The organism is Streptomyces sp. NPDC050806 (assembly GCF_055586425.1).
This window is the reverse complement of record NZ_JBVJIF010000007.1, coordinates 225,558-587,234: the sequence shown is the minus strand read 5'-3', so window position 1 is coordinate 587,234 and position 361,677 is coordinate 225,558. Positions and strand designations below refer to the sequence as shown.

Genomic DNA, 361,677 nt, shown 5'->3' with positions numbered 1-361,677 from the left:
ACCGCGATGAAGGAGACCGGCAAGGCCCTGGTGGCCTGGGACGAGTGGGGCAAGAATCCCGGCCGGGCCGCCGGCGCGGTCACCTTCAACGTGGTCACCACCGTCTTCACCGGCGGTGCGGGCGGCGCGGCGGCCGGCGCGGGCAAGGCCGGCGCGGTGGCCAAGGCCCTGTCGGTGGCGGGCAAGGCGGGCAAGGTCATCGACCCGATGACCTATGTCGCCAAGGGCGCGGGCGCGGGCCTGTCCAAGATCGGCGACATCGCCAAGAGCATCAAGGGCAACGGCAAGGTGGACCTGCCGACCATGCCCGACGGCTCACTGCACCTGCCCGACGGACAGCTCCCCCAGACCGCCGGCCACCTGCCCGGCGCGAACGGCATCCCCACGTCACCCTCGGTCCCGCACCAGACGGTCCCCGGCACCGGCCTGCCCCAGTCCTGGACGATCGACCAGCCTGCGGCAGCGGCCGCGCACACGGGGAACGGCTTCCCCGGCGTCACGCACGCCAACGACACGGTCCCGATGGGCGGCCACAACAACACCCCGGTCAACGCGGCCGGCCACACGCCTGCAGGCTCGTACGGCCCGCCGCCCAGCGGTTCCTACGGCCCCCCGTCCGGCGGGGACTTCGGCCCGCACGGCGGCTCGTACGGACCTCCGCACGCCGGAGACTTCGGCCCGCACGACGGTTCCTACGGGCCTCCTTCCGGTGCCGACTTCGGTCCGCACGGCGGCGGGTACAGCCCGCACGGCGGTTCCTTCGGCCCCACGGGCGGCTCGTTCGACCAGGTCCCGGGCAACCCGGGCAACCACGTACCGACCGGTCACGTCGACCCGACCGGCCACGTGCCGGCCGGCGGCGCCCCGAACCACGTGCCCACGGGCGGCCAGCACTTCCCGGGCACGGGCGGCCAGCACGTCCCCGGCGCTGCCGGGCACCCCGGCAACCCCAACGCCTGGTACCACCAGACCCCGACGAACTCCGTCACGCACGACGTCCCGGCCACCCCGCACCCGGGCGGTCACGACGTGCCCGGCTCCGGCGGCCACGGCACCCCGGACGCCCCGCACCACGGCCCGGGCCACGACGGTCCCGGCGCGCACGGTCACGACGGCCCGCACGGTGGCGGCCACGCCGACGACGCGGCCCACACGGGCGACGACGCCGCGCACGCCGGCGACCACCCGGACTTCGGCGACGGCGGCGCGCACCACGGCACCGACACCCCGACCGCCCCGGGCCACGGCGGCACGGACGCACCGGGCAGCGGCACCGCCGAGCCGTTCGAGTACAAGCCGCACATGTCGCGGACAGAGTTCGAACGTCTCAGCGACGCCGACAAGCACTCGGTGGCCATGGCCGAACTGGCGCGCGGCACGAACCCCGCGCCCAGCGTCGACAACGCCGCGGGGCTGAAGTACGGCAACGCGTACTGGAACGATTTCCTGGACGGCCTGTCCCCCGAATCGCGGCAGGCGCTGAAGACCTACAGCGGCAACGAGTACACCCTGATCAACAACCACCTGCGCTTCGGCAACGACCTGGACGCCCCGCTCAAGCACACCATTGAGGAGATGGACAAGGTCATGGGCGCCCGCCCCGTGCCCGAGGACGTCATGATCGTGCGCGGCACCGGAGTCGACCACATCAAGATCGACGGCCGTCCGTTGAAGTCACCGCTGGACATGGAGGGCGGTGTGTTCGACGACAAGGCGTTCACCTCGACGGCGCTCGGCAAGACGCCGCCGCCCCCGTTCGACCTGAAGCCCGTCCACATGCACCTGCGAGTGCCGAAGGACACCCCCGCCCTGTGGATCGACCACCTCTCCAGCTTCCCCGGAGAACGTGAGCTGCTCCTCGCCAAGGGGTCCGAGTACAAGGTGACACGCGTCTTCATGGACGAGACGGACGGCAAGTGGCACGTGTACGGGGAGGTTCTGCCGAGGCCGCACCCGTAGCCTTCGTCGCAGAACAGCCCGATCCAGAGGAATGTGGACGTCATGAGCAGTGAACGACCGATCAACCCGCGCTTCGACGAGGACGTGCACTTCAACCTCGTGTCGCCGGGGCCGCCGCGCTACCGGAACCACACCGACAAGTCGGTCCGCTACTTCACGGTGGTCGACAAGCAGGGCGGCGCGGTCCTCGGTTACGTGTGGGCCAACGACGAGGACGACGCCGCCGCGTGGGAGCCGCGCCAGGCAGCCGGGCCCAGGGCGTTCTCCGAGGGCGGCATCTGGCACGCCAGGCTGGAGGACGCCAAGGGACGGGGCATCCTGCCCTCTCAGGCCATCGAAGAGCTGCTCGCAAGCCCGGAAGGCAACAAGGGCCGGGCCGTGCCGGAATCCCTGACCGACGCCCCGAATGCCGCCGCGGTCGAGGCACTCGCCACGGCGGAGTGACGAGGCACCTTGAGCAACATGTCCGGTCCGGTGCAGTACGTCAGCGTCGCCGCCCCCGACGGGCAGGTGATGGGGTATGTCTGGTTCGGCTCCGACGGTGTCGGCTGGGCGGACCGTAAGGCGAGCAGTGCCGACGCCTACAAGGCAGGGCTGGAGTGGTACGGCACCCACGTGCGTGAGGCGCGGGAACGCGGCCTCGCTCCCGTGGACATCCTCGGCCGCCTCGGTCGCGAGCCCGGCGTCGGCCCCGTCACCGCGGCCCCCGATGTGGCCGCGGTGGAGGAGCTCGCCGGCACCGTCACCCCGGCCGACGACCAGCGCCTGATCGCCGCGCTCCACAGGGTCGACGCGGCGGCCTGGCGTGCGCTCGCCGACGCCTTCGACGCGCTGACGGACGAGGACCGGAAGGTCGAGTGGGGTGGCGGGCAGAAGAACGCCAGAGGCGCCATCCAGATCCCGTATCCCCTTTACGGCGAAGCACTGCTGCACGCTGTCAGCGCGCTGCGGGGCGTTGTCGTCACGGCCGAGTACCGGTGGTCGGCCAACCCGCTGCCCCGGTTGTCGTCGGACGGCCGGCTGTCACCGGCCGATGCCGTCCGCGCGGCCATGGCGCTGGTGCTCGGGGAGCGGATCAGCGAGGGAATGATCGACAGGGCGCTGCAGAGCGGCCTGCTGGACGCCGCCGTCGCGTCGCTCCGTACCTGGTACGAGGCGGAAGGCGCAGGCACCGGACACGCGGCAGTCGCGCACGAGGCCGCCGCGCCCGAGACCTCAGCAACAGCCGGCAGGACACCGCAGTACGCCACCCATCCACTTCCGCACGACACGGGGAACACCATCACCGCGCCACCACCGCCCCAGCCCACACCCCCGTCGGCCAACCCCTACGCCCAGCAGCCCGTCCCGCCCCAGCCGGGGCAGCCGCTGTACGGATATCCGCAGCAGGGTCAGCCGCAGTACGGGATGCCGCCCGCGCCTCAAGGGATGGCGCCGCAGCCGTACGGGTATCCGCAGCAGGCCCCCCACGGCGGACAGCTCGGGCATGAGCCGTGCAGGTTCTGTGGAGGAATGCCGACGGCGCGGGTCACGTTCCGGGCGCATCAGGGGTTTCTCATTCTGATGCGATTCCTCAAGTACGACGGTCCGATGTGCGGCACCTGCGGCATGGCCGTCTATCGCACGATGCTGACGGCCACCCTGTGGCAGGGCTGGTGGAGCCCGTTCTCGCTGTTCATTTTCACGCCGTTCACGGTGATCTGGAATCTCGTCGCACGCGGCAAGGTGAGCAAGCTGCAGCGGCCGGCGCCGGGGCAGCACGGTCAGCAGAAGGATCCGGGCAAGCCGGTGTATCAGCGGCCGCTCGCGTACGTCGGGCTGATTCCCGTGCTGTGGATCTGTTTTCTGATCTTCCAGGGGATCGGCGGGTCCTGACCCTGGGCTGTACTGCTTCCTCACGCATGCCATATGTTCCAGGGACCACGACCCACGCAACGGACGACTGAGGCAACGGACGACAAGACGGATGGCACGGGATTACGACAGCCAGCTTCTGGAGTCGGTGGCGGTACGCCGGCGCAGGATGCGGGACGCGCTGCTGTTCGGCGCCCAGCGGGCCCGGCGGACGGCGGACGAGCGGCTGGGCAAGGTGTTCGCCGGGATCGCCATCGCCGCCGTGCTGTGCGCGGGCTGCGTCGGCTGGTCCTTCCTCCAGCACACGCTGGCGAAGCAGAAGGCCGAGCAGGAGAAGCAGCAGCGTCAGGAACAGCAGTACCAGCAGCCGGCCCCGACGGCGAAACCGGAGGATTCCGGGAAGAACGCGAAGAATTCTCCGGATTCGTAGGCTTACCCGGATTCGCAGTCTTACGCGGGCCCGTGGGCATATGGGTTCGCAGCATTCACCGGATCTTCGACGGTCGGCAACTCGCTCGCACAAAGCGGGAATCCGGCGCTCGGATCAGTAATTCCACGCAAATGAGGAAAGGGCCCGGCACTAGTAACATGAGTACGCCGCACAGGCCCGCCTCCTCAACGCCGCGACGATAGGTTCCCGTAAGTGGTGAGCACAGCAACGACATCCCGGGCGCAACTCAGCCGGGTGACTCTGGTCGGCGAGCGACGCCGGGCCGACATCGTCCTGCCCTCCGACACCCCGATCGGACAGCTGCTGCCGGACATCCTGCAGCTGCTCGACGACCGGGCGGCGTCGCGGCCGATGACCCGGCAGCTGATCACGTCGGACGGGTCCGCGCTGCCGCACGACAGCACGCTGTCGTCGGCGGAGGTCGCGGACGGCGCCGTGCTCCGGCTCGTCCGGGCGCACTCCGCGCCCCCGGCCCCCGTCGTGCACGACGTCACCGACCTGGTCGCCGACGACCTGGACCTCCAGTCCTGGCGCTGGCGGCCCGCCACCCGCCGGATCAGCGCGGGCGTGGCGACCGTCGCCTTCGCCCTCACCGCCGCGGTGCTGGCCCGCCAGGAGTTCGCGCTCGGCTCGCTCGTGGGCGTACTCGTCGCGGTCACGCTCCTGCTGCTCGCGGCCGGCGCCGTGGTCTCCAGGATCGGGCAGGGCAACCGCGGGCTCGCCACGGCGCTGCTGCTCGCCTCCGGCGGCCTGGGCGTCCTCACCGCGTGGACGGCGGCCGACGCGTACGACTGGTCGGGGACCACCCGGCTCGCGGCCGTCGCGGGCGCGCTCGTCGTGATGCTGCTCCTGCTCGGGTACTTCTCGCCGCTCGGCCGCGGCGGGCTCATCGGCGCGGCGGCCACCGCCGGGATCGGTGTGGTGTGGGAGGCCGTCGCCGCGATTCAGGACGATCCGGCCCGGCTCGGTGCCGTGATGGCCGTCTTCTCCGTGATCCTCCTCGGGCTGCTGCCGCGCCTCGCGCTGATGGCGTCCGGGCTCACCGCGCTCGACGACCGCCGCTCCGGCGGCACCTCCGTCAGCCGCCACCAGGTGGCCAACGCGCTCGCGGCCACCCACCGCGGCCTCGCCCTCGCGACGATCGTCACGGCGGCGTCCGCCGCGGCCGGCAGCTGGCTGCTCACCCGTGCGGAGACGCCGAGTGTGTGGACCGTGGCGCTGCCCGCGCTGGTGGCCCTGGTGCTGCTCTCCAGGGCGCGCGCCTTCCCGCTGGTGGCCGAGGTCGTGGCGCTGTTCGCCGCGGCGGCGGTCCTCGTCGTACGGCTGGTGATGGTGTGGATGGACCACGCCGGGGGCGCCGGTCCGCTCGTCGTGCTGTGCGCGGCCGCTGTGCTGCCGCTGCTCGTGCTGGCGGTACGGCCCCCCGAGCACGTGCAGGTCCGGCTGCGCCGGGTGGCCGACCTGGTCGAGTCGATCGGTGTGGTGGGGCTCTTCCCGCTGGCCGTCGGCGCGTTCGGCGTGTACGGACAGCTGCTCGACAAGTTCTGACGCTCAACAGACGCTCAACAGGTTCTGAGAACGACGCGCAGGCGCTCCGGGCGGGGCAGCAGGGCGGAAAAGAAGGGCTGACATGCCGAACGGAGACAACTGGCAGGGCGATGTGCTGCGTGACCTGCGGGGCGGTGCCACGCCGCAGGGCGGGCCGCAGCAGGGTGCCCAGGGCGCCCAGGGGCCTGCCGGACAGCAGCAGGGCGGGCAGGGGCGCGAAGCCGCGCCCCAGGCCACCCCCGGACACCCCGCGCCCTCGCAACAGGCACAGCCACAACCGCAGCCGCAGCCGCAGCCGCAGCCGCAGCAGGCCGGCTACCCGAGCGCGCAAAACCCACCGCACCAGCAGCACGAGCAGTACGCGCAGCAGTACCAGCAGCAGCCGCAGTACCAGCAGGGCGCGGGGCAGTACCCCCAGAACGCTCAGTACCAGGACGCCCAGTACCAGCAGGCTCAGTACCCGCAGGAAGCGCAGTACCCGCAGCAGGTGCCGGCCCAGGCCGGATACGCGCAGGCCCGCCCGCGCCGCACCCCCGATTCGCGGCCCGTGGTCGACAAGAGCCTGGCCGTCACCGGGCGCAAGCCGCGGCACGGCGAGTCGTTCGCCGCCCGCGCCACCCGCAACCTGCGCCGTACCGTCTCCTCCTCGGCCGCGCGCGAGGTGGCCGATACCACCGCCACCGCCGAGGTGCTCCAGCAGCCGGTGACCACCGGCCGGCAGATCGCCGTCACCTCCATCCGGGGCGGTTCCGGCAAGTCGACCGTCGCCGCGCTGCTCGGTACCGCGTACGCGCACTACCGCCAGGACCCCGTCCTGATGGTCGAGGCGGACCCCTCGCTCGGCTCGCTGCCGCTGCGGCTCGGCGCGGAGACCCTGCGCTGGACCACCGGCGACCTGGCGGGCATCGTCGAGCCGCAGATGTCGCTGCTGGACGTGACCGGTTACCTCGTCCAGCTGCCCAACAACGCCTGGCTGCTGCCCGGCAGCCAGGGCCAGATCGGCGCGATGCTGGAGACCAGGGCGTACGAGCGGGTCATGGTCTCGCTGCGCCGGTACTTCGGCGTGACCGTCGTGGACTGCGAGACGCTGCCCGCCGAGGTCGCCCGCGTCGCGCTCTCCGCCGCCCAGGCCCGGGTGCTCACCGCGCCCGCCACCCTGGAGGGCATCACCAGCACGTACTCGATCCTCCAGTGGATGCAGGGGCTGCCCCCGCACGTGATCGCCGGCACGGTCGTGGTGCTCAGCGAGCTCGTGCCGCACTCCGGGCTCGACCTCGACGAGGCCGTCGAGAAGCTGAAGTCCACCGGAGCGAGCGTCCAGATCATGCCGTACGACCGCCACCTCGCGGCCGGCGGCGCGATCCGCACCGAACTCCTCGCGCACGCGACCAGGGAAGCCGCCACCCGCCTCGCGGCGGACGCGTTCCGGCTCTCCCAGCAGCGCCACTGATCCCCATGCCGAGCCCGACCGTGAGTGACGGACGCCGATGAGTACCCGACTGATCCACCGCCCGGCCCGTACCGCGCGGCCCCAGGCCGCGGCCGAGGCGCGCACCATCGAGGCCCCGCCCAACCTCCCCGAGGGGAAGTCGGGCAACATCGCGATGTCGCTGCTGCCCGTCGCCGGTGTGCTGTCGTCCGTGATCATGATGACGGTCGTCCGCAACAGCCAGTTCGCCGGGCTCGGCGCGATCATCGTCGTCGTCACCCTCATCGGCACGCTCGGCCTCGCCTTCTCGCAGCGCGGCAAGGCCCAGCGCACCCGCCGCACCCAGCGCGAGGCGTACCTCTCCTACCTGGAGGACCTGCGCGAGGAGCTGTCCGGCGAGGAGCGCGAGCGGCGCGAGCAGGCCGACGTGCTGAACCCCCCGCCGGACGCGCTGTACGACATAGTCCGCGACCCGGCCCGGCTGTGGGAGCGCCGCCGGATGGACGGGGACTTCCTGCGGGTGCGCGTCGGCACCGGCGAGATGCCGGTCCGCGATCTGCAGGTGGCCCAGCAGGGCTCCTCGGTCCTCACCCCGCCCGACCAGTTCATGCTCAACGAGGCGTCGGCGCTGATGGACCGCTTCCGCACCGGTACCGAACTCCCGCTCACCGTCCCGCTCGACCGGGTCGGCAACATCAGCGTCGTCGGCCCGCGCGAGGACTGCCTGCGCGTCGCCCGCGCCCTGCTCGTGCAGACCGCCGCCACCCACGCGCCCGACGACGTGGCGATGGCGCTGGCCGTACCGGGCGCCCGGCTCCCCGACTGGGAGTGGGCCAAGTGGATGCCGCACCTGCTCGACACCGAGCAGTTCGACGGCCCGGTGGCGGCCCGCCGGATCGCCCCCTCAGCGCCCCAGCTCGCCCGCCAGATCGGCGCCGAGCTGCGCCGCCGCGCCTCGTACGCGGCCGAGGTGCGCCGCGGCCTGTCCAACCGGGACGCGCTGGCCATGAACTCCCGCCTGCTCGTCGTCACCGACGGGCACGGCGAGGACGCCGTGGACCTGCCGCGCCCGGACGACGCGGTGGGCCTGCGCGACATGGGCATCACCGTCCTGCACCTCCTGGAGCAGCGCATCCAGGAGCCGGGACAGATCAGCGTACGGATCACCGTCGACGGCGACGAGGTCTTCATCGAGGACCTGCGCGAGCAGGAGCCGATCAGCGCGCACGGCACGGTGGACGAGGTCAGCGTCCCGTTCGCCGAGGGCCTGGCCCGGATGCTGGCACCGATGCGGCTGTCCGCCGAATCGCTCGTCGACGCCCCGCTGTCCGGGCCCGTCGACTTCGCCGAGCTGCTCGGCATCGACGACGTGGCGCAGCTGGACCTGTCGCGGCTGTGGGCGCCGCGCGGCGAACGCGCCTTCCTCCGCGTACCGATCGGCATCAGCGACTCCCGCGAGCCGGTGCTGCTGGACCTCAAGGAGTCCTCCGAGCTGGGCATGGGCCCGCACGGCCTGTGCGTCGGCGCGACCGGTTCCGGCAAGTCGGAGCTGCTGCGCACCCTCGTACTGGCGCTGGTCGCCACCCACCCGCCCGAGGATCTGGCGCTGGTCCTGGTCGACTACAAGGGTGGTGCGACCTTCGCGCCGTTCGCCGACCTGCCGCACGTCGCCGGCGTCATCACCAACCTGGAGAACCAGGCCGGTCTGGTGGAGCGCGTGCACGCCTCGCTGGCCGGAGAGGTCAAGCGCCGCCAGCAGGTCCTGAAGGACGCGGGCAACGTCGCCGACATCGGCCACTACGCCCAGCTGCGGGCCGAGAAGCGGCCCGACCTGGAGCCGCTGCCGCACCTCTTCGTCGTCATCGACGAGTTCGGCGAACTGCTCACCGCCAAGCCGGACTTCATCGACCTGTTCCTGTCCATCGGCCGGATCGGCCGGTCCATCGGCGTGCACCTGCTGCTCTCCAGCCAGCGCATCGAGGGCGGCAAGCTCAAGGGCCTGGACACCTACCTCTCGTACCGGCTCGGCCTGCGCACCTTCTCCGCCGACGAATCCCGTACGGTCCTGGACACCACGGACGCCTTCCACCTGCCGCCGCTGCCCGGCTTCGGCTACCTCAAGGTCGACACCACGCACTACGAACGCTTCAAGGCGAGCTATGTGTCCGGTGGCTACCGCGGGCCCGTGCAGCGCCACGAGGAGGAGGACACCGGGCCGCTGGCCCTGGAGTACGAGGCGTTCAACACCCTCGCCGAGCCGGAGAACACCGGCGAGCAGGAGCCGACGGTACGGCGCCGGGAGACCGGCCCGACCGAGATGGGCGTGATGGTCGGCCAGCTGGAGGGCGCCGCCGCGCAGGTGCGCCGCATCTGGCTGCCGCCGCTGCCCGCCGCGATGCCCCTGGACAAGGCCGCGGGCCCGGTCGAGGTCGGCGCGCGCGGCATGCAACTGGCGGCGCGCCGCGGGCCGCTGCAGATCCCGCTCGGCCTGCTGGACGACCCGACCAAGCAGTGGCAGGGCCAGTACGTCCTGGACCTCACCGTCGCGGGCGGCCACGCCGCGATCATCGGCGGCCCGGCCTCCGGCAAGACCACGCTGCTGCGCACCCTGGCCCTCTCCACCGCGCTGACCCACACGCCCCAGGAAGTCGGCATCTACGGCCTGGACCTGGTGGGCGGCGGCCTCCAGGCGCTGTCGGAGCTGCCGCACGTGGGCGGCGTCGCGGGCCGCGCCGACCGCGAGCGCGCGGGGCGCACCGTCGAAGAGGTGCGCAACATGCTCGGGCTGCGCGAGGAGCTCTTCCGCGAGCACGGCATCGACTCCGTCGAGCAGCTCCGCATGCTGCACGCCGCCGGCCGGCTGCCGCAGCTCGCGTCCGCCGAGATCGTGCTGGTCATCGACGGCTTCGGCGCGCTGCGCGACGACTTCGAGGAGCTGGACGAGGCGGTCGCCGACATCCTCAAGCGGGGCAGCGGTTACGGCATCCACGTCGTCGCGGGCATGCTCCGCTGGAACGACGTACGGATCGCCACCCAGTCGTACTTCGGCACCCGCGTCGAGCTGCGGCTGAACGACCCCAGCGAGTCCAGCATCGACCGCAAGCTCGCCCAGACCCTCTCGCCCGACGAGCCCGGCCGCGTCCTGACCGACGGCAAGCTCTTCGCGCAGATCGCCCTCCCCCGTACGGACGGCCTCTCCGACACCTCGGAGCTGGGCGCGGTCCTGGAGCGTACGGCCCGTACCGTGCGCGCCACCTGGAGCGGCGAAGTGGCCCAGCCCGTACGGGTCCTGCCGCGCGTCCTGGAGCCGCACCTGCTGCCCGGCCCGGCCGCCGAGCCGCAGCGGGTCCCGATCGGCCTGGACCAGACGGCGCTGGCGCCCGTCATGGTCGACCTCTTCCAGCACGACCAGCACCTGCTGATCCTCGGCGACAGCGAGTGCGGCAAGACCAACCTCCTCAAGACCGTCGCCAACGGCCTCATCGAGCGGTACGGCGAGGACGACCTGGTCTTCGCCGTCATGGACCCGCGGCGCGGGCTGCGCGGCGCGATCCCCGAGGAGTTCCGCGGCGGCTACGCGTACAACCCCAAGATGTGCGCGGGCCTCGCCCACGGCGTCGCCGGACAGCTGGAGAAGCGGCTGCCGGGCGACGGCACGGACGTGGAGGACCTGGAGCCGGGCAGCTGGGGCGGCGGCCCGCGGATCGTCGTCCTCGTCGACGACTACGACGTCCTGACGACCGCCGGCCAGGCCCCCCTCGAACCCTTCCTCCCCTACATCCCCTCAGCGGCCGACATCGGGCTCCACTTCGTCCTCACCCGCCGCGTCGCGGGCTCCTCCCGCGGCATGTACGAGCCGCTGATGCTGAGCCTGCGCGAGTCGGGCGCCTCGGCGCTCCTGATGTCGGGCGACCGCAGCGAGGGCCAGCTGTTCCCCGGCACGTACGCCTCCCTCCAGCCACCGGGCCGCGGCATCTTCATGCAGCGGGGCCGCCCGAACCGGCTGATCCAGACGGTGTGTACGGAGGGGTGAGGAGGCGGCCATGGAGCGGCATTGCCGTACGGGGCGGCCTCCGACCGGCGCAGCCTTCCGACCACGACCATTGACCAGGACCAGGAACCGGACGCACACATGACCAAGGACGTCATCACCCTCACCCCGAAGATGCCCGACCCGGTGACCGTGCTCGCGGGCCTGCTCTCCGGCGGTCCCGACAAGCTCGTCGGGACGACGGGTGAGGACGCGGTCGTGCAGCTCTGCGACCCGGAGGGCCGCCCGCTGATGTCGGTCGAGGCGCCCCTGCTCGTACAGGTCGCGGGCGAGGCCGAGCGGCTGCTCGGGGCCACGCCGCCGCCCCTCCCCTTCTGGTGGACGGAGGCCCGCGCCACGACCGGCGTCGGAGAGGCCGAGCGGCTCGCGGGCACCTTCTCCGCGCGGCTCGCCTCCCTGGCCGGCGGCTCCGCCTGGCCTCCGGAGGCCGCGCGTTCGCTCGCCGTGGTGGAGACCGACGGGGTGAGCGTCGCGCCCACGCCCGCGGCCGCGCAGCCCGCCGTCGACGTGCTCACCGACAAGGTCGCCGTCGTCATCCAGGACCGCCCGGTGGTCGCCATGACGGCCTGGCTCTCGGACGCGTTCCGCGCCGTCGCCAACGCCGAACTGGGCCTCCAGATCGTCACGCCCGCCGGCACCACCCTCTCCCCCGCCGTACGCAACAGCCTGCCCGGCTGGCCGTCGCGCTGGGTCGTGCAGGACGAGCGGGACGGCTACTACGACGGCCTGTCCGGTGCCGTACTCCGCTTCCAGAACGGCCTGTTCGCTCCCGTCGAGGGGCCGGGCGCCACACCCGCTGACGCCCGTACCCCCCTCGCCGTCTCCTTCCAGGAAGTCACCGACACCGGCGAACGCCAGCTGGCCGTCTCCTTCCGTACGGTCCACCCCGCCGACGACCGCCTGGTGCTCGGCGGCGCGCTGGAGTCGGTCTGGCGCGAGCTGACCGGCGATCCCCCGGCCGGCTGGGGCACCGCCGAACCCGCCAACCTGCCCTGGTCCCTGCGCCAGATCACGGACCTCGCCCACGACCGCTCCCCGGAGCCCACCTGGCTCGTGGTCGTCGGCTCCCCGGACCGTCCCGGCCTCGCGACGGTCCGCATCACCCGCACCAAGGGCGGCGTCGAGGAGGACGTCACCCTCGCGTTCGGCTACGGCCCCGGCGAGGAGCCCCCGGCGGACGCCCTCCCCCGCGCCGCCGAGGCACTGGCCACCCGCCACCACCTCCAGTCGATGCTGGTCCAGCTCCGCAAGGCCCGCCGCGACCTGGCCGTCCCGCCGCGCTTCGAAGGCCCCGGCGTCCCCCTGGCCTTCGTCCTCGGCGCCGAAGAGGTCCGTGAAATGCCGGCGGACCGCACCCGCAACACCCCCCTCGCAGAGCCCCCACGCCCCCTGGGCCCCAAGTCCCGCCCGGCGATGTACTACCCCCTCCCCGGCGACCCCTCCGACCTCTCGGGCTGGCAGGACTTCGAACGGCTGATGCGGCATCTGAAGGGTGCGTGAACCCGGCGCCTTGAGGGAGCCGAGGGAACCGACGGGGCGGACGCGACTGTCAGTACCTCGTGATACAAAAAGTCATGTCCGTAACGCGGGGTGACTGCCGCGCCGGGGCGGCCGGTGGGGGCCGGTTCCGGGGGCGGACAGCGAGGCGAAACGTATCGGCATAACGGTATGCCGCAGTCGGGGGGCGGTAGCGATGAAGATCGAACTCAAGCCGGACCAGATTCCGCTGTACACCGGCGATCTGCCGCAGCTGGAGAAGGACCACGCCGCCCTCAAGAAGGACGCCGGCCACATCCGCAAGACCGGCTCCGACGTCCACTCCCACTTCCAGGGCCTCTCCGCGTTCTACAAGGCGCCGGAGGCGGAGCAGCTCTTCGCCACCACCAAACCGGTCCAGACCCGCGCCGACGAATTCGCCGACGACCTGGAAACGGTCTCCTCCGCCCTCTCCTCCTACGCCGACGAAATCCGCCCCCTCGTCCCGAAACTGGAGTCGCTGCAGCGGAAGGCCAGGGCCTTCATCCGCGACCACAAGGACGACGAGGACGGCGACTACGACGAGGACCTGATCGCCGAGCACAACCAGATCCGCGACGACATCACCGCCACCGTCGCCGCGTTCTGGGCAGCCGAACGCACCTGCTACAACAAGATCGTCGCCCTCTGGAACGGCCCCAAAATGGTGGCCGGCGACGGCTCCAAGAAAGACCACCAGTACGGCTTCAACGCCGAGGACATGAAGAACGCCAAACTCCCCTGGGGCGACCCGGTGGAGGAGAAGCACCACTGGTACGAGGTCGGCCACTGGGTCAAGTCCTTCGTCTGGGACGGCCTGATCGTCGACGGCATCTGGGGCACCATCAAGGGCCTCGGCACCCTGGTGGGCTTCGGCGGCTGGGACGCCATGGGCCAGGCCTGGAAGGGCCTCGCCCAGCTCGCCACCGGCCTGGCCATCGTGACCATCGGCGGCCCCGCGGCAGCCGCGTTCCTGACCCTCCCCGACGACAAACTCCCCTCCTGGCTGCGCGACTCCCGCACCGCCATGAAGGAAACCGGCAAGGCCCTGGTCGCCTGGGACGAATGGGGCAAGAACCCCGGCCGCGCCGCCGGCGCGGTCACCTTCAACGTCGTCACCACCGTCCTCACCGGCGGCGCCGGCGGCGCGGCAGCCGGCGCGGGCAAGGCCGGCGCCGTCGCCAAGGCCCTGTCGGTGGCGGGCAAGGCCGGCAAGCTCATCGACCCGATGACCTACGTGGGAAAGGCCGCGGGCGCGGGCCTCTCCAAGATCGGCGACATCGCCAAGAGCATCAAGGGCATCGGCAAGATCGATGTACCGGCCCTCCCCGCGGACGCCATCAAGCTGCCCGAGGGCTCGCTCAAGCTCCCCGACGGCACCGTGCGCCTCCCCGAGGGCGCGGCCGTACCGGAAGGCGCGACCAGGCTGCCCGACGGCAACGTCAAACTGCCCGACGACGTCCCCGCGCTCCCCGAGAACGCCACCAAACTGCCCACCAACCCGGGCGAACCGGCCCAATACTTCGACAACCAGGGCAACTACCTGGACCAACACGGCAACACCCTTCACCAGGCCGCCGATGTCCCCAGAGAAGTGGGCCACCCAGACCTCAAGTCAGTCGATGGAAGTCACGTCGGCCACGGCATCAAGGAACCCGAGCTGGTGGGGGCAGGTAACCGCGCCGTCGACACCGTGCGACATGCTGGTGACAGAGTCGGCTTCGAGCGCACCGGCGACAGTGCCTTCGATGGCGGTACACACGGCGCCGACAGCCCGGCCCACGTCGGGAGCCCGAGTAGTGGGGCAGCCCACCATGGCGAAGGAGGGCTCAACGCTCCCGACTCACCCCACTCGACGGATCCTGCGTCTGGCGAACCGCACGCACACGGCACAGACAGTGACCAGGCCGCTTCTGAGGAAGTTTCCGGGAAGGGGCACGAGTCTGATGGCAGCGGGGAGCACAGCCACCATGGACAGGACGACATGTCCATCACTTCGGATGATGCCCCCGGCGACGGCACATCCGACATGGGAACCCGGCGTGATTACGAAGCCCGGTCTGCTCCTGAATCCACAATTCCGGCACCCCCCAAGGAGCCAGGCGACGTAATACTGGACACAGGTGACCCGGCCTACTTCAAGGACGGCCGTACAGCCATCGGTTACGACCGTGCCACTCACACGAATTTCGATCTCGTGCAACCACTCGACCGACACCATGACGTAGTTGTTCACGGCAATAACCAGGGATTCTTCGTCCCCGGTCGCGTCAACGAGTCCGGGGTTGGGTTCTCGGCCGGCAACACCCATCCCACACACATTGCCGAGGCGATTCGCGCCAACCCGAGCTACAAGGGCGGACCCGTCCGGCTGGTGTCGTGCCACACCGGAACGGTCGCAGAAGGCGCGCTGGACGTGCCGGCAGCCCAGTCCATCGCTAACGAACTGGGTGTTCCAGTGAAGGCGCCCACCAATAAGGTCGGAGTCATGCGTGAGCTCGGCCCCGGCCAGACGCCGGTCATCTTCGGTGGGGGATACTGGCGAACCTTCCTGCCCATGCTGCACTGACGGAGGACAAGAATCATGAAGATCGCGGGCTTCTACCAGGAGCTGTGGCCCTCGTCCTACGGGGTTCCCGCGGGCAGCGTGCGTGATCACCTCGCACCGCTCCCCTACGAGGACGCCGCACGCATCACAGAATACCTGGCGCAGGGTTACGAGATCCTCAGCGTCATGGGATCCTCCGAAGATGTGCTTGGCTCCGGAAAATCCGTACTGAGCGGCGACTCCCTCTTCACCGACGGAGAGTGGCTCTGGCGCGGGGACCTCTCGTTCTACATCCGGACGCATCACCTGGAGCTCCCATACGGGTTTATCGAGCACATCAGAAGCAATGACTACCAGGTTCCCGAACAGAACAAGGCCCGACTCCTAGAGGTCACGAAATACGTCCAGGTTCGCCTGTAAAAAACAGGTCACGCCCCGTCATTCCCAGCCGGTGACACCTCCCATTGGGCGGTAGATATCCAGAAGCACATTCTCCCGACTTTCTTCGAAATCGAATCCGCCGACGCCAGCCGATTCGAACAGGTATCGATACGGGAGAGGGTCGACCTCCGGGTCCACTCGCTTCGTAAGCCATTGGCATGCCACCTGGACGAATTCTCCTAGCTGATGCCCGCGGGAAACGTCGCAGACCGTCTGGATACAGCAAAGGCGTTGTCCGCCCCATTCGGATTCTCCGCCGACGGGAGGTGGACATGGCCAACGTACTGGGAAATTTAGCCCGGGAGTACGGCGTGTCCGTTCCTGACGGGTTCCTTGAGCATGTCCGGTCCCTGAACTTCTCACCGAAGACGCTCGGGAATGACGAGGCTCACTGGGCAGCCGATGCGATCCAAGCAGCGCTCTAATTCGTGACGCCCTGCGCGGTCATAGTAATGGGGCGGCACACAAAGCTTGAGAAGGGCACGCTTAGGAGGTTTCGCCATTGCGCATCGTTCCTCGGCATTGTGCCGCAGGTCCCAATACCGCGCGCTGGGCTGACGCTCTCGGGCAGAGCTAGGGCAAGTCCATTGCCCGGCTCGAGACGTCGCCGACCATGATCGAATCGACGTTTCGCACCGCCCTCCTGCATGTGGACGCACGGTGCACGCTTGACCCCCAGGCAGCGGCGCTGGAGACGTGGGAAGCCGTGGTCACCGCATGCAACTGGGGTCGGCGCTGTTCGACGTGACGGGCACCGCCGAGGGCACGGTGGAGTGCCGCATCGACCGCGAGGTACGGACTCTGCCCGCCATCGGCCCGCGCGCGTACGCCGACGCCGGCAACTGGCTCACGGCCTTCTGGCTGACGATTGTCTGCCGCGACCAGCAGCGGATGACGCGGCTCTGCGAGATTCCTCTGGACCGCCTGCGGGCCCCCGAGGGCGAGTACGACGAGTACGTCTACCACTGGGTCGACACCCTGCAGACCTACTGGCTGCGGCGTCCGGGGTTGGTGGAGAAGCTGGTCGCCGCGATCGAGAATTCGTACCCCGAAGCGGTCTCGGTCGCCCCCCGCGACCTGCTGCAGGGCGTGTTGTACCCACCCATCGACCTGTTCCACCGCTTCGTCCGCAAGGACGAGGCCGGCTTCAGCCCCGCCCTGGTGGAGGCGCTGGAGCTGCACAAGGCCTACTGGACGGCCGACGAGGACCGGGCCAAGGATCCCGACGGCCGTATTGCCCTGGGGCCCCTTGCGATCGCGCTGCTTCGCGTACGACGGAGGCATCCCCATCGAGGTCGAGTCCGAGTACCTGCCCAAGCATCTGGTGCAGCGTTCCTGGCTCGGGGAGTTTCCGACCTGAGGGCGTTGCGTTCAGCGAAGAGCCCCGGCTGCTGGGAGCGGCCGGGGCTTTCTGCTGCGTAGTGAACCAGGCAGTGGATCAGACGTTGAAGCGGAACGTCGGGCGGGCGATTTCGACCTGCGGCGGGACTTCTCCTAGGGAGCTGACCTGGGAATTCGCCGATTGGTTGCGTTGGTCGCCGGCAGGCGCTTACGGGAGTCCTGCGGACTGTCTGCGGACTGGGCGAGGCACCCGTCCGCGGGCATCCAGGGCGCGCTGACTGCCTCTGGGGCGTACTGGCGTGCGGCGTCGAATGCCCTGCGGTAGCAGGCGCGCTCTGCGTCACTCGGATCCGGAATCCGGAGGAATCGATCTGCCTTCTGTACGTCCGCGACCAAGGCGGCACCGGCTTCAGTCAGTGACTGCCTCGGCGGCCTCACAACACGCGCCGATGCCGGCTTCCTCTCCTGTAGGGGCGCCCGCTGACGAGGAGGACGGGAAACCTCGGCTTGGGCCCGGGCGCCCCGCCGTCCGCTGCATTCGCGGAGCCCGCTGGAGGGCGGCCCTGGTGGTGGCCATGCTTCAGCAGGAGCGGCCGTCCTCAGTGATCTCCGCCTGCCGCCTCTCACCGTGCCTCGGCATGCCGAGGCACGGCTCCTAAGAGCCCGAGCGGCGCCCACCGTTACATGACGGCCGTCGTGCCGGCCCCGCCAAGTGCCCACAAGCAGAATGGCGACTTTTCCACCCTGCCTGCCCGAGCGTATCCATGACATGGGCGGGTAGATCCCTGTGGCTGGCGGTGGGCGGCTTCGTCTACTGCCATTAACAGCGTTGTTCATGATTCTGGACAGCAAACGCGATCACTGGGCCGCTGAACGTTCACAAGTTTTGACCGTGGAGGGTGTCCCACCACGTGGCGGAAGAGTCCTCTCGTGTTTCCGTCGTGTGCACCCCCGGAGGCGCGCTCACCCTCCCATCAGACTGCTGTCGACACATACGCTGCAAACATGGATCATCCCGTGCTCACCGCCCGCGCACTGGTGCGGGATCGGTTCCCCGCCGCTCAAGCGGCCTTCCTTGCCGGCAGCGTGCTGACCGACCGCCGGACGCCCACGTCGGATCTCGATATCGTGGTCCTATTGGACGGGCCACCCGCGCCCTACCGTGAGAACTTGCTGTACCACGGCTGGCCAGTGGAGTTGTTCGTGCAAACCGAGGCTGTCTGGCACAGCTTCGCCGATCAGGAGACCGCGAAGCGGAGTTCGCCGTTGCTCGCCATGTGCTCCGAGGGCATGCTCCTGGTGGACACGGACGGGCTGGGTGCTTCGCTCCAGGCTGAGGCGCGACAGCGTTGGGCTGCGGGCCCGCCGCCGCTCTCTGACCGTGAGCGGGACGAGCATCGGTACGCCCTGACCGACCTGCTCGACGACCTACGTGGCTGCGCGGACCCCGCCGAGCGGGTGTACTTGGTCTCGCACATGCTGCAGCGGGCTTCGCACCTGGCCCTGCTGGCCAGCGGACAGTGGCTCGGCGGTGGCAAGTGGTTGTCGCGGCGGCTGGCGGCGGCCGATCCCAGGCTGCACAGCGCATTGACTGAGGCCGCAGAGCAAGCGATCGCCGGGCACATGAGCGTCTTCGCCGCGGTCGTGGCAGAGGTGCTGGATCAGGCCGGCGGCCCACTGTGGGACGGGTATGCGCTCCGATGAAACGGTGGGGCGGCAACTAGCGAGTAGAACGGTCACACTACGGGACACCGCAGGTCAGGACTCTTCCTGTTTCAACCTCACGCCGACCGAACTGCTCACTGCTGAGCGCGGTGCTGGAACGGTGTGGCGATCTCCATCCAGGTGCCCCGGGCGGCCCCGGGAGACATACCGTGACCTCGTCCCGTACCTCGATGGAGCCGTAACCCTCCTCCAGCGGCTCGTTGAACTGATCACGACCAGGCTGACATGGGCGCCGTAGGCATTCTTGACCAGATCGGTAGCGCAATCGCTCGCTGCCGATCAGCCCCTCGCCAAGTGCGCTCATCAGCGCGCATGGGGACGTAGAAACGCCTGTGTGTTTTCGGAGTCCACGCTCGCCCTTCTGGCCGCTTCGCAACCCCGCCCCTCCACCCATGGAGCACCAACTGCGACCTTAGCGGCGAAGAGGGCGTTGAAGACGGTGCTCAGAACATTTCGACCAGTGCGTGCGATGCCCATGAAGGAGGCGCAGCCCTGTGGTTGAACGTCTCTTCTGGCTCGAGGGTTCGCGGTGCTCGTGGATGTGTCGCCTCGGAACGGAGCGGTCGCGAGGGGTGCCTCAAGGGATGTCCTTTAACATGGGGTGTCTCTAGAGGAGGGCACTGCTGCGAGTCATCACCCGGACACGGTGAGTGAAAGGCAGTGTTCGCCAGGCAGGTCACCCGCGTGACAGTCGAGGCTCCATGGCGGCGCGGACCGCCGGAAACCTTGCCTCTCCAGCATCGGGCGTGATCTCCTGGAGCTCGTTCGGGTCGGCAGGTACGGAGGAGTGGGTCGTGGCGAAGGAGAAGGGGGAGAAAAACACGTATGGCGTGCCCCTGGAGCGGAGCGACTGCCTCAAGCTGGACAAGCACAGGCACCACTGTGAGCCGGATGATTTCAAGAAATGGGTCCAATCCGGATACGGAAAAGGTAAACGCCTGGCTGTTGACCTCTTCTCGGGCGCCGGCGGGCTGAGTCTGGGCCTTCAGCGGGCTGGATGGACAACCGCTGCGGCCGTGGACTTCGACGAGCGAGCTCGCGAGACACATGCAGCGAACTTCCCGGGAATGAGCCTTTGTGTCGACCTCGGGGACGACTGCCAGCGAGGCGAGTTCATCCAGCGAATCCTTGACTCCGGCGCCGAGATCGACATCGTGGCGGGAGGTCCCCCCTGCCAGCCGTTCAGTCGTGCCGGACGCAGCAAGATCCGGCACTTGGTCGAGTACCACAACCGTGACCCGCACGATCTCCGTAAGGAACTCTGGCGCGCCTACGTCGATGCGGTGGAGCGGCTCCTTCCACGCGCCGTCCTCATGGAGAACGTCCCTGACATGGGGCTCGGCGATGATTTCAGCGTGATCCGCATCATCGAGGCAAAGCTGGAGAGTCTTGGGTACGTGACCGAGGTGCGTCTCGTCGATGCGTGGAACTATCGCGTGCCGCAGCACAGGAAGCGTCTGATCCTGCTCGCGCGGAGAGACGGTGGCGGTTTCGCATGGGGTAAGCCGAAGAAACAGACCACCCTTTGGGATGCCATCGGCGACCTTCCTGCGCTCAATCCGGAGGCTTTGGAACCGGTAGGTTCCCGAGTTCGCGACTACGACGAGCAGCAGGAGCCGAAGCCCTCTTCCTTCGCCAAGGAGATGCGCAAAAGGGCAGATAAGGGTGTAATTCACGACCACATGACGCGACGGGTTCGTGAAGACGACTTCAGGATCTTTACGGTCATGGATTCCAAAACCCTCTACTCCGAGCTTGAGGAGAAGCTGGAAGACAACGAGAAGGAATTCCAGCGATACGACGCGGAGCAGTTCACCGACAAGTACAAGAAGCTCGACTGGAACGAGTTGAGCCGCACTATCACTGCGCACATCGCCAAGGACGGCTACTGGTACATCCATCCCGAAGAGCCACGAACCCTGACCGTGCGTGAAGCCGCGAGGATCCAGACCTTCCCGGACCACTTTCGGTTCGCAGGTACGCGGAGCGATGCCTTCCGGCAGATCGGCAACGCGGTGCCCCCGCTACTGGGCGAAGCCGCAGCCCGGGTTCTCCTGCCGCAGGATGTTCCCGCCGGGGACGAGGCCGCAGACAAGTGGCCGAAGGTACGTGCGGAGCTGACCCGCTGGGCTAAGGAGCAGCGCGCGGGTAAGCAGTGGTATCAGTTCCCCAGGGGGCGGAAGATGAAGCCGCTCGGAGCTCTCGTCATGGCGGTGCTCTCGGGAAGCAAGCTGCACCCGAAGCTGCTCTCTAACGTGATGGACGATGTCGCTGGACACAAGGAACTGACACAGGACGTCTACCTCGCCCTCGTCAAGGCGGCGCCGACAGCAGCAGTCCGCAAGCGTCTGGAAGACCGACTTGGTCCGGTCGTCGGCAGGCCCGAGGTCTGGGTGGACGCGGATTCGGTTCTTGAGCACAGCGAGGTGATGGGGCTGAAGCCGGCTGAGCTCGCGTTGTTCAGACTATTGGCCGGCGGCGACATAATGCTGGTCAGCCAGAGCGCGTTGCGGGTTGCTGCGAGGGTGCAGCAGAACGAATCGCACCTGACCAACCGACTGACCGAGGGGCGGCTCAACCTCATCAAGCTTCTCGGCGCTGGCCGAGATGCACCGGTGCGCATGGCCGCCATCAGGTTCATCGGCGAGAACCTGTGCCGGGACAAGCAGCCAGTTTGTGGAAGCTGCCCGCTGAGCGACTACTGTCCCACCCGTCCGCAGGAGGACGAGGGAGCCGGAATCACCTTTGATGCTGCGCTGACGGCAGGCTGACAGAGTGCGCCCGGGGGAACAGGGACGCTGTGGCGTGCAGCGTCGGTGACGCGCTGGGCGGCCCGCCCGGCGTCAGCCCTGACCTCACACTCCCAGATGCGCACCACGGTCCATCCGGCGTCCCTCGCCGCTTCGGAGTTCCTGGCGTCCCTCTCCATATTGGGCGTGATCTTGAGCTCCCAGCGCGAGGCGTTCGGTCCCCCGGAAGCGCCGAGTGCCATGAGACGGGCAGCCGTGCCAGAAGCAGCCGTCGACGAAGACCGTGGCGGAGTACCGGGGCAGTACGAAGCCCGCCGTACAGCGAGGAGCGACCTTACGGTGCAGCCGAAAACAGAGCCCGACGCTCGACGTCGACGAGGCAGGCCATGTGGAACTGCCGCTCGGGATCTTCACCGAAGCAGGCAACAGCCCGGGCACCAAGCTGCTCGTGTTCAGCGACCGGGACAGGCACATCGCGCTGAGGCGTCAGAAGACGCGAACGACCTGTTGGGCGAGGGAACCCTCTAGCAGCAGGCCCGGCTGTCCGGACCTGCCGCTCTCACGCGGTCTCGTGATCGAGGCCGACGGGCCCGGGGTGGAATCCTTGCCGCAGGGCCTCTTCGTAGATCTCCATCGCCTGTCTGGCTTGGGCCCCGGTGACTCGTCGCCCCTGGGACAGACGCTGCGCGACACGGTCGGCGAGCTGCCTGTCCACGGAGCGCAGGATCCGGCCTTCGCGGGCCCAGTCCGCGAGAGCCTGCCACTCCTCGCTGGGGACGTCCTCGACGGCGGCTTCGGCCTCGTCGGACTCGGTGCTTTCGGGAGAGGCTATCTCGAAGGGCTCGGCCGTGAGCTCAGTGGCTAGCGCGTCAGGGAGCATCCACGGGATGCGCGCCACCTCGTCCCAGCAGTCGGGCTTCTTCGCCCACTCCGACACGTGCCGGTCGCCGGAGATCACTGTCTCCATAATCAGAGGACAGAGTTCGTCGAGGGCGTCCCTCAGGGCATCTGTGATGTCCTGCTCGTTCCAGATCCTGTCGAGGTCGATCCGCTTCTCGGCGGCGAGCGAGAGCCGGGCGACCGTGTAGGTCGTGATAAGCCGTTTGTGGCTGCCGGCAGAGTGCGTACGGGCGATCCGGTCGGCAGCCTGGAACAGGAGAGCGGTGGCGATGGCACGCTTGCAGTACTGCGCGTCCACGACGGGGTCGGACTTCTCGATCCGATCCATGAAGTGGACAAAGTTCTTCTGGGCACCGCGGCTCACCCAGTACGGGAGCTGTTCCCAGGAGTGCACGAAGGTGGCCAGGTCGGACTTGCTGAATCTCTGCCGCGTCGGCGTGATCAACTTGAATTTACGCTGGGCCGAGCGGCCCTCGTATTCGGCGGCCTTGTCCGTGTACTGGCCTCGTGCCCGCTCGTAGAACCATCGTGTCTCCTGGCCGCTGCCGTCGGCAGCAGGAGCCCACAGACTGCGGGAGACACGCTCAAAGGCGACGTGGAACTCGTGGTTCGAATCGAAGTCGACCATCGTCACCTTGTTCTGGGTGTTGGAGTACCGGGAGATCTCCGGGACGATCTCGGACAGGTACGCGGGATCGACGATCGTGAGCTTCATCTGCACGTGGACCCCGTCCAGGTCCCGCTTGTCACGGGTCAGGACGTGGTGCAGCGAGGCGGTGGTCTGGCCGCCGTTGACGATCTGGAGACCGGTCATGCCCCTGATGGCGACAGGGTTGCCGGCCTCGTCGGTCTCGAAGTCCACGTCCGAGGCTGTTGCGGTCACACCGTTGTTATAGGCGAGGAATTTGCCCGGGGCGTTCAGCAGGGTGTCGCGGATGCCTTTGTTAACGCCACCGCGGATCTGCAGGAAGGACCGAACGTTGAGTTCGAGCAGCCGGGTCCGGTGCTCCTTGTACAGCTCGGCCAGCCGCCGACCGGGAATCACGGCCAGGACGACCGAGTAGTTCGGCTCGTCGCTGTGAGCCGCCAGGCAGGGAAGGGGACGTTCGAAGGTCACCTTGATGGGCTCGCCGATACTCCCGGAGGTCTCGTGCCTGTGGAGCCGCGCGAGGTCCCAGAGCTCGTAGGTGACTGGGATCCCCTCGAACTCGCTGGGCTCCGGGGCGTTCGTCGTGCTGACCCGGTTGCTGAGTAGGAAGAGACGGATCTTCGGAACGCTCGACAGCGCCTTCTCCACGCCGACGCACATGTCGTGCAGGTCGGTGTTGTCCACCTGGTTGGGGCGAATGGCACGGTGCTTGCCCAGGAACGCGAACAACCTGCGGAAGAACCTGTCAGAATCGGCCTTGGTCAGCTTGCTGCTCCACGGTGTCAGGTTGAAGTCCGTGGTGTAGAGGTCGAGGCTGGACCCGTCCTCGGGCAAGCCGTAGCCGTAGATCTCCACTCCCCGAGAGAAGTGGTAGGCGAGTGCCGCGTCGGTGACGACACCGGCTTCCTCGAGGATCTCGAGTACGTGCCGGGTGAAGGTGTTCGGGTTCGAACCGCCGTCGGCGTCCGTCAGCGCCTGGATGTCGGCGACCAGCGCGCGGGAGTACTCGTGGAGGTCGTGCTCAGCCATGGGTTCCTCGGATCAGGTCGACCAATGTCTCGGCGGTAACGCTGTGGGGGGCCAGAGCCGACACATCAATGGTGTAGGTGCAGTTGCCGACCCCGGGCGGCAGCGCGGCCTCGACGATCCGGGGGAAACCCTCCCCGACCGTCCAGAAGTCACTGCTGCGAAGGGTATAGCGATCGTGGTCGTAGAGGTCCCGTTGGTTCGACAGGTAGCCGGCTTGGACCAGCAGCCCCTCGAAGCGCTGGGAGGCGGACGGTGAGGTCAGTCGGGCTCGTATCTCGTCCACCAGGGCGTTCAAACTCATGCCGAACCCCCGCTGCCGGTCGTCGAGGACGACATGGGCCAGTACGAGAGGCGTCGAGTCGGCCGTGTCCAGCTGCCGCTCGCTCGCAATCTGGACCGTCCGGGGAGAGCGGGCCGTGGTCGCCTTCACCTCGACCGCGACGCCGGGCAGCTGGAAGTCCTGGTTGGTCTGCCGTGGTCCGGTCCACGAGCTGACAGCTGTGTGCTGGCCGACAGTCGTCAGCACGTGCTCAAGGAGGAAGTGGAGCTCGCCGAAGAGGCCGCACCGGGCCTGTCGGGACAGTCCGTCGCGCGACACGGAGCGCAGCAGCTGCTGCCACCGGACGTAGCGGCGAACCGCGGCCTCCGCCGCCGTCTCGCTGGTCGGTGCATCCTGTACCACCTCTGCGATGTCGCAGACGAGCGGGGTGAACACCTCCGCGAGTTCGTCGTCGGTGAGCATCACCTGGAGCTCGTAGTGGTTGCCGGACACCGACGACAGGCCCAGCTGCAGACCACGGGTGGCCGGCAGCTCGTGGATCTCTCGGCGCACAATGTCGGCGGTCCTGGCATCGGTGCCGAGCAACAGCATCCGTCGGAGGGTGGGGTGCGTCACCGACACGTGGATGTCGTGCGGTGAGTCGGGGTGGAGCCTCCGGGTTGACCTACCCGGGGCCTGCTGGTGGGCCTCCAGCTCCTGCCACACGCTCTCGTCGATCACTCTTCGTCCTCGAAGTCGTCGAACTCCATGTCCTGCTTGAACCAGATGTCGTTCACCACGTACTCGGTCTTCAACTGGTGACGGGAGAACGGGAAGCTGATGGCGAACCCGACCAGGGGAGCGACCGGCTCAGGGTTTCCGGACGACTTGGCCACCTCGGCAGGGCTGAGGGGGTAAAGCAGAAGCAACGGCTGGTCAGAGCGGCGTTGGTGGCGCAGAGGCCGGCCACGGGGGGAGTCGGGATCGAGCGGTTCACCCTTCCGGTTGAGCTTCCCCTTCGCGGCCTCCTTCGTGGCCCTCAGCGCACGGCGCTTCTGTTCGTCGGTAAGGCCGCAGAGTTCGTCGGCGGGGCTGAGAACACGCTTGATCGTGTAGCGGCCGGGAACGACCTCCGAAGACTTGGAGTGCCTGCGCGTGATGAGACCGACGGAATGGCCTGCGATCTCGACTTCCTTTGCCTCGGGCAGCCGGCTGGCGAGGCGGATCGTCCAGTTACCCAGCTCACCGTGCCTGGCGCACTGGCGTACGTACTCCGCGATGAAGGCCGGCCGCACCCGCTGGGCCTGCCTGTCGGTGAGGTAGTAGTCGAGGAAGCCCTCGGTGACGTCCGAGGCTGCTACGCCACTCCAGGTGATGCTCCCGCTCCGCTCATCCACTTCTCCGGCGGAGAGCGCGTCGAGACGCGCGACGAACGACTCGAGGAGCTCGTGGTTGTTACGCACCGCCTTCTCGGCTAGGTCGAAGACGGTCGTCTCGGGGAGCTCACCGGAGTAGCTGAGGCGGACACGTGTCCCCTGCCTCATCTTGTTTGAGGCCGTGATGCCGAGGCCGAGCGACGAGGTCCTGACCTTGAGACCGTACTCGCGGGGGGTAAGTCCCACCGCGGACATCTCCTCGACGTCACGCCTGAGTTCGTCGGTGGCCGCGGTGATCTCCGCGTACTGGCGCTGCAGCGTACGTGTCGTGTACAGCCGGCACAGGTCCTCGTAGCGAGGGCGGTAGCCGAACCAGCGGCCCATCTGCAGCAGGGTGTCGTACGTCTTGGAGGCCCGCAGGTAGTAGCTGACCGACAGCCCTTCGAGGGTCAGACCGCGGGAGAGCTTCTCACCGCCGACGGCGATGACCGACAGGCCGGTTTCCCGGCGCTCGTAGTACTGAAGGGCGTCCTTCGCCGCACCGTTGACGGCCATTACAGTGATCTTCGCGAGGGCGGCGTGAAGATGCGGTTCGACGTCCTCCCAGTCGAGCCTGTCCCCAGCCATGTCCTCTGTGCAGGGGACGAAGTCCTCCTCCCAGAGCTGCCGCAGCTCTTCCTCGAGCTCTTCGCGGGCACTGCTGAACCGGTCTTGGAGGACGTCGAAGAGCAGACGCACGTGGGCGTCGACCTGGTCGCGGACCTGCTGCTGCACGGCGGTGAAGCGGGTCACGTGCACCAACATGGAGTTGTGCACTGCGATCTGCCCGCGCGCTCGGCGCGCCGCACAGGTCAGGACGAAGGACCGAACGGCGCGCTGCAGCGACGCCGGCAGGAAGTCCGGAACCCGGAGGTGTGACTTGTGCTTGTCCGGTACCCAGAGGTCCGTGTCCTTGATGTGCCTTATGAGCGGCAGTGGATCGATGTCTTCCTCGTCGCCGTCGGTCTGCAGACCGAAGAGACGCTCGGGACCGAGGTAGTTGGACGGTGCCCGCAGAGTGCGGATGAAACTCTCCGGAAAGAGGTCTGGGCCGAGCTCGTCGTGGTCCGTGTCGGGGTTGATGTAGATGTTCGCGAAGGGGGTCGCGGTGTAGCCGACGTAGGACGCCTTCGTGAAGCTGTTGACCAACTGTCTGATGGCCTTGTTGATCGCCGACGGCTTGGTGTCGGGGTCCTTGGAAGTGTTCACCCCGGCGTTGTCGGCCTCGTCGTCGATCACGAACAGGGGCAGGTCGGGAACGACCATCCGGCCGGTCTCCGGGTCCTCCACGCCGTGGTTGTCGATCACCCAGTCGCGAAGGTTGTCGATGATCCGACGGTTCTTCTTGACCACGAGGACCACCGGGACGCTGCCCACCGGCACGTTGGCGGAGACCGCCGTCTTCCGGGCGAAGTCCCCCTTCTCGTGACTGGTGGTGAGTGACGCCGCCTTAAGCCGCTTTCCGTGCGACATCGCGCCGACACCGATATGACGATGCGCGTCGTCGTCCGAGCGGAACTGGTACTGGGTGTCGAACCCGAGAAGCCCTTCGTCGATACGGAGCTGGGTCTGACTGCGCAAGTCGTTGTGGATCCCAGCGAACACCACGATGAGCCGGTAGCCGGCGTCGGCTGCCTTGGCGGCGAGCCCGATGAACTGCCCCGTCTTGCCGGACTGGACCTGCCCGATCACAAGCCCGGTCCGGCGCCAAGTACCCTCCCTCTGGGGGTCCTCCAGTTCACCGAGAACGTCGTCGGTGCTCTGGTCGAGTCGGCGCACGACCTGAGTCGGGAGCTTGGACACGCTTAGGAGGTAGCGCCGGTAACGATCCCAGAAGTCCCACTTCCGGTCGGCCTTCGCGTCGGCGAGCCAGGGCACGTGCCCCTCGTCGTTTGTCATCGCGGAGGAATCAGCCTGGAACACTGAGGCTCGGGCCTCGAGCACCTTCCGCACCTGGTCCCGCTCCACGGTGATCCCCTGGGCGGCGAGGATGCTGACCGCGGTGTTCACGGCGAAGTCGACCTCGGCCGGCGTTGCGTGCCGGTCGCCAGGCAAGAGCAGCACCGCGGTCTGCTCGGCTTTCTCGAGACTGTCTTCGTGGGCGGTGCTCACAGCGACCTCCAACGGCCGGGTCGGTTCGGAGTAGGGACTACCGGGTGGGTCAGGAGTTCCAGAAACCCTGTTGCTCGTCGAAGGGGGACATGGAGCTGAGTACTCTCCGAGCTTCTTCGGGGGTCCGGCCCTGCCCCAGGAGTGCTTCGTACACCTGACGGGCGACGGCGACGGTCTCCGGAGCTGCCGGCCCCGGACCGCCGAAGGGTTCGGGGTCGTCGACTGTGTCGGTCTCGTGGAGCATGCGGAGCGCCGTGACCGGGACCGTCTCCTCAAGAAGGCGGATCATCGAGCGGACGACCTCCGGGTTACCGCCGTGGTCATCTACCGCCGCCTTCACCAAGGGGTGTTTCCTGTTGATACGCAGGACGATCCGGCCGTCCTGACGTTTCACGTTCCAGGCGAACTTCAGGGGATCACCGTGCGCACGCGACACCACCTGACCACGCTGTCGTGCGGAACGGGAGGCCGCCTCACGGGTGTACCTGGCGATCCTCTCCAGGTGTCGACGTAAGGAGACGGGAGGGACCACGCTCGCCTTGCGCACGTCCACGCCCCAGTCGACGTCGGCCTCCGCAGGAATGTCCACGGCGATCCGCGCGAGGTTGTACTTCTCCTCACGTCGAAGACCGCGGATCCCCAGCCAGTCGCCAGCCAGGATCAGGCGGTCACGGCGGTACACGTAGAAGCCCTGCTGCCCCAGCCATCCCCTCTGGCCGGCGGCCGACTCGTACTCAACCTCCGAGAGGCGCTGCGCCGTCGGAAGCACAAAGGGCTCCACACGCACCGACTGCGACCCCAACGGCAGAGACTCCCGGGGGATCCGTTGTACCGACGGATGTGTGGACAGGAAGGGGTCCCACGGGGGGAGGTCGGATCCGCGCACCCGGATCCGGCATCGGGCCGGACGCTGCAGGAAACGGGCGAAGACCATCGAGAGGTGGGCTTCGGTACGCTCCGCCTCCGCGTAAAACTGGGCTTGCGTCTTCTCGTCGTCACTGGTCACGGCGGTGTTGTGATAACCGGAGAGCTGCTCCCACAGGACGACCGTCCCGTGCTGCATACTTCCCGCGACCCGACACAGGAGGGCTGTGGTCGTGTCGCCGGGGTCGCGGAGGAGCCGCCACTCCTTGTAGTGCTCCACGACACCGAGGTCCCATGTTCGGACGTGCCAGGCTCCGTCTCTGACCGTGGCGACGGTGAGCTTGCGGCACTGCGAGAAGGAAGCGGACTTCAGTCCCACACCGAAACGGCCGAGGTCCGTGGCACTCCGCTCGGCCGACGGTCCGCGGGCCGCCACCGTCATGGCGGTCACCAGCTCAGGCTCCGTCATCCCCCTGCCGTCGTCCGTCACAGCGATCCAGGAGCTCTGTCCGTCCCATGTGAAGTCGACGTCGATGTTCTTTGCCTCTGACGAGACGCTGTTGTCCACGAGGTCTGCGACGGCGGCGGGAAGCGAGTAGCCGAGCGAACTGAGCGAAGCCACCATGCCGGCAGGGTCGGGAGCGGCGACATCGAAGTCCATCTTCACGCTCCGTACCCGGTGTGCCCGATCAATCCTGTGCGGCCGATTCGTCTGTGCGCTCCATGGAGCGACACGTGGCGGAACTTCTCAAGCTTCGTGCGGTGAGCGGGCTACTACTCATCCACGCCAGCCGAAATCCCCCGTTCGGGGCATGGTACCGAACGGCGCTTGTCGGACGTAAGTGATCTCTGTGACAGGCTGACCGCCAGCCTTGCAATGTGCTGCCCACCCTCGCCGCAGGCCATTTCAGACGGCTCCCCCAGGCAGCCCGCTGTCAGGACGCCAACGACCCCGAGCACGCTGCGGGCTGTGCGCGCTGGCTGCAACAGCCCGCGCAACGAGGGGAATTGCTCCGCCCTTCGTAGCTGGGTGCACTCAGATGCCATCCAATCGGCCTGCGTCCGACACTAGTTGCCTGACGGCTCATCGACCTCAGCGCGTGCATCCACTGGCATCGGACGCCTCCACTTCACCAACCGGCACAGCATCCTCGGGCACTGCGGGGCCGACCCATCAGTCGTGAAGAAGTGAGGGACGGACCGCCAGACTGCTTACTCGATCGGCCCGGTGGGGGCCCTACCACTGCCAACTCCGTTGGGGTTGCGGGTATCTGCGTCCCTCCACTGAGGTCCAGTACGACGCACGGAGACCAGGTAATGATGAGGGGAAAACGTCACATGCCCGTCAACGGCAGCTGTCATGATGGCCAACACGACCGCCAAAAGATGTGACCGCTGTGATCTGTTCATCGAGGAGGGGTGTAGCTGCCCAACAGACGGCTCGACTCCGCGTGACAACATCACAGCTGCGTCCGTGTGGGCCGGGCGACAGCCCGTCGTTCCTCCTGACAGAATTCTGATCTCTCCGCATGGGGCGGCTCACCTCCCGGATGCCTGCAATCACCATCCCGAGCAGAGCCACCGCGCCGCAGGGTGGGGTTGGATCCCACGACCGGCGAAGGGCCTGTGGGAGAACATTGGCCCAGCACACCCTGTGCAGGCCACGGAGGGGAAAACCGAGCTCGTCGCCTATCGCAGATGCGGCAGTTGCCTGTCATAGTCGGAGACGAGCCGTAATCCCTCTTCGGGTGCTCGTCCGAACACCGCGTCTGCTGCCTGCTCGGGAGGCGGACGGGACCTTCTATGCCGCCGTCGGCACACATGCCGAGCTGCGAGGGCCCGACCTCAGGCGGATCTCATTACCTCAGATGCACGTTGAGCTGTTGGAGGCGTTGCCATGCACTGGGGTCGCTGCCGTTACCGAAAGAGTAGTGAAGTGCGGGGCGCGCTGTGGGGCCGAGCGGCACTGGTCGCAGGGCTGGGGCGGACTCGACCACGGCGCGCCCGATGCGGCGTACCGCGTCAGGGCCGAGAGTGAAAGAAAGCGGGGTCGGGGGCGCTTCTCGGTGGGGCGGGGTGGTCAGGTCGGCGCGGGCGGGGCGCAGGTGGGTGAGCATTGAGGTCAGGTGGTGCTGGGTGGCGAGGGTCGCGGCCAACTCGGGCAGGGTCTCCAGCGGCGGCGTTTGGTCCGCCGTGTAGCCGACGGCGAGGGTGATGTGTTCCTCGACGCCCGCGGGGGTGTGTGCGATGCGGGTGGTGGCGATGGCTGGGCGGTCGGGGGCGCCGACGGCGACCAGCCAGGTGGCGGCGGACTTCTGGGCGCGGGTGCGGGCCAGCTCGGTTAGCTGGCGGCGGGACCAAGGCAGGCTGACGGGTTCGGCGGTGGCCCAGCCGGCGGGCGGGGTGCCGGTGAGGGCTTGCCAGGCAGCCTCCAAGGCACCGCCGAGGAGAAGATGCTCATCGGCGGGGTGAGTGGTGCGCATGGAGAACAGCAGCTGTCGGCCGTCCTCCCCCTCATCCGATGTCGGCTGAGTAGTAAATTCTTCAGCCAACTGGGGTGAGGAGTGCCCGGTCTCCGCGGGGGCAAAGCGTCCTTCTCGCCAATGCAGTACGACGCCGGAAAGCCCGTCGTAGTAGCCGCCGGCGGGGGCGCGCACGACCCAGCGGGCGGGGAGACCGTCCAGAAGCGTCCGGGTGGGCAGAGTCAGTCGGACGCCGGGCGGGGTAATGAGCTGGAGTTCGCGTCCGGAGGCGGTAGCGGTTCGCAGAGCGTCAGTGAGCCAGCTGGTAGCGGCAACGACGGGGCGGTCTTGGAGCACTACGGCGGACTGGTCAGTGAGGACATCGATGGAGAGTGGATCGCCCACCTCCGTAGGAAGCGGGCCGCCGTAGCCTCCACCGCCCTCGGGCGAGACGGCCACGACGTCGGTGTGTGCGGCATCGGGTGGCCAAGCGATGCCACCCAAGGCGGCGGTCAGGCGCCCGCCGATGGACCCGGCCAGTCGCCCGGCCTCCTCGGCTGCCGTTGTTGCCCGTGCCTCTGTCCACCACACCGGGGCATCCACGCCTACGTGTGCTCCCAGCAGCCGAGCGGCCTCACCGGGGACTTGCACGAGAACGGGGGCTTCGACGGTCACGAGGGGGCGGCCGTCGCTTGAGTGCAGTTGGACGCCGGCGCCCTCTGCAGTGCTGTTCAGGCGCGAGTCGGGTCCGCCCGCGTACAACCCGGCAAGAAGGGTATGGACGTCGGGCATGTTCGGCGTGAGCGAGATGACGTCCTGCGGCACGAAGCTCCTAGGTCAGTGAGGTGGGAGCCGACCGGGTTCAATCAGCATCCAGCGCATCGAGTGAAGCGGGGCCCAAGGACGTCAATGGGGCAGCCGCCAGATGCTCCTGCCACGTTGCCAGGCGTACCCGATAGGCCACAAAGTCAACGAATCCGTTCTCGACCCAGAACCCGCCACCTCGCTCGAATAGTGCGACAAGGGGCTCGAACGGGTCAGGGAGTTCGGCCAGCTTTCCCAGCGACTCTCGGGAAAGCGACGCCCAGTTCAATGCAGCTCGACATAGTCTGGCGGCCAGGGCGCCGGGTACATGCTCGTCGATGAAATCATCCAGGCGCTGACTGGCACCCTCTTCCGCACGCACCGAAGGATCGACTCGCTTGGCAAGGTCAAAGAAAGGCCAGCGGTCCGACTGAGAAACGTCGAAGAACGGCCTGTCATCGTCTTTTTGCAGCTCCTGTACCCAGAGTGCAGTTCTGCGAAGATATTCGCGCAGCAGGCGTGCCCGTGACGCGGAGTGCTCGAACCCGGCTTCCTCATCCCGCCAATCGATAGCCAGCAGACGATCCACCATCGCTGTCGCACGTTCTTGATTCATGAAAGCCCCAGTCCCTTCTTCGCCGCATCGACTACTACGTCCAGGTTGGACAGATCGTCCGCGATAGCGACTTCTGGCGGCGTCAGACCCATCTTGGGCCATAGCGCCAGCGTGCCCTTCGCGGTGAGCGGTGCACCTCGGAAGGATATCGGTGCCACGTCGTGCGCCCCAACGTGCCCGTTACCCCAGTCACGGACCTCCGCCCATGCCGACGGGTGGCCCGAGGTAAACGGCATGCCGGCTTCCAGCAGTCGAGCCTCGACATATTCGTGAATGATCATCCCGCGGAAGGAGCCCTCGTCTCCCTTTAGCGTCCCCTTCTCGGCCTTGGTCCACAGGTCCGCGATCTCGTCGTAAGCAGCGAAATATACGCCCTTCTTGAAGTTCTCGGGTCCCGGACCATTATAAACATCGTGCTTGTCGAGGAAAAGGTTCTGCTTAGCTCTCTCGACTATTGCAGGGTCGATTCCGTAGTTTTCCGAAATCTTCGGAACGTCATCCGCTGTGGCGCGAATACGGGCGTATACCTTAGCGGCCTTTTCATCCGGCGGGAGCGAGTAGTTGACCGGCTCACCGTTGTGCGTACCCCAGTTCTCACTGCCGTCCGCCCCATGAGGAGCGGCCGGATCTGGAGGAGTTTCCGGGTGCGGGTGATCAGCCGCACCGTCGCCCCCATTCTCGGCTGAACTCGGTGTGTCATCACCCGAATCACCATGATGGGAGTCGTGAGCACCTTCGCCGGTATGGCCATGGCCGTCCTGGTGAGGGATGTCGTGGTTACTACCCGATGAAGGATGGTCCGCCCCAGAGCCAGAACCGCCAGGTTCGTGCGTATGTACAGCACTGGTTCCGCCCGGTGTTTCCCCTTGGGGAGGCCCAGCATTGCTGTGACCGCCTGAGTTGGGCGCATCATGGCTCGCCTGCGGCGGCAGGCTCTCGCCCGCGTGAGCAGTGCCTTCGTGGGCGCGAGCACCGGCGCCGACCAGCTCGTGACGGGACGGCATCTCCGCCGGGCGCGGTGCATCGACCGAGGGGATGCGCTGGCCGGCAGGCGTCTCGTGCGGGGCGGGGGTGGTGTCGGGTTGGCCGTCCTTGCTGGGGAAGAACTGGCCGTCTTCGATGCGGACCTTTGCGCCGTTGCCCAGATCGATGACGCTGTGTGGGGTGTCCGCGGCGACGGCCGCGTCGGTGGCGGCCCTTAGGCCGGCGGTCACCTCCGAAAGCTTGGGCAGAGCACGGGCCGCGACGCCGACCGTCTTGCCCGCCGCGCCGATCGGGTCCATGACCTCGCCAGCCTTGGCCAGTGTGCCCGCCACCCGGGCGGCCGCCCCGGCTTTGCCGGCCGCCGCACCTGCCTTGGAGACCGCACCCAGCGGGCCTGAGGCCAGGGTCAGACCGTTGTAGACAATGGTCCCAACCGCTTTGCCGGGATTGGTGGCCCAGTCGTCCCAAGCCACCAAGGACTTGGCGAACTCCTTGGCGTCCTTCCGGTAGGGGGCCGCGAGCCGATACTCCGGCTGGAGATCCTTCCGGTTCCCGTCCGGGTCCATCAGGTAGGACTCCATGCCCAGCGCGATCTTGCCCAGGCCCTCGCGCGCTGCGTCGCCCTCCTCTCCGGAGCTGAAAAGATTAACCAAGCCCTCTACCGAGCCGGCGACGTTGTCCCACAGGCTGATCCCGAATTCCTGCAAGTGGTAGTCGATGCCGAACGGCGTGCCCCAATAGTGCTCGGGGCTGCCCCACGGCAGCTTCGGCGCCTCGGCCAGCTGCTCAGCGCTGAAGCCGTAGGCGTTCTTTTGCTTGGGACTGCCGTCGTTGATGTGCCATTGGGTGCCGTGCACCAGAGCAGTGATCTTGTCGGCGGCCGTGACCTCTGCCTGCTGGAAGGCGGCGACGGCCGCGGTCACTCCGTCCAGCAGCGCTTGATGCTCATCAACCTTGTCCTGGTCGTGCCGCCATCCGCCGGACATCGGGTTCTGGTCGTCCTTGACCGAGGCCACGAACGCCGACGCTTTCTGCCGCAACGACTCCAGCCGCTGCACGATGACGGCCACCTCGTCGGCGTAGCCGGCCAGCGCGTCGGCCACCGACTCCAGCTTGTCCGCGACGTCACCCGAGGTGTCGTTGACCGCCTGCGTGGTAGCGAACAGTTGCTCCGCCTCAGGTGCCTTGTAGGAGGAGTCCAGGTGCTGGAAGCGGGCGTGTACCGAACGCCCGTGCCCGCGGATCTCGCGCGCGGCCTGCCGCAGACGGGTTACCTCGTGCTGCAGCTCGGCCAAGTCCCCCGTATAGCTCGGGATCTTTTCCGGGCTGATCACTTTCCACCGCCCGCGTTATGCCCCTTCTTGTGGGCGGCCTCAAGCACCGCGCTCACATCCGGCGCCTGCAAGGCTGAATGCTGTGCATTCCACGCCTGCTCCAAGCTCCCGGTGACGTAGGCGTTCGTCGCCTTGACCGCACCGTTGGCCGAGTCACTGGCCCGCAGCGGCAGGAACGCCACATCTCGCTCGATCCCCTTGGCGAACTCGCCCAGGGCCACCGCCACCAACCCGGTGGCCCGGCCCTCCCCGCCACCAGCGCTGTCGTCCCCGAAAGACAGCGTGCCCGCCGCGGCCATCGCCGCCTGCACGCTCTTTCCGTACAGGGCGATGCCGTCATGCATCCCGTCGGCAGATTCCCGCACCTTGGCGATCACTGACCGCACCCCGGCAGGCGCGATGTCCCACCCCGTCATCCCCAGCCCCCGAAACCATCCAGCGAAGCGTTCCCCCGAACGGCAACTATCTTCACACAGCCCACTGACAGCCCAAGGGAGACTTGGGTACCAACGTCTCTGCCGCAGCGGTAAGACGGTTGCCGCGCCGAACCTCTACGCCTGTCCAGCGGCACGCGTGCGATCTCAGTGGGGTGCATGCGCCGCATGGGCTGGAGGGACGCGAAACGAGACGGCTCGTGGAGTCGGAGCAACAGGTCGTCGCCGCGACAAGCCTGACCCAGTTATGCCAGCGACCTGCGCACTGCGTCGACCAGCGATGCCGCGCGCGCATCGTCGGAGCCGCTGATGATGTGGTTCATCACGTATCCGAAGGCGATGCCGTGTTCGGGGTCGGCGAAGGCGAGGGAGCCGCCTCGGCCGGTGTGGCCGAAGGCGTTCGGGCCGGTCATGGGGGTGGTCTCGGTAGGGAGCATGTAGCCGGAACTGAACCGGCTCGGCATCACCATGACTTGGTCCCTGCCACTGGCCTGTTCCTTGGTCGCCGAGGCGAGGGTTTCCGGGGAGAGCAGGCGCACGCCGTCCACCTCGCCGATCAGCGCAGCGTACATGCGGGCCAGGCTGCGCGCGGTGCCGATGCCGTTGGAAGACGGGATTTCGGCGGCCTGCACTTCGGGGGAGTTGAAGTCCATCTCGGGTGGGTCGGTGACCGCGAATGCCCTGTTGCTGAGGGAGTTCGGATCGCGCCAGGCGGCGACCATTTCGCGGAGTTCTTCGGGGACGGACTCCGGGGGCGCGGTGGTGAAGTCGGTCTCTGGCTGCCGGTACGCCATGCGGCTGGCCCGGTCGCGTTCATTCGCCGGTAGCCCGATGAAGAAGTCCAGTCCCAGCGGGGCGGCGATTTCGTCGGCGAAGAAGCGGCCGGGTGTCCGCCCCGACACTCGGCGGATCACCTCGCCGACCAGCCAGCCGAAGGTCCGCCCGTGGTACCCGTGCGCGGTTCCTGGGGCCCACAGGGGGCGCTGAGCGGACAGTGCGTCCGCCATCGGCTGCCAGGCCAGCGCATCGGCCAGCGGCACCGGCTGGTCCAATGCGACCAGGCCGGCCTGGTGGGAGAGGAGCCAGCGCACCGGGATATCCGCCTTGCCGTTCGCCGCGAACTCCGGCCAGTACTCGGCCACCGGAGCATCCAAGTCCAGCTCGCCGCGCTGAGCCAGCAGGTGCGCCGCGGCTGCCGTGGCCCCCTTCGTGGCGGAGTAGACCAGTTGCAGCGTGTCCCGTTCCCATGGACGACCGCTGTTAGGGTCGGCGACCCCGCCCCACAGATCAACGACCGGCCGGCCATCCCGGTACACGCACACCGCTGCGCCGATGTCCCCGTGCTGGGCAAAGTTCGCGGCGAACGCCTCGCGTACTGGTTCGAAACCGGCTGCGACCTCACCATGGATCGTCGTCATGTCGCTCATCCTGGCACTTTGGCTGTCTGCTCCGAGGAGCGGGCTGGCACACCATGCATGAGACGGTGCCGATCAGGCGGCGTCGGGTAGCGCCTGAAGGCGGTCTCTGAACTCGCGGACTTCTGGGACGGTCTTGTGCGGTTCCAGACGGGCAGAGAACTCCTTCAAACGGCCGAAGGCACGTACGGAGCTGACCTTCTCTTCGAGGAGTTCTGCGCCGTGGTTCGCGGCGTCGAGCGCTCCGTCCAGGTCACCGCCGGCAAGTCGGGCCTCGGCCAGGCGGCTGGACCGTACGGCCTTGTCCCGGGGTGCGGCCTGCTTGACCGAAGCCTCCAGGGAGCTCGTCGCGCGCTCCACTTGTCCGGAGCGCAACAAGATCTTGCCTTCGGTGGATCGCAGCTGTGCCTCGCCGAACCAGTCGAGCCAGTCGGGGTTGTCCTCCGCCGTGTGGCGTTCCCATAGAGAAGCAGCGCGGTTCAGTGCTGTACCGGCCCTGTGGTGGTCGCCGTCGCGGGACATTGCTTCGGCCTTGTGCAGGTAGAGGAAGGACTGGGTGTAGGGCGACAGTGTTCGAGGAGCGTTGTCGATGGCGGTCGAGATGAGGGCGACCCGATCGGTGGGCCGCCCGGCCTCGGAGACGTGAACGCCCATCTCGGCAAGGATGAAGGCACCGAAGGCGTCGTCTCCAGCGGTACGTGCGCTGCGCAGGGCCCCGACGTAGTAGCGCTGTCCTGCGGACCGCAGTCCGGCGTCGTAGGCCATCCAGCCGGTCAGATGGGACACCCGCGCCGCCAGCGCATAGAGGCGAACGTGTATGTCGTCCGTGTACCGGCCGGTGCTCAGGAGCCCTGTGATCAGAGCGAGGTCGCCGCGTGCCTGCTCCAGCAGTCGGGCGCCTCCGAGGTGGTCATCGAGGGTGCGGAGTGTGCTGATGCGCTGCTCGATCGTCGAGAGCATCGTGTCCGTGACGCGGTCTCCGCCGAGCGCGGAGGCGAAGGCCGAGGGCGCTTCGGCCCAGCTCGCTGCCAGTCCCGTCAGCGCGGCGCCTGTGATGGTGAGAAACCCTCGACGGTCCACGCGGCCACTCCCCACCAGATCGGCCAATGCCTCATGGGTACCGGCCTGGGTCCAGGGTGCGGTGAGCCCGGTGACTTCCCATACGGGCAGCCAGCGTGGCCATCCCTCGGCCTGGACGCGTTCGTGTGGGACACGCAGCAGGTCAGCGAGCACACGCTGAGCATCCGCATCCGGTTCTTGTCCCTGCTCCCACTTCCATACGGTCGTCCGGTTGGTCGCCAGCGGGATTCCGAGCGACGTTCCGTGCGCCTGCATGAGCCGGGCGAATTCGGCCTTACCCCATCCACGTGCCTGGCGGACGAAGGTGAACGGGTGGACTGCTAAGGGCTCACCAGGCATGTGATCACTCCCGTCATCTCCACACGAACGTCGTGCGGAAGCTACTTCCCGTGCCGTACCCATGCCCATGCCTGAGTGTGCAAGGGCGTCCTCGAGAGAAACCCCCTGGAAACGTTCCGGACCTGTATGCCACGGCCGTTGACTGGACATCAGCCGTCCGAGAGCCGCGCAGAAGACGTCCACCGGATGGTTCCCAGATCGGCGGCTCCACCCCTGCGTCCCCCTGTCGGGAGTGGAGCCGCTCTCCAGCTCTTCGGAGGCGTCCGCCATGTTCACGCTCGTCACTCGTTTCGTCCTCGCGGGTAAGGAAGAGGAGGTTTCCTCCGCCCGACGTCTGATCATCGACAAGGCGCGTTCGTGGGGCGTCCCGCTGGATGACGAGACGGCTGACGCGGTCCGCCTGGTCGCCTCTGAGCTCATCACCAACGCCGTCGTCCACGGGGAAGGGCCCATCACAGTCGCGCTCTACGACCGGCCGGGCAGCCTGGTAATCGACGTTCTCGACAGCGATCCCGTGGCTGCTGTGAAGGCAAACGGCACCGAAGCCGACGGCGAGAGTGGTCGCGGCCTCGCGCTGGTCGGCTTTCTGGCGGTGCGGTCGGGCTGGAATCCCACCGACCGAGGAAAGCGGGTATGGGCGGAGATTGCGCTGCCCAGGCCGGCGCCAGCCGCCTGGGCCAGCATTCTGCGCCGGTTATTCGCCGACAGGCCGGGGCCTGAGATCCGAGGCGCGCCGGCTTCGCTCCCCTGGGCGGTCGCGTGATGGGACGGCACACCCTGCGCGTGACCCGGCTTCCAGAGCCCGATGTGGTTTTCCGGCCCACCCGCCGCGACATCGACCCGGTCACCGGAGAGCCGATCGCGGACACCCTGTGGGACCGCCATGAGTGGCAGCCGCAGGGAATGTGCTGGCTGTGGTGCGGGCGTGACGACGTCGAGGTCACGTGGATCGGGCCCGTCCGCTCCAGCGGCATGCATGCGTCCCTCTACGCCTGCCGTGCGTGCCTGTACCAACTGGACCAGCGCGTTCTGGAAGCCAACATGCGCGAAGACGCAGGCGTCCTGCCCGCGCATCGCACGCCGGCACCTCCCGACAGGGACCGCCACCGCAGGGCTGCGGCCCATCGTGCCGCCCACTGAAAGCCGCCCCCACGTCATCCCACATCTCCCACGGCCGTGGGGGCGGCCCTGCTTCCCGCCGGAACCCCGGCGGGGGAACCGAAGAGGAAGGAGCACGAGGTGGCAGAGCCCATCACACCGCCTCCGGCCCAAAGTGGCCTCCTGGTGGCGGTGGAAGAGCTGACCGCCGTCCACGACCGGTACGACAGCCTCCGGTCCGACAACGCCGGCAGTTCCGGCGACGCCCCGTGGCCGGGCGGTGACGGCAACCTGCACGACAGCGAGTAGTCCCAGGCGGGGGGCCTGCACGGACCGCCGTGCAGGCCCCCCGCCTGTCAGCAACAAGCGGTCAACCCATTGAGGATTGAGGAGGCAGCGATGGAACACCGGTTGATCAGCGCCATCGAGACAGCGCTCGGCTGGAGCGGAGCGGAGGAGCTGGGCAAGGGCTTCGTACGAGGAAGCGTGGAGGACCCCGCCCTCGTCTCCCGCATCCTGACCCCGAACCGCCTGCTGGACATCGCGATGCGCAGGAGCCTGAGCCGCCCGCAGTTCCGGTGCTTCCAGAAGGGCGAGGAAGTCCACCCGGCCGTCTACTACACCGACACCGTCAGCCCTCGGGGCCAGAGCATTCCCATGGCAAACATGCGCAGCCTTGGTCGGCTCCTTGAGCAAGGTGCCACGCTCATCCTCGACCAGCTCAATGTCTTCGACCCCACGATGGAAGTCGCATGCCGGGCCCTGCAGTGGTGGTCCCACGAGCGCGTGCAGGTCAACGCGTACCTGACGACCAACGATGCCGCCGGCTTCCCTCTGCACTGGGACGATCACGATGTCGTGATCGTCCAGCTTGCGGGCGAGAAGGAGTGGGAGGTGCGCGCGCCCTCCCGCGAGGTCCCCATGTACCGGGACGCCGACCCCAACAACACCCCGAGCGACGAGATCATCTGGTCCGGCATGATGAGGGCCGGTGACGTCATGCACATCCCCCGCGGCCACTGGCACCAGGCGACCCGGACCGGCAGCGGCTCAGGGAAGAGCCTTCACGTCACGTTCGGCATCACCAAGCGAACCGGAGCGAGTTGGCTTGCGTGGCTGGCCGACTGGTGCCGTGAGCGCGAGATCTTCCGTCACGACCTGGACCGCTGGCACGGAACCGGTGGCGAAGCCCTGACTGCGGCCGCCGCTGAGCTGATCGGCGAACGCTCCCCGGCCGACTTCCTGGCCGCCCACGAGAAGGCGACGACGCTGCCTCGGCATGTGCCGTTCCTCGACGTCCTCGGGCCGCTCGACGCCGTGGCGTGCACGACCCACTTCCCTCCCCAGATCCAAGAGCACGGCGAGACCGTCGACATCGTGGCCTCGGGGAAGAAGCTCACCCTCACAGCCAAGACCCTGCCCGCGCTGCGTCTGCTGTTGAGCGGCAGTCCCGTCCCGTTGGCCCAGGCCGCAGCCGTCGTCGGGGCCGAAGCTGCGGAGGTTGCCGAGATCTTGGTGAAGGAGGAGATATGCGCGCCGCTGACCCTCGAATTGTCCTCGGGCTACACCGGTCTCGTCACGAACGCCGTCTGCTGACCGGCGCGCTGGACCTTGGCGTCACCGCGCTCGACACCAGCACCAACTACTTCGGTTTCCGCTCACATCAGGTCTTGGCGCAGACCGCCGGCGACCTGCTGCCAAAGTTCGAGATCTCCACGAAGGTCGGCTACTTCCCGGGGCCGGGCGGGGCGGAGCACTCCCTGAATCCGGCACGGCTACACGCGGCAGCGGAACAGGCGGCTCGGGACCTCGGGCGGGAGCCAGACCTGGTGTTCCTGCACAATCCGGAACACTCACTCCATCATGCCGCCCCGGACAACCGGGACGTGCTGGCCCAGGCATGCGCTGCCCTCGACGAGGCCACGGCGAAGGGGCTGTGCGGCGCCTGGGGCGTCGCGTCCTGGGCCCCGTCTCCGCTGTTGGGCCTGATCGATGCGACCGCACCGAGGCCGTCCGTCCTGATGATCCGCGCCGGCCTGCTGGTCGGGATCAGAACGCTCGATGCCGCGGATGCCCTCACGGCGGCGTGGGGTCTGGACGACGGCAGGGTGTGGGGCATGAGCCCCTTCGGGGGCGGCATGGACGCCCCGGTGTGGGAGAGGATCGATCCCCGCGTCTTCCTTCGGCGCGGTAGCAGGCTCTCCCGCGTACAGACGGCCTTCCGGGTTGCGTACCACCTCCCGCAGGTCGGCACCATCGCCGTGGGTACGGACGAGCCCGCCCATCTGGGCGAGCTGATCGGCGCCCTGAACGGCGAGGTCGACGAGCAGGCGATCCACCAGTACCGGAGCCTCCTCCGACACCGGTTCGGGAGTCAGCCAGCCTGAAGCTCCGCGACAATTTGCTGCGCCATGCGGCGTGCGGGCTCTAGCCGCGGATCCTCGGGGTGCGCATACGGCCCCAGAATCTTCGAGCACACGAACAGCGTCATCAGCTTGCCGTCCCGGCTTTCGAAGTCACGGCGGCGCTCTCGCCGTACGCGATCGGCCAGAGCCGGGACGGCAAGGGAGCTTGCCCACAGGGAGGCAGAGTCCAGCCCCAGTGGCGCGTTCCCCCAGTCCTCCCAGTCGAAGAGGCAGAACGTCGGCGCGGTCATGTTCGCCCAGTTCAGGTCCGCATGGGCTGGCACCCATCGCTCAATCGTCGTGTCGAAGTCGTCGGAGAACACGCCGCGGATGGACTCGGTGACGAGCGCTTGCGTGATGGTGTCGGTGTCCGGCGTGGCGACGCGCCTCGTGTCCTGGGCCGCGAGCGCGTCCAGGGAGGAGTTGAATGTCTTCCACCACTCATCCGGCAACTCTGGATCGTCGCTCAGCACGGCGGTTCCGATGGGCTTTCCGGGCAAGAGCTCGGTCTCATCGGCCCGCCACATGACAGGCTCGTCCGCGTCCCGCCACACCACGCACCCCTGCCATGCAGGCTGAGCGATGCCTTCCAGTCGCGCCGCGGACTCGGTGCCGTTCCACCCCTGGACGCCGATCTTGTCCAGCCCTCGCCTCTCGATCCGTACCCACGTATCACGGTCCGTCCGCGCCCCGACCGATCGGCGTTTGCGTACGACGGTGTCCCGGGCCAGGTGTGCCTGAAGAACCCGCTCTACGTGGTCCAGAACCTCATCAACGGATTCAACCCGCAAGTCAGCGTTACGAGTTGTCGATGCCGAGAGCGCCATACGGGCGACCGTAGCACTGGGACAACCTGCCCCACGCCCATCTCAGCAGCTACGGCGTGGGGGCGGTGGCTGGCTCGCAACCCGCCCCCACGCCGTCTGGCGACCGAGGCGCCTGTCGGGCGTGTGTTTAGCGGCGCGGAGCACGAGATCGGGGAGTGGCCTCGTTGGCCGCGGGGCGCGCTTGCGAGGGCAGCGGGGTGGGGCGCACCTGTGTCGCATAGCTACTGCGGGCCCGGGCGGCGAGGCCCCTGGCACTGGGTGCGGGACGGTTGCCGAGCCGCTGGATGCGCCAGGTCAGTGTCCTTGCAGGTGAGCGGGCATCGTCAAGTGAGCGTTGGCGGGCAGCCTGCTCGATGAGCATGCCTGGCCGGTGGCCGGCGGTATCGCCGTCGGTGAGCACGGCGGCGAGGGCCGGCCAGGCGGGATCTTCGAGGATTTCCTCCGCGTACTGAGGCAGAACCGCGCGGATCTGCTGGGCGTGGCGTTCGCCGGTGCGAGCGGGTGGCGTGCGCTGGGCGAGGGCGGCCAGGGGTGCGGCTGCGGCCTGGTCGTAGGCAGCCTGGACGTGCAGCAGGCTCTCGCGAGCGGCCATGACCTGCTGGTCGTGGCGGCGAGCCTGGTGCCAGCGGGCGGCGGCGATGGTGACGAGAACGGCCGCGTCGAGGAACATTGCGAGGGCGGCCCCGTCCTTGGGCGCGGGTGCTCGGAGCATGGACCGGACGGCGCCGCGCAGGGCCCGGGCGTGGTGGTGTTCGGCGCGGATGCGGGAGCGGGTGGCGCGTTCGAAGGCTTGGGCGGCCTGGCTGAGCCGGGGCCGGGTCTCCTTGGGCGCGAGTAGGGGGAGGGCGTCGAGGGCTTCGCCGAAGGCGGCGAGGTGGGCCTGCGCGGCCGCATCGTCTCCCTGGTCGAGGACGGTCGGGATGCGTTCGACTGCGGCGGCGGCCTGGTGCCAGGCATTGGGCTGACGGCGGCTGCCCGGCTGCTGGCTGGTGGGGTCTGCGTCGGTGGCGGTCAGGCGTTCGCGGATCTTGGGGAAGGACAGGTCGGGGGCGAGTTTGGAGCCGGAGAACCAGATGGGCTGGGCTGCGGCGTTGGTGTCGCCGTCGAGGGCGACCTTGTAGCCACGAATGTCACCGGAAGGGAAGCGCTGTACGTCGACGAGGACACCGGTACCGGCGAGCACGGTGAGGAACTCCTCGGGATCGGTGGCCACCGCGACAGCGGTACGGACGGTGGTGCGCAGGCGCTCGCGGGCGGTGGCCTGGCGGCCGGCGCGGTGGGCCTTCTCCTGCTCGGCACGGGTGGGGCGCTGAGCCGCGGTGCGGTCACCGCGGACGACACGGTGGAGGCCGTATTCCTTCTCTATGGCGGCGAGCTCTCGGTCTGCGGTCAGGTAGTCGTTCCAGTGGCGGGCAGGGCGCAGGTCTGCTCGGACCTTAGTGGCGACGATGTGGATGTGGTCGGGGGCGTGCCGTACGGCGACCCACCGGCAGCCGTCGGGGTCACAGGCGGGGGCGATGCCGGTGGCCGCGACGACGCGGCGGGCGATCTGGTCCCAGTCTTCGTCGCTGAGGATGCGGTCCTCGGGTGCGGCCCGCAGCGAGCAGTGCCACACATGCTGCTTGGAAGCCTGGCCGAGCCGCCCGGCCTGCTTGACGTGCAGGTCGAGGTCTTGCACGAGGAGCTTCTTCGTGGCGTCGAAGTCGGCGGCGCGGCCAGGGTCGGGAGCGAAGCCGTCCCAGGAGGCGACCAGGTGCGGGTCCGTGTGGTCCTTGGCCTTCTTGGTGTCGAACAGGTACCGGATCAGGCCGGCGGTGCTCTTGCCACTGCTGATTTTCGCGATCACGTGGCCGCCTTCGCAGAGGCGGCTCGGTTTGCGGCCGCCGCGATGTCGCCGATGGTGGCCCGGACGGTGTTCAGGGTGCGCTCGGCCTGGGCCAGTGTGGCGGCATCCCCAGCGTGTGGATTACCGCCGGAGTTGAGCACGCGAGCGATCTGGTTGACGTTGTTGCCGATCCTCGCGACCTGGGCACGGAGGGCGTTGAGTTCGTCGATGTAGTCGTCGACGGAGGTGCGCTGGCCGGGCACGGCGAGGTCGCCGTCGACGTAGGCCATGACGGCGGCACCTACGAGGTAGGCGCCGGTGATGTTTAGCGAATAGGCCTTGGCGCGGATCTTGGTCTTCTCCTCGACGCTGTACCGGGCGTCCACCCGCTCCTTGCGCTGCCCCTTGCCGTAGGGGCGGCGGCGGGCGACGCGATGCAGGGCTGCTACGTCGGCGGCGCGCGGCAGCGACGGAGTGGTCGCATCGACGGGCTTGTCCTCCTCGGGCACCCCCTGGTGCCCGAGTGCCTGCGCCACCCCTGGGGCGCAGGCTTCCCCGTTGGCGCCGTCCTTGGACGGTCCAACGCCATACCTTGCTGCCGCGTGGAGGGCGTGCTTGGTCAGTCGGTTGCCGCGATGGGCTTGGGGCGTGTCGAAGTTGTCCGGGGCCAGGCCAGTGTCCTGAGGCTTGGGGAGGCCGGTGTGGCGGGGCATGGAACGCTCCTGAGAGAGGGCGGGAAATTCGGCAGAAGGAAGGCGTGCACGGAGGAGCGTTCACGCGTGCCCCCCTTTAAGAGGGGGCACGCGCGTGAACGGTCCGGGGCGTGAACGCCGTGTGTAGTGGCGTGATCGCCTGACCTGCGGTTTCTTGCTATTCGTGAACGCCGTGATCGGTCCGTGCAGGGGTCACGCGCACGATGGGCGTGAACGGGTCCGTGAACGCTTTTCGCGGTCCGGCGGGCCGTTGCGGGACCGCCTCAGCGGGCGGTCAGTGCGGTGTCCAGCCGGCCACCGGAGGACGGTCAGGCCCGGTCAGACCACCGGAACTGACCGGGACTTTGACCGGGACTGACCGCGGGCGGAAGAGAGCTGACCGCAGGTGCGCCGGGTACACGCCTGCGGCTTGGCGTGCGGTCGGTCAGGTCAGGAGACGGCGACCAGGCGGCGGGCCCGGTAAGTGGCCTGCTGACCGCCGCTCGCTCCGCCGGCGGTGCCCTGGGACTTCTCTGCGTGGCCGGCCTGGGCGAGCTGGTCGAGCTTGCGGCGGGCCTTCTCCACGTCCGCGCGGCTGGGCTTTGCCTCCTCGGTCAGGTGGGCGGCCAGGTCTCGCGGGGTTAGCCCCTCGGGACTGGCCTGGAGCAGGGCAAGCGGGTCGAGGGTCTGCTCGACGTAGGAGGTGCCGCGCTGGTGGTTGTGGATGACCGGCAGGGGGCCGATCTCACCGGTCACCATCTTGAGGTGGTGGACCTTGACCGCCGGATCACCGGACTCCCCGGCGATGAACAGCACGCTGCCCGCGCCGGAGGTGAACCAGGTCGACCCGTAGACCCGGTCCAGGACAGGGCGCTGGTCACGGGGTGCGTCGCCGGTCCACTTGCGCTGGTGGTGCAGTTCCAGGAGCTGGGCGCCTTCGCGCAGGGCGTGCTGGCGGGCGTTGTTGTAGGCAATGGCGGCCTCGTCCTCGGTCAGGCGGCTGACCGCGTCCTTCAGGCTGTCGATCACGACCGTGTCGGCCTGGTGGGCGGCGGCCAGTTCGGCGAGGAGGTGGGGGTCCTTGTCGAGAGTGGTGGGCAGCGGGCCGGACCACACCCGCAGCCGGTCGCGCAGCGTCGGCTCGTCCTTGGGGCCCAGATGGCGTGCCAGGGCCTTGGCAATCTGCGGCGGGCGGTCCATGGCTAGGTAGAGGACGCGCCGGCTCGCGGCGACAGGGAGGTCGAGTACGTCGGTGTATACGCCGAGCCGGGCCAGGATGACCTGGTGGGCGAGGGTGGTCTTGCCGACGCCCGGCGGTCCCACGATCATCAGGCTCTCGCCTGCCGCCCAAGCGGTCTGCTCCGGAGTGCCCCACAGCGGCTCGGTCTCCGCCCCGGTGTCGGTGACGAATGCCCATCCGTCCGAGACGTACCGGTCCAGACGCGAGGTACCGGCGTTCCGGGCGCGCTCACGCTCGGTGCGAAGCGTGTCCTCCAAGGCGGTGTGGAGCTCTTCCGGATCACTGCCCGGATCGCTCGCGAGCTGGGCAGCTTGCAGACCGGCGCTCTGTACGCGGCGAAGCCGTGCCGTGCGCGCCACGATGTCGGCGTAGTAGCCGGCGCTGCCGGACGCCACGCTTGCGTGCGCCAGACCGTGGACGGCGCTCGCGCCCCCGACCCGAGCGAGGTCGCCCTGGCGCTGGAGCAGGTCGGACACGGCAATGGGGTCGGACGGATTTCCCTGCTGATGGAGCTGGAGCAGAGCGCACCAGATCGTCTCGTGGGCAGGGCGATAGAAGTCCGTGCCGTCGAGCAGCTCGCGCACTTCGGCGATGCTCTCGGCGTGGTGCATGCAGGTTCCGAGCACGACCCGTTCGGCATCGGCATCGTGCGGGGGTGCCTGCCCTCCGGCGTCCGCGGGCTCGGGTGACGGACCCGGGAGCGGGGCCGTAGGGTGGGGCACAACAGGTCCTCACCGGTGGCGCGAGGCGGGCAAGGCCCCGCACCACCTCAGGTTCGTTCAGCAGTGGGCGATCTCGTGGGACTTCGGACGGCCTTCGGTGTTGACGCACCGGGGGCCGTTGCCGTGTCCGGGGCCGGGGCTTCTCATGCGGCCCATCCCCACTGCCGCGGGCCCTGCTCCAGCAGCTGCCGGTCGAAGCGGGCCAGCTCGGTCTCGCTGTAGAGCACGCGGCGGCCCACCTTCACGCCACGCGGTCCGTACCCCTGGTGTCGCCAGTACCGCACGGTGCTGGCTGCGGTGCGGTAGCGCTCGGCGACCTCGGCGGTGGTCAGGTAGCGATCCATCTTTCCCTTTCGAGTTGCGATCAAGTCGATATGCATAGGTGTACCTGACGGGCGGCGATTAGGCAAACGGGAGAGGCTTTGGTTCAATCGGGATAACGATGGCGAGAGACGGAAGAGAGGGAGGTCGGCATGACCACACCGCCCATCGGCGAAGGGGTACCGCTGCTCTACAGCGAGGGGAACGCGGCCGAGCGAGTTGCGCTGGAGCGCGAGGTCAGAGGGTGGAGCACGACCGAGCTCGCCGCCCGGATGACCGAGGCCGGCGTCCCCATGAACCAGACCGCGGTCTGGCGCATCGAGAACGGCACACCGCGACGGAAGATCACCCTCGACGAGGCCCTCGGCTTCGCCCGCGTCTTCGAGCTGCCCCTGGAAGAGCTGATGTCCCCGCCCCAGGAGGGGCTCGACATCGAAGGAAGGCAGCGCGTTCAAGACGCCGTGGATGCGTTCTACAAGGCTCGCGACGCGCAGGACCACCTGCACCAAGCGGTCGTCCTGGCCGCCGAATACATCCAGGCGCACCCAGACAGCTCGGGTGCCTTCCACAAGCAGTGTCTCCGCCTCGCGGGCGAGGAACGCGACGCTCGCGCTCTCACCCAGTACATCGAGGACGGTGGCTGCTACCACCACAACTGACCCACCCCAAAGGAGAACCCACTTGGCGAACATCCAGAAGCGCCCTAACGGCAAATGGCGCGCCCGCTACCGCGACCTCGACGGGCAGGAGCACGCCCGCCACTTTGATCGCAAGGTCGACGCTCAGCGGTGGCTCGATGAGGTCACGGCCAGCGTGATCACGGGTCAGTACGTCGATCCGCGGTCGGCCAAGACGCCGTTCAAGGAGTACGCGGAGAAGTGGCGGGCCAGTCAGCCGCACCGGCCATCGACGGCCAAGGCCGTGGCCCAGCATCTGCGTTGCTACGTCTACCCGGTCTGGGAGAAGCGAGCGCTCGGCGCCATCAAGCCCGGTGACATACAGACGTGGGTCACCAGCCTGACGACCACTCACAAGCTCGCGGCGAGCACCTCACGGACCGTCTTCAACACGGTCAACGCGGTCTTTCGCGCGGCGGTTCGCGACCGCATGATCCCCCACAACCCGTGTGCGGAGGCGAAGCTGCCCGCCGTGCCCCGGAAGAAGGTGGTGCCCCTGGCGGTCGAGCAGGTACGGGCGCTGGCCGAGGCGGTGCCCGCCCGTTACAAGGGCCTCGTGCTGCTGGGCGCCGCCACCGGACTTCGGCCCGGCGAGCTCTTCGGCCTCCAGCTCCGGCACGTCGACCTGCTGCATGCGACCGTCTCGGTCGAGCAGCAGATCCAGCAGACGGCGAAGCACGGGGTGTACGTAGGGCCGCCGAAGACCGCGCGGTCGTATCGCACCGTCCCGCTGCCGAGGGTGGCAGTCGACGCCATGAATGCCCACCTGCGGGACTTCCCCGTCGACGGACCGGAGAGCTGGGTCTTCACGGCACCGCAGGGCGGGCCCGTGGTCTACACGCACTTCATGGACGGGGCATGGCGGCCCGCCTGTGCGAAGGCCGGCATACCGAAGGGCACCGGACCCCACGCCCTCCGGCATCACTACGCCAGTCTGCTGATCAAGCACGGTGAGTCGGTGAAGACCGTCTCCGAGCGACTCGGCCACACCAACGCGGCCATGACGCTGAACATCTACACCCATCTGTGGCCCGACTCCGAGGAGCGGACGCGGGCCGCCGTCGACAAGGCGTACGCGGACCGACCCGACAGGGGCAAACCCCAAACCGAAGCGGCGGCGTAACCACTCCCCCACGCGCTGACCTACGTCAGCACGCTGCGGACCGTATGCGGACCGCAAAGGCCGCCCAACCCACTCCCCCGCAGGTCAGACGGCCTTCCACAAGATCGATCAGACGTTGAAGCGGAACTCCACCACGTCGCCGTCCTGCATCACGTAGTCCTTGCCCTCCATGCGGGCCTTGCCTGCGGAGCGGGCCTCGGCTACTGAGCCGCATTCGACGAGGTCGTCGAAGGAGATGACCTCGGCCTTGATGAAGCCCTTTTGGAAGTCCGTGTGGATGACGCCGGCGGCCTCGGGGGCCGTGGCGTTCTTCTTGATGGTCCAGGCGCGGGATTCCTTGGGGCCGGCCGTGAGGTAGGTCTGCAGGCCGAGGGTGCGGAAGCCGACGTGGGCGAGGGTCGCGAGGCCGGGCTCCTCCTGGCCTACGGACTGGAGGAGCTCCAGGGCCTCCTCCTCGTCGAGCTCGGCGAGGTCGGCCTCCAGCTTGGCGTTCAGGAAGATCGCCTCGGCGGGGGCGACGAGCGCGCGCTGCTCGTTCTTGAAGTCCTCGTCGGTCAGCTCGTCCTCGTCGACGTTGAAGACGTAGAGGAAGGGCTTGGTGGTGAGGAGGTGGAGGTCGTGCAGGAGCTCCTCGTTGCCCGAGCCCTGGACGATGCCCGCGGAGAAGAGGGTGTCGCCCCGCTCCAGGATCTCCTTGGCCTCTTCGACGGCCTTGACCTTCGGGGCCACGTCCTTCTTGATGCGCGACTCCTTCTGGAGGCGCGGGAGGACCTTCTCGATGGTCTGGAGGTCGGCGAGGATCAGCTCGGTGTTGATCGTCTCGATGTCGTCCCGGGGCGAGACCTTGCCGTCGACGTGGACGACGTTCTCGTCCTTGAAGGCACGGATGACCTGGCAGATCGCGTCGGACTCGCGGATGTTCGCCAGGAACTTGTTGCCCAGGCCCTCGCCCTCGGAGGCGCCGCGCACGATGCCGGCGATGTCGACGAAGTCGACGGTGGCCGGGAGGACCTTCTGGGAGTCGAAGATCTCGGCCAGCTTGGTCAGGCGCGGGTCGGGGACGCCCACGACGCCGACGTTGGGCTCGATGGTGGCGAACGGGTAGTTGGCCGCCAGCACGTCGTTCTTGGTCAGGGCGTTGAACATGGTCGACTTGCCGACATTCGGCAGGCCGACGATTCCGATCGTGAGCGACACGTTGGCGACTCGACTTCCGACGGGAGGTGGGGTGGGCGGGCATCGGCCCGGGAGGCCGGCGCCCGGCTGCTGGGCAATGGCCCCGGTGGGGCACCGCCCCGGACGGGCAGGCAGTGCAGTGCCCGAGGGGGCCGATCCACCAGTCTACGGGGCGGGGCGGGTGGGCGGTGCGCTCCGGTCCGGAGGCCCGACAGCACGCCCGCACGTACGACGCGGACTGGGACCGGTCGCCCGCCCACACCCCCGTACCTACGACGCAGCCCCGGTCCTGCGGCCCGCCGGCACGCCCGCGAGTACGACTCGGACCGGGACCCGCCGCCCCGCGAACGTCGTACCGACACGCCCACACGTACGACGTTCGTACCGCTTCCGGATGGTGATCCGGCGGCATCGTCGCGGAAAGCGCGTGTCCTACGGGCTATTAATCCCACTTAGCGGCCTACCGTTGGCGAGTGGAGCAACACGAAGCGCGCGCACCTCAGCACACCCCGTCCCGGACCGGACGTCCGGCCGCGGCGCGTGCCGCCGGGAACCGTCCCGCCGCGGCGCCCTCCGTCGCCCGCGGCAGCCGCCCCCCGGCGAAGGCCGTGGAGGGCGCAAAGAGCGCGCAAGGCGCTCGGGCCGCCGCCCAGGGGGCGCGAAGCGCATCGGCCGGGGCGGACGGAGCGGACGGGGGCGACAGTGGGCCCGCTATCGCCGAGACCTCGACCGTTTACCGGGCGGGGGCCCGGCGCGTGCTGCCCGGGCCGCTCGCCGCGCTGGTCCGCAGGCTGCCCGCGGCCAAGCTGACCGGGCTGGGCTGTGCCCTGCTGACCACCCTCGCGCTGCTGGTCATGGCCTTCCTGGACCGGCTGCTGGCGGGCGGCTCGCCCACCGTGTACGGCGTCTGCTTCGTGCTGGCGGGGGCCGCGGGCGCGCTGTGGGTACGCCCGTACGACCTGGTCGTCGCGCCGGTCACGCTGCCGATCGCGTACGCCGTGGGCTGCCTCCCCATCGCCGGCGCCGGCGGCTCGGGCAGCCTGCTGATGGGCGTCTTCACCGTCCTCGCGGTGAACGCGGGCTGGCTCTACCTCGGTACGGCCCTCAGCGTGCTGCTCGTCGGCGTACGGAAGTGCCTGCTCATCCTCCGGCGGCGGGCGCAGCGTCCGGCCGTCCGGCAGGACCGGGATCGGCGGCCCCGAGACCGGCGTCCCGCCCCGGAGCGGGAGCGGCGGCAGCCGGGTCGCAAGCCCGCCGGGCGGCCATTGCGGCCCCAACGATCCCCGCGTTGTTCTGAAGCTGCGCAGGCACGATCTCAGCCTTGACGCCCTTGATCAGGGGCAGGAACTTGTGGGCCTTGCGGCTCACCCCGCCGCCGATCACGAAGAGCTGGGGCGTGAAGAGCATCTCGACGTGGCGGAGGTACTTCTGGAGCCGGTGCGCCCAGTCGTGCCAGCTCAGGTCCTCCTCGTCCTTGACCCGGGTCGAGGCGCGGGTCTCGGCGTCGTGGCCGTCCAGTTCGAGGTGGCCCAGCTCGGTGTTGGCGACCAGCTGCCCGTCGGTGAAGAGGGCGCTGCCGATGCCGGTGCCCAGGGTCAGCATGACGACCGTGCCCGTACGGCCGCGCGCGGCGCCGAAGTGCACCTCGGCGAGGCCGGCGGCGTCCGCGTCGTTCAGCACGGTGACCGGGCAGTTGCCGGCCTCGCCGCCGAGCCGGGAGGTCAGCAGCTTGGCGGCGTCGGTGCCGATCCAGGACTTGTCGACATTGGCGGCCGAGCGGGTCACCCCCTCGGTGACCACGCCGGGAAACGTCACCCCGACCGGCCCCGACCAGTCGAAATGCTCCACGACCTGCTGGACGCCGTCGGCGACGGCTTCCGGGGTGGCCGGGTGCGGGGTGAGCACCTTGAAGCGCTCCTCCGCCGGCTCGCCGCGTTCCAGGTCCACGGGCGCGCCCTTGATGCCCGACCCGCCGATGTCCACACCGAATACGTTCATGAGGAAAAGGCTAGGCGCGGAGAGGCCGGCTCACCCGTCAAAAGGCGAACCGGCCCGGCGATGACGAGGGACGACGAGGGATGACGACGGATGACGAGGGGGAAACCTCACGCCTCCGGCGCGGACCCGCCCTCGGGCTTCGTCTCCGTCGGCGACCCGCTTTCGGGCTTCGCCTCCGGCGCGGACTCGCCCTCCGGCTTCGCCTCCGTCGCCGACTCCGCCTCCGAGCGCAGGTCGCGGCGGAGCTCCTTGGGCAGCGAGAAGTGGATGGACTCGGTGGCGGAGGTGATGGTCTCCACGTCCTCGTACTCGCGCTGCGCCAGCCACTCCAGGACGCCCTCGACGAGGACCTCGGGGACCGAGGCGCCGGAGGTGACGCCGACGGTGCGCACGCCCTCCAGCCAGGCCTCGTCGATCTCCTCGGCGCCGTCGACCAGGTGCGCGTCCTTGGCGCCGGCGCCGAGCGCGACCTCGACGAGGCGGACGGAGTTGGAGGAGTTCTTGGAGCCGACGACGATGACGAGGTCGGACTCGGCGCCCATCTGCTTCACGGCCGTCTGGCGGTTCTGCGTGGCGTAGCAGATGTCGTCGCTGGGCGGGGAGAGGAGGTTGGGGTAGCGGCCCTTGATGGCGCCGACCGTCTCCATGGTCTCGTCGACCGAAAGGGTGGTCTGGGAGAGCCAGACGACCTTGTCCGGGTCGCGGACCTCGATGTTCTGCACGTCGTCGGGGCCGTCGACCAGGGTGATGTGCTCGGGGGCCTCGCCGCTGGTGCCGATGACCTCTTCGTGGCCCTCGTGACCGATCAGGAGGATGTCGTAGTCCTCCTTGGCGTACCGGACGGCTTCCTTGTGGACCTTGGTGACGAGCGGGCAGGTGGCGTCAATGGTGGCGAGCTGTCCGCGCTTGGCCTCGTCGTGGACGACCGGCGCGACACCGTGCGCGGAGAAGATCACGATGTTGCCCGGGGGCACCTCCGCCGTCTCTTCGACGAAGATCGCGCCCTTCTTCTCCAACGTCTTGACCACGTATTTGTTGTGGACGATCTCGTGGCGCACGTAGACGGGCGCGCCGTACTGCTCCAGGGCCTTCTCGACGGCGATGACGGCTCGGTCCACGCCGGCGCAGTATCCACGAGGGGCGGCGAGGAGGACGCGGCGGGAAGTCGGGGTGGTCATGGTTCCCATCGTACGGGTCGGGGTGGTGTCCCACGGAAGGCCTGGCCAGGGGTGGGGACGGTGCGTTACGGGCCGTTTGTCCGCACGGCAGGGCGGCTTGCCCGAAACGACGGGACGGCCGACGATCATGTGAGGCCGGCGAGCGCCGCCGGACCGTTCGTCACGCAGAGGTGTCCGTCATGCCCCCAACGGCCGAGCCGCAGCCCCCGCACGGCGGCGTTCCCGATCCCGCCGGCCCCGCCGGGGCCGCGGACCCCGCCGGGGCGACCGTGGCCGCCGGAGGCCGGCTGAGGCGGACCCTGTCCTTCCGGGACCTGATCGTCTACGGCCTGCTCTTCATCGCGCCGATGGCGCCGGTCGGCATCTTCGGCACGCTCCAGGCCAAGTCGCACGGCGCGATCACGCTCGTGTACGTCGTCGCGACGATCGCGATGGCGTTCACGGCGTACTCGTACGCGCAGATGGTGCGGGTCGCCCCGCAGGCCGGCTCGGTCTACACGTACGCCCGGGTGGGCCTGGGCGAGGGCGCGGGCTTCGTCGCGGGCTGGATGGCGATGCTCGACTACCTGCTGATCCCGGCGGTGGCCTACCTCTTCTCGGGGATCGCGCTGCACTCCCTGGTGCCGTCGGTGCACCAGTGGACCTGGACGGCGGTGGCGGTCGTCGTCACGACGCTGCTGAACCTGTGGGGCGTACGGACGGCGGCCGTGGTGGGCTTCCTGGTGCTGGCGATGGAGATCGTCGTGCTGGTGGTCTTCGTCGTGGCGGCCGTGTGGGTGCTGGCGGCGGACGGCGCGCAGCGCGGCTGGGCGGTGCCGCTGACGGGTGAGGGCGGCTTCTCGACGAGCGCGGTACTGGCTGCGGTGTCGGTGGCGGTGCTGTCGTACCTGGGGTTCGACGCCATCGCGGCGTTCGCCGAGGAGTCGGCCGGCGGGTCGAAGCGGGTGGCGCGGGCCGTGCTGACCTGCCTGGTGGTGGCCGGTGTGCTCTTCGCGGTGCAGACGTACCTCGCGGCGCTGCTCGCCCCGATGTCGGCGGCGGAGCTGGCGGCGAAGCCGGCCGAGCAGGGCGACGCCTTCTATACGACGGCGAACGCCGCGGCCGGCGAGTGGCTGCAGAAGCTGGTGGCGGCGAGCAAGGCGATCGGCGCGGCGTTCGCGGCGCTGGCCGGGCAGGCGGCGGCCGGGCGGCTGCTCTTCGCGATGGCGCGGGACCGGCGGCTGCCGGGGGCGATGTCGAAGGTGGACGCGGGGAGCGGGGTGCCGCGCCGGGCGATGCTGGGCGCGGCGGTGGTGACGCTGGTCGCGGCGGTGTGGGCGGCGCGCCGGGACGACGGCCTGGACCAGCTCTCCTCGATCGTGAACGTCGGGGCGCTGACCGCGTTCGGGCTGCTGCACGCGTCGGTGATCGGCTACTTCTGGCTGCGCAAGCGGGCCGCCGCGCCGAAGGTGCTGTCCCATGTGGTGATCCCGCTGCTGGGGCTCGCTGTGGTGGTCGCGGTGATCGTCGAGGCCTCCCCGACGGCCCAGGTGGTCGGCGGCGTGTGGCTGGTGATCGGGCTGGTGGTGCTGGCGGTGCAGTACGCGAGGGGACGGAAGGCCGACCTGCCGGGCGTGTGAGGGGGCGTGCAACCGGGCGTGTGAGGGGGCGGCGGCCGGTGCCTCCTCAGGGCACCCCGCTCGCCGCGCCCCGGCGCCTTGGGCGATACGGCGCCGGGACGCGGCGGGTGGGCAGCGGGTGGGCGGGACGCGGCGGGCGGGAAACCGCGGGCGGGAAACGGCGTCGCCGGACTGTCGCCGGACTGTCGGTGGCCGCCGATACGCTCGGTGCATGGCTCTACAGACGTCCGCAGAGACTCCCCTCCCGGTCGGTCAGGTGTCGCGGCTGATCGGCGGGTGGATCGACCGGCTCGGCGCGGTGTGGGTCGAGGGGCAGATCACCCAGCTGTCGCGGCGGCCCGGCGCGGGCGTCGTCTTCATGACGCTGCGCGACCCGTCGCACGACATCTCGGTGAGCGTGACGTGCTATCGCCAGGTCTTCGACAAGGTCGCCGACGTGATCAGCGAGGGCGCCCGGGTCGTGGTGCACGCCAAGCCGGAGTGGTACGCACCGCGCGGCCAGCTCTCGCTGCGGGCCGCCGAGATCAAGCCGGTCGGCGTCGGCGAGCTGCTGGCGCGGCTGGAGATGCTGAAGAAGGCGCTGGCCGCCGAGGGGCTGTTCGCGGCCGACCGAAAGCGCCCGCTGCCGTTCCTGCCGCAGCTGATCGGGCTGGTCTGCGGCCGGGCGAGCGCGGCGGAGCGGGACGTACTGGAGAACGCCCGGCACCGCTGGCCGGCCGTCCGCTTCGAGGTGCGCAATGTCGCGGTGCAGGGCATACACGCCGTGCCGCAGGTGATCGAGGCGGTGCGGGAGCTGGACGCCCGGCCGGACGTGGACGTGATCATCGTGGCGCGGGGCGGCGGCAGCGTGGAGGACCTGCTGCCGTTCTCCGACGAGCAGCTCGTACGGACCGTGGGCCAGGCCCGTACGCCCGTCGTTTCGGCGATCGGCCACGAGCCGGACAGCCCGCTGCTGGACCTGGTCGCGGACCTGCGCGCCTCGACGCCGACGGACGCGGCGAAGAAGGTCGTACCCGACGTGGGCGAGGAGCTGGCCCGCATCCAGCAGCTGCGCGAGCGCGCGCTGCGCTCGGTCACCGGCTTCCTGGACCGCGAGGAGCGCGGCCTCGCGGGCGCGCTGAACCGCCCCTGCATACGGGAGCCGCACCGCATGGTGGAGGCGCGCGAGGAGCAGGTCACCGCGGTGCTGGAGCGCGGCCGGCGCACGCTGGGGCATCTGCTGGACCGGGCCGACTCCGAGCTGACGCACACCCTCGCGCGGGTGGTGGCCCTCTCCCCCAAGGCCACGCTGCAGCGGGGGTACGCCGTGCTGCAGCGCGCCGACGGCCATGCGGTCCGCGCGCCCGAGGAGGTCGGCGAGGGCGAGGAGCTGCGGGCGCGGGTGGCCGAGGGTGACTTCACGGTCCGTCGGACGGACGGCTCTGTCACACCCCCCGCTTAGGCTGGGGCCCATGGCCAAGGCGAAGACGGACACGGGCATGGAGACGGACGGCGCGGCGGGTGCCGGGGCGGCGGGCGCGCCGGACGTGACGTCCACGCTCGGGTACGAGCAGGCGCGGGACGAGCTGATCGAGGTGGTCCGCAGCCTGGAGGCGGGCGGCACGACGCTGGAGGAGTCGCTCGCGCTGTGGGAGCGCGGCGAGGAGCTGGCGAAGGTGTGCCGACGCTGGCTGGACGGCGCCCGCGCCCGGCTGGACGCGGCCCTGGCGGAGGACGAGGGCGAGGACGAGGCCGGAGGGTCCGGGGAGGACTGAGGTCACCGGCCGGGCGCTGCGAGGAGACCGGTCGGACCGGTCAGCCCCTGGGCTCCGCCGGCGATGTCGGTCAGGCCGAGCAGGCCGAGCAGGCCGAGCACCCGGTCAGGCCGAGCACCCGGTCATGTGAAGCACCGGCCACACGAAACGCGGCCATGTGAAACCGCTCACAATCCCCTCGCTTTAGTTGAAACTTAATCTATCGCCGTTAGAGTGGAGGGTGTACAAACCGGACCGGCCCGGCCCGGAACCACCACGAATCACCGAGGTGCCCTTCATGACTCTCGCCCTTGACGCCGCCGCTGCTGACCTCCTCTTCCGTGAGGCCCAGACCGCCAACACGTTCACGGACGAGCCGGTCACCGACGAGCAGGTTCAGGCCGTCTACGACCTGGTGAAGTTCGCCCCGACCGCCTTCAACCAGTCGCCGCTGCGCCTGACGCTGGTCCGCTCCGAGGACGCCCGCAAGCGCCTCGTCGAGCACGCCATGGGCGCCAACGGCCCGAAGACGCTGGCGGCCCCGCTGACCGTCATACTCTCCGTGGACCTGGACTTCCACGAGAAGCTGCCGGAGCTGTTCCCGCACGCGCCGGGCATCAAGGACACCTTCTTCTCCGAGGCCGCGGTGCGTGAGGTCGCCGGCACCCAGAACGCCACCCTCCAGGCGGGCTACTTCATCCTCGGCATCCGCGCCGCCGGCCTGGCCGCCGGCCCGATGACCGGCTTCGACTTCACCGCCATCGACAAGGAGTTCTTCGGCGACGGCAAGCAGAAGTCCTTCATGGTCATCAACGTCGGCAAGCCGGGCGCCGACGCCTTCTTCCCGCGTTCGCCGCGTCTGTCCTTCGAGGACGCCGCCGCCACCGTCTGAGCCACGGCCGGCCGCCGTCCGGGCCGCCCCGCACAGCGAGAGGCCGCCGCACCCGCTCCGGGTGCGGCGGCCTCGTCGTGCGTACGGGGCGCCTCGTCGTGCGTACGGGGCCGAGGGCCCTGCCGCCACTTCTCGTTCTGGCCTGCCGCCACTTCTCGTTCTGGCCTGCGGCTACTTCTCGTTCTTGGCCTTCAGCGCGCCCGCCAGCTCCGCGAGGCCGTCGTAGGACGCGGTGCCGGTGACGACCGTGGTGTGGCCGGACTCCTTGCGGACGAGGGCCTTGTACGTGTCGCCCTTGTACCGGTCCCAGCGGGCGCCGTCGACCTCCTGGCCGCCGCCGGCCGGGGTGGCGTTCAGCGTGACCTTCTTGACGAACTCGCGGGCCGGGGCATCGCTCTGCTCCACCGAGGCGTACTGGTCCTTCGGGTCCAGGAAGCCCAGGTGCCAGGCGCCGCCCTTGCCGTCGCTGTCCGCCTTGTACGAGACGGAGGTGGCCCGCCAGCCCTCGGGCAGCCCCTCGGGCGCGGCGACCGGGTACGGGGCCGCGCGCCGGGCTGTCGCGAGTTCGACGCGGTAGCCGACGGTCTTCACCGCGGCCTTCTCCGCGTCCTTGCTGTCGTTGTGCGGGATGAACAGATAGATCGCCGCGACGACGATGCCGATCACGGCCATCGACAGGACCATGTCCCGCACCGTTTGCTTGCCTCGCATACCAGCCACGCCCCCTATCGTCCCCCATGCCGGGAACGCATCGGACAAGACCCCCACTCCGGCCACGCGCCGGGCGGCGCGCACGGCTCCCCGGGGCCGGTGAGCACTGCTCATACGTGGGGTGCCCTGCTCATAATCTCGACATAGCGATATGGTCAAGCGAACCCTCATCTAACCGGCCGTCGCCGTACAGAAAGGTGCGCTCCGATGACCGAGCATCATCTGCCGTCCCAGCTTGAGGTCAGCCCCGAAGCCCCCGACCGCAACCTCGCCCTGGAACTGGTCCGCGTCACCGAGGCGGGTGCGATGGCATCGGGCCGCTGGGTCGGCCGCGGTGACAAGAACGGCGCGGACGGCGCCGCGGTCAAGGCCATGCGGGCCCTGATCCACACCGTCTCGATGAACGGCGTCGTCGTCATCGGCGAAGGCGAGAAGGACCAGGCGCCGATGCTGTTCAACGGCGAGCGCGTGGGCGACGGGACCGGCCCGGAGTGCGACGTGGCCGTGGATCCCGTGGACGGCACGACGCTGACGGCCAAGGGCATGGCCAACGCCGTCTCCGTCATGGCCGTCGCCGACCGCGGCTCCATGTTCGACCCGTCCGCGGTCTTCTACATGGACAAGCTGGTCACCGGCCCCGAGGCCGCCGACTACGTCGACATCAACGCCCCGGTCGAGGCGAACATCCGCCGTATCGCCAAGGCGAAGAAGTCCAGCCCCGAGGACGTCACCGTCGTCGTCCTGGACCGCCCCCGCCACGAGGGCATCGTCAAGGAGATCCGCGAGGCCGGCGCCCGGATCAGGTTCATCGCCGACGGCGACGTGGCCGGCGCGATCATGGCAGTACGCGAAGGCACCGGCGTGGACCTGCTGCTGGGCATCGGCGGTACGCCCGAGGGCATCATCACGGCCTGCGCGATCAAGTGCCTGGGCGGCACCATCCAGGCCAAGCTGTGGCCCAAGGACGACGACGAGCGGCAGCGCGCGATCGACGCGGGCCACGACCTGGACCGCGTGCTGCACACCGACGACCTGGTCAGCGGCGAGAACGTGTTCTTCGTCGCCACCGGCATCACCGACGGCGAGCTGCTGCGCGGCGTGCGGTACCGCGCGGAGACCGCCACCACCCAGTCGCTGGTCATGCGCTCCAAGTCCGGCACGATCCGGCAGATCGATTCCGAGCACCGGCTCTCCAAGCTGCGCGCCTACAGCTCGGTCGACTTCGAGCGGCCCAGCTGAGACAGCGCTCCGTACGCCCGACGGCCCGGTGCCCCGCCGCAGTTGCGGTGGGGCACCGGGCCGTCGGGATCCGTACGGGGTTCAGCCCGCTGCGGGCATCCGCGCCGAACGCTGGAGCTCGGCGTCGCGGCGGCGGCGGCGGGCCAGGACGACCCGGCGTTCGGCGGCGGTCAGGCCGCCCCAGACGCCGTACGGCTCGGGCTGGAGCAGCGCGTGCTCCCGGCACTCGATCATCACGGGGCAGCGGGCACAGACCCGCTTCGCGGCTTCCTCCCTGGCCAGGCGGGCAGCCGTCGGCTCTTTTGACGGCGCGAAGAAGAGTCCGGCCTCGTCCCGTCGGCACACCGCCTCGGAGTGCCAGGGGCCGGCCTCGTCCCGAGCGGGCCCTCGCTGGGCGGGCACGACGGCGGCGTCCTGCAGGGGCTGATGCGGTAGCAGCACGGTCTACTCCTGACGACGGCTCGGCGATTTGATTCACCACTTGCCCGTCTCGCTGCGCACGACGTTTCGCACACCCCGCAGCCGTACGAGAGACGATGCACCAGCCCTACCCGCTGTACGCGGCTCTATGCACACCGTGGCGTACGGTTTGAAAGCAGCGTCGGATTGCGGCGCGCCTTACAGGCGGGTCCCACCTGCGTACCGGCAGCGCCTCAGTGCCCCAGGTGCCGACGGCGGCGCTCGCGCAGCATGCCGTGCAGGTCCCGCACCCACTTGCCGCGCTTTGGCTTCGCCTCGACGCTGCCGAGCACGGCGAAGCCACCCACGGTGATCACCGGGGCGGCCGGGTCCTCCGACTCGTCGGTCCGGATCTCGAAGGAGCCGAGCACGCCGGAGCCGCTGCCGCGCAGCGTCACGTTCTCCGGCACCCGGATGTCGACGCTGCCGAAGACCGCGGTGGCGTGGACGCGCACATGCTGCTGAGTGAAGATCGCCTCGGTCAGGTCGATCTCGACCGAGCCGAAGACCGACACCGCGGTCAGCCGCCCCGGCACCCGCCAGCGGCCCGCGCGGACCGCGGCGCCGAAGACCCCGACGAGACGGGCGTCCTCGGGGCCGGCGGCGGGCTCCGGGCCGTACGCCGCGCCGGCCGCCGGGCGGGTGCCCGCCGCGTCCCGCGCCGCCGGCAGATCGCTGATCAGCGGCTCCAGCTCACCCATGGTCTTGGCCCGGTAGACGCCGTCGATGCGCTCGGCGTGCTCCTCGGCGTCCAGCCGCCCCTCGGCCAGCGCCTCGCGCAGGATCCCGGCGATCCGGTCCCGGTCGGCGTCGGAGGCGCGGAGCCCGGCGTCGGCGGTCGGGGCCGGCGCGGGCTTGGAGAGTTCCACGGGTGCGGGGCGCTGTCCCCCGTTGTCTGATGCGTCCACCTCAACAGCGTAGCGAAACGCGATAGATCGCGACCAGGGGACAGCGCCGGTCTCAGCTCTCCGGGCAGAACCGCTGCGGAGCGGGGTGTCCCTTGCTCGTGGCCTGGACACAGCCGCCCGGCAGGCCGTGGTACGCCGTGCTGCCGAAGTTGGCGGTGATCTTCAGTCCGCCGTTGCCGCCGAAGGCGGTCCGCTGCACCTTGTGGTCGGCGGTGAGCGTGCGGAAGTCCGTCATCGCCTCCGTGCCCGCGGCCTTCTGGATGCCGGCGAAGAACCGCTGCATCGCCGCGATCTCCTTGCCGTGCGCGTCCAGCACCTTGCCGTCGAGCGCGAGGTTCACCGGGGTGTTGTGGAGCATGGCGAGCAGCGCGCGGTCCCGCTTCTGCTCGGGGAGCTTGTAGAGGGACAGCTCCCAGCGGTCGGTGCTGACCACCGAGTCGTGCAGCACCGTCTCGTACAGCGGCACCCGGTACGCGGGGTCGAACATCGCCTTGGCGACGGACGCGTCGAGCTTCGCCTCCTTGAAGAACATGCCCGGCCGCCCCTCGGGCCAGTAGCCGCCCCAGGTCTCCTTGTCCCGCTCGGCCTTCCACAGGCCGTCGTGGACCGGCGTGCTGGAGCCGTGGCTGAAGTCGAGCACCTGGTTCGCCCAGGAGCCGGCCGACTCGGAGCCGAGGACGAACGGGCGGCCGCCGGCGAGGGAGCCGTCGGACACCCCGCGCATCCGCTCCATGCGGTTCGCCCGGTCCCCGGCCTGTGTCATCGGGTGGCCGGGCGTGTGGTCGCGGAACAGCTCGCCGGTGGCGTCCACGTCCAGGAAGTAGCTGTGCACGCCGTTCGCCGACATGTCCCGCACCCGGTCGGCGAGGTAGTGGTGGCCCGGCTCGGCGTCGGCGAGCGCCTGGGAGCTGAGGTAGCAGCCGCGGCCGCCGAAGCCGCCCTCCGGCTTGCCGTCGGCATCGTGGACGCAGCCCTCGGGCCACAGCCGGTCCGGCCACTTCGCCACGCTGGTGTCGGCGCTCTCGGGGTCCTGGGCGTTGTCCCAGCTGTCGTACGGGCCGACGAGGTAGCCCGCCCGCTGCGCGGCGGCGACGGCCCCCTTCGTCATCGGCTCGCCGTCGGCGTCGTAGCCGAGCCACATCCGGGAGACGCCGAGCTTCTTGAGCCGCTCGACGGTCTCCTTGCTGCGGCCGTCACCCCATACGTAGGCGTGCGGGGCGCCGATCAACTCGGCGACCTCGGGGTTCTTGCGGATCTTCGCCTTCAGGCTGCCGAGCTGTCCCTTCGAGGCGAGGTACCGGCGGTAGTCCTTGGCCGCAGCGACCGGCGAGCCGTCGGTCAGGGAGAAGGCCACGGTGTAGTCGTCGGTGCCTTCAGCGCGGCGGAAGTCGTGGGAGGCGGCGGTGCGCAGCCGCCCGTCCTTGGAGACGAAGCGCAGGTTGGTGCCCAGGTCGGTGGGGACGAGGGTGCTCACTCCGTGGCCGCCCGCCGTGGTGCCCCAGAAGGGCATCGTCAGGTCCTTGAGGTCGATGCCGTCCGCACCGGTCAGCCCGGCCTTCCCGGAGTTCCAGAAGGCGTCGGCGGCGGGGATCCGCAGCCCCTCGCCGCGGGGCAGCTCGTAGGTCGCGCCCCGCGGCTGTGCGGCGCCTCCGGCGGGCCAGGCGATGCTGCCGTCCTTCTCGGCGTGCATACGGACGACCAGCCGCCCGTCGCGGGCCGCCACCGAGACGTCGAGGCCGCGGTCGGGATAGGACCAGCGCGCGCCGGCCCCGCTGCGGGTCACCGGGGAGACCGTGCCCAGCGGCTCCCCCGCCGCCGCGGAGAGCTCGGACTCGGCGCCGCTCGCCGTACGGGCGGTGATCCGCAGGGTGCGGGGGTCCACGCGCGCCTCGCCGCCCTTGATCCGCAGCGCGACCGTGCCGCCGCCGTCACCGGGCTCCGCGGGCCCGGCGTACGCCTGGAGGGCCGTGAACGTGCTCGCGGTCAGCGCGGTCCCGGCCAGCGCGGCGAGCGCGGCCCGCCGCTTCCGGGAGCCTGTCGCAGCTTTCAGGAAACGTGTCATGCGCGGCACTGTGCGCGGGGTTTCTAAGGGAGATCTAAGAAGCGCCCGGAGACGGCCGCGGCGCCGGGCCGGCGGCGGGTGAGCCTTACCTCACAGCGGCGACCGCCGTGAGGGGTTCTAAGGTGTTGAGGCTGCCGTTGATGACAGCGAAGTCACCGTCCAGTGAGGATTATCCGTAATGCCGGAATTCGCCTATACCGACCTCCTGCCCACGGGCGAGGACAAGACCGAGTACCGCCTCGTCACGTCGGAGGGTGTCAGCACCTTCGAGGCCGACGGTCGGACGTTCCTCAAGGTCGAGCCGGAGGCGCTGCGCAAGCTCGCCGCCGAGGCGATGCACGACATCGCGCACTACCTGCGCCCGGACCACCTCGCGCAGCTGCGGAAGATCCTGGACGACCCGGAGGCCTCGGCCAACGACCGCTTCGTCGCGCTGGACCTGCTGAAGAACGCGAACATCGCGGCGGCGGGCGTGCTCCCGATGTGCCAGGACACCGGCACCGCGATCGTCATGGGCAAGCGCGGCCAGAACGTGCTGACCCGGGGCGGCGACGAGGAGGCCCTCTCCCGCGGCATCTACGACGCGTACACCCAGCTGAACCTGCGGTACTCGCAGATGGCCCCGCTGACCATGTGGGACGAGAAGAACACCGGCTCGAACCTGCCGGCCCAGATCGAGCTGTACGCGAACGACGGTGACGCGTACAAGTTCCTGTTCATGGCCAAGGGCGGCGGCTCGGCCAACAAGTCCTTCCTCTTCCAGGAGACCAAGGCGGTCCTCAACGAGGCCTCCATGATGAAGTTCCTGGAGCAGAAGATCCGCTCGCTCGGTACGGCCGCCTGCCCGCCGTACCACCTCGCGATCGTGGTCGGCGGCACCTCCGCCGAGTACGCCATGAAGACCGCGAAGTACGCCTCCGCGCACTACCTCGACGAGCTGCCCGCCGAGGGCTCGCCGACCGGTCACGGCTTCCGCGACAAGGAGCTGGAGGACAAGGTCTTCGAGCTGACGCAGAAGATCGGGATCGGCGCGCAGTTCGGCGGCAAGTACTTCTGCCACGACGTGCGCGTGGTGCGTCTCCCCCGGCACGGCGCGTCCTGCCCGGTCGCCATCGCGGTGTCCTGCTCCGCCGACCGCCAGGCCGTCGCGAAGATCACCGCGGAGGGCGTCTTCCTGGAGCAGCTGGAGACCGACCCGGCGCGCTTCCTCCCGGAGACCACCGAGGAGCAGCTGACCGAGGGCGCGGGCCCCGACCTGGACGCGGTGAAGGTCGACCTGAACCGCCCGATGGACGACGTGCTCGCCGAGCTGACCAAGCACCCGGTCAAGACCCGGCTGTCGCTGACCGGCACGCTGGTCGTCGCGCGGGACATCGCGCACGCCAAGATCAAGGAGCGGCTGGACGCCGGCGAGGAGATGCCGGAGTACCTGAAGAACCACCCGGTGTACTACGCGGGCCCGGCCAAGACCCCCGAGGGCTACGCCTCCGGCTCCTTCGGCCCGACGACGGCCGGCCGCATGGACGCGTACGTCGAGCAGTTCCAGTCGGCCGGCGGCTCGAAGGTCATGCTGGCCAAGGGCAACCGCTCCAAGCAGGTCACCGACGCCTGCCACGCGCACGGCGGCTTCTACCTCGGCTCCATCGGCGGCCCGGCGGCCCGCCTCGCCCAGGACTGCATCAAGAAGGTCGAGGTCCTGGAGTACGAGGAGCTGGGCATGGAGGCGGTCTGGCGGATCGAGGTCGAGGACTTCCCGGCGTTCATCGTCGTGGACGACAAGGGCAACGACTTCTTCCAGGACCCGGCCCCGGCCCCGACCTTCACCAGCATTCCGGTCCGCGCCGGCAGCTGAGCCGCCCGCACACCTCTCGCACCGAGGGCCCGGCCGTACGACGGCCGGGCCCTCGGCCGTGTCGGCCGGGCCCGACGGGTCGAGCAGCGACGACCGCCGGGCGTTCCATGCGCCGACCACCGACATCCCCGTTCGGGTGACGTCCAGCCATATGACCTCCATGGGCATATGCCAAGGTGCTTGGCTTCGGGCATGGTCAATTCTCGACACGAGGCGCTCCACCGGGCGTATCAGGAGTTCCCGGAGCTGTTCACCCGGGCCTTCGATCTGCTGGAACTGCCCGACCCCGGGCCCGCCTCGGCAACTGTCCGCAATTGCGATGTCACGGACATCACGCCCCTCGAACGGCGCGTGGACACCCTGCTTGAACTGGAATGCGAGACCGGAGAGAACTTTCTGCTGATCGTCGAGTCCCAGTCACGCAAGGACCCGGAGAAGGCCCGGAGTTGGGCCTACTACCTCAGCGTCCTTGCCAACAGGCACAGGCGGCACCACCCGGTTCTGCTGGTCGTCTGCACCGACGCTAAGACGGCGAAATGGGCAGTGGGTCCCTTCCGCATCGGAATGCCGGGCAGACCCAATCTTCACGTCAGCCCCTTTGTCCTCTCGCCCGAGAACGTGCCCATGATCACGGACGTGGCGCGAGCGGCGGCGGACCTTCCCATGGCCGTGTACTCCGCGCTGACGCACAGTACCGGCCCGAGGATCGGTGAAATACTGGAGGCCCTCGCCGGCGCCATGAAGCAGGCCACGAACGACGACGCCCTCACTGTCTATGCCGACCTCATCACCAACGGCCTGAGCGGCACCCCCGCGGCCGAACTCTGGAGGGAACTCATGGGAACCCAGCTCTTCGATCTCCCGAACAGCCGGTCCTGGGTCGCGGAGGGATTCCGCGATCAGGGCCGCGAGGAAGGCCGTGCAGAAGGCCGACAGGAGGGGCAGCTGAAGGGGAAGGCCGAGGACCTTCTCCAAGTGCTCCACACTCGCGGGCTCGTGATCACCGCCGAGGAGCACGCACGCGTCACGGACTGTCGTGACCTGGAGCTCCTCAACCGCTGGTTCCTGCGGGCGATCACCGCCGCCGACGCCCAAGAGGTCTTCGCCGAGGAGCCGGGCGACGCGACGGACCAGGCGGAGGTGCGATGAGCGCGGACCCGAAGAGCGACGCCTCGGCCCTGTTCGCGCTGAGCCTTCTCCTCCGCGGCATCCCGGAGGAGACTCCGCTCGACGAGCGGAACCGCGACCTGCGCCGTCGGATCGAGCAGATGGTCGAGCTGCGAGGTGTGCCGCTGACCCCCGCGGAACGGCAGCGCGTCGCCGCGTGCGATGACCCCGACCTGCTGTACCGCTGGCTCGGCCGCGCCGCCTTCTGCGGCGGTCCCGCCGATGTCTTCCGCGACGACGACACGGACGTCGCCGGAGCGCCGGTGCCGGAATAGGGAAGATCCACGCGACGCTGATCGGCATGGAGGTGCACCCACGATGACCGACAGCACTGAGTACAGGACCGAGCACGACTCCATGGGCGAGGTAAGGGTCCCCGCCGACGCCAAGTGGCGGGCCCAGACCCAGCGGGCCGTGGAGAACTTTCCGATCTCCGGGCAGCGGCTGGAGCGGGCGCACATCGAGGCGCTGGCCCGGATCAAGGCCGCGGCGGCCAAGGTCAACGCCGAGCTGGGGGTGGTGGACGAGGATGTCGCGCGGGCGATCCAGGAGGCCGCGGGCGAGGTCGCCGACGGCCGCTGGGACGACCACTTCCCCGTCGACGTCTTCCAGACCGGCTCCGGCACGTCCTCCAACATGAACACCAACGAGGTGCTGGCCACCCTCGCGACCGAGCGGCTGGGCCGGGACGTGCACCCCAACGACCACGTCAACGCCAGCCAGTCCTCCAACGACGTCTTCCCCTCCTCGATCCACATCGCGGCCACCGCCGCGGTGACCGCCGACCTGATCCCCGCCCTGGACCACCTGACGGCCGCGCTGGAGCGCAAGGCCGAGGAGTTCAAGGAGGTCGTGAAGTCGGGGCGGACGCATCTGATGGACGCCACGCCCGTGACGCTGGGCCAGGAGTTCGGCGGGTACGCGGCGCAGGTCCGGTACGGCGTCGAGCGGCTGCGGGCTTCCCTCCCCCGGCTCGCCGAACTCCCGCTGGGCGGCACGGCGGTGGGTACCGGCATCAACACCCCGCCCGGCTTCGCCGCCGCGGTCATCGCGGAGGTGGCGCGGGCCACCGGCCTGCCGCTGACCGAGGCGCGCAACCACTTCGAGGCGCAGGGCGCGCGGGACGGCATCGTGGAGACCAGCGGCCAGCTGCGCACGATCGCGGTCGGGCTGACCAAGATTGCGAATGATCTGCGGTGGATGGCTTCCGGGCCGCGCACCGGTCTGGCGGAGATCGCGCTGCCGGACCTCCAGCCGGGTTCGTCGATCATGCCGGGGAAGGTCAATCCGGTCATTCCCGAGGCGGCGCTGATGGTGGCAGCCCAGGTGACGGGGAACGACGCGACGGTGGCCGCGGCGGGCGCCGCGGGCAACTTCGAGCTGAACGTCATGCTGCCGGTGATCGCCAAGAACGTCCTGGAGTCGGTGCGACTTCTGGCCAATGTCTCGCGGCTGCTGGCGGACCGTACGGTCGACGGCATCACCGCGAACGCCGAGCGGGCGCGGGAGTACGCCGAGTCCTCCCCTTCGGTCGTCACTCCGCTCAACAAGTACCTCGGCTACGAGGAAGCGGCGAAGGTGGCCAAGAAGTCACTGGCCGAGCGGAAGACCATCCGCGAGGTGGTGATCGAGTCCGGATACGTCGAACGCGGCACGCTGACCGAGGCCCAGCTGGACGAGGCCCTGGACGTGTTGCGCATGACGCATCCGTGACGGTCGCTGCGGCCCACGTCACGGCAGTGCGGCGGTTCCGCCCCTAAGATCTGCGCATGACAGCGGATACGGTGGAGACAAGGGACGGCCATACGTCCGGGACCGCGCGCTGGGCGCCCGGCGAGCACATCCTGTGGCGCTATCGCGGCAATGCCACCGACCGCTTCCACATCTGCCGTCCCGTCACCGTCGTCCAGGACACCGACGAGCTGCTCGCCGTGTGGCTGGCGCCGGGCACCGACTGCGTCAAGCCGGTGCTCGCGGACGGCACGCCGGTCCACCGCGAGCCGCTGGCCAGCCGGTACACCAAGCCGCGGCGCGTGGTGCGGGACCGCTGGTTCGGCACCGGGGTCCTGAAGCTGGCCCGGCCCGGCGATCCGTGGTCGGTGTGGCTCTTCTGGGAGCGCGGCTGGCTGTTCAAGAACTGGTACGTCAACTTGGAGGAGCCGCGCCGCCGCTGGGCCGGCGGCGTGGACTCCGAGGACCACTTCCTGGACATCGCGGTCTACCCGGACCGGCACTGGGAGTGGCGGGACGAGGACGAGTTCGCGCAGGCGCAGGCCGACGGGCTGATGCCGGCCGCGCAGGCCGAGGAGGTGCGGGTGGCGGCCCGCGCCGCGGTCGAGCGGATCGCCGCGTGGGGCGCACCGTTCGCGGACGGCTGGGAGCACTGGCGGCCGGACCCGCAGTGGGCCCTGCCGGCGCTGCCGGACGACTGGGCCCGGCTGTCCGACCACTCCCCCTCGTGAGCGACTCTTCGTGAGCGGCCCCTCGTCAAAAAGCGGCCGCTTGTGCGGAATCCGCACCCACGGGAGTGAAGCGGCGGGCCTCAAGGCTGACGGAACCGCCCGAATTGCAGGGACTTCGGGGAACATGCGTTCCCATTTGCGCCATGCTCAGGGGCGAGCCCCCTTGCTGCGCCCCACGGGTTCAAACGTAGGATCGTCCTCCGCAAGAGGCCGAGAAGGCACAGACGCAACTCCAGAACTGGAAACCGAACTTGACCGCGGTCGCAGGAGGGGCGGGGTCGTGAGCGACAGCTACGACGGGTACGAGGGCCTGAACCGGTTAGCACTGGACCGGGCCGGGCAGGCCGAGGCGTTCAACGCGATCGCCTCGTCCTACGACAGCGCGTTCCCCCACAAGGAGGGGCAGCGTGCCGCCGGTGCCTGGCTCGCCGCCGCGCTGCCGGACGGCGCCCGCGTGCTGGACGTCGGCTGCGGGACGGGCCTGCCCACCGCCCAGCAACTCTCCGGCGCCGGACACCACGTCGTCGGTGTCGATCTCTCCGCCACCATGATCGAAATGGCGCGGGAGAACGTTCCGGCCGCCGAGTTCCACCGCCTCGACCTCGCCGACCTGCGGGACGGCCGGCTCGGCGGTCCCGGCTCGTTCGACGGCATCGCCGCGTTCTTCTCCCTGCTGATGCTGCCGCGCGCGGAGATCCCGTACGCGCTGCGGATGCTGCACTCACTCCTGCGGCCGGAAGGGCTGCTCGCCCTGTCGATGGTCGAGTCCGACGTGGACGACTACCCGATTCCGTTCCTGGGCAACACGATCCGGGTATCGGGTTACCTGCGGGACGACTTGCGCCATGTCGTGCGCGACGCGGGTTTCGAAGTCACCGGGGAGGACTCGTATGCGTATGCCCCGGCCAGTACGGACGTGCCACCCGAGATCCAGCTCTTTCTGCACCTGCGACGCGCTTGAGACGCAGCGCGCCCGGCGCGCAGCCCCGGACGGATGGAATCCCACGCGTGACGGAGCACCCCACCTCCCACCCTTCGCGACCGGCACCCCTGCCGGCCGCGCCCCCGGCCATGGCGCCGCGGGGGCTGCCGGAGACGACGGCGCACGGCGCCGCAGATCCGCGCAACGCCCTGCAGCGGCCCGTCGGCCCCGCCCCTGCCGACCTGCCAGGACCCGGCCTGCCCAATTCCGTGGCGGGCGGACCGCCCGAGCGCACCGGCGGCTCCGGTGAAGTGCCCGCGCCCCCGGGGCGCAGCGGGAAGAAGCGCCGACGCCAGCGGGACCGGCGGACCGCGGACGCCGCGGACCACAACGCCGCGCAGGGCGCCGGCGGCCACACCCAGGCCGGCGGGCCGGGCGGCGAGCCCGTCGGCGACCCGGCCCGGGACCGCGGTGCCACGCACGGCGGGGCACGGTCCCGTGCCGAGGAGCCGGACAGCGGCTCCGGCGCGCACGAGAACGGCGGTCCGGGCGGCATCGGGCGGCCCCGGGACGGCGAAGGCCGGGCCCGGCAGCGGCCGCAGGACTCCGCGGTACCGCCCGCGGGGCCGCGGCGCGGCCGCACCCAGAACGGCGGCGGAACACGCCGGCAGGCCGAGGAGCCGGTGCGCCCGGAGGCGCCACCGGCCCGTTCGGCGCATCCGGCCGAGGGGGGTGAGCCGATGCCGGCACGGCAGCCCGGCGGGGACCGGCTGCGCTTCGTCGGCGCCGCCACCCGGCGGATCGCACGCGGTATCGACCTGGACGAGATCGTGCTCGGGCTGTGCCGGGCGACGGTCCCGACGTTCGCCGACGCGATCCTGGTGTATCTGCGCGACCCGCTGCCGGTGGGCGACGAGCGGCCGGCCGGCCCCGTCGTGCTGCGGCTGCGGCGCACCGACCGGATCCCCGAGGAGGCGGACACCAACGGCGGCCGGCTGCCCACCCTGCCCGCGCAGCCCGACCTGGGCCCGGCGATGGGCGGGACGGCGGCCGAGCTGGCGGAGGTACGCATCGGCGGGCCGCTGGCCGAGGTGCTGCGCGGGGTGCGCCCGCTCTTCGGGGAGGCGCAGGCCGCACAGGCGGCGCTGCCCGAACTGCTGGGCACCGGTACGCGGATGCCGCACGGGCAGCGCGTCATCCTGGCGCCGCTGCGCGGCCGCCGCCGGGTGATCGGCGCCGCGGTGTTCCTGCGCCGCCCGGACCGGCCCGCGTTCGAGCCGGACGACCTGCTGGTGGCGGCGCAGCTGGCCACCCACACGGCGCTCGGCGTGGACAAGGCGGTGCTGTACGGGCGTGAGGCGTACATCGCCGACGCGCTCCAGCGCACGATGCTGCCCGACTCCCTCCCGCAGCCCACCGGCGTCCGGCTCGCCAGCCGGTACCTCCCGGCCGCGGAGACCGCCCGGGTCGGCGGCGACTGGTACGACGCGATCCCGCTGCCGGGGTCCCGAGTGGCCCTGGTCGTCGGCGATGTGATGGGTCATTCGATGACCTCGGCCGCGATCATGGGGCAGCTTCGCACGACAGCGCAGACCCTGGCCGGGCTCGACCTGCCGCCGCAGGAGGTGCTGCACCACCTCGACGAGCAGGCCCAGCGGCTCGGCACGGACCGGATGGCGACCTGCCTGTACGCGGTCTACGACCCGGTCGCGCACCGGATCATCGTGGCCAACGCCGGGCATCCGCCGCCGGTCATGCTGCACCGCGGCGGCCGGGCGGAGGTGCTGCGCGTCCCGCCCGGCGCGCCCATCGGCGTCGGCGGCGTGGACTTCGAGGCCGTCGAGCTGGACGCGCCCGCCGGGGCGACCCTCGTCCTGTACACCGACGGCCTGGTGGAGTCCCGGATACGGGACGTCTGGACCGGCATAGAGCAGCTGCGCGAGCGGCTGACGGAGACGGCCCGGCTGACCGGCCCGAATCCGCCGCCGCTGGAGCCGCTCTGCGACGAGGTGCTGGACATGCTCGGCCCGGGCGACCGGGACGACGACATCGCGCTGCTCGCGGCCCGCTTCGACGGGATCGCGCCGAGCGACGTGGCGTACTGGTACCTCGACCCGAAGGCGCAGACCGCGGGGCAGGCGCGCCGGCTGGCCCGGCGGGCGCTGCAGCGCTGGGGGCTCGAAGAGCTCACGGATCAGGTGGAGTTGCTGGTCAGCGAGGTCGTGACGAATGCCGTGCGGTACGCGGAGCGGCCGATCACGCTGCGGCTGCTGCGGACCGACGTACTGCGCTGCGAGGTCGGCGACGACGTGCCGCAGCTGCCGCGGCTGCGGCAGGCCCGCCCGTCGGACGAGGGCGGCCGGGGCCTGTACCTCGTCAACCGGCTGGCCCGGCGCTGGGGCGCGACCCGGCTGAGCACCGGCAAGGTCGTGTGGTTCGAGATCTCGATGCCGCCCGTGGCACGGCGGCTGCCGGGCCGCGAGTAGCCACCCGCCCGGTCCCGCGTACGCGTGCGGCCCCCGTCCTCCGGAGAGGGCGGGGGCCGCACGGCGTGACCGGGTCAGCCGCCGAACATCGGGTGCCTGCCGTTGCCGTCGCCGTTGCCGTTGTCCTCGTCGTCCCCGCCGGGCAGCGGGAGGTCCTCGGACTCGCTCGGTGACGGGGAGGTGGAGGGCGAGGGGGACTCGCTGGTCTCCGACTCGCTCGGCGACGGGGAGGCCGAGGGCGAGGGGGACTCGGAGGTCTCCGACGGGGACGGCGACGGGGACTCGGACTCCTCGGTCTCGGTCGGCGTCGGGCTGGGCGGCGGGGCGACGCCCGCGCCCATGTCGGTGTCCAGGTCGAAGCGGGCCGTCAGATCGCCGCCCAGCGCGTTCTGGGTGTACGCCGCCCAGATCTCCGCGGGGTAGCCGCCGCCGTTGACGCGGCCGCCGCCGCCCGCGCCCTTGAGCGTGACCTGGGGGTGCGGCGCGTCCGCGTCCTCGCCGAAGAGGCCGACGGCGGTGACCAGCCGGGGCGTGTAGCCCACGAACCAGGCGGACTTGTTGTCGTCGGAGGTACCGGTCTTGCCGGCGATGTCGTAGTCGGTGTTGCGGACCGCGGTGCCGGTACCGTCCTGGACCACGCCGGTCAGTACGGAGGTCACGGTGTCCGCGGTCTGCCGGGTGAGCACCTGGCCGCCGACCGGGTCCGGCAGGTCGACCGGGTCCTCCTCGCCGCGCTGCGCGTGCGTCACCAGCTGCGGGGTGATCTTCTTGCCGTGGTTGTCCAGGGTGGCGTAGACGCCTGCCATCTGGAGCGGGCTGGCGCCCATCGAGCCGAGCGTCATGGCCGGGCGGGACGACATCTTCTCCGCGTCCATGCCGAGCTGCCCCGCGGTCTGCCGCACCTTCTCCAGTCCGACGTCCACGCCCATCTGCGCGAAGACGGAGTTCACGGAGTTGTTCATGGCCTTCTGGACGCTGATCGGGCCGTAGTCCTTCTCGTCCTCGTTGGGCGGCGCGAAGCCGATCGCGCTGCCCTTGACGGGGCGGCGGCTGGTGCCGTCGTAGACCGTGCTGGGGTTGATCGGCGTGCCGTCCTGGGTGGTGGAGTTCTTCTCCAGGGCGGTGGCGAGGATCAGCGGCTTGAAGGTGGAGGCGGGCTGGTAGTCGGCGCGGGTGGCGTTGTTGAGGTAGTGCTCCAGGTAGCCCTTGCCGCCGTACAGCGCCACGATGTGCCCGGTCCTGGGATCGACGGAGACCGCACCGGCCTGCGCGTCGGCGTCGACGTCACGGGCCTTCGGGTCGAGCTTGCTGGTCAGCTTCTCCTTGACGGCCGACTCCAGCGCGCTCTGGCGCTTCTTCTCGACGCCGAGGGTGACGGTCCAGCCGCCGGCCGCGAGGTCCTCCTCGGTGATGCCCTGCTTCTCCAGCTCCTGGTCGGCGAGCTTGACCAGGTAGCCCTTCTGCCCCTTCAGGCCCGAGCTGGGCTTGGGGTAGTCCGGCACCGGGAACGTCAGGCCCTGCCGCTTGCCGGCGTCCAGCCAGTGCATCTCGACCATGTTGTCGAGGGTGTAGTTCCAGCGCGCCTTGACCCGCTTCTTGCCGGCGTCGCTGGCCACCGCCCAGTCGTACTGGCTGGGCGCCTGGAGCAGGGAGGCCAGGTACGCGCCCTGGGCGACGGTCAGGTCGCGGGTGTGGACGCCGTAGTACGCCTGCGCCGCGGCCTCGATGCCGTACGCGCCGCGGCCGTAGTAACTGGTGTTGATGTAGCCGGCCAGGATCTCGTTCTTGCCGAGCTTCTGGTCGACCTTCAGGGAGATGACGATCTCCTTGAGCTTGCGGCTGACCGTCTGTTCCTGCGTCAGGTAGTAGTTCTTCACGAACTGCTGGGTGATGGTCGAGCCGCCCTGCTTGCCCCGGCCGCGCAGGGTGTTGAGGATGCCGCGCGTGGTGCCCTTCAGGTCGATGCCGGAGTCCTTGTAGAACGTCTTGTTCTCGGCGGCGACGAAGGTGTGCTGGACGCCCTTGGGGATGTCGCTGATCGGCACGCTCTCGCGGTTGAAGCCGGTGCGGGCCAGGACGGAGCCGTCGGCGTACTTGTAGACGTTGCTCTGCGCGGCGGCCTGGCCGTTGGCGGAGGCCGGTACGTCGATGAAGAGGTACAGGCCGACGAAGCCGACGACGCCCAGCAGGCAGACGGTGAAGAACGCCCCGAGCAACTTCTTGAAGGTGAAGAAGCGGCCGATGCCGCCACGTTTCTTCGCCTTCGCCCGGCGCCTGCCCCTCTTCTGCGCCCGTCTCGCCTCGGCTCGGCCCATCGCTTCCGTCACTCCAGTCGTTCCGCCCCCAATAACCCAGCCTCCGAAGCTAACCCCCCGGTGTCATCACATACTCATCGATCAAGCATTTTCCGGACGTGACAATGAGCACCCCATTCCTGTGCAACCGTTCGGCGCTTTCTTCGATCGCGTCCGCCCGCCGCTTGCGCTGCCGCCGCCCGAGGGCTTAAATAGCTATCACTTTGCTAGACCAGTGAAAGCACGCTGACGAGTACGCGCACGGAGTGCCGTACGGAACGGGGGACCTCATGTCCGACGCCACGCCCACACCGCCCGCCGCGGCCGATCCCGACACCCCGAAGCTGCCGGAGCCGCAGGTCAGGGAGGTCACCGCGCACAGCATTCCGGGCGGCCTCGGCCTGCTGCTGACCGTCGTCGGCGTCATCGGCGGCATCGCGCTGGCGATCCTCGGCGGCGGGTTCGCCTCGGGCGGCAACAAGGGGCTCGGCGTCACTTTGATCGTCGTCGGCATCCTGCTGCTGCTCGTCTCGCTCTTCTGCATGGGCGGCGTGAAGATGGTGGCGCCCGGCGAGGCGCGGGTCATCCAGCTCTTCGGGCGGTACGTCGGCACGATCCGCACCGACGGGCTGCGCTGGATCAACCCGCTGACCAGCGCCACCAAGATCTCCACCCGGGTCCGCAACCACGAGACCGCGGTCCTGAAGGTCAACGACGCGTACGGCAACCCCATCGAGCTGGCGTCGATCGTCGTCTGGAAGGTCGAGGACACCGCACAGGCGCTGTTCGAGGTCGACGACTTCCTGGAGTTCGTCGCCACCCAGACCGAGGCGGCCGTCCGGCACATCGCGATCGAGTACCCCTACGACGCGCACGACGAGGACGCGCTCTCGCTCCGCGGCAACGCCGAGGAGATCACCGAGAAGCTCGCCGCCGAGCTGACCGCGCGGGTCGAGGCGGCCGGCGTCCGGATCATCGAGGCGCGCTTCAGCCACCTCGCCTACGCCCCGGAGATCGCCTCGGCGATGCTCCAGCGGCAGCAGGCCGGCGCGGTCGTGGCGGCCCGCCAGCAGATCGTCGAGGGCGCGGTGGGCATGGTCGAGTCGGCGCTCGACCGGATCAACGAGCAGGGCATCGTCGAGCTGGACGAGGAGCGCAAGGCCGCCATGGTCTCGAACCTGATGGTGGTGCTCTGCGGAGACCGTGCCGCGCAGCCCGTCCTGAACACGGGCTCGCTGTACCAGTGAGTGAGGAGCCCGGGGCACCGGGGCGGCGGCCGCGGCAGCGCAAGCAGGTGCTGCTGCGGCTCGACCCGGCCGTCCACGACGCGCTGGCGCGGTGGGCCGGTGACGAGCTGCGCAGCGTCAACGCGCAGATCGAGTTCCTGCTGCGCGGCACGCTGGCGGACGCAGGCCGGCTGCCCAAGGACGCCGGGGCGATGCGGCGCCGGGGGCGGCCGCCGAAGAACCCGGAACCGGCGCCCGAGGAGACCGGCCCCGCGGACGGCCCGTCCGAGGAGACCGGACCCGCGGACGGCCCGTCCGAGGAGACCGGACCCGCGGACGGCTCGCCCGAGGAGTGACCCGAGCGCAACGGCCCCGAAGGCCCGAACGGCCTTCGGGGCTCACCTTCACCCGTCTATACACTCGCTGTATACACCTCGTGTAGTCTGCTCCGCATGCTCCTGGAACACCCCCACCCGCCCGCACGTCCGGAGGCCCGCGCATGACACCGGCCGGTTCCCTGCTCGCCGCCCGCGACCTGCGCAAGGCGTACGGGCGCACCCCCGCGCTGGACGGCGCGGACTTCTCGGTCCACCCCGGCGAGGTCGTCGCCGTCATGGGCCCGTCCGGCTCCGGCAAGTCCACGCTCCTGCACTGCCTCGCCGGCATCGTCCGCCCCGACTCCGGCACCGTCCACTACGACGGCCGCGAACTGACCTCCCTGCCGGACACGGAACGCAGCGCCCTGCGCCGCACCGACTTCGGCTTCGTCTTCCAGTTCGGCCAGCTCGTCCCCGAACTCACCTGCCTGGAAAACGTCGCCCTCCCCCTGCGCCTCAACGGCACCAAGCGAAAGGCCGCCGAGACCACCGCCCACGAATGGCTCACCCGCCTCGAAGTGGACGACCTCGCCCGCCACCGCCCCGGCGAGATCTCCGGCGGCCAGGGCCAGCGCGTGGCAGTCGCCCGCGCCCTCGCCGGCCGCCCCCGCGTCCTCTTCGCCGACGAACCCACCGGCGCACTCGACTCCCTCAACGGCGAACGCGTCATGACCCTCCTCACCGACGCCGCCCGCGACACCCACGCCGCCGTCGTCCTCGTCACCCACGAACCCCGCGTCGCCGCCTACTCCGACCGCGAAGTCGTCGTCCGTGACGGCACCGCGCGGGAACTGGCGGGCACCGCATGAGCGCCACCGACCAGCGGCCCCGCGGCAGCACCGCCCGGTCCGTACCGGCCCCGCGCGCCGGCGTGGGCGCGCGCCTGGCCGACCTGGCGATGGGTATGCGCTTCGCGGTCACCGGCGGCCGCGAGGGCTGGGCCCGTACGCTGCTGACCGCGCTCGGCGTCGGCCTCGGCGTCGCTCTGCTGCTCGCCGCCGCCTCCGTTCCGCACCTCCTCCAGTCCCGTGAGGCGCGCGACCAGGCGCGCCGGCCGGCCGGCGCGGAGCAGACGGTGCACCGCGCCGACGACACGCTCCTGGCGGCCACGGCCGACACCGTCTTCCGCGGCGACACGGTGCACGGCACGCTGCTGCGCCCCGACGGCTCCCGGCCGCCGGCCCCGCCCGGTGTGAGCGAAGTGCCGGGCCCCGGCGAGATGGTGGTCTCCCCCGCGCTGCGCGAACTCCTGGCCTCTCCCCGGGGCGAGCTGCTGCGCGACCGGCTCGACGACCGCATCACCGGCACGATCGGGGACGCCGGGCTGGTGGGCCCCGGCGAGCTGACCTACTACGCCGGCAGCGCCACCCTCACCCCGCACCACGCCCATCGCCTCGACTCCTACGGCGCCCCGTCCGAGGGCGAACCGCTGGACCCCGCCCTCTTCGTCCTGCTGGTCGTGGCGTGCGTGGTCCTGCTGATGCCGGTGGCCCTCTTCATCGGTACGGCGGTCCGCTTCGGCGGCGAGCGCCGCGACCGGCGGCTGGCCGCGCTCCGGCTGATCGGCGCGGACGCGCGGACGACACGGTGGATCGCCGCCGGTGAGGCGCTGTGCGGCACGGTCTGCGGACTGGTGGCGGGCGCCGGACTCTTCCTCGCGGGGCGGCAGTTCATCGGCTCGGTCACGGTGTGGGACGTCAACGCCTTCCCCGCCGACCTGACGCCGGTGCCCGCCCTCACCGCGCTGATCGTGGTGGCCGTACCGCTCGCCGCGGTGGCGGTGACGCTGGCCGCGCTCCGCGGGGTGACCATCGAACCCCTGGGGGTGGTACGGAACGCCAGACCCCGGCGGCGCCGACTGTGGTGGCGGCTGCCGCTGCCGCTCGCGGGCATCGCCCTTCTGCTGCTGGCCGGGCGGGTGGGCGCTGACCGGTCGCCGTGGCAGCCGTACGCCGTCTCCTGCGGCGCGGTACTGGTGCTGCTCGGCATCGCGCTGCTGCTGCCCTGGGCGGTCGAAGCGGCGGTGGCCCGCCTGCGGGGCGGCCCCGTGCCCTGGCAGCTGGCCACCCGCCGGCTGCAGTTGGCCGGCGGCGGCGCGGCCCGCGCGGTCAGCGGGATCACCGTCGCGGTGGCCGGCGCGATCGCACTGCAGATGCTGTTCGCCGCGATCCAGGGCGACTTCATGAAGGTCACCGGGCAGGACGGGCGCCGGGCCCAGCTGAACCTGTCGCTGCCGACCGCGGACGTCGGCACCACCCGCCAGATGATCGACGACTTCCGCAGGACCGAGGGCGTACGCCTGGTCATCGCGGGCATCGAGTCCGACGCCGCCCGGCCGGGACCGCGGCGCAAGGGCGAATCCTTCGTCCCGCGCACGCAGTTCACCGTCGGCGACTGCCCCTCGCTGCGCGAGATGGCACGCCTCGGTTCCTGCCGGGACGGCGATGTCTTCATCGTCCACGACAGCACCGGCATGGTGCCCGACGACTACATCGGCGAGACCGCGCGCCCCGGCAAGCAGGTGATCTTCAACCTGAACGCCACGACGGACAAGCCCGACGGCCCGCCCCGGCTGTGGACGGTCCCGAAGACCGCCCGCACGGTCGACTCCCGCAAGGACCCGGCGGGCGAGACGTCCTTCGGCATCTTCGCCACCCCGGCCGCCGTGGACACCGGACTGCTCGCGTCGCCCGTCGCCCGGGCCATGGTCAAGACCGACCCGCGGGTGCCGGACGCCGCCGAGTACGTCCGGAACACCGCGGCCCGCATCGATCCGCTGATCAGGGTCGAGACGGTGCAGAACCTCCAGCGGGACAAGAACTACACGAGCGTGCGCACCGGCCTGCTGATCGCCTCGGCCGCGACCATGGCGCTGATCGCCGCGAGCATGCTGGTCACGATGGTGGAGCAGCTGCGCGAGCGCCGCCGGCTGCTGTCGGTTCTGGTCGCCTTCGGCACCCGGCGGGCGACGCTCGCCTGGTCGGTGCTCTGGCAGACCGCGCTGCCGGTGGGCGTGGGCCTGGCACTGGCGGTGGCGGGCGGCAGCGGCCTGGGCGTCACCATGCTGCGGCTGGTCGGCAAGTCCGATCCGGACTGGTCGGTGCTCTGGCCACCGGTCGCCACCGGAGCCGGGCTGGTGCTGCTGGTCACCCTCGTCAGCCTGCCGCCGCTGTGGCGGATGATGCGGCCGGACGGGCTGCGTACGGAATGAGGCGGTGCGGGCGGGGCCGGGCGGCTCCGCCCGCTATGCACAGCACGTATACACGCAGCGCACACCACGACGTAGAGTGAGCCGCATGTCTATCGGTCATACCTTGCTGGGCCTTCTGGAGTCCGGACCCCGCCATGGCTACGACCTCAAGCGGGCCTTCGACGAGCACTTCGGCCAGGACCGCCCGCTGCACTACGGGCAGGTCTACTCGACCATGTCCCGGCTGCTGAAGAACGGCCTGGTGGAGGTGGACGGCGTCGAGGCCGGCGCCGGGCCCGAGCGCAAGCGGTACGCCATCACCGACGCGGGCGTGACCGACGTGGCCCAGTGGCTGCACCGCCCGGAGAAGCCCGAGCCGTACCTGCAGTCCACCCTCTACACCAAGGTGGTGCTCGCCCTGCTGACCGGCCGGGACGCCGCCGAACTGCTGGACACCCAGCGCACCGAGCATCTGCGGCTGATGCGCGGACTGACCGAGCGCAAGCGCAAGGGCGACCTCGCCGACCAGCTGATCTGCGACCACGCCCTCTTCCACCTCGAAGCCGACCTGCGCTGGCTGGAGCTGACCGCGGCCCGCCTCGACAAGCTGGCGCAGGCGGTACGGGGATGACACCGGAGGGCTCGGTCCTCTCCGGCGAAGGACTCCACAAGCACTACGGGCGCACCCCCGCGCTGGACGGCGCGGACTTCTCGGTCCACCCCGGCGAGGTCGTCGCCGTCATGGGCCCGTCCGGCTCCGGCAAGTCCACGCTCCTGCACTGCCTCGCCGGCATCGTCCGCCCCGACTCCGGCACCGTCCACTACGACGGCCGCGAACTGACCTCCCTGCCGGACACGGAACGCAGCGCCCTGCGCCGCACCGACTTCGGCTTCGTCTTCCAGTTCGGCCAGCTCGTCCCCGAACTCACCTGCCTGGAAAACGTCGCCCTCCCCCTGCGCCTCAACGGCACCAAGCGAAAGGCCGCCGAGACCACCGCCCACGAATGGCTCACCCGCCTCGAAGTGGACGACCTCGCCCGCCACCGCCCCGGCGAGATCTCCGGCGGCCAGGGCCAGCGCGTGGCAGTCGCCCGCGCCCTCGCCGGCCGCCCCCGCGTCCTCTTCGCCGACGAACCCACCGGCGCACTCGACTCCCTCAACGGCGAACGCGTCATGACCCTCCTCACCGACGCCGCCCGCGACACCCACGCCGCCGTCGTCCTCGTCACCCACGAACCCCGCGTCGCCGCCTACTCCGACCGCGAGATCACCGTCCGCGACGGCCGGGTCAAGGAATTCCTGGCGGGTCTGTGATGGCCCTGCTCGACACGCGGGGCACCGGCAGCCGTAGTGGCCGCGCGCCGCACCGCCCGTCCGGCGGGCCCGCCGCCTGGCTGCGCGACCTCGCCCTGGGCGCCCGGTTCGCGGTCACCGGCGGCCGCGAGGGCTGGTTCCGTACGGCGCTCAGCGCGGTCGGCGTGGGCATCGGCGTCGCGGTGCTGCTGCTCGCCGCGTCGGCCCCGACGCTGCTCAACGCCTGGCACGGGCGGGAGAAGGCCCGCGAGAACCTCGGCCAGCTGCACGAGCCGCGCGCCTCCGACCGCACCCTCCGCTACGCCCAGGCCGACACCTCCTTCCACGGCGACGCCGTACGCGGCCGCCTGGTCAGGCCCGACGGCGCCCACCCACCCGTACCGCCGGGCCTGCAACGACTCCCGGGACCCGGCGAGATGGTGGTCTCCCCCGCCCTGCGCGACCTGCTCGCGAAGCCCGGCAGCGGGCCGCTCCGCGACCGCCTGGACTACCGGGCCGTCGGCACCATCGGCGACGCCGGGCTGCTCGGCCCGCGGGAGCTGACGTTCGTCGCGGGGATGGACGACCGGTCGGCGGGCGAGTCGTACCGCATCAGCCGCTTCGGGAAGATCTTCGACCCGCAGCCGCCGAGCACCCGGCTCGTCCTGCTCATCGTCCTGGCGTGCGTGGTCCTGCTGATGCCGGTCATGGTCTTCGTCGGGACCGCCGTGCGCTTCGGCAGCGACCGGCGCGAGGCCCGGCTCGCCGCGCTCCGGCTGGTCGGCGCCGACATCCCCACCACCCGCCGGATCGCCGCGGGCGAGGCGGTGGTCGGCGCCGTGCTCGGCCTGGCCGTGGGGCTGCTGATCTTCCTCGCCGGGCGGCAGGCGGCCGGCGCCGTCACCCTGTGGGATGTCAATGTCTTCCCCTCCGACGTGGTGCCGGCCCCGGCCCTCGCGGCCCTGATCGCCGTGCTGGTGCCGGCGGTGGCCGTCGGCGTCACGCTGTTCGCGCAGCGCTCGGTGACCGCCGAGCCGCTGGGCGTGGTCCGCGACCGCCCGGTCCGGCGGCGCCGCATCGCCTGGCGCCTCGTCCTCCCCCTCACCGGCCTCGGTCTGCTGTCGTCGCTGATCTGGGCGCCGGACCCGGTCTGGTTCCGCGCCGTACGGCTGGGCGTCGGCTCGGCCCTGCTGCTCCTCGGCGTCACGACGCTGCTGCCCTGGCTGGTCGAGGCCGTGGTGGGGCGGCTGCACGGCGGGCCGGTGCCCTGGCAGCTGGCCGTGCGCCGGCTCCAGCTGTCCGGTGCCGCGGCCAACCGGGCCGTCGCCGGCATCACCGTCGCGGTGGCCGGCGCCATCGCCATCCACATGGTCTTCACCACCTTCCAGGCCGGCTTCGCGCACGCGTACGCGAAGACCGCGGCCCGCCAGGTGATCGAGCTGAGCGGCAGCGCCACCGACTGGCGGCAGACCGCGAAGGCGCTGGCCACGCTGCGCGACACACCGGGCGTGACCTGGGCACACGGCAGTGTCGACGCGCTGGTGGGGCGGCCCGGCGACCGCGGCACCCGGGGTGCCGACGGCTTCCTCAGCTCCGACAGCGCCTTCGTGACCGTCGCCGACTGCGCCGAACTGCGGCGCCGGGCCCCGGTCGGCAGCTGCCGGGACGGCGACGTCTTCGTGACGGAGCCGCGCGGCAGCCACGCCGACAGGCCCGGCTTCATCCGTCCCGGCGCCCGGCTGAACCTCAACCCGCCCGGCGGCTACACCGCGCCCGGCCCGCCGCGGCCGTGGACCGTCCCGGACTCGGCCCGCCGGGTGACGGCCGTCCAGCACCCCGGCGAGGACCCGCCCGGCGCCCTCCTCGCCACCCCCGGCGCCCTCTCCCCCGCCCTGCTCCAGGACCCCGAGATGAAGCTGCGCGTCGGGTACGACAAGGCCGGGGAGGCCGCCACGGTGGAGCGCATCCGCACGGCGGCGTTCCGCGCGAACCCGGGGATGCGGGAAATGTCCGCGATCGACAACCCGCACGACCGGCAGTACGCCGGGGTGCGCACCGCGGTGTACGTCGGTGCCGTGGTGGTCCTGCTGCTCATCGGCGCGGGACTGATCGTCTCCACGGTCGAGCAGCTGCGCGAGCGGCGACGGCTGCTGTCCGTGCTGAACGCGTACGGCACCCCCCGCTCGACGATGGGCTGGTCGGTCCTGTGGCAGACCGCGATCCCCGTGGTGCTGGGGCTGGGGCTGGCGGTCACCGCCGGCGTCGGCCTCGGCACGGTCCTGCTGACCACCAACAAGACCGGCGTACAGGTGGACTGGCCGGTGGTCGCCGGCCTCACGGGTATCGGCGCCGGGTTGATCCTGCTGGTCACCCTGCTGAGTCTGCCGCCGCTGTGGCGCATGATGCGCCCGGACGGACTGCGTACGGAGTGACGGAGCGGGCGGGGGCGGACGGCGGGCGCGTCCCCCGGGCGCCCGCCGTCAGGCCGCGATGCGTACCGGCAGCGGCCGCAGGGCCTCGCGCAGCGCCCCGGCGAACTCCTCGAACTCGCGCTGCCGCGCGGCACCCGACCGCATCGCCAGGGCGATCCGCCGGGAGGGCGCCGGATCGTCGAAGTATCCGGTGGTCAGCGCCTCGTTGCGGCCGGTCTCCACGCGCAGCGCGGTACGCGGCAGCAGCGTGACGCCCATGCCGCCGGCCACCAACTGTACGAGGGTGGAGAGTCCGGCCGCACTGGTCGTCACCGCGGCCCCCTCCTCCCGGCCCGCCTCCCGGCAGATGTCCAGCGCCTGGTCGCGGAGGCAGTGACCCTCGTCCAGGAGCAGCAGGTCCAGCTCGCGCAGCGCGTCGCGGGGTATGTCGCCCCGGCCGCCGAGCCAGTGGTCCTTGGGCGCGACCAGCACGAAGTCCTCGTCGAAGAGCGGTACTTCGGTGACGCCCGCGACGCCGAGGGGGACGGCGAGCAGCAGCAGGTCGAGCCGGCCGTGCGCGAGCCCGTCCAGCAGCGAGGCGGTCTGCTCCTCGTGCACCTGGAGGTCGAGGTCGGGATAGGTGCTGTGGACGAGGTTCAGCACGGCCGGGAGCAGGTACGGCGCACAGGTCGGAATGACGCCGAGGCGCAGGACGCCGGTGAAGGGCGCGCGGGCCGCCTCGGCCTCCTCCATCAGATCGCCGACCGCCTCCATCACTGTGCGTGCCCGGGCCGCGACCCGCTCCCCGGCGGGCGACAGCAGGACCTTGCGGGTCGTACGCTCCAGCAGCTGGACGCCGAGCGCGTCCTCCAGCGCCGAGACCGCACCGGAGAGCGCGGGCTGGCTCATGCCGATCTCGGCGGCCGCCTCCCGGAAATGCAGGTGCTCAGCGACCGCGGCGAAGGCGCGGAGCTGCGAGAGCGAGGGCTGCCGGGGACGTCCGGCAACCGGGGTAGTGGGTGAGGCCACTGATAACCACCTCCGATCAACACCCCCGAGTCTAGCTATTTCCCTGATCAATGCCCGCTGTGGCACTGTGGACAGCGTCCAACCCCCAGGAAAGCCCCAAAAGGGATTTCCGACCCTGCAAGGAGTGCGCGTGCTCACTGTCGGTGACAAGTTCCCCGAGTTCGACCTGACTGCCTGTGTCTCGCTGGAGAAGGGCCAGGAGTTCGAGCAGATCAACCACAAGACCTACGAGGGCAAGTGGAAGATCGTCTTCGCGTGGCCCAAGGACTTCACCTTCGTGTGCCCCACCGAGATCGCGGCCTTCGGCAAGCTGAACGAGGAGTTCGCCGACCGTGACGCCCAGGTCCTGGGCTTCTCCGGTGACTCCGAGTTCGTGCACCACGCCTGGCGCAAGGACCACCCGGACCTGACCGACCTGCCCTTCCCGATGCTCGCGGACTCCAAGCACGAGCTCATGCGTGACCTGGGCATCGAGGGCGAGGACGGCTTCGCGCAGCGCGCCGTGTTCATCGTGGACCAGAACAACGAGATCCAGTTCACCATGGTCACCGCCGGCTCCGTGGGCCGTAACCCCAAGGAGGTCCTGCGGGTCCTGGACGCCCTGCAGACCGACGAGCTGTGCCCCTGCAACTGGAGCAAGGGCGACGAGACCCTGGACCCGGTCGCGCTGCTCTCGGGCGAGTGAAAGGGAGACTGAACACACATGGCTCTCGATGACCTGAAGTCCGCCGTTCCGGACTACGCCAAGGACCTCAAGCTGAACCTCGGTTCGGTGATCGGCAACAGCGACCTGCCGCAGCAGCAGCTGTGGGGCACCGTGCTGGCCTGCGCCATCGCATCGCGCTCGCCGAAGGTGCTGCGCGAGCTGGAGCCGGAGGCCAAGGCCAACCTCTCCGCCGAGGCGTACACCGCCGCCAAGTCCGCCGCCGCCGTCATGGCGATGAACAACGTCTACTACCGGACCCGGCACCTGCTGTCGGACCCGGAGTACGGCAACCTGCGGGCCGGCCTGCGCATGAACGTCATCGGCAACCCCGGTGTCGACAAGGTCGACTTCGAGCTGTGGTCGCTGGCCGTCTCGGCCATCAACGGCTGCGGCATGTGCCTGGACTCGCACGAGCAGGTCCTGCGCAAGGCCGGTGTGGAGCGCGAGACGATCCAGGAGGCCTTCAAGATCGCGGCCGTCCTGCAGGCGGTCGGCGCCACGCTGGACGCCGAAGCGGCGCTGGCCGAGTAATACCGGTTGCTGCGGGCCGGCCGACCGGCACGCACAGCACAAGGCCCCCGCGGACATCGTGTCCGCGGGGGCCTTCGCGTGCGTACGGGCTCGGCGCCCGGCATCCCGCCGCAGGGGAACCGGCCGGTGGACCGGTGCCCCACCGTCGTGGCTAGTCGCGCAGTTCCCCGCGCCCCTCGGGCGCCGGCACCACGCTCGCGGTCGTCGAGTCGCGTGGGGGCGGGGCCGTGCGGAGGGCCTGTTCGTGGGCGTACGCCCGCAGGTATGTCGCCACCGTGTTGGTGACGGCCACCAGCGGCACCGCGACCACCGCACCGCCGATGCCCGCGACCAGGCCGCCCGCGGCGACCGAGAGGATCACCGCCAGCGGATGCACCCGCACCGCCCGGCCGAGAATGAAGGGCTGCAGGATGTGGCCCTCGATCTGCTGTACGGCGAGCACGACCACCAGCACCATCAGGGCGGTGAACACGCCCTGGGTCACCAGCGCGACCACGCACGCCAGCGCGCCCGAGACCACCGCGCCGACCAGCGGGATGAAGGCGAACAGGAAGATGAAGACCGCGAGTGGCACGGCCAGCGGCACGTTCAGGAAGTAGAGCCCGATGCCGATGAAGATCGCGTCGATCAGGGCCACGATCACCGTGCCGCGCACATAGGCGGTCAGCGTCCGCCAGGCCCGGGGCCCGGCGCCCGCCACGCCCCCGCGCGCCCCGCCGGGCACGAGCTTCAGCAGCCATTCCCAGATGCGCCGCCCGTCGTACAGCAGGAAGAGCGTGGTGAACATCGCGAGGAGGATGCCGGTGAGCATCTCGATGACGACCGTGACGCCCTCCAGGCCGGCGCTGGTGATCTCCTCGGTGTTCGAACCGATGGCGTCCTGGAGGTTCTTCGCGATGTCGTTGATCTGCCCCTCGGTCACATGGAACGGGCTCTTCAGCAGCCAGTCCTTCAGCTCGCTGATGCCGTCCTGCACGCGGCTGGAGACCGAGTCGATGTTGTCCATGACCTGCCAGACCACGAACCAGCCGACCAGGCCCATGATGACGAAGCCGGCGATGAACGTGATCGCCGTCGCCGGCCCCCTCGGCAGCCCCCGGTGCCGGAGCCAGGCCACCGTCGGCTGGAGCAGCGCGGTGATCAGCAGCGCCGCGACGAACGCCAGGACGACGAGCTGAATGCTGGTGATGGCACGCGCCAGTACGTACACGGCGAGGGCCAGTACCAGCAGCCGCCAGCCGGCCTCGGCGGCGACCCGTATCCCCCACGGGACCGCGTCCACCGGCTCGGGCCGGCGCTGAACGGCGGGCGCGTAGGCGGGCGGCGCGGGCACGGAAGCGGCGACCGGCCGGCCGTCGTCGGCCGTGCTGCCGTTCCCGGCGGCCTTGGCGGCGCCGTCAGCGGACGCCGTGGCGCCGGAAGTGGCGGCTGTGACTCCCGGGGCGGGGGAAGCGGCCGACGGCCCTTCCGCGGGCCCGGTGGCCGCCTCCACGGGCCCGGTGGCCGCTTCCGCGTGACCGTCGTCGCCCTTCGGCGCGGGCCGGCCGGGCACGACGGGCGGCTCCAGCGGCATGGGCGGCACCTCGTGACCGTTCCGCGCACTGTGCCCCAGCCGCTGATCACCATCGGCGGCCGCGGCTTCCGTGCGCCGACGCCGTTCTTCGAGGCGCTCGGCCAGCCGCGACAGGCCGGCACCCGCACCGCCGACCCACTGAGGCAGTCTGGACATGTCGCTTCCTCTTCCCCCCTCGTTACGCGTCACTGTCGGAACGACGTTACCCGTGCCCGACGCGCGAAACCCCCGACCCTTGTCCGGTCGGGGGTTTCGCGTCGCTGTGCTGCGAGCCGGTCTAGTACCAGCTGTTGGCCTGCCAGAACGACCAGGCGCCGCAGGGGCTGCCGTAGCGGTCGTTCATGTAGCCCAGGCCCCACTTGATCTGGGTCGCCGGGTTGGTCTGCCAGTCGGAGCCGGCCGAGGCCATCTTCGAGCCGGGCAGTGCCTGGACGAGGCCGTAGGCGCCGGACGAGGCGTTGGTGGCGCGGTAGTTCCAACCGGACTCGTGGTCCACGATGTTGCTGAAGCACTGGAACTGGTCCGACGGCATCATCTGCCGGGCCATGGCCTGCGTCTCGGCGACCGAGTACGAGGCCTTGACGGCGATGTCACCGAGAGAGCCGCGCTCGGCGGAGCGGCTGGCGGCCTGCTCCTTCGCCTCCGCGCGCTCCTTCGCCGCCTGCTTCTCGGCAGCGACCTGCTTCTCGGCCGCTTCCTTCTTGTCCTGTGCGCTCTTGGCGGCCGCCTTGCGGGCGTCCTCCTGCGCGGACTTCAGGGCGGCGGCATCCGCCTGGGTGGACTGGTCATCCGCCTGCTGCACGAGGGACGCCGTCTCCACCTGGGCCTGCTGGCCCGCGGGGATGTCGGCGATCGTCGCGTCGGCAGCGGCGGCCTCGGTGTTGGCGACCGAGCCCGGCTGGCTGCCGGACGCGACGCCGACAACGGCGCCGACTGTGGTGACCGCGGTGGCGGAGGCCACGGCGAATCCCCGGACCGAAATCCGGCTCACACGTTTTCCTTCCAGCGTCGACCGCGACGTGACCATCGCGGACGCAATCGTGCCCCTGGCGCTGGCCTCCGTATTGCTCCGTCCCCGAAGTGCTGGTGGGGTCGGCTGGTCACAGGAGGCGCGGGCCCGGTACGTCCCCCTCGGGGGTCCGCGTGGTGCTCGGGCGGCATACGGCGAACGCTTTTCAGTTCTGTGGTTCTACACCGCTGGGGGTGCTGATGTGCCGTATGCGGGGCCTGACAGGTCCCAGACTCTGCCCGAAGCGGACGCACGGAATCAATTCCGAGCCGGGTGTGAAAGCTCACACCTCGTTTACGCCACAGAGTTTCCGGATATCGCCGCGCGCGACAACGCCGCCCGGCTAGGCTCTCTGGCTTCGCCGGACGGCGCAGGTCACACAACGGGTCGGACCCCGCCGACCTCCTCATTCGGGGCGCGGCCCCTATACAGGATCAGATGCGGCCGTCCTCCAGCATTTCGGTCACCAGGGCGGCGATCGGCGAGCGCTCCGAGCGGTTGAGCGTGACGTGCGCGAAGAGCGGATGCCCCTTCAGCTTCTCCACGACGGCGACCACACCGTCGTACCGCCCGACCCTGAGGTTGTCGCGCTGCGCGACGTCATGGGTGAGCACCACTCGCGAATTCGCCCCGATTCGGGACAGAACGGTCAGCAAAACGTTCCGTTCCAGGGACTGCGCCTCGTCGACGATCACGAACGCGTCGTGCAGCGACCGGCCGCGGATGTGGGTGAGCGGCAGCACCTCCAGCATCCCGCGGCCCACCACCTCCTCGATGACGTCGGCGGAGGTCACGGACGTGAGGGTGTCGAAGACGGCCTGGGCCCACGGGCCCATCTTCTCCGCCTCCGTGCCCGGCAGGTATCCCAACTCCTGCCCGCCCACGGCGTACAGCGGCCGGAAGACCATCACCTTTCTGTGCTGCCGGCGCTCCAGCACGGCCTCCAGCCCCGCGCACAGCGCCAGCGCCGACTTGCCCGTACCGGCCCGGCCGCCCATCGAGACGATCCCGACCTCCTGGTCGAGCAGCAGGTCCAGCGCGATCCGCTGCTCGGCGCTGCGGCCGTGGATGCCGAACGCCTCCCGGTCGCCGCGCACCAGCCGCACCCGGCCGTCGGCGGTGACCCGGCCCAGCGCCTTGCCACGGTCCGACTGGAGCACCAGGCCGGTGTGGACGGGGAGCTCGGCGGCCTCCGGGACGTACGCGCTCTCCACGGAGAAGAGGTCGTCGACCTGGTCGGCGGTGATCGTCAGCTCCGCCATGCCCGTCCAGCCGGAGTCCGTGATCGCCAGTTCGGCGCGGTACTCCTCCGCCAGCAGGCCGACCGAGGACGCCTTGATGCGCAGCGGCAGGTCCTTGGAGACGACCGTGACGTCGTACCCCTCGGCCTGGAGGTTGCGGGCCACCGCGAGGATGCGCGAGTCGTTGTCACCGAGCTGGTAACCCGCGGGGAGCACCCCCGGGTCGGAGTGGTTCAGTTCGACCCTCAGTGTGCCGCCGACCTCCCCGATCGGGATGGGGGCGTCCAGGCGGCCGTACCGTACGCGGTAGTCGTCCAGCAGGCGGAGTGCCTGCCGGGCGAAGTAGCCGAGTTCGGGATGGTGCCGCTTGGCTTCCAGTTCCGTGACGACCACTACCGGGAGCACGACTTCGTGCTCCTCGAAGCGGGCCATGGCGCCTGGATCCGCCAGCAGGACGCTGGTGTCGAGGACGTAGGTGCGCCGGTCGGCCTCACGGCGCTGCTTGCTGTTCACCACGGGTGGACGAACCCCCTCGGATGAGGTCGGGGTGCGACGGCGTCGCGGGGGATGGGGCCGGGCTCGGGCCGCGAAGCGCGGGCCGGGCACCGGCCCTCCGCGTCGGACGTGCGGTCCGCACGATCGTCCGTGGTGCGCAACGGGCCTCCCGGGCGGACGGCCCCATGCCGTCCGCTGCGAACGGCACCCACTGGACCTGGCTTTTCGGGTGCCGTCCTGGAAGGGATATTCCCGGGAACACCTGCGGGCATGCCCCGGCACAGGTCGCACGGCCAGTGAATTCGTGGTTACGGATGAACCGCTGAGCCCATGTGACGCATCAGGCCCGCCCCCTGACAGGCCGTCGCCGCCCCCGAGAGGCCCGCCCCGACTGCTCCGAGAGGGTGGTGTCCTAGACGCCGTACCGCCGGTGCCGGTAGGCGTAGTCGCGCAGGGCGCGCAAGAAGTCCACCTTGCGGAAGGCGGGCCAGAAGACCTCGCAGAAGTAGTACTCCGAGTGGGCGCTCTGCCACAGCATGAAGCCGGACAGCCGCTGCTCGCCGCTCGTGCGGATCACCAGGTCCGGGTCGGGCTGGCCGCGGGTGTAGAGGTGCTCGGAGATCTTCTCGACGTCGACGCCGTCGGCGATCTCCTCGACGGAGGCGCCGCGTCCGGCCTCGTCCAGCAGCAGCGAACGGACCGCGTCCGCGATCTCCTGCCGGCCGCCGTAGCCGACCGCGACGTTGACGACGATGCCGCCGATGTCGCCGGTGGCCTCCTCGGCGTCCTTCAGCACCCGCTGGGTGCCGGCGGGGAGCAGGTCACGGTTGCCGACGTGGTGCACCCGCCAGCGGCCGTCGGCCGCCAGCCGCCGCACGGTGTTCTCGATGATGCCGAGGAGCGGCTTCAGCTCCTTCTCCGGCCGGTCGAGGTTGTCCGTGGAGAGCATCCACAGGGTGACGACCTGGACGCCGGTCTCCTCGCACCAGCCGAGCATCTCCTCGATCTTCGCCGCGCCCGCCTGGTGCCCCTGCTCGGTGGTCAGGCCGTCGGCGCGGGCCCAGCGGCGGTTGCCGTCCAGGATGACGCCGATGTGCTTGGGCACCTGGGAGTGGTCCAGCCGGCGCTCCACCCGGCGTTCGTACAGCTTGTACACGAACTCCCGCACAACAGGGGGATACGGGATACCCATCCCGGAAGATCGCAGCATGTGTGGTCCAGCCCCTCCGTGCCAATTGGCGGTCGCCCCCGTCGCCTCAAGGCCGCAACTTTACTTCTCAGGGGTGGCAATGACCCAATCAGGTGTGTCACAACTCCGTGATAAGGAGTGAAGCATGACTGGCACCTCCGGCTACCTGGCCGACGATTCCCGGTACGACTCCATGGAGTACCGCCGCACCGGCCGCAGCGGCCTGAAACTCCCCGCGATCTCTCTCGGGCTCTGGCACAACTTCGGCGACGACCGCACCCTGTCGTCGCAGCGCGCGATCCTGCGCCGCGCCTTCGACCTGGGCATCACCCACTTCGACCTGGCGAACAACTACGGGCCGCCGCCCGGCTCGGCCGAGCTGAACTTCGGGAAGATCTTCGCGCAGGACTTCCGGCGCTACCGGGACGAAATGATCCTTTCCACGAAGGCCGGATATCTGATGCACCCCGGTCCGTACGGAGAATGGGGATCCAGGAAATACCTGCTCTCGTCGCTGGATGCGTCGCTCGGCCGGATGGGCGTCGATTACGTCGACATCTTCTACTCGCACCGATTCGACCCGGACACTCCCCTTGAGGAGACGATGGGCGCGCTGGCTTCCGCGGTCCAGCAGGGCAAGGCCCTGTATGTGGGTGTTTCCTCCTACAACTCCGCGCAGACCCGTGAGGCGGCCCGCATTCTGCGGGAAATGGGCGTGCGCCCGCTGATCCACCAGCCCTCGTACAGCATGATCAACCGCTGGACCGAGGACGACGGGCTGCTGGACACCCTGGAGGCGGCCGGCATGGGCTGCATCTCCTTCGCGCCGCTGGCCCAGGGCATGCTCACCGACAAGTACCTGAACGGCATCCCCGAGGGCTCGCGCGCCTCCCAGGGCAAGTCGCTGGACCCGAAGCTGCTCTCCGAGGACGTCGTACGGCGGCTGCGGGGGCTGAACGACATCGCCGCGCGCCGCGGCCAGTCCCTCGCGCAGCTCGCGCTCCAGTGGGTGCTGCGGGACCCGCGGATGACCTCGGCGCTGATCGGCGCGAGCAGCGTGGCGCAGCTGGAGGCGAACGTCGCGGCGCTCGACGGGGCCGCGATCACCGACGCCGAGCTGGCCGAGATCGAAGAATTCGCGACCTCGACGGACGGCGTGAACATCTGGGCGCGGCGGTAACCGGCGGCGCTCCGGACCCCGGGAAGAAAAAAGCGGGCCGGTCCGTGGGGGGGATACGGACCGGCCCGAGGGGGGGGTCCCACCATAACCCCGCGCGGGGTGTGCTTCGCGCATCAGAGGCGGTCAGCCCGCGCGTCGCAAAGTTGATCAAGACGTGCGGCGGACGCGGCAACGGCCCGCGAATTCATTTAATGATCTTGAATTCACGCCGCTTCACCGGCTCCATGACGGGCCAGGCGGCTTCAACGATCTTGATCGGCGCGGCACCTCGCCCCGCGGCCCCCGCCGCCCCGCCCGCGTGACACACCTCTCGCCGGCCCGGTACGGATAGCCCGCAGGAGCGACAGCCCGGCGGTCGCGGACTTGACGGCCGGCCGGCGCCGCGCATCCTGCGGCGCAAAGGGAAGCGCTCCGGGCGCGGCGCGGCGCACCCGGAGCGCGAGGCATGACCGGGCTTCCCGGCCGGTCGCACCGGACCCCGGTCCTCGTAACGGACTCCCCCGGTCGTCATGCGGTCGTTCCGTCTCGGTCCTCCGCGACCCCCAATCGTCACGTCCTCACGTCCTGCCCTCCCGGGCAGCACCGCGTCGACGACCCGCACATCAGCTGGTGGCTCGTCACCACGGGCCCCGCGGCCCCCTTCGGGAGCGGCGGACAGCCCGGATGATGCGCTTCCAGCTGATCGCGTGCGAGCGGTGCGGAAACGACCATAGGGCACATACCCCCCGTATGTACTATCTTCCCGGCCAACTTCCCTTTTCACGCCGCGCAATTACCCCCGTTGCCACGGGACGGCCCATACGGCACACGGCTGTCCGGGAGCTTCAGGACACGCCGTACGCCCCCAGCAGCAGGCCGAGCAGCGCGCCCAGGGCCATGAAGGGGCCGAACGGCATCGCGGACTTCCGGCCCGCACGCCGCACGATCATCATTCCGATCCCGTAGACCGACCCCAGTACGAAACCGGCGAAGGCGCCGAGGAAGAGCACGCCCCAGCCGTACCAGCCGAGCGCGGTCCCCAGCGTCAGGGCCAGCTTCACGTCCCCGAAGCCCAGCCCGTCGGGCCGGATCAGGAAGAGCACGAAATACCCGCCGGCGAGCCCGAGCCCGCCCAGCAGCGCGCCGGTCCAGGTCCCGCCGTGGCCGGGCAGCAGCGCGGCGGCACCGAGGAGCGCGGCGGTGGCCCCGGCCGCCGGCAGGGTCAGCACGTCCGGCAGCCGGTGCACGGCCGCGTCGACCGTCCCCAGCAGCACCGTGACCGGCACGAGCAGCAGCCAGACGGCCAGCTCCGGGCGGGGCCCGGCGGCCGAGGCCAGCAGCGCGCAGGCCGCCGCGGTCACGAGGGGCGCGGCGGTACGGGCGGGTCCGTAGGCACGGCAGGCGGCGGGCGGGGGGCCGACGGGGGCAGGGACGGCGGGTACGAGCGCGGCGGGCGCCACGGCCGGACAGCGGGCGAGGCCCAGCCAGCCGCGCGCCACGCCGGTGATCAGGTGGCCGTCCGGGCACGTCGCACGCCGGTCCTCCTCGGGCTCGACGGCCAGCCGGTACGCGGCGCGCGGCACTAGCAGCCCGGCGGCGGCCCCGTACGCGGCGGCGAGGGCGATCAGGAGCGGATGCACCCCTCGAACGTACGGCCAGAAACCCTCCCGGTCATGGGCCCTGGGACCCAACCCTGGGCAACCATGGGCCGCACCGGCCGCACGCGGCGCGCCCCCGCGCACCGCGGCGGTGGCATCCCCGGCCGACCGGGCGGGGGCCGCGGCGTACGGGAGGGAACACGATGGGCGGATGGCACGACGGCCGGGGGCGGCTGTGGATCGCGGGCGGGAGCGGGGACGAGGCCGGGGGCGCGGCCGGGGGCGCGGACCGGCACGAGAACACGAGCGACCACGGAGGCACGGCGCACGATCACGGAGGCACGGCCCCGGGAGTGCCGCTGCCGCTGGAGGTCGCGGCGTCCTACCGTGCGCGCACGCGCGGCCTGCTGGGCCGGGACGGGATCGAGGGGGCCCTGCTGCTGACGCCCGCGAGCAGCGTGCACACCTTCCGCATGCGCTTCGCGATCGACGTCGCGTACCTGGACCGCCGGCTGACCGTCCTCGCCGTCCACACGATGCGGCCGAACCGGCTGGGCCGCCCCCGGCTGCGCTCCCGGCACGTCCTGGAGGCCGAGGCGGGCGCGATGGCCGCCTGGGGCCTGCGCCCCGGCACCCGCCTGACGGTCGAGACGTGACCGGTGGCGGGGCCTGCCGGCACCGGGGGCTACCGGTGCCGGGAGGTGAGCGGGTGACCCGCTCTCACCACTTGGCGCGGTCCATCGGGTACGGCAGCTCCTCCAGCGCGCCGGCCTTGCGGAGCAGGCCGTTGACCGCGAGCACGTGGTCGGCGTCGGGCGACGTACCGTCCGGCCGGCCGAGGTCGAGGACCAGGCCGCCGTGCTCGGTGACCGACCGGCGCCCCGGTACGTCCTCCGGGACCAGCGCGCTGCGCCCGCTGGAGAGGTAGACCGCCCGGCCGCAGCGCGGCGTGGAGTTGTCCAGCTCGTACTCCTTCTCCAGCACGCCGAGGAGGTCGTCGTCGGCGATGTCCCCCCAGTCCGCGTCCCAGGACTCCACGATCGCGGTGAGCACCTCGGGGAGCCGGGCGACCAGCGGGGCCGAATCGTTCAGGTCGGCGGAGCGCACGGTGATGACCGCGGTCTGCGGTGCGAACTGCGGTGTCCCGCCCGCGCCGACGCTGAGGGTGATGATGGGCCGGCCGGGGGCCGCCGCGACCAGGACGGCGGAGTACCCGATCGTGGTGGCGTCGTCCTGCGGGTTGACGCGCTCCAGGTACGAGGTGAACCAGGCCGCGTCGGCGTTCTCGGGCAGCTGCTCGGCCTGCCCGACCGCCTCGGCCCGCCAGCCGGCGAAGTCCTCCGGCGCGATCTTCGCCAGCCGCCTCAGGAGACGCAGCCAGCGCTCGGCGAGCTGGTCGGGGCTCTCCTGCCGCGGCCCCCAGACACCGCCGACCGTCAGATCCAGTGCCATGTGAGCTCCACTCCGGTGTTCCGTATGTTGCCGTTCGTTGCGTCCGGCACGTACGGCAGCCATCAGGCCGGCGCTCGCCCGGTCCGGATGCACGCTGTCATCCGCCCCCCGGCCGCGTCGAGTCCGTCCTGCTCCTTCTTCACCACCTTCAGGGGATATGTGGTGCGTCTTCACATCGAGGCGCCCGTCACGGACGCCCGTGCCGCGTGCCGTGGTGGGGGTCGTGATCAGTCGGCGCGCGGGAAGGAGACCTCCACGCGGCGGTTCTTCTTGCGCCCGTCCTCCGAGTCGTTGCTCGCGACGGGGGCGTCCTCGCCGTAGCCGCGTATCTCGAAGGTGATGGCGCTGCCGTCCAGGTCCTCGTTCAGCTGCTGCTGCACGGCGTCTGCGCGCTCCTTGGACAGCTTCAGCCCGTGCTCGGACGAGCCGAGGTCGTCGGTGTAGCCGGCCACGGTCACGTTGGTGGCCTGCTGCTTCTTGATCTCGTCGGCGATCTGCCGGATCCGGTCGTTCGCCACGTCCGACAGCTTCGCGCTGTCCTTCCCGAACAGCACCTCGGCCTGGAGCTGGAACTTCACATCGGAGTTGGAGTCCTCCCGCTGCTCCGTACCGCGCTCGTCCCCGACGACGGTCTTGATGTCCAGCACCTTGGGGGCTGCGAGCGACTTCCCTTCGGGGAGCTTGAGGTCGGGGTCGTTGACGTCGATGTCGCCCTGGAAGACGGAAGGCGCCGCCGGTACGTCCTCGTCGGCCACGGCGGCCGGCCCGCCGGCCAGGGTGAGGCCGGCCGCCAGCGCCGAGGACAGCAGCAGGACGGGCCCGCGCTTCCGGTGAAGGGTCCTCATCGTCACGCGTCCGCGAGCGCGAGGGAGGCCGACTGGAAGGTCGGGATCTGCAGGTCCACTTCGCTCGTGCCCTTCGGCGGGGCGGGGAACTGCATGAAGACCTTCTGGTCGGAGTTGGCCGCGACGATGCCGAGGCCGGTGGTGGCCAGCGGGCGGTTCTCCGTGTCGCGCAGGGTGTAGTAGCGCTTCTTCTCGGTCTTGTCCACGAGAGTGGCACCGCCGAGGGAGTCGCCGGCGGCGCGCTTCATGGCCAGCTCCGGTCCGGTCCACTGGGCGGTGTCGGTGAAGTCCTCGTCCGAGGAGTTCTTCAAGTTGGCGTTGACGGTGACGAATCCGCTGGAGTCACGAGTCGCCGACGTCACCTCCATGGTGATGCCCTGTGGCCCCTGCAGCGTGGCGATCACCTGGCTGTCGTCCGGCTGCTCCGGCTGTTCGGGTTGCCGTGCCCGGTCCTCACCGCCCTCGTCCGCGGTGTGACGGGTGGACGACGGGAGCCGGTTCTCCGTCCCGGCGCCGTCGTCACCGCACGCGGACAGCGTCAAGGCGAGTGCCGCCGTGAGGGAAGCGGCGGCCACCGTCCGTCGCGCCCGGGTGATCTGCCACATACTCATCAACTCGTCCTCTACTCGTCTTCGCGCCGTCAGCCGCGAGCGGGCTCAGTCGGCAAGCCTTACGGCGAACAGGTCCGCGGCGCGCGGGAAGTCAGGACGCGCGGGGTCCGGTTCGTCGGGATCGATGGACCACTCCTGGCCGTCACACATCAGGTTCAGGCGCTGGGGGTCGCGGTCCTTGTCCTTGTCCTTGTCGTCCGTGCCGGGTGCCGGGTCCGGGTCACCGGTGCCGTCCTCTTCCGGCACCGCGCACTTCGGCTCGATGACCGCGGTGGCCTTCGCCTCCGACTGCTCGTTCTCGGTGCCCGGGATGACCGAGGCGCCCATGCCGCCGGTGGTGCGCACCTGGACGGTGAAACCCTGTCGCTGGTCGCCGAGTTGCCGGCAGCCGCCGCCCGCCACCTGGGCATCGTTGTGCGCGGCGAAGCTGCCGGCCGCCACGCAGGCGCGGGCCGCGTCGTACGCCTCGCCGCGGAGGAACACGGCCCAGTCGGCCGGCTCGTGGAGGGAGGCGAGCAGACCGTCGCGCAGCTGCTCGCGGGCGTCCTGTGCGGCCCCGAGCGCCGCCGCGTCGGCCGCGGACTGGGCGCCGTTGCGGGAGGCGGCCGCCTGGCCGACGGCGAAGTAGGCGAAGGCAAGAAAAAGCAGGCCCGCCACCACCGTGATGTAGATGGGGAGGGCCTGCCCGGAATCGCGGAAAGTCCGCAGAGGCGCGCGGAACTTCCGCGACGCAGGCAGGGTCAGCCGGTCTTCACGCTGTTGATCGCTGCCTTGATCTTGTTCTTGATCGTGTCGCCGATGTCCGTGAACCCGGCGATCGCCGCCATGATCGCCACAACCACCACGATCATGCCGATGTACTCCACCGCGGTCTGCCCCTTCGAGCGTTCGCGGCCGTACATCCGCTCGATGCAGGCGTCCCGCCAGGACCCGATGCGCACCTGGGTGGCGGTCGTGGCCTTCAGCATCCGCTGGTTCATCGTGGTGTTCCCCTCCGGGTTCGGCCGGCCGGCAGCCGGCCCGCGCGCAAGCGTTCACGCCGGCCGTCGTGGCGGCCGCCGCGTCCGCGCGGCCGGTGCCGCCGGCGTCCAGGGAAACGTACGCCGGAACACCCCCGTCCGGCATGGGCCCCCGGGCCCAATCGCGGGCCCAAACCCCCTCCAGGGCCCAAATCGGGGCCCAAAACCGGGCCTGCCCCCGGTCCCGCGTCCCGGTGCGGGACACGCCGCGCACCCGGTGTGCCGGGCGGGCCCTCCCCCCTTCAGTCATGGCTCCGATTTCCCCCTCGGGCGGTGCCGAGCCAGACGGCGATGGCCTGGCTGCGGCTGGTGGCCGGCAGCTTGGTGAAGATCCGGTTGATGTGGTTCTTCACGGTCTTCTCGCTGATGAAGCACGTGGCGGCGATCTGCGCGTTGGTCATGCCTGCCGCGATCAGTTCCATCACCTCCGCCTCGCGATGGCTCAGCCCGAACCGGTCCGTACCGTTTCCCCGCCGTACCAGCGGGGCACGGTCCCCACCGTCCCGCTGTGCGGGGACCACAGGGGCCGCGCCGTGCGGCCCAGTCGCAGACTGTGCCATACCGGCTTGCGGTTGCGAAGTGGTTTGCGAGGGTCGCGATGAATTCGAGACCGAGTACGCCCCGCAATACTGCGGACTTGCTCCGCCCGCAGGGCCATTCTGACCGGAATTGCCATTTGCAGGAGCAGCGCGTTCTTCCGGTGTTGCCCGGCGTTGGCCGGAAGGTGAACCCCCGGCTCCTTGGCCGGTTCCGTACGCCGCGCGGCCCGGATCGTCCGTTCCGTACCGCGCCTCGCCCGGGCCGTCCGCTCCGTACGCCGACCCCAGGCCCTCCGGGAGGGGCCCGTACGAGGCGCCCGGCGCGGGCGGGGCCGCGCGGACGTGGGCCAGCAGGGCGTTGCAGGCCGTGGCGGTGAAGCGGGCGCGGCCCGCGGTGATGTCCCGTACGGCGGCGGCCAGTTCGTCGGCGGTGAACTCGCCGTGCACGAGGTAACCGCCCGCGCCGAGCCGCAGCGACTCCCGCACGAGCTCGCTCTCCCGGCTGTAGGTCAGCATCATCACGGGCGCCAGCCGGGCGAGGTGGGGCAGGGCCGAGATGCCGTCGACGCCGGGCATGCGGACGTCGAGCAGGATGACGTCGGGGCGGTGCAGCCGCGCCTCCTCGTACGCCTGCCGGCCGTCGGCGGCCTCCGCGACGACCTGGATGTCGGGGCGCCCGGAGAGCAGGACGGTGAGCCCGGCGCGTACGACGGGGTTGTCGTCCGCGACGACCACCCGCAGCGGCGGGCCCGGCTCGGGCGCGTGGCCGCCGGGGACGGCGGAGGGGTGGCCCGGCGGGGCGGTGAAGGGATCCGCCGGTAAGGAGGGGACGCCGCCCTCCGCGCCAAGGACTGAGCGGTCGTCGAAGGCTGAGGGGTCGTCGAAGGGCGAGGGGTCGTCGAAGACGAACGGGTCCTCGAAGACGAAGGGATCGCCGACGAGGGCGACGGGGTCGGTGGCGGGCGCTACGCGCGACGCACGGAATTCCGGCATGGCGCGGCCTCCTCTCACGGCCTGGCGGGGGGACGGGACGGTTGGTCGGGTGCCGGTGTGAACGGCGGTATGAGGGGCTTGGGCACCACCGCCGCCAGCGGCAGTTCCACCCGGACCTCGGTGCCCCGGGTGGCGCGGCCGCGGCCGATGCGGATGCGGGCGCCGATGCCGGCCGCCCGTTCCACCATGCCGACCAGGCCGAAGTGGCCGGCCCTGCGCAGGCCGTCCAGGGTCGTACCGGGCGGCAGGCCGCAGCCGTCGTCGTACACGCTGATGCGGAGGCTGCTCTCGACCACACCCGCCGCGACGTCCAGGCGGCTGGGGGCCGCGTGCCGACGGGCGTTGTCCATGGCCTCGGTGGCGATGGTGAGGAGCTGGCGGGCGATGGCGTGCGGGACCTGGGGAGCGGGGCCGTCGCCGAGCGGGCGGTAGCAGGCGGGGATGTCGGCGCGGCGGGCGAAGTCGGCGACCTTGGCGGAGAGTTCCCCCGCGACGTCGACGCCGCCGCACAGGCCGGTCTCGCGCCGCAGGTCGGAGAGGAGTTCGCGGGACTCGGCCGCGGCCCGGCGGGCGGCGCGGGAGACCAGTTCCGCCCGGCGCTTGACGGTCGTGGGGTCCGTACGGTCGGCGGAGCCGGCCAGGCCGTCGGCGGCCATCGCCAGGCCGTGCAGGGTCTTGGCGACCGAGTCGTGCATCTCACGGGCGAGCCGCGCCCGTTCGGACTCGACGGCCTCGTGGACGGCGAGCCGGGAGCGGGTCTCGGTGAGCGCCTGGCTCGCGGCGCCGAAGCGCAGCATCAGATTGCGGAGGGTGACGCCCGCGGCGCCTGCCACGACGCAGACGCCGGGCAGGAACGTCGAGCCGGCCAGCGTCACTTCGAGGTCGGCGTCGCCCACGTACGCCAGCAGGACGATGCAGACGGTCAGGGACGCGAAGACGCCCGCGCCGCGCCAGCCGTAGGCCAGGCCGGCCAGCAGCGGCGTGCACATCGTGACGTAGCTGAGCGGGCTGGCGGGCGAGGCCGTGAAGAGCAGCAGGGCGCCGAAGGCGGCGTCCACCGCGAGCAGGACGGGGTGGCGCAGCAGCAGCGGGCCGAACCGCTCCCAGTCGCGGAAGAGCAGGTACGAGGCCATGAAGGTGAACAGCACGGCGGAGCAGATCAGGACGGTGGGCCAGCCCCGCTTGGTGCCGAGGATCGCGAACGGCGCCGCGAGGGCGATCATCGCGAGCCGGAAGCCGAAGACCTGCCGGCACAGTGCCTGGAGGGCGCTCAGCTGGAGCCGGAGGGTGGGTTCCGCCGGCGGCGGTGCCGTGCCCTCCGGACCGTGCGGCGGCAGCGGACCGCCGGCGGTGATGGGCACGGCGGCCCCCCGCCGGAACATCACGCGCCGCCGGTCCCGCCGCACAGCCCCGCTCCTCACCCCAGGAGCCCCGATCCCAGGAACATGCCGGCGCCGATCAGCAGGATGGTGGCCGGGACCATGACCATGGTGATCGTGGTGGTGGCCTTCGGCACCGCCCTGGCCGCCTTGCGGCGGGCGTTCTGGGCGTCCGTGCGCCGCATGTCGTTGGCGATGGCGATGAGCGTGTCGACGATCGGGGCGCCCAGCTCCTCGCCCTGCTGGAGGGCGGTGACGAACATCGCGACCTGCTCGGAGTCGTTGCGCCTGCGCAGCTCCTCGAAGGCCTGGCGGCGGCTGACGCCCATGTCCATCTGGCGGAGCGTGATGCGGAGTTCGTCGGACCAGGGGCCCCGGTACTTCTCCGCGGTGCGGTCCAGGGCCTGGCGGAAGCCGAGCCCCGCGGAGACCACGACGGCGAGGACGTCGAGGAAGTCGGGGAGGGTGCGCTCGATGGACTCCTTGCGCTGCCGGATGGCGGCCCAGAGGGAGACCTCGACCCAGCAGGCGGCGAACCCGATCATGAGGAGCGCGAGGATCGCCTGGCCGTTGGCGGCCATGGCGAGGGCGCCGAGCGCGCCGGTGACGCCGTAGACGAAGCGGCGGGCGGCGTACCGGTCGACGGTGAGCCCGCCGGGGTTGCCCGCCATGTCGATGCGCTTGCGCAGCCGGTCGACGCGCTTGGGGCCCATCAGGCGCAGCACGGCCGGCGCGTACCGCATGCCGAGCCGGTCGATGGCCGAGCCCGCCGCGCTGGTGCGGGAGGAGCCGACCTCCAGGGCGACCACGAGGTCGCCGGGGAGCTTGGCCTCGGAGCGGTACAGCCGCCAGCCGTACACGGCGCCGAGGACGGACAGGCCGAGGAGGAGGGCGAAGAGGAGTCCCATGGTGCGGCCTCTCAGACGTCGATCTTGCCGAGCCGGCGGACGAGGAAGAAGCCCAGCGCGTACAGGGCGAGCGCGACGAGGATCGCGCCCTGGCCCAGGACGCTGCCGGTGATCTTGTCCAGCGCGCCGGGCCAGATGTTGTTCATGACCAGCAGCGCGCCCAGGCCCATCAGCGGCACGATGTAGCCGGTGGCGGTGACCTGCGACAGCTGGGTACGGACCTCGCGCCGGGTCTCCTTGCGCTCCTCCAGGGTCTCGGTGAGGTTGCGCAGTGAGCTGACGACCGTGCCGCCGGCCCGGTTGGAGAGCACCAGCGTGGTGACCAGGACGACCAGTTCGCGGGAGGGCAGCCGCTCGGCGAGCGCGCCGAGCGCGTCCTCCACGGAGTGGCCGATGGCGAGCTGGTCGGCGACCTTGCCCAGCTCCTCGCCGGCCGGGGCCTCCAGCTCCTCGGCGGCCATGGCCAGCGCCGTACGGAGCGCCAGCCCGGCCTGGGTGGCGTTGGCGAGGACGCGGGACAGCTCGGGGAGCTGGCTGATGAACCGCTCGGTGCGCTTCTGGCGCTGCCAGCCGAGGTAGGCGAAGGCCCCCCACAGCCCCGCGGCGCCGGCGATCGGCCCGAAGAACGGGGCGAGCAGCACACTCGCGAGGAGCCACAGGCCGAGGACCGCGGCGACCATGGCGACGAAGAACGCGCCGGGCGTGATGTCCAGCCCGGTGGCGGCGAGCCGGGTCTCCAGCCGCTTGCCGAACCGCGTCCGGCGCAGCCTGCGGTCCAGGCCGTGGAAGGCACGGCGGTGGCCCGGCGCGCGCGGCTGTCCCGACCGGTCGAGCCGGTCGACCAGCGCGGCGTGCTGCGCGCGGCCCGAGGCGACGGCGTGTACGCCGAGGACGGCGAACAGGCAGCACACCAGCGTGGCGCCGATCGTCAGGAGCGCGAGGTTGTCCATGGCGGCGGGGGATCCTCCGGGAAGGGGGCGGGGGGGCGGACGGAGGGTCAGGCGGGGTACTCGCCCTTGCGGACGACGAGCTGTCCGGCGTCGTCGGCGACGCCGAAGGCGGCGGGGAGCGGCTCGTTCTTCATGTAGAGGCGTTCGGCGACCCGGCGGGGCAGCGGGTAGTACTCGAAGGCGCCGTGCACCGTGCCGTCCGGGCCCATCGGCTGCGGTACGAATCTGGCGACGGAGACGATGCGGTAGTCCTCGCGGCCGCGGGAGTCCACGATCGCGATCTCGCTGATCTTCCGGGTGCCGTCGGCGTGCCGGGTGAGCTGGACGAGGACGTCCAGCGCGCTGTTGATCTGGTCCTTGATCGCCACGAACGGGATCTCGACCTCGGACATCGACGCCAGGGTCTGGAGCCGCATCAGCGCGTCCTCCGCGCTGTTGGCGTGCACGGTGGCCAGCGAGCCGTCGTGACCGGTGGACATCGCCTGGAGCATGTCCAGCGTCTCGCCGCCGCGCACCTCGCCGACGATGATCCGGTCGGGGCGCATCCGCAGAGAGTTGCGCACCAGGTCGCGGATGGTGATCCGGCCCTTGCCCTCGACGTTGGCCGGGCGGGCCTCCAGCGTGATGACGTGCGTCTGCTGGAGCTGGAGCTCTGCGGAGTCCTCGATGGTGATGATGCGCTCGCCCTCGGGGATCAGTCCGGAGAGCGCGTTGAGCAGCGTGGTCTTGCCGGAGCCGGTCGCGCCGGAGACGACGACGTTGAACTTCGCCCGCACCAGGCCCGAGAGCAGCATCAGCATGTGCGCGTCCAGCGAGCCGAGGCCGATCATCTCCTGGAGGGTGTAGGAGCGGGGGAAGCGGCGGATGGTGAGCGTGGCGCCGGACAGCGCGAGCGGCGGGATGACGACGTTGACCCGCTCGCCGGAGGGCAGCCGCGCGTCGACCATCGGATTGGTCTCGTCGACCCGGCGGTTGACGGTGGAGACGATGCGCTCGATGGTCTGCATCAGCTGCTCGTTGGAGGCGAACCGCAGCGGCAGCAGCTCGACCTTGCCGGCCCGCTCGACGAAGATCTGGTCGGGCCCGTTGACCATGATCTCGGTGACCGAGGCATCCTCCAGCAGCGGTTCGAGGATGCCCAGGCCCAGCGCCTCGTCGACGACGCGGCGGATGAGCATGGCCCGCTCGTGGGTGGAGAGGACCGGGCCCTCGCGGCTGATGATGTGGCCCAGTACGCGTTCCAGCCGGGCCCGCCGCTCGGCGGCGGCCAGCGAGGACATCTCCGCGAGGTCGATCTCCTCCAGCAGCTTGCCGCGGTAGACGGCGACGAGGTGGTTCTCCTCCTGCTGGCCGTTGGGGGCCTCGGGAGCGTTGATGCGCGCCCTCAGGCTCATGGTGCGGACTCCTTCGTACGCGGCATGGTCACGGTCTTCTCGGTGGCGAGGCCGTCGACGAACGGAATGACCGAGGGGATCGTCACCTTGGCGGTGACGGACACCCGGTCCGGCGCGGGGCGCTCGACGAAGTCGGCGCCGTCCGCGATCCAGGCGCTCATCGCGGCCTTCCCGGCCTGGACGTAACCGATCTCCGGCTCGTCCAGCCCCGCGGTCCGGGCCGCGGCCCGCGCCCCCGTACCGGCCTGCTGGATCGCGTACGCCGCGATGCCGAACTGGACCAGGGCCAGGCCCACCAGGATCAGGACCGGCAGCATGCCGAGGAACTCGACCACGGTCTGTCCGCGGTCGCCCCGCCTCTTCGCGCGCAGCACCATGGTTCAGTCCCCTTCCCGTACGGCGGCGGCCTCGCCGGTGACGTCGAACGGGAAGGCGACGGAGCCCGGGAAGAGGACCGGGACCCGCAGCGTGACCCGGGCCTTGACCAGGCCGGGCGCGTCGCTGCAGCGGACGGCGGCGGTGGCCCGCCAGCTCGCCCCCAGGTCCTGCGTCCCGCCGCGCTCGCACGCCCCGGGGCCGCCGGAGCCCGCCGCGCGCGCGGCCCCGTCGGCGGCGTTGCCGGCCAGCGTGTACGTGAAGCCGACCAGCGCGCACTGCCACAGCAGCACCAGGGTGATCACGATGAGCGGCAGCATGCCGAGGAACTCCACCGCGACCTGCCCCCGGTCCTCCCGCGCTCGCCGTACGCGCCGCGCGACCCGTACCCGCCAGGCCGTCATCCGTCAGCCCTCCCCTGCCGGTCTGCCGGCGGCGGGCGCGCCGCCCCGGCGCCGCCGGAGCCCGATCGAGCCGCGGTCGTTGCGGTAGCGGCCGCGCCTGTTCCGGCCGTGCCCCGGCGGCCCGTCCTCCGGGCCCCGGCCCAGGCCCAGTTCGCCGGCCAGCGCCCACATCGCCTGCTTGACCGTGCCGCGGTCGTCCAGGTCCTGCATCCGGCCCGAGTCGACCGCGGGCTGGAGCTCCTTGAAGCCCGCGGGCACCGCCGTACGGGCCACCCGGGTGCCGACGATCCGCTGGACCAGCGGCGGCTGGATCTCCGTACCGCGGTTGTGCCGGTTGACCACCGCGAGGGTGTCCTCGGCCTTGCGCACCTGGAGGCGGTCCCACATCCGTACGGTGCGCTTGGCGGCCCGTACGGTGACCACGTCCGGGGTGACGACCAGCACCGCGCCGTCGGCCATCTCGATGGCGGCGGCGTTCGCGCCGGTCAGCTGGGACCCGCAGTCGATGATCACCACGTGGTACCGGCTGCGCAGCGCGTTGACGATCTGCCGGGTGGTCCGCTCGTCCACCTCCTCGCCGCGCTCGCCCTCGCCCGGCGCGAGCAGCAGCCCCACGCCCGTCTCGTGGTGCATCACCACGTCCTGGAGGACCCGCGGCGAGATGTCCTTGATACCGGCCAGGTCGGCGATCGACCGGCGGAACTGCACGTCCAGATAGGAGCCGACGTCACCGCTCTGGAGGTCCATGTCGACCAGCGCCACGTGCGTGCCCACCGACCGGGCGGCCAGCGCCAGTTGCACGGCGAGCGTGGTGGTCCCGACGCCGCCCTTGGCGCCGCTGACCGTGATGACCGTGCCGCCGGCCCCGGCCGGCAGCGCGGGGTCGGCGGTGAGGTGGCGGCGCACGCCGGCGGCCCAGTTGGCGGCGGCCTGGAGCCGCGCCGACAGCTCGTCGTAGGAGAGGGGCAGCCCGACGACGCCGCGCGCGCCGGCGTCCATGGCGGCGGAGTACACCGAGGGCCCGGCGTCGGCGGTCATGAGGACCACGCCGACCGCGGGGAAGCGCAGGGCCACCTCGCGCACCAGCTCCAGCGCCGGCAGCGGGCCGACGCGCTCGTGCACGAGGACGACCTCCGGCAGGTCGGCGACCGACTCGTCGGCGAGCTGCCCGAGGGTGTCGAGCAGCAGCGTCGAGTCGGCGACGGGCCGGCCGGGGTCGGCGTCCGGCAGCTGGCTCAGCAGCGTCGTCACCGAGCGGGCCGCGTCGGCGTCCCCGACGACCGGGAGGATTCGTGTGACCATCCGTTACCTCACTTGTCCCCGGCCAGGGTGTAGTCCCGCTGATCGTCCGGGATGGTGGCGTCGCTGCCCGGCGCGACCAGCGCCAGACGTACGTGGGTGGCGAAGGACTCCGCGTACGCCACGCGCTGCGCGTCGAGGGTCTTGAGCGCGAAGGTGATCGGCACCGCCTCGCCGCCCCCGTTCGCCGCCTCGCCGGGCCGCGGCTTGAGCGCGGTGAGCCGGCCGACGTCGATGACCTTGGCGTTGCTGACGATGACCTTGGAGCTGTCGGCTTCGCCTTCCTTGCCCGCGAAGGTGGCGTAGATGTTGACCGTGGCACCGGGCGTGATCTTGCCGGCCACGCCGGTCGCGGCGTCGATCATGATCGCGATCTCCTGCTGGCCGGGCTGGAGGGCCGGCCGGTCGGCGACCATGTCGCTCTGCAGCAGCGACCCCTTGCGCAGCGGATTGACCGCGATCCGGCCCACCACCTCGTCGAGGTCCCGTACCGCGGTTCTGGGCAGCCAGCGCTCGGGCAGCCGGATCCTCCGGAACTGCCCCGCCTCCAGGGTCTTGTACGCGGCGACGTCGGTCCTCAGCTCGTAGGCGGAGACCTCGGGGCCCACCTTGGACTCCACGTCGCTGATCACCGACAGGACGCCGGCGAAGGCGCCGAATGCGCACAGGACCGACAGGAGCAGCAGGATGATGCCGCGGCGCTGGCGTGAGTTCATGGTTGCGGACTACCTCGTTCAGGGCGGTTACGGTGAGCGGGGCGGGGCATGACGCAGGGGAGGCGCGGGAGCGGTGGATCCGTGACCGGGTGGCGGAGTGCCGCCGTCGCCGAGTAATCCGTCCATGTGCCCACTGTGGCCGCCGCACCGGGTGGCCGCTACCGCGACCGGCCGGACGGTCCGGCTCCGCGCGCTGCGGCGGTGCCGGAGGGGCTGCGGTGTTCGGCGGGAAGCACGGGAGCGGCGCAGAACGCGCAGCGGTCACCGATGAGTTCCAGGCCGCACCAGGGGCAGGGGAAGCGCTGCACAGAAGCGACCAGCCGATCGAGTACGGCGGTGTCCGCGATGCCGGCCGCGAACTCGGTCAGCCTGCCGGTCCCCCACCAGCGTGCGGATTCCGCGGGCAGTTCGGCCTGGTGCACGGCCTGTACGGACCACTGGCCGGCCAGGGTGTGCAGCCACTCCGAGGTGAGCTGGCCCTCGGCGACCGTCATATGGGTGGCGAACTCCGGGCCCGGCAGCCGGGCGTCCTCGGCGCCGGGCATGACCAGCTGCGGGGTGGGGTGGGCCAGCACGGCGAACTGCGAGCCGGGCACCCAGGACCGGGCGTGCGCCTTGAGGCTGACGGGCACGGCGTCGAGCCGGGTCACGCTGTTCAGCAGCGCGCCCGCGTGGATGTAGTACGTGAGCAGCCGGGCCGCGGCGCCCAGGACGCCGGGGCCGACGTCGCAGACGGAGAGCTGGCGCAGCTGACGGACCAGCAGGCCGACGCCGAGCGGCGGTAAGTCGCTGCCGATCAGGGCGATCCGGTCGCTCTCCAGGACGGCGCGGACGGTGTGCAGCCGGCGGACGTGCTCCTCGGACACCGCGCGGGAGTGGACCACGAGGACGTGGCCGTGCTGCTCCAGGAGGAAGTGCATCTGGGACAGGGCGTCGTCCAGCGACTGGCGTTCCGGGGGGCCGAGCACATGCGCCGGAGGCGTGATCCGGTCGGGGGGCGCGAGCACCAGATCAGGACTGGTGACTGCTATCGCGGTCGGCATGTGTGTGTCCCCGTTTCACCACGTCACTCGCTCCACAACTTCCCTCGCTGCGGTGTCCTGTCTTCCGCAGACTTTAGCCGCGTCCCAGGCGTCAGAAAACACTTCGCCGGCTCCGGAGGCCGCCACAGCAGCGTTCTCACGGTAGCCATTCTGGAGATCATTTACCGATCAACCTCGATCTATCCATGGCCGTTCAAAAAGAACGCGCAACTGCACGTGCATCCGCAGATGCGTACCGTCTATTTCGCGACATTGCCGACAACCGGTGCTATACAGCGCTCAGTTGCGCTGTAGCGCCCTACAACACCCCGTCAGCACCCGGCCGTTCCGCACCGTTCACCACCATTACGCCCCTTTCGCGACGGCGCGGCAGCGCCGGAATTCCCCCCTTCTCACCGGAATGGACTACGGAACACATCGACTGCCTGGAATTCATCGGGCGGCCGCCTGAAACCTCCCCCGAAAGTGATCACGATCAATTCCCCATTCGAGTCTCGCTCTTGACAGAAGCATTGGTCTGGACCACGTTGTACGGCAGCACGCAGGGGCCCTGAGCGCGCACTCCGTAACACCCGACTTCCCCCCACGGAGGCTGTTGTGGTTCGCGCACGTCCAAGAATGTTCACGCTCACGAAGAGACTGCTCGGCTGTCTTGCCGCCGCCGCGCTGACGACCGCGGGACTGACCGCGGCGGGCGCCGTCGACGAGGCCCGGGCCGCCGCCCCACCTGCGCACGCGCTCACCGGTTACTGGCAGAACTTCGACAACGGCGCCACCGTCCAGAAGCTCAAGGACGTCCCCGACGCGTACGACATCATCGCCGTCGCGTTCGCGGATGCCACCGGTACGCCCGGCGAGGTCGGCTTCACGCTCGACCCGGCGCTCGGCTATGGCTCGGTGGACGACTTCAAGGCGGACATCAAGGCCAAGCAGGCGGCCGGCAAGTCCGTGATCATCTCGGTCGGCGGCGAGAAGGGCGCGGTCTCGGTCGCCGACGACGCCTCCGCGCAGAAGTTTGCGGATTCGGTCGGGAAGCTGATGTCGGAATACGGCTTCGACGGCGTCGACATCGACCTGGAGAACGGCCTCAATTCGACCTACATGACCAAGGCGCTGAAGTCGCTGCACGCCGCGCACGGCGACCTGGTGGTCACCATGGCGCCGCAGACCATCGACATGCAGTCGCCGCAGAACGAGTACTTCAAGACAGCGCTGGCCATCAAGGACTTCCTCACGGTCGTCAACATGCAGTACTACAACAGCGGCTCCATGAACGGCTGCGACGGCAAGGTCTACAGCCAGGGCTCGGTGGACTTCCTCACCTCGCTGGCCTGTATCCAACTGGAGAACGGCCTGGATCCGTCGCAGGTCGGCATCGGCGTTCCGGCGTCCCCGAAGGCGGCCGGCAGCGGATACGTCGAGCCGTCCGTGGTCAACGCGGCGCTGGACTGCCTCACCAAGGGCACCGGCTGCGGCGCGTTCAAGCCGTCCAAGACCTATCCCGGACTGCGGGGCGCCATGACCTGGTCGACCAACTGGGACGCGGCGAACGGCAACGCCTTCGCGAACGAGGTGGGCGGGCACGTGCACGGCCTCTGACGGCGGTCGACCGCGCTCCGTCTCCCCCGGACCACCCCCCACATCGCGGGTCTCCCCACCGCCCGCGAACGGGCCCGCCGCCGGCTCTCCCCGGCGGCGGGCCCTCTGCCGTCTCACGGCGGGGCGGTCACTCCCCGGCCGGCTTGGGCAGCGTGCACCCTTCCCGGTTCAGGTCGAGCTTGTTGCCCGTGCCGAAGCACTTCGGTATCCCGTACGTCTGCTGGGCGTAGCCGATGCCGGCGTGGACGGTCACGTTGCCGTCCGCGTCCACCTCGCACGGGTTGTTCAGCGTGCAGCGCGCCCCGTCCTCGTTGAGCGTGTTGTTGACCGCCGCGACCTTGCCGGTGGCGGTGTCGACCACCGGTGAGCCCGAGGTGCCGCCGATCGTCTTGCAGGCGGAGGTGTAGCGGACCGAGTCCTTCCAGGTCCACTCGCCCTCCTTCAGCGTCGGCGCGAAGCCGTCGATGCCGCAGGAGTAGATCTTCTTCCAGTAACCGGAGACGATCTTGATCGAGGCGCCCTGGGCCGGCCGCTCGGTGGCCAGCGCGAGCGCCTTGATGCCGTACTTCTGCTGGATGTCGGCGTAGGTGGAGGTCAGTTCGTACAGCGAGACGTCGGTGTCCGTCATCGTCGCGTACGCGACCTTGCTCGCCCGTACCGTGCCCTTGTTGGCGCCGGTCGAGCTGAGCAGGGTGAAGCTGCGGCTGGACGCCTTGTCGACGACGACCTCGCCGGCGCCCGGCATGCCGGACTCCAGGCAGTGGCCGTTGGACATGACCAGCGCCTTGTCGGTGTCCTGCGAGTCCGGCAGCCGCACCACCGAACCGGAACAATTGCTGAGCGCCACGGTGCCGGCGAAGTCGACGGCCCGCGGCGCCGCCTTGTGCTGCGTGAGCCGGACCTGAACCTCGGCCGTGGCCGGCCGGCCGTCGCCGCCGGGCAGATGCGCGTCGGCCACGGCGGGCCCGGCCCCGGCGCCGACGAGGGCGGCCGCACCCAGTACGGCGCCGGCGAGAGCGGTGCTGAGAGGTCTGTGCATGTGGGGTCCTCTCCGGTATGCGTACCGGAGGTTTCACCCCCCGGTGTTGTCATGCACATACTCCGGGCGCCGGGGGGTGAAGGCAATGGGGCGTCAGACGACCAGACTGACTGCCGCGGCCACCACGAAGCCCGCGACGGAGAGCACGGACTCCAGGACCGTCCAGGACTTCAGGGTGTCGCGCTCGGAGATCCCGAAGTACTTGGACACCATCCAGAAGCCGCCGTCGTTCACGTGCGACGCGAAGATCGAGCCCGCCGAGATGGCCATGATGACCAGGGCCAGGTGCGGCTGGGAGAGGTGCTGGGCCTCGACCAGCGGCAGGACGATGCCGGCGGTGGTGACGATGGCGACCGTGGCGGAGCCCTGGGCGACCCGGAGCACGACCGAGAGCAGCCAGGCCAGCACGATGACGGGCAGGCCCACGTCGTGGAAGGTGTCGGAGAGGGCGTCCGCGACACCGCTGCCCTTGAGGACGGCGCCGAAGATTCCGCCGGCGCCGACGACCAGCAGGATGTTGCCGACCGGCTTCAGGGACGCGGTGGAGACCGTCTCCAGGGACTTGCGGGACCAGCCGCGGCGGATGCCGAGCAGGTAGTACGCGAGGATCAGCGCGATGGTCAGGGCCACGAAGGGGTGGCCGAAGAACTCGATGACCGAGCGGCCGGAGGACGGCGCCAGCGCGATGGAGGAGAACGTCGCGAGCAGGATGAGGATCAGCGGCGTACCGATGATGGCGAGGACGGTGCCCAGCGGCACCGGCTTCTCGTGGGCGTCGACGCCCGCGGCGGCCTTCTCGGCCGCGACCGCCGCCTTGGCCTCCTCGGCGGCCTCGACCATGTCCTGCGGCACGGGCACGAAGACCCGCTTGCCGATCCACGCGGAGTACGCCCAGGCGGCCAGCACGGCGGGGATGCCGCAGACCAGGCCCATCAGGATGATCCAGCCGAGGTCGACCTTGAACAGACCGGCGGCGGCGACCGGACCCGGGTGCGGCGGCAGGAAGGCGTGCGTCATGGACAGGCCGGCCAGCAGCGGCATGGCGTAAAGGATGACCGACTTGCCGGAGCGCTTGGCGGCGGCGTAGACGATCGGCGCGAGCACGAAGATGCCCACGTCGAAGAAGACCGGGATGCCGAAGATGAGGCCGGTCAGGCCCATCGCGAGCGGGGCGCGCTTCTCGCCGAAGAGGCGCAGCAGCCGGGCGCTGAGCACCTCGGCGCCGCCGGAGACCTCAAGTATCGCGCCGAGCATCGTGCCGAGGCCGATGATGATCGCGACGTGTCCGAGGATGCCGCCCATGCCGCTCTCGATCATCGAGACGACGTCGGACTTCTGGACGGTGCCGAAGAGTTCGGTGACGGAGAGGCCGGCGGCCAGGCCGACCACGATGGAGACGGAGAGCAGCGCGACGAAGGGCTGCAGCCTGACCTTGATGATCAGGAAGAGGAGCAGGACGATGCCGAGCGCGGCGACGGTGAGCAGACCGGCCGTGCCCGGTATGAGGGCGAGCAGACCGCCGGTGTGCGGTGGTGGCGCTGGGGTGGGGGCCGCGGCGAGGAACATGGCAGGACTCCGTTGTCAGGCAGGGGGGTTTCCAGGCAGGGGGGACCGCGGCACGGCGCCCCGTCGGTACGGGACACCGCGCCGTGCGGCAGGTCGTGCAGGTGCGGTAGGTCTCGCGCTAACGGCAAGGGGACCGACGCCTCTTTCCGTGGGAAGCGAGGAGGGGTACGGGGCTCAGCTCAGGACGGCGAGCGCGTCGATCTCGATGAGCAGGCCCTTGGGCAGGCCGACGTACACCGTCGTACGCGCGGCCGGCGCCTCCTTCAGGCCCTGCTCCTCGAAGTAGGCGTTGTAGATCTCGTTCATCTCGGCGAAGTGGTCGACGTCCGTGAGGTAGACGCGCATCATCATGACGTCGTCCCAGGACGCGCCGCCCTCTTCCAGGATCGCCTTGACGTTGGCGAAGGTCTGGAGCGTCTGCTCGCGCAGGGTCGGGCCCGCGGGGGTGGGCGCCTTGCCCTCTTCCGCCGGGAGGAAGCCGACCTGGCCGGCGACCTGAAGGATGTTGCCCTTCTTGACGCCGTGCGAGAACTTGGCGGGCGGGGTGGTGTGGGTGGCCGGGGTGAGGGCGATCTTCTCGGTCATGGTGGTTCTCAGGCTTCCTTGTGGTCCTGCGGGGTTCTTACCGGGCCGTTGCCGGAGTACTCCCGGCTGATGGCGTCCGCGGTACGGCGTACCAGCGGGAGCAGTGTGAGGAGTTCCTCGGCGGAGACGACGACGTTCGGCGCGGAGACCGACATCGCCGCGACCAGCCGGCCGTCCGCACCGCGGATGGGTGCCCCGATGCAGTTGATGGACTCCTCGTGGCCACCGAGGTCGGTGGCCCAGCCCTGTTCGCGCACCTTGGCCAGCTCGGCCAGGAAGGCCGTGGCGTCGGGGGTCGAACGGGCTGTGTACTGGGGGTAGTCGAGCCGCTCGGCGACGGCGCGCCGCTCCGGCTCGGGGAGGTCGGCGAGCAGCAGCTTGGCGACCGCGGCGACGGTGATCGCGACGGGCTTGCCGATCCGCGAGTACATCCGTACCGGGTAGCGGCTCTCGACCTTGTCGATGTAGAGGACCTCGTTCTCCTCGTACACCGCGAGGTGGATGGTGTGGCCGACCTTCTCGTTGAGCGCGACGAGGTGGGGGTGGGCGATGTCGCGCACGTCGAGGTTCTCGACGGCCTCCTGGGCGAGGGCGAAGAGCCGGGCGCCCAGGCGGTACCGCTGGTCGGCCTGGCGGTAGACCATGCCGTGTTCGTGGAGGGTGCGCAGCAGCCGCAGCGCGGTGGACTTGTGCACGCCCAGCCGGTCGGCGACCTGCTCCAGGTTGGCCGGCCCCTGCGCGAGCAACGGCAGGATGCTCAAAGCGCGGTCGACAGTCTGACTCATGCTCGAACCTCGCTGCGCTCGGCCCGGCCTGAGTCGGGCACGCACCTTTCGATGATTCGTTCGCTTCGCTCGCTCATGAGGGGACCTCCACCCGTACTTCCGCGGCCCCGCTCTCCGTCCAGCCGGGGCCGAGTCGCAGTGTGCCCCACTCCTCCGGGGTGAGTGCGACGAGGTGGTCGGCGAGCTCCCGCGCGGGCGGGGTGGCCAGGTCGCCGGGGACGGTGAGGGAGGCGGCGGCGATGAGGTGGCCGTGCCGGATCCGGTCGAAGACGGGCAGGCCGCGCAGGGTCGCGGAGAGGAACCCGGCGGCGAAGGCGTCCCCGGCGCCGACCGGGGCCGCCACCTCGACGCTCAGCGCGGGCGCGAAGGTCACGGCGTCGGTGCCGTCGGGCTGCCGCTCGTACACCGTGGCGCCCTCGCCGCCCTGCTTGACGACGAGCACGCCGGGCTCGGGAAGGGCCTCGCGCACGGCGGCGGGGCCGTGCACGTCCCAGGCGGCCGCGGCCTCGTCCTCGCCGACGAAGACCAGGTCGCAGCCGCGGGCGAGGCCGAGGAGGATGCCGGGGGCCTGCTCGGCGCGGTCCTTCCACAGGCCGACGCGGTAGTTGAGGTCGAAGGAGACCAGCGGGCGGCCCGCGCGGCGCTCGGTGATCTTCTCCAGGAGGCCGAGGCAGGTGTCGGAGAGGGCCGCGGTGATGCCGGTGACGTGGACGACGCGGGCGTCCCACAGGGCCCGCTCGTCCGCGAGGTCCGGGCCGAGGGCCGAGGCGGCGGAGCCGGCGCGGTAGTAGACGACCTCGGCGAGCTGCTGCCCGTCCGGCTCCCCCTCCGCGCCGGTGGCCCGCTCGCCCGCCGTACGGAAGTAGATGCCGGTGGGGCGCCGCGGGTCGCGCCGGACGTGGCCGACGTCGACCCCGTGCGCGGCGACGGTCTCCAGGAGGTGGTCGCCGAAGCCGTCCGTGCCGACCCGGGAGATCCAGCGCGCGGGGTGCCCGATGGCGGCCAGCGCGCAGGCCACGTTGGACTCGGCGCCGCCGATGGCGCGGTCGAAGGAGGGCACGTCGGCGAGCCTGCCGGGGCGTGCGGGCAGGAAGGCGACCATGGACTCGCCCAGGCAGACGACGTCGGTGGTGACGTTCGGTGGCGTGGTCACTGTGGTCACGGTGTTTCCCTGCTCCTCGCGGTGTGTGCTGCGGGGTCCCGGTGGTGCGGAGCGCGTGTTCAGCTCCCTGTTTCCCACCATTGACCCGACGATGAATCGGATGCTAGACAGCATTCAGCGATATGCGCAATGGGCGTTGCAGATGTTGCAACAAGAAATTTGAGGAGAATCCCATGGCCGCCGATCCCCGGTCCGACAACGCAGTCGGACGGCTCGCCGACGAACGGGTGGACCACCGCTTCAAGGCCCTCCCCCCGGACGCGGAGGGACTCACGGTCGGCGACCTGGCGGCCCAGCGCCGCAACCTCTTCACCGGCGGCTTCACCACCCCGGTACTCGCCCTGTCCGCCGAGTCGGTCGAGCACAACCTCGCGCTCATGGAGACCTACTCCGCCCGGCACGGCCTGGCCTTCGCGCCGCACGGCAAGACCTCCATGTCCCCGCAGCTCTTCGTGCGCCAGCTGGCGCACGGCGCCTGGGGCATCACCGCGGCCGTGCCGCACCAGGCCCGGGTCTACCGCGCCTTCGGCATCCAGCGGATCTTCCTCGCCAACGAGCTGGTGGACGCCGCCGCGCTGCGCTGGCTGGCCGGCGAGCTGGACGCCGACCCCGACTTCCGCTTCATCTGCTACGTCGACTCGCTGCGCGGCGTCGAGCTGATGAACGCGGCGCTGGTCGAGGCCGGCGCCACCCGCCCGGTGGACGTCGTCATCGAGCTGGGCGCGGGCGATTCCGCCCGTACCGGCGTACGGGACGAGGCCACCTGCCTGGACCTGGCCAACGCCGTCGCCGCCGCTGACACCCTCCGCCTGGTCGGCATCGCGGGGTACGAGGGCGAGGTGCCGGACGCGGACTCCGAGCGGGTCGCGGCCTGGCTGCGCCGGCTCGTCGCCCTGCTCACCGACTTCGACAAGTCCGGCCGCTTCGCCGACCTGGACGAGATCGTGCTGAGCGCGGGCGGCAGCGCGTGGTTCGACACGGTCGCCGAGGTCTTCGCCGAGGTGCCCGAACTGTCCCGCCCGGTGCTCAAGCTGCTGCGCTCCGGTGCGTACGTCTCGCACGACGACGGCCACTACCGCCACCTCACCCCCTTCAACCGGCACCCCGACGAGGGCGCGCTCCAGCCCGCCTTCCGGCTCTGGGCGCAGGTCGTCTCGCGCCCCAACGGCGAGCAGGCGTTCGCCAACGCGGGCAAGCGGGACGCGGCGTACGACCTGGACCTCCCCGAGGCGCAGGTGGTGCGGTCCGGCCGGGACGGCTCGGTACGCCCCGCCGACGGCGTCGCCGTGACCGGCCTCTCCGACCAGCACGCCTGGGTACGCACCGAGCCCGGCGCCGAGCTGGAGGTCGGCGACTGGATCGGGATGGGTCTGTCCCACCCGTGCACGTCCTTCGACAAGTGGCAGCTCATCCCGCTGGTCGAGGCCGACGGCACGGTCTCGGACTTCGTCCGTACGTTCTTCTGAGAGGCCCGCCCACCATGGATCTCGTCTTTCGTGACGTCCGCGTCATCGACGGCACCGGCGGCCCCTCATACCGCGCCGACGTCGCACTCGACGGCGGCCGGATCGCCGCCGTCGTCCGGGAGGGCGCGGGCGACCGCCCGTCGGCCCGGCGCGTCGTGGACGCGCACGGTCTCGCCCTGTCCCCCGGCTTTATCGACATGCACGCCCACAGCGACCTCGCGCTCCTGCGTGACCCGTCGCACGAGGCGAAGGCCGCGCAGGGCGTCACGCTGGAGGTCATCGGCCAGGACGGCCTGTCGTACGCGCCCGTCGACGACCGCACCCTCGCCGAGGTCCGCGCCCAGATCGCGGGGTGGAACGGCGAGGGATCGGACATCGACTTCAGCTGGCGCTCGGTCGGCGAGTACCTGGACCGGCTGGACCACGGGTTCGACGGCCAGGGCATCGCGGTCAACGCGGCGTACCTGATCCCGCAGGGCACGGTGCGGATGCTGGCGCTGGGCTGGGACGACCGGCCCGCCACCGACGCCGAACTGGCCCGCATGCGGCGGCTGGTCGCCGAGGGCCTGGAGGAGGGCGCCGTCGGCCTCTCCTCCGGCCTCACCTACACCCCCGGCATGTACGCCTCGGACGCCGAGCTGACCGAGCTGTGCCGGGTGGTGGCGCGCTACGAGGGCTACTACTGCCCGCACCACCGCTCGTACGGCGCGGGCGCGCTCCAGGCGTACGAGGAGATGGTCGGCCTCACGCGCGAGGCGGGCTGCGCGCTGCACCTCGCGCACGCCACCATGAACTTCGGCGTGAACAAGGGCCGCGCCCCCGAGCTGCTGACGCTGCTGGACAAGGCGCTGGACTCCGGCGCCGACATCAGCCTCGACACCTACCCGTACACCCCCGGCTGCACGACGCTCGTCGCGATGCTGCCGAGCTGGGCGAGCGAGGGCGGGCCCGAGGGGATCCTGGCCCGGCTGCGGGACGACGCCGAGGCGGCCCGCATCCGGCAGGTGGTGGAGGTCGAGGGCGCGGACGGCTGTCACGGCGTCCCGATCGAGTGGGACGCGATCGAGATCTCCGGCGTCGCGCACCCCGAGCTCGGCGAGTACGTCGGGAAGACCGTCGCGCAGAGCGCCGCCGAGCGCGGCGAGGAGCCGTGGGTGACCGCCCGCCGGCTGCTCATCGAGGACCGTCTCGGCTCGACGATCCTCCAGCACGTCGGGCACGAGGAGAACGTCCGGCAGATCATGCGGCACCGCGTGCACACGGGCGGCAGCGACGGCATCCTGCAGGGCGCCAAGCCGCACCCGCGGGCGTACGGCACGTTCCCCCAGTACCTGGGCCGGTACGTCCGTGAGCTGGGCATCCTCTCGCTGGAGGAGTGCGTCGCGCACCTCACGGGGCGGGCCGCCGCCCGGCTGCGGCTGCCGGACCGCGGGCTGGTCCGCGAGGGGTACCGCGCGGACCTGGTGCTCTTCGACCCGGAGACGGTGGCGGCGGGCTCGACCTTCGAGGAGCCGCGCACCCTGCCGGTCGGCATCCCGCACGTGCTCATCGACGGCCGCTTCGTGATCGAAGACGGCAGGCGCACGGACGTCCTGGCGGGACGGTCGGTGCGGCGGACGCCCGCGACGCGCGACTGAGCCCCGTACCGGCGGACATGTCGAAGCTCACATTCCGTAGGCGGCCCGCCCCGCACCCGCTGCGGATTCCGTTGTGCGGCTTCGATGGCGAAGCACTCGATGGTGAGCACATGGGAAATATCGGTGCGCTGTCGCGCGCGGCTTGGAATGTGCAGCGAGGGGCAGTGGGCGCCACCCGGCGCCCGCTCCCCCGCCGCCCCCGGCGTGGCCCATAACACCAGGCGGGGCGCGTCGCACGCCCGTAAGGTGGCGGACATGCAGGTGATCCAGTCAACCAAGCTCGCCAACGTCTGCTACGAGATCCGTGGCCCGGTTCTTGAGGAGGCGATGCGGCTGGAGGCAGCAGGTCATCGCATCCTCAAGCTCAACACCGGCAACCCCGCCGCGTTCGGCTTCGACTGCCCGCCGGAGATCCTGGAGGACATCCTCCGCACGGTCGGCACGTCGCACGGCTACGGCGACGCCAAGGGCCTGCTCTCCGCGCGCCGCGCCGTGATGCAGCACTACCAGACCCGCGGCATCGACCTCTCGGTCGACGACATCTACCTCGGCAACGGCGTCTCCGAGCTGATCCAGATGTCGATGCAGGCACTGCTGGACGACGGCGACGAGGTACTGGTCCCGGCCCCCGACTACCCGCTGTGGACGGCGTCGGTGTCGCTGTCGGGCGGCACGGCCGTGCACTACCGCTGCGACGAGCAGGCGGACTGGATGCCGGACCTGGCCGACATCGAGCGGAAGGTCACCGACCGCACCAAGGCCATCGTCGTCATCAACCCGAACAACCCCACGGGCGCGGTCTACGACGACGAACTGCTGCGCGGCATCGCGGAGATCGCCCGCCGGCACAACCTGATCGTCTGCGCCGACGAGATCTACGACAAGATCCTCTACGACGGCGTCACGCACACCCCGTTCGCGGCCCTCGCGCCCGACCTGCTGACCCTGACGTTCAACGGCCTCTCCAAGGCCTACCGGGTGGCCGGCTACCGCAGCGGCTGGCTCGCGGTCTGCGGCCCCAAGGCGCACGCCACCTCGTACATCGAGGGGCTGACGATCCTGGCGAACATGCGGCTGTGCGCCAACATGCCGGCCCAGCACGCGGTGGCCACCGCCCTCGGCGGCCGGCAGTCGATCAACGACCTGGTGCTGCCGGGCGGCCGGCTGCTGGAGCAGCGGGACGCCGCGTTCGACCTGCTCTCGCAGATCCCGGGGGTGAGCTGCGTGAAGCCCCGGGGCGCGCTCTACGCCTTCCCGCGGCTGGACCCGAAGGTGTACAAGATCAAGGACGACCGGCAGATGGTGCTGGACCTGCTCCGCGCCGAGAAGATCATGATCGTGCACGGCACGGGCTTCAACTGGCCCGAGCCGGACCACTTCCGCCTGGTCACGCTGCCGAACAAGGACGATCTGACCGACGCGGTCACCCGCATCGGCACCTTCCTCGACGGCTACGGGCAGTACTGAGCACAGCCGTTTGCTGTACGCGGGACAACTTTAGACTCGGTCTAATGTAGGATGGTCTTCTGACGTTGCCAGGAGGCCATCCCATGTACGAGCCGATCCGCACCAAGTCGGTCCACTCCATGGCCGAGCAGGATTTCCCGCACCGCTCCCGCGCGGAGGAACTGGACATCCGGCTCGCCGGGCATCTGACCGCTCTGCTGACCACCCTCGACGAGCTGCGTGCGCTGACGCCGTCCGACGCGCTCGACGACACCGCCGACCGGCTCGCCGAGCAGGTCGCCCGGCTGCGCGGCGGCGACTTCCCGCTGCGCGCCCGGCCGTCCGGCGGCGACCGGGGCCGGCTGCCCTCGCTCCGCCGGCGCGCCCACACGCTCGCCGGGAACGCCCTGGTCGTGGCCAATTCCCGGTCCGACAAGGCGGCCGCCGCACTCGCCGCCGAAGTACTGCGGCTGCACGACGACGCGGGGAAGCTGGCCACCGCCTGACCCCCGCCCCGTACCTCCGGGGGCGGCCGTGGTGCTCATCCCGTCCGTCCCCGGAGTTCCACCCCATGGGCAGGGCCCCGTCACCGATCGGTGACGGGGCCCTGCCCATGAGCCGTTCTCGACGGCCGTTCCTGCCGGCCGTTCCGGCTGTCCGTTTCCGCTAGCCGAGACGCTGCACCAGCGCGCGGTACTCGTCCCACATCTCCTTCGGCGTGTGGTCACCGAAGGTGTTGAGGTGCTCGGGGACCAGCGAGGCCTCGTCGCGCCAGACGTCCTTGTCGACGCTGAGCAGGAAGTCGAGGTCCGCGTCCGGCAGGTCCAGCCCGTCGGTGTCCAGGGACTCCTTGGTCGGCAGGATGCCGATGGGGGTCTCGACGCCCTCGGCCTTGCCCTCCAGGCGCTCCACGATCCACTTCAGGACGCGGCCGTTCTCGCCGAAGCCGGGCCAGACGAACTTGCCCGCCTCGTTCTTGCGGAACCAGTTGACGTAGTAGATCTTGGGCAGCTTGGCCGCGTCGGCGTTCGCGCCGACCTTGACCCAGTGCCCCATGTAGTCGCCCATGTTGTAGCCGCAGAACGGCAGCATGGCGAAGGGGTCGCGGCGCAGCTCGCCGACCTTGCCCTCGGCCGCCGCGGTCTTCTCGGAGGCGACGTTGGCGCCGAGGAAGACGCCGTGCTGCCAGTCGAAGGACTCGGTGACCAGCGGGACGGCGCTGGCGCGGCGGCCGCCGAAGAGGATCGCCGAGATCGGCACGCCCTTGGGGTCCTCCCACTCGGGCGCGATGATCGGGCACTGGCCCGCCGGGGTGGTGAAGCGGGCGTTGGGGTGGGCCGCCGGGGCCCCGGACTCCGGGGTCCAGTCGTTGCCCTTCCAGTCGGTGAGGTGGGCGGGGGTCTCCTCCGTCATGCCCTCCCACCACACGTCGCCGTCGTCGGTGAGCGCGACATTGGTGAAGACGGAGTTGCCCCACAGGGTCTTCATGGCGTTGGCGTTGGTGTGCTCACCGGTGCCGGGCGCGACACCGAAGAAACCGGCCTCCGGGTTGATCGCGTACAGCCGGCCGTCCTCGCCGAAGCGCATCCACGCGATGTCGTCACCGATGGTCTCGACCGTCCAGCCGGAGATCGTGGGCTCCAGCATCGCGAGGTTGGTCTTGCCGCAGGCCGACGGGAAGGCGGCGGCGACGTACTTCGCCTCGCCCTGCGGCGGCGTGAGCTTGAGGATCAGCATGTGCTCCGCGAGCCAGCCCTCGTCGCGCGCCATGACGGAGGCGATGCGCAGCGCGTAGCACTTCTTGCCGAGCAGGGCGTTGCCGCCGTAGCCGGAGCCGAAGGACCAGATCTCGCGGTCCTCGGGGAAGTGCGAGATGTACTTGGTGGAGTTGCAGGGCCAGGGCACGTCCGCCTCGCCCTCGGCGAGCGGGGCGCCGAGGGTGTGCACGGCCTTGACGAAGAACCCGTCCGAGCCCAGCTCGTCCAGGACCGGCTGGCCCATCCGGGTCATGGTGCGCATCGACACGGCGACGTACGCCGAGTCGGTGATCTCCACGCCCAGCGCGGACAGCGGCGAGCCCAGCGGGCCCATGCAGAACGGGACGACGTACATCGTCCGGCCGCGCATGGCACCCCGGAAGATGCCCTCCTCACCGGCGAAGATCTCCCGCATCTCGGCGGGGGCTTTCCAGTGGTTCGTCGGGCCCGCGTCCTCCTCCTTCTCGGAGCAGATGAAGGTGCGGTCCTCGACGCGGGCGACGTCGCTCGGGTCGGACGCCGCGTAGTAGGAGTTGGGTCGCTTGATCGGGTCGAGCTTCTTGAACGTCCCCTTGGCGACCAGCTCTTCGCACAGGCGCTCGTACTCCGCCTCCGAGCCGTCGCACCAGACGATGCGGTCCGGCTGGGTGATCGACGCGATCTCATCGACCCAGGCGATGAGCTCCTGATGGGTGGTCGGGTGCTTGAGGGAGGGAGCCGCGTTGTCGCGCGCCACGATCGCTCCTAGATGAGGGGTTTATGCGAACATCAGCACAATGTCCGCTTTTGAAGATGTTGGCCCCTTGGGGGCTGCGACCCGGATGCTTCGTGACCGCTCATCCGGTGCCGACCGCACTCATTTGATCATCCGACGCCGACCGGATTCTGTCCAGAGGGCACCTTGGTGACCGTCACCACTCCCGGACTGATCCGTAACTTACGGTGGCGTAGATAGGCTGGCGCCCATGTCTTCCGCGCCCGAAGCCACCGCCGGCCACACGACCGAAAGCACCGCTACGGCTGTGACCTCAGCGGTCTCCGCGCTCACCGCCCCCCTCAAGCCGAAGCTGCGGGGCTGGCTGCACGCCGGGATGTTCCCCGCCGTGCTCATCTCGGGGGTCATGCTCACCGCGCTGGCCGACAGCACGCGTGGCCGCATCGCGTGCGGCGTCTACACGCTCTCCGCCTGTCTGCTCTTCGGCGTCAGTGCCATCTACCACCGCGGCAACTGGGGCCCGCGGGTCACCGGCATCCTGCGCCGGCTGGATCACGCCAATATCTTCCTGATCATCGCGGGGACCTACACCCCGCTGACCATCCTGCTGCTCCCCGACGGCCGCCGGGACCTGCTCCTGTGGGGCATCTGGGCGGCCGCCGCCCTCGGCATCGCCTTCCGTGTCTTCTGGGTCGGCGCACCCCGCTGGCTCTACACGCCGTGCTACATCGCGATGGGCTGGGCGGCGGTCTTCTTCCTCCCGGACTTCCTGCAGAAGGGCGGCATCGCCGTCCTCGTGCTCGTGATCGTCGGCGGGCTGCTCTACAGCGTGGGCGGCGTGATCTACGGGATCAAGCGGCCCAACCCGTCACCTCGGTGGTTCGGCTTCCATGAGGTCTTCCACTCCTTCACCCTCGCGGCGTTCGTCGTGCACTACGTCGGCATCTCGCTGGTGGCCTATTCGCACGCCTGACGCCGCCCCCGGAGCGGTCCGGGCTCTCCCGGCGCCTCCCGCGCCCCTGGCCCCCCGTGGCCGCGGCCTCGACGCCGCGGCCACTTGCCATGTCAGGGCCGCCACCCCGGCCAGCACCAGCGCGAGGACCACCGCGGTGCCGCCCAGAAGAAAGCCGCCCACACACACCCCGGCGGCCACGACGACCGCTCCGTGCAGGACCGTACGCATCCGCAACACCCCCTCCAGCTCTCACTGAATGTGACTGTGCGCACTGAGAGCGTTACACATCCCACTGACAACGGGGAGACCGCCTGGTCCCGGGGGAAGGGGGTCCGGTGCGCTACAGGTCCACCAGCACCGCGCCGAAGTGCCGGCCCTCGGTCAGCTCCCGCAGCGCGCGCGGAGCCTGCTCGATGCCGCTGAACCTCGCGTGCGGGAAGGTGAGCGTGCCGTCCCGCAGGCCCTGGCCGAACTCCCGGTTCCACTCCGGAACGAGGTCCAGGTGGTCATAGAGGGCCACCCCGCGCAGGGTGATGCCGCGCGACAGGAACGACAGCGTGTCGATCTCGGCCGTGACGGGCCCGGAGCCGGACATCTGAGCGGCCAGCGCGCCGACGATCGCGACCCTCGCCCCCCGGTTGGCGAGCGCCAGGGCGGCCTGGAGCTGCTCGCCGCCCACGTTGTCGAAGACCGCGTCGACGCCGTCCGGTGCCGCCTTGCGCAGCTGCTCCAGGACGGATCCCTCGCCCCGTATCACCACCGCGTCGTAGCCGAGGCCGGCCATGAGCTGCTCGGCCTTGGCCCGCGATCCGGTGCTGCCGATGACACGGGCCGCGCCGCGCTTCTTGGCCAGCTGCCCGGCCAGCGAGCCCACGCCGCCGGCAGCCCCGGTGATGAACACCGTGTCCCCGGGGCGTACGTCGGCGCCCCTCCCGATGCCCATCAGCGCGGTGGGCCCCTGGGAGAGGTACGCGGCGGGGTCGGGCAGCAGGTCCGGCTCCAGGCGTTGCGCCCGGGAGGCGTCGACGACGGCGAACTCGCGCCAGCCGAGCGGGTGTTCCACGAGGTCGCCGGGGCGGAGGTCGGTGCCGGGCGCGGCCACGACCTCGCCCACGGCGGCCCCGTGCAGCGGGGCGCCGATCTCGTAGTGCGGGATCGGCACGGCGCTCTGTTCGTCCATGAGGGTGCGCATCACGGCGGCGACGCCCATGGTGGTGGTGCGGACGAGGATCTGGCCGGACGCCGGTTCCGGTACCGGCACCTCGACGATCTCGAAGAGGTCGTCGGTGACCGCGTCCCGGGGACGGGCGGCCAGCCGTACTTCGCGGTGGGTGGTGGGGACTTCACTGCGCTGGGTCATGGCACCGACGCTAGTCCGTGCCCCCCACACGCGGTTGACGAACCGGTGCGATCGGGCTTTCCGCCCGATGGCCGCGAGGCCCGCCGCCGTACGGTCGTACGCGGCGGACCCGGCCACCAGGTCACCCGGCGCGCAGCCGCTCCGCCAGCTCGCCCGGGTCGGTCGTGGGCCGCTCGCAGGTGAAGTCGCGGCACACGTAGGCCGCGGGCCGGCCGCCGACCAGCGGCCGGTCCTTCAGGAGCGGCACCTCCGCGCTCCCGGGGTCGCCGACCGCGACCACGGCGCCGGGCGCCGTGCTCAGCAGCGCGGAACGGTGCAGCTCACGGGTGGCCTCGTCGTCGTACGAGCCGATCACCGCGACCTCGCGCGGGCCGTCGAGCAGCGCCTCGGCGACCGCGAGACCCCAGCCGATGAAGCGCGGAGCGCGCCCGCTCAGCGCCTTGACGATGCCGAGCGCGCGTTCGGCGGCCTCGCGGTGCGGTGAGCTGCCCGTGAGCGCCGCGTACGAGAGGAGGGCGCCGGCCGCCGCGGTCCAGCCCGAGGGCGTGGCGTTGTCGGTCGGGTCCTGCGGCCGGCGGATCAGCGCCTCGGCGTCGTCCGCGGTGTCGTACAGCGAGCCGTCGGGGCCCCGGAAGTGGATCAGCACGGTGTCCAGGAGGAGCCCGGCGAAGTCCGCCCACACGCCCTCGCCGGTCACCTGGGCCAGCGCGAGGAAGCCCTCGGAGACGTCCGCGTAGTCCTCCAGCACACCGGAGTTGGCGCCGGCGACGCCGTCACGGGAGGTGCGGTGCAGCCGCGCCTGGCCGTCCATGTGGACGCGGACGAGCAGGTCGGCGGCGTCGGTCGCGGCCTGCACGAGGTCCGGCCGCTCGAAGTACGCGCCGGTCTCCGCGAGCGCGGCGACGGCCAGGCCGTTCCAGGCGGCCACGACCTTGTCGTCCCGGCCTGGGCGGGGCCGCGTCTCCCGTGCGGCAAGCAGCCGCTCCTTGATGGAGGCGAGCCGGCCTGCCTCCTGCAGTCCCTCGGTGTCGGGCAGCTGGAGCACCGAGGCGCCCTCCTCGAAGGTGCCCTCCTCGGTGACTCCGAAGTGGTCGGCGGCGATCCGGGCGTCCGTCTCCCCCAGCACCTCGGTCAGCTGCGCGGGCGTCCACACGTAGTAGGCGCCCTCGACATGCCGTCCCGTGCCGTCGTCGCTGTCGGCGTCCAGCGCGGAGGCGAACCCCATCTGGTCGGTGCGGAGTTCGCCGACCATGAAGTCGGCGGTCTCCAGGGCGATGCGGCGGGCGAGCCCGGAGCCGGTGGCGCGCCAGAGGTGGGCGTAGAGGCGGCAGAGCAGCGCATTGTCGTAGAGCATCTTCTCGAAGTGCGGGACCACCCATTCCGCGTCCACGGAATAGCGCGCGAACCCGCCGCCGAGCTGATCGTAGATGCCGCCGCGCGCCATCGCCTCGCAGGTCGCGCGCACCATGTCGAGCGCGCCCTCGGACTCCGTCCTGGCGTGGTGCCGCAGCAGGAATTCCAGCACCATGGACGGCGGGAATTTCGGCGCGCCGCCGAATCCGCCGCGGGTCGCGTCGAATTCCCGGGTCAGCTGCATCAGTGCGGCCATCAGGTCCTCGCGCCCGGGCGGCTGCGCCCCGGCGACGGCCAGCGAGCGGTCGGCCAGATCGCGCACGATCTTCCCCGCGACCTCGCCGACCTCGTCCCTGCGGTCCGTCCAGGCCGCCCGCACGCCCTCCAGGACCTGGGAGAACGAGGGCATGCCGTGCCGCGGCTCGGGCGGGAAGTAGGTGCCGAAGTAGAACGGCTCGGCGTCCGGCGTGAGGAAGACCGTCATCGGCCAGCCGCCCTGGCCCGTGGCGGCCTGCACGGCTTCCATGTACACGGCGTCGACGTCCGGGCGCTCCTCCCGGTCGACCTTCACCGACACGAAGTGCTCGTTCAGCAGCCGCGCGGTGGCCTCGTCCTCGAACGATTCATGCGCCATGACGTGACACCAGTGGCAGCTGCTGTACCCGACGCTGAGCAGCACCGGTACGCCGCGCCGCCGCGCCTCCTCGAACGCCTCGTCGGACCACGGCCACCAATCGACCGGGTTGTCGGCGTGCTGGAGCAGATACGGGGAAGTCTCATGAGCCAGGCGGTTCGGCATGGGGCCATCCTCTCTCACGGGTGTGCCCGGAACATACGAAGCCGATCCGCCGGAGCCCGCATTGCCCGGCACGGCGGATCTGTCACTCCACCGTGTGGCACGTCCCGGCGGAGTTATCCACAGGGCTGCCGGATTCCGCGCCGGGGCGGAACACTGGGCGTACAAGGCGATCATCGCTGGAGGGGGACGGAATGACGGGGTCACCGGCTGTCCTGCGGGACGCTCACCGCGCTGACGCGGACGCGCTGTTGACGCGCGCGGTCGAGGAGGAGGTGCGCCGCTCGGGCGGGCGCGTCGACGGGAGCGCGCTGCTCGCCAGGGCGCGGGCCGCGCTGGACCGGCTGGCGGCCGGAGCGGCGGAGGAGTACGGCGCGTACACCGGAGCGCTGGACGAGGCGGACGCGGCGCGCCGGCCGCTGACGGAGCGGCTGACCCGCAGGGAGACGGGCACCCCCGCGGTGGCCACGCTGGTCGCCGCGGTCGCCGCCGTCGCCGCCGACCTGGCGTACGGCACGGGCCCCGGCCCGGCGCTCGGCACCGGGGCCGCGGTCGTCGTCGCGGGGGCCGCGGCCACGGTCCTGAAGCTCACCGCGGGACACTGGCCGGCCGCGCACCGCCAGGCGGGCATGCGCGGCCAGCCGGGCGGCCCCGAGCAGCTGCGGCTCCAGTGGCTGACGGCCCTGGAGGTGCGCGGCGTGCGGCCGTTCCTTGACCAGCAGCGGATGCTGACGGCGGCGAACCGGAGCGGTGCCGCCGGCGGCGGCCAGGGCGCGGGGACCACCGGGCGCGGCCCGCAGCTGCGCGGCGGGGACCGCAGCGCGGCGGCCCGCCGCAGGTCGGTGCTGGCCGACTCCTTCCAGCAACTCCCGGATTCGGACGGCCCGTTCGCCGGGCGGCGGGCCCAGCTGACGCAGATCACCCAGTGGGTGCACGCCGCCCGGGCCAGTACGGAGACCAGGCCCACGGTGGTCGTGGTGCACGGCGAGCCGGGGTCGGGGCGTACGGCGCTGGCGGTGCGGGCCGCCCGGCAGCTGCGCGACCAGTTCCGCGGCGCGTGCGTGGTGGACCTGCGCGGCGAGACGCCGGGCGAGACCCCGCTGCCCACCCGGGACGCGCTGCTGCATCTGCTGAACCGCCTCGGGGCGCCGCGCGAGCAGCTGCTGTTCCGCGAGCGGCCCTCACCGGAGCAGCACGTGCAGCGGCTGACGGAGCTGTACCAGCAGCATCTGACCAACCTCCCGGTCGTGGTCCTGCTGGACGACGCCACCGACCCGGACCAGGTGCGCACGCTGGTGCCGGACCGCTCGGAGTCCCTGGTGCTGGTCACGGCGCGGGAGCCGATGGAGCTGCCCGACGGCCTCTCGGCGTGGGTGCACCAGCTGCCGGTGGGCCCGCTGGACACCGCGGGCGTCGAGGAGCTGCTGCGCGCCGCGGGCGGTGCGGCGGAGGGCGCGGCCGGGCCGTACGCCCCGCAGGCCCTGGACCGGATCGGCGAGCTGTGCGCGGGGCTGCCGCTGCCGCTGCGGGTGGCGGGCTCCTCGCTGGGCCCGCGCGACCCGGCCGCACTGGCGACGGACCTGGCGGCCTACGGCCCGGTGACACCCGTGGAGCGGGCCCTGTGGCTGCGGTACACGGACCAGCCCGACGCCGAGCGGCGGCTGCTGCGCCGGCTGGCGCTGGTCGGACGGGCGAGCCTGGGCGCGGCAGCGGCGGCGGCGCTGCTGGGCGTGGAGGAGGAGGAAGCGCAGCAGCGGCTGGCCCGGCTGACCGGGGCGGGCCTCGTCGAGCACGTACGCGGCAGCCGGTACCGCCTCCACTCCCTGGTGCACCACTTCGCGCACGCGCGGCTGCTGGACGAGGAGGAGCCGGCGGAGCGGGCCGGCGCCCAGGAACGGCTGCTGCGCGGCTACGCCGAGCTGGCGGACTCCGTCATCCGCCTGGTGGACGGCAACACCTCCACGCGCGCCGACCGCTTCGGCCCGCACGGCTTCACCTCGCTCGACGCGGCGCTGCAATGGCTGGACGACGAGACCAGCTTCATCACGGCGGCGCTGCGCCACGCCGACCAGGACGTGGACCAGGCCACGCTCTCCCACCTCCTCGGGGCGCTCGCCGACTACTGCCTGCTCCGCGGCGACCTGTACCGCCTCGGCGAGCTGAACGAGCTGACCAAGGCCGCCGACAAGGGGCTGCTGGCCCGCTCGGTCCAGTGGCGCACCGGCGTCGCGGCCCGGCAGCTCGGCGAGCTGGACAAGGCCCGTACGACGCTGTCCTCGGTGGTCGACCTGTACTTCGAGGCGCAGCATCCGGCGGGCGCGGCGCGCGCCCTGCGCGACCTGGGCATCACCCTCCAGCAGCAGGGCAGTCTCACCGAGGCCGCGGCGAAGCTGCGGGAGGCCCTGGGGATGCAGAGCGGGGACGCCATGCGCGGCGACCGCGCGTGGACGCTGCACGCCCTGGCGGCGGTGGAGCGCGACCGCGCGCGGCTGGCCGAGGCGTTCGCGCTGCTCGACGAGGCGCTGGAGCTGCACCGCGAGAGCGAGAGCGTGCACGGCCAGGCATGGGCGCACTTCCAGCTCGGCCAGGCCTGTCTGCGCCACGGCGACGTACCGCGCGCCGAGCGAGAGCTCCAGGAGGCGCTGGAGCTGTACGGCCGCACGCAGGACGGGCGCGGCGAGGCGTGGGCGATGACGCAGCTGGCGCGTGCCCGGCTGGTGGACGGCGACCCGGCGTCCGCCGTGGACCAGCTGCGCCAGGCCCTCGCGCTGCACCGCCGGCACGAGGACGCCCGGGGCGAGGCCTGGACGCTGTACTACCTCGGCCAGGCGCTGGAGGAGAACGGCGACAAGGACGCGGGCGTGCGGCACCTGGACCGGGCGCGCACGATGTTCAGCCGGATGCACGACGCGTACGGCCTGGCGTGCGCCCGGCACCACTCCGGACGGATCACCCGTGACGTGCGGGCGGCGCAGACCGGCTCGCTGCTCAACAGCGGCTTCGCGCGCCAGCTGCTGCAGGACGCGCGCCGGGACTTCCAGCGGATCGGGGTGCCGCACAGCGAGGGCTGGTCCTGCCTGGAGCTGGTGGTCGTCGACGCGGGGAACGGCCGGACGGCGCAGGCCCTGGAGCTGGCCGGCGAGGCGGCGGAGATCTTCGCGGGGTACGGCGACCGGCGCGGCGAGGACTGGGCCCGCTTCCTGCGCTGCACGCTGCTGCCGCTGGCGTCGCCGGGCGGTTCCGAGGTCGGCACGGCCGTCGCCCAGGAGGAGCTGGCCGAGCTGCGCCGCTCCCCGCATCCGCTGCGCGACCCGAAGCTGGAGGACTGCGTCGAGGCGTACGCCGTGCTGCTGGACCGCGGCATCGAGCTGGAGGCCGGCTGGCAGGCGTGGCGCCTGGGCATGATCCCCACCCGTCACGCCCGCGAAATCATGGGCACGGCCCTGGAGCCGTCGGCGTAGCCCCGGGGGCTCCGGGCGGAGCGGGGCGGCGGGCCGAGCAGGGCTGCGCCCGCCCAGGAACGCCGCGTCACGGGGGAGTTGGGGTTCCGTCACGGCGCTGTGCCGGCGGCGAGCGACTCTCCTACCCGGAGGGCCGCACGATCGACCTGGTCGCCATGTTGCGCAAGGGCAGCGAGATCAAGGACGCGGGCTACGCCCAGGTGCGTTCCTGACCTGGCCGAGGGCGCCTTCCTGAGCTGACCGAGCAGGCAGGCCGATGCCGCCGCGGGCGTTCGCGCCCGCGGCGGTTCCGCGTTTCCGGCCCGGGATCTCCGGCCCCGGGACGGGGCCCGGGGGCCGGGTCAGGTCGTCTTCGGGGCGCCCTTGGCCGCGGCGCCCTCGGCCGGGCCGGCCGGGGCGCTCGCCTCCGACGGCGCCGCGCCGTCGCCCTTCGCGTTCTCGCCCGGCTTCTCCTCGAAGTCGACCTTGCGCATGTGCTTGTTCATCGATTTCATCAGCAGCCAAACGGCGCCGCCGATGACCGCGAAGACGATGAAGCCGAGGACTCCGGGGGTCACCTTGTTCTCGTCCAGGTCCTTCGCGAGGGGGACGAGATGAGTCATGGCGAGGGTGCTGGTCGCGCTCATCATGAGGTCAATTGTTGCGGATGCCCGCGAAGAGGTCGTCCTCGGGGAGGGAGGTGTCCACCAGAGACCTGGCGAGCTCGTACTCCTCGGTGGGCCAGACCTCCTTCTGGATCTCCATCGGGACGCGGAACCACCCGCCGTCGGGGTCGATCTGCGTGGCGTGCGCGATCAGCGCCTTGTCCCGGATCTCGAAGTAGTCCGCGCACGGAATGTACGTGGTCAGCGTGCGCTCGGCGCGCTCGAAGGACTTCCAGCGCTCCAGCCACTCGCCGTACGGCGACTCCATGCCGCGCTCCAGCAGCGCCTCGTGCAGCGCGACGGTGCGCGGGCGGTTGAAGCCCTGGTTGTAGTAGAGCTTCGACGGCTGGAAGGGCTCGCCGGCGTCCGGGTACTTCGAGGCGTCGCCCGCCGCCTCGAAGGCCACCATCGTGATCTTGTGAGTCATGATGTGGTCCGGGTGCGGGTAGCCGCCGTTCTCGTCGTAGGTGGTGATGACCTGCGGCTTGAACGAACGGATCAGCTTCACCAGCGGCTCGGCCGCCGCCTCCACGTCCTGGAGCGCGAAGCACCCGTCGGGCAGCGCGGGCAGCGGGTCGCCCTCGGGCAGCCCGGAGTCGACGAACCCCAGCCACTCCTGCTTCACGCCCAGGATCTCCCTGGCCTCGTCCATCTCCTTCTTGCGCACCTCGTGGATGTGCGCCTCGATGTACGGGTCACCCTGAAGCTTGGGATTGAGGATGTCGCCGCGCTCTCCCCCGGTGCAGGTGGCGACCAGCACGTCCACCCCCTCGGACACGTACTTGGCCATGGTGGCCGCGCCCTTGCTCGACTCATCGTCGGGGTGGGCGTGCACCGCCATCATTCGCAGCTGCTCAGTCAAGACTCGGTCCTCAGTCAAGGGTCATGGGACGCCGTTGAACGACGCCTTCTATAGTGACCGAAGCGAGGGGGCGAATATTTCCAGGTACCCCTTACCAGGAGGAAGATCATGGCCGCGGTGCGCGACGGACTGCCCGACGGACGGTACGGCCGTACCGCCGACGAGCGGGCCGACCGCAAGCTGAAGGTCATCGGTGCGGTGCTCGGCGCCGCGCTGATCGCCGTGGTCGCCTGGTTCGGCATCTCCTACATCACCGGGCAGGACCTCAGCGGCCGCCTGGTCACGTACAAGGTGGTCTCCGACACGAAGGTGCAGGCGCACCTGGAGGTCATGAAGGACCCCGGCGCCAAGGGCGTGTGCACGCTCCGCTCGCAGTCCGCCGACGGCGCCGAGGTCGGCCGCAAGGACGTCCGGGTCGAGCAGTCCGAGGAGCAGGTCGACACGGTGATCACGATCCGGACGACGGCCCGGGCGACCAACGCCGAACTGGTCGGATGTACGACCTCGGGCGCCCCGGGCCAGAACTGAACCGCCGGCAGCCGGCACGGCTCTGACCCCCGCGTGTCGGGCGCTCCCGCCCGAGCGGGGCTGACCAGCGGTGACGCGTTTTTTGCGGTTTACCGCTCCCCCTTTTGTGCCGGAATTGTTAGGCTCGTGGTTTCGCCCACCCGAGAAGGCGCCAGCCTTCCTGGTAGGGCGTTTGATTTATCCCCAGTACCGACGAGGAGCACCTGTGACCCAGACCAGCGACAACGTCACCTGGCTGACCCAGGAGGCGTACGACCAGCTCAAGGCCGAGCTGGAGTACCTGTCTGGTCCCGCACGCGTCGAGATCACCGAAAAGATCGCGGCGGCCCGCGAGGAAGGTGACCTGAAGGAGAACGCCGGGTACCACGCGGCCAAGGAAGAGCAGGGCAAGCAGGACCTTCGTATGCGCCAGCTCAAGCAGCTGCTGGAGACGGCGAAGGTCGGCGAGGCTCCCGCCGCCACTGGTGTCGTGGCCCCCGGCACGGTCGTCACCATCGCGTTCGACGGGGACCCGGACGACACGCTGACGTTCCTGCTCGCTTCGCGGGAGTACGCGAGCTCGGACATCGAGACCTACTCCCCGCAGTCGCCGCTGGGCACCGGTGTCAACGGCAAGAAGGTCGGCGAGACCGCGGAGTACGAGCTGCCCAACGGCAAGAAGGCGGCCGTGAAGATCCTGGAGGCCAAGCCCTACACGGGCTGAGCCCGCGGACCACGGCGGCGCCCGCGACACGCGGCGGCCGCACCGCAGCACCACCGAAGGGCCCGGGTCGGGAAGACCCGGGCCCTTCGAGGTGTCCGTACGCGGCAGGTGTCACGCCCCACGTCCGCACGCGGCACGCGCCGCCTGCGCTCAGGCCGTCGCCGACCGGTACTTCCGTACCGCCAGCGTGCGGAAGACCACGATGATCACGATTGACCAGAGCACCGAGGCCAGGACCGGGTGCTGCATGGGCCAGGCGTCCGGCACCGGGTAGCCGGGCGGCAGATTGCCGAAGAGGTCGCGCGCGGCCTGCACGGTGGCGCTGAAGGGGTTCCACTCGGCGATGTGCCGCAGGAACGCCGGCATCGAGTCCGACGGCACGAACGCATTCGAGATGAACGTCAGCGGGAAGAGCCAGATCAGGCCGCCGGAGGTCGCCGCCTCCGGGGTCCGCACGGACAGGCCGATCAGCGCGCCGATCCAGGAGAAGGCGTAGCCGAGCAGGAGCAGCAGGCCGAAGCCGGCCAGCACCTTGCCGAGGTTCTCGTGCGTGCGCCAGCCGATGATCAGCGCGACGGCCGCGAGCACGACGAGGGTGAGCGCCGTCTGCACGAGGTCGGCGAGCGTACGGCCGGTGAGGACCGCGCCGCGGGCCATCGGCAGCGACCGGAAGCGGTCGATGAGGCCCTTGTGCATGTCGTCCGCGATGCCCGCGCCGGCACCCGCCGTGGCGAAGGTGACGGTCTGCGCGAAGATGCCCGCCATCAGGAACTCGCGGTACTGCGCGGGGTCGATCGGCCCCTGTTGGCCCGGCAGCGCGATGGCGCCGCCGAAGACGTAGCTGAACAGCACCACGAACATGATCGGCTGCACCAGCCCGAAGATCACCATCTCGGGGATGCGCGCCATCCTGATCAGGTTGCGCTCGGCGACCACCAGCGAGTCCCGTACGGACCGGACGGTGCCGCCGCCCGGCCGCGGGGCGCGGGCCCGCCGTGCCGCTTCCGTCACCGTGGTCACTTCGCCGCCTCCCGTGCCGCCCGCCGGTCTCCGCCGCCGTCCGCCTTGTTCCCGCGCTTCCGCCGGCCTCTGCGGCCGGTGGGCCCGTCCGCGCCCGGGTCGCCGTCCGCCGTGCCGTCGCCGCTCTCCTCGCCCTCGGCGGGCGTCTCGGCGGCGTGGCCGGTCAGCGAGATGAAGACGTCGTCCAGGGTCGGGCGGCGCAGCCCGACGTCGTCGATCTCGACACCGCGGACGTCCAGCTCGCGGATGACCTCGGCGAGCAGCTTCGCGCCGCCGGTGACCGGCACGGTGATCTTGCGGGTGTGCGACTCAACCTTGGTCGCGCCCTTGCCGTAGCCGCGCAGCACCTCGTCGGCCGTGCCCAGCTGATCGGGCGTGTGCACGACCACCTCGACGCGTTCGCCGCCGGTCTGCGCCTTGAGCTGGTCGGACGTGCCGCGCGCGATGACCCGGCCGTGGTCGACGACGCAGATGTCGTGCGCGAGGTGGTCGGCCTCTTCGAGGTACTGGGTGGTGAGCAGCAGCGTCGTGCCGCCCGCCACCAGCTCCTGGATGACGTCCCAGAGCTGCTGGCGGTTGCGCGGGTCCAGGCCGGTGGTCGGCTCGTCCATGAACATCACGGGCGGGCTGACGACCAGCGCGGCGGCCAGGTCCAGGCGTCTGCGCATGCCGCCGGAGTAGGTCTTGGCGGGCCGGTCACCGGCGTCGGCGAGGTGGAACCGGTCGAGCAGCTCCCCGGCCCGGACCTTCGCCTCCTTCGCGCCCATCTGGTACAGCCGGCCGACCATGGTGAGGTTCTCCCGGCCGGTCAGGTACTCGTCGACGGCGGCGAACTGGCCGGACAGGCCGATCGCGCGCCGTACGTCGTCGGGGCGCTCCAGTACGTCGATCCCGGCCACTTCCGCCCGGCCGCTGTCGGGCCGCAGCAGGGTCGTCAGGACCCGGACCGTGGTGGTCTTGCCGGCACCGTTCGGACCGAGCAGACCGAGGACGGTCCCTTCCGGGACGTCGATGTCGACACCGTCCAGAGCCCTCACATCGCCGAAGGTCTTCACGAGCCCCTCGGCGTAAATAGCGCCTGGCATCCAGGCCCTCCCGGAGTTGGGGGTTTCGAGGAAAATCTTACGTTTGCCGGTTTTCACCCGCGCGACGGACGACCGGCGTGACGGGACGCCACGATTGCGCCACAGGAGTGACCCGCGCCGGGTGGTACTTACGGCGACCGTTCCACGGATGTTACGCCAAACGCGATACAACGCGATAGGGCTTGAGTGTGTGCAGGTGGACGCGCGGACGGCCGGTGCCCCCGTGAGGGCACCGGCCGTCGGTGTGCGCGCGGGGTCCGGGGCGCACGCCCGGACCCGTACGGCGGCTGGTCAGGCGATCACCGTGTAGCCCGCCTCCTGGAGGGCCGTCCCGACCTCCGTGCAGTGCTCCGGGCCCTGCGTCTCCAAGTGCAGTTCGACCTCGGCCTCCGTGAGACCGAGCCGCGGGTCGGTCCGTACGTGCTGGATGTCCAGCACGTTCGCGTCCCGCTCGGACAGCACGCCCAGCAGCGTCGCCAGCGCGCCCGGACGGTCCGTGAGGCGGAGCCGCAGCGAGAGGTAGCGGCCGCCGGCGGCCATGCCGTGGCGCAGGATGCGCTGCATGAGCAGCGGGTCGACGTTGCCGCCGGACAGCACCGCGACCACCGGGCCCTGGAAGGCCTCCGGCGTGGACAGCAGCGCCGCCACCGGGCTGGCCCCGGCGGGCTCGACGACCATCTTGGCGCGCTCCAGGCAGAGCAGCAGCGCGCTGGAGAGCGCGTCCTCGGAGACCGTACGGACCTCGTCGACCAGCTCGCCGATGATCCCGAACGGCACGTCGCCCGGCCGTCCGACCTTGATCCCGTCCGCCATCGTCGTCGGCGACTCGATCGCGACCGGGTGCCCTGCGGCCAGCGAGGGCGGGTACGCCGCCGCGCCGGCCGCCTGCACGCCGACGATCCGTACGTCGGGGCGGATCGCCTTCACGGCCACCGCGACGCCCGCGGCGAGCCCGCCGCCGCCGATGCCCACCACGATCGTGCGGACCTCGGGGCACTGCTCCAGGATCTCCAGGCCGACCGTGCCCTGACCGGCGATGATGTCGCGGTGGTCGAATGGGTGGATGAAGACCGCGCCCGTCTCGCGCGCGTACTCCTGCGCCGCGGCCAGCGTCTCGTCGACGACCTGGCCGTGCAGCCGCACCTCGGCGCCGTAGTCACGGGTGGCTGCGACCTTGGGCAGCGGCGCCCCTTCGGGCATGAAGACGGTCGAGCGGACGCCCAGCAGGGAGGCGGCCAGCGCCACGCCCTGGGCGTGGTTGCCGGCGCTCGCCGCGACCACCCCGGCGGAACGTTCCTCCGGCGTCAGTCCGGCGATCCTGACATACGCGCCACGGATCTTGAACGAGCCGGTGCGCTGGAGGTTCTCGCATTTGAAGTGGACCGGCGCGCCCACCAGGCCGGACAGGAAACGGCTGCCCTCCATCGCGGTGGACCGGCTCACCCCCGAGAGCAGCTTCTGCGCACCGTAGATGTCGTCAAGCGTGACGGCGGGAAGCACCCCTGTGGCTCCTGCGGCTCCCGTGACGGAAGCGGCCATCGCGGAACCGGCGGTACCGGGAGCGGCGGAAGCGGGTGTCTGCGGCGTGTGATCGGCCATGGCGCCAGTCTTACAGCTCACGGCGGGGCGGGCGTCCGCGGCCGGGGGGCGCGGCCCGCGGCCGTACATCTTTGGTCAGCGCCGGTACGGTCCTCGCGCGGGCCGCGTACTCTGTCCCCCAATCCGTACGCACCTCCATGAAGCGAGCATCCGGCCATGCCCACCTCTTCGGACATGACGACCCACATCGATCCCGCTCTTCTCGACGCGCTGCAACACCAAGTGGCCGTCTTCGCCCGCCGCGCAGAACAGAGCCGGCTCGGCGGTGTCGGGCAGGCGCGCAACTCCATGGACCGCGCCGCCTACCTGCTGCTCAACCGGCTCGACCAGGAGGGCGCGATGGGCGTCAAGGCCCTGGCCGCCGGCATGGGCATCGACTCCTCCACGGTCACCCGCCAGGTCGCGCCGCTGGTCGACGCGGGTCTGGTCACCCGCGCCTCGCACCCCGAGGACGGGCGCGCGGTCGTCCTCCAGCTCTCCGAGCGCGGCCGGGCCCGCCTGGAAGAGGTGCGCGCGTCGCGCCGTGAGCTGATGGCGCTGGTCACAGAGGAGTGGAGCGAGGAGGAGCGCAACGCCTTCACCACGCTCCTGACGCGCTTCAATGCCTCGCTCTCGACGGTGACCGCTTCACTGTCCCCGGGGACGCCGGCTTCCTGAGCCGGTCCCCGCGCGGCCCCGGAGCCGCGCCGCCTGCCGCACGGCTCTTGACCGCCGTGCCCGCGCTGCCGTGCCATGGAGCCATCGCCGGGCCGCCGGGCCCGCGAGGCCCCGGAGCCTGTCCCCGGTCCGGGCCCCCTAGGCAGGAGGCGCTGTGCGAGAGCGGCGGTCTGCTCGGGAGTGCCGTCGCGCCCGGGAGTTCGAGGCGTTCGTCGCGGGCGCGGCAGGCCGTCTGCTGCACACGGCCACGCTGCTGACCGGCGAACCGTCCGGCGGCCCGGCCCCGGCCGCAGAGGAGCTGCTGACCCTCGCGCTCTCCCGTACGTACGCGTCCTGGGACCGGCTGCGCGGCGAGGATCCTTATGACCGCACCCGCCAGGAGCTGGCCGGGCACTTCGCCCGCACGGCCCGGCGCCACCGGCGGCCGCGCGGCGGCCTCCTGGACCGGCTCCCGCCCCAGGAACGGCTGATTCTCGTCCTGCGGCTGTACGAGGGCGTGGCCGAGGAGCAGACCGCGGCCCTGCTGGGCCTGCCCGCCGAGCGGGTGCACGCGCTGTGCCTGCGGGCGGTCGCCGAGATGCGCAGCACCCGGCGCGGCACCGCGCCCCCCGCCGCTTCGCCGGGCGCCGGCGCGGTGCCGCCGTGAGCCCGCCCGACCGCAAGGAGGCCGAGGTGCGGCGGATGCTCGACGGGCCGCACCCCCTCGTCCCGCCCGACCTCGGGCTGCGGGCCTCCGTGCGCGGGCGCCGGCTGCTGCGGTGGCGCCGCCGGCTGGGCCTGGCCGGCTGGCTGCTGCTGTTCCTGGCGGCGGTGGCGTTCACCGTCTGGGCCGTCACCCAGCAGCCGTGGATGCCGCCGCCGACGCATACGACGCCGCCGCTGGAAGGGTGGTGAGGACCGCATCGGCACGGCCGGCCCCCGGGGCGGGCGGCCGGCCGTACCGGTGCGTCTCGTACGTCTAGCCCAGGGCCTGGGTCAGGTCCGCGAGCAGGTCGTCGACGGACTCGATGCCGACCGAGAGGCGGACCAGGTCGGCCGGTACCTCCAGCGCGGAGCCCGCCGCCGAGGCGTGCGTCATCCGGCCGGGGTGCTCGATCAGCGACTCCACGCCGCCCAGCGACTCGCCCAGGGTGAACAGCTGAGCGCGGTTGCAGACGTCGACCGCGGCCTGCTCACCGCCCGCGACCTGGAAGGACACCATGCCGCCGAAGGACCGCATCTGCTTCGCCGCGATCTCGTGCCCCGCGTGGTCGGGCAGGCCCGGGTAGAAGACCTTGGTCACCTTCGGGTGCGCGGTCAGCAGCTCCGCGACCCGCGCCGCGTTGGCGCTGTGCCGGTCCATCCGTACGGCGAGCGTCTTGATGCCGCGCATGACCAGCCAGGCGTCGAACGGCCCGGCGATGGCGCCCATGGCGTTCTGGTGGAAGGTCAGCTCCTCGCCGAGCGCGTCGTCGTTGACGACCAGCGCACCGCCGACCACGTCGGAGTGGCCGCCCATGTACTTGGTCGTGGAGTAGACGACCACGTCGGCGCCGAGCGCGAGCGGCTGCTGGAGGTAGGGGCTGGCGAAGGTGTTGTCGACCACGAGCTTGGCGCCCGCGGTGCGCGCCACGTCGGCGAGGGCCGCGATGTCGGTGATGCCGAGCAGCGGGTTGCTGGGCGTCTCGACCCAGATGGCCTTGGTACGCGGCCGGATCGCCTCCCGTACGGCCTGCGGGTCGGAGGAGGAGGCCACCGACCATTCCACGCCCCAGCGTTCGGCGACCTTGGCGAAGAGGCGGAACGTGCCGCCATAGGCGTCGTCCGGGATGACGACGTGGTCACCGGGGACGAGCAGGGTCCGCAGCAGGCAGTCCTCGGCCGCGAGCCCGGAGGCGAAGGCCAGGCCGCGGCGGCCGCCGTCCAGGGCCGCGAGGTTCTCCTCCAGGGCCGTACGCGTCGGGTTGGCGCTGCGGCTGTACTCGTAGCCGCCGCGCAGGCCGCCGACCCCGTCCTGCTTGTACGTCGAGACCTGGTAAATGGGCACCGATACCGCGCCCGTCGTCCGGTCCGCTTCCTGCCCCGCGTGGATGGCGAGGGTTTCGAAGTGCTGATGGCGCTGTCCGCGCTGATCACTCATGTCTGCCGAGGGTAGTCGCCCCCGGCCCGGCGCACGCCCAGGAACTTTCTGCTTCGCTGGAGAGTGGATACAAGTGGACACACCCACGAGCCACCGACCCGGCCACCGACGAGCCCCGCAAGCCCGACAGCCCGACAAGCCACCGCACCGCCCGCGCCGCCCGGCGCCGCGCGCCTGACGACCCGATCTTGGAAACGACTCCCCATGGACGTACTGCTCCTTCTCCTCGCCCTCCTCGCCTTCGCGGGGATCGTCGCCTATCCCCTGGCACGGCGGCGGCGCGCGCTGCAGCAGGCCGGCCGGGGCATGGCGGCGGCCGCCGACCCGATGGCGGACTACGGCTTCGTCCCCGCCGAGCAGCTGGACGCACGGCTGCCGGGGCCCGACCCGGAGCTGGCGGAGACGCTGGCCGAGATCGCGCGTACGCAGGACTGGCAGCCCGCGTCCCGGCTGCTGGCGGGCACCCCCGAGGGGGACGAGCGGCGGTGGCAGCGCGTACAGACGCTGGCGGGCGCCGCGGCCTTCGCGACGGCGCCCGGACAGGAGGGCGCGCCGGGTTCGCACGCCGACGCACCGGGCGGCTCCCGTGGCGGCATCTGGCTGCGCACCTGGCGCTCCGAGAAGCCCAAGGACTCCGGCGGCGCCCAGACGCACGCGCAGTTCCTCGTGGTCCAGGCGCTGCGCGACCCCGGCTCGCAGGACTTCCGCATGATCCTTGAGGAGGCCCGTACGGTCTGCCACGAGGCGCGGCTGCTGGCCCCCGGCAGCCCGGTCCCGTACATCATCGAGCTGGCCGTGGCCCGCGGGCTGGGCGAGCGCCGCCCCGACTACGAAGAGCTCTGGTCCAAGGTGGTCCAGCGCGCGCCGCACCACATGGGCGCGCACCTCGCCGCGCTGCCGTACTGGTCGGAGAAGTGGCACGGCTCCAAGGAGGACGCCGACGCGTTCACCGAGCGCGCGGCCTCGGGCGCCCCCGCGAAGTCGCTCCTCCCCGCCCTCCCCCTGTTCTCCGTCTTCGACCACCTCCCCGAGGCCAACATGGTCCGCAGCCTCTTCCAGAGCGCGGTGGTCGAGCGCGCCATCGAGGGCGCGCACTACGCGCTGCGCCAGGCCCCCGCCGACCATCCGGTGGCACCGCACGTACGCCACCTCCTGGTCTGGTTCCTCGTCCAGGCGGAGCGGTACGCCGAGGCCATGGAGCAGCTGCGCCACGTCGACGGCCACGTCGGCGCCGTGCCCTGGTCGTACGCCACGCAGCCGGCCGCCGCCTACGCCACCTACCGGGCCCTGGCCGTCGCCGGCTGGGAGTCCCAGGGCGGCACTCCGGCCGCCCTCCCGCCGTCCTGACGCCCGCCCCGGAATCCCCGCCCCGAATTCCCTCCTCGGAATTCCCACTCCACCCGGGACGTTCACGGAACGACGGCCCACCCCCGTCCCGCCCTCTCCCCCGGAGCCTGATCGCGATGCTGTTCTCCCGCTTCAAGAACCACCTCCCCTCCGCCGAGGAGGCGCTGAAGGGCCGCTCCGAGCCGGAGTTCACGGTCCCCGAGCGCCATACCGTCCTGGGCAACGCCCTGCTCGGGCCGTATCCGGAAGGGCTTGAGGTGGCCGACTTCGGCCTGGGCTGCTTCTGGGGCGCCGAGCGGAAGTTCTGGCAGACCGACGGCGTGTGGACCACCCTCGTCGGCTACCAGGGCGGCCACACCCCGAACCCCTCGTACGAAGAGGTCTGCAGCGGCCACACCGGCCACACCGAGGCGGTCCGCGTCGTCTTCGACCCGTCGAAGGTCTCCTACGCCACCCTCCTCAAGGTCTTCTGGGAGTCCCACGACCCGACCCAGGGCTTCCGCCAGGGCAACGACGTCGGCACCCAGTACCGCTCCGCGATCTACACCCACTCCCCCGCCCAGCAGCAGGCCGCCGAGACCTCCCGAGACGCCTACCAGAAGGTCCTCACCGGCTCCGGCTACGGCGACATCACCACCGAACTCCTCCCCGCGGGCCCCTTCTACCCCGCCGAGCCCTACCACCAGCAGTACCTCGACAAAAACCCCGCCGGCTACTGCGGCATCGGCGGCACGGGCGTCTCCTGCCCGGTGGGGGTGGCTCGGACGGAGGGCTGACGGACGGCGACCGCCGACGCCGGCGATCCCGCCTTATTACTCAATAGCGGGCACCGGATAGGCGATCCAACTCTGCACTGAACATGACGATAAAGGGCCCCATAAGGGGCCTCGATGTCAGCTGACAGCTCAGGACGCTCCATTGGTAGGGTCAGTGCCCGCCGTCCATGTCGGCTGCGGCTTCCATGCGGCGAGTTTGGCGAACCACGGGCCTTACCACCGAGGGAGAGCACCACTCCATGTCGGAACAAGCACATCAGGGCGCTTTTCGCGATCCGGATACCCTGCGAGCATGGCGCAGAGCAAGGCGCCAAGTCCTGTGGTCGTTGATCCTGCTGACCATCGCGACCTTTGTGCTCGTGGTTCTTGCCGTGGAGGTTGGCGGCGATGCGACCATGCTCATGTACCTGTACTGCCTTCTGGCCGCCCCGCCGGTGCTGTGGATTGCTGCGCTCTCGCGCCGTCAGGACCAACTGAAAGGCATGAAGCGGGTCCTGGAGACCTACCCCTGGCAAGACGTCACACCCACGCCCGTCCGCATGCCAAAAACGGGCGACTCGGGACACAGGGCCCAACACAAGCGCCTTCACGTCCCCAATCCCGACGAGCCGGGGAAGAACATTGCGGTGATTGCCCGGCGGTCCACACCGGGATTGAAATGGCGTCGCGTGCTGAACAAGGCGTCCGAGCATGGGTTTCAGTTCGCAGGCGACCCGCGATTCGGCGGCGTGGTCGCGCTGCGCGGGCGACCGGATTACTTGATCGCCGTGCTGCCGCGGCACGAATTCCTGAACGTTCAAGGCCGCCCGAAAGGCGTGAGCGAAGCCGCCTGGCATCGGGCCAGGTCTGCCTGGATCAGCGGTGAACCCATCACAGAGGAATTGGCCCGAGAATTCGATCGCAAAGGTGGCCGCAATGCCTGAGTTCCGCTTCACCGTGCACCCCGGCCAGGACGACATCACCGATGGCATGTTCATGGGCCACCTCGACGTGGTGGGCAGTTCGGGGCAGATTACGACACGGGAAAGCAAGTCTGCCGAGGGCGGCCCCGGCCTGCTCGTGTTCCAAGTACTGCTCGATCTGCTCGACGGGGTGGGGAAGATCATCGAGCGTGGGCGCGGAACGTATCGGCACAACTTCATGGTCACGGTGACGTTCAAGCTCAAGAGAGACGGGACCATGGTGATCAGCCGTTGGGGAAAAACGATCGACGAATCCCCATCGAAGGCAGTTGCACACGCACTACTGCTGGCAGGCCAAGAGGTGGCAAGGACTCACCTCCCGCGCATCAGTGGGCCGACCGATGTCGCGGAGGTCGCGGAGGACGGCAGTCTCGAGTACCGCGACTACCGTCCCCGCACCGAACAAGCATTGGCTCGATTCGAAGCCATTGCAGGGTGATTCAGCGGAGAGGCCTGGCCGCCAACAGGCCGGGACTGTAAGCCAACCCCTTGCCGCCGGCCCCGCTGGCCGTATCGGCGAGAAGGGTATTCGAATCGAAGGATTGCCCGAAGACCACCGAGTTGAACGTTGCCTTGCCGATACTGGTAGCCAGGCCTGCCGTGGTGCCGATCACGACCTGCGTCCCGAGACTGCCCTTGCCGGCGTAGTCCATGCTGATCCTGCCGTACTCGCTCTGGCTCCAATTGGTCAGCGGAGTCTTGTTGAGGAGGCCGGGCGCCTTCTCGAATCCCTTCTCGACCGCGGAGCCGGCTCCGACACCGATTGCGGAGCCGGCGAGGTTCATCTTCCAGTTCTTCTGGACTCGGTCCACTCCGCCGTTCATAAAGTCCGTGGCAGTGCTCTTGGCTTCTAGCTTGCCGAACGCAAAGGCGGCCTTCCTGGCACCCTTCAGTTCCGAGCCGGCACGCCAGACCTTCATCACGCCGGACATCTTCCGTTCGATCTTTGCCACCCGCACCGCCGTCTTCATGCCGCCCAGCAGCTTGCCCGCCTTGGCCACCATGGCGATCTTGCCCACTACCGGGATGCAGTCGAGCACGGCAAAGGCCAGGTCGCCCCAACCCGCCTTTCCCTGGGCGACCTTTTTGATGGTATCGGCCAAGACGATCAGTGCCGCGGCGAGGAAGATGGCCACCAGCCAGCCACCGCTGACGAAGAGGAGCACGAGTCCCACAATGGCCACAAAGATCTTGCAGGCGGTGACGATGGCGTCCCAGTGATCGGCGATGAAGTCGCCGACCTTTTCGTACCACTTCTTGTTCTGGATGCCGGCGTCCGACGCCGCCTCGACATCGCGCACGAAGTCGTCGGTGGCCTTGCTGTGATCCTTGCCCGCGTTCTCGGCTTTCGTCTTCAGCTCAGCGAGCTGCGTATGAAGGCTGTCCACCTGGCCTTGCGCAGCGTCCTTCTGTCCATTGGCGTACGAGGCGTCACGTGTCGCCTGCCGCACCTTCGCCGAGTCCGGTGGCGGCGGGTCTCCGGAGCCGGGCTTGTGCACGCGCTTCTTCGCTTCTGACGCCCGGTCGGCTGCCGAGGAAGCGTTGTGAAGGCGGTGTTCGGCCGACTTCAGTTCACCGCGAAGCGTGCGGGCCTTGGACAGCGCACTGTCCGCTTCCGACTGCGCCATATCCATTTTGTGCGCGTACGACAGCAAGGCTTCGGCCAGCTTGCTGTAACTCGCGTGAAGCTTGTCCAGCTGTCCCGGCAGTTTGTCGAGGTTTTCCTTGAAGGAGTCCATGGCCTTGCCGACCGCTTCGGCGAGGACGGAGTCCTTGGAGGCCGTCTTGAGCCCTCGACGCACCTCGTCGATGTCCTGGACGAACGTCTTGTACGTCCGACCCTGACTCTGCAGCTCGAGATGGTCTCCGGGGGTCGGGTCGCCTGGGAGGTCCAGGTTGTGCCAGTCCGTTGGGCGTGCCATGTCCGTCTCTCAGCTCGGCGTTTCGCGGTCGGGCTCCGCAAAGACGAAGCTGAATGTGTCGGTGATGGCGCCGAAGAGCTCCAACATCGGCTCCACCAGAGCGAGCTGCGGGGTACTCGCGCTGATCACGGCGACTTTGGGATTGTTCCCGGGATAAGGGACAAGGGTCTGCATCATCACCGCGCGGTAACTGCGGCTGTCGTTCGGCACCTCGATCTCCTCGATGCCCTCGCTGCGGGCGGCCGCACCGGCGTCCGGCAGCTCGACGAGGCTCACCCGGCGCCACACGTCGGTGGGCCGCGGGCCTGGGGGAATCGGGTTGAAGGTGGCGAGCAGGGTGTCCAAACGGGTCTTGGCCAGCGTTCCGGTCCGTTTGTCCTCGGCCTGCGAAACGCTCACCGTCAAGTTCGCCGTCATCGGCTCGCCGTCGATGATCTCCATCATGGAACCGGCGTAGACGACATTCGCGTCGCGCGCCTCCGCGGCCGCCCTGCGCAGCATCTTCTTCAGTGTCGAACGGTGTTCGGCGAGTTCCGGCCGTTCCTTGATCCGGGCCGCGACTGCCTCCCGGATGGACGTGTCGACCGTCGCCGGATGAATGTCGAACTCGTACCAGGAACTGGGGACGAGGATGTGCAGCCCGAGCACCTCGCGAGCCGCCGCGGCGGAAGTCCCAGTCGAGACCGTCGAATTACCTTCAAGAGGCTCACTCACTTGCGCCCCTTTTCGAGCTGATTCTTGAGGTCCAGGTCGAGCTTGGTGAATTTCTCCACGATTTCGCCGGCCTGCTTCGCCACGGCGTCCACGCCGTTGTCGATCTCCTTGCGGCCGTCCTTCCAGCCGTCCAGGAAGCCCTGCAGCGCGTCAAAGGCCCGACTTGCTCCGAGTTCGTCGTGACCCAGCTGGCGTTTGAAGTTGCCGGTGTCATCCATGCGCCGCTTGATCGAGCGCAGTTGACTCGCCAGATGCCCCAGCCCGGCGAGACTGATGGCGAGTTTCCCCTCTGACCCCATGTCTGGTTTTCCCCCAAAATCGCGATCTCGACCTATCTGTTACGCGAGAGATCGCGTGTGCCGCCAGAATCTTAAACAACCGTAAGACATGGAGCGATTGAAGTGTTGGGCGCCCGTGCAGCCGCTCCTGACAACCGATGCATCGGCGCACTCACGGTTTCGCGGCAGGCATGCTCACCCCAGCCGTCGTTGAGCCTCGAACTCGCCGGAAGCGGGCTGGGACGGGGCCATATGCGTGGGCTTCAACTGCCCGGCAACAGTGACTCAGGCAGAGGGGTGAGGGGTGGGGCTTCCCTCGGGGGTCAGGATTGCTTCGGGTGGGGTGTGGTGGTCGTGGAGGGCGTGGTAGCGGGCGCCGAGGGTGTCGGCGGCTTCTTGGGTTTTGGGCGGGGCCGTGAGGGTGATGGCGGCTACGTGGATGCCGTGCGGGGTGAGTTCGGCGTGGAGTGAGCGGGCGTAGTTGCGCAGGGCGGCCATGGCGAGGCCGGCGTTGGCCTCGGACGGTGCTGCGGTGGTCGCCGCGGGGCCCGTGGTCATCAGGAACGTGCCGGAACCGCGCGCGAGCATGTCCGGGAGCACCTGGCCCACGGCCGTGATCGCGCCCAGGACGTAGAGGTCGAACTGGGCGGCGGCCGCGGCGGCGGTGGTCTGGGCCGCGTGGGTGACCGGGCCGGACGGGCCCGGGCCGTAGTCCAGGACGTCGGGCGGGCCCAGTGTCTCGGTCGCCTGCGCGAGCGCCGCGGCGAGCGCGTCCCGGTCACGGATGTCGGCGGGGAACGCGGCCGCGGGAATATCCAGCCCGGCCAGCTCGGCGACCTGGGTGTCCAGCCGGTCCTTCGTACGGGCGATGAGGGCGACGCGAAAGCCCCTGCGTCCGAAGGCGCGGGCCACGCCCATGCCCCGCCCCGGTCCGGCACCGACCACCACGAGAGTCCTGGCCACCGCTGCTCCTCTCCGCGCCGGCGGGAGACCCGGAACTGCCACGGCCGCGCCGGCTGATCACTTGTCGAGTGCGCCTCTTTTGTGTGCCCACGCGCACGCCTCCGTACGCGTCCTCACGGGCGATAGGGCTCGGTGGCCGCCGCGGTGGGCGGAACGGTGGGGGAAGAGGTGGGCAGCGCGGTGGGCAGCTCCGGCGTACGCGGGGCGGGCGTGGGCCGGACGGAGGTCGGCGAGGCGGACGTGCGCCCGTGGGGCGTGGGCCCGTCGGACGTGGGCGAGGGCGAGGCGGAGCTCGATGGGGCCGAGGACTCCGGGATGGGGCGGACGCCCGTGCCGTCACCCCGGCAGGCCGTCAGGGACATCGCGGCCGCGGCGAGCACCGACGCCAGGACGGCGCGGCGGGCGCGTGCGCCCGCACGGGAGCGGCCGCGGGAGCCGGTGACAGGGGTGACGGTGATCGGCATGGCGGCAGGATGTCCGGGCGGCTTGGTGATCCACTAACGTCTCACTAACGCCCGGAGCGAGCAGGGCAGTTGGCCGGTACGAGCGGACGGGCGTACCGGCCGCGTGTCACGGCTTGCGGGCCACCAGGGCGTACTGGGCGACCTCCGGCGGTTCGGCGGGGGTGCCGTCGAGGGCCGGGTCCGGGCGCCAGCGGGTGCAGGAGACGAGGCCGGGCGGGAGAAGGTCCAGGCCGGCGGCGAAGCCGGCGATCTCCGCACCGGTGCGGGCCGTGATCGGCGGGGTGGCGTTCTCGTTCCAGAAGCGCATGGCCTCGGTGTTGCCCGCGCCGCCCAGTTCGAGGGTGGGGTGGGTGAGGACGAGGTGGCTGCCGGACGGCACGGCGGCGAGCAGCCGGTCCACGGTCCGCTGCGCCCGCTCGGTGTCCACGATGAAGTTGAGGATGCCGAGGAACATGATCGCGACGGGCCGGCCGAAGTCCAGGGTGCGGGCGGCCGCGTGCAGGATCGCGTCCGGGTCGTGCGCGTCGGCGTCGATGTAGTCGGTGACTCCGCCGGGCGCGCTGGTGAGCAGCGCGCGGGCGTGGGTGAGCACGATGGGGTCGTTGTCGACGTAGACCACGCGGGCGTCGGGCGCCACGCGCTGGGCGACCTCGTGGGTGTTGTCGGCGGTGGGCAGGCCGGTCCCGATGTCGAGGAACTGCCGGATGCCTTCCTCACCCGCGAGGTGGCGCACCGCGCGGCCGAGGAAGGCCCGGTCGGCGCGGGCCACGTCGCCGATGCTCGGGTACAGGCCGGTGACGTGGTCGCCGACCTGCCGGTCGACGGCGTAGTTGTCCTTGCCGCCGAGCCAGTGGTTCCAGACCCGTGCGTTGTGCGCGACCCCGGTGTTGATCCGGGACCCCGTCTCCGCGTGCCCGCCGTCCGTCATGTCCGTACCCCTCCCGGCCGGTACCGGTCCGCACCGGCCATCGGTAAGTGACGTTACCAGTGGGGAAGTTGGGGATGGAGGGGAAGTAGGGGCCAGTGGGTGCGATGGGAAGCCTGTGGCCAATGAGGTCGACGGCCACCAGGACTCCCGGGGCCAGGAGCCGCTACGACTCGTCAGGGTTCAGGCGGGCGCGGTCCGCCGCTGCGTAGCCCTGGTACAGGCCGTCCGCGTCGCGTACGCCGCGCATCCGTACGGCCGTGGTCTCGGGGAAGAGTGCGCCGGTGCGTTCCTGGACCGCGAGGTCCCGCGCGGCGAGCACCGGCAGCAGGTCGGGCGCCTCCTCTGCGGCCTCGGCGGTGACGTGTCCGGCCGCGTCGGTGAGCCGGTCACGGATGCGGGAGGCGTATCCGGCGAGGAAGGACTGGCGGAAGTCCTTGGTGCGGCGGGATCTGCCGCGGGTGTGCTGCGCGTCTGCGGCCCGGTGCATGGCCGTGGTGGCCTGCACGAGGAGCGAGGTGTAGAGCAGCTCGGCGGCGTCCAGGTCGGGCGTGAAGCCGACGAGGGTGGTGAAGGCGGCCTCCGGGGACCAGATGGCCTGGCAGCGGTTGGCGACGGCCACCGCGTCCAGCAGCAGCGCCTTGGTGCTCTCGTACGGGCCGTCGACACCGATACGGAGGGTGTCCGGGCCGTCGGCGGAGGCGGCGCCCGCGAGCAGCGCCTCGGAGACGCTGTGCCGGGCCATCAGCTCCTGGGCCTTGGCGGAGAGCGCCTCGGCCTCGTCGGGGAAGTCGGTGGACTCGGCCTTGGCGAGCAGGCCGCGGATGCGCCCGAGGACGCGGGGCTCGCCGGCGGCCGGGCCGGAGCCGGGAGCCGTGCCGGAGCCGGGAGCCGTGCCGGAGCCGGGAGCCGTGCGTGCCGCGGCCGGCCGGGCGCCCGGTTCGCCGGGCAGCGGGCCGGACGGCGTGATCCGGGGCAGCCGGCCGAGGACGCGCAGCGCCTCCAGGACGTCGCAGAGCGTCTCGAAGCGGGTGGCGCGGCGGCGCCGGGCCAGCGCGTCCAGGTAGCCGCCGTCGTCCGGCCACCAGGCCTCGGCGCCCGCCTCGCGCAGCTGGCCGGCCCAGCGGGGCGGCAGGCCGTCGGCGGGGTAGCGGCGGATCTCCGCGGCGACGAGGTCCGCGGCGAGGCCGGTGTCGGCGTCCGCGCGCCGTACGAGCCGTACCAGGTCGGCGGGGTGCCAGCCGCCCTCCCAGCAGCCGCGTACGACCGCCGCGGCGGCGGCCAGCAGCGCCCGGCTCACGACCTCGGGGCCCGCCGGGTCGGCGCTCAGCACCGAGGCACCGGTCTCGACGGCGTCCTCGGCGTCCCGGCCGTCGGCGGCGTACCGGACCGTGCCGAGCACGCGTGCCACGGCCTCCGCCGCCGCGTTCCCGGCCGTCTTCTCCCGGCGCCCGCCGCGCCCCGTGTCCTTGTCACCCACCGGGTCACTGTACGTACGCGTACGGTGCGGCGCGGACGGCGACGGGCGGCACCCGGACACCGGTCCGGAGTGCCGCCCGCGTACGGCCGGGGAAGCCGTCAGGTCTTCGGCCGCCGGGGCCCGTGCGGACACACGGCCCCCGGCGAGGTCCTCAGGTCGGCCGGGTCACTGGAGGGCACTGCCCGCCTTCCACTGCGACCAGTCCATGTTCCAGCCGTTCAGGCCGTTGTCGGGCTGGATGGTCTTGTCCGGGGAGTTCTTCATGACGACCACGTCACCGAGGAGGGAGTGGTCGTAGAACCAGGCGCCGTCGGTCTTGTCGTTCTTGGCGCCCTTGGCGTCCGCAAGGCCGATGCAGCCGTGGCTGGTGTTGGCCTTTCCGAAGATGCCCTTGCCCCAGTAGTTGCCGTGGATGAAGGTGCCGGAGTCCGACAGCCGCATGGCGTGCGGGACGTCGGGGATGTCGTACTCGCCCTTGCCGTCCTTCTTCTTGAAGCCGACCGTCGAGCCGTCCATGCGGGTCTGCTCGAACTTCTCGGAGACCACCAGCTGACCGTTGTAGGTCGGGTTCTCCTTGCCGCCGGCCGAGATCGGGATCTGCTTGACCGTCTTCCCGTCGCGCTGGACGGTCATCTGATGGGTCTTGGCGTCGACGGTGCTCACCTGGGAGCGGCCCACGTCGAAGCTGACGGTCTTGTCCTGGATGCCCTGCACGCCGGGCGACGCCTCGGCGCCGTCCAGGTCGAGGTCCATGCTGACCTTCGTACCGGCCTTCCAGTACTCCTCCGGGCGGAAGTCCAGACGGGTGTCGCTGAACCAGTGGCCGACGACCTTCTGGTTGCTGCTCGCCGCGACCTTGATCTTCGACTCGATGGCGGCCTTGTTCTTGACCGGCTTGTCGAACTTGAGGGAGACCGGCATGCCGACGCCGACGGTCGAGCCGTCCTCGGGCGTGAAGTTGGCGATGAAGCTGTTGGTGGGCGAGACGGTGGTGAAGGTGGAGTTCTCCACCGCCTTGCGGCCCTTGGAGTCCTCGGCATGCGCGGTGATCTTGTACTGCGTCGAGCGCTGCAGCGGGGACTGCGGCTTCCAGGACTTGCCGTCGGCCGCGAGGGTGCCGGCCACCTTCTCCTTGGTGGCGAGGGAGGTCATCGTCACGTCGGTCAGCTTGCCGTGGGCGACGGTGACCTTGGTGTCGCTGTTGATGCCCGCGTTGGCGGCGCCGCTCTTCGGAGCGATCTTGATCGTGGCGTCCGAGGCGTCCTTGGCCGCCGCGCGGTCGACCTGCTCCTGCTTCTCGTGCTTCTCGGGCGGCCCCGAGCCGCCGCTGTCGCCGCTCGCCTTGCCACCGCCGCCGCAGGCCGCGAGCGTCAGCGCACCGCCGAGCAGCGCAGCGGTGGCTATGAAGCCCTTGCGGCGCTTGCTGTCCGTCATCAGTTACTTCTCCATTGCTACGGAACCTGAGGTCCTCCCCGAGCAATCCGGGCACACTTGGTCCCGGTCGCTCCCATGATGAACGCCTGTTCCCTATTTGCCGTTCCATGCACGGGAAAGTGTGGGAAAGGACACCTCAGGTTCCGCATCCGTGGAGGCGGACGTCACACGTCTTCGTCGTCCCCTGTGTCGCCCAGTTCCCACTCCTCCGCGTCGGGGTCGTAGTCGGTCTCCTCGCTCGTCCACGACGCCTGGGCGAGCTCGACGCCGGGTACGTCGTTGACCAGGTCGAAGGGGTCGATGAGGTGCGCGACGGCCTCGGCCGGCTCGCCCTGCACCGCCTCCCGCGCGTAGCTGCGCTCCTGGTCGGTCATGTGTTCCTCGCCACTGATACCGTCGAGGGCCGCGCCGGTCAGCAGGTCGGGCTCCGTGATCTCCATGACCAGCTCGACGCGCAGGCGGACAAACCGTGATGTGTCACCGTTGCTCATGCCACGGAGCGTAAGCACGTCAGGGCCCTGGCTTCCCCGCGACCCGCGGCTGTTACTAACATCTGCGTAACGGCCAACGCGCCGAGCCGTGAAGGGGGATCGTTCCGTGACCGCACGCCGACCACTGGTGACTGCAGCTGCGGCGGGCTCGGTGCTGATCGCGCTGTGTTTCGTCCCGTCGGCCAACGCCTCGGTCGAGCAGCACACCGGCAGCCGGCAGGCCGCCGCCGTCCACGCGGTCGGCCAGGACGCGCCCGCCGGACCGGGCACGGCGGCCGGGAGCGGCACCGCCACCGGCGAGCGGGCGCGGGCCGTAACGGACACGCAGACCGTCGGCACGGACGGCGCGCAGGGCGCCGACGAGGTCCGGCTCGCCGACTCCGGCTCGATCGACACCACCCCGTACGCCGTCGGCGGCACGGCCTTCCTCGGCATCGGGGCCGCCCTGGTCACCCTCGCCGTGCGTCGGTCGCGGGGCGAGATGGCCTGAGGGGCCGGTAGGCGGCCCGAGGAGCCGGTAGACGGTCTGGGGAGTCAGCAGACCGCCTAAGGAGCCGGAGGACGGCTGAGCAGCCGGTAAGCGGCCTGAGGGGTCGGCGGGCAGCCTGAGGAGTCGGTAGGCGGCCCGAGGAGCCGGAAGACGGCTGAGGAGCCCGGCGGACAGTCCGAGCAACCGGCAGACCGCCTGCGGGGCGGAGGCCGCCGGGCGGGCGCGGCGACGCCGCAGCGCTTACGGGGCGATTCGAACGGTCACGTCCCCCCAGCAGGGGGTTACCCGAAAGGCGGCGGCGAAGAACCTCCGCCGCCGCCCCGGAGCGGCGTCCGCTCGCCTCAGGCCAGCTCCCCCGTGACCGGCTCCACTGCCGCGATCAGCTTGCCGCTTCGTACGAACTCGTACGCCGCCGCCAGGTCGGGTGCGAGGAAACGGTCCTCCCCCGGGCCCTGGACGCCTTCGGCCCGTGCCGCCGCCAGTACCGCACGGGTGGCCGGGGACGGCGTCAGCCCGTCCCGCATCTCCACCGCGCGGGCCGCTGCGTACAGCTCGACGGCGACGACCCGGGTCAGGTTGTCGACCGCGGTCCGCAGCTTGCGCGCCGCCGACCAGCCCATCGAGACGTGGTCCTCCTGCATGGCGGAGGACGGGATGGAGTCCACCGAGGCCGGGGCCGCGAGCCGCTTCATCTCGCTGACCAGCGCGGCCTGCGTGTACTGGGCGATCATCAGCCCGGAGTCCACGCCCGGGTCACCGGCGAGGAAGGCGGGCAGGCCGTGCGAGCGGTTCTTGTCCAGCAGCCGGTCCGTACGGCGCTCGGCGACCGAGCCGAGGTCGGCGGCGGCGATGGCGAGGAAGTCCAGCACGTAGGCGACCGGAGCGCCGTGGAAGTTGCCGTTGGACTCCACCCGGCCGTCCTCCAGGACGACGGGGTTGTCGACGGCGGCGGCCAGCTCGCGCTCGGCGACCAGCCGGGCGTGCGCCAGGGTGTCCCGGCCGGCGCCCGCGACCTGCGGGGCGCAGCGCACGGAGTACGCGTCCTGGACGCGCGGGGCATCGTCCTGGTGGTGACCGGTCAGCTCGGAGCCGGCCAGCACCTTCAGCATGTTGGCGGCCGAGGCGGCCTGGCCCGGGTGCGGGCGGATGGCGTGCAGCTCGGGCGCGAGGACCTTGTCCGTACCGAGCAGCGCCTCCAGGGAGAGGGCCGCGGTGATGTCGGCGGAGGTGAAGAGCCGGGCCAGGTCGGCGCAGGCCATCACGAGCATGCCGAGCATGCCGTCGGTGCCGTTCAGGAGGGCCAGGCCCTCCTTCTCGCGCAGCTCGACGGGCTCGATCCCGTGGGCGGCCAGCAGCTCGCCGGAGGGGCGTACGACGCCGTCCGGGCCCTCGGCCTCGCCCTCTCCCATCAGGGTCAGCGCGCAGTGCGAGAGCGGCGCGAGGTCGCCGGAGCAGCCGAGCGAGCCGTATTCGTGGACGACGGGGGTGATGCCCGCGTTCAGCAGCTTCGCCATCGCCGCCACGACCAGGGGACGGACGCCCGTACGGCCCGAGGCGAGGGTCTTCAGGCGCAGGAACATCAGCGCGCGGACCACCTCGCGCTCGACGCGCGGGCCCATGCCGGCCGCGTGCGAGCGGACGATGTTGCGCTGGAGCTGGGCACGCAGCTCGGGGCTGATGTGCCGCACGGCGAGCGCGCCGAAGCCGGTGGAGACGCCGTAGACCGGGTCCGGCTTGGCGGCGAGGTCGTCGATGAAGGCGCGGGAGGCGGCGACGGCGGCGAGCGCGTCGGCGGACACCTCGACGCGGGCGGCGCCGCGCGCCACGTCGATGACGTCCTGGGCGGTCGTGCCGGTCGGGTCCAGCACCACGGTGTGCATATCCATATTCAGGCACCCTAGAGAGTGAAAGCACGGATGTCATCAGCGGGGTACGGGAGCACCCCTTACCCCGCGGGACGCGTACGGCCCGGCCGGCGCCGCCGTACCCCGCTCAGCGGCGGAAACGCCGGCGCTCGCCACCCGCGGCCGTCGGGCCCTGCTCGGCAGCGTCGGCCATGCGGACGACCGGATCGTCCGCGCCACCGTTCCGGCCCGCCACCACCGGACCCGGCGAACGGGCGCCCTTGGCCCGGTACTGCGCGGCGTCCGCGAGCCGGAAGAGGCGGCGCGCCGACGGCACCGGGCCGATCGGATCGCCGGTCGAGGCGACGCCGACCGCCACCCCCTCGCCGAGGTCCAACGCGCCCGCACGGCGGCACAGTTCCGCCGCGACCCGCACCACGTCGTCGGCCGGCGGCCCGGCCGCCACCAGACAGAACTCGTCGCCGCCCAGCCGGGCCGCGAGGGCACCCGGCAGTATCGCGCCGCACAGCGACAGCACCGAGCCGAACCGCTCCAGCAGGCGGTCGCCCGCGGTGTGCCCCTGGGTGTCGTTCACCCGCTTCAGCCCGTTGAGGTCGCAGATCACCAGGCTGACGACCGTGCCGTCGGCGCGGTGCCGCTCCAGCGCCTCGTCCAGCCGCATGTCGACCGCGCGCCGGTTGGCCAGCCCGGTCAGCGCGTCGGTGAAAGCCAGCCGGCGGGCTTCGGCCAGCCGCTCGGTCTGGGCGATGCCGGCCGCCGCGACCGCGGCCAGCACGGTCGCGAAGGCCGCGTCGTCCCGGCCGAAGACCGGCGCCCCCCGCGGCCTGGCGACGTACAGCTCCCCCCACGCCCGGCCGTGCAGCACCAGGGGCGCCACCACGCAGCTGCCCCGGCCGCGGCGGCGCAGCGCGGCCACTCTCCCCCGGTCACTGCCCTGTCTGCCGTATCCGCCCGCCTCCTGGGGCCCGTCGGCGGTCTCCACCCACGCCTCGGGCTCGCCGCCGCCCGCCCACCGCTCGTGCAGGAAGCCGACGATCTCGGGGAACTCGTGCACCGGGTAGGACTCGTCGTCCGGGTACTCCTGCTCGCCGTCGGTCAGGTCACCGACGTTGACCAGCACCCGGAGCCGGCCGCGCTGGCGCTCCCACACGGAGACCGCGGCGAAGGAGCCGCCCAGCGCCCGGCACGCGCCGTACGCGGCGGCCCTGGCCGACTCCCTGGGCTGGTGCGCTGCGGCCATGGACTGGGCGAGCGCCACGACGGCCCGCAGCCGGGCGTCGCACCCGTACTCGCCACCGCCCACCGCTTCGCCCGTCACCGGCCCTCACACTCCGTCACCGTCGGCGCGCCCTGACCTTACAGAGTAGGAAGGTATGGCGGGTTTCGCCCTTTATAGGGTGACGGAGAGTGCGGCTCAGGCCGGTGGCCGCTCCCCGAGCCGCGGCGCGGGCCGGTGCGGGCCCGGCGTCACTCCCCCGGCCAGTCCGGGGTCCGCTTCTCGTTGAAGGCCGCCACACCCTCGGCCCGGTCGCCGGAGAAGGCGACGCTGCGCCAGGCACCGTCCTCCAGGTCCAGCCCGGTACGCAGGTCCAGGCCGTGCCCCAGCCGCATCGCGCGCTTGGCGGCGCGCAGCCCGACGGGCGAGTTGCGGGCGATCCGCGCGGCCAGCTCCAGCGCCTCCGTGCGGTCCTCGCCCGCGCCGGCCAGCTGGTCGACCAGGCCCAGCCCGGCGGCCTCGGCGGCCTCGACGCGGCGCGCGGTGAAGACCAGCTCGGCCGCGCGGGCCGCGCCCACCCGGCGCGGCAGCAGCTGCGTACCGCCACCGCCGGGGATCACGCCGACCGAGACCTCGGGCAGGCCCACCACGGCGGTGGGGTCGGCCACGATCAGGTCGCAGGAGAGCGCCAGCTCGAAGCCGCCGCCCAGCGCGAAGCCGTGCACCGCCGCGATGGTGGGCATCGGCAGCTCCAGCACACCGGTGTAGGCGGCGCGGGTGTACGGGCGCTGGCGCATCAGGTCGGCGTCGGTGAAGGAGTTGCGCTCCTTGAGGTCGGCGCCGACGCAGAAGGCCCGGTCGTGGGTGGAGGTGAGCACGACGGCGCGTACGGAGCGGTCGACGGCGAGCGCGTCGCAGGCGGCGGTGAGGGAGCGGGCCATGGCCGTCGAGACGGCGTTCATGGCCTTGGGGCGGTCCATGGCCAGTTCGGCGACGTGGTCGCCGTGGCGGATGACTGCCACGTGATCGCCGTAACGCTCTTCGTGCTGGTCGCCCATGGGGCCACACCCCTCCCGGTTAACGGTCGCTTACACGCGATCGTAACCGGGAGGGAAAGGTGCCCCGGTCCCGCCCCTTCCCGCTGCGACATCAGCGGCTCCGCCGCGGGCGGGGCTCCGCCCCGGGCCCCGGTCCTCAGACGTCGGACCGGCCTGATTTTCTCGGCTCACGCCTCGTCAGGAGCCAGGGCTCGACGACGCCCAGGCCACGGACCGGGCGCTGCCACATCGGCTGGAGGGCGAAGCGGTACGTGGGGACCGGCCCCTCGCCCTCCTTCTCCGCCGCTGCCGCCTCGGCCTCGGAGACCGGTGCGTCGCCGTTCCGGCTCAGCTCCTCGGCGAACGCCTCGTCGACCAGGACGGTGTCCTTGGGGGCTATGGAGGTGAGCCGGCTGGCCAGGTTCACGGTGTTGCCGAAGACGTCGCCCATGCGGGTCGTGACCGTGCCGAAGGCGATGCCGACCCGCAGTTCGGGCATGGTCTCGTCGTTGGCCATGGTCTCGATGAGGCGCAGCCCGATCTCGGCGGCGGTGCCCGCGTCGTCAGCGGAGTACAGCACCTCGTCGCCCAGGGTCTTGATGAGCCGGCCGCCGTGCGCGGCGACCAGGTCGGCGGCCGTGGTCTCGAAGGCCTCGACCAGCTCGCCCAGTTCCTCCTCCTCCAGGCGGCGGGTGAGGCGGGTGAAGCCGACCAGGTCGGCGAAGCCGACGGCGAGCCGCCGGTCGACCATCTCGGCGTCGTCCTGGGCCTGGACCACCCGGCCCGTCGAGGCGGCGAGCTGCCGGCGCCAGACGTAGACCAGGAACTCCTCCAGCTCGGGCAGGAGCAGCTCGACCAGCGGGTAGGTGATCTCCGTACGGGTCAGGCCGGAGTCCTGGGGTTCGGTGAGGCCCTCCAGGAAGGAGTCGATCTGCCAGTCGGCGAGCCGGGCGGTGGTCTGTCCGGTCGAGCGGGCCACCTGCACCGCCATCGCCTCGCTCAGCAGCCCGGCCTCCACCAGACCGGAGAGCCGGCGCAGCGCCAGGACGTCGGCCTCGGTGAGCGCCTTGACCTGGCCGATGTCCGCGAAGCCCATCGCCCGCCAGAAGCGGGAAGCCAGCTCCATGGAGACGCCGGCGCTGCGGGCCGCCTGGAACGGGGTGTAGCGCCGCTCGGAGCCGAGGATGAGCTGTTCCAGGCGGAGGGCGATGGTGTCGTCGCCGGACTCCCCGTCGGAGCCGTCGGCGGCTTCGGCGTCACGCGGTACCGCTTCCGCGTCGCGCGGCGATGCGCCCGAGTCGTCGAGGGTCACCGCGCCCTCCTCTTCCGATCCCTGCGCACTGCCCTTCCGATCACTGCTCGCCCGCGGCCCGCTGCCGGACCGATCGCGTCAACGATACGGCAGGTGTGCTCTGGCTCACTCTCACATTCCACACATAACGCACCATTCGCATGTGTGGAATGTCGTCAACAGCCACCCACCGCCTCCGGTGGCCCCGCTCGGGGCCCGGCCCCGCCCGGCAGGGCCTTCCGGTCCCGGCCGGCCCGCTCACCCCGCCGGCCGCAGATGGACGATGTCACCCGCCGAGACCGGCCGCTGCACCCCGTCCCCGGTGGCCAGCACCAGCCGTCCGTCGCCGTCCACGGCGACCGCCTCGCCGCGGATCTCCTGGTCGCCCGGGAGCAGCGCCCGGACGGTGCGGCCGAGCGTCGCGCAGCCCGCCGCGTACGCCTCCTGGAGCCCGGCGGCCGCCGGGTCGCCGCCGGCCGCCCGCCAGTCGCCGTACCACTGCTCCAGCGAACGCAGTACGGCCCGCAGCAGCGGATCGCGGTCGGTGCCCTGCGCCCCGGCCAGGGCGAGCGAGCCGGCCGTCGGCACCGGCAGCTCGTCGGCGCGCAGCGAAACGTTCAGGCCGATGCCGAGCACGACGCCGCCGCCGGCCGCCTCGGCGAGGATGCCGCCCGCCTTGCGCTCCTCGCCGTCCACAGTGATCAGGAGGTCGTTGGGCCACTTCAGCGCCGTGTCCACGCCGGCCGCGCGGGCGAGCGCGGTGGCGGTGGCCACCCCGGCCAGCAGCGGCAGCCAGCCCCAGCGCGCCGAGGGAACGTCGGGCTCCAGGTACACGGAGAAGAAGAGCCCGGAGCGCGGCGGCGCCGACCACGTGCGGTCCAGCCGGCCGCGGGCCGCCGACTGCTCCTCCGCGACGAGCACGCTGCCCGCCGCCGCCTCGCCCTTGGCCGCGCGGGCCGCCAGGTCGGTGTTGGTGGAGCCGGTGGCCTGGACCACGTCCAGGGCGGTCCACAGGGAGCCGGGGCGGACGAGCGCCTTGCGCAGCGCCGTCGCGTTCAGCGGAGGACGGTCGAGGTCGGTCCACCGGCCGCCACGGTCCTTGTCTGAGTTATCGGGGTTTACGGGCGGTTGAGGCGTCATGGTGCCCAGCCTAGGAGGCTTCGCGGCCCCGGAGTGTGGCCAACGACGCAGTGCCGCTGAGCAGCGCCGCGGATACGCTACGAATCGGTAGCCACACCCCTGAGCGTATCGCCACCCGTACGAGCACCAGTCCAGGACGAGCAGGAGCCGCATCCCGATGTCCGAGCCGGAAGCACACATCCAGACCACAGCGGGCAAGCTGGCGGATCTTCAGCGACGTATCGAAGAGGCCACGCACGCCGGTTCGGCGCGCGCCGTGGAAAAGCAGCACGCCAAGGGCAAGTTGACCGCCCGTGAGCGGATCGATCTGCTGCTGGACGAAGGGTCCTTCGTCGAGCTGGACGAGTTCGCGCGGCACCGTTCCACCGATTTCGGCATGGCCGAGAACCGTCCCTACGGCGACGGCGTGGTCACCGGCTACGGCACCGTCGACGGCCGCCCCGTCGCGGTGTTCAGCCAGGACTTCACCGTCTTCGGCGGGGCGCTGGGCGGCGTCTTCGGCGAGAAGATCGTCAAGGTGATGGACTTCGCGCTGAAGAACGGCTGCCCGGTCATCGGCATCAACGACTCCGGCGGCGCCCGCATCCAGGAAGGCGTCGTCTCCCTGGGCGCCTACGGCGAGATCTTCCGCCGCAACACCCACGCCTCCGGCGTCATCCCGCAGATCTCCCTGATCGTCGGCCCCTGCGCCGGCGGCGCGGTCTACTCCCCGGCCATCACCGACTTCACCGTGATGGTCGACCAGACCTCGCACATGTTCATCACCGGGCCCGACGTCATCAAGACCGTCACCGGCGAGGACGTGGGCTTCGAGGAGCTGGGCGGCGCCCGCACCCACAACGCCACCTCCGGCGTGGCCCACCACATGGCGGGCGACGAGAAGGACGCGGTGGAGTACATCAAGGCACTGCTGTCCTACCTGCCCTCCAACAACCTCTCCGAGCCGCCGTCCTTCCCCGAGGAGGCGGACCTGGAGACCTCCGACGCCGACCGCGAGCTGGACACGCTCATCCCGGACTCGGCCAACCAGCCCTACGACATGCTCTCCGTCATCGAGCACGTGCTGGACGACCAGGACTTCCTGGAGGTCCAGGCGCTGTACGCGCCGAACATGGTCACCGGCTACGGCCGGGTGGAGGGCCACTCGGTGGGCATCGTCGCCAACCAGCCCATGCAGTTCGCCGGCACCCTGGACATCAAGGCCTCCGAGAAGGCCGCGCGGTTCGTGCGCACCTGCGACGCCTACAACATCCCCGTGCTCACCTTCGTGGACGTGCCCGGCTTCCTGCCCGGCACCGACCAGGAGTGGGACGGCATCATCCGGCGCGGCGCCAAGCTGATCTACGCCTACGCCGAGGCCACCGTCCCGCTGATCACGGTCATCACCCGCAAGGCCTTCGGCGGCGCGTACGACGTCATGGGCTCCAAGCACCTGGGCGCCGACCTCAACCTCGCCTGGCCCACCGCCCAGATCGCGGTCATGGGCGCGCAGGGCGCGGTCAACATCCTGCACCGCCGCACCCTCGCCGCCATCGAGGACCCGGCCGCGCAGGAGGCCCGCCGCCAGGAGCTGATCGCCGAGTACGAGGACGCCCTGCTCAACCCCTACGCGGCGGCCGAGCGCGGCTACGTCGACGCGGTGATCATGCCGTCCGAGACCCGTCGGCACATCGTCCGCGGCCTGCGCACGCTGCGCAACAAGCGCGAGCAGCTGCCCCCGAAGAAGCACGGCAACATCCCGCTGTAGGACGCGCACGTCGACGGATCAGAGGAGGCTGACGGTGATCAAGGTCGTACGGGGCAACCCGACACCCGAGGAACTGGCCGCCGCGGTCGCGGTGGTGCAGGCCCGCGCGGCGGCCGCCGCTGCCGCCGAGCCCGGCGGCCCGGCACAGGGCGAGGAGTGGTCCGACCCGGCGTCCCTCGTACCGCGGCGGATTCCGCACCCGGGCCCGCGCGCCTGGCGGAGCAGCTTCTGGCCGCGCTAGGGAAACGGCCGGTACACCTCTTGTGGCCGCCGGGTGGACGCCCGGCGGCCAGGGTTCACCGTGGCGCCTGAGTACGCGTACTCAGGCGCCACGGCCGCTTCCGTCGCAGTCTGGGAAGCATGCTCTGGTCCGACCCGTCCGACGATCCCTCCGAGGAGCTGCGCAAAGCAGAAGCCATGCTCCGTCGGGCCGGCATCGTACTGGCGGTCGCCGCCGTCCTGTTACTGCTGCTGCTCGGTCTGTCCGGCTGAGCCCGCCGCCTCGCGCGCCGGCTCGACCGTGCCGCTGACCTCGCCGAACCCGATCCGGACCCCGTCCGGGCCGGGCGCTGTGGCGCGCAGCGTGACCGTGTCGCCGTCACTGAGGTAGGCGCGGGTGGAGCCGTCGGCGAGCTTGACCGGTTCGGTGCCGTTCCAGCCCAGCTCCAGGAACGACCCCCGCTCGTCAGCGGCCGGTCCCGAGACCGTGCCGGAGGCGTAGAAGTCGCCGGTACGCAGGCTCGCGCCGTTGACCGTCATATGGGCGAGCATCTGCGCCGCCGTCCAGTACATGGTGCGGAACGGCGGCCGGGAGAGCACCGTGCCGTTGCACTCCACCTCCATCGCCAGGTCCAGCCCCCACGGCTCGTCCTCGCGCAGGTACGGCAGCGGTTCGGGGTCCTGCGCCGGCGGCGCGACCCGCGCCTCCGCCAGCGCGTCCAGCGGCACCACCCACGGCGAGACCGAGGTGGCGAAGGACTTGCCGAGGAACGGGCCGAGCGGCACGTACTCCCACGCCTGGATGTCCCGCGCGCTCCAGTCGTTGACCAGCACCGCGCCGAAGACATGGTCGGCGAAGTCCGCCGTGGACACCGGGCGCCCCAGCTCCGACGGGCTCCCCACCACGAAGCCCACCTCGGCCTCGATGTCCAGCCGTACGGACGGGCCGAAGCCGGGCGCCTCGGCGTCCGGAGCCTTGCGCTGCCCGCACGGCCGCACGACCGGCGTGCCGGAGACCACGACGGTGCCGGCCCGCCCGTGGTAACCGACCGGCAGGTGCTTCCAGTTCGGCATCAGCGGCGGCTGGTTCGGGCGGAACACCCGGCCCAGGTTGGACGCGTGGTGCTCGGAGGCGTAGAAGTCGACGTAGTCGGCGACCTCGAACGGCAGGTGCAGGGTCACCGTGTCCCGCGGGGTCAGGTGCGGCTCGACGGCCGCGCGGTGCCCCTCGTCGGTCAGCAGCTCGGTCAGCCGCGCCCGCACCGCCCGCCACGCCTCCCGGCCGCGCGCCATGAACGGATTCAGCGTCGGCGCCGCGAAGTCCGCCGCGTACGGCAGCCCGGCGGCCTCGCCCAGCCGCGACAGGTCCAGGACGTACGCGCCGATCGCCACGCCCGCGCGCGGCGGCACACCGGGCTCGCCCGCGCGGGAGAAGATCCCGTACGGCAGGTTCTGCACGGGGAAGTCGGAGTGCTCCGGTACGGGCACCCAGGATCGGGTCGTCATACGTCCAGCTCCCTGTCGGTGGAGGGCTTCGCGGTCTGCGCAGTCGTCGCAGTCCTCGGATGCGGACGGGAGCCGGTCAGCCCCAGCGCCCGCAGGTCTGCCAGCGGCTCGCTGGTACTGCACGAGCCGTATCCGGTGAACACCGCGCGGGTGCGCGCGGCGAGCGCCGGGGTCACCGCGCGGGCCTCGGCGGCCAGCGCGACGGGATCGGTGGAGCGCAGTACCGCCTCGACGCCGTCGGCCGTCGCCCCGTCCGCCGCCCGGCACACCGCGAGCAGCAGGTTCAGGAACCCGTGGTGGGTGAAGCCGGTGGCCGCGTCGCGGTACCGCACGGCGTGGTGCAGCCCGGCGGTCGCCTTGAACGGCAGCCCGCGGCGCACGCACGCGCAGACGAACGCCGCCAGCCGCTCCACCGGTGGGAACAGCTCGGCGCTCACGCCGCCGCAGCGCACCTTCGCGGCGAGCCCGGCCGTCAGCAGCTCGTCCAGGACGGCCTCCCAGCCGTCGGTGAGCGCCACCTCGACGTGCTGCGGGAAGCCCGGCGGCGGGCCGTACGGCAGGTTCTTCAGCGCGTCGGCGGCCTGCCGGACGGCGGTCACCGGGTCGGGCCCCGCCGGCACCGTGCCCTCCAGGGCGACCAGCCGCAGCCGGCCGTCGGCGGTGATCCGGCGGTGCGCCTCGACCAGCGTGCCCCACTCCAGCGGGCTGATCAGCCCCAGCCGGAAGCGGTCCCCCTCGCCCAGCGCCGCCGACAGCTCCGGCAGCCGCCCGGCGGGGCAGAGGAAGCGGTGGCTGAGCACCGGATCGCCGGCCGCGGCGTCGGCCCGGTGCCGCGCGACGGCCGCATCCATCGCCAGCTGCTCGGGCGGGAAGAGCCCGGCATCGTCCACGAGCCGTCCGTACAACGCGGATGTGGTCATCGCTCACGCCTCCTGAGGTCCGTGGCCGCCTGCCCACGTCCAGGCATACCCGCACCCGCCGGTGCGCAGCGGGCCGGAGCCGTGCGGGGCGGCAACTCCTCGTCGTACAGGCCACCATGGGGGCGGCGGTGCCGGATGCGCGTCCGACTATCGGACAGAGATCGTTGATATGCGAACGCGCCACTGCACTGTGGCCGCAGGCCGAACGACTGTCAATAGCCCGCCCGCCTACCATGAGCCGCATGACCGAACAGCGCCGCCGCCTCGTGCTCGCCTCCCAGTCCCCCGCCCGCCTCGGCCTGCTGCGCCAGGCCGGCCTGGCCCCCGACGTCGTCGTCAGCGGCGTGGACGAGGACGCGATCACCGCCGACACCCCGGGCGAGCTGGCCCGCGTACTGGCCGAGGCCAAGGCCGACGCCGTGGCGCGGCGCACCGAGGCCGCCGGCGCGCTGGTCATCGGCTGCGACTCGGTACTGGACCTGGACGGGCGGGCGCTGGGCAAGCCGGCCGACGCGGAGGACGCCACCGCCCGCTGGAAGTCGATGCGCGGCCGGTCCGGCGTGCTGCGGACCGGGCACTGCGTCATCGACACCGGGAGCGGCCGCCGGGTCTCGGCCACCGCCTCCACCACCGTCCGCTTCGGCGAACCGTCGGACGCGGAGATCGCCGCCTACGTGGCGAGCGGCGAACCGCTGTCCGTGGCGGGCGCGTTCACCCTCGACGGCCGCTCGGCGCCCTTCATCGACGGCATCGACGGCGACCCGGGCAACGTCATCGGCCTGTCCCTGCCGCTCCTCCGCCGCCTTCTGGCCGACGTGGACGTGCGGATCACCGACCTCTGGGCGCGGTGACTCCGGGGCTACGCCGCCGGGGACGGCTCGGCGCCCGGCGTGCCCGGCTCGGCCGGCTCCGGGGCTTCCGCGGCCGGCGCGTATGCCAGCAGGGTGAAGATGAGCAGGCCGAGGACGACCATCGCGCCGACGAAGGCGGCCCAGCCGACCAGCCCGACGGTGAACGCGCCGACCACGCCGTGGATCACCGCGCAGCTGATGAGGACGGTGCGGGCGAAGCCACCGGGCGCGCGGTCCCGGACCGCGCAGCGCAGCGCGAAGAAGGCGCAGAGCAGCAGGTACAGGCCGATGACGATGCCGCCGATCCAGGCCCCGGCCGACATGGCATCGGCCTTCAGGCCCGCCAGCGACATCTGCTGCCGGTCGACGAAGACGCTGAGGATCCAGTTGAGCAGCGCGATCCCGGCCGCTTCGAGGACGAGGACCACGGCCGTCACCACCGCCACGGGTCTGCGTGCCGCCACCCTGCCCACCCACTTCCGCTGTGTCCGGCGCGTTCGCGTCCGCCCTGCCCGGCGCGTTCGCGCTCCTGTTACCGCGAGTACAGAAGACGGGTGCACGCTACTGCTGGGTAATAGCCAGGACAAGGGGCGTGCGACAGACGGCTTTCCCGTACGTCACACCCGACACCCACCCGGCAAAGTTTCGCTCCGCCATTAGTGGGATCCCAACAAAGAAACGGTGTCGATCGGGGATCGAGTGAGGCGAGACGTTGCCCACACCGATCCTCGATCGTGCGACCGAACTCCCGGGCATACCCTGGGAATGGAGGGGACTTCGGCGTGCGGCCGGCGTCGGAAGGTGACGCCTTGTGGGCAAGCTCACCCGCTGGGGCGACTCGGCACGTGGTGTCGTCAGTCCCTAAACTCAGCTTGTTTCGAGGAGGGAGCCATCGTGCGCAAGGTGCTCATCGCCAACCGTGGCGAAATCGCTGTCCGCGTTGCCCGTGCATGCCGGGACGCCGGGATCGGAAGCGTAGCGGTCTACGCCGAGCCGGACCGGGATGCCCTGCACGTCCGTGCGGCGGATGAGGCATACGCCCTGGGCGGTGACACTCCTGCCACCAGCTACCTGGACATCGCCAAGGTCCTGGCCGCCGCCGCCGATTCCGGCGCGGACGCCATCCACCCCGGCTACGGCTTCCTCTCCGAGAACGCCGAATTCGCCCAGGCCGTGCTGGACGCCGGACTGATCTGGATCGGCCCCCCGCCGCACGCCATCCGCGACCTGGGCGACAAGGTCGCCGCCCGCCACATCGCCCAGCGCGCCGGCGCCCCCCTGGTCGCCGGCACCAAGGACCCCGTCTCCGGCTCGGACGAGGTCGTCGCCTTCGCCGAGGAAAACGGCCTGCCCATCGCCATCAAGGCCGCCTTCGGCGGCGGCGGCCGCGGCCTGAAGGTCGCCCGCACCCTGGAAGAGGTCCCCGAGCTGTACGACTCCGCGGTGCGCGAGGCGGTCGCCGCCTTCGGCCGCGGCGAGTGCTTCGTCGAGCGCTACCTGGACCGCCCGCGGCACGTGGAGACCCAGTGCCTGGCCGACAAGCACGGCAACGTCGTCGTCGTCTCCACCCGCGACTGCTCCCTGCAACGCCGCCACCAAAAGCTGGTCGAAGAGGCCCCGGCGCCGTTCCTGACCGCCGAGCAGAACGCCGAGCTCTACCGCGCCTCCAAGGCCATCCTGAAGGAAGCCGGCTACGAGGGCGCCGGGACGTGCGAGTTCCTGGTCGGCCAGGACGGCACCATCTCCTTCCTGGAGGTCAACACCCGCCTGCAGGTCGAGCACCCGGTCACCGAGGAGGTCACCGGCCTGGACCTGGTCCGGGAGATGTTCCGCATCGCCGACGGCGAGGAGCTCGGCTACGACGACCCGCCGGTGCGCGGCCACTCCTTCGAGTTCCGCATCAACGGCGAGGACCCGGGCCGCAACTTCCTGCCAGCCCCCGGCACCGTCACGAAGTTCGAGGCCCCCGCCGGCCCGGGCGTGCGCCTGGACGCCGGCGTCGAGTCCGGCTCCGTCATCGGCCCGGCCTGGGACTCCCTGCTCGCCAAGCTCATCGTCACCGGCGCCACCCGCCGGCAGGCCCTGCAGCGCGCCGCCCGCGCCCTGGCGGAGTTCACCGTCGAGGGCATGGCCACCGCCATCCCCTTCCACCGCACCGTGGTCAAGGACCCGGCCTTCGCGCCGGAGCTGACCGGCTCCACCGACCCGTTCCAGGTCCACACCCGCTGGATCGAGACCGAGTTCGTCAACGACATCAAGCCCTTCGCCGCGCCGGGCGCGGACGAGGCCGAGGACGAGGCCGGCCGCGAGACCGTCGTCGTCGAGGTCGGCGGCAAGCGCCTGGAGGTCTCCCTGCCCTCCTCCCTCGGCATGTCGCTGGCCCGCACCGGCCTGGCCGCGGGCGCCAAGCCCAAGCGCAAGGCCGCCAAGAAGTCCGGCTCCGCCGCCTCCGGCGACAGCCTGGCCTCCCCCATGCAGGGCACCATCGTCAAGATCGCGGTGGAGGAGGGCCAGGAGGTCAAGGAAGGCGACCTCGTCGTCGTCCTGGAGGCCATGAAGATGGAACAGCCGCTGAACGCGCACCGCTCCGGCACCGTCAAGGGCCTGACCGCCGAGGTCGGCGCCTCCCTCACCGCCGGCGCCGTCATCTGCGAAATCAAGGACTGATCCGGAGGAGCGGGAGAGCGACCACGGCGTCGCCCGTACGCAGCTGACCGAGGGGCGCCCGGCCGACCGAGCCGGGCGCCCCTCGGTCGTACGGGCTTCGGCCGCGGACCGGGCCGGCCGTTCGGCCACCCGATACCGTTGAGGCGAGTCCTGCCTACGGAAGGGCAGGTACAGGAAGGACGGCGATGGCCACCGAGACGGCGCACAACGATTCCGCACGCCCCATGCGGGCCGACGCGCGCCGGAACTACGAGCGGCTGCTGGCGGAGGCCCGGACGGCCTTCACCGAGCGCGGCACGGACACCTCGCTGGAGGACATCGCGCGCCGCGCCGGTGTCGGCATCGGCACGCTCTACCGCCACTTCCCGGACCGGACCGCGCTGATGGGCGCCGTCTTCCAGTGCGAGGTGGAGGCCCTGCTGGCCCGCGCACGGGAGCTGGGCGACGCGCCGCAGCCCTGTGCCGCGCTGGTGGAGTGGCTGCGCGCGATCATCACGCACGCCAGCACCTACCGCGGGCTGTCGCGCGCGCTGATGGCGGCGCCGGCCGACGAGAGCTCCGGGCTGGCCAGATGCAGCCGGCCGATGCGCGAGGCGGGCGGCGTACTGCTCACCCGGGCCCAGCAGTCCGGTGCCGTACGTCCCGATGTGGACATCCGGGACCTGATGCAGCTGACCAACGGCATCGCGCTGGCCGCGGAGGAGTCGCCGGACGACCCGGAACTGGCCGACCGGCTGCTGACACTCACCCTGACCGGCCTGAAGGCCGGCCGGTGAGCGACATCGTCGTACGGAAGCACGTGCCGAGCGGCTGAGACCCCGCGGTTCTCAGCGCTCAGCGACGTCGTGGCGCCAGGTCGGCGACCCGGCCCGACTGCGGATCGGGGGCGAGCGCGGCCGAGCGCAGCTGCGGCCCGGCGCCGGTGGGGGAATGGCTGCGCCGTTGTCCCGGCAGTGGTACCTCCCTTCTCGGACCCCGGCGGTCCGCCGCCGGGGTACCTTCCGCACTCCCCTGGCCCTGGGCGGCCGCCGCCGCGGCCCCGCCGGCGACCGTGATCTGCACGCCCTGATCGGCCAGGGCCTGCAGTTCGGTCGCGGCACGGTCGTCGTGGCCGGGCGGTTCGTCCGTCACCAGGCGTGTGATGACGTCGGTCGGCACCGTCTGGAACATGGTGTCCGTACCGAGTTTGGTGTGGTCGGCGAGGACCACCACCTCCGCCGCCGCCTGCACCAGCGCCCGGTCGACGCTGGCGGAGAGCATGTTGGAGGTGGAGAGTCCGCGCTCGGCGGTCAGACCGCTGCCCGACAGGAAGGCACGGGACACCCGCAGCCCCTGGAGGGACTGCTCGGCACCGCTGCCGACCAGCGCGTAGTTGGAGCCCCGGAGCGTGCCGCCGGTCATGACGACCTCGACGCGGTTGGCGTGCGCCAGGGCCTGGGCGACCAACAGGGAGTTGGTCACGACGGTCAGACCCGGGACCCGGGCGAGCCGGCGGGCCAGCTCCTGTGTGGTCGTCCCCGCGCCGACGACGATGGCCTCGCCCTCTTCGACGAAGCTCGCGGCGAGATCGGCGATGGCCGTCTTCTCCGCGGTTGCTAGATGGGATTTCTGCGGGAAGCCGGATTCGCGGGTGAAGCCACCCGGCAGCACCGCACCGCCGTGCCGGCGGTCGAGCAGTCCTTCCGCCTCCAGTGCCCGCACGTCCCGCCGTACGGTCACTTCTGAGGTCTGGACGACACGGGCGAGCTCACGGAGCGAAACCGCTCCGTTCGCTCGCACCATTTCAAGGATCAATTGGCGACGTTCTGCAGCGAACACGAAACTGACAGTAACGCCAACGACCGTCTGTTTTCAGCAGGTTGCACCAATTATCGGAAGTTGTTCGTCTGCGACACCCGCGAGTGATATAGGGCGGTCGTTCGTGCGAACCCGCCCCCGGCGTGCCGCCGGGCTCACTCCCCGGCGGACTTGCGGGTGTGCAGCTGCCGCGCGACCTCGGCTATCGAGCCGGAGAGCGAGGGGTAGACGGTGAAGGCGCTGGCGATCTGCTCCACCGTCAGGTTGTTGTCCACCGCGATCGATATCGGATGAATGAGTTCGCTCGCGCGCGGTGATACGACCACACCGCCCACGACGATGCCTGTGCCGGGGCGGCAGAACAGCTTGACGAAGCCGTCGCGGATGCCCTGCATCTTCGCACGCGGGTTGCGCAGCAGGGGCAGTTTCACGACGCGGGCGTCAATCCTGCCGTTGTCGACGTCGGCCTGGCTGTAACCGACAGTGGCGATCTCCGGGTCGGTGAAGACGTTCGCGGAGACGGTCTTCAGGTTCAGCGGGGCCACCGCGTCGCCGAGGAAGTGGTACATCGCGATCCGGCCCTGCATGGCCGCGACCGAGGCGAGCGCGAAGACGCCGGTGCAGTCGCCGGCCGCGTACACGCCGGGGGCCGAGGTGCGGGAGACCTTGTCGGTCCAGATGTGGCCGGAGTCCTTGAGCTTCACGCCGGCCTCTTCCAGGCCGACGCCCTCGGTGTTCGGGATCGAGCCGACGGCCATCAGGCAGTGCGTGCCGGTGATCGTACGGCCGTCCGAGAGGGTCACCTCGACACGGTCGCCGACACGCTTGGCGGAGGCGGCGCGGGAGCGGGACATCACGTTCATGCCGCGGCGGCGGAAGACGTCCTCCAGGACGGCGGCGGCGTCCGGGTCCTCGCCCGGGAGCACGCGGTCACGGGAGGAGACGAGGGTGACGCGGGAGCCGAGGGCCTGGTAGGCGCCGGCGAACTCGGCGCCGGTGACGCCGGAGCCGACCACGATGAGCTCCTCGGGGAGCTCGTCCAGGTCGTAGACCTGCGTCCAGTTCAGGATGCGCTCGCCGTCGGGCTGCGCGTCGGGGATCTCGCGGGGGTGCGCGCCGGTGGCGACCAGTACGGCGTCGGCGGTCAGCGTCTCCTCGCTGCCGTCGGCGGCGGTGACGGTGACCTGGCGTGAGCCGTCCACGGCCTGGCCCGGCTCCAGCCGGCCGCGGCCGCGCATGACCCGGCCGCCGGCGCGGGTGACGGAGGCGGTGATGTCGTGCGACTGGGCGAGCGCGAGGCGCTTCACACGCCGGTTGACCTTGCCGAGGTCGACGCCGACGACGCGCGCGGGGCGGTCGATGTGCGGGGTGTCGTCCTCGACGATGATGCCCAGTTCTTCGTACGACGAGTCGAAGGTGGTCATCACCTCGGCCGTCGCGATGAGAGTCTTCGAGGGCACACAGTCGGTGAGCACCGATGCGCCGCCGAGGCCGTCGCAGTCGACGACGGTCACCTCCGCACCGAGCTGGGCGCCCACCAGCGCCGCCTCGTAGCCGCCAGGTCCGCCACCGATGATCACGATCCGGGTCAAGGGATTACGCCTCGCGCTCTCGTATTCCGGCCCAACCGGCGCGGTTCCGGCCGGGGGTCCGGGGGTCACCCCCCGGGAGATGCAGTACGTACTCATTGTCCCGCACGTGCCTCCCGCGTTCAGCGCGGGGGCCGCCGTACGGACCCGCCGTCCGCGGGAGCGCAGGCCGGGCGCGGTGGCCCCGGTGGATCCACGGGACCCGGCCCGCCCTCCCGTACCCTCTGATCCATGTCGCTCTACGCCGCCTACGCCGGCAACCTCGACGCGCGGCTGATGTCCCGCCGCGCCCCCCACTCACCGCTGCGCGGCACCGGCTGGCTGAACGGCTGGCGGCTCACGTTCGGCGGGGAGCAGATGGGCTGGGAGGGGGCGCTCGCCACGCTGGTGGAGGCACCGCGTTCCCAGGTCTTCGTCGCGCTGTACGACATCGCTCCGATGGACGAGGAGTCGATGGACCGCTGGGAGGGCGTCGGCATGGACATATACCGCCGGATGCGGGTCAGGGTGCACACGCTGGACGGCGACGAGGCGGCCTGGCTGTACGTCCTGAACGGCTACGAGGGCGGGCTGCCCTCCGCCCGGTACCTCGGTGAGATCGCGGACGCGGCCGAGTCGGCGGGCGCCCCGCACGACTATGTGATGGAGCTGCGGAAACGGCCCTGCTGAGGGCGCGCGGGGCCCGGCGGCGCGGGCTCGCCGCCGCCGGTTCGTAGGAAAGAACCAAACGCACCGCCGCACGTCCGTGATGAGACACATCTACGCGCGTAGGCGATTACCGGCTACCCTCGTCCGCGTGAACGCATCTGTTACCCCGGACCTGGCGAGCGACCCGCGTACCGCCGCCACCGACGCCGCCGACCGCCTGCGCGAGCTGACCGGCGCCGAGACCCACGACGTTGCCCTGGTCATGGGCTCCGGCTGGGCTCCGGCCGCCGAGGCGCTGGGCGAGCCCGAGCACGAATTCCTCGTCACCGAGCTGCCCGGCTTCCCGCCGCCGGCAGTGGAGGGGCACGGCGGCAAGGTCCGCTCGTACCTCATCGGCGACAAGCGCGCGCTGGTCTTCCTCGGCCGGACGCATTACTACGAGGGCCGCGGAGTGGCGGCCGTCGCCCACGGCGTCCGTACCGCCGTGGCCGCCGGCTGCAAGACGGTCGTGCTCACCAACGGGTGCGGCGGTCTGCGCGAGGGCATGCGTCCCGGCCAGCCGGTCCTCATCAGCGACCACCTGAACCTCACCGCCACCTCCCCCATCGTCGGCGCGAACTTCGTCGACCTGACCGACCTGTACTCGCCGCGGCTGCGCGCGCTGTGCAAGGAGGTCGACCCGACCCTGGAGGAGGGCGTCTACGCCCAGTTCCCCGGGCCGCACTACGAGACCCCCGCCGAGATCCGGATGATCCGTACGCTCGGCGCCGACCTGGTCGGCATGTCCACCGTCCTGGAGGCCATCGCCGCACGTGAGGCGGGTGCCGAGGTGCTGGGCCTGTCGCTGGTGACCAACCTCGCTGCGGGCATGACCGGCGAGCCGCTCAACCACGAAGAGGTGCTCCAGGCCGGCCGCGACTCCGCGACCCGCATGGGCAGCCTGCTCGGCCAGGTGCTCAGCAAGATCTGACGCGGCCCGGTACGGAACCGGCCGGTGGCCGGTTCCCGCCGTCCGGGCCGGACGCGGGGTAGGGGTCACGAGCCGGGGCGTACGCGGGAACCAGGGCGTACGCCGGTCCGTCCGTAGGGCACCGTGCGCGCGGCGCCACGTTCGCCGGACGCCGTGCGCGCCCGGCACGGACTCCCGTGCCCCGGCACCCGAGCCCGGTCCGTACCGCACGCGCACCGCACCCACAGGCACCCCTCACGCACCCCACAGGCAGGAGCATCACGTGGCAACCGTCCCCGCGGAGCTGACCGGCCGGGCGAAGGCCTGGCTGGCCGAGGACCCCGACCCCGAGACCCGCGAAGAGCTGGCGAAGCTCATCGAGACCGAGGACACCGACGAGCTGGCGGACCGGTTCGCCGGCACCCTCCAGTTCGGCACCGCTGGCCTCCGCGGCGAGCTGGGCGCGGGCCCGATGCGGATGAACCGCGCCGTCGTCATCCGGGCCGCCGCCGGTCTGGCCGCGTACCTCAAGGACCAGGGGCAGGGCGACGGCCTGGTCGTCATCGGCTACGACGCGCGCCACAAGAGCGCCGACTTCGCCCGGGACACCGCCGCCGTCATGACCGGCGCGGGCCTGAAGGCCGCGCTGCTGCCGCGTCCGCTGCCCACCCCCGTGCTCGCCTTCGCGATCCGGCACCTGGGCGCGGTGGCCGGCGTGGAGGTCACCGCCAGCCACAACCCGCCCCGCGACAACGGCTACAAGGTCTACCTCGGTGACGGCTCGCAGATCGTGCCGCCCGCCGACGGCGAGATCGCGTCCCGGATCGCCGCGGTCGGCGCGCTGGCCGGCGTGGCGCGCCCGGAGGGCGGCTGGGACGTGCTCGGCGAGGACGTCCTCGCGGCGTACCTGGACCGTACGCAGGCGGTGCTCACGGCCGGCTCGCCGCGGGACATCCGCGTCGTCTACACGCCGATGCACGGCGTCGGCCGCGAGGTGCTCGTCGGCGCGTTCGAGCGTGCCGGGTTCCCGGCGCCGGTGGTCGTGCCCGAGCAGGCCGAGCCGGACCCGGACTTCCCGACCGTCGCGTTCCCCAACCCCGAGGAGCCGGGCGCGATGGACCTGGCCTTCGCCGCGGCCCGTACGGCGGACCCCGACATCGTCATCGCCAACGACCCGGACGCGGACCGCTGCGCCGTGGCCGTACCGGACCCGGAGGCCGCCGCGGGCTGGCGGATGCTGCGCGGTGACGAGGTCGGCGCGCTGCTCGCCGCCCATGTGGTGGGCGCGGGCGCGCAGGGCACCGTCGCCACGACGATCGTCTCCTCCTCGCTGCTCTCCCGGATCGCGGCCGCCGCCGGCCTGCCGTACACCGAGACGCTGACCGGCTTCAAGTGGCTGGCCCGGGTGGACGGCCTGCGGTACGCCTACGAGGAGGCGCTGGGGTACGCGGTCGACCCGGCCGGGGTGCGGGACAAGGACGGCATCACCGCCGCGCTGCTGATCACCGAGCTGGCGGCCGTGCTCAAGCGGGACGGGCGCACGCTGACCGGCCTGCTGGACGACCTGGCGGTGGAGCACGGGCTGCACGCCACCGACCAGCTCTCCGTGCGGGTGGAGGACCTGTCGGTCATCTCCGACGCGATGCGCCGGCTGCGCGAGCAGCCGCCTGCCTCGCTCGGCGGGCTCGCGGTGACCTCGGCCGAGGACCTGTCCCGGGGCTCGGCGTCGCTGCCGCCGACGGACGGCCTGCGGTACACCCTGTCCGGGGCCGGCGAGGTCGCGGCGGGCCGGGTGGTCGTCCGGCCGAGCGGCACCGAGCCGAAGCTGAAGTGCTACCTGGAGGCCGTCGTGCCGGTCGCGTCCCGGGAGGCGCTCCCGGAGGCACGCCGTACGGCCGAAGCGGCGCTCGCCGCGGTGAAGTCCGACCTGTCGGCGGCGGCCGGGCTCTGACGCCCCCATGGGGCGGGCCCGGAGGCCCGCCCCTCAGGGTGCGGGGAACTGCGCGACCGGCCACGACGGCGCCGAGGTCGACCACTCCCCCGGGGCGCGGCCACTCGCGCTACAGCGCGAACAGCACGATCAGCGCCACCGCGCCCACCACGATCGGCACGATGATCTCGTACGCCCAGCGCACGGCAGGCGAACCGTCCGCGTCCTCGCGCCCCGCGTTGCGCTCCTGCAGCTCCCGCAGCTCGTCCAGCGACTGGTCGGCCGAGGCGCGCCGCACCTCCACCGGTTCGGCGCCGCGCGCGGCGGCCCCCGCGGCCTTCGCCGACATCCGGCTGGCGCGCTTGCGCTGGCGCAGCGAGACCGGGATCGACCACAGCTGGTACTTCTTGCCGGCCGCGAAGACCTCGCAGGAGAAGGACGCGCGCAGGTCCTCGACCGATGCCCAGGGCAGCGTGATGGTACGGAAGGGGTTCCGCACGGTCAGCCGCTCCGCGTTCGCGCGCACCACGGGCCGCAGGGTGTACGCGGTGATCAGTGGCACGCCGAGGAGCAGTCCGGACACCGCCAACAGGCGGGTGCGGGGGGTGCCGTTGACCAGCGCGTCGATGCCCAGCCAGGCGATGAGCGCGAGCAGCAGGACGCCGCCGACCAGGGCCGCGGGCGACCGGTAGGTGCGGTCCGCGTAGATCTGCGCGGGCCGGCTGGAGGAGTTGTCCGGGCTCGTCATACCGGCGATTGTGCCCGAGAGTCCGGCATCCGGACGTTGCGGTCCGGCATCGATGGCCGGCCGTCCGGTCCGGGGGCGCGGAATGCGCCCGGAATTCCCCGGTGCCACCTGGAGGGGTGACACACCGCTACGCGCGTAGATATGCTCCCCTCGTGACCATGCCCACCACTGTTCCCGCATACGGCAAGGAAGCCGCGGGCCGTCTGGCGTCGATGGCGGACGTGACCGCCGACGACCGGGCGCTGCGCCGTTTCCTGCACGGCCTCCCGGGCGTCGACGCCGTCGGGCTGCAAGCCCGCGCCGCCGCGCTCGGCACCCGCTCGATCAAGAACACGGCGAAGGCGTACGCCATCGACCTCGCCGTCTCGATGATCGACCTGACGACGCTCGAAGGAGCGGACACCCCGGGCAAGGTCCGGGCCCTGTGCGCCAAGGGCGTCAACCCCGACCCCACCGACCGCACCGTGCCGAAGGTCGCCGCGATCTGCGTCTACCCGGACATGGTGGCGACGGCCAAGGACGCGCTGGGCGCCTCCGGCGTCCATGTCGCCTCCGTGGCCACCGCTTTCCCCGCGGGCCGCGCCGCGCTGCCGGTGAAGCTCGCCGACACCCGGGACGCGGTCGCCGCCGGCGCCGACGAGATCGACATGGTGATCGACCGGGGCGCGTTCCTCTCCGGCCGGTACCTGGAGGTCTTCGAGGAGATCAAGGCCGTCAAGGAGGCCTGTGTCCGCGCGGACGGCAGCGCCGCGCACCTCAAGGTCATCTTCGAGACCGGCGAGCTGCAGACCTACGACAACGTGCGCCGGGTCTCCTGGCTCGCGATGCTCGCGGGCGCCGACTTCATCAAGACCTCCACCGGCAAGGTCGGCGTCAACGCCACTCCCCCGGTCACCCTGCTGATGCTGGAGGCCGTCCGCGACTTCCACGCACAGCTCGGGGTGCAGGTCGGCGTGAAGCCGGCCGGCGGCATCCGCACGACCAAGGACGCGATCAAGTACCTGGTCATGGTCAACGAGACCCTCGGCGAGCAGTGGCTGACCGCGGACTGGTTCCGGTTCGGCGCGTCCAGCCTCCTCAACGACCTGCTGATGCAGCGCCAGAAGCTCGGCAGCGGCCGGTACTCCGGCCCCGACTACGTGACGGTGGACTGAGACCCATGGCAGTGGAAAAGCAGGCTTTCGAGTACGCACCCGCGCCGGAGTCGCGCGCGGTCGTCGACATCGCGCCGAGTTACGGGCTGTTCATCGACGGCGAGTTCGCCGAGGCGGCCGACGGCAAGGTCTTCAAGACCGTCTCGCCCGCGAACGAGGAGGTCCTCTCCGAGGTCGCCCAGGCCGGCACCGCCGACGTCGAGCGCGCCGTGAAGGCCGCCCGCAAGGCGTTCGAGAAGTGGTCGGCGCTGCCCGGCGCCGAGCGCGCCAAGTACCTCTTCCGCATCGCGCGGCTGATCCAGGAGCGCTCGCGCGAGCTGGCGGTGCTGGAGTCGCTGGACAACGGCAAGCCGATCAAGGAGTCCCGCGACTCCGACCTGCCGCTGGTCGCCGCGCACTTCTTCTACTACGCGGGCTGGGCGGACAAGCTCGGCCACGCGGGTCTCGGGCCCGACCCGAAGCCGCTGGGCGTGGCGGGCCAGGTCATCCCCTGGAACTTCCCGCTGCTGATGCTGGCGTGGAAGATCGCCCCGGCGCTGGCCTGCGGCAACACCGTGGTCCTGAAGCCCGCCGAGACCACGCCGCTCTCCGCGCTGTTCTTCGCGGACGTCTGCCGCCAGGCGGGCCTCCCCAAGGGCGTCGTCAACATCCTGACCGGCGACGGCTCCACCGGCGCCGAGCTGGTCGCGCACCCGGATGTGAACAAGGTCGCCTTCACCGGCTCCACCGAGGTCGGCAAGGCCATCGCCCGTACGGTCGCGGGCACGGACAAGAAGCTCACCCTGGAGCTGGGCGGCAAGGCCGCGAACATCGTCTTCGACGACGCCCCGATCGACCAGGCCGTCGAGGGCATCGTCAACGGCATCTTCTTCAACCAGGGCCACGTCTGCTGCGCGGGCTCCCGGCTGCTGGTCCAGGAGTCGGTCCAGGACGAGGTGCTGGACGCGCTCAAGCGGCGGATGGCGACGCTCCGCGTCGGCGACCCGCTGGACAAGAACACCGACATCGGCGCGATCAACTCCGCCGAGCAGCTGGCCCGGATCAAGGCGCTCGCCGAGGCGGGCGAGGCCGAGGGCGCCGAGCGCTGGGCGCCGTCCTGCGAACTGCCCGGCGAGGGGTACTGGTTCGCGCCGACCCTGTTCACCGGCGTCACGCAGGCCCACCGCATCGCCCGCGAGGAGATCTTCGGCCCGGTGCTGTCCGTACTGACCTTCCGTACGCCGGAGGAGGCCGTGGCCAAGGCGAACAACACGCCGTACGGCCTGTCGGCGGGCATCTGGACCGAGAAGGGCTCCCGGAGCCTGTGGATGGCGGGCAAGCTGCGCGCGGGCGTCATCTGGTCCAACACGTTCAACAAGTTCGACCCGGCGTCGCCCTTCGGCGGCTACAAGGAGTCGGGCTTCGGCCGCGAGGGCGGCCGGCACGGTCTGGAGGCGTACCTCAATGTCTGATCGTCTGAGCGTGCTCAAGACCTACAAGCTGTACATCGGGGGCAAGTTCCCCCGGTCCGAGAGCGGGCGGGTGTACGAGGTGTCGGACTCAAAGGGCAAGTGGCTCGCCAACGCCCCGCTGTCCTCCCGCAAGGACGCCCGGGACGCGGTCGTCGCGGCCCGTAAGGCGTTCGGCGGCTGGTCGGGCGCGACCGCGTACAACCGCGGCCAGATCCTGTACCGGATCGCGGAGATGCTGGAGGGCCGCCGGGAGCAGTTCACCGCGGAGGTCGCCGACGCCGAGGGGCTGTCGAAGTCCAAGGCGGCGGCGCAGGTGGACGCGGCGATCGACCGGTGGGTCTGGTACGCGGGCTGGTCCGACAAGATCGCCCAGGTCGCGGGCGGCGCGAACCCGGTCGCGGGCCCGTACTTCAACCTCTCCACGCCCGAGCCGACCGGTGTGGTGGCCGTGCTGGCGCCGCAGGAGTCCTCGTTCCTGGGGCTGGTGTCGGTGATCGCGCCGGCGATCGTGACCGGTAACACCGTCGCGGTGGCCGCTTCGGAGAAGGCGCCGCTGCCGGCCCTGTCGCTGGCCGAGGTGCTGGCCACCTCCGACCTGCCGGGCGGTGTGGTGAACGTGCTGTCGGGCCGTACGGCGGAGATCGCCGGGCCGCTGGCCGCGCACCAGGACGTCAACGCGCTCGACCTCGCGGGCGTGGCGGGCGACGCGGAGGAGGCGGCAGCGCTGGAGACGGCGGCCGCCGACAACCTCAAGCGCGTACGCCGTCCACAGGCTGTGGACTGGGCCGCCGACCCCGGCACGGACCGCATGCTGGCCTTCCTGGAGACCAAGACGGTCTGGCACCCGATGGGCGTCTGATCCCGCCGCAGCACGCGCCACAGGGGCGCCCGCGAGCCGTACGGACGGCCGCGGGCGCCCCTGTCGTACGTCCGGGGGCCTACCCGGGCAGAGCCTGCGTCACCGCGCCCACGACGGGCAGCTGACCCAGCGCCGCGCCGCTGGACAGCGGCGCGGTCAGGCCCGCTGTGCTGATCGGCTTGAAGTCGGCGATCTGGGTGCCGACGGCGTTGTCCGTCGGGTCGCTGCCGGTGCCGGAGAGGGGGTTGAGGTGGAGGGTCTTCACCGTGCCGAGGCCACTACTGGTGGCCTGCTGGAGCGCGCCGACCGTGGCGCCGGTGGCCGCCCGGATGTCCTCCAGGCTCGCGGGATCCGACTTCCCGTCGGCGGCCGTGGCGGTCGACGCGCCGGTGGCCAGCGCGGCGCCCGCCATGGACACCGCGAGCCCGGCGCGCAGCAGCCCGCGCGCCGTACGGCTCTGCTGGGGAAGACGTGCGTGAGAGGCCATGAGCACCTGCCTGTGGAGTCCGTCGCGGCGGCACCGACCGCCGCACCGCCGCCGGTGAGCCGATTGTCTGTAATGGGTCGGATGCGCAGCGTAGTTGACTGATGTGTCCACATTCCACCTTGTACGGCTGGGGTAGCTCACACGGGCGAATGCGGGACAATGAGTGCCCGTGAGCTTTCTCCCCAGCGCGCCGCCCGCCCGCGTCATCCTGCTGACCGGCCCCTCCGGCTCCGGAAAGTCCTCCCTCGCCGCCCGCACCGGCCTGCCCGTGCTGCGCCTCGACGACTTCTACAAGGAGGTCACGGACGCCTCCCTGCCGCTGCTCCCGGACGGCGCCACCGACTGGGACTCGCCACTGTCCTGGGACGCGGCCACCGCGGTCACCGCGATCGAGGAGCTGTGCCGTACGGGCCGCACGGCCGTCCCCGTGTACGACCTCGCCGCGAGCGCCCGGACCGGCGAGGAGAAGCTGGAACTGGCGGGCGCGCCGCTGTTCATCGCCGAGGGCATCTTCGCCGCGGAGATCGTCGCGGCCTGCCGGACCGCGGGCGTGCTGGCCGACGCGCTGTGCCTGCGCGGCAGACCGGCCACGACCTTCCGGCGGCGGCTGCTGCGCGACCTGCGCGAGGGCCGCAAGCCCGCCGGGGTCCTGGTGCGCCGGGGACTGCGGCTGCTGCGCGCCGAGCGGACGGTGGTGGCCCGGCAGACCGCCCTGGGCGCGTACGCCTGCGTGAAGGCCGAGGCACTGGCCCGCATAGCGTCGGTGGGCGCCGACGCCTCCGACCCCGTACGGAGCTGACGCGGAAGCACGTTCGCCCGCGCCACGCACGAAGAAGCGGGAATCGGCAGACCCCCCGCCTGCCGGTTCCCGCTTCCTCTTCCCCGTTCCCCCTGCGTTTCCCCCGTGTCCCCCCCGTACCGCGGTCCCCCCGGACCGCTTCCCCCGTGGGTCCCCGCCCTCAGGCCACCAGCTCGCCGAAGGATTCCTCCTGGTCGCGGCCGAAGCTGAGGACGTCGTCCTCGCGCAGCCGCCGCAGCGAACGCCAGATGCTCGACTTCACCGTGCCGACGCTGATGTTCAGTATGTCGGCGATCTCCGGGTCCGTCCGGCCCTCGTAGTAGCGCAGGACGAGCATCGTGCGCTGCGTCTCGGGCAGCTTGACCAGCGCCTGCCACAGCACGGCACGCAGCTCGGTGCCGCGCATCGCGTCGTGGTCACCGGCCGTCTCCGGCAGTTCCTCGGTGGGGTACTCGTTCAGCTTCCGCCGACGCCAGGCACTGATGTGCAGGTTGGTCATCGTGCGGCGCAGGTACCCACCGACCGCCCCCTTGTCGCTGATCCGGTCCCACGCCCGGTAGGTCGAGAACAGTGCGCTCTGCAGCAGGTCCTCGGCCTCGTGGCGGTCGCCGGTCAGGTGGTAGGCGGTGGCGTACAGGGAGGCGCGGCGCTCCTGGACGTAGGCGGTGAACTCGGCTTCACTGTCCACCGCCGCCGGCGCGGCGCTCCGCTCCTCCGTGGCCTCCCCGTACGTGCGTCCCCCGTCGCTTCCCCCGTCCGCGGCCGGAGCCGCGGTCCCCACGACGGTGTCAACGGCCTCGACCGGCGTCGCGAAGAACGCGGCCTGACGCTGACGCCCGGTGCCGCGAGCGCACCCCCGCCCGCTCACGGCACCGGACTTCTCCCCGGCCCGCACGACATCGTGGAGACGCGTGATTACTGCGCTGTTGGCGGTGCTGTGCAGTGTGTTCATCTCGCGCCCCCCGTCGGTTGAGCCGGCTCGTTCATCTGCGGTTCCGGGCCGTTCTCACCCGGTGCCAGAAACTCTGCCGCGGCAGTTTCATCGCGTTGTCCGCCGACTGTCACAGCCCTGTCACAGGGGGCCGCGTGAGGTTCACAGCGCCTGCTCGCGGCGTACGCCGGGGCGGGTGGGGCGCGTGCGGAGAGGGTGGACGGCCGCCGCCGGTCGAAGTCCGGCCGCGCCATGCGCCAGAATGGCGCACGTGCCTTTCCTGTTGCTGATCGAGGACGACGACGCCATCCGCACGGCCCTCGAACTCTCGCTGTCCCGCCAGGGTCACCGTGTGGTGACCGCGGCGACGGGCGAGGACGGCCTGAAACTGCTGCGTGAGCAGCGCCCCGACCTGATCGTCCTGGACGTGATGCTGCCGGGGATCGACGGTTTCGAGGTGTGCCGGCGGATCCGCCGTACGGACCAACTGCCCATCATCCTGCTGACCGCGCGCAACGACGACATCGATGTGGTCGTCGGACTGGAGTCCGGTGCGGACGACTATGTCGTCAAGCCGGTGCAGGGGCGGGTGCTGGACGCCCGGATCCGGGCGGTCCTGCGGCGCGGCGAACGCGAGTCGAGCGACTCGGCGACGTTCGGCTCGCTGGTCATCGACCGTTCGGCGATGACCGTCACCAAGAACGGCGAGGACCTGCAACTCACACCGACCGAGCTGCGGTTGCTGCTGGAGCTGAGCCGCCGGCCCGGCCAGGCGCTGTCCAGACAGCAGCTGCTCCGCCTGGTGTGGGAGCACGACTACCTGGGTGACTCGCGCCTGGTGGACGCCTGTGTGCAGCGGCTGCGGGCCAAGGTGGAGGACGTGCCGTCCTCGCCGACGCTGATCCGCACGGTCCGCGGGGTCGGTTACCGGCTGGACACCCCGCAGTGAGCGAACCGGCCGCGGGCCGGCTGCGCGGCGTGGCGTCCGGCCTGCTGCGCTGGACCAGCCTGCGGCTCCGGCTGGTGGTGGTCTTCGCGCTGGTGGCGCTGACCGCGGCGGTCTCCGCCTCCGGGATCGCGTACTGGCTCAACCGCAACACCGTGCTGGACCGTACGCAGAACGCCGCGCTGAAGGACTTCCGTACCCAGCTGGCGGAGCGTACGCGGTCGCTGCCGCTCCACCCGGCCTGCGGGGAACTGCGGGACGCCGCGCGCCGGATGGCCGCCGGTCCGCAGAACTACGACGTGCTGCTGCTCGCCGAGGACGGCGCGGGCACGACCTGCACCGCCACCACCGACCGTGACCTGCTCAACCTGAAGACCGTGCCGAAGACGCTCCAGAAGGCCGTGGAGCAGCGGCGCCCCGTGGACGCGTCGAACCAGGCGCCGTACCACCTGTACTGGCAGCGGCAGGAGATCGAGGACAACCCGTACTTCGTGGCGGGCGCGCGGCTGAACGGCGGCGGCCCGACGGGGTACATGCTCAAGTCGCTGGCCACCGAGCGGCAGGACCTGAACTCGCTCGCCTGGTCGCTGGGCGTGGCCACGCTGCTGGCCCTGGTCGGCTCGGCGCTGCTGGCGCAGGCCGCGGCGACGACCGTGCTGCGCCCGGTGCAGCGGCTCGGCACCGCCGCGCGCGAGCTGGGCGAGGGCAAGCTGGACACCCGGCTGCGGGTGACCGGCACGGACGAGCTGGCCGATCTCTCCCGTACCTTCAACCGGACCGCCGAGCGGCTCCAGCAGCGGGTGGAGGAGCTGAGCACGCGGGAGGCGTCCTCGCGGCGGTTCGTCGCGGACATGTCGCACGAGCTGCGGACGCCGCTGACCGCGATCACGGCCGTGACGGAGGTCCTGGAGGACGAGGCCGACGCGCTGGACCCGATGATCGCGCCCGCGGTGCAGCTGGTGGTCAGCGAGACCCGGCGGCTGAACGACCTGGTGGAGAACCTGATGGAGGTCACCCGTTTTGACGCGGGGACGGCCCGGCTGGTCCTGGACGACGTGGACGTCGCGGACCAGGTGACCGCGTGCATCGACGCGCGCGCCTGGCTCGACGCGGTGGAGCTGGACGCCGAGCGCGGCATCATGGCGCGGCTCGACCCTCGCCGCCTCGACGTGATCCTGGCGAACCTCATCGGCAACGCGCTCAAGCACGGCGGCTCGCCGGTACGGGTCTCGGTCCGTACGGAATCCGGCGCGGACGGCGACCGGCTGCTCATCCGCGTACGGGACCACGGCCCCGGCATCCCCGAAGAAGTGCTGCCGCACGTCTTCGACCGCTTCTACAAGGCGAGCGCGTCCCGCCCCCGGTCCGAGGGCTCGGGCCTGGGCCTGTCCATCGCGATGGAGAACGCGCACATCCACGGCGGCGAGATCACGGCAGCCAATTCCCACGAGGGCGGCGCGGTCTTCACGCTGCGCCTCCCGAGGGACGCCTCACGGCTCACGGAGGGCGGCGACGACGGCCCCGACACGGAGAACGGCTCCGGCCCGGGGACGGCCACCGAGGCGCGGCAGCGGACCGGCGAGGGCGACGGCGACGGCCCGGCGGCGGAGGGCGAGCGATGAGGCGGGCCACGGGCCGGGCGGCCCGGCGGACCACCGCGGCGCTCGCCCTGCTCGCCGCCGTCGCGGGCTGCGGCATCCGCGGTACGTCGGTACCGGTCGACGCGGGCGGCGCGCCCTCACGGGTGAGCTGCAAGGCCCAGGACGCGGCCGGCGTGCCGGAGGTGCCGGTCGGGGTGCCGGTCAGGATCTACCTGGTGTGCAGCTCGGGGCTGGTGCCGGTGGAGCGGACCGTGTCGCTGCCCAAGGCCGGTACGGCCGAGGACCGGCCCCAGATGGCCCGTACGCTCCTGACCGAGCTGCGGCAGCAGCCGGCGCCCGGCGAGGCCCTGGCGGGCTTCGAGACGGCCGTGCCGGAGGACCTGACGGTGTCCGGGCCGCGGGACGGCGATCCCGAGGACGCGCTGCGGCTGAACACCCGCCCGGAGGACCTGCCGTCGTTCGCGCTCGCACAGCTGGTGTGCACGTACGGGACGCGGATGCCGGTGGACGGGAAGCGGGCCGCGGTGCTCGGCGGCCCGGACGACGCGGCGCCGCGCCACTACGACTGCTCCGACGCCGTCCTCCGCCATCCGGACACCGCCCGGAACGCCGCCTGGAGCAGCGAGCCGGCCGCGGACAAGGGCTGAGCCCCCGCCCGGCGCCCGCCGGACCGCTGTGACGGCCCGCACGGAACCGCCGCCGCCGGTCACGGCGTCTGGGCGGGTGTGCAGCATCATGGCCCCGGCACGACGGCCGGTTTCCGTATGCGCGCCGCGGGCTTCGTGCTTCTTCTGGCGCATCTGTCGGTCGTCTACTCGCTGACGCTGCGACCACGGGCGGTGCCCTGGGTGCCCGAGGCGAACCTCCGGCCGCTGGAGACGATCCGTACGGCGCTGGCGCTGGGCCCGTGGGAGGCCGCGCACCAGCTGGGCGGCGCGGTCCTCCTGATGGCGCCCCTGGGCGTACTGCTCCCGATGGCCGGCGGCCGGCTCACCGCCTCGGCGCTGGGCTCCTTCACCCGTACCGTCTTCACGGGCGCGATGATCGCCTTCGCCGTCGGGCTGCTCCAGAGCACGGTGCCGGGGCGGGTGCCGGACGTGGACGTGGTGCTGCTGAACACGCTCGGGGTCGCCCTGGCGCACCTGGTGGTCGTCCCTGTGGTCAGGGCCCGGCTACGCCGCCGGGATGACCCACGGCGGGGGCGGACCCCGACGATCGCCAGGGTCGGGATCGCTCGGCAGGCCGACGTACTGTCCGGCTCACGCACCTAGCGTGGAGGCATCGGGTCGCACCGGAAGCGGGCCCGGAGACCAACCGAGGAGTCGAGCCCCATGGCCGCCGCACTTGTCCGCCCCCGCAACAACAGGATGATCGCCGGAGTCTGCGCGGGTCTGGCCCGGCGCTTCGGCACGACACCGACGACGATGCGCGTGATTTTCGTGCTGTCGTGTCTGCTGCCCGGTCCCCAGTTCCTGGTCTACCTGGCCCTGTGGGTCTTTCTGCCGTCGGAGAAGAAGTACAGCGAGGCCTGGTGAGCCGCGCGCCGCGGCGGGCCGGCCGGGAGCACCGGCCGCCCGCCCGGCGCCCGCCGGCACGCAGCGCGCCCCGGTCCGTACGCATCCGTACGGACCGGGGCGCGGTGGTACGCGGTGTCTCAGCCGCCGAGCGGGAGGCCGCCACCCACGGCCTTGGTGACGCCGCCGGTCGGCAGGCCGCCGAGGAGGTTGCCCTTGGCGTTCGTCTGGCCGCCTTCGTCGGAGGCCGGCGCGGCCTTGCCGGTGACGCTCTGCAGCGCACCGCTGGCGGCACCGGTGACCGGCTCGGCCGCGGTGGCGGCGGAGGCAGTCCCGGCCGCGGTGGCGGCGATGGCGGCACCGAGGGCCGCGGCACCGATGATCTTGACGGTTCCCTGCTTCATCAACTTTTGTCCTCGTGACGGGGGTTTGTCGGCACCCGACGCTAAAGACATGATCGCCGGAGCCGCAAACATCCCACATGCCCGGTTCGCCGCCGTACGAGCCGCGTGGCGCCCTCCGCCCCAGCGCCTCACCGAGCGTCAGGATGCCCTGCTCACGCCGAGTCCGCGTGCCCCTTCGGGAAGAGCCATTCCGACTTCAGTTCGGCGTAACCGGGCTTGATCACGTCATTGATCATGGCCAGACGTTCATCAAAAGGAAGGAAGGCGCTCTTCATTCCATTGACGGTGAACCACTGCATGTCGTCGAACGTGTACCGGAACGTCTCCACCAAGTGCTCGAATTCGCGCGACATGCTCGTCCCGGACATCAGCCGGTTGTCGGTGTTCACGGTCAGCCGGAACTGCAGCCGGCGCAGCAGCCCGATCGGATGCTCGGCGTAGGAAGTGGCCGCGCCGGTCTGCAGGTTGGACGTCGGGCACATCTCCAGCGGGATGCGCTTGTCGCGTACGTACGACGCCAGCCGGCCCAGCTTCACCTCACCGTCGTCGACCTGGATGTCGTCGATGATCCGCACGCCGTGGCCGAGCCGGTCGGCGCCGCACCACTGGAGCGCCTGCCAGATGGACGGCAGCCCGAACGCCTCGCCCGCGTGGATGGTGAAGTGGTTGTTCTCGCGCTTGAGGTACTCGAACGCGTCCAGGTGGCGGGTGGGCGGGTAGCCCGCCTCGGCGCCCGCGATGTCGAAGCCGACCACGCCCAGGTCGCGGTAGCGGTTGGCCAGTTCGGCGATCTCCAGGGCGCGGGCCGCGTGCCGCATCGCGGTGAGCAGCGCGCCGACGCGGATGCGGTGGCCGTTGGCGCGCGCCCGCCGTTCGCCCTCCCGGAAGCCCTCGTTGACCGCCTCGACGACCTCTTCGAGGCTCAGCCCCTTCTCCAGGTGCTGTTCGGGGGCGTACCGGACCTCGGCGTAGACGACGCCGTCGGCGGCCAGGTCCTCGGCGCACTCCGCGGCCACCCTGGCCAGCGCGTCGCGGGTCTGCATGACGGCGCAGGTGTGCGCGAAGGTCTCCAGGTAGCGCTCCAGCGAACCGGAGTCGGCGGCCTCGCGGAACCAGATGCCGAGCTTTTCCGGGTCCGTCTCGGGAAGGCCGTCGTACCCGTTCTCGCGGGCGAGCTCGGCGATCGTGGCGGGGCGCAGACCGCCGTCGAGGTGATCGTGGAGGAGCACCTTCGGCGCGCGGCGGATCTGCTCTGCGGTCGGGAGGTTGGTGGTCTCGCTCGTCATTGCCGCACTGTAGCCCCTACGCGCGTAGAACGCACTAGAGATCCGGCCGCATCTCCCGCCCGTCCCGGCCGCCCCGTACGGACTTCCCCGGCACGCCCGTACGACTGCCCTACGGCCGCGGGCACCGCCGCCGGACCGCCGTCCAGCACCGATACGGAACAGTGACCCGTACACGGGGTGGGCCACCGACCCCCGTTCTGCCATCGTTCTGCCCATGGATGGCCGATCGGTGTCCGGGCGTACGGCCCGGCTGGGGAAACGACTGGGCTCGGGGACGGGTACGGGGACGGCGGACGGCGCGGTGAACGCGGTCGCCGTATTACTGCCCGAGGGCTGCGAGACGAGCACCGCGCGGATCTCGCCGGCGGCCGCGCTGGCGGCGCGCTCACTGGCGACGGCGCTGGCGCGGGCCGGCCGCGGACACGGGCTGACCACCCATGTCCTGCACTTCCGCTGCCGCGGCTGGAACGGCGAGGCGGCCCACCCGGCGGCGGACGCGGAGTGGGCGGTGACCGAGGTCGTCCGCCGGTACGGCGACGTACCGGTCTGCCTGATCGGTACGGGCACGGGCGCCCGGGCCGCGCTGCTCGCCGCCGGCCACCCGGCGGTCAACTCCGTCCTGGGCATCGCCCCCTGGCTCCCGGCCGCGGCGCCGGCCGACCCGGTGAAGCAACTGGTCGGCCGGCGCGTACTGCTGGTGCACGGCACCAACGACGCGCGTATCGACCCCGACCTCTCCTTCCGCTACGCCGAGCGCGCCAAGAAGATCAACCGCGACACCTGCCGCTTCGAGGTCCACTCCGACGGCCACGGACTGCACCAGCACCGCGCCGAACTCCGCTCCCTCACCACCGACTTCGTCCTCGGCTCCCTCTTCCACCGCGGCTACTCCCGCCCCGTCCAGGACGCCATGGCCGCACCCCCGCCACTGGGCCTGCGCATGCCTCTGGCGGCGGGCTTCGGGGCGACGCTGGGGAGATGAGGCGACCCGGGCCGCCGGGGTGAGCGGCTCGGGCCGAGGTCAGCAGCCGCTCGGGCCGGATTGTCAGTGGGTGCCGGTAGCTTCGGGAGCAGTGTGGCGGAGGTGGGGGAGGGGCCTCGGTCACCGGGCTTCCGGGGGACTTGGCCTTGCGGGGAGAGGGAGGGGCCCTGCCAGGAAACACGCGAGCCGTCCCCGCCACCCCGGCCCCGCCACCCCTACCACCCCACTCCCCGCCACCCCTCCCCCGCCCCTCAGTTCAGCAGCTGCCCCCGCCTGCTCAGGAGGAATTTCTTGAAGGCGGCCACGGGTGGGGTGTCCACGTGGCCGTCGAGCCAGGCGACGCCGATCTCGCGGACGGCGCGGGGCGCGGTGACGGTCAGTTCGACGACGCCGGGGCGCGGGACCGGCGGGGGCGGCAGCAGGGCGACGCCCAGGCCCGCCGCGACCAGGCCGCGCAGCGTCTCGGCCTCCTCACCCTCGAAGGCGACCTTCGGGGTGAAGCCGGCCTCGGCGCACAGGGCGTCGGTGATGCGGCGCAGTCCGAAGCCGGGTTCGAGGGTGACGAACAGCTCGTCGGCGGCCTCGGCGAGCCGGATGCGCTTGCGGACGGCGAGCGGGTGGTCGTCGGGCACGACCAGGCGGAGCTTCTGCTCGTCCAGGCGGCGGGCGACCAGTTCGGGCGCGTCCGGCACCGGGGAGGTCAGGCAGAGGTCCAGATCGCCGGCGCGCAGCCGGTCGAGCATGGCCTCGCCGTAGGTCTGCACGAGCTGGAAGCGGACCTTGGGGTGGTCGGCGCGGAAGGCGCGCAGCAGGCCCGGTACGGTCTCGGAGCCGAGGGTGTGCAGGAAGCCGAAGGCGACCTTCCCGGCGGCCGGGTCGGCGTCGGCGCGTACGGACTCGGCGGCGCGCTCGATGTCGCTCAGCGCGCGCTCCACGGAGGCGAGGAAGGCGCGGCCCGCGGGGCTGAGGGACAGCGTCCGGCCGTGCCGGGCGAAGAGCGCGACGCCCAGCTCCTCCTCCAGGCGGACGATCGCGCGGCTGAGCGTCGGCTGCGGCATGCCCAGCTCGTACGCGGCGCGGGTCACGTGCTCGTGCCGGGCCACCGCCTCGAACTGGGCGAGGCGAGGTGCCAGCACCGCCGCCCAGGACGAATCCGGGGTGTCTTTTCTGTTGCGAAGCTGCAACAGAGGACGCTGTGAGCTGTAGTCATGCGGCATGGAATCGATTATGGCGTTTCGATGCATTGGACGCATGAACTGCGGCGGTCGTACGTTCGGGTCATGCCCTCCGCTGATACCAGGGCGTCCGCCACCACCCGCGCGGACGCCTCTGCCCAGTCGTCCACCACCGTCGATTCCGCCACGGCCGCCGCCGACCCCGAGGCCGGCAAGCTGCGGCCCGGGGGCCCCGGCTACCGCCGGATGAGCTTCGCGCTCTTCGCGTCCGGCATCTCGACCTTCGCCCTCCTCTACTCCACGCAGGCGCTGCTGCCCGCCATCTCCGACGACCTCGGGGTGACGCCGGACCAGGCCAGCTGGACCGTGTCCGCGGCGACCTTCGGTCTGGCGCTCGCGGTGCTGCCGCTGAGTGCCTGTTCGGAGCGGTTCGGCCGCCGCACGATGATGACGGTGTCGCTGAGCGTCGCCGCCGTGGTGGCGATGCTGGTGCCGTTCGCGCCCTCCCTCGGCGTACTGATCGCCCTGCGCGCCGTCCAGGGCGTGGCGCTGGCCGGCGTGCCGGCCTCGGCGATGGCCTTCCTGGCCGAGGAGGTACGGGCCAAGGCGCTGGTCGCCGCGGTGGGGCTGTTCGTCGCGGGCAACAGCATCGGCGGCATGTCGGGCCGGATCGTGACCGGCTGGGTCGCCCAGGCCTGGGGCTGGCGTGCGGCGCTGGCCGCGGTCGGCGCGATGGCCGTGATCTGCGCGGTGGTCTTCCGGCTGATGGTGCCGAAGGCGCGGCACTTCGTCCCGAAGGCGGTCGGCCCCAAGGCGCTCGGCAGGACCATCCTGGGGCACCTCTCCGACCCGCTGCTCTGCCGCCTGTACGCCATCGGCGCGCTCTTCATGACGGTCTTCGGCGCGGTCTACACGGTGATCGGGTACCGCCTCGTCGGCGAGCCGTTCTCGCTGCCGCAGGGCATCGCGGGCTCGGTCTTCCTGGTCTACCTCGTCGGCACGGTCTCCTCGGCGGCGGCCGGGCGTCTGGTCGGCCGGACGGGTCGGCGCGGGGCGCTGTACCTGGCCGTCGGCACGACGGCGGCGGGCCTGCTGCTGTCGCTGGCGGACGTGCTGATCCTGGTGGTCCTCGGCCTGGTCCTGATCACCGCCGGCTTCTTCGCGGGCCACGCGGTGGCGTCCTCGGCGGTCAGCCGCACGGCCAAGACAGCCCGTGCGCAGGCGTCGGCGCTGTACCAGAGCGCGTACTACATCGGCTCCAGCGCGGGCGGTGCGCTCGGCGCGCTGGCCTTCCACGCCGGTGGCTGGGCGGCCACGGTCGCCCTCGGCCTGCTGGCGATGGTCGCGGCGGCGGCCGTCACCCTGTACGCCACGCGCAAGGCGGTCGCGGAACGCCGCGTCCTCCAGATGCAGAAGGCCGCGTAACGCGGCACCACAGCCCGAAGGGGCCGCCCCGCCACCTGTCCTGGCGGGACGGCCCCTTCGCCTTTGCGCAGCGTCAGTCGACCGGGAAGATTCCTGTGTCGAGGGTGACCTCGAACGGCGCCGGAAGCTCGACCTGATCACCGAACTTGCCGCTCCACAGGACGCGGTACACGTCGTCCGACGGCTCACCGTAGAGCGTGATCACCGGCCCTGCCGGGGCCCAGCGGTCGACGAGCAGGTACAGCGGAACACCGGCCCGGGCGTATCCCGCGGCCTTGGCGATCCGGTCGTTGCTCGCGTTCGACTGGGACGTGACCTCGACGATCAGCTTGGCGGAAGATGCCGGGACGTAGCGGTCGGGGCTTGCACCGAGGACATCGTCGTCGGGCACCACGGCGAGGTCGGGGATGTAGCACCCCCGGCGCATCGGAATTCCCGTCCCGAGAGTCTGGTAGACGCCCCAGTCTTCCGGAAGCACGGAGTACAGGCGGCGGTGGATTTTCTCGGCGATGAAGTTGTGGTTGCTGCCGGGCGGTGGCGACACGGTGACGATCCCCTCGATGATCTCCACCTTCCAGCCCTCGGGTACGTCCGCCTGCTCCCAGGCACGGACGAGGTCGTCCCACGTCGGGCCGTTGTCCGGCGTGTGGTCGACGGTGAGTGCGCTCATGGCGGTCTCCTCTATCGGTACGTCACCGATCCCAGCATGCCGAACAGGACCCGAACCGGTCCACCGATCTCGTTCGCCCATACGAGGCAACCGCAGGTCAGGCGGCACGTTTCTGCTTGGCCGACACTCACTTGCCCTTCTTCTTCAGGGCCTCGGGCCTGTGCACAGCGGAGCCGCCGGACTTCTCGCTGCGGACCTTGTACTGGAGGTCGTCCGGGGAGGCGTCGACCGTGCGGCCGGCTTCCTCGGTGCGGTGGGTGATCTTCTTCTCGACCTCGCCGACGGCCTCGCCGCCGTGCGACTTCCAGGTGACCTTGTCGCCCTTGCGGAGGCCGCCGGACTCGCTCTTCCTCTGGTTCTTTTTGGCCATGCGGCCAGGAGACCACCGGAGGGCGGGAAGCGCGCGGCGGGCGCACCCTCGTGGGGCACGCCCGCCTTTCCGCGGCGCGGGGAGCGTCAGGCGATGCGGTCCAGGACGATCGGGTCCGGGGTGAAGTCCGTGCCGGGCGGGGCGATCAGTACGCCGCCGTCGAGGGCCTCGATGGCGGCGGCGAACTTCTCCGGGGTGTCGGTGTGCAGGGTGAGCAGGGGCTCGCCGGCGCGCACCGCGTCGCCGGGCTTGGCGTGGAGTTCGACGCCGGCGCCGGCCTGTACCGGGTCCTCCTTGCGGGCGCGGCCTGCGCCGAGGCGCCAGGCGGCCAGGCCCACGGCGTAGGCGTCGAGGGTGGTGAGGACGCCGGAGGTGGCGGCGTTCACGACGTGCTGCTCGCGGGCGGCCGGGAGGGGCGCGTCGGGGTCGCCGCCCTGGGCCAGGATCATCCGGCGCCAGTGGTCCATCGCGGAGCCGTCGGCGAGCGCCTTGGCCGGGTCGGCGTCGGGGAGGCCGGCCGCGGTGAGCATCTCGCGGGCGAGCGCGAGGGTCAGTTCGACGACGTCGGCGGGGCCGCCGCCGGCCAGGACTTCGACGGACTCGCGTACCTCCAGGGCGTTGCCCGCGGTCAGGCCGAGGGGGGTGGCCATGTTGGTGAGGAGCGCGGAGGTGCGTACGCCGTGGTCGGTGCCGAGTCCGACCATGGTCGAGGCGAGTTCGCGGGCGTCGTCGAGGTTCTTCATGAAGGCGCCGGAGCCGACCTTGACGTCCAGGACCAGGGAGCCGGTGCCCTCGGCGATCTTCTTGGACATGATGGAGGAGGCGATCAGGGGGATCGCCTCGACGGTGCCCGTGACGTCGCGGAGCGCGTAGAGCTTCTTGTCGGCGGGGGCGAGCCCCGCACCCGCCGCGCAGATGACGGAGCCGACGTCGCCGAGGACGGCGAGCAGCTCGTCGTTGGTGAGGTCGGCGCGCCAGCCGGGGATGGCCTCCAGCTTGTCCAGGGTGCCGCCGGTGTGGCCGAGGCCGCGGCCGGAGAGCTGGGGTACGGCGGCGCCGCAGGCGGCGACGAGCGGGGCCAGCGGGAGGGTGATCTTGTCGCCGACGCCGCCTGTGGAGTGCTTGTCGGCGGTGGGGCGGGCGAGGGAGGAGAAGTCCATCCGCTCACCGCTGTTGATCATCGCGGCGGTCCAGCGGGCGATCTCCTTGCGGTTCATGCCGTTGAGGAGGATCGCCATGGCGAGGGACGACATCTGCTCGTGGGCGACCTCGCCGCGGGTGTACGCGTCGATGATCCAGTCGATCTGGTCGTCGGTCAGTTCGGCGCGGTCGCGCTTGGCGCGGATGACGGAGATGGCGTCCATCGAGCGTTCCTTTCCACGGGTGCTCCCCTATGTCTACACGCATAGAAAGGGTGCGGGGAACGGTTCAGCGGGTCAGGTGTTCCGGCCCGAACGCGTCCGGAAGGAGATCGTTCAACGGCCGGATCCCGGCCTCGGTGTCGACCAGCAGGTCCGGTCCCCCGTGCTCGAACAGCAGCTGGCGGCAGCGGCCGCAGGGGATCAGCACCTTGCCGTACCGGTCCACGCACGCGAACGCGGTGAGCCGGCCGCCGCCGGTCGCGAACAGCTCGGAGACCAGGCCGCATTCGGCGCACAGGCCGAGGCCGTACGAGGCGTTCTCGACGTTGCAGCCGGTGACGGTGCGGCCGTCGTCCACGAGGGCCGCCGCACCGACGGGGTAGCCGGAGTAGGGCGCGTAGGCCCGGGACATCGCGTCCCGGGCCCGCTCGCGCAGCTTCTCCCAGTCGGGAGCGTCGGTCACGTGTCCCGGCCCCCTCGGGTTTCACAGACCTCGTTCGTCACTTGCCCTGACCCCTTCGGTACGCCTTGCCGATGGCTTTCGGTGCCCGCAGTCGCTGGGCGGCCAGCGACAGGACCAGCAGCGTAGCGATGTACGGCGCCACGGAGACGATTTCCAGCGGGACCGTGTCGGTCGTGGCGTACCAGAGGGCGAGCAGGACGGCGACGACGATGCTGACGACGCCCTGGACGCGGTGGCCGCCGCGCAGCTTCCAGATCGCCAGGCCGACGAGCAGCACGGCGAGCAGGAGCAGCAGCGCGTGCACGGTGGTGCCGCCGCCGCGCAGCTGGAAGGCGTCCATGAAGCCGAAGAGGCCCGCGCCCATGGCGACGCCGCCGGGCCGCCAGTTGCCGAAGATCATGGTGGCGAGGCCGATGTAGCCGCGGCCGCCGGTCTGGCCGTCCTGGTAGATGTGCACGTAGATGGCGAGGAACGCGCCGCCAAGACCGGCCAGCGCGCCGGAGACCAGCACGGCCGCGTACTTGTACGTGTAGACGTTGACGCCCAGCGACTCGGCCGCGACCGGGCTCTCGCCGCAGGACCGCAGCCGCAGTCCGAAGGACGAGCGCCACAGGACGAAGAAGCTGGCGGCGAAGACGACCGCGGCGAGCACGGTGAGCCAGGAGACGTTGGTGACCAGCGAGCCGAGGATGCCGGCCAGGTCGGAGACGAGGAACCAGTGGTGCTTCTCGATGGAGAGCAGCCAGTCCGAGAGTCCGGGGACGGTGAAGGTCGGCATGTCGTCCATCGGCGGGGACTGCTTGTCGTTGCCGCCCGCCTGCGCCGCCGCGCTGCCCTCCGCGCCGAACCACAGCTTGGCCAGGAACTGGGTGAGGCCCAGCGCCATGATGTTGACGGCGACGCCGGAGATGATGTGGTCGACGCCGAAGGTGACGGTGGCGATCGCGTGGATCAGGCCGCCGAGCGCGCCGCCGATGACGCCGGCCAGCGCCGCCGCCCAGGGCCCGTACTCCCAGCCGACCCAGCCGGCCGAGAACGCGCCGAGCATCATCATGCCTTCGAGGCCGATGTTGATGACGCCGGAGCGCTCGGCCCACAGGCCGCCGAGGCCCGCGAGGCCGATCGGCACGGCGGCGTTGAGGGCCGCGGTGTACTGGCCGGAGCCGGTGAGGTCGGTGGCGCCGGTGACGACGCGGAGCAGGGAGAGCAGGACGAGGGCGCCCGCGAGGATCAGCAGGACCTTGGGGTAGGTCAGCTTCGAGCGGGCGGCGGCGAGCCGGCCGCCGTTGCCGCCGGGGTCCTTCGCGACCGGGGCCGTGAGGTTCTGGCTCACGCGGACACCTCCGCCTTGTCGGTCTTGCGGGCCTGCGCGGCGAGTTCCTCGCCGACCTTGCGCTGCTGGATCCGCAGGCCGTAGCGGCGTACGACCTCGTAGGCGATGACCACGCACAGGACGATGACGCCCTGCATCACGCCGACGATCTCCTGCTCGTAGTCCTCGAACTCCAGCTGGGTGCCGGTGCGTTCCAGGAAGCCCCACAGCAGCGCGCCGGCGGCCATGCCGAGGGGGTGGTTGCGGCCGAGCAGCGCGATGGCGATGCCGGTGAAGCCGATGCCGACGGGGAAGTCGGTGCCGTAGTTGTACGAGACGCCGAGCAGCGTCGGCATGCCGATCAGACCGGCCGCCGCGCCGGAGAGCAGCATGGACGTGACGACCATGCGCTTCACGCTGACGCCGCCGGCCTGCGCGGCGGACTCCGACTGCCCGACGGTCCGCAGGTCGAACCCGAAGCGGGTGCGGCCGAGGACGAACCAGTACGCGAGGCCGGCGACGGCCGCGACGACGAGGAAGCCGTCGAGCGGGTCGGGCTGGGTCGGGATGGTGAAGAAGTGGCTGGAGGCCGGCAGGTCCGGGGTGTGGAAGAGGTTGCCGTCCTTCACCGCGAGCCGGCCGTCCTGGAGGAAGTAGCCGATCACTGCGGCCGCGATGGAGTTCAGCATGATGGTCGTGATGACCTCGCTGACCCCGCGGGTGGTCTTCAGTACGCCCGCGATGCCCGCCCAGGCCGAGCCGACCAGCATCGCCACGATGATGATCAGCGGGATCTGGAGGAAGCCGGGGAGAGTGAGCGCGCCGCCGACGACCGCGGCGAAGAAGGCCGCGATGCGGTACTGGCCGTCCACACCGATGTTGAAGAGGTTCATCCGGAAGCCGATGGCCACGGCCAGCGCGGAGAGGTAGTACGGCACCGCCTTGTTGATGATCCAGACCTGGCTGTCGCTCTTGGAGCCGAAGTCCGCCATCACGGTGTAGGCGTGGAGCGGGTCCTTTCCGGTGGCCAGGATGATCACCGAGGTGATGAGCAGGGCCGCGACGATGGCGAGCGCCGGTGCGGCGATGCCCAGGGTGAGCTTCGTACGGTCGATCTTCTTCACTCCCGGTCGCCCCCTTCCGCGTCCTCGACGTGCTCCAGGTGGCCGCTGGCGGCGCCGGTCATGGCCGAGCCCAACTCCTCGGGGGTGACGGTGGCGGGGTCGGCGTCCGCGACCAGCCGGCCCCGGTACATCACCCGCAGGGTGTCGGACAGGCCGATCAGCTCGTCCAGGTCCGCGGAGATCAGCAGCACGGCCAGGCCCTCGCGCCGGGCCTCGCGGATCTGGTCCCAGATCTGCGCCTGTGCGCCGACGTCCACGCCGCGCGTGGGGTGCGCCGCGATCAGCAGCTTGGGGTGGTGGCTCATCTCGCGGCCGACGATCAGCTTCTGCTGGTTGCCGCCGGAGAGCGAGGCCGCGGTGACCTCGATGCCGGGGGTGCGCACGTCGTACTCGGTGACGATCCGCCCGGTGTCGGCGCGGGCCGCCTTGAGGTCCAGCAGCCGGCCCCTGGAGTTGGGCTTCTCGGTGACGTGGCCGAGGATGCGGTTCTCCCAGAGCGGGGCCTCCAGGAGCAGGCCGTGCCGGTGCCGGTCCTCGGGGACGTAGCCGATGCCGTCCTCGCGCCGCTTGCGGGTGGGCGCGTGGCTGATGTCCGCGCCGTCCAGCGTGATGGTGCCGCCGTCCGGGTCGCGCATGCCCATGATGGCCTCGACCAGCTCGGCCTGGCCGTTGCCCTCCACGCCGGCGACGCCCAGGACCTCGCCCTTGTGGATGGTGAAGCCGATGCCGTCCAGGACGGCGCGCACGACGCCGTCGGGGTCGGTGGCGCTCAGGTGCAGCCCGTCGACCGTCAGCATCGGGGTGTCGGTGACGGTGGACTCGCGGGTCTCCGGCGAGGGCAGTTCGCTGCCGACCATCAGCTCGGCGAGCTGCTTGGGGGTGGTGCCGGCCGGCACCACGGAGGCGACGGTCGTGCCGCGCCGGATGACGGTGATGTCGTCGGCGACGGAGAGGACCTCGCCCAGCTTGTGCGAGATGAAGATGACCGTCAGGCCCTCGGCCTTCAGTTCGCGCAGGTTGTCGAAGAGCGCGTCGACCTCCTGCGGGACCAGCACCGCCGTCGGCTCGTCGAGGATGAGCGTACGGGCGCCGCGGTAGAGGACCTTGAGGATCTCCACGCGCTGCCGGTCGGCGACGCCCAGGTCCTCGACCAGGACGTCGGGCCGTACGTTCAGGCCGTACCGGTCGGAGACCGCCAGGACGGCCGCGCGGGCCGCCGGGCCGATGCCGTGCAGCTTCTCGGCGCCCAGGACGATGTTCTCCAGGACGGTGAGGTTGTCGGCGAGCATGAAGTGCTGGTGCACCATGCCGATGCCGCGGGCGATGGCGTCGGCCGGGCTCGCGAAGGAGACCTGCTCGCCGTCGGTGGTGATGGTGCCCTCGTCCGGCTTCTGCATGCCGTAGAGGATCTTCATCAGGGTGGACTTGCCCGCACCGTTCTCGCCGACCAGGGCGTGCACGGTGCCGCGCCGGACGGTGATGTCGATGTCGTGGTTGGCGACGACGCCGGGGAACCGCTTGGTGATGCCGCGGAGTTCGACGGCGGGGGCCGCTGCGGGGGCCCGCTCCGCCGGAGGGCTGCTGGACGCTGTGATGGCGCACTCTCCTCGGAGAGAAGGAGCGGGGGCGGGGCGGCCGGGACGGCCCCGCCCCCGTACCGGGCTCGTGGAGCCCCTGGCTGGCTCTTACTTGGCGGGCGTCTCGGAGACCTTGACGTCTCCCTTGACGATCTTCTTCTCCGCCTCGTCGAGCTTGCCCTTGATGTCGTCGATGAAGCCGCCGGAGGTGGCCAGCTTGACGCCCTGCTGCTTGAGCGTGAGGTGGGCGGTGCCGGTCAGCGGCTTGCCGTCCTCGACGCTCTTGATCACGTCGTAGACCGCCACGTCGACGTTCTTCACCACGGAGGTGAGGATGTGGTCCTTGTACTTGGCCAGGCCCGGCTGCGCGTACTGGTCGGAGTCCACGCCGATGGCCCAGGCGCCCTTCGTGCCGGCGACCATCTCGATCGAACCGGCGCCGGACTGGCCCGCTGCGGTGTAGATGACGTCCTTGCCGTCGTCGAGCATGCCCTTGGCCTTGCCCTTGGCGGCGGCCGGGTCGTTGAAGCCCTTGTCGTCGTTGGCGTAGAGGTACTGCGCCGTGACCTTGACCTTGGGGTCGGTGTCCTTGACGCCCTGCTCGAAGCCGGCCTGGAACTTCTGGATCAGCGCGTTGTTCACGCCGCCGATGAAGCCGACCTTCTTGGTCTTGGTCTTCAGCGCCGCGGCCACGCCGGCGAGGTAGGAGCCCTCGTTCTCGGTGAAGTTGATGCCGTAGACGTTCTTGGCGGTGGACGGCGCGTCCACCACGGCGAAGGTGGTCTTCGGGAACTTCTTCGCGACCTTGTTGATGGAGTTGCCGTAGTTGAAGCCGACGCCGATGACGGGGTTGAAGCCGGCTTCGGCGAGGGAGGTCAGCCGCTGCTCGCGGTCGGCCTCGGTCTCGCCGTTCTTGGCGGTCATGAGCTTGGACTTCACGCCCAGCTCCTGCTCGGCCTTGTCGGTGCCGCGGGCCGCCGCCTCGTTGAACGAGTGGTCGTCCCGGCCGCCGACGTCGAACGCGAGGCCGACGCCCTTGTCCTTGCCGGCGGCCTCGGTGGAGGATTCGCCACAGGCGGTGAGCGAGAGAGCGAGAGCCGCGGAGGCTATGCCCGCGGCAGCGATCTTGGTTACCCGGCGCACGAGGGGTCCCCTTCGACTCGTAGCGCCTCCTACGGCGCTGATTCCGCCGCATCGTAACGCGCGTAGATGCCAGAGAAAGGGGTGTCTGGAAGCCGTTATCGGATCGTCGCGAAGCGGGTCCTACGGCTGGGTCTACAGCGCGTTACGGTCGAGCAACGCGGCGGCTGTGAACAGCTCCACGCCCACCCGGACCGCCTCCTCGTCGACGTCGAAGTCGCCCTGGTGCAGGTCGCGTCCGACCGGGTCGCCGACCGGCTTCACGCCCAGCCGGGCCATCGCGCCGGGCACCTTCTCCAGGTACCAGGAGAAGTCCTCGCCGCCGAGGGACTGCTCGGTGTCCTCGACCGAATCCGGGCCGCGCCGGGCCGCCATGGCGTTCTGCAGCAGCTGCGTGGTGAGCGGCTCGTTGACCACCGGCGGCACCCCGCGCACGTACGTGATCTGGGACTTGGCACGGTGCAGCGTGGCGACCTCGTCGATCGCGGAGTACACCAGGTCCGGGGCCTGCCGCCAGGCCTCCAGGTCCAGGCAGCGGACGGTGCCGGACAGCTCGGCGCGCTGCGGGATGACGTTGCACGCGTGGCCGGTCTCCAGGCGGCCCCAGGTCACGGCGAGGCCGGCCCGGGCGTCGACCCGGCGGGCGATCAGCGCGGGCACGTCGACCGCGACCCGGGCCGCGGCGGTGACCAGGTCGGTGGTCAGGTGCGGCCGCGCGGTGTGGCCGCCGGGGCCCTCCAGCGCGACCTCCAGCCGGTCGCAGGCGGAGGTGATCGGGCCGGTGCGCAGCCCGATCCGGCCCACGTCGACCTTGGGGTCGCAGTGCACGGCGAGGATGCGGCCGACGCCCTCCAGCACCCCGGAGTCGATGGCGTCGGTGGCGCCGCCGGGCAGCACCTCCTCGGCGGGCTGGAACAGCAGCCGCACCGGGCCGGGCAGCAGGCCGCGCGCCGCGAGGTCGGCGAGGACCAGCCCGGCTCCGAGCACGACGGTGGTGTGCACGTCGTGGCCGCAGGCGTGGGCGCGGTCGGGCACCGTCGAGCGGTAGTCGACGGTCTTGGTGTCCGGGATGGGCAGCGCGTCGATGTCGGCCCGCAGCGCGAGCATGGGGCGCCCGGCGTCCGGCGTCGTACCCGGTTCCCGGCCGATGTCGCAGATCAGGCCGGTACCGGTGTCCAGGACGCGGGGGGCCAGGCCGGCCTTCTCCAGTCGCGCCTTGAGCGCGGCGGTGGTGCGGAACTCCTGGTTTCCGAGCTCCGGGTGCATGTGCAAGTCCCGCCGGAAGGCGATGAGTTCGGCGCGCAACTCCTCGGTGAGCGCTCCGGGCAGGGTTCCCCGTGCGGGGCTGGCATCGGCTTCGGGTCCGCGGGACATCAGTTGGTTCACCCGCTGAAGGTTACGGTGCCGGGCGGGGCAACTGTCCGTCGATCAACAAAAGTTCAGCCCGTTAGGGGAAGACAATCTAGGCCGCCCGGCGCATGGACAGGTCATCAAGGGGGTATGACGTAGGGTTTCACGTACTGGCGAATCCCAAACCCCGATCTTGTGGACCGGCCCTGTGCACGCGCCCGTCAGCAGGACCCGGCGAAGGTGAGTCGCTGCACGTCACGGGCGGTTCCGGTGACGCCGGAGAGGAAACCCTGGGCGCGCGGCGAGGCCTTGGTGGTGAGCCAGGCGGGGTCCACGTCGCAGACCGCGACCTTGACCCCGGTGCCGACCAGCGCGAGCGGCAGGGTGTGCACCACGGTGGACGGGAAGCTGAGGATCATCCGTCCTATGGGCCCGCGCCGGGCGATCAGTTCGAGCGGCAGGTCGGGCCGGACGATCTCCAGTCCGGTGGCGGCCGCCAGCGCGTGCAGCTTCTCGGCGCTCTCCCTGCGGTGTGCGAAGTAGCGGGTGGCGCCGTGCGTACGGGCCAGTGCGCGGACGGCGGCGAGGTAGTGGTCCGGGTCGACGACGCCGGTCTCGACCAGGGAGGTGCCCACGATGTCGGTGCCGCGGGTGAGCCGGGGCGGGCCGAAGCGGGCCCGGGTCCAGGCGAACTCGTTGGCGGTGACGGTGACGCCCGGCGGGGGTTCGACGGGCATCGAGGAGAAGACGGCGACGGTACGGCGGTCGCTGTCGGGCACCGGCGTGAGCCGGCGGCGCGCCGCCGCGGAGAACGGCGCGAAGACCAGGTCGCGCGGGCTGCGGCCGCCGCCGCTGCGGTGCCAGCGCACCAGCTGCTCGCCCCGCGCGAGCTGGGAGATGAACTCCATGGTGGCGGTGCCGTCGTCGACGACGACCAGGTCCCGCGCCCGGGTGAGCGTCAGCAGCAGCTGGACGTAGCGCGAGAACGGGTCGCCGATGACGATGCGGCGGGCGCGGCGCAGCAGCGGGGTGAGGCCCCCGATGGTCCGCAGGGGGGCGGCCGCGCCGCCGCGCGCCTCCTCCCAGCGGACCGCGCACCCCTCGTCCCGCGCCAGCTCCGCCATCCGGCGCAGCTGGCCGCGGGTCATCGGGTCGTGCGGGGAGAGCACGACGACGGTGAGCTCGCCGGCCTGCGTCGCCTGGTGCAGGTACGCCCATTCCAGGACGTTGAGCAGCTGCACGGGGCTCTCGACGAAGGCGAGGGTGGCCCCGGTGGCGTCCGAGTGCTGCCGGGGCTCCCCCCTCCGCGTGCGGCGGGCGGCCCTGCGGGAGTCAGGGCCTTCCGCCGCCTCCTGGGCCGGGCCCCCACGCCCGGCCTCGGGGACAGGGCCCCGGGCCCCGTCTGCTGCGCTCACGGTGTCGTCGCGCTTTCTGCTCAGACCGAGACGGGCTCGCGGTCGGCGGCCTCGGCCTCGGCGACGACGCCCGCGACGCGGCGGAGCTTCTTCATCGGGCCGAGCTCGCTCTCGTACACCTTCTTGACGCCGTCACCGAGGGACTCCTCGATGGTGCGGATGTCGCGGACCAGCCGGGTCAGGCCCTGCGGCTCGACGGAGGCGGCCTGGTCCGAGCCCCACATGGCGCGGTCGAGGGTGATGTGGCGCTCGACGAAGGTGGCGCCGAGGGCGACGGCGGCGAGGGTGGTCTGCAGGCCGGTCTCGTGGCCGGAGTAGCCGATCGGGACGTTCGGGTACTCGTCCTGCAGGGTGTTGATCATCCGCAGGTTCAGCTCCTCGGCCTTGGCCGGGTAGGTGCTGGTGGCGTGGCAGAGCAGGATGTTGTCGCTGCCCAGGACCTCGACCGCGTGGCGGATCTGCTTCGGGGTGGACATGCCGGTGGAGAGGATGACCGTACGGCCGGTGGCGCGCATGGCCTTCAGCAGCTCGTCGTCGGTCAGCGAGGCGGAGGCGACCTTGTAGCAGGGCACGTCGAACTTCTCCAGGAAGGCGACGGACTCCACGTCCCACGGGGAGGCGAACCACTGGATGTTGCGCTTCTTGCAGTAGTCGTCGATGGCGCGGTAGCCGTCCTCGTCGAACTCCACGCGGTGGCGGTAGTCGATGTAGGTCATCCGGCCCCAGGGGGTGTCGCGCTCGATGTCCCACTGGTCGCGGGGGGTGCAGATCTCGGGGGTGCGCTTCTGGAACTTCACGGCGTCGCAGCCGGCGTCGGCGGCGGCGTCGATGAGCGCGAAGGCGTTCTCCAGGTCTCCGTTGTGGTTGATGCCGATCTCACCGGTGACGTAGACGGGGTGGCCAGGCCCTGCGATCCGGTTGCCGAGGGTGCGGAGGCGGTTGTTGCTGGTCATGAGGGAGAGTTCCTTCGTTGTCGGGTGTCTCTCGGAGAGACGGGGACGGTTGTTCCGGAGCGGGTCCGGCGGGTGTGTCCGGGTCGGTTCCGGGACGGGACGCCTCAGAGAGACGGGCCGAGGAGCCAGGAGGCGATCTCACGGATCGCCCCGCTGCCCCCGGGAGTCGAGGTGACGGCGCGGGCCGCGCCGCGTACGACGTCGTGGGCGCTCGCGACCGCCACGGGCCAGCCGACGAGGCCGAAGCACGGGAGGTCGTTGGCGTCGTTGCCGACGTAGAGCACGCGCTCGGGCGCGATGCCCTGGTCCTCGCACCACTGCTTGAGCGCGAGGTCCTTGCGGTCGATGCCGTGCAGGACCGGGATCTGGAGTTTCCGGGCCCGCGCGGCGACGACCGGGTTCTGTTCCGTGGACAGGATGAGCAGCTTCAGCTGCTCCGACTTGCGCAGGGCGCCGATGCCGAGGCCGTCGCCGCGGTGCACGGAGACGAATTCCCGTCCTTCGGAGTCGATCAGCACCCGGTCGTCGGTCTGGGTGCCGTCGAAGTCGAGTACGACCGCGTCCACGTCGTCCAGCGTGGGGAGGGCCCCGGGACGGGGGCTGTCCAGCAGCGGCGCGAGGGCGCGGGCGCGGGCCAGGTCGTGCGGGTCGTCGACCTCCAGCACGCGGGCCGGGTCGGTGCGCACCAGTTCGGTACGGCCGAAGAAGCGGTGGTTCGCGGTGCGGAAGCCGGCCGCGTCCATGGCGTACGCGGCGCCGGTCTCCAGGAGGTCCTGGGGGCGGTCCTGGCGGCGCGGCCGGAAGGACTTGTCGTGGTTGACGCCGTAGCCGCCCGCCTCGGTGCCGACCGTGGTCACGGTCGCCTCGCCGCCCTCGGCGGTGCGGGCGCCGGTGGTCCGGGCCGCGGCGTCCGCGTCGTCGGCCGCGTCGCGCCACACGAAGCCGTGGAAGGGGGCGACGGTCAGCGCGGAGTCGGCGCCCTGCTCGACGACGGCGGCGGCCACCCCGTCGATGTCCTCGCGGACGATGAAGGGGCTGGTGCACTGGACGAGGAGGACCGCGTCGACGGCGGTGCCGTGCTCGGTCTCGTACGCGTCCATGGCGTGCAGAACGGCGGCCTCGCTGGTGGCGGTGTCACCGGCGATGGCACCGGGGCGGCGGACGATCACCGCGCCCGCGCCGCCCGCGGCGGCGGCGATGGCGTCGTCGTCGGTGGAGACCACGACGTCGGTGATCAGGCGGGCCGCCAGGCACTCGCGCACCGCGCGGGCCACCAGCGGCACGCCGCCGACGGCGGCGAGGTTCTTGGCGGGGACGCCCTTGGATCCGCCTCTGGCGGGGATGACGGCGATGACGGTGGGCCGGTCGGTCGGCGGCATGTCGGGCTCCTTCCGGAGGCCGGTCGAGGGGAGGGTCACAGCTGCCCCCAGCGGCGGATGGCGGGGGCGACGCGCTGGACGCCGTGCCGGTAGGCGCCGCGGGCCGCCTCGCGGACGGTGTCGCGGGCCACGCGGCGCAGTCCGGTCGGCTCCGCCGCGCCGGGCTCGTAGCCGGGCAGCGGGTCGCCCTTGGGGTCCAGGCCGTGCCGGGCGAGGAGGCCGGGCAGATAGCCGGGGGCCGTGCGGGGGGTGTAGTACGGGGCGAGCGGCGGCAGCTCGGCGGCGTCGCACAGCTCGGTGACGCGGGCGCGGGCCGCGTCGAACGCCTTCTCGTACGCCCCTTCGGCGCACACGCCCTGCGCCGCGACCCACTCCGGGTCCGGCTCGGGCAGGTACCCGGCGTCCAGCTCGTCCCAGGAGGCCAGGCAGCCGGAGCCGAGGAAGTGGTGGTTGCCGAGCGCCTCGCGGATGCCGAGGTCGGTGAGAATCACCGTCGGGACGCCGCGGTGCAGGGACTCCAGCGCGGCGGTCGAGGAGACCGTGACCATCAGGTCGGTGCGGTCCAGGACCTCGCCCATGTTCCCGTAGACCAGGCGGCAGTTGGCGGGCAGTCCGCCGGGGACCTTCGCCGCGAGCTTCTGGTACGGCAGCTCCTCGATGTGCGTGGTGTGCTCGCCCGGCTTGCTGCGGAGCTTGATGAGCACCTCGCGGGCGGGGTGCCGGCGGGCGTGCTCCACGGCGCGGCGCAGCAGGTACGCGCGGTCGTTCCGGTTGTCCGGCACGGAGGGCTGGACCGCGAAGACCACGGTGCGCACCTCGTCCGTACGGTCGTGCGCGGCGCCCCCGAGGAAGGGCAGCGCGCACTCCACGACGCCGCGGTCGTCGGCGTTCACGCCCCGGTAGACCGCGCGGAAGCGGTCCGCGTCGTGCCGGGAGTTGGCGAGCACCACGTCGGCGCCGTGCCGCAGCAGCAGCCCGTCGGCGAGCTTTTCGTAGACCACGCCGACGTAGCCGGTGACGACGGCGGGGCGGCGGGCGCTGCCCTCCCAGGCGCGGGCCAGGCCGTGCAGCATCGCCTGCACCGCGCCGCCCACGCAGGACAGCAGCACCACGTCGTAGGCGGTACGGTCGATGGACCGCACGAAGTCGACCCCGCGGATCTCGCGCAGCGCGTCCGCCCGGGCCCCGACCTCGTCGAGCTGCCGGACGGTGGGCGTGGCACGGCCGCGGAGCAGGAAGCCGTCGAGCCGGCAGCCGGGCTGGAGGCGGTGCGCCGTGAGGGCGCCCCACTTCCACCGGGTGTCCGAGTCGGCGAGGACCGCGACCCGCGGCGTGGAAGGTGTACGTGATGGCACGTCGAAGACGCTAGGAAGGCATTTCGATTCGCGGGCCAACTGAGCCGCAACAAAGGGTTAACAGCACATCGACGAACGGCGAACCGGCAGGCCGGAAAGGGCGGTTAACCATTCCGCCATTCTTCGTTCACCCTGACGTACGCAAGCGGTAAAGACGAATGCCGGAGCCGCACCTAACGTCACGTGAGTGGTTAAGCTCTCCGTCATCGTGCCGTTCTACAACGTGCAGACATACGCGCCCGACACCCTGAGAAGTCTCGCGGCCAACGCGCGGGACGACTTCGAATTCCTCCTCGTCGACGACTGCTCGCGCGACGGGACGCCGCAGATTCTGGAGCGCGCCGAGCGTGAACTGCCGGGCGCCCGGCTGCTGCGGCACGAGCAGAACGGCGGCCTGGCCACCGCCCGGAATACCGGCCTGGACGCGGCCCGCGGCGAATACCTCGCCTTCCTGGACGGGGACGACTGGCTCGCCCCCGGCTACTACCAGGAGCTGCTCGGCGCGATCGAGGCGCTGGGCTGCGATTTCGTCCGCACCGACCACGTGCAGTGCACCGCGCGGGCACGCTCCGTGCACCGGGTGCCGCACGGCCGGCGCGACGTCGTCCTGGACCCGCGCGACCTGATCCTGCCCGCCGACCGCTCCACCTCGGTCGACTACGCGTTCGCCTGGGCCGGGATGTACCACCGGCGGCTGCTGGACGACGGCGTGCTGCATTTCCGGCACGGGCTGCGCACCGCTGAGGACCGCCCCTGGATCTGGCGGCTGCACCGCGAGGCGCAGTCGATGGCGGTGCTCGGGATGCTGGGCGTCTTCTACCGGCGCGGCGTGGCCTCGTCGCTGACCCAGATCGGCGACGTCCGCCAGCTGGACTTCATCCGGGCGTTCGACCAGGTCGTCGAGGAGACGGCGAAGGACCGGGACGCGGCGGTACTGCTGCCGAAGGCGGTCCGGACGTATTGCGCCATCATTTCCCACCACCTCGGTTCGATCGACCGTTTCGAACCGCAGGTGGCCCGTAAATTGCGTTCGATGAGTGCCGCGGCATTGAAGCGAATGCCGCAGGACGTATTGAAGGAAGCTCTGGATTCCATGGATGTACAGCGCGCTTCCCGGCTCCGTCGGCTGCGCCGCAAGCCGGTCCCGGTGGAGGTGGCCGCCTGATGTCCGCCGCCGGATTCTCCGCGCGGTCCGCCGGGCCGCGTACGCAGATCTTCTTCGCGTCCACCCTGTACGGCGCCGCCACCCTGGCCGCCGCCCTGGACGCCGACCGTTTTGAACCGGCCGGCCGCCGGATTCTGCTGGTCAGCAACAATGCCGCCATTCCCGAGACCACTCCGGCGCTGGACGCGATGCCGGGCTTCGAACGGCTGCGGGGGCGGTTCGACGAGGTGCGGTCCTGGAACGAGACGATCTCCCCGTTCCACCCCGGCGGCTGGGCCCCGCGCGCCGATGACGCGCCCCTGTGGGAGCGCCATCTGCGGCTGCTGTGGGAGCTGGGTGACGCGCCCGTCGAGCTGATCGTCGAGTCCATCCAGGTCAATCCGGCGCTCGCGCTCTGCCAGATCTTCCAGGGCGCGCCGGTCGAGGTCTACGCGGACGGCCTGATGAGCTACGGGCCGACCCGCTCCAAGCTCGACCCGCTGGTCGGCACCCGCATCCGGCGCCTGCTCCACCTGGACCTGGTGTCCGGTCTGAAGCCGCTGCTGCTCACCGAGTTCGGGGTGCCGGCCGAGACGGTGCCGACCGAGCCGTTCCTCGCGGTGCTGGCGGAGCTGGCCGAGGAGACGGAGCGGCGTACGGAGCCGGCGCCCGTACCGGACGGGGGCGGTGCCCTGCTGCTGGGCCAGTACCTCTCCGCGCTCTCCATCCTCACCGCCGAGGAAGAGGAGGAGCTGCACGTCGAGATGTTGCGCGGGGCCGTGGACCTGGGACACCGCCGGGTCGTCTTCAAGCCGCACCCGACCGCGCCCGCGCGCTGGTCCCGGGTGCTGGAGGAGGAGGCGGAGCGGCTCGGTGCCGAGCTGACCGTGGAGGACACGCCGCAGCTCGCCGAGGTGCTGTACCAGCGCATGAAGCCCGCGCTCGTCGTCGGCTGCTTCTCCACCGCGCTGCTGACGGCCACCGCGTTCTACGGCCTGCCCGTCGCCCGGATCGGCACCGACCTGCTGCTGGAGCGGCTGGCGCCGTACCAGAACAGCAACCGCGTCCCGGTCACCATCGTCGACGCGCTGCTGCCGCCGCTGACCGACGCGTCCGCGGTGGCCCGCTGGACGCCGCCCACCGAGGGCGAGGTGGCACGCGAACTGACCGGCCTGGTCAAGGCGGTCGGGTACGCGATGCAGCACCAGATCTACCCGGACCTGCGTCCGGCGGCCGAGCGCTACCTCGCCACCCGGCTGGACACCGGCACCTGGCGCTACTTCAAGCGCCGCCGCCTCACCGCCCTGGCGCTGCCCGGCGGGGTGCCGGTCCAGCTCGCGTTCATCCCGCGCAACGCCACCGTGCGGCGGGTCGCCCGGCGGGCCCGTTCGGTGCAGCGCCGGCTCAAGAAGCGGGCAGCGTTCGGATGACGACCGCACCGGCTCCCCCCACGCTCCCCGCCCACCGGCGGCCGGGAGCGCCCGTGCCCCTGCGCGCCGTCGGCCCCACCCGGCTGCGCGCCCTGGACGGACTGCGCCTGCTCGCCGCCCTGATGGTGGCCGCCTACCACTACGGCGGCCGGGACGGCGAGATCGGCGACGCCTGGGGCAGTTCGCCCGCCGCCCAGTTCCCGACCGCCTCGGGCTTCTTCGCGTACGGCTGCCTGGGCGTGCAGATCTTCTTCGTCATCAGTGGCTTCGTGATCTGCATGAGCGGCTGGGGGCGGCCGCTCCGCGCGTTCTTCGCGAGCCGCGTCTCCCGCCTCTTCCCGGCGTACTGGGCGGCGGTCATATTGGTGACCGCCGTCTTCGCCCTCCCCTGGGTGGCGTACGAGGCGGTCTCCCCCACCGACGCGCTGACCAACCTCACCATGCTGCAGATGCCGCTGGGCGTGGACCGGGTGCTCGGCGTGTGCTGGACGCTCTGGGCCGAGCTGCGCTTCTACGCGCTCTTCGCGCTCTGTGTGGTCCTGCCGGGCGCCACCCGCGGCCGGGTCGTGATGTTCTGCGCCGGCTGGACGCTGGCCTCCGTGGTCGCCGAGGCGGCGAACAACTCGTTCCTCGACATCGCGCTCATGCCCGAGTACGCGCCGTTCTTCATCGGCGGCATCGGCTTCTACCTGATCCACCGCTACGGCCCCCGCGACACCACCGGCTGGGCGATCGTGGCAGTCAGCTGGCTGCTCGGCCAGCACTACGCGGTCTCCCGGCTCTGGCACCCGGCGGACATGCCGGACGCGTTCTCCTACCGGCCCTCGCTCGGCATCATCGCCGTCGTCACCCTCGGCTACCTGCTGATCGCGGCCGTGGCGCTGGGCAAGCTGCGGTGGGCCAACTGGCGCTGGCTGACCGTCGCCGGCGCCCTGACCTACCCCTTCTACCTGATACACGAGCACCTGGGCTGGGTGGCCGTACAGCTTTTCCACCGCGGCCTCGGCCTCCCGGCGGCGGCCACCTTCCCGCTGGTCGTGGCGGTGATGCTCGCCCTGGCCTGGTGCCTGTACCGGTTCGTCGAACGCCCCCTCACCCCACGGCTGAAACGATCCCTCATGGGGTGAACCCCGGGGCGACCCCCGGGGCGCACCTCACGGGGCGCACCTCAGGAGGCGGCGGGCCGCGCCGTCGCCTCGATTCCCGCGACGACGATGCGCAGACCGGCCTCGAAGGCCCGGTCGAAGTCGCCGAAGAACTCCTGGCCCACGGCGGCCGCGAGCGGATACCGGTCTCCCAGCCGGCGCTCGCGGTCGCCGAGGTCGTATGCGGGGTCCCGGGACTCCGGGCCGCGCTCCTCCGGCGGGCCGGGCTCGGGGAAGACCGACTGCTCCTCGATGACCAGGCCGATCGTGAAGTTGTACGCGGCCCACCAGGCGTGCGCCGCCTCGCCGAGCGTGAAGCCGACGCCCGTCAGCGCCCGCAGCAGGGCGTCCATCGGCGCGGCGTAGCTGTCATCGGTCATCCGCGTGCCGGAGAAGACCTTGCCGCCGTCGCGGTAGTCCAGGAGGGTGCGGCGCAGCGTGCGGCAGCTCGTCCGCAGCATGTCCTGCCAGATCGCGTCCGGGCCGCCCGGCGGGGCACCGGCGAACTCCGCCGCCATCCGCCGGAACATCTCGGTGGCCATCTCGTCGAGCAGTTCCTGCTTGTTCTTGAAGTGCCAGTACAGGGCCGGGGCCTGGACGTTCAGCTCCTTGGCGATGCGGCGCAGGGTGAGCCCGTCCAGGCCCACCTCGTTCAGCAGCCGCAGGGCGGTGTCCACCACCTGTGTCCGGTCCAGTCGCGTTGCCATGTTGACAATTTAACACCGTTAAGCCCATGCTCGGCACCATGCCACTTAACAGCGTTAAGGACAGGGGTGCAGGCATGGACACGACCGTGGACGTACTGATCGCGGGAGCGGGCCCGACCGGCCTGGCCCTCGCCGTGGACCTCGCCCGGCGCGGCGTACGCGCGCTGGTCGTCGAGCGGCAGGACGCGCTCTCACCCGGCGCCCGCGGCACGGGGCTCCAGCCACGCACCCAGGAGGTCTACGACGACCTCGGCGTGCTGCCCGCCGTGCGCGCGGCGGGCGGCCCGTACCCGGACATGGCCGTCTGGCGGGACGGCCGCATCTCGGAGACGTTCGAGATGGTGGAGCGGGTGGAGCCGACGCCGCACACCCCGTACGCCAACGCGCTGATGGTCCCGCAGTGGCGCAACGCCGAGCTGCTCCTGCAGCGGCTGACGGAACTGGGCGGGAGCGTCCGGTTCCGCACCGGGCTGACGGCGTTCCGCCAGGACGCGGACGGCGTCACCGCCGAGCTGGCGGCCACCGCGGACGGCCCCGCGCACACCGTGCGCGCCCGGTACCTCGTCGGCGCCGACGGCGGCCGCAGCGCCGTCCGCCGGCAGCTGGGCACCCCGATGAGCGGCCCGGACCTGGAGCCGGGCGCCGTGCTCCTCGCGGATCTGCGCGTGGCCGGCCTGGACCGGGACCACTGGCACCTCTTCCCGCAGCCGGGCGGCGGCTTCGTCACGCTGCTGCCGCTCGCCGGGACGGACACCTTCCAGAGCATGACAGCGCTCTCCGCCGACACCCCGGACACCCGCCCCGAGGCCGTCCGCGCGACCCTCGCGGCCCACACCCACCTGGCCCCGGAGCAGATCCGCGAGGTGCTGTGGACCTCGGTCTTCCGGCCCCGCGCCGGCATGGCCGAACGGTTCCGCGACGGCCGGGTCCTCCTCGCCGGGGACGCCGCGCACGTCCACTCCCCCGCCGGCGGCCAGGGCCTGAACACCAGCGTCCAGGACGCCTACAACCTCGGCTGGAAGCTCGGCCAGGTGCTGCGGCACGGCGCGCCCGACGCGCTGCTGGACACGTACGAGAGCGAGCGGCTGCCGGTCGCCGCCGGGATCCTGGAGACCAGCACCCGGCTGCACCGCTCCCGCTCACTGCGGCGCGGCCGCGACCTGCACCAGCTCACGCTCGGCTACCGCGAGTCCCCGCTGACCGGCGAGCACCGCACCGGGCTCGCGCCGGACGCGCTGCGGGCCGGCGACCGCGCGCCCGACGCGCCCTGCACCACCCCCGACGGCACGCCGTTCCGCCTCTTCGACGCCTTCCGGGGCCCGCACTTCACCCTGCTCGCCCTCGACGGCGCCGAGCCGCCCCGGCCGGCCGCCGAGTGGGCCGCGCACGTCCGCACGTACCGGATCGGCGGCCCCACGCCCGATCTGCTCGACGCCTCGGGCCACGTCCGGCAGGCGTACGGCGACGGCGGCCTCTTCCTGGTCCGCCCGGACGGCTACGTGGCCGTGGCCGCCACCGAACCGGGCCCGGTCGCCGCGGCACTGACCCGGCACTTCCCGGCCGCCACCACCGCCCGGGCCGCCTGAGCACCGGCGGACGCGGCGGACGTGGCCGAGGTGTGGCTGCGGTCGTACGAGGCCGCGCTGCCCGGTGTCGTACGGGCGTGGTTCCGCACGGTGGCCGTACCGGAACGGGAGACCCGGGTCGCGGACGCCGGCGGCGAGATCGCCGGAATGATGGTGCTGCACGGCACGCGCGAGCTGGACCAGCTGCCCCGGAACGGCGCGGCCAGGGCCTCGGCGACCGCTTCGTCGCGCCGGCGAAGGAGCGCCGCCCCGGCGGGCCGGCGCTGTGGACCTTCCAGGTCAACCGGCCCGCGCAGCGGTTCTACCTGCGCCACGGCTTCCGCGAGCGGTTCCGCACCGACGGCCGGGACAACGAGGAGCGGGAGCCGGACGTGCGTTACGCGTGGCTGCCGGAGGGCCGATCCACCGGGTCCGGTGGGATGTCCTGTTCCGCCGTCACGTACGCCTCGGGCAGCAGCGCACCGACCGGCAGGGCCCGGACCGCCCCGCCCGGGCCGACCACGACGGTGAGGTCCGGGTAGTAGTCCAGCAGCACCTGGCGGCAGCGGCCGCAGGGCGGGACGACGCCGCGGCCCTCGTCGGCGACCGCCACGATCTGCCGCAGGTCGTACGCGCCCTGCGCGGCCGCTGCCCCCATGACGACCAGCTCGGCGCAGGGGCCGCCGGTGAAGTGGTAGACGTTCAGGCCGGTGACGATGCGGCCGTCGGCCGTCCTGGCGGCCGCCGCCACGGTGTGGTCGTCGCCCTGCGCGTACGCCGCGACGGCCTCCTCCGCTGCGCGCACCAGCGCGTGGTCGACCGGTACGCCGTCGTCGCTGCTCATGGGATCGCCTCTCGTACGGAGAACAGGAGGTCCGGAAGCCACGAAGGGCCGTACGGACGCTATCCGTCCGTACGGCCCTGCCGCGAAGAGATTTCCCCGTGCCGGGCTACAAGACCAGCGACAGCAGCAGCACGCAGATGATCGACACGACGGAGATGATCGTCTCCATCAGGGACCAGGTCTTGACCGTCTGCCCGACGTTCATGCCGAAGTACTCCTTCACCAGCCAGAATCCCGCGTCGTTGACGTGGCTGAAGAAGAGCGAGCCGGCGCCGACCGCGAGGACCATGAGCGCCGCGTGGGTGGTGCTCATGTCGGCGGCCAGCGGGGCGACGAGCCCGGCGGCGGAGACCGTGGCGACCGTCGCGGAGCCGGTGGCGAGGCGGATGGCGACCGCGATCAGCCAGCCGAGCAGCAGCGCGGGCAGGCCCCAGTCCTTGGACAGGTCCAGGATCATGTCACCGACGCCGACGTCGACCAGGGTCTGCTTGAAGCCGCCGCCCGCGCCGACGATCAGCAGGATGCCGGCGATCGGGGCGAGGGACTTCTCCACCGTCGTGGAGAGCCGCCCGGCGGTGAAGCCCGCGGCCCGGCCGAGGGTGAACATGCCGACCAGCACCGCGACCAGCAGCGCGATCATCGGGGAGCCGATCACGTCGAAGACGCGCTGCACGTGGTCCTCGGGGTCGTCGACGACGATGTCGACCAGGGCCTTGGCGAGCATCAGGACGACCGGCAGCAGCACGGTGGACAGCGTCGCGCCGAAGCTGGGGCGCTTCTCCAGGTCCTCGGAGGGACGCTGGGGGATCATCTTCTCCGGCGGGGCGATGTCCACCCAGCGGGCGGCGAAGCGGGAGAAGACCGGGCCCGCCAGGATCGCGGTCGGGATCGCGACGACCACGCCGAGGGCGAGGGTGACGCCGAGGTTGGCCTTGATCGCGTCGATGGCGACGAGCGGGCCGGGGTGCGGCGGGATCAGACCGTGCATGACGGAGAGGCCGGCCAGCGCCGGGATGCCGATCCGCATCAGGGAGAAGTTGCCGCGCTTGGCGACCAGCAGCACGACCGGGATCAGCAGCACGATGCCGACCTCGAAGAAGAGCGGCAGACCGACGATCGCGGCGATCAGGACCATCGCCCACGGCATCATGCGTCTGCTGGACTTGGCGAGGATCGTGTCGACGATCTGGTCGGCGCCGCCGGAGTCGGCGAGCAGCTTGCCGAGGATCGCGCCGAGCGCGATCAGCACGCCCACGCCGGCGACGGTGTCGCCCAGGCCGCTGGTGAAGCTGGTGATGGCCTTGTCCAGCGGCGCGCCCGCAACGGCGCCGAGCGCCAGCGAGCCGATGGTCAGGGCCAGGAAGGCGTGCAGCTTGAACCGGGTGATGAGCAGAACGATGACGGCGATGCCGACGAGTACGGAGATGCCCAGCTGAGCGTTGCCTGCCGAGGTGATCGGCTCGGCCGCGTCCGCTGCCATCATCTCGACGCTGAGATGGGTCACGGCGTGTCCTTCGGTAGGAGCCCGGTCTCGTGATCGGAGCTCGGGGGTACGGCTCGGTACCGGAGCCCCGGGGAAGGGCGCCGGTTCAGAGCTCGGGGGTGCGGCTCCTGATCAGAGCTCGGTGGCGGCCGGGGAGGTGCCCTCGTCGAGCTGCCGCAGCGCTGCGACGGCCCGCTCGGTGATCTCTTCCGGGGTGCCGGAGACGTCCACCGCCACACCGCGCTCGTCGTCGGCGAGCGGCTGCAGGGTGGCGAACTGGGAGTCCAGCAGCGCGGTGGGCATGAAGTGGCCCTTGCGCTCGGACATGCGGCCCTCGATCAGCTCGCGCGAGCCGGTGAGGTGCAGGAAGACGATGCCGGGCGCGGCGGCCCGGAGACGGTCGCGGTAGACCCGCTTGAGCGCGGAGCTGCTGACCACCCCGCCCTTGCCGGCCCGGTCGTGCGCCCAGGCGCCGATGGCGTCCAGCCACGGCTCACGGTCGGCGTCGTCGAGCGGGTACCCGGCGGACATCTTGGCGATGTTGGCCGGGGGATGAAAGTCGTCGCCCTCGGCGTACGGCACATCCAGCGCGTCGGCGACGAGCGGTCCGATCGTCGTCTTGCCGGTGCCGGCGACTCCCATCACGACGATGACATGGGGGGTGCTCATCGCGGTCTACCTCGCTCGCTCGTCCTCATTGACTTGGCGTGACGAACCACCTCGGTGGCTCGAATGCATCGCTCCACTGAAACCCATTAGGTACGACGTATTCAAGAGTCTGTGATGCAAACGTCATACTTAATCTTCCCGAGGCTCGGGAACGTAGGCTTATCGCATGGAAAACGCGGGGCAGGGACTGCATGCGAGGGTGCTGGAGTCCCTCGGGCCGGAGATCACAGCCGGCGAGCACCGGCCGGGTTCGGTCCTGCGCACCGACGAGCTGGCCCAGCGCTACGACGTCTCCCGCACGGTCATCCGGGAGGCGGTACGCGTCCTGGAGTCCATGCACCTGGTGGAATCCCGGCGCCGGGTGGGCGTGACCGTCCGCCCCACCGAGGAATGGAACGTCTATGACCCGCGGGTCATCCGCTGGCGGCTGGCCGGCGCCGACCGCGCCCGCCAGCTCCGCTCCCTCACCGTGCTGCGCTGCGCAGTCGAACCGGTCGCGGCGGGACTGGCGGCCCGGAACGCCACGCCCGAGCAGTGCGCGGCGCTCACCGAGCACGCGATGGGCATGGTGGCCACCTCACGCGGCCAGCAGCTGGAGGCGTACCTCGTCCACGACACCGACTTCCACAGGACGCTGCTGACGGCCTCGGGCAACGAGATGTTCGCCCGCCTGCACGAAGTGGTGGCGGCGATCCTGACCGGCCGCACCCACCACCACGTGATGTTCACCGACCCCGACCCGGCGGCGGTCACCCTGCACGTCCAGGTCGCCGAGGCGATCCGCACCGGCGACGCGGCCCGCGCCGAGGAGCTGACCCGCGAGATCACCGTCGGCGCGATGGCCGAACTGGACATCCTCGCCCCCTGACGGGCCAGGCACACGCGCCCTCAGAACAACGGCTGCTGCCCCGGAAACGGCGGCTCCTCCGGATCGAACAGCTTCTCCGCCGGCGCCATCATGGGCGCCATCCGCCGCGACCCCGGACACGAGATCAGCTCCAGCCCGGACCGCCGCCCAGGCGGATCATGCCGGGCAAACCGCCCCCCGACCACAGCAATGTCTCTGGTGCACACGGGACAGGTACGACGGGGTGACGACATGACACCAGTGTGACTCAGGGCGCGGACCACGGTCCGCGCCCCGCCCTCACCACCGGCCGTCTCCGGTCAGAACGCGTCCGTCGGGACGTACGCGCCCCAGACGTCTCGGAGGGTGTTGCAGACCTCGCCGACCGTTGCCCTGGCCTTCAGGGCCTGCTTCATGGGGTAGAGGACGTTGTCCGTGCCCTCGGCGGCCTTTTTCAGGTCGGCCAGGGCGGCGTCCACCGCGGCCCGGTCGCGCTCGGCGCGCAGCTTCTTCAGGCGTTCGGCCTGCTGGGCCTCGATGGCCGGGTCGACGCGGTGCGGCTCGTACAGCTCTTCCTCGTCGAGCTGGTAGCGGTTGACGCCGACGACGACGCGCTCGCCGGAGTCGGTCTCCTGGGCGATGCGGTACGCGCTGCGCTCGATCTCGTTCTTCTGGAAGCCGTTCTCGATGGCGGTGACGGCACCGCCCAGGTCCTCGACCCTGCCCATCAGTTCGACGGCGGCGGCCTCGACGTCGTCGGTCATCTTCTCGACGACGTAGGACCCGGCGAACGGGTCGACGGTGGCGGTGACATCGGTCTCGTATGCGAGGACCTGCTGGGTGCGCAGGGCGAGGCGGGCCGACTTGTCGGTGGGGAGGGCGATGGCCTCGTCGAAGGAGTTGGTGTGCAGCGACTGGGTGCCGCCGAGGACGGCGGCCAGGCCCTGGACGGCCACGCGTACGAGGTTGACCTCGGGCTGCTGGGCCGTCAGCTGCACGCCGGCGGTCTGCGTGTGGAAGCGCAGCATCAGCGACTTGGGGTTCTCGGCGCCGAACTCCTCCTTCATGACGCGGGCCCAGATGCGGCGGGCGGCACGGAACTTGGCCACCTCTTCGAGGATCGTCGTGCGGGAGACGAAGAAGAAGGAGAGCCGCGGGGCGAAGTCGTCGACGTCCATGCCGGCGGCGACGGCGGTGCGTACGTACTCGATGCCGTCCGCGAGGGTGAACGCGATCTCCTGCGCGGGGGAGGCGCCGGCCTCGGCCATGTGGTAGCCGGAGATCGAGATGGTGTTCCACTTCGGGATCTCGGCCTTGCAGTACTTGAAGATGTCGGCGATCAGGCGCAGCGACGGCTTGGGCGGAAAGATGTACGTGCCGCGGGCGATGTACTCCTTGAGCACGTCGTTCTGGATGGTGCCGGTGAGCTTGGCGGGGTCCACGCCCTGCTCCTCGCCGACCAGTTGGTACAGGAGCAGCAGCAGGGCGCCCGGCGCGTTGATGGTCATCGAGGTGGAGACCTTGTCCAGCGGGATGCCGTCGAACAGCACCCGCATGTCCTCGATGGAGTCGATCGCCACGCCGACCTTGCCGACCTCGCCGGAGGCGATCGGCGCGTCGGAGTCGTGGCCCATCTGGGTCGGCAGGTCGAAGGCGACCGAGAGGCCCATCGTGCCGTTCTCGATCAGCTGCTTGTAGCGCGCGTTGGACTCCTTGGCCGTACCGAAGCCGGCGTACTGGCGCATCGTCCACGGGCGTCCGGTGTACATCGTGGGGTACACGCCACGGGTGTAGGGGTACGCGCCGGGCTCGCCCAGCTTGTCCGCGGCGTCCCAGTCGCCGAGCGCGTCCGGCCCGTAGACGGGTTCGATGGGCAAACCGCTCTCGGTGTGCCGAGAACTGCCGGTCTCGCGCGCCATGGTGCCTGCCTCCCGCTGTGCTACTGCTCAGTAATGATGGGCGTTTGCGACGGACTGTAGCGGCGCCCGTGCGCCCCGTGGAGGGGCGCGGCCTGGGACCTTGCTCACAGCATGACCGCAGGTTCCGCGGGCCGCAGCGCCGGGAAGCATGAGGAGGGGCGGGTGAGACCACAGGGGTGGGACATGCATCGCAGCGAAGCGTTCCGCACGCTGACCGGCACGCTGGTGCTGGCCGCCGTCCTGACGTCGACGACGGGCTGCAAGGAGATGCGGATCCGGGTCGACGACGGCAAGGGCGCCGGGCGGACCGCCACGGCCCCGCCGACCGCACCGGCCGCGCCGCCCTCGTCCCGCGCGACGGACCCGACGCACGCCGCGCCGAAGCCGGTGCCGGCCCAGGGCGCCCGGAGCGAGCAGGTGCGCGAGCTGCAGGCGCGCCTGCGCCAGGTGCAGCACTTCGACCGGAATCCCACGGGGTACTACGGCCCGGTCACCGCCGCCGCGGTCTCGGACTTCCAGCGCGCGCAGGGCCTGCCGCGTACGGGCAGCGTGGACGCGGCGACACTGAGCGCCCTGCGGGCACGGACGCACGCGCCGACGCGGAGCGAGCTGTATCCGCCGACCGCCAAGCCGGCCGCGGCGCCCGACAAGCGCTGTCTGACGGGCCGCGTGATCTGCATAAGCAAGACGAGTGACACGCTGACATGGATGGTTGACGGCCGGGCCGTCTCGGCGATGGACGTGCGCTTCGGCTCGCAGTACGCGCCCACCCGCGAGGGCACCTTCGCCATCACCTTCAAGAGCCGCCACCACGTCTCGACGCTCTACGACACGCCGATGCCGTACGCGATGTTCTTCAGCGGCGGCCAGGCGATCCACTACTCCGCCGACTTCGCGGCCCGCGGCTACTCCGGCGCCTCACACGGCTGCGTCAACGTCCGCGACAAGAACAAGATCGCCACCCTGTTCCAGCAGGCACCCCCCGGCACAAAGGTAGTCATATACAAGTAACCACCCCAGCCCGCAAAAAACGGACCACACGCAACACCCCGCTCTTGACCGCAACCATCAATTGAGCAACCACAACGGCGAGCACAGGATCCGCGAGAGCGGCGCCGGCTTAGGCGCAAAAAAAGGGGCGCGAGCGGGGCCGGGGGAACGTGCCCCGCTCGCGCCGACGCGCGGTGCCGTAGGTACGGGGGGAACCCCGGCGCCCGCGCAGCCGATGACCAGTCGGCTTCAGTACGTACAGCGTCACGGGTTCAAAAAACGTCACACCCGATGGTCAGGAGGGGTGTCAGCCGGTCGGGGACGGGGTGGCGGAGGGAGTCCGCGTGGCGTCCGTGGACTCGGGCGACGGGGTCGCCGTGGTGGGGGCGGGGGTCGGTGAGACGCTCGGCGCGTAGCCTGGGTGGCTTTCGTCGTCGTCGCCCTGGCCGCCGCCCGACGCGCCGCCCCCGGAGCCGCTGCCGCCGTCGGAGCCGCCGTCGCCCGACGTGCCGTCACCGGAGGAACCGGTGCCGCCCGTGAGGCCGGAGGAGCCGCCTGTGGCGTCCCCCGAGCCGCCGACCCCGCCGGTCAGGCCGTTCTGCTGGAGGTACCGCCGACAGAAGGCGTGCAGCCGGTCGGCGCCGCCGGCCGCGCGCTCCAGGCGGCGTACCCGGTCCCGGTCGCCGGAGTCGACGCGGCCGGCTTCGTAGTCGCGGCAGAGGGCGAGTGCGGCCGCCCGCCGCTCGGCCCGGTCGCCGCCGTCCGCGTCCTTCCCGCCGGGGGTGAGGTCCGGTACGGGGAGGTCCACGGCTGCGTCGTCGCCGTCGCGGCCGAGTGTCGGCCGCCCGTCGGGGCGCTCGGGCGTGGTGGGGGTCGCGGGGTCCGCGGCGTCCGTGCCGGCGTCGGGTGCGCGCGTGCCTCCGTCCGAGGCATCGGGGGCGGGGGCCCGGCTCTCCAGCGGGCTGGGGGTGACGGCGGCCGAGACGCTGGGGGACGGGCCGGGTTCGCCGCCGCGGAAGGGGGTGGGGAGGACTCCGGTGCCGGTGGCCACGGCGACGCCACCGAGGGCGCAGCCGGCGAGGGCGACGGCGAGGCCGCGCCGGAAGGGGCGGCCGAGGCGGGTGCGTTCGGAGGTGCGGGGCGCGCCGCCGCCGGGCACGGACCGCACCACGGGTATCCCGTCCTCCGCGGCGCTCTCCGCCGCGCCGGCGGCCGTGGCCGTGTCGCGCGTAGACCTGCCTGCCGAAGCCTGCCGGAAAGCGGCGACGGCGGCCTCCTCGCCGGGGAGCGCGGTGTCGGGAGAAGGGGCGGCGGCCGTCCTGGCGGCCGCGTCGAGCAGGTCGTCGAGTTCTTCCGCGCCGCGGCCGCGTCCGGCATCGACCCGTTCGCCACGCAGCAAACGCTCCGCGGCGTCCTCGTCGAGCCAGTTGTACCGGTCGTCGGCCATCACATGTCCTTCTGCGTACGTGCGGCCGTTTCCGTCACACCAGGTACGCACGGTTCCGTTCCGCCGCTGCGGCGTGCACGGCCCTGGGGAGGCACCCCGCCCACAGGCCCGTCGGCCGGCTGCTCCCCTGCTACAGGACGGTCGGGAAGCCCTTCCGGTTGCTCCGGCGGAACGCCTCCTTCACCGGGCGCCGCGTCCTCCCCCCGCCCGGTGATCAGCTCCGCGAGCCGGCGCAGTCCGCGGTGGGCCGCGGTGCGCACGGCGCCCGGGCGCTTGCCGAGCACTCCGGCCGCGCTCTTGGCGTCGAGCCCGACGACCACCCGCAGCACGACCGCCTCGGCCTGGTCCTGGGGCAGCTGGGAGATCAGCCGGAACGCGCGGCCCGTGCCGAGCGACTCCAGGGCCTCGTCGACGGTGTCGGACGGGCCCGGCTTGTCGGTCAGTTCGCTCTCGTCGCCGCCGATGGCCGGGCGGCGGCCGCGCATGCGGATGTGGTCCAGGGCGCGGTTGCGGGCGATGCGGGCCGCCCAGCCGCGGAAGCGGTCGGCGTCGCCGCTGAACCGGACGAGGTCCCGGGTGATCTGCAGCCAGGCTTCGGAGGCGACATCCTCCGCGTCCGCTTCGCCCACCAGGGTCCGTACATATCCCAGAAGTCGCGGATGTACGGCCCGGTAGACGGTACGGAAGGCCGCCTCGTCGCCGTCCTGTGCCGCCTGTACGGCGACCGTCAACCGGCTGTCGTCCGGCTGAGTGTCGTCCCCTTGCACGGGTCCATCCTGTCGCACGCGGAGCATCCGCTGCCCGGTCGTTGCTGCCTACGTCTGCTGCCGTCATCCGGCTACCGCAGGTAAACGAACTGCTTATGGCGCCGACGGTATCCCGTGGTGCCACCTACGCCGAAGTAAGTACGTCCGGCCCGTCCGCCGGCCCCGGCGGGCCGCCGCATGACGCGTGACGAGCGCACCGACCGGCGCGGACCTGCACGTTACGGGCATCGGCCGCCCTGCGTCCAGAGTCATCAGGAAGCGGTCGTCCGTACGGCGTGTGACGCCACTGTGACGCTTTCGGCCCTGCCGACGCTGTAGAGGATGAGGGCCCGGTGCGGCCCTCCCATGAACGACGGCCGGGGCCTCTCCTGTGGGGGGTGGCGGCCCCGGCCGTCCCCTTCCCCTCACTTCTCCCGGGCTTCGCGCGCCTGCTGCGCCTTCTCCGGCCCGGCTTGGCGCTGCGGCTTCTCGTGCCGCCCCTCGTAGCGCTTCTCGTGTCGCTGCTCGTGGTGGCGCGTCGTACTGGCGTGACGCGCCCCGTCCCCGTGGTGCGGCTTCTTGTGGGGGCGCCCCTTGCCGTGGCCGTGGCGCCGCTCACCGTCGCGCTTCCTGTCTCCGTCGGGCTTGCTGCCCCCGTGACGCTTGCTGCCCCCGTCGCGCTTGTCGTCGGGACTCTTGCCGCCCTGCCGCTTGCCCTCGCTCTGCGTGCCGGGACGGTCCTTGCCGTTGCCGTGGCCCTTGCCCTGGTAGCCCTTGCTGCCGTGGCCCTTGCCCTGGTGGTGGCCCTTGCCGCCCTGGCCCTTCCCGTCGTGCTGCTTCGCCCTCGGCGGTTCCGGGGAGGTGTGCGGGGGCTTGATGAGGGGGGCCACGGGGTCCGTGGGCGAGGCGGGGCGGAGGGACGGGGGTGTCGCGCGGCCGGGCGCGGTGGGCGACGGGCGGGGCCGCTCCGGGGCGCTGCCGTGCAGGCCGCCCATCGACGCCACGGCGATGCCGCCCAGCGTCACCGAGGTCAGCAGCGCCCCGACAGCGGCGCGTACCGGCCATCCGACGCGCCGCGCCGCGCGCGGGCGCCCGTCGTCCCGCCGTCCGGCGCCCGCCGCGTCCTCCCGGGCGTCCCGGGCCGCGCGGAACGCGGCGACCGCCCGTCGTTCTCCTTCGGGGGTGACGGCGGAGCCGGCCCGCACCGCGGCGCCGAGCAGTTCGCCCAGCGCGGCGGGGCCGCCCCCGTCGTCGTCAGCGGGCGCCGCACCGGCACTCCTGGAACCGCCACCCATGCGTGGCCCCTCACCTTCTCCTCTTGTCCCTCGTTCCGCTTCGGTCTTCCCCGTTTCCCCGTTCGTCCAGCCGTGCCGCCAGCCGCCGCAGCCCCCGGTGGGCCGACGCCCGTACGGCCTCGGGCCGCTGCCCCAGGACGCGGGCGGCCGCCGGTCCGTCGAGGCCGACCACGACGCGCAGCAGCACCGCCTCGCCCTGGTCGCGCGGCAGCCCCGCGATCAGCTCCAGCGCCCGCCGGGCCGAGAGAGCCGCCGGCACTTCTTCGTACGTACCGAGCGGGCCTGCCGACTCGACCGGCTCCGGCCCGTCCGGCTCCGGCGCAGCGGCCCGCTGTCCCGCTTCCGGGCGGCGTGCCGCGGCCGACGCCCGGTGTCGGGCGATGGCCGTTGTCCAGCCGCGGAACCCCGCGCCGTCGCCGTGGAACCGGCCGAGGTCGCGGGCGATCTCCTGCCACGCCTCGGCCGCCACCGTCTCGGCCGCTTCGCCGACGAGTCCGCGCAGATGGCCGAGCAGCCCCGGCTGCACCAGGCGGTACACGACCGCGAAGGCGGCCTCGTCCCCCTGCTGAGCCCGGGCCACGGCCGCGCTCAGCTCCCCGTCGTGCGCCGACGCGCGACGGGGTTCCGCTCTTCGGCCCAACCGCTGTCCTCTTCATGCGTCCAGCTCCGGGACACCCGGCGTGGCGTGGCACGGATCAGGGCGTCCGCGCCCCCGATGTCATCAGCGTGAGAACGGACGGAAATGTCACAGTGTCGCGGACGCCGAGCCGTCGGCACCCCCGTGACCAGCACCGACGGGCATCCGGCCGCGGCCCGTGGCCGAACGGCATCCGGTCGCGGGCCCCGGACGGCGGGCTCCGGACGGCGAGCCCATGCGGCTCGGGCGGCAGGCTCGGGCGGCGGGCTCAGACGGCGCCGCGGGCCTGCCGCGAGACGACGGCGCGCACCACGCGGCGGCCCTCGGCGGAGAGCTCCACCGCCTGCCGCAGGCCCACGGGGCCGTGCGCCGAGAGGAGTTCCAGGATGGTCGTCTGCCGCCGGAGTTCGGCCTCGACCAGCGGCGTCATGCCGTCCGTGCGGCCCGCGCGGCGGTCCTCCAGGGTGTGCGTGACCGCGTCCGTGGCGCCGGGGTCGAGCAGGCTGTGGATACGGAGCGCCGCGAGGGAGCAGTCGTCGGCCCAGGCGCGCAGCGCGCCGTCGTCGGTGCGGTCGACCGGCGCGCCGTCGGCCATCCGGCGGGCCAGCGCGGCGGGGTCCTCGGCCCCCGGCGCGGCGTCGGCCGGTGCCTGCGGCAGCAGGGCCCGTACCGCGGTCAGCTGGGGGCCCCATGCCGTGCCGTCCGCCGTCAGGCTCGCCCACAGCGGGCGCAGCGCGTCGTCGTCGGCGCCGAGCAGCGGCAGACAGCGGTCCAGGCAGGCGAGACCGCTCGCCGCCAGCCCGCGCGCATCTGCACGCGCGACCAGTTCCACCAGGCTCATGACGTACGCCTTCCCCTTCGCAACCGGGCACTTCCTTGCTGCGCCGTACAGCGTGCCGGGGCGCAGGAACGTCACAGCGGACCGTGACATACCGGTGGAAAGGCGTACGTCCGGGCCGTTCAGCGGGCGGGCGCCACCGTCGCGGCCCGGGTCTTGAAGTCGGTCCAGGACAGCTGCGGCTTCCGCGGGTCCCAGACCTTCTGGGAGAGCGCGACGAGCGGCATCCGGATGCCGCGGGCGACCTGCTCGGTGGTCTGGGACTGCGGGATGTCTCCCCAGACGCCGAGGCGGGCGCCGGGGACCCGGTCGGGTCCGGCGAGCGAGGCGGCCACCGGGCTGCTGCCGCGCAGCACGGCCGGGGTCCACTCCTTGTAGATGCGCTCGCCGGTCGGGTAGGTGAAGTCGTTCGGCTGGCCGAGCACGTAGTAGAGGTACTCGTCGTTGAGGTTCACGACCGTGCGCCCGGCCTTCAGGAACGGGGCCGGCTGGTTGGCGCCGATCTCCTTGCCGGTCCAGTACGCGACCGTGCGGTCCTTGGCCGGGGTGACCACCTTGCTGTCGTGGAAGCCGTCGTTCCACGCTTCGACCTGCTGTACTCCCGCGTTGCGCAGGGTCTTCTCGCGGTCGTTGAGCCAGCCGGTCGTCAGGTCCTGGACGGTGGCCCTGGCGCCGTACTTCTTCGTGGCGGCGCGGGCGAGCTGCGGGTAGGTGGCGCCGGGGGACTTCACCGTCAGGGCGCGGTACTCGTCGCCGCCCAGGTGCCAGTGCGGTCCGGGCACGCCCTCCTCGGCGAACAGCTTCGCGTACTCCTTGAGCAGGTCGTCGACGATCTGCGCGGCCTTGGGCTGCGAGATGTCGATCGCGCCGCGCTGGGAGGTGCCGGCGGCGCTGCGCAGCTGGAGCGAGGGGTGCTTGTCGATCACCGCGCCGAGGTGGCCCGGGGAGTCGAGCTCGGGGATGACGGTGATGTGCAGTTCGCGGGCGAGCTTCACCAGGTGGCGGACCTCGGCCTTGGTGAGGTGGTCCTTCGAAACGATTTCCGGGTGGCTGGAGCTCTCGATGCGGAACGCCTGGTCGTCGGAGAAGTGCAGCTGGAGCTGGTTGAGCTTGAGGTCGGCCAGCTCCCGGATGCGCTTCTCCAGCCAGTCGGCCGTGTAGTGCTTGCGGGCGATGTCCATGAGCAGCCCGCGCTGGGCCCGGTCGGGGCGGTCCTCGATGGTGCCCTCGGGGACGCCGTTGGCCGCCCGTACGGACTGCACGACCGTGCGGGTGGCGTTGAAGACGCCGGTGTCGGTGGGCGCGGTCAGGGTGAGCCGGGTGTCGCGGGCGGTGATCGTGTAGGCCTCGTCGGCGGTGCTCGCGGGGGCCGCGTTGTTCGCCTTCGCGGCCTTGCCCTTGCCGGAGATCGCCAGCTCGATGTCGCCGGGGCGGGCGTCGTCCTGCCAGGACAGCTTCAGGCCGCCGAGGTCGGCGGCGAGCCGGCGGGCCTCGTCGGCGAGCGGGCTGTCCTGGCCCGCGGGGACGACGACGCGGGCGTTCTTCGATACCCGCCAGCCGTTCCCGTCGGCCGCCTTGAAGGAGCGGACGGCGGGGATCGTGCGCGGGGCTCCCTTGACCGCGGCCCAGCGGGGCGTGGGCGCGGCGGAGGACGCGGCGGACGTGGGGGACTTTGAATCCTGGCTTCCGCTGCCGCTGCCGCGCTCTCCGGAGTCGCCGGAGCAGCCGGTGATGGTCAGGGCCGAGGCGGCCAGTGCCACCCATGCCGTCAACTTCCTCATCTACGCAAACCTCCCTTTCCAGGGCGAAGTATGACCAGCTGGAGAAACGTCTCGTCCACTACGCGCGCGAAAGCTCTCTCATCCGGGTGAAATTCGCGCATCCGTCGGACAGAGTCCGACTCCCGTCGTTACGGTGACGATTCGCCCGCCCGTCACCCGACCTCCACCCCCAGAAGACGGCGCGAGCGCCGGCAGTCTCCCCGTCACCCGACCTCCACCCCCAGAAGACGGCGCGAGCGCCGGCAGTCCCCCTTTCCCCAGTGCCCTCGCCACCCTGACGGTGTGGCCGCCCTGGCCGGAGACGCGGACTGCGCACCCCACTCCAGGTCGCCCCCAGGTATCCCGAAATCCGAGGAGTTCACGCTGTCCGACGAGTTCCCCGCCCGGCCGACCACTCTGCCCACCGCCCGGCCCGGCATACCCTCGCAGACGTGCCGCCCGCGGCGGGTGGCACCGGACGGCGCGCCCGGACTCGACCGGCTGAATTCGGCCGCCGCTGGAGCCGCCGAGGCCGCACTGCTGGCCTGCTGCGGAAGCCGCCGCTGGGCCCGCCGGATCGCCGCGCACCGCCCGTATCCCGACCTGGAAGCGCTGCTGGCCGCCGCCGACGAGGCCAGTTACGACCTCAGCCCGGCCGACCTCGCCGAGGCGCTGGCCGAGGAGTCCGTGTCGCCGCAGCCGCTCGCGGGCGCCCGCGGCCGCGGGACCCTCGCGGCCCACACCGCGCTGCGCGCCGCCCACGCCGAGTACGAGCGCCGCTTCCGCCATGTCTTCGTGATCTGCCTGGACGGGCTGCGCGAGGACCGGCTGCTGGACCACGTACTGAGCGGCATCCGGGACCGGCTGGCGCACGAGCCGGACGAGGAGCGCGCCGTCGCCGCCGAGGAGCTGCGCCGGATCGCCCGCGGCCGCCTCGCCCAGCTTGTCACCCAAGGTCCCTGATAGCCCGTTTCCTCCCTGTCCGATAGTCCGTCCGTGCTTGTTTGATCACACCTGAGGACCCCGGCGGGAGGAACCGACAAGTCGTCGCTACGATGGCCAGGGCCGGTGGACCGTACCCGGCCGGGCCAGACCGACAGTGAAGCCGGCAGGCCCCAGTCCCCGCTCCCGGAGGGTTTTTCCGTGCCGGCTGGAACGCTGTATCGCGGCCGGGAAGGTATGTGGTCCTGGGTGGCTCATCGAGTCACCGGCGTCCTCATTTTCTTCTTCCTGTTCGTGCACGTGCTCGACACCGCTCTCGTTCGTGTCTCCCCTGAGGCCTACGACGACGTAGTCGCCACGTACAAGACGCCACTCGTCAACGTGATGGAGTACGGCCTGGTGGCCGCCATCCTCTTCCACGCGCTCAACGGCCTGCGCGTCGTGGCCGTGGACTTCTGGTCCAAGGGCACGAGGTACCAGAAGCAGCTGCTGTGGACCGTTGTCGGTGTCTGGCTTGTCCTGATGGCCGGCGCCTTCTACCCCGTGCTGCAGCACACCCTGCGCACGCTGTTCGGGAGCTGATGAAGCGCGATGTCCTCTGCTGAGACGACTCCTGTGAACGACTCCGTGTCCCTGTACGACGTGGACAACCCGGCTCCCGTCATCGAGCCGCCCCGCGCCCGTACGAAGAAGACCCCGCGGTCGACCCGGACCAACTTCGAGCTGTACGGCTGGCTGTTCATGCGGCTGTCCGGCATCGTGCTGGTCGTCCTGGTCCTCGGCCACCTGCTGGTCCAGCTGGTGCTGGACGGCGGCGTGAGCAAGATCGGCTTCGCCTTCGTGGCGGGCCGCTGGGCCTCGCCGTTCTGGCAGGCCTGGGACCTGATCATGCTGTGGCTCGCGATGCTGCACGGCGCGAACGGCCTGCGCACGGTCATCAACGACTACGCGCAGCGGGACAACACCCGCTTCTGGCTGAAGATGCTGCTGTACGCCGCCACGGTGTTCACCGTCCTTCTGGGCACGCTGGTGATCTTCACCTTCGACCCGAACATCCGCTAAAGCCGGGGCTGACTGGAACAATGAAGATCCACAAGTACGACACCGTCATCGTCGGCGCGGGTGGCGCCGGCATGCGCGCGGCCATCGAGTCGACGAAGCGCAGCCGCACCGCCGTCCTGACGAAGCTCTACCCCACTCGCTCCCACACCGGCGCGGCGCAGGGCGGCATGGCCGCCGCCCTGGCCAACGTCGAGGAGGACAACTGGGAGTGGCACACCTTCGACACGATCAAGGGTGGCGACTACCTGGTCGACCAGGACGCCGCCGAGATCCTCGCGAAGGAGGCCATCGACTCGGTCCTCGACCTGGAGAAGATGGGCCTGCCCTTCAACCGGACCCCGAACGGCACGATCGACCAGCGCCGCTTCGGCGGTCACTCCCGTAACCACGGTGAGGCCCCGGTCCGCCGGTCCTGCTACGCCTCGGACCGCACCGGTCACATGATCCTCCAGACGCTGTACCAGAACTGCGTCAAGGAGGGCGTGGAGTTCTTCAACGAGTTCTACGTGCTGGACCTGCTGCTCAACGACGTCGACGGGGTCAAGAAGTCCGCCGGTGTCGTCGCCTACGAGCTGGCGACCGGCGAGATCCACGTCTTCCAGGCGAAGTCGATCATCTTCGCGTCCGGCGGCACCGGCAAGTTCTTCAAGGTGACCTCCAACGCGCACACCCTGACCGGTGACGGCCAGGCCGCCGCCTGGCGCCGTGGGCTGCCGCTGGAGGACATGGAGTTCTTCCAGTTCCACCCGACCGGCATCTGGCGGATGGGCATCCTGCTGACGGAGGGCGCCCGTGGTGAGGGCGGCATCCTCCGCAACAAGGACGGCGAGCGCTTCATGGAGAAGTACGCGCCGGTCATGAAGGACCTCGCCTCGCGTGACGTCGTCTCGCGCTCCATCTACACGGAGATCCGCGAGGGCCGTGGCTGCGGTCCCGAGGGCGACCACGTCTACCTCGACCTCACCCACCTGCCGCCGGAGCAGCTGGACGCCAAGCTGCCCGACATCACCGAGTTCGCGCGGACCTACCTCGGCATCGAGCCCTACACGGACCCGATCCCGATCCAGCCGACCGCGCACTACGCCATGGGCGGCATCCCGACCAACGTCGAGGGCGAGGTGCTGGCCGACAACACCACCGTCGTCCCGGGCCTGTACGCCGCCGGCGAGGTCGCCTGTGTCTCCGTGCACGGCGCCAACCGCCTGGGCACGAACTCGCTGCTGGACATCAACGTGTTCGGCCGCCGCGCGGGCATCGCCGCCGCGGAGTACGCGCACAAGAGCGAGTTCGTCGAGCTGCCCGAGGACCCGGCCAAGCAGGTCCAGGACCAGGTCGAGCGGCTGCGCGACTCCAACGGCACGGAGAGCGTCACCAAGCTCCGTACCGAGCTTCAGGAGTGCATGGACGCCAACGTGATGGTGTTCCGCACCGAGCAGACGATCAAGACCGCGGTCGAGAAGATCGGCGAGCTGCGCGAGCGCTACCTGAACGTGTCCGTCCAGGACAAGGGCAAGCGCTTCAACACCGACCTGCTGGAGGCCATCGAGCTGGGCAACCTGCTCGACCTGGCCGAGGTCATGGCGGTCTCCGCACTGGCCCGCAAGGAGTCCCGCGGCGGTCACTACCGCGAGGACTTCCCGAACCGCGACGACGTCAACTTCATGCGGCACACCATGGCGTACCGCGAGGTCGGCGCTGACGGCAAGGAGTCGATCCGTCTCGACTACAAGCCGGTCGTCCAGACCCGCTACCAGCCGATGGAGCGTAAGTACTGATGAGCACCCCCACGCTTGACAAGCACTCGGCGGCGCTGGACGCGGCCGAGAGCACCGCTGCCCAGAAGATCACCGTGACCTTCCGGATCCGCCGGTTCAACCCGGAGGTCTCGGCGGACGCGGAGTGGCAGGACTTCCAGCTGGAGCTGGACCCCAAGGAGCGCGTGCTCGACGGTCTGCACAAGATCAAGTGGGAGCAGGACGGCACGCTGACCTTCCGCCGCTCCTGCGCGCACGGCATCTGCGGTTCCGACGCCATGCGGATCAACGGCAAGAACCGGCTCGCCTGCAAGACGCTGATCAAGGACATCAACCCTGAGAAGCCGATCACGGTCGAGGCCATCAAGGGCCTGACGGTCCTGAAGGACCTCGTCGTGGACATGGAGCCGTTCTTCCAGGCCTACCGCGACGTGATGCCCTTCCTGATCACGAAGGACACCAACGAGCCGACGCGCGAGCGTCTGCAGACCGCCGAGGACCGCGAGCGCTTCGACGACACCACCAAGTGCATCCTCTGCGCCGCGTGCACGTCCTCGTGCCCGGTGTTCTGGAACGACGGCCAGTACTTCGGCCCGGCGGCGATCGTCAACGCGCACCGCTTCATCTTCGACTCGCGTGACGAGGCGGGTGAGCAGCGCCTGGAGATCCTGAACGACAAGGACGGCGTCTGGCGCTGCCGTACCACCTTCAACTGCACCGACGCGTGCCCCCGTGGCATCGAGGTGACGAAGGCGATCCAGGAAGTGAAGCGCGCACTGATCACGCGACGGTTCTGAGAGCCTGATCCCGCCAAGGGCCCCCTGTCCGGATTTCGTTCCGGGCGGGGGCCCTTCGCGTAGGTACGGCGTTCGTCCCGGGGAATGCTCTCCCGTATGACGAACGACACCGCCCCCCTCTCCCCGCACCGGCCCCTGCCCCCGCTCTCCGCCACCGTCACCGGCTCCGGTCCCGGCATCGTGCTGGCCCACGGCGCCACCGGCAGCATCGACGACAACTTCGCCCGGCTCTTACCGGCGCTCGCCGACTCGGGCCACACCGTGGTCGCGCCCGACTACCCCGGCTCCGGCCGTACTCCGCGCGCCTCCGGTCCGCTCACCCTGGACGCCCTCACCGACGCGGTCGTGGACGGCGCGGTGGCGGCCGGCCTGGAGACCTTCACCCTCATCGGCTACTCGCTCGGCGCGGCGGTCGCCGTGCGCGCCGCGACGCGCTATCCGCAGCGGGTCAGCGGCCTCGTCCTCACCGCGGGACTCGCGGCGCCCGACCGCCGTACGGACCTCTGGCTGGCCCTGTGGCAGCGGCTGCTGGAGCAGGACGACTACACGGGGCTCGCGCTGGCCCGCACGCTCAGCGGCTGGGCCCCCGGCCACCTCGACGGGCTGCCGGCCGACGACGTCGAGACGCTGCTGGACCCCTGCCCCGAGCTGGTGCCGGCGGGCTCGGCCGACCAGGCGGCGCTGGTGCGGACCCTGGACACCCGCGCCGACCTGCCGCGGGTCTCGGCCCCCACGCTCGTCATCGCCACCCTCCACGACCAGCTGGTCGACCCGGCGCACTCCCGCTACCTCGCCGACCGCATCCCCGGCGCGCGGTACGCCGGGCTCGCCGCCGGCCATGTGCCGATGCACGAGTGCCCGGACAAGTGGGAGCGGCTGATCACCGACTTCCTCGCCGAGCACGGCCTCTGACGCCCTTTCCCCTCCCGCTCCTCCTCCCCCGCCCCGCTGAGGGGCGGGCCCCTCTCCCGCGCTTGAACATGTTCAAGAACAGGTCTACTGTCATGGCAACGGGGATTTGAACACGTTCAGAAAGGCCGTCCCATGGACCTCACCGTCGTCGCCTACGCGGTATACGCACTGGTCAGCATCGCCCTGACCGTCTGGGTCGCCCGCACCCTCAGCCGGAACGGCAGGGTGTTCCTGGCCGACGTCCTGCGGGGGAACGAGAAGCTCGCGGACGCCGTGAACCACCTGCTCGTCGTCGGCTTCTACCTGGTCAACCTGGGCTTCGTCGCCCTGTACCTGCGCGCCGCCGACGCCGTCTCCACCGCGCGCGGCCTGGTCGAGACCCTCTCGCTCAAGCTCGGCGTCGTCCTGCTCGTACTGGGCGTCCTGCACCTGGCCAACGTCTACGTCCTCAGCCGCATCCGGCGCCGCGGCGCCATGGAGCGCGAACAGCTGCCGCCGGTCGAGCCGCAGGGCTTCACCGCCCCGGCTCAGGCCTGACGCCATGGCCGCGCCGGCGGCACGGCCGCGGACCCCGCTCCGGTCCGTCACCGTGCTCTACGACCCGGACTGCCCGCTCTGCGCCTCCGTGCGGGACTGGCTGACCCGGCAGCGGCAGCTGGTCCCCCTCGTACCGGTCCCGGCCGGCTCGGACGCGGCGCGGCGCCGCTTCCCCGGGCTGGACCACGACGCCACCCTGCGCGACATCACCTGCGTCGGCGACGGGGGCCAGGTCTACCGGGGCGCCGCCGCCTGGATCGTCTGCCTCTGGGCGCTGGCCGCCCACCGCGCCACGGCCCACCGCCTCGCCACCCCGGCCGGCGCGCCGCTGGCCAGGGCGGCCGTGCTGGCGGCGGCCAAGTACCGCGCGGCGCACCACCCCACGGGTCCCGCACAGGAGCGGGCCGACGGCTGGACGTACGACCGGGCACGGGGCTGGTCGTACGTCCCGGTGCGACGGGCTGCCGGAGGCCGGGCGGCCCCCGGCTAAGGTCGGACCCTGTGAGCGACGAGACGACCGGGGCGCCCCGGCCCGCCAAGGGCGAGCAGACCCGCACCCGCATCCTCCAGGCCGCGATGAAGCTGTTCGAGGAGCGCGGGTACGACAAGACCACCATGCGGGCCATCGCCCAGGAGGCCGGGGTCTCGGTCGGCAACGCGTACTACTACTTCGCCTCCAAGGAACACCTGATCCAGGGGTTCTACGACCGGATCGCCGACGAGCACCGGACGGCCGCCGCCCGGGTGCTCGCCACGGAGACGGATCTGTCGGCCCGCATCCGCGGGCTGCTGCTCAGCTGGCTGGACGTCGCGGCCCCGTACCACCGGTTCGCCGCGCAGTTCTTCAAGAACGCCGCCGACCCCGACAGCCCGCTCAGCCCCTTCTCGGACGCCTCCGAAGGCCCCCGCGAGGCGGCCGTCGCCCTGCACCGGGAGGTGCTGGCCGGCGCGGACGTGAAGTCGGCGCCGGAGCTGGCCGATCAGCTCCCCCGGCTGCTCTGGCTCCAGCAGATGGGCCTGGTGCTGTTCTGGGTCCACGACCGCTCGCCGGACTGCGCCCGCAGCCGCGCCCTGGTCACCCGTACGGCCCCGCTCGTCGCCCGGCTGATCTCCGCCTCCCGCTTCCGCGTGCTGCGCCCGCTGGTCCGCGAGCTGACGGAGCTGCTGGACGACTTCCTGATGCCGGGTCAGCCGTCCACGGGCTCGCCGTCGGTGTCGGACAGTTCCTCGGCTCCCGGCCGGCCCCGGTCGGGGTAGCCGCCCGCGCCCCGGCGGGTCACCCGCAGCATCTCGTGCATGGCATCCGCCGTGCCGATGATGTCGTCGAACAGCGCGTGCATGGCGCTCCGGGTCTCCTCGAACCAGGCGTCGAATGCCTTGTTGTCGCTCTTCGGCAGCTCGTTGTCGCGCAGCTGCCGCCGCGCGACCTGGTCGATGATGATCGATTCGAGCCTGGCGCCACGGTAGCCCTGCAGCGCCGCACCGCCGCTCCACCGGCTCGTGCCGCAGGTGGCCAGCGCGGACATGACGGCGTTCGACAGCTCCGAGTAGTCGCGGGAGTTCTGGTCGCCGCCCGCGCCCTTCTCGGCGCCCTGCATCGCCGAGCGGTACCGGGCGTGGTCCCGCTTGCGCCCCGCCTCCTCCGCATGGGTCCTCAGGTGCTCCAGCCGCTCCTTCACCCCGCCCTGTCCCGCCGCGCGGCCCGCCTGTTCCTTGCTGAGGCTCTTGCTCTTCACCTGCTGGTTCAGCTGGCCGATGCGCTCGTCCCGCATGCCCTTCAGCGTCGTGTACGCCTTCATGGCCAGCGCGTCGAGGGCGTTGAAGACGTGCTCGCCCTGCTTCGAGGCGCCGGGGGCCTGCTTCGGGGCGCGCTGGACGTCGGGCGTAGCGCCCCGCGACTGCCGCACCATACGGGTCACGGCGGCGTTCCCGGCGGCCCGCTGGAGCGCGAGTACCGACGACGGTACGGCCGTGTCCCCGGCCCGGGCCGGGGACGCCTCGGGCCCGGCGGCGCGGAGCGGGACACTGCCTGCAGGCCGGGTGGTCGTGGCGTCGGTGGCCTTGCTGGTGTCGTCCCGTGCGTGCATGGGGTCCTCTATCGCGAGTGGGCAGATCCTCCCTGGATACGGGGCACGGCGCCGGACCGCCAGGGATGTCCGGGCAGACATCGGTGAACGATCGGCCGCCCGAAAAGCCACCCGGCGGAGGCCACGGCCCCGCCGGGGATCAGCCCTGGTCGCGGCTCTCGGTGACCTTCGCGAGAAACGCGTCGAGGTTGGCGGTCAGCCGGGCGACCTTCTCCTCGACGCTGAGCTGCTCCTCGTAGCGCGCGGCGAGGTCGGGCTTCTTCTTGCCGCGGAGGTAGAGCGGGCAGGCGAGGTCGGCGCAGACGTACGCGCCGACCGTGTTGCCCTGCCGCCCCCTGGCCCCGGCCCGGGGCGCGGCCAGCAGGCTCACCCCGGAACCGCCGTGCCCGGTCAGACAGAGCGAGCAGACCGTGGTCTTGGTGAACGTCCGGCGGATGTTCTGCGGCCGGCGCAGCGTCACGCCGAGCGGCCCGCCGTCCCGGGGCGCGACCAGGTAGGCCCGGTCGGGCGCCTGCGGATCACGCCATCCGAGGAAGTCCAGGTCCTCCCACGGCAGCCCGTCCAACCCCGCGGGTATGTTCAGCCGCTTCGCCTCCCCCTTCGAGCAGTTCACGAAAGAGGCGCGGATGTCGGATTCGGACAGTGGTTCCATAATTCCGGAAGCTAACAGCCGGGGTCTCAGGTCGTCGCCTGATTTTCGTGCGCCTCGCGGTGGTGATTGCGCAGCATGACCCGGGCGTCCGTCTCCCGGCTCCGGTCGTGTGCCACGCGAGCGGCCCGCTCCATCCGTTCCAGCAAGGCGCACTGCTCACAATCGGGCCGATACGGCGGAGCGGGCAGCGGAAGGGACGAGGGCGGCTGTACGGCCATCATGCGGAAGTACTCCTTCGAGGGGCGGGGCCAGGCTCTTGCCCACCAGCCTGACCCGGCGTCCCTACGCTCGGCAGCAGGTGACACGTGACAACGGGTCCGTCACCGAAGGGGGTCGGTCACATGCTGGGTGAGGGCATTCCGGAATCGCGCGCGGCGTACGGAACCGAGCTGCGGCAGCGCCGCGAGTCCGCCGGTCTGACGCAGGAATCGCTGAGCCAGCGCGCGATCATGTCCCGTACGCACATCGCCCACATCGAGGCGGGCCGACGCAAGCCGTCGCTGGAGGATGCGCGACGGCTGGACCAAGTCCTGGCGACGGGCGGGTTCTTCGAGCGGTTTCTGCCGACGCTGGACGACCGGACGCTGGCCAACTTCTTCTCCACGGCGGCCGAGCTGGAGAAGCGGGCTGCGATCATCCGCGAGTACTCGTCGACCCTGGTGCCGGGCCTGTTGCAGACCGCGGCGTACGCGCGAGCGGTACTCCGCTCCTACTTCCCGCCTCGGACCGACGAAGCCTGTGACAAGATCGTCGTCACACGACTGGGGCGGGCTCGTATGTTCAACGACCCCACGAGGCCGGTGATGTGGGATCTGCTCGACGAAGCGGTGTTGCGACGCCCTGTCGGCGGACCGGCCGTCATGGCCGAGCAGCTTCGCCACATTGCCGCCCTGGGTGAGAGCGAACGCATCCGGGTGCACATCCTCCCCTTCTCGATCGGGGTGCACCCGCTGATGGAGGGCTCGGCCATGCTCATGTCGTTCGACGACGCACCGCCCGTTGTGTACGCGGAGGGCCTCAAAACCGGGCACGTCATCGACGACTCGTCGACTGTCCGGCAGTGTCACGCCTACTACGAACTGGCCCTGAGCGACGCGCTCTCGCACTCGGACTCGCTCGCCATGCTCAGAGCCGTGGCAGAGGAGTACGGCTGTGTGGCGTAAGTCGAGCTACAGCGGCACCAGCGCTGGCAACTGCCTTGAAGCAGAAATCAATTGTGCGGGCCGCGTCCCCGTCCGCGACAGCAAGGACCCCCACGGCCCCGTGCTGATATTCGGGGACGCCGCCTGGGAGTCCTTCATACGCGGGCTGGTCACGCGTCCCGCGCGGCCAGCTGCACGACCGTGACATCGGGCGGGGCACCCACCCGGACCGGTGGGCCCCAGGCGCCCGCGCCTCGGGTGACGTAGAGCTGGGTGTCGCCGTAGCGGTCCAGGCCCGCGACGGTGGGGTTCGCGGCGGCGGCGATCAGGTTGCCGGGCCAGAGCTGGCCGCCGTGGGTGTGGCCGGAGAGCTGGAGGTCCACACCGTGCCGTACCGCCTCGTGGATCATCACCGGCTGGTGGGCCAGGAGGACCGAGGCGCGGGCCGGGTCGCGGTCGCCGAGGGCGCGGGCGTAGTCGGGGCCGTCGGCGTGGTTCTCGCCGGAGATGTCGTTGACGCCGGCGAGGTCGAAGCCGGGCAGCTCGACGCGGGCGTTGCGCAGCGGGTGGACGCCCAGTTCGCGTACGTGGTCCACCCACTCCTCCACGCCGGAGAAGTACTCGTGATTGCCCGTGACGAAGTACGCGCCGTGCCGCGCCGACAGTGTGCGCAGCGGCTCGGCGGCGGGGCCGAGGTCGGCGACGCTGCCATCGACCAGGTCGCCGACGATCGCGATCAGATCGGGGCCGGTGCGGTTGACCGCCTCGACGATCCGCTGGGTGTGGGCGCGGCCGAGGATCGGGCCGAGGTGGATGTCGCTGACGACGGCGATGCGGTAGCCGTGCGCGGCGCGCGGCAGCTTGGCGAGGGGGACGGTCACCCGCTTCACGCGGGGCCCGCTGAGCACGCTGTACGTGCCGTACCCGACGGTCGCGGCCGCTGCCGCCGTCGCGCCGACGGCCACCGAACGGGCGACGAAGAGGCGGCGGGAGGGGGCCGGGGGCGGGGAGCCCTCGGTTGCCGGTGTCGCCTCGGGGCCGGGAAGCGGCCCGCCGGCCGGGGATGTCTCCGCCACTGGCGCCTCGGCGCGCTCCACAGCGACCGCGTCACGTGCCGGTACCCGTAGCCACACCGCCCGTACGACCTCGCCGATAAGGAGCGCGAGGGTGAGGTAGAGGACGAGGGCGAGCCAGAGGTAGCCCGGCCAGGCGAAGAGCTGCTGGAGGGGGAACGGGGCGCCCGTGCGGGGCACGACGAACGCGCCGAGGATCAGCAGCGGCAGCACCACGGCGAGCACGGTGCCGGTCCGGCGCGCGCCGCTTCCGGGAGAGGTCGTGTCGCGGACGAGGCGGCGCCAGAGGTACCAGTGCACCCCGCCGATCAGCGCGAAGATCGCCGCGATGACCAGGACGAAGATCACGTAGCGGACTTCTCGTCCGCCGGGGCCGCGGTACCGCCCCGCAGGGCCCGTACGCCACGCAACCCGATCACGCCGATTGCCGTCCCCAAGAGAAAGGACGTCACGGCGAGCGCCAGATGCACCCAGAAGTAGGCAGTCGGGTCACCTGCGTCATCGAAGGCGAGACCACTTCCGTCCTTGACCAGATTCTTGACGAAAGTGATCCAGATGAACCAGCTCCACACCCCGAAGGCGAGCAGGAACCAGGAGACGGGGCGCGAGAGCTTCATGCCTTCCAGTATGAGCGGCGGGCCGGCGGCGCCGTCGGCAGGGGCCGTGTCTCACGGGGCGCCCGCTACCGGGACGGGCGCTGCGGGTACGTTCACCGACGTGCCGACGATTCCCCCCTCCCCCGCGCTGTCCCCGTCCCCCGCCGCCGCACCCGCCCGCGCCCGCCGCCGTACCGGCCGCAGGGCCGCGGCCGCCGCCCTGGTGTGCGCCGCGCCGCTGGCCCTGGCCGCGCCCGCGCACGCCGATGATCCGAAGCCTTCGAAGACACCGCAGCCGCCCGCCACGATGTCCGCGGTCGGCGGCGACCGGCTGGCCGAGTCCGGTACCCAGGTACAGCTGAAGGAGGGCGCCCCGAAGCTGCCGAAGGGGCTCTCCGCACGCTCGTGGATCGTCTCCGACCCGGAGTCCGGCGAGGTGCTCGCCGCGCACAACGCGCACTGGCGGCTGCCGCCCGCCTCCACGCTGAAGATGCTCTTCGCCGACACCCTGCTGCCGAAGTTCCCCAAGACCGAGAAGCACAAGGTCGAGCCCGAGGACCTGGCGGGCATGGGCGAGGGCAGCAGCCTGGTGGGCATAAAGGAGCACCAGACCTACACGGTCCACGACCTGTGGCTGGGCGTCTTCCTGCGGTCGGGCAACGACGCGGTGCACACCCTGGCCGCCATGAACCACGGCGTCCCGCAGACCGTCCGCGACATGCAGGCCCACGCCGACCAGCTGAACGCGCACGACACGCACGTCGTCACCCCGGACGGCTACGACGCGAAGGGGCAGGTCTCCAGCGCGTACGACCTGAGCCTGTTCGCCCGCTCCGGGCTGCAGAACGCCGACTTCCGGGAGTACTGCTCGACGGCGTTCGCGCAGTTCCCCGGCGAGGCGAAGAAGGGCAAGAAGCGCGAGACCTTCGGCATCCAGAACACCAACCGGCTGCTCACCGGCGTGTACGGCGGTAAGCCGTACGAGGGCATCGCGGGCGTGAAGAACGGCAACACCACCAACGCGGGCGCGACCTTCACCGGCGTCGCGCAGCGCGGCGACAAGGTCCTCCTCGTCACGGTCATGAACCCGGCGAAGGACGAGGCGAACGAGGTCTACAAGGAGACCGCTTCGCTGTTCGACTGGGGTTTCGCGGCGCGCGACAAGGTCGAGCCGGTGGGCCGGCTGGTCGGCCCGAAGAGCAAGGAGGGCGACGCCAGCAAGCACAGCGCCGCCAAGGGCCACGGCAAGCACTCCGCCGCGCACCTGGCCGCGACGGACGGCGCCGAGGGCCGGAACGGCGCGTGGACCGCGCTCGGCATCGCGGGCGGCGCGGTGGTGGTCCTGGGCGCCGTGGCCCTCGCGGTGCACCGCCGCTGGCCGCTCCCGGAGCTGGTGCGGCGCCGCGGCCGCTGAGGCGATGGCATTTCGCCTCTCCAGTGCAGGGGAAGACGGCTGCCCGAAGCGGGGAAATCTCTGATCAGAACGAGTGAACCGCTCGGGCGAAGGCGAGGACGACCCGCCCTCCGGGGCACATTCTGCATTGCGGAAATTCCCGGAGGGCGAGGTGATGGAGTTGGTTCCCGTGCTGCCGCCGAACATTACCGATGTGATGGACGAGCAGGCCAGGGCATGGTGCGACACGCCATGGAGGGCGGTGGAGGCCGGCCTGGGCGACGACGGCCGTTACCACGGGACGTACCACGTGGACATGGCCTCGGACGTCGGCGAACGCGCCCCCCATCGGCCACTGCTGCACGCCTCGCTCCTCGCCGAGCTGGTGAACTTTCATGCACTGCTGTCGATCACCTTTGTCTACGCCACCGGGCGGCACTCAGCTTTCGCGAAGCTGCCCAGGGTGGAGCCGGCAGAGTTTCGACGCCGTGCGCTGCTGACCGGTCTGCAGCTGTCGCTCAAGGAGCCGGTTTTTGAAAGCCGAATTCCCATTTCCTACACATTGGATGAGGCTTTCGACAAATGGGAACGGCATCGCATGATTTTCTTCAACGGATCCGCTGAAGCGGCCGGAGGTAAGCATGTCGCCAAAGTAGAAGGCTGCGTCAACTTCCGGGACCCGATCGACGCATGACCCACGGCAGCTCGGTCCCGCTTCAGGCGGCGTCCTCCACGGCGCCGCCCGCCGGCGGGGCGTCCGGCACCTCGACCGGCTCGTCGGCCGGCTCCTGGGTGGCCGTCCACGCCGCGCAGAAGACCAGCAGCTTCGCCGTGAAGTTGATCCACAGCAGCAGCGCGATCGGCGTACCGAACGCGCCGTACATGCTCTTCGCCGCGACGCCCTGCAGATAGCCGCTGAGCGCGTACTTCAGCACCTCGAAGCCGACCGCGCCGATCAGTGACGCCACGACCACCGCGCGTCGCGGCGGCTCAGCGCCGGGCAGCTGGGTCAGGACGTACGCCAGCAGCAGGAAGTCGGCGAGCACGGCGATCAGGAAGCCCGCCAGCTTCAGCAGGACGCTGCCCGCGCCGTCCTCGGGGATGCCGAGAGCCTGGGCGACCCGGCCCACCGCGGCCGAGGCGAACGCCGAGCAGGCCAGCGAGACCACCGCCACGCCGCCCAGGCCCAGCAGCAGGGCCCCGTCCCGGGCCTTCGCGACGAAGAAGTTCCCGTCCTCGTCGTCGGTCTCCCACACCGCCCGCAGGCAGTCCCGCAGCGACTGGACCCAGCCCACCCCCGTGAAGATCAGCGCGGCACCGGCGATCACTCCGACCGTGCCCGCGTTGTCCACCAGCGCCCCCACGTCCAGCTGCTCGGCGATGCCGGGGACCTGCTCGGTGAGCTGGTGCTGGAACTGGCTCAGCTGCGCGTCGGTGAGCGTCGCGGCGCCGACCGCCGCCGAGACCGTGAGCAGCGGGAAGAGCGCCACGAAGCTGGTGAACGTGATGGCGGCGGCCAGCCGGGTCCAGTGCACGCGGTCCATCCGCTGGTACGCCCGCCACAGGTGCGTACGCATCAGCCACACCACGGCCGGACCGATCAGCGGCAGCCTGGTCAACCACTCCATGAGCCGTGTGTACCCCCTCCGGCCGGCGTCCCGTCCGGCGGAACACTAACCTCCGGATGGCCGAACGACGCGCCGACGCGCGGGGGACACCGCAGGTGGAAGGGGCCCGCGGGGTGTACCGCGAAGGCCGGAAAAGGGCTAGTGGGAGGGGGCCGGCGGCCGGGAGAGGTCCACCTGCCGGGGCACGCCCGCCACCGGCGCGCCGAAGGGGTACTCCCGCTCCAGCCGCCAGACGCCGTCCGCGCCCTGCTGGTACAGCGCGAAGCCGCCGATCGTCCAGGCCGCCTCAAAGTCCGCCAGCTCCCGCTGCGCGCGGTCCATCGCCTCCTCGGAGATGCCGTGCGCGACGGTGACGTGCGGGTGGTACGGGAACTGCAGCTCACGGGCGCACGGCCCGGACGCGGCCCGGATGCGCTCCTGCAGCTCCGTGCAGCCCTCCTTGCCGTCGACGAGCCTGACGAAGACGACGGGCGAGAGCGGACGGAAGGTGTCCGTGCCCTTCAGCCGCAGCGTGAAGGGCCGGAAGTCCGCCGCGACCTCCGCGAGGTACTCCTCGACCCGCGGCAGGTCGGCGGGGTCGGCCTCGGTGGGCGGGAGGAGGGTGACATGCGTGGGGATGGCATGCGCGGCCGGGTCACCGAAGGCCGCGCGCTGCTCCTGGAGGAAGCGGCCGTACGGCTCCGGGACCGCGATCGAAACGCCGAGCGTTACGGTCCCCACTGCGTTCTCCTCCCTGAAAAGGATGGTTTCCCCGGTTGCCAGTGTGCCGGGTGCGCCGCCGTTCCGGCGAGCGTCGTCGGTCCCGCCCCGCCGGGACCTCCGGCCCCCTTGGCGGGGCCGGCGCCGTCCCGGCCGCACCGGTCAGTGCTTGGCGGGCAGGAAGCCGATCAGGTCGTACGTGGTGGCCAGCGTCTCGGCGGCCACCGCGCGCGCCTTCTCGGCACCCTTCGCCAGGATCGAGTCCAGCGTCTCGGGATCGTCGAGGTATTCCTTCGTACGGTCCCGGAACGGTGTGACGAAATCGACCATCACCTCGGCGAGGTCGGTCTTGAGTGCGCCGTACATCTTGCCCTCGTAGTCCTTCTCCAGCTGCGGGATGTCCGTGCCGGTGAGGGTGGAGAGGATGGACAGCAGGTTGCTGACGCCCGGCTTGGCCTCGCGGTCGAAGCGGATCACGGTGTCCGTGTCGGTCACCGCGCTCTTGATCTTCTTGGCCGTGACCTTGGGCTCGTCGAGCAGGTCGATGATGCCCTTCGGTGAGGAAGCCGACTTGCTCATCTTGATCGTCGGGTCCTGAAGATCCTGGATCTTCGCGGTCTCCTTGACGATGTACGGGTTCGGGATCGTGAACGTGTCACCGAAGCGCTGGTTGAAGCGGTCCGCGAGGTCACGGGTCAGCTCCAGGTGCTGGCGCTGGTCCTCGCCGACCGGGACCTGGTTGGCCTGGTACAGCAGGATGTCCGCGACCATCAGCACGGGGTACGTGAAAAGGCCGACCGTCGTCCGGTCCTGGCCCTGCTTCGCCGACTTGTCCTTGAACTGGGTCATGCGGGACGCCTCGCCGAAGCCGGTGAGGCAGTTCAGCACCCAGGCGAGCTGCGCGTGCTCGGGGACGTGGCTCTGGACGAAGAGGGTGCAGCGCTCGGGGTCCAGACCGGCCGCGAGCAGCTGGGCGACCGCGACGCGGGTGTTCGCGCGCAGCTCCTTCGGATCCTGCGGCACGGTGATCGCATGCAGGTCCACGACCATGTAGAACGCGTCGTGGGACTCCTGGAGGGCTACCCACTGGCGGACCGCGCCGAGGTAATTGCCGAGGTGGAAGGAGCCGGCGGTGGGCTGGATACCGGAAAGCACACGCGGACGATCGAGAGCCATGGCACACATTCTCTCAGGTCCCCGGGGCGGCCCGGCCGCCGGTGGGAATACCGCCGGGTACGGCCGGAACCGGGGCCCCGCCGCTCACTCCGGGCGAGCGCCGCGCGCGGCGGCAACGGCCGTGGCCGCCTCGGCGGCGAGCCGGACGGCGAGGGTACGGGCGAGGAGGACGACAGCGCCGGGCGCCACCGCGTCGGCCGCCGCCGCACGCATCCGCCCGGTGTAGCCGATGCAGTCCAGGACCAGCCACCGGGCACCGGCGGCGGCCAGCTCCCGGGCGGCCGCCGCCACGGCCTCGGGGGCGCCCGGCGCGTACGGGTCGGCGGCGGCCACCGAGACCGGGCCCGGCAGCAGCTCCGCCCAGCGGCGGCCCACGTCCTCCCGCTGGGCGGGCAGCGGGCAGACCACGCCGACCGCGGCACGGTCCGCCAGGGCCCGTACGCCCTGCTGCACCAGGGGCTCGGCGTGGAGCAGCGGCCCCGCACCGGGCACGGCCGGGAAACGGCCCGTGCACAGCAGCAGGGTGGCCTCGGCGCCGTCGCGCTCGCAGCGGGCCACGGCGTCCCGCATACGGGGCGCGAGGGCGTCGTGGCCGAGCACGACGGAGGAGCCGTCGCGCAGCCGGGAGACCAGGGGCGCCTCGCCCTCGACGGGAGCCAGCGCGGCACGGGTGCGCTGGCCCTCCGGGCCGTCGAAGCGGTCCTCGTCGAGCGCGCCGTGCTCGACGACGCCGAAGCCGGCGAGGAGCGGACGGGCATCGTCGGTCAGGTCGGTGCGGGGCGCCTGGCCGATGGTGACCAGGCCGAGCGTGGGGGGCCGGACGGGGCGCTGCGGGGATTGCTGCACGGGGGTCCTTTCGTGGCGGCGACCGGGCGGGTCCGGGGCCGCCGCCCGCTCGCCGGGCGGGGCTCAGAACGCCTTGTAGATCTGGCTCACGTCGTTGAGGGAGCTGCCCGCGACCAGACCGGCGCCGACCAGGGCGAGGTCGTTGTCGGCGGTCTCCCCGGCCGTGCCCGGGTCGGCGTTCTCCCGGGCCGCGCGCCGGCGGCGGTGGCGGACGTAGGCGAAGCGGGCGGCGAGCGCGAGCAGCACCAGCCAGCCGGCCTGCGGGGTGGCGACCAGCAGGCCGGTGGCCAGCAGGACGCCCATCTGGCGGGAGGAGCCGCCGAAGAACTGGATGAGCGCTCCGGGGATCGCCCACAGCGCCATCATCGTCAGCGCGTGCCCGTCGGTGAGGCCGGCCTTGATGGTGTCGACGTAGACCTGGGCGACCGGCGGGACCCGGCCGTCCGAGAAGAACGGCTTCCAGGCGACGGCCACCACCACGACGGCGACGGCGAAGCCGACGAGCTGCGCGAGGTACTGCTGCCGGCGCCCGGCCATCTCGTACGGGTGCCACGGCACGGCGCCCTTGCGCAGCAGCCAGCCGGCCTTGAAGTCGAAGCCGACGTCGGCGAAGGCGGGGCCGGTGGACGCGGCGTACCCGACGAGGAGGGCGAGGGGGACCATCGGGATGCCCACGACGAGCCCGACGATCAGGAAGATCAGCGTCACCGCGAAGGCGGGGAACCAGCCGGAGTGCATGGCGGCGAGGCCGACGATCAGCTGGTGGACGAGGGCGGCGAACCCGGCGAGCAGCACCCAGCCGACCAGCCCGGCGCCGGACATGTCGGCGCTCACGCCGCCGGCGAAGGCGATCAGGACCGCACCGGTCAGGAAGAGCACCAGGCCCTCCAGCAGGCCGCGGCGCAGCCGGGCGGCGCTGACCGTACGCAGCCCGGCGTCGAAGCGGTCGTCCTCGGTGGTGCCCTGCCGCGGGGTGCCGGATTCGTCCCCGGTGGCCTGCGGTCCCTTGCGGCCCTTGCGGTCGCGCATCATCAGGACCGCCTGGACCAGGGCCACCAGACCGGCGCCGATCATGACGCCGTGCGGCACGTGGTTCGCCGCGAGGTCGACGTGCAGGACGGTCGGCGCGTACTGGGCCACGAGCAGGCCGATGCCGAACATCAGCAGGGCCCAGATGTTGCCGAGGAACGCCACGCCCGCCGCGCTCATCGGCAGCTTGAAGAGGGAGCCGGCCAGGCCGACGACGGCGCTGAGGCCGAGCATCCCGGCCTTGCGGCCGCCCTCGTCACCGGCCTTGATCGTCTCGGCCGCCGCGATCCCCGCCGGCCAGGCCGCCGAGGCGGGCAGCAGGCGGGAGTCGAAGGCCCGGTAGAGCACCCAGCTGTCGACGGCGAGCCCGATGACGGCGCCGCCCAGCATCGGCCACACCAGGCCGGGCCGCCCCAGGAGGAACGGTACGGCGATGGGTGTGACCAGGGAGTTGGCGGCGGCGAAGGTGGAGCCGGAGATCGCGGACTGCACCAGGTTCTGGCGGTGCGGGTCGCGCATGCGGGACAGCGCGGCGAAGGAGATCCGGCCGATCAGCATGGCGATGAGGGCGCCGATGACCGAGGTGTTGGGCGCGATGCCGAGGGTGGTGATCAGCACGAGGCCGATGACCGAGCCGAGCACGGACAGCACGATCGTCACGACGAGCGTGACGGGCTCGAAGGCTCTGGGGTGCCGGCCGGGCGCGGCGGGCGCGGCCGGGGCGGGGGCCGGGGTGGGACGCATGGGGAGCTCCGGGGGCGGGACGGGTCAGTGGGCGGTCGGCTTCAGTCCTCCGCAGTCGCCTGCAGCTGCTTCATCGGGCCGTACAGCTCCACCAGCCGGGCGAACTCCTCGGCGTCGTGGAAGCGCAGCACGCCCCGGCCGAACTCCTTCGCCGTCTCCACGGCGAAGCGCGCGGCGGCGGCGATGTCGGTCTCGTGGCTGGCGCCCGTGGCGCAGCCGGCGACCGCCGGGCCGGTGGTGAGCGCGAGGCCGACCACGGGCGCGTCGGTGGCCACGCACGGCTGCATGATCGAGTTGATGTGGTGCACGCCGTTGCCGTACGGGGTGATGTCCTGCGTGGTGATCGGCAGGACGTGCGCGTCGGCGCCGGTGACCGTCTCCAGTACGCCGAGCAGGGTGTCGCTGACGCGCAGGATCCAGCCCTCCTTGACGGTCGGCGACAGGGCGAGGCCGCGGTGGTTGAGGAGGCGGTTGCCCTTGGTGGTGTCGATGGAGACGACCGCGTCCATCTCCGGGGAGATCTCGTTGCGGTTGCAGTCGAGGATCGAGACCGGCGAGTCCATGAAGGGCACCGGCTCGTGCGGGCGGGTGGGCGCGTCGGGGCACACGTGGGTGCTGAGGACGACGTCGCCCTCCAGGACGTCGCCGCGCCCGTACATGTCGAGCAGCTTGGCCGCGGCCGCGAGGGCCGAGACCGCGCCGTCCGCGTCGGAGACCAGGCCGGTGCGCTCCGGGCGGGCGCCGACGCCGCCCAGCCGGCCCAGGACGCCGAGGGTCGGCGCGCCGCCGCCGGCGGCCCTGCCGCGGCTGCCGGGGACGACGACCTTCACGAAGTCGGTGCCGCCCCGGTGGCCCTCGACGCGCGTGACGGTGATCTCCGGCTTCGGCCCGGCCGGCAGCGCGTCGCCGGTCTCGCCGGCGGCCGTCTCCAGGACGGAGCGCAGGTGGTCGGCGAGGAGGCGGCCGCTGGTGCGCGGCCGGTCGAGGAGGTCGAGGACTTCGAGGACGTGCTTGAGCACGGGGGCTCCTTGGGGCGCGTTGGTGCGAGGGAGTCGGACCGGGGCCCGACGTCCAGCAGCCTGCTCCCGTGTTTTCTTTTTCAGCAACCATTTCTCTATATGAGAGAAGGCGTCTCGCATACCGCCGTCGGGGTGCCTAGGATGCCGACGTGACCGCAGAACGCGCCCCCCTCCAGACCGTCGACCGCGCCCTCCAGGCCCTGCTCGCCTTCTCCCAGGACCGGGACGAGTGGGGCGTGACCGACCTGGCCGCCGAGTTCGGCTGGGACAAGTCCGTGGCGCAGCGGCTGCTCGCCTCGCTCACCCACCGCGGCTTCCTGGTCTCCGACGAGGTGACCCGCCGCTACCGCCTCGGCCCCGCCGTCTGGCACCTCTCCACCGCCTGGGAGCGGCACGGCGGCATGGCGGGGCTGGTCCGCCCTGCGCTGCGCGAGCTGGCGGCGGCCAGCGGGTTCACGGCGCTGTTCGCGGTGCCGGACGGCGCGCACCTCCGCTGCGTCGAGCCCGCTGAGGGCGCGTCCGGGCCGCTGCGCGCGTACCGGCTGTCGGACGAGCTGTACCCGGGGCACGCCGGGGCGACCTCCCGCGCGTACTTCGGCATGCTCTCCCCCGGCGCCCGCGCCACGCTGCTCTACGGGCGGCCCATGGCGCGTTTCAGCGACCGTACGGTGACCGATCCGGAGCGCCTCGAAGAGCTGATGTGCCGGGTGCCGGTGGACGGTTACGCGTACTCCGAGGGCGAGTACGACCCGGCCACGGCGGGGCTGGCGGTACCGGTGCTGGTCCGCTCGCACCCCGTCGGCTCCCTCACCCTCGTCGGCCCGCACGAACAGCTGAGCGGCCCGCGGGAGGAGCTGCTCCGCCCGCTGCGATCCGCCGCCACGGCGCTCGGCGAGCTGCTCTCCCCGCGCCGCCACGGCCGTCCCGGCCGCCCCACCGCCCCGAAGAAAGGCTGATCCCGATGAAGCTGCTCCTGCTGTCCAACTCCACGGCGCCCGGCCGGGAGTACCTCGTCCATGCCCGCGACGCCATCGCGGAGCATCTGCGCGGCGTCTCCGAACTGCTCTTCGTGCCGTACGCGCTGGCCGACCACGACGGCTACACGGCGAAGGTCGCCGCGTTCATGGAGACGCTCGGCATACGGGTGCGCGGCGTCCACACCGGTGATCCGCGGCAGTTGGTGGCGCGCGCCGAGGCGGTCTTCATCGGCGGCGGCAACAGCTTCCGGCTGCTGAAGTCGCTCCAGGAGCACGGGCTGCCGGCCGCGATCCGGGAGCGGGTGGCGGCGGGCGCCCCGTACATGGGTTCCAGCGCGGGCACCAACATGGCCTGCCCGACGCTGCGCACCACCAACGACATGCCCATCGTCCAGCCGGACGGCTTCGCGACGCTGGGGCTGCTGCCCTTCCAGATCAACCCGCACTACCTGGACGCCTCCCCGGACACCTCGCACATGGGCGAGACCCGCGAGGAGCGGCTGACGCAGTTCCTGGAGGAGAACGCCGTCCCCGTCCTCGGCATGCGCGAGGGCACCTGGCTGCGGCGCGACGGCGACCGGCTGGAGCTGGCCGGAGTGGCGGCCGGGGCGCGGCTGTTCACGCCCGGCGCCACGCCGTCCGAGCACGGCCCCGGCACCGACCTGAGCACACTGCTCACGGCCGACGCCCGGTTCGACGTACGCGGCGCCGGCTAGCGGAGCCCTGCGGCCGGGCGGGCGTCAGCGCCCGCCCGCGACCCGGAGGACCGTCCCGGTGGTGTACGAGGCGTCCGGCGAGAGCAGCCAGGCGATGGCGGCGGCGATCTCCTCGGGAGCGCCGGGGCGGCGCAGCGGGATGCCGGGCGCTGCCTGCGCGGCGCGGTCGGGGGCACCCATGGCGGCGTGCATGTCGGTGTCGGTGATGCCCGGCGCTACGGCGTTGACCCGGACGCCGTCCGGGCCCAGCTCCTTGGCGAGCCCGACGGTGAGCGCGTCGAGGGCCGCCTTGGAGGCGGCGTAGTGGACGTAGTCGCCGGGGCTGCCGAGGGTGGCGGCGGCCGAGGAGACGTTGACGATCGCCCCGGTCCGGCACGGGGCCATGACCTGCGCCGCGCGGCGGCAGCAGAGCAGGGCGCCGAGGACGTTGACGTCGAGGACGCGGCGCAGCACATCGGTGCCGGTGTCGGCGAGCCTGCCGAGCGGGCCGGACACGCCGGCGTTGTTGACCAGTCCGGTGACCGGGCCGAGCCGGTCGGCCGCCGTGTCGAACAGCCGCTCCACGTCGGCCTCTTCGGCGGTGTCGGCCCGTACGGTGACGCAGCGGGCCCCGGCGGCGCGTACCGTCTCGGCCGTGCGCTCGGCGGCCTCGGCGTCCCGTACGTAGGTCAGGGCGAGGTCGTGGCCGTCGGCGGCGAGCCGGCGGCAGGTGGCGGCGCCGATGCCGCGGCTGCCGCCGGTGACGAGGGTGACGGGGCGGGTGGCGGTCATGCGGCGGCTCCGGGCGGTGGTCGGTCGGGGGCGTGCGCGGTGCGGGCGGGCGGTCAGGGAGCCGGTGGCAGGGACCGCAGGAGCGCGTCCAGGGCGCCCGAGAAGGCGTGGTCCGGCGGGCGGCCGTAGCCGACGACCAGGGCGTCCGTGGGCGCGTCCGGGCCGGGCCGTCCGTCCGGGCCGGGCCGGTCGTCCGGGCGGGAACGGTCGTCCTGGCCGGTGGGCGGCAGGGCCGTGAAGGTCGCCAGGCCCTCCAGGGCGAGGCCGTTGCGGCGGGCGGCCCGCAGCGTGGCCGGTTCGGTGCCCGGGGGCAGGCGGAGGACCACGTGCAGTCCGGCGGCGAGGCCGGTGACCCGGACGTGCGGCGCATGGCCGGCGAGCGCGGCGGCGAGCTGGTCGCGGCGGCGCCGGTAGCGCAGCCGCATGGTGCGCACGTGCCGGTCGTAGGCGCCACTGGAGAGGAATTCCGCGAGGGTCAGCTGGTCCAGGGAGCCGGACTGCCACTCGCCGGTGCCCTTCAGGTCGAGCAGCGGCGCGACGAGCCGCTCGGGCAGCACGAGCCAGGAGAGCCGGAGGGCCGGGGCGAGGCTCTTGCTGGCGGTGCCCAGGTACACGACGTGGTCCGGGTCCAGGCTCTGGAGGGCGCCCACCTGCCGCCCGTCGTACCGGAATTCGCCGTCGTAGTCGTCCTCCAGGACCAGGCCGCCGGTCCGCCGCGCCCAGTCCACGGCGGCGGCGCGCCGGTCCGGGTGCAGCGGTACGCCGGTGGGGAACTGGTGCGCGGGGGTGAGCAGCGCGGCGCCGGGCCGGCCGGTGAGCGTGTCGGTGCGGGCGCCGTGCGCGTCCACCGGGAGCGGTACGGTCCGCAGCCCGGCGCGGTCCAGTACGTCGCGGTGGAAGGGCAGGCCGTAGGACTCCACCGCGGCTTCGCGGGACCCGGCCTGCCGCAGCAGCCGGGCGAGGAGGGAGAGGCCCTGCATGAATCCCGCGCAGAGGACGATGCGGTCGGGGTGGGCATGCACGCCGCGGGCGCGGGCGAGGTAGTCGGCGAGGACGGTCCGCAGTTCGGGCCGGCCGGCCGTGGTGCCGTACCCGAAGGCCTCGCTCGGCGCCGTGGTGAGCGCCTGCCGGGCGGCGGCGAGCCAGGCTGTGCGGGGGAAGGCGGAGACGTCGGGGGTGCCGGCGGTGAGGTCGTAGGCGGGCGGCGGGGGCACGACGGGCCGCTGCGGCCGGCTGCGGGCCGGCGCGGGGGCCGCCGGGGGCCGCGACACGCGCTCCGCCACTCGGGTGCCGGACCCCTGGCGTGCGGTGAGCCAGCCTTCGGCGACCAGTTCGGCGTAGGCCTCGGCGACGGTGTTGCGGGCCAGCCGCAGGTCGGCGGCGAGGGTGCGGGAGGACGGCAGGCGGGTGCCGGGCGCGAGCCGCCCGGTGCGTGCCGCGTCGCGCAGGGCGTGCACGAGGGCGGCACGTTTGCCCTGGGTACCGGGGAGATCCAGGTACAGATCGCGCCCGAAAGCGGCCCAGGAATCGGTCATGGAAATGGACCATACCGAGGGACCGGTCCGGACGTAGCGTCGGACTCATGACGACGAACACGACGACCGGCCAGGGCGCCGGCACGCACGGGCCCCGCCTGAACTGGTCGGAGCACGCCCCCGAGGTCTTCAAGGCCATGCTCCGCCTGGACACGGCGGCCAGGAAGGGCCTCGACCCCGCTCTGTGCGAGCTGGTCAAGATCCGGGCCTCGCAGCTCAACCAGTGCGCCTACTGCCTCGACATGCACATCACGGACGCCCGCAAGGCCGGCGAGACCGAGCAGCGGATCTACTTCCTCAGCGCCTGGGAGGAGGCCGCCGCCGCGTACACCGAGAAGGAGCAGGCGGCGCTCGCGCTCACGGAGGCCATCACGGTCCTGACCGACGGCTTTGTGCCGGACGCGGTGTACGCACGCGCCGCGGCGCACTTCGAGGACGCCGAGCTGGCCCAGCTCATCGCCATGATCACCACCATCAACGCCTGGAACCGCTTCGGCGTGACCTGCCGGCTGACGCCGGAGTCCCTGAAGTGACGGCGGCGCGGCTGCGCGCCCTGCACCACGGCCGGGCCCCCGGCGACCCGCTCGTGCTGCCCGGCCCCTGGGACGCCGCGAGCGCGCGGGTCTTCGCGGACGCCGGTTTCGAGGCGCTGGCCACGCCGAGCGCGGGGATCGGCGAGTCGCTGGGGTACGGGGACGGGCACACCCCGGCGGACGAGATGTTCGCGGCCGTCGCCCGGATCACCCGGGCGGTCGACGTGCCGGTCACCGCTGACGTGGAGGCGGGGTACGGGCTGCCCGCCAAGGAGCTGGTCGAGCGGCTGCTGGAAGCGGGGGCCGTGGGCTGCAACCTGGAGGACTCCGACGCGGCGACCGGCACCCTGCGGGACGCCGGGGAGCAGGCGGAGTGGCTCGCGGAGGTGCGGGAGGCCGCCGGCGACGCGCTGGTGATCAACGCCCGGATCGACACGTTCCTGCGCGGCGTGTCCGGGGCAGCGCCCGCCGTGGAGCGGGGGCTGCGGTACGTCGCGGCGGGCGCGGACTGCGTGTATCCGATCCTCGCGCCGCCGGAACTGCTGGCTGAGCTGGCCGCGGGCATCGGCGCCCCGGTCAACGCGGTGGTCGTGCCCGGCGGCCCTGCCCCGCGCGAGCTGGGCGCCGCGGGCGCGTCCCGTGTCACCTTCGGCGGCGGGCTCCAGCACGCGGCGACGGAGACGCTGCGCGGGGTGGCGGCGGCGCTGCGGGCGGGCTGAACGCACGCGGTGGCCGCTTCCGTACGGGTACGGAAGCGGCCACCGGACGTCCTACCGTCGCGCGCCCCGCGTCACTGCCCGGCGTACTTCTTGCTGATCGCGTCGAAGACGCCCTCGGCCTCAGGGCCGAGGTGCGGGCCGGCCAGCCAGGTGTGGTCCAGCGAGCCGATGGAGCTGTTGGAGACGAGGGAGAGTTCGCCGTTGCGGTCGGCGAGCCAGCCGCCGCCGGAGGTGCCGCCGGTCATGCTGCAGCCGATCCAGTGCATGGCCGGGGTGGACCGGGCCATCGTCAGCCGCACGGGCCGGTCGAGGCAGTTCATCATCTTCGCGCCGTCGTAGGGCGGGGCCTGCGGGTAGCCGATCGCCTTGACGCCGTCGAGGCCGCCGGTCACGCCGTTGCCCTGGGGCGCGTCGAACCAGACCGGGACGGAGGTGCCGACGGTCTCCTCCAGCGACTTGCCGCCGCCGTTCTCCGGCTTCACGTGCAGCACGGCGAAGTCGTAGGCGGACGCGGCGTTGCCGCTGTGGCCGCCGCCTTCGATCCACTGCGTGGAGGTCTGCGACCAGTCGGCCCACCAGGTGCCGTACGGGCTGACGTTCTGCTGCGAGGAGGCGGCGACCTGGTTGGCGGGCAGCCCGCTGTCGTTGTACGAGGGCACGAAGACGATGTTGCGCATCCAGCCGCCGCTGCTGCCGGAGTGCACGCAGTGGCCCGCGGTCCACACCAGGTTGGACTTGCCCGGGTTGGCGGGGTCGGAGACCACGGTGCCGGAGCAGACCATGGGACCGTCGGGGCTGTCGAAGAAGATCTTCCCGATGGGCGCCATGTGCTGGTGGTACGGGCGCTCGACCTGCTGGGCGGTCACGGGGCGCGGCTCGGGGTCGGTGGCGCCGCTGCCGCCGGAGCCGGTGCTCTGCGTGGTCACCACGGGGGCGTCCTCGGCCTTCGCCATCCGGGACGGCTTCCACAGGTCCTTGATGACGGGGTTGGCGAACTCGGACGCCTTCCGGGCCCAGGTCTCCTTGTCCCAGTTCTGCCAGCCGCCCTGCTCCCACTTCTTCAGCGAATCCAGGCTCTTGGGCAGGCCGTTGGGCAGCTTGGGCAGGCCGGACGAGCCGCCGGCCTCCGCAGCGCTGTCCTGGCCCGCGGCCTTGGTGTCCTCAGGCCCGCAGGCGGTGGCGGTGACGAGCAGTGCGGCGACCGCGACTGCGGCTGCTGCGGTACGGCGTATGGATGGCATGACCCTTACTCCCCGTTATGACCTACTGTGCGACTGGCAAATTGTCATGACCCCATTCAGGGCCCGCCCTACTATGCCGCCAAGTTGGGGTTGACGCGCGAGTAGGGGCTTGTGATGCACGTCTTACTGGAGACGGAACGGCTGCTTTTGCGCGCCTTTTCGGGGGCGGACCTGGACAATCTGCGTGAGCTGCACGCGGATCCCGAAGTCATGCGATTTCTGGACAGCGGACGGCCGGCGCCCGGACTTCTCGTCTCGCGGTACGCCGGCCCCGCGCAATTCGGATACTGGGCCGCCGAGGAACGGGAAACCGGCGGGTTTGTCGGCTGGTTCGAATTCCGGCCCGTACGCGAGGACCGCACGGACGAGGTCGAGCTGGGATACCGGCTCCGGCGCTCCGCCTGGGGAAGGGGCTACGCCACCGAGGGCTCCCGGGCGCTGCTCGACCGGGGCTTCACGGAGCTGGGCGTGGTCCGGGTGACGGCCACGACGATGGCCGTGAACACGGGATCGCGGCGGGTGCTGGAGAAGTGCGGCTTGCGGTACGTCCGCACCTGCCACGAGGAATGGCCGGACCCGCTGCCGGGCGCCGAACACGGTGACGTGGAATACGCGCTGACCGCCGCGGAACGGGCCCGGTCCGCATGACGACGGCCGGGCACCCCCGAGGAGTGCCCGGCCGTATCACCGCCGGTGTTTCAGCGGGTCACTTCTTCGGCAGCCACTTCTGCCATACGTCCGGGTTCTTCTTCACCCAGCTCGCGGCCGCGTCCTCCGGGGACATGTGCTTGGACGCGATGAGCTCCGAGACGTAATTCTGGTCGCCCACCGACCACTTGAAGTTCTTCAGGAACTTCGCCGCCGAACTGTTGCCCTTGACGAAGTCGGCGTTGAAGAACTTCTGCAGCGGAGTCGTCGGATAGGCACAGTCGATCGTCGTCGGATCCTTGGTGCCCTTGTCCGCGCAGTCCTTCGTGTACTTCGGGAGCTTGACCTCCTTCAGCGGCAGCTGGTTGAAGAGCCAGTGCGGCTCGTACCAGTACGTCAGGAAGGGCTTCTTCTCCTTGGCGAACTGCTGCATCTGCGTGATCTGGGCCGCCTCGGACCCGGCGAAGACGACCTCGAAGTCCAGGTCGAGATTCTTCACCAGGGCCTTGTCGTTGGTGACGTAGGACGGCGAACCGTCCATCAGCTGGCCCTTGTCACCGCTCTCGGCGGTCCTCAGCTGCTTGGCGTACTTGTTGAGGTTCTTCCAGTTCAGTACGTCCGGGTGCTTGTCCGCCCAGTACTTGGGGACCCACCAGCCGATGTGGCCGTCGACGCCGAGATCACCACCGCGGGTGATGGTCTTCTTCTCGTCGATGTACAGCTTCTCCTGGGTGGGGTGGCCCCAGTCCTCCATGATCGCGTCCACCCGGCCCTGGCTGAGCGCGTCCCAGGCCGGGGTCTCGTCCACCTGGACGGTGTCGACCCGGTAGCCCAGCTCGTGCTCCAGCAGGTACTTGGCGACCGCGACGTTGGACTGCGCGCCCACCCACGTCTGCGTGGAGAGGGTGACCGTCTTGGTCCCGGCAGCCGCCGCGAACGGCGACGTCTGCTTGGTCATGTCGGCCTTGCCGCAGCCGCTGAGGGCCAGCAGGACGACTCCGGTCAGCGCCGTCGCGCCGACGGCGGTGGTCCGCTTACGCGTGAGAGTCATGGCTCAGGCTCCCTTCCCCGCGCGGCGGTCCGTGGGCTGCGTGACCCGGTCCAGCATCAGGCCCAGGCAGACGATGGCGATACCGGCGATCATGCCGAGGCCCAGGTCACCGGTGGACAGGCCGGCGACGACGTCGTAGCCGAGCGCGCCACCGCCCACCAGGCCGCCGATGATGACGACGGCGAGGACCAGCACGACGCCCTGGTTGACGGCCAGCAGCAGCGCGGGCCGGGCCAGCGGCAGCTGCACCTGGCGCAGCTGCTGCCAGCGGGTGGCGCCGAGCGACTGCGCCGACTCCATGGCGGCCGGGCTGACCTGGCGCAGGCCCTGGGTGGTGATGCGGATGACGGCGGGCAGCGCGTAGACGACGGCCGCGGCGGCGGCCGGGGCGCGGCCCACGCCGAACAGCGCGACCACCGGGATCAGGTACACGAACTGCGGCATGGTCTGGCAGACGTCCAGCACCGGCCGGAGGATCTTCTCCATCCGGGCGCTGCCGGCCGCGAGCACGCCGACGCCGATGCCGACGACGAGGGTGACGACCAGCGCGGACAGCACCTGCGACAGGGTGTTCATGGACGGCACCCAGACGCCGAGCACGCCGATGACGGCGAGCGCGACGGTCGCGGTCAGCGCGGTGCGCCAGGTGCCGATCAGCCAGGCCAGCGCGGCGACGATCAGCAGCGCACCCCACCAGGGCAGTGCGGTCAGGCCGTCACGGAGCGGGTTGAGCACCCAGGAGGTGAAGCCCGCCGCCCAGTCGGCGGTGCCGCCGATGACGGGGATGCCGGAGTAGAGGTGGTCCACCATCCACTCCTTGAACTCGTTGACCGGCGGCGCGATGTCGGTGACCGCGGCGGACGGCCAGATCAGCGAGCCGGTGAGCCGGCCCACGACGGCCGCGAGCACGGTCACGACGGCGACGGCGGGCCAGACGAACCGGCCGCGCAGCCAGCCGGGCCCCGTGCCCTGCTCGGTGCCGAGCCGCTCGCCGGCCTTGGCGGTGGTGCGGTCCATGACGATGGCCAGCAGCACGATCGGGATGGAGGCGGCCAGCGCGGAGCCGACGTCCACGGAGGCCAGCGCCTGGTACACGCGGTCACCGAGACCGGCCGCGCCGATCATCGAGGCGATGACCACCATGGACAGCCCCATCATGATCGTCTGGTTGACGCCGAGCAGCAGTTCCTTGCGGGCCAGCGGCAGCCGGGCGGTCAGCAGCCGCTGCCGGCCGGTGGCACCGAGCGAGGACACGGCCTCCAGGACGCCGGCGTCGGCGCCGCGCAGGCCGAGCGCGGTGAGCCGGGCCATCGGCGGGGCCGCGTAGATCACGGTGGCGAGCAGCGCCGCGGGGACGCCCATGCCGAAGACCATGACGAACGGCAGCAGGTACGCGAAGGCCGGCAGCACCTGCATGGTGTCCAGGACCGGCCGCAGCACGCGGAACATCCGGTCCGAGAGGCCGCCGACCAGGCCGAGCACCGCGCCCACGACGACCGAGACGAGCACCGCCACGACCATCAGGGCGATGGTCTGCATGGTCGGCACCCACATCCCGAGCACGCCGCTGACCAGCAGCGACACCAGCGCGGTCGCGGCGATGCGCAGCCCGGCGACGCGCCAGGCGACGAGGGTGACCAGCGCGGTCACGCCGGTCCAGCCGAGCGCGAGGAGGCAGACGTAGACGGCGCGTACGGAGAGGACGATGCCGTTGGAGAGGTGGCCGAGGAAGTAGACGAAGAGCCAGTGCGAGTCGCGGTTGTCCACGATCCAGGTGCTGGCGTCGCCGAACGGACCGGAGAGGTCGACGGTCAGCGCGTGCGGCCACACGCCGCTCGCCCACTTGGCGTTGACGAGGGGCACGAGGACGGCCGCGGCGACGGCGAGCACGAGGAGCTTGCCGAGGGCGCCGTGGCGCAGCGAGGCGGTGAGGCGGGCAGCGCGCGGGGCGGCGCCGGCCGGTGCGGTGGTGGCGGGGCTGGTCGTGGCGGCACTCACACGCGCCCCCGCTTCGCGGTACCGGCCGGCACGTTCAGCGCGGCGGCGCGCTGCGCTTCGTGCCAGTACCGGCGGGCCGCGGCACGCAGCCCTCGCAGGGTCAGCGGCCGGGCGGCCGCGGGGCGGGCTCTGAGGTTCAGCGTCACGGGGACGGTACGGGGATGCATCAGACGGCCGCCTTCCCCTGGTCCGCCGCTTCCTCGTCCGCCGCGTCCTCGGCGGGGTCCGCCTCGTCGAGGCGGGCCACGACGTTGAGCAGGCACTCGTGGTCCACGACGCCCAGGCAGCGGCCGTCCTCGACGACGCGCGCCGCGCCGCCGGAGCGGACCACGGTCTCGATCGCGTCGGAGATCAGCGTGTCGGGGGCGAGCGTGGCGCCCTCCCCGGCCTCGGCGTCCTCGGCGGGCCGCATGGCGCGGCGTACGGTCAGGACCTGCTCGCGCGGCACGTCGCGGACGAAGTCCCGGACGTATGCGTCGGCCGGGGAGCCGACGATCTCCTCGGGGGTGCCGAGCTGGACGATCTTCCCGTCCCGCATCAGGGCGATGCGGTCGCCGAGCAGCAGGGCCTCGGCGAGGTCGTGGGTGATGAAGACCATCGTGCGGCCCTCGTCCTTGTGCAGGCGGATGACCTCTTCCTGCATGTCGCGCCGGATGAGCGGGTCCAGCGCGCTGAAGGGCTCGTCGAAGAGCAGGATCTCGGGGTCCACGGTGAGCGCGCGGGCCAGGCCGACGCGCTGCTGCTGGCCGCCGGAGAGCTGGCCGGGGCGGCGCTGCTCCAGTCCGCCGAGGCCGACCTTCTCGACCATCTCCATGGCCTTGGCGCGGCGTTCGGCCTTGCCGACGCCCTGGATCTCCAGCCCGTAGGCCACGTTGTCCAGCACCGAGCGGTGCGGCAGCAGGCCGAAGTGCTGGAAGACCATGGCGGCGCGGTGCCGGCGCAGCTCGCGCAGCGCGGACTTGTCCATGCCGCGCACGTCCTCGCCGTCCATCTCCAGGTCGCCGCTGGTCGGCTCGATGAGCCGGGTCAGGCAGCGGACGAGGGTGGACTTGCCGGAGCCCGAGAGCCCCATGACGACGAAGACCTCGCCCTTCTTCACGTCGAAGGAGACGTCTCGGACGGCGGCGGTGCAGCCGGTCCGCTCGCGCAGCTCCTGCGCGGAGAGGCCGGTGAGGTCGGCGTCCCCCGGCACCTTCTCGGCCTTGGGCCCGAAGACCTTCCACAGGTTGCGGACGGCGAAGACGGCGTCCTGCCCGGCCGCCGAACCCTCCGGCGCGGTGGGGGACTTGTCGTTGGCGGATGCGTCGATGACGGTACCGGCCATCACGCATCACCTCCCTGGGTCGGGGTCTCGGTGAGAATCTCGGCGCACTTCTCCCCCACCATCAGGACGCCGATCATCGGGTTCACGGCGGGCATCGTCGGGAAGACGGACGCGTCCGCGATACGGATACCGCTGAGCCCGCGAATCTTCAACTGCGGGTCGACAACGGCCAGTTCGTCGTCCAGGGCACCCATCTTGCAGGTGCCGGCGGGGTGGTAGACGGTGTGCGCGGCCTTGCGCACGAGCTCGCTGATCTCGGCGTCGTCGGTGACGTCGGGGCCGGGGAAGACCTCGCACTTGAGCCACTTGGCGAACGGCTCGGCCTGCGCGACCTTGCGCGCCAGCTTGATGCCGTCGACGAGGGTCTGCCCGTCGTAGTCGCCCTCGTCCTCGAAGTACTTGAAGTCCAGCGCGGGCTTGACCTCGGGGTCCGCGGAGGTGAGGTAAAGACGGCCGCGGGCCCGGGACTTGGGGATGTTCGGGGTCATCGACACACCGTGCGGGGGGCGTTCGTAACCCAGCCGCTCCGGGTTGTCGGTGAAGGGGATCTGGTAGAAGTGGAACATCAGGTCCGGGCCCTTGTGGTCCGGGTCCCGCTTCACGAAGAGGCCCGCGTCGGAGTCCATCGCGGAGTTGCCCGGGAGCGGTCCGTTGGTCTCCCAGACGATGACCGACTCGGGGTGGTCGATGAGGTTCTCGCCGACGCCCGGCAGGTCGACCACGCAGTCGATGCCCAGCGCCTCCAGGTCCTTCCTCGGACCGATGCCGGAGTGCATCAGCAGCCGCGGGGTGTCCACCGCACCGGCGCAGACCAGCACCTCGCGGCCGGCCTCCAGGTAGATCTCCTCGCCGTCCTTGGTACGGACGTGGACGCCCTTGGCGGTGGTGCCGTCCAGCTCCAGCTTGTGCGCCCAGGTCTCCAGCAGCAGCGTGAGGTTCGGGCGGTCGCCGGCCTCCATGTGCGGGTGCAGGTACGCGACGGAAGCGGAGGACCGCTTGTTGTTCTCCGGGTGGTACGACAGGTCGAAGAACCCGACGCCCTCCTCGAACGGCTGGTCGTTGAAGCCGACGACCTCGGGCACGCCCAGGGCGGTCTTGGTGGCCTCGATCCAGTCCGAGGCGATCTCGTTCTGGTCCTTCTTCGCCACCCGCACGATGTTGTTGCGCAGCTTGCCGAAGTACGGGTCCATCGCCTTGGCGTTCCAGCCCTCGGCGCCCGCCGCTTCCCACTCGTCCCAGTCGGACGGCAGCGGCTTGAAGGAGATCAGGGTGTTGTGCGACGAGCAGCCGCCGAGGACCTTGGCGCGGCTGTGCAGGATGTGCGAGTTGCCGCGCGGCTGCTCGGTGGTCGTGTACTCGTAGTCCAGGTCACCGCCGAGCAGGCCGAGCCACTTGCGCAGCGTCAGCACGTCCTCGCGGTCGATGTCGGACGGGCCGCCCTCGATGACGGCGACGGTGACGTCGGGGTCCTCGGTCAGGCGCGAGGCGATCACCGAGCCTGCGGTGCCGCCGCCGACGATCACGTAGTCCGCTGACATCTTCTTCGCTGCTGCGGGAGGCATGGGTAGCTCCTTGTGGTTTTTCAACGTGCGTGCGGTGGCGCAGTTCTTGAGAGCGGATGCGCTCGGCCGGTGGGCGGGAGCGCCCGGCGTGCGCGAGCGGTGGTCGCTCTGCGGGGCTGCGGTTCCGCTGGGCCGCGTCCTTGCGGCCGGGAAATTCAGGGGGCGGGCCGGGCCTGTCACCGGGTACGGGATACGGCCGGGCCCGCGCGGAGGGGCGGGCTGCGGGTGGCCGGGCGGGCCGCGACGGTGCTGCGGCCCACCCGGTCACCGCGGGCGGGTCAGCCCGCGAACCAGCGCACCGGCTCGGGGCGCAGGTTCTCGTAGATGTGCTTGCTCTCGCGGTACTCGTCCAGGCCGGCCGGACCCAGCTCGCGGCCGATGCCGGACTTGCCCATGCCGCCCCACTCCGCCTGCGGCAGGTAGGGGTGGTAGTCGTTGATCCAGACGGTGCCGTGGCGCAGCCGGGCCGCGACCCGGCGGGCGCGCGCGGTGTCACCGGACCACACCGCGCCGGCCAGGCCGTACTCGGTGTCGTTGGCGAGCGCGACGGCCTCGTCCTCGGTGGTGAAGGTCTCCACCGTCAGGATCGGCCCGAAGGTCTCCTCGCGGACCACCTTCATGTCGCGGTGGCACTGGTCCAGGATGGTCGGCTGGTAGAAGTAGCCGGCCTCGGGGCGGGCGTCGCTCGGCTTCGGGCGGGAGCCGCCGCAGCGCAGGCGGGCACCCTCCTTGAGCGCGGACTCGACGTACGCCTCGACCTTGTCCAGCTGCTGCTGGGAGACGAGGGGGCCGCACTCGACGCCCTCCTCGGTGCCCCGGCCGAGCTTGATCCGCTCGGCGCGGCGGGCCAGTTCGGCGACGAAGCGGTCCTTGACCGAGGCCTGGACGATCAGGCGGGCACCGGCGGAGCAGACCTGGCCGCTGTGGATGAACGCGGCGTTCAGGGCCTGGTCGACGGCGGTGTCGAACTCCTCGTCCGTGGAACAGGCGTCGGCGAAGACGACGTTGGGGTTCTTGCCGCCCAGCTCCAGCGCGATCTTCTTCGCGCCGGACACCGCGGCCGCGCCCGCCTTCGTGCCGCTGACCAGGCCACCGGTGAAGGAGAAGAGGTCCACGTCCGGGTGCTCGGCCAGCCGCTGGCCGACGGGCACGCCGGCGCCCGTGACGATGTTCGCGACACCGGTCGGCAGACCGGCCTCCACCAGCAGCTTCACCAGGTGCACGGTGGACATCGGCGTGACCTCGCTGGGCTTGATCACGAAGGTGTTGCCGGCCGCGATCGCCGGGGCGACCTTCCAGCTGGCCTGCAGCAGCGGGTAGTTCCAGGGGGTGATCATCGCGCAGACGCCGACCGGCTCGTACACGACGACGCTGTGCACGTCCTCGCTGCCCGCGTCGACGACCCGGCCGCCGCTCTCGTTCATCACGAGGTCGGCGAAGTACCGGAAGGCATTGGTCACGTCGTCGACGTCGACGCGGCCCTCCTCCAGCGTCTTGCCGGTGTCGCGGCTCTCGATGAGCGCGATCTCCTCGCGGTCCCGCTGCAGGAGGTCCGCGACCCGGCGCAGCAGCGCGGCCCGGTCGCTCGCCTGCGTACGGGGCCACTCGCCCTGTCCCCCGGCGAAGGCGCGCGACGCCGCGGCGACAGCCGCGTCCACGTCCTCGACGCCGCCCTCGGACACGGTGGCCAGCACCGTCGCGTCGGCGGGGTCGAGGACCTCCCGCGTGGCGTCGGATGCGGCGCCACGCCACATCCCGTCTACGTGAATGGTCTCGATTGCCGACACGTCCGCTCAGCCTTCCAATTCCACTTGCCGTTCTGTGCCTGCCGGTTCACACCAGCAGCAACATCGACCCCTCCCCTCTTATCCGGCGCTCATGCGCAAAACTTCACCAAAAGTGACCGGGGTCACCGCGACCGGACCGCAATGTGCGGTTTTGCCTTATTTACAAGCGGCCGCGATGCCCCTGGGTGATCAATAACCGGCGCTCGCTTTACCCGAGTGGCGACGATTTAAGCAGTTTGCGTGTACAGCGTCAGCGGCCGTGCCCGCCGGACGGCCCTGACGGCGGGCGGGGAATCCGCGGGCGCGCCGGCGCGGCCTGCGGACGGGCCGCCTGCTGCCCTGCCGCGGGCCCGGCCTGCGGCCCCTGCGAGGACCGGCTCCGCAGCTTGGCGGCCTGGGACACCGGGGACGCCGGCGCCTGCGTGGCACCGGCGCCGGCCGTGGCCTGCGCCTGCGCGGACTGCTCACGGTTCAGGTACGGCTTCGCCGCCACCTGCCACGGTGTGACGTGCGGGTCCACCTCCTTGCGGACCACCCGCTCCATGAGCGTGGCCATCTCCACCGGGCCGATCCCGCCGGGCACCGGCGTGAGGTGCTGCGGGATGTCGTACGCCTCGCGCCGTACGTCACCGCGCACGCCGCCGTCCGGCTGCGGCACGAAGCCGGAGTCGACCACCAGCCGGTGGTGGGGGCGCAGATGCTCGGGCCCGAGGATGCCCGGGTTGCCGGTGACCGAGACGACGATGTCGGCGTCCCGGACCCGGCGCAGATCGTCCCCCGCGTCCAGCTCGATGGGGCGGTGGCCGTTCTCCTTCAGCTGGGTGACCACGCCCTGGCCCACGAAGCCCTTGGCGCCCACGACCGCGATGGCCGGGTTGTCCTGCGCGAAGGGCTCCACCACCCGGCAGATGCCCTCCGCCGTGGCACAGGCCCGGTACGGGGAGCGGTCCTTCAGCAGCGCGTCGATGTCCTTCCGGGGGTCCATCCGCTGCACGAGCGGCATCAGATGGGCCGGCGGCGGGAACTGCACGATGATCGCGCGCGTGTCGGCGTCCCGGTTGCACCGCTCCAGGACGGCGGCGAACTGCGCACGGTCGGCGCCCGGCGGCAGCACGATGTGGTCCGCGCGGAACCCCAGATGCTCGAAGCTCTTCACCTTCTGCTCGGCGGAGACCCGGGACGCCTGAAGACGCGCCTGCCATTCCGGCGGATCTGTCGCGGCGGGCTCGAAGCGGATGATCGCCACCCGCTTGCCGGTGGGCTCAACGACGTCCTTGTAGTGCTGGTACAGGGCACGCGCCTGCCCCAGCACCTCCCTGCCGGATACGTGTTCGGTCATCGGCCGTCGTCAGCCCTGGTGACCCAGCGTCGTCAACACCTGTGCGACCGGCTGGAGGTGCCAGCCCTCCAGCAGCGTGGCCACCTCCTGTGCCGACAGGGGTTCGTCACCGCGCAGGTCGTCCCGGTGCCCACTGCCGGCATCGCCGGTGACGTCGATCCGGTGGAACGTCTCCGGACCGGTGGGGTCGTGGTACGAGAACGCACCGAAGTGCGCGATCCACACGACGCTCCCCAGCTCCTTCGTCAGCCGGCCCTGGAGCACGGGCACCACGGCGTCGGCCACGCTGCCGAAGTCGTCGGTGATGCCCCGGTCGTCGGGGTTGCTCGCCAGCTCGGACACGACGACGACGGTCCGCCGGGCCGCCGGGTCGTGCACCGCGCGGACCAGGGAGTGCGCGGCTCCGGCCCGGCGGTGCCGCCACTCGACGACGCCGGTGAAGCGGGGGGCGGGCGTGTGGTTCATGCGTTCTCCTGTCAGGTGCTTCAGCGGTTCTCAAGTCCTGTGACGAGCAGCCCCGCACCGTTGTTCCGGGTGACGAAGAGACCCGAGCCCTTCAGGACCCGGAGCGGCAGCTCGGTACCGATGGGCAGTGCCTTCACCGTTCCGTCGGCGGCCCGCACCTCGGCGACGGTGCCTTCCGTGTCGGCGAACGGCACGCTGGCGTAGGCGATGCCGTCGTCGCCGACCGCACTGATCAGCACGCCCTTGCGGCTCTCGTCGCCCGCGAGGCAGGTGCCCTTGCGGTCACGGGTGTCGAAGAGGACCGGCCCGTAGGCCACGTACCGGCCGCTGGGGGACGCCACGACCCTGGGCTCGTCCTCGGTGTCCAGCGCACTGACGTTGGTGGCGGCACACGCGGTGCTCGCCTGGATCCGGCCGTTCGCCGCATCGTGCACGGACCAGATCCGGTCGTCCTGCGTGTCCTCTCCCTCGGGTGACCATTCGGCGACGAGCCGGGTACCGGCCGTGCCGACGATGGCGCCGTTGCGGTCCCCGCTCTTGCGGAGGGGCCCCTTGGAGGCCCCGTCCGGGATCACGTCCTGGCTGCTCCAGTGCCCCGGCACCTCGAAGCCGCCGTCCATCTCACCGGCCGCGACCGGGCCGTCGGCCGTGATCGCCGCCACTCTGGCCGTGCACCCCTCGACCTCGCACTCGACACCCAGCTTGCTGCCGTCGCCGTAGCTCGTGACCTTGCCGGTCTCCATGTCCACCGAGGCGCCGAACGTCGAGTAGCCGTCCCAGGTGACGACGAGGCCCGCGCCGCCGTCCCGGACCTGAAGGTCGTCGGGATCGGCGTTGACGAGCGGGGTGCTGTCGTCCTCGTTCTTGAGGGGCACGGAGACACGGTGGGCCGGCGCGACGCTCTTGCCGGAGGCGTGAACGGGGAAGATCTGCAGCTCCACGACCTCCTTGCCGCTGTTCAGTTCGTCCCTGCCCCGGACTCCGTGGGCCCAAGCGACCACGTAATCGCGGCCCTCCTGGTGGACCGTCGTCACGCCGGGCAGCTCGGGCTCGTCGCTCTGGAACGAGCTTGCTTCGGTCACCTCCGACAGCGGAGTCGGCGGCGACCACGGCTTGCCCGTCCACTCGACCGTGCCCGTCGAGGCGTTCCTGACCTGGACGGCATAGCCGGTCTCGTCGATCACCGTCAGGTAGGCGACCCGGTCGGACTGTGCCGACGCGGCCACGGGCACGGTCTTCGCGCCCTCCGGAAGCCAGGTGAGCCGCTGCTGCCACCCCTCGCGGCTCTTGTAGCCGGAGGGCGCGGTGATCTCCGTGAGCGGTTCGGCCGTCGCGCCGCCGCTCTCCCGCTTCACTTCCTTCCCGGACCCCTTGGCCGGGGTGGAGCTCCCGCTGCCGCACCCGGCCAGGAACGCTCCGGCCAACACCACACTCAACAGCGCCTTTGCGCTACGCACGAACGTCCTCGCTTCGTTGGATGACTCGGTCAGCGGAATCGTGACGGGCCCGGTGGGCGCCGCCGGGAGTTACGGGCCACGACGGCCGGCGGGGTACGGGACGGCGGGTCCGGGCGGAGCCGGGGAGCTGGCCCGTCCGTCCGCTCCGCGCCCCGCTCCTCCTCATGGAGCAGCTGCGCGGCGACGGCGAGGGCTTCCTCCAGCGTGGCGAAGAGGGTTCTCGGCGGGGTGGACTCCCCGCTCGCCGAGGACCCCGCCGACACCCGCCACAGGCCGTACGCGTTCTCCACCACGACGGTGAGCCCGCCGTGCCGAAGTTCGATCACGACGCCGCCGGGTTCTTCCCGCACCTCGGCGGCGGCCCCGCCCACGATCCTGCGGACGGCCGCGGTCAGCCGGCTCAGCTCTGTCCGGCGCATCCGGCTCCCTCGCTCCCGTACCCGGTCACCCGTCGTACGCGTCGACCTCCGGTGCGGCCTTCGCGCGGTGCGCGCCGGCCTTGCAGCCCGCGAACGGGCCCGCCGGATCGCGCAGTTCGAGCATGGCCGGGCCGAGGTGGTCGCGGTGCCACACCGCGGGCCCGCTCGCCCCCGACGCCGGGTCGGTGAGCTCCTGCCACGCGAGCCACAGCGCGTGCAGCCGGGCCACCGCCTCCGCGTGCTCCCACCAGCGCGGGCACCACGGCGACTGGGAGCGGGCCTCGCGCCCGTAGACCGGTACGAGCAGGCCGTTGACCCACAGGGCGAGGCTCCGCAGCTCCTCGGCGTACTCGTCGCCCTCCAGGTAGAGGATGAAGGGCGGGGCCTGCGGCTCGGCGCCGCCCACCCCGCCGTCGAACGTCTGTGCCGTCACGGCTTCTCCATCACGATCTGCGCCGCACGCGCCGTCATCGCCTGCGACTCGGCTTGCGCGGCCGCCTGAATGCGCTCGGCGCCCGGCTCCTTGAACCACGGCCGCAGCCGGATCAGCGCCGGCCGGATACCGGTCGCCAGCAGCAGCGCGGTCCCCTTCGGCAGCGCACGGATCCGGTCGACCGGCATCACCCGCTCCTGCCGGTACGAGGTCGACCGGGTACGGCCGTCCTTGCTGCGGGAGATGCTCACCGTGCTCACATCGTGCTCGCCCACCAGCTTGGACACCTTCTCGACGAAGTCCGCGTCGTCGAGTCCCGCACCCAGCATCTTGATCGTCGCGGCGCTCCACAGGGCGTCCATGCCCGCGTCGCCCCACACCCGGCTCCCCTGCCGGTAACTCTGCAGCAGGGTCACGACGTTGATACCGCGGGAACCGAAGTGCGAGTAGAGGTCCGGCAGGTCGGAGATGCGGCAGACGTTGGCCGCCTCGTCGAGCACGGCGGTCATCGGCGGATCCAGCCGCCCGCCCTGCCGCTCCGCCGCGACGGCCCCCGCGCGCATCACCGAGTCCGCCAGCGCGGCGATGACGCCGGCGGCCGAACCGCCGCCGTCCTTGGAGAGCAGATACAGGGTGTCGCGGCTGAGCGCGTGCCGCTGGGGCGAGAACTGCGCGACCCTCGGGTCCGGGGTCACCCACGCCGAGATCCTGGGGTCGAGCAGACAGGAGACGCACTGCCGGGCCGTCTCGAAGATTCCGTCACGCGTCTCGACCGCGCCCTGGATGGTGCCCTGCAACTGCGCGGCGAGCGCCGGCATCTGCGCGTCGTTGAGCAGGTCGATCGGCGTACGGTCGGCCGGGTCGGCCAGCCAGCCCAGCAGCTCGGTCACCTGCCGCTGTCCGCGGTTCGCTGCGTGCAGCAGCGCGGTGAGGGTGTTCTGCGCCGCGGAGATCCAGAAGTCCTTCTTCGAGGCGTCGTCGTTGACCGCGCCCACGAAGTGCCCGGCCAGCCGCATGGCCCCTTCGATGGTGGACGCCTCCGCCAGCATGTCCCACCACATGGTGCGGGGCGTGTGGGCGATCCCCTGCGGGTCGAACGTCCAGACCGTGCCGACGCGCTCCCGCTCGGCCTTCGTGACCGTGTAGACGTCGGCCTTGTTGGAGGTCAGGATCACCGGGCCGCGGGCGCGCAGCGTACGGGGGACGGCGACCCCGGTCGACTTGCCGGACCGCGGCGCCATCAGGTGCAGCTCCACGTCCTCGTACGAGGACCGCAGCTCGGGGCCGTTCGGTTCGAGGTTGCCCAGCAGATTGCCGGTGTCATCGGGGTCCAGCCTGCCCGACTTCGGCAACGAGGGGCGCAGTGAACGGGACTTGGCCGCCGCCTCCTTGGGCAGCAGCACGGCCAGCTCGCGCTTCCCGGCCAGCCCCTTCGGCTTGGCCAGCCGCCGCCGGAACGCGGCGACCACCACCACGATCAGCACGATCGCGAGAACGAAGAGGACGACCATGCCCGCGACGACCGCGCCCACCGGGGCGTCCGGCCACAGTGCGGACGGGCCCTGCTGCACGAGGCCGGCCATGGACGCGAGGGAGAAGGGGGGCGGGTTCCAGCCCGCGCCCGACACGGCGGCGCCGAGCGTGCCGCCGAACCACGCGCCGAAGAAAGCAAGGAAACAGAAGGCGGCAACGGCGACGATCACCCACGGCAGCAGGTCGTCGGCTCCGGCGCCTCCCTTCCGTCCCCCCGTGTACGGCTTGCTCATCCCCGTGCCCCTATGTCTTCCACCGGATTTCCGGCCCCGACCCAGCGGGTGTTGGTGTTGTGGAGCTCGCGCTCGGTGTCGGTGATCGCCACCCGGATCGGAATGCCGGGGCGCCCGCCCACCTTGATCAGGAAGCGGCCACGGCCCGGCGGTTCCTCGTTGCCGCCGGTACCGGCCCAGCCGGGCGGCGAGGACCAGGACGACACCAGATCGATCTCGCGCTCCGACAGACCGACGATATTGCTGAGGTCCTGCATCTCCGCCTTGGGCAGCCCGGCGCAGACCACCATCCCGGCCCGCTCGACGAAGCCCCTGGCCTTGGCCCGGTCGGCCTCGCTGCCCAGCGCCTCCGCGTCCTTGAGCGTGTGCGTGATCTTCGCGTCGCCGAGGCCCAGCGAACGGTTGAGGCGGGTCAGCGCGTCGATCCGTTCCACGATGCCGGACGCCGCGCGGAGCGGCCGCCACAGCTCGTCGAGGACCGTGAAGAACCAGCGCCGCGGCGCCAGTCCGGCATCGGAGAGGGCGTGCGCGGCGGCGACCGTGCCGAGCCCGTCCGACCATGCCGCGAGCATCGCCGCGGCGGTCAGCTGGGTGTCGGCCTCACCGATGCGGGAGATGTCGATGCACACCGCCGGCGCGTTGGGGTTGATCCGGGTCGAGGTCTCGGAGGCGAAGGTGCTGCCCAGCGGACCGTCGAGGATGCCCAGCAACGAGCGGTGCAGCGGGTCGACGGCCTCCCGGTAGCGGGCCATGTCGCCGCGGTCGAGCGTGACGGCACGTACCCGGTCCGGCCCCTCGTCGAGCACCCGGAGCAGGTCGGGCAGGAGCGGCGCACGTCCCGTGGGCGTCCGTTCCCTGAGGTGGTGCAGGCAGGCGGAGACCACCGACATCTCGTGGTCGCCCATCGGCTGCCCGCGCACGATGGTGATCAGCGCGGCGACCATGTTGAGCACCCGGCCATGGGCCTCGGAGGTCAGGGCCCGCCCCGCCTCACCGCCCAGCCGTTCGGCCGCCTCGCCCATGGCACCGGGGTCGAGGACGTTGATGCCGCCGACGCCACGGCCGATGGAGATCACCTGGCCGCCCAGGGCCCGCACCGTGTCGGCGTAGTCCGGCTTGAGGTCGCCCAGCACCAGCGGGACGACGCCGGTCGCGGCCAGGCCGATGAGCATGCGGTTGACCAGCGTCGACTTCCCGAGGCCCGGCATGCCCAGCATGAAGAGGGACGGGTTGGAGATGTAACGGGCCCTGGTGAACCACGAGATGGGGTCGCCGCAGACGGTCGCACCGGTGTGCAGGTGCTGGCCGAGCGGCACGCCGGTCATGGGAGCGCCGGAGCCCGCAGCGAACGGCCACAGGCCGCAGGCCTGCACCGTGGTGGCGCGCCACATCGTCGGCGGGTCCATGTTCGCGACCTGCCCGCCGCCCGGCCCGTACCAGCCGCGGGACGGCGCCATCGGCGCACGCGGAGCGCGGGCCTGAGGCTTCTTCCTGCTCACAGCGCCTCCCGGATCTCGCGCGGGATGAGCGTGTGCTCCCACGGCAGGATCCCGACGGGCAGCGTGCAGGTGAACGCCGACGCCTGCATACGGTCCGCGGGCCGCATCAGCACGCGCGAGGACGCCTGGAGGTTCCGTACGGTCGTGGCCGCATCGGCGAGCTGCGACTCGTCGTCGACCGTCACCGTGAGCATGAGCGAGAACTCGACCAGACCGGCACCCGACGCCTCCTCGGCAGCCGTCTGCTCCGCGGCCCGCATCTCATTGGACGCACGCGCCTGGACCAGGCCACGCCCCGACGACGCGGTGAAGTGGGCGTTGCGCCGGTCCGCCTCGACGATCCGCGCCGAGGTGGCCGGGTCGATCGGGCGGTAGACCAGGCACACCCGCTTGCGCCGGGTCCCGGGCGCGGGCTCCAGCAGGCCCCGCAGGACGTTGGAGCGCACGGTCCCCCGCGGCGCCAGCGTGAGCAGCCAGCTGCGGGAGACTCCCGAGTCGTGGTGGTAGGAGGTGACCGACTCCACGGCCGAGGCCGGCCCGGCGTCCTCCCATTCGAGCCCGGTGGACTTGTTCTCGGCCCGTACGGAGAGGATGTCCGGCGCGATCGCCGGGTCGTACGCGACGCGCACGGTCTCCGCGATCTGCTCCGCCGAGAGCGGCCGCGCGGAGCCGCCGCCCGCGGCGACCAGACCGGACAGCAGCCCGGGCAGGCGGATCGCCAGGTCGGTGACGACGGTCTCGGGGTCACGGCGGGTGCCCACGGTCCCGTACGTCAGCGTGACGTAGGTGTGCATCTCCGAGGACGCGGACGGATACCGCTCCACGACCTCCTCCATCACCGCACGGGCCGCGGCCGGAGCGGTCGGCGAGAGCCTGGGCAGCACCTCGGCGGCCAGCCTGGTCCCGGTGTCGGGCGCCGTCTCCACCACCACGGACGCGCCCCGCAGACCCGGCTCGTGGGAGAGCCTGGCCAGCCAGTCGCCCCAGGAGGCCACCCAGATGTCGATCTGCTCGCCGTCGATCAGCGAGCCGCCGTCGGGCTCGCAGGCGAGCACGACCGTGTACAGATTGCGCCCGGGGTGATGCAGCACGCCGAACGGGCGGTCGTACGCGTCCCTCCCCTCCCGCATCTTCACCCGGGCCAGCAGCCCGGGAGGGGAGAAGCGCCCGCCCGGCCGCCGCGACAGCGGACCGGAGACGTAGATGTGTGAGCCTTTGGACTTCCTGCGCATCCAACCGATCCGAACTGCGAGCAGCTGATAGATGTTCCGTCCGTCCACGGTGCGGACGGCGACGGGCGCGACCACCAGGAACAGCGGTACGAGCACGGTGATCGCGGCCATGAGGGAGATCAGGGACGCCAGCAGGACGACCACCAGCCCGCCGAAGGTGGCGACCGTGCCGAGCAGGCCGAGCGGCCCGAGCCCCGGCCTTCTGGGGCGCCGCCAGTTCCCGTACGTGGGACGCGCGACTTCGGAGGCCATGCGATTCCTTTCAATGAGTCCCTGCGACGCCGGGGAGCACGGACGCGCTCCCCTGTCCCGGCCGCGGCCGACGGAACACCGTCAGCCGCGGCGGCCGGGCGCGGACCCGCGTCGTGGGCCCGCGTCGTGGCCGGCTATTCGTTGTGTCCCTTGTTGCCGTCGTTGTCACCGAGGGAGTTGACCACTTCACTGGCCGCCTGCACACCGGTCTGCACGGCAACCGCAGCCGCCTGCGCGGCTGTCGCGGCACCAGCCGTCGCCGCACCGCCCGCAGCGGATGCCGCGCCGCCCCCGGCAGCCCCCGCACCACCGCCGGCCGCACCGCCACCACCGGCGGACGCGCCCGCGCCACTGGAGGGCGATCCCTTGGGCGTGCTCGCGCCACCACCACCGCCGCCACCGCCGCCGGCTCCGGCACCGCCGCCACCACCGCCGCCGCCACCGCCACCACCACCGGCAATGCTGACGGCACCGGTGGCGATGTTGTTGGCGGCACCGATGGCCACGGAGCCACCGGAGGTGTCCCCGAGGGCCGCGGTCGCCGGGACGACGAGCTTGAGCAGGGCGGGGAGCGCGAAGATCCCGAGGATCAGCACACCCAGTCCGGCGATGATCTGATTCAGATCACTCGTGCCCTGGGTCATCGCCGCACCCGCGTAGAAGATGAGCGCCGCAGCGGGCTTGTACAGCAGCCACGCGGCCAGCCACCCGATGTGCTTCTTCCACCAGCCGCTCCCCCACCCCGTCATCGAGGCGGCGGCGGACAGCGGCAAGGTGCCCACCAGCATGACGAGCACGCCGATGCGCAGGTACATGAGGATGATCTGGACAGTGACCGCCAGCACGGCGAGCAGGCCGAGGATGATGACGAGTCCGGGGCTGGTCGCGGCCATCGGAACGAGCGCACCGACCAACTGCGCGCCGTTCTTGCCGATGTGGGCCTGGCCGTAGATGTATTCCGCGTACCGGTCCGAGGCGATCGTCAGCGATCGCATCGCGGTGACCGACACGGCGGCCACCAACACGACACGCCACATACCGTGGAAGGCCTGTTGCATCGACTGGCCTTTGCGGTCCAGCGCCATGCGGATCGCGGCGATGAGCAGGGAAGCGACGGCGACGTAGCCCACGAGCCAGTTGAGCTGGTCCTGGATCTTGCCGATCGGGTTTTCCCCGCTGTAGATGCCATCGGCGTCGACCTTCATCCACAGCCCGTTCAAGGCGTGCATGACCGAGTCGACGGCGCTGCCGATGGCCTCGGCGAAGGCCCTTACGGCACCGCCGAAGGCGGACTTGGCTACGGACTCGGCGCCGCCGGCGACCTTGTCGGCGCCCCAGCTGATGGCGTCCTTACCGCAGTTGACCGGGTGCTTGATGCAGTCCCCGAAGCCCATGTCACTTGCCCCACTTCACGAAACCCTCAGGACCCGAGGTCTGCGAGAAGCCGCTGTAGGGCGAGCCGTTCGGCTGCGCGTCGACCTTCCAGTCCCCGTCGAGCCACTTGAGGGAGACGGAGCTGGTGGCGTACTCCTCACCGATCTTGAGCAGGATCTGGACGGTGGCCTGCTCCTTGGAGTACGTCAGGACGGTGAACCCGTAGAAGTTGCCCCCGGATTCCTGCGTGCTGTTGCGAGGGTCGTCCTTCTCCTTGGCCCGTTCGCTGACCAGCTTGTCGCGCGCGTCACCGGGTACGAACTGCTTCTCCACCACGTCACGCCATCCGGGGTACGGCAGCTTGTCCGTAATGGCGTTCACCGCAAGGGCAGCACCCATGGGGCTGTGGGAGTAGCACGACCACACATTGCCGTCGAATTTCTTCGGGCCGTAGGTCTCCGACACCGGAACCGGAACGCTTCCGTAGCTCTTCCACAGCATGTCGGCCGGCGCCTTCTTCGGCTTTTCCTGGTCGCTGTCGTCCGTCTTGCAGCCGGCCGGCCGGTCGTCGGCATCGGCACCGTCGTCCTTGCCCGGCGTCGGGGCGGCGTGTGACGGCCGGTCGTCGCTCGGCGCCGGTTCCGACGAGCCCCCGCGCACCACGAGCGCTACTCCGGCAAGTACCACTACGGCCAGCAGGAACCCCGCCGAGATGATCCATCCCCGCTGCTGCCAGAACGGCTTTTCCCACTCGCCGCTGGCCCCGGAACGCTTACCCATGGACTGACTCCCTTTCGCTTCGTCAGAAGACGAAGTTGACCAGCGGACCGGCGGTGGCGACCAGGACACAGCCGCCCAGCACCATTCCGAGGCGTCCCATGTGCTCGGAGCCCTCGCCCCGGCGCATCGACATCGCCATCATGGCGCCGGTGATGAGCACGCCCGCGACACCCGCCGCGGTGCCCGCCCAGGCGACGATGCCGAGCACTGTGTCCACCTTCGAAGTGAGCTCCGCCGGAGCGTTGCTCTTCGGCTGCGGGACACCCCCGTCAGCGAGATACCGGTACGCGTCTGCCATCTTCACGGCTTTCTCCTTATTTCATTTTCGAGCTGCTCGCCACGATCCCTTCGGGCCGGCAGCGTGAAAGAACGGCTCCCCCGGGCGCGTTCGGATTCGATCAGCAATTGCGCACGCGCGCGGGAGAATTCAGTTTGCTAGAGGATGAAGTTCACGAGAGGCCCGGCGGTGGCCGCGATGATGCAGGCCCCGAGCACGGTGGCCATTTGGACGATGTGGTCCTGCCCCTCGCCCGAGCGCAGCGACAGCGCCATCTTCGCGCCGACGATCAGCAGCCCCATGACTCCGGCCGCGGTCGCCACCCAGGCGACAATGCCCATGACCGTATTGAGCTCACGTGTCACCTCCGCCGGAGGCCCCGCCAACAAGAATGTCGTCACCATTGCTCCACATCTACTGAACGGGGTGCCCTACGAGGCGTGCCAGAGCCAGGAGTTCACGCGGGAGCGAACCGTCGAGCTTCGCGCCGGTGCGCCAAGCCGCGATCCACGGCACCCGGTGAACGGCCACCGCAGATCCCAAGATCTTTATTCGCTGCTGGAGTTCGCGCGGCAGCCGCCCGGGAGCGTCCGCGACGAGCACGACCGCACCGATCTGGAGTCCCGCGGGCTGTTCACCGCGCCGGAACAGGTCCAGCGTCTGCGACACCCCGGTCAGCCCCGCCGCGTGTGTACGCGCGACGAGCAGGAGCGTGGCGGGCTCGCCTCGCGACGGGTCCGGCCAGCGCTGACCGACGTCCGCCCCGCCGAACAAGGTCGCCAACGTGCTGGCGCCGGCGCCTCCATGGACATTCACCCAGGAGAACTGCTGCGGCACAGGCGGCTGTTCGTACGCGGCCTGCCGCTCGGCCGACGAGGAGTCTCCCCCGCCGCCCACCGGCCCCCGAACCCAGATATCGGGCCCAAAGGGCACTTCTCCCACATTCCCCCGCACCGTTCTTCTCCCCCGTAAAACCAACTATTCCGACTCATTCGGGCGGCCGCGGTGCTGGTTGGCCGCCCAAGTCGGTGTTGTGCAACGGGATGACGTTGGTTCAGTCGATACCCGCGCGATGCATGATGCCAGCCGCGCTAAGGTGTGCGCTACCCAGGATCTGCAAGCACGGGGGGATGCATGTCACGGGGTGGAGGCGGGGTCGCGTGGGCGATCGGCGGTGCACTCGCGGTAGTTTTTGCACCTGTTGTCCTGTTCATGGGCATTGCAGGTGGCGACGGAGAGGAATCGGACCCACCGTCCGTCGGTAACGGTTCCCTCAACAGCAAGCAGGTACCGGAAAAGTACGTGGCCTGGGTTCTCAAATCGGGGTCGCAGTGCGCAGAGATCGGCCCGGCCGTGATCGCCGCGCAGATCGAGGCGGAATCGGGCTGGAACCCCAAGGCCGTATCGCCCGTGGGCGCCGAAGGCCTTTCGCAGTTCATGCCCGGCACCTGGAAGACCTGGGGCCGCGACGACGACAACAGCGGCACCATTTCCCCGTACGACGCGGGGGACGCCATCATGGCCCAGGGGCGTTACGACTGCGCGCTCGCGAAGCAGATCAAGCCGTACGCGAAAAGCGGGAATGTCCTGGATCTGGCACTCGCCGCCTATAACGCCGGCCCCGGCGCGGTCCAGAAATACGGCGGTATGCCGCCGTACGACGAGACGACGGCCTACGTCGCGCGCATCAAATCCTTGATCGCCAAATACGAGCAGGCCACGGGCGGGGGCGCCGAGGTGCCGGCCGGGCAGAAGATGGCGATGCCGGTACGCGGCAACCCGCCCGTCACCTCGCCCTACGGGATGCGCATGCACCCGACGCTGCACGTACGCAAGCTGCACACCGGCATCGACTTCGGGGCCCCGATGGGCACCCCGATGCGCGCCTCACTGAAGGGCAAGGTGACCTTCGCGGGCTGGTCGACGGGGTACGGCAACCGGGTAGTGATCTCGCACGGAACGATGGACGGCAAAAAGGTGTCGACCACCTACAACCACATGTCTGCCATCAACGTCCATGTCGGGCAGGAGGTCACCACCGGTCAGCAGGTGGGGGCGGTGGGTTCCACGGGCTTCTCCACAGGTGCACACTGCCACTTCGAGGTGCAGCTGAACGGCAACTACGTCGATCCGGCCCCGTGGCTGGGGATCAAGAAGTGACAGTGGGAAACGGGGGTTCGAGGTGAAGACCATGACGGCGGCCGTCGGCATGCGGCGAGCGGGCCTGGCCGCGGCCGTGGCCGTGAGCCTGACCGCGCTCGCGGGCTGTGGCCTTCCCGGGCTCGAACGCCCCGAGCAGAAGGTGAAGCCGACGGAGCCCTCGTTCGCCGAGAAGGCCCCGCTCCCTTCGGCGAAGCCGCTCGGACCCGACGCCAAGGTGCCCGAAGCGCCGAAGCCGGACCGCAGTGATGCCACCGCCGTGGCCGAGGCGTGGGCGCTCGTCGCGTACAGCTACGACACGAAGTACGACATGAGCCCGCACGACGCGATCCTGCGCGCCATCCCGTACCTGACCAGCAAGAAGGCCAAGGACGAGCGCAGCTACCACCCTGCGGCCGGCGCCGGCAACGACTGGAACACCTGGGCGAAGCACAAGGCGTGGACCAAGGTGAAGCTCCACCTGGAGGTGGACGGCGACGCCCCGGCCGACACGCCCACCAAGGCCCATCGGCAGATCTCGGTCGCCGGCACGGCCACCGGCCGCGACGGCTGGAAGGGCGTGGGCCCGCGAGTACAGGCCTTCGTCACGCTCGTCCGGGCCGACAAGAAGGCCGACTGGCAGGTCAGCCGAGTCGACGCGGTCCCGGCGGCAATCGTCCCCAGCGCGCCACCGTCCTCGGCCAAGCAGGGTTGATCACTTCACTGAGACGTTGGAGAGGGAAATGACGGCAGAGTACGAGTACTTCATCGAGACCGACGAAGACCCGCAGGTGCATCGCACCACCGAGGACCTGTGGCGGCGCCCTCTTGGTGGTGAGGAATGGGAGTACCTGTCGTTCTTCGACTGGGAGTGGCACCACGCCGGGCCGGGCCAGAAGGTGCAGAACGGGCCTGAACCGGCATCGCTGACGTCGGTCACGCCCGAGAGGGCGATGGAGTTGAAGGAGGACCGCGGACGGTGGTCCCTCTACTGGGCTGTCTACCGTGCTGAGCCCCGCCCGGACGAGCGCCCCGGGGGTGTCGTGCGCCGGAAGTACAGCCTGGAGACCGGACGGGACGAGGCGTTCGGCAGGGACAAGACCTGGGTCCCCACCAAGGCGATCTTCGACTTCCACAGCGCGTCGCCGCACGACCCGCCGCACCTGGTCCCGATCACCCCGGGTGAAGCAGAACGAATCATTCAGGAGACGCGCGGCGTGTCCGGGGCCACAGCACAGTGAGTGAAGAAATCGGCTGGCAGGGGCGGGCGGACAAAGGAGAAGCTCACCTCAGGCTGACCGCCGACGAAGACGCGCTGGTTCAGGCGGCATGGCGCCGTGCTGAGGCCGCACGGCCTGCCTTCGACACGATGATGCGTGAAATCCGGGAGCGCACCAACGGACAAGGCAGTCAGCTCCCCGGCGACAAGATCTCCGACGGAATTGTCGAGATCGACTACTCGCTGAAGACTCTCGAATCCCTGCGCGGGAAAGTCGCCCGCGAACTGTCGGACAACCCCACGGGACAAACGGCTGCCGAGATCCTCGCAGACATGAAGGATCTCAATCGGTACACGCTGCTTTTCGATTCGCAGTCGTACACCCAGGGAACGCAGGCGGCATTCCACGAGTTGAGAAGTCACGGGTTCGACGAGATCAAGGTCCAGAACACCTGGACCGACCCCGTCTACAAGGGCATCAACAGCGCCTGGGAACACCGCGAGTCCGGTCAGCGCATCGAACTGCAGCTCCATACCCCGGACAGCTTCGATGTGAAGATGGCCAACCACAAGCTCTTCGAGCTCGCCAGGTCGGGAGCGCTGATCGAAGAGTTCGGCAAGGACAACGCCGGGCCCTACATCGACGCGGCCAACCAGCTGATGAACGACCGGTACCAGACGTGCCGCGAGGTCAACGGCGAGAAAGCCCCGATCGTCGAGCCGGTCGGTCACGAGCAGTTGGCCAAGCCCTTCGCCCGCGCGGAACTGTTGGGCACCGCCCAGGAGCAGCACCTCGCCGCCGTGCGGGAACGCGCCGGCGAGCCCGCGCCGGCCGTGGCGCAGAACAAGTCCGTGCAACAGAACATGTCCGTCGCCCAACTCGCCGAACTGAAAGGGGGAGTGCAGGCCGCACAGGCCAAGTCGGCCACTGCCGCGCAGCAGTCGGGGCAGGCGGCCAATCCCGTTGCCGGTGTGGCGCGCAAGCGTTCTGCCCTTGGGAACGCGCAGAGCGCCGGGAACACCACGACGCAGGGGCCCGCCGCCCAGCAGAACGCCGCGCGTCCCCGGCAGTTGCCCCAGCAGAACAACAACGCCGGCCCGCGCCGGAATCACTGACGAAGCCGCTGCGCGTCCACGGCGAGACCCCGAGTGAGTGCGATATGCCTAGATTCCGCCGTACTGAGCGGAAACCGGCTGCTGAGCAAGGCCAGCAGCCGGCGCCGACTCCGTTCGACGTGCTGATCACCGAGAACGGTGACTGCACGGTCGGCGGAATGCCCGTGACCCCGTCCGGAGACGAGGCGCTGCACGACGCGGTGCTGAATTACCTCTACCGGTTGGCCATGGCCACCGGGCACCCCGTGCGTGCCTCGGTACACGACGCTCGCAGCGGCTTCCTCACCCCGATCGAGGTGCAGACGGACGGCTCCAGCCACTTCACCGGCGAGCCGGAGCAGGTGGCCCCGCCGGCGGCGGTACCGCCCCGGACCGCCGCGCCGTCCCCCGCGCCCGCGCCGCAGGTGCCCGAGCCGCAGGCGCGACCCCACCCGCAGCAGATCGATCAGCAGGGCGATCAGCGGAGCGCCCCCGCGGGGCCACCGGCACCGCAACAGGCACCGCACCACATAACCCAGCCGACCGCGCCCGCCGCGCACGTGGCTCCCCCCGCGCAGAGCGTTCCGGCCCAGCAACCGGTCCAGCAATCGGTCCAGCAGCCGGTCCAGCCGGCCCCCGCTCCGGGGAGTGCCGCGCCCGGCACCATTCCGCCGGCTCTCGCGGAGGCCGTCAGCCGGATCAATGACGCCGTCCGGCTGGGGCACCTGGAGTTCGCCGCGTCCACGGCCAACAGCGCGCTGAACTCCGCGGTGCAGGAGTTCGGCGTCGGCCACCCGTACGTGCTCCACCTTCAGGAGCTGTTCGCCCATATCGCGTACCTGGCCCACGACACCGTGAAGTCCATGGCCATCTACCTCGATGTCTTCGACTTCCGGTACCGGCAGCACGACCCCGCCGCCTACGACACGTTCATGCGTGCGGCCAAGGTGTGGTTCGCCATCAAGGAGCCGCAGCAGGCGATGCGCTACGGACAGCAGTTGGTCAACACGTGGGTCGAGCTCGCCCGGGCCGGCGGTCCGGCCGCGACGGACGGGGAGAAGATCGAAGCGGCCCAGAAGCGGCTCGCCCGGCTCACCCAGCGTTCCGACGCCCCGGGGCAGGCGCCGGCGTAGGCCACGGCCCGGCCCGGTACGGCCCCGCGGCGACGTGGCCGTACCGCTTTTCGTCCCCCGTCAACACCCGTCAACCCGTCACCGCTGCCGTGGAGGACATGCATGGATCCCAGGGTGCAAGGACCACAGCACGTGCGCGGACCTCAGCACGCGCAAGGACCACAGCACGGACACCGGTCCGACGACGATCAGGCGCTCCGGAGGCGTCTCGGCCGGGAGGAGCGCGACCGGGCCGAGCAGCCGGCTCAGAGGGAGCGGGAGCGGGCGGCGGCAGCGCGCGAGCGCTCCCCCCGCGCCAAGGTCGATCTCTACGTGAACGAGTATTCGGGGACGGTCACCTGGCGTACGCGTATGACGCCGGCCGAGAAGCGGTACCGGGCCGCCGAGCGGCCAGGGGCGTCGCGGCAGGTGTCGGCCGACGACCGGAAGCGTGCGCAGGCGGCGGCGCTGCGTTCTGTCGGGCTCGACCCGAAGCGCAGCAAGGGCACTGGCGCAGTGCCGATTCCCGCCCATCCCGGGACCGTGCTGGCCGCCGCTCACACCTCCGTGGCCGGGATGACGCCGGAGCAGCTGAACAGCCACGCGGCGCGGGTCAGCGCCCTGCGTTCGCGGCTCCAGGGCGACACCGCGCGTGCGGGCCGCATGCCGACGAGCAGCGCCGCCCGGCTGCGCTCCGGCCTCGACGCCGCGCGGGTGCACTCGCTGCGTGTGGAGGGTGCCTCGTCGGCGCGGGAGCTGGCGCAGCGGCACCAGCAGCCCCGGCACCCGCGGGCCGGTCAGCGGCAGAGCGGGCCCGCGGCTCCGCATCGCTGACGAACGCATCGGGCGCGGCGTACGGAAGAGCCCGTGCGGCTCACCCCAGCGGGGTGGGCCGCACGGGCTCCTGAAACCGTCGGATCAGATGAGGCCCAGGCCGCGGACCGCGTCGCGCTCCTCGGTCAGCTCCTTGACCGAGGCGTCGATGCGGGTGCGGGAGAACTCGTTGATGTCCAGGCCCTGGACGATCTCGTACTTGCCGTCCTTGGTGGTGACCGGGAAGGAGGAGATGATGCCCTCCGGCACGCCGTAGGAACCGTCCGACGGGATGCCCATCGAGGTCCAGTCGCCGGCGGCGGTGCCGTTCACCCAGGTGTGGACATGGTCGATGGCGGCGTTGGCGGCCGAGGCGGCCGAGGACGCGCCACGGGCCTCGATGATCGCCGCGCCGCGCTTGGCGACGGTCGGGATGAAGTCGTCGGCCAGCCACTTCTCGTCGTTGACGGCCTCGGCGGCGTTCTTGCCGGCCACCTCGGCGTGGAAGATGTCCGGGTACTGGGTGGCGGAGTGGTTGCCCCAGATCGTGAGCTTCTTGATCTCGGAGACCGGGACGCCGGTCTTCTTCGAGAGCTGCGAGAGCGCACGGTTGTGGTCCAGGCGGGTCATCGCGGTGAAGCGCTCGGCCGGTACGTCCGGCGCGGCGGCCTGGGCGATCAGCGCGTTGGTGTTGGCCGGGTTGCCGACGACCAGGACCTTGATGTCGTCCGCCGCGTGGTCGTTGATGGCCTTGCCCTGCGGCTTGAAGATGCCGCCGTTGGCCTCCAGGAGGTCGCCGCGCTCCATGCCCTTGGTGCGGGGGCGGGCGCCGACGAGGAGGGCGACGTTCGCGCCGGCGAAGGCGACGTTCGGGTCATCGGTGATCTCGATGCCCTGCAGCAGCGGGAAGGCACAGTCGTCGAGCTCCATCGCGGTGCCCTCGGCGGCCTTCAGGCCCTGCGGGATCTCCAGGAGCCGCAGCTTGACCGGCACGTCGGCGCCGAGCAGGTGACCGGAAGCGATGCGGAAGAGGAGTGCGTAGCCGATCTGGCCGGCGGCGCCGGTGACGGTGACATTGACGGGAGTGCGGGTCATGGCGATCTCCTGCGGCGAGTTTCTTCTGGGGGCAAGCCCCAGAGCCACCATGGTTGCGGTGGGCGGTGGGAGTTCCTGCCCATGTATACGGAGCCCCTCGACGCCTTGATGTATCTCGTCGATGTATCTCGGTATCAAGAGACCCGGGCGTCAGGCTATCGGACGGCGGAGCACCTCCGGTGACAGGCCGGTGTGTGACTCCTCACCGCCCGTCACCCCGCCGGTCGCCGGCCGCGCGTCCGAGAACGCCCGGCCGGTCCGCGGCAGGGGTGGGCGGCCGTTCGCGACAAGGAGGGGGAGCGCGAACGGCCGCCGGGTGGTGCCACGCCCGTGGGGGGCCGACCGGTCGTCTGCCCCGAATCGGCCGGGCCATGCCCCCCGTTCCGCGGTACGCCCGAATGGCCCAGCTCCGCGGGTCCGCGGCGGGTCCGCCACGCGCCGGTCAGGGCGTGCTGGACGGGGCCGCACCGCCATTCCGCGCGGCCTGCGGCTCGGTGCAGCTCTGGTAGCCCGCGCTGGTCGTACCGCATGCCCTGGCCTTCTCCGGCGGGCCGCTGACCCGCACCATCACGGTGTACGCCGAACCGTCCCGGCCCGCCGTCGCCTCCTCCGTACGCCCGTCGGAGGTGACCGTGGCCCGGTCCCCCTGCGCCGCGCCCGTCAGCCGGGCCCAGGCGGCGCCGCAGACCTTGCTGTAGCGGACCTCGATCAGCGCGCCGCCCATGACGCCGCGGGACGGCGTGGTGGCGTGGTCACCGCCGCAGCCCATCTCCTCGGGGTCCTTGCCCGCGCAGTCGTCGCCCGCGCACTTCACGCCGGCCGGCAGCCGCGGTTCCTGGGAGGCGGCGGGGGCGGGCGCGGGCTTCGCCTGCTGTCCGCCGCCCCCGCCGCCGAGCAGCAGTACCGCGGCGGCGATCAGCAGCAGCGCCCCGACGACGCCGGTCACGAACATCGTGATGCGACGGCGGCGTTCCGGGTCGTGCGCCGGGCCGAAGGGCGGCCGCGGGTCCGGCCCGTAGGGCGAGTCCGATCCGTGGGGCGAGGCCGGCCCGTAGGACGAGTCCGATCCGTAGGGCGAGTTCGGCCCGTACCGGGGCGGGGCGGGTGCGGGAGACGACGACGGGGTGGCGGAGGCGGGGCGGGCCCCCAGGGCCGCGTAACCAGCCGCTGCGGGGGCCGCGTGGGATTCCGCGGCCGAGTCGTCGGGAGAGCGCCGGTGCGGCACTCTGGTCGCGGCAGGGGCCTCGTACGGGGCGGCCGGCGCCTCGTAGGGGGCGACCGGTGCCTGGGAAGGGGCCGCGGGCGCCTCGGCGGGGGCCGCCGGGGTGGGAGCGGCGGACGGCGCAGTGGAGGCGGACGGCGCGGCGGCGGCATCGTCGGAGCCGCTCTTGGCGACCTCCCCGGGGCCGCTCTTGGCGGCGGACCGCTTGCCGGGTTTCTTCGCCGTCTCCGGGGCGGGGCCGAACTCCCCCAGTGCGGCGCGCGCCTCGGCGACCCGTATCGCTTCCATCGTGACGTCGTGGCGCATCTCCGCGCGGCTCCAGGCGCGTTCGGCCAGCTCCCACATCGTGGTGAGGTGGCCGGTGTGCGCGCCCGTGGCCTCGGCCAGCGCCATCACCGCGCGGCGCGGCGGGAGCAGCCGGCCGTTGAGGTACCGCTCCCAGGACGTCTTGCTGTAACCCGTACGGTCCGCGACGGCCGATATGCTCAGGCCGCTGCGCTCCACCAGCGTGCGTAACTGACCCGCGAACTCCCTCACCTGCGGATCGAGTTCGTCCGGTAGCGCCCTCCAGCGAGGCATTGCCTCCCCCTATCCCCCCGAACTGCTGCGGCTATCCGTTGGGATGCCACTCGTCAGGATGCCAGTTCCCGGCGAGGGAGCGCAGGAAAGCATTCACGGTTCGGACACGCGCCTGCGCGCGCCGCACACGTCCGGACGCTCCTGTTCCGGGCGCCCGGACGCCGTTCGGCGCACGGTGATCAGCGCACCGTGAAGTGCACGATGTCGTCGAGGAAGGGCAGCGAGAGCCAGGGCTTGGGCTGGATCATGAGCGCCAGCATCACGATCACGAAGCCGAGCCCGCCGTACGTCGCCATGTCCGTGAAGCGCGACCGTACGGCGAGCATGCCGACGGAGGGCAGGACGCGCCGCAGCACGGCACCGGCCAGCAGCGCCAGCCCGATCAGCAGGGTCCCCGCCCGGAAGGCGTCGAAGGCGATCACCAGCAGCCCCAGCGCGACCCCGCCGATCACCGTGAGCAGCGGCCACTGCCGGACCGGCGCGGGCGCGTCACCGGGCGCCGCGCGCCCGCCGCCCTGCGGGCGCGCCGTGTCCTTCGTGATCAGCGGAAAGCGCCGGGTGAGGCGCTGCGGCCTGGACACCCCGTCCGAGTGTGCTCCGGCGTTCATGCGCTCGCTGCCCCTTCTGTCGTCCGTACCTCGTCGGCCCCGCGGCTCAGGCGGCCGCGCGCTCGGCGGCCTCGACCACGTTGACCAGCAGCATGGCGCGGGTCATGGGGCCGACGCCACCGGGGTTGGGGGCGACAAAGCCGGCCACCTCGCGCACGCCCGGGTGCACATCCCCGACGATCTTGCCGTTCTCGTCCCGGCTGACGCCGACGTCCAGGACGGCCGCGCCCTCCTTGACGGACTCCGGCTTGATCAGGTGCGGCGAACCGGCCGCGGCCACGATGATGTCGGCTTCCTTGAGGTGCTTGGCCAGGTCCCGGGTGCCGGTGTGGCACTGGGTCACGGTGGCGTTCTCGGACTTGCGGGTGAGCAGCAGCGGCATCGAGCGGCCGATGGTCACGCCGCGGCCGACCACGACGACCTCGGCGCCCTTGATCTCGACGCCGTACTCGCGCAGCAGCCGCAGGATGCCGTTCGGGGTGCAGGGCAGCGGCGCCGCCTCGTTGAGCACCAGGCGGCCGAGGTTGGTGGGGTGCAGCCCGTCGGCGTCCTTGGCCGGATCGATCAGCTCCAGGACGCGGTTCTCGTTGATGCCCTTGGGCAGCGGCAGCTGGACGATGTAGCCGGTGCAGGCCGGGTCCTCGTTCAGCTCGCGGACGACCGCCTCGATCTCCTCCTGGGTCGCGGTGGCCGGCAGCTCACGCTGGATGGACGCGATGCCAATCTCGGCGCAGTCGCGGTGCTTGCCCGCGACGTACTTCTGGCTGCCGGGGTCCTCGCCGACCAGGACGGTACCCAGACCCGGCTGGACACCCTTCGCCTTCAGCGCCGCCACGCGGGCGGACAGGTCGGACTTGATCGCGGCGGCGGTGGCCTTGCCATCGAGAATCTGGGCGCTCATGACCCCCATCCTCCCGGATGACGGTGCCGGCGTACCAATCAGGGGCCGGTTCGAGGGTTGACGCGCGTAGAGCCGATGGGGTTGTCGCGAACGGACCACAGACCGGTCCGGTCTCGGTAACAGGAAGAGCACATATCGGGATCAGCCGACGACCAGTACCCCCCGTCGGCTGGACAAAGTCTTTATCCGGACTTCACGATGTTGCGACACGTACCGCGTTCGCAGGAGGGGCCGAATGCGACAGCGGTGCGTTCGGGGGAGAACACCAAGCACTCTTCACGGCTCACGCAGCAACGCGGCTGCGCGGGCGGTTCGGTGGCTTCCCGTCGTATTCGTCGGCCCGCCACAGTCCCCGCCCGAAGGAAGCCTTCCGTGAGTTACCCTCCGCCGCCCGCCGGCGACCCGAACAACCCCTACGGCCAGCAGCCTCCCCAGGGCCAGCCCGGCTACGGCTACCCCCAGCAGGCCCCCCAGGGCGTCCCGCCCCAGCAGGGCTACGGCTACCCGCAGCAGCAGCCCGGCGTGCCGCCGCAGCAGGGTTACGGCTACCCGCAGCAGCAGCCGCCGGCCGGCACCGTCCAGGCCAACAACGGCTACATCAACCTCGCCACCGGCCCCGTGCTGCTCGCCACGATGGGCCAGCGCTTCCTGGCCCGCCTGGTGGACGGCCTGATCGTCGGCGTGATCATGACGATCGCCATGGTCGCGGGCATGGGCAGCGTCGTCGGCATCGCCGGCAACGCCGCCGATGACTGCGGCAGCTACATGGACCCGGGCTACGACGCCTGCATGAACGAAGCGGCGGCGCAGGCCGGCAGCGGCATCGCCGTCATGTTCGGCATCCTGGGCATCTTCGCCCTCTTCATGCTGCTCTACGAGTGGCTGATGATCGGCATCAAGGGCGCCACCTTCGGCAAGATGGCGCTCGGCCTGCGGGTCGTCCGCGAGTCCACCGGCCAGGTGCCGGGCGTGGGCGCGGGCTTCATCCGCTACATCATCCCGATGGTCGGTGCCTTCCTCTGCTACATCGGTGCGGCGCTGGTCTACCTGTCGCCGTTCTTCGACGGCACCGGCAAGCTGCAGGGCTGGCACGACCGTGCCGCCGGCACCGTGGTGATCAAGAAGTAACCACCGGCCGTGCCGCCGCCGTCGCGGCGGCCGTCCACGCCGAAGGCCCCCGCTCGCGACTCGCGAGCGGGGGCCTTCGGCGTGTCCGTACCGGTGTCCGTATCAGTGGAAGAAGTGCCGCGTACCGGTGAAGTACATCGTCACGCCCGCCTTCTTGGCCGCCTCGACGACCTGCTCGTCGCGGACCGAACCGCCGGGCTGCGCGACGGCCTTGATGCCGGCCCCGGTCAGCACCTCAAGGCCGTCGGGGAAGGGGAAGAAGGCGTCGGAGGCGGCGAAGGAGCCGCGCGCCCGCTCCTCCCCCGCGCGCTCCACCGCGAGCTTCGCGGAGTCCACGCGGTTGACCTGGCCCATGCCCACGCCGACCGTCGCGCCGTCCTTGGCGAGCAGGATCGCGTTGGACTTCACCGCGCGCGAGGCACGCCAGGCGAACGCCAGCTCGGCCAGCTCCTCGGCGGACAGCGCCTCGCCGGTCGCCAGGGTCCAGTTGGCCGGGTCGTCGCCCTCGGCCTGGAGGACGTCCTTGACCTGGGCCAGGCCGCCGCCGTCGATCGGCTTGAACTCGGCCGGCGGCTGCGGGCCCTCGGGACAGCGCAGCACCCGGATGTTCTTCTTGCGGGACAGCACCTCGACCGCGCCGTCCTCGTAGTCCGGGGCCACGATGACCTCGGTGAAGATCTCCGCGACCTGCTCGGCCATGGCGACGGAGACCGGGCGGTTGACGGCGATGACGCCGCCGAACGCGGAGAGCGGGTCGCAGGCGTGCGCCTTGCGGTGCGCCTCGGCGACGTCGGCGCCGATCGCGATGCCGCAGGGGTTGGCGTGCTTGATGATCGCCACGCAGGGCTCGGAGTGGTCGTACGCGGCCCGGCGCGCGGCGTCGGTGTCCGTGTAGTTGTTGTACGACATCTCCTTGCCGTGCAGCTGCTCCGCCTCGGCCAGCCCGCCGCAGCCGCCCGTGTAGAGGGCGGCGGCCTGGTGCGGGTTCTCGCCGTAGCGCAGCACGTTCTTGCGCGCGTACGTGACGCCGAGGAAGCCGGGGAACTCGCCGCCGTCACCGGCGTAGTCGGCGGCGAACCAGGAGGCGACCGCCACGTCGTACTCGGCGGTGTGCCGGAACGCCTCGGCGGCCAGCCGCTTACGGGTGGCGAGGTCGAAGCCGCCCTCGGAGGCGGCGGTCAGCACGTCCTCGTAGCGGGCCGGGTTCACGACGACCGCCACCGAGGGGTGGTTCTTGGCGGCGGCGCGGACCATCGAGGGACCGCCGATGTCGATCTGCTCGACGCACTCGTCCGGGGTCGCGCCGGAGGCGACGGTCCCGGCGAACGGGTAGAGGTTCACGATCACCAGGTCGAACGGCTCGACGCCCAGGTCGGAGAGCTGCTTCTGGTGGTCCTCCAGGCGGAGGTCGGCGAGGATGCCGGCGTGCACCTTCGGGTGCAGCGTCTTCACGCGCCCGTCCAGGCACTCGGGGAAGCCGGTCAGCTCCTCGACCTTGGTGACGGGGACGCCGGCCCCGGCGATCTTCCCGGCGGTCGAACCGGTGGACACGAGCTGGACGCCCGCCGCGTGCAGCCCCTTCGCCAGCTCTTCCAGCCCGGTCTTGTCGTAGACGCTGACCAGCGCCCGGCGGATGGGCCGCTTGGTACCTTCGGCGGTCTCGGTCACGGGATAACTACCTTTCGTCCCTCAGTGCGGTAGCCGTTACGGGCCAGACGCCCCACGACATCGACGAGCAGCGAACGCTCGACTTCCTTGATCCGCTCGTGCAGCGCGGATTCGTCGTCCTCGTCCCGGACCTCGACCACACCCTGGGCGATGACCGGACCGGTGTCGACGCCGTCGTCGACGAAATGGACGGTGCAGCCGGTGACCTTCGCGCCGTACGCGAGCGCGTCGCGCACGCCGTGGGCACCGGGAAAGCTGGGCAGCAGGGCCGGGTGGGTGTTCACGGTCCGGCCGCCGAACCGGGCGAGGAACTCCTTGCCCAGGATCTTCATGAAGCCCGCCGAGACGACGAGGTCCGGCTCGTACGCGGCGGTCGCCTCGGCGAGCGCCAGGTCCCAGGCCGCGCGGTCGGCGTGGTCCTTGACCCGGCAGACGAAGACCGGCAGCCCGGCGCGCTTGGCGCGCTCCAGGCCGGCGATGCCGTCCCGGTCGGCGCCGACGGCGACAATCTCGGCTCCGTACGCCGCCGTGCCCTGCTCGGCGATGGCGTCCAGCAGCGCCTGGAGATTGGTGCCGGAACCGGACACCAGCGCGACGATCCGGGCCGGGCGGCCAGGACGGGCGGGCGCGGGGACGGTGAGTGGGGAGGAAGCCACGGCGGGTTCTTTCTCGGTCTCGCGTGCTTTGTGTGGTCGTACAAGGCCGTGGGTACCGGAAATCCGGGGAACCCTACGAAGGCGCCGACCGTCAGCAACGATACCGGCACACCGCGCGGCCCCCACGGGACGGGGGCGGACGCGGAAGGTAGCGTCGGGCGTGAGAGCGCATGTGATCTCTCGGCAGGTCCGGTGGATCACATGGGATTCGTGGTGACCCGCCGCCGGCCCGACGGCCCGGCGGACGGACGAGACAAGGGGAAGACGCACCTCAGATGACGGACCGACGCCGCCGGGCGGCCCTCCTTCTCCTCCCGATGCCCGCCACCGCACCGGGGGCGGTGCTGCTGCCGCGCGAGCACAGGCCGTCGTCCTCGTCGGAGGGGACACCGGGCACCCCGGACGCCGGATCCCCGGGCGCCGCGGAGGGACAGCAGGGCGCGGGCTCCGGCGGTACGGGCGGCAGCGGCGGCCCCGACGACCGGGAGGGCCGGGACCGCAAGGGCCGCGACCGTGAGGGCCGGGACCGCGGGGACCAGGACAATCCCTTCGCCGCGCCGCCCGCCGGGACGCCCGACCAGGAGTGGCGGCCCCGCCACACGCACTCCGGGCAGCACGGCGACGACTCCGCCGAGGGTTCCTCCGGCGAGCAGGGCTCCCGGCAGGGCTGGGGCAGCCAGTGGAGCAGCCGCCAGCCGGGGCGCCAGGGCGGCGGATTCGGCAGCCGGCCCGGGCGCGGCGGCCCGGAGGGGCCGGGCGGCACCGGCGGCCCCGGGCAGGGCGGGCTGCGCTGGGACCCGACGGACCCCGCCCAGCGGCGGGCGCGCTACGCACTGCTGTCGGGCATGTGGTCCTTCTTCTTCGCGCTCTTCAGCCTGCCGGAGATCGCCCTGCTGCTCGGCGCCCTGGCGCTGTACTGGGGCATCAGCTCGCTGCGCGCCAAGCCGCGCGCGGGCAAGCCGGGCGGCGGCCGGACGGGCGGGGCGAAGGCCACGGCCGCCGACTTCTCCGGCGGGGTGCCCGACGGCGCCCCGCACGGCACGGACACCACTCCGGCGGCGGGCCCGCCGCACGCGACCGCCGGGAACACCGCCACGCCCGCGACGTACGGCGGCGGCCGGCCGCAGACCACCGCGGCGCTGAGCGGGCTGGTCACGGCGTGCCTGGCGCTGGCCATCGTGGCCGCGAGCTTCACCCTCCAGCTCGTGTACAAGGACTACTTCACCTGCGTCAACGACGCCCTCACCCAGTCGGCGCGGCACTCCTGCGAGAAGCTGCTCCCCGAGCAGCTGCGGCCGATCCTGAGCGTCCAGGAGTAGCCGCTCCGCACGAGCTGGAGGGCCGGTCCGAAAGCTCGGATGCCTCCGGCGCCGGGTCGGCCGGCCCGCGCCGCCTCAGTCCATGCCCGGGCCGCCCACTCCGCCGGGCCACTCCGGCGCCGGGCCCGAGCCGGGTCGCGGCGCCTCGGTGGCGGGGCCGTCCGGGGTGGCACGGCCGTCCGGCCCCGCCGACGTCCCCGTGACCGGCGCGCCCAGCCCGCCCGAGACGCGGCGCAGTTCGGCCCAGCGGGTGCGGCGGGAGCCGGTCTCGTGCCAGGGGTGCGCGGCCGCCCCGGGCCCCGTGCCGGTACGCCGCCGGAGCCGTAGGCCCCGCAGCCGTACCTTCCGCTCCCGGCCGGCCCGCCCCGCCGGTGCGCCGCCCCGCCGGGACCCGCGTGCCGTGCCGGACCTGCGGGCCTTGCGCTCCGCGCGGGCCACGGCGCGTTCCTGGGCGGCGGCGCGGGACTCCGCCGCCGCCTTCTCCCGGCGCCGCGCGCGGGCCTCCCTGCGCTGCCCGCGCCCCGACCGGTACTCCCTGAACTGCGCCAGCGGCGACCGGCCGAGCCCGCGCCAGAGGTACCACTCGCGCAGCAGCAGCGCGCCCGGTACGGCGACAGCCGCTGTCCAGCCGGCCGCCGCCGTGCCCGTGAGCCACCAGCTCGGGCCGACGTGCCGGAGCGCGGCCGTGCCGAGCGCACCGCCCGCCACGCCCGACAGGACGGCGGCGCCCACCCCGCACCACAGGGCGGCCAGCGCGGCGACCGTCGCGGTGGCGCGGCGGTTCCAGCGCAGCAGCCGGGCCACCGCGGCGCGTGCCCGGCGCTGCCCGGCGGGTTCGTCCCCGCTGTGCCGCGCCGACTCCCGTACCCCGGCGACCGCGGCGCGCGCCGGCCGGGCCGCGTACCGGGCGGCGACCGCCCCCGCCACGACGGGCCCCGCCGCCACCGCCCAGGTCAGCGGCGACCCGGCGCCCTCCTGCGGCACCGCGCCCAGCAGCGGGAAGGGCGGCAGCCCCGCCGGGAGAGCCGTGGCGCCGAGCGGGCCCACGGCGCTGCCGCCGCCGAGCGTGAAGCCGGGACCCAGCGCGTACGCGGCGGCCCAGACGGCCGCGTTGGGCAGCAGCAGAAGGCAGACCAGCACGACCGTGCAACGCCCCGGCCAGTCCTGGGCGATCCGGAGGAGGCCGTGGCGTACGTCGCCCGCGTGCCACACCAGTCCGGCCAGGACGAGCAGCGCGCCCGTGGCGAGCAGTACCGCTCCGGCGGCGCACGCGGCCCGCAGCGCGGCGGCCCGCCGGGGCCGGGCGAGTGCCGCGCGCACGCCGGGCGGCAGCGCGGACCGGATCCGGCGGAGCCGGCCGGACGGCGGCAGCACCGTGTGGAGCCCGACCGTGCGCGCCGCCACCAGCGCGACCGTGCCCGCCGCGGTGAGCGGCACGAAGAACAGCGCGCTGAAGGGCTCGACGCGCAACGGTCCGGTCGCGGCGTAGGCCACGGTGACCGCGGCGACGAGCAGGTAGCCGCCGAGGAAGCGGCCGAGCACGGCGCCGGGAGCCGCCGCGCGGAGGGGCACCGCACGCGGGCCCGTGCCGCGCCCGGCCTGCCGGGGCACCGTCCCGTCGGCCGCGCCCGCGAGGGCGTGCTGCGCGCACCGGTAGAGCAGCCACACCGGCACGGCGACGAGAAGGAGCGGCGTCACGCCCACCGGTACGGCGACGGCGCCCGGTCCCGCGGTGCGTTCGAGGTTCGCGCCGTGTGCGAACAGCCAGAGGTCGGCGGCGACGTGCAGCGCGCCGGCGGGGCCGCCGGCCGGGGCCGGCGCGGCGATCCACAGGAGGAGGACGGAGACGGTGCAGACGCCGAGGCCCAGCCCGGCGGTGACCATTCCTACGAGGAAGGCGCCCACGGGGGTGGTGACGCGCGGCGCCGCGGCGCCGCCGGACGTGGCGGCCGTCGGGTCGCTGTCGGTCAGCTGGCTCACGCCGCCATGCTCCCAACTACACCCGTTTCCACCACGCAGCGGGCGAATGCCGGACGTGTCGCCCAATATACGTTTATGGGATTTACAACCCGTAAGGCGCAGGAGTCACGGAAGGTCAGAAAGAGCCGGCAGCCCCCGAAATCCAGGAAGGCGCCCCGGCCCCGGAAAGCCTCACGGACCAAGAGCGCCGGTCCGCCGCCGGAGAGCGCGCACGGCGACGCGCAGCCCGTTGCGCCGTCGCCGGTCGCGGCCTTCGACGCGCTGTACGACCGGCACGCGCCGACCCTCGCCCGCCAGGCCTTCCTCCTCACCGGCCGGACGCGGCTCTCGGGCGAGGCGGTCGAGCGCGCTTTCCAGCTGGCCTGGCAGCGCTGGCCGGAGGTGGCCAGGGACCTGGACCCGGCCGGGTGGGTGCGGGCCGCGACCCACGAGTACGCGCTCTCCCCCTGGCACCGGTTCCGCCCGAGCAGCTTCCGCTCCCCCGCGCGGGCGCTGGAGAGCGGGCGGCCCGATCCGCTGCTGACCGCCCTGCTGCGGCTGCCGGCGCCGTACCGCCGCGCCCTGCTGCTGCACGACGCGGTCGGCCTGGAGCTGCCCGAGACCGCGGCCGAGGTCGAGGCGAGCACGCCGGCGGCGGCCGGCCGGCTGACCCACGCCCGCGAGGAGCTCGCCGGGCGGCTGCCGGAGCTGGGCCTGGAGGGCGCGTCACCGGCCCGGCAGCGGGCGATCCTGTGCGAGCGGCTGGCCCGGCTGGCGGCGGCGCATCCGGTGCGGACGCCGGCGGCCCGTGCCGTACGGACGGGCGGCGAGCGCAGCACCCGGCGGATGACGCGGAGCGCGATCGGGCTGACCGGGCTGATCGTCGCCCTCACCGCCACCGCGCTGTGGACCGGGGGCGGCGAACGGTACGTCCCCCCGCCGGGGCCGCCCGGTGTTCCCGCGGCCGGCGACCCGCAGGCCGAGCACGACCCGCAGCAGCGCCCGTAGGCGGGGCGCGGCCGCAAACGACGCGGACCCGTACACCCCCCAAGGGAGTACGGGTCCGCGGAGAAAGCTACGCGCGCTTCACGTCAGGGACGCAGCGCCGCGCCGCGCCGGATTCAGCCGGCGAGCAGCTCGCGGGCGAGCTTGGCGGTCTCGGTCGGGGTCTTGCCGACCTTGACACCGGCGGCCTCCAGGGCCTCCTTCTTCGCCTGGGCGGTGCCGGAGGAGCCGGAGACGATGGCGCCGGCGTGGCCCATGGTCTTGCCCTCGGGCGCGGTGAAGCCCGCGACGTAGCCGACGACCGGCTTGGTGACGTTGGCCTTGATGAAGTCGGCCGCACGCTCCTCGGCGTCGCCGCCGATCTCACCGATCATGACGATCAGGTCGGTGTCGGGGTCCGCCTCGAACGCCTCCAGGGCGTCGATGTGGGTGGTGCCGATGACCGGGTCGCCACCGATGCCGACGGCCGAGGAGAAGCCGATGTCACGCAGCTCGTACATCATCTGGTACGTCAGCGTGCCGGACTTCGAGACCAGGCCGATGCGGCCCGGCTTCGTGATGTCGCCCGGGATGATGCCGGCGTTGGACTGACCGGGGGTGATCAGGCCGGGGCAGTTCGGGCCGATGATGCGGGTCTTGTTGCCCTTGGCCTTCGCGTACGCCCAGAAGGCGGCGGAGTCGTGCACCGCGATGCCCTCGGTGATCACGACGGCCAGCGGGATCTCGGCGTCGATGGCCTCGACCACGGCGGCCTTCGAGAAGGCCGGCGGCACGAAGAGGACGGACACGTTGGCGCCGGTCTTCTCCATGGCCTCGGCGACCGTGCCGAAGACGGGGATCTCGGTGCCGTCGATGTCGACGTTGGTGCCGGCCTTGCGCGGGTTCACACCGCCGACGATGTTGGTGCCGTCACCCAGCATGAGCTTGGTGTGCTTCATGCCCGTGGCACCGGTCATGCCCTGGACGATGACCTTGCTGTCCTTGTTGAGGAAGATAGCCATTGTTCTGGAGTCCCTCTTCCCTTACTTCGCAGCCGCGAGCTCGGCGGCCTTGTCGGCCGCGCCGTCCATGGTGTCCACGCGCTGCACGAGCGGGTGGTTCGCGTCCGACAGGATCTTGCGACCCAGCTCCGCGTTGTTGCCGTCCAGGCGGACGACCAGCGGCTTGTTGACGTCCTCGCCCTTGGACTTCAGGAGCTCCAGGGCCTGGACGATGCCGTTGGCGACCTCGTCGCAGGCGGTGATGCCGCCGAAGACGTTGACGAACACGGACTTGACGTCCGGGTCGCCGAGGATGATCTCCAGGCCGTTCGCCATGACCTCGGCGGAGGCGCCGCCACCGATGTCGAGGAAGTTGGCGGGCTTGACGTTGCCGTGGTTCTCACCGGCGTACGCGACGACGTCCAGGGTGCTCATGACGAGACCCGCGCCGTTGCCGATGATGCCGACCTCGCCGTCGAGCTTGACGTAGTTCAGCCCCTTGGCCTTGGCGGCAGCCTCGAGCGGGTTGGCTGCGTCCTTGTCCTCGAGGGCCTCGTGCTCCGGCTGGCGGAACTCGGCGTTGGCGTCCAGGGACACCTTGCCGTCGAGGGCGATGACGTCACCGGAGGCGACCTTGGCCAGCGGGTTGACCTCGACGAGGAGCGCGTCCTCGGCGACGAAGGTCTTCCACAGGGTGACCATGACGTCGGCGACCTGGTCGGCGACCTCGGCGGGGAACTTCGCCGCGGCGACGATCTCCTGGGCCTTCTCCTTGGTGACACCCTCGTTGGAGTCGACCGGGATCTTGGCGAGCTTCTCGGGGGTGGTCGCCGCGACCTCCTCGATGTCCATGCCGCCCGCGACGGAGGCCATGGCCAGGAAGGTGCGGTTGGTGCGGTCGAGGAGGTACGAGACGTAGTACTCCTCGGCGATCTCCGGAGCGGTCTCCGCGATCATCACCTTGTGGACCGTGTGGCCCTTGATGTCCATCCCGAGGATGTCCGTCGCGCGGGCGACGGCCTCGTCGGGGGTCGCGGCGAGCTTCACGCCGCCGGCCTTGCCGCGGCCGCCGACCTTCACCTGCGCCTTGACGACAGACTTGCCGCCCAGCCGCTCGGTCGCCTCGCGGGCCGCCTCAGGCGTGTCAATGACTTCACCGGCCAGCACCGGTACACCGTGCTTGGCGAAGAGGTCCCTCGCCTGGTACTCGAACAGGTCCACGCGCGTCCGTCCCTTTGCTTCTCAATTAGCCCACGAACGTGGTGATCGTGGATTCGTTGTCTGCGCGGGCGTGCCGCGAAGGCAGGGTGACAACGCAGTCACAGCAAGGGCGTACATCGTCAGCCGGTACGCGGCATGTCCGTCTCGCAGGTTATCCCCGTGGCGCACGCCCTTCTAAATCGCAGATCACACTGCGGCGGTGATTACTGTCACAGATCACGCGGACGGAGGCGCGCGTCACAGCCCCCGTCCGAGTGTGGCCGGATCTCGACGGTGCCTCGCACGGGGTCCTCACACGGAGTACACCCGTCCGCCGCGTGTCCTCCGCCGGACGCGCGCCGGGGCGTCCGGTTTGCGCCCGGGCGAGCGGCTCACGGTGGTACGGCCCGCACACCCGTCGCAGCCGCTCGCCCACCGCGTCGACACGACCCACACAACTCCTGCGCAAAAGCCGACCGGAAAGGATCCTTGACCCTCCAACTGTCAGCCCTGGAGACTGCGTTGAGCACTTACGCATCAGGAGTCACAGGTTTGCCGTTGCCCACGGCTGCCTGGTCCCGGCCGGCCGACCCCGGTGGGACAGACGGGGGAGAACTGATGAGTAGGCGTGGCCGCGTAGGGGCGCGGTGGCGTCGCTTGCCCGCCTCCTCCCCCTTCCGCCCTCTTGGTGCCCTCTTACTCGGTGCCTGACAGGGATTGGAGGGGGAATGCCGACAAACGCGACCTATCCCGGCGTCTACGTCGAAGAGCTTCCCAGCAGCGTCCGCAGCATCACCACCGTCACCACCTCGGTGACCGCCTTTGTGGGACACACTCGCCGGGGCCCGCTCAACCACCCGGTGCGCGTCACCAGCTTCGCCGACTTCGAGCGCCGCTTCGGCGGCCTGACCTCGAAGAGTCCGCTGAGCTACGCCGTGCACCAGTTCTTCGGCAACGGCGGCACCGTCGCGGTCATCGTCCGGACCGTGAAGGCCGGCACCGGCGAAGAGGCCTGCGTCACTCTGGAGTCCACCGAGGGCCACAGCGAGTGCCCGGTGCTGGAGGTGCACGCCAAGGAGCCCGGTATCTGGGGCGACGGCCTGCGCATCGCCGTCGACCACGACACGCCCGCCCGTCACCCGACCACCACCCCTGCACGAGGCGCTTCGCGCCACCCCTCTCATGGGGAGACGTTCAACCTCCAGGTCCTCGACGCCAAGGGCACCGCCCGCGAGTCCTACGGCAACCTGTCCATGGACCCCGAGAGCGGCCGGTACGCCGAGACCGTGATCAACGCGGGGTCGCAGCTGATCCGCGTCAAGGTCCTCGACGAGGGGCGCCCCGACCCCTCCGGCACGGTCTCGAAGCCGTTCGCCCACGAGCTGCCCGACCTGAACGTCGACCTCACCGTCAAGATCGGCGAGGTCGAGCGCGAGTTCACGCTCTACGACTCGGACCAGGACGGCGAGGCCCCCTGCACGGTCACGGAGCTCGCCCTCCTCCTGGAGCGCAAGCTGCGCGCGCTGCCCGACGCGCCGGGCAAGCACGCCTACGCCGGCGCGCAGGTCACCGCATTCGGCCGCCGCCTCCAGGTGGTCGCCGGGTCCGCCGACCCCGAGGACGTGGTGCGGTTCGTCGGTGAGTGCGCCAACGACCTGGGCCTGGAGGCCTCGGTCAACCCGCCGGTCTTCCCGCTCTCCGGCGGCGTCGACGGCGACGTGCCGGGTCCGCGCGACATCATCGGCAGCGAGGCCCGCAAGACCGGCCTGCAGGCGCTGCGCGACGTCGACGACGTGAACCTGCTCTCGCTGCCGGAGCTGTCCGGCTACGAGAACACCGAGGACATGGTCACCGTCCTCTCGGCCGCCGAGCGGCTCTGCCAGGAGCGGCGCATCTTCCACCTCGTCGACGCGCCCTCGACCTGGGTCTCCGTGGACTCCGCGCGGGCCGGCATCGGTGCCTTCGAGTCCGTCCGGGGCAACCACTCCGGGCTGTACTTCCCGCACCTCCAGCTCACCGACCCGCTCACCGGCCGGCTCCGCACCTTCCCGCCGTCCGGCGCCATCGCGGGTGTGATCGCCCGTACGGACAGCGAGCGCGGCGTGTGGAAGGCGCCGGCGGGCACCGAGGCGCGCCTCGCGGGCGTGCACTCCCTCTCGGTCAAGCTCACCGACCGGGAGAACGGCCTGCTGAACCCGCTGGGCATCAACTCCCTGCGGACCTTCCCCATGGTCGGCCCGGTGGTCTGGGGCGCGCGCACCCTCCAGGGCGCCGACGCGCTGGACAGCGAGTGGAAGTACGTACCGGTCCGCCGGCTCGCGCTGCACGTCGAGGAGTCCCTGCTGCGCGGCCTGCAGTGGGTGGTCTTCGAGCCCAACAACGAGCAGCTCTGGCAGCAGATCCGGCTCAACGCCTCGTCGTACCTGCACGGCCTGTTCCAGCAGGGCGCCTTCAAGGGCGGCACGCCGCGCGAGGCGTACTTCGTCAAGTGCGACAAGGACACCACGACCGCCGAGGACATCGACAACGGCATCGTCAACGTCGTCGTCGGCATCGCGCCGGTCAAGCCCGCGGAGTTCGTGATCGTCAAGATCCAGCAGATGGCCGGGCAGTTCGAGCTCTGACCATGAGGAAGCAAGGAACGAAGGAACCGAAGGAATCCGATGGCTGAGTTCACAATCAACGCCCATCGCTTCGACCCGTACAAGAACTTCAAGTTCCTGGTCCTGTGGGACGGTCGTACGGTCGCGGGCATCAGCAAGATCTCCCCGCTCAAGCGCACCACCGAGGTGGTCAAGCACCGCCACGGCGGCGACCCCAGCTCGCCGCGGAAGTCGCCGGGCCGCTCGGAGTTCGAGGGCATCACCCTGGAGCGCGGGGTGACCCACGACCCCGAGTTCGACCGCTGGGCCAACAAGGTCTGGCAGGTCGGCGCGGGCCTGGGCTCGGAGGTGTCGCTCGCGGACTTCCGCAAGGACATCGTCATCCAGGTCCTGAACGAGGCCGGCCAGGTCGCCGTCTCGCACAAGATCTACCGGGCCTGGCCGAGCGAGTACCAGGTGCTCGGCGAGATGGACGCCAACGCCAACGCGGTGGCGATCCAGAGCCTGAAGCTGGAGTGCGAGGGCTGGGAGCGGGACTACGAGGTCGAGGAGCCGCAGGAGCCCTCGTTCACGCACCCGGCCTGAGTCACCCCGTACGCGAGTTGGACGAGCACCACCGGACGAGGTGAGGAATGGCGGTCACCGGGCCCGCTGAGCTGCTGGCCACCTGGGAGGCCGGGCTGGCCCTCCAGGACGGCGGCCGAGCCCTGCTGCTGCACCGCGCCGCACGCCCCGAGGCCGGTACCGACGCACTGCTGTCGGTACCGGCGGGCGAGCGCGCGGCGGACCTCTTCGCCCTGCGCCGCGCGCTGTTCGGCGAGCGCATGCAGGTCAAGCTGGCATGCGCGGACCCGGAGTGCGGCGCGGCGATGGAGTTCGAGCTGGCCGCGGCCGAACTGGGCGCGGTCCGGCCGCGGCCGTCCGAGGACGGTCTGCGGGTCGACGAGGGCGGCTGGTCGGTGGTCTTCCGGCTGCCGGCCGTCGCCGACCTCACCGCCGTCTCGGGCGCCGCTGCGCACGACCCGGCGGAGGCCCGGCGGCTGCTGGGTGCCCGGTGTGCCGTATCGGCTCGCAGGGACGGACGTACGGCCGGCCCGGAGGAGCTGGAGCGGCTGCCGGAGGCGGTCCTGAAACGGTTCGCCGAGGCGGTCGAGGAGGCCGACCCCGGGGCCGAGGTGACGCTGAACATCGCCTGCCCGGAGTGCGGCACGACCACCCCGGCCGAGCTGGACATCGCCGCGTACCTGTGGACCGAACTGGACGCCTGGGCCCGCGACGTGCTCCTGGACGTCCATCTGCTCGCCTCCGCCTACGGCTGGAGCGAGCCCGAGATCCTGGCGCTCAGCCCGCTGCGGCGCCGCTACTACCTGGAGCTGTGCGCCGATGTCTGACGACTACTTGGGGCGGCTGGTCGCCCGGCACGCGCCGGCTCCGCGCGCGCTCCCGGGCGCGCCGGGCAGGAACACGGGCGCGCCGGACGCGAGCACGGGCACGACCGGCCGCGTGCGCCTGCAGCCGCGGCTCCCGGGCCCCTTTGAGCGCATCGAAGCGCTGGGGGGCGCGCCGGTCGAGCCGGAAGCCCCGGCAGCGCTGTACCCGCAGGCCCCGCTCGCCGCTCCCGCCGAGGGCGAACGGCTCCGCTTCGAGCGGGAGATCAGGACCACCGCACACGAGACGACGGTGCTGCGGCCGGAGGCGGCGCGCCCGGCCGCCCCGGAGCCGGCCTCGCCCGCCACCCCGCCCCCGGCCCCGCTGCTGCGGCCGGCCGTACGGGCGGAACCAGCGGCGCACCCCACCGCGCCCGAAGGACAGCGCACGAGCGGCCGGCGTACGGACGGCCGCGCGGCGGAGCCCGGTCCCGCGCGACCGGCAGCGCCCTCGCCCCTCTCGGGCCCGGACACCGCCCCGCGCGCGGTGACACCCGCGCTGCGCCCCCGTACGGAGGTGCCGGCGGCCCGGGACGCGGCGCGCGCGGCTGCTGCCGGCCGACGCGGCCAGCGGCCCGCCGAGCGCGTGGTGCACGTACAGATCGGCCGCCTGGAGGTCAGCGCGGCCGGCGCGGATCGGCCCGCGACCACGGGACGTCCGGGGCGCACCGACCGCCGGGGCCCGGCCCTGAGCCTCGCGGACTACCTGACGCGCGGGGAGAGGAACAGCTGACGGTGACCGTGATGACGACGAGGAGGCCGGGCCCGCCGGCCCCGGTATCTGGGGGACGCACTTCATGAGCAACGCACTCGCCATAGCGACGGTCACCCAGGCCCTTGCGCTGCTGATCGAGCACAACCTGCACCCCGAGATCGACATGGCCGTCTCGGTGGAGACCCGCAAGCCGCCGGCCGAGCCGGAGCTGGACCCGAAGATCACGGTCTTCCTCTACCAGGTCACGCACAACCCTTCGATGCGCAACAACGACCTGGTCACCCGGGCCGCCGACGGCACCCTGCTCAAGCGTCCCGCCGCGGCCCTGGACCTGCACTACCTGATCAGCGCGTACGGCGAGGAGAACGAACTGGTCGGCCAGCGGCTGATCGGCAGCGTCGTACGCACCCTGCACGAGATCCCGGTACTCCCCAAGGAACTGATCGCGGAGGCGGCCGAGCGCCCGTACCTGGGCGGCAGCGACCTGGCCGAGTCCCTCCAGCGGGTCCGCTTCACACCGACCCAGATGGACGTCGACGAGACCTCCAAGCTCTGGGGCATGCTCCACAACACCCCGTACTCGCTGTCCGTCGTCTACCAGGCATCGCTGGTCATCCTGGACGGCCACGAAAAGCCGGTACCGGCGAAGCCGGTGAAGAGGCCGGACGTACGGGTGCTCCCGTTCGGGGCACCCGGGGCGCCGGAGCGGCCTTCGGCCGATGTGCCGGAGCGGCCTTCGGCGGGGGCGGCGGAGCGGCCTTCGGCGGGAGTCGAGGGGGCCGAGGCCGCGCCCGCGGAGACGCGTAAGGGGGCCGACGAGACCGGTGAGCGGGCTGAGGAGGCGCGCAAGCGGACCGGTGCCAAGCCCACCACCGACGTCGCCGCGACCAGCAACGTCCGCTCCACGGTCGCCAAGGCCGCGTCCGGCGGCGGCGCTCGCACCGAAAAGAAGGCCGAGCCCAAGCCCCGTAACACAGGCGGCCGTTCGCGCACACGCAAGGCGGCGGGCGGCACGTCCGGTTCCGGCTCGGCGAGCCGCTCCAAGGACACCGGCCGTGCGGACGACACCGGTCGTACGGACGACACCGGCCGTGCCGACGACACCGGCCGTACGGAGAACACCGGTCGTACGGACGACGGCAAGGAGAGCTGAGGCGCGTGCGCGGAACGGGGGCGGGGACGGGACCGGGGGCGGAGAGGACCATGGGCAAGAGCAGCGAGCGACCGGGCACGACGGGCGGCGGCGCGGCGGACGGCATGGCGCTGGCCGCCGCCGTGCGCTCCGTACTCGCGCGCGTGGACGCCCATGCGGCGCGCGGCCGCGCTACGGGGGCGGGTACGAGTACCGGCGCGACCGCGGGTGCGGACACCGGCGATGGCCCCGCGGCCGACGACGGATCCGCGGCCGGCGTCCCCGGCACGACCTCCGCCACGACCACCCCCGGCACCGCGGTCGAGCCCGCGCCCGTCGCATCCGCCACACCCGCCGCCCCTACCGGGGCCTCCGTGGCCACCCTCGACGCCCTGACCACCTGCTTCGGCCTCAGCGCCTTCGAGCGCGAGATCATCCTGCTCGCGGCCGCGGCCGAGCTGGACCCGACCACGAACGCGCGCTGCGCCGCGGCCGCCGGCGACCCCACCCGCGCGTACCCGACGCTCTCCCTCGCCCTGGCCGCGCTCGCCGACCCGCACTGGAGCGCCCTCACGCCCGTCGCCCCGCTCCGCCGCTGGCGGCTGGTCGAGCTGGAGGACGAGACCCGGCTGACCACCACCCGGCTCCGCCTGGACGAGCGCATCCTGCACTTCCTGGTCGGTACGCCGTACCTGGACGCCCGCCTGCACGGCCTGCTCCGCCGCACCACGCCTCCAGCCGCCCTCCCACCCTCGTACGACGCGGCAGCCGACCGGGTAGCGGCGGGCTGGTCCGGCGCCGGACCCGACTCACCCCTCCGCGTCGAACTGGTCGGCGCCGACCTCCGCACCCGCGCCGACATCGCCGCCACCGCCGCCCGCCGCTCCGGCCTCGGCCTGTACTCCATGGCCGCCGACGACGTGCCCACCGACCCCGCCGAACGCGACCGCCTGGCCCGCCTCTGGCAGCGCGAGGCGATCCTCCTCCCCGCCGCCCTCCTGATCGAGGTCGGCGAACTGGACCGCGACCAGCACGCGGCAGCGGACGCCTTCATCGCGGGCGCCGCCGTCCCCCTCGTCGTATCGAGCCCCGATCCCCGCCGTACGGAGCAGCCCCGGGGCGAACGCGTCACCATCCCCAAACTCTCCGACGAGGAGCACCTCGCCCTCTGGACCGACGCCTTCGCCGAAGTCCCCGAGGTGACCGACACACATCTCCAGTCCCTCGTCGCGCAGTTCCAGCTGCCGCCCCACGTGGTCCGCTCGGCCGCCGCGTCCGTACGCCGCGACCTGCCGCACTCCGACACGCTCGACGCCACCGAACTGGCCTGGCAGGCCGGCCTCACCGAGGCCCGCATGGGCCTGGACGAGCTGGGTCGGCGAATAGAGCCGCGCGCCGGCTGGGACGACCTGGTCCTGGCCGACCGCCAGCTCCGCATCCTCCAGGAGATCGTCGCCCACGTACGTCAGCGCGGCACGGTCTACCAGGACTGGGGCTTCGCGAAATCCCTCCGCAGCGGCCTCGGCGTCACCGCGCTCTTCGCGGGCGGCTCCGGTACGGGCAAAACCCTCGCCGCCGAAGTAATGGCCAAGGAACTGGGCCTGGACCTCTTCATCATCGACCTGTCCCAGGTAGTCAGCAAATACATCGGCGAGACAGAGAAAAACCTCAGCCGAGTCTTCGACGCAGCGGAGCGAGGCGGCGCCCTCCTCCTCTTCGACGAGGCGGATGCGTTGTTCGGCAAACGCAGCGAGGTAAAGGACAGCCACGACCGCTACGCGAACCTGGAGGTCAGCTACCTCCTCATGCGCATGGAGGCGTACCGCGGCCTGGCCGTCCTCACCACCAACATGAAGAAGGCCCTCGACTCCGCCTTCATGCGCCGCATCCGCTTCGTCGTCGATTTCCCCTTCCCGGCGGAATCCGAACGCGCCGAAATCTGGCGCCGCGTACTCCCCTCCCAGGCCCCGACAAAGGGCATCGACCCGTCGCTGTTGGCGCAGTTGACCGTGGCGGGCGGCTCGATCCGCAACATCGCCCTTTCAGGAGCCTTCCTCGCCGCCGAAGAGGGCGACCGCCTCCAGATGCGCCACATGCTGGCCGCGGCCCGCACCGAATACCTGAAGCTGGAACGCTCCTTGACGCCGTCGGAGGTCCACGGATGGGTCTGAACGAGCACAGGACCGTACGCGGGCAAGCGGCCCCGACGGCCCCCGCCACCCCGTCTCCGGCCCCGGCCCCGGCTATGGAGGCGGCTCCCGCCCGCTCCTTCCGCATCGACATCGGCGAACTGGCCCTGACCGGCTTCGACGCCCGCATCGACCCCGACCGCGTCTCCGCGGCCTTCGAACGCGAACTGTCCCGCCTGGTACGGGACCGAGGCGTCCCCCTGGCCGCCGACGGCACCCCCGTACACCTCGACGCACTCGCGGGCCTGCCGCCCCTCCCCCGTACGACGTCCCCGGCGCGCCTGGGCGAAGCCCTCGCCCGCTCGGTCCACGCGGGCCTGACCGGCCGAGGGGAGGCCCGATGAGCAGCACGTCCCACTCCTCCTCCCAGGACAGCAGCCAGTCCGCCGCCGAGAAGCGCCGCAAGCGCCGCGAACGCAACGCCAAGTCCCGCACCCCGGAACCGAAGGACATCGTCAGCGGCGCCGGCCAGCCCCTGGACCTGAGCGTCCGCCGCGACCTCGAAGAACAGCTCGGCCACGACTTCAGCCAGGTCCGCCTCCACACCGACCGCGACTCGTCCCAACTCGCCGACATGATGGGCGCCGACGCCTTCGCGGTAGGCCAGGACATCTTCTTCCGCGAGGGCACCTACCGCCCCGGCACAGCCGACGGCCAACGCCTCCTGGCCCACGAGCTCCTCCACACCGTCCAGAACCCCCACGGCCTCGGCGCCCTCCGCGCCGGCCGCGACCTGGGGTCCGTGTCCCTCCCCCAGGAATCCATCGAGCGTGAGGCGGAGTCCGCGGCCCAGGAGTCGGTACTGGGAGCACTGCGCGAGTCCGTACGGGACGAGCAACCCGCCACCGAGATCGAAGAGGGCCAGGCGACGCCGGGGTGGCTCCGGTACGCGACGGTGGACGCGGACCGGATGCGGTTCGAGCAGATCGATCCGGCCACTCTCGTCGACCGCATGACGAACGGCATCGTCCGCTCACTGCGTGGAGACCCCGAGGACCTTTCGGGCCGGGTCCGTATGGAACTGGCGCGCATGGCGCCCGAGCTGCAGGAATCGGTGCTGGACCGGCTGGAGGTCCGGCTGCTCTCGCCCGAGTACGACCGGCTGCTCGACCTGACCGCACAGACCGAGGCCGTACCGCTCGGGCTGCAGCCGTTGAACGTGCCCGAGCCGATCCCTGACGCCATCGACCTCATCGAGGACGAGCGGCAGACGAAGGCCGCCCGTGACGAGGGCGAGAAGAAGCACGCGGAAGCGCGGGACGAAGACACCGAGGAAGAGAAGAAGGACGCCAGGGGCCGGGACGGCGAGCGCGAGAAGGAACAGACCCGCGCACAGCAGGACGCCTCGGCGGAGCAGAAGGAGGCCGGCGAGCGCAAGGCGCAGGAGGACGAGCGCGCCGAGGAACTCGCGGACTCGAAGAAGGAACAGCAGCAGGAAGAAGAGAAGCAGGGCGAGGAACGCGAGAAGGCCGAGGAGGCCGACGCGGAGAAGGCCCAGGAGGGCCAGGAGGACACCGAGCGCACCAAAGAGGAGCGCAAGGAACAGCGGGAGCGCGAGGAACAGGATCCGGAGCAGGCCAACCGGCCCGGAGCCGACAAGCGCAAGCGCAAGGACGACGAGAAGAAGCCTGCCGACGGCTCCAAGCAGGAAGAGCTCGAAAAGAAGAAGAAGGAGCAGCAGGGACCGGTCCGCCCGGAGAAGGCGGACGAACGCGCCGACCAGCGTGACAGCGCCCTGTCCGAACACGGGCTGCACGAGAAGGACGAGGACGAGGGCGAGCCTCGCGAGGAGGAACAGCCCATCGGGCTGGAGGCCGGTGCGGAGAAGGAGGTCGACGGCGGGCACGAGGACAAGCTCTCCGGCGGCGCGGGCAAGGGTGAGGCCGAGCTCAAGCCCGAGGACTTCCTGCCGGAATCGGATCCGGACCTGTCCTCCGTACCGACGGCCGACACGATGCAGCCGGGTGCCGCGCCTCCCTCCATGCCGTCGTTCCCCGCTCCCCCGCCCACCAAGGCCGAGAAGGTCCAGAAGGAGCGCGAGAACGAGGCCGACGAGGAGGAGGACGAGGACGCGCCGGAGGCCGAGACCAAGGCACCCGGCGAGGAGCGGGGCCCGGTCGAGGGTGAGGCACCGCAGCCCGAGCACGGTCCGGCGTCCGAGGCTCCCGATCGCAGCGAGAAGGACCTGCAGCCGGAGAAGCCGGTGGAGCAGGAGGTCGGCCCCGACCCGGAGGCCGAGGAGCAAAAGGATCCTGAGCAGGAGGCCGAGGAGAAGAAGGATCCCGAGCAGCAGCAGGAGCAGGACGAGGACGGGGCCAAGGCCGCCAAGCAGGAAGCGGCCGACAAGGACGCGGAACGGGACGGGGAGTCCGGCGACGGCGATGAGGCGCCGGACGCCAAGGAAGCCCAGGACGAACAGGAAGAGAAGAAGCAGCAGGACGCGTACGAGGAGAAGAAGGAAGCCAAGGGACAGCCGGAGGGCGCGGCGGCGGACAAGCCTGCCGGCGCTCCGGCTTCGGGTGCGGCCGGCCCCGGCCCCGGGCCGGCGGCCGCTTCCCTGGCACCGCCGGCGGGTGCCCATACGGAACGTACACAGGTCGAGGACCGGCATCCCTCCCCCGCTGCCCGACGGGGCGCGGAGCCGGTACGGGGTGAGAACGAGGCGCCTGCCCCGAAGAGCACCGTGCCGAAGGAGGCCGGTCCGGGCGCGGCACCCAGCGGTGCGGTCGGCGCGAACGAGCCGGCCGCTCAGCCGAAGGCCGCGGCCGGTCCGGGCGGGGCACCGTCCGTCGCGAAGGCCGCCGTCAGCCCGGTGGGCGAACAGACCGAGAACCCCGGAAAGATGGGCGCCCCGGCGCCCGAGGGTGCCAAGCCGCAGCCGGACGCGTCGCTGGAGAAGGACGGCGGTGGCTGTGCGCCGCCGGCTCCCGCGCCCGAGCAGGAGGAGAAGGGCGGCTCCTGTGGCGGCGGTGGAGGGGGCGAGAAGGGCGCCGAGGAGAAGAAGGAAGAGCCGCCGGACGTCTCGGGTCAGGACCCGAAGGCCGCACTCAGTACGGTCAGCAAGCTCTCCCCCGACCAGGCGCAGGCAGCCATGCCTGGCGTGGACTCCGCTGCCGACAAGAAGGTCAACCAGGAGCAGAAGCGCCTCCAGGCCAACCCGCCCAAGCGGGAGCGGCCTTCTGGAGCACCACAGACCCAGTCCTCGGCTCCCGAGGCGGAGGCGCCGGAGTCACCGGTCACCGGCAAGCTGGAGAAGGTCGGGCCGGAGGAACAGGGCGAGAAGCAGCGGGCCAAGGGCAGCGAGAAGGCGCAGGGCGCCAAGCCCACCGACAACGTCAAGCCGCCGTACGTCCCTCCGACGAAGGACGGCAAGCTGACGGCGGGGGACGCGAAGAGCGTCGAGGCCGCCGCGGACAAGGTGCCGACGACCGACCCCGAACTCCGTAACAAGACGGTCGGCCCTGCCCCGAAGATCAAGCTTGAGGGCGAGAGCGACCCGAAGCGTACGGACAAGCAGGCGGAGAAGCTCAAGGACAAGCAGGGAAAGATCCAGGACACCGGCCGGGCGGACGCGTCCAAGCCGATGGGCGAGGACAAGATCTTCCCGAACGCTCCCAAGGAGCAGCTGACCGGTAAGGCGTCCGGGCGCGCGGGGGGCGGCGGTGGCCGTCAGTCCGCCAGCGGTGCTGCGAAGTCGCACGTCGGTGTCGTCGCCAAGCAGGAGCGCGGCGGCGAGCTGAAGAGCGGGGCGGCCCAGTCGCAGACCGACATGGCCGCCAAGGAGAAGGAACACCAGCAGGGCGAACAGAAGTCGAAGCAGGAGAAGCAGCAGGAGATCGACAACGAGGTCGCGCGCAACGCCGAGCAGCAGACGGCGGAGCGCGGCCGGGCGGCCGAACAGGCCGGCAAGGAGCGCCAGAGCTGGCGTGACGAGCAGGACAAGAAGATCGAGAAGGCCGACAAGGACACGGAGAAGGAGCACAAGGACGGCAACAAGAAGATAACCAAGGAGCGGGACGACAAAGACAAGGAAGTCGACGACCGCAAGAACACCGACAACAAGGACATCGACAAGAAGGCTGACGAGGCCGAGAAGGACGCCGAAAAGAAGAAGGAAGAAAAGAAGGGCGAGTCCGACAGCCTCTTCGGCAAAATCCTCGATGCGGTAGGCGACTTCTTCAAGGGCCTGCTGGACGCCGTCACGGCGATCTTCGACGCGGCGCGCAACGCCATCAACAGCGTCATCGACAAGTTCAAGGAGTTCGCGAACAAGGCGATCGACGCCGTCCGCGACTTCGCCATCAAGGCCATCAACGTCCTGGCGGACGCCCTGATCGCCATCGGGGATGTCCTCCTGGCCGCGTTCCCCGAGCTTCGCGACAAGTTCCGCAAGGCCATCGAGGGCCTGCGCGATGCCGCGATCGACACGGTCAACAAGCTCGCCGACGGCCTGAAGAAAGCCGTCAACGCCCTCCTCGACGCCCTCGCCGCGGGCCTCAACGCGCTCCTCGACGTCCTGGAAGCGGGCATCAAGGCCGTCATCAAGGCCTACCAGGCCGTGATCACCGCCGTGATCAAGTTCGCCGAGGCCGCCATCGAAGCACTCGGCAAGTTCGCGGCCCTGGTCGCCGACATCGCCCCGGACCCGGGCGGCTGGCTGGCAAAGGCCGCCAGCGCCGCCAAGACCGGCATCCAGGAACACCTCTGGGGCGCGATCAAAACAGCGGTCAAGCAATGGTTCGACACCAAGGTCGAGGGAATCCTCGGCCTCGGCAAGGCGGTCATCAACGTCCTGGTCAAGGGCTGCATGTCCTTGAAGCAGATCGGCAAGATGGCCTGGGACGCGATCGTCGCCTCCCTCCCCATGATGATCGCGTCCCTGGTCATCGAGAAGGTCGTCTCGATGATCATCCCGGCCGCGGGCGCGATCCTCACGATCGTCCAAGGCCTGATGGCGGCCTGGGAGAGCATCAGCTCCATCCTCACGGCGTTCAGCAAGTTCTGGGCCTACCTCAAGGCGGTAAAGGCCGGCCCCGCAGCCTGTCTCTTCGCCGAAGCCGTAGCCGCCGGCGTCGTCGCCCTCCTCGACTTCATCACCAACTTCCTCCTCCAGCGCCTGGGCAGCGCCACCAAGGGCGTAGGCAAACGCCTCAAGGCCATGGCCCAAAAAATCACCGCCGGCCTCAAAAAAACCGGCAAGGGCGCCCGCAAGGCAGCCGGCAAGGCCGTAAACGCAGCCAAGGGCGCCGCCCGCAAGGCCGCCCAGGCCCTCCGCAAGCCCGCCCGCCCAGCCAAGCCCAAGGGCCCCCGAGTCCCCGGCCGCCCCGGCGCCTCGACGGACCGCACCCCAGGCGGCAGCACACCCAAGCACCAGCCCAAGACCCACCCCACGGGCCGCCCCACCAGCAAAACGCCCGACCCTGCGAAGAAGAAGCGGGACGACGAAGCAGACGCGAAGAAGACCCGGGACGAGGCGGCGTCACCCAACAAGCACCCGGACAGGGACGCCCCCGACAAGCCCAAGGAAAAGACCCCGGACGCCAAAGGCCCGAACAAGAAGCCGGACAAGCCGACCAAGAAGAAGGAGACCGAGGCCCCCAAGCGCACCAAGTCGCGCAAGCCCAAGTCTCCCCTGGGCCGGTCCCTCAAGAAGATCAAGGGCAAGGTCAAGTCCGCCCTCAAGAAAGTCCGCAACGCCGGCAAGGCACTGGGCAAGAAGCTCCGCAAGTCCAAGGTCGGCAAGGCACTGAAGAATACAGCGAAGAAGACTCGCGACTTCTTCAAGAAGAAGCGCAATCATCTGCGCGACAACAAGAAGCACAAACAGGACTACAAGAAGCAGCAGAAGAACGACAAAAAGAAAAAGGAGAACTCGAAGGAATCCAAGGAGGCCCGGCTCAAGAAGATTGTCGCTCGAGTCAAGCCTCGACTCCGCAATATGCTCGGTCGAGGGACCGCACGCCCGGCAATGCGCGTGGCTCTCGCTGCCATGCGGACGTGGTACCGACTTACCTCGCTCAACGCTGAGGGGGGTGATCGCTTTGGGATCGAGGCCGCACTCAACCCGAAGGAACAGGTACTCAAGGCGCTGGGCATCACCATCCCCCGACGCGAACTACTTGGATTCCTCCAAGCGTTGGCTACCAGGCTCGAAGCCGACCCGAATATGGTTGCCGCGAGCCAGAACGTCCAGCTATCGCCCAAACAGCCCGGTGTCGTGCCTCAGCACACCGTGAACGCCCCAACGGCACCGCCTGCCGTCTCCCGCATCACACGAAACGCCACCCCCCTGGGGCCACAGGAACAAGAAGTAATGAACGTGTTCGACGAAGGGCAGCAGACCGGAGCATCGACACCTGCTCCCCCAGCCGTCCGGCGCCAACAGACCGGCCCTAAAGCGGCCAACAAAATCGTCACAGGGGAAGGAATCGCGCGAGAGGAGCAGTCAGCCCACTCGTACAAGTCAGCCAACAAGAAGGACAAGGAGACCGGGGAGAAGCATAGAATTCTGGGAATCCCTGACGAGTACACAGCGCAAGGCGTTTGGCCTGAGGCCACGGAGTACCTCGATAACCACTTCCGTGCAAAGCCGCAATCCAGCAGTCTCGAGAGAGTGCAGCGCGTCAACCTGCTCAAGACAGCCTGGATTGTCGGTAACCAGGAAGTCGACCGTGATCCGATGGCGCTCGTCACGAATGCACTCGTCGTGCAGCGACTCAGGAGGGCCCAACAAAATGGCGCCTCACCAACCCGACTCACCAGGATGTTCCTAGAAATCCCAGCAGCGTTCAAGGGTTCCGAACGAGCTGGTGAGATCCTCAATGAGGACGTGGCGGGCACACGGTCGATCGATGGGGAGCGAGCAGCCATTCAGCAACGACTCGATGGCGAAAGCGAGGACGACGCCCGGCGCCGACGCAATAGGGAGCGAGCACCTCTCAACAATGCCAACAAACTGGCTAACCGGCATGTGCAATCGGTAGCTGCCTGGATGAGAGAATTCGGCATCGAAAAGAAAGTGGAAGCGTCACTCAATGCGGAGAACCTGGTGGGGACCGAAGAGCGTGAAAAAATGATCAAGGAACGAATATTCCACGAGATCGAGGACTCCGTACGAGAAATGTACGGCGCCTCCAAGCGCCGTTGACCCCAGCTAGACCAGGAGAAAACGCATGATCGATCCGAACTACCGGACGCACCGTTACGTTCTACATCCAGACACACACTGGAATAAAGTAGGCGATTTCGCTGCCACGCTCGGCTGGCCGCTGGCGCGCGAGATCACAAGAAATCAGGCAGAGGGAACTGACGGCCAGATGATCTGGCAGTCTCCATTTGGAGTTTCCTTGCATTACGTCGTCGATGCAACATCCGGAATCGGCTATATCACCCTGGCCGGACCGGATGAGGACACAGTGACGCCTTTCATGGCTCAGGCGCTCGAGACATTGACGCCATGGCGTTTGGAAGAACTCTTCCAATGCTTCGACAACGAGACCGACCCGATCGAACTCGGGAGGCTCACGCTGAGGATCGGGTTGGCCGCGCCGCCGAACTTGACCCGTGGCTGCCTGACCAGAATCCAAGGTTCACTCACGGACGAGGATCCGCGGATCCGTCTCGCAGCACTGTGGGCCGCCTCGTACACCGGCTACGAAGAGTTCGTCCCGGCGGTTCGCCAAGTTGCACAGGAAGACCCAGAGGCCTGGCTCCGTACACGCGCCGAGAGCGTCGTCGCCGCATTCGAAGAGGTAGGTGAAAATCGATGACCACCTACGCCGACATACCCAAGCCCATTCGTTCCGGCATAGTCATTGTCGACCCGGAGCGTGGCACCCCGCAGCGGATCATCGTGCTGCAGTTCAACCCCGACACGCTTGAGCGGTCAGTGGCGCCTCAAGCCGCCGGCGGGGAAGGCGGAGGGGGCGGCGGAGGAGATAGTGGCGGCGACCGCAACGAGGCTCTGCGGCTGAAGGGGCCGGCGCAGGAGTCGTGGAAGTTCACTGCGGAGATTGATGCCACGGATCAGCTGGATGTGGCCGCGCCCGATGGGATTCATCCTCAGCTTGCCGTGCTGGAGATGCTTGTGCAGCCGACTACCGCGCAGTTGCGGGCTGCCAGCAAGCTCAGCAAGAAGGGGACTATTGAGATCAGTCCTATTGAGATGCCACTCACGCTCTTCACTTGGGGGAGCAAGCGGGTCATGCCAGTTCGGCTCACCGAGCTGTCCGTGAATGAGTCGGCGTTCGATGTCAATCTCAACCCCATCAGGGCCTCGCTCTCTATCGGGATGAAGATACTCACGGTGAGTGATCTGCCGGCTGGGCATCGGGGGGCTGAGTTGTACCTCGCGCATCTTGCGCAGAAGGAGCAGTTGGCGCGGCGGGCTCGGGCCGGGAGTCTGGCTCAGCTCGGTCTTGGGGGAGGGATCTGAGCGTGATCGAGCCGTATGAGAGTGCGTTGGACGATGTGCCGGGGGCGCATCCGTACCCCAGGAGCAGTCGGTACCACGATGTGGAGATCGGGGTGCATCGCGCGCCCGACGGTACCGAAGTGAAGTACGCCAAGCGGAGGTTGTTGCCGCCGGTCGAGTACGACGTCGACGAGACCGTGCCCCATGTCGTCAGTGACGGCGAGCGGGCGGATCAGCTTGGGCAGCGGTATTTCGGTGATTCGGGGCAGTGGTGGCGGGTTGCTGATGCCAACCCCGTCATTGACCCGCGGGAGTTGACCGATGAGCCGGGCGAGACGATAGCCGTGCCGTTGCCCGGTGGGTTCCCCGGTGGCATGGGTGGGCCGGGGGTGCGGAATGGCTGATGACCTGCCCGTCGGGGGCGGTCCCGTACATGCGTCGCTGTACATGGGGCCGAAGTTGGCGCGGTTGGTGCCTCAGGAGGTGACCGAGGCGCTGTTGTCCGCGCAGATCACCAGTACGGCTGGTGAGAGGAGCGGGTTTCAGCTCGCCTTTGACCTCACCAAGAAGGGGGCGATTATTCAGCGGCTGCTTCCCGAGGGGTTCTTCGATCCCAAGACGCGGGTGATCCTGACCGTTGCGGTCAAGGGGACGCCTGTGGTGCTGCTGGATGGGCTCATCGTGCGGCAGGAGGTGGGGGCCAGTAATCAGCCGGGGCAGACGACTCTCACGGTCACCGGGGAGGATCTGACGCTGCTCATGGATCTGGAGGAGCGGACCGATCGGTATCCGAACCTCGCGCCCTCGCAGCGGGTTGAGCGGATTCTGGGGAAGTACGCGGATTACGGGATCGATGCTCGGATCATTCGGGAGCAGGTTCCGCAGCCCCCGAGGGAGCAGGCTCGTGTGGATTACCAGACGGGGACTGATCTGCAGTATGTGAATGACCTGGCGAGGGCTAATGGTTACACGTTCTATCTCGATCCCGGCCCCGTTCCCGGGCGGTCCACCGCCTTTTGGGGGCCCGAGCAGCGGCTTGGGCAGCGGCAGCATGCGCTGAACGTGAACATGGATGTGAACTCGACCGTTGATCAGCTCACCTTCGCCTATGACGGGACCGCGCGGGAGGAGCCGCAGGCTCGGGTGCAGGATCCGGTGACGCGGCAGGCTCCGCTTCTCGCACAGCCGGACATCAGTCCGCTCAGGCCACCGCTGGGCAAGCGGGCCTCGCCCGCGCTGAAGCGGAAGACGCTCACCGGTACCGCGAAGAAGGACGAGGCGCTGGCGAAGGCTGAGGCGTTGGGGCGGGCCGCTACCAGTGCCGATGCGATCAGTGGATCGGGGCAGTTGGACGTCAACCGGCATGGGTACGTGCTTCGGCCGCGCGAGTTGGTCGGGGTGCGGGGGGCCGGGGTGACGTACGACGGGGATTACTACGTGAAGAGCGTTACTCATAATCTCCGGCCCGGGTCCTTTCAGCAGAACTTCACCCTGTCGCGCGAGGGACTCATTGCGAGGAGCGACCGTGTTCGTCCGTAGCTCGATTCCGTAGTCCGATTCCGTAGTCCACCGCCCGTAACCGACCCGCACCACAGCCGCGCACCACACCACCAGGAGCAGCCCGCATGGCGCCAGCATCGAACAACCGATTCCTCGGCAAGTTCCGGGGACGGGTGGCGAGCAACAACGATCCGTTGCGGATGGGTCGGATCACGGCTCATGTGCCGGATGTACTCGGTGACGAGGCGTCTACGTGGGCCATGCCGTGCTTTCCGTTCACGGGGGCGCAGGCGGGGCAGTACGTGATGCCGAGCGTGGGAGCCGGCGTGTGGATCGAGTTCGAGCAGGGGGATCCGAGTTTCCCTGTGTGGACGGGGTGCTGGTACGGGTCCGAGGCCGAGATGCCGGTGGATGCGCAGGTCGGGGCGCGGGCCGGGGCCGAGCCTGTGGTCATCGAGACGCAGGGGCATCACAAGATCGTGCTGTCGGACGTGCCGGAGGAAGGGATTCTGCTCCAGGCGCCGACCGGTGCGTTCGTACGTATCAATGCGGCGGGGGTTCAGATCAACAACGGTGCGGGAGCGGTGGTTTCGCTGGTCGGGGATCAGGTCGACATCAACGAGGGCCGGCTGACCGTCCCCAAGAAGCGATGACCCACGAAGCGATGACCCAAGAAGCGATGACCGGAGTAGTCGTGGGCCGGAGAGGGACAGCGGGACGGGGGAACGAGAAGACGTGAGCGGGAATCTTGTGCACGGCGGGGCCGTGATCAGCTGCCCGCACGGCGGGCGGGCCGTGTCGACGGCCGCTGTCGGTACGGGCGTACGTATCGACGGCCTGCCCGCCGTCACCGCCGCCGGTCTCTTCACGGTCAGCGGCTGTCCGCACACCGTCGGCGGCCGGCCGCAGCCGTGTACCAGCGTGCGCTGGACCGCGGCGGCGCGCAGCGACGACGTGACGATCGACGGGGTGCCGGTACTGCTGGACACCTCGGCGGCGATGTGTTTCAGCGCCGGGCTGGTGCCGCAGGGCCCGCCGGTCGTGGCGCCCGTCCACCAGGGGGTGTCCAGCCGATGAGGGCTGCGAAGAAGGTAAGGACCGAGATCGCTTTTCCGTTCCGGGTGGACCGGCGGGGGCGGACGGCGCATGCGGACCGGGACGAGCATGTGCGGGATCTGATCGAGCAGTTGCTGTTCACGAGCCCGGGTGAGCGGGTCATGCGGCCGGACTTCGGGTGCGGGCTGCTGGACCTGGTGTTCACGCCGAACAGCCCGGAGTTGGCGTCGGCCGTCGAGCTGTCGGTGCAGGCGTCGTTGCAGCGGTGGCTGGGCGATCTGATCGACGTCGAGGCGCTGGACGTGGTGAGCGAGGAGAACGTCGTACGGGTCGAGTTGCGCTACGTGGTGCGCGCCACCGGCAACCGGCGCGATGAAGTGTTCGAGGGGCGGGGCGAGATATGAGTGACCAGCAGCTCATCGGCGGTGAGCTGGTGTGCCGTACCGACCGGCGGCGAGGCCGGATCAGGGCCGAGCGGCTGAACGGCATCGATGGAGTCGAGGTCGCCGATGACGGCGTGACGCTGACGGTCACGTTCCTCGGGAAGGCCCCGCGCGGGCTCGGCCCGGAGAACATCAGAATCGACGGCGGGCGGCGGATATCCGGCCTTGAGGCGCTGGAGGTGTCCGTCGAGCGGGAGGAGGATCCCGAGCTCGACGACCGGCTGCATGTGGTGCTGGACCGGACGGGAGACACCTCGCGGTACCGGTTGTCGATCGTCGATACCGATCCGTACGGGCGGCCGGGGACGGAGCCGTACGAGGGCTTCGATCAGCGGTACTTCGCGGCCGACTTCCGGTTCCGGACCGACTGCCCGAGCCCCTTCGACTGCGCCGACGAATCACCGGACACCTGCCCGGACACCTTCAGGCCCGCGCCCGTCATCGACTACACCGCGCGGGACTACGAGACGCTGCGGCAGCTGGTCCTGGACCGGCTGCGGCTGACCACGCCGGACTGGGTCGAGCGGAACCCCGCCGATCTGGGGATGACGCTGGTCGAGATGCTGGCGTACACGGCTGACCAGATCAGTTATCAGCAGGATGCCGTGGCGACGGAGGCGTACCTCGACACCGCGCGGCGGCGGGTGTCCGTACGCCGGCATGTGCGGCTGATCGACTATCCGATGCACGACGGGTGCAGCGCGCGGGCCTTTGTGTCCGTGGAGGTGGCCACCGACCTCGTGCTGCTGCCGGGGACGTTCCGGTTCGCGGCGGTGGACTTCCGTACGTACGGGCCGCGGGACCGGCCCGAGATCGGGACCGTCATCGACGACCGGGACCTGGCCGTGCTGGACGAGCGCGGGTCGGTGGAGGTCTTCGAGCCGGTCGGTGACGCGCCGCTGCGGCTGCGTCCGGAGCACAACGCCATCCGGCTGTGGGCCTGGGGCGATCAGGTCTGCGCGCTGCCGAGGGGCGCGACGTCGGCGACGCTGCGGGACGAGTGGGCGGATGAGGCATGCGAGAACCGCGCCCTGAAGGTCTCCCCCGGTGACCTTCTCCTCTTCGAGGAGGTGAAGGGCCCCCGTACGGGGACGCCCGGTGACCAGGACCCGAGTCATCGGCAGGCCGTACGGCTGACGTCGGTCACGCCGGCCGTCGACCGGCTCGACGGGCAGCCGGTGCTGGAGGTGACCTGGGCGCAGGAGGACGCGCTGACGTTCCCGCTGTGCCTGTCCACGCGGGGCGGGACGGAGTGCGCGCCGGTGGAGGACGTGAGCGTCGCGCGCGGCAACGTCACGCTCGTCGATCACGGGCGGTCGCTGGTCTTCGGGGAGTGTCCCGAAGGCGTGCCGGAGACGGTGACCGTGCCGCCCGTACCGGCCGTGACCGGCTCCTGCGAGCCGCCCGCCTTTGGGTGCGCGGATTACGGGGACGGCGGAAACGCCACGGCGAGCACGATCAACCACCTCCTCGACAAGACGAAGCACCACCGGGCGCTGACCGCCGACGACATCCGCGAGCTGTTCGAGGTCGTCGGAGAAGAGGCGACCGTACGGGCCGGGCTCGGGCTGGAGCTGGCCGGGCAGCGGCGCGAGAAGGTGGTGCCGGGCACGGTGTACGCGCAGGCCGAGGCGTTGCGCACGCTGCTGGCGCAGTCCGTGTACCCGGGCATCGGGGCGCGCTTCCGGCCGCTGCTGCACCGCTCCCCCATCGCCCAGACCGTGCCGTTCCCGCGGCCGGAGCTGGTGGCGGCCGGGCAGGCCGAGCGGCTCGCCGGGATCCGGGAGCGGGTACGGGCGCGGCTGGTGGAGCTGTGGCGCAGCGCGCGGGACCGGGACGGGCTGGCGGAGGCGGAGATCGCCGAGCTGACGGTCCTGTTCGGGCTGCACGTGCTGGAGCACCTGGAGCTGCACCGGCATCCCGTACGGGCGCTGCGGGAGTTGCTGCACCGCGGTGACCGGCTCCTCGCGCCCAAGCTGCAGCGCCTTGAGGTGCTGACCGCGCGGGCGCGGGCCGGCGCGGTGCTGGACGGCCGGATCGCCTGGGAGATCGCGCACAGCTGGGGCCCGGAGTACGCGGCCGGGCTGCACCCGGACGAGCCGGTGCTGCACGGCCCGGCGGCCGGGCTGCTGCCGGATGCCAGGGCCGCGCTGCCGGCCGTGCGGATCGAGGACGGCGAGCACACCTGGGAGCCGCGCCGGGACCTGCTGAACAGCGGGCCGCGCGACCGGCACTTCGTGGGCGAGCTGGAGGACGACGGGCGGATCGCGCTGCGCTTCGGGGACGGGCGGTACGGTGCCCGGCCGGAGCCCGGCAGCCGGCTCACGCTGCACTACCGGCTGGGCGGCGGAACGGCCGGCAATGTGGGCGCCGAGGCCATCAACCACCTGGTCTTGAGCCGCGATTCCGAGGATTCGGACGGCGGTGACCCGATGCCGGTGGCCGGGGTGCGCAATCCGCTGCCCGCCGTCGGGGGTGCCGAGCCGGAGCCGGTCGAGCAGGTGCGTCAGCTCGCGCCGCTGGACCTCAAGCGGACGCGCCGGCGGGCCGTCACCGCCGCCGACTACGCCGAGCTGGCGTCCGCGCTGCCGGGCGTGCAGCGTGCCGCGGCGGAGATCCGCTGGACGGGCAGCGTGCAGGAGGCGCACGTCGCCATCGACGCCGTGCGCAGCGGAGAGCCCGCGCCCGAGCTGCTGGACTCCGTCGCGTACGCGCTGGAGGGGTACCGGCGGATCGGCCACGACCTGGTCGTGGAGCCGGCCCGGACCGTGCCGCTGGACATCGAGGTCGAGGTCTGTGCGGCACCCGGTCACCAACACGGTCGGATTCTGGCGGAGTTGACGCGCGTGCTGGGCAGCCGGCGGCTCCCGGGCGGTCGGCTGGGCTTCTTCCACCCGGACGCGCTGACGTTCGGGGAGCCGGTGCGGCTGAGCCGCCTCACCGCGGTGGCCGCGGCGGTACCGGGCGTGGAGAGCGTACGGATCACCCGGCTGCAACGGCTCTTCGAACACGGATCCACCGACATCAGAGACAACAGAGCACTGGAGGACGGTGTGCTGCGGCTCGGCCCGCTGGAGATCGCCGTGTGCGACAACGACCCGGAACGGCCGGAGAACGGCCGGCTGGTCATCGAACTCGGAGAGCTCGGGGGTGCGCGATGAGCGCCACGTGCGGCTGCGGCTGCGGGGGCAGCGACGAGCGGCGTGCCCCGGACGCCCTCTACAACCCGCCGGCGCGTAACGCCCTGGACTACCGGGTGGGTACCTACGGCACGTTCCTCGCCGGGATGCTGGACCGGCTCGCCTCGCCCGCCTACCCGGCGCTGCGCGGCCTGACCGTCCGCACCCCGGACGACCCGGCGATCGGGCTGCTGGACGCCTGGGCGGTGCTCGGTGACGTACTGACCTTCCACAGCGAGCGGATCGCGGACGAGGGATACCTGCGGACCGCCAACGAGCACCGGTCGCTGGCGCTGCTCGGGCGGCTGGTCGGGCACCGGCCGCGGCCGGGCGTCGCGGCCGACACCCACCTCGCGTACACCCTGGACAAGGACCCGCGCGCCGAGGACGTGCCGGTCGTCGTCCCGCGCGGCGCGCGCAGCCACAGCGTGCCCGCGGCGACGGGCGAGGAGTCGCAGACCTTCGAGACGACCGAGGACCTCACCGCGCGGTACGCGTGGAACGAGCTGAAGGTCCGCAGGCGGCGGCCCGCGCTGCTGGTCGCCGACGACGTGAAGACTCGCTCCGAGCTGTACGTCTCGGGCACGGCCACCTCACTGCAGACCGGCGACCAGCTGCTGTTCGACTTCGGCGGCACGGAGCAGAAGCTGCTGCCGGTCGCCAAGGTGCGCATCGACCGCGCGGAGGACGTCACCGCGATCGGGCTCCAGCAGTCCGCGCCGCCCACGCTCAAGGAGCTGGTGGACGAGGCGAAGCAGTGGATCACCGAGCCGGAGGACGGCGGCGACCCGGACGACCCGGACGAGCCCGGTCCGCCCACCCCGGAGACGCCCAACCCGCGTCCGGTCAGCAAGCTGATCGAGACCTTCGACACCCAGGTGCTGGCGCCGCTGCGCAAGGATCTGGAGGGTGACGCGGCCAAGACTCCGGCCGCGTTCGCCGAGCGGCTGGCCGGACCGCACGAGCGGCTGGCCGAGGCGCAGGCGCTGGCCGCGCCGTACGAGGAGGTCGCGGCCTGGTTCGAGCAGTTGGAAGCGGTGCTCGCGGAACTCCGCGAACGGGCGGCCGACCTGGAGCCCGCGCGGACCGTGCCGCCGTCGGAGCCGCAGCCGAAGAAGGCCGGGGCCGCCCGGCGGTTCACGCCCACGGCCGCGCTGCGTGCCCTGAACGCCGTGCTGCCCGCCCTCCGGACGAGCGTGGTGCGGCCCCCCTCCAGCGCCCGGGTCGTCTCGCGCGACCCCGGACGGCTCTTCGCGCCCGGCTCGGACCTCACCGCGCGGTTGCTGTCCGCGCTGGACCCGCGGCTGTCCGACGGGATGTACACGGCGTGGCGGCAGGCCGCGCCCGCGACGCCCGCCGCGCTCCGCGCGCTGCTGGCGATGCGGGTGACGGCCGCGCCCTTCGGGGCGACCGCGCCGCTCAAGCCCGTGCAGGACGAGAAGGGCCGGGTGATCCGCACCGCGGACTGGCCGCTCACCGGCGGCGTGCTGACCAGCGTGCGGATCGTCTTCGACACGGCCGGCAAGGTGCCGGTGAAGGCGGAGTTCCAGCACGCCGAGACCGGCAACTCCGTGCAGTACTCGGAGAACCTGCCGTCGGAGAACTCCTTCGACCTGGGCCCCGGCCGGGTCCAGGTGTCCACCCGCACCGGGCAGGACCGCGACCTGAGCTGGCTGGGCCGCCGCCCGACCGAGTCCCAGGAGCCGGGGGTGACCATCCGGCTGCTGGCCGGGCTGCCCGAGCGCTCCCTGTTCGTGGCCCGGCCCGACGAGGACGGGAAGATCGAGGTCGCGGTCAACAACGGCGAGACCAAGACCTGGGACCTCGCTCCCGGCGACAAGCACCAGATCCGGCACGGCGAGTACGAGGTGACGGTGCGGCGCACGCCGGGCAGCGAGCCGCCCGCCGTGGAGATCGGCATCGCCACCGTCCCCGAGCCCGCCAACCGGTACGTCCTGCCGCTGGACTCCGTCCAGGACTCGATCACGGTCGGCAGCTGGGTGGCGATCCAGCGTCCCCGCAAGGGCGCCGAGGGCCCCGACGGCATCCCCGGCGACAAGAAGCTGGCGTTCGTCACCACCCGCGTGACGGCCGTGCGCACCGCCGCGTACACCGACTTCGGCATCACCGGGCGCGGTACGGAGCTGACGCTGGCCGACCCGTGGCTGGACGAGCACGACGTGCTGCTGTCGGCCATCCGGGACACCACCGTGCACGCGGGCGGTGAGCCGCTGCGAATGGCGGACGAGCCGCTGGGCGAGGACGTGCACGGCAACGAGCTGGAGCTGGCCGACCTGTACGACGGGCTGCGTCCCGGCCGGTACATCGTCGTCTCCGGCGAGCGGACCGACATCCCCGGCTCGGCCGGGGTGCGCGGCACGGAGCTGGCGGTGATCGCCGCGGTCGACCAGCGGCTCGACGAGGAGCTGCCCGGCGACCACGTGCACACCGTCCTCACGCTCACCGCCGACCTCGCCTACCGGTACCGCCGCGACACCGTCCGCATCCAGGGCAACGTCGTGCCGGCCACCCACGGCGAGAGCCGGGACGAGCCGCTGGGCAGCGGCGACGCGGAGAAGACCAACCAGACGTTCGCGCTCTGGCAGTCGCCGCTGACCTGGCTCCCCGACGGCAACCCCCTGGGCGCCACCCCGGAACTGGAGGTCCGGGTCGACGGGCTGCTCTGGCACCGGGTGGACAGCCTGGCCGGGCGCGGGCCGCGCGAGCGGGTGTACGTCCTGGGCTCGGCCGGGGACGGCCGGACGACGGTGACCTTCGGCGACGGGGTGCACGGCGCCCGGCTGCCCACCGGGCACGAGAACGTCCGGGCCCGCTACCGCTTCGGCACCGGGCGCGCCGCCAACGTCAAGGCCGACCGCATCACCCAGGCGATCACCCGGCCGCTGGGCGTCACCGGCGTCACCAACCCGCAGCCCGCCACCGGCGGCGCGGACGCCGACGGCCCCGGGCTCACCCGCCGCACGGTCCCGCTCGCGGTCTCCGCGCTGGACCGGCTGGTCTCGCTCGCCGACTACGAGGACTTCGCGCGCTCGCGGGCCGGCATCGGCCGGGCCGCGGCGGCCGAACTGTACGACGGGCGGCGGCAGGTGCTGCACCTGACGGTGGCCGGGGTGGACGACAACCCGGTCGCGGCCGACGCCGAGGTGCTGCAGGCGCTCCGGTCCTCGCTGGCCGAGTACGGGGACGCCGCGCTGCCGGTCCGGGTCGACGTGCGCGAACTGGTGCTGCTCCTGCTGGTCGCCAAGGTCAAGGTCGCGCCCGACCACTCGTGGGCCGCGGTCGAGCCGCGGGTACGCGCCGCGCTGCTGCGCAAGCTCGGCTACGAGGGACGCGAACTGGGGCAGCCGGCGCGGCTGTCGGAGGTGCTGGCCACCGCCCAGTCCGTGCCCGGCGTGGACTACGTGGACGTGGACGCCTTCACCGGCGTAGCGGCCTCCGCGACCCCCGCCGACCTGGCCGGTCTCGCCGACGAGCTGGCCGGGCCGCGTACGGCGGTCCCGGCCCGCGGCGCCACGTACGACGAGCGGACCTACCGGGTCACCGACGAGAAGGGCGAGTCGCTCAGCTCCGTCGCGGGCCGCAACGGCATCTCCCTCGCCGAACTGCTGCGCCTGAACCCGGACATCACCGATACCCGGCCGCTGGCCAAGGGCCGCTCGGTGTACGTCTTCCGCGGCATCCGGCCCGCTCAGCTCGCGCTGTTCTCGCCGCAGGTCGCCGACACCATGATTCTGACGGAGGTCAAGTGAGGTCCGCCGACACCCTGACAACGACGGGGGGCAAGTGATGTCCAGGGAGCCGGACGGGCTCGCGGAGCTGCTGCCCCAGTGGCACCGGCTGCGGGACGCGGAGAACGGCGAGCCGCTGCGCGCGCTGCTCGCCGTCATCGCCGAGCAGGTCGATCTCGTACGCGACGGGGTCGAGCAGCAGTACGACGACTGGTTCGTGGAGACGGCGGCGGAGTGGGTGCTGCCGTACCTGGGCGACCTGGTCGGCTACCAGCCGCTGCCCGGATACGAGCGGGTGCTGGCCACCGGCCTGAAGGACGGCGGGCTGCCGGACTCCTCGCGGCGGCGGCTGGCCGAGGCGCTGGCCCCGCGCCGCGACGTGGCGGCCACGGTCGCCAACCGCCGCCGCAAGGGCACCCTCGCGCTGCTGGAGGAGCTGTCCGCCGAGGTCGCGAACTGGCCCGCGCGGGCCGTGGAGTTCTCCCGGCTGGTCTCGCACGGCCAGCCGGTGAAGCTGTACGGCTCGGGCACCGCGGCCGTCAACGCACGGCGGGCCGCGCGCGGCCGGTCGGTGGAGGTACGGGACTCCTCGGCGCTGGACCTGGCGGGCGGCCCCTTCGGCGCCGTCGCGCGCTCGGCGGACGTCCGCCGGGCCGACTCGCGGCGCCGCCAGGGCGGCCTCTCCCCCGCCGGGGTGGGCCTGTACGTGTGGCGGCTGAAGCCCTACTCGGTGACGCGGGCGCCCGCGTACTGCATCGACCGGGCCCGCAACCTCTACACCTTCTCGATCCTCGGCAACGACACGCCGCTGGTCACCAAGCCCGAGCCGGAGCCGTCGGCGACCCATATCGCGACGATCGACAACGTCCCGGCGTACGTCCGGCGGCGGCAGCTGCACGACCGGCTCGCGGACTACTACGGGCCCGGCAAGTCCTTCACGATCTGGCGGGACGGGCAGCGCGAGCCGGTCGACCCGTCCGACATCGTCGTCGCCGACCTCAGCGACTGGCGCTACCGGCCCAAGCGCGGACAGGTCGCGGTCGACCCGGAGCTGGGCCGCATCGCCTTCGGCTCGCGCTCGGCGCCGCGCCAGGGCGTGTGGGTCACGTACCACTACGCCTTCGCGGACGACCTGGGCGGCGGCGAGTACCTGCGCGAGCGGGAGACGCCGGCGGGCGCGGCCGTGTACCGGGTCGGCCCCGGCCAGACGTACCAGCGGATCATGGACGCGTACGGGGACTGGCAGAACGACCGGCGGGCCGGACGCTGCGGCCCCGACGGCATCATCGAGATCACCCACAGCGGCGCCTACCAGGAACAGCTGGACTTCGACCTGGACCCGGGCGACCGCCTGGAGGTGCGCGCGGCCGAGGGCACCCGGCCGGTGATCAGACTGCTGGACTGGTACAGCAACCGGCCCGACGCACTGAACATCCGGGCGCGCGAGGAGGACTGCGAGCCGGGCGAGGAACGCGGCCCGGCACCGCGGGTCGTGCTCGACGGGCTGCTGGTCACCGGCCGCGGGATCAACGTCCAGGGCCCGGTCGGCGCGCTGGCGCTGCGGCACTGCACGCTCGTCCCCGGCTGGTCGCTGGAGCCGGAGTGCCACCCGCACTCCCCCGAGGAGCCCAGCCTCGTGCTGGACCGCACGACCGCGTGCGTGGAGATCGACCGGACGATCCTCGGCACCATCGAGGTCATCGGCGACGAGGTCTCCACCGACCCGCTGCCGATCCACATCCGGGACAGCATCCTGGACGCCACCGGGCACGACCGCGAGGCGCTCTCCGCGCCGGACTGCCGGCACGCGCACGCGGTCCTGCACGCGCACCGCACCACGGTGATCGGCGAGGTCCATGTGCACGCCGTGCAGCTCGCGGAGAACTCGCTCTTCACCGGGAAGCTGCACGTCGCCCGGCGGCAGCTCGGCTGCCTCCGGTACTCCTACGTACCGCCCGGCTCGCGCACCCCGCGCCGCTACCGCTGCCTGCCGGACCTGGTCGGCGCCGAACAGGCCGGTGCCGTACGGCCGGTCTTCCGCAGCGAGCGGTACGGCACGCCCGCGTACGGGCAGCTGACCGCGCCGGACGCGGACGGCCCGGCGGGCGAGGGCTGCCGGCGGGCCGCGGAGGACGGAGCCGAACTGGGCGCCTTCCACGACCTGTACCAGCCGCAGCGCGAGGACAGCCTGCGGGCGCGGCTCGCGGAGTACACACCGGCCGGAACGGATGCGGGGATCTTCTTCGTGACCTGATGCCGCCACGGGGCGCCGACGGGAAGCGCCCGCCCACGACCTACCGCCACGAGCTTCATGACGAGCTTCATCACGAGGGGGAACCCTTCCCATGCACGCTGATCTCTCCCGCATCACCTTCCGGCCGGACGCCCGCTACTCCGCGGTCCTCGCCCAGCAGGGCCGCGTCCAGCTGGACGCGGACACCAACGAGCAGACCGCGATCCAGCTCTACCAGGCCCGGGTGACCGCCACCGACCTGATAGGGCAGCACGGCGGCCCGGCCGCCGACGCCGGCTTCAAGATCGACATGACCGGCGGCAGCCGCGAGCTGGACGACCTCTCCATCAGCCCCGGCCGCTACTACGTCGACGGCATCCTCGTCGAGTCCTACCGCCCGCAGCCGGGCGTCCCGGTGCCGGACCCGGCGGACGCCGGCGCCAAGGACGACGAGCAGGACGGCGAGGCCGCGGCCGACGAGCCGCCGGCCACCTGGACGTACTGGGACCAGCCCGACGCCCACCGGGACGCGGAGCGCCCCGAGGACCGGCTGCCCACCCAGTTCCCGTACCTGGCCTACCTGAAGGTGTGGGAGCGCACGGTCACCGCGGCCGAGGACCCCGCGCTGCGCGAGGTCGCGCTCGGCGCCGCGCTGCCGGACACCGCGGCCCGCCTCAAGGTCGTCTGGCAGGTGCTGCCGCTGCCCGGCGGCGAGCTGGACGTCCAGGGCGACGACTCGAAGAAGGGCCCGGTCCGCGAGGCGTTCGGCAAGTGGGTGGCCGAGCAGCGCAAGGCCACCGCGCGGATCGCCGTGCGCAGCGAGCGCCCCGACCACGCCGACGACGACCCGTGCCTGGTCAAGCCGGACGCCCGCTACCGCGGCCCGGAGAACCAGCTGTACCGGGTGGAGATCCACGACGGCGGCGCCGCCAAGGACGCCACCTTCAAGTGGTCCCGCGAGAACGGCTCGGTGACCTTCCCGGTCGACGGCCTGGACGGCACCTGGGTCGAGCTGGCCACGCTGGGGCACGACGACAAGCTGGACCTGGACGTCGGCGACCGGGTGGAGTTCGTGGACTCCGCGGTCGCGAGCCGGCTGGAGGCCCACCCGCTGCTGCGCGTCGAGGAGCTGGACCTGCCGGGGCGCCGGGTGCGCCTGTCGGAGGAGCCCGCGCAGCACGTCGGGCGGCGGCCCGAACTCCACCCGTACCTGCGCCGCTGGGACCAGCGCGAGGGCGGCCGGGCCCAGGAGCGGCAGACGAAGAAGGGCGCGGCCGGGCAGCTCAAGAACGGTGCGGTGCGCGTCGAGGAGGGCGCGTGGCTGCCGCTGGAGGACGGCGTCGAGGTGTACTTCGCGGCCGGCGGCACCTACCGCAGCGGTGACTTCTGGCTGGTCCCGGCCCGTACCGCCACCGGCAACGTGGAGTGGCCGACGGACGCCGCGCGCCGCCCGCTGCTCCAGGCACCGCTCGGCCCGCAGGTGCACTACGCGCCGCTGGGCTGGGTGATGGGCGAGAAGACCGTGTCCGACCTGCGGCTGGCGTTCAAGCCGCTGGCCGGGGAGATCGCCGCGGCCAGCGACGAGGAACTGGCGGCCGAGGAGGAGGCGCGGGCCGCCGACGCCGCGGCCGAGGCGGAGAACGAGCCGGCCGACGTGGCATCCGCCGGCCCGGCACACGGTGCGGCGCTCCGCTCGCAGACGACGGCCGAGGCGGAGTCCCTGAGCGAGGAGTGACACCGATGCCCGGCGGTGTCTCCGACCGAGGAATGACACCGCCGGGGTGGCGCCACGGGGAGCGCGCCACCGCGTACGTACTGGGTGGCGCGTGGATGATCCCGCGCGCCGCCGACCGGGGGACCGGCCCGCGCGGCCGGGTCGAGGAAGGAGCACGACGATGGCGAAGCCGCTGAGCGCGTCAGGCCTGGTGAAAGCCCTGAAGGACGAGGGCCTGACCGTCCACGAGGTCCGCAACTGGCGCAAGCACAACAGGAACAGCAAGGGCCCGTGGGGCCCGCTGAACGGCGTGATGATCCACCACACCGTCACCAAGGGCACCGACAGCTCGGTCAACCTCTGCTACGAGGGCCGCTCCGATCTGCCCGGCCCGCTGTGCCACGGCGTCATCGACAAGAAGGGTGAGGTGTGGCTGGTCGGCAACGGCCGCGCCAACCACGCCGGGCTCGGCGACTCCGACGTGCTGCGCGCCGTGGTCAACGAGTCGAAGCTGCCGCACGACAACGCGGCGAACACCGACGGCAACCGGCACTTCTACGGCTTCGAGTGCATCAACCTCGGCGACGGCGAAGACCCCTGGCCCGAGGAGCAGAAGCTCGCCATCGAGAAGGTGTCGGCGGCGATCTGCCGGGCGCACGGCTGGAACGAGAAGTCCGTCATCGGCCACAACGAGTGGCAGCCGGGCAAGACGGACCCGCGCGGCTTCACCATGGGCGGCATGCGGTCCCGCATCAAGAAGCGGCTCGCGGGCAAGCCCGACGGCGGCAAGGACGAGAAGCCGGCCCCGGAGAAGCCCGCGCCGGAAAGGCCCGCGCCCGAGAAGCCCGCGCCGGAGAAGCCGCGGCCCGGCACCCGGTACGAACGCTTCCCCGGCAGCGGCTTCTTCCAGGCCGGCGCGCGCAGCCCGGTCATCACGGCCATGGGCAAGCGGCTGGTCGCCGAGGACTGCTCGCACTACGAGGAGGGTCCTGGCCCGTACTGGACGGAGGCCGACCGCCAGTCCTACGCCGCCTGGCAGCGCAAGCTCGGCTTCTCGGGCAAGGACGCGGACGGGATCCCGGGCAAGGTGAGCTGGGACCGGCTGAAGGTACCCAGGTCGTAGGAAGTACCTGGCATCGATCATGGTGCGTGCCCGCCGGGGCCACCGCGGCAGCGGCCCCGGACATACGGACGCCGCCGGGCTCCCCCTCCCCAAAGGGGGTGCCCGGCGGCGTTTTCCGTTCCGGTTCAAGTGGCCGCTCACGTCACGGACGTGGCGCGTCCGTCCCGGTGTCCGTACGAACGGCGTCCCCACAACGCCGTCCCGCGGACGCGCGGCCCCTCGCGGTACCGGTACCGCTCCGGCTCACGCCGGAAATCGGGGAGTTCAGCCCGCGAGCGCCGGCAGCACCGGGAGCGCGGGGATGTTGGCGGGGCTGGTCAGGTCGCCCTGGGCCACGTTGACGGGGATGACGCGCTGCACACCGGCGGCGGCGTTGCCCGCGGTCTCCTGGCCGTCGGCGGCCACGGTGGTCGCCAGGCCCTGCGCGAACGGCACGGCGTCGGTGGCGACACCCTGCGCGAACGGGGTGGCGTCAGCGGCCACGCCCTGGGCGAAGGGGACAGCGGTGGCGGCGGTGCCCTGGGTCAGGTGCTGCGCACCGGCGACCGTGCCCTGCGCGAACGGGACCGCACCGGCGGCCGCACCCTGCGCGAAGCCCCGCGCGTCGGTCAGCGTGCCCTGCGCGAACGGCACGGCGTCGGCGGTCGCGCCCTCGGCGAACATCTGGGTGCCGGCGACCGTGTCCTGCGCGAACGGGGTGGCCTGGCCGGCCGCGTCACCGGCGAGCAGGCCCACGCCGCCCACCGCGTCCTGGGCGACCGGGACGACCTTGCCGACGGCGCGCTGGGCGACGGGCGGCAGCGCGTCGGCGGCGGCCTGGTCGACGACCGGACGGGCGGTGGCCAGGGCGCCCTGGGCCGGGTTGGTCAGCGTGCCGGGACGCAGGTCGCTGCCGGCCGCGGTGCCGACGACCCGGTCAACGGCACCGGACGCGTCGGGCAGCTGCGGCACGGCGGGCAGCTCGGCGGGGAGCTGACCGGTGGGCAGGTCGGTGGGCAGGTCGGCCGGGAGCTGACCGGTGGGGAGCTGGTCGGTCGAGAGGCCGGCGGGCAGGTCCGCGGGGAGCTGGTCGGTCGGCAGGCCGCTGGGCAGCTCGGCCGCGGGGACCTCGACCGGGAGGCTGCGCAGGTCGAGGGCGGGAACGCCCTCGACGGGCAGGAACGGCACGGCGGGCAGGCGGCCCGCGGCGGTGTCCTGGACCTGGCCGACGGTGCCCTGGGCGGTCTTCGCCACCTCGCCCACGGTCTTGGTGGCCTTGCCCGCGCCCTTGGCGGTGTCGGCGACCTTGCCCGCGCCCTTGGCGGTCTTGGCGACCTCGTTCAGGTCGGCCTTCTTCTGCACGCCGTTCACGGTGCCGGTCACGTCGCCGAGGCCGTCGGTGGGCAGCGCGCCGCCGGACAGACCGTCGGTCGCGGGCAGGCCGTCCATGGTGTGCACGTCACCGCCGCCGAGCGCGCCGGTCACCTTGCCGACGGTGCCGCCCACGGTCTTCCCGACGGTGCCGGTCGCCCCGTCGGCGGTCTTCTGGACCGTGCCGGTCAGCTCGCCGGCCGGCAGGTTCTTCTGAACGGTGCCGGTCAGGGCGCCGGTGTCGGGAGCGTCGACGGGCAGCTCGGCGGCGTTGGCGCCGGTGGCCCCCAGGGCCAGCAGACCGGTGGCGGCAGCGGCGACGACGATGGAACGGCGGATGTTCTTGCGCATGGTGGCGATGAGCCCTTCGGATTCCAGGGATGTGTCGGGCAGACCTGTCCCGCCCCCGCGCGGCAGGTCTTGAGGAGCTGACGGCCGTCGGATCCCTGCGCTCGCCGTACGTCGGCGAAGGCGCGTGTGCGTGGGAATCCGGCGGGAGGTCTGCCCTAACCCGGGAATTCGAGGATGTCGGTGCTGCGCTCGCGGGTCGGCGCACCGCCCGCGGCCCGTACGCCGCCGGGCACCAGCCCGAAGTGCGGCTGTCCGCCCGGCAGGACCGCGTGCTGGTCCCCGCTCCGGGGGCCGTTGCCGTCCCCGGTGGTGTGCGAGGCCGGCGCTGCCGGTCCCTGCGGGAGCTGGCCGGGCAGTCCGCCGCGGCCGTGTCCGTCGCCGGCGTCACCGGAGGTGGCACGCGCGGCCGTACGGTCCTGACCGGCGGTGTCCCCCGAGGGGCCCGTCAGCCGGTCGTCGCCGGTACGGTCCGTGCCGCACCGCTCGGGCGCGGCCATGTGCTGCCGGCCGCCGTCCCGTACGTCACCGTGCTGCGCCTGCCCGGCGCCGCGGTCCTGACCGGCGGTGTCGCCGGGCAGCCGGACCGGGAGCCCGGTCGCGTCACCCACGCCGTGGACGACGTCGTGCACCGGAGCGGTGACCGGGTCGGTGACCGGCTTCAGGCGCTCCGCGAGCGGGCGTACGGCCTCGCCGAGCCGCTCCTCGGACGCCTGCGCGCCCTCGGAGAGCCGGGCACCGGCCCGCTGCGCGACACCCGCATCCGGCTCCGCGGCCGCCTCGCCGGCGTCCCGCCCCAGTGCGTACCCCGAGCCGGCGAGCGGCGAACGCCCGTCGGTGGAGGTGGCGGTGGTGGCGGTCGACCCGTTGGTGGCGGCGGAGCCGGTGTTGTCGGTGACGGTGCCGGTGTTGTCGGTGGCGCTGGTGGCCTCCGTGAAGGCGCCCTGCGCCTGCTCGGTACCGCTGTCCGCCGCGTGTGCGGTGCCGCCGCCGAACGCGACGGCGAGCACGACGAACCCGACGAGGAAGAGCCCGGTCAGCAGCGCACGCCGCACGGCCACGGTGCGCGGCAGGCGCACAACGGCAGGCAGAGCGAGCACAGCGGACAAGGGGGACCTTCCCGGAAGGACGGCGACCGGGACCAGGGCGTCAGGCACCCCGGATCAACCGGCACGTCGCGGGTGATCGAGCGATGCACCGATCCTTGCACGAGCAGCCAGGGGCCGCGCAAGTCCCCTGTGCCACCTGTCACCGTTACTCCGCCATGTCCGGTATCGACAGTGGCGAAAGGGTGTACGACCTGCGAACACGCCGGTGCCCCGGGGGAAGTGAGCCGTCGCCGGAGGATTCCGGTTCCGGTACGGCCGACGAAACAGGGATCGGGTGCGTCCGGTACGGCCTCGTCGTCATGACAATGACTGCCGTCATGGACGGCGGCTGTCGTCATGGACGGTGACTGCCGTCATGGACGATGACTGTCGTCGTCGGCGCGGGTCGTTCGGATCGTTCGGGCCGTTGAGGCCGTTGAGGCCGTTGAGGTGGTTCGGAGGCTTCGGGCCGTCACGCCGTCGTGTCGGGCACCGGCAGCGGCCGCTTCTCCAGCGCGGCCGCCATCACCTCCGGGAAGAGGTCGGGCGTACAGGCGAACGCCGGTGCCCCCAGCGCACCCAGAGCCGCCGCGTGATCCCGGTCGTACGCGGGCGCGCCCTCGTCCGACAGCGCCAGCAGCGTCACGAACTGCACCCCGGATGCCTTCATGGCAGCCACCCGCTTCAGCATCTCGTGGCGTATCCCGCCCTCGTACAGGTCGCTGATCAGCACGACCACCGTCTCGGTGGGCCGGGTGATCCGCGACTGGCAGTACGCCAGCGCACGGTTGATGTCCGTGCCACCGCCCAGCTGCGTGCCGAAGAGCACGTCCACCGGGTCCTCGATCTGGTCGGTGAGGTCCACGACCGAGGTGTCGAAGACCACCAGCCGGGTGGCGAGCGACCGCATGGACGCGAGCACCGCGCCGAACACCGAGGCGTACACGACGGACGCCGCCATCGAACCGGATTGATCGATGCAGAGGATGACCTCCTTCTTGACCGACTGTGCTGCTCGCCCGTAACCGATCAGCCGTTCCGGCACGACCGTTCGGTACTCGGGGAGGTAATTCTTGAGATTCGCGCGGATGGTGCGATCCCAGTCGATGTCGCGGTGGCGCGGCCGGCTGATGCGCGCCGACCGGTCCAGCGCGCCCGTCAGCGTGGCCCGCGTCCGGGTCGCCAGCCGCTTCTCCAGCTGCTCGACGACCTGCCGTACGACCGCCCGCGCGGTCTCCTTCGTCGTCTCGGGCATCGCCTTGTGCAGCGAGAGCAGCGTGCCGACCAGATGCACGTCGGCCTCCACGGCCTCGAGCATCTCCGGCTCCAGCAGCAGCGCGGACAGTCCGAGCCGGTCGATCGCGTCACGCTGCATCACCTGGACGACGGAGGTGGGGAAGTAGCGCCGGATGTCGCCGAGCCAGCGCGCCACGGCGGGCGCGGAACCGCCCAGCCCCGCCGACCGTGCCCCGCCGCCCTTCCGGCCGTCGCGCCCGCCCGGGCCGCCCGGCCCGCCGGCACCGGGTCCTTCCCCGTACAGCGCCCCGAGCGTGCCGTCCATCGCGGCGTCCCGTCCGCGCAGTTCGCACCCGGTCCCGTCGCCCTCTCCCCCGCCGAGCACCAGCCGCCAGCGCCGCATGCGCTCCTCGGACGGCCCAGTACCGGCCGCCGTCTCCGCCGTCTCCGCCGTCATCCCTTCTCCCCCTTCGCCGTGGTGGCGACCTCCGCCGTGGTGGCGACCGTCGCCGTGGTGGCGCCTTTCGCCCTGATAACGCCCTCCGCTGTCGTGGGGCCCTTCGCAGTCGTGGCGCCCTCCGCTGTCGTGGGGCCCTCCGCAGTCGTGGTGGGGCGGCGGGCTTCACCGCCGGCGGGCCGGCCCGGTGGGGCCGCCCCGGTGCCCTGGCCCAGCAGGGCGTGCAGGGTCGGCAGGACGGCCGCGGCGCGGTCGCGGTCCAGGCCGGGGCCGAAGCCGGGGGCCGCCGCTTCCTCGCCGGCGCCGGCCGCGCCACGACCGGCTGCCGCGCCGCTGCCCGGCGCTCCCGGGGCCACCGGCCCGCGCCGGGCCAGTTCCCCGAGCGTGCGCCGCACCCCCGCCTCGAACTGCGAGAACGTCCGGCGCAGCAACGGCAGTACGTCCGTGAACGCCTCCCCCGGCACCCTCGTCAGCCAGTCATCCACCAGCCCGAGCAGCCGCTCGTCGTGGATCAGCAGCATCCCCCCGCCTGCGCCGCCCCCGACGAACCCCTCGATCCAGGCCGCGGCGTCCGCCGGCGGCACCCCGGGCGAGAGCGCGAGCCCCATGAGCCGCCCGGCCCCGCCACCCTCCGCGGCATGGCTGCCGTTCCCCGCCCCCTCGTTTCCGTCCGCTTCGGCTGCGTGCCGTGCGATTCCGTCCAGGTCGGCCCCGTCCCGTGCGGTTTCATCCGGGTCGGTTTCCTCCGTTGCGGTTTCGTCGAGCGCACCGTCGTCGACGAGCATGCGAGCCGCGCGCCCGCGGATGAGCCCCGGTATCGCCTCCCGCTCCGCCAGCACGCGCAGCACGGCGGTCCACCGTTCCCGCAGGCCCGAAAGGTCTGCGGAGGAAGACGCCACGGCCCCCGGGCTTTCCCCCGCTCCTGCGCCGCGCTCCGTGTGGGACAGCAGCGCCACGGCCTGTTGCGTGGCTTCGAGATGCGTACGCATCTCCGCCGCGCCCTCCGCGTCCAGCGAGGCGCAGGCCGGCGGCAGTCCCACGAAGACCCGCTCGGCCAGGCCGACCGCGACCTCGCGCAGCGCCGCCGCGTCCGTACCCCGCACATCGCCGTACCGCACCGACCGCACCAGCGCGGGCAGCGCCTGGGCGAGATGGCCGACATCGGCGTCGAGCGCGGCCCGGTCCGCCAGTACCCGCATCACCACCGGCAGCGTGTCCGGCAGTTCGGCGAGCAGGCAACGCTCGGCCAGCGCCGTGACCTCGGCGAGCGCGCCGGCGTCAGACGCGTCGGAGGCCGCCCGCGCCGTGGCGGCGGCGAGCACGGTCGTGCCCCAGATGCCCGCCTCCGCGACCCGCACCGACAGCTCCGGCTCCCAGCGCAGCCGCCAGGTCTCCCGGAACGTGCCCGTACTCGCCCGCGAATTGGCGGGCGCCCCCCACGGGATGTCCAGCAGCCGCAGCCGGTGCAGCAGGCGGCTGCGCGCGGCGTCGGTCTCCTTGCGCAGGTCGAGCTCCAGCTCGCGTTCCTTCGCCTCCGGCTTGAGGCGCAGGGAACGCTGGAGGCGGGCGATGTCCCGCTGGAGCGGCACGGCGGGCGCGGCCTGCGGCACCTCGCCGAGCACATCCCCCACCACCAGACGGTCGTGGATCAGCGAGGCGGGTACGTCCGAGCCGTCGCTCATCACGGCACGCACCGCGTCCTCGGCCTCGGTGAGTCCCGCGAGCGGGCGCCCGCGCATTGCCGCGAGCGACTCGGCGAGCCGCACCGCCTCGATGACGTGGGCGGTGGAGACCGCGTAGTCCTCCTCGCGGAGCAGGCCCGCGACCTTGGTCAGCCAGCGCTCCATGGGGCGGTCGGGACTGGCGAAAAGGTGGCCGTACCAGCCGGGCGACGCGATCCCGGCTCCGTACCCGCTGTTCCGCGACAGCCTGCGGTGCGTCCAGGGCACCCAGGTGACCGACACCTTCGCCTTCGGCAGGCCCTTGAGGACGGCCCGGTCGGCGGTGACGGTCGTACGGCGGGTGAGTGCCGGTACGTGCCACGCGCCGCAGACGACCGCGACGTCGTCCCCGAACTCCCGCCGAGCGTCGCGCAGTCGGAGCCGCATATGGGCTTCGCGCACGGCGTCGCGGGAGTGCGCGCCCTCCTCGTGCTCCTCCCGCAGCGCCCCCATGGCTTCGGCCAGCGCCTCGAACGGCGCCAGGGCATCCCCGGAATCCCCGGAATCCCCGGTGCTGCCGCTGCCGCCCGTGCCGCGGTGCTCGACCACGTCCTCCCACCAGCGCTCCGCGTCGTCGTACCCGGCCGCCTCCGCAAGCACCCCGATCGGATCGACCCGAGCGTCCACCCGCGCGCCCACCCGCGGGCCGCGGCCCACCTCCCGGTCGCCATCCCGGTCCAGCACCTGGTCGCTCTGCCGATCCGGCACCCGGTCACTGGCTCGGCCCGGTGTCCGGTCACTGCCTCGGTCCGGCCTCCGGTCCCGGTCCGGGGCCGCGGGCGCTTCCGGCACGCCGCCCCGGCCCGGCTCTCCGGCCGCCTCCGGTCCGCCGGACGCTCCCGGGTCCGCATCCTCTCCCGTTCCCTCTCCCGCTCCCTCCCCCGCACCCGCTTCCGCCTCGGCCAGGGAGTGCGCCGCCGGGAGGTCGATGAAGCGCACCGGGATGCCGCGGCGCAGTGCCCACTGGAGCGCCACCCACTCCGGGGAGAACTCCGCCAGCGGCCAGAACGCGGCGCGCCCCGGGTCGTCGGTCACATGCGCGAGCAGCGCGACCGGTGGCCGCATTTCCTCGTCGGCGGCCAGCGCCACCAGCGCGTCCGCCTCCGGCGGCCCCTCGATGAGCAGCGCCTTCGGCTCGCACTGTGCCAGGGCCGCGCCGACCGCGCGGGCCGAGCCGGGCCCGTGGTGCCGCACTCCGAGCAGCCACGGGCCGTCCGCCCGGCGCTCCCCCGTGCCGTGCTCCGTCATGCGCTCACCTCCCGGCAGGCGCGGTAGAAGTCCTTCCAGCCGTCGCGCTCACGGACGACCGACTCCAGGTACTCCTGCCAGATGACGCGATCGGCCGACGGGTCGCGGACGACCGCCCCGAGGATGCCCGCGGCCACGTCCGCCGGCCGCAGCACGCCGTCACCGAAGTGCGTGGCCAGGGCCAGTCCGTTGGTGACGACGGAGATCGCCTCGGCCGTGGAGAGCGTCCCGGACGGCGACTTGAGCTTCGTCCGCCCGTCCGCCGTCAGGCCGCCCCGCAGCTCGCGGAAGACCGTGACCACCCGGCAGATCTCGGCCATGCCGTCCGGCGCCGCGGGCAGCTCCAGCGAGCGTCCGATCTGCTCGACACGGCGCGTGACGATGTCCACCTCGTCTTCCGGCGTGGCCGGCAGCGGCAGTACGACGGTGTTGAAGCGGCGGCGCAGCGCGCTGGAGAGTTCGTTGACCCCGCGGTCGCGGTCGTTGGCGGTGGCGATGAGGTTGAAGCCGCGTACGGCCTGCACCTCCTGGCCCAACTCCGGTATGGGCAGCGTCTTCTCCGACAGCACGGTGATGAGCGTGTCCTGCACGTCCGCCGGGATTCGCGTCAGCTCCTCGACCCGCGCGGTCATGCCCTCCGCCATCGCCCGCATCACGGGGCTCGGCACCAGCGCGTCCCGGCTGGGGCCGTGCGCGAGCAGTTGCGCGTAGTTCCAGCCGTACCGGATCGCCTCCTCCGGCGTGCCGGCCGTGCCCTGGACCAGCAGCGTCGAGTCGCCGCTGACCGCGGCGGCGAGATGCTCCGACACCCATGTCTTGGCCGTGCCGGGAACGCCGAGGAGCAGCAGCGCGCGGTCGGTCGCGAGGGTCGTGACGGCCACCTCGACGATGCGGCGCGGGCCGACGTACTTGGGCGTGATGACCGTCCCGTCGGCAAGGGTGCCGCCGAGCAGATACGTGGCCACCGCCCACGGCGAGAGGCGCCAGCGCGCGGGCCGCGGCCGGTCGTCCGCGGCGGCCAGCGCAGACAGTTCATTTGCGAATGCATCTTCTGCGTGCGGCCGGATGACCGCTCCGGAACCCTCCGCCGACCCGGCCGCCGTCGTCGTCCCACGACCGCTTCCCGCGCCGTTCTCCGTCATCGCGTAAGACATGACTCCCCCTCGTCCCAGGCCGTCCGGCCCGCACCCCGCAACCCGCGGGCCGCTTGCGGATTCCAGACTGCACCATGCCACTGACAATCGACCTCGGCGCGACAAACATGCAGGTCAAGGCGATTGTCAGTGGCTGGGTCTAGCGTTTTCACCATGCTGGGAACGGACGGGGAACAGACCCCGAAACCCCGAGCGCAGGGGGAACGCTGGACGACCGAACAGGTGCTGGCGGTGGCGCCCGACGCGGCGTCGCGCAAGGCCGGCGGAAAGCTCGCGACACCCGGCCCGTGGTCGGGGACGGGCGCGGGTGACGGAGCGGTATGGGGCGTGTGCAAAGGGAGCGGCGGCACTCCGTACCGCACGATGACGGACACGACGGGACCTGCCTTCAAGTGCAGCTGCCCGAGCCGGAAGTTCCCGTGCAAGCACGCGCTGGGGCTGCTGTTGCTGTGGGCGGGGGAAGACGGTTCCGAGGGGGATGCCGAGCCGGTGGTGCCGGCCGGTGAGCCACCGCAGTGGGTGGCCGAGTGGCTGTCCGGGCGGCGCGAGCACCGCGAAGACCGGCCGGGCAAGGGGGACAAGGACGGGGACAAGGGCGACAAGGGGAGCAAGGGCCTCGCCGACCCGGAGGCGGCGCGCCGGCGGGCGGAACGCCGGGCGCAGCGAATCGAGGCGGGCGCCGAGGAGTTGGAGCGCCGGCTCGCGGATCTGCTCCGGTCGGGGCTGGCCGCGGCTGACCGCGCGGGATACGGCAGCTGGGACGAGACGGCGGCCCGGATGGTCGACGCGCAGGCACCGGGACTGGCCGCTCGGGTACGGGAGTTGGGTTCCATACCGGGTTCCGGTGCCGACTGGCCATCCCGGTTGCTGGAGGAATGCGCGCTGCTCCACCTGCTCGACGAGGGGTTCCTTGGTATCGAGCGGCTTCCGGAGCCGCTGGCGGCCACGGTCCGCTCACGAGTGGGTCTACCGGCCGATCTGTCCGGTACCAGTGCCGGTGCCGGTGCCGGTGCCGGTGAATGTGCCGGTGCCGCGGAAGGCGCCCCGGACGGTTCCGCCGAGGGCTCTCGGGACGAGGGGTTGGGGGGCGAGAGTTTTGCGGGCGAGAGTTCTCGGGAGCGGACGGTCCGGGACCGATGGCTGGTGCTGGCGCAGCAGGACCGCGACGAAGGCCCGCAGGGGAAGTTGACCACGCGGCGCATATGGATGAGGGGCGAGCGGACGGGCCGGATGGCACTGCACCTGTCCTTCGCCGGCCCGGGGCGGGCGCACGAACTCGCCCTGCCGCCGGGGCTCGTCCTGGACGCCGACCTGACCTACCACCCCGGCGCCCGCCCGCTGCGCGTCACCGTGGGCGAGCGGTACGCACCGGCCGCGCCGGGAGGCGTCCCGGCCGGGTGCGGCACGGACGCCGCGCTCGCCGCGTACGGGGACGCGCTGCGCGACGACCCGTGGCTGGACTCGTGGCCGGTAGTGCTCTCCGACGTCGTACCGATACCGGCCCGGCCACCGAAACCCGGGCAGCCGGGCACCGGCTGGCAACTTGCCGACGTGGACGGCGAGTCGGCGCTGCCTGTGGATCCGCGCTGCGCGGGCGGCCCGGGGCTGTGGCAGCTCGCGGCGATATCCGGCGGCGGCCCCGTCACCGTATTCGGCGAGTGCGGCCACCGCGGCTTCGTCCCACTGACGACCTGGGACCCGGCCCCGGTGGCGCTCTGAAGGACAGCGGGGGAAGCGGCACGCCGGCCGCCAGGGGAAACGGGGGAGGGAGCCGGCGCGCCGCCGATCGGACGGGGGGACGGGGGAACGGGGGGGGAACGGCGTGCCGCCGCCGGCAGGAGGGGGGTCGGCGGCGGCGCGCGACGGGGGATGCGAACAGAGGGGCCTCGCCCCCTACCGGCGGTCGGCCTCGTTCGGACCCGGGTCGGACTCGGTCGGCCCCGTCGGGCCCGTCGGTCGGCCCGTCGGTCGGCCCCTCGTCGGCCCCTCGGTTGGCCCCTCAGGCGGTCGATCGAGCAGGCAGCCGATGAGACGGGGGAGGCCGATCAAGCAGGCAGCCGGTGAGACCCGGGCGGCCGATCAAGCAGACAGTCGAGCAAGCAGCAGTAAGACGGGCAACGGGAGGGGTTCGGAAGCCGTGAGTGATGGCCGTGAGTGATGTGAGAGGGACCCGTGGGAACGCCGCTCACTGGGGAGAGCTGGTGAGCGCGGCGCTGCTCGGGACGGACCGGCGTACGCCGGACGTGCCGGTGCGCGCGGGTCAGGAGGCGGCCGCCGCGCTGCTGGACGCGGCGGCGGTGAGCACCGTACGGCGGCGGGCCGGGCTGCGGCCCGCACCCGCCGCGGAGCGCCCCGCCCCGGCCCCGCCGGATCCCCGGCCCGAACTGCCGGACGCCGCGCGGCGGAGGCTCGCGCTGCTGCTGGCCGACCGGGGCGGGCACACCGGCAGCCGGCGCGGCACGGCCCCCGACCTGACGGAACTGCTGCCGCAGTGGCTCGCGGCAGCCGGAGAGCGGGGGTACCGCGCGCCTGCCGCGCTGCTGCCCGCGCTGCTGGACGCGGCGCGGGCCCGTACGGATCTGCGGCCCGCCGCGCTCGCGCTGGCCGGACCGCGCGCGCTGTGGCTGGCGCGACTCAACGGCGACTGGAAGTTCGCGCTGCGCGGCATCGGCGGGGCGGCGGCGATCCCGGCCCGCGGGGATCAGGAGGCCGGTCGCCGCCTCTGGGAGGAGGGGCTGTTCGCGGAGCGGGTGGCGCTGCTGTCGGCGACCCGGCGCCTGGATCCGGCGGCGGGGCTGGAGCTGCTCGCGAGCACATGGTCCACCGAACGGGCCGAGGACCGGCTGATGTTCCTGGATTCGCTCCGGGAGGGTCTGTCGGCGGCGGACGAGCCGTTCCTGGAGAAGGCGCTCTCCGACCGCAGCCGGAACGTCCGGGCCACGGCGGCAGAACTGCTGTCCGCGCTCCCCGGCTCCGCCCTGGCCTCCCGTATGGCGGCCCGCTCGACGGCCTGCCTGCGACTCGTCGCGGCGGCGTGCGAGGAGGGCGGCCCGGTCGTAGAAGTCGTAGAAGTGGAAGCGCCGGCGGTCTGTGACGCGGGGATGGAGCGGGACGGGGTGGTGGCCAAGGCTCCGGCCGGACGGGGCGAACGAAGCTGGTGGCTGGCCCAGTTGCTGGAGTCGGCGCCGCTGGGCGTGTGGTCGGGGCAGCTGGGCGGTCGGGGTCCGGCGGAGATCGTCGCACTTCCGGTGGCCGAGGGGCGGCGTACGGAGGTGCACGACGCCTGGTGCCGGGCGGCGGTGCGCCAGCGCGACACCGCCTGGGCGCGGGCTCTCCTGGGCACGCCGTCCGCGGCGGCCGACCGGCCCACCTCCTCGATACCGGGCGCCGCGCCCATGAACGCCGGCCCCTCCGCCACGGAGGCCGGATCGTCGCGGGACACCGCGAAGCTGCTCGGGGTGTTGCCGGAGGAGGAACGCGGCGCGTGGGTCGCGGAGTTCATCGCGTCGCACGGGCTGTCGGACGCGTTCCGGCTGCTGGGGGTGTGCGCCGTGCCGTGGACGGAGCCGCTCGGTACGGCGGTGGTGGACGCCCTGGACATCGCGCGGGACGCCGGGAGTTACCCGTGGAGTTTCAGCGGGGTGATGGGGCTGGCCGAGCGGTGCCTGGACCCGGCCGCCGCAGACCGGCTCGACAAGCTCACGGCCCGGGGAGACGAACCGGAGGACGGCTCGCCGGGCGCCGACGGCTACTGGTCCGAGTCCTTCCAGCGCCTCGTCGGCACCCTCCGGCTACGCGCCACGATGCACGCCGAACTGGCCGCACAGCCGACACCGACCACCGGCGCAGCGCCATACGGGACAGCGCCATGAGCCCCGGACTGCGCCATGAGCCTCAGCCTGCGCCACACACCCCAGAAGCAGCGTCGTCACCAGCCCGGAAGCGGCGCCATGAACCCCGGAGCGGCGCCATGAACCCCGAGGCGGCGCCGTGAGCCCCGGGGCGGCGCCGTCCCTGCGGGCAGCCGGCCGGACGGGCGGTCGGACAGGCGGTCGGACAGGCGACTGGACGGTCGGCCGGGCTGCCGGCCGGTCAGGCTGCCAGTTGGCGGACGTGGGTGTTGACCCAGTCGACGATGGAGGCGGTCGTGGCGCCGGGGGTGAAGATCTCGGCGACGCCCAGCTCCTTGAGCGGGGGGATGTCGGCCTCCGGGATGATGCCGCCGCCGAAGACCTTGATGTCCTCCGCGTCGCGCTCCTTGAGCAGTTCGATCACCCGCGCGAAGAGGGTGTTGTGCGCCCCCGAGAGGATCGAGAGGCCGATCGCGTCGGCGTCCTCCTGGATCGCGGTGTCGACGATCTGCTCCGGGGTCTGGTGGAGCCCCGTGTAGATGACCTCCATACCCGCGTCGCGCAGCGCCCGTGCGATGACCTTGGCACCACGGTCATGGCCGTCGAGCCCCGGCTTGGCCACCACCACACGGATCGGACCGGCTGCGTTCGCTCCGCTCACTCCGCCTCGGCTCTCCGATTGAGCCACTTGATGCCGAGCCACACCCATCACTGCCTCCAAGCCAAGCGCGGCACGTGCCTTGACCAGTGCCGTCGAGCCGACAACCGAATGCGCGGCCGTCCGGGCGGCCGCCAGCGTGAACGAACGTTATCGCCAGCATCGCGCACGGAGCCGTTTCGCGACATGGAGGGAGGGGGAAATCACACGTGGGACACGTTCGCTACGCGCCGTACGCCTCACACCAACCGCCGCCGCGAGGCGGCGGGGGTGTCTGCGGACGGCGCAGGGAGCCGCAGCAGGTCGTCGCACCGCCGCGTCGTGAGCCGCGCGGCACGGAGGTGCGCACTTCGGGTACGTACAGGCCCTATGCACACGCACGGAGTGCGGGGAACTGGTATCGCGTCACGTACGGACACAACGCAGTACGGACGCAGGAGCAGCGGGGACACACGTCGGCGAGTGCGCCGGCGTCCCGTACCGGTATCAGGACGTCACAGGCGAGCACGGTGTACGGGGACCGTGTACGCACCCAACGGCTCCCCATGAGGGCATGACGGGGGACAGAGGCGTCCTCCCCATGCCGTTCGGGAGGTCGGCCGATGAAGGCCTTGCCCTTTCTCTGCTGTCTGATCCGCCCCTCCGCCGCCAGGCTGCGCGTCACGGTCTGGGAGCTGGCGGTGCTCGCGGGGCATCTGTTGCTGTATCCCATGGGCGTCTCGCAGGAGCAGGCCGCGGCAGCGGCGGCGCGTGCCCGGGCAGCCGCCGACACCGCCGCGGGCGGGCTCAATGATCCCCACACCACCGACACCATCGATGCGGTCATCGACACCGTCGAGGCAGGTGCCGACGGAGTCGACGGTGTCGACGCGGATTTCGACACGGCCGATGCGGATATCGACACGACCGATCCCGCCGACATGGCTGACATGACTGACATGGCCGACACGGCCATCGGTGCCGTCGGGGCGGTCACCGGCATCAGTGCCGGTTCGAGAGCGAGGAAGGCCGCCGGGCCGTGGTCCGCCGACGCGGACCGGACGCACACCAATGCGCGGACCGGGACCGAGGCACTGTCCGGAACCGAGACACGGTCCGGAACCAGGTCGCGGACCGGAGCCGGGGCACGGAGAGGGGCCACGGCAGAGGCAGCGGCTCCGACGGCCCCCGAGGCGCGGGCCGGGACGCGCGCGGGGGCGCGCTCCAACCCGCTGACCGGGACCGGGGCCCAGACCGAGACCGGGGCCAGGGCCGGGGCCAAGACCGGGACCGAGGCCGGAGCCGGCTCCCGCGTCGGCCCCGGTCCCGGCGCCGGCGCCGACCGCCTGCCCGCGCCCGCCCTCCTCCCCACCGAGGGCCGGTCGCACCCGCCCGTGCTCCTGCTGCACGGCTTCATCGACAACCGTTCCGTCTTCGTCCTGCTGCGCCGTTCCCTGCGCCGGCACGGCTGGCGTCACCTGGAGGCGCTCAACTACTCCCCTCTTACGTGCGACATACGCAAGGCCGCCGAGCTGCTGGGCCGCCACGTGGAGGACGTCTGCGCACGCACGGGGCACCGCCGCATCGACATGGTGGGCCACAGCCTCGGCGGGCTGATCGCGCGGTACTACGTCCAGCGACTGGGCGGGGACGCGCGGATCCGGACGCTGGTCACGCTCGGCACCCCGCACGGCGGCACCCGGCTCGCGTCGCTGCTGCCCGCGCATCCGCTCGTGCGCCAGATGCGGACGGATTCCGACGTGATCAAGGAGTTGGCCGCTCCGGCGCCGAATTGCCGGACGCATTTCGTCTGCTTCTGGAGCGATCTCGATCAGATGATGGTCCCGGTGGAGACGGCCCGGATCGATCACGATGATCTCCGTACTCGGAACGTTCATGTCTCCGGTGTCGGACATCTCGCCTTTCCGGTCAACGGCGCGGTTGCCGCCGGCATCCGCGAAGCGCTGGCCGCGGTGGATCCGCTCAATCCGGCCCAGCCGGAGCGGACCGGCACCCCGCCGGAAGCGGCCGCCCCCGACCGGGCATCCGTGGCCTGAACTCCCCAGAACCGCCCCGACCTGCCCCGACCTGCCCGTTCCGGGCGTCGGCGCAGGTGGCCGAAGCGCACGCCGGAGCCGACGGCTACGCCAATCGATCTCGAACATTCTTCGAACGTGGCGCCAAGAACATGTGTGGCGTCCTCCGAAAGACGGCCAAATGCCCGGTCTGGAAGGGCCCGAAACCTACGGAAGATTGTCGCCGTCGCATACCGCCGGGTACAGTCGCCGCTAATTCTCCTGCTGCCGAGGCGAAAGAGAAGTTGGTGGTGAACGACCGTCACCCGTCGGGGAACCCAGACCCGACCGGCTCTGCTGCTGACGCCTCGTACGGGTCCCATCCCGGATACGAGCCGCACGGGCAGCAGGACCCCCAGCTCGGTTACGCCGCGTACGACGGGTACACCACCGGAACGTACGACGCGGGCGCGTATGCCCCCGGGGCGTACGACCCGACCATGTACGAAGCGGCCGCCTACGACACCGGCGCCTACGGCACGGTGTCCTACGACGGCGGGACGACGCACGACGGCGGAGCGTACGAGACCGGCAGCTACGACGTGAGCGGTGCGTACGACCCGAACGGGACGTACGACACCGGCACGTACGCCACGGGGTACGGAACCGGCAGCTACGACTCGTATGCGTACGGCGCGTACGACAGCACCGGTACGTACGACACCGGGGCGTACGACCCGAACGCCACGTACGACACCGGCTCGTACGACACCACCGGTGCCTACGATGCCGCCGGTGCCTACGACGCCACGGGTGCGTACGCCGGGTACGGGCAGCAGGACGCCGGGGCCGGCACCGACACCGGGCAGTGGGACGGCGAGGCCTGGGCCGGCGCCGAGGGGTACGAGGCGGCCTATCAGGGCGCGCAGTTCGAGACGAACCAGTTCGAGGCGACGCAGTTCGGTACGGGCCCCTACGACTCCGGACAGTTCGACACCGGGCAATTCGATACCGGGCAGCTCGATCCGTCCCAGCTCGACCCTTCCCAGTTCGACACCGGACAGTTCGACACCGGACAGTTCGACGCCGGGCAGCTCGACCCGTCGCACCTCGACCCGTCCCAGTTCGAGACCGCGCAGTTCGACGCCGTCGAGCACGTCCAGGGCGCGGCACCCGAGGGTGCTGCCGAGTCCACCGCCGCCTTCATGCCCGAGGACCTGGCCGCGGCCGACGCCGGGGCCGGCGCCGACGAGGACGGCGACCTTCACTCCGCCGTCACCGCGATCATCCCCACCCCCGCCGTCTCCCCCGAGAGCGGGCTCGACGGCCCCTCCGGGGCTGCTCCCGGCGGCCGCCGGGCCGCCCGGCGCGAGGCGCACGGGAGCAGCGGCGGCCGGGGCCGGCGGCGTACGCCGAAGAAGTCCGCGCTGCTGACCGTCGCGGTGCCGTCCGTGGCCGCCATGGGCGTGTGCGCCGTGGCCGCGGCCTCCGTGTCCGGCGCGACCGACAAGGACGACGACACCGCCGTACAGGCCGCGTCGGACGCCTCGGCCGTGAAGCCGTCGGCCGCGAACAACAAGCTGGACTCCCAGCTGTCGAACCTCAGCGCCGACGCGAACGACTTCGCCGACCGTGCCAGTCGTACGCAGGAACGTCTCGACCTGCAGGCTAGAGCGGCCGCCGAGAAGAAGCGCAAGGCCGAGGAGGCGGCGCGCAAGGAGGCGCTGCGCCCCAAGTTCGCGCTCCCGGTCAAACAGCACGGTCTCAGCGCCCTCTACGGGCAGGCCGGCGTCAACTGGATGTCGCTGCACTCCGGGATCGACTTCCCGGTCAGCTACGGCACGCCCGTGATGGCCGCGACCGACGGCACCGTCGTCACCAAGTGGAACCCCGCCTACGGCAACATGGTGGAGATCACCGCGCCGGACGGCACGGAGACCTGGTACTGCCATCTCAGCAGCGCCAAGATCCGTTCGGGCACGGTGAAGGCCGGCGACGTGATCGCGTACTCGGGCAACTCCGGCAACTCCACCGGCCCCCACCTGCACTTCGAGGTGCACCCGGGCGGTGGCGACGCGATAGACCCGCTGCCCTGGCTGCGCTCCAAGGGCATCGACCCCAACTGAGCCGAGCCGCGGTTACGCACGCGAGTACGCATGGCCCGGAGCCCTCGGGGGCTCCGGGCCATGCGTATGACTACCGCTTCCGTACCGCCTACAGCTTCCGTACCGCCTACAGCTTCTGCACCGGCGCGTACCGCAGCAGCAGGCGCTTCGGCTTCTCGCCGCCGAAGTCGATCGTCGCCTCGGCGTTGTCGCCGCTGCCCTTGACCCCGACGACCGTGCCGAGTCCGAAGCTGTCGTGCGTGACGCGGTCACCGATGGCCAGCGCGACCACCTGCCGGTCCTTGGCCCGGCGGGTCGCGAAGCCGCTCGGCCCGGCCTTGCTCCGCGAGGCGGACGAGGAGCCGAAGCCGCCGCCGGAGAAGCCGGAGGACAGGCCGGAGGAGAGCCCGCCCATGGACGCGGACGGCGTCGCCGGGCCGGTCCGCTTCCACTCGACGTATTCGTCCGGGATCTCTTCCAGGAAGCGGGACTGCGGGTTGTACTGGGGCTGGCCCCACGCGCTGCGCATCGTGGAGCGCGTGAGGTAGAGCCGCTCCCGGGCGCGCGTGATGCCGACGTACGCCAGCCGCCGCTCCTCCTCCAGCTCCTTGGTCTGGCCGAGCGCACGCATGTGCGGGAAGACGCCGTCCTCCATGCCCGTCAGGAAGACGGTCGGGAACTCCAGGCCCTTCGCGGTGTGCAGGGTCATCAGCGTGATGACGCCCGTGCCCTCGTCGTCCTCGTCGGGGATCTGGTCGGAGTCGGCGACCAGGGCGACCTGCTCCAGGAAGTCGGACAGGGTGCCCGGATTGTCTTCGTCGCGGTCCTGCTCGAACTCAAGGGCGACCGCGGCGAGTTCCTGGAGGTTCTCGATACGGGTCTCGTCCTGCGGGTCCGTGGACGACTGGAGCTCGGCCAGATAGCCCGTACGCTCCAGGACCGCTTCCAGGACGGTCGCGGGCCCGGCACCGGACTCGACGACGGTCCGCAGCTCTTCCATGAGCGTGTTGAAGCGCTTGACGGCGTTCGCGGAGCGCGCGGCCATGCCGTACGCCTCGTCCACGCGGCGCAGCGCCTGCGGGAAGGTGATCTTCTCGCGGGCCGAGAGGGCGTCGATCATCGCCTCGGCGCGGTCGCCGATGCCGCGCTTCGGGACGTTCAGGATGCGGCGGAGCGGGACGGTGTCCTCGGGGTTGGAGAGCACGCGCAGGTACGCGAGGACGTCCCGGACCTCCTTGCGCTCGTAGAAGCGCACGCCGCCGACGACCTTGTAGGGCAGCCCGACCCGGATGAAGACTTCTTCGAAGACACGGGACTGGGCGTTCGTACGATAGAAGATCGCCACGTCGCCGGCCCTGGTCTCACCCGCGTCCGTGAGCCGGTCGATCTCGTCGGCGACGAACTGCGCCTCGTCGTGCTCGGTGTCGGCGACATAGCCGGTGATCTTCGGGCCGGTGCCGGCGTCCGTCCAGAGGTTCTTCGGGCGGCGGTTCTCGTTGCGCTCGATGACGGCGTTGGCGGCCGAGAGGATCGTCTGCGAGGAGCGGTAGTTCTGCTCCAGCAGGATCGTCGTGGCGTTCGGGTAGTCCTCCTCGAACTGGAGGATGTTCCGGATCGTGGCGCCGCGGAAGGCGTAGATCGACTGGTCGGCGTCGCCCACGACGCACAACTCGGCGGCGGGCACCTCAGGGGTCCCCGGGCCGACCAGCTCGCGTACGAGGGTGTACTGGGCGTGGTTGGTGTCCTGGTACTCGTCGACGAGGACGTGCCGGAAGCGGCGGCGGTAGTGGTCCGCGACGTCCGGGAACGCCTGGAGCAGGTTCACCGTCGTCATGATGATGTCGTCGAAGTCCAGGGCGTTGGCCTCGCGCAGCCGTGCCTGGTACATCGCGTACGCCTCGGCCAGCGTCTTCTCGAAACCGTCGGCCGCCGTCCCGGCGAAGTCCTCGTGGTCGATGAGCTCGTTCTTGAGGTTGGAGACCTTGGCGCTGAAGGACTTGGGCGGGAAGCGCTTCGGGTCCAGGTCCAGATCGCGGCAGACCAGGGCCATCAGGCGCTTGGAGTCGGCGGCGTCGTAGATCGAGAACGATGAGGTGAAGCCCAGCTTCTTGGACTCGCGGCGCAGGATGCGCACACACGCGCTGTGGAAGGTGGAGACCCACATGGCGTTGGCGCGCGGGCCGACCAGCTCCTCCACGCGCTCCTTCATCTCGCCCGCGGCCTTGTTCGTGAAGGTGATCGCGAGGATCTGGCCGGGGTGGACGTGGCGCGTGCCCAGGAGGTGCGCGATGCGGTGCGTGAGGACGCGGGTCTTGCCGGAGCCTGCGCCGGCGACGATGAGCAGCGGCGAGCCCGTGTGCACGACGGCGGCCTTCTGCTGGTCGTTCAGCCCCTCCAGCAGCGCGGCCGGGTCGACGGCGGGGCGGGCCGCGCCGTCGCGGTAGTACGCGTCCCGCTGCACGGGCGCGTCGTAGCGGCCACCGAAGAGGTCGTGCGGCACCTCCTCCGCTGCCGGACGGTCCTCGTCCTCGGGAGGCGGCGGCTCCTCGTCCTTGGGGTCGAGGTCCGCCAGGAAGCTGTCGTCAAAGAGGCTGCTCATCGCCCACCGAGTCTAGGCCGCCCCACCGACAGCCCGGCCCCGGCCGTGAAATTCGGGTGCGGGGAGAAGTGCGGGAGGCGGTGCGGAGAGGGCGGGGACGCGGTGTGGAGGCGGCCGGGGGCACGAGGCGCACGCTTCCCGGCGGCCGGGAGGCGGGCGCCGGGCGGCGCCGAGGGCGCGCGGAGGGTACGGCACCCCGCCGCCCGTCACGGACGGACAACGACACCGGACATTCCGTGGTCGCGACAGCCCTCACATCGGCACGGACACGATCAGGTCACGAAAAGATTGCGGGCAAATCGAACATCAGCCTTCACAGAAGTCACACGAGTTGGCTACCGTGCCGACCGGGCAGCCCGCCCCACCGCCGGTGACAGCACCGGCACGGGCCGCCCCGCCGAGTCCGGTCTGTTCGTACGCACGGCCCTTGCCATACGCATGGCAACTGCTCGTCACCACGGCCAGCCGGAGCCGGGGACCCACACGCACGACCGGGGTGAATCGGCCCCCGCGGAGCGATCCGCACGGCCGTAGGGCACCTTCCGTAGCACCAGTGGGCGCGCGGCCCCACGCGCGCGCTCACGCGCCCGAACCCGACAGCTAACCCGGTAGGCGGTCCACGGAAGGAGTCGCCGGCCTTGGCGTCTCATCGCAAGCCGCGCACCCGCATGCTCACCGTGCCCGCACACCGCCGTACGGCGGCCGGGCTCACCACCGCGGCGCTGGCCTCGGTCACGCTGCTCACCCAGACCGCGGATGCGTCCCCCAGGAAGCCCGCGCCCTCCATGGAGGAGGTCAAGAAGAAGGTCGACGGCCTGTACCGGCAGGCCGAGGTCGCCACCCAGAAGTACAACGCAGCCAAGGAGCGCTCCGCGACGCAGCGCGCCAAGGTGGACGAGCTGCGGGACGCCGCGGCCGAGCGGACCCAGAAGATGAACGACGCCCGGCGGGAGCTGGGCACCTTCGCCTCCGCCCAGTACCGGTCCGGCGGGCTGAGCCCGACCGCGCAGCTGATGCTGGCGCAGGATCCGCAGCAGTTCGTGGACCGCAACCACCTGATGAAGCGGCTCACCGGCCGCCAGCAGGAGGCGGTCGCCGACTACCAGGACCAGCAGGCGCAGGCCGCGCGCAAGCGTGCGCAGGCGACGAAGGGCCTGGAGGAGCTGCAGAAGTCCCAGGAGTCGCTGAAGACGTCCAAGCAGGAGGTCCAGGGCAAGCTGACCGAGGCCCGGCAGCTGCTGTCCCGGCTGACCGCGCAGGAGAAGGCGCGGCTGGCGGAGCTGGAGCGCAAGAAGAAGGCCGAGGCGAAGCGCAAGGCCGAGGAGCTGGCGCGGGAGCAGGCCGAGCGCGAGCGGGAGCAGGACGGCGGTTCGGGCGGTACGGACGGCGGGTCCGGCTCCGGGACGGGCAGCGGTTCCGGAACCGGCTCCGGGGTGCCCGACGGTTCGTACGCGACCAAGGCGGAGAAGGCGATCGCTTTCGCCCGCGCGCAGATCGGGAAGCCGTACGTCTGGGGCGCCACCGGGCCCACGTCGTACGACTGCTCGGGGCTGACCCAGGCGGCGTGGAAGACGGCCGGCGTCTCGCTGCCGCGGACGACCTGGGACCAGGTGAAGACCGGCACGCGGGTCGCAACGGAGGATCTGCAACCGGGTGACCTGGTGTTCTTCTACGACGACATCAGCCACGTCGGGATGTACATCGGCGACGGCAAGATGATCCACGCCCCGAAGCCGGGCGCGAACGTACGCGTGGAGTCGATCTACTACATGCCGATCTACGGGAACGTACGACCGGCCTGAACCGGTTCCGGAAAAGACGAAGTGCGCGGCCGCCCTCAGGGCCGCCCCGCCCATACTGTGTGCGTCGGGCGTCAGGTCCAGAGGAGCGCGATGAAGATGTTGACGACCGTGAGCAGGCCGACGAGTCCGAAGAGCGGCTTCTCCACCTTCTCCTCGTCGCGCTTCACGTAGACCAGACCCAGGATGACGATCAGGACGGCGAGCTTGACGCCGATCTTGATGTTGTCGACCGCGTAGTCCTGCATCTGGTTCAGGCCGACCAGGATGACGCCGGTCACCAGCATCGTGATCGCGCCGTGCAGCATCGCGGGCACGAAGCGGGCGGTGCCCGCGCTCATCGCCTTCATCTGCGTGAGGAAGCCGCCGAGCAGCGAGGCGATGCCGATGATGTGCAGCGCGACGAACACATTGATCACTACGTCCATAGTGGTCGATCGTAGCTCCGGCTCCATGCGGCCCGGCGGGCAGGTCCACCGTCGGCTCGAACTGCCGCGCGCCCCTGGTTCGCGCTCTCGTACGTCACCGGTCGACGTCATTCACCCGGCGGCCAGAAGCGGGCACGGACCGGTAAGGGAGCGGGCAATGCCCGGCAATGGCCCGCTTGCCGGGCGCCGGGAGGTTTAGCGTCCTCGTTCAGGCGGCCGGCTCCCCACCGCCGTCGGTTCCGCCCCGACGGCCGCCGGCCGCCCCCGCCGAAGGTACGGCGGGGGCCCGCTCCCCCTTGACCCGGGCCACCGCCGTACCAACGGCAGGGCGGACGCGGCGGACAGGGAGAGGGGTCGGCGGCGCCGCGAACCCCGAGGGCCCCTCCGGTGCTTTGCTGACGCGAGGGGAACACCGGGCCATCGTCGCCACATTCGTATCGGAAGACGATTGTCGGCAGACCGGGCGGCCGGTTTAGCAATCAATGAATTACGGCTCAGAATTCGACCGACCGGTCGTATTTCGCGTCCCGCACGCCCGCGCCCGCCGGTAACACCGGAACCGGCAGCCATATTCGGCCACGGAAAAGCGGCCTCGGCGGTTCAATGCAAGCGCGGCACATGACCGCTCACCACGAAGTCCCGCAACAGGTCCATCGCCCGTTTCGGCGACTCGCGGAAGACCCCGTGCCCGGCGTCCGCCAGGACGTGCAGCCGTACGTCCGCGTGGCTCAGCCGGTGCGCGAAACGGCGGGCCGCCGAGGCCGTCGCCACCGGGTCCTGCTCGCCGGCCAGGATCAGCGCGCGGCACTCCAGCCGCTCCAGCCCGCGCCAGGGGTCGAACCCCCTCGCCAGCACCGTGCGGAAGTGGTCCAGCACGTCGTCGTTCCAGCGCACCCGGCGGAGCCGGTCGTGGGTGGCCGCGTCCCCGCCGGGCTGCCGGGAGTACAGGGGCAGGCAGACGCGCTCCCACGCCTCGGTCATCTCGTCGCCGGTGTCCCCGGCCCAGTACCGCAGGGCGACGTCCCGCGCCTCCGGCCCTCCCAGCCGTTCGAACATCTCCAGCCGTTCGTACGTGTCCCCGGGCATCACGCTGTCCAGCACCACCCCGGCGAACCGGTCGGGGTGCCGTATGGCCGCCAGCAGCGCGACCCATCCGCCGCTGGACGAGCCCAGGAGGACGGGCCGTTCGATCTCCAGCGCGTCGCAGAAGTCGATCGCGTCGTCCGCCCACCGCTCCCACGTCCACTGGGTCGGCCCGCACCGCACGGAACGCCCGCTCCCGCGCTGGTCGAGGTAGATGACCTGAGCGAATCCGGCCGCGGCGGAAAGCTCCGGTTTGAACAGGGTGTGGTCGGCCCCCGGTCCCCCGTGGAGCAGCACGATCGTCGGCCGTTCGGCCATGTCCGGTCCGTCCGTCTCCAGTTGGGCTCCCTCCACATCGAAGTAGAGCCGAACACCATCACCGATATGTACCCGCACGGCCCTTGACCTCTCTCAAGCAGCCTGATTTTCCAAGGATTCGGGTGGCCCCGGCAGCGTTATGCAAGGGGGCCGAATTCGACCGTCACTATTGCGAAGCTCTCGCAATACGATCGGGTCCGTGGACACAATGACCGAGCACCACCGCGTGCCCGTGGCACGGCCCGAGGTCGTGCGCGCCTGGGTGGACGGCTGGGTGCGTTCGCGCGGCACGGACGGCGCGGTCGAGGTACCGGGCGGCTTCCGGATAGCCGTGGGCCGCACCGACCAGGTCGCGCGGTACGTCCTGCCCGCCGCGGACCCCGCGGTGCTGCGCCGCCTGTCCGTCGCGCTCATCACGCCGGGCCTGTGGCTGAAGGTCTGCGCGCCCCGCTCGGCCGTCGAGCCCGCGCTGCCGGCCTCCTGGGAGTTCCGGGCACCGGAGTACCTGATGACCGCCCCGCTGGGCCGCGCGTCGCACAGCGGGGCGTCACGGGCGGCGGGGGCACCGGAGGTGCCCGACGGGCTGCGGGACGGCCTGGTGCCCGGCGCGGCCCCCGCGCCGCCGCCGGACCCGGCCGTGCTGCCGGGCGGGTACGTCGTCGAGACGGTCGCCCAGGGCGGCATCGTCGACGCGCGCGCGTTCGCCGCGACCGGGGAGGTGGCGGCCGGCGGCCGGGTCGCGCTGGCCGGCGCGACGGCGGTCTTCGACCAGGTCCGCACGGACCCCGCACACCGCCGCCAGGGGCTGGGCCGGGTCGTGATGACGGCTCTGGCGGCCCGTGCGGCGCAGCAGGGCGCCACGCAGGGGGTGCTGGTGGCCCGGGACGACGGGCTGTCCCTGTACCGGGCCATGGGCTGGGAGCTGCACTCCCCCGTGACCACGGCGGTGCTCCGCAGACGGGGCACGCGGTGAGCACCGCCTCGCTCGCTCATCGCACTCAGTGGAGGGCGAGGCTCTTGCCGCCGGCGGCGTACGCGTCGTACGCCGCCCGGGCGCGGGAAGCGCCCGCGCGGTCCCGCCGCGCCTCCGCCCGGGCCGGGTGACCCGCCTGGTCACCCCGGTAGCGCCATGCGTTGGTCACTGCGCCCACCTCCGCGGGGAGTACCGGCCGGGGTACCACCGCGGAGGTGCCCGGTTGGTCACTTCCAAGGTATGACCGGGTGGTCGCCTCGCGGTGACGAGCCACGGAACACCCCGGGACATCGAACGGTATTCGCCGAGCGGGCCCCGGAGTGCGGGCCTGTCGCGTACACTGCCCGCCGCCCGGCCCCAGGAGGCCGAACTCCCGGACCGGCAGCGGCAGTCGGCGTCAGATCAGGCGGCGGGCCGTCGCCCAGCGCGTCAGCTCGTGGCGGTTCGAGAGCTGGAGCTTGCGGAGGACCGCCGACACATGCGACTCGACCGTCTTGACGGAGATGAAGAGCTGCTTGGCGATCTCCTTGTACGCGTAGCCGCGGGCGATCAGCCGCAGCACCTCGCGCTCGCGCTGGGTGAGACGGTCGAGGTCCTCGTCGACGGGCGGGGCGTCCGTCGACGCGAAGGCGTCGAGAACGAAACCGGCCAGTCGCGGGGAGAAGACCGCGTCGCCGTCCGCGACCCGGAAGACCGCGTCCACCAGGTCCGTACCGGTGATCGTCTTGGTGACGTAACCGCGCGCCCCGCCCCGGATGACGCCGATGACGTCCTCCGCCGCGTCGGACACCGACAGGGCCAGGAACCGGACCGGGCGCTCCGGGTCGGCCATGAGGGAAGCGGACCGGCGCAGCACCTCCACCCCGCCGCCGCCGGGCAGGTGCACGTCCAGCAGGACGACCTCGGGCCGGGTGGCCGTGATGACCGTGACCGCCTGGTCGACGTCGGCGGCCTCGCCGACCACCTCGACGCCGGTGATGTCGGTCTGCCCGATCTCGGCCTGGACGCCCGTACGGAACATCCGGTGGTCGTCGACGAGGACCACGCGCGCCCGCCGGGCCGCCCCCTCGCCGCTCCCCTGTGCTGCTTCGGTGGCGTTCATTCCGCGGCCCTCTCCATTTCCAGTTCCACTACCGTCCCCCCGTCCGGGGCCGAGCGCAGCCGCGCCGTACCGCCGTTGCGCTGCATCCGCCCGATGATGGACTCCCGTACGCCCATCCGGTCCGCCGGCACCGCGTCCAGGTCGAAGCCGGGCCCCCGGTCGCGTACGGAGACGAACACCGACCGGCCCTCCACCTCGGCGAAGACCTGCACCGCGCCGCCGCTGCCACCGTACTTGGCCGCGTTCACCATCGCCTCGCGCGCGGCCTGCAGCTGCGCCCCGAGCTGCTCGTCCAGCGGGCAGTCGCCGACGACCACGACCTCGATCGGCACGCCGTGGGCGTCCTCGACCTCGGCCGCCGCCTTCCGGACGGCGTCCGCGAGCCGGTCCGGCTCCTCGGTCTCGTCCTTGCCGCGGCCCTCCGGCTTGTACAGCCAGGCGCGCAGCTCCCGCTCCTGGGCGCGGGCGAGGCGGGCCACCTCCCGTGGGTCGTCGGCGCTGCGCTGGATGAGCGTCAGGGTGTGCAGGACGGAGTCGTGGACATGGGCCGCGACCTCGGCGCGCTCCTGTGCCCTGATGCGCATCAGGCGCTCCTCGGAGAGGTCCTGCATCATGCGCACGAGGTAGGGGCCCGCGAGCAGGGCGATGCCGACGACGACGGCGAGCGCGGCCTGGAGGACCGAGCCGAGGTTCCGGACCGAGCCCTGGAGGATCACGATGGCGGTGACGCCGATGCCGACCAGGAGGACGCCGGCCGCGCCGCGTACGAAGGGCAGTACGCCCTTCCTGCGGCCGAGCTCCAGCCACTGGGCGCGGCGGGCGTTGTCGGCCTGCCGCCACACGAGGGCGACGCCGGCGCCGATGAGGAGCACCGGCCACAGGTAGGCGTTGGCCTGCCCGAGCCGGAAGTTCGAGGCGAGCACGGAGGCCCCGACGATCAGGGCGATCAGCGCGAAGAGCTGGCCCTTGTCGGGGCGCCGGACGCGGCGGGGGCGCCGGCCGTCCGGGGCCGCGCCCTCGGGGGCGTACGGGCCGTACGCGGCCCCTCGGTGGGCGTCGACGCCGCCGACCCCGAGGGGCACGAAGAACCAGAACGCGGCGTAGAGAAGGGCGCCCATGCCCTGCGCCACGAAGAGCGCGACGAAGACGATCCGCACCCAGGAGACGGGCAGCGCCAGGTGGCCCGCCAGGCCCCGGGCGACGCCGCCGAGGAGCCGGCCGTCGGCGCTGCGGTAGAGGCGGCGCGGAGGGCGGTCGGCGGGGTCGGGCACCGAGGCGTACGGGCCCTCGGTACGGGGCGGAGCGGTCGTCATGCTCCCGATCGTCACACGCGGACGGATGTCCGGGCATCAGGGTCGCCCCTGATCGTCCCCTGATCGGTCCCGGCGGGCCGTGGTCTCAGCTGTTCGGCCGGTGGTCGCGGAATCCGTCGCGGGCCACGTTGAAGACGTTCTGGTACTGCGCCCACCGGGCCTTCGGCGCGGACAGGTAGAGGGCGTACTCGTCCTCCCCCTCCTTGCCGAAGCCGAGGTCGATGGCGCGGAACTCGCGCGCCCGGCCCTGGAAGGTGAACTCCCAGACGGCGGCGGGCTGCCCCTGGAACAGGGTGTCCTGGAGGCGCAGCCGCTCGTACCCCTGCGACTTGGCCTTGAGCTGCTGCTCGACCTGCTCGAAGTGGCGGACGTGATTGGAGCTGGCGAAGCCCAGCACGCTGACCTTCAGGCCGACGAGTCCGGACGGGTGGAGGTAGTCGACCTCGTTGCGGTCCGGCATGGCCTGGCGGGTCCAGCCGTTCGGTACGGGGAAGGAGACGCCCATCTTCTTCTCCGTGACGAGGTGGTAGCCCTTGGGCACCTTCGGCGGAGCCTGGCTCGCGGAGGCGGACGGCCGGTCCGGCTCGCCGCCCCCCGGGGCCGCCTGGACGCCGCCGCCGTCCCCCAGGACGTGTATCAGCCCGGCCGCGACCGCGCCGGCGCCCACGACGGCCACCGCGCCCCACAGGACGAAGCGCAGCGGACGGCGGCGGGCGGGGACTGACGGGCCGCCGCTGACGGTGACCCGGTCGGTGGCGTCGGTGTCGCGCTGGACGGGCACGGAGGGGAAGGCGCCCGCACCGGGGACGGCAGCGGGGACGGCACCCGGACGCGTCCCCGTGCCGGTACCCGTTCCCGTCGTCGTAGCGGTGCCCGTACTCGTGCCCGTGCCCGTGCCCGTGCCCGTACCCGTGCCGGTGTCGATGGTGCCGGGCCCGGCTCCGGTCGCTGTTCCGGATCCGGCTCCGGCCCCGGTCCCGGTGCCGGTCGCGGTTCCGGTGCCCGTCGTCAGCGGGCCGCCCCCGGTGCCCGTTCCCGAGGTCGTGAAGCCCTCCACCGTGAGGAGTTCGGTCACCGCCTCGGAGGCGGGCGCGCGGAGGGTCCGCTCGACGGCCTCGGCGGACGGGCGGTCCGACGGCTCCTTGGCGAGCAGCGCCTCGATGAGGGCCGTGAGCGGGCCGGCCTTGCGGGGCGGGTCCAGCGGGTCGACGGCGATCGAGTACGCCGTCTCGACCGCGGTGTTCTTGCGGAACGGGGGTCTGCCCTCGACCGCCTGGTACAGCGTCGCGCCCAGCGCCCACAGGTCCGAGGCGGGCCCCGGCGTACCGCCCTTGACGCGCTCGGGCGCCAAGTAGTCGATGGAGCCGACCAGTTCGCCGGTCTTGGTGAGGGTGGACGTGCCGCTGGCCACCGCGATCCCGAAGTCGGTGAGCACCACCCGGCCGTCCTCGCCGAGGAGGACGTTGCCCGGCTTCACGTCGCGGTGCAGGACGCCCGCCGCGTGTGCGGCGCGCAGCGCGGCGATCATGCCGCGGCCGATGCGGGCGGCCTCGGCGGGCGGTACGCCGTCGCCGGCGAGCGCGGCCTCCTTGATGACGTCGCCGAGCGTCACGGAGGGGACGTACTCCATGACGATGCAGGGCAGGCCAGCGTCGTCCACGACGTCGTGCACGCCGACGACGTTGGAGTGGTTGATGCGCGCTGCGGCCCGGGCCTCGCGGCGGGTGCGCTCGTTGCGCATGGCCAGCTCGTCCGGCTCCAGCTGGAGCGAGGAGGCGTGCAGGCGCTTGACGGCGACCTGACGGCCGAGCAGCTCGTCCTGGGACCGCCAGACGGTGCCCATACCGCCCTGACCTATGCGTTCGAGCAGGCGGTACCGCCCGGCGACCAGCCGACCCTCGTCCACCGCAGCCTCCGACACCGCACGCCCTCCGGCTCCCCCATAACCCGTCAGAGGACAACGATAGTCAACGGAACCTCACCCGTAACGGGGCGGTCGTCCCCGGTCCGCCCGCCGGACCTCGGGGAATGCCGGAGGTGTCAGGAGTGTCGGGGATGCGCCGTCCGGTATCTCAGGGACCGGCCAGGGTTGTCACTGATGCCGGGCCGCGGTTCCGCTTGTCACCATGGGCGCATGAACGATGCTTCCCCTCCCGGTGCGGGTGACGGCGCCGGTACGGGTGCCGGCGCCGGCCCTGACGGCGGCGCCGGTTCCGGGCCGGCACACGGCGCGACCGCCGATCCTCCGCCCCCGCCACGGCACCCGCTGCGACGCAGCCGCACCAGGGTGGTCGGTGGGGTCTGCGGGGGCCTGGGGCGGCACTGGGACCTGGATCCGGTCATCTTCCGCATCGTGCTGGCCGTACTGGCCGTCAGCAGCGGCATCGGCCTCATCGTGTACGGCCTCGCCTGGCTGCTGATCCCGGCGGACGGCGAGGACGAGAACGAGGCGCGGCGGCTGCTGTCCGGGCGTGTCGAGGGGACGGCGCTGACCGCGCTCCTGATCGCGCTGGTCGGCTGCGGGCTGTTCCTGTCGGTGCTCGGCCGGGGCGGCGGCATGGCGTTCACGGTCATGCTCGCGCTCGCGGTGGCCGGGTCCGCGTACTGGTCGAAGCAGCGGCGGGCCGCGGCGCGGGGCACCGGCCCGGTGGACCCGGCGACGGCGCAGGCCGTCGCGGACGCGCCGCCCGAGACGCAGGCGCCGCCCGCGCCGGGCAGCCCTTCGTGGTGGCGGGATCCGCTCGACAAGGAAGGGCGGACCACGGGCACGCACGCGGGCCGGACCGGCTATCTGTGGGGGCCGGCGGACACGCCGTCGTACGAAGCGGCGGCGGCCGGCGGGCACGGCGGGCCGGACCGGGGCGGTGCGCACTCCGAGGGCGCGGGCACGCAGGCCACGGAGCGGCGCGACGCGTGGGAGCGGCGCCCGAAGCGGGCCGGGCGGTCCATCGGCGGCCTGACGTTCCTGCTGGCGCTGGCCGCCGGCGCGGCGGCCACGGCGGCCACCTGGCACGACGGTTCGGTGCCCGCGAGCCTTCAGGCGGGGGCGGCCGCCGCGCTGGTGGTGTTCGGGCTGGGCCTCGTGCTGAGCGCGTGGCTCGGCCGGACCGGCGGCGGCACGGTCTTCATGGTGGTGGTCACCGCACTGCTCCTGGGTGCCACGACCGTCCTGCCGCGCAACATCACCGCCGACTGGGACGTCCGTACGTGGTCCCCGTCGGCCGCTGCGGACGTCCGGCCGGCCTACGAACTGGGCGCGGGCCGCGGTCACCTGGACCTCAGCGGGCTGCGGCCCGAGCGGGGGCGGACGGTCCGGACGCACGCCGAGGTGGGCGCCGGGCTGCTGCGGGTGACGCTCCCCGAGGGCGTACGGGCGCGGGTGCACATCGAGGTCGGGCTCGGCGACATCCAGCTGCCGGGCGAGACGCCCGACGACGTGGACGTGGCGTCGGACCGGGCGCGTACGGTGACGCTGCCCGCGCACGGCCTCAAGAAGGGCGAGCCGCCGCGCGGCACCCTGGACCTGCGGCTGGAGGTGGGGCTCGGCCAGGCGGAGGTCGGCTACGGCTACCTGCCGCCCGTGCACCCGCCGCCCGCGCCGGAAGCGCCGGACGCGGCCGGCGCGCGGAAGGAGGTGGCCGATCGTGCCGCGGCATGAATTCCAGCCCGCGCGGCTCGTCACGGGCCTGACCGCGCTCGGCATCGGCGGCGTCTACGTCCTGGACTCCGCCGGCCGCGTCGACGTACCCGGCGCCTGGCCGCTGATCGCCCTGCCCGCCGGGCTGTTCCTCTCGGGCGGCGTCTCGGCGCTGTACGGACTGGTCCGCCGCCGGCGGCGGAGCGCGGAGCTGCCGCCGCCGGAGAACAGCCCCGGCTGACCGGTCCGGCCGGCCGCCGTCAGCCGATGAGGCGGCGGCCGAAGCGGCGGCGGCGTCTCGCGTAGAGGGCGTCGACGGAGAGGTACGGCGTGCCGGCCAGCACCAGCGGCAGCCAGGCCATCAGGTACGCGAGGTCGTTCCCGAAGTAGTACGGCGTGGTGGACCAGCTGACGGTCAGCCAGAAGCTCAGCGAGATCAGCGCGCCGCCGCATGCCGCGAGCCGCCCGAGGACGCCGAGGAGCACGCCGAGGCCGACCGCCAGCTCACCCGCCGCGATGGCGTAGCCGAAGCCGGCGGGGCTGTTGAGCGCCAGGTCGACCAGGGCCGGCACCCCGGCCGACTGCCGTGCCTGGCGCATCGTCTCGCCGATGGAGCCGGTGCCGGAGGCCGCGAAGAACCCCGGCTCGGTGAGCTTGTCCAGGCCCGCGTAGACGAAGGTGACGCCGAGAAAGATCCGCAGCGGCAGCAGCGCGTACCTCCCGAGCGTGCCGCGCAGCCCGCCGGGGCCGTGCCCGCCGCTGGATCCTCCGTGGTCGATCGCGAGCGATCTGCCCGTGTGCACCATGATGTCCTCCCGCCTCTGCGCGCCGCCCGGCGCGGACGATTCTGCCCACGGGCAGGCGTTCGAAGACTGATACGGACCGGGCGTCGCAGAACGTTCAACGGAACCGGGCGAATCAGGATGCGCCCGACATCCTTACGTCACTCCTGCACGTCACACGTGCGAGTCATTCCTGGACGAACAGGGGGTAAGCGGCGGATTCGACACCGGCCGCCGTGATGACCCGCACCTCCGCACGGCCCGGCTCCACGTCGGCCGGCACCGGCACGACCAGCACGCCGTCCGACGGGTTGGCGAAGCCGCCGGGGACCGGCACCAGCGGCACATGGACGTCGACCGTGCCGATCCGGACGACCGTACGGGCCAGCCGGTGCGGCGGCTGGGCGCCCGGCGGCACGAAGCCGCTGCCGCGGATCTCGATGTCGTCGCCGGTACGGACCGGCCCGTCCAGGCCGCCGATCTCGCGGGCCCGCACGACGGAGAGCACGACCGGGCGGACGCCCTCCGCGTACTTGCCCGCCAGGTACGTCGCCGCGCTGACCGCCGCCAGCACCACCAGCCCCCACGGAAGGTCCGGGAGCCGGTCCGGTTCGGCGGCGAGACGGACCGCGGTGAAGACCACGGCGACCGCGTTGAGCAGCACGTACTGCGCGTCCGCGAAGCTGCCGCGGCCCGCGTCGTCGGTCAGCAGGTCCCCGGTGCGCGGATACTCCGCGGGGATCTTCTGCTGCCGCCCGGCACGGATGCGGACGGACACCAGCCGGGCCGCGGCGACCGCGGCGGCACAGGCGATCGCCACCACGGTCAGCAGCCCGGCACCGCGCGCGAGACCGAGCCCCGCCAGCAGCCGGTGGCGCTCGGCGGCGTCCGGGGCCAGCGCCAGCCGGGCCGCGAACATCAGGACGACTCCCACGGCCGGCAGCAGCCAGGCCGTGGCGACCGTACGGGAGGTGGACAGCCGGCCGTCCTCGCCGGTGACGGGCGCGAGGAGGCCGCCGTGGCCGCGGTGCCGCAGGACGAGGACGGTGAGCAGCGCGGCCAGGACGACGGCCGCCGCCAGCCCCGCCGTACGGGAGTCCGTCCAGCCCGCGCCGATCGCGGTGAGCGCCTGCCCGAGGAGCAGGGCCCCGACCGCGCCCCACAGGACGAAGGGAGTGCGGCGCCGGACCGCTTCGCGGCGGGCGCGGCCCTCGGCGGCGGCACGGTCGGCGACGGCCCGTGCGGACTGGGCGAGTTCGTCGGAGATCCACTGGCGCGCCGCGCCCGCGGAGTGCGCCAGGCCGGCCGGTACGCCGCGGCCGGCGGCGAAGTCCTCGCGCAGCGCGAGGAACGCGGCGACCGCCTGCCGGTGGCCCGTACGGGCGCCGCTGGGGCAGTCCCCGCAGTCGCACTCCGCACGGGTGCCCGCCGCGTCCGCTGCCGTGCCCGCTCCCGTGGCCGGGGCCGTCCGGCCGCGCCCGTCCGCCGTGGCCAGCTCGTGCTGCCCGGCCCGCCGCCCCGCCGCGTCCACCGACACTTTCCGTACCGCCCGCTACCCGTAGTCGCCGTCCACCGCTTCCGGTTGGCAGCGTGGGCTGCGCATTGTGCCGAGCGGGACGGGCCCGGCGCCAGCCGCGCTGTTCCGGAGGGTGCGGACGGCCTTCGGGCGGCGCCCCGCGGAGCCGCCGGAGGCCGTCCGCCGCGCGCGCTCAGCCGAACAGGTCCGGCTCCTCGCGGCTGATCTGCTGGAACAGCGGCTGGTAGTTGATCCACGCCACCAGGTCGCTGCCGAGCTGCTCCCGGGTGCGCAGCGCGCTGGCATGCTCGATGTGTACGGGCTTGCCCGCCGCCTTCGCCGTCAGCTGCACCTGGCAGGACCGTTCCATCGTGAGGAACCACCAGGCCGCGGCGTCCACGGAGTCGCCGACCGTCAGCAGCCCGTGGTTGCGCAGGATCACCGCCTTGTGCGGCCCGAGCGCGGCCGCGATCCGCCGCCCCTCCGCCTCGTCCACGACCACACCCGTGTACTCGTCGAAGAGCGCGTGGTCCTCGTAGAACGCGCAGACGTCCTGCGTGATCGGCTCCAGCAGCTCGCCGAGCGAGGCCAGCGCGCGGCCGTACGTGGAGTGGCTGTGCGCCACGGCGACCACGTCCGGACGGGCGGCGTGGATCTGCGCGTGGATGGCGAAGGCCGCCTGGTTGACGTGGTGGCGGCCCTCGACGACCTGCCCCTGGCTGTTGACGAGGAGCAGGTCGCTGACGGTGGCGTGCCGGAAGGACATCCCGAAGGGATTCACCCAGAAGCAGTCGCCGAACTCCGGGTCCCTGGCGGTGAAATGACCCGACACGCCCTCCTCGAAGCCGTACCGCCCGAAGAGCCGCAGCGCCGCGGCGAGCCGCTCCTTGCGGTACCGGCGCTCCTCCTCGACGGTCGGGTACGTCGGGGGCATCGCGAACTGCAGCTGTTCGGTGGGTATCGGCGTCGGTTCGGGCATTCCGGCTCTCCCTCGTGTGTGACTCGCACGGGAAGCTACGCCGGGGTAGGTGAAGAGGCCAGACATGAAGCGGGCGGTTGCAGTGGAAATGCTGTGAACTCCCCCTGCAGACCCGGGGCGGGACCCCGCCGGGAAGCAGGGGCCGCCCCTCCTCCCCTTACTCGCTCTCCCCCTCGCCGCTGAGCAGGCGGATGCCGCGCAGCAGTGCCGAGTGGTCCAGCTCGCCGTCGCCGCGGGCCACGGCGGAGGAGATGAGCTGGGCGGCGGTGGCGCCGACGGGCAGCGGCGCGCCGACCGCGCGGGCGGCGTCCGTGACGATGCCCATGTCCTTGTGGTGCAGCGCGAGCTTGAAGCCGGGGCGGTAGTCGCCCTCAAGGAAGTTGGTCATTTTGCGGGTGAGAACGGCCGAACCGGCGAGGCCGCCGTTCAGCACCTCCAGCGCCGCGGGCAGGTCCACGCCGGACTTCTCCAGGAAGCCGACGGCCTCGGCGCAGGCCTGGAGGTTGACGGCGACGATCAGCTGGTTGGCGGCCTTCACGGTCTGGCCGGCGCCGTGCGGGCCACAGTGCACGACGGTCTTGCCCATCGCCTCGAACACGGGGCGGGCCGCCTCGAAGTCGGCCCGCTCGCCACCGACCATGATCGAGAGCACCCCCTCGACGGCGCCGGCCTCGCCGCCGGACACGGGCGCGTCCAGCACCCGCACGCCGCGCTCCTTGGCCCGCGCGGCCAGGTCGATCGAGGTCTGCGGGGTGATCGACGACATGTCGATCAGCAGCGCGCCGTCCGCGGCGTTCGCCAGGATGCCGTCGTCCCCGTACGCGACCTCCTCGACCTGCGGCGACGCGGGCACCATCGTGATGACCACGTCGGCACCCCGGACGGCCTCGGCGATGCTCGCCGCCTCCGTGCCCCCGGCCTCGACGAGCGCGTCCGCCTTGCCCGGGCTGCGATTCCACCCGCGCACGGCGTGCCCGGCCTTCGCCAGGTTGACCGCCATCGGGCTGCCCATGATCCCGAGTCCGATGAAACCGATGGTGCTCATGCCGTACGCCCCACTCTTCCGCATCGCGGATGTATGTTCCGTAGTACGGAATCAATTTTCCGCGGCAGGGAGTGGGGCGTCAACAGGCGTCCGTCAGCCGGGCCTGTTGTAGATCGCCGTCAGGTCGATGTCGATGGGAAAGGGGGTCGCCAGCTTGAGGCGGTTGTGATGGATGCCGGACAACGCATACACCTTGGTCGCAGGGTCGAGCTCATAGACGTAGACGACCGGGAGGCCGTCGTTCTTCTCGACACGCCAGAAATGCGCCACTCCGGCCCGCGCGTATTTGTGCGGTTTGACCTCACGGTCGCGCTCCCGGGAGTCCGCCGAGACCACCTCGACCGCCAGGACGACGTTCTCCGGCGCGTACCAGGTCTGATCGGCGTCGTCCGTCACCCCTTCCTCGCGGTAGACCACGACGTCGGGCTCCGGTCGGTTCTTGTCGTCCAGCTTGATCGTCATTTCCCGGTCGACGTCCAGGCCGTCCGGCAACTGCGCCAGCAGGGCGTTCTCCAGCAAGCGCATGGTGCGCGAGTGGAACCGGGTCTGCGGACTCATGAAAACGAGGCTCCCGTCGATCAGCTCCGTGTGCGGAGGGAGATTCGGAAGCCGGTCGAGATCGTCCGCGGTCCAGCCGCCCTCGGGCGGGCGGGGCCACTCGTACTGGTCGTCCAGCCCGTACTCGCGTGCGGCGCTCATGGTTGCTCCCATGCGACGGAGTCTCGTCTGTGCAGCCAGAGTACTCAGCGCGAACGCCGAAGCCGCCACTCATACGTATGAACGACGGCCAGAGACCGTCGATCTCCGCGAGGTCGATGTCGATGTCGGGCCGCGGGGGAGAAACGGCGAGGCCGCCACTCGTACGCGTGAGTGACGGCCTCGGCACCGGCGGGGGACCTGTCAGGTCACTCCCACTCGATCGTGCCCGGGGGCTTGCTCGTGACGTCGAGGACCACTCGGTTGACGTCCTTGACCTCGTTGGTGATGCGGGTGGAGATACGGCCCAGCACGTCGTACGGCATGCGGGTCCAGTCCGCCGTCATGGCGTCCTCGGAGGAGACCGGGCGCAGCACGATCGGGTGGCCGTAGGTGCGGCCGTCGCCCTGGACGCCGACCGAGCGGACGTCGGCCAGGAGCACGACCGGGCACTGCCAGATCTCGCGGTCCAGGCCGGCCGCGGTCAGCTCCTCGCGGGCGATGGCGTCGGCCTCGCGGAGCAGGTTCAGGCGCTCCTCGGTGACCTCGCCGACGATGCGGATGCCGAGGCCGGGGCCGGGGAACGGCTGGCGCTGGACGATCTCGTCGGGCAGGCCCAGCTCGGAGCCGACCATCCGGACCTCGTCCTTGAACAGCTGGCGGAGCGGCTCGATGAGCTGGAACTCCAGGTCCTCGGGGAGGCCGCCCACGTTGTGGTGGGACTTGATGTTGGCCGTGCCCGTGCCGCCGCCGGACTCGACGATGTCCGGGTACAGCGTGCCCTGGACCAGGAACTCGACCGGCTCGCCCGGGGTGGCCTCGGCGACGATCTCCGCCTGGGCCTGCTCGAAGACGCGGATGAACTCGCGGCCGATGATCTTCCGCTTCTGCTCGGGGTCGGAGACCCCGGCGAGGGCGTTCAGGAAGCGCTCCGAGGCGTCGACGACCTTGAGCTGGACGCCGGTGGCCGCGACGAAGTCCTTCTCGACCTGCTCGGTCTCGCCCTTGCGCATCAGGCCGTGGTCGACGTACACGCAGGTCAGCTGGTCCCCGATGGCCTTCTGGACCAGGGCCGCCGCGACCGCGGAGTCCACACCGCCGGACAGGCCGCAGATCGCCCGCTTGGTGCCGACCTGCGCGCGGATCGCGGAGACCTGCTCCTCGATGATGTTGCCCATCGTCCAGTTGGGCTCGATGCCCGCGCCGCGGTAGAGGAAGTGCTCCAGTACCTGCTGGCCGTGCGTGGAGTGCATCACCTCGGGGTGGTACTGCACGCCGTACAGCTTCTTCTCGTCGTTCTCGAACGCGGCGACCGGGACGACGTCCGTGGAGGCCGTGACGGTGAAGCCCTCGGGAGCGGCGGAGCAGGCGTCGCCGTGCGACATCCACACCTGCTGCTCGGTGGGCGTGCCCTCGAAGAGGGTGGACGCGGCCTTGGAGACGGCCAGCTGCGTGCGGCCGTACTCACGGGCGCCGGTGTTGTCCACCGTGCCGCCGAGCTTGGTGGCCATCAGCTGGAAGCCGTAGCACATACCGAAGACCGGGACACCGGCCTCGAAAAGGGCGCGGTCGATGCTCGGGGCACCTTCCGCGTAGACCGACGACGGACCGCCGGAGAGGATGATCGCCGCGGGGTTCTTCGCGAGCATCTCCTCGACCGGCATGGTCGAGGGCACGATCTCGCTGTAGATGCGCGCCTCACGGACACGGCGTGCGATGAGCTGGGCGTACTGCGCGCCGAAGTCGACAACGAGGACGACATCCGGGGCGGCGGCGGGGGGCGCTGCTGACACTTCGGCGGCCTTCCGGCGGTGGTGGAGCGATGGGGTTGGACTTTCGATTCTAACGGGCACATACTGAGCCCCATGTTCACGCAGCTGACCTTCGTCTTTACCTATGGCACCGGCCCGTCCGGCTGCCATGGTCGCGCTGCATGAACCGCTGATACAGCGACAAGCGACTTCCCAGGCGCCCCGGGCCGTACAGGCCCGGGGCGCTGGTGTTTTCCCGTCCGGGCGGTATGGATCCCGGGGGCCACGAAACCCCAGGAGACGGACATGAGCAGCAGCACCCGGGCGACGGCAGTGAGCGCGACCGTGACCGAGACCACGGCGGCGGTGCCCGCCCCGGCCGGCGCGGCGACGGTGGCGGGGCCCCGTCCCGAGACCGGTGCGCGGACCGACGAGGCCGCGGCGCTGATCGGCGACGCACGCCGCCGGATCGACGATCTCGACGGCCGGATCATCGGCCTCGTACAGGAACGGATGGCCGTGTCGGCGGTCATCCAGAAAGAGCGGATCGCCTCCGGCGGGCGCCGGGTGAACCTGTCCCGCGAGATGGAGGTCCTGGAGCACTTCCGGGAGCAGCTGGGCCGGCCCGGCACCGCGCTCGCCATGACGCTGCTGGAGCTCTGCCGCGGGCGCATCTGAGGACGCCGCCGGGCCTCCGCTGCGGGCGCATCTGAGTTCGGGCGGCGTCTCACCCGTACGGACCGTGACCGGGCGGCGCGAGGCTTCGTTGTTCCCGGTGCCACGTCAGCCAGGCGCGGCCTGCAGGACTACGCGTAGACGCCGCCCGTGGGCGGGAACGCCGGAGCGATGAGACGCCGGCCGCCGCTGAAGCGGCCGGCGCCGTGGGACCTCGCTGCGGTGCTGTGGCCGGTCGGCAGGGGACAGCAGCCCGGTCACATCCGATGGGGCGGTCGGCCCCGGGGACGCCTGGGGCCGACCGCATCCGGTCGAAACGGTTGCGCCGGATGAGGCGTATCCAGCACGATGCATGAAGAGCCAAGTACCTCGCACCGAGGTGGCTTCCGGCACTGCCATTGGTCTACACCAGCGGAACGTATCGTTCCTGCAGGCGACCTGCGGTATCGGAAACCTGGCACGACCCAGAGCCGCACAGGCGCTTCCCCCCAGCGCCTTCCGCCGGCGCCGCCGCTGCCCTGACGCCGGCGCCGGGCAGCAAGGGCCCCGCGGTCGCCCGCACCCCCCTCGCGGACGGCACCTCGGGGCCCTTCGCTCTGCCGTCTCCCCACCCCCACCGCGCCTTGTCGCAAATATGCGCGATCTTGCGTGCAACCTTTTCGGTATACGGCTGGTCATGTACGTGTAAACGCACGGCCATACCGCGCCCCACCGCGACGGCCCGCTACCGCTTTCGTGCCGCCCCCCTCGGCACTCCGGACCCCGAAGAGGTCTAGACACGATGAAGCTTCGCCGTGCACTGACGGCTGCCGCAGCGACGGCCGTCATCGCTCCTGCCGCGCTGCTGGCTGCGCCCGCGGCGTTCGCGACGGACGACACCCCCGGCCCCTCGCAGTCCGCCGGGGCGCCGACGGAGCCGGGCGACGGGAACAGCTCGACCGACCCGACGACCGAGCCGCCCACCACCCCGGCGCCCACGGACTCCGCCGACCCGACGGAGGAGCCCACGGAGGAGCCCACCGCTCCCCCGACGGCCGCCCCGACCGAGGAGCCCACGGAGCCCACCGAGGACCCGACCGACAAGCCGACCGACAAGCCGACCGCTCCGCCGACGGCCACCCCGACCGAGGAGCCCACCGAGGACCCGGTCTGCGAGGAGGAGTCGGACGAGGCGGCCATCACCACCACGCTGCGCGGCCTGCCCAGCAAGGTCGTGGCCGGTTCGGGCTGGCACGGCTTCACGTTCCGCGCCTCGAACACCTCCGACAAGGCGATGAAGTCCGTCGACGCGTACGTCATGCTGTCGGCCATCGACAAGGGCGACTTCGACGACGTCACGAGCCTGCTGACGGTGCAGTGGTACGACGAGGGCGCCGGTGCCTGGGAGAACGTCGACGACTACGGCTACTTCGCCTCCCTCGCCGACCTCGCCCCCGGTGAGTACGCCGACGCCAAGCTGCGGCTGAAGGTCGACGCGAAGACGCCGGGCAGCTACGGCTTCGCCTTCGCGGTCGGCGCGTACCACGACGAGCACGACGTCTGCGGTTACTCCGAGGGGTCGGAGTACGAGTTCGACGTCCTGGTCGCGGGCAGCAACCCCGGCTCGGTGCCGCCGGCGACCGGCAAGCCGAGTGACCGCAAGCCCGGCAAGCCCGCTCCGCAGGGCGGTCTGAAGGAGCTGCCGGTCACCGGCAGGCTCGCCGAGACCGGTTCGTCCTCGGCGCTGCCGATGATCGCGGCGGTCGCCGGGGTCACGATGGCCGTGGGCGCGGGGGCGGTCTTCGTCGTCCGCCGCCGCAAGACGGACGGTGTCGCGGCGTAACACCCGCTGAGCAGCGAGGGCCGCACCTGGACTGCCCGGGTGCGGCCCCTCGTCGTACACGTCGGAGATCTCCTCGATCTCCCCCGGCTACCGCTGGGAGGTGCCCCCGGACGGGCCGGCCTTTGGCACCGTCGGTACCGCCAGGAACGGCAGTTTCAGGGCCGCGAAGGCCTTCTCCGGTACGGCCGGGTGGTGGGGCGCGACCGCGGAGAGGCGTACGTACGGGCTGCCGGGGGCCGGGCGCCGGTCGGCCTCGCCCTTGTTCGGCCAGAAGGACATCGCGCGTTCGGCCTGCGCTGTGATGGTCAGGGACGGGTTGACGCCGAGGTTGGCGGAGACCGCCGAGCCGTCGACGACGGAGATGCCGGGGTGGCCGTGGAGCCGGTGGTACGGGTCGATGACGCCGTGGTCCGCGTCCTCGCCGATCGGGCAGCCGCCGAGGAAGTGGGCGGTCAGCGGGGTGCCCATCAGCTCGCCGACATTGCTGCCGGCGAAGCCGTTGATCTCCTCGGCGATCAGGGTGGCGGCCTCGGCGGCGGCCGGGATCTGCGCCGGGTTGGGCGCGCCGTGGCCCTGGCGGGCGGTGAGCAGGCCCTTCCCGATGCCGCCCGGCTTGCGGTACGTGGTCAGGGAGTTGTCCAGGGACTGCATGACCAGGCCGATGATGGTGCGCTCGGACCAGCGGCGGTTGGAGAGCGAGCGGGCCATGAGCACCGGGTGGCGCACGGTTCTGCCGAGCCAGCCGAGGACGCGGGCCGCTGCGCCGTCCCGTACGGGCACCTGGAGGACGGAGAGGCCGCCCATCGCGTTGGAGCCCTTGCCGTAACGGACCGGTTCGATGTGGGTGTTGGCGTCCGGGTGGATGGAGGACGTGATCGCGACACCGCGGGTGAAGTCGACCTTCTGCTCGCCGGTCTTCTTCTTGTAGCGGCGGTTGTCGGTCAGCGCGCCGACCAGCGCCTCGGAGTTGGTGCGGGTCAGCTCGCCCAGCTTGGGCGAGAGGCGCGGCAGCAGACCGGTGTCCTTCATCCGGTGCAGCAGGGTCTGGGTGCCGTACGTGCCGGCGGCGAGCACGACCCGGCGCGCGGTGAAGGTGCGGCCCTTGCCCTTGCGCTTGTCGTCGGTGGGGAGGGTCTTGACCGCGAAGCCGCCGCGCGAGTCCTCGGTGACGGCGACGACGGAGGTCATCGGGTGGATGACCGCGCCGGCCTGCTCGGCGAGGTAGAGGTAGTTCTCGGTGAGGGTGTTCTTCGCGCCGTGCCGGCAGCCGGTCATGCACTCGCCGCATTCGGAGCACGCCTTGCGGGCCGGGCCCGCGCCGCCGAAGTAGGGGTCGGGCGCCTCGCCGCCGGGGGCCGCCTTCGTCGTGCCGTCGGCGTCCTTGCCGTCGCCGAAGAAGACGCCGACGGGGGCGAGGTGGAAGGTGTCGCCGACGCCCATCCGCTCGGCGGCGGCCTTGAGGTGGACGTCGGAGGGGGTCACGGTCGGGTTCAGCCGTACGCCGAGCATCCGCTGGGCCTGGTCGTAGTACGGCTTGAGCTCGTCCTGCCAGTCGGTGATGTGGCCCCACTGCTGGTCGTCGAAGAACTGCTTCGGGGGGACGTAGAGGGTGTTGGCGTAGTTGAGCGAGCCGCCGCCCACTCCGGCGCCTGCCAGGACCATGACATTCCCGAGCAGGTGGACGCGCTGGATTCCGTAGCAGCCCAGGGCCGGGGCCCAGAGGTAGTTGCGGATGTCCCAGGAGTTCTTGGGCAGCGTCTCGCGGGTGAAGCGGCGGCCGGCCTCCAGGACGCCGACGCGGTAGCCCTTCTCGGTGAGGCGGAGGGCGGTGACGGAGCCGCCGAAGCCGCTTCCCACGACGAGGACGTCGTAGTCGTGGGCCGGCTGCTCCTGGTTCCGGGCAGAGTTCTCCCCTGACATCGGCGCTCCTTGAAAGTGTGCGGGTCGGGGCTGGGGGGCGGTCAGCGG

General features: G+C 71.5%; 313 protein-coding genes, 2 pseudogenes and 1 riboswitch (1 of these 316 cut by a window edge). Of the genes and pseudogenes, 145 read left to right on the top strand and 170 right to left on the bottom strand.

Translation table 11 applies throughout. The features are described 5' to 3' along the window. The 13 genes from ACZ6WH_RS24700 to ACZ6WH_RS24640 form a co-directional block, all read left to right on the top strand. Positions 1-1,959, top strand: a 1,959-nt coding sequence (locus ACZ6WH_RS24700) for an ADP-ribosyltransferase (RefSeq protein ID WP_469730639.1), incomplete at its 5' end; no start/stop codon positions are given. A 42-nt stretch (positions 1,960-2,001) separates the two neighbouring features. Then, a complete protein-coding gene (locus ACZ6WH_RS24695) occupies positions 2,002-2,403 on the top strand; it encodes a hypothetical protein (RefSeq protein WP_469730637.1) in 402 nt (133 codons plus the stop codon). Between the two features lie 18 nt (positions 2,404-2,421). Continuing rightward, positions 2,422-3,834, top strand: a complete 1,413-nt coding sequence (locus ACZ6WH_RS24690) for a DUF6508 domain-containing protein (RefSeq protein WP_469730635.1) — start codon at positions 2,422-2,424, stop codon at positions 3,832-3,834. A 91-nt stretch (positions 3,835-3,925) separates the two neighbouring features. Then, positions 3,926-4,243, top strand: a complete 318-nt coding sequence (locus tag ACZ6WH_RS24685; RefSeq protein ID WP_432858411.1) for a hypothetical protein — start codon at positions 3,926-3,928, stop codon at positions 4,241-4,243. Between the two features lie 213 nt (positions 4,244-4,456). Beyond that, complete coding sequence (eccD, locus tag ACZ6WH_RS24680; protein ID WP_469730633.1) at positions 4,457-5,812, top strand: type VII secretion integral membrane protein EccD; 1,356 nt, start codon at positions 4,457-4,459, stop codon at positions 5,810-5,812. 82 nt (positions 5,813-5,894) lie between these two features. Then, a complete protein-coding gene (locus tag ACZ6WH_RS24675) occupies positions 5,895-7,262 on the top strand; it encodes a nucleotide-binding protein (RefSeq protein WP_469730631.1) in 1,368 nt (455 codons plus the stop codon). Between the two features lie 37 nt (positions 7,263-7,299). Then, positions 7,300-11,274, top strand: coding sequence for a type VII secretion protein EccCa (eccCa, locus tag ACZ6WH_RS24670; RefSeq protein WP_469730629.1), 3,975 nt, complete (start codon positions 7,300-7,302; stop codon positions 11,272-11,274). Positions 11,275-11,373: 99 nt separating this feature from the next. After that, positions 11,374-12,792, top strand: a complete 1,419-nt coding sequence (locus ACZ6WH_RS24665; RefSeq protein ID WP_469730627.1) for a DUF6177 family protein — start codon at positions 11,374-11,376, stop codon at positions 12,790-12,792. 193 nt (positions 12,793-12,985) lie between these two features. Further along, positions 12,986-15,376, top strand: a complete 2,391-nt coding sequence (locus tag ACZ6WH_RS24660) for a hypothetical protein (protein ID WP_469730625.1) — start codon at positions 12,986-12,988, stop codon at positions 15,374-15,376. Between the two features lie 15 nt (positions 15,377-15,391). Then, positions 15,392-15,775, top strand: a complete 384-nt coding sequence (locus ACZ6WH_RS24655) for a hypothetical protein (RefSeq protein ID WP_469730621.1) — start codon at positions 15,392-15,394, stop codon at positions 15,773-15,775. A 717-nt stretch (positions 15,776-16,492) separates the two neighbouring features. Further along, a complete protein-coding gene (locus tag ACZ6WH_RS24650) occupies positions 16,493-17,218 on the top strand; it encodes an immunity 49 family protein (RefSeq protein ID WP_469730613.1) in 726 nt (241 codons plus the stop codon). Between the two features lie 924 nt (positions 17,219-18,142). Further along, positions 18,143-18,841, top strand: coding sequence for a nucleotidyltransferase domain-containing protein (locus ACZ6WH_RS24645; RefSeq protein ID WP_469730611.1), 699 nt, complete (start codon positions 18,143-18,145; stop codon positions 18,839-18,841). 815 nt (positions 18,842-19,656) lie between these two features. Further along, positions 19,657-21,633 carry a DNA cytosine methyltransferase gene (locus ACZ6WH_RS24640; RefSeq protein WP_469730609.1) on the top strand — a complete coding sequence of 659 codons (1,977 nt, stop codon included), beginning with the start codon at positions 19,657-19,659 and terminating at the stop codon, positions 21,631-21,633. A gap of 84 nt (positions 21,634-21,717) precedes the next feature. Here ACZ6WH_RS24640 and ACZ6WH_RS24635 read toward each other — a convergent pair whose 3' ends face one another. From ACZ6WH_RS24635 to ACZ6WH_RS24585, 11 genes are all read right to left on the bottom strand, one after another. Next, a complete protein-coding gene (locus ACZ6WH_RS24635) occupies positions 21,718-22,086 on the bottom strand; it encodes a hypothetical protein (protein ID WP_469730607.1) in 369 nt (122 codons plus the stop codon). A gap of 85 nt (positions 22,087-22,171) precedes the next feature. Continuing rightward, on the bottom strand, positions 22,172-24,190 hold the full coding sequence (locus tag ACZ6WH_RS24630) for an AIPR family protein (RefSeq protein ID WP_469730606.1): 2,019 nt from the start codon (positions 24,188-24,190) through the stop codon (positions 22,172-22,174). Further along, complete coding sequence (locus ACZ6WH_RS24625; RefSeq protein WP_469730605.1) at positions 24,183-25,190, bottom strand: PD-(D/E)XK motif protein; 1,008 nt, start codon at positions 25,188-25,190, stop codon at positions 24,183-24,185. The genes ACZ6WH_RS24630 and ACZ6WH_RS24625 overlap by 8 nt, the downstream gene beginning before the upstream one ends. Next, the gene (locus ACZ6WH_RS24620) at positions 25,187-27,976 is read right to left on the bottom strand and encodes a Z1 domain-containing protein (protein ID WP_469730604.1); all 2,790 of its coding nucleotides are present in this window, start codon (positions 27,974-27,976) and stop codon (positions 25,187-25,189) included. The genes ACZ6WH_RS24625 and ACZ6WH_RS24620 overlap by 4 nt, the downstream gene beginning before the upstream one ends. A gap of 49 nt (positions 27,977-28,025) precedes the next feature. Next, positions 28,026-29,501 (bottom strand): ATP-binding protein, encoded by a 1,476-nt coding sequence (locus ACZ6WH_RS24615; RefSeq protein ID WP_469730603.1) that lies wholly within the window; start codon positions 29,499-29,501, stop codon positions 28,026-28,028. A 1,198-nt stretch (positions 29,502-30,699) separates the two neighbouring features. After that, positions 30,700-32,127, bottom strand: coding sequence for a DUF6177 family protein (locus ACZ6WH_RS24610; RefSeq protein ID WP_469730602.1), 1,428 nt, complete (start codon positions 32,125-32,127; stop codon positions 30,700-30,702). A 37-nt stretch (positions 32,128-32,164) separates the two neighbouring features. Further along, positions 32,165-32,722, bottom strand: a complete 558-nt coding sequence (locus tag ACZ6WH_RS24605) for a hypothetical protein (protein ID WP_469730600.1) — start codon at positions 32,720-32,722, stop codon at positions 32,165-32,167. Next, on the bottom strand, positions 32,719-35,001 hold the full coding sequence (locus ACZ6WH_RS24600) for a WXG100 family type VII secretion target (RefSeq protein ID WP_469730598.1): 2,283 nt from the start codon (positions 34,999-35,001) through the stop codon (positions 32,719-32,721). The genes ACZ6WH_RS24605 and ACZ6WH_RS24600 overlap by 4 nt, the downstream gene beginning before the upstream one ends. A gap of 35 nt (positions 35,002-35,036) precedes the next feature. Beyond that, complete coding sequence (locus ACZ6WH_RS24595; protein ID WP_469730596.1) at positions 35,037-35,456, bottom strand: DUF6507 family protein; 420 nt, start codon at positions 35,454-35,456, stop codon at positions 35,037-35,039. Positions 35,457-35,719: 263 nt separating this feature from the next. Further along, positions 35,720-36,892, bottom strand: coding sequence for a serine hydrolase domain-containing protein (locus tag ACZ6WH_RS24590; protein WP_469730594.1), 1,173 nt, complete (start codon positions 36,890-36,892; stop codon positions 35,720-35,722). A gap of 72 nt (positions 36,893-36,964) precedes the next feature. Beyond that, positions 36,965-38,308 carry a transcriptional regulator gene (locus tag ACZ6WH_RS24585; protein ID WP_469730592.1) on the bottom strand — a complete coding sequence of 448 codons (1,344 nt, stop codon included), beginning with the start codon at positions 38,306-38,308 and terminating at the stop codon, positions 36,965-36,967. A 268-nt stretch (positions 38,309-38,576) separates the two neighbouring features. Here ACZ6WH_RS24585 and ACZ6WH_RS24580 point away from each other — a divergent pair, with 268 nt between their 5' ends. The 5 genes from ACZ6WH_RS24580 (at position 38,577) to ACZ6WH_RS24560 (ending at position 41,793) form a co-directional block, all read left to right on the top strand. Beyond that, a complete protein-coding gene (locus ACZ6WH_RS24580) occupies positions 38,577-39,071 on the top strand; it encodes an ATP-binding protein (protein ID WP_469730590.1) in 495 nt (164 codons plus the stop codon). Between the two features lie 20 nt (positions 39,072-39,091). Next, on the top strand, positions 39,092-39,448 hold the full coding sequence (locus ACZ6WH_RS24575; RefSeq protein WP_469730588.1) for a hypothetical protein: 357 nt from the start codon (positions 39,092-39,094) through the stop codon (positions 39,446-39,448). 99 nt (positions 39,449-39,547) lie between these two features. Next, positions 39,548-39,715 (top strand): hypothetical protein, encoded by a 168-nt coding sequence (locus tag ACZ6WH_RS24570; protein ID WP_469730587.1) that lies wholly within the window; start codon positions 39,548-39,550, stop codon positions 39,713-39,715. A gap of 90 nt (positions 39,716-39,805) precedes the next feature. Next, a complete protein-coding gene (locus ACZ6WH_RS24565) occupies positions 39,806-41,002 on the top strand; it encodes a JmjC domain-containing protein (protein ID WP_469730585.1) in 1,197 nt (398 codons plus the stop codon). Then, positions 40,936-41,793, top strand: a complete 858-nt coding sequence (locus ACZ6WH_RS24560; protein WP_469730583.1) for an aldo/keto reductase — start codon at positions 40,936-40,938, stop codon at positions 41,791-41,793. The genes ACZ6WH_RS24565 and ACZ6WH_RS24560 overlap by 67 nt, the downstream gene beginning before the upstream one ends. On the opposite strand, the gene ACZ6WH_RS24555 is transcribed toward ACZ6WH_RS24560, so the two are convergent. The 5 genes from ACZ6WH_RS24555 to ACZ6WH_RS24535 all read right to left on the bottom strand — a co-directional run bounded on the left by ACZ6WH_RS24555 (position 41,781) and on the right by ACZ6WH_RS24535 (position 47,461). After that, complete coding sequence (locus ACZ6WH_RS24555; protein WP_469730581.1) at positions 41,781-42,638, bottom strand: hypothetical protein; 858 nt, start codon at positions 42,636-42,638, stop codon at positions 41,781-41,783. The genes ACZ6WH_RS24560 and ACZ6WH_RS24555 overlap by 13 nt on opposite strands. Before the next feature lie 127 nt (positions 42,639-42,765). Then, positions 42,766-44,484, bottom strand: a complete 1,719-nt coding sequence (locus ACZ6WH_RS24550; protein WP_469730579.1) for a relaxase/mobilization nuclease domain-containing protein — start codon at positions 44,482-44,484, stop codon at positions 42,766-42,768. Then, positions 44,481-44,999 (bottom strand): MobC family plasmid mobilization relaxosome protein, encoded by a 519-nt coding sequence (locus tag ACZ6WH_RS24545; protein ID WP_469730577.1) that lies wholly within the window; start codon positions 44,997-44,999, stop codon positions 44,481-44,483. Before ACZ6WH_RS24545 ends, ACZ6WH_RS24550 begins: the two co-directional genes overlap by 4 nt. 606 nt (positions 45,000-45,605) lie before the next feature. Further along, positions 45,606-47,117, bottom strand: a complete 1,512-nt coding sequence (locus ACZ6WH_RS24540) for a DnaB-like helicase N-terminal domain-containing protein (RefSeq protein WP_469730575.1) — start codon at positions 47,115-47,117, stop codon at positions 45,606-45,608. Between the two features lie 143 nt (positions 47,118-47,260). Further along, on the bottom strand, positions 47,261-47,461 hold the full coding sequence (locus tag ACZ6WH_RS24535) for a helix-turn-helix domain-containing protein (RefSeq protein WP_346100140.1): 201 nt from the start codon (positions 47,459-47,461) through the stop codon (positions 47,261-47,263). A gap of 129 nt (positions 47,462-47,590) precedes the next feature. Between ACZ6WH_RS24535 and ACZ6WH_RS24530 the strand changes: the two genes are divergently transcribed. Beyond that, positions 47,591-48,097, top strand: coding sequence for a helix-turn-helix domain-containing protein (locus ACZ6WH_RS24530; RefSeq protein WP_469730572.1), 507 nt, complete (start codon positions 47,591-47,593; stop codon positions 48,095-48,097). Between the two features lie 22 nt (positions 48,098-48,119). Further along, the gene (locus ACZ6WH_RS24525; protein WP_469730570.1) at positions 48,120-49,238 is read left to right on the top strand and encodes a tyrosine-type recombinase/integrase; all 1,119 of its coding nucleotides are present in this window, start codon (positions 48,120-48,122) and stop codon (positions 49,236-49,238) included. 108 nt (positions 49,239-49,346) lie between these two features. Here ACZ6WH_RS24525 and ychF read toward each other — a convergent pair whose 3' ends face one another. Next, positions 49,347-50,435 carry a redox-regulated ATPase YchF gene (gene ychF / locus ACZ6WH_RS24520; RefSeq protein WP_362219331.1) on the bottom strand — a complete coding sequence of 363 codons (1,089 nt, stop codon included), beginning with the start codon at positions 50,433-50,435 and terminating at the stop codon, positions 49,347-49,349. A gap of 833 nt (positions 50,436-51,268) precedes the next feature. Between ychF and ACZ6WH_RS24515 the strand changes: the two are divergent. Then, positions 51,269-51,493: pseudogene (locus tag ACZ6WH_RS24515) on the top strand (DUF6542 domain-containing protein); the annotation flags it as partial. A 61-nt stretch (positions 51,494-51,554) separates the two neighbouring features. On the opposite strand, the gene ppgK reads toward ACZ6WH_RS24515, so the two are convergent. Both ppgK and ACZ6WH_RS24505 read right to left on the bottom strand, forming a co-directional pair. Next, entirely contained in the window at positions 51,555-52,412 is an 858-nt protein-coding gene (gene ppgK, locus ACZ6WH_RS24510; RefSeq protein WP_469730568.1) for a polyphosphate--glucose phosphotransferase, read from the bottom strand. Between the two features lie 107 nt (positions 52,413-52,519). Next, a complete protein-coding gene (locus tag ACZ6WH_RS24505) occupies positions 52,520-53,590 on the bottom strand; it encodes a 4-hydroxy-3-methylbut-2-enyl diphosphate reductase (RefSeq protein WP_469730566.1) in 1,071 nt (356 codons plus the stop codon). Positions 53,591-53,769: 179 nt separating this feature from the next. Here ACZ6WH_RS24505 and ACZ6WH_RS24500 point away from each other — a divergent pair, with 179 nt between their 5' ends. From ACZ6WH_RS24500 to ACZ6WH_RS24485, 4 genes are all read left to right on the top strand, one after another. Further along, positions 53,770-55,209: an APC family permease gene (locus tag ACZ6WH_RS24500; RefSeq protein ID WP_469730565.1), complete on the top strand. Its 1,440-nt coding sequence runs from the start codon at positions 53,770-53,772 to the stop codon at positions 55,207-55,209. A 211-nt stretch (positions 55,210-55,420) separates the two neighbouring features. Continuing rightward, on the top strand, positions 55,421-56,650 hold the full coding sequence (gene xseA / locus ACZ6WH_RS24495; protein WP_469730563.1) for an exodeoxyribonuclease VII large subunit: 1,230 nt from the start codon (positions 55,421-55,423) through the stop codon (positions 56,648-56,650). Between the two features lie 10 nt (positions 56,651-56,660). Then, positions 56,661-56,963, top strand: a complete 303-nt coding sequence (locus ACZ6WH_RS24490) for an exodeoxyribonuclease VII small subunit (RefSeq protein ID WP_469730561.1) — start codon at positions 56,661-56,663, stop codon at positions 56,961-56,963. A gap of 277 nt (positions 56,964-57,240) precedes the next feature. Continuing rightward, a complete protein-coding gene (locus ACZ6WH_RS24485) occupies positions 57,241-57,834 on the top strand; it encodes a malonic semialdehyde reductase (RefSeq protein ID WP_432858385.1) in 594 nt (197 codons plus the stop codon). A gap of 171 nt (positions 57,835-58,005) precedes the next feature. Here the strand turns inward: ACZ6WH_RS24485 and ACZ6WH_RS24480 are convergent, their stop codons facing one another. Continuing rightward, positions 58,006-58,545, bottom strand: a complete 540-nt coding sequence (locus ACZ6WH_RS24480) for a DUF4245 domain-containing protein (RefSeq protein WP_432864668.1) — start codon at positions 58,543-58,545, stop codon at positions 58,006-58,008. 207 nt (positions 58,546-58,752) lie between these two features. On the opposite strand from ACZ6WH_RS24480, the gene glpX reads away from it, so the two are divergent. Next, complete coding sequence (gene glpX / locus ACZ6WH_RS24475; RefSeq protein WP_469730559.1) at positions 58,753-59,784, top strand: class II fructose-bisphosphatase; 1,032 nt, start codon at positions 58,753-58,755, stop codon at positions 59,782-59,784. A gap of 81 nt (positions 59,785-59,865) precedes the next feature. Here glpX and ACZ6WH_RS24470 read toward each other — a convergent pair whose 3' ends face one another. From ACZ6WH_RS24470 to ACZ6WH_RS24460, 3 genes are all read right to left on the bottom strand, one after another. Continuing rightward, the gene (locus ACZ6WH_RS24470; protein WP_432858383.1) at positions 59,866-60,225 is read right to left on the bottom strand and encodes a WhiB family transcriptional regulator; all 360 of its coding nucleotides are present in this window, start codon (positions 60,223-60,225) and stop codon (positions 59,866-59,868) included. A gap of 212 nt (positions 60,226-60,437) precedes the next feature. Then, positions 60,438-61,112 carry a DUF1707 SHOCT-like domain-containing protein gene (locus ACZ6WH_RS24465; RefSeq protein WP_469730703.1) on the bottom strand — a complete coding sequence of 225 codons (675 nt, stop codon included), beginning with the start codon at positions 61,110-61,112 and terminating at the stop codon, positions 60,438-60,440. Positions 61,113-61,203: 91 nt separating this feature from the next. Further along, positions 61,204-63,213: a glycoside hydrolase gene (locus ACZ6WH_RS24460; RefSeq protein ID WP_469730557.1), complete on the bottom strand. Its 2,010-nt coding sequence runs from the start codon at positions 63,211-63,213 to the stop codon at positions 61,204-61,206. 178 nt (positions 63,214-63,391) lie between these two features. On the opposite strand from ACZ6WH_RS24460, the gene ACZ6WH_RS24455 reads away from it, so the two are divergent. The 7 genes from ACZ6WH_RS24455 to ACZ6WH_RS24425 all read left to right on the top strand — a co-directional run bounded on the left by ACZ6WH_RS24455 (position 63,392) and on the right by ACZ6WH_RS24425 (position 72,102). Further along, positions 63,392-65,065, top strand: a complete 1,674-nt coding sequence (locus tag ACZ6WH_RS24455) for a fumarate hydratase (RefSeq protein WP_469730555.1) — start codon at positions 63,392-63,394, stop codon at positions 65,063-65,065. 192 nt (positions 65,066-65,257) lie between these two features. Beyond that, positions 65,258-66,214 (top strand): RpnC/YadD family protein, encoded by a 957-nt coding sequence (locus tag ACZ6WH_RS24450; RefSeq protein ID WP_469730553.1) that lies wholly within the window; start codon positions 65,258-65,260, stop codon positions 66,212-66,214. Continuing rightward, complete coding sequence (locus ACZ6WH_RS24445; RefSeq protein WP_469730551.1) at positions 66,211-66,507, top strand: hypothetical protein; 297 nt, start codon at positions 66,211-66,213, stop codon at positions 66,505-66,507. Before ACZ6WH_RS24450 ends, ACZ6WH_RS24445 begins: the two co-directional genes overlap by 4 nt. Before the next feature lie 43 nt (positions 66,508-66,550). Further along, the gene (locus tag ACZ6WH_RS24440; RefSeq protein WP_469730549.1) at positions 66,551-67,945 is read left to right on the top strand and encodes a class II fumarate hydratase; all 1,395 of its coding nucleotides are present in this window, start codon (positions 66,551-66,553) and stop codon (positions 67,943-67,945) included. A gap of 56 nt (positions 67,946-68,001) precedes the next feature. Beyond that, positions 68,002-68,694 carry a cytidylyl-2-hydroxypropylphosphonate hydrolase gene (gene fomD, locus ACZ6WH_RS24435; protein ID WP_432858373.1) on the top strand — a complete coding sequence of 231 codons (693 nt, stop codon included), beginning with the start codon at positions 68,002-68,004 and terminating at the stop codon, positions 68,692-68,694. 280 nt (positions 68,695-68,974) lie between these two features. Then, the gene (locus tag ACZ6WH_RS24430; protein ID WP_361566745.1) at positions 68,975-69,655 is read left to right on the top strand and encodes a class I SAM-dependent DNA methyltransferase; all 681 of its coding nucleotides are present in this window, start codon (positions 68,975-68,977) and stop codon (positions 69,653-69,655) included. A 47-nt stretch (positions 69,656-69,702) separates the two neighbouring features. Further along, complete coding sequence (locus ACZ6WH_RS24425) at positions 69,703-72,102, top strand: SpoIIE family protein phosphatase (RefSeq protein WP_469730546.1); 2,400 nt, start codon at positions 69,703-69,705, stop codon at positions 72,100-72,102. Positions 72,103-72,176: 74 nt separating this feature from the next. Here ACZ6WH_RS24425 and ACZ6WH_RS24420 read toward each other — a convergent pair whose 3' ends face one another. Beyond that, positions 72,177-74,417 carry a transglycosylase domain-containing protein gene (locus tag ACZ6WH_RS24420; protein ID WP_469730544.1) on the bottom strand — a complete coding sequence of 747 codons (2,241 nt, stop codon included), beginning with the start codon at positions 74,415-74,417 and terminating at the stop codon, positions 72,177-72,179. Between the two features lie 269 nt (positions 74,418-74,686). Between ACZ6WH_RS24420 and ACZ6WH_RS24415 the strand changes: the two genes are divergently transcribed. The 7 genes from ACZ6WH_RS24415 (at position 74,687) to ACZ6WH_RS24385 (ending at position 82,914) form a co-directional block, all read left to right on the top strand. Further along, positions 74,687-75,643: an SPFH domain-containing protein gene (locus ACZ6WH_RS24415; protein WP_432858367.1), complete on the top strand. Its 957-nt coding sequence runs from the start codon at positions 74,687-74,689 to the stop codon at positions 75,641-75,643. Next, positions 75,640-75,978, top strand: a complete 339-nt coding sequence (locus ACZ6WH_RS24410; protein WP_469730542.1) for a type II toxin-antitoxin system antitoxin — start codon at positions 75,640-75,642, stop codon at positions 75,976-75,978. Before ACZ6WH_RS24415 ends, ACZ6WH_RS24410 begins: the two co-directional genes overlap by 4 nt. 143 nt (positions 75,979-76,121) lie before the next feature. Next, positions 76,122-76,808, top strand: a complete 687-nt coding sequence (locus ACZ6WH_RS24405; protein WP_469730540.1) for an ABC transporter ATP-binding protein — start codon at positions 76,122-76,124, stop codon at positions 76,806-76,808. Further along, the gene (locus tag ACZ6WH_RS24400; protein ID WP_469730538.1) at positions 76,805-79,210 is read left to right on the top strand and encodes an ABC transporter permease; all 2,406 of its coding nucleotides are present in this window, start codon (positions 76,805-76,807) and stop codon (positions 79,208-79,210) included. Before ACZ6WH_RS24405 ends, ACZ6WH_RS24400 begins: the two co-directional genes overlap by 4 nt. Positions 79,211-79,295: 85 nt before the next feature. After that, positions 79,296-79,820, top strand: a complete 525-nt coding sequence (locus ACZ6WH_RS24395; protein WP_432858359.1) for a PadR family transcriptional regulator — start codon at positions 79,296-79,298, stop codon at positions 79,818-79,820. Continuing rightward, positions 79,817-80,503: an ABC transporter ATP-binding protein gene (locus ACZ6WH_RS24390; protein ID WP_469730535.1), complete on the top strand. Its 687-nt coding sequence runs from the start codon at positions 79,817-79,819 to the stop codon at positions 80,501-80,503. The genes ACZ6WH_RS24395 and ACZ6WH_RS24390 overlap by 4 nt, the downstream gene beginning before the upstream one ends. After that, positions 80,503-82,914: an ABC transporter permease gene (locus ACZ6WH_RS24385; RefSeq protein WP_469730533.1), complete on the top strand. Its 2,412-nt coding sequence runs from the start codon at positions 80,503-80,505 to the stop codon at positions 82,912-82,914. The genes ACZ6WH_RS24390 and ACZ6WH_RS24385 overlap by 1 nt, the downstream gene beginning before the upstream one ends. Positions 82,915-82,962: 48 nt before the next feature. Here ACZ6WH_RS24385 and ACZ6WH_RS24380 read toward each other — a convergent pair whose 3' ends face one another. Continuing rightward, a complete protein-coding gene (locus ACZ6WH_RS24380; protein WP_469730531.1) occupies positions 82,963-83,922 on the bottom strand; it encodes a LysR substrate-binding domain-containing protein in 960 nt (319 codons plus the stop codon). Between the two features lie 130 nt (positions 83,923-84,052). Here ACZ6WH_RS24380 and ACZ6WH_RS24375 point away from each other — a divergent pair, with 130 nt between their 5' ends. Together ACZ6WH_RS24375 and ACZ6WH_RS24370 are read left to right on the top strand one after the other, a co-directional pair. Next, positions 84,053-84,607 (top strand): peroxiredoxin, encoded by a 555-nt coding sequence (locus ACZ6WH_RS24375; protein ID WP_351600366.1) that lies wholly within the window; start codon positions 84,053-84,055, stop codon positions 84,605-84,607. Positions 84,608-84,625: 18 nt separating this feature from the next. Further along, the gene (locus ACZ6WH_RS24370; RefSeq protein WP_469730530.1) at positions 84,626-85,159 is read left to right on the top strand and encodes an alkyl hydroperoxide reductase; all 534 of its coding nucleotides are present in this window, start codon (positions 84,626-84,628) and stop codon (positions 85,157-85,159) included. A gap of 151 nt (positions 85,160-85,310) precedes the next feature. On the opposite strand, the gene ACZ6WH_RS24365 is transcribed toward ACZ6WH_RS24370, so the two are convergent. From ACZ6WH_RS24365 to ACZ6WH_RS24350, 4 genes are all read right to left on the bottom strand, one after another. After that, complete coding sequence (locus ACZ6WH_RS24365; RefSeq protein ID WP_469730528.1) at positions 85,311-86,888, bottom strand: AI-2E family transporter; 1,578 nt, start codon at positions 86,886-86,888, stop codon at positions 85,311-85,313. A gap of 121 nt (positions 86,889-87,009) precedes the next feature. After that, the gene (locus tag ACZ6WH_RS24360) at positions 87,010-87,723 is read right to left on the bottom strand and encodes an aggregation-promoting factor C-terminal-like domain-containing protein (RefSeq protein ID WP_399718925.1); all 714 of its coding nucleotides are present in this window, start codon (positions 87,721-87,723) and stop codon (positions 87,010-87,012) included. Between the two features lie 452 nt (positions 87,724-88,175). Next, positions 88,176-89,498, bottom strand: coding sequence for a PhoH family protein (locus ACZ6WH_RS24355; protein WP_432858347.1), 1,323 nt, complete (start codon positions 89,496-89,498; stop codon positions 88,176-88,178). 391 nt (positions 89,499-89,889) lie between these two features. Then, complete coding sequence (locus tag ACZ6WH_RS24350) at positions 89,890-90,669, bottom strand: isoprenyl transferase (RefSeq protein ID WP_469730701.1); 780 nt, start codon at positions 90,667-90,669, stop codon at positions 89,890-89,892. 142 nt (positions 90,670-90,811) lie between these two features. Between ACZ6WH_RS24350 and mgrA the strand changes: the two genes are divergently transcribed. Then, on the top strand, positions 90,812-91,846 hold the full coding sequence (mgrA, locus tag ACZ6WH_RS24345; RefSeq protein WP_469730525.1) for an L-glyceraldehyde 3-phosphate reductase: 1,035 nt from the start codon (positions 90,812-90,814) through the stop codon (positions 91,844-91,846). Positions 91,847-92,670: 824 nt separating this feature from the next. Here the strand turns inward: mgrA and ACZ6WH_RS24340 are convergent. Continuing rightward, entirely contained in the window at positions 92,671-93,465 is a 795-nt protein-coding gene (locus tag ACZ6WH_RS24340) for a prepilin peptidase (protein WP_469730523.1), read from the bottom strand. A gap of 161 nt (positions 93,466-93,626) precedes the next feature. Here ACZ6WH_RS24340 and ACZ6WH_RS24335 point away from each other — a divergent pair, with 161 nt between their 5' ends. Next, a complete protein-coding gene (locus tag ACZ6WH_RS24335) occupies positions 93,627-94,079 on the top strand; it encodes a DUF192 domain-containing protein (RefSeq protein ID WP_469730521.1) in 453 nt (150 codons plus the stop codon). Between the two features lie 64 nt (positions 94,080-94,143). Here the strand turns inward: ACZ6WH_RS24335 and ACZ6WH_RS24330 are convergent, their stop codons facing one another. From ACZ6WH_RS24330 to ACZ6WH_RS24260, 15 genes are all read right to left on the bottom strand, one after another. Continuing rightward, entirely contained in the window at positions 94,144-94,875 is a 732-nt protein-coding gene (locus ACZ6WH_RS24330) for an Imm52 family immunity protein (protein WP_469730519.1), read from the bottom strand. A 227-nt stretch (positions 94,876-95,102) separates the two neighbouring features. Then, entirely contained in the window at positions 95,103-95,720 is a 618-nt protein-coding gene (locus tag ACZ6WH_RS24325) for an OmpA family protein (protein ID WP_432858337.1), read from the bottom strand. A 2-nt stretch (positions 95,721-95,722) separates the two neighbouring features. After that, positions 95,723-96,331: a hypothetical protein gene (locus ACZ6WH_RS24320; protein ID WP_469730517.1), complete on the bottom strand. Its 609-nt coding sequence runs from the start codon at positions 96,329-96,331 to the stop codon at positions 95,723-95,725. Positions 96,332-96,376: 45 nt separating this feature from the next. After that, positions 96,377-97,039: a pilus assembly protein TadG-related protein gene (locus ACZ6WH_RS24315; RefSeq protein WP_432864659.1), complete on the bottom strand. Its 663-nt coding sequence runs from the start codon at positions 97,037-97,039 to the stop codon at positions 96,377-96,379. Positions 97,040-97,071: 32 nt separating this feature from the next. Then, on the bottom strand, positions 97,072-97,311 hold the full coding sequence (locus tag ACZ6WH_RS24310; RefSeq protein ID WP_031062462.1) for a Flp family type IVb pilin: 240 nt from the start codon (positions 97,309-97,311) through the stop codon (positions 97,072-97,074). A gap of 281 nt (positions 97,312-97,592) precedes the next feature. Then, positions 97,593-98,882: a response regulator transcription factor gene (locus ACZ6WH_RS24305; protein WP_469730515.1), complete on the bottom strand. Its 1,290-nt coding sequence runs from the start codon at positions 98,880-98,882 to the stop codon at positions 97,593-97,595. 14 nt (positions 98,883-98,896) lie between these two features. Then, on the bottom strand, positions 98,897-100,243 hold the full coding sequence (locus ACZ6WH_RS24300; protein WP_469730513.1) for a sensor histidine kinase: 1,347 nt from the start codon (positions 100,241-100,243) through the stop codon (positions 98,897-98,899). Between the two features lie 56 nt (positions 100,244-100,299). Next, positions 100,300-101,169 carry a DUF5936 domain-containing protein gene (locus ACZ6WH_RS24295; RefSeq protein ID WP_432858333.1) on the bottom strand — a complete coding sequence of 290 codons (870 nt, stop codon included), beginning with the start codon at positions 101,167-101,169 and terminating at the stop codon, positions 100,300-100,302. Positions 101,170-101,180: 11 nt separating this feature from the next. Beyond that, positions 101,181-102,119, bottom strand: a complete 939-nt coding sequence (locus tag ACZ6WH_RS24290) for a type II secretion system F family protein (RefSeq protein ID WP_469730511.1) — start codon at positions 102,117-102,119, stop codon at positions 101,181-101,183. Between the two features lie 47 nt (positions 102,120-102,166). Next, positions 102,167-103,513 (bottom strand): CpaF family protein, encoded by a 1,347-nt coding sequence (locus ACZ6WH_RS24285; RefSeq protein ID WP_432864656.1) that lies wholly within the window; start codon positions 103,511-103,513, stop codon positions 102,167-102,169. Then, entirely contained in the window at positions 103,510-103,890 is a 381-nt protein-coding gene (locus tag ACZ6WH_RS24280) for a TadE/TadG family type IV pilus assembly protein (RefSeq protein ID WP_469730509.1), read from the bottom strand. Before ACZ6WH_RS24280 ends, ACZ6WH_RS24285 begins: the two co-directional genes overlap by 4 nt. 3 nt (positions 103,891-103,893) lie before the next feature. Further along, on the bottom strand, positions 103,894-104,292 hold the full coding sequence (locus ACZ6WH_RS24275) for a TadE/TadG family type IV pilus assembly protein (protein ID WP_361566675.1): 399 nt from the start codon (positions 104,290-104,292) through the stop codon (positions 103,894-103,896). Between the two features lie 3 nt (positions 104,293-104,295). Further along, positions 104,296-105,594 (bottom strand): CpaE/TadZ family protein, encoded by a 1,299-nt coding sequence (locus tag ACZ6WH_RS24270; RefSeq protein ID WP_432858328.1) that lies wholly within the window; start codon positions 105,592-105,594, stop codon positions 104,296-104,298. A gap of 8 nt (positions 105,595-105,602) precedes the next feature. Then, the gene (gene cpaB, locus ACZ6WH_RS24265; RefSeq protein WP_432858326.1) at positions 105,603-106,307 is read right to left on the bottom strand and encodes a Flp pilus assembly protein CpaB; all 705 of its coding nucleotides are present in this window, start codon (positions 106,305-106,307) and stop codon (positions 105,603-105,605) included. Between the two features lie 158 nt (positions 106,308-106,465). Further along, positions 106,466-107,350, bottom strand: a complete 885-nt coding sequence (locus ACZ6WH_RS24260) for a hypothetical protein (protein WP_469730506.1) — start codon at positions 107,348-107,350, stop codon at positions 106,466-106,468. Between the two features lie 618 nt (positions 107,351-107,968). Here ACZ6WH_RS24260 and ACZ6WH_RS24255 point away from each other — a divergent pair. Continuing rightward, a complete protein-coding gene (locus tag ACZ6WH_RS24255) occupies positions 107,969-108,949 on the top strand; it encodes a chitinase (RefSeq protein ID WP_469730504.1) in 981 nt (326 codons plus the stop codon). 127 nt (positions 108,950-109,076) lie between these two features. Here the strand turns inward: ACZ6WH_RS24255 and ACZ6WH_RS24250 are convergent, their stop codons facing one another. The 5 genes from ACZ6WH_RS24250 to ACZ6WH_RS24230 form a co-directional block, all read right to left on the bottom strand. Continuing rightward, positions 109,077-109,988, bottom strand: coding sequence for a S1 family peptidase (locus tag ACZ6WH_RS24250; protein ID WP_469730502.1), 912 nt, complete (start codon positions 109,986-109,988; stop codon positions 109,077-109,079). A 93-nt stretch (positions 109,989-110,081) separates the two neighbouring features. Next, positions 110,082-111,554, bottom strand: a complete 1,473-nt coding sequence (locus ACZ6WH_RS24245; protein ID WP_432858318.1) for a GntP family permease — start codon at positions 111,552-111,554, stop codon at positions 110,082-110,084. A gap of 174 nt (positions 111,555-111,728) precedes the next feature. Beyond that, the gene (locus ACZ6WH_RS24240) at positions 111,729-112,139 is read right to left on the bottom strand and encodes a RidA family protein (RefSeq protein ID WP_361566655.1); all 411 of its coding nucleotides are present in this window, start codon (positions 112,137-112,139) and stop codon (positions 111,729-111,731) included. An 8-nt stretch (positions 112,140-112,147) separates the two neighbouring features. After that, on the bottom strand, positions 112,148-112,924 hold the full coding sequence (locus tag ACZ6WH_RS24235; RefSeq protein WP_361566653.1) for an IclR family transcriptional regulator: 777 nt from the start codon (positions 112,922-112,924) through the stop codon (positions 112,148-112,150). Positions 112,925-112,997: 73 nt separating this feature from the next. Next, positions 112,998-114,167 carry a sugar kinase gene (locus tag ACZ6WH_RS24230; RefSeq protein WP_469730499.1) on the bottom strand — a complete coding sequence of 390 codons (1,170 nt, stop codon included), beginning with the start codon at positions 114,165-114,167 and terminating at the stop codon, positions 112,998-113,000. 92 nt (positions 114,168-114,259) lie between these two features. On the opposite strand from ACZ6WH_RS24230, the gene ACZ6WH_RS24225 reads away from it, so the two are divergent. The 4 genes from ACZ6WH_RS24225 to ACZ6WH_RS24210 all read left to right on the top strand — a co-directional run bounded on the left by ACZ6WH_RS24225 (position 114,260) and on the right by ACZ6WH_RS24210 (position 119,141). Continuing rightward, positions 114,260-115,552 (top strand): amino acid deaminase, encoded by a 1,293-nt coding sequence (locus ACZ6WH_RS24225; RefSeq protein WP_469730497.1) that lies wholly within the window; start codon positions 114,260-114,262, stop codon positions 115,550-115,552. 14 nt (positions 115,553-115,566) lie between these two features. Beyond that, positions 115,567-117,189, top strand: a complete 1,623-nt coding sequence (locus ACZ6WH_RS24220; protein ID WP_469730495.1) for an N-acyl-D-amino-acid deacylase family protein — start codon at positions 115,567-115,569, stop codon at positions 117,187-117,189. A 255-nt stretch (positions 117,190-117,444) separates the two neighbouring features. Beyond that, complete coding sequence (locus ACZ6WH_RS24215; protein WP_361566646.1) at positions 117,445-118,656, top strand: pyridoxal phosphate-dependent aminotransferase; 1,212 nt, start codon at positions 117,445-117,447, stop codon at positions 118,654-118,656. Between the two features lie 83 nt (positions 118,657-118,739). Further along, positions 118,740-119,141 carry an SCO4983 family protein gene (locus tag ACZ6WH_RS24210; RefSeq protein WP_469730492.1) on the top strand — a complete coding sequence of 134 codons (402 nt, stop codon included), beginning with the start codon at positions 118,740-118,742 and terminating at the stop codon, positions 119,139-119,141. A 160-nt stretch (positions 119,142-119,301) separates the two neighbouring features. Here ACZ6WH_RS24210 and ACZ6WH_RS24205 read toward each other — a convergent pair whose 3' ends face one another. Next, complete coding sequence (locus tag ACZ6WH_RS24205; RefSeq protein WP_469730490.1) at positions 119,302-121,128, bottom strand: phosphoenolpyruvate carboxykinase (GTP); 1,827 nt, start codon at positions 121,126-121,128, stop codon at positions 119,302-119,304. Between the two features lie 229 nt (positions 121,129-121,357). Between ACZ6WH_RS24205 and trhA the strand changes: the two genes are divergently transcribed. Next, positions 121,358-122,080: a PAQR family membrane homeostasis protein TrhA gene (trhA, locus tag ACZ6WH_RS24200; RefSeq protein WP_469730488.1), complete on the top strand. Its 723-nt coding sequence runs from the start codon at positions 121,358-121,360 to the stop codon at positions 122,078-122,080. Positions 122,081-122,402: 322 nt separating this feature from the next. Here the strand turns inward: trhA and ACZ6WH_RS24195 are convergent, their stop codons facing one another. Beyond that, positions 122,403-123,422 carry an MDR family NADP-dependent oxidoreductase gene (locus tag ACZ6WH_RS24195; protein ID WP_469730486.1) on the bottom strand — a complete coding sequence of 340 codons (1,020 nt, stop codon included), beginning with the start codon at positions 123,420-123,422 and terminating at the stop codon, positions 122,403-122,405. A gap of 121 nt (positions 123,423-123,543) precedes the next feature. Continuing rightward, positions 123,544-125,574, bottom strand: coding sequence for a thioredoxin domain-containing protein (locus ACZ6WH_RS24190; protein WP_469730484.1), 2,031 nt, complete (start codon positions 125,572-125,574; stop codon positions 123,544-123,546). A gap of 191 nt (positions 125,575-125,765) precedes the next feature. On the opposite strand from ACZ6WH_RS24190, the gene ACZ6WH_RS24185 reads away from it, so the two are divergent. Then, positions 125,766-129,032: a tetratricopeptide repeat protein gene (locus ACZ6WH_RS24185; RefSeq protein ID WP_469730483.1), complete on the top strand. Its 3,267-nt coding sequence runs from the start codon at positions 125,766-125,768 to the stop codon at positions 129,030-129,032. A gap of 341 nt (positions 129,033-129,373) precedes the next feature. Here ACZ6WH_RS24185 and ACZ6WH_RS24180 read toward each other — a convergent pair whose 3' ends face one another. Continuing rightward, positions 129,374-129,658, bottom strand: coding sequence for an RAMP4 family protein (locus ACZ6WH_RS24180; protein WP_469730699.1), 285 nt, complete (start codon positions 129,656-129,658; stop codon positions 129,374-129,376). 7 nt (positions 129,659-129,665) lie between these two features. Further along, entirely contained in the window at positions 129,666-130,538 is an 873-nt protein-coding gene (gene mca / locus ACZ6WH_RS24175) for a mycothiol conjugate amidase Mca (protein WP_469730481.1), read from the bottom strand. 108 nt (positions 130,539-130,646) lie between these two features. On the opposite strand from mca, the gene ACZ6WH_RS24170 reads away from it, so the two are divergent. Then, the gene (locus ACZ6WH_RS24170; RefSeq protein WP_469730479.1) at positions 130,647-131,066 is read left to right on the top strand and encodes a DUF4307 domain-containing protein; all 420 of its coding nucleotides are present in this window, start codon (positions 130,647-130,649) and stop codon (positions 131,064-131,066) included. A 205-nt stretch (positions 131,067-131,271) separates the two neighbouring features. After that, positions 131,272-131,769 (top strand): transcription elongation factor GreA, encoded by a 498-nt coding sequence (gene greA, locus ACZ6WH_RS24165; RefSeq protein ID WP_361568092.1) that lies wholly within the window; start codon positions 131,272-131,274, stop codon positions 131,767-131,769. A 150-nt stretch (positions 131,770-131,919) separates the two neighbouring features. Here the strand turns inward: greA and ACZ6WH_RS24160 are convergent, their stop codons facing one another. From ACZ6WH_RS24160 to ilvA, 3 genes are all read right to left on the bottom strand, one after another. Then, positions 131,920-132,789, bottom strand: a complete 870-nt coding sequence (locus tag ACZ6WH_RS24160) for an ABC transporter permease (protein ID WP_469730476.1) — start codon at positions 132,787-132,789, stop codon at positions 131,920-131,922. Beyond that, a complete protein-coding gene (locus tag ACZ6WH_RS24155) occupies positions 132,786-133,874 on the bottom strand; it encodes an ATP-binding cassette domain-containing protein (RefSeq protein ID WP_469730474.1) in 1,089 nt (362 codons plus the stop codon). The genes ACZ6WH_RS24160 and ACZ6WH_RS24155 overlap by 4 nt, the downstream gene beginning before the upstream one ends. Positions 133,875-134,165: 291 nt before the next feature. Beyond that, entirely contained in the window at positions 134,166-135,413 is a 1,248-nt protein-coding gene (ilvA, locus tag ACZ6WH_RS24150) for a threonine ammonia-lyase (protein ID WP_432864651.1), read from the bottom strand. A 216-nt stretch (positions 135,414-135,629) separates the two neighbouring features. Here ilvA and ACZ6WH_RS24145 point away from each other — a divergent pair, with 216 nt between their 5' ends. From ACZ6WH_RS24145 to ACZ6WH_RS24135, 3 genes are all read left to right on the top strand, one after another. Next, complete coding sequence (locus ACZ6WH_RS24145; RefSeq protein ID WP_432858294.1) at positions 135,630-136,130, top strand: MarR family winged helix-turn-helix transcriptional regulator; 501 nt, start codon at positions 135,630-135,632, stop codon at positions 136,128-136,130. 154 nt (positions 136,131-136,284) lie between these two features. Next, positions 136,285-136,776 (top strand): sigma factor-like helix-turn-helix DNA-binding protein, encoded by a 492-nt coding sequence (locus ACZ6WH_RS24140; protein ID WP_432858292.1) that lies wholly within the window; start codon positions 136,285-136,287, stop codon positions 136,774-136,776. Then, positions 136,773-137,024, top strand: coding sequence for a hypothetical protein (locus ACZ6WH_RS24135; RefSeq protein ID WP_469730471.1), 252 nt, complete (start codon positions 136,773-136,775; stop codon positions 137,022-137,024). Before ACZ6WH_RS24140 ends, ACZ6WH_RS24135 begins: the two co-directional genes overlap by 4 nt. A gap of 64 nt (positions 137,025-137,088) precedes the next feature. Here ACZ6WH_RS24135 and ACZ6WH_RS24130 read toward each other — a convergent pair whose 3' ends face one another. Continuing rightward, a complete protein-coding gene (locus ACZ6WH_RS24130; RefSeq protein WP_361568075.1) occupies positions 137,089-138,249 on the bottom strand; it encodes a cystathionine gamma-synthase in 1,161 nt (386 codons plus the stop codon). 204 nt (positions 138,250-138,453) lie between these two features. Between ACZ6WH_RS24130 and ACZ6WH_RS24125 the strand changes: the two genes are divergently transcribed. The 4 genes from ACZ6WH_RS24125 to ACZ6WH_RS24110 all read left to right on the top strand — a co-directional run bounded on the left by ACZ6WH_RS24125 (position 138,454) and on the right by ACZ6WH_RS24110 (position 141,773). Next, a complete protein-coding gene (locus ACZ6WH_RS24125; protein WP_469730469.1) occupies positions 138,454-139,596 on the top strand; it encodes a hypothetical protein in 1,143 nt (380 codons plus the stop codon). A gap of 116 nt (positions 139,597-139,712) precedes the next feature. Continuing rightward, a complete protein-coding gene (gene msrA, locus ACZ6WH_RS24120) occupies positions 139,713-140,372 on the top strand; it encodes a peptide-methionine (S)-S-oxide reductase MsrA (protein ID WP_469730467.1) in 660 nt (219 codons plus the stop codon). A 239-nt stretch (positions 140,373-140,611) separates the two neighbouring features. Further along, positions 140,612-141,295 carry a hypothetical protein gene (locus tag ACZ6WH_RS24115; RefSeq protein WP_469730466.1) on the top strand — a complete coding sequence of 228 codons (684 nt, stop codon included), beginning with the start codon at positions 140,612-140,614 and terminating at the stop codon, positions 141,293-141,295. Further along, positions 141,288-141,773 (top strand): hypothetical protein, encoded by a 486-nt coding sequence (locus ACZ6WH_RS24110; RefSeq protein WP_469730464.1) that lies wholly within the window; start codon positions 141,288-141,290, stop codon positions 141,771-141,773. The genes ACZ6WH_RS24115 and ACZ6WH_RS24110 overlap by 8 nt, the downstream gene beginning before the upstream one ends. A gap of 1 nt (position 141,774) precedes the next feature. On the opposite strand, the gene ACZ6WH_RS24105 is transcribed toward ACZ6WH_RS24110, so the two are convergent. The 9 genes from ACZ6WH_RS24105 to ACZ6WH_RS24065 form a co-directional block, all read right to left on the bottom strand. Next, positions 141,775-143,256: a putative T7SS-secreted protein gene (locus ACZ6WH_RS24105; protein ID WP_469730462.1), complete on the bottom strand. Its 1,482-nt coding sequence runs from the start codon at positions 143,254-143,256 to the stop codon at positions 141,775-141,777. A gap of 9 nt (positions 143,257-143,265) precedes the next feature. Beyond that, positions 143,266-143,970, bottom strand: a complete 705-nt coding sequence (locus ACZ6WH_RS24100; protein WP_469730460.1) for a hypothetical protein — start codon at positions 143,968-143,970, stop codon at positions 143,266-143,268. Beyond that, positions 143,967-144,269 (bottom strand): hypothetical protein, encoded by a 303-nt coding sequence (locus ACZ6WH_RS24095; RefSeq protein WP_399719042.1) that lies wholly within the window; start codon positions 144,267-144,269, stop codon positions 143,967-143,969. The genes ACZ6WH_RS24100 and ACZ6WH_RS24095 overlap by 4 nt, the downstream gene beginning before the upstream one ends. Positions 144,270-144,533: 264 nt before the next feature. Further along, entirely contained in the window at positions 144,534-145,211 is a 678-nt protein-coding gene (locus ACZ6WH_RS24090) for an SDR family NAD(P)-dependent oxidoreductase (protein ID WP_469730458.1), read from the bottom strand. A 113-nt stretch (positions 145,212-145,324) separates the two neighbouring features. Then, positions 145,325-145,675, bottom strand: coding sequence for a hypothetical protein (locus tag ACZ6WH_RS24085; protein ID WP_469730456.1), 351 nt, complete (start codon positions 145,673-145,675; stop codon positions 145,325-145,327). 106 nt (positions 145,676-145,781) lie between these two features. Beyond that, positions 145,782-146,603, bottom strand: a complete 822-nt coding sequence (locus ACZ6WH_RS24080) for an SAM-dependent methyltransferase (protein WP_469730454.1) — start codon at positions 146,601-146,603, stop codon at positions 145,782-145,784. Between the two features lie 163 nt (positions 146,604-146,766). Continuing rightward, on the bottom strand, positions 146,767-148,080 hold the full coding sequence (locus ACZ6WH_RS24075; RefSeq protein ID WP_469730452.1) for a DUF2786 domain-containing protein: 1,314 nt from the start codon (positions 148,078-148,080) through the stop codon (positions 146,767-146,769). A 165-nt stretch (positions 148,081-148,245) separates the two neighbouring features. After that, a complete protein-coding gene (locus ACZ6WH_RS24070) occupies positions 148,246-149,514 on the bottom strand; it encodes a L,D-transpeptidase (RefSeq protein WP_469730450.1) in 1,269 nt (422 codons plus the stop codon). Positions 149,515-149,678: 164 nt separating this feature from the next. Beyond that, entirely contained in the window at positions 149,679-150,005 is a 327-nt protein-coding gene (locus ACZ6WH_RS24065) for a hypothetical protein (RefSeq protein ID WP_361568040.1), read from the bottom strand. 106 nt (positions 150,006-150,111) lie between these two features. Here ACZ6WH_RS24065 and ACZ6WH_RS24060 point away from each other — a divergent pair, with 106 nt between their 5' ends. Beyond that, positions 150,112-150,495 carry a hypothetical protein gene (locus ACZ6WH_RS24060; protein WP_469730448.1) on the top strand — a complete coding sequence of 128 codons (384 nt, stop codon included), beginning with the start codon at positions 150,112-150,114 and terminating at the stop codon, positions 150,493-150,495. A 341-nt stretch (positions 150,496-150,836) separates the two neighbouring features. Here ACZ6WH_RS24060 and hutH read toward each other — a convergent pair whose 3' ends face one another. The 5 genes from hutH to ACZ6WH_RS24035 form a co-directional block, all read right to left on the bottom strand. Continuing rightward, positions 150,837-152,375 (bottom strand): histidine ammonia-lyase, encoded by a 1,539-nt coding sequence (gene hutH / locus ACZ6WH_RS24055; RefSeq protein ID WP_469730696.1) that lies wholly within the window; start codon positions 152,373-152,375, stop codon positions 150,837-150,839. 112 nt (positions 152,376-152,487) lie between these two features. Next, a complete protein-coding gene (locus ACZ6WH_RS24050; protein ID WP_469730694.1) occupies positions 152,488-153,600 on the bottom strand; it encodes a GGDEF domain-containing protein in 1,113 nt (370 codons plus the stop codon). Positions 153,601-153,827: 227 nt separating this feature from the next. Further along, positions 153,828-154,634, bottom strand: coding sequence for an enoyl-CoA hydratase/isomerase family protein (locus ACZ6WH_RS24045; protein ID WP_469730446.1), 807 nt, complete (start codon positions 154,632-154,634; stop codon positions 153,828-153,830). Between the two features lie 136 nt (positions 154,635-154,770). Further along, positions 154,771-155,925 carry an adenylate/guanylate cyclase domain-containing protein gene (locus ACZ6WH_RS24040; RefSeq protein ID WP_469730444.1) on the bottom strand — a complete coding sequence of 385 codons (1,155 nt, stop codon included), beginning with the start codon at positions 155,923-155,925 and terminating at the stop codon, positions 154,771-154,773. Between the two features lie 237 nt (positions 155,926-156,162). Continuing rightward, positions 156,163-157,044: a biotin--[acetyl-CoA-carboxylase] ligase gene (locus ACZ6WH_RS24035; RefSeq protein ID WP_469730442.1), complete on the bottom strand. Its 882-nt coding sequence runs from the start codon at positions 157,042-157,044 to the stop codon at positions 156,163-156,165. 157 nt (positions 157,045-157,201) lie between these two features. Between ACZ6WH_RS24035 and ACZ6WH_RS24030 the strand changes: the two genes are divergently transcribed. The 3 genes from ACZ6WH_RS24030 (at position 157,202) to mmpB (ending at position 159,283) form a co-directional block, all read left to right on the top strand. Continuing rightward, a complete protein-coding gene (locus ACZ6WH_RS24030; RefSeq protein ID WP_469730440.1) occupies positions 157,202-158,791 on the top strand; it encodes an acyl-CoA carboxylase subunit beta in 1,590 nt (529 codons plus the stop codon). Positions 158,792-158,825: 34 nt separating this feature from the next. Next, positions 158,826-159,032: an acyl-CoA carboxylase epsilon subunit gene (locus ACZ6WH_RS24025; RefSeq protein ID WP_469730439.1), complete on the top strand. Its 207-nt coding sequence runs from the start codon at positions 158,826-158,828 to the stop codon at positions 159,030-159,032. Between the two features lie 119 nt (positions 159,033-159,151). Then, positions 159,152-159,283: a morphogenic membrane protein MmpB gene (gene mmpB, locus ACZ6WH_RS24020; protein ID WP_263301601.1), complete on the top strand. Its 132-nt coding sequence runs from the start codon at positions 159,152-159,154 to the stop codon at positions 159,281-159,283. On the opposite strand, the gene fahA is transcribed toward mmpB, so the two are convergent. Both fahA and ACZ6WH_RS24010 read right to left on the bottom strand, forming a co-directional pair. Then, positions 159,254-160,516, bottom strand: a complete 1,263-nt coding sequence (fahA, locus tag ACZ6WH_RS24015; RefSeq protein WP_469730437.1) for a fumarylacetoacetase — start codon at positions 160,514-160,516, stop codon at positions 159,254-159,256. The two genes, mmpB and fahA, sit on opposite strands and share 30 nt — an antisense overlap. Next, positions 160,513-161,436: a hypothetical protein gene (locus tag ACZ6WH_RS24010; protein ID WP_469730435.1), complete on the bottom strand. Its 924-nt coding sequence runs from the start codon at positions 161,434-161,436 to the stop codon at positions 160,513-160,515. The genes fahA and ACZ6WH_RS24010 overlap by 4 nt, the downstream gene beginning before the upstream one ends. 242 nt (positions 161,437-161,678) lie before the next feature. On the opposite strand from ACZ6WH_RS24010, the gene ACZ6WH_RS24005 reads away from it, so the two are divergent. Further along, complete coding sequence (locus ACZ6WH_RS24005) at positions 161,679-162,287, top strand: Maf family protein (RefSeq protein ID WP_469730433.1); 609 nt, start codon at positions 161,679-161,681, stop codon at positions 162,285-162,287. Positions 162,288-162,295: 8 nt separating this feature from the next. Here the strand turns inward: ACZ6WH_RS24005 and ACZ6WH_RS24000 are convergent, their stop codons facing one another. Then, the gene (locus ACZ6WH_RS24000; RefSeq protein WP_469730431.1) at positions 162,296-162,751 is read right to left on the bottom strand and encodes a hypothetical protein; all 456 of its coding nucleotides are present in this window, start codon (positions 162,749-162,751) and stop codon (positions 162,296-162,298) included. A gap of 430 nt (positions 162,752-163,181) precedes the next feature. On the opposite strand from ACZ6WH_RS24000, the gene ACZ6WH_RS23995 reads away from it, so the two are divergent. Both ACZ6WH_RS23995 and ACZ6WH_RS23990 read left to right on the top strand, forming a co-directional pair. Further along, complete coding sequence (locus ACZ6WH_RS23995; protein WP_469730429.1) at positions 163,182-164,954, top strand: acetyl/propionyl/methylcrotonyl-CoA carboxylase subunit alpha; 1,773 nt, start codon at positions 163,182-163,184, stop codon at positions 164,952-164,954. A gap of 185 nt (positions 164,955-165,139) precedes the next feature. Next, positions 165,140-165,730 carry a TetR/AcrR family transcriptional regulator gene (locus ACZ6WH_RS23990; RefSeq protein WP_432858249.1) on the top strand — a complete coding sequence of 197 codons (591 nt, stop codon included), beginning with the start codon at positions 165,140-165,142 and terminating at the stop codon, positions 165,728-165,730. Between the two features lie 58 nt (positions 165,731-165,788). Here ACZ6WH_RS23990 and ACZ6WH_RS23985 read toward each other — a convergent pair whose 3' ends face one another. Both ACZ6WH_RS23985 and ACZ6WH_RS23980 read right to left on the bottom strand, forming a co-directional pair. Beyond that, entirely contained in the window at positions 165,789-166,772 is a 984-nt protein-coding gene (locus ACZ6WH_RS23985) for a DeoR/GlpR family DNA-binding transcription regulator (protein ID WP_361559861.1), read from the bottom strand. 134 nt (positions 166,773-166,906) lie between these two features. Beyond that, positions 166,907-168,343 (bottom strand): NAD(P)H-quinone dehydrogenase, encoded by a 1,437-nt coding sequence (locus tag ACZ6WH_RS23980; RefSeq protein ID WP_432858246.1) that lies wholly within the window; start codon positions 168,341-168,343, stop codon positions 166,907-166,909. 228 nt (positions 168,344-168,571) lie between these two features. Between ACZ6WH_RS23980 and ACZ6WH_RS23975 the strand changes: the two genes are divergently transcribed. The 3 genes from ACZ6WH_RS23975 to ACZ6WH_RS23965 all read left to right on the top strand — a co-directional run bounded on the left by ACZ6WH_RS23975 (position 168,572) and on the right by ACZ6WH_RS23965 (position 171,888). Continuing rightward, on the top strand, positions 168,572-169,009 hold the full coding sequence (locus ACZ6WH_RS23975) for a gamma-glutamylcyclotransferase family protein (RefSeq protein WP_030254019.1): 438 nt from the start codon (positions 168,572-168,574) through the stop codon (positions 169,007-169,009). A gap of 127 nt (positions 169,010-169,136) precedes the next feature. Further along, positions 169,137-169,958, top strand: a complete 822-nt coding sequence (locus ACZ6WH_RS23970) for a purine-nucleoside phosphorylase (RefSeq protein WP_432858244.1) — start codon at positions 169,137-169,139, stop codon at positions 169,956-169,958. 262 nt (positions 169,959-170,220) lie between these two features. Next, on the top strand, positions 170,221-171,888 hold the full coding sequence (locus tag ACZ6WH_RS23965; RefSeq protein WP_469730425.1) for a phospho-sugar mutase: 1,668 nt from the start codon (positions 170,221-170,223) through the stop codon (positions 171,886-171,888). 109 nt (positions 171,889-171,997) lie between these two features. Here ACZ6WH_RS23965 and ACZ6WH_RS23960 read toward each other — a convergent pair whose 3' ends face one another. Continuing rightward, entirely contained in the window at positions 171,998-172,615 is a 618-nt protein-coding gene (locus ACZ6WH_RS23960) for a PH domain-containing protein (RefSeq protein ID WP_469730423.1), read from the bottom strand. Between the two features lie 158 nt (positions 172,616-172,773). Between ACZ6WH_RS23960 and deoC the strand changes: the two genes are divergently transcribed. From deoC to ACZ6WH_RS23945, 3 genes are read left to right on the top strand one after another with little or no spacing between them, the layout of a single operon-like run. Continuing rightward, the gene (gene deoC / locus ACZ6WH_RS23955) at positions 172,774-173,769 is read left to right on the top strand and encodes a deoxyribose-phosphate aldolase (RefSeq protein WP_469730692.1); all 996 of its coding nucleotides are present in this window, start codon (positions 172,774-172,776) and stop codon (positions 173,767-173,769) included. A gap of 5 nt (positions 173,770-173,774) precedes the next feature. Continuing rightward, positions 173,775-175,220 carry an aldehyde dehydrogenase family protein gene (locus tag ACZ6WH_RS23950; protein ID WP_469730421.1) on the top strand — a complete coding sequence of 482 codons (1,446 nt, stop codon included), beginning with the start codon at positions 173,775-173,777 and terminating at the stop codon, positions 175,218-175,220. After that, a complete protein-coding gene (locus ACZ6WH_RS23945) occupies positions 175,213-176,079 on the top strand; it encodes an aldehyde dehydrogenase family protein (protein WP_469730419.1) in 867 nt (288 codons plus the stop codon). The genes ACZ6WH_RS23950 and ACZ6WH_RS23945 overlap by 8 nt, the downstream gene beginning before the upstream one ends. Positions 176,080-176,158: 79 nt before the next feature. On the opposite strand, the gene ACZ6WH_RS23940 is transcribed toward ACZ6WH_RS23945, so the two are convergent. Continuing rightward, positions 176,159-176,566 carry a hypothetical protein gene (locus ACZ6WH_RS23940; RefSeq protein ID WP_432858234.1) on the bottom strand — a complete coding sequence of 136 codons (408 nt, stop codon included), beginning with the start codon at positions 176,564-176,566 and terminating at the stop codon, positions 176,159-176,161. A gap of 169 nt (positions 176,567-176,735) precedes the next feature. Between ACZ6WH_RS23940 and ACZ6WH_RS23935 the strand changes: the two genes are divergently transcribed. Continuing rightward, complete coding sequence (locus ACZ6WH_RS23935; protein ID WP_469730417.1) at positions 176,736-177,365, top strand: uridine kinase family protein; 630 nt, start codon at positions 176,736-176,738, stop codon at positions 177,363-177,365. A 160-nt stretch (positions 177,366-177,525) separates the two neighbouring features. Here ACZ6WH_RS23935 and ACZ6WH_RS23930 read toward each other — a convergent pair whose 3' ends face one another. After that, the gene (locus tag ACZ6WH_RS23930; RefSeq protein WP_469730415.1) at positions 177,526-178,317 is read right to left on the bottom strand and encodes a SigE family RNA polymerase sigma factor; all 792 of its coding nucleotides are present in this window, start codon (positions 178,315-178,317) and stop codon (positions 177,526-177,528) included. A 250-nt stretch (positions 178,318-178,567) separates the two neighbouring features. Here ACZ6WH_RS23930 and afsQ1 point away from each other — a divergent pair, with 250 nt between their 5' ends. The 5 genes from afsQ1 (at position 178,568) to ACZ6WH_RS23905 (ending at position 182,378) form a co-directional block, all read left to right on the top strand. Next, positions 178,568-179,245: a two-component system response regulator AfsQ1 gene (gene afsQ1, locus ACZ6WH_RS23925; RefSeq protein ID WP_131124765.1), complete on the top strand. Its 678-nt coding sequence runs from the start codon at positions 178,568-178,570 to the stop codon at positions 179,243-179,245. Further along, the gene (locus tag ACZ6WH_RS23920; RefSeq protein ID WP_469730412.1) at positions 179,242-180,864 is read left to right on the top strand and encodes an ATP-binding protein; all 1,623 of its coding nucleotides are present in this window, start codon (positions 179,242-179,244) and stop codon (positions 180,862-180,864) included. Before afsQ1 ends, ACZ6WH_RS23920 begins: the two co-directional genes overlap by 4 nt. Further along, the gene (locus ACZ6WH_RS23915) at positions 180,861-181,490 is read left to right on the top strand and encodes a hypothetical protein (RefSeq protein WP_432858228.1); all 630 of its coding nucleotides are present in this window, start codon (positions 180,861-180,863) and stop codon (positions 181,488-181,490) included. Before ACZ6WH_RS23920 ends, ACZ6WH_RS23915 begins: the two co-directional genes overlap by 4 nt. Positions 181,491-181,607: 117 nt before the next feature. After that, positions 181,608-182,114, top strand: a complete 507-nt coding sequence (locus ACZ6WH_RS23910; protein ID WP_432858226.1) for a VanZ family protein — start codon at positions 181,608-181,610, stop codon at positions 182,112-182,114. Positions 182,115-182,174: 60 nt separating this feature from the next. Continuing rightward, on the top strand, positions 182,175-182,378 hold the full coding sequence (locus tag ACZ6WH_RS23905; RefSeq protein WP_432858224.1) for a PspC domain-containing protein: 204 nt from the start codon (positions 182,175-182,177) through the stop codon (positions 182,376-182,378). A 119-nt stretch (positions 182,379-182,497) separates the two neighbouring features. Here the strand turns inward: ACZ6WH_RS23905 and ACZ6WH_RS23900 are convergent, their stop codons facing one another. After that, positions 182,498-182,761 (bottom strand): hypothetical protein, encoded by a 264-nt coding sequence (locus tag ACZ6WH_RS23900; protein WP_361559815.1) that lies wholly within the window; start codon positions 182,759-182,761, stop codon positions 182,498-182,500. Between the two features lie 152 nt (positions 182,762-182,913). Next, positions 182,914-184,047 (bottom strand): adenosine deaminase, encoded by a 1,134-nt coding sequence (locus ACZ6WH_RS23895; RefSeq protein WP_469730409.1) that lies wholly within the window; start codon positions 184,045-184,047, stop codon positions 182,914-182,916. Between the two features lie 214 nt (positions 184,048-184,261). Here ACZ6WH_RS23895 and ACZ6WH_RS23890 point away from each other — a divergent pair, with 214 nt between their 5' ends. Then, the gene (locus ACZ6WH_RS23890; protein WP_432858220.1) at positions 184,262-185,029 is read left to right on the top strand and encodes an alpha/beta hydrolase; all 768 of its coding nucleotides are present in this window, start codon (positions 184,262-184,264) and stop codon (positions 185,027-185,029) included. A 251-nt stretch (positions 185,030-185,280) separates the two neighbouring features. Here ACZ6WH_RS23890 and ACZ6WH_RS23885 read toward each other — a convergent pair whose 3' ends face one another. Further along, complete coding sequence (locus ACZ6WH_RS23885) at positions 185,281-186,246, bottom strand: LysR family transcriptional regulator (RefSeq protein WP_469730406.1); 966 nt, start codon at positions 186,244-186,246, stop codon at positions 185,281-185,283. 63 nt (positions 186,247-186,309) lie between these two features. Between ACZ6WH_RS23885 and ACZ6WH_RS23880 the strand changes: the two genes are divergently transcribed. Further along, on the top strand, positions 186,310-187,629 hold the full coding sequence (locus ACZ6WH_RS23880; RefSeq protein ID WP_469730404.1) for an MFS transporter: 1,320 nt from the start codon (positions 186,310-186,312) through the stop codon (positions 187,627-187,629). A 73-nt stretch (positions 187,630-187,702) separates the two neighbouring features. Here the strand turns inward: ACZ6WH_RS23880 and ACZ6WH_RS23875 are convergent, their stop codons facing one another. The 13 genes from ACZ6WH_RS23875 to ACZ6WH_RS23815 all read right to left on the bottom strand — a co-directional run bounded on the left by ACZ6WH_RS23875 (position 187,703) and on the right by ACZ6WH_RS23815 (position 202,098). Next, positions 187,703-188,299 carry a Uma2 family endonuclease gene (locus ACZ6WH_RS23875; protein ID WP_469730402.1) on the bottom strand — a complete coding sequence of 199 codons (597 nt, stop codon included), beginning with the start codon at positions 188,297-188,299 and terminating at the stop codon, positions 187,703-187,705. Positions 188,300-188,426: 127 nt separating this feature from the next. Next, positions 188,427-188,669, bottom strand: coding sequence for a hypervirulence associated TUDOR domain-containing protein (locus ACZ6WH_RS23870; RefSeq protein ID WP_469730400.1), 243 nt, complete (start codon positions 188,667-188,669; stop codon positions 188,427-188,429). Positions 188,670-188,755: 86 nt separating this feature from the next. Beyond that, on the bottom strand, positions 188,756-190,033 hold the full coding sequence (locus ACZ6WH_RS23865; protein ID WP_469730398.1) for a thymidine phosphorylase: 1,278 nt from the start codon (positions 190,031-190,033) through the stop codon (positions 188,756-188,758). Positions 190,034-190,097: 64 nt separating this feature from the next. Continuing rightward, positions 190,098-190,493, bottom strand: coding sequence for a cytidine deaminase (locus ACZ6WH_RS23860; RefSeq protein WP_432858210.1), 396 nt, complete (start codon positions 190,491-190,493; stop codon positions 190,098-190,100). Positions 190,494-190,530: 37 nt separating this feature from the next. Then, positions 190,531-191,826, bottom strand: a complete 1,296-nt coding sequence (locus tag ACZ6WH_RS23855; RefSeq protein ID WP_432858208.1) for an ABC transporter permease — start codon at positions 191,824-191,826, stop codon at positions 190,531-190,533. Next, a complete protein-coding gene (locus tag ACZ6WH_RS23850) occupies positions 191,823-192,929 on the bottom strand; it encodes an ABC transporter permease (RefSeq protein WP_432858206.1) in 1,107 nt (368 codons plus the stop codon). Before ACZ6WH_RS23850 ends, ACZ6WH_RS23855 begins: the two co-directional genes overlap by 4 nt. Further along, complete coding sequence (locus ACZ6WH_RS23845; RefSeq protein ID WP_469730689.1) at positions 192,926-194,524, bottom strand: ABC transporter ATP-binding protein; 1,599 nt, start codon at positions 194,522-194,524, stop codon at positions 192,926-192,928. The genes ACZ6WH_RS23850 and ACZ6WH_RS23845 overlap by 4 nt, the downstream gene beginning before the upstream one ends. A 90-nt stretch (positions 194,525-194,614) precedes the next feature. Further along, the gene (locus ACZ6WH_RS23840; protein WP_469730395.1) at positions 194,615-195,649 is read right to left on the bottom strand and encodes a BMP family lipoprotein; all 1,035 of its coding nucleotides are present in this window, start codon (positions 195,647-195,649) and stop codon (positions 194,615-194,617) included. A 132-nt stretch (positions 195,650-195,781) separates the two neighbouring features. After that, positions 195,782-197,020 (bottom strand): amidohydrolase, encoded by a 1,239-nt coding sequence (locus ACZ6WH_RS23835; RefSeq protein WP_469730687.1) that lies wholly within the window; start codon positions 197,018-197,020, stop codon positions 195,782-195,784. A 197-nt stretch (positions 197,021-197,217) separates the two neighbouring features. After that, on the bottom strand, positions 197,218-198,435 hold the full coding sequence (locus tag ACZ6WH_RS23830; protein WP_432864637.1) for a hypothetical protein: 1,218 nt from the start codon (positions 198,433-198,435) through the stop codon (positions 197,218-197,220). Continuing rightward, complete coding sequence (locus ACZ6WH_RS23825) at positions 198,432-199,364, bottom strand: N-acetylneuraminate synthase family protein (protein ID WP_052863819.1); 933 nt, start codon at positions 199,362-199,364, stop codon at positions 198,432-198,434. The genes ACZ6WH_RS23830 and ACZ6WH_RS23825 overlap by 4 nt, the downstream gene beginning before the upstream one ends. Positions 199,365-199,468: 104 nt before the next feature. Continuing rightward, positions 199,469-200,743 (bottom strand): cytidylyltransferase domain-containing protein, encoded by a 1,275-nt coding sequence (locus ACZ6WH_RS23820; protein WP_469730392.1) that lies wholly within the window; start codon positions 200,741-200,743, stop codon positions 199,469-199,471. 35 nt (positions 200,744-200,778) lie between these two features. Further along, complete coding sequence (locus ACZ6WH_RS23815) at positions 200,779-202,098, bottom strand: DUF6716 putative glycosyltransferase (protein ID WP_469730390.1); 1,320 nt, start codon at positions 202,096-202,098, stop codon at positions 200,779-200,781. A 187-nt stretch (positions 202,099-202,285) separates the two neighbouring features. Here ACZ6WH_RS23815 and ACZ6WH_RS23810 point away from each other — a divergent pair, with 187 nt between their 5' ends. The 3 genes from ACZ6WH_RS23810 to ACZ6WH_RS23800 are packed head-to-tail and all read left to right on the top strand — an operon-like array spanning position 202,286 to position 205,799. Further along, on the top strand, positions 202,286-203,263 hold the full coding sequence (locus ACZ6WH_RS23810; protein WP_469730388.1) for a glycosyltransferase family 2 protein: 978 nt from the start codon (positions 202,286-202,288) through the stop codon (positions 203,261-203,263). Next, a complete protein-coding gene (locus tag ACZ6WH_RS23805) occupies positions 203,263-204,672 on the top strand; it encodes a polysialyltransferase family glycosyltransferase (protein ID WP_432858198.1) in 1,410 nt (469 codons plus the stop codon). Before ACZ6WH_RS23810 ends, ACZ6WH_RS23805 begins: the two co-directional genes overlap by 1 nt. After that, on the top strand, positions 204,669-205,799 hold the full coding sequence (locus ACZ6WH_RS23800; protein ID WP_432858196.1) for an acyltransferase family protein: 1,131 nt from the start codon (positions 204,669-204,671) through the stop codon (positions 205,797-205,799). Before ACZ6WH_RS23805 ends, ACZ6WH_RS23800 begins: the two co-directional genes overlap by 4 nt. 41 nt (positions 205,800-205,840) lie before the next feature. On the opposite strand, the gene ACZ6WH_RS23795 is transcribed toward ACZ6WH_RS23800, so the two are convergent. Further along, positions 205,841-206,524: a TetR/AcrR family transcriptional regulator C-terminal domain-containing protein gene (locus tag ACZ6WH_RS23795; RefSeq protein ID WP_469730385.1), complete on the bottom strand. Its 684-nt coding sequence runs from the start codon at positions 206,522-206,524 to the stop codon at positions 205,841-205,843. A 74-nt stretch (positions 206,525-206,598) separates the two neighbouring features. Between ACZ6WH_RS23795 and ACZ6WH_RS23790 the strand changes: the two genes are divergently transcribed. After that, complete coding sequence (locus ACZ6WH_RS23790) at positions 206,599-208,110, top strand: FAD-dependent monooxygenase (protein WP_469730383.1); 1,512 nt, start codon at positions 206,599-206,601, stop codon at positions 208,108-208,110. Positions 208,111-208,131: 21 nt separating this feature from the next. Further along, positions 208,132-208,502 (top strand): annotated as a pseudogene (locus tag ACZ6WH_RS23785) (GNAT family N-acetyltransferase); the annotation flags it as partial. Here ACZ6WH_RS23785 and ACZ6WH_RS23780 read toward each other — a convergent pair. The 3 genes from ACZ6WH_RS23780 to ACZ6WH_RS23770 form a co-directional block, all read right to left on the bottom strand. After that, the gene (locus ACZ6WH_RS23780; protein ID WP_469730381.1) at positions 208,487-208,933 is read right to left on the bottom strand and encodes a cytidine deaminase family protein; all 447 of its coding nucleotides are present in this window, start codon (positions 208,931-208,933) and stop codon (positions 208,487-208,489) included. The pseudogene ACZ6WH_RS23785 and the gene ACZ6WH_RS23780 sit on opposite strands and share 16 nt — an antisense overlap. A 106-nt stretch (positions 208,934-209,039) precedes the next feature. Then, positions 209,040-210,437, bottom strand: coding sequence for a GntT/GntP/DsdX family permease (locus tag ACZ6WH_RS23775; RefSeq protein ID WP_432858186.1), 1,398 nt, complete (start codon positions 210,435-210,437; stop codon positions 209,040-209,042). 111 nt (positions 210,438-210,548) lie between these two features. After that, the gene (locus ACZ6WH_RS23770) at positions 210,549-211,085 is read right to left on the bottom strand and encodes a gluconokinase (RefSeq protein ID WP_469730379.1); all 537 of its coding nucleotides are present in this window, start codon (positions 211,083-211,085) and stop codon (positions 210,549-210,551) included. Between the two features lie 166 nt (positions 211,086-211,251). Here ACZ6WH_RS23770 and ACZ6WH_RS23765 point away from each other — a divergent pair, with 166 nt between their 5' ends. Continuing rightward, a complete protein-coding gene (locus ACZ6WH_RS23765) occupies positions 211,252-211,953 on the top strand; it encodes a FadR/GntR family transcriptional regulator (RefSeq protein ID WP_469730377.1) in 702 nt (233 codons plus the stop codon). A 299-nt stretch (positions 211,954-212,252) separates the two neighbouring features. On the opposite strand, the gene ACZ6WH_RS23760 is transcribed toward ACZ6WH_RS23765, so the two are convergent. Continuing rightward, a complete protein-coding gene (locus ACZ6WH_RS23760; protein WP_469730375.1) occupies positions 212,253-213,851 on the bottom strand; it encodes an acyl-CoA mutase large subunit family protein in 1,599 nt (532 codons plus the stop codon). Positions 213,852-214,034: 183 nt separating this feature from the next. Between ACZ6WH_RS23760 and ACZ6WH_RS23755 the strand changes: the two genes are divergently transcribed. After that, positions 214,035-214,862 carry a L,D-transpeptidase family protein gene (locus ACZ6WH_RS23755; RefSeq protein WP_469730373.1) on the top strand — a complete coding sequence of 276 codons (828 nt, stop codon included), beginning with the start codon at positions 214,035-214,037 and terminating at the stop codon, positions 214,860-214,862. Positions 214,863-215,148: 286 nt separating this feature from the next. Here ACZ6WH_RS23755 and ACZ6WH_RS23750 read toward each other — a convergent pair whose 3' ends face one another. From ACZ6WH_RS23750 to ACZ6WH_RS23725, 6 genes are all read right to left on the bottom strand, one after another. Further along, a complete protein-coding gene (locus ACZ6WH_RS23750) occupies positions 215,149-216,288 on the bottom strand; it encodes a hypothetical protein (RefSeq protein ID WP_469730371.1) in 1,140 nt (379 codons plus the stop codon). After that, complete coding sequence (locus tag ACZ6WH_RS23745) at positions 216,288-217,082, bottom strand: RNA polymerase sigma factor (RefSeq protein WP_432858178.1); 795 nt, start codon at positions 217,080-217,082, stop codon at positions 216,288-216,290. Before ACZ6WH_RS23745 ends, ACZ6WH_RS23750 begins: the two co-directional genes overlap by 1 nt. A gap of 377 nt (positions 217,083-217,459) precedes the next feature. After that, positions 217,460-218,329: a hypothetical protein gene (locus tag ACZ6WH_RS23740; RefSeq protein ID WP_469730369.1), complete on the bottom strand. Its 870-nt coding sequence runs from the start codon at positions 218,327-218,329 to the stop codon at positions 217,460-217,462. A gap of 10 nt (positions 218,330-218,339) precedes the next feature. Next, positions 218,340-218,969 carry an RNA polymerase sigma factor gene (locus ACZ6WH_RS23735; protein ID WP_469730367.1) on the bottom strand — a complete coding sequence of 210 codons (630 nt, stop codon included), beginning with the start codon at positions 218,967-218,969 and terminating at the stop codon, positions 218,340-218,342. A 265-nt stretch (positions 218,970-219,234) separates the two neighbouring features. Beyond that, on the bottom strand, positions 219,235-219,807 hold the full coding sequence (locus ACZ6WH_RS23730) for a hypothetical protein (protein WP_469730365.1): 573 nt from the start codon (positions 219,805-219,807) through the stop codon (positions 219,235-219,237). 119 nt (positions 219,808-219,926) lie between these two features. Continuing rightward, positions 219,927-221,585 carry a beta-N-acetylhexosaminidase gene (locus ACZ6WH_RS23725; protein ID WP_469730363.1) on the bottom strand — a complete coding sequence of 553 codons (1,659 nt, stop codon included), beginning with the start codon at positions 221,583-221,585 and terminating at the stop codon, positions 219,927-219,929. Between the two features lie 417 nt (positions 221,586-222,002). Here ACZ6WH_RS23725 and ACZ6WH_RS23720 point away from each other — a divergent pair, with 417 nt between their 5' ends. The 9 genes from ACZ6WH_RS23720 (at position 222,003) to ACZ6WH_RS23680 (ending at position 228,825) form a co-directional block, all read left to right on the top strand. Continuing rightward, complete coding sequence (locus tag ACZ6WH_RS23720; protein WP_469730685.1) at positions 222,003-222,527, top strand: 2-oxo-4-hydroxy-4-carboxy-5-ureidoimidazoline decarboxylase; 525 nt, start codon at positions 222,003-222,005, stop codon at positions 222,525-222,527. Positions 222,528-222,707: 180 nt separating this feature from the next. Then, a complete protein-coding gene (gene sdhC, locus ACZ6WH_RS23715; RefSeq protein WP_110943876.1) occupies positions 222,708-223,088 on the top strand; it encodes a succinate dehydrogenase, cytochrome b556 subunit in 381 nt (126 codons plus the stop codon). 9 nt (positions 223,089-223,097) lie between these two features. Continuing rightward, complete coding sequence (locus ACZ6WH_RS23710) at positions 223,098-223,568, top strand: succinate dehydrogenase hydrophobic membrane anchor subunit (RefSeq protein ID WP_030254128.1); 471 nt, start codon at positions 223,098-223,100, stop codon at positions 223,566-223,568. Positions 223,569-223,588: 20 nt separating this feature from the next. Beyond that, entirely contained in the window at positions 223,589-225,343 is a 1,755-nt protein-coding gene (sdhA, locus tag ACZ6WH_RS23705; RefSeq protein ID WP_469730360.1) for a succinate dehydrogenase flavoprotein subunit, read from the top strand. Further along, complete coding sequence (locus tag ACZ6WH_RS23700) at positions 225,343-226,119, top strand: succinate dehydrogenase iron-sulfur subunit (RefSeq protein WP_469730358.1); 777 nt, start codon at positions 225,343-225,345, stop codon at positions 226,117-226,119. The genes sdhA and ACZ6WH_RS23700 overlap by 1 nt, the downstream gene beginning before the upstream one ends. Before the next feature lie 96 nt (positions 226,120-226,215). Continuing rightward, positions 226,216-227,031: an alpha/beta fold hydrolase gene (locus ACZ6WH_RS23695; protein WP_432858166.1), complete on the top strand. Its 816-nt coding sequence runs from the start codon at positions 226,216-226,218 to the stop codon at positions 227,029-227,031. A 132-nt stretch (positions 227,032-227,163) separates the two neighbouring features. Next, the gene (locus ACZ6WH_RS23690; protein ID WP_432858165.1) at positions 227,164-227,568 is read left to right on the top strand and encodes a hypothetical protein; all 405 of its coding nucleotides are present in this window, start codon (positions 227,164-227,166) and stop codon (positions 227,566-227,568) included. Between the two features lie 4 nt (positions 227,569-227,572). Next, positions 227,573-228,058 (top strand): thiol-disulfide oxidoreductase DCC family protein, encoded by a 486-nt coding sequence (locus ACZ6WH_RS23685; protein ID WP_469730355.1) that lies wholly within the window; start codon positions 227,573-227,575, stop codon positions 228,056-228,058. Positions 228,059-228,069: 11 nt separating this feature from the next. Next, entirely contained in the window at positions 228,070-228,825 is a 756-nt protein-coding gene (locus ACZ6WH_RS23680; RefSeq protein ID WP_432858161.1) for a TetR/AcrR family transcriptional regulator, read from the top strand. Here ACZ6WH_RS23680 and ACZ6WH_RS23675 read toward each other — a convergent pair. Then, positions 228,756-229,655 carry a hypothetical protein gene (locus tag ACZ6WH_RS23675; protein ID WP_469730353.1) on the bottom strand — a complete coding sequence of 300 codons (900 nt, stop codon included), beginning with the start codon at positions 229,653-229,655 and terminating at the stop codon, positions 228,756-228,758. The two genes, ACZ6WH_RS23680 and ACZ6WH_RS23675, sit on opposite strands and share 70 nt — an antisense overlap. 139 nt (positions 229,656-229,794) lie before the next feature. Then, the gene (locus ACZ6WH_RS23670; RefSeq protein WP_469730351.1) at positions 229,795-230,307 is read right to left on the bottom strand and encodes an FBP domain-containing protein; all 513 of its coding nucleotides are present in this window, start codon (positions 230,305-230,307) and stop codon (positions 229,795-229,797) included. Positions 230,308-230,648: 341 nt separating this feature from the next. Here ACZ6WH_RS23670 and ACZ6WH_RS23665 point away from each other — a divergent pair, with 341 nt between their 5' ends. Both ACZ6WH_RS23665 and ACZ6WH_RS23660 read left to right on the top strand, forming a co-directional pair. Then, on the top strand, positions 230,649-231,470 hold the full coding sequence (locus ACZ6WH_RS23665) for a helix-turn-helix domain-containing protein (RefSeq protein WP_469730349.1): 822 nt from the start codon (positions 230,649-230,651) through the stop codon (positions 231,468-231,470). Next, positions 231,460-231,654 carry a DUF397 domain-containing protein gene (locus ACZ6WH_RS23660; RefSeq protein WP_469730347.1) on the top strand — a complete coding sequence of 65 codons (195 nt, stop codon included), beginning with the start codon at positions 231,460-231,462 and terminating at the stop codon, positions 231,652-231,654. The genes ACZ6WH_RS23665 and ACZ6WH_RS23660 overlap by 11 nt, the downstream gene beginning before the upstream one ends. Here ACZ6WH_RS23660 and ACZ6WH_RS23655 read toward each other — a convergent pair. Both ACZ6WH_RS23655 and ACZ6WH_RS23650 read right to left on the bottom strand, forming a co-directional pair. Then, positions 231,620-232,870 carry a metallophosphoesterase gene (locus ACZ6WH_RS23655; RefSeq protein ID WP_469730345.1) on the bottom strand — a complete coding sequence of 417 codons (1,251 nt, stop codon included), beginning with the start codon at positions 232,868-232,870 and terminating at the stop codon, positions 231,620-231,622. The genes ACZ6WH_RS23660 and ACZ6WH_RS23655 overlap by 35 nt on opposite strands. Continuing rightward, a complete protein-coding gene (locus ACZ6WH_RS23650) occupies positions 232,867-233,139 on the bottom strand; it encodes an SCO4848 family membrane protein (protein WP_469730343.1) in 273 nt (90 codons plus the stop codon). The genes ACZ6WH_RS23655 and ACZ6WH_RS23650 overlap by 4 nt, the downstream gene beginning before the upstream one ends. A 10-nt stretch (positions 233,140-233,149) precedes the next feature. Here ACZ6WH_RS23650 and ACZ6WH_RS23645 point away from each other — a divergent pair, with 10 nt between their 5' ends. Next, entirely contained in the window at positions 233,150-234,532 is a 1,383-nt protein-coding gene (locus tag ACZ6WH_RS23645) for a D-alanyl-D-alanine carboxypeptidase family protein (RefSeq protein ID WP_469730683.1), read from the top strand. A gap of 73 nt (positions 234,533-234,605) precedes the next feature. Then, positions 234,606-235,205: a hypothetical protein gene (locus ACZ6WH_RS23640; protein WP_469730341.1), complete on the top strand. Its 600-nt coding sequence runs from the start codon at positions 234,606-234,608 to the stop codon at positions 235,203-235,205. 22 nt (positions 235,206-235,227) lie between these two features. Here ACZ6WH_RS23640 and ACZ6WH_RS23635 read toward each other — a convergent pair whose 3' ends face one another. From ACZ6WH_RS23635 to ACZ6WH_RS23610, 6 genes are all read right to left on the bottom strand, one after another. After that, a complete protein-coding gene (locus ACZ6WH_RS23635) occupies positions 235,228-236,139 on the bottom strand; it encodes a YihY/virulence factor BrkB family protein (protein ID WP_469730339.1) in 912 nt (303 codons plus the stop codon). A gap of 138 nt (positions 236,140-236,277) precedes the next feature. Next, positions 236,278-236,859, bottom strand: a complete 582-nt coding sequence (locus tag ACZ6WH_RS23630) for a 2'-5' RNA ligase family protein (protein ID WP_469730337.1) — start codon at positions 236,857-236,859, stop codon at positions 236,278-236,280. 141 nt (positions 236,860-237,000) lie between these two features. Next, a complete protein-coding gene (gene trpS, locus ACZ6WH_RS23625) occupies positions 237,001-238,014 on the bottom strand; it encodes a tryptophan--tRNA ligase (protein WP_361559671.1) in 1,014 nt (337 codons plus the stop codon). An 84-nt stretch (positions 238,015-238,098) separates the two neighbouring features. Beyond that, positions 238,099-238,860 carry an AroM family protein gene (locus ACZ6WH_RS23620; protein WP_469730335.1) on the bottom strand — a complete coding sequence of 254 codons (762 nt, stop codon included), beginning with the start codon at positions 238,858-238,860 and terminating at the stop codon, positions 238,099-238,101. Between the two features lie 63 nt (positions 238,861-238,923). After that, positions 238,924-240,633: an OPT/YSL family transporter gene (locus ACZ6WH_RS23615; protein ID WP_469730333.1), complete on the bottom strand. Its 1,710-nt coding sequence runs from the start codon at positions 240,631-240,633 to the stop codon at positions 238,924-238,926. Positions 240,634-240,674: 41 nt separating this feature from the next. Then, the gene (locus ACZ6WH_RS23610; protein ID WP_469730331.1) at positions 240,675-241,652 is read right to left on the bottom strand and encodes a DUF1177 domain-containing protein; all 978 of its coding nucleotides are present in this window, start codon (positions 241,650-241,652) and stop codon (positions 240,675-240,677) included. Positions 241,653-241,801: 149 nt separating this feature from the next. Between ACZ6WH_RS23610 and ACZ6WH_RS23605 the strand changes: the two genes are divergently transcribed. Then, positions 241,802-242,608, top strand: coding sequence for an IclR family transcriptional regulator (locus tag ACZ6WH_RS23605; protein WP_469730329.1), 807 nt, complete (start codon positions 241,802-241,804; stop codon positions 242,606-242,608). A 5-nt stretch (positions 242,609-242,613) separates the two neighbouring features. Continuing rightward, positions 242,614-243,345 (top strand): dipeptidase PepE, encoded by a 732-nt coding sequence (gene pepE / locus ACZ6WH_RS23600; RefSeq protein ID WP_469730327.1) that lies wholly within the window; start codon positions 242,614-242,616, stop codon positions 243,343-243,345. 24 nt (positions 243,346-243,369) lie between these two features. Here pepE and ACZ6WH_RS23595 read toward each other — a convergent pair whose 3' ends face one another. Together ACZ6WH_RS23595 and pdxR are read right to left on the bottom strand one after the other, a co-directional pair. Continuing rightward, a complete protein-coding gene (locus ACZ6WH_RS23595) occupies positions 243,370-244,116 on the bottom strand; it encodes an SDR family oxidoreductase (RefSeq protein ID WP_469730325.1) in 747 nt (248 codons plus the stop codon). 53 nt (positions 244,117-244,169) lie between these two features. Further along, a complete protein-coding gene (gene pdxR / locus ACZ6WH_RS23590) occupies positions 244,170-245,651 on the bottom strand; it encodes a MocR-like pyridoxine biosynthesis transcription factor PdxR (RefSeq protein WP_469730323.1) in 1,482 nt (493 codons plus the stop codon). 47 nt (positions 245,652-245,698) lie between these two features. On the opposite strand from pdxR, the gene ACZ6WH_RS23585 reads away from it, so the two are divergent. Together ACZ6WH_RS23585 and ACZ6WH_RS23580 are read left to right on the top strand one after the other, a co-directional pair. Continuing rightward, complete coding sequence (locus tag ACZ6WH_RS23585) at positions 245,699-246,184, top strand: carboxymuconolactone decarboxylase family protein (RefSeq protein WP_432858130.1); 486 nt, start codon at positions 245,699-245,701, stop codon at positions 246,182-246,184. After that, a complete protein-coding gene (locus tag ACZ6WH_RS23580; protein WP_469730321.1) occupies positions 246,181-246,903 on the top strand; it encodes an isocitrate lyase/PEP mutase family protein in 723 nt (240 codons plus the stop codon). The genes ACZ6WH_RS23585 and ACZ6WH_RS23580 overlap by 4 nt, the downstream gene beginning before the upstream one ends. 71 nt (positions 246,904-246,974) lie before the next feature. Here ACZ6WH_RS23580 and ACZ6WH_RS23575 read toward each other — a convergent pair whose 3' ends face one another. Next, complete coding sequence (locus ACZ6WH_RS23575) at positions 246,975-248,144, bottom strand: trypsin-like serine peptidase (RefSeq protein ID WP_469730318.1); 1,170 nt, start codon at positions 248,142-248,144, stop codon at positions 246,975-246,977. Positions 248,145-248,258: 114 nt separating this feature from the next. On the opposite strand from ACZ6WH_RS23575, the gene ACZ6WH_RS23570 reads away from it, so the two are divergent. After that, entirely contained in the window at positions 248,259-248,792 is a 534-nt protein-coding gene (locus ACZ6WH_RS23570; protein WP_469730316.1) for a GNAT family N-acetyltransferase, read from the top strand. 58 nt (positions 248,793-248,850) lie between these two features. Here the strand turns inward: ACZ6WH_RS23570 and ACZ6WH_RS23565 are convergent, their stop codons facing one another. The 19 genes from ACZ6WH_RS23565 to ACZ6WH_RS23475 all read right to left on the bottom strand — a co-directional run bounded on the left by ACZ6WH_RS23565 (position 248,851) and on the right by ACZ6WH_RS23475 (position 268,581). Beyond that, positions 248,851-249,843, bottom strand: coding sequence for an ABC transporter substrate-binding protein (locus tag ACZ6WH_RS23565; protein WP_469730314.1), 993 nt, complete (start codon positions 249,841-249,843; stop codon positions 248,851-248,853). Between the two features lie 3 nt (positions 249,844-249,846). Next, positions 249,847-251,841: an ABC transporter permease gene (locus tag ACZ6WH_RS23560; protein WP_469730312.1), complete on the bottom strand. Its 1,995-nt coding sequence runs from the start codon at positions 251,839-251,841 to the stop codon at positions 249,847-249,849. After that, positions 251,838-252,008: a hypothetical protein gene (locus tag ACZ6WH_RS23555; protein WP_469730310.1), complete on the bottom strand. Its 171-nt coding sequence runs from the start codon at positions 252,006-252,008 to the stop codon at positions 251,838-251,840. The genes ACZ6WH_RS23560 and ACZ6WH_RS23555 overlap by 4 nt, the downstream gene beginning before the upstream one ends. Continuing rightward, the gene (locus ACZ6WH_RS23550) at positions 252,008-253,165 is read right to left on the bottom strand and encodes a quaternary amine ABC transporter ATP-binding protein (RefSeq protein WP_469730307.1); all 1,158 of its coding nucleotides are present in this window, start codon (positions 253,163-253,165) and stop codon (positions 252,008-252,010) included. The genes ACZ6WH_RS23555 and ACZ6WH_RS23550 overlap by 1 nt, the downstream gene beginning before the upstream one ends. Then, complete coding sequence (locus ACZ6WH_RS23545) at positions 253,165-254,727, bottom strand: GMC family oxidoreductase (RefSeq protein WP_469730305.1); 1,563 nt, start codon at positions 254,725-254,727, stop codon at positions 253,165-253,167. Before ACZ6WH_RS23545 ends, ACZ6WH_RS23550 begins: the two co-directional genes overlap by 1 nt. Before the next feature lie 278 nt (positions 254,728-255,005). Further along, positions 255,006-256,514 (bottom strand): aldehyde dehydrogenase family protein, encoded by a 1,509-nt coding sequence (locus ACZ6WH_RS23540; protein ID WP_469730303.1) that lies wholly within the window; start codon positions 256,512-256,514, stop codon positions 255,006-255,008. 250 nt (positions 256,515-256,764) lie between these two features. Continuing rightward, positions 256,765-257,853: a tetrahydrofolate dehydrogenase/cyclohydrolase catalytic domain-containing protein gene (locus tag ACZ6WH_RS23535; protein ID WP_469730301.1), complete on the bottom strand. Its 1,089-nt coding sequence runs from the start codon at positions 257,851-257,853 to the stop codon at positions 256,765-256,767. A 9-nt stretch (positions 257,854-257,862) separates the two neighbouring features. Beyond that, positions 257,863-258,318, bottom strand: coding sequence for a hypothetical protein (locus tag ACZ6WH_RS23530; RefSeq protein WP_432858108.1), 456 nt, complete (start codon positions 258,316-258,318; stop codon positions 257,863-257,865). A 20-nt stretch (positions 258,319-258,338) separates the two neighbouring features. Continuing rightward, positions 258,339-259,775 (bottom strand): hypothetical protein, encoded by a 1,437-nt coding sequence (locus ACZ6WH_RS23525; protein ID WP_469730299.1) that lies wholly within the window; start codon positions 259,773-259,775, stop codon positions 258,339-258,341. A 29-nt stretch (positions 259,776-259,804) separates the two neighbouring features. Then, a complete protein-coding gene (locus ACZ6WH_RS23520; RefSeq protein WP_469730297.1) occupies positions 259,805-260,194 on the bottom strand; it encodes a hypothetical protein in 390 nt (129 codons plus the stop codon). A gap of 25 nt (positions 260,195-260,219) precedes the next feature. After that, positions 260,220-260,627, bottom strand: a complete 408-nt coding sequence (locus ACZ6WH_RS23515; RefSeq protein WP_432858103.1) for a DUF4913 domain-containing protein — start codon at positions 260,625-260,627, stop codon at positions 260,220-260,222. Then, on the bottom strand, positions 260,624-262,393 hold the full coding sequence (locus ACZ6WH_RS23510; RefSeq protein ID WP_469730295.1) for a type IV secretory system conjugative DNA transfer family protein: 1,770 nt from the start codon (positions 262,391-262,393) through the stop codon (positions 260,624-260,626). Before ACZ6WH_RS23510 ends, ACZ6WH_RS23515 begins: the two co-directional genes overlap by 4 nt. Next, positions 262,390-263,850 (bottom strand): ATP/GTP-binding protein, encoded by a 1,461-nt coding sequence (locus ACZ6WH_RS23505; RefSeq protein ID WP_469730681.1) that lies wholly within the window; start codon positions 263,848-263,850, stop codon positions 262,390-262,392. Before ACZ6WH_RS23505 ends, ACZ6WH_RS23510 begins: the two co-directional genes overlap by 4 nt. A 38-nt stretch (positions 263,851-263,888) precedes the next feature. Further along, on the bottom strand, positions 263,889-265,376 hold the full coding sequence (locus ACZ6WH_RS23500) for an SCO6880 family protein (RefSeq protein ID WP_469730293.1): 1,488 nt from the start codon (positions 265,374-265,376) through the stop codon (positions 263,889-263,891). A gap of 134 nt (positions 265,377-265,510) precedes the next feature. Next, a complete protein-coding gene (locus tag ACZ6WH_RS23495; protein ID WP_469730290.1) occupies positions 265,511-266,770 on the bottom strand; it encodes a hypothetical protein in 1,260 nt (419 codons plus the stop codon). A 1-nt stretch (position 266,771) separates the two neighbouring features. Next, positions 266,772-267,530, bottom strand: a complete 759-nt coding sequence (locus ACZ6WH_RS23490; RefSeq protein WP_469730288.1) for a DUF8175 domain-containg protein — start codon at positions 267,528-267,530, stop codon at positions 266,772-266,774. A 22-nt stretch (positions 267,531-267,552) separates the two neighbouring features. Next, positions 267,553-267,828 (bottom strand): hypothetical protein, encoded by a 276-nt coding sequence (locus ACZ6WH_RS23485; RefSeq protein WP_469730679.1) that lies wholly within the window; start codon positions 267,826-267,828, stop codon positions 267,553-267,555. A gap of 137 nt (positions 267,829-267,965) precedes the next feature. Then, a complete protein-coding gene (locus ACZ6WH_RS23480) occupies positions 267,966-268,148 on the bottom strand; it encodes a hypothetical protein (protein ID WP_432858095.1) in 183 nt (60 codons plus the stop codon). 73 nt (positions 268,149-268,221) lie between these two features. Continuing rightward, a complete protein-coding gene (locus ACZ6WH_RS23475) occupies positions 268,222-268,581 on the bottom strand; it encodes a hypothetical protein (protein WP_432858093.1) in 360 nt (119 codons plus the stop codon). A gap of 438 nt (positions 268,582-269,019) precedes the next feature. Between ACZ6WH_RS23475 and ACZ6WH_RS23470 the strand changes: the two genes are divergently transcribed. From ACZ6WH_RS23470 to ACZ6WH_RS23445, 6 genes are all read left to right on the top strand, one after another. Next, positions 269,020-269,967, top strand: a complete 948-nt coding sequence (locus tag ACZ6WH_RS23470) for a peptidoglycan DD-metalloendopeptidase family protein (protein ID WP_469730285.1) — start codon at positions 269,020-269,022, stop codon at positions 269,965-269,967. Between the two features lie 31 nt (positions 269,968-269,998). After that, the gene (locus ACZ6WH_RS23465; RefSeq protein ID WP_469730283.1) at positions 269,999-270,661 is read left to right on the top strand and encodes a hypothetical protein; all 663 of its coding nucleotides are present in this window, start codon (positions 269,999-270,001) and stop codon (positions 270,659-270,661) included. A gap of 28 nt (positions 270,662-270,689) precedes the next feature. Next, positions 270,690-271,187, top strand: coding sequence for a hypothetical protein (locus tag ACZ6WH_RS23460; protein WP_469730281.1), 498 nt, complete (start codon positions 270,690-270,692; stop codon positions 271,185-271,187). After that, on the top strand, positions 271,184-272,281 hold the full coding sequence (locus tag ACZ6WH_RS23455; protein WP_469730279.1) for a hypothetical protein: 1,098 nt from the start codon (positions 271,184-271,186) through the stop codon (positions 272,279-272,281). The genes ACZ6WH_RS23460 and ACZ6WH_RS23455 overlap by 4 nt, the downstream gene beginning before the upstream one ends. A gap of 158 nt (positions 272,282-272,439) precedes the next feature. Continuing rightward, positions 272,440-273,393 (top strand): hypothetical protein, encoded by a 954-nt coding sequence (locus ACZ6WH_RS23450; RefSeq protein WP_469730277.1) that lies wholly within the window; start codon positions 272,440-272,442, stop codon positions 273,391-273,393. 132 nt (positions 273,394-273,525) lie between these two features. Beyond that, the gene (locus ACZ6WH_RS23445) at positions 273,526-274,206 is read left to right on the top strand and encodes a hypothetical protein (protein ID WP_469730275.1); all 681 of its coding nucleotides are present in this window, start codon (positions 273,526-273,528) and stop codon (positions 274,204-274,206) included. Positions 274,207-274,290: 84 nt separating this feature from the next. Here ACZ6WH_RS23445 and ACZ6WH_RS23440 read toward each other — a convergent pair whose 3' ends face one another. From ACZ6WH_RS23440 to ACZ6WH_RS23425, 4 genes are all read right to left on the bottom strand, one after another. After that, positions 274,291-275,280, bottom strand: a complete 990-nt coding sequence (locus ACZ6WH_RS23440; RefSeq protein ID WP_469730273.1) for a malate dehydrogenase — start codon at positions 275,278-275,280, stop codon at positions 274,291-274,293. Positions 275,281-275,722: 442 nt separating this feature from the next. After that, a complete protein-coding gene (locus tag ACZ6WH_RS23435; RefSeq protein ID WP_469730271.1) occupies positions 275,723-277,081 on the bottom strand; it encodes a helix-turn-helix domain-containing protein in 1,359 nt (452 codons plus the stop codon). A gap of 179 nt (positions 277,082-277,260) precedes the next feature. After that, positions 277,261-277,689: a DUF3017 domain-containing protein gene (locus ACZ6WH_RS23430; RefSeq protein ID WP_469730269.1), complete on the bottom strand. Its 429-nt coding sequence runs from the start codon at positions 277,687-277,689 to the stop codon at positions 277,261-277,263. Between the two features lie 46 nt (positions 277,690-277,735). Further along, positions 277,736-278,590 (bottom strand): bifunctional methylenetetrahydrofolate dehydrogenase/methenyltetrahydrofolate cyclohydrolase, encoded by an 855-nt coding sequence (locus ACZ6WH_RS23425; RefSeq protein ID WP_361559564.1) that lies wholly within the window; start codon positions 278,588-278,590, stop codon positions 277,736-277,738. A gap of 372 nt (positions 278,591-278,962) precedes the next feature. Between ACZ6WH_RS23425 and ACZ6WH_RS23420 the strand changes: the two genes are divergently transcribed. Beyond that, positions 278,963-279,718 carry an RDD family protein gene (locus tag ACZ6WH_RS23420; RefSeq protein ID WP_469730266.1) on the top strand — a complete coding sequence of 252 codons (756 nt, stop codon included), beginning with the start codon at positions 278,963-278,965 and terminating at the stop codon, positions 279,716-279,718. Positions 279,719-279,820: 102 nt separating this feature from the next. On the opposite strand, the gene purH is transcribed toward ACZ6WH_RS23420, so the two are convergent. Beyond that, positions 279,821-281,386 carry a bifunctional phosphoribosylaminoimidazolecarboxamide formyltransferase/IMP cyclohydrolase gene (gene purH, locus ACZ6WH_RS23415; RefSeq protein ID WP_469730264.1) on the bottom strand — a complete coding sequence of 522 codons (1,566 nt, stop codon included), beginning with the start codon at positions 281,384-281,386 and terminating at the stop codon, positions 279,821-279,823. Beyond that, positions 281,383-282,042 carry a phosphoribosylglycinamide formyltransferase gene (gene purN, locus ACZ6WH_RS23410; RefSeq protein ID WP_469730262.1) on the bottom strand — a complete coding sequence of 220 codons (660 nt, stop codon included), beginning with the start codon at positions 282,040-282,042 and terminating at the stop codon, positions 281,383-281,385. The genes purH and purN overlap by 4 nt, the downstream gene beginning before the upstream one ends. Before the next feature lie 275 nt (positions 282,043-282,317). Here purN and ACZ6WH_RS23405 point away from each other — a divergent pair, with 275 nt between their 5' ends. Beyond that, the gene (locus ACZ6WH_RS23405; protein WP_469730260.1) at positions 282,318-283,361 is read left to right on the top strand and encodes a hypothetical protein; all 1,044 of its coding nucleotides are present in this window, start codon (positions 282,318-282,320) and stop codon (positions 283,359-283,361) included. A 75-nt stretch (positions 283,362-283,436) separates the two neighbouring features. Here ACZ6WH_RS23405 and ACZ6WH_RS23400 read toward each other — a convergent pair whose 3' ends face one another. Further along, a complete protein-coding gene (locus ACZ6WH_RS23400) occupies positions 283,437-285,341 on the bottom strand; it encodes a cell division protein PerM (protein ID WP_469730258.1) in 1,905 nt (634 codons plus the stop codon). 75 nt (positions 285,342-285,416) lie between these two features. On the opposite strand from ACZ6WH_RS23400, the gene ACZ6WH_RS23395 reads away from it, so the two are divergent. After that, positions 285,417-286,328, top strand: a complete 912-nt coding sequence (locus tag ACZ6WH_RS23395) for an RNA polymerase sigma factor (RefSeq protein WP_469730256.1) — start codon at positions 285,417-285,419, stop codon at positions 286,326-286,328. A gap of 113 nt (positions 286,329-286,441) precedes the next feature. Here ACZ6WH_RS23395 and sucD read toward each other — a convergent pair whose 3' ends face one another. Together sucD and sucC are read right to left on the bottom strand one after the other, a co-directional pair. Further along, positions 286,442-287,326, bottom strand: a complete 885-nt coding sequence (gene sucD / locus ACZ6WH_RS23390) for a succinate--CoA ligase subunit alpha (RefSeq protein ID WP_052863740.1) — start codon at positions 287,324-287,326, stop codon at positions 286,442-286,444. Positions 287,327-287,347: 21 nt separating this feature from the next. Next, positions 287,348-288,526, bottom strand: a complete 1,179-nt coding sequence (sucC, locus tag ACZ6WH_RS23385) for an ADP-forming succinate--CoA ligase subunit beta (RefSeq protein WP_399713920.1) — start codon at positions 288,524-288,526, stop codon at positions 287,348-287,350. 707 nt (positions 288,527-289,233) lie between these two features. On the opposite strand from sucC, the gene ACZ6WH_RS23380 reads away from it, so the two are divergent. The 20 genes from ACZ6WH_RS23380 (at position 289,234) to ACZ6WH_RS23285 (ending at position 319,981) form a co-directional block, all read left to right on the top strand. Continuing rightward, positions 289,234-291,129, top strand: a complete 1,896-nt coding sequence (locus tag ACZ6WH_RS23380; protein ID WP_469730253.1) for a phage tail sheath family protein — start codon at positions 289,234-289,236, stop codon at positions 291,127-291,129. A 39-nt stretch (positions 291,130-291,168) separates the two neighbouring features. Further along, positions 291,169-291,693: a phage tail protein gene (locus ACZ6WH_RS23375; RefSeq protein WP_030254205.1), complete on the top strand. Its 525-nt coding sequence runs from the start codon at positions 291,169-291,171 to the stop codon at positions 291,691-291,693. A gap of 47 nt (positions 291,694-291,740) precedes the next feature. Continuing rightward, positions 291,741-292,499, top strand: coding sequence for a T4 family baseplate hub assembly chaperone (locus tag ACZ6WH_RS23370; protein WP_469730251.1), 759 nt, complete (start codon positions 291,741-291,743; stop codon positions 292,497-292,499). After that, positions 292,492-293,268, top strand: coding sequence for a hypothetical protein (locus ACZ6WH_RS23365; RefSeq protein ID WP_469730249.1), 777 nt, complete (start codon positions 292,492-292,494; stop codon positions 293,266-293,268). The genes ACZ6WH_RS23370 and ACZ6WH_RS23365 overlap by 8 nt, the downstream gene beginning before the upstream one ends. A gap of 64 nt (positions 293,269-293,332) precedes the next feature. Next, positions 293,333-294,403, top strand: coding sequence for a Pvc16 family protein (locus tag ACZ6WH_RS23360; RefSeq protein WP_469730247.1), 1,071 nt, complete (start codon positions 293,333-293,335; stop codon positions 294,401-294,403). Between the two features lie 50 nt (positions 294,404-294,453). Then, a complete protein-coding gene (locus tag ACZ6WH_RS23355; protein ID WP_469730245.1) occupies positions 294,454-296,553 on the top strand; it encodes an ATP-binding protein in 2,100 nt (699 codons plus the stop codon). Positions 296,554-296,627: 74 nt separating this feature from the next. After that, positions 296,628-296,915, top strand: a complete 288-nt coding sequence (locus tag ACZ6WH_RS23350) for a hypothetical protein (RefSeq protein ID WP_469730243.1) — start codon at positions 296,628-296,630, stop codon at positions 296,913-296,915. Next, positions 296,912-303,718 carry an eCIS core domain-containing protein gene (locus ACZ6WH_RS23345; protein ID WP_469730241.1) on the top strand — a complete coding sequence of 2,269 codons (6,807 nt, stop codon included), beginning with the start codon at positions 296,912-296,914 and terminating at the stop codon, positions 303,716-303,718. The genes ACZ6WH_RS23350 and ACZ6WH_RS23345 overlap by 4 nt, the downstream gene beginning before the upstream one ends. Before the next feature lie 25 nt (positions 303,719-303,743). Continuing rightward, positions 303,744-304,340, top strand: coding sequence for a HEAT repeat domain-containing protein (locus tag ACZ6WH_RS23340; RefSeq protein ID WP_469730239.1), 597 nt, complete (start codon positions 303,744-303,746; stop codon positions 304,338-304,340). After that, positions 304,337-305,005 (top strand): hypothetical protein, encoded by a 669-nt coding sequence (locus tag ACZ6WH_RS23335; RefSeq protein WP_361559519.1) that lies wholly within the window; start codon positions 304,337-304,339, stop codon positions 305,003-305,005. The genes ACZ6WH_RS23340 and ACZ6WH_RS23335 overlap by 4 nt, the downstream gene beginning before the upstream one ends. After that, complete coding sequence (locus ACZ6WH_RS23330; RefSeq protein WP_469730677.1) at positions 305,002-305,388, top strand: LysM peptidoglycan-binding domain-containing protein; 387 nt, start codon at positions 305,002-305,004, stop codon at positions 305,386-305,388. The genes ACZ6WH_RS23335 and ACZ6WH_RS23330 overlap by 4 nt, the downstream gene beginning before the upstream one ends. Then, positions 305,381-306,523 carry a hypothetical protein gene (locus ACZ6WH_RS23325; RefSeq protein ID WP_469730235.1) on the top strand — a complete coding sequence of 381 codons (1,143 nt, stop codon included), beginning with the start codon at positions 305,381-305,383 and terminating at the stop codon, positions 306,521-306,523. The genes ACZ6WH_RS23330 and ACZ6WH_RS23325 overlap by 8 nt, the downstream gene beginning before the upstream one ends. A gap of 86 nt (positions 306,524-306,609) precedes the next feature. Beyond that, positions 306,610-307,137, top strand: a complete 528-nt coding sequence (locus ACZ6WH_RS23320; protein WP_469730233.1) for a phage baseplate assembly protein V — start codon at positions 306,610-306,612, stop codon at positions 307,135-307,137. Between the two features lie 82 nt (positions 307,138-307,219). Then, positions 307,220-307,561, top strand: coding sequence for a hypothetical protein (locus ACZ6WH_RS23315; RefSeq protein WP_469730231.1), 342 nt, complete (start codon positions 307,220-307,222; stop codon positions 307,559-307,561). Continuing rightward, a complete protein-coding gene (locus tag ACZ6WH_RS23310; RefSeq protein ID WP_469730229.1) occupies positions 307,558-307,944 on the top strand; it encodes a GPW/gp25 family protein in 387 nt (128 codons plus the stop codon). The genes ACZ6WH_RS23315 and ACZ6WH_RS23310 overlap by 4 nt, the downstream gene beginning before the upstream one ends. Next, entirely contained in the window at positions 307,941-311,144 is a 3,204-nt protein-coding gene (locus tag ACZ6WH_RS23305) for a putative baseplate assembly protein (RefSeq protein ID WP_469730227.1), read from the top strand. The genes ACZ6WH_RS23310 and ACZ6WH_RS23305 overlap by 4 nt, the downstream gene beginning before the upstream one ends. After that, a complete protein-coding gene (locus ACZ6WH_RS23300; protein ID WP_469730225.1) occupies positions 311,141-314,932 on the top strand; it encodes a putative baseplate assembly protein in 3,792 nt (1,263 codons plus the stop codon). The genes ACZ6WH_RS23305 and ACZ6WH_RS23300 overlap by 4 nt, the downstream gene beginning before the upstream one ends. Before the next feature lie 37 nt (positions 314,933-314,969). Next, entirely contained in the window at positions 314,970-317,165 is a 2,196-nt protein-coding gene (locus ACZ6WH_RS23295; RefSeq protein ID WP_469730223.1) for a hypothetical protein, read from the top strand. Between the two features lie 91 nt (positions 317,166-317,256). Continuing rightward, positions 317,257-318,879, top strand: a complete 1,623-nt coding sequence (locus ACZ6WH_RS23290) for a DUF6519 domain-containing protein (protein WP_469730221.1) — start codon at positions 317,257-317,259, stop codon at positions 318,877-318,879. 160 nt (positions 318,880-319,039) lie between these two features. Further along, on the top strand, positions 319,040-319,981 hold the full coding sequence (locus ACZ6WH_RS23285; protein ID WP_432858029.1) for a peptidoglycan-binding protein: 942 nt from the start codon (positions 319,040-319,042) through the stop codon (positions 319,979-319,981). A gap of 264 nt (positions 319,982-320,245) precedes the next feature. Here ACZ6WH_RS23285 and ACZ6WH_RS23280 read toward each other — a convergent pair whose 3' ends face one another. The 5 genes from ACZ6WH_RS23280 to ACZ6WH_RS23260 all read right to left on the bottom strand — a co-directional run bounded on the left by ACZ6WH_RS23280 (position 320,246) and on the right by ACZ6WH_RS23260 (position 328,571). Beyond that, on the bottom strand, positions 320,246-321,682 hold the full coding sequence (locus tag ACZ6WH_RS23280; protein ID WP_469730218.1) for a hypothetical protein: 1,437 nt from the start codon (positions 321,680-321,682) through the stop codon (positions 320,246-320,248). A gap of 155 nt (positions 321,683-321,837) precedes the next feature. Then, positions 321,838-322,788, bottom strand: coding sequence for a hypothetical protein (locus ACZ6WH_RS23275; protein WP_469730216.1), 951 nt, complete (start codon positions 322,786-322,788; stop codon positions 321,838-321,840). Between the two features lie 451 nt (positions 322,789-323,239). Then, positions 323,240-324,460: a VWA domain-containing protein gene (locus tag ACZ6WH_RS23270; protein ID WP_469730214.1), complete on the bottom strand. Its 1,221-nt coding sequence runs from the start codon at positions 324,458-324,460 to the stop codon at positions 323,240-323,242. Then, entirely contained in the window at positions 324,457-327,429 is a 2,973-nt protein-coding gene (locus ACZ6WH_RS23265; protein ID WP_469730212.1) for a DUF5682 family protein, read from the bottom strand. Before ACZ6WH_RS23265 ends, ACZ6WH_RS23270 begins: the two co-directional genes overlap by 4 nt. Then, positions 327,426-328,571, bottom strand: a complete 1,146-nt coding sequence (locus ACZ6WH_RS23260; protein ID WP_469730675.1) for an ATP-binding protein — start codon at positions 328,569-328,571, stop codon at positions 327,426-327,428. Before ACZ6WH_RS23260 ends, ACZ6WH_RS23265 begins: the two co-directional genes overlap by 4 nt. 165 nt (positions 328,572-328,736) lie before the next feature. Here ACZ6WH_RS23260 and ACZ6WH_RS23255 point away from each other — a divergent pair, with 165 nt between their 5' ends. Both ACZ6WH_RS23255 and ACZ6WH_RS23250 read left to right on the top strand, forming a co-directional pair. Further along, entirely contained in the window at positions 328,737-330,302 is a 1,566-nt protein-coding gene (locus ACZ6WH_RS23255; protein WP_469730210.1) for an SWIM zinc finger family protein, read from the top strand. Between the two features lie 425 nt (positions 330,303-330,727). Next, positions 330,728-332,455: a DUF5691 domain-containing protein gene (locus ACZ6WH_RS23250; RefSeq protein WP_469730208.1), complete on the top strand. Its 1,728-nt coding sequence runs from the start codon at positions 330,728-330,730 to the stop codon at positions 332,453-332,455. A gap of 220 nt (positions 332,456-332,675) precedes the next feature. On the opposite strand, the gene ACZ6WH_RS23245 is transcribed toward ACZ6WH_RS23250, so the two are convergent. Next, entirely contained in the window at positions 332,676-333,143 is a 468-nt protein-coding gene (locus ACZ6WH_RS23245; protein ID WP_432858015.1) for a cobalamin B12-binding domain-containing protein, read from the bottom strand. A gap of 1,160 nt (positions 333,144-334,303) precedes the next feature. Here ACZ6WH_RS23245 and ACZ6WH_RS23240 point away from each other — a divergent pair. Continuing rightward, positions 334,304-335,128 (top strand): alpha/beta hydrolase, encoded by an 825-nt coding sequence (locus ACZ6WH_RS23240; RefSeq protein ID WP_469730673.1) that lies wholly within the window; start codon positions 334,304-334,306, stop codon positions 335,126-335,128. Between the two features lie 269 nt (positions 335,129-335,397). Beyond that, entirely contained in the window at positions 335,398-337,212 is a 1,815-nt protein-coding gene (locus ACZ6WH_RS23235) for a M23 family metallopeptidase (RefSeq protein WP_469730206.1), read from the top strand. 106 nt (positions 337,213-337,318) lie between these two features. Here the strand turns inward: ACZ6WH_RS23235 and pcrA are convergent, their stop codons facing one another. Then, on the bottom strand, positions 337,319-339,790 hold the full coding sequence (gene pcrA, locus ACZ6WH_RS23230) for a DNA helicase PcrA (RefSeq protein ID WP_469730204.1): 2,472 nt from the start codon (positions 339,788-339,790) through the stop codon (positions 337,319-337,321). Between the two features lie 443 nt (positions 339,791-340,233). Beyond that, positions 340,234-340,420: riboswitch (cyclic di-AMP (ydaO/yuaA leader) on the top strand. Positions 340,421-340,428: 8 nt separating this feature from the next. On the opposite strand from pcrA, the gene ACZ6WH_RS23225 reads away from it, so the two are divergent. Next, entirely contained in the window at positions 340,429-341,592 is a 1,164-nt protein-coding gene (locus tag ACZ6WH_RS23225) for a C40 family peptidase (RefSeq protein WP_469730202.1), read from the top strand. Between the two features lie 71 nt (positions 341,593-341,663). Here ACZ6WH_RS23225 and ACZ6WH_RS23220 read toward each other — a convergent pair whose 3' ends face one another. Both ACZ6WH_RS23220 and ACZ6WH_RS23215 read right to left on the bottom strand, forming a co-directional pair. Further along, positions 341,664-342,017: a hypothetical protein gene (locus tag ACZ6WH_RS23220; protein ID WP_432858011.1), complete on the bottom strand. Its 354-nt coding sequence runs from the start codon at positions 342,015-342,017 to the stop codon at positions 341,664-341,666. A gap of 600 nt (positions 342,018-342,617) precedes the next feature. Continuing rightward, the gene (locus ACZ6WH_RS23215; protein WP_469730200.1) at positions 342,618-343,418 is read right to left on the bottom strand and encodes an alpha/beta fold hydrolase; all 801 of its coding nucleotides are present in this window, start codon (positions 343,416-343,418) and stop codon (positions 342,618-342,620) included. Between the two features lie 208 nt (positions 343,419-343,626). Here ACZ6WH_RS23215 and ACZ6WH_RS23210 point away from each other — a divergent pair, with 208 nt between their 5' ends. Next, entirely contained in the window at positions 343,627-344,391 is a 765-nt protein-coding gene (locus ACZ6WH_RS23210) for a GNAT family N-acetyltransferase (protein ID WP_469730671.1), read from the top strand. Between the two features lie 25 nt (positions 344,392-344,416). On the opposite strand, the gene ACZ6WH_RS23205 is transcribed toward ACZ6WH_RS23210, so the two are convergent. The 4 genes from ACZ6WH_RS23205 to ACZ6WH_RS23190 form a co-directional block, all read right to left on the bottom strand. Then, positions 344,417-344,560: a hypothetical protein gene (locus ACZ6WH_RS23205; RefSeq protein WP_469730198.1), complete on the bottom strand. Its 144-nt coding sequence runs from the start codon at positions 344,558-344,560 to the stop codon at positions 344,417-344,419. A 228-nt stretch (positions 344,561-344,788) separates the two neighbouring features. Beyond that, a complete protein-coding gene (locus tag ACZ6WH_RS23200; RefSeq protein ID WP_432858005.1) occupies positions 344,789-345,493 on the bottom strand; it encodes a LuxR C-terminal-related transcriptional regulator in 705 nt (234 codons plus the stop codon). After that, a complete protein-coding gene (locus ACZ6WH_RS23195; protein WP_469730197.1) occupies positions 345,490-346,806 on the bottom strand; it encodes a PspC domain-containing protein in 1,317 nt (438 codons plus the stop codon). The genes ACZ6WH_RS23200 and ACZ6WH_RS23195 overlap by 4 nt, the downstream gene beginning before the upstream one ends. 85 nt (positions 346,807-346,891) lie before the next feature. Continuing rightward, complete coding sequence (locus ACZ6WH_RS23190) at positions 346,892-348,649, bottom strand: serine/threonine-protein kinase (protein WP_469730669.1); 1,758 nt, start codon at positions 348,647-348,649, stop codon at positions 346,892-346,894. Positions 348,650-348,940: 291 nt separating this feature from the next. Here ACZ6WH_RS23190 and ACZ6WH_RS23185 point away from each other — a divergent pair, with 291 nt between their 5' ends. Together ACZ6WH_RS23185 and ACZ6WH_RS23180 are read left to right on the top strand one after the other, a co-directional pair. Then, complete coding sequence (locus ACZ6WH_RS23185; protein ID WP_469730195.1) at positions 348,941-350,464, top strand: PspC domain-containing protein; 1,524 nt, start codon at positions 348,941-348,943, stop codon at positions 350,462-350,464. Then, complete coding sequence (locus ACZ6WH_RS23180) at positions 350,451-350,684, top strand: hypothetical protein (RefSeq protein ID WP_432857997.1); 234 nt, start codon at positions 350,451-350,453, stop codon at positions 350,682-350,684. Before ACZ6WH_RS23185 ends, ACZ6WH_RS23180 begins: the two co-directional genes overlap by 14 nt. A 19-nt stretch (positions 350,685-350,703) precedes the next feature. On the opposite strand, the gene ACZ6WH_RS23175 is transcribed toward ACZ6WH_RS23180, so the two are convergent. From ACZ6WH_RS23175 to guaA, 6 genes are all read right to left on the bottom strand, one after another. Further along, complete coding sequence (locus ACZ6WH_RS23175; RefSeq protein ID WP_469730193.1) at positions 350,704-351,249, bottom strand: DoxX family membrane protein; 546 nt, start codon at positions 351,247-351,249, stop codon at positions 350,704-350,706. Between the two features lie 163 nt (positions 351,250-351,412). Then, positions 351,413-352,756 (bottom strand): hypothetical protein, encoded by a 1,344-nt coding sequence (locus tag ACZ6WH_RS23170; RefSeq protein WP_469730191.1) that lies wholly within the window; start codon positions 352,754-352,756, stop codon positions 351,413-351,415. A gap of 178 nt (positions 352,757-352,934) precedes the next feature. Next, positions 352,935-353,720 carry a class II aldolase/adducin family protein gene (locus tag ACZ6WH_RS23165; RefSeq protein ID WP_432857991.1) on the bottom strand — a complete coding sequence of 262 codons (786 nt, stop codon included), beginning with the start codon at positions 353,718-353,720 and terminating at the stop codon, positions 352,935-352,937. Positions 353,721-353,877: 157 nt separating this feature from the next. Further along, positions 353,878-354,765, bottom strand: a complete 888-nt coding sequence (locus tag ACZ6WH_RS23160; RefSeq protein WP_469730189.1) for a 2-hydroxy-3-oxopropionate reductase — start codon at positions 354,763-354,765, stop codon at positions 353,878-353,880. Positions 354,766-354,858: 93 nt separating this feature from the next. Further along, positions 354,859-355,464, bottom strand: a complete 606-nt coding sequence (locus tag ACZ6WH_RS23155; RefSeq protein WP_469730187.1) for a Uma2 family endonuclease — start codon at positions 355,462-355,464, stop codon at positions 354,859-354,861. 206 nt (positions 355,465-355,670) lie between these two features. Next, positions 355,671-357,254: a glutamine-hydrolyzing GMP synthase gene (guaA, locus tag ACZ6WH_RS23150; protein WP_432857987.1), complete on the bottom strand. Its 1,584-nt coding sequence runs from the start codon at positions 357,252-357,254 to the stop codon at positions 355,671-355,673. 264 nt (positions 357,255-357,518) lie between these two features. Between guaA and ACZ6WH_RS23145 the strand changes: the two genes are divergently transcribed. Both ACZ6WH_RS23145 and ACZ6WH_RS23140 read left to right on the top strand, forming a co-directional pair. Continuing rightward, positions 357,519-357,890: a chorismate mutase gene (locus ACZ6WH_RS23145; RefSeq protein ID WP_469730184.1), complete on the top strand. Its 372-nt coding sequence runs from the start codon at positions 357,519-357,521 to the stop codon at positions 357,888-357,890. A gap of 778 nt (positions 357,891-358,668) precedes the next feature. Then, the gene (locus tag ACZ6WH_RS23140) at positions 358,669-359,709 is read left to right on the top strand and encodes an LAETG motif-containing sortase-dependent surface protein (protein WP_469730182.1); all 1,041 of its coding nucleotides are present in this window, start codon (positions 358,669-358,671) and stop codon (positions 359,707-359,709) included. An 87-nt stretch (positions 359,710-359,796) separates the two neighbouring features. Here the strand turns inward: ACZ6WH_RS23140 and ACZ6WH_RS23135 are convergent, their stop codons facing one another. Next, positions 359,797-361,629 carry a GMC oxidoreductase gene (locus ACZ6WH_RS23135; protein WP_469730180.1) on the bottom strand — a complete coding sequence of 611 codons (1,833 nt, stop codon included), beginning with the start codon at positions 361,627-361,629 and terminating at the stop codon, positions 359,797-359,799. A gap of 41 nt (positions 361,630-361,670) precedes the next feature. After that, positions 361,671-361,677: the end of a succinic semialdehyde dehydrogenase gene (locus ACZ6WH_RS23130; RefSeq protein WP_432857979.1), read on the bottom strand. 1,616 nt of this gene lie beyond the right edge of the window; 7 of the gene's 1,623 nt are visible here — the last part of the coding sequence; its start codon lies off the right edge, out of view — the gene reads right to left on this strand; the stop codon is at positions 361,671-361,673.

What these genes read in the sequence shown, in the direction of transcription:
- ACZ6WH_RS24695 (WP_469730637.1), top strand. Translation starts at nt 2,002, where the DNA reads ATGAGCAGTGAACGACCGATCAACCCGCGCTTCGACGAGGACGTGCAC.
- ACZ6WH_RS24690 (WP_469730635.1), top strand. Translation starts at nt 2,422, where the DNA reads ATGTCCGGTCCGGTGCAGTACGTCAGCGTCGCCGCCCCCGACGGGCAG.
- ACZ6WH_RS24685 (WP_432858411.1), top strand. Translation starts at nt 3,926, where the DNA reads ATGGCACGGGATTACGACAGCCAGCTTCTGGAGTCGGTGGCGGTACGC.
- ACZ6WH_RS24675 (WP_469730631.1), top strand. Translation starts at nt 5,895, where the DNA reads ATGCCGAACGGAGACAACTGGCAGGGCGATGTGCTGCGTGACCTGCGG.
- eccCa (WP_469730629.1), top strand. Translation starts at nt 7,300, where the DNA reads ATGAGTACCCGACTGATCCACCGCCCGGCCCGTACCGCGCGGCCCCAG.
- ACZ6WH_RS24665 (WP_469730627.1), top strand. Translation starts at nt 11,374, where the DNA reads ATGACCAAGGACGTCATCACCCTCACCCCGAAGATGCCCGACCCGGTG.
- ACZ6WH_RS24660 (WP_469730625.1), top strand. Translation starts at nt 12,986, where the DNA reads ATGAAGATCGAACTCAAGCCGGACCAGATTCCGCTGTACACCGGCGAT.
- ACZ6WH_RS24655 (WP_469730621.1), top strand. Translation starts at nt 15,392, where the DNA reads ATGAAGATCGCGGGCTTCTACCAGGAGCTGTGGCCCTCGTCCTACGGG.
- ACZ6WH_RS24645 (WP_469730611.1), top strand. Translation starts at nt 18,143, where the DNA reads ATGGATCATCCCGTGCTCACCGCCCGCGCACTGGTGCGGGATCGGTTC.
- ACZ6WH_RS24635 (WP_469730607.1), bottom strand. Translation starts at nt 22,086, where the DNA reads ATGTGCCTGTCCCGGTCGCTGAACACGAGCAGCTTGGTGCCCGGGCTG.
- ACZ6WH_RS24630 (WP_469730606.1), bottom strand. Translation starts at nt 24,190, where the DNA reads ATGGCTGAGCACGACCTCCACGAGTACTCCCGCGCGCTGGTCGCCGAC.
- ACZ6WH_RS24615 (WP_469730603.1), bottom strand. Translation starts at nt 29,501, where the DNA reads ATGGACTTCGATGTCGCCGCTCCCGACCCTGCCGGCATGGTGGCTTCG.
- ACZ6WH_RS24605 (WP_469730600.1), bottom strand. Translation starts at nt 32,722, where the DNA reads ATGAATCAAGAACGTGCGACAGCGATGGTGGATCGTCTGCTGGCTATC.
- ACZ6WH_RS24595 (WP_469730596.1), bottom strand. Translation starts at nt 35,456, where the DNA reads ATGACGGGGTGGGACATCGCGCCTGCCGGGGTGCGGTCAGTGATCGCC.
- ACZ6WH_RS24590 (WP_469730594.1), bottom strand. Translation starts at nt 36,892, where the DNA reads ATGACGACGATCCATGGTGAGGTCGCAGCCGGTTTCGAACCAGTACGC.
- ACZ6WH_RS24585 (WP_469730592.1), bottom strand. Translation starts at nt 38,308, where the DNA reads ATGCCTGGTGAGCCCTTAGCAGTCCACCCGTTCACCTTCGTCCGCCAG.
- ACZ6WH_RS24580 (WP_469730590.1), top strand. Translation starts at nt 38,577, where the DNA reads ATGTTCACGCTCGTCACTCGTTTCGTCCTCGCGGGTAAGGAAGAGGAG.
- ACZ6WH_RS24565 (WP_469730585.1), top strand. Translation starts at nt 39,806, where the DNA reads ATGGAACACCGGTTGATCAGCGCCATCGAGACAGCGCTCGGCTGGAGC.
- ACZ6WH_RS24560 (WP_469730583.1), top strand. Translation starts at nt 40,936, where the DNA reads ATGCGCGCCGCTGACCCTCGAATTGTCCTCGGGCTACACCGGTCTCGT.
- ACZ6WH_RS24555 (WP_469730581.1), bottom strand. Translation starts at nt 42,638, where the DNA reads ATGGCGCTCTCGGCATCGACAACTCGTAACGCTGACTTGCGGGTTGAA.
- ACZ6WH_RS24535 (WP_346100140.1), bottom strand. Translation starts at nt 47,461, where the DNA reads ATGGATCGCTACCTGACCACCGCCGAGGTCGCCGAGCGCTACCGCACC.
- ACZ6WH_RS24530 (WP_469730572.1), top strand. Translation starts at nt 47,591, where the DNA reads ATGACCACACCGCCCATCGGCGAAGGGGTACCGCTGCTCTACAGCGAG.
- ppgK (WP_469730568.1), bottom strand. Translation starts at nt 52,412, where the DNA reads ATGAACGTATTCGGTGTGGACATCGGCGGGTCGGGCATCAAGGGCGCG.
- ACZ6WH_RS24505 (WP_469730566.1), bottom strand. Translation starts at nt 53,590, where the DNA reads ATGACCACCCCGACTTCCCGCCGCGTCCTCCTCGCCGCCCCTCGTGGA.
- ACZ6WH_RS24500 (WP_469730565.1), top strand. Translation starts at nt 53,770, where the DNA reads ATGCCCCCAACGGCCGAGCCGCAGCCCCCGCACGGCGGCGTTCCCGAT.
- xseA (WP_469730563.1), top strand. Translation starts at nt 55,421, where the DNA reads ATGGCTCTACAGACGTCCGCAGAGACTCCCCTCCCGGTCGGTCAGGTG.
- ACZ6WH_RS24490 (WP_469730561.1), top strand. Translation starts at nt 56,661, where the DNA reads ATGGCCAAGGCGAAGACGGACACGGGCATGGAGACGGACGGCGCGGCG.
- ACZ6WH_RS24485 (WP_432858385.1), top strand. Translation starts at nt 57,241, where the DNA reads ATGACTCTCGCCCTTGACGCCGCCGCTGCTGACCTCCTCTTCCGTGAG.
- ACZ6WH_RS24480 (WP_432864668.1), bottom strand. Translation starts at nt 58,545, where the DNA reads ATGCGAGGCAAGCAAACGGTGCGGGACATGGTCCTGTCGATGGCCGTG.
- glpX (WP_469730559.1), top strand. Translation starts at nt 58,753, where the DNA reads ATGACCGAGCATCATCTGCCGTCCCAGCTTGAGGTCAGCCCCGAAGCC.
- ACZ6WH_RS24460 (WP_469730557.1), bottom strand. Translation starts at nt 63,213, where the DNA reads ATGACACGTTTCCTGAAAGCTGCGACAGGCTCCCGGAAGCGGCGGGCC.
- ACZ6WH_RS24455 (WP_469730555.1), top strand. Translation starts at nt 63,392, where the DNA reads ATGCCGGAATTCGCCTATACCGACCTCCTGCCCACGGGCGAGGACAAG.
- ACZ6WH_RS24450 (WP_469730553.1), top strand. Translation starts at nt 65,258, where the DNA reads ATGGTCAATTCTCGACACGAGGCGCTCCACCGGGCGTATCAGGAGTTC.
- ACZ6WH_RS24445 (WP_469730551.1), top strand. Translation starts at nt 66,211, where the DNA reads ATGAGCGCGGACCCGAAGAGCGACGCCTCGGCCCTGTTCGCGCTGAGC.
- ACZ6WH_RS24440 (WP_469730549.1), top strand. Translation starts at nt 66,551, where the DNA reads ATGACCGACAGCACTGAGTACAGGACCGAGCACGACTCCATGGGCGAG.
- fomD (WP_432858373.1), top strand. Translation starts at nt 68,002, where the DNA reads ATGACAGCGGATACGGTGGAGACAAGGGACGGCCATACGTCCGGGACC.
- ACZ6WH_RS24420 (WP_469730544.1), bottom strand. Translation starts at nt 74,417, where the DNA reads ATGGGCCGAGCCGAGGCGAGACGGGCGCAGAAGAGGGGCAGGCGCCGG.
- ACZ6WH_RS24415 (WP_432858367.1), top strand. Translation starts at nt 74,687, where the DNA reads ATGTCCGACGCCACGCCCACACCGCCCGCCGCGGCCGATCCCGACACC.
- ACZ6WH_RS24405 (WP_469730540.1), top strand. Translation starts at nt 76,122, where the DNA reads ATGACACCGGCCGGTTCCCTGCTCGCCGCCCGCGACCTGCGCAAGGCG.
- ACZ6WH_RS24400 (WP_469730538.1), top strand. Translation starts at nt 76,805, where the DNA reads ATGAGCGCCACCGACCAGCGGCCCCGCGGCAGCACCGCCCGGTCCGTA.
- ACZ6WH_RS24395 (WP_432858359.1), top strand. Translation starts at nt 79,296, where the DNA reads ATGTCTATCGGTCATACCTTGCTGGGCCTTCTGGAGTCCGGACCCCGC.
- ACZ6WH_RS24390 (WP_469730535.1), top strand. Translation starts at nt 79,817, where the DNA reads ATGACACCGGAGGGCTCGGTCCTCTCCGGCGAAGGACTCCACAAGCAC.
- ACZ6WH_RS24385 (WP_469730533.1), top strand. Translation starts at nt 80,503, where the DNA reads ATGGCCCTGCTCGACACGCGGGGCACCGGCAGCCGTAGTGGCCGCGCG.
- ACZ6WH_RS24370 (WP_469730530.1), top strand. Translation starts at nt 84,626, where the DNA reads ATGGCTCTCGATGACCTGAAGTCCGCCGTTCCGGACTACGCCAAGGAC.
- ACZ6WH_RS24365 (WP_469730528.1), bottom strand. Translation starts at nt 86,888, where the DNA reads ATGTCCAGACTGCCTCAGTGGGTCGGCGGTGCGGGTGCCGGCCTGTCG.
- ACZ6WH_RS24350 (WP_469730701.1), bottom strand. Translation starts at nt 90,669, where the DNA reads ATGGGTATCCCGTATCCCCCTGTTGTGCGGGAGTTCGTGTACAAGCTG.
- mgrA (WP_469730525.1), top strand. Translation starts at nt 90,812, where the DNA reads ATGACTGGCACCTCCGGCTACCTGGCCGACGATTCCCGGTACGACTCC.
- ACZ6WH_RS24335 (WP_469730521.1), top strand. Translation starts at nt 93,627, where the DNA reads ATGGGCGGATGGCACGACGGCCGGGGGCGGCTGTGGATCGCGGGCGGG.
- ACZ6WH_RS24330 (WP_469730519.1), bottom strand. Translation starts at nt 94,875, where the DNA reads ATGGCACTGGATCTGACGGTCGGCGGTGTCTGGGGGCCGCGGCAGGAG.
- ACZ6WH_RS24325 (WP_432858337.1), bottom strand. Translation starts at nt 95,720, where the DNA reads ATGAGGACCCTTCACCGGAAGCGCGGGCCCGTCCTGCTGCTGTCCTCG.
- ACZ6WH_RS24320 (WP_469730517.1), bottom strand. Translation starts at nt 96,331, where the DNA reads ATGAGTATGTGGCAGATCACCCGGGCGCGACGGACGGTGGCCGCCGCT.
- ACZ6WH_RS24310 (WP_031062462.1), bottom strand. Translation starts at nt 97,311, where the DNA reads ATGAACCAGCGGATGCTGAAGGCCACGACCGCCACCCAGGTGCGCATC.
- ACZ6WH_RS24305 (WP_469730515.1), bottom strand. Translation starts at nt 98,882, where the DNA reads ATGCCGGAATTCCGTGCGTCGCGCGTAGCGCCCGCCACCGACCCCGTC.
- ACZ6WH_RS24295 (WP_432858333.1), bottom strand. Translation starts at nt 101,169, where the DNA reads ATGGGACTCCTCTTCGCCCTCCTCCTCGGCCTGTCCGTCCTCGGCGCC.
- ACZ6WH_RS24290 (WP_469730511.1), bottom strand. Translation starts at nt 102,119, where the DNA reads ATGGACAACCTCGCGCTCCTGACGATCGGCGCCACGCTGGTGTGCTGC.
- ACZ6WH_RS24285 (WP_432864656.1), bottom strand. Translation starts at nt 103,513, where the DNA reads ATGAGCCTGAGGGCGCGCATCAACGCTCCCGAGGCCCCCAACGGCCAG.
- ACZ6WH_RS24280 (WP_469730509.1), bottom strand. Translation starts at nt 103,890, where the DNA reads ATGGTGCTGCGCGCGAAGAGGCGGGGCGACCGCGGACAGACCGTGGTC.
- ACZ6WH_RS24275 (WP_361566675.1), bottom strand. Translation starts at nt 104,292, where the DNA reads ATGACGGCCTGGCGGGTACGGGTCGCGCGGCGCGTACGGCGAGCGCGG.
- ACZ6WH_RS24270 (WP_432858328.1), bottom strand. Translation starts at nt 105,594, where the DNA reads ATGGTCACACGAATCCTCCCGGTCGTCGGGGACGCCGACGCGGCCCGC.
- cpaB (WP_432858326.1), bottom strand. Translation starts at nt 106,307, where the DNA reads ATGAACTCACGCCAGCGCCGCGGCATCATCCTGCTGCTCCTGTCGGTC.
- ACZ6WH_RS24260 (WP_469730506.1), bottom strand. Translation starts at nt 107,350, where the DNA reads ATGCCGACCGCGATAGCAGTCACCAGTCCTGATCTGGTGCTCGCGCCC.
- ACZ6WH_RS24255 (WP_469730504.1), top strand. Translation starts at nt 107,969, where the DNA reads ATGTTCACGCTCACGAAGAGACTGCTCGGCTGTCTTGCCGCCGCCGCG.
- ACZ6WH_RS24250 (WP_469730502.1), bottom strand. Translation starts at nt 109,988, where the DNA reads ATGCACAGACCTCTCAGCACCGCTCTCGCCGGCGCCGTACTGGGTGCG.
- ACZ6WH_RS24245 (WP_432858318.1), bottom strand. Translation starts at nt 111,554, where the DNA reads ATGTTCCTCGCCGCGGCCCCCACCCCAGCGCCACCACCGCACACCGGC.
- ACZ6WH_RS24240 (WP_361566655.1), bottom strand. Translation starts at nt 112,139, where the DNA reads ATGACCGAGAAGATCGCCCTCACCCCGGCCACCCACACCACCCCGCCC.
- ACZ6WH_RS24235 (WP_361566653.1), bottom strand. Translation starts at nt 112,924, where the DNA reads ATGAGTCAGACTGTCGACCGCGCTTTGAGCATCCTGCCGTTGCTCGCG.
- ACZ6WH_RS24230 (WP_469730499.1), bottom strand. Translation starts at nt 114,167, where the DNA reads ATGGTGGGAAACAGGGAGCTGAACACGCGCTCCGCACCACCGGGACCC.
- ACZ6WH_RS24225 (WP_469730497.1), top strand. Translation starts at nt 114,260, where the DNA reads ATGGCCGCCGATCCCCGGTCCGACAACGCAGTCGGACGGCTCGCCGAC.
- ACZ6WH_RS24220 (WP_469730495.1), top strand. Translation starts at nt 115,567, where the DNA reads ATGGATCTCGTCTTTCGTGACGTCCGCGTCATCGACGGCACCGGCGGC.
- ACZ6WH_RS24215 (WP_361566646.1), top strand. Translation starts at nt 117,445, where the DNA reads ATGCAGGTGATCCAGTCAACCAAGCTCGCCAACGTCTGCTACGAGATC.
- ACZ6WH_RS24210 (WP_469730492.1), top strand. Translation starts at nt 118,740, where the DNA reads ATGTACGAGCCGATCCGCACCAAGTCGGTCCACTCCATGGCCGAGCAG.
- trhA (WP_469730488.1), top strand. Translation starts at nt 121,358, where the DNA reads ATGTCTTCCGCGCCCGAAGCCACCGCCGGCCACACGACCGAAAGCACC.
- ACZ6WH_RS24195 (WP_469730486.1), bottom strand. Translation starts at nt 123,422, where the DNA reads ATGACCCAGCGCAGTGAAGTCCCCACCACCCACCGCGAAGTACGGCTG.
- ACZ6WH_RS24190 (WP_469730484.1), bottom strand. Translation starts at nt 125,574, where the DNA reads ATGCCGAACCGCCTGGCTCATGAGACTTCCCCGTATCTGCTCCAGCAC.
- ACZ6WH_RS24185 (WP_469730483.1), top strand. Translation starts at nt 125,766, where the DNA reads ATGACGGGGTCACCGGCTGTCCTGCGGGACGCTCACCGCGCTGACGCG.
- ACZ6WH_RS24180 (WP_469730699.1), bottom strand. Translation starts at nt 129,658, where the DNA reads ATGAGCGCGACCAGCACCCTCGCCATGACTCATCTCGTCCCCCTCGCG.
- ACZ6WH_RS24170 (WP_469730479.1), top strand. Translation starts at nt 130,647, where the DNA reads ATGGCCGCGGTGCGCGACGGACTGCCCGACGGACGGTACGGCCGTACC.
- ACZ6WH_RS24155 (WP_469730474.1), bottom strand. Translation starts at nt 133,874, where the DNA reads ATGCCAGGCGCTATTTACGCCGAGGGGCTCGTGAAGACCTTCGGCGAT.
- ilvA (WP_432864651.1), bottom strand. Translation starts at nt 135,413, where the DNA reads ATGGCCGCTTCCGTCACGGGAGCCGCAGGAGCCACAGGGGTGCTTCCC.
- ACZ6WH_RS24145 (WP_432858294.1), top strand. Translation starts at nt 135,630, where the DNA reads ATGCCCACCTCTTCGGACATGACGACCCACATCGATCCCGCTCTTCTC.
- ACZ6WH_RS24130 (WP_361568075.1), bottom strand. Translation starts at nt 138,249, where the DNA reads ATGAGTGATCAGCGCGGACAGCGCCATCAGCACTTCGAAACCCTCGCC.
- ACZ6WH_RS24125 (WP_469730469.1), top strand. Translation starts at nt 138,454, where the DNA reads ATGGACGTACTGCTCCTTCTCCTCGCCCTCCTCGCCTTCGCGGGGATC.
- msrA (WP_469730467.1), top strand. Translation starts at nt 139,713, where the DNA reads ATGCTGTTCTCCCGCTTCAAGAACCACCTCCCCTCCGCCGAGGAGGCG.
- ACZ6WH_RS24115 (WP_469730466.1), top strand. Translation starts at nt 140,612, where the DNA reads ATGTCGGAACAAGCACATCAGGGCGCTTTTCGCGATCCGGATACCCTG.
- ACZ6WH_RS24110 (WP_469730464.1), top strand. Translation starts at nt 141,288, where the DNA reads ATGCCTGAGTTCCGCTTCACCGTGCACCCCGGCCAGGACGACATCACC.
- ACZ6WH_RS24105 (WP_469730462.1), bottom strand. Translation starts at nt 143,256, where the DNA reads ATGGCACGCCCAACGGACTGGCACAACCTGGACCTCCCAGGCGACCCG.
- ACZ6WH_RS24095 (WP_399719042.1), bottom strand. Translation starts at nt 144,269, where the DNA reads ATGGGGTCAGAGGGGAAACTCGCCATCAGTCTCGCCGGGCTGGGGCAT.
- ACZ6WH_RS24085 (WP_469730456.1), bottom strand. Translation starts at nt 145,675, where the DNA reads ATGCCGATCACCGTCACCCCTGTCACCGGCTCCCGCGGCCGCTCCCGT.
- ACZ6WH_RS24080 (WP_469730454.1), bottom strand. Translation starts at nt 146,603, where the DNA reads ATGACGGACGGCGGGCACGCGGAGACGGGGTCCCGGATCAACACCGGG.
- ACZ6WH_RS24070 (WP_469730450.1), bottom strand. Translation starts at nt 149,514, where the DNA reads ATGACGGACAGCAAGCGCCGCAAGGGCTTCATAGCCACCGCTGCGCTG.
- ACZ6WH_RS24065 (WP_361568040.1), bottom strand. Translation starts at nt 150,005, where the DNA reads ATGAGCAACGGTGACACATCACGGTTTGTCCGCCTGCGCGTCGAGCTG.
- hutH (WP_469730696.1), bottom strand. Translation starts at nt 152,375, where the DNA reads ATGCACACCGTGGTGCTGGACCCGACCGGCACGACCGCCCAGGACGTC.
- ACZ6WH_RS24050 (WP_469730694.1), bottom strand. Translation starts at nt 153,600, where the DNA reads ATGGCCGCAGCGCACCAGCCCAGGGAGTCGGCCAGGGCCGCCGCGTAC.
- ACZ6WH_RS24045 (WP_469730446.1), bottom strand. Translation starts at nt 154,634, where the DNA reads ATGGGCGACCAGCACGAAGAGCGTTACGGCGATCACGTGGCAGTCATC.
- ACZ6WH_RS24035 (WP_469730442.1), bottom strand. Translation starts at nt 157,044, where the DNA reads ATGACGCCTCAACCGCCCGTAAACCCCGATAACTCAGACAAGGACCGT.
- ACZ6WH_RS24030 (WP_469730440.1), top strand. Translation starts at nt 157,202, where the DNA reads ATGTCCGAGCCGGAAGCACACATCCAGACCACAGCGGGCAAGCTGGCG.
- mmpB (WP_263301601.1), top strand. Translation starts at nt 159,152, where the DNA reads ATGCTCTGGTCCGACCCGTCCGACGATCCCTCCGAGGAGCTGCGCAAA.
- fahA (WP_469730437.1), bottom strand. Translation starts at nt 160,516, where the DNA reads ATGACGACCCGATCCTGGGTGCCCGTACCGGAGCACTCCGACTTCCCC.
- ACZ6WH_RS24010 (WP_469730435.1), bottom strand. Translation starts at nt 161,436, where the DNA reads ATGACCACATCCGCGTTGTACGGACGGCTCGTGGACGATGCCGGGCTC.
- ACZ6WH_RS24005 (WP_469730433.1), top strand. Translation starts at nt 161,679, where the DNA reads ATGACCGAACAGCGCCGCCGCCTCGTGCTCGCCTCCCAGTCCCCCGCC.
- ACZ6WH_RS23990 (WP_432858249.1), top strand. Translation starts at nt 165,140, where the DNA reads ATGGCCACCGAGACGGCGCACAACGATTCCGCACGCCCCATGCGGGCC.
- ACZ6WH_RS23975 (WP_030254019.1), top strand. Translation starts at nt 168,572, where the DNA reads ATGTCGCTCTACGCCGCCTACGCCGGCAACCTCGACGCGCGGCTGATG.
- ACZ6WH_RS23960 (WP_469730423.1), bottom strand. Translation starts at nt 172,615, where the DNA reads ATGACGAGCCCGGACAACTCCTCCAGCCGGCCCGCGCAGATCTACGCG.
- deoC (WP_469730692.1), top strand. Translation starts at nt 172,774, where the DNA reads ATGCCCACCACTGTTCCCGCATACGGCAAGGAAGCCGCGGGCCGTCTG.
- ACZ6WH_RS23950 (WP_469730421.1), top strand. Translation starts at nt 173,775, where the DNA reads ATGGCAGTGGAAAAGCAGGCTTTCGAGTACGCACCCGCGCCGGAGTCG.
- ACZ6WH_RS23945 (WP_469730419.1), top strand. Translation starts at nt 175,213, where the DNA reads ATGTCTGATCGTCTGAGCGTGCTCAAGACCTACAAGCTGTACATCGGG.
- ACZ6WH_RS23940 (WP_432858234.1), bottom strand. Translation starts at nt 176,566, where the DNA reads ATGGCCTCTCACGCACGTCTTCCCCAGCAGAGCCGTACGGCGCGCGGG.
- ACZ6WH_RS23930 (WP_469730415.1), bottom strand. Translation starts at nt 178,317, where the DNA reads ATGAACACACTGCACAGCACCGCCAACAGCGCAGTAATCACGCGTCTC.
- ACZ6WH_RS23915 (WP_432858228.1), top strand. Translation starts at nt 180,861, where the DNA reads ATGAGGCGGGCCACGGGCCGGGCGGCCCGGCGGACCACCGCGGCGCTC.
- ACZ6WH_RS23910 (WP_432858226.1), top strand. Translation starts at nt 181,608, where the DNA reads ATGCGCGCCGCGGGCTTCGTGCTTCTTCTGGCGCATCTGTCGGTCGTC.
- ACZ6WH_RS23905 (WP_432858224.1), top strand. Translation starts at nt 182,175, where the DNA reads ATGGCCGCCGCACTTGTCCGCCCCCGCAACAACAGGATGATCGCCGGA.
- ACZ6WH_RS23900 (WP_361559815.1), bottom strand. Translation starts at nt 182,761, where the DNA reads ATGAAGCAGGGAACCGTCAAGATCATCGGTGCCGCGGCCCTCGGTGCC.
- ACZ6WH_RS23895 (WP_469730409.1), bottom strand. Translation starts at nt 184,047, where the DNA reads ATGACGAGCGAGACCACCAACCTCCCGACCGCAGAGCAGATCCGCCGC.
- ACZ6WH_RS23890 (WP_432858220.1), top strand. Translation starts at nt 184,262, where the DNA reads ATGGATGGCCGATCGGTGTCCGGGCGTACGGCCCGGCTGGGGAAACGA.
- ACZ6WH_RS23885 (WP_469730406.1), bottom strand. Translation starts at nt 186,246, where the DNA reads ATGCCGCATGACTACAGCTCACAGCGTCCTCTGTTGCAGCTTCGCAAC.
- ACZ6WH_RS23880 (WP_469730404.1), top strand. Translation starts at nt 186,310, where the DNA reads ATGCCCTCCGCTGATACCAGGGCGTCCGCCACCACCCGCGCGGACGCC.
- ACZ6WH_RS23875 (WP_469730402.1), bottom strand. Translation starts at nt 188,299, where the DNA reads ATGAGCGCACTCACCGTCGACCACACGCCGGACAACGGCCCGACGTGG.
- ACZ6WH_RS23870 (WP_469730400.1), bottom strand. Translation starts at nt 188,669, where the DNA reads ATGGCCAAAAAGAACCAGAGGAAGAGCGAGTCCGGCGGCCTCCGCAAG.
- ACZ6WH_RS23865 (WP_469730398.1), bottom strand. Translation starts at nt 190,033, where the DNA reads ATGGACGCCATCTCCGTCATCCGCGCCAAGCGCGACCGCGCCGAACTG.
- ACZ6WH_RS23835 (WP_469730687.1), bottom strand. Translation starts at nt 197,020, where the DNA reads ATGTCCCGCGGACCCGAAGCCGATGCCAGCCCCGCACGGGGAACCCTG.
- ACZ6WH_RS23825 (WP_052863819.1), bottom strand. Translation starts at nt 199,364, where the DNA reads ATGACCAGCAACAACCGCCTCCGCACCCTCGGCAACCGGATCGCAGGG.
- ACZ6WH_RS23820 (WP_469730392.1), bottom strand. Translation starts at nt 200,743, where the DNA reads ATGCCGCCGACCGACCGGCCCACCGTCATCGCCGTCATCCCCGCCAGA.
- ACZ6WH_RS23805 (WP_432858198.1), top strand. Translation starts at nt 203,263, where the DNA reads ATGTCCGCCGCCGGATTCTCCGCGCGGTCCGCCGGGCCGCGTACGCAG.
- ACZ6WH_RS23800 (WP_432858196.1), top strand. Translation starts at nt 204,669, where the DNA reads ATGACGACCGCACCGGCTCCCCCCACGCTCCCCGCCCACCGGCGGCCG.
- ACZ6WH_RS23795 (WP_469730385.1), bottom strand. Translation starts at nt 206,524, where the DNA reads ATGGCAACGCGACTGGACCGGACACAGGTGGTGGACACCGCCCTGCGG.
- ACZ6WH_RS23790 (WP_469730383.1), top strand. Translation starts at nt 206,599, where the DNA reads ATGGACACGACCGTGGACGTACTGATCGCGGGAGCGGGCCCGACCGGC.
- ACZ6WH_RS23780 (WP_469730381.1), bottom strand. Translation starts at nt 208,933, where the DNA reads ATGAGCAGCGACGACGGCGTACCGGTCGACCACGCGCTGGTGCGCGCA.
- ACZ6WH_RS23770 (WP_469730379.1), bottom strand. Translation starts at nt 211,085, where the DNA reads ATGAGCACCCCCCATGTCATCGTCGTGATGGGAGTCGCCGGCACCGGC.
- ACZ6WH_RS23765 (WP_469730377.1), top strand. Translation starts at nt 211,252, where the DNA reads ATGGAAAACGCGGGGCAGGGACTGCATGCGAGGGTGCTGGAGTCCCTC.
- ACZ6WH_RS23760 (WP_469730375.1), bottom strand. Translation starts at nt 213,851, where the DNA reads ATGGCGCGCGAGACCGGCAGTTCTCGGCACACCGAGAGCGGTTTGCCC.
- ACZ6WH_RS23755 (WP_469730373.1), top strand. Translation starts at nt 214,035, where the DNA reads ATGCATCGCAGCGAAGCGTTCCGCACGCTGACCGGCACGCTGGTGCTG.
- ACZ6WH_RS23750 (WP_469730371.1), bottom strand. Translation starts at nt 216,288, where the DNA reads ATGGCCGACGACCGGTACAACTGGCTCGACGAGGACGCCGCGGAGCGT.
- ACZ6WH_RS23745 (WP_432858178.1), bottom strand. Translation starts at nt 217,082, where the DNA reads ATGCTCCGCGTGCGACAGGATGGACCCGTGCAAGGGGACGACACTCAG.
- ACZ6WH_RS23740 (WP_469730369.1), bottom strand. Translation starts at nt 218,329, where the DNA reads ATGGGTGGCGGTTCCAGGAGTGCCGGTGCGGCGCCCGCTGACGACGAC.
- ACZ6WH_RS23730 (WP_469730365.1), bottom strand. Translation starts at nt 219,807, where the DNA reads ATGAGCCTGGTGGAACTGGTCGCGCGTGCAGATGCGCGCGGGCTGGCG.
- ACZ6WH_RS23725 (WP_469730363.1), bottom strand. Translation starts at nt 221,585, where the DNA reads ATGAGGAAGTTGACGGCATGGGTGGCACTGGCCGCCTCGGCCCTGACC.
- ACZ6WH_RS23710 (WP_030254128.1), top strand. Translation starts at nt 223,098, where the DNA reads ATGTCCTCTGCTGAGACGACTCCTGTGAACGACTCCGTGTCCCTGTAC.
- sdhA (WP_469730360.1), top strand. Translation starts at nt 223,589, where the DNA reads ATGAAGATCCACAAGTACGACACCGTCATCGTCGGCGCGGGTGGCGCC.
- ACZ6WH_RS23700 (WP_469730358.1), top strand. Translation starts at nt 225,343, where the DNA reads ATGAGCACCCCCACGCTTGACAAGCACTCGGCGGCGCTGGACGCGGCC.
- ACZ6WH_RS23695 (WP_432858166.1), top strand. Translation starts at nt 226,216, where the DNA reads ATGACGAACGACACCGCCCCCCTCTCCCCGCACCGGCCCCTGCCCCCG.
- ACZ6WH_RS23690 (WP_432858165.1), top strand. Translation starts at nt 227,164, where the DNA reads ATGGACCTCACCGTCGTCGCCTACGCGGTATACGCACTGGTCAGCATC.
- ACZ6WH_RS23685 (WP_469730355.1), top strand. Translation starts at nt 227,573, where the DNA reads ATGGCCGCGCCGGCGGCACGGCCGCGGACCCCGCTCCGGTCCGTCACC.
- ACZ6WH_RS23675 (WP_469730353.1), bottom strand. Translation starts at nt 229,655, where the DNA reads ATGCACGCACGGGACGACACCAGCAAGGCCACCGACGCCACGACCACC.
- ACZ6WH_RS23670 (WP_469730351.1), bottom strand. Translation starts at nt 230,307, where the DNA reads ATGGAACCACTGTCCGAATCCGACATCCGCGCCTCTTTCGTGAACTGC.
- ACZ6WH_RS23665 (WP_469730349.1), top strand. Translation starts at nt 230,649, where the DNA reads ATGCTGGGTGAGGGCATTCCGGAATCGCGCGCGGCGTACGGAACCGAG.
- ACZ6WH_RS23650 (WP_469730343.1), bottom strand. Translation starts at nt 233,139, where the DNA reads ATGAAGCTCTCGCGCCCCGTCTCCTGGTTCCTGCTCGCCTTCGGGGTG.
- ACZ6WH_RS23645 (WP_469730683.1), top strand. Translation starts at nt 233,150, where the DNA reads ATGAGCGGCGGGCCGGCGGCGCCGTCGGCAGGGGCCGTGTCTCACGGG.
- ACZ6WH_RS23635 (WP_469730339.1), bottom strand. Translation starts at nt 236,139, where the DNA reads ATGGAGTGGTTGACCAGGCTGCCGCTGATCGGTCCGGCCGTGGTGTGG.
- trpS (WP_361559671.1), bottom strand. Translation starts at nt 238,014, where the DNA reads ATGGCTCTCGATCGTCCGCGTGTGCTTTCCGGTATCCAGCCCACCGCC.
- ACZ6WH_RS23615 (WP_469730333.1), bottom strand. Translation starts at nt 240,633, where the DNA reads ATGCGTCCCACCCCGGCCCCCGCCCCGGCCGCGCCCGCCGCGCCCGGC.
- pepE (WP_469730327.1), top strand. Translation starts at nt 242,614, where the DNA reads ATGAAGCTGCTCCTGCTGTCCAACTCCACGGCGCCCGGCCGGGAGTAC.
- ACZ6WH_RS23595 (WP_469730325.1), bottom strand. Translation starts at nt 244,116, where the DNA reads ATGACCGCCACCCGCCCCGTCACCCTCGTCACCGGCGGCAGCCGCGGC.
- pdxR (WP_469730323.1), bottom strand. Translation starts at nt 245,651, where the DNA reads ATGACCGATTCCTGGGCCGCTTTCGGGCGCGATCTGTACCTGGATCTC.
- ACZ6WH_RS23585 (WP_432858130.1), top strand. Translation starts at nt 245,699, where the DNA reads ATGACGACGAACACGACGACCGGCCAGGGCGCCGGCACGCACGGGCCC.
- ACZ6WH_RS23575 (WP_469730318.1), bottom strand. Translation starts at nt 248,144, where the DNA reads ATGCCATCCATACGCCGTACCGCAGCAGCCGCAGTCGCGGTCGCCGCA.
- ACZ6WH_RS23570 (WP_469730316.1), top strand. Translation starts at nt 248,259, where the DNA reads ATGCACGTCTTACTGGAGACGGAACGGCTGCTTTTGCGCGCCTTTTCG.
- ACZ6WH_RS23565 (WP_469730314.1), bottom strand. Translation starts at nt 249,843, where the DNA reads ATGACTCTCACGCGTAAGCGGACCACCGCCGTCGGCGCGACGGCGCTG.
- ACZ6WH_RS23555 (WP_469730310.1), bottom strand. Translation starts at nt 252,008, where the DNA reads ATGCATCCCCGTACCGTCCCCGTGACGCTGAACCTCAGAGCCCGCCCC.
- ACZ6WH_RS23550 (WP_469730307.1), bottom strand. Translation starts at nt 253,165, where the DNA reads ATGGCCGGTACCGTCATCGACGCATCCGCCAACGACAAGTCCCCCACC.
- ACZ6WH_RS23545 (WP_469730305.1), bottom strand. Translation starts at nt 254,727, where the DNA reads ATGCCTCCCGCAGCAGCGAAGAAGATGTCAGCGGACTACGTGATCGTC.
- ACZ6WH_RS23535 (WP_469730301.1), bottom strand. Translation starts at nt 257,853, where the DNA reads ATGACCGAACACGTATCCGGCAGGGAGGTGCTGGGGCAGGCGCGTGCC.
- ACZ6WH_RS23530 (WP_432858108.1), bottom strand. Translation starts at nt 258,318, where the DNA reads ATGAACCACACGCCCGCCCCCCGCTTCACCGGCGTCGTCGAGTGGCGG.
- ACZ6WH_RS23520 (WP_469730297.1), bottom strand. Translation starts at nt 260,194, where the DNA reads ATGCGCCGGACAGAGCTGAGCCGGCTGACCGCGGCCGTCCGCAGGATC.
- ACZ6WH_RS23510 (WP_469730295.1), bottom strand. Translation starts at nt 262,393, where the DNA reads ATGAGCAAGCCGTACACGGGGGGACGGAAGGGAGGCGCCGGAGCCGAC.
- ACZ6WH_RS23505 (WP_469730681.1), bottom strand. Translation starts at nt 263,850, where the DNA reads ATGGCGCCGTCCCGCGGCTGGTACGGGCCGGGCGGCGGGCAGGTCGCG.
- ACZ6WH_RS23500 (WP_469730293.1), bottom strand. Translation starts at nt 265,376, where the DNA reads ATGGCCTCCGAAGTCGCGCGTCCCACGTACGGGAACTGGCGGCGCCCC.
- ACZ6WH_RS23495 (WP_469730290.1), bottom strand. Translation starts at nt 266,770, where the DNA reads ATGGGCTTCGGGGACTGCATCAAGCACCCGGTCAACTGCGGTAAGGAC.
- ACZ6WH_RS23490 (WP_469730288.1), bottom strand. Translation starts at nt 267,530, where the DNA reads ATGGGTAAGCGTTCCGGGGCCAGCGGCGAGTGGGAAAAGCCGTTCTGG.
- ACZ6WH_RS23485 (WP_469730679.1), bottom strand. Translation starts at nt 267,828, where the DNA reads ATGGCAGACGCGTACCGGTATCTCGCTGACGGGGGTGTCCCGCAGCCG.
- ACZ6WH_RS23480 (WP_432858095.1), bottom strand. Translation starts at nt 268,148, where the DNA reads ATGGGCATTGTCGCCTGGGTGGCGACCGCGGCCGGAGTCATGGGGCTG.
- ACZ6WH_RS23470 (WP_469730285.1), top strand. Translation starts at nt 269,020, where the DNA reads ATGGGCATTGCAGGTGGCGACGGAGAGGAATCGGACCCACCGTCCGTC.
- ACZ6WH_RS23465 (WP_469730283.1), top strand. Translation starts at nt 269,999, where the DNA reads ATGACGGCGGCCGTCGGCATGCGGCGAGCGGGCCTGGCCGCGGCCGTG.
- ACZ6WH_RS23460 (WP_469730281.1), top strand. Translation starts at nt 270,690, where the DNA reads ATGACGGCAGAGTACGAGTACTTCATCGAGACCGACGAAGACCCGCAG.
- ACZ6WH_RS23450 (WP_469730277.1), top strand. Translation starts at nt 272,440, where the DNA reads ATGCCCGTGACCCCGTCCGGAGACGAGGCGCTGCACGACGCGGTGCTG.
- ACZ6WH_RS23440 (WP_469730273.1), bottom strand. Translation starts at nt 275,280, where the DNA reads ATGACCCGCACTCCCGTCAATGTCACCGTCACCGGCGCCGCCGGCCAG.
- ACZ6WH_RS23435 (WP_469730271.1), bottom strand. Translation starts at nt 277,081, where the DNA reads ATGCCTCGCTGGAGGGCGCTACCGGACGAACTCGATCCGCAGGTGAGG.
- ACZ6WH_RS23430 (WP_469730269.1), bottom strand. Translation starts at nt 277,689, where the DNA reads ATGAACGCCGGAGCACACTCGGACGGGGTGTCCAGGCCGCAGCGCCTC.
- ACZ6WH_RS23425 (WP_361559564.1), bottom strand. Translation starts at nt 278,590, where the DNA reads ATGAGCGCCCAGATTCTCGATGGCAAGGCCACCGCCGCCGCGATCAAG.
- ACZ6WH_RS23405 (WP_469730260.1), top strand. Translation starts at nt 282,318, where the DNA reads ATGACGGACCGACGCCGCCGGGCGGCCCTCCTTCTCCTCCCGATGCCC.
- ACZ6WH_RS23395 (WP_469730256.1), top strand. Translation starts at nt 285,417, where the DNA reads ATGGGATTTACAACCCGTAAGGCGCAGGAGTCACGGAAGGTCAGAAAG.
- sucD (WP_052863740.1), bottom strand. Translation starts at nt 287,326, where the DNA reads ATGGCTATCTTCCTCAACAAGGACAGCAAGGTCATCGTCCAGGGCATG.
- ACZ6WH_RS23380 (WP_469730253.1), top strand. Translation starts at nt 289,234, where the DNA reads ATGCCGACAAACGCGACCTATCCCGGCGTCTACGTCGAAGAGCTTCCC.
- ACZ6WH_RS23375 (WP_030254205.1), top strand. Translation starts at nt 291,169, where the DNA reads ATGGCTGAGTTCACAATCAACGCCCATCGCTTCGACCCGTACAAGAAC.
- ACZ6WH_RS23370 (WP_469730251.1), top strand. Translation starts at nt 291,741, where the DNA reads ATGGCGGTCACCGGGCCCGCTGAGCTGCTGGCCACCTGGGAGGCCGGG.
- ACZ6WH_RS23365 (WP_469730249.1), top strand. Translation starts at nt 292,492, where the DNA reads ATGTCTGACGACTACTTGGGGCGGCTGGTCGCCCGGCACGCGCCGGCT.
- ACZ6WH_RS23360 (WP_469730247.1), top strand. Translation starts at nt 293,333, where the DNA reads ATGAGCAACGCACTCGCCATAGCGACGGTCACCCAGGCCCTTGCGCTG.
- ACZ6WH_RS23355 (WP_469730245.1), top strand. Translation starts at nt 294,454, where the DNA reads ATGGGCAAGAGCAGCGAGCGACCGGGCACGACGGGCGGCGGCGCGGCG.
- ACZ6WH_RS23350 (WP_469730243.1), top strand. Translation starts at nt 296,628, where the DNA reads ATGGAGGCGGCTCCCGCCCGCTCCTTCCGCATCGACATCGGCGAACTG.
- ACZ6WH_RS23345 (WP_469730241.1), top strand. Translation starts at nt 296,912, where the DNA reads ATGAGCAGCACGTCCCACTCCTCCTCCCAGGACAGCAGCCAGTCCGCC.
- ACZ6WH_RS23340 (WP_469730239.1), top strand. Translation starts at nt 303,744, where the DNA reads ATGATCGATCCGAACTACCGGACGCACCGTTACGTTCTACATCCAGAC.
- ACZ6WH_RS23335 (WP_361559519.1), top strand. Translation starts at nt 304,337, where the DNA reads ATGACCACCTACGCCGACATACCCAAGCCCATTCGTTCCGGCATAGTC.
- ACZ6WH_RS23325 (WP_469730235.1), top strand. Translation starts at nt 305,381, where the DNA reads ATGGCTGATGACCTGCCCGTCGGGGGCGGTCCCGTACATGCGTCGCTG.
- ACZ6WH_RS23320 (WP_469730233.1), top strand. Translation starts at nt 306,610, where the DNA reads ATGGCGCCAGCATCGAACAACCGATTCCTCGGCAAGTTCCGGGGACGG.
- ACZ6WH_RS23310 (WP_469730229.1), top strand. Translation starts at nt 307,558, where the DNA reads ATGAGGGCTGCGAAGAAGGTAAGGACCGAGATCGCTTTTCCGTTCCGG.
- ACZ6WH_RS23305 (WP_469730227.1), top strand. Translation starts at nt 307,941, where the DNA reads ATGAGTGACCAGCAGCTCATCGGCGGTGAGCTGGTGTGCCGTACCGAC.
- ACZ6WH_RS23300 (WP_469730225.1), top strand. Translation starts at nt 311,141, where the DNA reads ATGAGCGCCACGTGCGGCTGCGGCTGCGGGGGCAGCGACGAGCGGCGT.
- ACZ6WH_RS23295 (WP_469730223.1), top strand. Translation starts at nt 314,970, where the DNA reads ATGTCCAGGGAGCCGGACGGGCTCGCGGAGCTGCTGCCCCAGTGGCAC.
- ACZ6WH_RS23290 (WP_469730221.1), top strand. Translation starts at nt 317,257, where the DNA reads ATGCACGCTGATCTCTCCCGCATCACCTTCCGGCCGGACGCCCGCTAC.
- ACZ6WH_RS23285 (WP_432858029.1), top strand. Translation starts at nt 319,040, where the DNA reads ATGGCGAAGCCGCTGAGCGCGTCAGGCCTGGTGAAAGCCCTGAAGGAC.
- ACZ6WH_RS23280 (WP_469730218.1), bottom strand. Translation starts at nt 321,682, where the DNA reads ATGCGCAAGAACATCCGCCGTTCCATCGTCGTCGCCGCTGCCGCCACC.
- ACZ6WH_RS23270 (WP_469730214.1), bottom strand. Translation starts at nt 324,460, where the DNA reads ATGACGGCGGAGACGGCGGAGACGGCGGCCGGTACTGGGCCGTCCGAG.
- ACZ6WH_RS23265 (WP_469730212.1), bottom strand. Translation starts at nt 327,429, where the DNA reads ATGACGGAGCACGGCACGGGGGAGCGCCGGGCGGACGGCCCGTGGCTG.
- ACZ6WH_RS23260 (WP_469730675.1), bottom strand. Translation starts at nt 328,571, where the DNA reads ATGACGGAGAACGGCGCGGGAAGCGGTCGTGGGACGACGACGGCGGCC.
- ACZ6WH_RS23255 (WP_469730210.1), top strand. Translation starts at nt 328,737, where the DNA reads ATGCTGGGAACGGACGGGGAACAGACCCCGAAACCCCGAGCGCAGGGG.
- ACZ6WH_RS23250 (WP_469730208.1), top strand. Translation starts at nt 330,728, where the DNA reads ATGGCCGTGAGTGATGTGAGAGGGACCCGTGGGAACGCCGCTCACTGG.
- ACZ6WH_RS23245 (WP_432858015.1), bottom strand. Translation starts at nt 333,143, where the DNA reads ATGGGTGTGGCTCGGCATCAAGTGGCTCAATCGGAGAGCCGAGGCGGA.
- pcrA (WP_469730204.1), bottom strand. Translation starts at nt 339,790, where the DNA reads ATGAGCAGCCTCTTTGACGACAGCTTCCTGGCGGACCTCGACCCCAAG.
- ACZ6WH_RS23220 (WP_432858011.1), bottom strand. Translation starts at nt 342,017, where the DNA reads ATGGACGTAGTGATCAATGTGTTCGTCGCGCTGCACATCATCGGCATC.
- ACZ6WH_RS23215 (WP_469730200.1), bottom strand. Translation starts at nt 343,418, where the DNA reads ATGGCCGAACGGCCGACGATCGTGCTGCTCCACGGGGGACCGGGGGCC.
- ACZ6WH_RS23210 (WP_469730671.1), top strand. Translation starts at nt 343,627, where the DNA reads ATGACCGAGCACCACCGCGTGCCCGTGGCACGGCCCGAGGTCGTGCGC.
- ACZ6WH_RS23200 (WP_432858005.1), bottom strand. Translation starts at nt 345,493, where the DNA reads ATGAACGCCACCGAAGCAGCACAGGGGAGCGGCGAGGGGGCGGCCCGG.
- ACZ6WH_RS23195 (WP_469730197.1), bottom strand. Translation starts at nt 346,806, where the DNA reads ATGACGACCGCTCCGCCCCGTACCGAGGGCCCGTACGCCTCGGTGCCC.
- ACZ6WH_RS23190 (WP_469730669.1), bottom strand. Translation starts at nt 348,649, where the DNA reads ATGGGCACCGTCTGGCGGTCCCAGGACGAGCTGCTCGGCCGTCAGGTC.
- ACZ6WH_RS23185 (WP_469730195.1), top strand. Translation starts at nt 348,941, where the DNA reads ATGAACGATGCTTCCCCTCCCGGTGCGGGTGACGGCGCCGGTACGGGT.
- ACZ6WH_RS23175 (WP_469730193.1), bottom strand. Translation starts at nt 351,249, where the DNA reads ATGGTGCACACGGGCAGATCGCTCGCGATCGACCACGGAGGATCCAGC.
- ACZ6WH_RS23165 (WP_432857991.1), bottom strand. Translation starts at nt 353,720, where the DNA reads ATGCCCGAACCGACGCCGATACCCACCGAACAGCTGCAGTTCGCGATG.
- ACZ6WH_RS23160 (WP_469730189.1), bottom strand. Translation starts at nt 354,765, where the DNA reads ATGAGCACCATCGGTTTCATCGGACTCGGGATCATGGGCAGCCCGATG.
- ACZ6WH_RS23155 (WP_469730187.1), bottom strand. Translation starts at nt 355,464, where the DNA reads ATGAGCGCCGCACGCGAGTACGGGCTGGACGACCAGTACGAGTGGCCC.
- ACZ6WH_RS23145 (WP_469730184.1), top strand. Translation starts at nt 357,519, where the DNA reads ATGAGCAGCAGCACCCGGGCGACGGCAGTGAGCGCGACCGTGACCGAG.
- ACZ6WH_RS23140 (WP_469730182.1), top strand. Translation starts at nt 358,669, where the DNA reads ATGAAGCTTCGCCGTGCACTGACGGCTGCCGCAGCGACGGCCGTCATC.
- ACZ6WH_RS23135 (WP_469730180.1), bottom strand. Translation starts at nt 361,629, where the DNA reads ATGTCAGGGGAGAACTCTGCCCGGAACCAGGAGCAGCCGGCCCACGAC.